General features: G+C 66.7%; 454 protein-coding genes, 12 tRNA genes, 2 other RNA genes and 2 riboswitches (2 of these 470 running past the window's edge). Of the genes, 248 read left to right on the top strand and 220 right to left on the bottom strand.

The genetic code is table 11. The annotated features are described in order from the left end of the window. Nucleotides 1-201 carry the 3' end of a GntR family transcriptional regulator gene (locus GGQ97_RS12130; protein WP_168069913.1) on the top strand. The gene continues 513 nt to the left of window position 1, outside the view, so 201 of the gene's 714 nt are visible here — the last part of the coding sequence; the start codon falls outside the window, past its left edge; the stop codon is at nt 199-201. Here the strand turns inward: GGQ97_RS12130 and metB are convergent. Then, nucleotides 187-1,374, bottom strand: a complete 1,188-nt coding sequence (gene metB, locus GGQ97_RS12125) for a cystathionine gamma-synthase (protein WP_168069912.1) — start codon at nt 1,372-1,374, stop codon at nt 187-189. The two genes, GGQ97_RS12130 and metB, sit on opposite strands and share 15 nt — an antisense overlap. Continuing rightward, nucleotides 1,367-2,341, bottom strand: coding sequence for a homoserine O-succinyltransferase MetX (gene metX / locus GGQ97_RS12120; protein ID WP_168069910.1), 975 nt, complete (start codon nt 2,339-2,341; stop codon nt 1,367-1,369). The genes metB and metX overlap by 8 nt, the downstream gene beginning before the upstream one ends. 76 nt (nt 2,342-2,417) lie before the next feature. Beyond that, nucleotides 2,418-2,539: riboswitch (SAM riboswitch) on the bottom strand. A 337-nt stretch (nt 2,540-2,876) separates the two neighbouring features. Here metX and GGQ97_RS12115 point away from each other — a divergent pair. The 5 genes from GGQ97_RS12115 to GGQ97_RS12095 all read left to right on the top strand — a co-directional run bounded on the left by GGQ97_RS12115 (nt 2,877) and on the right by GGQ97_RS12095 (nt 9,167). Continuing rightward, nucleotides 2,877-4,598 carry a 3-deoxy-7-phosphoheptulonate synthase gene (locus tag GGQ97_RS12115; protein WP_168069908.1) on the top strand — a complete coding sequence of 574 codons (1,722 nt, stop codon included), beginning with the start codon at nt 2,877-2,879 and terminating at the stop codon, nt 4,596-4,598. Further along, entirely contained in the window at nt 4,595-5,164 is a 570-nt protein-coding gene (locus tag GGQ97_RS12110; protein ID WP_168069906.1) for a prephenate dehydratase domain-containing protein, read from the top strand. Before GGQ97_RS12115 ends, GGQ97_RS12110 begins: the two co-directional genes overlap by 4 nt. Before the next feature lie 204 nt (nt 5,165-5,368). Continuing rightward, complete coding sequence (locus GGQ97_RS12105) at nt 5,369-5,737, top strand: response regulator (RefSeq protein WP_168069904.1); 369 nt, start codon at nt 5,369-5,371, stop codon at nt 5,735-5,737. Further along, nucleotides 5,734-8,052, top strand: coding sequence for a sensor histidine kinase (locus GGQ97_RS12100; RefSeq protein ID WP_168069902.1), 2,319 nt, complete (start codon nt 5,734-5,736; stop codon nt 8,050-8,052). The genes GGQ97_RS12105 and GGQ97_RS12100 overlap by 4 nt, the downstream gene beginning before the upstream one ends. Next, complete coding sequence (locus GGQ97_RS12095) at nt 8,049-9,167, top strand: EAL domain-containing protein (protein WP_168069900.1); 1,119 nt, start codon at nt 8,049-8,051, stop codon at nt 9,165-9,167. Before GGQ97_RS12100 ends, GGQ97_RS12095 begins: the two co-directional genes overlap by 4 nt. Before the next feature lie 58 nt (nt 9,168-9,225). Here GGQ97_RS12095 and GGQ97_RS12090 read toward each other — a convergent pair whose 3' ends face one another. The 14 genes from GGQ97_RS12090 to GGQ97_RS12025 all read right to left on the bottom strand — a co-directional run bounded on the left by GGQ97_RS12090 (nt 9,226) and on the right by GGQ97_RS12025 (nt 25,537). Further along, nucleotides 9,226-13,836, bottom strand: a complete 4,611-nt coding sequence (locus GGQ97_RS12090; protein WP_168069898.1) for a Calx-beta domain-containing protein — start codon at nt 13,834-13,836, stop codon at nt 9,226-9,228. A gap of 148 nt (nt 13,837-13,984) precedes the next feature. Continuing rightward, nucleotides 13,985-14,722: a prepilin peptidase gene (locus GGQ97_RS12085; RefSeq protein ID WP_168069896.1), complete on the bottom strand. Its 738-nt coding sequence runs from the start codon at nt 14,720-14,722 to the stop codon at nt 13,985-13,987. Next, nucleotides 14,719-15,426, bottom strand: coding sequence for a type II secretion system protein N (gene gspN, locus GGQ97_RS12080; protein ID WP_168069894.1), 708 nt, complete (start codon nt 15,424-15,426; stop codon nt 14,719-14,721). The genes GGQ97_RS12085 and gspN overlap by 4 nt, the downstream gene beginning before the upstream one ends. After that, the gene (gene gspM / locus GGQ97_RS12075; RefSeq protein WP_168069892.1) at nt 15,423-15,917 is read right to left on the bottom strand and encodes a type II secretion system protein GspM; all 495 of its coding nucleotides are present in this window, start codon (nt 15,915-15,917) and stop codon (nt 15,423-15,425) included. Before gspM ends, gspN begins: the two co-directional genes overlap by 4 nt. Then, complete coding sequence (gene gspL / locus GGQ97_RS12070; RefSeq protein WP_168069891.1) at nt 15,914-17,011, bottom strand: type II secretion system protein GspL; 1,098 nt, start codon at nt 17,009-17,011, stop codon at nt 15,914-15,916. The genes gspM and gspL overlap by 4 nt, the downstream gene beginning before the upstream one ends. Then, nucleotides 17,008-17,982, bottom strand: coding sequence for a type II secretion system minor pseudopilin GspK (gene gspK, locus GGQ97_RS12065; RefSeq protein ID WP_168069889.1), 975 nt, complete (start codon nt 17,980-17,982; stop codon nt 17,008-17,010). Before gspK ends, gspL begins: the two co-directional genes overlap by 4 nt. Continuing rightward, nucleotides 17,979-18,575 (bottom strand): type II secretion system protein GspJ, encoded by a 597-nt coding sequence (locus tag GGQ97_RS12060; RefSeq protein WP_168069887.1) that lies wholly within the window; start codon nt 18,573-18,575, stop codon nt 17,979-17,981. Before GGQ97_RS12060 ends, gspK begins: the two co-directional genes overlap by 4 nt. Beyond that, nucleotides 18,572-18,928: a type II secretion system minor pseudopilin GspI gene (gene gspI / locus GGQ97_RS12055; RefSeq protein ID WP_342448531.1), complete on the bottom strand. Its 357-nt coding sequence runs from the start codon at nt 18,926-18,928 to the stop codon at nt 18,572-18,574. Before gspI ends, GGQ97_RS12060 begins: the two co-directional genes overlap by 4 nt. Continuing rightward, nucleotides 18,925-19,398, bottom strand: a complete 474-nt coding sequence (locus tag GGQ97_RS12050) for a GspH/FimT family pseudopilin (protein WP_168069885.1) — start codon at nt 19,396-19,398, stop codon at nt 18,925-18,927. The genes gspI and GGQ97_RS12050 overlap by 4 nt, the downstream gene beginning before the upstream one ends. After that, the gene (gspG, locus tag GGQ97_RS12045; protein ID WP_168069883.1) at nt 19,367-19,801 is read right to left on the bottom strand and encodes a type II secretion system major pseudopilin GspG; all 435 of its coding nucleotides are present in this window, start codon (nt 19,799-19,801) and stop codon (nt 19,367-19,369) included. Before gspG ends, GGQ97_RS12050 begins: the two co-directional genes overlap by 32 nt. Nucleotides 19,802-19,806: 5 nt before the next feature. Continuing rightward, a complete protein-coding gene (gene gspF, locus GGQ97_RS12040; protein ID WP_168069881.1) occupies nt 19,807-21,039 on the bottom strand; it encodes a type II secretion system inner membrane protein GspF in 1,233 nt (410 codons plus the stop codon). Continuing rightward, a complete protein-coding gene (gene gspE / locus GGQ97_RS12035; RefSeq protein WP_168071032.1) occupies nt 21,032-22,552 on the bottom strand; it encodes a type II secretion system ATPase GspE in 1,521 nt (506 codons plus the stop codon). Before gspE ends, gspF begins: the two co-directional genes overlap by 8 nt. Nucleotides 22,553-22,622: 70 nt before the next feature. Further along, nucleotides 22,623-24,737 (bottom strand): type II secretion system secretin GspD, encoded by a 2,115-nt coding sequence (gene gspD, locus GGQ97_RS12030; RefSeq protein ID WP_168069879.1) that lies wholly within the window; start codon nt 24,735-24,737, stop codon nt 22,623-22,625. Further along, nucleotides 24,734-25,537: a type II secretion system protein N gene (locus GGQ97_RS12025; protein WP_168069877.1), complete on the bottom strand. Its 804-nt coding sequence runs from the start codon at nt 25,535-25,537 to the stop codon at nt 24,734-24,736. Before GGQ97_RS12025 ends, gspD begins: the two co-directional genes overlap by 4 nt. A gap of 153 nt (nt 25,538-25,690) precedes the next feature. Between GGQ97_RS12025 and GGQ97_RS12020 the strand changes: the two genes are divergently transcribed. The 4 genes from GGQ97_RS12020 to GGQ97_RS12005 all read left to right on the top strand — a co-directional run bounded on the left by GGQ97_RS12020 (nt 25,691) and on the right by GGQ97_RS12005 (nt 30,626). Beyond that, complete coding sequence (locus GGQ97_RS12020; protein ID WP_168069875.1) at nt 25,691-26,860, top strand: M23 family metallopeptidase; 1,170 nt, start codon at nt 25,691-25,693, stop codon at nt 26,858-26,860. 242 nt (nt 26,861-27,102) lie between these two features. Further along, complete coding sequence (recA, locus tag GGQ97_RS12015) at nt 27,103-28,176, top strand: recombinase RecA (protein WP_168069874.1); 1,074 nt, start codon at nt 27,103-27,105, stop codon at nt 28,174-28,176. A gap of 221 nt (nt 28,177-28,397) precedes the next feature. After that, nucleotides 28,398-29,177: an SIMPL domain-containing protein gene (locus GGQ97_RS12010; protein ID WP_168069872.1), complete on the top strand. Its 780-nt coding sequence runs from the start codon at nt 28,398-28,400 to the stop codon at nt 29,175-29,177. 24 nt (nt 29,178-29,201) lie between these two features. Continuing rightward, nucleotides 29,202-30,626, top strand: coding sequence for an NAD-dependent succinate-semialdehyde dehydrogenase (locus GGQ97_RS12005; protein ID WP_168069871.1), 1,425 nt, complete (start codon nt 29,202-29,204; stop codon nt 30,624-30,626). A gap of 3 nt (nt 30,627-30,629) precedes the next feature. On the opposite strand, the gene GGQ97_RS12000 is transcribed toward GGQ97_RS12005, so the two are convergent. The 7 genes from GGQ97_RS12000 to GGQ97_RS11970 all read right to left on the bottom strand — a co-directional run bounded on the left by GGQ97_RS12000 (nt 30,630) and on the right by GGQ97_RS11970 (nt 37,758). Further along, on the bottom strand, nt 30,630-32,123 hold the full coding sequence (locus GGQ97_RS12000) for a TadA family conjugal transfer-associated ATPase (RefSeq protein ID WP_168069869.1): 1,494 nt from the start codon (nt 32,121-32,123) through the stop codon (nt 30,630-30,632). Nucleotides 32,124-32,257: 134 nt separating this feature from the next. Continuing rightward, nucleotides 32,258-32,518, bottom strand: a complete 261-nt coding sequence (locus GGQ97_RS11995) for an ATP synthase F1 subunit epsilon (RefSeq protein ID WP_168069868.1) — start codon at nt 32,516-32,518, stop codon at nt 32,258-32,260. Nucleotides 32,519-32,648: 130 nt separating this feature from the next. After that, complete coding sequence (gene atpD / locus GGQ97_RS11990) at nt 32,649-34,106, bottom strand: F0F1 ATP synthase subunit beta (RefSeq protein WP_209023022.1); 1,458 nt, start codon at nt 34,104-34,106, stop codon at nt 32,649-32,651. A gap of 52 nt (nt 34,107-34,158) precedes the next feature. Beyond that, nucleotides 34,159-35,052 (bottom strand): F0F1 ATP synthase subunit gamma, encoded by an 894-nt coding sequence (locus tag GGQ97_RS11985; RefSeq protein ID WP_168069865.1) that lies wholly within the window; start codon nt 35,050-35,052, stop codon nt 34,159-34,161. Nucleotides 35,053-35,094: 42 nt separating this feature from the next. Then, nucleotides 35,095-36,624, bottom strand: a complete 1,530-nt coding sequence (atpA, locus tag GGQ97_RS11980; protein WP_168069864.1) for a F0F1 ATP synthase subunit alpha — start codon at nt 36,622-36,624, stop codon at nt 35,095-35,097. A gap of 2 nt (nt 36,625-36,626) precedes the next feature. Continuing rightward, nucleotides 36,627-37,181, bottom strand: a complete 555-nt coding sequence (locus GGQ97_RS11975) for a F0F1 ATP synthase subunit delta (RefSeq protein WP_168069862.1) — start codon at nt 37,179-37,181, stop codon at nt 36,627-36,629. A 115-nt stretch (nt 37,182-37,296) separates the two neighbouring features. After that, entirely contained in the window at nt 37,297-37,758 is a 462-nt protein-coding gene (locus GGQ97_RS11970) for a GNAT family N-acetyltransferase (RefSeq protein ID WP_342448530.1), read from the bottom strand. Nucleotides 37,759-37,857: 99 nt separating this feature from the next. Between GGQ97_RS11970 and GGQ97_RS11965 the strand changes: the two genes are divergently transcribed. Beyond that, on the top strand, nt 37,858-38,898 hold the full coding sequence (locus GGQ97_RS11965; protein WP_168069861.1) for a bifunctional transcriptional activator/DNA repair enzyme AdaA: 1,041 nt from the start codon (nt 37,858-37,860) through the stop codon (nt 38,896-38,898). A 56-nt stretch (nt 38,899-38,954) separates the two neighbouring features. Beyond that, nucleotides 38,955-40,154, top strand: coding sequence for a sulfotransferase (locus GGQ97_RS11960; RefSeq protein ID WP_168069860.1), 1,200 nt, complete (start codon nt 38,955-38,957; stop codon nt 40,152-40,154). On the opposite strand, the gene GGQ97_RS11955 is transcribed toward GGQ97_RS11960, so the two are convergent. Continuing rightward, complete coding sequence (locus tag GGQ97_RS11955; RefSeq protein ID WP_245197952.1) at nt 40,145-41,716, bottom strand: cryptochrome/photolyase family protein; 1,572 nt, start codon at nt 41,714-41,716, stop codon at nt 40,145-40,147. The two genes, GGQ97_RS11960 and GGQ97_RS11955, sit on opposite strands and share 10 nt — an antisense overlap. Nucleotides 41,717-41,894: 178 nt before the next feature. Between GGQ97_RS11955 and GGQ97_RS11950 the strand changes: the two genes are divergently transcribed. After that, complete coding sequence (locus GGQ97_RS11950; RefSeq protein WP_168069857.1) at nt 41,895-42,398, top strand: CAP domain-containing protein; 504 nt, start codon at nt 41,895-41,897, stop codon at nt 42,396-42,398. Here GGQ97_RS11950 and GGQ97_RS11945 read toward each other — a convergent pair. The 3 genes from GGQ97_RS11945 to GGQ97_RS11935 are packed head-to-tail and all read right to left on the bottom strand — an operon-like array spanning nt 42,395 to nt 47,640. Then, nucleotides 42,395-43,903, bottom strand: coding sequence for a hypothetical protein (locus GGQ97_RS11945; RefSeq protein ID WP_168069856.1), 1,509 nt, complete (start codon nt 43,901-43,903; stop codon nt 42,395-42,397). The genes GGQ97_RS11950 and GGQ97_RS11945 overlap by 4 nt on opposite strands. A gap of 17 nt (nt 43,904-43,920) precedes the next feature. Then, entirely contained in the window at nt 43,921-45,438 is a 1,518-nt protein-coding gene (locus GGQ97_RS11940; protein WP_168069855.1) for a hypothetical protein, read from the bottom strand. Between the two features lie 33 nt (nt 45,439-45,471). Next, on the bottom strand, nt 45,472-47,640 hold the full coding sequence (locus GGQ97_RS11935) for a primosomal protein N' (RefSeq protein WP_168069853.1): 2,169 nt from the start codon (nt 47,638-47,640) through the stop codon (nt 45,472-45,474). Between the two features lie 62 nt (nt 47,641-47,702). On the opposite strand from GGQ97_RS11935, the gene paaA reads away from it, so the two are divergent. Genes paaA through GGQ97_RS11875 form a run of 12 tightly spaced genes read left to right on the top strand, consistent with a single transcriptional unit; the run spans nt 47,703 to nt 59,806 of the window. Further along, a complete protein-coding gene (gene paaA / locus GGQ97_RS11930; protein WP_168069852.1) occupies nt 47,703-48,701 on the top strand; it encodes a 1,2-phenylacetyl-CoA epoxidase subunit PaaA in 999 nt (332 codons plus the stop codon). Nucleotides 48,702-48,747: 46 nt separating this feature from the next. After that, nucleotides 48,748-49,029 (top strand): 1,2-phenylacetyl-CoA epoxidase subunit PaaB, encoded by a 282-nt coding sequence (paaB, locus tag GGQ97_RS11925; protein ID WP_209022848.1) that lies wholly within the window; start codon nt 48,748-48,750, stop codon nt 49,027-49,029. Continuing rightward, nucleotides 49,029-49,850, top strand: a complete 822-nt coding sequence (paaC, locus tag GGQ97_RS11920) for a 1,2-phenylacetyl-CoA epoxidase subunit PaaC (protein WP_168069850.1) — start codon at nt 49,029-49,031, stop codon at nt 49,848-49,850. Before paaB ends, paaC begins: the two co-directional genes overlap by 1 nt. Next, on the top strand, nt 49,847-50,923 hold the full coding sequence (locus tag GGQ97_RS14430; protein WP_168069849.1) for a 2Fe-2S iron-sulfur cluster-binding protein: 1,077 nt from the start codon (nt 49,847-49,849) through the stop codon (nt 50,921-50,923). Before paaC ends, GGQ97_RS14430 begins: the two co-directional genes overlap by 4 nt. A gap of 19 nt (nt 50,924-50,942) precedes the next feature. Further along, complete coding sequence (locus GGQ97_RS11910; RefSeq protein ID WP_168069847.1) at nt 50,943-52,136, top strand: amino acid aminotransferase; 1,194 nt, start codon at nt 50,943-50,945, stop codon at nt 52,134-52,136. Beyond that, on the top strand, nt 52,129-54,177 hold the full coding sequence (locus GGQ97_RS11905) for a transketolase C-terminal domain-containing protein (RefSeq protein WP_168069845.1): 2,049 nt from the start codon (nt 52,129-52,131) through the stop codon (nt 54,175-54,177). Before GGQ97_RS11910 ends, GGQ97_RS11905 begins: the two co-directional genes overlap by 8 nt. Nucleotides 54,178-54,179: 2 nt before the next feature. Next, nucleotides 54,180-55,406, top strand: a complete 1,227-nt coding sequence (locus GGQ97_RS11900) for a dihydrolipoamide acetyltransferase family protein (RefSeq protein ID WP_342448529.1) — start codon at nt 54,180-54,182, stop codon at nt 55,404-55,406. A gap of 48 nt (nt 55,407-55,454) precedes the next feature. Beyond that, nucleotides 55,455-56,240, top strand: a complete 786-nt coding sequence (locus GGQ97_RS11895) for an SRPBCC family protein (RefSeq protein ID WP_342448528.1) — start codon at nt 55,455-55,457, stop codon at nt 56,238-56,240. Nucleotides 56,241-56,251: 11 nt separating this feature from the next. Beyond that, nucleotides 56,252-57,481, top strand: a complete 1,230-nt coding sequence (locus tag GGQ97_RS11890; protein WP_168069844.1) for a zinc-dependent alcohol dehydrogenase — start codon at nt 56,252-56,254, stop codon at nt 57,479-57,481. Between the two features lie 17 nt (nt 57,482-57,498). Further along, nucleotides 57,499-58,263 carry an SDR family NAD(P)-dependent oxidoreductase gene (locus GGQ97_RS11885; protein ID WP_209022847.1) on the top strand — a complete coding sequence of 255 codons (765 nt, stop codon included), beginning with the start codon at nt 57,499-57,501 and terminating at the stop codon, nt 58,261-58,263. A 56-nt stretch (nt 58,264-58,319) separates the two neighbouring features. Continuing rightward, entirely contained in the window at nt 58,320-59,351 is a 1,032-nt protein-coding gene (locus GGQ97_RS11880) for an AI-2E family transporter (protein ID WP_168069842.1), read from the top strand. A 32-nt stretch (nt 59,352-59,383) separates the two neighbouring features. Next, entirely contained in the window at nt 59,384-59,806 is a 423-nt protein-coding gene (locus GGQ97_RS11875) for a lasso peptide biosynthesis B2 protein (protein WP_168069841.1), read from the top strand. A 73-nt stretch (nt 59,807-59,879) separates the two neighbouring features. On the opposite strand, the gene GGQ97_RS11870 is transcribed toward GGQ97_RS11875, so the two are convergent. The 14 genes from GGQ97_RS11870 to GGQ97_RS11805 form a co-directional block, all read right to left on the bottom strand. Then, a tRNA-Arg gene (locus tag GGQ97_RS11870) sits at nt 59,880-59,963 on the bottom strand. Between the two features lie 67 nt (nt 59,964-60,030). Then, complete coding sequence (locus GGQ97_RS11865; protein ID WP_168069839.1) at nt 60,031-60,744, bottom strand: tyrosine-type recombinase/integrase; 714 nt, start codon at nt 60,742-60,744, stop codon at nt 60,031-60,033. A gap of 158 nt (nt 60,745-60,902) precedes the next feature. Next, the gene (locus tag GGQ97_RS11860) at nt 60,903-61,274 is read right to left on the bottom strand and encodes a helix-turn-helix domain-containing protein (protein WP_168069837.1); all 372 of its coding nucleotides are present in this window, start codon (nt 61,272-61,274) and stop codon (nt 60,903-60,905) included. A gap of 57 nt (nt 61,275-61,331) precedes the next feature. Further along, on the bottom strand, nt 61,332-62,066 hold the full coding sequence (locus GGQ97_RS11855; RefSeq protein ID WP_168069836.1) for an NUMOD4 domain-containing protein: 735 nt from the start codon (nt 62,064-62,066) through the stop codon (nt 61,332-61,334). Beyond that, entirely contained in the window at nt 62,059-62,769 is a 711-nt protein-coding gene (locus tag GGQ97_RS11850) for a hypothetical protein (protein WP_168069834.1), read from the bottom strand. The genes GGQ97_RS11855 and GGQ97_RS11850 overlap by 8 nt, the downstream gene beginning before the upstream one ends. Further along, nucleotides 62,766-63,362 (bottom strand): hypothetical protein, encoded by a 597-nt coding sequence (locus tag GGQ97_RS11845; RefSeq protein ID WP_168069833.1) that lies wholly within the window; start codon nt 63,360-63,362, stop codon nt 62,766-62,768. The genes GGQ97_RS11850 and GGQ97_RS11845 overlap by 4 nt, the downstream gene beginning before the upstream one ends. Continuing rightward, complete coding sequence (locus tag GGQ97_RS11840) at nt 63,359-64,057, bottom strand: lambda exonuclease family protein (protein ID WP_168069831.1); 699 nt, start codon at nt 64,055-64,057, stop codon at nt 63,359-63,361. The genes GGQ97_RS11845 and GGQ97_RS11840 overlap by 4 nt, the downstream gene beginning before the upstream one ends. Next, nucleotides 64,054-65,925: a DNA cytosine methyltransferase gene (locus GGQ97_RS11835; protein ID WP_168069830.1), complete on the bottom strand. Its 1,872-nt coding sequence runs from the start codon at nt 65,923-65,925 to the stop codon at nt 64,054-64,056. The genes GGQ97_RS11840 and GGQ97_RS11835 overlap by 4 nt, the downstream gene beginning before the upstream one ends. Continuing rightward, nucleotides 65,922-66,113, bottom strand: a complete 192-nt coding sequence (locus GGQ97_RS11830) for a hypothetical protein (RefSeq protein ID WP_168069828.1) — start codon at nt 66,111-66,113, stop codon at nt 65,922-65,924. Before GGQ97_RS11830 ends, GGQ97_RS11835 begins: the two co-directional genes overlap by 4 nt. Then, the gene (locus tag GGQ97_RS11825; RefSeq protein WP_168069827.1) at nt 66,110-66,565 is read right to left on the bottom strand and encodes a hypothetical protein; all 456 of its coding nucleotides are present in this window, start codon (nt 66,563-66,565) and stop codon (nt 66,110-66,112) included. The genes GGQ97_RS11830 and GGQ97_RS11825 overlap by 4 nt, the downstream gene beginning before the upstream one ends. A 1-nt stretch (nt 66,566) precedes the next feature. Next, a complete protein-coding gene (locus GGQ97_RS11820; RefSeq protein WP_168069825.1) occupies nt 66,567-66,776 on the bottom strand; it encodes a hypothetical protein in 210 nt (69 codons plus the stop codon). Beyond that, a complete protein-coding gene (locus GGQ97_RS11815; RefSeq protein WP_168069823.1) occupies nt 66,773-67,063 on the bottom strand; it encodes a hypothetical protein in 291 nt (96 codons plus the stop codon). Before GGQ97_RS11815 ends, GGQ97_RS11820 begins: the two co-directional genes overlap by 4 nt. Nucleotides 67,064-67,130: 67 nt before the next feature. Further along, nucleotides 67,131-67,421: a hypothetical protein gene (locus tag GGQ97_RS11810; protein ID WP_168069821.1), complete on the bottom strand. Its 291-nt coding sequence runs from the start codon at nt 67,419-67,421 to the stop codon at nt 67,131-67,133. Then, entirely contained in the window at nt 67,418-68,083 is a 666-nt protein-coding gene (locus GGQ97_RS11805; RefSeq protein WP_280740570.1) for an XRE family transcriptional regulator, read from the bottom strand. The genes GGQ97_RS11810 and GGQ97_RS11805 overlap by 4 nt, the downstream gene beginning before the upstream one ends. A gap of 84 nt (nt 68,084-68,167) precedes the next feature. Between GGQ97_RS11805 and GGQ97_RS11800 the strand changes: the two genes are divergently transcribed. The 42 genes from GGQ97_RS11800 (at nt 68,168) to GGQ97_RS11590 (ending at nt 97,910) form a co-directional block, all read left to right on the top strand. Continuing rightward, the gene (locus GGQ97_RS11800; protein ID WP_168069817.1) at nt 68,168-68,380 is read left to right on the top strand and encodes a transcriptional regulator; all 213 of its coding nucleotides are present in this window, start codon (nt 68,168-68,170) and stop codon (nt 68,378-68,380) included. 162 nt (nt 68,381-68,542) lie between these two features. Beyond that, nucleotides 68,543-68,995 carry a hypothetical protein gene (locus tag GGQ97_RS11795; RefSeq protein ID WP_168069816.1) on the top strand — a complete coding sequence of 151 codons (453 nt, stop codon included), beginning with the start codon at nt 68,543-68,545 and terminating at the stop codon, nt 68,993-68,995. Continuing rightward, nucleotides 68,992-69,978 (top strand): hypothetical protein, encoded by a 987-nt coding sequence (locus tag GGQ97_RS11790; RefSeq protein WP_168067057.1) that lies wholly within the window; start codon nt 68,992-68,994, stop codon nt 69,976-69,978. Before GGQ97_RS11795 ends, GGQ97_RS11790 begins: the two co-directional genes overlap by 4 nt. Continuing rightward, complete coding sequence (locus tag GGQ97_RS11785; protein ID WP_168069814.1) at nt 69,975-70,199, top strand: hypothetical protein; 225 nt, start codon at nt 69,975-69,977, stop codon at nt 70,197-70,199. Before GGQ97_RS11790 ends, GGQ97_RS11785 begins: the two co-directional genes overlap by 4 nt. Nucleotides 70,200-70,263: 64 nt before the next feature. Beyond that, nucleotides 70,264-70,551: a VRR-NUC domain-containing protein gene (locus GGQ97_RS14575; RefSeq protein ID WP_483414527.1), complete on the top strand. Its 288-nt coding sequence runs from the start codon at nt 70,264-70,266 to the stop codon at nt 70,549-70,551. Then, nucleotides 70,551-70,982 (top strand): HNH endonuclease family protein, encoded by a 432-nt coding sequence (locus GGQ97_RS11775; protein ID WP_168069811.1) that lies wholly within the window; start codon nt 70,551-70,553, stop codon nt 70,980-70,982. Before GGQ97_RS14575 ends, GGQ97_RS11775 begins: the two co-directional genes overlap by 1 nt. Nucleotides 70,983-71,052: 70 nt before the next feature. Next, nucleotides 71,053-71,400, top strand: a complete 348-nt coding sequence (locus GGQ97_RS11770) for a hypothetical protein (RefSeq protein WP_168069809.1) — start codon at nt 71,053-71,055, stop codon at nt 71,398-71,400. Further along, nucleotides 71,387-72,772, top strand: coding sequence for a phage/plasmid primase, P4 family (locus GGQ97_RS11765; protein ID WP_168069807.1), 1,386 nt, complete (start codon nt 71,387-71,389; stop codon nt 72,770-72,772). Before GGQ97_RS11770 ends, GGQ97_RS11765 begins: the two co-directional genes overlap by 14 nt. 195 nt (nt 72,773-72,967) lie before the next feature. After that, on the top strand, nt 72,968-73,528 hold the full coding sequence (locus GGQ97_RS11760) for a hypothetical protein (RefSeq protein ID WP_168069805.1): 561 nt from the start codon (nt 72,968-72,970) through the stop codon (nt 73,526-73,528). A 142-nt stretch (nt 73,529-73,670) separates the two neighbouring features. Next, complete coding sequence (locus tag GGQ97_RS11755; protein WP_245197951.1) at nt 73,671-74,030, top strand: HNH endonuclease; 360 nt, start codon at nt 73,671-73,673, stop codon at nt 74,028-74,030. Between the two features lie 149 nt (nt 74,031-74,179). Next, nucleotides 74,180-74,455 carry a hypothetical protein gene (locus tag GGQ97_RS11750; RefSeq protein ID WP_168069803.1) on the top strand — a complete coding sequence of 92 codons (276 nt, stop codon included), beginning with the start codon at nt 74,180-74,182 and terminating at the stop codon, nt 74,453-74,455. Beyond that, on the top strand, nt 74,455-76,143 hold the full coding sequence (locus GGQ97_RS11745; RefSeq protein WP_209022846.1) for a terminase large subunit: 1,689 nt from the start codon (nt 74,455-74,457) through the stop codon (nt 76,141-76,143). Before GGQ97_RS11750 ends, GGQ97_RS11745 begins: the two co-directional genes overlap by 1 nt. 137 nt (nt 76,144-76,280) lie before the next feature. After that, nucleotides 76,281-77,393, top strand: a complete 1,113-nt coding sequence (locus GGQ97_RS11740) for a phage portal protein (RefSeq protein ID WP_168069801.1) — start codon at nt 76,281-76,283, stop codon at nt 77,391-77,393. A 10-nt stretch (nt 77,394-77,403) separates the two neighbouring features. Next, nucleotides 77,404-78,258 (top strand): head maturation protease, ClpP-related, encoded by an 855-nt coding sequence (locus GGQ97_RS11735; RefSeq protein WP_168069799.1) that lies wholly within the window; start codon nt 77,404-77,406, stop codon nt 78,256-78,258. Between the two features lie 16 nt (nt 78,259-78,274). Then, nucleotides 78,275-79,516 carry a phage major capsid protein gene (locus tag GGQ97_RS11730; RefSeq protein WP_168069797.1) on the top strand — a complete coding sequence of 414 codons (1,242 nt, stop codon included), beginning with the start codon at nt 78,275-78,277 and terminating at the stop codon, nt 79,514-79,516. 55 nt (nt 79,517-79,571) lie between these two features. Then, the gene (locus tag GGQ97_RS11725; RefSeq protein WP_168069795.1) at nt 79,572-79,859 is read left to right on the top strand and encodes a hypothetical protein; all 288 of its coding nucleotides are present in this window, start codon (nt 79,572-79,574) and stop codon (nt 79,857-79,859) included. A 52-nt stretch (nt 79,860-79,911) separates the two neighbouring features. After that, entirely contained in the window at nt 79,912-80,331 is a 420-nt protein-coding gene (locus GGQ97_RS11720; RefSeq protein WP_168069792.1) for a hypothetical protein, read from the top strand. After that, complete coding sequence (locus GGQ97_RS11715) at nt 80,331-80,945, top strand: hypothetical protein (protein WP_168069790.1); 615 nt, start codon at nt 80,331-80,333, stop codon at nt 80,943-80,945. Before GGQ97_RS11720 ends, GGQ97_RS11715 begins: the two co-directional genes overlap by 1 nt. Nucleotides 80,946-80,948: 3 nt before the next feature. Then, nucleotides 80,949-82,571: an SPRY domain-containing protein gene (locus GGQ97_RS11710; RefSeq protein ID WP_168069788.1), complete on the top strand. Its 1,623-nt coding sequence runs from the start codon at nt 80,949-80,951 to the stop codon at nt 82,569-82,571. Further along, nucleotides 82,572-83,117 (top strand): head-tail connector protein, encoded by a 546-nt coding sequence (locus tag GGQ97_RS11705; protein WP_168069786.1) that lies wholly within the window; start codon nt 82,572-82,574, stop codon nt 83,115-83,117. Then, nucleotides 83,114-83,446: a phage head completion protein gene (locus tag GGQ97_RS11700; RefSeq protein ID WP_168069784.1), complete on the top strand. Its 333-nt coding sequence runs from the start codon at nt 83,114-83,116 to the stop codon at nt 83,444-83,446. The genes GGQ97_RS11705 and GGQ97_RS11700 overlap by 4 nt, the downstream gene beginning before the upstream one ends. A gap of 8 nt (nt 83,447-83,454) precedes the next feature. Further along, nucleotides 83,455-83,628 carry a hypothetical protein gene (locus tag GGQ97_RS11695; protein WP_168069782.1) on the top strand — a complete coding sequence of 58 codons (174 nt, stop codon included), beginning with the start codon at nt 83,455-83,457 and terminating at the stop codon, nt 83,626-83,628. Beyond that, complete coding sequence (locus GGQ97_RS11690) at nt 83,603-84,145, top strand: HK97-gp10 family putative phage morphogenesis protein (protein WP_168069780.1); 543 nt, start codon at nt 83,603-83,605, stop codon at nt 84,143-84,145. Before GGQ97_RS11695 ends, GGQ97_RS11690 begins: the two co-directional genes overlap by 26 nt. 3 nt (nt 84,146-84,148) lie before the next feature. Beyond that, nucleotides 84,149-84,559 (top strand): tail completion protein gp17, encoded by a 411-nt coding sequence (gene gp17 / locus GGQ97_RS11685; protein ID WP_168069778.1) that lies wholly within the window; start codon nt 84,149-84,151, stop codon nt 84,557-84,559. A gap of 18 nt (nt 84,560-84,577) precedes the next feature. Beyond that, on the top strand, nt 84,578-85,015 hold the full coding sequence (locus GGQ97_RS11680; RefSeq protein WP_168069776.1) for a phage tail protein: 438 nt from the start codon (nt 84,578-84,580) through the stop codon (nt 85,013-85,015). After that, the gene (locus GGQ97_RS11675) at nt 85,012-85,443 is read left to right on the top strand and encodes a hypothetical protein (protein WP_168069775.1); all 432 of its coding nucleotides are present in this window, start codon (nt 85,012-85,014) and stop codon (nt 85,441-85,443) included. The genes GGQ97_RS11680 and GGQ97_RS11675 overlap by 4 nt, the downstream gene beginning before the upstream one ends. Before the next feature lie 220 nt (nt 85,444-85,663). Then, entirely contained in the window at nt 85,664-87,523 is a 1,860-nt protein-coding gene (locus GGQ97_RS11665) for a phage tail tape measure protein (protein ID WP_168069773.1), read from the top strand. Beyond that, nucleotides 87,520-88,113: a hypothetical protein gene (locus GGQ97_RS11660; RefSeq protein WP_168069771.1), complete on the top strand. Its 594-nt coding sequence runs from the start codon at nt 87,520-87,522 to the stop codon at nt 88,111-88,113. The genes GGQ97_RS11665 and GGQ97_RS11660 overlap by 4 nt, the downstream gene beginning before the upstream one ends. Beyond that, nucleotides 88,113-88,733, top strand: coding sequence for a hypothetical protein (locus tag GGQ97_RS11655; RefSeq protein WP_168069765.1), 621 nt, complete (start codon nt 88,113-88,115; stop codon nt 88,731-88,733). The genes GGQ97_RS11660 and GGQ97_RS11655 overlap by 1 nt, the downstream gene beginning before the upstream one ends. Beyond that, a complete protein-coding gene (locus GGQ97_RS11650) occupies nt 88,730-89,179 on the top strand; it encodes a DUF6950 family protein (protein ID WP_168069763.1) in 450 nt (149 codons plus the stop codon). Before GGQ97_RS11655 ends, GGQ97_RS11650 begins: the two co-directional genes overlap by 4 nt. Beyond that, entirely contained in the window at nt 89,176-92,031 is a 2,856-nt protein-coding gene (locus GGQ97_RS11645; protein ID WP_168069761.1) for a phage tail protein, read from the top strand. Before GGQ97_RS11650 ends, GGQ97_RS11645 begins: the two co-directional genes overlap by 4 nt. 2 nt (nt 92,032-92,033) lie before the next feature. Continuing rightward, complete coding sequence (locus GGQ97_RS11640) at nt 92,034-92,288, top strand: hypothetical protein (protein ID WP_168069759.1); 255 nt, start codon at nt 92,034-92,036, stop codon at nt 92,286-92,288. Beyond that, the gene (locus GGQ97_RS11635; RefSeq protein ID WP_168069758.1) at nt 92,289-94,463 is read left to right on the top strand and encodes a hypothetical protein; all 2,175 of its coding nucleotides are present in this window, start codon (nt 92,289-92,291) and stop codon (nt 94,461-94,463) included. It abuts the gene before it with no gap. Nucleotides 94,464-94,514: 51 nt separating this feature from the next. Next, nucleotides 94,515-94,850 (top strand): DUF5658 family protein, encoded by a 336-nt coding sequence (locus tag GGQ97_RS11630; protein WP_168069756.1) that lies wholly within the window; start codon nt 94,515-94,517, stop codon nt 94,848-94,850. Beyond that, nucleotides 94,847-95,128 (top strand): hypothetical protein, encoded by a 282-nt coding sequence (locus GGQ97_RS11625; RefSeq protein ID WP_168069754.1) that lies wholly within the window; start codon nt 94,847-94,849, stop codon nt 95,126-95,128. The genes GGQ97_RS11630 and GGQ97_RS11625 overlap by 4 nt, the downstream gene beginning before the upstream one ends. Next, entirely contained in the window at nt 95,118-95,576 is a 459-nt protein-coding gene (locus tag GGQ97_RS11620; protein ID WP_168069752.1) for a hypothetical protein, read from the top strand. Before GGQ97_RS11625 ends, GGQ97_RS11620 begins: the two co-directional genes overlap by 11 nt. Next, a complete protein-coding gene (locus GGQ97_RS11615) occupies nt 95,573-96,157 on the top strand; it encodes a glycoside hydrolase family 19 protein (protein ID WP_168069750.1) in 585 nt (194 codons plus the stop codon). The genes GGQ97_RS11620 and GGQ97_RS11615 overlap by 4 nt, the downstream gene beginning before the upstream one ends. Continuing rightward, on the top strand, nt 96,154-96,480 hold the full coding sequence (locus tag GGQ97_RS11610) for a hypothetical protein (RefSeq protein ID WP_168069748.1): 327 nt from the start codon (nt 96,154-96,156) through the stop codon (nt 96,478-96,480). Before GGQ97_RS11615 ends, GGQ97_RS11610 begins: the two co-directional genes overlap by 4 nt. A gap of 90 nt (nt 96,481-96,570) precedes the next feature. After that, nucleotides 96,571-97,176, top strand: coding sequence for a helix-turn-helix domain-containing protein (locus GGQ97_RS11605; RefSeq protein WP_168069746.1), 606 nt, complete (start codon nt 96,571-96,573; stop codon nt 97,174-97,176). Nucleotides 97,177-97,178: 2 nt separating this feature from the next. After that, on the top strand, nt 97,179-97,346 hold the full coding sequence (locus tag GGQ97_RS11600; RefSeq protein ID WP_168069744.1) for a hypothetical protein: 168 nt from the start codon (nt 97,179-97,181) through the stop codon (nt 97,344-97,346). Beyond that, nucleotides 97,343-97,702, top strand: coding sequence for a hypothetical protein (locus tag GGQ97_RS11595; protein ID WP_168069742.1), 360 nt, complete (start codon nt 97,343-97,345; stop codon nt 97,700-97,702). Before GGQ97_RS11600 ends, GGQ97_RS11595 begins: the two co-directional genes overlap by 4 nt. Beyond that, nucleotides 97,659-97,910: a hypothetical protein gene (locus GGQ97_RS11590; protein ID WP_168069741.1), complete on the top strand. Its 252-nt coding sequence runs from the start codon at nt 97,659-97,661 to the stop codon at nt 97,908-97,910. Before GGQ97_RS11595 ends, GGQ97_RS11590 begins: the two co-directional genes overlap by 44 nt. A gap of 117 nt (nt 97,911-98,027) precedes the next feature. On the opposite strand, the gene GGQ97_RS14685 is transcribed toward GGQ97_RS11590, so the two are convergent. From GGQ97_RS14685 to GGQ97_RS11550, 9 genes are all read right to left on the bottom strand, one after another. Continuing rightward, nucleotides 98,028-99,320: an oligosaccharide flippase family protein gene (locus GGQ97_RS14685; RefSeq protein WP_168069739.1), complete on the bottom strand. Its 1,293-nt coding sequence runs from the start codon at nt 99,318-99,320 to the stop codon at nt 98,028-98,030. Then, nucleotides 99,317-99,880, bottom strand: a complete 564-nt coding sequence (locus tag GGQ97_RS11580) for an acyltransferase (protein WP_168069737.1) — start codon at nt 99,878-99,880, stop codon at nt 99,317-99,319. Before GGQ97_RS11580 ends, GGQ97_RS14685 begins: the two co-directional genes overlap by 4 nt. 276 nt (nt 99,881-100,156) lie before the next feature. After that, on the bottom strand, nt 100,157-100,372 hold the full coding sequence (locus GGQ97_RS14730; RefSeq protein ID WP_425338723.1) for a zinc finger domain-containing protein: 216 nt from the start codon (nt 100,370-100,372) through the stop codon (nt 100,157-100,159). Further along, nucleotides 100,338-100,700 carry a thermonuclease family protein gene (locus GGQ97_RS11575; protein ID WP_168069735.1) on the bottom strand — a complete coding sequence of 121 codons (363 nt, stop codon included), beginning with the start codon at nt 100,698-100,700 and terminating at the stop codon, nt 100,338-100,340. The genes GGQ97_RS14730 and GGQ97_RS11575 overlap by 35 nt, the downstream gene beginning before the upstream one ends. 8 nt (nt 100,701-100,708) lie before the next feature. After that, a complete protein-coding gene (locus GGQ97_RS11570) occupies nt 100,709-101,635 on the bottom strand; it encodes a hypothetical protein (RefSeq protein ID WP_168069733.1) in 927 nt (308 codons plus the stop codon). Nucleotides 101,636-101,682: 47 nt separating this feature from the next. Beyond that, complete coding sequence (locus tag GGQ97_RS11565; RefSeq protein WP_168069731.1) at nt 101,683-102,072, bottom strand: type II toxin-antitoxin system HicB family antitoxin; 390 nt, start codon at nt 102,070-102,072, stop codon at nt 101,683-101,685. Between the two features lie 80 nt (nt 102,073-102,152). Continuing rightward, complete coding sequence (locus GGQ97_RS11560) at nt 102,153-102,341, bottom strand: type II toxin-antitoxin system HicA family toxin (protein WP_168069729.1); 189 nt, start codon at nt 102,339-102,341, stop codon at nt 102,153-102,155. 285 nt (nt 102,342-102,626) lie between these two features. Next, nucleotides 102,627-102,703 (bottom strand) — tRNA-Arg (locus tag GGQ97_RS11555). A gap of 12 nt (nt 102,704-102,715) precedes the next feature. Beyond that, nucleotides 102,716-103,765: an alpha/beta fold hydrolase gene (locus GGQ97_RS11550; protein ID WP_209022845.1), complete on the bottom strand. Its 1,050-nt coding sequence runs from the start codon at nt 103,763-103,765 to the stop codon at nt 102,716-102,718. On the opposite strand from GGQ97_RS11550, the gene phaR reads away from it, so the two are divergent. From phaR to glmS, 5 genes are all read left to right on the top strand, one after another. Next, nucleotides 103,764-104,306, top strand: coding sequence for a polyhydroxyalkanoate synthesis repressor PhaR (phaR, locus tag GGQ97_RS11545; protein WP_168069728.1), 543 nt, complete (start codon nt 103,764-103,766; stop codon nt 104,304-104,306). The genes GGQ97_RS11550 and phaR overlap by 2 nt on opposite strands. A 10-nt stretch (nt 104,307-104,316) precedes the next feature. After that, entirely contained in the window at nt 104,317-104,751 is a 435-nt protein-coding gene (locus GGQ97_RS11540; RefSeq protein ID WP_168069726.1) for a hypothetical protein, read from the top strand. A gap of 315 nt (nt 104,752-105,066) precedes the next feature. Beyond that, nucleotides 105,067-105,807 carry a hypothetical protein gene (locus tag GGQ97_RS11535; RefSeq protein WP_168069724.1) on the top strand — a complete coding sequence of 247 codons (741 nt, stop codon included), beginning with the start codon at nt 105,067-105,069 and terminating at the stop codon, nt 105,805-105,807. Nucleotides 105,808-105,897: 90 nt separating this feature from the next. After that, on the top strand, nt 105,898-107,244 hold the full coding sequence (gene glmU, locus GGQ97_RS11530; protein WP_168069722.1) for a bifunctional UDP-N-acetylglucosamine diphosphorylase/glucosamine-1-phosphate N-acetyltransferase GlmU: 1,347 nt from the start codon (nt 105,898-105,900) through the stop codon (nt 107,242-107,244). Nucleotides 107,245-107,249: 5 nt separating this feature from the next. After that, a complete protein-coding gene (gene glmS / locus GGQ97_RS11525; RefSeq protein ID WP_168069720.1) occupies nt 107,250-109,073 on the top strand; it encodes a glutamine--fructose-6-phosphate transaminase (isomerizing) in 1,824 nt (607 codons plus the stop codon). 6 nt (nt 109,074-109,079) lie between these two features. Here the strand turns inward: glmS and GGQ97_RS11520 are convergent, their stop codons facing one another. Continuing rightward, nucleotides 109,080-110,156: an EpsG family protein gene (locus GGQ97_RS11520; RefSeq protein WP_168069718.1), complete on the bottom strand. Its 1,077-nt coding sequence runs from the start codon at nt 110,154-110,156 to the stop codon at nt 109,080-109,082. A gap of 116 nt (nt 110,157-110,272) precedes the next feature. Here GGQ97_RS11520 and rfbA point away from each other — a divergent pair, with 116 nt between their 5' ends. From rfbA to rfbD, 4 genes are read left to right on the top strand one after another with little or no spacing between them, the layout of a single operon-like run. Then, complete coding sequence (gene rfbA / locus GGQ97_RS11515; RefSeq protein ID WP_168069717.1) at nt 110,273-111,151, top strand: glucose-1-phosphate thymidylyltransferase RfbA; 879 nt, start codon at nt 110,273-110,275, stop codon at nt 111,149-111,151. Further along, nucleotides 111,144-111,695: a dTDP-4-dehydrorhamnose 3,5-epimerase gene (gene rfbC, locus GGQ97_RS11510; RefSeq protein WP_168069715.1), complete on the top strand. Its 552-nt coding sequence runs from the start codon at nt 111,144-111,146 to the stop codon at nt 111,693-111,695. Before rfbA ends, rfbC begins: the two co-directional genes overlap by 8 nt. Continuing rightward, entirely contained in the window at nt 111,692-112,744 is a 1,053-nt protein-coding gene (gene rfbB / locus GGQ97_RS11505) for a dTDP-glucose 4,6-dehydratase (protein ID WP_168069713.1), read from the top strand. Before rfbC ends, rfbB begins: the two co-directional genes overlap by 4 nt. Beyond that, entirely contained in the window at nt 112,744-113,625 is an 882-nt protein-coding gene (gene rfbD, locus GGQ97_RS11500) for a dTDP-4-dehydrorhamnose reductase (RefSeq protein WP_168069711.1), read from the top strand. Before rfbB ends, rfbD begins: the two co-directional genes overlap by 1 nt. On the opposite strand, the gene GGQ97_RS11495 is transcribed toward rfbD, so the two are convergent. Genes GGQ97_RS11495 through GGQ97_RS11485 form a run of 3 tightly spaced genes read right to left on the bottom strand, consistent with a single transcriptional unit; the run spans nt 113,622 to nt 116,276 of the window. Beyond that, on the bottom strand, nt 113,622-114,416 hold the full coding sequence (locus GGQ97_RS11495) for a hypothetical protein (protein WP_168069709.1): 795 nt from the start codon (nt 114,414-114,416) through the stop codon (nt 113,622-113,624). The genes rfbD and GGQ97_RS11495 overlap by 4 nt on opposite strands. Then, complete coding sequence (locus GGQ97_RS11490) at nt 114,394-115,032, bottom strand: HAD family hydrolase (RefSeq protein ID WP_168069707.1); 639 nt, start codon at nt 115,030-115,032, stop codon at nt 114,394-114,396. The genes GGQ97_RS11495 and GGQ97_RS11490 overlap by 23 nt, the downstream gene beginning before the upstream one ends. Continuing rightward, nucleotides 115,026-116,276 carry a glycosyltransferase gene (locus GGQ97_RS11485; RefSeq protein ID WP_168069705.1) on the bottom strand — a complete coding sequence of 417 codons (1,251 nt, stop codon included), beginning with the start codon at nt 116,274-116,276 and terminating at the stop codon, nt 115,026-115,028. Before GGQ97_RS11485 ends, GGQ97_RS11490 begins: the two co-directional genes overlap by 7 nt. Nucleotides 116,277-116,348: 72 nt before the next feature. Between GGQ97_RS11485 and GGQ97_RS11480 the strand changes: the two genes are divergently transcribed. From GGQ97_RS11480 to GGQ97_RS14560, 5 genes are all read left to right on the top strand, one after another. Continuing rightward, a complete protein-coding gene (locus GGQ97_RS11480; protein WP_168069704.1) occupies nt 116,349-117,302 on the top strand; it encodes a UDP-glucuronic acid decarboxylase family protein in 954 nt (317 codons plus the stop codon). A gap of 16 nt (nt 117,303-117,318) precedes the next feature. Then, on the top strand, nt 117,319-118,410 hold the full coding sequence (locus GGQ97_RS11475) for a glycosyltransferase (RefSeq protein ID WP_168069702.1): 1,092 nt from the start codon (nt 117,319-117,321) through the stop codon (nt 118,408-118,410). 50 nt (nt 118,411-118,460) lie between these two features. Next, nucleotides 118,461-119,405, top strand: coding sequence for a glycosyltransferase (locus GGQ97_RS11470; RefSeq protein WP_168069700.1), 945 nt, complete (start codon nt 118,461-118,463; stop codon nt 119,403-119,405). Between the two features lie 184 nt (nt 119,406-119,589). Further along, complete coding sequence (locus tag GGQ97_RS11465; RefSeq protein ID WP_168069698.1) at nt 119,590-120,858, top strand: lipopolysaccharide biosynthesis protein; 1,269 nt, start codon at nt 119,590-119,592, stop codon at nt 120,856-120,858. Nucleotides 120,859-120,862: 4 nt separating this feature from the next. Next, nucleotides 120,863-121,588 (top strand): FkbM family methyltransferase, encoded by a 726-nt coding sequence (locus GGQ97_RS14560; protein WP_168069696.1) that lies wholly within the window; start codon nt 120,863-120,865, stop codon nt 121,586-121,588. Nucleotides 121,589-121,636: 48 nt separating this feature from the next. Here the strand turns inward: GGQ97_RS14560 and GGQ97_RS11455 are convergent, their stop codons facing one another. Beyond that, the gene (locus tag GGQ97_RS11455; RefSeq protein ID WP_168069694.1) at nt 121,637-122,632 is read right to left on the bottom strand and encodes an NAD-dependent epimerase/dehydratase family protein; all 996 of its coding nucleotides are present in this window, start codon (nt 122,630-122,632) and stop codon (nt 121,637-121,639) included. Nucleotides 122,633-122,642: 10 nt separating this feature from the next. Next, on the bottom strand, nt 122,643-123,959 hold the full coding sequence (locus GGQ97_RS11450) for a UDP-glucose dehydrogenase family protein (protein ID WP_168069692.1): 1,317 nt from the start codon (nt 123,957-123,959) through the stop codon (nt 122,643-122,645). Nucleotides 123,960-124,080: 121 nt separating this feature from the next. Here GGQ97_RS11450 and asnB point away from each other — a divergent pair, with 121 nt between their 5' ends. Then, complete coding sequence (gene asnB / locus GGQ97_RS11445; protein ID WP_168069691.1) at nt 124,081-126,051, top strand: asparagine synthase (glutamine-hydrolyzing); 1,971 nt, start codon at nt 124,081-124,083, stop codon at nt 126,049-126,051. On the opposite strand, the gene GGQ97_RS11440 is transcribed toward asnB, so the two are convergent. Genes GGQ97_RS11440 through surE form a run of 3 tightly spaced genes read right to left on the bottom strand, consistent with a single transcriptional unit; the run spans nt 126,048 to nt 128,799 of the window. Next, nucleotides 126,048-127,697 (bottom strand): ABC transporter ATP-binding protein, encoded by a 1,650-nt coding sequence (locus GGQ97_RS11440; protein ID WP_168069689.1) that lies wholly within the window; start codon nt 127,695-127,697, stop codon nt 126,048-126,050. The two genes, asnB and GGQ97_RS11440, sit on opposite strands and share 4 nt — an antisense overlap. Then, entirely contained in the window at nt 127,694-128,032 is a 339-nt protein-coding gene (locus GGQ97_RS11435) for a hypothetical protein (protein ID WP_168069688.1), read from the bottom strand. The genes GGQ97_RS11440 and GGQ97_RS11435 overlap by 4 nt, the downstream gene beginning before the upstream one ends. Next, nucleotides 128,029-128,799, bottom strand: coding sequence for a 5'/3'-nucleotidase SurE (gene surE, locus GGQ97_RS11430; RefSeq protein ID WP_168069686.1), 771 nt, complete (start codon nt 128,797-128,799; stop codon nt 128,029-128,031). Before surE ends, GGQ97_RS11435 begins: the two co-directional genes overlap by 4 nt. A gap of 304 nt (nt 128,800-129,103) precedes the next feature. On the opposite strand from surE, the gene dksA reads away from it, so the two are divergent. Then, nucleotides 129,104-129,565 carry an RNA polymerase-binding protein DksA gene (dksA, locus tag GGQ97_RS11425; RefSeq protein ID WP_168069684.1) on the top strand — a complete coding sequence of 154 codons (462 nt, stop codon included), beginning with the start codon at nt 129,104-129,106 and terminating at the stop codon, nt 129,563-129,565. Between the two features lie 113 nt (nt 129,566-129,678). Here the strand turns inward: dksA and GGQ97_RS11420 are convergent, their stop codons facing one another. Continuing rightward, nucleotides 129,679-129,843: a YdcH family protein gene (locus GGQ97_RS11420; protein ID WP_168069683.1), complete on the bottom strand. Its 165-nt coding sequence runs from the start codon at nt 129,841-129,843 to the stop codon at nt 129,679-129,681. Nucleotides 129,844-129,987: 144 nt separating this feature from the next. On the opposite strand from GGQ97_RS11420, the gene GGQ97_RS11415 reads away from it, so the two are divergent. The 4 genes from GGQ97_RS11415 (at nt 129,988) to GGQ97_RS11400 (ending at nt 132,367) form a co-directional block, all read left to right on the top strand. Further along, complete coding sequence (locus GGQ97_RS11415; RefSeq protein WP_168069681.1) at nt 129,988-130,185, top strand: DUF465 domain-containing protein; 198 nt, start codon at nt 129,988-129,990, stop codon at nt 130,183-130,185. A 99-nt stretch (nt 130,186-130,284) separates the two neighbouring features. After that, nucleotides 130,285-130,779 carry a DUF1465 family protein gene (locus GGQ97_RS11410; protein WP_168069680.1) on the top strand — a complete coding sequence of 165 codons (495 nt, stop codon included), beginning with the start codon at nt 130,285-130,287 and terminating at the stop codon, nt 130,777-130,779. Nucleotides 130,780-130,796: 17 nt separating this feature from the next. Then, nucleotides 130,797-131,942, top strand: coding sequence for an iron-containing alcohol dehydrogenase (locus GGQ97_RS11405; protein WP_168069678.1), 1,146 nt, complete (start codon nt 130,797-130,799; stop codon nt 131,940-131,942). Then, nucleotides 131,939-132,367, top strand: coding sequence for an acyl-CoA thioesterase (locus GGQ97_RS11400; protein ID WP_342448527.1), 429 nt, complete (start codon nt 131,939-131,941; stop codon nt 132,365-132,367). Before GGQ97_RS11405 ends, GGQ97_RS11400 begins: the two co-directional genes overlap by 4 nt. Before the next feature lie 4 nt (nt 132,368-132,371). Here GGQ97_RS11400 and GGQ97_RS11395 read toward each other — a convergent pair whose 3' ends face one another. After that, the gene (locus tag GGQ97_RS11395; protein ID WP_168069676.1) at nt 132,372-133,325 is read right to left on the bottom strand and encodes an NAD(P)H-dependent flavin oxidoreductase; all 954 of its coding nucleotides are present in this window, start codon (nt 133,323-133,325) and stop codon (nt 132,372-132,374) included. A gap of 139 nt (nt 133,326-133,464) precedes the next feature. On the opposite strand from GGQ97_RS11395, the gene GGQ97_RS11390 reads away from it, so the two are divergent. Together GGQ97_RS11390 and argH are read left to right on the top strand one after the other, a co-directional pair. Further along, the gene (locus GGQ97_RS11390) at nt 133,465-137,331 is read left to right on the top strand and encodes a PAS domain S-box protein (protein ID WP_168069675.1); all 3,867 of its coding nucleotides are present in this window, start codon (nt 133,465-133,467) and stop codon (nt 137,329-137,331) included. Between the two features lie 44 nt (nt 137,332-137,375). Beyond that, entirely contained in the window at nt 137,376-138,746 is a 1,371-nt protein-coding gene (argH, locus tag GGQ97_RS11385) for an argininosuccinate lyase (protein ID WP_168071013.1), read from the top strand. Here argH and GGQ97_RS11380 read toward each other — a convergent pair. Genes GGQ97_RS11380 through argC form a run of 5 tightly spaced genes read right to left on the bottom strand, consistent with a single transcriptional unit; the run spans nt 138,732 to nt 143,903 of the window. After that, on the bottom strand, nt 138,732-139,958 hold the full coding sequence (locus tag GGQ97_RS11380) for an argininosuccinate synthase (RefSeq protein ID WP_168069673.1): 1,227 nt from the start codon (nt 139,956-139,958) through the stop codon (nt 138,732-138,734). The two genes, argH and GGQ97_RS11380, sit on opposite strands and share 15 nt — an antisense overlap. 6 nt (nt 139,959-139,964) lie before the next feature. Then, complete coding sequence (locus tag GGQ97_RS11375; RefSeq protein WP_209022843.1) at nt 139,965-140,825, bottom strand: ornithine carbamoyltransferase; 861 nt, start codon at nt 140,823-140,825, stop codon at nt 139,965-139,967. Continuing rightward, the gene (argB, locus tag GGQ97_RS11370) at nt 140,822-141,730 is read right to left on the bottom strand and encodes an acetylglutamate kinase (protein WP_168069670.1); all 909 of its coding nucleotides are present in this window, start codon (nt 141,728-141,730) and stop codon (nt 140,822-140,824) included. The genes GGQ97_RS11375 and argB overlap by 4 nt, the downstream gene beginning before the upstream one ends. After that, the gene (argJ, locus tag GGQ97_RS11365) at nt 141,727-142,890 is read right to left on the bottom strand and encodes a bifunctional glutamate N-acetyltransferase/amino-acid acetyltransferase ArgJ (RefSeq protein ID WP_168069669.1); all 1,164 of its coding nucleotides are present in this window, start codon (nt 142,888-142,890) and stop codon (nt 141,727-141,729) included. Before argJ ends, argB begins: the two co-directional genes overlap by 4 nt. Further along, a complete protein-coding gene (gene argC / locus GGQ97_RS11360; protein WP_168069667.1) occupies nt 142,887-143,903 on the bottom strand; it encodes an N-acetyl-gamma-glutamyl-phosphate reductase in 1,017 nt (338 codons plus the stop codon). The genes argJ and argC overlap by 4 nt, the downstream gene beginning before the upstream one ends. A 42-nt stretch (nt 143,904-143,945) precedes the next feature. On the opposite strand from argC, the gene GGQ97_RS11355 reads away from it, so the two are divergent. Together GGQ97_RS11355 and GGQ97_RS11350 are read left to right on the top strand one after the other, a co-directional pair. Further along, nucleotides 143,946-144,425, top strand: coding sequence for an arginine repressor (locus tag GGQ97_RS11355; RefSeq protein ID WP_168069666.1), 480 nt, complete (start codon nt 143,946-143,948; stop codon nt 144,423-144,425). 70 nt (nt 144,426-144,495) lie between these two features. Next, entirely contained in the window at nt 144,496-145,650 is a 1,155-nt protein-coding gene (locus GGQ97_RS11350) for an extracellular catalytic domain type 1 short-chain-length polyhydroxyalkanoate depolymerase (RefSeq protein ID WP_168069664.1), read from the top strand. Nucleotides 145,651-145,662: 12 nt separating this feature from the next. On the opposite strand, the gene GGQ97_RS11345 is transcribed toward GGQ97_RS11350, so the two are convergent. Further along, nucleotides 145,663-147,120, bottom strand: coding sequence for a tryptophan halogenase family protein (locus tag GGQ97_RS11345; protein ID WP_168071011.1), 1,458 nt, complete (start codon nt 147,118-147,120; stop codon nt 145,663-145,665). A gap of 217 nt (nt 147,121-147,337) precedes the next feature. On the opposite strand from GGQ97_RS11345, the gene GGQ97_RS11340 reads away from it, so the two are divergent. From GGQ97_RS11340 to GGQ97_RS11320, 5 genes are all read left to right on the top strand, one after another. Next, nucleotides 147,338-150,613, top strand: a complete 3,276-nt coding sequence (locus GGQ97_RS11340; protein WP_245197949.1) for a TonB-dependent receptor — start codon at nt 147,338-147,340, stop codon at nt 150,611-150,613. Between the two features lie 68 nt (nt 150,614-150,681). Next, nucleotides 150,682-151,728, top strand: coding sequence for a glycoside hydrolase family 16 protein (locus GGQ97_RS11335; protein WP_245197947.1), 1,047 nt, complete (start codon nt 150,682-150,684; stop codon nt 151,726-151,728). A gap of 4 nt (nt 151,729-151,732) precedes the next feature. After that, the gene (locus GGQ97_RS11330) at nt 151,733-152,791 is read left to right on the top strand and encodes a LacI family DNA-binding transcriptional regulator (protein WP_168069661.1); all 1,059 of its coding nucleotides are present in this window, start codon (nt 151,733-151,735) and stop codon (nt 152,789-152,791) included. Then, nucleotides 152,781-153,971: an MFS transporter gene (locus GGQ97_RS11325; RefSeq protein ID WP_245197945.1), complete on the top strand. Its 1,191-nt coding sequence runs from the start codon at nt 152,781-152,783 to the stop codon at nt 153,969-153,971. The genes GGQ97_RS11330 and GGQ97_RS11325 overlap by 11 nt, the downstream gene beginning before the upstream one ends. A gap of 82 nt (nt 153,972-154,053) precedes the next feature. Then, the gene (locus GGQ97_RS11320) at nt 154,054-156,423 is read left to right on the top strand and encodes a glycoside hydrolase family 3 protein (RefSeq protein ID WP_245197944.1); all 2,370 of its coding nucleotides are present in this window, start codon (nt 154,054-154,056) and stop codon (nt 156,421-156,423) included. Between the two features lie 183 nt (nt 156,424-156,606). Here GGQ97_RS11320 and GGQ97_RS11315 read toward each other — a convergent pair. From GGQ97_RS11315 to GGQ97_RS11290, 6 genes are all read right to left on the bottom strand, one after another. After that, a tRNA-Lys gene (locus GGQ97_RS11315) sits at nt 156,607-156,682 on the bottom strand. 108 nt (nt 156,683-156,790) lie between these two features. Next, entirely contained in the window at nt 156,791-157,903 is a 1,113-nt protein-coding gene (gene rodA / locus GGQ97_RS11310; RefSeq protein WP_168069660.1) for a rod shape-determining protein RodA, read from the bottom strand. Between the two features lies 1 nt (nt 157,904). After that, a complete protein-coding gene (gene mrdA, locus GGQ97_RS11305) occupies nt 157,905-159,893 on the bottom strand; it encodes a penicillin-binding protein 2 (protein WP_342448525.1) in 1,989 nt (662 codons plus the stop codon). Beyond that, nucleotides 159,890-160,411, bottom strand: a complete 522-nt coding sequence (mreD, locus tag GGQ97_RS11300) for a rod shape-determining protein MreD (protein ID WP_168069658.1) — start codon at nt 160,409-160,411, stop codon at nt 159,890-159,892. The genes mrdA and mreD overlap by 4 nt, the downstream gene beginning before the upstream one ends. Nucleotides 160,412-160,415: 4 nt before the next feature. Next, nucleotides 160,416-161,327: a rod shape-determining protein MreC gene (gene mreC, locus GGQ97_RS11295; protein ID WP_168069657.1), complete on the bottom strand. Its 912-nt coding sequence runs from the start codon at nt 161,325-161,327 to the stop codon at nt 160,416-160,418. A gap of 19 nt (nt 161,328-161,346) precedes the next feature. Next, nucleotides 161,347-162,393 (bottom strand): rod shape-determining protein, encoded by a 1,047-nt coding sequence (locus tag GGQ97_RS11290; RefSeq protein WP_168069655.1) that lies wholly within the window; start codon nt 162,391-162,393, stop codon nt 161,347-161,349. Between the two features lie 110 nt (nt 162,394-162,503). Here GGQ97_RS11290 and mutL point away from each other — a divergent pair, with 110 nt between their 5' ends. From mutL to GGQ97_RS11275, 3 genes are all read left to right on the top strand, one after another. After that, nucleotides 162,504-164,282 carry a DNA mismatch repair endonuclease MutL gene (gene mutL / locus GGQ97_RS11285; RefSeq protein ID WP_168069653.1) on the top strand — a complete coding sequence of 593 codons (1,779 nt, stop codon included), beginning with the start codon at nt 162,504-162,506 and terminating at the stop codon, nt 164,280-164,282. An 80-nt stretch (nt 164,283-164,362) separates the two neighbouring features. Beyond that, nucleotides 164,363-166,165, top strand: coding sequence for a recombinase family protein (locus GGQ97_RS14415; RefSeq protein WP_168069652.1), 1,803 nt, complete (start codon nt 164,363-164,365; stop codon nt 166,163-166,165). Between the two features lie 72 nt (nt 166,166-166,237). Continuing rightward, entirely contained in the window at nt 166,238-167,119 is an 882-nt protein-coding gene (locus GGQ97_RS11275; protein ID WP_168069650.1) for a DNA-methyltransferase, read from the top strand. 66 nt (nt 167,120-167,185) lie between these two features. Here GGQ97_RS11275 and GGQ97_RS11270 read toward each other — a convergent pair whose 3' ends face one another. Further along, nucleotides 167,186-168,232, bottom strand: a complete 1,047-nt coding sequence (locus GGQ97_RS11270) for a DUF4238 domain-containing protein (protein WP_168069648.1) — start codon at nt 168,230-168,232, stop codon at nt 167,186-167,188. A 3-nt stretch (nt 168,233-168,235) separates the two neighbouring features. Beyond that, nucleotides 168,236-168,490: a DUF2188 domain-containing protein gene (locus GGQ97_RS14725; protein ID WP_168069647.1), complete on the bottom strand. Its 255-nt coding sequence runs from the start codon at nt 168,488-168,490 to the stop codon at nt 168,236-168,238. 193 nt (nt 168,491-168,683) lie between these two features. Between GGQ97_RS14725 and GGQ97_RS11260 the strand changes: the two genes are divergently transcribed. Continuing rightward, nucleotides 168,684-169,235, top strand: coding sequence for a recombinase family protein (locus GGQ97_RS11260; protein WP_168069645.1), 552 nt, complete (start codon nt 168,684-168,686; stop codon nt 169,233-169,235). A 188-nt stretch (nt 169,236-169,423) separates the two neighbouring features. Here GGQ97_RS11260 and GGQ97_RS11255 read toward each other — a convergent pair whose 3' ends face one another. The 3 genes from GGQ97_RS11255 to GGQ97_RS11245 all read right to left on the bottom strand — a co-directional run bounded on the left by GGQ97_RS11255 (nt 169,424) and on the right by GGQ97_RS11245 (nt 171,451). Then, nucleotides 169,424-170,329, bottom strand: coding sequence for an EamA family transporter (locus tag GGQ97_RS11255; RefSeq protein WP_168069643.1), 906 nt, complete (start codon nt 170,327-170,329; stop codon nt 169,424-169,426). A gap of 21 nt (nt 170,330-170,350) precedes the next feature. Next, nucleotides 170,351-170,671, bottom strand: coding sequence for a quaternary ammonium compound efflux SMR transporter SugE (gene sugE, locus GGQ97_RS11250; RefSeq protein ID WP_168069641.1), 321 nt, complete (start codon nt 170,669-170,671; stop codon nt 170,351-170,353). A 117-nt stretch (nt 170,672-170,788) separates the two neighbouring features. Beyond that, nucleotides 170,789-171,451 (bottom strand): helix-turn-helix domain-containing protein, encoded by a 663-nt coding sequence (locus tag GGQ97_RS11245; RefSeq protein ID WP_209022841.1) that lies wholly within the window; start codon nt 171,449-171,451, stop codon nt 170,789-170,791. On the opposite strand from GGQ97_RS11245, the gene GGQ97_RS11240 reads away from it, so the two are divergent. From GGQ97_RS11240 to GGQ97_RS11220, 5 genes are all read left to right on the top strand, one after another. Continuing rightward, complete coding sequence (locus GGQ97_RS11240) at nt 171,450-172,589, top strand: trans-sulfuration enzyme family protein (RefSeq protein ID WP_168069639.1); 1,140 nt, start codon at nt 171,450-171,452, stop codon at nt 172,587-172,589. The genes GGQ97_RS11245 and GGQ97_RS11240 overlap by 2 nt on opposite strands. A gap of 10 nt (nt 172,590-172,599) precedes the next feature. Then, complete coding sequence (locus GGQ97_RS11235; protein WP_168069637.1) at nt 172,600-173,250, top strand: FMN-binding negative transcriptional regulator; 651 nt, start codon at nt 172,600-172,602, stop codon at nt 173,248-173,250. A 1-nt stretch (nt 173,251) separates the two neighbouring features. Further along, nucleotides 173,252-174,016: a hypothetical protein gene (locus GGQ97_RS11230; RefSeq protein WP_168069635.1), complete on the top strand. Its 765-nt coding sequence runs from the start codon at nt 173,252-173,254 to the stop codon at nt 174,014-174,016. Nucleotides 174,017-174,393: 377 nt separating this feature from the next. Beyond that, nucleotides 174,394-175,035 carry a hypothetical protein gene (locus GGQ97_RS11225; RefSeq protein WP_168069633.1) on the top strand — a complete coding sequence of 214 codons (642 nt, stop codon included), beginning with the start codon at nt 174,394-174,396 and terminating at the stop codon, nt 175,033-175,035. A 55-nt stretch (nt 175,036-175,090) separates the two neighbouring features. Further along, nucleotides 175,091-175,333, top strand: a complete 243-nt coding sequence (locus GGQ97_RS11220; RefSeq protein ID WP_168069631.1) for a hypothetical protein — start codon at nt 175,091-175,093, stop codon at nt 175,331-175,333. A gap of 244 nt (nt 175,334-175,577) precedes the next feature. On the opposite strand, the gene GGQ97_RS11215 is transcribed toward GGQ97_RS11220, so the two are convergent. The 6 genes from GGQ97_RS11215 to GGQ97_RS11190 are packed head-to-tail and all read right to left on the bottom strand — an operon-like array spanning nt 175,578 to nt 180,114. Beyond that, nucleotides 175,578-176,990, bottom strand: a complete 1,413-nt coding sequence (locus GGQ97_RS11215; RefSeq protein WP_342448524.1) for an MFS transporter — start codon at nt 176,988-176,990, stop codon at nt 175,578-175,580. Next, nucleotides 176,987-177,250 (bottom strand): hypothetical protein, encoded by a 264-nt coding sequence (locus tag GGQ97_RS11210; protein WP_168069629.1) that lies wholly within the window; start codon nt 177,248-177,250, stop codon nt 176,987-176,989. The genes GGQ97_RS11215 and GGQ97_RS11210 overlap by 4 nt, the downstream gene beginning before the upstream one ends. A gap of 37 nt (nt 177,251-177,287) precedes the next feature. Next, a complete protein-coding gene (locus GGQ97_RS11205; protein WP_168069628.1) occupies nt 177,288-177,872 on the bottom strand; it encodes a DUF4126 domain-containing protein in 585 nt (194 codons plus the stop codon). Beyond that, the gene (locus GGQ97_RS11200; protein WP_168069626.1) at nt 177,869-178,417 is read right to left on the bottom strand and encodes a hypothetical protein; all 549 of its coding nucleotides are present in this window, start codon (nt 178,415-178,417) and stop codon (nt 177,869-177,871) included. The genes GGQ97_RS11205 and GGQ97_RS11200 overlap by 4 nt, the downstream gene beginning before the upstream one ends. 4 nt (nt 178,418-178,421) lie before the next feature. Beyond that, nucleotides 178,422-179,606, bottom strand: coding sequence for an acetyl-CoA C-acyltransferase (locus GGQ97_RS11195; RefSeq protein WP_168069624.1), 1,185 nt, complete (start codon nt 179,604-179,606; stop codon nt 178,422-178,424). Between the two features lie 52 nt (nt 179,607-179,658). Then, nucleotides 179,659-180,114, bottom strand: a complete 456-nt coding sequence (locus GGQ97_RS11190) for a MaoC family dehydratase (protein ID WP_168069622.1) — start codon at nt 180,112-180,114, stop codon at nt 179,659-179,661. Between the two features lie 166 nt (nt 180,115-180,280). On the opposite strand from GGQ97_RS11190, the gene GGQ97_RS11185 reads away from it, so the two are divergent. Continuing rightward, nucleotides 180,281-181,378 (top strand): histidine kinase dimerization/phosphoacceptor domain -containing protein, encoded by a 1,098-nt coding sequence (locus tag GGQ97_RS11185; RefSeq protein WP_168069620.1) that lies wholly within the window; start codon nt 180,281-180,283, stop codon nt 181,376-181,378. An 80-nt stretch (nt 181,379-181,458) separates the two neighbouring features. On the opposite strand, the gene GGQ97_RS11180 is transcribed toward GGQ97_RS11185, so the two are convergent. Beyond that, nucleotides 181,459-182,556 carry a mechanosensitive ion channel family protein gene (locus GGQ97_RS11180; RefSeq protein ID WP_168069618.1) on the bottom strand — a complete coding sequence of 366 codons (1,098 nt, stop codon included), beginning with the start codon at nt 182,554-182,556 and terminating at the stop codon, nt 181,459-181,461. Between the two features lie 61 nt (nt 182,557-182,617). Next, nucleotides 182,618-183,739, bottom strand: a complete 1,122-nt coding sequence (locus GGQ97_RS11175) for a DNA topoisomerase IB (RefSeq protein ID WP_168069617.1) — start codon at nt 183,737-183,739, stop codon at nt 182,618-182,620. A gap of 39 nt (nt 183,740-183,778) precedes the next feature. Here GGQ97_RS11175 and GGQ97_RS11170 point away from each other — a divergent pair, with 39 nt between their 5' ends. After that, entirely contained in the window at nt 183,779-184,321 is a 543-nt protein-coding gene (locus GGQ97_RS11170; protein WP_168069615.1) for a DJ-1/PfpI/YhbO family deglycase/protease, read from the top strand. 10 nt (nt 184,322-184,331) lie between these two features. Then, a complete protein-coding gene (locus tag GGQ97_RS11165; RefSeq protein WP_168069613.1) occupies nt 184,332-184,832 on the top strand; it encodes a hypothetical protein in 501 nt (166 codons plus the stop codon). Here GGQ97_RS11165 and GGQ97_RS11160 read toward each other — a convergent pair. Both GGQ97_RS11160 and GGQ97_RS11155 read right to left on the bottom strand, forming a co-directional pair. After that, nucleotides 184,829-185,146, bottom strand: a complete 318-nt coding sequence (locus GGQ97_RS11160) for a hypothetical protein (RefSeq protein ID WP_168069611.1) — start codon at nt 185,144-185,146, stop codon at nt 184,829-184,831. The genes GGQ97_RS11165 and GGQ97_RS11160 overlap by 4 nt on opposite strands. 11 nt (nt 185,147-185,157) lie before the next feature. Beyond that, nucleotides 185,158-185,370: a hypothetical protein gene (locus GGQ97_RS11155; RefSeq protein WP_168070997.1), complete on the bottom strand. Its 213-nt coding sequence runs from the start codon at nt 185,368-185,370 to the stop codon at nt 185,158-185,160. Nucleotides 185,371-185,445: 75 nt separating this feature from the next. On the opposite strand from GGQ97_RS11155, the gene GGQ97_RS11150 reads away from it, so the two are divergent. Beyond that, nucleotides 185,446-186,069, top strand: coding sequence for a S24 family peptidase (locus tag GGQ97_RS11150; protein ID WP_342448523.1), 624 nt, complete (start codon nt 185,446-185,448; stop codon nt 186,067-186,069). Here the strand turns inward: GGQ97_RS11150 and GGQ97_RS11145 are convergent. Then, on the bottom strand, nt 186,066-186,266 hold the full coding sequence (locus GGQ97_RS11145) for a hypothetical protein (protein ID WP_168069607.1): 201 nt from the start codon (nt 186,264-186,266) through the stop codon (nt 186,066-186,068). The two genes, GGQ97_RS11150 and GGQ97_RS11145, sit on opposite strands and share 4 nt — an antisense overlap. A 98-nt stretch (nt 186,267-186,364) precedes the next feature. On the opposite strand from GGQ97_RS11145, the gene GGQ97_RS11140 reads away from it, so the two are divergent. Next, the gene (locus GGQ97_RS11140) at nt 186,365-186,571 is read left to right on the top strand and encodes a hypothetical protein (protein WP_168069605.1); all 207 of its coding nucleotides are present in this window, start codon (nt 186,365-186,367) and stop codon (nt 186,569-186,571) included. A 52-nt stretch (nt 186,572-186,623) separates the two neighbouring features. Beyond that, a complete protein-coding gene (locus tag GGQ97_RS11135) occupies nt 186,624-188,036 on the top strand; it encodes an amino acid permease (RefSeq protein WP_168069603.1) in 1,413 nt (470 codons plus the stop codon). A gap of 2 nt (nt 188,037-188,038) precedes the next feature. On the opposite strand, the gene GGQ97_RS11130 is transcribed toward GGQ97_RS11135, so the two are convergent. The 3 genes from GGQ97_RS11130 to GGQ97_RS11120 form a co-directional block, all read right to left on the bottom strand. Further along, nucleotides 188,039-188,998 carry a PilZ domain-containing protein gene (locus tag GGQ97_RS11130; protein ID WP_168069601.1) on the bottom strand — a complete coding sequence of 320 codons (960 nt, stop codon included), beginning with the start codon at nt 188,996-188,998 and terminating at the stop codon, nt 188,039-188,041. A 132-nt stretch (nt 188,999-189,130) separates the two neighbouring features. After that, nucleotides 189,131-190,549, bottom strand: a complete 1,419-nt coding sequence (gene glnA, locus GGQ97_RS11125; RefSeq protein WP_168069600.1) for a type I glutamate--ammonia ligase — start codon at nt 190,547-190,549, stop codon at nt 189,131-189,133. Nucleotides 190,550-190,652: 103 nt separating this feature from the next. Continuing rightward, complete coding sequence (locus GGQ97_RS11120) at nt 190,653-191,135, bottom strand: TVP38/TMEM64 family protein (RefSeq protein WP_168069598.1); 483 nt, start codon at nt 191,133-191,135, stop codon at nt 190,653-190,655. 108 nt (nt 191,136-191,243) lie between these two features. Here GGQ97_RS11120 and GGQ97_RS11115 point away from each other — a divergent pair, with 108 nt between their 5' ends. Next, on the top strand, nt 191,244-191,678 hold the full coding sequence (locus GGQ97_RS11115; protein WP_168069596.1) for a nuclear transport factor 2 family protein: 435 nt from the start codon (nt 191,244-191,246) through the stop codon (nt 191,676-191,678). On the opposite strand, the gene GGQ97_RS11110 is transcribed toward GGQ97_RS11115, so the two are convergent. Beyond that, nucleotides 191,675-191,899: a helix-turn-helix domain-containing protein gene (locus GGQ97_RS11110; protein WP_168069594.1), complete on the bottom strand. Its 225-nt coding sequence runs from the start codon at nt 191,897-191,899 to the stop codon at nt 191,675-191,677. The genes GGQ97_RS11115 and GGQ97_RS11110 overlap by 4 nt on opposite strands. 38 nt (nt 191,900-191,937) lie before the next feature. Then, a complete protein-coding gene (locus tag GGQ97_RS11105; RefSeq protein WP_168069592.1) occupies nt 191,938-192,276 on the bottom strand; it encodes a P-II family nitrogen regulator in 339 nt (112 codons plus the stop codon). Nucleotides 192,277-192,351: 75 nt separating this feature from the next. Here GGQ97_RS11105 and GGQ97_RS11100 point away from each other — a divergent pair, with 75 nt between their 5' ends. Continuing rightward, nucleotides 192,352-193,098 (top strand): phosphocholine cytidylyltransferase family protein, encoded by a 747-nt coding sequence (locus GGQ97_RS11100; RefSeq protein ID WP_209023014.1) that lies wholly within the window; start codon nt 192,352-192,354, stop codon nt 193,096-193,098. A 6-nt stretch (nt 193,099-193,104) separates the two neighbouring features. On the opposite strand, the gene map is transcribed toward GGQ97_RS11100, so the two are convergent. Continuing rightward, nucleotides 193,105-193,932, bottom strand: coding sequence for a type I methionyl aminopeptidase (gene map, locus GGQ97_RS11095; RefSeq protein WP_168069588.1), 828 nt, complete (start codon nt 193,930-193,932; stop codon nt 193,105-193,107). A 47-nt stretch (nt 193,933-193,979) separates the two neighbouring features. On the opposite strand from map, the gene GGQ97_RS11090 reads away from it, so the two are divergent. Both GGQ97_RS11090 and GGQ97_RS11085 read left to right on the top strand, forming a co-directional pair. Then, a complete protein-coding gene (locus GGQ97_RS11090) occupies nt 193,980-195,431 on the top strand; it encodes a S41 family peptidase (RefSeq protein WP_168069586.1) in 1,452 nt (483 codons plus the stop codon). 38 nt (nt 195,432-195,469) lie between these two features. After that, nucleotides 195,470-196,228, top strand: coding sequence for a competence/damage-inducible protein A (locus tag GGQ97_RS11085; protein ID WP_168069584.1), 759 nt, complete (start codon nt 195,470-195,472; stop codon nt 196,226-196,228). On the opposite strand, the gene GGQ97_RS11080 is transcribed toward GGQ97_RS11085, so the two are convergent. Further along, on the bottom strand, nt 196,204-196,452 hold the full coding sequence (locus tag GGQ97_RS11080; protein ID WP_342448522.1) for a hypothetical protein: 249 nt from the start codon (nt 196,450-196,452) through the stop codon (nt 196,204-196,206). The two genes, GGQ97_RS11085 and GGQ97_RS11080, sit on opposite strands and share 25 nt — an antisense overlap. Before the next feature lie 41 nt (nt 196,453-196,493). Further along, complete coding sequence (locus GGQ97_RS11075; RefSeq protein ID WP_168069582.1) at nt 196,494-196,859, bottom strand: DUF4440 domain-containing protein; 366 nt, start codon at nt 196,857-196,859, stop codon at nt 196,494-196,496. 81 nt (nt 196,860-196,940) lie between these two features. Here GGQ97_RS11075 and GGQ97_RS11070 point away from each other — a divergent pair, with 81 nt between their 5' ends. Genes GGQ97_RS11070 through GGQ97_RS11050 form a run of 5 tightly spaced genes read left to right on the top strand, consistent with a single transcriptional unit; the run spans nt 196,941 to nt 202,743 of the window. Beyond that, entirely contained in the window at nt 196,941-197,390 is a 450-nt protein-coding gene (locus tag GGQ97_RS11070; protein WP_168069580.1) for a MarR family winged helix-turn-helix transcriptional regulator, read from the top strand. Further along, complete coding sequence (locus GGQ97_RS11065) at nt 197,387-198,460, top strand: HlyD family secretion protein (RefSeq protein ID WP_280740517.1); 1,074 nt, start codon at nt 197,387-197,389, stop codon at nt 198,458-198,460. Before GGQ97_RS11070 ends, GGQ97_RS11065 begins: the two co-directional genes overlap by 4 nt. Nucleotides 198,461-198,490: 30 nt before the next feature. After that, the gene (locus GGQ97_RS11060; protein WP_168069578.1) at nt 198,491-200,029 is read left to right on the top strand and encodes a DHA2 family efflux MFS transporter permease subunit; all 1,539 of its coding nucleotides are present in this window, start codon (nt 198,491-198,493) and stop codon (nt 200,027-200,029) included. Nucleotides 200,030-200,048: 19 nt separating this feature from the next. After that, nucleotides 200,049-200,807 (top strand): alpha/beta fold hydrolase, encoded by a 759-nt coding sequence (locus tag GGQ97_RS11055; protein WP_168069576.1) that lies wholly within the window; start codon nt 200,049-200,051, stop codon nt 200,805-200,807. A gap of 52 nt (nt 200,808-200,859) precedes the next feature. Beyond that, nucleotides 200,860-202,743, top strand: coding sequence for a M2 family metallopeptidase (locus tag GGQ97_RS11050; RefSeq protein ID WP_168069574.1), 1,884 nt, complete (start codon nt 200,860-200,862; stop codon nt 202,741-202,743). A 44-nt stretch (nt 202,744-202,787) separates the two neighbouring features. Here the strand turns inward: GGQ97_RS11050 and GGQ97_RS11045 are convergent, their stop codons facing one another. The 3 genes from GGQ97_RS11045 to GGQ97_RS11035 form a co-directional block, all read right to left on the bottom strand. After that, the gene (locus tag GGQ97_RS11045; RefSeq protein WP_168069572.1) at nt 202,788-203,852 is read right to left on the bottom strand and encodes an SDR family oxidoreductase; all 1,065 of its coding nucleotides are present in this window, start codon (nt 203,850-203,852) and stop codon (nt 202,788-202,790) included. Nucleotides 203,853-203,924: 72 nt separating this feature from the next. Next, complete coding sequence (locus GGQ97_RS14555) at nt 203,925-204,482, bottom strand: hypothetical protein (RefSeq protein ID WP_168069570.1); 558 nt, start codon at nt 204,480-204,482, stop codon at nt 203,925-203,927. Nucleotides 204,483-204,636: 154 nt separating this feature from the next. Then, nucleotides 204,637-205,119: a peroxiredoxin gene (locus GGQ97_RS11035; protein ID WP_168069568.1), complete on the bottom strand. Its 483-nt coding sequence runs from the start codon at nt 205,117-205,119 to the stop codon at nt 204,637-204,639. Nucleotides 205,120-205,230: 111 nt separating this feature from the next. Between GGQ97_RS11035 and GGQ97_RS11030 the strand changes: the two genes are divergently transcribed. Next, nucleotides 205,231-205,803, top strand: coding sequence for a YqgE/AlgH family protein (locus GGQ97_RS11030; protein ID WP_168069566.1), 573 nt, complete (start codon nt 205,231-205,233; stop codon nt 205,801-205,803). Between the two features lie 98 nt (nt 205,804-205,901). On the opposite strand, the gene GGQ97_RS11025 is transcribed toward GGQ97_RS11030, so the two are convergent. After that, on the bottom strand, nt 205,902-208,991 hold the full coding sequence (locus tag GGQ97_RS11025) for a TonB-dependent receptor domain-containing protein (RefSeq protein ID WP_168069564.1): 3,090 nt from the start codon (nt 208,989-208,991) through the stop codon (nt 205,902-205,904). A 198-nt stretch (nt 208,992-209,189) separates the two neighbouring features. After that, the gene (gene ahcY, locus GGQ97_RS11020) at nt 209,190-210,596 is read right to left on the bottom strand and encodes an adenosylhomocysteinase (protein WP_342448521.1); all 1,407 of its coding nucleotides are present in this window, start codon (nt 210,594-210,596) and stop codon (nt 209,190-209,192) included. 260 nt (nt 210,597-210,856) lie between these two features. On the opposite strand from ahcY, the gene GGQ97_RS11015 reads away from it, so the two are divergent. The 7 genes from GGQ97_RS11015 to addB all read left to right on the top strand — a co-directional run bounded on the left by GGQ97_RS11015 (nt 210,857) and on the right by addB (nt 222,684). Then, entirely contained in the window at nt 210,857-214,279 is a 3,423-nt protein-coding gene (locus GGQ97_RS11015) for a TonB-dependent receptor domain-containing protein (protein ID WP_168069560.1), read from the top strand. Nucleotides 214,280-214,342: 63 nt separating this feature from the next. Next, on the top strand, nt 214,343-215,062 hold the full coding sequence (locus GGQ97_RS11010; RefSeq protein ID WP_168069558.1) for an outer membrane protein: 720 nt from the start codon (nt 214,343-214,345) through the stop codon (nt 215,060-215,062). A gap of 186 nt (nt 215,063-215,248) precedes the next feature. Further along, nucleotides 215,249-217,570, top strand: coding sequence for a sensor histidine kinase (locus GGQ97_RS11005; protein WP_245197942.1), 2,322 nt, complete (start codon nt 215,249-215,251; stop codon nt 217,568-217,570). Beyond that, a complete protein-coding gene (gene tsaE / locus GGQ97_RS11000) occupies nt 217,571-218,020 on the top strand; it encodes a tRNA (adenosine(37)-N6)-threonylcarbamoyltransferase complex ATPase subunit type 1 TsaE (RefSeq protein ID WP_168069554.1) in 450 nt (149 codons plus the stop codon). Then, complete coding sequence (locus GGQ97_RS10995) at nt 218,017-219,006, top strand: aminoglycoside phosphotransferase family protein (protein WP_168069545.1); 990 nt, start codon at nt 218,017-218,019, stop codon at nt 219,004-219,006. The genes tsaE and GGQ97_RS10995 overlap by 4 nt, the downstream gene beginning before the upstream one ends. Then, a complete protein-coding gene (locus GGQ97_RS10990) occupies nt 219,003-219,767 on the top strand; it encodes a nucleotidyltransferase family protein (RefSeq protein ID WP_168069543.1) in 765 nt (254 codons plus the stop codon). The genes GGQ97_RS10995 and GGQ97_RS10990 overlap by 4 nt, the downstream gene beginning before the upstream one ends. Continuing rightward, complete coding sequence (gene addB, locus GGQ97_RS10985; protein WP_168069541.1) at nt 219,754-222,684, top strand: double-strand break repair protein AddB; 2,931 nt, start codon at nt 219,754-219,756, stop codon at nt 222,682-222,684. The genes GGQ97_RS10990 and addB overlap by 14 nt, the downstream gene beginning before the upstream one ends. 16 nt (nt 222,685-222,700) lie before the next feature. On the opposite strand, the gene GGQ97_RS10980 is transcribed toward addB, so the two are convergent. Next, nucleotides 222,701-222,847 carry a hypothetical protein gene (locus GGQ97_RS10980; RefSeq protein WP_168069539.1) on the bottom strand — a complete coding sequence of 49 codons (147 nt, stop codon included), beginning with the start codon at nt 222,845-222,847 and terminating at the stop codon, nt 222,701-222,703. A gap of 78 nt (nt 222,848-222,925) precedes the next feature. On the opposite strand from GGQ97_RS10980, the gene addA reads away from it, so the two are divergent. The 9 genes from addA to GGQ97_RS10935 all read left to right on the top strand — a co-directional run bounded on the left by addA (nt 222,926) and on the right by GGQ97_RS10935 (nt 239,917). Then, complete coding sequence (addA, locus tag GGQ97_RS10975) at nt 222,926-226,312, top strand: double-strand break repair helicase AddA (protein WP_168069537.1); 3,387 nt, start codon at nt 222,926-222,928, stop codon at nt 226,310-226,312. 25 nt (nt 226,313-226,337) lie between these two features. Further along, nucleotides 226,338-226,655 (top strand): thioredoxin TrxA, encoded by a 318-nt coding sequence (gene trxA / locus GGQ97_RS10970; protein WP_168069535.1) that lies wholly within the window; start codon nt 226,338-226,340, stop codon nt 226,653-226,655. Between the two features lie 132 nt (nt 226,656-226,787). Beyond that, nucleotides 226,788-229,508, top strand: coding sequence for a preprotein translocase subunit SecA (gene secA / locus GGQ97_RS10965; RefSeq protein ID WP_168069533.1), 2,721 nt, complete (start codon nt 226,788-226,790; stop codon nt 229,506-229,508). Between the two features lie 9 nt (nt 229,509-229,517). Beyond that, complete coding sequence (gene putA, locus GGQ97_RS10960; RefSeq protein WP_168069524.1) at nt 229,518-232,637, top strand: bifunctional proline dehydrogenase/L-glutamate gamma-semialdehyde dehydrogenase PutA; 3,120 nt, start codon at nt 229,518-229,520, stop codon at nt 232,635-232,637. A gap of 60 nt (nt 232,638-232,697) precedes the next feature. Continuing rightward, nucleotides 232,698-233,297 (top strand): TetR/AcrR family transcriptional regulator, encoded by a 600-nt coding sequence (locus GGQ97_RS10955; protein ID WP_245197941.1) that lies wholly within the window; start codon nt 232,698-232,700, stop codon nt 233,295-233,297. Between the two features lie 286 nt (nt 233,298-233,583). Beyond that, nucleotides 233,584-234,009 (top strand): hypothetical protein, encoded by a 426-nt coding sequence (locus tag GGQ97_RS10950; RefSeq protein ID WP_168069520.1) that lies wholly within the window; start codon nt 233,584-233,586, stop codon nt 234,007-234,009. A gap of 20 nt (nt 234,010-234,029) precedes the next feature. Then, complete coding sequence (locus tag GGQ97_RS10945; protein WP_245197940.1) at nt 234,030-235,283, top strand: efflux RND transporter periplasmic adaptor subunit; 1,254 nt, start codon at nt 234,030-234,032, stop codon at nt 235,281-235,283. A gap of 51 nt (nt 235,284-235,334) precedes the next feature. Next, a complete protein-coding gene (locus tag GGQ97_RS10940; RefSeq protein ID WP_168069517.1) occupies nt 235,335-238,514 on the top strand; it encodes an efflux RND transporter permease subunit in 3,180 nt (1,059 codons plus the stop codon). Nucleotides 238,515-238,525: 11 nt separating this feature from the next. Continuing rightward, a complete protein-coding gene (locus GGQ97_RS10935) occupies nt 238,526-239,917 on the top strand; it encodes an efflux transporter outer membrane subunit (protein ID WP_168069515.1) in 1,392 nt (463 codons plus the stop codon). A gap of 53 nt (nt 239,918-239,970) precedes the next feature. On the opposite strand, the gene GGQ97_RS10930 is transcribed toward GGQ97_RS10935, so the two are convergent. Both GGQ97_RS10930 and GGQ97_RS10925 read right to left on the bottom strand, forming a co-directional pair. Next, nucleotides 239,971-240,045 (bottom strand) — tRNA-Asn (locus tag GGQ97_RS10930). A 66-nt stretch (nt 240,046-240,111) separates the two neighbouring features. Next, nucleotides 240,112-240,927: an NAD kinase gene (locus GGQ97_RS10925; RefSeq protein WP_280740516.1), complete on the bottom strand. Its 816-nt coding sequence runs from the start codon at nt 240,925-240,927 to the stop codon at nt 240,112-240,114. A gap of 137 nt (nt 240,928-241,064) precedes the next feature. On the opposite strand from GGQ97_RS10925, the gene GGQ97_RS10920 reads away from it, so the two are divergent. Together GGQ97_RS10920 and GGQ97_RS10915 are read left to right on the top strand one after the other, a co-directional pair. Next, nucleotides 241,065-241,886, top strand: a complete 822-nt coding sequence (locus GGQ97_RS10920) for an EAL domain-containing protein (RefSeq protein WP_168069513.1) — start codon at nt 241,065-241,067, stop codon at nt 241,884-241,886. Continuing rightward, nucleotides 241,883-242,611, top strand: a complete 729-nt coding sequence (locus tag GGQ97_RS10915; protein ID WP_168069511.1) for a class I SAM-dependent methyltransferase — start codon at nt 241,883-241,885, stop codon at nt 242,609-242,611. The genes GGQ97_RS10920 and GGQ97_RS10915 overlap by 4 nt, the downstream gene beginning before the upstream one ends. A gap of 1 nt (nt 242,612) precedes the next feature. Here the strand turns inward: GGQ97_RS10915 and mfd are convergent, their stop codons facing one another. From mfd to GGQ97_RS10900, 3 genes are read right to left on the bottom strand one after another with little or no spacing between them, the layout of a single operon-like run. Further along, a complete protein-coding gene (gene mfd, locus GGQ97_RS10910; RefSeq protein ID WP_168069509.1) occupies nt 242,613-246,092 on the bottom strand; it encodes a transcription-repair coupling factor in 3,480 nt (1,159 codons plus the stop codon). Further along, a complete protein-coding gene (locus tag GGQ97_RS10905) occupies nt 246,089-246,355 on the bottom strand; it encodes a succinate dehydrogenase assembly factor 2 (protein ID WP_168070991.1) in 267 nt (88 codons plus the stop codon). The genes mfd and GGQ97_RS10905 overlap by 4 nt, the downstream gene beginning before the upstream one ends. 54 nt (nt 246,356-246,409) lie before the next feature. Beyond that, entirely contained in the window at nt 246,410-247,630 is a 1,221-nt protein-coding gene (locus tag GGQ97_RS10900) for a hypothetical protein (protein WP_168069507.1), read from the bottom strand. A gap of 105 nt (nt 247,631-247,735) precedes the next feature. On the opposite strand from GGQ97_RS10900, the gene recG reads away from it, so the two are divergent. Further along, nucleotides 247,736-249,787, top strand: coding sequence for an ATP-dependent DNA helicase RecG (gene recG / locus GGQ97_RS10895; RefSeq protein WP_168069505.1), 2,052 nt, complete (start codon nt 247,736-247,738; stop codon nt 249,785-249,787). Here recG and tyrS read toward each other — a convergent pair. Then, the gene (gene tyrS / locus GGQ97_RS10890; protein ID WP_168069503.1) at nt 249,784-251,019 is read right to left on the bottom strand and encodes a tyrosine--tRNA ligase; all 1,236 of its coding nucleotides are present in this window, start codon (nt 251,017-251,019) and stop codon (nt 249,784-249,786) included. The two genes, recG and tyrS, sit on opposite strands and share 4 nt — an antisense overlap. 46 nt (nt 251,020-251,065) lie before the next feature. On the opposite strand from tyrS, the gene GGQ97_RS10885 reads away from it, so the two are divergent. Both GGQ97_RS10885 and GGQ97_RS10880 read left to right on the top strand, forming a co-directional pair. Further along, complete coding sequence (locus tag GGQ97_RS10885; protein WP_168069501.1) at nt 251,066-251,602, top strand: DOMON-like domain-containing protein; 537 nt, start codon at nt 251,066-251,068, stop codon at nt 251,600-251,602. Nucleotides 251,603-251,612: 10 nt separating this feature from the next. Further along, on the top strand, nt 251,613-252,812 hold the full coding sequence (locus tag GGQ97_RS10880) for an exo-beta-N-acetylmuramidase NamZ family protein (protein ID WP_168069500.1): 1,200 nt from the start codon (nt 251,613-251,615) through the stop codon (nt 252,810-252,812). Between the two features lie 3 nt (nt 252,813-252,815). Here GGQ97_RS10880 and GGQ97_RS10875 read toward each other — a convergent pair whose 3' ends face one another. Continuing rightward, nucleotides 252,816-253,991, bottom strand: coding sequence for a vWA domain-containing protein (locus GGQ97_RS10875; RefSeq protein ID WP_168069498.1), 1,176 nt, complete (start codon nt 253,989-253,991; stop codon nt 252,816-252,818). 177 nt (nt 253,992-254,168) lie between these two features. On the opposite strand from GGQ97_RS10875, the gene GGQ97_RS10870 reads away from it, so the two are divergent. Continuing rightward, complete coding sequence (locus GGQ97_RS10870; protein WP_168069496.1) at nt 254,169-255,572, top strand: histidine kinase dimerization/phospho-acceptor domain-containing protein; 1,404 nt, start codon at nt 254,169-254,171, stop codon at nt 255,570-255,572. A 6-nt stretch (nt 255,573-255,578) separates the two neighbouring features. On the opposite strand, the gene GGQ97_RS10865 is transcribed toward GGQ97_RS10870, so the two are convergent. Further along, nucleotides 255,579-255,655, bottom strand: a tRNA-Pro gene (locus tag GGQ97_RS10865). Between the two features lie 93 nt (nt 255,656-255,748). On the opposite strand from GGQ97_RS10865, the gene GGQ97_RS10860 reads away from it, so the two are divergent. After that, nucleotides 255,749-255,823 (top strand) — tRNA-Ile (locus tag GGQ97_RS10860). A gap of 1 nt (nt 255,824) precedes the next feature. On the opposite strand, the gene GGQ97_RS10855 is transcribed toward GGQ97_RS10860, so the two are convergent. The 4 genes from GGQ97_RS10855 to GGQ97_RS10840 are packed head-to-tail and all read right to left on the bottom strand — an operon-like array spanning nt 255,825 to nt 258,872. After that, complete coding sequence (locus tag GGQ97_RS10855) at nt 255,825-256,154, bottom strand: hypothetical protein (RefSeq protein WP_168069494.1); 330 nt, start codon at nt 256,152-256,154, stop codon at nt 255,825-255,827. Continuing rightward, nucleotides 256,151-256,378, bottom strand: coding sequence for a hypothetical protein (locus tag GGQ97_RS10850; protein ID WP_168069492.1), 228 nt, complete (start codon nt 256,376-256,378; stop codon nt 256,151-256,153). Before GGQ97_RS10850 ends, GGQ97_RS10855 begins: the two co-directional genes overlap by 4 nt. Continuing rightward, nucleotides 256,375-257,763: a M28 family peptidase gene (locus GGQ97_RS10845; protein WP_168069490.1), complete on the bottom strand. Its 1,389-nt coding sequence runs from the start codon at nt 257,761-257,763 to the stop codon at nt 256,375-256,377. Before GGQ97_RS10845 ends, GGQ97_RS10850 begins: the two co-directional genes overlap by 4 nt. A 38-nt stretch (nt 257,764-257,801) precedes the next feature. Next, entirely contained in the window at nt 257,802-258,872 is a 1,071-nt protein-coding gene (locus tag GGQ97_RS10840; RefSeq protein ID WP_168069488.1) for a PA0069 family radical SAM protein, read from the bottom strand. Nucleotides 258,873-258,973: 101 nt separating this feature from the next. Here GGQ97_RS10840 and GGQ97_RS10835 point away from each other — a divergent pair, with 101 nt between their 5' ends. After that, complete coding sequence (locus tag GGQ97_RS10835; RefSeq protein WP_168069486.1) at nt 258,974-259,123, top strand: hypothetical protein; 150 nt, start codon at nt 258,974-258,976, stop codon at nt 259,121-259,123. On the opposite strand, the gene GGQ97_RS10830 is transcribed toward GGQ97_RS10835, so the two are convergent. After that, nucleotides 259,124-260,953, bottom strand: a complete 1,830-nt coding sequence (locus GGQ97_RS10830; RefSeq protein WP_168069484.1) for a lytic transglycosylase domain-containing protein — start codon at nt 260,951-260,953, stop codon at nt 259,124-259,126. Nucleotides 260,954-260,956: 3 nt separating this feature from the next. Then, the gene (locus GGQ97_RS10825) at nt 260,957-261,694 is read right to left on the bottom strand and encodes a uracil-DNA glycosylase family protein (protein ID WP_168069482.1); all 738 of its coding nucleotides are present in this window, start codon (nt 261,692-261,694) and stop codon (nt 260,957-260,959) included. 88 nt (nt 261,695-261,782) lie between these two features. Between GGQ97_RS10825 and GGQ97_RS10820 the strand changes: the two genes are divergently transcribed. Genes GGQ97_RS10820 through GGQ97_RS10800 form a run of 5 tightly spaced genes read left to right on the top strand, consistent with a single transcriptional unit; the run spans nt 261,783 to nt 268,362 of the window. Continuing rightward, on the top strand, nt 261,783-263,435 hold the full coding sequence (locus GGQ97_RS10820; RefSeq protein WP_168069480.1) for an electron transfer flavoprotein-ubiquinone oxidoreductase: 1,653 nt from the start codon (nt 261,783-261,785) through the stop codon (nt 263,433-263,435). Next, nucleotides 263,410-265,059 (top strand): tetratricopeptide repeat protein, encoded by a 1,650-nt coding sequence (locus GGQ97_RS14680; protein ID WP_168069478.1) that lies wholly within the window; start codon nt 263,410-263,412, stop codon nt 265,057-265,059. Before GGQ97_RS10820 ends, GGQ97_RS14680 begins: the two co-directional genes overlap by 26 nt. After that, nucleotides 265,056-265,868 (top strand): 4-(cytidine 5'-diphospho)-2-C-methyl-D-erythritol kinase, encoded by an 813-nt coding sequence (locus GGQ97_RS10810; protein WP_168069476.1) that lies wholly within the window; start codon nt 265,056-265,058, stop codon nt 265,866-265,868. The genes GGQ97_RS14680 and GGQ97_RS10810 overlap by 4 nt, the downstream gene beginning before the upstream one ends. Then, on the top strand, nt 265,865-267,193 hold the full coding sequence (locus GGQ97_RS10805) for an NAD(P)H-hydrate dehydratase (protein WP_342448520.1): 1,329 nt from the start codon (nt 265,865-265,867) through the stop codon (nt 267,191-267,193). Before GGQ97_RS10810 ends, GGQ97_RS10805 begins: the two co-directional genes overlap by 4 nt. Beyond that, entirely contained in the window at nt 267,190-268,362 is a 1,173-nt protein-coding gene (locus GGQ97_RS10800) for a class I SAM-dependent RNA methyltransferase (RefSeq protein ID WP_168069474.1), read from the top strand. The genes GGQ97_RS10805 and GGQ97_RS10800 overlap by 4 nt, the downstream gene beginning before the upstream one ends. On the opposite strand, the gene GGQ97_RS10795 is transcribed toward GGQ97_RS10800, so the two are convergent. The 3 genes from GGQ97_RS10795 to GGQ97_RS10785 all read right to left on the bottom strand — a co-directional run bounded on the left by GGQ97_RS10795 (nt 268,359) and on the right by GGQ97_RS10785 (nt 271,315). Then, a complete protein-coding gene (locus GGQ97_RS10795; RefSeq protein ID WP_168069472.1) occupies nt 268,359-268,796 on the bottom strand; it encodes an MAPEG family protein in 438 nt (145 codons plus the stop codon). The two genes, GGQ97_RS10800 and GGQ97_RS10795, sit on opposite strands and share 4 nt — an antisense overlap. 65 nt (nt 268,797-268,861) lie before the next feature. Beyond that, entirely contained in the window at nt 268,862-269,917 is a 1,056-nt protein-coding gene (locus tag GGQ97_RS10790; protein ID WP_168069470.1) for a 1,9-bis(guanidino)-5-aza-nonane synthase, read from the bottom strand. 144 nt (nt 269,918-270,061) lie between these two features. Then, nucleotides 270,062-271,315 carry a type III PLP-dependent enzyme gene (locus GGQ97_RS10785; RefSeq protein WP_425338722.1) on the bottom strand — a complete coding sequence of 418 codons (1,254 nt, stop codon included), beginning with the start codon at nt 271,313-271,315 and terminating at the stop codon, nt 270,062-270,064. 187 nt (nt 271,316-271,502) lie between these two features. Between GGQ97_RS10785 and GGQ97_RS10780 the strand changes: the two genes are divergently transcribed. Continuing rightward, nucleotides 271,503-272,450: a threonine ammonia-lyase gene (locus GGQ97_RS10780; RefSeq protein ID WP_209022840.1), complete on the top strand. Its 948-nt coding sequence runs from the start codon at nt 271,503-271,505 to the stop codon at nt 272,448-272,450. Between the two features lie 6 nt (nt 272,451-272,456). Here GGQ97_RS10780 and GGQ97_RS10775 read toward each other — a convergent pair whose 3' ends face one another. Then, a complete protein-coding gene (locus tag GGQ97_RS10775) occupies nt 272,457-272,711 on the bottom strand; it encodes a hypothetical protein (RefSeq protein WP_168069466.1) in 255 nt (84 codons plus the stop codon). Between the two features lie 52 nt (nt 272,712-272,763). Here GGQ97_RS10775 and GGQ97_RS10770 point away from each other — a divergent pair, with 52 nt between their 5' ends. After that, nucleotides 272,764-272,931, top strand: coding sequence for a hypothetical protein (locus GGQ97_RS10770; RefSeq protein WP_168069464.1), 168 nt, complete (start codon nt 272,764-272,766; stop codon nt 272,929-272,931). Nucleotide 272,932: 1 nt separating this feature from the next. Here GGQ97_RS10770 and GGQ97_RS10765 read toward each other — a convergent pair whose 3' ends face one another. Then, a complete protein-coding gene (locus GGQ97_RS10765) occupies nt 272,933-273,574 on the bottom strand; it encodes an alpha/beta hydrolase (protein WP_168069462.1) in 642 nt (213 codons plus the stop codon). Between the two features lie 82 nt (nt 273,575-273,656). Between GGQ97_RS10765 and GGQ97_RS10760 the strand changes: the two genes are divergently transcribed. Genes GGQ97_RS10760 through GGQ97_RS10750 form a run of 3 tightly spaced genes read left to right on the top strand, consistent with a single transcriptional unit; the run spans nt 273,657 to nt 276,132 of the window. Then, nucleotides 273,657-274,742 carry an aminotransferase class V-fold PLP-dependent enzyme gene (locus GGQ97_RS10760; protein ID WP_168069460.1) on the top strand — a complete coding sequence of 362 codons (1,086 nt, stop codon included), beginning with the start codon at nt 273,657-273,659 and terminating at the stop codon, nt 274,740-274,742. Then, entirely contained in the window at nt 274,739-275,830 is a 1,092-nt protein-coding gene (locus GGQ97_RS10755; RefSeq protein ID WP_168069458.1) for a cysteine desulfurase family protein, read from the top strand. Before GGQ97_RS10760 ends, GGQ97_RS10755 begins: the two co-directional genes overlap by 4 nt. After that, nucleotides 275,827-276,132, top strand: coding sequence for a 2Fe-2S iron-sulfur cluster-binding protein (locus tag GGQ97_RS10750; RefSeq protein ID WP_168069456.1), 306 nt, complete (start codon nt 275,827-275,829; stop codon nt 276,130-276,132). The genes GGQ97_RS10755 and GGQ97_RS10750 overlap by 4 nt, the downstream gene beginning before the upstream one ends. Before the next feature lie 18 nt (nt 276,133-276,150). Here GGQ97_RS10750 and ffs read toward each other — a convergent pair. Continuing rightward, an RNA gene (ffs, locus tag GGQ97_RS10745) (signal recognition particle sRNA small type) lies at nt 276,151-276,248 on the bottom strand. Between the two features lie 74 nt (nt 276,249-276,322). Between ffs and GGQ97_RS10740 the strand changes: the two genes are divergently transcribed. The 5 genes from GGQ97_RS10740 to GGQ97_RS10720 all read left to right on the top strand — a co-directional run bounded on the left by GGQ97_RS10740 (nt 276,323) and on the right by GGQ97_RS10720 (nt 281,013). Beyond that, a complete protein-coding gene (locus GGQ97_RS10740) occupies nt 276,323-278,059 on the top strand; it encodes a DNA polymerase III subunit gamma/tau (protein ID WP_168069454.1) in 1,737 nt (578 codons plus the stop codon). Beyond that, a complete protein-coding gene (locus GGQ97_RS10735; RefSeq protein WP_168069452.1) occupies nt 278,052-278,375 on the top strand; it encodes a YbaB/EbfC family nucleoid-associated protein in 324 nt (107 codons plus the stop codon). Before GGQ97_RS10740 ends, GGQ97_RS10735 begins: the two co-directional genes overlap by 8 nt. 58 nt (nt 278,376-278,433) lie before the next feature. Then, nucleotides 278,434-280,044, top strand: a complete 1,611-nt coding sequence (locus GGQ97_RS10730; RefSeq protein WP_425338721.1) for a long-chain fatty acid--CoA ligase — start codon at nt 278,434-278,436, stop codon at nt 280,042-280,044. 23 nt (nt 280,045-280,067) lie between these two features. Next, nucleotides 280,068-280,447: RNase P RNA component class A (gene rnpB, locus GGQ97_RS10725), an RNA gene on the top strand. Between the two features lie 29 nt (nt 280,448-280,476). Beyond that, complete coding sequence (locus GGQ97_RS10720; RefSeq protein WP_168069450.1) at nt 280,477-281,013, top strand: J domain-containing protein; 537 nt, start codon at nt 280,477-280,479, stop codon at nt 281,011-281,013. Here the strand turns inward: GGQ97_RS10720 and GGQ97_RS10715 are convergent. Genes GGQ97_RS10715 through pspA form a run of 7 tightly spaced genes read right to left on the bottom strand, consistent with a single transcriptional unit; the run spans nt 281,010 to nt 283,889 of the window. Next, complete coding sequence (locus GGQ97_RS10715) at nt 281,010-281,453, bottom strand: PaaI family thioesterase (protein ID WP_209022838.1); 444 nt, start codon at nt 281,451-281,453, stop codon at nt 281,010-281,012. The two genes, GGQ97_RS10720 and GGQ97_RS10715, sit on opposite strands and share 4 nt — an antisense overlap. Beyond that, entirely contained in the window at nt 281,450-281,860 is a 411-nt protein-coding gene (locus tag GGQ97_RS10710; RefSeq protein WP_168069448.1) for a SufE family protein, read from the bottom strand. The genes GGQ97_RS10715 and GGQ97_RS10710 overlap by 4 nt, the downstream gene beginning before the upstream one ends. Before the next feature lie 40 nt (nt 281,861-281,900). Next, a complete protein-coding gene (locus GGQ97_RS10705; protein WP_168069447.1) occupies nt 281,901-282,182 on the bottom strand; it encodes a hypothetical protein in 282 nt (93 codons plus the stop codon). Next, a complete protein-coding gene (locus GGQ97_RS10700; RefSeq protein WP_168069439.1) occupies nt 282,179-282,466 on the bottom strand; it encodes a hypothetical protein in 288 nt (95 codons plus the stop codon). The genes GGQ97_RS10705 and GGQ97_RS10700 overlap by 4 nt, the downstream gene beginning before the upstream one ends. A gap of 33 nt (nt 282,467-282,499) precedes the next feature. After that, nucleotides 282,500-282,889: an envelope stress response membrane protein PspC gene (gene pspC, locus GGQ97_RS10695; RefSeq protein ID WP_168069438.1), complete on the bottom strand. Its 390-nt coding sequence runs from the start codon at nt 282,887-282,889 to the stop codon at nt 282,500-282,502. A gap of 1 nt (nt 282,890) precedes the next feature. Then, nucleotides 282,891-283,217, bottom strand: a complete 327-nt coding sequence (gene pspB, locus GGQ97_RS10690) for an envelope stress response membrane protein PspB (RefSeq protein ID WP_168069437.1) — start codon at nt 283,215-283,217, stop codon at nt 282,891-282,893. 3 nt (nt 283,218-283,220) lie between these two features. Then, nucleotides 283,221-283,889, bottom strand: coding sequence for a phage shock protein PspA (pspA, locus tag GGQ97_RS10685; protein WP_168069436.1), 669 nt, complete (start codon nt 283,887-283,889; stop codon nt 283,221-283,223). A 165-nt stretch (nt 283,890-284,054) separates the two neighbouring features. Here pspA and pspF point away from each other — a divergent pair, with 165 nt between their 5' ends. Together pspF and GGQ97_RS10675 are read left to right on the top strand one after the other, a co-directional pair. Then, nucleotides 284,055-285,101, top strand: coding sequence for a phage shock protein operon transcriptional activator (gene pspF, locus GGQ97_RS10680; RefSeq protein ID WP_168069435.1), 1,047 nt, complete (start codon nt 284,055-284,057; stop codon nt 285,099-285,101). 75 nt (nt 285,102-285,176) lie between these two features. Further along, complete coding sequence (locus tag GGQ97_RS10675; protein ID WP_168069434.1) at nt 285,177-285,785, top strand: superoxide dismutase; 609 nt, start codon at nt 285,177-285,179, stop codon at nt 285,783-285,785. A gap of 39 nt (nt 285,786-285,824) precedes the next feature. Here the strand turns inward: GGQ97_RS10675 and GGQ97_RS10670 are convergent, their stop codons facing one another. Genes GGQ97_RS10670 through dapF form a run of 5 tightly spaced genes read right to left on the bottom strand, consistent with a single transcriptional unit; the run spans nt 285,825 to nt 289,831 of the window. Further along, nucleotides 285,825-286,586, bottom strand: a complete 762-nt coding sequence (locus GGQ97_RS10670) for an ABC transporter permease (RefSeq protein ID WP_168069433.1) — start codon at nt 286,584-286,586, stop codon at nt 285,825-285,827. Then, nucleotides 286,583-287,515 carry an ABC transporter ATP-binding protein gene (locus tag GGQ97_RS10665; protein WP_168069431.1) on the bottom strand — a complete coding sequence of 311 codons (933 nt, stop codon included), beginning with the start codon at nt 287,513-287,515 and terminating at the stop codon, nt 286,583-286,585. Before GGQ97_RS10665 ends, GGQ97_RS10670 begins: the two co-directional genes overlap by 4 nt. Next, nucleotides 287,512-288,126 (bottom strand): septation protein A, encoded by a 615-nt coding sequence (locus tag GGQ97_RS10660; RefSeq protein ID WP_342448519.1) that lies wholly within the window; start codon nt 288,124-288,126, stop codon nt 287,512-287,514. Before GGQ97_RS10660 ends, GGQ97_RS10665 begins: the two co-directional genes overlap by 4 nt. After that, the gene (gene ftsY / locus GGQ97_RS10655; protein WP_168069430.1) at nt 288,123-289,043 is read right to left on the bottom strand and encodes a signal recognition particle-docking protein FtsY; all 921 of its coding nucleotides are present in this window, start codon (nt 289,041-289,043) and stop codon (nt 288,123-288,125) included. Before ftsY ends, GGQ97_RS10660 begins: the two co-directional genes overlap by 4 nt. Continuing rightward, the gene (gene dapF, locus GGQ97_RS10650) at nt 289,040-289,831 is read right to left on the bottom strand and encodes a diaminopimelate epimerase (RefSeq protein WP_168069429.1); all 792 of its coding nucleotides are present in this window, start codon (nt 289,829-289,831) and stop codon (nt 289,040-289,042) included. Before dapF ends, ftsY begins: the two co-directional genes overlap by 4 nt. Nucleotides 289,832-289,889: 58 nt before the next feature. On the opposite strand from dapF, the gene GGQ97_RS10645 reads away from it, so the two are divergent. After that, complete coding sequence (locus GGQ97_RS10645; protein ID WP_168069427.1) at nt 289,890-290,336, top strand: hypothetical protein; 447 nt, start codon at nt 289,890-289,892, stop codon at nt 290,334-290,336. 3 nt (nt 290,337-290,339) lie between these two features. Next, nucleotides 290,340-290,849: a CPBP family intramembrane metalloprotease gene (locus tag GGQ97_RS10640; RefSeq protein ID WP_168069425.1), complete on the top strand. Its 510-nt coding sequence runs from the start codon at nt 290,340-290,342 to the stop codon at nt 290,847-290,849. Between the two features lie 12 nt (nt 290,850-290,861). Here the strand turns inward: GGQ97_RS10640 and GGQ97_RS10635 are convergent, their stop codons facing one another. Next, nucleotides 290,862-291,044: a hypothetical protein gene (locus GGQ97_RS10635; protein ID WP_168069424.1), complete on the bottom strand. Its 183-nt coding sequence runs from the start codon at nt 291,042-291,044 to the stop codon at nt 290,862-290,864. A gap of 148 nt (nt 291,045-291,192) precedes the next feature. On the opposite strand from GGQ97_RS10635, the gene lon reads away from it, so the two are divergent. The 3 genes from lon to GGQ97_RS10620 all read left to right on the top strand — a co-directional run bounded on the left by lon (nt 291,193) and on the right by GGQ97_RS10620 (nt 294,073). Continuing rightward, a complete protein-coding gene (lon, locus tag GGQ97_RS10630; protein WP_168069422.1) occupies nt 291,193-293,592 on the top strand; it encodes an endopeptidase La in 2,400 nt (799 codons plus the stop codon). A gap of 81 nt (nt 293,593-293,673) precedes the next feature. After that, the gene (locus GGQ97_RS10625) at nt 293,674-293,946 is read left to right on the top strand and encodes an HU family DNA-binding protein (RefSeq protein ID WP_168069421.1); all 273 of its coding nucleotides are present in this window, start codon (nt 293,674-293,676) and stop codon (nt 293,944-293,946) included. Nucleotides 293,947-293,998: 52 nt separating this feature from the next. Then, nucleotides 293,999-294,073 (top strand) — tRNA-Val (locus GGQ97_RS10620). 12 nt (nt 294,074-294,085) lie between these two features. Here the strand turns inward: GGQ97_RS10620 and GGQ97_RS10615 are convergent. Then, nucleotides 294,086-294,811, bottom strand: coding sequence for a helix-turn-helix domain-containing protein (locus GGQ97_RS10615; RefSeq protein WP_168069419.1), 726 nt, complete (start codon nt 294,809-294,811; stop codon nt 294,086-294,088). A gap of 65 nt (nt 294,812-294,876) precedes the next feature. Next, nucleotides 294,877-295,335, bottom strand: coding sequence for an HIT family protein (locus tag GGQ97_RS10610; RefSeq protein ID WP_168069418.1), 459 nt, complete (start codon nt 295,333-295,335; stop codon nt 294,877-294,879). Nucleotides 295,336-295,429: 94 nt separating this feature from the next. Here GGQ97_RS10610 and GGQ97_RS10605 point away from each other — a divergent pair. The 9 genes from GGQ97_RS10605 (at nt 295,430) to GGQ97_RS10570 (ending at nt 301,495) form a co-directional block, all read left to right on the top strand. Then, a tRNA-His gene (locus GGQ97_RS10605) sits at nt 295,430-295,506 on the top strand. A 38-nt stretch (nt 295,507-295,544) separates the two neighbouring features. Continuing rightward, on the top strand, nt 295,545-296,594 hold the full coding sequence (locus GGQ97_RS10600) for a Glu/Leu/Phe/Val family dehydrogenase (protein ID WP_168069416.1): 1,050 nt from the start codon (nt 295,545-295,547) through the stop codon (nt 296,592-296,594). Nucleotides 296,595-296,680: 86 nt separating this feature from the next. Then, nucleotides 296,681-297,397 (top strand): heme ABC transporter permease CcmC, encoded by a 717-nt coding sequence (gene ccmC / locus GGQ97_RS10595; protein ID WP_168069414.1) that lies wholly within the window; start codon nt 296,681-296,683, stop codon nt 297,395-297,397. After that, nucleotides 297,394-297,525 carry a hypothetical protein gene (locus GGQ97_RS14550; protein ID WP_280740512.1) on the top strand — a complete coding sequence of 44 codons (132 nt, stop codon included), beginning with the start codon at nt 297,394-297,396 and terminating at the stop codon, nt 297,523-297,525. Before ccmC ends, GGQ97_RS14550 begins: the two co-directional genes overlap by 4 nt. Next, nucleotides 297,522-297,968, top strand: coding sequence for a cytochrome c maturation protein CcmE (ccmE, locus tag GGQ97_RS10590; protein WP_168069408.1), 447 nt, complete (start codon nt 297,522-297,524; stop codon nt 297,966-297,968). The genes GGQ97_RS14550 and ccmE overlap by 4 nt, the downstream gene beginning before the upstream one ends. Continuing rightward, nucleotides 297,965-299,878 (top strand): heme lyase CcmF/NrfE family subunit, encoded by a 1,914-nt coding sequence (locus GGQ97_RS10585; RefSeq protein ID WP_168069407.1) that lies wholly within the window; start codon nt 297,965-297,967, stop codon nt 299,876-299,878. Before ccmE ends, GGQ97_RS10585 begins: the two co-directional genes overlap by 4 nt. Then, nucleotides 299,875-300,405, top strand: coding sequence for a DsbE family thiol:disulfide interchange protein (locus GGQ97_RS10580; protein WP_168069406.1), 531 nt, complete (start codon nt 299,875-299,877; stop codon nt 300,403-300,405). Before GGQ97_RS10585 ends, GGQ97_RS10580 begins: the two co-directional genes overlap by 4 nt. Further along, nucleotides 300,405-300,821, top strand: coding sequence for a cytochrome c-type biogenesis protein (locus GGQ97_RS10575; RefSeq protein ID WP_168069405.1), 417 nt, complete (start codon nt 300,405-300,407; stop codon nt 300,819-300,821). Before GGQ97_RS10580 ends, GGQ97_RS10575 begins: the two co-directional genes overlap by 1 nt. Beyond that, nucleotides 300,821-301,495, top strand: a complete 675-nt coding sequence (locus GGQ97_RS10570) for a tetratricopeptide repeat protein (protein ID WP_168069404.1) — start codon at nt 300,821-300,823, stop codon at nt 301,493-301,495. The genes GGQ97_RS10575 and GGQ97_RS10570 overlap by 1 nt, the downstream gene beginning before the upstream one ends. Before the next feature lie 9 nt (nt 301,496-301,504). Here the strand turns inward: GGQ97_RS10570 and GGQ97_RS10565 are convergent, their stop codons facing one another. Both GGQ97_RS10565 and ald read right to left on the bottom strand, forming a co-directional pair. Beyond that, nucleotides 301,505-301,729 carry a DUF3072 domain-containing protein gene (locus GGQ97_RS10565; RefSeq protein ID WP_168069403.1) on the bottom strand — a complete coding sequence of 75 codons (225 nt, stop codon included), beginning with the start codon at nt 301,727-301,729 and terminating at the stop codon, nt 301,505-301,507. Nucleotides 301,730-301,794: 65 nt separating this feature from the next. Beyond that, complete coding sequence (ald, locus tag GGQ97_RS10560) at nt 301,795-302,895, bottom strand: alanine dehydrogenase (RefSeq protein ID WP_168069402.1); 1,101 nt, start codon at nt 302,893-302,895, stop codon at nt 301,795-301,797. Between the two features lie 119 nt (nt 302,896-303,014). Here ald and GGQ97_RS10555 point away from each other — a divergent pair, with 119 nt between their 5' ends. The 3 genes from GGQ97_RS10555 to GGQ97_RS10545 are packed head-to-tail and all read left to right on the top strand — an operon-like array spanning nt 303,015 to nt 306,070. Beyond that, nucleotides 303,015-304,961, top strand: a complete 1,947-nt coding sequence (locus GGQ97_RS10555; RefSeq protein WP_168069401.1) for a potassium transporter Kup — start codon at nt 303,015-303,017, stop codon at nt 304,959-304,961. A 42-nt stretch (nt 304,962-305,003) separates the two neighbouring features. Continuing rightward, nucleotides 305,004-305,570: a PRC-barrel domain-containing protein gene (locus tag GGQ97_RS10550; RefSeq protein WP_168069399.1), complete on the top strand. Its 567-nt coding sequence runs from the start codon at nt 305,004-305,006 to the stop codon at nt 305,568-305,570. Next, nucleotides 305,567-306,070, top strand: a complete 504-nt coding sequence (locus GGQ97_RS10545; protein WP_168069397.1) for a 2'-5' RNA ligase family protein — start codon at nt 305,567-305,569, stop codon at nt 306,068-306,070. Before GGQ97_RS10550 ends, GGQ97_RS10545 begins: the two co-directional genes overlap by 4 nt. On the opposite strand, the gene GGQ97_RS10540 is transcribed toward GGQ97_RS10545, so the two are convergent. Further along, nucleotides 306,067-306,486 (bottom strand): DUF3775 domain-containing protein, encoded by a 420-nt coding sequence (locus GGQ97_RS10540; RefSeq protein WP_168069395.1) that lies wholly within the window; start codon nt 306,484-306,486, stop codon nt 306,067-306,069. The genes GGQ97_RS10545 and GGQ97_RS10540 overlap by 4 nt on opposite strands. A 114-nt stretch (nt 306,487-306,600) precedes the next feature. On the opposite strand from GGQ97_RS10540, the gene GGQ97_RS10535 reads away from it, so the two are divergent. The 12 genes from GGQ97_RS10535 (at nt 306,601) to fabZ (ending at nt 317,559) form a co-directional block, all read left to right on the top strand. Then, nucleotides 306,601-306,677 (top strand) — tRNA-Met (locus GGQ97_RS10535). A gap of 121 nt (nt 306,678-306,798) precedes the next feature. Beyond that, nucleotides 306,799-307,554, top strand: coding sequence for a 30S ribosomal protein S2 (gene rpsB / locus GGQ97_RS10530; protein ID WP_168069393.1), 756 nt, complete (start codon nt 306,799-306,801; stop codon nt 307,552-307,554). Nucleotides 307,555-307,686: 132 nt separating this feature from the next. Further along, a complete protein-coding gene (tsf, locus tag GGQ97_RS10525; RefSeq protein ID WP_168069391.1) occupies nt 307,687-308,625 on the top strand; it encodes a translation elongation factor Ts in 939 nt (312 codons plus the stop codon). 106 nt (nt 308,626-308,731) lie between these two features. After that, nucleotides 308,732-309,472 (top strand): UMP kinase, encoded by a 741-nt coding sequence (pyrH, locus tag GGQ97_RS10520; RefSeq protein WP_168069389.1) that lies wholly within the window; start codon nt 308,732-308,734, stop codon nt 309,470-309,472. Continuing rightward, a complete protein-coding gene (gene frr / locus GGQ97_RS10515; protein ID WP_168069387.1) occupies nt 309,459-310,016 on the top strand; it encodes a ribosome recycling factor in 558 nt (185 codons plus the stop codon). Before pyrH ends, frr begins: the two co-directional genes overlap by 14 nt. A gap of 101 nt (nt 310,017-310,117) precedes the next feature. Beyond that, the gene (uppS, locus tag GGQ97_RS10510) at nt 310,118-310,786 is read left to right on the top strand and encodes a polyprenyl diphosphate synthase (protein WP_168070979.1); all 669 of its coding nucleotides are present in this window, start codon (nt 310,118-310,120) and stop codon (nt 310,784-310,786) included. Next, a complete protein-coding gene (locus GGQ97_RS10505) occupies nt 310,783-311,430 on the top strand; it encodes a phosphatidate cytidylyltransferase (protein WP_168069385.1) in 648 nt (215 codons plus the stop codon). Before uppS ends, GGQ97_RS10505 begins: the two co-directional genes overlap by 4 nt. Beyond that, on the top strand, nt 311,430-312,584 hold the full coding sequence (locus GGQ97_RS10500) for a 1-deoxy-D-xylulose-5-phosphate reductoisomerase (protein WP_168069383.1): 1,155 nt from the start codon (nt 311,430-311,432) through the stop codon (nt 312,582-312,584). The genes GGQ97_RS10505 and GGQ97_RS10500 overlap by 1 nt, the downstream gene beginning before the upstream one ends. Beyond that, nucleotides 312,584-313,714: a M50 family metallopeptidase gene (locus tag GGQ97_RS10495; protein WP_168069381.1), complete on the top strand. Its 1,131-nt coding sequence runs from the start codon at nt 312,584-312,586 to the stop codon at nt 313,712-313,714. Before GGQ97_RS10500 ends, GGQ97_RS10495 begins: the two co-directional genes overlap by 1 nt. Before the next feature lie 156 nt (nt 313,715-313,870). After that, nucleotides 313,871-316,477: an outer membrane protein assembly factor BamA gene (bamA, locus tag GGQ97_RS10490; protein WP_168069379.1), complete on the top strand. Its 2,607-nt coding sequence runs from the start codon at nt 313,871-313,873 to the stop codon at nt 316,475-316,477. Then, complete coding sequence (locus tag GGQ97_RS10485; RefSeq protein WP_168069377.1) at nt 316,477-317,079, top strand: OmpH family outer membrane protein; 603 nt, start codon at nt 316,477-316,479, stop codon at nt 317,077-317,079. The genes bamA and GGQ97_RS10485 overlap by 1 nt, the downstream gene beginning before the upstream one ends. Before the next feature lie 57 nt (nt 317,080-317,136). Next, on the top strand, nt 317,137-317,559 hold the full coding sequence (gene fabZ / locus GGQ97_RS10480; protein WP_168070977.1) for a 3-hydroxyacyl-ACP dehydratase FabZ: 423 nt from the start codon (nt 317,137-317,139) through the stop codon (nt 317,557-317,559). Here fabZ and GGQ97_RS10475 read toward each other — a convergent pair. From GGQ97_RS10475 to GGQ97_RS10460, 4 genes are read right to left on the bottom strand one after another with little or no spacing between them, the layout of a single operon-like run. Continuing rightward, complete coding sequence (locus tag GGQ97_RS10475) at nt 317,525-318,247, bottom strand: ATP-binding cassette domain-containing protein (protein WP_168069375.1); 723 nt, start codon at nt 318,245-318,247, stop codon at nt 317,525-317,527. The two genes, fabZ and GGQ97_RS10475, sit on opposite strands and share 35 nt — an antisense overlap. Beyond that, complete coding sequence (locus GGQ97_RS10470; RefSeq protein WP_245197938.1) at nt 318,244-319,200, bottom strand: FecCD family ABC transporter permease; 957 nt, start codon at nt 319,198-319,200, stop codon at nt 318,244-318,246. Before GGQ97_RS10470 ends, GGQ97_RS10475 begins: the two co-directional genes overlap by 4 nt. Further along, entirely contained in the window at nt 319,197-319,955 is a 759-nt protein-coding gene (locus GGQ97_RS10465) for an ABC transporter substrate-binding protein (protein ID WP_168069373.1), read from the bottom strand. Before GGQ97_RS10465 ends, GGQ97_RS10470 begins: the two co-directional genes overlap by 4 nt. Then, the gene (locus GGQ97_RS10460; RefSeq protein ID WP_168069371.1) at nt 319,924-321,744 is read right to left on the bottom strand and encodes a TonB-dependent receptor plug domain-containing protein; all 1,821 of its coding nucleotides are present in this window, start codon (nt 321,742-321,744) and stop codon (nt 319,924-319,926) included. Before GGQ97_RS10460 ends, GGQ97_RS10465 begins: the two co-directional genes overlap by 32 nt. A gap of 83 nt (nt 321,745-321,827) precedes the next feature. Then, nucleotides 321,828-321,975, bottom strand: a riboswitch (cobalamin riboswitch). Nucleotides 321,976-322,046: 71 nt separating this feature from the next. On the opposite strand from GGQ97_RS10460, the gene rpmE reads away from it, so the two are divergent. Further along, entirely contained in the window at nt 322,047-322,277 is a 231-nt protein-coding gene (rpmE, locus tag GGQ97_RS10455; protein WP_168069369.1) for a 50S ribosomal protein L31, read from the top strand. Nucleotides 322,278-322,292: 15 nt separating this feature from the next. Further along, nucleotides 322,293-322,826: a GNAT family N-acetyltransferase gene (locus tag GGQ97_RS10450; RefSeq protein ID WP_280740510.1), complete on the top strand. Its 534-nt coding sequence runs from the start codon at nt 322,293-322,295 to the stop codon at nt 322,824-322,826. On the opposite strand, the gene GGQ97_RS10445 is transcribed toward GGQ97_RS10450, so the two are convergent. After that, on the bottom strand, nt 322,816-324,492 hold the full coding sequence (locus GGQ97_RS10445; protein ID WP_342448518.1) for an AMP-binding protein: 1,677 nt from the start codon (nt 324,490-324,492) through the stop codon (nt 322,816-322,818). The two genes, GGQ97_RS10450 and GGQ97_RS10445, sit on opposite strands and share 11 nt — an antisense overlap. Before the next feature lie 77 nt (nt 324,493-324,569). Then, on the bottom strand, nt 324,570-325,703 hold the full coding sequence (locus tag GGQ97_RS10440) for an acyl-CoA dehydrogenase family protein (protein ID WP_168069365.1): 1,134 nt from the start codon (nt 325,701-325,703) through the stop codon (nt 324,570-324,572). A 61-nt stretch (nt 325,704-325,764) separates the two neighbouring features. On the opposite strand from GGQ97_RS10440, the gene GGQ97_RS10435 reads away from it, so the two are divergent. Beyond that, nucleotides 325,765-326,856: a CaiB/BaiF CoA transferase family protein gene (locus tag GGQ97_RS10435; protein WP_168069363.1), complete on the top strand. Its 1,092-nt coding sequence runs from the start codon at nt 325,765-325,767 to the stop codon at nt 326,854-326,856. Continuing rightward, entirely contained in the window at nt 326,853-328,004 is a 1,152-nt protein-coding gene (locus GGQ97_RS10430; protein ID WP_342448517.1) for an aminotransferase class I/II-fold pyridoxal phosphate-dependent enzyme, read from the top strand. Before GGQ97_RS10435 ends, GGQ97_RS10430 begins: the two co-directional genes overlap by 4 nt. Here GGQ97_RS10430 and GGQ97_RS10425 read toward each other — a convergent pair. Further along, on the bottom strand, nt 328,001-328,831 hold the full coding sequence (locus GGQ97_RS10425; protein WP_168069361.1) for an EAL domain-containing protein: 831 nt from the start codon (nt 328,829-328,831) through the stop codon (nt 328,001-328,003). The two genes, GGQ97_RS10430 and GGQ97_RS10425, sit on opposite strands and share 4 nt — an antisense overlap. Beyond that, nucleotides 328,828-329,220: a response regulator gene (locus tag GGQ97_RS10420; RefSeq protein ID WP_168069359.1), complete on the bottom strand. Its 393-nt coding sequence runs from the start codon at nt 329,218-329,220 to the stop codon at nt 328,828-328,830. Before GGQ97_RS10420 ends, GGQ97_RS10425 begins: the two co-directional genes overlap by 4 nt. 117 nt (nt 329,221-329,337) lie before the next feature. Here GGQ97_RS10420 and GGQ97_RS10415 point away from each other — a divergent pair, with 117 nt between their 5' ends. After that, complete coding sequence (locus GGQ97_RS10415) at nt 329,338-330,036, top strand: PilZ domain-containing protein (RefSeq protein ID WP_342448516.1); 699 nt, start codon at nt 329,338-329,340, stop codon at nt 330,034-330,036. Nucleotides 330,037-330,095: 59 nt separating this feature from the next. Beyond that, a complete protein-coding gene (msrA, locus tag GGQ97_RS10410; protein ID WP_168069355.1) occupies nt 330,096-330,635 on the top strand; it encodes a peptide-methionine (S)-S-oxide reductase MsrA in 540 nt (179 codons plus the stop codon). 42 nt (nt 330,636-330,677) lie between these two features. Here the strand turns inward: msrA and GGQ97_RS10405 are convergent, their stop codons facing one another. Beyond that, a complete protein-coding gene (locus GGQ97_RS10405; RefSeq protein WP_168069353.1) occupies nt 330,678-331,436 on the bottom strand; it encodes a ZIP family metal transporter in 759 nt (252 codons plus the stop codon). A 78-nt stretch (nt 331,437-331,514) separates the two neighbouring features. Between GGQ97_RS10405 and GGQ97_RS10400 the strand changes: the two genes are divergently transcribed. From GGQ97_RS10400 to folP, 3 genes are all read left to right on the top strand, one after another. Continuing rightward, nucleotides 331,515-332,147, top strand: a complete 633-nt coding sequence (locus GGQ97_RS10400; protein WP_168069351.1) for a ribonuclease HII — start codon at nt 331,515-331,517, stop codon at nt 332,145-332,147. Nucleotides 332,148-332,346: 199 nt separating this feature from the next. Next, nucleotides 332,347-333,474 carry a site-specific DNA-methyltransferase gene (locus tag GGQ97_RS10395; RefSeq protein ID WP_342448515.1) on the top strand — a complete coding sequence of 376 codons (1,128 nt, stop codon included), beginning with the start codon at nt 332,347-332,349 and terminating at the stop codon, nt 333,472-333,474. 3 nt (nt 333,475-333,477) lie between these two features. Further along, complete coding sequence (folP, locus tag GGQ97_RS10390; protein WP_168069347.1) at nt 333,478-334,548, top strand: dihydropteroate synthase; 1,071 nt, start codon at nt 333,478-333,480, stop codon at nt 334,546-334,548. Here folP and GGQ97_RS10385 read toward each other — a convergent pair. Together GGQ97_RS10385 and GGQ97_RS10380 are read right to left on the bottom strand one after the other, a co-directional pair. Beyond that, nucleotides 334,545-335,300 carry a phosphodiester glycosidase family protein gene (locus GGQ97_RS10385; protein ID WP_168069345.1) on the bottom strand — a complete coding sequence of 252 codons (756 nt, stop codon included), beginning with the start codon at nt 335,298-335,300 and terminating at the stop codon, nt 334,545-334,547. The genes folP and GGQ97_RS10385 overlap by 4 nt on opposite strands. A gap of 20 nt (nt 335,301-335,320) precedes the next feature. Then, a complete protein-coding gene (locus GGQ97_RS10380; RefSeq protein WP_425338720.1) occupies nt 335,321-336,757 on the bottom strand; it encodes a sigma-54-dependent transcriptional regulator in 1,437 nt (478 codons plus the stop codon). A gap of 129 nt (nt 336,758-336,886) precedes the next feature. On the opposite strand from GGQ97_RS10380, the gene GGQ97_RS10375 reads away from it, so the two are divergent. From GGQ97_RS10375 to GGQ97_RS10360, 4 genes are read left to right on the top strand one after another with little or no spacing between them, the layout of a single operon-like run. Then, complete coding sequence (locus tag GGQ97_RS10375; protein WP_168069341.1) at nt 336,887-337,036, top strand: hypothetical protein; 150 nt, start codon at nt 336,887-336,889, stop codon at nt 337,034-337,036. A 4-nt stretch (nt 337,037-337,040) separates the two neighbouring features. Next, on the top strand, nt 337,041-338,165 hold the full coding sequence (locus GGQ97_RS10370) for a Re/Si-specific NAD(P)(+) transhydrogenase subunit alpha (protein WP_168069339.1): 1,125 nt from the start codon (nt 337,041-337,043) through the stop codon (nt 338,163-338,165). Beyond that, nucleotides 338,165-338,527: a PH domain-containing protein gene (locus tag GGQ97_RS10365; RefSeq protein WP_168069337.1), complete on the top strand. Its 363-nt coding sequence runs from the start codon at nt 338,165-338,167 to the stop codon at nt 338,525-338,527. The genes GGQ97_RS10370 and GGQ97_RS10365 overlap by 1 nt, the downstream gene beginning before the upstream one ends. Before the next feature lie 34 nt (nt 338,528-338,561). Next, nucleotides 338,562-339,764, top strand: coding sequence for an FAD-dependent oxidoreductase (locus GGQ97_RS10360; protein WP_168070969.1), 1,203 nt, complete (start codon nt 338,562-338,564; stop codon nt 339,762-339,764). Here the strand turns inward: GGQ97_RS10360 and GGQ97_RS10355 are convergent. Genes GGQ97_RS10355 through GGQ97_RS10345 form a run of 3 tightly spaced genes read right to left on the bottom strand, consistent with a single transcriptional unit; the run spans nt 339,761 to nt 341,860 of the window. Further along, on the bottom strand, nt 339,761-340,225 hold the full coding sequence (locus GGQ97_RS10355) for a YbaK/EbsC family protein (protein WP_168069335.1): 465 nt from the start codon (nt 340,223-340,225) through the stop codon (nt 339,761-339,763). The genes GGQ97_RS10360 and GGQ97_RS10355 overlap by 4 nt on opposite strands. Further along, nucleotides 340,222-340,638: a secondary thiamine-phosphate synthase enzyme YjbQ gene (locus tag GGQ97_RS10350; protein WP_168069333.1), complete on the bottom strand. Its 417-nt coding sequence runs from the start codon at nt 340,636-340,638 to the stop codon at nt 340,222-340,224. The genes GGQ97_RS10355 and GGQ97_RS10350 overlap by 4 nt, the downstream gene beginning before the upstream one ends. 4 nt (nt 340,639-340,642) lie before the next feature. Continuing rightward, nucleotides 340,643-341,860, bottom strand: a complete 1,218-nt coding sequence (locus tag GGQ97_RS10345; RefSeq protein ID WP_168069331.1) for an NADP-dependent isocitrate dehydrogenase — start codon at nt 341,858-341,860, stop codon at nt 340,643-340,645. 88 nt (nt 341,861-341,948) lie between these two features. On the opposite strand from GGQ97_RS10345, the gene GGQ97_RS10340 reads away from it, so the two are divergent. Together GGQ97_RS10340 and GGQ97_RS10335 are read left to right on the top strand one after the other, a co-directional pair. Beyond that, nucleotides 341,949-342,686 (top strand): phosphatidylserine decarboxylase, encoded by a 738-nt coding sequence (locus GGQ97_RS10340; protein ID WP_168069329.1) that lies wholly within the window; start codon nt 341,949-341,951, stop codon nt 342,684-342,686. Beyond that, a complete protein-coding gene (locus GGQ97_RS10335; RefSeq protein WP_168069327.1) occupies nt 342,683-343,456 on the top strand; it encodes a CDP-alcohol phosphatidyltransferase family protein in 774 nt (257 codons plus the stop codon). The genes GGQ97_RS10340 and GGQ97_RS10335 overlap by 4 nt, the downstream gene beginning before the upstream one ends. Here GGQ97_RS10335 and GGQ97_RS10330 read toward each other — a convergent pair. From GGQ97_RS10330 to GGQ97_RS10285, 10 genes are all read right to left on the bottom strand, one after another. After that, on the bottom strand, nt 343,410-343,634 hold the full coding sequence (locus tag GGQ97_RS10330) for a hypothetical protein (protein ID WP_168069325.1): 225 nt from the start codon (nt 343,632-343,634) through the stop codon (nt 343,410-343,412). The two genes, GGQ97_RS10335 and GGQ97_RS10330, sit on opposite strands and share 47 nt — an antisense overlap. 139 nt (nt 343,635-343,773) lie before the next feature. Next, complete coding sequence (gene hisIE, locus GGQ97_RS10325) at nt 343,774-344,388, bottom strand: bifunctional phosphoribosyl-AMP cyclohydrolase/phosphoribosyl-ATP diphosphatase HisIE (RefSeq protein WP_168069323.1); 615 nt, start codon at nt 344,386-344,388, stop codon at nt 343,774-343,776. Next, nucleotides 344,385-345,152, bottom strand: coding sequence for an imidazole glycerol phosphate synthase subunit HisF (gene hisF, locus GGQ97_RS10320; protein WP_168069321.1), 768 nt, complete (start codon nt 345,150-345,152; stop codon nt 344,385-344,387). The genes hisIE and hisF overlap by 4 nt, the downstream gene beginning before the upstream one ends. Continuing rightward, nucleotides 345,139-345,852: a 1-(5-phosphoribosyl)-5-[(5-phosphoribosylamino)methylideneamino]imidazole-4-carboxamide isomerase gene (locus GGQ97_RS10315; protein WP_168069319.1), complete on the bottom strand. Its 714-nt coding sequence runs from the start codon at nt 345,850-345,852 to the stop codon at nt 345,139-345,141. Before GGQ97_RS10315 ends, hisF begins: the two co-directional genes overlap by 14 nt. Continuing rightward, nucleotides 345,849-346,433: an imidazole glycerol phosphate synthase subunit HisH gene (hisH, locus tag GGQ97_RS10310; protein ID WP_168069317.1), complete on the bottom strand. Its 585-nt coding sequence runs from the start codon at nt 346,431-346,433 to the stop codon at nt 345,849-345,851. The genes GGQ97_RS10315 and hisH overlap by 4 nt, the downstream gene beginning before the upstream one ends. After that, on the bottom strand, nt 346,430-348,085 hold the full coding sequence (gene hisB, locus GGQ97_RS14190) for an imidazoleglycerol-phosphate dehydratase HisB (protein ID WP_209022835.1): 1,656 nt from the start codon (nt 348,083-348,085) through the stop codon (nt 346,430-346,432). Before hisB ends, hisH begins: the two co-directional genes overlap by 4 nt. Beyond that, entirely contained in the window at nt 348,082-349,368 is a 1,287-nt protein-coding gene (gene hisD / locus GGQ97_RS10300) for a histidinol dehydrogenase (protein ID WP_168069315.1), read from the bottom strand. The genes hisB and hisD overlap by 4 nt, the downstream gene beginning before the upstream one ends. Then, nucleotides 349,365-350,255, bottom strand: coding sequence for an ATP phosphoribosyltransferase (gene hisG, locus GGQ97_RS10295; RefSeq protein ID WP_168069313.1), 891 nt, complete (start codon nt 350,253-350,255; stop codon nt 349,365-349,367). The genes hisD and hisG overlap by 4 nt, the downstream gene beginning before the upstream one ends. Beyond that, the gene (locus tag GGQ97_RS10290) at nt 350,245-350,580 is read right to left on the bottom strand and encodes a YerC/YecD family TrpR-related protein (protein WP_168069311.1); all 336 of its coding nucleotides are present in this window, start codon (nt 350,578-350,580) and stop codon (nt 350,245-350,247) included. The genes hisG and GGQ97_RS10290 overlap by 11 nt, the downstream gene beginning before the upstream one ends. A 46-nt stretch (nt 350,581-350,626) precedes the next feature. After that, a complete protein-coding gene (locus GGQ97_RS10285; protein ID WP_245197936.1) occupies nt 350,627-351,073 on the bottom strand; it encodes an energy transducer TonB in 447 nt (148 codons plus the stop codon). A 367-nt stretch (nt 351,074-351,440) separates the two neighbouring features. Between GGQ97_RS10285 and proS the strand changes: the two genes are divergently transcribed. From proS to dnaE, 5 genes are all read left to right on the top strand, one after another. Further along, nucleotides 351,441-352,763, top strand: coding sequence for a proline--tRNA ligase (gene proS, locus GGQ97_RS10280; protein WP_168069307.1), 1,323 nt, complete (start codon nt 351,441-351,443; stop codon nt 352,761-352,763). Then, nucleotides 352,760-354,016, top strand: coding sequence for a lipoprotein-releasing ABC transporter permease subunit (locus tag GGQ97_RS10275; RefSeq protein WP_168069305.1), 1,257 nt, complete (start codon nt 352,760-352,762; stop codon nt 354,014-354,016). Before proS ends, GGQ97_RS10275 begins: the two co-directional genes overlap by 4 nt. Continuing rightward, the gene (locus GGQ97_RS10270) at nt 354,009-354,704 is read left to right on the top strand and encodes an ABC transporter ATP-binding protein (protein WP_168069303.1); all 696 of its coding nucleotides are present in this window, start codon (nt 354,009-354,011) and stop codon (nt 354,702-354,704) included. Before GGQ97_RS10275 ends, GGQ97_RS10270 begins: the two co-directional genes overlap by 8 nt. A gap of 15 nt (nt 354,705-354,719) precedes the next feature. Then, nucleotides 354,720-355,883, top strand: a complete 1,164-nt coding sequence (locus GGQ97_RS10265; RefSeq protein WP_168069301.1) for a lysozyme inhibitor LprI family protein — start codon at nt 354,720-354,722, stop codon at nt 355,881-355,883. A 79-nt stretch (nt 355,884-355,962) separates the two neighbouring features. Then, complete coding sequence (dnaE, locus tag GGQ97_RS10260; RefSeq protein ID WP_168069299.1) at nt 355,963-359,403, top strand: DNA polymerase III subunit alpha; 3,441 nt, start codon at nt 355,963-355,965, stop codon at nt 359,401-359,403. Between the two features lie 60 nt (nt 359,404-359,463). On the opposite strand, the gene GGQ97_RS10255 is transcribed toward dnaE, so the two are convergent. The 4 genes from GGQ97_RS10255 to GGQ97_RS10240 form a co-directional block, all read right to left on the bottom strand. Further along, nucleotides 359,464-360,117 (bottom strand): hemerythrin domain-containing protein, encoded by a 654-nt coding sequence (locus GGQ97_RS10255; RefSeq protein WP_168069297.1) that lies wholly within the window; start codon nt 360,115-360,117, stop codon nt 359,464-359,466. Nucleotides 360,118-360,216: 99 nt separating this feature from the next. Further along, the gene (locus tag GGQ97_RS10250; RefSeq protein WP_168069295.1) at nt 360,217-360,687 is read right to left on the bottom strand and encodes a host attachment family protein; all 471 of its coding nucleotides are present in this window, start codon (nt 360,685-360,687) and stop codon (nt 360,217-360,219) included. Nucleotides 360,688-360,850: 163 nt separating this feature from the next. Beyond that, the gene (gene gyrA / locus GGQ97_RS10245) at nt 360,851-363,559 is read right to left on the bottom strand and encodes a DNA gyrase subunit A (RefSeq protein ID WP_168070966.1); all 2,709 of its coding nucleotides are present in this window, start codon (nt 363,557-363,559) and stop codon (nt 360,851-360,853) included. 159 nt (nt 363,560-363,718) lie between these two features. Next, complete coding sequence (locus GGQ97_RS10240; RefSeq protein ID WP_168069293.1) at nt 363,719-364,474, bottom strand: peroxide stress protein YaaA; 756 nt, start codon at nt 364,472-364,474, stop codon at nt 363,719-363,721. Nucleotides 364,475-364,650: 176 nt separating this feature from the next. On the opposite strand from GGQ97_RS10240, the gene GGQ97_RS10235 reads away from it, so the two are divergent. Together GGQ97_RS10235 and GGQ97_RS10230 are read left to right on the top strand one after the other, a co-directional pair. Beyond that, nucleotides 364,651-365,835: a hypothetical protein gene (locus GGQ97_RS10235; RefSeq protein ID WP_168069292.1), complete on the top strand. Its 1,185-nt coding sequence runs from the start codon at nt 364,651-364,653 to the stop codon at nt 365,833-365,835. Nucleotides 365,836-365,977: 142 nt separating this feature from the next. After that, nucleotides 365,978-367,375 carry a methyl-accepting chemotaxis protein gene (locus GGQ97_RS10230; RefSeq protein WP_168069290.1) on the top strand — a complete coding sequence of 466 codons (1,398 nt, stop codon included), beginning with the start codon at nt 365,978-365,980 and terminating at the stop codon, nt 367,373-367,375. On the opposite strand, the gene GGQ97_RS10225 is transcribed toward GGQ97_RS10230, so the two are convergent. The 4 genes from GGQ97_RS10225 to GGQ97_RS10210 all read right to left on the bottom strand — a co-directional run bounded on the left by GGQ97_RS10225 (nt 367,326) and on the right by GGQ97_RS10210 (nt 370,111). Next, on the bottom strand, nt 367,326-368,204 hold the full coding sequence (locus GGQ97_RS10225) for a DUF817 domain-containing protein (protein ID WP_168069288.1): 879 nt from the start codon (nt 368,202-368,204) through the stop codon (nt 367,326-367,328). The two genes, GGQ97_RS10230 and GGQ97_RS10225, sit on opposite strands and share 50 nt — an antisense overlap. Then, nucleotides 368,201-369,043: an AAA family ATPase gene (locus tag GGQ97_RS10220; protein WP_168069286.1), complete on the bottom strand. Its 843-nt coding sequence runs from the start codon at nt 369,041-369,043 to the stop codon at nt 368,201-368,203. The genes GGQ97_RS10225 and GGQ97_RS10220 overlap by 4 nt, the downstream gene beginning before the upstream one ends. Nucleotides 369,044-369,093: 50 nt before the next feature. Continuing rightward, on the bottom strand, nt 369,094-369,351 hold the full coding sequence (locus GGQ97_RS10215) for a hypothetical protein (protein ID WP_168069284.1): 258 nt from the start codon (nt 369,349-369,351) through the stop codon (nt 369,094-369,096). A gap of 88 nt (nt 369,352-369,439) precedes the next feature. After that, nucleotides 369,440-370,111 (bottom strand): DUF6975 family protein, encoded by a 672-nt coding sequence (locus GGQ97_RS10210; RefSeq protein ID WP_168069283.1) that lies wholly within the window; start codon nt 370,109-370,111, stop codon nt 369,440-369,442. 257 nt (nt 370,112-370,368) lie between these two features. Here GGQ97_RS10210 and GGQ97_RS10205 point away from each other — a divergent pair, with 257 nt between their 5' ends. Genes GGQ97_RS10205 through GGQ97_RS10190 form a run of 4 tightly spaced genes read left to right on the top strand, consistent with a single transcriptional unit; the run spans nt 370,369 to nt 373,644 of the window. Continuing rightward, nucleotides 370,369-371,163 (top strand): hypothetical protein, encoded by a 795-nt coding sequence (locus GGQ97_RS10205; protein WP_168069281.1) that lies wholly within the window; start codon nt 370,369-370,371, stop codon nt 371,161-371,163. Further along, nucleotides 371,163-372,371 carry a M48 family metallopeptidase gene (locus tag GGQ97_RS10200; protein WP_168069279.1) on the top strand — a complete coding sequence of 403 codons (1,209 nt, stop codon included), beginning with the start codon at nt 371,163-371,165 and terminating at the stop codon, nt 372,369-372,371. The genes GGQ97_RS10205 and GGQ97_RS10200 overlap by 1 nt, the downstream gene beginning before the upstream one ends. 5 nt (nt 372,372-372,376) lie before the next feature. Next, nucleotides 372,377-373,012 (top strand): hypothetical protein, encoded by a 636-nt coding sequence (locus GGQ97_RS10195; RefSeq protein ID WP_168069278.1) that lies wholly within the window; start codon nt 372,377-372,379, stop codon nt 373,010-373,012. Nucleotides 373,013-373,053: 41 nt separating this feature from the next. After that, a complete protein-coding gene (locus tag GGQ97_RS10190) occupies nt 373,054-373,644 on the top strand; it encodes a phosphatase PAP2 family protein (RefSeq protein WP_168069276.1) in 591 nt (196 codons plus the stop codon). 44 nt (nt 373,645-373,688) lie between these two features. Here the strand turns inward: GGQ97_RS10190 and GGQ97_RS10185 are convergent, their stop codons facing one another. Beyond that, complete coding sequence (locus tag GGQ97_RS10185; protein ID WP_168069274.1) at nt 373,689-373,913, bottom strand: hypothetical protein; 225 nt, start codon at nt 373,911-373,913, stop codon at nt 373,689-373,691. A 109-nt stretch (nt 373,914-374,022) separates the two neighbouring features. Here GGQ97_RS10185 and GGQ97_RS10180 point away from each other — a divergent pair. The 6 genes from GGQ97_RS10180 to GGQ97_RS10155 all read left to right on the top strand — a co-directional run bounded on the left by GGQ97_RS10180 (nt 374,023) and on the right by GGQ97_RS10155 (nt 379,886). Continuing rightward, nucleotides 374,023-374,107, top strand: a tRNA-Leu gene (locus GGQ97_RS10180). Nucleotides 374,108-374,167: 60 nt separating this feature from the next. Next, complete coding sequence (tig, locus tag GGQ97_RS10175; protein WP_168069272.1) at nt 374,168-375,781, top strand: trigger factor; 1,614 nt, start codon at nt 374,168-374,170, stop codon at nt 375,779-375,781. A gap of 104 nt (nt 375,782-375,885) precedes the next feature. Further along, entirely contained in the window at nt 375,886-376,827 is a 942-nt protein-coding gene (locus tag GGQ97_RS10170) for a glycosyltransferase family 2 protein (protein ID WP_168069270.1), read from the top strand. Continuing rightward, a complete protein-coding gene (gene proB / locus GGQ97_RS10165) occupies nt 376,827-377,945 on the top strand; it encodes a glutamate 5-kinase (protein ID WP_168069268.1) in 1,119 nt (372 codons plus the stop codon). The genes GGQ97_RS10170 and proB overlap by 1 nt, the downstream gene beginning before the upstream one ends. After that, nucleotides 377,942-379,171, top strand: a complete 1,230-nt coding sequence (locus GGQ97_RS10160; RefSeq protein ID WP_209022834.1) for a glutamate-5-semialdehyde dehydrogenase — start codon at nt 377,942-377,944, stop codon at nt 379,169-379,171. The genes proB and GGQ97_RS10160 overlap by 4 nt, the downstream gene beginning before the upstream one ends. 46 nt (nt 379,172-379,217) lie before the next feature. Next, nucleotides 379,218-379,886 (top strand): ATP-dependent Clp protease proteolytic subunit, encoded by a 669-nt coding sequence (locus GGQ97_RS10155; protein ID WP_342448553.1) that lies wholly within the window; start codon nt 379,218-379,220, stop codon nt 379,884-379,886. Nucleotides 379,887-379,943: 57 nt separating this feature from the next. Here GGQ97_RS10155 and GGQ97_RS10150 read toward each other — a convergent pair whose 3' ends face one another. The 5 genes from GGQ97_RS10150 to GGQ97_RS10130 form a co-directional block, all read right to left on the bottom strand. Further along, entirely contained in the window at nt 379,944-381,161 is a 1,218-nt protein-coding gene (locus tag GGQ97_RS10150) for an acyl-CoA dehydrogenase (RefSeq protein ID WP_168069264.1), read from the bottom strand. Between the two features lie 9 nt (nt 381,162-381,170). Next, a complete protein-coding gene (locus tag GGQ97_RS10145) occupies nt 381,171-382,505 on the bottom strand; it encodes a lipopolysaccharide biosynthesis protein (RefSeq protein WP_168069262.1) in 1,335 nt (444 codons plus the stop codon). Continuing rightward, nucleotides 382,502-383,617, bottom strand: a complete 1,116-nt coding sequence (locus tag GGQ97_RS10140; protein ID WP_168069260.1) for a hypothetical protein — start codon at nt 383,615-383,617, stop codon at nt 382,502-382,504. Before GGQ97_RS10140 ends, GGQ97_RS10145 begins: the two co-directional genes overlap by 4 nt. Then, nucleotides 383,614-384,765: a glycosyltransferase gene (locus GGQ97_RS10135; RefSeq protein WP_168069258.1), complete on the bottom strand. Its 1,152-nt coding sequence runs from the start codon at nt 384,763-384,765 to the stop codon at nt 383,614-383,616. Before GGQ97_RS10135 ends, GGQ97_RS10140 begins: the two co-directional genes overlap by 4 nt. After that, a tRNA-Ser gene (locus GGQ97_RS10130) sits at nt 384,725-384,814 on the bottom strand. Before GGQ97_RS10130 ends, GGQ97_RS10135 begins: the two co-directional genes overlap by 41 nt. A 281-nt stretch (nt 384,815-385,095) precedes the next feature. On the opposite strand from GGQ97_RS10130, the gene GGQ97_RS10125 reads away from it, so the two are divergent. The 11 genes from GGQ97_RS10125 (at nt 385,096) to GGQ97_RS10080 (ending at nt 394,555) form a co-directional block, all read left to right on the top strand. Next, a complete protein-coding gene (locus GGQ97_RS10125) occupies nt 385,096-386,088 on the top strand; it encodes a lytic murein transglycosylase (RefSeq protein ID WP_245198167.1) in 993 nt (330 codons plus the stop codon). 40 nt (nt 386,089-386,128) lie between these two features. Next, nucleotides 386,129-387,301 carry a D-alanyl-D-alanine carboxypeptidase family protein gene (locus GGQ97_RS10120; RefSeq protein WP_168069256.1) on the top strand — a complete coding sequence of 391 codons (1,173 nt, stop codon included), beginning with the start codon at nt 386,129-386,131 and terminating at the stop codon, nt 387,299-387,301. A gap of 4 nt (nt 387,302-387,305) precedes the next feature. After that, entirely contained in the window at nt 387,306-387,926 is a 621-nt protein-coding gene (gene tmk / locus GGQ97_RS14395; RefSeq protein ID WP_342448513.1) for a dTMP kinase, read from the top strand. Beyond that, nucleotides 387,923-388,900: a DNA polymerase III subunit delta' gene (locus GGQ97_RS10115; RefSeq protein ID WP_342448512.1), complete on the top strand. Its 978-nt coding sequence runs from the start codon at nt 387,923-387,925 to the stop codon at nt 388,898-388,900. Before tmk ends, GGQ97_RS10115 begins: the two co-directional genes overlap by 4 nt. Before the next feature lie 47 nt (nt 388,901-388,947). Then, nucleotides 388,948-390,456, top strand: coding sequence for a methionine--tRNA ligase (gene metG / locus GGQ97_RS10110; protein ID WP_168069253.1), 1,509 nt, complete (start codon nt 388,948-388,950; stop codon nt 390,454-390,456). After that, nucleotides 390,453-391,238 (top strand): TatD family hydrolase, encoded by a 786-nt coding sequence (locus GGQ97_RS10105; protein WP_168069251.1) that lies wholly within the window; start codon nt 390,453-390,455, stop codon nt 391,236-391,238. Before metG ends, GGQ97_RS10105 begins: the two co-directional genes overlap by 4 nt. Beyond that, a complete protein-coding gene (locus GGQ97_RS10100; RefSeq protein WP_168069250.1) occupies nt 391,235-391,999 on the top strand; it encodes an MBL fold metallo-hydrolase in 765 nt (254 codons plus the stop codon). The genes GGQ97_RS10105 and GGQ97_RS10100 overlap by 4 nt, the downstream gene beginning before the upstream one ends. A gap of 10 nt (nt 392,000-392,009) precedes the next feature. Beyond that, nucleotides 392,010-392,600, top strand: a complete 591-nt coding sequence (locus tag GGQ97_RS10095) for a retropepsin-like aspartic protease family protein (RefSeq protein ID WP_168069249.1) — start codon at nt 392,010-392,012, stop codon at nt 392,598-392,600. Next, nucleotides 392,601-393,194: a retropepsin-like aspartic protease family protein gene (locus tag GGQ97_RS10090; RefSeq protein WP_168069247.1), complete on the top strand. Its 594-nt coding sequence runs from the start codon at nt 392,601-392,603 to the stop codon at nt 393,192-393,194. 130 nt (nt 393,195-393,324) lie between these two features. Then, on the top strand, nt 393,325-394,098 hold the full coding sequence (gene mazG, locus GGQ97_RS10085; protein WP_168069245.1) for a nucleoside triphosphate pyrophosphohydrolase: 774 nt from the start codon (nt 393,325-393,327) through the stop codon (nt 394,096-394,098). Nucleotide 394,099: 1 nt separating this feature from the next. Further along, complete coding sequence (locus GGQ97_RS10080; RefSeq protein ID WP_168069243.1) at nt 394,100-394,555, top strand: tRNA (cytidine(34)-2'-O)-methyltransferase; 456 nt, start codon at nt 394,100-394,102, stop codon at nt 394,553-394,555. A gap of 29 nt (nt 394,556-394,584) precedes the next feature. Here the strand turns inward: GGQ97_RS10080 and hflX are convergent, their stop codons facing one another. The 5 genes from hflX to dusB form a co-directional block, all read right to left on the bottom strand. Beyond that, the gene (gene hflX / locus GGQ97_RS10075) at nt 394,585-395,889 is read right to left on the bottom strand and encodes a GTPase HflX (RefSeq protein ID WP_168069241.1); all 1,305 of its coding nucleotides are present in this window, start codon (nt 395,887-395,889) and stop codon (nt 394,585-394,587) included. Beyond that, complete coding sequence (gene hfq / locus GGQ97_RS10070) at nt 395,886-396,398, bottom strand: RNA chaperone Hfq (RefSeq protein ID WP_168069239.1); 513 nt, start codon at nt 396,396-396,398, stop codon at nt 395,886-395,888. The genes hflX and hfq overlap by 4 nt, the downstream gene beginning before the upstream one ends. A 41-nt stretch (nt 396,399-396,439) precedes the next feature. Next, nucleotides 396,440-397,831: a nitrogen assimilation response regulator NtrX gene (ntrX, locus tag GGQ97_RS10065; protein WP_168069237.1), complete on the bottom strand. Its 1,392-nt coding sequence runs from the start codon at nt 397,829-397,831 to the stop codon at nt 396,440-396,442. Between the two features lies 1 nt (nt 397,832). Then, the gene (locus tag GGQ97_RS10060) at nt 397,833-400,076 is read right to left on the bottom strand and encodes a sensor histidine kinase NtrY-like (protein ID WP_168069235.1); all 2,244 of its coding nucleotides are present in this window, start codon (nt 400,074-400,076) and stop codon (nt 397,833-397,835) included. A 93-nt stretch (nt 400,077-400,169) separates the two neighbouring features. Continuing rightward, the gene (gene dusB, locus GGQ97_RS10055) at nt 400,170-401,165 is read right to left on the bottom strand and encodes a tRNA dihydrouridine synthase DusB (RefSeq protein ID WP_168069233.1); all 996 of its coding nucleotides are present in this window, start codon (nt 401,163-401,165) and stop codon (nt 400,170-400,172) included. 50 nt (nt 401,166-401,215) lie between these two features. Between dusB and GGQ97_RS10050 the strand changes: the two genes are divergently transcribed. Continuing rightward, nucleotides 401,216-402,355: a bifunctional 2-C-methyl-D-erythritol 4-phosphate cytidylyltransferase/2-C-methyl-D-erythritol 2,4-cyclodiphosphate synthase gene (locus GGQ97_RS10050; protein ID WP_342448511.1), complete on the top strand. Its 1,140-nt coding sequence runs from the start codon at nt 401,216-401,218 to the stop codon at nt 402,353-402,355. A gap of 9 nt (nt 402,356-402,364) precedes the next feature. After that, nucleotides 402,365-402,868: a CinA family protein gene (locus tag GGQ97_RS10045; protein WP_168069231.1), complete on the top strand. Its 504-nt coding sequence runs from the start codon at nt 402,365-402,367 to the stop codon at nt 402,866-402,868. On the opposite strand, the gene GGQ97_RS10040 is transcribed toward GGQ97_RS10045, so the two are convergent. From GGQ97_RS10040 to GGQ97_RS10030, 3 genes are read right to left on the bottom strand one after another with little or no spacing between them, the layout of a single operon-like run. Then, the gene (locus tag GGQ97_RS10040) at nt 402,829-403,287 is read right to left on the bottom strand and encodes a type II toxin-antitoxin system RatA family toxin (protein WP_168069229.1); all 459 of its coding nucleotides are present in this window, start codon (nt 403,285-403,287) and stop codon (nt 402,829-402,831) included. The two genes, GGQ97_RS10045 and GGQ97_RS10040, sit on opposite strands and share 40 nt — an antisense overlap. A 5-nt stretch (nt 403,288-403,292) precedes the next feature. Next, complete coding sequence (lipA, locus tag GGQ97_RS10035) at nt 403,293-404,216, bottom strand: lipoyl synthase (RefSeq protein ID WP_168069227.1); 924 nt, start codon at nt 404,214-404,216, stop codon at nt 403,293-403,295. Nucleotides 404,217-404,268: 52 nt separating this feature from the next. Continuing rightward, on the bottom strand, nt 404,269-404,601 hold the full coding sequence (locus tag GGQ97_RS10030; protein ID WP_168069225.1) for a hypothetical protein: 333 nt from the start codon (nt 404,599-404,601) through the stop codon (nt 404,269-404,271). A gap of 149 nt (nt 404,602-404,750) precedes the next feature. Here GGQ97_RS10030 and GGQ97_RS10025 point away from each other — a divergent pair, with 149 nt between their 5' ends. From GGQ97_RS10025 to mtgA, 5 genes are all read left to right on the top strand, one after another. Continuing rightward, complete coding sequence (locus tag GGQ97_RS10025) at nt 404,751-405,377, top strand: carbonic anhydrase (RefSeq protein WP_168069223.1); 627 nt, start codon at nt 404,751-404,753, stop codon at nt 405,375-405,377. Continuing rightward, a complete protein-coding gene (locus tag GGQ97_RS10020; RefSeq protein ID WP_168069221.1) occupies nt 405,370-406,086 on the top strand; it encodes an NYN domain-containing protein in 717 nt (238 codons plus the stop codon). The genes GGQ97_RS10025 and GGQ97_RS10020 overlap by 8 nt, the downstream gene beginning before the upstream one ends. A 67-nt stretch (nt 406,087-406,153) precedes the next feature. Continuing rightward, nucleotides 406,154-406,675 (top strand): pyridoxamine 5'-phosphate oxidase family protein, encoded by a 522-nt coding sequence (locus GGQ97_RS10015; RefSeq protein ID WP_168069219.1) that lies wholly within the window; start codon nt 406,154-406,156, stop codon nt 406,673-406,675. 214 nt (nt 406,676-406,889) lie between these two features. Beyond that, on the top strand, nt 406,890-407,030 hold the full coding sequence (locus GGQ97_RS10010) for a hypothetical protein (protein ID WP_168069217.1): 141 nt from the start codon (nt 406,890-406,892) through the stop codon (nt 407,028-407,030). Between the two features lie 109 nt (nt 407,031-407,139). Further along, complete coding sequence (mtgA, locus tag GGQ97_RS10005) at nt 407,140-408,054, top strand: monofunctional biosynthetic peptidoglycan transglycosylase (protein WP_425338719.1); 915 nt, start codon at nt 407,140-407,142, stop codon at nt 408,052-408,054. On the opposite strand, the gene GGQ97_RS10000 is transcribed toward mtgA, so the two are convergent. From GGQ97_RS10000 to GGQ97_RS09965, 9 genes are all read right to left on the bottom strand, one after another. After that, the gene (locus GGQ97_RS10000; RefSeq protein WP_342448510.1) at nt 408,051-408,476 is read right to left on the bottom strand and encodes a DUF488 domain-containing protein; all 426 of its coding nucleotides are present in this window, start codon (nt 408,474-408,476) and stop codon (nt 408,051-408,053) included. The two genes, mtgA and GGQ97_RS10000, sit on opposite strands and share 4 nt — an antisense overlap. 8 nt (nt 408,477-408,484) lie before the next feature. Then, nucleotides 408,485-408,874 (bottom strand): Co2+/Mg2+ efflux protein ApaG, encoded by a 390-nt coding sequence (gene apaG, locus GGQ97_RS09995; protein ID WP_168070958.1) that lies wholly within the window; start codon nt 408,872-408,874, stop codon nt 408,485-408,487. 19 nt (nt 408,875-408,893) lie between these two features. Beyond that, a complete protein-coding gene (gene recO / locus GGQ97_RS09990; protein ID WP_168069211.1) occupies nt 408,894-409,505 on the bottom strand; it encodes a recombination protein O N-terminal domain-containing protein in 612 nt (203 codons plus the stop codon). Nucleotides 409,506-409,523: 18 nt separating this feature from the next. Further along, entirely contained in the window at nt 409,524-411,470 is a 1,947-nt protein-coding gene (gene uvrC / locus GGQ97_RS09985; RefSeq protein ID WP_168069209.1) for an excinuclease ABC subunit UvrC, read from the bottom strand. Next, nucleotides 411,451-413,307, bottom strand: coding sequence for an asparagine synthase-related protein (locus GGQ97_RS09980; RefSeq protein ID WP_168069207.1), 1,857 nt, complete (start codon nt 413,305-413,307; stop codon nt 411,451-411,453). Before GGQ97_RS09980 ends, uvrC begins: the two co-directional genes overlap by 20 nt. Nucleotides 413,308-413,320: 13 nt before the next feature. Then, a complete protein-coding gene (locus GGQ97_RS14540) occupies nt 413,321-413,443 on the bottom strand; it encodes a hypothetical protein (RefSeq protein ID WP_280740506.1) in 123 nt (40 codons plus the stop codon). An 89-nt stretch (nt 413,444-413,532) separates the two neighbouring features. After that, complete coding sequence (locus tag GGQ97_RS09975) at nt 413,533-414,258, bottom strand: amino acid racemase (RefSeq protein ID WP_168069205.1); 726 nt, start codon at nt 414,256-414,258, stop codon at nt 413,533-413,535. A gap of 177 nt (nt 414,259-414,435) precedes the next feature. After that, on the bottom strand, nt 414,436-415,836 hold the full coding sequence (locus GGQ97_RS09970; protein WP_168070956.1) for an NAD(P)(+) transhydrogenase (Re/Si-specific) subunit beta: 1,401 nt from the start codon (nt 415,834-415,836) through the stop codon (nt 414,436-414,438). A gap of 53 nt (nt 415,837-415,889) precedes the next feature. Beyond that, complete coding sequence (locus GGQ97_RS09965) at nt 415,890-416,177, bottom strand: proton-translocating transhydrogenase family protein (RefSeq protein WP_168069203.1); 288 nt, start codon at nt 416,175-416,177, stop codon at nt 415,890-415,892. Nucleotides 416,178-416,312: 135 nt separating this feature from the next. On the opposite strand from GGQ97_RS09965, the gene GGQ97_RS09960 reads away from it, so the two are divergent. Next, entirely contained in the window at nt 416,313-418,607 is a 2,295-nt protein-coding gene (locus GGQ97_RS09960) for an EAL domain-containing protein (protein ID WP_168069201.1), read from the top strand. Nucleotides 418,608-419,012: 405 nt separating this feature from the next. Here the strand turns inward: GGQ97_RS09960 and GGQ97_RS14390 are convergent, their stop codons facing one another. Continuing rightward, the gene (locus GGQ97_RS14390) at nt 419,013-419,222 is read right to left on the bottom strand and encodes an HVA1 family protein (protein WP_168069199.1); all 210 of its coding nucleotides are present in this window, start codon (nt 419,220-419,222) and stop codon (nt 419,013-419,015) included. 83 nt (nt 419,223-419,305) lie between these two features. Between GGQ97_RS14390 and GGQ97_RS09950 the strand changes: the two genes are divergently transcribed. Continuing rightward, the gene (locus tag GGQ97_RS09950) at nt 419,306-421,039 is read left to right on the top strand and encodes a cation:proton antiporter domain-containing protein (RefSeq protein WP_168069197.1); all 1,734 of its coding nucleotides are present in this window, start codon (nt 419,306-419,308) and stop codon (nt 421,037-421,039) included. Here GGQ97_RS09950 and alaS read toward each other — a convergent pair. From alaS to GGQ97_RS09840, 22 genes are all read right to left on the bottom strand, one after another. Beyond that, a complete protein-coding gene (alaS, locus tag GGQ97_RS09945; protein WP_168069195.1) occupies nt 421,036-423,690 on the bottom strand; it encodes an alanine--tRNA ligase in 2,655 nt (884 codons plus the stop codon). The two genes, GGQ97_RS09950 and alaS, sit on opposite strands and share 4 nt — an antisense overlap. 96 nt (nt 423,691-423,786) lie before the next feature. Then, a complete protein-coding gene (gene ettA / locus GGQ97_RS09940; protein WP_168069193.1) occupies nt 423,787-425,466 on the bottom strand; it encodes an energy-dependent translational throttle protein EttA in 1,680 nt (559 codons plus the stop codon). Nucleotides 425,467-425,543: 77 nt separating this feature from the next. Further along, the gene (locus GGQ97_RS09935; protein ID WP_209022997.1) at nt 425,544-426,176 is read right to left on the bottom strand and encodes an N-acetylmuramoyl-L-alanine amidase; all 633 of its coding nucleotides are present in this window, start codon (nt 426,174-426,176) and stop codon (nt 425,544-425,546) included. 104 nt (nt 426,177-426,280) lie between these two features. Further along, complete coding sequence (locus GGQ97_RS09930) at nt 426,281-427,144, bottom strand: CheR family methyltransferase (protein WP_342448509.1); 864 nt, start codon at nt 427,142-427,144, stop codon at nt 426,281-426,283. Then, entirely contained in the window at nt 427,104-428,201 is a 1,098-nt protein-coding gene (locus GGQ97_RS09925) for a chemotaxis protein CheB (protein ID WP_342448508.1), read from the bottom strand. The genes GGQ97_RS09930 and GGQ97_RS09925 overlap by 41 nt, the downstream gene beginning before the upstream one ends. Nucleotides 428,202-428,212: 11 nt before the next feature. After that, a complete protein-coding gene (locus tag GGQ97_RS09920) occupies nt 428,213-428,578 on the bottom strand; it encodes a response regulator (RefSeq protein ID WP_168069189.1) in 366 nt (121 codons plus the stop codon). Between the two features lie 79 nt (nt 428,579-428,657). After that, a complete protein-coding gene (locus GGQ97_RS09915; protein ID WP_168069187.1) occupies nt 428,658-429,101 on the bottom strand; it encodes a chemotaxis protein CheW in 444 nt (147 codons plus the stop codon). Then, complete coding sequence (locus tag GGQ97_RS09910) at nt 429,102-431,453, bottom strand: chemotaxis protein CheA (protein ID WP_168069185.1); 2,352 nt, start codon at nt 431,451-431,453, stop codon at nt 429,102-429,104. It abuts the gene before it with no gap. 75 nt (nt 431,454-431,528) lie between these two features. After that, nucleotides 431,529-432,011: a ribosome maturation factor RimM gene (gene rimM, locus GGQ97_RS09905; RefSeq protein ID WP_168069183.1), complete on the bottom strand. Its 483-nt coding sequence runs from the start codon at nt 432,009-432,011 to the stop codon at nt 431,529-431,531. A 57-nt stretch (nt 432,012-432,068) separates the two neighbouring features. After that, entirely contained in the window at nt 432,069-432,599 is a 531-nt protein-coding gene (rpsP, locus tag GGQ97_RS09900; protein WP_168069181.1) for a 30S ribosomal protein S16, read from the bottom strand. A 27-nt stretch (nt 432,600-432,626) separates the two neighbouring features. Continuing rightward, nucleotides 432,627-434,084, bottom strand: a complete 1,458-nt coding sequence (ffh, locus tag GGQ97_RS09895; protein ID WP_168069179.1) for a signal recognition particle protein — start codon at nt 434,082-434,084, stop codon at nt 432,627-432,629. A 185-nt stretch (nt 434,085-434,269) separates the two neighbouring features. After that, on the bottom strand, nt 434,270-435,538 hold the full coding sequence (gene clpX, locus GGQ97_RS09890) for an ATP-dependent Clp protease ATP-binding subunit ClpX (protein WP_168069177.1): 1,269 nt from the start codon (nt 435,536-435,538) through the stop codon (nt 434,270-434,272). Between the two features lie 207 nt (nt 435,539-435,745). Next, nucleotides 435,746-435,820: transfer RNA gene (locus GGQ97_RS09885), tRNA-Gln, on the bottom strand. A gap of 66 nt (nt 435,821-435,886) precedes the next feature. Continuing rightward, a complete protein-coding gene (locus GGQ97_RS09880) occupies nt 435,887-437,479 on the bottom strand; it encodes an MFS transporter (RefSeq protein WP_168069175.1) in 1,593 nt (530 codons plus the stop codon). Nucleotides 437,480-437,535: 56 nt separating this feature from the next. Then, entirely contained in the window at nt 437,536-438,408 is an 873-nt protein-coding gene (locus GGQ97_RS09875; protein ID WP_168069173.1) for a branched-chain amino acid aminotransferase, read from the bottom strand. A gap of 31 nt (nt 438,409-438,439) precedes the next feature. After that, the gene (locus tag GGQ97_RS09870) at nt 438,440-439,228 is read right to left on the bottom strand and encodes a pyrroline-5-carboxylate reductase family protein (RefSeq protein ID WP_168069171.1); all 789 of its coding nucleotides are present in this window, start codon (nt 439,226-439,228) and stop codon (nt 438,440-438,442) included. A 143-nt stretch (nt 439,229-439,371) separates the two neighbouring features. Then, entirely contained in the window at nt 439,372-439,887 is a 516-nt protein-coding gene (locus GGQ97_RS09865; RefSeq protein WP_168069169.1) for a type III secretion system chaperone family protein, read from the bottom strand. Between the two features lie 2 nt (nt 439,888-439,889). After that, nucleotides 439,890-440,207 carry an accessory factor UbiK family protein gene (locus GGQ97_RS09860; protein WP_168069167.1) on the bottom strand — a complete coding sequence of 106 codons (318 nt, stop codon included), beginning with the start codon at nt 440,205-440,207 and terminating at the stop codon, nt 439,890-439,892. Between the two features lie 3 nt (nt 440,208-440,210). Beyond that, nucleotides 440,211-440,744, bottom strand: coding sequence for a TspO/MBR family protein (locus tag GGQ97_RS09855; protein ID WP_342448507.1), 534 nt, complete (start codon nt 440,742-440,744; stop codon nt 440,211-440,213). Further along, the gene (locus GGQ97_RS09850; protein ID WP_168070950.1) at nt 440,725-441,483 is read right to left on the bottom strand and encodes a TlyA family RNA methyltransferase; all 759 of its coding nucleotides are present in this window, start codon (nt 441,481-441,483) and stop codon (nt 440,725-440,727) included. The genes GGQ97_RS09855 and GGQ97_RS09850 overlap by 20 nt, the downstream gene beginning before the upstream one ends. Nucleotides 441,484-441,487: 4 nt before the next feature. Beyond that, nucleotides 441,488-443,416 carry a 1-deoxy-D-xylulose-5-phosphate synthase gene (dxs, locus tag GGQ97_RS09845; RefSeq protein ID WP_168069165.1) on the bottom strand — a complete coding sequence of 643 codons (1,929 nt, stop codon included), beginning with the start codon at nt 443,414-443,416 and terminating at the stop codon, nt 441,488-441,490. Between the two features lie 56 nt (nt 443,417-443,472). Next, the gene (locus GGQ97_RS09840) at nt 443,473-443,937 is read right to left on the bottom strand and encodes a Fur family transcriptional regulator (protein ID WP_168069163.1); all 465 of its coding nucleotides are present in this window, start codon (nt 443,935-443,937) and stop codon (nt 443,473-443,475) included. A 70-nt stretch (nt 443,938-444,007) separates the two neighbouring features. Here GGQ97_RS09840 and GGQ97_RS09835 point away from each other — a divergent pair, with 70 nt between their 5' ends. Beyond that, complete coding sequence (locus GGQ97_RS09835) at nt 444,008-444,703, top strand: TMEM175 family protein (protein WP_168069161.1); 696 nt, start codon at nt 444,008-444,010, stop codon at nt 444,701-444,703. On the opposite strand, the gene GGQ97_RS09830 is transcribed toward GGQ97_RS09835, so the two are convergent. Continuing rightward, nucleotides 444,700-445,089 carry a MerC domain-containing protein gene (locus GGQ97_RS09830; RefSeq protein WP_168069159.1) on the bottom strand — a complete coding sequence of 130 codons (390 nt, stop codon included), beginning with the start codon at nt 445,087-445,089 and terminating at the stop codon, nt 444,700-444,702. The two genes, GGQ97_RS09835 and GGQ97_RS09830, sit on opposite strands and share 4 nt — an antisense overlap. Before the next feature lie 117 nt (nt 445,090-445,206). Here GGQ97_RS09830 and GGQ97_RS09825 point away from each other — a divergent pair, with 117 nt between their 5' ends. The 4 genes from GGQ97_RS09825 to rpsI form a co-directional block, all read left to right on the top strand. After that, nucleotides 445,207-446,322, top strand: a complete 1,116-nt coding sequence (locus tag GGQ97_RS09825; protein ID WP_245197933.1) for a COX15/CtaA family protein — start codon at nt 445,207-445,209, stop codon at nt 446,320-446,322. Continuing rightward, the gene (cutA, locus tag GGQ97_RS09820) at nt 446,319-446,639 is read left to right on the top strand and encodes a divalent-cation tolerance protein CutA (protein ID WP_168069157.1); all 321 of its coding nucleotides are present in this window, start codon (nt 446,319-446,321) and stop codon (nt 446,637-446,639) included. The genes GGQ97_RS09825 and cutA overlap by 4 nt, the downstream gene beginning before the upstream one ends. A 126-nt stretch (nt 446,640-446,765) precedes the next feature. Beyond that, the gene (gene rplM, locus GGQ97_RS09815; protein ID WP_168069155.1) at nt 446,766-447,245 is read left to right on the top strand and encodes a 50S ribosomal protein L13; all 480 of its coding nucleotides are present in this window, start codon (nt 446,766-446,768) and stop codon (nt 447,243-447,245) included. Between the two features lies 1 nt (nt 447,246). Further along, a protein-coding gene (gene rpsI, locus GGQ97_RS09810) for a 30S ribosomal protein S9 (RefSeq protein WP_168069153.1) crosses the window boundary here: on the top strand, nt 447,247-447,522 show its 5' end (the start). Its footprint extends 306 nt past the window's final position; only the first 276 of its 582 coding nucleotides appear in the window; its start codon is at nt 447,247-447,249; its stop codon lies beyond the right edge, outside the window.

The raw sequence follows: 447,522 nt of genomic DNA, 5'->3' as shown, positions 1-447,522 counted from the left end.
GCCTTCAACCGCATCCCGGCGGAGGAGATCTTCCCGATCCTGATGTCGGCGCAGCATCAGCATCACGCCATGATCGACGCCATAGCCGCTGGGCAGGCCGACTTTGCCGAAAGCCTGATGCGCGGTCATTCGGCGGCCGCCCGCCGCAGCCTCGGGCTCGAGGAACGGTTCAACGAGGTGCCCTCCTCAGGCGCAGCGTAGGCGGGACGGCCGCACCGCCGCCGCTCGCTCCAGCCCGTCCGACAGGTCGGCCAGGAGGTCGGCCGCTTCCTCGATCCCGACCGACAGCCGCAGCAGCCCGGCGCCGATGCCCGCTCGCTGCCGCGCCTCGGCGCTCATCGCCGCATGGGTCATGGTTGCCGGATGCGCGATCAGGCTTTCCACCCCGCCGAGCGATTCGGCGAGGCTGAAGAATTGCAGGCCGTCGATCAGGGCTCGCACCGCTTCCTCTCCGCCGGCAAGCTCGAACGAGATCATCCCACCGAAGCCGGCCTGCTGGCGGGCGGCGTTGGCATGGCCGGGATGGGAGGCACGCCCGGGATAATGCACCGCCGCGACCGCGGGGTGCCCCTCCAGCAATTCGACCACTCGCTCAGCATTTTCCTGATGGACGCGGATTCGCGCCGGAAGCGTCCTCAGGCCGCGCAGGGTCAGGAAGCTGTCGAACGGCGCGCCGGTCAGGCCCAGCGCATTGGCCCACCAGGCCAGATGCCCATGCACGTCCGCGTCCTTCGCCACCACCGCGCCGCCGACCACGTCGCTGTGCCCGTTGATATATTTGGTGGTCGAATGAAGCACGATGTCGGCCCCGAAGCCGATCGGCCGCTGCAGGGCGGGCGACAGGAAAGTGTTGTCGACCACGGTCAGCGCCCCGACCCGGTGCGCGGCGGCGATCGTCGCCTGGAGATCGGTGATCCGCAGCAGGGGATTGGACGGCGTTTCGATCCACACCAGCGCCGGCTTCTGCGCCAGTGCCGCTGCGAGCGCCGCCGCATCGGTGAAATCGACGGTGGAAAGCTCGAAATGGCCGCGCCGCGACAGCGCGTCGAACAGCCGCCAGCTTCCGCCATAGCAATCGTGCGGGACCAGCAGGCGGTCGCCCGGCTTCAGCACCGCGTGGAGCACCAGTGTCTCCGCCGCCAGGCCGCTGGCGGTGACCACCGCGCCGTGCCCGCCTTCCAGCTCGGCCAATGCCTCGGCCAACTGATCGCGGGTAGGATTGCCGCTTCGGCTGTAGTCGTAGGCGCGCTTGTCGTTGAAGCCGGCAAAGGTGAAGTTAGACGACAGCACGATCGGCGGGGCGACCGCACCGAAAGCGGTGTCGCAGTCGATCCCGGCGCGCACCGCCGTGGTCGCGAAGTGGCGGTCAGTCATGGCGGTGCTCCAGGGTCGTGAGGAAATCGGACAGGAGCGCGGCGATCAGCGCCTGCTCCTTGAGGAAACTGTCGTGGCCGAAGCGGGTCGGCAGGGCCGCGAAGCGACCGCGCGGCGCCCGTTCGGCGAGTTCGGCGATGTCGGCATGAGGGATCAGGCAGTCGTCAAGCGCGGCGGCGAACAGCGCAGGGACGGTGATCCGCTCGGGCTCGATGGCGTGGAGATCGATCGATTCCGATAGCCGCCGATAGGCAGCGGCGCTGACCCGGCCCGAATGGCGCGTGCCCTGCGCATCGAGATAGGGCTCGGCGCCGCAGGTCACGCGCTCGCCGCTCAGGCGGGGTTCGTCGAACCGGTCGGCGAATTCCACAGGGGTTCGATAGGCGGTCATCGCGATCTTGCGGGCCAGCGCCACGCCGGCACGCGGGTCGCCCAGCCGCTCGCCAAGCTCCACCGCCTGCCGCTGCAAGGCGCGCTGGGCGGAAACGAACGGATGCGACCGGTGCGCGGCACTGATCGCGAGCAGCGCGCCGCAGCGCTCGGGCGCCAGCGCCGCCAAGTGCATGCCGACCATCGCGCCATAGCTCGCCCCGATGAAGGCGGCGGCCCGGTCGAGGCCAAGGTTATCCATCATCAACAGGAGGGCGCGGGCCTGGTCGGCGGGGTGGATCGGGCGGTCGAGCGAACCGTCTGCCCCGACCCAGTCGATCGCCAGCCGGCGGAAGCGACCGAGGGGACCGGCCTGGGCTTCCCACCAGCCGGGGTGGGGAAGGGTGTCGCTGGCGATCACGTGGGCGTCGGCCGAAATGCCTCCGGCGAGGATCAGCAACGGGGCCTGCTCGTCGCCGGCAAGCTCGAAGCGGACCGCGACCGGCGCCGGTGGGCCATGGACGAAAGGCAAGATGATCCGACAGTCGCCGAAGCCTTGCGGCTCCTCGCGGATGATTCTCAGACTTGCTGCGCTCACGTGGCCGTTTCTCCCTCGTCCACGAGGGTCCGAACGGCGGCCAATGGGCTGAAAGCTCCGCGCATCGGAGCGATCCGGACCATCTGCCGGTAAGCCCGAAGGCCCCCGCAGGACTTGGCACCGTTGAGCCGGACGTGATGTCCGCCTCCGGTTGCCCCGGCTTCTTCGGGCCTGTCCCTCAGCCGGTCTCGATGGAAAGGCGCTCATCGCCCAGCGACCGCCGCCGAGTCAAGACGGGATCCCGTCATCGCGTCCGCAACGGGTGCGTTCGAGGCCGTCCGACCTCCTCGGAAGCGTGAGGCGAGGCGAACCGCGAGCGTGAATTTGTCCCCTTGCGCTCGTTCCGGAAACAAGGCAGCTTACGAAAACGGCAGACATTTCGGAGCTGCCAAGGGACTAACACGAGCAACATGCTTCGATACCGGGTCATGGTGAACTTTACAGGCCGGCATTCCTGCGGGGTGCCGGAGATGCTGTTCAACACCTGATCTGAGCGCTTGCCTCCCCCGCGGAACAAGCGCGGCGAGGCAAGACAATGAATCCCAAATCACAGAATATCATCAGTCCCATTCCGCCCGTCCTCGACGTGCTGCGGAAGGATATCGACTGGATCGACGACCAGATCCTCGACCTGCTCGAACAGCGCTATGCGGTGGTGAAGAAGGTCGCCTGGGCCAAGCACCGCGACGCCGAGCAGGTGCTGGCGGTGCGCCCAGCGCGCGAGGCCGCCATCCTCGAACGACTGTCCGCACGTGCGATCCACGTTCCGGAAGCCGATGTGGCACACATCTGGCGCTCGATCCTGTCGCTGAGCGCGCACCACCAGCGGGCCTATCGCGTGCTCGTGTCAGGTCCTGCGACGGCGCGCGCCGCGCTGCTTTCCCTCGCCTCGGCGCGCTACTCGGGCGTCCCGGTGGAATGGCTCGACGACCAGGGAAAGGCGCTCGAGGCGGCGGAGCGCGGCGAAGCGGTGCTCCTGGTCGCAGCCGACCAAGCGAGCGACGGGCTCCGACAGGGACTGGAGCTGATCGCCCAGCATGCGACCGGATGTGTCGAGCATCCCTGGGCGCTCGAACTTGGTCGGCTCGGCAGCGACGACCATGCGCGAGATGGTTGGAGCCCGGGCAGCTGGCAGGGCAAGGTGCATCAGCAGCTTCCGGCCTATCCGGAACCGCGACTGGCGCGCGAAGCGGTGCAGCATCTCGCGGACAGTAGCGGCATCGTCCCGCTGGAAGAGGTTGCCGGGCTGCAGGCGCTCGTCGCCGATGCGCAGGGGGGCCGTGCGGTGGTGCTCCAGGCCGGCGATTGCGCCGAGCGGATGGATGCGGCGGCGCAAGATGTTCACGCCATGGTCGCGCTGGTCGATCGGCTGGGCGCGGACCTGGAAGAGAGGCTGGGGCTTCCTGCCATCCGGATCGGCAGGCTGGGCGGCCAATATGCCAAGCCCCGCTCGCAGGCGGCGGAAGGCGAGGGGACGGCGCGCATGCCCGCCTACCGCGGCGATGCGGTCAATTCCCGCAGCGCCTGTCCGCATGGCCGCACGCCCGACCCGTCCCGCCTGCTCACCGCCCGCGATCAAAGCGAGCGGGTGCGGGGCTGGCTGGCCGGCCGGTCGATCCACACCAGCCACGAGGCCCTGCTCCTCGACTACGAGGCGGCTCTGACGCGCACGTCGAAGGGACGGAGCTGGGCCACGAGCGCGCACAGCCTGTGGCTGGGCGAGCGGACCCGCGACGTGGCGGGCGCGCATGTCGAATATCTGCGGGGTATCGCCAACCCGATCGGGATCAAGTGCGGTCCGACGCTCGAAGCGGAGCAACTCACCGCGCTGCTCGATCGCCTCGATCCGGACGCGACGCCCGGTCGCATCACCCTGGTGTCGCGCCTTGGCGCCGGACAGGTGGAGCAACGCCTTCCGTCGCTGATGGCGGCGGTCAGGGCCAGTGGTCGCCCGGTGCTGTGGGTGTGCGATCCGATGCATGGCAACAACCGTTCGGCAAACGGCACCAAGCTTCGCCTCGTGCCCGAGATCATTGCAGAGACCGAGGCATTCGTCCGCATCGCGCATCGCAGCGGTGTCGTTGCGGGAGGCCTTCACCTCGAGGTCACGCCGCAGCCGGTGCTCGAATGCGTCGAACGGCTAGACGAGGCGACCGCCGATCGGCCCTTCGAAAGCCTGTGCGATCCGCGCCTGAATGCCGAACAGGCACTGCGGGTGGTCGCCGCCTACGCAGCCGCCGTGGAGTGCCGCCCGTGACCGCCGCCGCTTCCGCCCGCATCGTCGCTTATCTTGGCGGCCATGGCAGTTTCTCGGAAGAAGCCTGCCGCCGCTTCGTCCCGGCCCACCAGCTGATGCCGCTCCGCGATTTCGCCTCGGTTGCGCGCGCCGTGTGCCAGGGATCCGCCGACCTTGCGTTGCTTCCCGTGTCGAACAGCAGGGTCGGGCCCATCGCAACCGTGCGGCAGTTGCTCGCCCATCCCGAATTGCGCGTGGTCGGGGAGGAAGTTCTGGGCGTGCGCCTGCACCTTCTTGGATGCAGCGGATCGACCGTCGACGCGGTCCGCCGGGTTTCGAGCCACCCGGCTGCGCTGGTGCAATGCGAAGCCTATCTCGGCGAACGCAACTGGACGGTGGCGCCGACCACGAGCACGTCCGAAGCGGCGCGACAGGTGGCGGCTTCGAACGACCCGACCCATGCCGCCATCGCGTCCGAGGCGGCGGCTGTCCTGCATGGACTGCAACTGCTTTCGCGCGACCTGCAAGGCGAGGCCGAAAACGTCACCCGCTTCGCCATCGTCGAGCGGCGGGACCAGTTCGCCTGAAGTGATATTGCCTTTGGCGTGACCCTGTCCGCGTCATTGTCTCGCTAGGGAAAGGACCCGGGCAACGCGGCACCGTCGCAGCGTCCCAATCCGTGCGCGCTTGGTGCGGAAAAGACCGAAGCGCCCGGCAATCCTCTACAAATAAGAGGGGTAGCGGTGCGGCCGCCGTCCGACAGGAACGGGAAGCGCATGGCAGGAGGAAGTGTGCTCGTCGTCGATGACGAGATCGAGATCGTCGAGGAGCTTTGCGAGCTTCTGACCGCGTTCGGCCATCGCGCGCACGGAGCGCATTGTGTGCCCCAGGCGCTGGAATTTCTCGGCCGGGGCACGTTCGTTGCGACCATCATCAGCGATTTCAGAATGCCTGGGCCAAGTGGGCTCGACCTGTTGAGGAGTTGCCGCGCCAGCGAATTCGACTCCCACCGGACCTGTCGCTTCTACCTGATGACGGGGCAGACCGACCTCACCGACGCTGCGTTGCAGGAGCTTGCGCAGGGCGGCGCCTGCGTGATCGGCAAACCGGTCGGTCCGAAGACGCTGCTGAGCCTGGTCGCCGGAGATCCGGGCGAATGACCGCCGCCATTCCGCACGACAGATTTCTCGAGCCCGTATCGCACTTCCGCGAGCGCCGGCGACTGCGCAAGCGGCGCCGCCTGTTCGCGAAGCTCCTTCTCGTCCTGCTCGGGGTCGTCGGGCTTGCCGTCTCCAGCCAGCGGGTGGTGATGGCCCCCGGCCTGGAACTCTACCTCGGTCCATTGTTCTACCTGTTCGCTTACTGGCTGTTCGGGGTGCGGGCCGGGGTCGCGATGGCGATCGTGACCATGGCTCCGACCTATTTCTGGTGGGGTCACCCAATCTCCGTCCTGCTCGGGGTCGGGCACGTGCTGTTCCTTCACTGGATCGGTAAGCGACAGGCTTCCTACAGCATCGGCTCGCTGATCTACGGGACGACCGTCGCGGCCGTCGCCGGCTACGCGCTGATCATCTGGAATTACGAGGTCCCGCCGGCGCTCGCGACATTGCTGGTCCTTCGGAAGATCCTCAACGACGTCCTGTTCGCCGCAATGATCGATTGCTTCAGGCTCCTGCTGCAGGTCGACAAGCGGCGGATTGCACTGGTCCGCCGTCGCTGCGTCTGGCTGCCGGCGGCGGTCACCACCTCTACCATGTTCTTCGCGGTCGTGGGTTGCATGGCCCTGTTCGTGGTCGAAGTCGGCAACTTCAGCGTGCGGTTCGACGCCGCGATCCGGGACGTCGACCTGCAGGTGCTGAAAATCACGGACGAAGATCACGCCGCCGTGCATCGCGTCCGCGGCGAACATCTGGTCCAGACCTTCATGGGACCGGTGCGAGTCATCCTGGCGCCCAACCGGTCAATGCTTGGCGACACTGCGGCAATTGGCCGTGAACTGGGTTGCACAACGTTCGACGATGGGCGGCAGGTCACGGGGCCCAACGACCGTGGCACCTTTGCCTATTGGGTCAATGCCTGCCGGATCGGGGAGCTTGGCGGGGACGACCACCGCCTCGCGTATGCGGCGTCGATCCGCCCCCTGGTCCTGAAGGCCTACCAGACCCTGCTCACCCAGCTGCTCGCGGTGATTGCATTGGCGGCACTCGGCATCCTCAGTTGCCAGTGGCTTCGGCGCCTGACCCACAAGACGATGATCAGCTGGTTCGAAGTGGTCCGCGACTTCGGCACCCCCGGACTGATCGCTCCGCCGCCCGTGCCGCTCAAGGATTTCCAGCCCGCGATCGATGCCTTCGTCCACGAGAACAACGCCTATGTCGCACTGGCCCGTGAGCGCGAGCAGCTCGCCCTTGCCGTCGGCGAACTGAAGAGCGCCATCGACCTCACGCTCGTCGCGGACATCTACTTCGATCAGGCGAGGGGAGAATTGGTCTTCGATGTTCTCGACAGCACGCGCCGGGAACGCCACCGCATCCTCATCCACGAAGGTGATCGGCAGGAGCTCGTCACCGCGGCCGGCAGGTCCGAGGCGGTGGTGGAATTCAGGCCGGCCGGCGGGTCGGCGACCGAATGGCATATGCTGATCGCACGCAATCCCGACCGCCACGCGCGCTGGAAAGCCGGCTGCATGCTGCGGCTGCGCCAGTCCAAGATCCAGCAGGACCGAATGTTGCACCAGGGACGCCTGATGGACCTCGGCGGCATGGCCTCGGCGCTCAGTCACGAGATCAAGCAGCCTCTCTTCACGATCGCGCTCGCCGCGGAAAACGCGTTGTTTCACGTCGAGGCGAGTGGTGACGAAAGCCTCCAGCCCATCGTCAAAAAGCTGGGACGGATTGGCGAGCAGGTCGATCGCGCCCGCTCGATCATCGACCAGGTCGGCCATTATGCCAGGCTCGAAACGCCCGAAGGGGAGCTGTTCGATCCGATGGAGGCGGTGACCGCCTCGGCAAGCTTCGTCCGTCCGATCCTGGTCGCCGACGAGATGACGCTCTCCATCGCCTGCGATCAGGATCGGTCGCTGCAGGTTTCGATGGCGCGGGTCGGGCTCGAGCAGATCGTCGTCAACGCGCTGCAGAACGCGCATGATTCGATCCTGACCCGGCGACAGGGAGGCGATCGCACCCCGGGACGGATCACCATCGGACTTCGCGCGGTCGACGATCTGGTGGAGATCACCATCGCCGACAACGGTACCGGCCTTTCCGGCGATGCCAGCAGCAAGGCCTTTGAGGCTTTCTTCACGACCAAGGGACCGCACCGCGGCACCGGCCTCGGCCTGTACATCTGCCGGCAGATCATGATCGAGGCTGGCGGGCGACTGGATCTTGCCAACGGACCGGACGGGGGCGCCATCCTGACCATCACCGTGCCCTGCAGGGCCTCCGCCGAACCCTTGCTCGAGCACCAGCCATGACGCGTCCGCTGGTCCATCTCCTGGAGGACGACGAATCGAGCGGCAGACTGCTCCAGCAGTCGCTCGCACAGCGCGGCTATGAGGCGTGCTGGACTCCGCGGGTGCGGGATCTGCGGATCGACCGCGACCGCAGCAACATCGTCGTCCTCGACCTTGCCATGCCCGAGATCGATGGCTTCGGTGCGATCGACCGAATCGCCCGGGACCGCAGCGTTGCGAGGGTGATCATCGCCAGCGGTCAGCAACCGCGGGTCATCAATGCAGCCGTGATGACGGCGCAGTCCGCCGGGCTAACGGTGGTCGGGACGCTGCAGAAGCCCTACACCGCGCGCCGCCTGGTCGAACTGCTGGAAACGCGGTTCGCGACTTACCAGGACCCCGAGCGGCGGGGCGAGGAGTGGGTCAAGGAACGCCTTGCCGAGGGAAGCCTGGCCGATCGTACCACCGTGCATTTCCAGCCCAAGCATTCGCTCGCGACCAAGTCGCTGGTGGGGTTCGAGGCCCTGGCGCGGGCAAGCGACGGTTCGTCCATCTCACCCGATCTACTGTTCGGAGACCTTGTTCCGATCGACACTACCCTCGCCATCACCGGCCGTGTGATCCAGCAAAGCGTCGCCGCGATCCGGCGCTTCGAGCACCAGCCGATGACCATCGCCTTCAATTGCCGGGCGGAAATCCTTTGCCATCCAGACTTCCTTACACTGCTGGAAGGAGAGGTATCGGCCGCCGGGATCGATCGGTCGTGTCTCACCGTGGAGCTGACCGAGCATCCGACGCTTGCGGGGTTGCAGTCGCTGTCCCGCGCGGCGAGCCAGCTTACGATGCTCGGCTACAATTTCGCCGTCGACGATTTCGGAAGAGGCAATGCCGGGTTCGAACTGCTGATGCAGCTTCCCTTCACCGAGTTGAAGATCGACAAGGATTTCTTCTGGAGCGTGCTGCAGGGCGGTGCGGCGATGCAGATGCTCCGCGAGGTGATCGGCTACTGCCGCGCGCAGGGCATCCTGACCACTATCGAAGGGATTGAATCAGACGCGCAGCAGGAATTCGCCACAGCGCTTGGCGCCGACCTGGGGCAGGGCTTCCTGTGGGGCAAGGCGGCGCCGCTTTCATGACCGGCAGCCAGCCGGCGTGCCGCCACCCGATTTGGGGGACGGCCCGCCGGCTGCAGTTTCAGGCGAATTGCCAGGCTTCTCCGATTCCGAAGTCATGGCGAACGGCGACCGTCTCGGCGCCGTCGTAACGATAAGCCTGCGAGGCCGAACCTTCGACATAGTCACCGGTCTTGACCCCGGACAGCGACGACAGGCCAAGCAGCGTCACCGACCCGCCTGCGGTCAGGTTGATCCGCAGATCGGCGATTCCGTCGCCATTGGTGTCGCCGACCTGGCTGGAGCGGATGGCCGTGCCGTCGAACAACAAGCTGTCGTTGGCGATGTCGAAGTCACGGATGACGTCGTTGCCGCCGCGCGCAGCGACGACGAAGGAATCGCGTCCCGCGCCGCCTTCCAGCAGATCGTCGCCCTGACCGCCGATCAGGAGGTCGTTGCCGCGGCCCCCGAACAGCTGATCGTTGCCATTCCCACCCTCGAGGCGGTCATGGCCGTCGAGCCCGAACAGGCGATCCATGCCGTTGCCGCCCGACAGGCGATCCTCGCCACCGGTGCCGTTCACGACATCGTCGCCGTTGCCGCCGTTGAGGATGATCCCGTCGGCAATGCCGGTGACCGTCACCGCGACGGTCGCGGTGCTGGTCAGGCCGCCGCTGTCGGTCACGGTGTAGGTGAAGCGGTCGGTCGCCGTGGCGCCCGGCGCAAGGGCGTCGAACGCGTCATTGTCGGCGACGTAGCGAAGGCTCTGCGTCGCAGCGTCGAACACCAGGCTGCCGAGCGTCCCGATGCCGCTGACGGCGGTGATGGACAGGGCATCGCCGGCATCGGAGTCGCGGTCGTTGCCCAGCAGCAGGTTCCACAGATTGGCGGTGGTCGCATCTTCGTTGACCGAGATGGCGTCGTTCGCTGCGACCGGCGCTTCGTTGACGTTGCCGACGGAGATGACCACGTCGTTCGAGCTGCTGAGCCCCGCGGCGTCGGTGACCTGCACCTTCAGCGTGAAGCTGGTCGCAGTCTCGTAATCGAGCGCCACTGCGGTCCGGACGATGCCGGTCGCGGAGTCGACGACGAAGCGTCCGCCTGCATTGTCGAGCAAGGTGTAGGTCAGCGTGTCGCCGGCGGTGTCGGTCGCCGACAAGGTGCCGACGATGGTGCCTGCAGGGAGGTTTTCGTCGACCAGGCCGTCATCGATGACCACGTCGTGCGGGGTGATCGCGACGCGCAGAAGGGCAAGCTGCGGGTCATGGTCGGTCGGCCGCGAGCCGGTGAATTCGGCGTTGATGTGGACCGCGTCGTAACGCACACCCGGCAGTAGCCCGCCGGTCACCAGCATATTGTCGATCAGCTGCGAATTGCCGTCGAACAGGTAGGAGTAACGCTCCGCTTCGGGCAGCAGCGTCGACAGGTTGGTGAACACGCCGCCGTTCGTGAGCTGGGTCTGCGCCTCCTCGAAATAGAAGCCGTTCCAGTCGCCGAGCAGGACGAACTGCTGCGAGGCGTCTTCATCGAGGATGTCGAAGACATATTCGCCGACCGCAGCGGCCTGAGCCGTGCGCGATGCGTCACCGCCATCACGCGGCGGCTGGGCATCGCCCCACAGCGGATCGGAGCCAAGACGCGAGGTGAAGTGCACGTTGATGGTGCTGAATTCCTGGTTGTTAAAGTACCAGGTCGCGACCAAGGGCTTTCGCGAGCCGGCGAAGGCGGGGTCGTCGATCAGGCCGAGGCTGCCTTCGACCAGCGAGACGCGCTCGGACAGGTACAGGTAGCCGTTGCGGATGTTGCCGCCGGGCTCGCCGCCGGTCGAGTTGGCGGTCGCCGGAGCGATCTCGACGTAGGTGTAGACCAGGCCGCTGATCGCCCTGATCGAGTCGATCAGCCCCTGGACATTGCTCGCGCCCGAAAGGTTGGATCCGCTGCCCGCACCATCGGCATCCTGGACTTCCTGGACGCCGATGATGTCAGGGGCCTTGAGGCTGTACACGATGTCGCTTGCAAGGATGTCGTACTTGCCGTCCGACGGATCGAGGTTTTCGAGGTTGTAGGTGGCGATGCTGACGTAATTGGCGTCGCCCTTCAGCACCGTGTTGTTGTCGCCAAGGGTGCGGTCGGTGGTGATCACCGCCTGCTCGGTCGCAAGCAATTCGTACCGTTCGAAGCTGTAATTGATGACGCCCGTGACCGGTGCAAGGATGTCGCCGGTGCTGAGGGTCGGCTGCAAGGCCAGACGGTCGTCGAGCTGGATCTTTTCGGGGTTGTAGTCGCCATCGCTGATGGTGATCCCGCCACGCTCGTTGATGCCCGTGGCGCCGAAGCCCGCCGACGCGACGATGTCGGTTTCGCCGAACCCGTTGCTGTTGGCGACGGCGATCGGGCTGTCGATGGTGACCCGCATCCCTTCCAGCGTTTCCCAGAAATCGATGCCGTCGGTTTCGGGATTGAAGACGGTGAGGCCGTCGCTGTCGATGCTCTCGGTCGGCGGAAGCAGGCCATTCGCCCCGATCAGGATCGCGGCGGGCAGGGCGTTGCCGCTCGACAGGACGGTGATCGACGAGGCGGTGACCTGCGTCACCGACAGGCCCAGTTCGCTTGGCTTATACTCGTTCACGACGCCGGTAAGCTCGACCGCGTCGCCGACCTTCACGGTCGGGGCCGCGGCGGTCTTGATGAAGATGGCGTCGGAAGTGCGCGCATTGCCGTCGCCGTTCGGGTCCTGAAGATAAAAGCCGATGCTGTCGACCGCGGTGACGATGCCGGTGGTGATGATCGGCTGGTCGACGAAGGCGGAGGCGTGGCCCTCACCCTGGATCGCCATGATCGTGCGGGCGACCGGATCGTCGTTGAGGATGATGCCGAGCCCGCTGCCGTCTACCACCGCCGCATTGCCGGTGACGCTGCCGAGACGGACGAGGAAACCCTCGTTGCCCTCTCCGGCGGTATCGCCCTGCACCTGCAGGGTGATGGTCTTGGTGAATTCGTTGGCGGCGAAGGTGACGGTGCCGCTGGCGGGCGTGCCCGGGGCGAGGTCGTCGGCCGAGGCCGAGGTTCCGAAGTCGAGGGTGTAGCCGACGCTTGCCTCGCTTGCGAAACCGCCGGCGCGCGTCACGGTGAAGGTGATGGCGGTGGTGCCGCTATTGCCTTCGACCACGGCGGCGTCACTGATCCGGATCTGGCCCTGGTCGGTCCCGGACAGGAAGCTCTGCCCGGCATTTGCCCCGCCGCTGGTGGAGGCGATGTCGAAGCCCCAGGTGAAGTCGCCGTAGCTCGACCCGGTTCCCTGCAGCTGGAGGCTGGTGCCGACCGCCGCCTGGTCCTGGAACACGCCGATGTCGGTCGCGGTGAGGCCAGCCGCCGGACCGCCTACCGCGGTCATCGTGCCTTCGTAGCTGAGGAACTGGATCACCCGGCCGAACGGATCGACCAGTGCGATGGCGTCAGGGGAGCCGTTCTGGATGCCGTTTGAGGCGGTGGTGACCGAGCGGAAGCCGAAGCCATTGGCGGTGTCGGAAAGGGTGCCCGACAGGTTCACCGTGCCGTACACGCCGCCGCCATTGCCGTTGTAGAGCACCAGCGACCAGCCGGTGAGGTCGGTCCCGGCGACGCCCGCGACCTCGATGAACTCGCCGGTGTCAGTCCCGGCCGGATCGTAATTGATCTCGTTGATGAAGACGTTCGCGGGCGGCGGCAGGTCGTCGTTGGTGATGGTGCCGATGCCCACGCCGTCACCGAGTGATGCGCCGCCTGTCGGTGCGGACAGACGCACCGAGAAGGTTTCGTTGGTCTCGGTGACCAGATCGCCGACGACGGGCACGCGGATCACCGCGCTGGTCTGGCCAGCGGCAAAGCTGACGGTGCCGGACAGGGTGGTGCCGAGGTCGGCGGCGTTGGCGCTTCCGTCGAGCGACACGCTCCAGCCGGCCGAGACCGCGCCGTCGCTGCCACCGGTGCGGGTAACGGTGAACAGCATGTCGGCGGCGCCCGCATCACCTTCGCCAAGGTTTGCATCGCCGATCGACAGGATGCCGGGCGACAACCCCGCGACTTCCGTGCTGCTGACCGAGATGTCGTCGATCCCGATCCACTCATCACTGTTGGCGGCGTTGGTGGTGATGATGCGGATCTGCAGCTGGGCCTGGTTGTTCGCCTCGGTCGGCAGGGCAACGGTGATCGGCGTGACCAGCGTGGCAAGGCTCGGCCCGGTCGAGGCGTCGCTGATCGAGCCGGCGGGTAGATTGATCCAGACGCCGCTGTCGCCGATGCGATACTGGACGGCGATCGGCTGCACCGCATTGTCGCCGGTTCCGTCGATGTCGCGGGCATTGAACTTGAGCACGATGTTCTCGCGCCCGGTCGAGTCCATGTAGAGAGCGAGATAGGGCGCGCCGGCGGTGCCGGAGCCCTGCAGCGCGACCGTCGGATTGGCGAGCTGGAATTCGCCCACGCCGCCGCTGGTGTTGGTGGCCGCGGTCAGGTTGGCGATCACGTCGGCGCTGACGCTGTCGCCGGTGACCGTGCCCGGGTTCACGCCGGTCGAGCCGCCGATCATTCCGTCGCCTAGGTAACCGACGATGCTGGGGACGTTCGACCAATCGTCATTCTGCGTGATGAGGCCGGTGTCGCTCCAGTCCTGGACGAAGGTGCCGGTCTTCAGGCTGAAGTAGGTCTTGGCCACGCATGTTTCCCCTTGAACGCAAGCCAGCCGGTCCGTTCGCCCGTTTCAGGGAGCCCGGCCTTCAAGCCTTGCAATGACGATGATTCGCTCCTGCCAGTGCCATTGGGCTGTTACAAGCTGCTGACAGCCAAGCAGAATATTCGTTACATTATGGCACGGCTGCAACGCGCAGGGTGGCGATCAGCCAGGCGGCGAGACACAGATAGGCGCCGAATGGCAGCGCTTCGTCGCGGGCCTTGCGACGGACCAGCGCCTCGCCCAGGCCGAGCAGCGCGGCGCCAAGCAAGGTCGCGACGGTTGCTTCCGGGCCAAGCCACAAAGCGAGCGCCGCGAACAGCTTGGGATCGCCTTGGCCAAGGCCTTCCCGGTGGCGGAAGCGGGCGTAGCTCCAGCCGATCAGGGCGAGGCCTAAACCGGCGACCAGGCCGCTGGCGATGCGCTCGGCGAGCGGGACATCGTTGAGGAAAGGCGCCGCCACAAAGCTTGCCGCCGCGAGACACAGGGTTAGCGGGTCGGGAAGCCAGAAATGGTGCCGGTCGAGCAGGAACAAGGGCAGGAGCAACCAGCCGAAGGCGGCCAGGGCCAGCCCCTGTCCCGAGGGGGCAAGCGCAAGCGCGACGGCGCCGATCAGCGCTGCCGCCAGCTCCACGCGAAAATGGAAGGGGTCGATGCGGCTGCCGCAGCAAGTTGCGCGGCCCCGCGACAGCGCCGCGCTGAGAAGGGGGACGAGGCGGCCAGGCGGGATCGGCTCGCCGCAACCGTCACAGGTCGACCGACCGCGAAGCACGCTTTCGCCTTCGGGCCAGCGCAGGCAGAGGGTTGCGATGAAGCTGCCGAAGATGGCGCCGAGCAGGAACCCGGCGACGCCCCCGGCAAGATGGATCACAGCCGCGTTTCGAACGGCAGCGTCAGTCCTCTGGGACCGGTCCTGAAACCGTAGGTGGAGAGCAGGGTGTCGAGACCTGGAAGCGGCGAGCGGATGGTGATCCAGCCGCGCACCTGGCCCGACGAACTGACGAAGAATTCGACCTGCTCGGAGCCGGCCTGGCTGGCGAGGCGCGCGCGCACGCGGTCGCCGTCGCACGACACGGTGCCGGCGAACCCGCGGTCGAGCGCAAGCGGGCCGAAACGCACGGCGAGGTTGGCGGCAAGCCGCCCGCTCGCCTGGGCGCAACGCCCGTCCTCGAACAGGATGGTGGTGTCGGTGAAGGTGAGGCTGTCGATCGGGGCCCCGCCAAGGAGGTTGGCGGCGGGAATTGCACCGCTCAGGCGTTCGACCCCGGTAACCGAGCCGCCCGCGCGGAGGACGCCGGTCAGCGGGCCCTGGATCTGGTCGAGACGTTCGAACGGCATGGCGACGCGGCCGAGCATCAGTGCGGCAGGATCGAGCCGGACGTCGAAGGTACCGAGCAGCTGACGGCCGAGCGTCAGTTCACCGATGCGGCCCTGCCAGATGGTGCCGCCGACCTGCCGGGCGCTCAACCCCAGCTGCTGGAGGTCGGCTGCCGACAGCGCAATGCGCAGCGGAAGCAGCAACAGCAGCGCGATCAGCGCGATGCCGGTGGTCCAGACCGCCCAACGCCAGTTCATTGCGACCCTGCCTGCGACAGGGTGGAGGTGACCACGACCTGGCCGCCTTGCTGCGGGGTGATGGTGAGTTCGCGCACGACGATCCCTTGTTGTTCCAGTTGCCGCAACCAGCGAAGCGCCGCCGTGGGCGCGGACGGGGCAAGCGTGATCAGGGCCGAACTGGTCCCTCGCGGCTCGTTGGCGCTGAGCGAGACGCCGGCCAATGCGGCAGCTTCGGTGATGCGCAGCGACAGAGGGGCGCTGCCCGCGGGAAGGGCGACGGCCGGGCGCTGCACCTGGTCGAGCTGGGCAAGGCGGGCGAGCACCAGTCCGTGGTTGCGGACGGCGGCCGAATGGCGCTCCTCGGCCCGTTCGATCGCGGCGGTCAGCGGGCGATAGATAAGCAGGAAACAGAGCAGTGGAATGGCGATCGCAAGCATCACTCCGACCAGCCAGCGTTCGCGGACGGTGCGGGCCATGTACCAGCCACTGACGGGGACGAGCGGGTTCATTCCGCGCTCCGCAGGGTAAGGTCGGCGATCATTTGCCCGCTGGCTCCGGGTCGGGTCGAGGCGGTCACGCGGTAGCCTAGCCGCTGGAGCGAAAGCAGCAGGCGGTTGATGTCCTCGACCCGGGTGGCGGCGAGACTGGCGGCAAGCGTCCCGTCGGGGCGATAGGTGACCGAGACGGCGGTGACTCCCTGCAATTGCTGGAGCTGCTGATAGAGGGCGGCGAGCGGCGGGAAGGGCGAGCCGCTGGCGCCTGGCGTCGCTCCGATCCGGGTGTCGAGCGCCGCCGCCGCCGCGGCCGCGGAGACCTCCTGACCGATGGCGGCACTGGTCAGGCGCGCGGTTTCAGCCTCGAGCCGCGACGCATCCTGGTCGAGGCGGATCATGAGGGCCAGGCCCATCACCAGGCCGAGCAGGGGGATCAGCAGCGCGAGGGCAGCAAGCTCGCGCAGGCGGCGCCAGTCGAGCAGGAGCAGGCGGCGGCGGGCAAAGCGGCCGGTGCGAAGGTTGAGCGGAAGCAGCTGGGCCAGGGCGAGGAGGCGCTGGTGAACGAGGTGCGGCGGAAGCAGCTCGACCTCTTCGCCCGGCTCCACCAGCATGTCGCGCATGGCAGGCTCGTCCGGCGCGACCAGCCCGCCGCGCGCGAGCACCCCATCGGGCCCGAGGGTCAGCGACGACCAGTTTTCGCTCGGCGGGATGAGGGCGCCCGCGGGCAGGATGGCGACCGGATCGGCGCCATGCGCGGCGAGCCAGTCGAGCCATTCGATCATGCTGCCGTTGGCGACCACGGCGGTCGCAAGCCGCTCGTCGAGCAGCCCCGCGACGGCGTGCAGCGTGGCGGCGTCGGCCATGCCTTGCTCGATCGCGGCGGAGCGGGCGATGGCCTGAGCCTGACGCGCGGTTTCGCCGTGGCGGTCGGGAAAGTCGAGGCGCACCGAGGCGACCGGCGCAAGCGCGATCAGCGGCAGCCCCTGGCTGCGCCAGTCAGCATCGACATGGTCGGAGAGGACAGCATCGCCGGACAGCCGCCACCAGCAGGCCGTCGCATCCGCCGGATCGCAGACCGCGGGGAGAAGAAGGAGGGTGGCATCGCTCATCGCCAGTCTCCGTAGCGGCGGCGAACGATCCGGGCACCTGTTTCTCGCAGGTCGAGGAGCGTCGTGCTGCTGAGCGACTGGCCGTCATTGCCGACTTGGGCGCGAAGTTCGAACCAGCGCGACTTCAGTCGTACCTGCTCGGCCGCGCCCGGGGGGATGGCGTCGGCGGCGATCCCGGAGGCCTGCCAGAAGGCGACGCTGCTGTCGTAGCCGCCGGCGGGACGGCCGGAGATGAGCGCCCGGGCGGCGCCGATCGAGAGCTGCTGCGGTGCGAGCATGGAAAGGAGCGGGGCCTGTTCCGGCAGAAGGGTGTTGGGGTTGATCGCCTGCGGCCCGCCTTCGGGAAGAGCGCACAGGAACGGCAGGACGAGGCCGAGGAGATCGGGCGTGACGCCCTGCACCGCGCCCAGCTCTGCAGCGTCGGCAAACGGCGCGTTGGCGGGCGGCCAGGCGCTTCCGGCGCGGGCCTGCTCGGTCCCGGCGGGCAGGGGCACGAGATCGCTGTCGACCCAATCGGCAGCGGCGGAGGCGATGTTGGCGGCGCGCGAACCGTCGACGCCGAGCAGGATCAAAAGCTGCGAGAATTGCTGAACCGCGGCGACATCGGCGACGGTGGTGCCGTCGATCTGGTCACGAGCGAGGGCGTTGAGGTTGAAGCAATTGCCGCCGTCCCGGACTTCGGCTCGCAACGTGCCGCCATCGGGCAGGCGGATCTCGCGCACCTGGCCAAGCAAGGCGCCGCCGCGGGTGCGGGCGGGATCGAGGGCGGCAAGATCCTGCAAGCGGACGGCGGCAAGCTGTTCGGCGAGACCGAGCCATTGCCGGCCCTGGGCCGCAATGCTGGTGTTGGCGGCAAGGCGGGTGGCGACGGTCAGCCGGTCAAGGGTGGTTGCCGCCAGCGTCGCGATCACCGCGACCAGCATCAGGACCGTGAGGAGGGCGGCGCCGCGCTCATGGGGTTGCGGGGTCATGCCGTCGTCCTTGCCGGTGCCGGGCCTTCGGGAAGGGCGACGGTGATGGTGACTTCAGCTTCGCCCCGGCGCTGCATCCGCATTTCAACGGCGCGCGGCAAGGCGGCCTCGGTGGCGAGCGGTGCCCATTGACTGCGCCAGCCTCCGTCCGCGGCCCGGTAACGGAGTGAGACGGCGTCGATGTCGCGTGCAAGAACGGCGGCAGGGCCGGTTGCGGTCCCGGAAGGCGTGACCGACTGCCGGACGAGGCGACCGCCCTCGACCTGCCAGCGGATCGCCTGCAACCCGCTCGAGCCCACGACGCGCTCGGCTGGCTCGAACGAGCGGACCAGCCGCAGTTCGGTCGAGGTACCCGCAAAGCCAGCCGGGGCGCCGTCGACCGGGCGAACGACGACCTGGGTCAGGTCGGCCGACAGCAGGGCGCGAAGGCGGGCGGCGGCGCTGAGATCGGCGAGTGCTCCGCCGACGGCTTCCTGCGTATCGACGCTGGCGCGCAGCAGCCCGACCCCGGCGCCCGCAAGGATGGCGAAGATCAGCAGTGCGACCACCATCTCGACCAGGGTGAAGCCGCGCGTGGCGGGACCGGGTCTCACCGCGCGCTCCGGATGAAGGTCAGGCGGACGGTGGCGGGGACGTCGGCGCCGCGCACCGCGAGGTCGACCCGGAGAAGGCGCTGGTCCGGGGTCGGCGCGACCGACTGGCCGACGACAAAGTTCTGCCCGCCATTGGCAACGCGCCGGCTGGCGACGCCGAGCGGGGGCGCGGCCGGATCGGTCGCGATCCGCGCGGCCTCGTTTTCGGCGACGAGCATGGCGCCCTCGCGCGCCTTGAGCTCGGTGGCGGTGGCGACCGCGACGGCATCGAGGCGCAGCAGGGCGAGCGCGGCGATCGAAAAGACCGCCAGCGCGACCAGCATTTCCAGCAGGGTGAAGCCGTTGCGGGTCACTTCACGACGACCTCGCCATCGGCTGCGATCTCGACCACGGCGCTGGCGCTGTCCCCGGCAAGGGTGAGGTCGAGCGCCCGGTCGGGCAGGCCGACGCTGTCGAAGCCCAGCCGGGCGGAGGCCGTGGCGGCGCCGGTCGGCCTGACTCCGCGGCTCCAGCGGCGTTCGCGCAGGCTTGGCTCGGCCACCGGCTCCCAGCCTTCTTCCCCGCGTTGCACGAAGCGATAGCCGGCCGCGTCGATTTCAAGCGCCAGCGGCCGGCCGGAGATGATCGCCTGGTCGCGGGCGGCGGCGACCCGGCTGGAGAGCGCCACCGCGTCCGCCCGCACCCGGCTGTTCCCGGCCGGCCAGCGCCATACCGCGACACCGGCGAGCAGGCCCATCACGGCGAGCACGACCATCAGCTCGACAAGCGTGAAGCCGGCCTCGCGCCGACGGTCAGGGCTGCTCGGAACCACGGATGTCGGCATTCTCATTTTCGCCGCCGGGCGTGCCGTCGGCGCCGAGCGAGACGATGTCGAATGGGCTGCCGTTCTGGCCGGGCGCGCTCATCTGGTAGGGACGGCCCCACGGATCGTCGGGAAGATTGCGGACGTAGGAGCCGCCGCCCCCCGGCCGCGGCTGCGACAGGGCCTCGAGCGAGGGCGGGTAACGCATGTTGTCGAGGCGGTACATTTCCATCGCCTGGCTGAGCGTCGCGATATCGGCACGGGCCTTGGTCGTCATCGCCCGGTCCTGGCTGGGAAGGACGTTGATCATCACGACGGTCGCCAGCAGGCCGATGATCACGATCACGACCATCAATTCGACGAGCGTGAAGCCGTTGCGGCGGGGCTTGCGGCGATTGCGGGGGCGAGCGGGTTGGCGCGGCATTTCGGTCAGGCTCCGACTAGGGACTGCAGCTGCAGGATGGGAAGAAGGATGGCGAGCACGATGGTGGCGACGATCACGCCGAGAACGACGATGATCATCGGTTCGAGCAGCGCCAGAACGGTCGTAGTAAAAGCGTCGAACTCGCGCTCCAGATAGTCGGCGGCGCGGGCCAGCATCAGTTCCAGCCGGCCGGCGCTTTCGCCGCTGGCCGCGAGGTAGACGAGCAAGGGCGGAAACACGCCGGCCCGGCCCAGCGCGCCCGACAGGCTGCCACCGCGGCGGATCGCCTCGACCAGCCCCTCGGTCGCGGCGCGCAGGGCGCGGTTGTGGACCGTCTCGGCAGTGAGGCGCAGTCCTTCGATCAGGGGCAGGCGGCTGCCGATCATGGTCGACAGCGTGCGCGCGATGCTTGCGGCATGGAGATCGCGGACCAGGCGGCCGATGAAGGGGAGGCGGAGCAGGAAGCGGTCGATCACCAGCCGAGTGTCGGGCCGCTGGAGCGCGACCGACAGCAACGCGAGGCCACCGCCGATCAGCAACAGCAAGGCCCACCAGTAGTTGGCCATGAAGCTCGACAGGGCGATGATGATGCGGGTCAGCAAGGGCAATTGCTGGCCGACGTTGTCGAACTGCTCAACCACGCGCGGCACCACTGCGATCATCAGCGCCGCGACCACGCCGAGAGCCACCAGCGTCAGGACGGCGGGGTAGGCGAGCGCCGACAGGAGCTTGGAGCGCATCGCCGCCTGCCGTTCGAGCAGGACCGACTGGCGTTCGAGGATGTCGGGCAGCGAGCCCGAGCTTTCGCCGGCCGATACCATCGCCCGGTAGAGTGGCGGGAAGCTGCGCGGTTCGCGGCCGAGCGCATCGGCGAGGCGGCGGCCTTCCACCACCGCGTCGGCGACCCGGGCGACGATGCCGCGGACTTCGGGCCGATCGCTTTGCCGGGCGATGGTGCGCAGCGACTCCTCGATCGGGGAGACCGAGGTGAGGGTGGCGAGCTGGCGTGTAAACAGGGTGAGGTCACGGAAGCGGAGGCGCTCGCCCCGCCGCCACGGGAGTGTGATGCCGGTCCTTGCCGGGGTCGGCGATCCGCCGTCCTGCGCTTCGGCGAGGCGCAGGACGTGGAGGCGACGTTTCGTGAGCTGCCCCTGCGCTTCCTCACGGGTCGGGGCGCTCAGCCGGCCCTGCTGTTCGCGACCGCGCAGGTCGATCGCGGTGTAGGCGAAGCTAGGCAAGGGGTTCTTCCGCTGCGCGCGACACGCGGATCGCCTCGGCCGCGGTGGTGACGCCCTGCGCGACCAGTGCGCGGGCGGCGGCATAGAGGCTCGGCGAATGGGCGAAAGCGTGGGCAGCGATCGCGCCCTCATCGCCGTCGCCGAGGATTAGGCGGCGGATCTCGGCGTCGACCGCGACCGCCTCGAACAAGCCGATCCGGCCGCGATAGCCGGCGCCGTTGCAGGCCTTGCAGCCGACCGGGCGGTAGAGGATCGTCTCGGGCGGAAAGCCGAGTAGGGCCGCGGCGCCGGTCGAATCCTCCTCGGGCGCCCGGCACTGGTCGCACAACCGCCGGACCAGCCGCTGGGCGATGACCGCGCGAAGCGAGGAGGCGAGCAGGAACGGCTCGACCTTCATGTCGCGCAGGCGGGTGATGGCGCCCGGGGCGTCGTTGGTGTGCACGGTGGAGAGGACGAGGTGGCCGGTCAGCGAGGCCTGCACCGCGATGTCGGCTGTTTCGCGGTCGCGGATTTCGCCGACCATCACGACGTCGGGGTCTTGGCGAAGGATGGCGCGAAGGCCGTTGGCGAAGGTCATTCCGACCTTGGAATTGACCTGCGTCTGGCCGACCCCGTCCATCGCATATTCGACCGGATCCTCGACCGTCAGGATGTTGCGGCTGCCATCGTTGAGGTGCGCCAGCGCAGCATAAAGCGTGGTCGTCTTGCCCGATCCGGTCGGCCCGGTGACGAGGATGATGCCGTTGGGTTCGGCCAGCGCCTTGACGAGGATGTCGGCGGCGGCGCCCGACAGGCCGAGCTGTTCAAGGGTGAGGCCGGCCTGCTGCTTGTCGAGCACGCGCAGCACGACCCGCTCGCCGGCGCGGCTGGGGAGGGTGGACACGCGCACGTCGAGCGCGCGGCCGCCGAGCTGGACGCCGATCCGCCCGTCCTGCGGAATGCGTCGCTCGGCGATGTCGAGGCGGGCCATGACCTTGATGCGGCTGACCACCACCGGCGCGACGTGGGCCGGCATGCGCAGCGATTCCTTGAGCACCCCGTCGCGGCGCATGCGGACGATGAGGCCGCTCTCATAAGGCTCGATGTGGATGTCGCTGACCCCGGCGCGGACGGCCTCGGCGAGGATGCCGTTGATGAGACGGATGGCGGGGGCATCGTCGGGGGAGGCGAGCAGGTCCTCGGCGGTCGGAATGCCGCTGGCGAGGGCGTCGAGCCCGTCTTCGTCGCCGATCGACTGCGCCAGCCCGGCGGCACTCCCGCCCAGCGCGTAGCGGTCCTGCAGCAGGCGATCGAATTCGGCTGTGGTGACCCGGCGCAGGTCGAAGGCCTGGCCGAGGTGGCGGCGAAGCTCGATCAGGCGGCGCGGGTCGGCGCCTTCGCGCAGCGCGACCTCGAGGCTGCCATCCTCGCGCGGGAGCGGAAGCAGACCGCTTTCGCGGACGATGGCGAAGGGCAGGTCGACCAGTGCGGTGACAGGAACCGACTGCAGCTCGGTCGCCTGGACGTCCGCCAGCAGCGGGTCCTCGTCGAGCGGGACGGCCGGCGTGTCGACCACCAGTTCCTTGGCTTCGCTCTCCACAGGCTCAGCCACGCACGGGCGCGGGCAGTGGGGGTGGCGGAGGCGGGCCGTAGCGGAGGTCGCCCGGGCGCTCCTCGACGGCAATCGGGGGGACGGTGCCGAGATAGTCGCGGACCAACGTGTCGATCGACGGCTCCTCGAGCGGTCGGACGCGAAGCTGGTCGTTGCGGATGGTGCCGTAGCGCTGGGCGGTGATGCGGCGGGCGTCGGCGGCGCTGCGGATGATGGTCGGGCGGATGAAGACCATCAGGTTGGTCTTTGCCTTGGACCGGCTCTTGGAGCGGAACAGGTTGCCGAGCACCGGCAGGTCGCCGAGCAGCGGGATCTTCTCGATCGTCCGACGCTCGTTCTCGTCGAGCAGGCCGCCGATCGCCAGGATCTCGCCGTCGTCGACGGTCAGCACGGTCTTGAACTCGCGCTTGTTGATGATGAGGTCGGCCGAGCCCGTCGCGACCGGGCCGGCGATGCTGGACACTTCCTGGCGGAGGAACAGCTTGATCGAGCCCGACGAATTGACCTGCGGCTTGACGTCGAGCTGGATGCCGACGTTCTGACGCTGGACGGTGCGGAAGGCGTTGTCGAAGTTGGTGCTGAGCCGCTCGCCGGTGGTGACCGGGACTTCCTGCCCGACCAGCAGCTTCGCTTCCTGGTTGTCGAGCGTCATGATCGACGGGGTCGACAGGATGTTGCTCTGCGTGTCGGACTTCACCGCGTTGAGGATCGCGCCGAACACCGCATTCTTGCCGATGTCGATGAGGCCGCCGGCAAAACCGCCGGTCGCCTGAAGCACCGACTGCACCGCGGCGTCGGTGATGTTGTCGCCGAGCGGGCGATCTGTCGTGGTGGTGACGGTGCCGTCGGTGCTGGTGGTGGTGGTCCGGCCCAGCTGATAATTTGCGATCGCGCCGCCGACCGTCAGGATGTTGGGAACCGCGTTCGAGTAGTTGGTCGCAAGGAACGGGGCGTTCTGGCCGGCCAGCAGGAACTGGACGCCGAGGCGCTTGGCGGCAAGGTCGCCGATCTCGACGATGATGGCTTCCACCAGCACCTGCTCGCGGCGGGTGTCGAGCTGGCGGATGACCTCGCCCAACTGGCGCTGCACGTCGGCGTTGGCGGCGATGACGATCGCGTTGGTGCCCGGATAGCGCGCGACCACTGCCGGCCCGCGGCGGGCGATGCCATTATTCTGTTCACCGTTGCCGCTGCTCTGCACCGGGGCGGGGGCGGGCGTGGCCGGGCCAGCACCGGTGCCTTCGCCTTCCTGGCTGCGGATGAAGGACGGAGCGCTGGTGCCCTGCGTCACCGGCTGGCCGAGCAGTTGCTGCAGTACCGGAAGGAGCTGCTCGGCATCGGCATGTTCGAGGAAATAGACGCGGATGTCGGCGTTGCCTGAGGCGCGCGTATCGAGGTCGCGGGCAATGGCGGCAAGGCGTGCGACGGCGCCCGGTTCGCCGCTGAACGCCAGTGCGTTGCTGCTGTCCACGGCGGACACGGCGACGCCGCTGTTCTGGCCGGCCAGCGCCGACAGCGAGGTCGCGATCTCGCGCGCGCCGGCGTTGCGGAGGTAGACGATCTGGTTGGTCTGGCTCTGCCGGTCGATCGACCCGACCAGCTGCCGGACGCGGGCGATGTTGTCGGCGAAATCGACGACGATCAGGCTGTTGGCATTGCGATTGGCAGTGACGCTGCCTTGCGGGCTGACCAGCGGGCGAAGCGTCTCGACCGCCTGCGCGGCCTCGATGTTGCGGAGGCGGAAGATCTCGGTGACGACCTGGTTGCGCGAGGCGTTGCGGCTGCCGATGCGGGTCGGCTGGCTGGCCGCGCCCTCGACCGGCTGGATGCGATAGCCACCACGGATGGGGATGGCGACCAGCCCGTTGGCGCGCAGGGTCGAGAGGAACACCTCGAAATATTCGCTGCGGCTGAGCGAGGTGCGGGTGGTGACGCTGACCTTCTGGTTGACCCGACCGTCCACGACGAGGGTCAGGCCGGTGGTCTTGGCCACGTCGGAGGCGAGGGCCCGGACGTCGACGTCGCGCAGGTTCAGCGCATATTGCGCGGGCGCAGGGACGGCGACGAGGAGCATCGCTCCGGCCAGGAAGATCGAGAGCGGCTTCATGGATTTCCTTCAAGCAGCAAGGCCACCGGCACGGTTGCGGCACCGCGTTCGACGGTGAGCGACAGGCGGGCGCCGGGGCTCAGCTGGGACTGGAGTGCGGCAGGGTCGGTGAGCGGGCGACCGTTCACCTGCGTGATGATGTCGCCGTCGCGAAGCCCGGTGCGGGCGAGGACAGCGGGGTTTCCGGTCGCGCTGACGAGAAATCCGCTGACCCGCCCCGCGACCAGCCGCGGGGCCAAAGCGACATTGTTGCGGATCGCGGCGGGGGTCAGTGCAAGCGCTGCGCTTCCAGCCGGAACGGTGCCGGCGGCTGCTGCAGCGACGGGCGGCTCGGCCCCTTCCATCGCAAGCCGTTGTTCGGCGCCGTTGCCGCCAAGCAGAACGAAATCGAAACCGACCGACAGCAGGCGGACGCCGGGCGCCACTTCCTCACCGACCAAATAGCTTGTCTGCACGCCGTCGGCGCCGGCGATGATCGCGGAGCCCGGTGCGCCGCCGAACGACATGCGGGTGCCGAACAGGGTAAAGCCGCTGACCGCAGGCGCCGGAGCGGCGGCATTCGCCGGCGCCTGCGCGGTGGCGAATGGATCGAAGGTCGAGAACAGCGCGAGCTGCGCTGTTGCGGGAATGGTCGGTGGCGCCGGTGGAAGCCAGCGCCCGACTGGGCCAAGCGGAGTGACAAGGATCCAGATCAGCCGCGCCGCCTGGACCGCCACCAGCGCCAGCAGGACCGCTTTCAGCCAGAAGTAGACGTCGCGCGGCAGCAGTTGCCGCGCGGCCACCGCCCGCCGAATGATCATGGTACGCCGCATTCAGGCCCGTTCAACTTCCCGCCAGAAGCCCCTGAATAAGCAAAGTTGCATGGCAATGACAGTATCTTCGCAGCGCCGGCCCGGGAGCGCCGGCGCGTTGCCGAAGGTGCTTGGCTCCCCTATGCCTGGCGTCACCCTCCAATGTCCCAAAGCGCACTCCTGACCTCGGCCCTTGCCGTCCTCGCCCTCGGCGCCGGCGCCATGGGCTATGCAGCTACGGGAGAGCGGCCCGAGAGGATGCGAACGGGTGCGACTCCGGTCGTTCCGCAATCGTCCGATCCTGACCGCCCGGCGCTGCGGGCCGCCGACCTGACGGTGGAGCGGCGACCGGGCGAACCCTTGGCTGCCCTGCTGTTGCGATCAGGCATCGGAGGCCTGGATTCGGTGCTGGCGAGCGAGGGTGCCGACGCGGGCTCCGGGTCGGTGCAACTCTGGCTCGGCGAGCAGGTTGGGCCCGGTGCGCGGGCGCTCGAGCGGGTCGCGCTGCACCGCGGGCCTGGCCGGCAGACGATCATCGAGCGGCAAGGCGACGGATTCACGCGCCGCGACCTGGTGGAAGCAGTGGACGCGACGCCCGTCCGGATCCGGCTGGAGGGGGGAGCAGGGCTTGCCGCTGGCCTTGTCGAGGCCGGGCTGCCGCGGGATGTTCGCGACCGGTTGCTCGACAGGGTGGCGGGCGAACGGCTGGCTGCGATCGATCTCATCATCGCCCATCAATCTGCGGCGTCGGGCTCGTCCTATGGCGAGCCGCTGTATCTTGGCGCCTACGAGGTCGACGGGACAATGCGCCGCTGGGTCGGGGGCGGGCTGAGGCCGCTCGGCGGCGAGGAGGCGGCGTCCGGCGGGCTGCTGCGACCGCTTCCGGGGGCCGTGACGTCCAATCCGGGACTGCGCTTCCATCCGATCCTTCGTTATCTGCGCTGGCACCGCGGCACCGACTTCGCCTCGCCGGCCGGCACACCGGTGCAGGCCGCACTGGAAGGGCGGGTTGTAAGTGCCGGCTGGCAAGGCGGCTACGGCCGAGCGGTGCGGATCGCTCATGGCGATGGTAGCACCACGCTTTATGCCCACCTGTCCGAGATCGACGTGATCGGCGGACAACGGGTTCCGCGCGGGGCAGTGGTGGGCAAGGTGGGATCGAGTGGCCTCGCCACCGGTCCGCACCTGCATTTCGAGTGGCAGCGCAGCGGCGCCACGCTGCGCCCGTCCTTCGGGCAGGTCGCGCCAGAGGGGGCAGGGCCGGCGCAGCGCGCGGCGCTGCAGGCGCTGCTGTCGGCACCGTTCCGGCTCGCTCCCGACCGGCGATCCTAGGCCGGGTACGGCACGCTCCCGGCGATGCGCCAGGACTGATCAGGCCCGCATTTCCTGTCGCCGAGCGGCACCATGGCGGTTGCACTCGACCTCAACTCGGCTAGATTGCGACCGCTCGGCTAAATGGGGTCGTGCGTTTCCTTCCTACACCGATGTTCTGCTCTTGTTCTTGCGGAACGAACAGTGTACATCATCTCCGTAACGGGGGCATCCGCCTTCATCATGGACAAGGAAGAAAGCGCATGGCGACGCAGCTGAAAGTTGTCGGGATGAGCGGGAACACAATGACGGTAGACAGGCAGAAGGCGCTCGACGCGGCGTTGGCGCAGATTGATCGGGCGTTCGGCAAGGGTTCGGCAATGAAGCTGGGCAGCCGCGAGAAGATGGAGGTCGAGGTGATCTCGACCGGCAGCCTCGGGCTCGACATCGCGCTTGGCGTCGGCGGCCTGCCGCGTGGTCGTGTGATCGAGATCTACGGGCCGGAAAGCTCGGGCAAGACGACTCTTGCGCTGCACACCATTGCCGAGGCGCAGAAGGCGGGCGGCACCGCGGCGTTCGTCGATGCCGAACATGCGCTCGACCCGGCCTATGCCAAGAAGCTCGGCGTCAACATCGACGAGCTGATCGTGTCGCAGCCCGACACCGGCGAGCAGGCGCTGGAGATCGTCGACACCCTGGTTCGCTCCAATGCGATCGACGTGCTGGTGGTCGATTCGGTCGCCGCGCTGGTGCCGCGGGCCGAGATCGAGGGCGAGATGGGCGACAGCCACGTCGGCCTCCAGGCCCGCCTGATGAGCCAGTCGCTGCGCAAGCTGACGGGCTCGATCAGCCGCTCGCGCTGCATGGTGATCTTCATCAACCAGCTGCGGATGAAGATCGGCGTCATGTACGGCAATCCGGAAACCACCACCGGCGGCAATGCGCTCAAGTTCTACGCCTCGGTCCGTCTCGACATCCGCCGCACCGGGCAGATCAAGGACCGCGACGATATCGTTGGCAACACCACCCGCGTGAAGGTGGTCAAGAACAAGGTCGCGCCGCCGTTCAAGCAGGTCGAGTTCGACATCATGTACGGCGAGGGCGTCAGCAAGGTCGGCGAGATCCTCGATCTCGGCGTCAAGGCCGGGGTGGTCGAGAAGTCGGGCGCCTGGTTCAGCTACGACAGCATCCGCATTGGCCAGGGCCGCGAGAATTCGAAGACCTATCTCAAGGAAAATCCCGAGATCATGGCGCGCCTCGAAGCGGCGATCCGCCGTGGCAAGGACGAGATCGGCGATGCGCTGATGGTCGGACCGGAAGCCGAGGACGACGCCTGAGCCATAAGGCTGCAGCGCCTCGGCCCTGGAACGGGGCTGGAGTGCGGCGGCCAGGAAGTTCGTGAAGGGCCGGCATGTTCCTGCGGGAGCGTGCCGGCCCTTTTCGTATCGGCGCGTGGACCGGCATATCGCTCGCGTTCAGCCGGGCCCGGGCAAGACGGCGGAACTGCCTGCCCGCGGCTTCCGTTGCGGGAAAGGAACCAAGGTTGAAGGAGCCGCCGATGCGTCTGTTGTCCTCCGTTGCCCTCGCTACCTGCCTGATCGGTGCACCCGCTGCGGCGCAGGTCGCGCCGCAGACCTCGATCGCAGAAATGGCGACGACCCCGCTGGTCAAGCTGCAGATCGCAGAGAACCTGCGCACGCCGCCGGATGAGGCCAGTATCCAGGTCGGTACCCAGGCCCGTGCGCCGACGGCAGTGGCGGCAAGCGCGGCCAACAAGGAGAAGACCGAGCGCCTGCTCGCCACCATCCGCCGCGCCGGCTTGCGCGAGCGTGACATCCAGACGCAGGGCATCCAGCTCCAGCCCGAATATGATTATGTCCAGGATCCGGGCGCGCGATCGGGTCGCCAGGTTTTCCGCGGTTATCTCGCCAGCAATACCATCCAGCTCAAGACCCGCGATATTCCGAAGCTGACGGCATTGCTCGACACGCTCACCGCAGCCGGCGCCGACACGGTTTACGGCCCCAACTTCTCGATCAGCGATCCCATCCTGCTGCGCCGCGAAGCGCGGGTCCGGGCGCTCGCCCGGGGCATGTCGGAAGCGATGGAATATGCCCGCAGCAGCGGCTTCACCAAGGTCACGCTGCTTTCGGTAGAAGAAGGCACGAGCTATCGCGGCACCGACGTGGTGGTGACCGGCAGCCGCATCAATTATGCCGCTCCGCCGGCACCGCCGCCGCCTCCGGGGATCGAGCGCAGCCAAGCCGATGCCTTGGTCGCGCCGGGCCAGCTGGAGACGGGCGTGGTGCTGAACCTCATCTACCGGATGGAGCGTTAGACCGCACTCGACGAAGGAGTGAGCATGGCCGATTCTGACAGCGCGTCGGTGGCGCAGGTGATCAATCCCGCCACCGGCGAGCAGGGGAAGTCTTATCCGCTGACCTCGCTTAACGACGCGCTGCAATCGGCCGATCGCGCGCACGCCGTCCAGCGCGAGTGGCGCAAGGCCAGCTTTGCCGACCGCGCGGCGGTGATCGGCAAGGTTTGCGAATTGCTCCGCGAGCGCGCCGATGACTTTGCGGCGCTCATGACGCAGGAGATGGGCAAGACCCTAACCGACGGCCGCGCCGAGGTCGAAAAGTGCGCGGCGCATTGCGATTGGTTTGCGAAGAACGCCGAGCGCTACCTCGCCGACCAGCCAATCATTGTCGACGGGGCAGGGGAGGTGTTCGTCACCTTCAATCCCCTCGGCGTCGTCCTTGTGGTGATGCCGTGGAATTTTCCGTTCTGGCAGGTGATCCGCTTCGCGGCCCCGGCCCTGATGGCGGGCAATGGCGCGGTGCTGAAGCATGCCAGCAATGTGCCCGGCTGCGCGCTCGCGATCGAACAGCTACTGAAAGATGCGGGGCTTCCGGACGGCCTGTTCCACACTTTGCTGTTGCCGAGCAAGGAGATCGCCAAGCTGATCGAGAGCCCGCATATCGCTGCGGTCACGCTCACCGGGAGCGTCGCCGCGGGCAAGAGCGTCGCCGCCGCCGCCGGGCGTGTGCTGAAGAAATGCGTGCTCGAGCTTGGCGGATCCGACGCCTACCTCATCCTCGACGATGCCGACGCGGTCGCCGCTGCCAAGGTCGCGGCGACCGCACGGATGGTCAACGGCGGGCAAAGCTGCATCGCGGGCAAGCGCTTCATCGTCGTCGAGCCGCTGAAGCAGCGTTTCGAGGAAGCGATGGTCGAGGCGATGCGCGGCTATGCGATGGGCGATCCGGCCGACGAAGCGACCAGGCTTGGGCCGATGCAGAGCGTTGGCGCGCGCGACGAAGTTCACGAGCAGGTCGAGAAGAGCATTGCCAAGGGCGCGAGGCTGCTGCTGGGCGGCGAGGTGCCGGACAGGCCAGGCGCCTGGTACCCCGCAACGGTCCTCACCGACGTTGCCGAGGGACAGCCGGCGCATGACGAGGAAATCTTCGGACCCGTAGCGGCGATCATCGCTGCCAAGGATGAAGCCGACGCCATCCGCATTGCCAACGATAGCGAGTTCGGCCTCGGCTCCGGCGTGCTGACCGGCGACATCGACCGCGGCCGCCGCATCGCCCGGGACTTGCTCGACGCGGGGATGAGCTTCGTCAACGAGAACGTCCGCTCCGACCCACGCATGCCGTTCGGCGGGGTCAAGCATTCCGGCTACGGCCGCGAATGCGCGGACTACGGCATCCGGGAGTTTGTCAATATCAAGACCGTGCTGGTGAAGCCGCAGGCGTCAAGCGGCGGCTCTGCGGTCGAGTAGGCTCTACAGGCACGCCTCGAGGTACGGCTGGTCGAAGCCATACTGCTTGGCCTTGTCGAGCGTGTACGGGCGCAGGCCCATCGAACGATATTCGCCGATAATCTTCCCGTCCGCGCTCTCGTCGAGATACTCGAACTTGAACAGTTCCTGGGTGACGATGACCTCGCCCTCCATCCCGATCACCTCGGTGATGTTGGTGGTCCGGCGCGAGCCGTCGCGGAGGCGCTTCACCTGCACGATGAGATCGACCGAATCGGCGATCTGGCGGCTGATCGCTTCCTTCGGGATCTTGATGTCGCCCATCATGACCATGTTCTCCATACGCGCCAAGCATTCGCGCGGGCTGTTGGAGTGAAGCGTCGCCATCGAGCCGTCGTGACCCGTGTTCATGGCGGCCAGAAGATCGAAACATTCCTGGCCACGAATTTCGCCGAGGATGATCCGGTCGGGACGCATACGCAGGGCGTTGATGACGAGGTCACGAATGGTGATCGCGCCCTGACCCTCGAGGTTCGGCGGGCGGGTTTCGAGCGGCAACCAGTGGGGCTGCTGCAGGCGGAGTTCGGCCGCATCCTCGATGGTGATGACGCGCTCGCCCGGGTCGATCATCTTCGACAGGGCGTTGAGCATGGTCGTCTTGCCTGAGCCGGTACCGCCCGAGATGACGATGTTCATCCGCGCCGCGCCGGCGATCTTGAGGCAGGTCGCCATCTTCTCGGACATCGAACCGAACCCGCGCATCATGTCGAGCGTGATCGGCTTTTCCGAGAACTTACGGATCGAGATGGCGGTGCCCTTGAGGCTCAAGGGCGGGATGATGACGTTGACGCGGCTGCCGTCCTGGAGGCGGGCGTCGGCGAGCGGGGTGGTCTGGTCGACGCGGCGCCCGACCTTGTTCACGATCCGCTGGGCGATCTGGAACAGATGCTCCTCGTCGCGGAACTGGATCTGGGCGAGCTGAAGCTTGCCTTTCTTTTCGATAAAGGTCTGGTCGGGACCGTTGACCATGATGTCGCTGACCGCCGGGTCGGCGAGCAGTTCTTCGAGCGGCCCGAGGCCGAGCAACTCGTCGACCAGCACCTTTTCCAGCGCGAACTGTTCGCGCCGGTTGAGGTTGATCTTGAGTTCGTTCAGCACCTCCGAGATGATCGGGCGGAACTCCTCGGCCAGCTCATCCTTGGTGAGGGTGGCGGCCGCTTCGGGATCGACCCGCTCGAGCAAGCGGGGGAGGACCTGTTCCTTGATGCGGTGGACGGAGGCTTCGAAGCCTTCCTGCTTGGACGAGCCGGCATCCGCGCTGGCGTTCATGCGGCTGTTGAGCCGGTCCATCGCCGCGCCCAGCTCGCCCTGCGGCGCCGGTGCTGCTGGTGATGCGGCGGGTTCTTCCAGCGGCGGGAACTGCTCGCCACCGTCCTGCGCGCCGCCGACGCCACCCTTCATCGGGCGGGCGACGCCGAAGCTTGGGCGTCCTCCGCCACGCTTGCCGAATGCGCTCATGCCCGTGCCTGTCCCGTCTTTCTAAGCTCAGTCTCACGTGGTTGATGCCACGCAAACTTTGCCAAAAAGCTAATCGGGTTTGGTCAGGGTTTAACGACAGTGCCGGAGTGGGGTGTCCGGCGGCACCAGTAGGGTCAGGCCTCGGCGCTCTCGGCGAGGATGGTCAGGCCGGCGTCGCCGACTTCGGCGAAGCCGCCGGAGACGCGGATGCGCTCGGGCTGGGCGCCGGCCGAGCGATATACCGCCAGTTCGCCGTCGCGCAGGGTGGTCATGAAAGGAGCATGGCCGGCCATCACGCCGAACTCACCCTCGGTGCCGGGGACGACCACCATGTAGACGTCGTCGCTGATGACCTGGCGCTCGGGCGTGGTGAGGGTGAAGTGAAGGTCGGCCATGTCTTGTCTACCTGCTCCCCTTCCGCAGGCGGGAGGGGCTGGGGAAGGGCCTTTCGTACAAACCAGGGAGAGGGCGGCCCATCAAACCCATCCCCTGGTCCCCTCCCGCCACCGGGAAGGGAAGGAGGGCTTAGGCCTCGGCGGCCATCTTCTCGGCCTTGGCGACCGCTTCTTCGATCCCGCCGACCATGTAGAAAGCGCTCTCGGGGAGGTGGTCATACTCACCGTTTACCACGGCCTTGAAGCTGCGCACGGTGTCTTCGACCTGCACGAACTTGCCCGGGATGCCGGTGAACACCTCAGCGACGTGGAACGGCTGGCTGAGGAAGCGCTGGATCTTGCGGGCGCGGCTGACGACCAGCTTATCCTCTTCCGACAGCTCATCCATGCCGAGGATGGCGATGATGTCCTGCAGGCTCTTGTACTTCTGAAGCACCTCTTGGACCGCGCGGGCGGTTTCGTAATGCTCCTGGCCGACGACCGACGGGGTCAGCACGCGGCTGACCGAGTCGAGCGGATCGACCGCCGGGTAGATGCCCAGCTCCGAGATGGCGCGCGACAGGGTGGTGGTGGCATCCAAGTGAGCGAACGAGGCGGCCGGGGCCGGATCGGTAAGATCGTCGGCGGGAACGTAGATCGCCTGCACCGAGGTGATCGAGCCCTTGTTGGTCGAGGTGATGCGCTCCTGCAGCTGGCCCATGTCGGTCGACAGGGTCGGCTGATAGCCCACGGCCGAAGGAATACGGCCGAGCAGCGCCGACACTTCCGAACCCGCCTGGGTGAAGCGGAAGATGTTGTCGACGAAGAACAGAACGTCCTGGCCTTCGACGTCGCGGAAATATTCGGCCTGGGTCAGACCCGAAAGGGCGACGCGGGCGCGCGCTCCCGGCGGCTCGTTCATCTGGCCGAACACCAGCGCAACCTTGGAGCCTTCGCTGATCGGGTTGCCGTCAGCGTCGCTGGCGATGACGCCGGCTTCGAGGAACTCGTGGTAAAGATCGTTACCTTCGCGGGTACGCTCACCGACGCCGGCGAAAACGCTGACGCCGCCATGGCCCTTGGCGATGTTGTTGATGAGTTCCTGGATGAGCACGGTCTTGCCGACGCCGGCGCCGCCGAACAGGCCGATCTTGCCGCCCTTGGCGTAGGGAGCGAGAAGGTCGATGACCTTGATCCCGGTGACCAGGATGGCGGCGTCGGTCGACTGGTCGACGAACAGGGGGGCTTCGGCGTGGATCGGCGACGACATGTCGCTGCCGATGGGGCCGCGCTCGTCGATCGGCTCACCGATCACGTTCATGATGCGGCCGAGGGTCTTGGGGCCGACGGGGACGCGGATCTGCGAACCGGTGGCGCGGACCGACTGGCCGCGGGTGAGGCCTTCGGTGGCGTCCATGGCGATGGTGCGGACGATGTTCTCGCCGAGGTGCTGGGCAACCTCGAGAACGAGGCGGTTGCCGTTGTTGTCGGTTTCGAGCGCCGACAGGATGGCCGGCAGCTCGCCGTCGAACGCGACGTCGACCACGGCGCCGATCACCTGCGCGACGCGACCGGTGAGGTTGGAGGTGGTGCCCGTCGTCGGGGCCATGATGTTGTCGGCGGCGGTGGCCATGGCTGTCTTCCTTGCCTTGTCGTGTTCGTTAAAGCGCTTCGGCGCCGGAGATGATCTCGACCAGCTCGGTCGTGATCGCAGCCTGGCGCTGGCGGTTATACTGGATGGAGAGGCGATTGATCATGTCGCCGGCATTGCGGGTCGCATTGTCCATGGCGGTCATCTGACTGCCGTAGAAGCCGGCCTGATTTTCCAGCATCGCGCGATAGATCTGGATCGCGACGTTGCGGGGCAGAAGCGCCGCGAGGATTTCCTCTTCGTCCGGCTCATATTCGACCGCGGCCGAAACAGACGCTGCCGGAGCGCCCGCGTCGTTGGCGGCGCGTGGCTTGACCGGAATGATCTGGTCGACCGTCGGCTCCTGCGCGAGCACCGAGCGGAAGTTCGAGTAAGCGAGATGCGCGACGTCGAACTCGCCCGCCTCGAACCGGCGCATCACCTCGACGGCAACGGCCTGCGCGTCGGCGTAGGTCGGGTTCTTCATTTCCGACGTGTCGTGCTGGCCGACGATGCGGTCCGCCCCGAAGAAGCGGGTCAGCACCGGGCGGCTCTTGCGGCCGACGACGAAGAAGCGGACGTCCTTGCCCTGAGCGATCAGCTCGTCGGCCTTGCGGCGGACGGCACGGACGATGTTGGTGTTGAAGGCGCCGGCCAGCCCGCGGTCGGAGCTTGCGACCACGATCAGGTGACGCTGGTCGGCACCGGTGCCGGCGATCAGGCGCGGCGATTCCGGCCCGACGGTGATCCGGCTGGCGAGGCTTGCGACCACGTCCGACAGGCGTTGCGAGTAGGGACGGCCCTGCTCGGCATTCGACTGCGCACGGCGCAGTTTCGCCGCGGCGACCATCTTCATCGCCTTGGTGATCTTCTGCGTCGACTTGACCGAGCCGATGCGGATCTTGAGGGCTTTAAGCGATGCCATCTTGGTTCCTCTACCCCTCCCGCGAAGGGGAGGGGGTTAGCTTCAGGCGAACTGCTTGCCGAACTCGCCGAGCGCGCTCTTGAGCGACGCGGCGGTCTCATCGTCGAGCGCCTTGGTGTCGCGGATCTTGGCCAGGATCTCCGGCTTGTCCGAGCGCATGTAGCTAAGCAGCGCCGCTTCGTAGCGGGTGACGTCGTTGGTCGGAACGGCGTCGATGAAGCCCTGGGTGCCGGCATAGATCGCGACGACCTGTTCTTCGATCGGCATCGGCTGGAACTGGCCCTGCTTCAGAAGCTCGGTCAGGCGCGCACCGCGGGCCAGCAGCTTCTGGGTCGAGGCGTCGAGATCCGAACCGAACTGCGCGAAGGCAGCCATTTCGCGATACTGGGCGAGCTCCAGCTTGATCGAGCCGGCGACCTTCTTCATCGCCTTGGTCTGCGCGGCCGAGCCGACGCGGCTGACCGAGAGGCCGACGTTGATGGCCGGACGGATGCCCTGGTAGAACAGGTCGGTCTCGAGGAAGATCTGGCCGTCGGTGATCGAGATCACGTTGGTCGGAATGTAGGCCGACACGTCGCCCGCCTGGGTTTCGATGACCGGGAGAGCGGTCAGCGAGCCGTTGCCGTTGGCATCGTTCATCTTGGCGGCGCGCTCGAGCAAACGAGAGTGCAGATAGAAGACGTCGCCCGGATAGGCTTCGCGGCCCGGCGGACGGCGCAGGAGGAGCGACATCTGGCGGTAGGCGACGGCCTGCTTCGACAGATCGTCGTACACGATCACGGCGTGCATGCCGTTGTCGCGGAAATATTCGCCCATCGCGCAGCCGGTGTAGGGCGCGAGGAACTGCAGCGGGGCCGGCTCGGAGGCGGTGGCGGCGACGACGATGGAATATTCCATCGCGCCATTCTCTTCGAGCGCGCGAACGATCTGCGCGACGGTGGAGCGCTTCTGACCGACCGCGACGTAGATGCAGTAGAGCTTCTCGTTCTCGTCGGTGCCCTGGTGGGCGGCCTTCTGGTTGATGAAGGTGTCGAGCGCGACGGCGGTCTTGCCGGTCTGGCGATCGCCGATGATCAGCTCGCGCTGGCCGCGGCCAACGGGGACCAGGGCGTCGAGCGCCTTGAGGCCGGTCTGCATCGGCTCATGGACCGACTTGCGCGGGATGATGCCCGGCGCCTTCACTTCGACGCGGCTGCGCTGATCGGTGACGATCGGGCCCTTGCCGTCGATCGGATTGCCGAGCGCGTCGACAACGCGGCCGAGAAGGCCACGGCCGACGGGGACGTCGACGATGGTGCCGGTGCGCTTGGCGGTCGAACCTTCCGAAATGTTCGAGTCCGACCCGAAGATCACGACGCCGACGTTATCGGCCTCGAGGTTGAGGGCCATGCCCTTGGTGCCGTTCTCGAATTCGACCATCTCACCGGCCTGGACGTTGTCCAGACCGTGGATGCGGGCGATGCCGTCGCCGACCGACAGCACCTGGCCGACTTCAGAGACCTGCGCGTCGGCGTCGAAGTTCGCGATCTGGTCGCGGATGACGCGGGAGATTTCAGCGGCGCGGATATCCATGTTCAGCCTTTCATAGCCGTAGCTAGAGTATTGAGTTTGGTGCGGATCGAGGCGTCGATCATCTGGCTTCCGAGCCGGACGACGATGCCACCGAGGATCGAAGGATCGACGCGGGCGTCGATGCGGATGTCACGCCCGACGCGGGCACCGAGCTGGGCCTTGAGCGCCGCCGCCTGGTCGTCACCGAGCGGACGGGCAGTGGTCACTTCGGCGGTGGTCTCACCCCGGTGATCGGCGGCAAGGGTCGCGAAAATGCGGATGACCTCGGGAAGCTGGCGAAGGCGGCCGTTCTGGGCGAGGACCGCCAGGAAACGCGTGGTCAGCGGATCGAGGCCGAGCGAGGGGGCAACCGCGCCGAGTGCCTTGCCGGCGGCGTCGCGCGACACCAGCGGGCTCGACACCAGGGCCTGCAGTTCCCGCGATTCGGTGAGAGCCGCCTTCAGCCGCTCAAGGCCCTGACCGACGGAGTCGATCTGGCGTTCGTCGCGGGCAAGATCGAACAGCGCCGACGCATAGCGTCCCGCTAAGCTGGCCCGAATGCCGCCGGAAGTCTCCACGCGCCCAAAGCTCCGTCAAATATATGCAAAGCGGGGCGATGATTGATCTTGCGATCGCTCGCCCCTGCCGGATTGGCGCGCCCCTAGCAGGGGGTCCGAAATGATGCAAGGCGGGTCACAGGTTCAGCGCAAGGAAGCGCGTGAAATCGCTGGTGGGATAGCCACCGAAGGAGCCGCATTCAACGAAGCCGGCCCGGTCGTAGAGTCGGTTGGCAGCGGCGAAATCCTCGCTCCGCCCCGTTTCGAGCAGGAGCCGGCGATAGTTGCGGGCGCGGGCTTCGGTGGTGATAGCCGAAAGGATGGCGCCGCCGACTCCCTTGCCGAGCGCCTGGGGGGCCGTGCGCATCGACTTGATCTCGCCTTCGCCGTCGCCGAGCTCCTTCAGCGCACCGAAGCCGAGCAGTAGGCCTTCCTCGCGGGCGGTGAAGAAGGTGATCGCCGAATGGGCAAGGGCGGATCCGGGCAGGACGTGGCAGGCTTCGGGCGGCGAGTGGGCGTGCATGGCGGCGACGTGGAGGGCCAGCAGCGCCTGCACGTCGGGCTCTCCAAGCTCGCCTTGATGAATGGTGATCGGCACGGCGCCGCTCCTAGCCAGCTGCGCTCGATGCGGCGAGGTGAAGGTTTGACCGCAACATTCGGGACGCGCGGCCAGTCCGGCGCTGGTAGAAGCCAGCGCATGATCGACGAACAATCTGCCTGGGACGCTTTCGAAGCGCGGGATCGCTCCGCCGACGAACGATTCGTGGTCGCGGTGACGACTACCCGCATTTATTGCCGTCCGTCCTGCCCGGCGCGGCGGCCCCGGCGTGAGCATGTCCGCTTTTATGCCGATGCGGCGGCGGCGGCGGAGCGGGGCTATCGTTCCTGCCTGCGCTGCAAGCCAGACGAGGCCGCTCGTGACAAGCAGGCGGTCGCTGCGGCGCTTCGACTGCTGGAGGAGGCAGAGGGGACAGTCCGCCTGGACGCCCTCGCAAGCGCGGTCGGCTACGCGCCCCATCATTTCCAGCGCCTGTTCAGCCGCGAGGTCGGGGTTTCGCCCGCGGCATGGCAGCGGGCCCGGCGGCTTGGCGAAGCAGATCGCCGCCTGGGCGAAGGTGCCAGCGTCACCGCGGCAATCTACGAGGCCGGGTACAGCGCGCCGAGCCGCTTTTACGACGATGCCCGGTCGCTTGGCCTGGCACCGGCAAGACTTCGCAGGGGAGGAAACGACATGGTCATCAACTGGGCACGCCTCGACAGTCCGTTCGGCCATCTGCTGATCGCCGCCACCGACAAGGGCTTGTGCAGGGTCAGTTTCGACGAGGACCAGTCCGCGCTCCAACTCCGCTACCCGGCCGCCGAACTGGTCGAGAACGCGAATGCGCCGCTGATTCAGGCGGCTCTCGCGGCGATCGGGGATCCGGCGCTGGCCGCGGCCCTGCCTACCGATGTCTCGGGTACCGCGTTCCAGCAGCGGGTTTGGGCCGAATTGCGGCGGATCCCGCCGGGCGAAACCCGCTCCTATCTCGACATCGCCCGGGCGATTGGCGATCCCAAAGCCACCCGGGCGGTGGGGACGGCCAACGGGGCCAATCCGATCGCGATCATCGTTCCGTGCCACCGGGTCGTGCGTAATGACGGGTCGCTTGGCGGCTACGCGGGTGGGCTGGAGCGCAAGAAGGATCTGCTCGCCGCCGAAACAAAGCTCGCGCAAGGATCGTTGCCACTCCTGTCTTGAACCCTCATCTTCCTCTTCTAGCCTGGGCCAATCGTGCAGCGGCCAAGGCGCCGCCGGTGACCCTCGAGCCGGGAGAAATCGAGGCGTTCGTATGCCGCCGCGCCGGCATCGCGCGGATCGGCGGCGAGCATTGGCGACCCTGGTTCGCGCTATTGGCCGACGAGCTGGAACGGCGCGCGGGGCTAAGCTCGCTCGGCCGGATCATTGCCAACGGGCAACTGGTCGGACTTCTGACGGCGCGGGTGCGGGCAGGGCGCTTGCTGGCGCGTCATCCCGCAATCGCGGACATTCCGATCCGGCGCCCGATCATCGTCATGGGGCCGATGCGGTCGGGCTCGACGCGGGTGCAGCGACTGCTTTCGCGTGACCGTCGATTCGCCTGGACCCGGCTGTACGAGAGCCTGTTCCCGGTGCCTTACGAGAAGGGCGATCGCCGCAGGTTGTTCGCGGCCACCGGCATTCATCGCTTGCTGCGCACGCTCAACCCGGCAGTGCAGCGGATCCATCCTTCGGGTGCGCTGCAGCCTGATGAGGAATTCGGCCACCTGTCCTACGCGATGACCAGCGCGCAGGCCGCCGTGCAATGGAACGTCCCCGGCCTGGTTGCGGCCGAGCGCAAGCGCGACTGGTCGCCGGTGGCGGCCGAACTGGCGGATCTTCTGCGGCTGAACGCCTGGGCCCGGGGCGAGCAGCCCGGCAAGCGCATGGTGCTGAAATGTCCGGCCTATGGCGACATGGCCGAAGCGCTGTTCGACGCCTTTCCCGATGCCAGCGTGGTCCACCTCAGCCGCGACCCGGTCAAGGTGGTGGCTTCCAGCGCAAGCCTGGTGCTGGAGCAGCGCCGCATCCACAGCGAAACCGTCGACCCGACAGCGATCGGCGCCGAGTGGCTTGGCCGCACCCTGGCGCGGCAGCGCAGCCAGGAAGAGGCCCGTCGACGCCGGCCGGACATCTCCGCGTTCGACCTTCGATACGACGAGGTGTCGGGCGACTGGAAAGGCGCGATGCACCGGCTCTACCGTTTCCTTGGCGAACCGCTGACGGCGGAGACGATGCGGGGGATGCAGCGCTACCTCAAGGGCGCGCAGGAGCATGAAGGCCATCGTTACGACCCCCTGGCGTTCGGACTCGACGAAAAGCAGGTCCGCCGGGCTTTTGCTCCGGGCGACGCCCGGGCGGTGCACGAGGTCGCGGAACGGCCTCCGGCCGCAGCCGTCCCTGTCCAAAGCCGGGCGACGGCCCTCAGCTATTCGTAAGGGCTGCCGGGCACCGCCCGCGCCCATCCGGGCGCTGCTCCCTCAAGGCTGTCAAGAAACCGCTTCGCTTGCGCGCGGACCTCGGCCTTGGTTTCCTCGCCGAAGCGGTTCCAGGTCGCATAGGGTTGCCACAGGCGGCGATTGCCGCGCAGCTTTCCTTCGTTGCGATCGAGGAAGTCCCAGTAAAGCGCGTTGAACGGGCAGGCATCCTTGCCGACGCGTTTCTTGACGTCGTAGCGGCAGCCTTTGCAGTAGTTGCTCATCCGGTTGATGTACGCGCCCGACCCTGCATAGGGCTTGGTTCCGAGCCGGCCACCGTCGGCGAACTGGCTCATGCCCAGCACGTTGGGATGCTCGACCCATTCGTAGGCGTCGGCATAGACCACCAAATACCAGTCGGCGACCTGGGCCGGGTCGATCCCCGCCAGCATGGCGAAATTGCCGAGCACCATCAGCCGCTGGATATGATGGGCGTAGGCGTTGTCGCGGGTGTTGCGGACGCTGTCGGCGCAGCACGCCATGTCCGTCTCTCCGGTCCAGTAGAAGTCGGGGAGGTCACGGGTGTTGCCGAAGAAATTGGCCTCGCCCAGCGCCGGCATCTCCAGCCAGTACATGCCGCGGATATATTCGCGCCAGCCGATCATCTGCCGGATGAAGCCTTCGGCGGCGTTGAGGGGGACCTCGCCGCGGCGAAAGGCGGCCTCTGCGGCCTGACACACTTCCAGCGCGGTCAGCAGCCCGCAATTGAGGCTGGTCGACAGCCGCGAATGGTAGAGGAAGTCGGCGCCTTCCAGCATCGCGTCCTGGTAGGTGCCGAAGCGTGGCAGGCGCTCGGTGATGAAATCGTCGAGCAACGCCCGGGCATCCGCCGCCGTGACGGGAAGCGCGAAGGCGTCGAGGGTGCCGAAGTGATGGCGGAAACTGCCCTCGACCAGCGCGATCACGTCGCGCGTAATGTCGTCCGGAGGAAAGCGTTGCGGTTCGCGCAGTGGGCGGGCCTTGGGCGGCGGCGCGCGGTTGTCCTTGTCGAAATTCCATTGGCCGCCGGTGGGCGTGTCGTCGGGCTCTATCAGTAGCCCGGTCCGGTGGCGCTGCTGGCGGTAGAAGCTTTCCATCACCAGTTCGCGGCGGCTGGCGGCCCAGGCAAAGAAGTCGGGGAGGGGACAGATGAAGCGGTCGTCGGCGACGATCTCGACCGGCAGGCCGAATTGCCCCGACCAGCCCTCGATCGCCTTCTGGACTCTCCATTCGCCGGCTTCGACGATGCGGAGGGACGAAGGCCGGTGGCGTTCGACCGCTCGGGCCACTTCGCCGGTGAAGCTGCCAGAATTGGCGGGATCGTCGAGCCGGACATAATCGACCTGCCATCCGTCCGCTCGCAATTCGTCGGCGAAGTGCCGCATGGCGGACAGGACCAGGACGATCTTCGCCTTGTGGTGGCGAACATAGGTGGTTTCCTCCGCCACCTCCATCAGCAGCAGCCGGGCGTCGGCCTTGTCGACGCCGGCGAGCGAAGCGAGGCCGTGAGTAAGCTGGTCGCCGAGGATGGGAATGAGGAGCATGGCCATGGCCTAGACGGTCGGGGCGTCCACTGGCATGCAGCCCTTGGTCCATCGGCGAATTTGGCGGCGAGTTAACAGCGGCCATCACCGCGCGGCTCGTCAGCATCCCGCATCGTTTCAGCGCTAACGGCCCTAACGCTACTCCCGGTTAAGAGGTTGTCCGGCAAGGATCAATTCGATGCGTATTCGAATCACGATCCTGTTCTCGCTGGCCCTGCTCTCGGCCGGTGCTCCGGCTGCCGCCCAGTCCTGGGAGGCGCAGGCGCTTGCCCTTCATAACCGCGAGCGCGCAGCCTTCCGCGTCGCGCCCCTCGCGTGGGATTTCGGACTGGCGGGCGCCGCCGACGCCTATGCCAGCGAACTGGTCAGGACCGGACGCTGGGGGCATAGTCCCAAGGCGACGCGGCCGGGCCAGGGCGAGAACCTGTGGATGGGGACCGTCGGTGCCTATCGGATCGAGGAAATGGTCGGCGGATGGATCGGCGAACGGCGCTGGTTTCGCCCCGGAGTGTTCCCGGAGGTGAGCACGACAGGCAATTGGATCGACGTCGGCCACTACACGCAAATGGTATCGAGCCGCACCACTCGGGTAGGCTGCGCCGTTCGCTCGAGCGGCCGGTGGACCTACCTCGTCTGCCGTTACTCTCCGTCCGGAAACGTCGACGGGAGGGCGATGCCCTAGTCGACCGGGTCGCCCTGCCGGGCCCGGTAATCGACTTCGATCGCGGCAAGAGCGCCGGCCGCGTCGTTCGCCTGCATCTTCTGCAACGCTTCGAGCAGCTTCGGACGCTTGTCGAGGTCGATGTGCGGATTGGCGACGATCGGGGCGAAGCTGCGCAGCGCAGCGGGGATCTCTCCATCGGTCAGCCGCTGGCGGACGACATTGAACCGCAGACCCATGTCATGCGGGGCCAGCACATGGGCATAGTACAAGCCCTTGATGGCATCCGCTGTGGGCTTCTGCCCCGCGGCTTGGAAAGTCTGATAGTAAAGGAACAGGGGCTCAGCGTTTTCGGTGTCGGCGCGGTTGGCCTGGATCAGCCAGCGCCGCACCTCGGTCCAGTCGGCCTTGCTTCCCTTGCCGCGGGCCTCGCCCAGCAGGGCCCGGCCCTTGGTGATCATCGCGCCGATATGCTTGGGATCCTTGGCCAGCGCACGGTCGGCCGCCGCAACCGCCGGCCAGAAGCGCCGGGCCGAAAGCTCCACTTCCGCAAGGACTGCCAGGACGGCAGGATCATCGGGGTAACGCGCCGCGATAGCGCGGGTCTGCTCGGTCACCACCGGGAGGTCGACCGGCCTGAGCCCGCGATCGGTGCGGATGCGCATCGGCATGATCGCGGCCTCGCCCTCGCTAAGTCGCCTGATCTCGACCGTCGGCGCAGGCCCGGGCTGGACCCGCAGCGCAGCAAAGGTCTTGGACCCGTAAACGTCGATCTCCTTGTCGAGCTGCTTGAGGTCGCCGAACGCCGCAACGGCCGCCTTGGCGAACGGCTCGCCGCGGGCAAGACCGTTGACGTAGCGGCCGAGTTGTCCCCGGCGGGCCTGGTTGAAGGCGAGATAGTGGGTGAGCAGCCAGCCCTTTGCGTAGACCGAACTGCGCTCCAGGTCGGTTTTCGGACGCGCACCGGACAGGAGGTCCCCAGCACTAAAGCCGAGATCGCGCAGGATGGTGTTGGCGCGACCCTGGGGCGGAAAGCCGATCTTCACGCCGCCGTTCTTTTCGACCTCGGCGGTCCCGAAGAATTCGGCGGTGCCTTCGACCAGCCAGGCAGCAAGCGGGCTTTCGGGATCGGTCAGCATCAGGTGATGCGTATATTCGTGCTGCAGTAGGTGATCGGCACGAAGGCTGCCGCCGAGCGACTTGTCGCTGCTGCTGACAAAGGCGACCGCGCCCGACGCGCGGGGGATGTAGAAGCCGGCCGCATTCATCTGCCGGGGAAGCAGCTTCTGCACGGCGACGATGTTGGGCAGGTCGAAGATGGTTAGACGCGCGCCGTCGGTCAGCGGCGGATCGGCATAACCCCGAACCTGGCGCACGGCGGCATCGAAGCGCTCCAGCTTTTCGGCGTAGGTCTTGAGCTCGGCAGGGCGCTGTTCGGAATAGATGATGAAATGCTTGGTTCGCGCCTCATGCCAGGCGGCGAAGGCCGGACTGGTCGCCGCAACGGACAGAGTGGCAGCCAACATTATGCGATGAAACATGATCAGCCTCGCCCTTTCGTGTTCTTCTTTTCCTCTTGATCGAGGATCGCCAGCGCTTCCTTGGCCTTGCCCGCCTTCATCTGTTCGTAGGCGCTGGTCAGGGTTGCCTGCCGGCGGCCGTGCGCGTCGAAGACAAGCGTCCCGAACAGGCGGGTCGCCGCGGCGCTGTCGTTATCGGCAAGATATTGGCGGACGGACGCCAGCCGCAGGCCATCGTCCTGGGGAGCGAGGGCATGGGCGTAATGCAGGCCCTTTATCGCAGCGGCGGTCGGTCGCTGCCCGGCCCAGGCGAAGCTCTGGTAATAGAGGTAGAGGGGTTCGGCGTTCTCGACGTCGGCCCGGTTAGCCTTGATGAACCAGCTGCGGACGTTGGCCCAGTCGGCCTTGGCCGGCTCCTTGCGGGCCAGTTCGGCAAACGCCATGCCCTTGTAGACCATCGCCTGGACGTTCCGGGGGTCGGCAGCCAACGCCCGGTCGGCGGCGGCGATTGCTCCCGGATGGTTCTGGACGTCATATTCGGCCTCGGCCAGCGCACCCTGGACAAAGGCGTCCGCGGGATAGCGTGCGCCGATCCGCCGGGCGGCGGTCACGATACTGCGCGCGCCCTGCACGTCCACTCCGCGATCGGAGCGGATGCGATAGGGCATGATCTCGTCCTCGCCCGCACCCAGGGCGCGGATGGCGACGACCGGAGCAGGCCCGGCCTCAATGCGAAGCGCATTGAACTTGCGGCTGGTGGCATAGCGGTCGAGGTTTCTGTCGAGGGCGCGGAGATCTCCAAAGGCCTCCTCCGCCGCGGCCAGGGGCGTCTTTCCGCTGTTGAGGCCGCGCATATAGGTCGCGAGCTGCCTGGTGCCGCCTGGCGTGAAGGTCAGGTAGTGGCTGAGCAGCCAGCCCTTGGAATAGAGCGAGATCTGGTCGAGGCCGTCGAACGCCTCGGCCTGCGTCAGCAACTGCCGGGCGTTGAAGCCGTGGTCGCCCAGCACCAGCCAGCCGCGACCGTAAGGCGGCGCGCCGAACGACACCGCGCCGTCGGGCTCCACCACCGCCGTACCGAAAAATTCGGCGCCGCCTTCGACCATCCAGGCGGGGATCGCGCCTTTCTGGTCGGAAAGCATCAGGTGATGCAGATATTCGTGGAAGAAGACGAGGTCGGGCTGCTTCATTCGGCGGTTTTCAAGACCGCTCATGTCGGGACTGACAAAGGCGATCGAGCCTGATGCGCGTCCAAGGTACAGCCCCGCAACTCCGCGCTGCCCGGCCATTCCTTCGACCGCCTGGGAATTGTCGAGCACGTATACGGTCAGCCGGGCGCCATCGGTGAGTTCGGGGTCGGGCATGGCGCGGACCTTGCGGACGGCCGCGTCGAAGCGCTCCAGTCGCTCGGCATAAGCCTTGAGGTCGGCCGGGCTCTGCTTCGAATAGATCAGGAAGTGGCGGGTCTTGGCCTGGTGCCAGGCGGCCGAGGCAGGCGCCGCACATGCCATTAACGCGGCAGCGGCCGTAACAAGGAAACGCACTCGAACCCCCCTGATTCTCAATGATTTACCCCATTAAAGAAAGGAATACGGGTCGACGTCAACCGCAACCCTGACCTTTGCGGTCCATTCGACGTTGCCGAGCCAGTCGCGGATGACATCCTGCACGTCGAGGCTGCGACGGGCGTGGACCAGCAGGCGGAAACGGTGACGGCCGCGAAGCATCGCCAGCGGGGCGGGGGCTGGACCATAGACCGCCATCCCCTCGACCTGCGGGGCCTTGCGTCCGATCCGGGTGGCGGTCTGCTCGGCTTCCGCCTTGTCCTCGGCGCTGACCACGATCGCGGCGAGGCGGCCGAACGGGGGCATGCCGGCTTCCTGCCGCGATCCGGTTTCGGCCGCCACGAACTGCTCGGTGTCGCCGCTGACGAGGGCGGCGATGACCGGGGCGTCGGGCTGGTGGGTCTGGACCAGCACCCGCCCGGGTTTGCCGCCGCGCCCGGCCCGGCCCGCGACCTGGCTGATCTGTTGGAAGGTCCGTTCCGCCGCGCGCAGGTCGCCGCCGGCAAGGCCGAGATCGGCGTCGATCACGCCCACCAGCGTCAGGTTGGGGAAGTGATAGCCCTTCGTGACGAGCTGGGTGCCGACCACGATGTCGATCTCGCCTTCCTCCATCTGCCGGACGAATTCGGCGGCGCGCGCCGGACTCCAGATGGTGTCGGACGTGACGATCGCGGTGCGCGCGTCGGGGAAGAGGGCCTGCACCTCGTCGGCGATCCGCTCGACCCCCGGGCCGCAGGCGACCAGGCTGTCCTTGTCGCCGCATTCGGGACAAGCCTCGGGCGGCGGGATGACCAGGCCGCAATGGTGGCAGGCGAGGCGGCGCATCAGCCGGTGCTCGACCATCCATGCGGTGCAATTGGGGCACTGAAAGCGATGCCCGCAGGTCCGGCACAGGGTCAGCGGCGCGAAGCCGCGGCGATTGAGGAAGAGCAGGCTCTGCTCGCCAGCTGCCAGATTGGCCTCGATCTCGCTCACCAGTTGCGGCGCGATCCAGCGCCCGCGCGGCGGCGGATCGGCAGTGAGATCGAGCGCGGTGAGAGTTGGCAGTTGCGCTCCGGCATGACGCTCGCGAAGCTGCAATTCGCGGTAGCGGCCGGTTTCGACCATGTGCCGCGTTTCGAGCGCGGGGGTGGCGGAGGAGAGGATCACCGGAATGTCCTCGAACCGCGCCCGCATCACCGCAACGTCGCGAGCGTGATACTGGACCCCCTCCTCCTGCTTGAAGCTCGCCTCGTGGGCTTCGTCGACGACGATCAGCCCGAGGTTGGCGTAAGGCAGGAACAGGGCCGAGCGGGCGCCGACTACCACCTTGGCTTCGCCGCTCGCAATTCCCCGCCAGGCGCGGCGCCGCTGGGACGAGCGGAGATCGCTGTGCCATGCGGTCGGCTCGCAGCCGAAGCGCGCGGCGAACCGTTTGAGGAACGGCTGGGTAAGGGCGATCTCGGGCAGGAGCACGAGGACTTGCAGACCCTTTCGGACGGATTCTGCAACGGCCTCGAAATAGACTTCGGTCTTTCCCGACCCGGTGATGCCGTCGAGCAGAACGGGATCGAAGCCGCCGCCGATCGCCGCGACCAGGCTGTCGGCGGCCGTCTGCTGGTCATCGCTGAGCTTGGGCGGCGCGAAATCAGGGTCATGGCAGGTCAGCGGCTGGTCGGCCTCGACCTGGATCCGCTCCAGCGCACCGCTGTTGACGAGCCCGCGTAAGACCGCGTCGCTGACCTCGGCATGGGCCGCAAGCTCACGGATCGTGCCCTGCCGGCCTTCGAGCCGGTCGAGCGCCTGGGTGCGCTGCGGGGTCAGGCGATCGGGCCGCACGCCGGTCAGGCGATATTCGGTCAGCTGGCGCGACCCTTCCAACGCCGAGGAAGACGGCAGCACCATCCGCAGCACCGAGGCCAGCGGCGAAAGGTAATAGTCGGCGGTCCATTCGCACAGGCGGCGCAGCGGGGCGGGGATGGGCGGCACATCGATCAGGCCGGCCAGCGGGCGCAGGCGGTTGTCGCCGACTTCTTCGCTCGGCAGCCGCTCGGCTTCCCATGCCACCCCGACCAGCTGGCGCGGGCCCAGCGGCGCGACGACTACGCTGCCCGGCTCGACCGCCATGCCGTCGGGCACGCGATAGTCGAGGGGGCCGAGGGCGGCGTTCAGGGTGACGACACGGGCGCGGGGAAGGGGCACCGGGGCGCTCTAGGCGAAAGGACCGGGTGGAACCAAGGGCCTGCAATCGCTATCTAAGGCTCATGTACACGACCGATCTCTCCAAGTCCGGCAGCGCCAAGGTCCAGCCGATCGGCCCCGCCGAGGATCCCGCACTGCTCGAGGCCTTCGAAGCCCGCGTCGCGGCGGACGAGTTCATCGAGCCCAAGGACTGGATGCCCGAAGCCTATCGCCGGACGCTCACCCGGCAGATCAGCCAGCATGCGCATAGCGAGATCGTCGGCATGCTGCCCGAAGGCAACTGGATCACCCGCGCGCCCTCGCTGCGCCGCAAGGCGATCCTGCTCGCCAAGGTGCAGGACGAGGCGGGGCATGGCCTGTACCTCTATTGCGCGGCGGAGACGCTGGGCACGAGCCGCGAGGAGATGATCGAGGCGCTCCACTCGGGCAAGGCCAAGTACAGCACCATCTTCAACTATCCGACGCTGACCTGGGCCGACATCGGCGCGATCGGCTGGCTGGTCGATGGCGCGGCGATCATGAACCAGGTCCCGCTGCAGCGGACCAGCTACGGCCCCTACGCCCGCGCGATGGTTCGCGTGTGCAAGGAAGAAAGCTTCCACCAGCGCCAGGGCTATGAGATCAGCATGCAGCTCGCCCGCGGCACCGCGGAGCAGAAGCGGATGATGCAGGACGCTTTCAACCGCTGGTGGTGGCCGAGCCTGATGATGTTCGGGCCGCCCGACGACAATTCGCCCAACACCGCCCAGTCGATGCGCTGGCGGATCAAGCGCGAGACCAATGACGAACTGCGTCAGAAGTTCGTCGATATCACCGTGCCGCAGGCCGAATTCATCGGGCTGACCGTTCCCGATCCCGACCTCAAGTGGAACGAGGAAAAGGGCGGCTACGACTTCGGCACGATCGACTGGGAGGAATTCTACTCGGTGGTGAAGGGCGAGGGCCCGGTCGCCAGGGAGCGGATCACCGCCCGCCGCGACGCATGGGAGAAGAATGCCTGGGTGCGCGAAGCAGCGCAGGCGCACGAAGCGAAGAAGCAGGCGCGCAAGGCCGCGGCTTGATTTCGGCCGCCGCCCCGGCGACAGGCCGACGGGGACGGAGGAACTGATGTCGGACTGGCCATTGTGGGAAGTTTTCGTGCGCACGAAGGGCGGGCTCGCGCATCGCCACTTCGGGAGCGTCCACGCGCCTGACGCGGAGATGGCGCTGCGCCACGCCCGCGACACCTACACCCGCCGCCAGGAAGGCGTCAGCCTGTGGGTGGTGAAGTCCTCCGACATCGTCGCCAGCGATCCGGCGCAAGCGGGCGAGCTGTTCGAGCCGGCCGCCGACAAGGTCTACCGCCACCCGACCTTCTACGACATCCCGGACGAGGTGAAGCACATCTGATGCCGAGCCTTCCGCCTATCCGCCCCGAAGACGAGGCCGTCGCCGAGCGCATCCGTCCGGCCGGCGCCTTCGACGCGCCGTCCGATGCGCACGATCCGGTTCGTGCGGGCTATCTGCTGCGCCTCGGTGACGATGCGCTGATCCTTGGCCAGCGGCTCGGCGAATGGACCGGCCATGCGCCATCGGTCGAAGTTGACCTCAGCCTCGCCAATCTCGCGCTCGACTTGATCGGGCAGGCGACCCTGTTTCTCGGCGCGGCGGGCGACGCCGACGAGCTGGCGTTCAAGCGCGACGTCCTCGACTTCCGCAACTGCCTGCTGGTCGAGCAGCCCAACGGCGACTTCGCCCGCACCATGATGCGGCAGCTGTTGTTCTCGACCTGGCAGCACATGCTCTACCAGGCGCTCTCCGACAGCCGCGATCAGGCCGTACGCGACGTCGCGGCCAAGGCGGTCAAGGAAGTCGCCTATCATCGCGAAATCGCGGGTGAGTGGATCGTTCGCCTCGGCGACGGGACCGACGAAAGCCGCGCGCGCACGCTCGACGCGCTCGACTGGTGCTGGCGCTTCGTCCCCGAACTGTTCGAGGTCGACGAGGAGCTGGAGGCTGCCATTGCCGCCGGGCTCGCCGCCGATCCGCGCAGCTTCGAAGCCGCCTATCGGGAGTCCATCGCCGCGGTCCTGACCGAGGCGACTTTGCCTGTCCCCGCGGACCAGCGCGCCATCCTCGGCGGGCGGCGTGGACATCACAGCGAGCATCTCGGCCACCTGCTGGCGATCATGCAATATCTGCCGCGCACCTATCCGGACGCCGTGTGGTGAGCGAAAAGCATTTCCACGCGCTCGAGGTCGCGGAGATTGTCGAGGAAACCGCCGACGCGCGCTCGATCCGCTTCATCGTCCCGCCTGAGCTCGCCGACGCCTTCCGTTATCGCGCCGGGCAACATCTGACCCTCCGCGCCGAGATTGGCGGCGAGGAAGTCCGCCGCAACTACTCGCTGTGCACCGCGCCGCACGAAGGCGCGCTCAAGGTCACGGTGAAGCAGATCGCCGGCGGCGCCTTTTCCAACTGGGTCGCCAGCAACCTCAAGCCCGGCGACCGCCTCGACGTGATGCCGCCGCATGGCAGCTTCACGACCGACTTCGATCCCACGGCGACCCGCCGCTACGTTGCCTTCGCCGGTGGGTCGGGCATCACTCCGATCATGAGCCTGGCGCGCACCGCGCTGGCCGAAGAACCGAACAGTCGCTTTCTCCTTTTCTACGGCAACCGCGACGCCAGCAGCATCATCTTCCTCGACGCGCTGGCCGAACTCAAGGACCGCTACCTCGGCCGGTTCGAACTGTTCCACTTGCTGAGCGACGAGGAGGGCGACGTCGAACTCCTGAACGGAATGCTCGACCGTGAGACCTGCGAGGAAGTGATCGCCGCCTTCGTGCCCGACGTGACCAAGGTCGACGCTTTCTTCATCTGCGGTCCCGGCCCGATGATGGACGCCGCCGAAGCCGCATTGCTCGATGCAAGGGTGCCTTCCGATCGGATCCACATCGAGCGCTTCACCGCTGGACGGCCCTCCGCTGCGCTGGCCGCCGAAATGGCCGAGTTGCAGCAGGCGGCTTCGGGTCAAACGCTTAGCGTCACCATCGACGGGCGGACCCGGCGGATCGCTTTCGACGGCAGCAACATCCTCGATTCGGCGCGCTCATCCGGGTTGCCGGCGCCATTCGCCTGCAAGGCCGGCGTCTGTGCCACCTGCCGCGCCCGGGTCACCGCTGGCGAGGTCAGCATGGCCGCGCGCTACGGCCTGACCGATGAGGAAATCGCCGCCGGCTATGTCCTCACCTGCCAGTCGGTGCCCAAGGGTGAGGGCGTCGCGGTAGATTACGACGCCTGACCGCGCTAACTGCTCTATCATGTTGACCAGCCCAGCACGCCGCGGCCTTGCCGATCTGCCTCCACTCGTCAGCGACACGCTGCTGGCCCTGATCGCCATGGTCAACGCCGATCCGCGTGCCGACAAGATCGACGTCGGCGTCGGCGTCTATCGCGATGGCGCTGGCCGCACCCCGATCATGCGCGCGGTCAAGGCGGCCGAACAGAAGCTCCTCGACGAGCAGCACAGCAAATCCTACCTCGGAGGGGCGGGCGACCGAGGCTTCGCGAAGGCGCTTCGCCCGATCGTGCTCGGCCGTCATGCCGGCGACGAACGGATCGTCGGCCTCCAGACCCCCGGCGGCTGCGGCGCGCTGTTCCTGGCGCTGAAGCTGGTCGCGGCGGCCAATCCCGATGCCAGGGTCATCATGGGCACGCCCACCTGGCCCAACCACCCGCCCATGACGGCAGGGGCCGGTCTGCAGATTACCGAGTATCGCCATTACGATCCGGCCTCGCGCAAGGTCGATTTCGCGGCAATGGCCGATGCGCTCGAGGCCGGCCGCCCCGGGGACGTCGCGCTGCTCCACGGCTGTTGCCACAATCCCACCGGCGCCGACCTGTCCGAAGACGAATGGCGCCAGGTGGCGGAGATCGTCGCTCGGCGCGGGCTGCTGCCGCTGATCGACTTCGCCTATCAGGGCTTTGCACGCGGGCTCGAACAGGATTGCTTCGGGGTCGAACTGGTGCTCGACGCATGCGACGAAGTGCTCATCACCCAGAGCTGCGACAAGAATTTCGCCGTCTATCGCGACCGCGTCGGGTGCCTGTTCGTCAAGGCGGGCAGCGTCGACACCGCGCAGTTCGCCTTTACCCACCTGCTGCAGATCAGCCGCGAAGCCTGGTCCATGCCGCCCGATCATGGCGGCGCGACCGTCCGCACGGTACTGGAGGATCCCGCCCTTGCCGCCGACTGGCGCGCCGAGCTGGACGAGATGCACGCGCGCATCCGCATGGTCCGCGAGAAGATCGCTGGTGCCGACCCGCGGCTCGCCTACATCGCCGAGCAGCAGGGCATGTTCTCGATGCTGCCCCTGTCGGTCGAGCAGGTCCGCCAGATCCGCGAAACCCACGCCATCTACATGGCCGACAGCGGACGCGCGAACCTGGTCGGAATCGCCGACCATGATCTCGACCGCTTCTGCGCGGCAGTGGTCGAGACGATGAATGGCTGAAGCCGACCCCGAGTTTACCGTCGACACCGATTGGGAAGAGGTCGCGCGCCTAGTCCTGACCAGCCGCGAGCTGGACCGGCTGGAGGAAGAGGAACTCGTCCCCGCCAAGCAGGTGCTCTATCAGTTCAGCGCCCGCGGCCACGACCTCGCGCAGGTGCTGCTCGGCCTGAAGCTGCGCGATGGCGACGCGGCTTGCGGCTATTATCGCTCACGCCCGCTGCTGCTGGCACTCGGCGTTCCGCTGGCGGATGCGCTTGGCTCGGGGATGGGCCGCAGCGGCGGCTATTCGGGCGGGCGCGATATCGGCGTCGTGTTCAACTATCCCAATCCGGGCGGCGCCCACGCGCTGCCGATGTGCGGCGGAGTAGGGGCGCAATATACGCCGGCCGCCGGCTGGGCGCAGGCGGTCCGCTACCGGGCCGAGGTGCTGAAGGACGGGGGCAAGGGCAACATCGCCCTGGTGCTCGGCGGCGACGCCAGTTGCGCGACTGGTGGCTTCTGGTCCGCGTTGACCATCGCCACCACGCAGAAGCTGCCCTTGCTCTTTTACGTCGAGGACAATGGCTACGGCATCTCGGTGCCGTCGACCTACCAGACGCCGGGGCAGAATATCGCGGCGAACCTCGCCAGCTTTACCGGGCTGACCATCTTCAACGGCGACGGCACCGACCCGCTCGAGGCCGCTCGACTGGTCGAGGCAGCGGTTGCCCATGTGCGGAGTGGAGAGGGGCCGGCGCTGCTTCGGCTTACCGTCCCTCGGCTCGAGGGACATAGCTACCAGGACACGCAGACCTACAAGAGCGAGGCGGAGATCGCTGCGGAATGGGCCCGCGATCCGCTGCCGAAGTTAAAGTCGCATTGCGCCGCGCTGCAGATCGGTGAAGCGCGCTGGGGCGAGTTGGAAACCCAGGTCGCTTGGGAAGTCGCCCGCGCCCGCGAAGAGGCCGAGGCGCGCCCGGTGCTTGGCGCCGACAAGGTCGCGGACGACGTCTTCTTTTCAGGCAATCACGCTGAGGTCGGCGGCCAAGCTGGCCTGTCGCTCGAAGGCACCCATGGCGAACCGCGTCCCGAGGGTCAGCGGATCAACATGGTCACCGCCATCCGTAAGGTTCTCGACCAGGAACTCGGCGCCAACCCGCGCATGTGCGTATTCGGCGAGGATGTCGGGCCCAAGGGCGGTGTCCATGCTGTGACGCTGGGGCTGCAGGAAAAATACGGTCACGATCGCGTCTTCGACACCAGCCTCAACGAGGAAGGCATCGTCGGCCGCGCGGTCGGCATGGCGCTGGCCGGGCTGCTGCCGGTGCCCGAAATCCAATTCCGAAAATATGCGGAGCCCGCGACCGAGCAGATCAACGACACCGGCACCATGCGCTGGCGCACCGCCAATCGCTTCGCCGCGCCGATGGTGCTGCGCGTGCCGGGCGGCTTCTTCAAGTGCGGCGACCCCTGGCACAGCCAGACCAACGAGGTGCAGTTCGTCCACAACCCCGGCTGGATGGTCGCGGTGCCCAGCAATGCCGAGGACGCCGTTGGGCTGCTCCGCATGGCGCTGCGCGGCAACGATCCGGTGCTGTTCTTCGAGCATCGCGCGATGCTCGACGACAGCTGGGCGCGGCGGCCGTGGCCGGGCGATGCCTATGTCCTGCCGTTCGGCAAGGCGAAGAAGACAAGGTCGGGCGACCAGATTACCATCGTCACCTGGGGCGCGATGGTCCCGCGCTGCGAGGCGGCGGCGGAGGGCATGAGCGCCGACGTCATCGACCTTCGCACGCTTAATCCGTGGGACCGCGACATGGTGCTCGACAGCGTCCGCCGCACCCGCCGTTGCCTGATCGTCCACGAGGACCTGCGCACGGGCGGCTTCGGCGCGGAAATCGCCGCGGTGGTTGCCGACGAGGCTTTCCTCGACCTCGACGCACCGGTCGCCCGGGTGACCATGCCCGACATCCCAAGCCCGCATCATCCCTCGCTGCTCGAAGCCGCGGTGCCGAGCGTGGCGCGGATCCGGGCCGAGATCGACCGCCTGGTGGGGTTCTGAGCGTGATCGACGTCCGCGTCCCCGACGAGCAGGAAGGCACCAAGGCCGTCGTCCGCGCCTGGCTCAAGCAGCCGGGCGACACAGTGGCGGTGAACGATCCGCTGGTCGAGCTGGAGACCGACAAGGTCACGCAGGAAGTGCCGTCGCCCGCGGCCGGCGTGCTGGCAGAAATCGTGCTTGGTACCGATGCCGAAGCAATCCCGGGTGCGGTTCTGGGGCGGATCAATGCCGAGACCCCTAACGAGATCGCGCAGAATGCGGGTCTGGATCGAAGCCAGGAACGCCCGGTCGAGGCCAGTTCGCGCGCGCCTGCAGCGGCAAAGCTCGGTTCTAGCCACACCGAAACGCGCCTCTCCCCCTCGGTCCGCCGCGCTCTCCTTCAGCACGATATCGACCCCGCTCGCCTGACCGGCACCGGGCGCGATGGCCGCATCACGCGCGAAGACGTCGATCGAGCCGTCGAAGGCGCGACGATCAGCCACGCCGACGGCGGAGCCAGGTCCCTTGCCCAGCCTCGCGTGGCGGAAGCGAATTGGCAGGACATTCCGCACGACCGGATGCGCCGCGCGATCGCCGACAATATGGTCCGCGCCGTTTCCGAGGCGCCCCACGTCACCGCCCTATTCGAAGCCGACTTCACCGCCATCACGGCGCACAAGAAGGCGCTCGCGGCGCAAGGCACCAGGCTCAGCTACACCGCCTATTTGCTCAAAGCCGCCGCCGAGGCGATGCCGGTGGCACCGGCGGTCAACGGTCGCTGGGCCGACGACCGGATCATCGTCTCTCCGAGCGTCGACATCGGAGTCGGCACCGCGCTCGGCGACAAGGGGCTGGTGGTACCGGTGGTCCGCGATTGCGGCGGCGCGAGCCTCGAGGAGATCGGGGCGCGCCTCGACGACCTCACCGCGCGAGCGCGTGCCGGGAAGCTCGAGCGGTCGGATGTCGCGAATGGCAGCTTCACCATCTCCAACCACGGCGTCTCGGGCTCGCTCCTGGCCGCGCCGATCATCCTTCACCAGGGCCAGGCGGCGATCCTTGGGGTCGGCAAGCTCCAGAAGCGGGTGGTCGTGCTGAGCCAGGACGGTGCCGACGTCATCGCGATCCGACCGATGGCCTACGTCACCCTCACCATCGACCACCGCGTGATCGACGGACATCAGACCAACGCCTGGCTGAGTCGGTTCGTCGAGATCATCGAGAACTGGCCCGAAGCACAGCCGAAACAATAGGAACGCCCCATCCTCCGACCCGTTGGCGAACCGGGACAGGAGGTTTCAGTGGCCCGAGACAATGAACATGATGAGGTGGCCGCGGAGGCCGCCCGCCTTAACGACAAGACTTCCGCCGGTCGTCGCAAGGCAACAGCGCAGGATAGGAACGGCGGCGTCAGCAACGGCGCTCTGATCGGCCTTGGCCTGACGCTTGCCACCGCCGGCGCCGCCGCCTTCTTCTTCGGCAAGGCCAAGGCGGCCGACGAGGGGCCCGACGGACCGCTGCTGAGCGACGCGCCGGACCATGTGCTGCGGGGCAAGGCGCTGAAACGCGCCCGCAACCAGGAGGACGGCCGCGCACTGGTCGGGCGCACCGTCACCATCGGCAAGCCGGCGCAGGAGCTTTACGCTTTCTGGCGCAAGTTCGAGCGCTTCCCCGAGTTCATGGACAATGTCCGCGAGATCCGCCGGGTCGACGACACCCGCTCCGAATGGATCATCGAGGCTCCGGGCGGCGCCACGGTCTCGCTCAAGACCCGGATCGTCGAGGATAGTCCGGGCAAGACCATCGCCTGGGTCAGCGAGGCCGACAGCCAGATCGAGCATGAGGGCCGGGTCGAATTCGCCGACGCGCCTCCGGGCCGCGGCACCTATGTCCGGCTGCTCCTGCGCTACACGCCCCCCGCGGGCGAGATCGGCCGGCTGGTCGCAAAGGTCATGCAGCGCGAGCCCAACGTCCAAGCCCGCCGCGACCTGCGCCGGTTCAAGCAGTTGATGGAAACGGGCGAAGTGCCCGTCAACGCTTCCCCTTCCGGTCGCAAGGGCGAGAGCCCGACCGAACCCCGCATCTAGGAGTTCCGCCCATGCGCGCCCTCACTTTTCACGGCCGCCACGACGTGCGTGTCGATAACGTACCCGACCCCGAGATCGTGCTCCCGCGCGATGCGATCCTGAAAGTTACCTCGACCGCCATTTGCGGTTCCGATCTCCACCTGTACGATGGCTACATCCCGACGATGCGCGCCGGCGACATCCTCGGACATGAGTTCATGGGCGAAGTGGTCGAGGTCGGCTCCAGCTCGACCCTCAAGAAGGGGCAGCGCGTCGTCGTTCCCTTCACCATCAGCTGCGGCGAATGCTTCTTCTGCAAGAAGACCCAGTTCAGCGCCTGCGACAACAGCAACCCGGCCGAGACTTCCGACGCGTCCGAGACGCTGATGGGTCACGCGATGGGCGCTGCGTTCGGATATGCCCACCTCACCGGCGGCTATGCTGGCGGCCAGGCGGAATATGTCCGCGTGCCGTTCAGCGACGTCGGCCCGATCGTCGTCCCCGACCACCTTGACGACGACAAGGTGCTGTTCCTGTCGGACATCCTGCCGACCGGCTGGCACGCCGCGGTCAACGCCGACATCGAGCCGGGCGATACGGTGGCGGTGTGGGGTTGCGGCCCGGTCGGCCTGTTCGCGATCCAGAGCGCGTTCAAGCTTGGCGCGCACCGGGTGATCGCAATCGACCATTATCCAAGCCGCCTGAAGCTCGCCAAGCAGATGGGCGCCGACATCCTCGACTATCGCGAGGTCGAGGTGCTCGATGCGCTGAAGGAGATGACCGGCGGGATCGGCCCCGACGCGGTGATCGATTGCGTCGGCATGGAAAGCCATGGCCTTGCGATCGACAACCTTGCCGACACGGTGAAAGCGCACCTGTTTCTCGGCACCGAGCGGCCCCATGCACTGCGCCAGATGATCATCGCCTGCCGCAAGGGCGGAAGGGTCTCGATCCCTGGCGTCTATGGCGGCTTCGCGGACAAGTTCCCGCTAGGCCAGCTGATGGAGAAGGGGCTGACGGTGAAGTCCGGCCAGACCCCGGTCCAGAAATATACAAAGGACCTGCTCAAGCTGATCGAGGAAGGCGAGCTCGATACAACCTTCATGATCTCGCACCGCGAGCCGCTCAACGACGCCGCGGAGCTTTATCGCAAGTGGCACGACGAGCAGGACACCTACACCAAGATCGTGCTGAAGCCCGGCATGGACAGCAAGCCGCAGGTCGACCTCGTCGCAGCGCGCCAGGTCGAACCGGCCGAATAAGGGACAAAGGAAACATCATGAGCAAGCTTGCCGTCATCACCGGTGCTTCTTCGGGCATCGGCCTCGAGATCGCGCGCCTGGCCTCGGCCGAGGGCTATGACCTGATCGTCGCCTCCGACACCCCGATGGTGGACGCCGGGGCGGGCCTGGAAGGCGAGGTCAGCTCGCTCGATGCCGACCTGGCGACCGAGCAAGGGGTCCGCCAATTGCTCCAGCAGATCGGCGACCGCCAGGTCGACGTGCTGGTCGCCAACGCCGGGCACGGCCTCGGCCACGGTTTCCTCGACCAGCCGCCGGCCGAATGGCGCCACGTGATCGACACCAACATCACCGGCACGCTGCTGCTGATCCAGCCGATCGCCAGGAAGATGGCTGAGCGAGGCGAAGGCAAGATCCTGATCACCGGTTCGATCGCCGGACACGTGCCGGCGGCGTTCCAGGCGGTCTATCACGCCAGCAAGGCGTTCGTGGACAGCTTCGCCGCGGCGCTCGGCAACGAACTCAAGGACACCGGCGTCACCGTCACCTGCCTCAAGCCCGGCGCGACCGAAACCGAGTTCTTCGCCCGCGCCGACATGGAAGACACCAAGGTCGGCCAATCCAAGAAGGCGTCGGCTGCCGATGTGGCGAAGACCGGGTGGGAAGCGATGAAGAAGGGCGAGCATGCCGTCGTCCACGGCCTGATGAACAAGGCGCAGGTGCTTGCTGCCGGCGTCCTTCCTGAAAGCGTCAGCGCCGAACAGGGTCGCAAGATGAATGAGCCCGGCAGCGGGACGGAGTGATCCTTTCGGAACCGTAAGCACCTCTTGAGCGTCGGTCGGGCATGAACCAAGCTGGCATGCCCGACGCGCTTTTCATCCGCCGCACCCTCATCGTCATCGCGCTGACCGCGCTGGCGCTGCTCGCCTGGGAGTTGCGCGAAGTCCTGCTCATGGTGTTCGGTGCAGTGGTTGTCGCGACCCTGTTTCAGAGCCTCGCGGGCGTGTTCCGCAAGGCCCGCATTCCGGAGGGGCTGAGCCTCGCCCTCGCAGTGTTGACCGTCGTGCTGGTGGTGGCGATCTGCCTGGCGCTGTTCGGCGCGCAGCTGGTCAGCCAGTATGAGCAGATCCGCGAAACCCTGCCCAAGGCATGGGCGGCGGTGCAGCAGCGGCTGGAAGGGTTTGGCCTGTCCGGACAGCTGGAGCAATTGAAGGGCGGTGGCGGCGGTGGCGGCTTTGCGTCCACTGCAGGAAGTTTCGTGATGAGCCTCGGTGGCGGGCTTGCCGACGCCCTGCTGATCGTGGTGGGCGGCGTGTTCCTTGCCGCCTCGCCGCGCTTCTACCGTGCCGGGCTCGTCAAGCTCGTCCCGGAAGGGAAGCGTAGTCTGACCGCCGACGCGATCGGTGATAGCGGCACGGCGCTCAAGCTGTGGCTTAAGGCACAGCTCGTCACCATGGCGGCGGTCGGGATCGCCACAGGGCTAGGCCTGTGGCTGGTCGGGGCAGACAATGCGCTTGCGCTCGGCCTGCTCGCAGCACTGCTCGAGTTCATCCCGTTCATCGGCCCGATCCTTGCGGCCATTCCGGCGATCCTGATTGCCGCCGCCGTCGATCCGCAGATGGCGCTGTGGGTGGCCGGCGTCTATCTCGTCGTCCAGCAGCTCGAGGGCTACGTCTTCTCGCCCCTGCTTCAGCAATGGGCGGTCGACCTGCCCGGAGCGGTGCTGCTGTTCTCGCTGCTGGGCATGGGAACCTTGTTCGGCGCACTCGGCGTGGTTTTCGCTGCACCGCTGACGGTGGTGCTCTACGTGCTGGTCAAGAAACTCTACGTCCGCGAGGCGCTGCATACCCCGACGCCCATTCCCGGCGAGGATCAGACGGAGCAAGGCTGACGGCCACCCCGGTTGCTTGCTAAGGGCGACCCATGCGCCTCGCCAACAACAAGCTGCTTGCCCGGCGGCATTGGGGAACCCTCGTCGAAGCAGGTCTGGCACTGGCGACAGCGTCGGCCGCGACGCGTCTGTTGCCGTTCAAGCGCTACATCGCATTGGGCGCGCGACCGGTCGGACAAGACCAACGCGCGATCGGTGACGAGATGGCACGCATCGTCGACGCCCTTGGCAGGCGATTGCCCTTCCGTTCGGTATGCCTGCAACAGGGGATCGCCCTGCAGTGGATGCTGCGCCGCCGCGGCGTTGACGCGGTCCTTCACTATGGCGTGCAATTGCCCAAGTCGGGCGGCGAGATCCGGGCCCATGTCTGGGTCAGCGTCGACGACCGGGTCGTCCTGGGCGCACCGCAACACGCCGACTATGCCGAAGTCGCGCGCTACCCCTCGGCAAGATAATTTCATCGGCGCGCAGAGCCTCAGGCGTGACCGGCACGCTCGCGCTGTAGAGGTTCTATTTCAAGGAGAGGCGTGGCGCACCCGACAGGATTCGAACCTGTGGCCTCTGCCTTCGGAGGGCATGCCGAGGGCCCGATTTAGAGGGCGGGCGGGGTGCATGCTCTCTCATTTTCGGCGGAACAGGTCGTGAATCGACGCCGGTAGCACGGACATAGCACGGACAATCACCGCCGCCGATCCGCTGAGGCTAGCGCTTCGTCCATGAAGTCCGGTGAGTGGTGCGCGTACTGCTCGACCGTGGTCGCATAGGACTGCCCCAGCCAGCCCGCGATCTTCCACAGGTCGACGCCGTCCTGCGCCATCCAGGTGCCGCGCGTGTGGCGCAGCGTGTGCGGGCTCACTCCGGTCAGCCCGGCGCGCTTGCAGGCCCGGCCAAAGCTGCCCTGTACCGCCGTCTCGTCCTCGCCGTTCCATGCGCCGCCGATGTCCTTGATCGGGCGGCCAGCGTCATGGATCACGAACCCGACGTCGCTCATCCGCCGGCGCCAGGCCGAGCGCAGGAACGGCATCAGGCGGGCAGGGATGGGGATGTGCGCCTTCTTCTTGTTCGTCTCGCCGCCCTGCTTGAAATTGATGCGGCCTTTCTCGAGGTCGACCTGTGGCCAGCGAAGAGTAAGGATCGCCGTCTTGCGGGCGCCGGTGTAGAGGCCGAGCATGACGAAGAGTGGCAGATAGAGGCGCACGTCTGCCCGGCCGTTGCGGGCGGCGTTAAGCAGCCTTGCAGCCTCGCCGCGGGTCAGCCACCGATCCTTACCGTCTGGTTTGGCCGGCAGCTCCACGAACGGGACGTGCTTCTTCTCAAGCCGCTTCTCGTCGGCCGCGAAATTGAGCGCCGCGGTGAGGGTGCCGAGCTCGCGCCGCGCGGTGCCAGCCGCCACCCTGCGCTTCCGCACATATTCCCGGCAGCGGCCCTTGGTGATGTCGGCGACGGTCTTGCCTTCCCAGTATGGAAGGAGGGCCGCGATCGCATAGCCAATGCGCTGCGGATCCTTGCGGGTCGGCGCGTGCTCCTCTCCGTAGAAGGCAAGGATGTCGCTTATCTGAAGCTCGCTCGGATCACGCGGCCCTGCGGCTCGGTGTCGTTCGCCGATGAACCTTGCGAGAGCCGCTTCAGCTTCTCGGCCGTCTGCCGTGCCCGTTGAGCGGAGCCGCTCTTTACCATGCTCGAACCAGGTGATGTAGAAGACTGGGCGCTTGCCAGGCGGCTTGAGCTTGGGGCCTCGGTTGGGGCGTGGCATTGCTGTTCCTTCATGCGCTCGACGAACGCGACCATGTCGTCATAGTCGATCAGCCGCGCCGAGCCGAGCTTGACCGTCGGGAGGCCTTGCGAGCGCAGGGTGCGGATGGTGCGGACCGACGGGAGGTTGAAGGCCTCCACCGCTTCGGCTGGGGTCATCAGGCGGCTCATTGTTTTTCCTTGCGGACGTAGCCTGGCTTGGGCTTGCGGGCGGGGAGCGACGACATCCTAAGAGCTGCCCGCTTGGCGATATGTCTCGCCGGCCGCGAGCTTATAGGCAGCGGCCTTCGACAGGCCAAACTCCAGACGCAGCGCCGGAACCTTTTCTCCCGCTGCTAGGCGCCGACGAAACTCGCTCACTTGCTCCCAAGTCAGCCTCGCATTGTGATTTGCTGCGCCGTTCTGGCCGTTGCCAGTGCTGATCGGGTCGCTGAACCCGAATGGTCGCTCCACGTGACGCCAGTTCTTGCCGCTCCGAATATCTTCAATCGCGTGCCGGGTGACGCCGAGGCTGACTGCGACGGCTGTCGCGGTGTGACCTTCGGCCAGCAACGCAATCGCCGCCCTGACGCTATCCTCAGTCAACTTCGCCTTCGGGTGCTTTGACCCCGCCCCGTGCGTGCCGTGCAAGCGCTTGTGCGAATGGTTTTCGACTTTGCTGACCCATTTAAGATTGTCAGATCGAGCGTTGTCGCGCTTGCCGTCGAGGTGAGCCACTTCATTGTGCAGCACGTTGGGCTGCTCACCTTTGAATGCGCGGCAGACGAGCCGATGAAGCGTGAACATGCGACGGATGCCGCGGGCATATAGCGTGACGGTCAGATAACCATCCGGATTGCGGCCGGGCGTCTTGATCTTCCAGTCGCCGCTATGACGACTGCGCATGCGCCCGAGATTCGAAACCTCGTAAAGGTCTGCGAACGCAGCCTCCGGAACCGGGCGCCATTCTTCCTCCTCAGTCATTTGAAGATGATCCCGCAAGGTCGCGGATGGCACAATACCCTGCAGCTGGATCCCCACTAAGGGTAGAGAGGCTATGTCCTTCCTTGAGGGCTGCGGGCAGATCGAACCAGCCCTCCAGCCACGTCAGGCCACGGTCTCGCGCAATGGACGAAGGCAGGGTCTCGTCCTGCCCCTCCATCTGTCGCTCCAACTCGGCACGCACCTCTTCCACAGAGACCGTTACCGGGGGAGGAGTGAGGGCTGCGCGGACCTCAGACGGATGCATCGCATCGCCGTGCTCATCCTTTGGCATCGCCGCTAGGACGATGTTGATAAGCGTTCCGCCGAGGTCGCCTTCGTATTCCTCAGTGCCTTCGCATGGCGTCCAATCAGCTACGCCAAGCTCCTTCGCCAGAAGCTCGACCGCGAACTGCACACCGGCGTCGAAAACACCAGCAACCGGGCTGTCAAAGTCCGGAAGTGGGCCGTGGTGATGCTCGTATGGCTTCAGCGCCTCTTTGAGCTGCTCGTAGCCGGTCGCCACCCCCTCGCTCTGCTCTACAGGCGGGGATGCTGATGACATGGCCTCAACGGCCGCGTCCGCAGAGGCGATCCAGCGATCCTTGTCCTGAACGAGAGCCCACGGAAGGGCTGAAAGATTGCCATTGAACAGCTGGGCGCGCTCGTAAATCGCCGCTGCAATAGCTTCAGTTACCTGGCTCATACTGCCAGCTCCTCGCCACGGATCCGCACCGCATCGACCGCGCGCTGGTGCAAATCGGGATGCTCGGCGGCGAGCTTCTCCAGCGATTTTGCGGCGTTCGCCTCAGCGACGCCAAGCGCGGGCAGGTCGGTGCAGGCCGCGACCTTGGCGGTGAATCCGTCGAGCCACTCCTGCGGCGTCTGGCGCGCGGTCTGCTTCTGCTCGATCTGCAGCGGCAGGATGCGATGCGGCTTCCGGCTGCCTTTCGTCGCGGTCAGCATCATGTTCTGCGCCGCGTCGATGTGGCTCATGTGGCTGATGCGGATGCCGCCGACCTCCATGCCGGCCCATTTCACCGTCGGATCGCGGTAGAGGGTCAGGGCTCGGCCGGCGTATTTGCTGGCATCCGGGCCCCATGCCTGAACGAGCACCCGCGACATGCTCTTGCACGGCCGGAACGCCTTGTCGGTGCCCTCAAGCAGGATATTGACCGGCTGCTCCTGACCGCCGCGGATCTGGACCTCGCGGATGGTGAAGGTCAGAGGGCCGGCCAGCAGGTCGTCCGCATTGATCTGATCCGACTTGGGGACGATCACGCTGCTCATATCGTTCATACAAACATCTCCGTTTCGACGGTGCGCTCGGTCGGGAACAGCGGAAGCCCGCTCGCCAGCGCGTCCTGATAGATTGCGACCACCTCATGGATCCGCGCCTCGAACTTGGCGGCGGCTTCGAGGATGGCGTCTTGAATCGTTGGAGCGGGCTCGACCCGCATGGTGATCATCGGCAGGCCGCCCGAGTAGCTGACCAGGTCGCACCACTTGCGGCCGGTGATCAGCAGCTGGCCCTGCACCTGGAGCACGAAGTCCTCGGGGATGACCCGGCGCTCGTGCCAGTCGACCAGCGTCTGCACCTGGAACTTCTGCCCGCGCGACTTGCACTCGATCATGCCCTCGTCGCCGACCAGCCCATCGGGGGAGCAGCCGAGCGTGAAGCCCCAGCGCGCGTTGGTGACGAAGCCGCACTCGGTGACCGGCGCGAACTTCTCGCTGTACAGCTCGCGCGCCCGGTACTCGTCGTTGTGGCCACGGAGCATGGCGTCCGAGATGTAGGTCGGCTCGACGTAGTTGGTGATCCGCTGAGCCGCGAGCTCCCAGCAGTGGGCGCGCTCCTTGGCGTTGCTGGCGATCTTGAGCGAGGGCGTGATGATGCGGTCGAGCTCGCTCGCGGTCAGTAAGCCGCAGCGCGCCTGGTGCCACTCGTCGGAGCCCTGCACCATCTCGGGCCAGTAGCGGATGTGGGCGGTCATGCGGCCGCCCTCTCGCTGACTGCCGCGGCGACATTCGCCCGCACCAGTGCCTCTGCGATCGGTGGGCAGACGCTATTTCCGCACTTGGCGACCTGCGCGGTCTTGGTGATCGGCCGCCCTTCCGCGTCCTGGTCGATGATGTAATTGGCGGGGAAGCCCTGCGCATTGAACAGCTCGCGAGGGGTCAGCATCCGCATGCCGATGTCGACGATGACATATTCCTCGCCCTCGATGGTGACGGTCACCAAGCCGAAGCGGTCCTTGGTCGTCACCGAGTGGAGAGGCTCGCCGAGCTGCGGATCCTGGTCGGTGCCATAGTACTTCAGCAGAAAGGCGCGGACCTCGGCCATGTGGGTGCCGCCGGCGCTGACGGTGTGCAGAGGCTCGTCGACGGGCTGGCCGTGCGCGCAGGTCCCGCGGAGCTTCAGCAGGTTGCTTGTGACGAGACGCTGCTGGCTACCCTTGGTCGCGATCGTCGAGATCGGCGCGTCAGCACGGCGGCCGGCGAGCTGGTCATTGTTCGGGCCGCCATTCGCCTGCTCGATGTGGGCACAGACGACGGCGCTCTTTCCGCCGCCGCCCGCCGTCGTTGTGGGAAGGGGTTCGGTGGCAGCGGCCCCCTCACTCTTGCCGAACTGGCGCTCCAGGAACGCACATACGGCGCCGAAGCGGTTCTCAGTCGTGGACGTCCGCAGTGGTTCATCGACAGGGTTACTGGCGCGCGGCTGTCCGCCTTTGTCGCCATAGAACGGCGTAAGGACAGCGCCGACCACCGTGTTGTGGTCGCCATCGCTGGCCGTGACTGTGTGCAGAGGCTCTTCAGCGGAGCGGTTGCCGCCACCCTGCTGCGCGTAGCTGGCGAAGGGCGCTAGGACTGCGTCGACCCTGCCGAGCGGTGCTGCGCCGCCTGGGCGCTTCACGAAGCTGTTGGCCGTCACCGTGGGGACCGGCTCGTCGGCGCCGCTGCCGATCGCCCCGTTGCGGAACTTGGTGACATGCGGACTGATGATCGCGAGCTCGCCGCGGTTCGCGCCAGTTACGGTCACGAGCGGCTCGCTGAGCGGCGAGCTGCGATCCGGGCTGCCGTGGTGGGTCAGCGGCACGATGAACGGCGCCGGATTGTTGACCACGAACTTCATGATGCCGTGCGCGATGCGGCGCAGCGTCTTCTCGGCCAGCGGCTTCTTGCGTTCGAAGATGGAAGGGCAAGGGATCGACCAGTCGATGATCTCGGCCGCGGTGCGCCACGGCAGGCGCTTGCCGCTCACCACCTCGGGACTGCCGGGCTTGCCGTGCGTCGGCTCGGGCCAGACGATCGGCCGACCGTCGCAGCGCGCGATCATGAAGAAGCGCTTGCGGATAGTCGGCGCGCCATAGTCGCAGGCGCGCAGCTCGCGGAATTGAAGCCGGTATCCGCTCTTCCGCAGCTCGCGGCACCACTTGTCGAAGGTCTCGCCGGCGCGTTCCTTGATCGGCTTCCCCTCGTCGCAGAGCGGGCCCCAGGTGCGGAACTCCTCGACGTTCTCGAGAAAAATGGTCGCGGGTCGGACGCGCTTGGCCCACAGCACGACGACCCACGCGAGGTCGCGGATGCTCTTCTCCCGCGGCTTGCCACCCTTCGCCTTGCTGAAGTGCTTGCAGTCGGGGCTGAACCACGCGAGGTCGACCGGGCGGCCGTCGGTGACGTCCTGCGGATCGATCTGCCAGATGTTGTTGCGGATGTGGCGGGTGCCTGGGTGGTTGACCTCGTGCATCCGGATCGCCTGCTCATCGTGGTTGATGGCAATGTCCACAGCGCGGCCGAGAGCCTGCTCAATGCCTGTGGACGCGCCGCCGCCACCGGCGAAGTTGTCGACGATCAGGCTCATCCGGCGATCCAGCAGAAGATCAGCACCGCCACGATCGCGCCGCCGATGAGTACCGTGCCCCAGAATTCGGCGACATCGCGCCACGAGCAGGCGACCATGTCATAGTCGGGGCGGTTGTCATTGGCCGGGCCGGCGGTGCCGTCGCCCATCGCCCGGGCAATCTCGGCCGGGTCGATCCAGGCGCTCACGACCGCACCTCGATCAGACGAGAGTCACTCGGCTGCCGGCCATTCACCGGGCAGTCGAGGAAGGCATCGAACGGGCGGCGCGGCTCGAACGCCTCGACGTCGAGCGATCCGATCGGCACGGCGTAGGGAACGGCCGCAGCGACCGCGACGGGGTTCAGGCCGAAGCGCCGATGCTCGCGACGAGCCTTCACCGCGAAGATGTGCAGCGTCTGTCGAGCCTGCCCCTCGCCGGCGGTGTCGTTGTTTTCGAGGATGGCGAACGACGCCCAGCCACCCTTGGCCTCGGAAGCGCGAACCGGCGACGGTGTCATCTCAGCGACTGCCTGGTCGAGGGTCAGCGCAGCCAGCGTGATACGGCGCTGTTCTCCGCCGGTGAGCAGCCAGGCGGCATAGGTGCGGGTCAGGCGAACCGGGCGGCAGATGTCGAGCGCGAGGCTGTGGAAGCTGTCCATGTCAGCGAACTCCGAAGTAAAGGGCGGTGAGCAGCAGCGAGGCTACGATCAGCGCGCCGATCATGCTGGCGAGATCGCGGTCACGCGCCGCGGTGGTGAGCTTCGGGGCGGGGCGGGGCGTGGTCAGCACGACGTCGCCCTCGGCCTTGGCGGTGCGCTCGAGCGGCCATGCAGCGGGCGGCTCGTGCGGGTTGCGGACAGGGGCGATCATGCTGCCACCCGATGCCGGTCGCCGCCGAGGTCACGCGTCTCGACCTCAACGAACCCGTCGCCGATCAGCACGTTCGCGCCCTGGAACCGCCGCGCATATTCCAGCGACAGGTTCAACGCGATGAACGGGTAGCGATCCTCAAGGCTCGGCGGGTTGGGATGCGGGAAGGCGCGCTCGATCGCGTCGAGCGAGGCAGTGAGCTTGGGATTCTTCGCGCGCTCGGCGGCCGCATGCTCGGCGAGGCGGGCATCGATCCAGGCGCGGCGGTGGGTGGTGGATTGGGGCAAGGCGACCTCCGTAATCATGGAGGCAGCATAGCCAAGCCTATAGGCTAGTCAATAGGAAAACCGATAGTTAGGCGTTTTTGCACATCTCGCGCGCTAGCTTGAAGTCGCTATCGTCGTCGTCGACGTGGACGAGTTTGTCCCACACATAGAAGTGACTGTACCCAGCATAGGCGCCGAACGAGTTCTTCGAATTCACCTGGCCGCATATCCTGCCAAGCGAGTCTTTGCGCAGCTCTATGAACTGCGCGGTTTCGGCATCCTTGAGCTTGGAACGGAGGCCTGCGCGGGCCTGTTCCTCTAGCGAGGGCTTGCACCCCGCTAGCACCAAGGCCGCAACGCAAATGAGGATCACTCTCATATCCGGCGCCCGATCCAGATCACCCGCCCGACGACCTGCATCTCCTCGTCGACGCACTCGACCGGCGGCACCGCGGCATTGTCCGAAAGCAGGAGGTAGGAGCCCTTTGGGGTGCGACGAACCCGCTTGATGACACCCAGGTCGCCATAGGCCACGGCCCAGATGCGATCCTGCTGACGGATGTCCTTCTGCGCGGTGTCGACCAGAACGATGTCGCCGTCGAGGATCGTCGGCTGCATCGAATCGCCTTCGCCCCGCGCCACGAACAGGTCGGCGACTGTGCCCCGCATCATGCTGCGCAGCCATGCGCGCTGGAAGGGGACGATGCCCTTCTGCTCGTACTGCTCGAAGATCGTCGTCCCGCCGCCCATTGAATAGCCGAGCTCGAGCTCCGGCACGATTGCGAGATCCAGCTTCTCGGTCAGCGCCTCGAGAGCAGAGGGCGCCGTGGCCACCGGCGCATCGTTGTCGGTCTCGCCCGCTAGAAACGCCGGCGACGTCTCCAGTTCGGCCGCGATCCGGTGCAGATGCTTTGAGGTCGTGTTGTTGCCGCGGATCAGGGCGTTGATCGTCGGCTGAGACACCTTCACGCGGCGCGCAAGTTCCGCCTGGCTCATGCCCAGCTTCTGCAGCCGTTCGTCAATTCGGTCACCGACAGTCATCTGCCCGAATTTATAGGCATCCCTATAGAACGCCATATCGGATTGGCTATTGACCGGTCTATAGCCTTCGCTATACGTGGGGGTATGGGCAACAAAGCACTCAAGCTCGCCGTCGACAAGGCTGGAGGGCAATCCGCCTTCGCCAGACTGCACGGTGTCTCGCAGCCGACCGTCTGGGCGTGGCTCAACAACGGCAAGGCCCTTCCTGCTGAGTTCGTTCTTCGAACCGAAGCCGAGACCGGGATCAGCCGTCATGATCTGCGCCCCGACATCTACCCGCGCGAGAACGCGGCATGAGCAATCCCATCCCCACCCGCCCGCCACTCCCAGCAGCCACCACGACCCAGCTGCACAAGGCCACCCTGCGCTCGTCGAGCGTCAACTCCACGCGGGCACCGCATTGCGGATGGACTGTGGGGAAGGGTGGCCAGGGTCGTCTTCATTCTTGCGGAGTAACCCATGCCTGACCGCCGTGTCATACCGCCTGTGAAGCCGCTGACGGAACAGGAAGCCCGTCACCTGCTCGCCGGCGGCCTGCTCAAACCGTGCCACGACAGCGGCCCCACGCGCGTTGGCCTGACTATTGGATGCGACGAGAAGACCGTTCGCAAGGCGCGTGACGAGGTCGCCACGATGCGCCTCGACCTCAGCTGGAACGCGCTGCTCGTCAACGAGAACGCGCTCGACGGCTTGGCCGCACACTTCGGAAAGAAGCTGGTCGACACCAACGCCGGGGAGATCAGCCGGAAGACCGCCTCCTGCATCACCAAACTGATGTTCGAGCTGTCGGTCGCGCTGGAGGATGATCGGGTCGACGACCGCGAACTGGCGGCGATGCGCCATTCGATCGAAGAGGTCGGCAAGTCGATCGATGCGATGCGCGAACGCCTTAGCCTGAGGGCCGCGGCATGATAGGCGCCGATCAGATCGCAGCCGAGTTCGTCGCGCAGATCGACGAGCAGCTGGGCAGGGTGGGGGCCGAACTGGCGACGGTGGGCGCGCGCCTGGTCGAGCTCGAGGCGACGGTCGACGGGCTTCAGGCCGTCCGGGCGCGGCTGCTGGGGGAGGCCGCGGTGCTTACCGTCGCCGAGGCCCGGGCTGGGGCGACCGCCGACGAGCGCCCCAAAGCTGCCGCTCACCCGTTTCCCTTGCCCATGCCGGCTGACCCTGACCAGCCCGCCCGCGCCGGCAAACCGCACCGAGATGCCTGGACGGTCGGCGAGGAGCAAATCCTTCGCGACCTCTACCCAACCGAGGGTGTAGAGGGCTGCAAGGCCCGCTTGCCGCATCGCAAAGAGCGCGCCATCATGATCCGGGCCTCGCGGCTTGGGCTGCAGACGGAGACGAAGCGTCCGCCGGTTCGCAAGAACGGGTGGCAGGAGGCCGAGAACGCCGTCATCCGCGCCCACTATCCCGCCGGTGGTCCGCAAGCCTGTGTCGACCATCTGCCCGGTCGCACTGTCGACACCATCCGCCAGCAGGCGCGCAAGATCGGGGTGAAGCTGGATGCCGCCGTGCTGGCCGAGCGCCGGGCGGAAGGCGGGCGCCGCGCGCAGCAGACCCTGAAGGCCGCCGCTGCACCGCCGGTTGCTGCAGCGCCACAACCCGCGCCTCCTCCCGCACCGAAGCCCTTCGTACCGGTCGCGCCGCCTCAGACCATCACGTTCGTCCCGAAGATGCCGCGGGCGCCCGAACTGCCCGATGACGCCATCACCGATGTCGACCACGCCAAGAGCATCCTCGCGCGCCGTCACGCACCGGTCTGCAGCATGGCAGTTCATGGCGGCTCGTCGATCCTGTTCCAGGTGGGGCAGGCCAAGAACGTCCCGCTGAAAGACCTGCTGGAGATGGCCGAGCGGGAACGGCAGCGCGAGCGCGAGAAGGCCGCGGCGTGAGGGCCCGTTACCAAACCCCCGCACGGCCGGGCATCGACAGCCCGGATGCGCTCGCCGGCGCCGCCATCTTTCTGTTCGGCTGCTCCGACGACGCCTTCGCGCGCATCACGCCTGAGAGCCTCGCGCGGACCTATCGGCTGAGCGAGCGCCGGGCTGGTTACGAGCTGACCGTCGCAACGCAGAAGCGCGCCAAGATGCGGGAGGCGCTCGGTGGCGTCTGAGCCCCTGTCCGAGATCGCGATCGTCACGCTCTTCCGCTCACGCGCGAAGATCGTTTGCCCCGGCGTGTCGATCGTCGCGGTGCCGAACGCTGCCAAGCGAACCCAGTGGGCGGCCGCGCGCGCCAAGCGCGAAGGCATGGCGACCGGCTTTCCCGACCTGATGGCGATCGCGCCGGGCAAGATCGCATTCCTGGAGATTAAGACGGCGAAGGGCCGGGTGTCGGCGCACCAAGGCGAGTGGCTGGATCGGCTTCACGCAATGGGCTTTCCTTGCGGCGTCTTTCGCGATGCCGACAGCGCGCTCGAGTTCCTGCGGCACGAGGGTTTCCCCTTTTTCGGAAGGCTTACCTGATGGCTTGGTGGTCGACATCGGAAGGCCGGGCGCAGGAACTTGCCCGGCGTGATCGTCCGCTGTCTGAGCGGTTCGACAAGTTCGTCGTGCGCCAGGAGGGCTGCTGGGGCTGGACCGGTTGCCACAACGGCATCGGCTACGGCTATCTACGCATCAACAAGAAGACGCGTCTCGCTACGCACGTCAGCCTTGAGCTCGCTGGGCGACCGCAGCCGTCGCCAAGCCACATGGCCTGTCACACCTGCGATAATCCGATCTGCACCAACCCAGAGCACCTCTGGTGGGGAACGCAAGCAGAGAACATGCAAGACGCGAAGACGAAAGGGCGGACGCGGAACGGGCAATCGGCGACGGTCAGCCGCGACGCGGACCATGCGCTGGCATTCCTGCGCGAGGCCGGCGCGCCCTTCATCGATCGGCCCGGGCTATGAGCGTAGGATCTTACACGATCTTGCCTTCGAAGCGCAGGATCATGCGCGCGGTACCGTGCAAGGTGGTGCCATGAACGCGCCCGCCAACATCCTTCCAAAGCGCATTGCGCAATACGAGCCACAGGTGCGCACCTTCGTCCCTGGCATCGAAGGTGAAGAGATCGCTCTGCGCTGCGCGATCCTGTTCGCCCGCGACCAAGCGACGCGGGGGTTGACCCGCTGCAGCGCCGAGGCGGCGGGGACGCTAGCGGAGGTGGAGCGCCTCGCTCGAGACGTGGCGTTCGCCCGGATCCCTCTCGACATCCTACGCGACATCCGAGCCCAGCTCATCCGGCTGCTCAGCTGCGCCACCGGGCTGGAAACCATTGCGTACAGGATCGCCCATCCTGACGGGGGAGGGGTGGATGCGCGTGGCTGATGATGGCGAGTTCTTCGAAGGCATGTTCCCGCCGCCGCACGAAGAAGATCCCTACGACAACGTGCATGTCCTGCCCGGCGCCCAGCTCGCCGAGGTCAGTGAGGACGCGATCGCGCTCGCCTTCACCCGCAAGTTCGGGGAAACGATGCGCTTCGATCACAACGCGGGGCGCTGGTTTCAGTGGAGCCATACGCACTGGCGCCAGCTCGATGTGCCTGTCGCCTTCCACTACGCCCGCGAGATCGGCCGCGAGCTTGGTGCCGGCAAGAAGGCGGTCTGCAAGGCATCCGTCGCGCGTGGAGCAGAATCCTTCGCGCAGGCTGATCCGACCCATGCCACCACCAGCGAGATCTGGGACAATGATCCGTGGGTCATCGGCACCCCCAAGGGAACGCTGAATCTCCGTACCGGCAAGATGCACCAGCCGCGGCCCGAGGACTTCATCACGAAATTGACCGGTTGCGCGCCCGACAGCCGGGAGCCGACGCTGTGGCTCAAGTTCCTTCACGACGCGACCCGCGGCGACGAGGAAATGATGACCTACCTCCAGCGCATCGCGGGCTATTGCCTCACTGGCCTGACCACCGAACACGCGCTGTTTTTCATCTACGGACCCGGCGGCAACGGTAAGAGCGTGTTCCTCAACATGCTGGTGCACATCCTCGGCGACTATGCCGTGAGCGCGCCGATGGACACCTTCACCGCGTCCAAGTTCAGCAGCCATCCAACCGAGCTGGCCATGCTCAAGGGCGCCCGCCTGGTCACTGCCAGCGAGACGGAGGAGGGCCGCGCTTGGGCCGAGGCGCGCATCAAGGCCCTGACCGGCGGCGACAAGATCACGGCCCGTTTCATGCGGCAGGACTTCTTCTCCTACGTGCCCCAGTTCAAGCTTCTGTTCGCCGGCAATCACCAGCCCGCGCTGCACTCGGTCGACGCCGCGATGCGGCGCCGCTTCAACATGCTGCCCTTCGTCCACAAGCCCGCCGAGCCCGATCTGAGGCTCGAGCAGAAGCTGCAGGAAGAAAGCCCGCGCATCCTCGCCTGGGCGCTCCGTGGGTGTCTCGATTGGCAGCAGCAGCGCCTTGGCCGGCCTCAGTCGGTCGTCGCCGCGACAGACGAGTATTTCGACGAGCAGGACCTGTTCAGCCAGTGGGTCGAGGACCGTTGTGAGGTCGGCCCCGAGATGTGGGATCTTCCCGCCAACCTGTTCCGTGACTGGACCGACTATGCCCGGAGCAATGGCGAGGCGCCGGGCACGCTCGTCACCTTCGCCGCCAAGATCGAGAAACAAGGTTTCCGCAAGCGCAAAAGCCACGGCGTCCGGAGCTACGTCGGCCTCAGCCTTCGTCAGCAAGAGGAGCGTTTCGCATGATCGGGGGACGGGTGGGGGACGGCTTGGGGGTCGGGTTGCGCGAAACAATACGTAATGAATTCAACAACGTGTGGCGGGTGGGGACGAGTGGGGACGGGTTATTGGACTATTCCCTCCACATGCGCGCACATGAGGACAATAGGTTAGACCCGTCCCCACCCGTCCCTACCCGTCCCCCACACGAGGAGGCGTCGCATGGCGAAGGGTAAGCGGAGACGCGAGGAGCCCAGCCGCAAGATCCGCGCTGCCCGGGTCGATCCCGCCACTCGAATGGCGCGCATCCTCCTGCCGATCGAGCAGGCTAGGCCAGGCGCCTTCGAGGAGATCGACGTTGCCAATCGCAGCGATGGCGATCAGCGGCATTCGATCCGGTCAGGGGAAACCAAGACCATCCGGCGCACGCCGAAGCTGCAGTCGCTGGTCAAGGCGCGCGTCATCACTCAGGCCGAGGCGGCAACCTGCCAGTGGTACATCGACCAGCATTGCGCCGGCTTCGACACAGTCGGTGTCACGGCGAACTATGGCGGATCCGTAGGCGCTGCGACGACTGGCTTCACCCACCTGTCAAAGCATGTCGAGCAGGCGAGGGCTCGGCACCTATTCAGCGAGGCGCGCACTGCCATCGATCCGATGCTGGTGCACCTGTTCGAGCGTGTCGTGCTGGACGGCCGACCGATGGGAAGGCTGGTGCGATCCTTCCGCCTCGCCATTGCCCAGCTGCGGCGACATCTCGACCAAGTCGGAGAGGTGGCTTGACACGCGGACAAAAGTATGCGCTAAACGCCATACTGTTTGAGTTGCGCCAGTCGCACTCCACCATCTTCCGCCAGCATCAGCCACTGAGACCGAGCCTTCGCGCATCGGCGGTTCTTAACGCGCAACTGCTGGCGGAAAACCATTGCGCAAACTGACCAACCTCAAGCCGCGCATCCTGCCATCGCCTGGCCGCCTGACCTATCTCCAGGGCGCGGCCGATAGCGGCGAGCTCGGGATGAAGACGAAGCGGGCGGATAAGGCGCGCTACAACACCAGCAGGTGGCGCAAGCTTCGCTGGTCCATCTTGCTTCGCGATCGCTTCACTTGCCAGATGTGCGGAAGGGTCGAGGTCGTTACCTCGCTCCTGGTCGCTGACCACAAGCAACCGCACCGAGGCAGTGAGCGGCTCTTCTGGGACGAGAACAACCTTCAGACCCTCTGCAAGTCCCCCTGCCACGACAAGCACAAGCAGGCCCAAGAGGCGAGCGGCTACGGGGGGTAGGCAAAAGTCCGGGGCCTTCGATGCCCAGGATACCACCGACCAATCACGCAAATGTTTTTTCCGGTCTGTTTGATTTCTCGACCGCGAAGGGGACCAATTCAATGCCTCGAGGCGGAGCGCGGCCGGGAGCTGGTCGCAAGACCAAGGCCGTGCGCGATGCGCTCGAAGCCTGCGAGCTCGCAGCGAAGCGCAGCATCGGCGACGAGACCCCGCTCGACTTCATGCTGGCCGTGATGCGGGATGATAGCCAAGACATGCGCCTGCGCACCGCGATGGCTCAGGCCGCGGCACCCTACGTCCATGCCAAGCCGAGCGATGCGGGGCCGAAGGGCAAGAAGGAAGAGGCCGCGGCGGCGAGCAAGACCGCCGGCATGGGCACCGACTGGGGCGATGACCTTGGAGCGCCGTCGAGCGCCATCAACTGATGACCTGGTCGACCGCGTGCCCGGACTGGCAGCGACGGCTTGAGGCCGGCGAAAGCCTGGTGCCGGACCTGCCGCTGTTCGAAGAAGAACGGGACCGCGCGCTGCGGATCTTCGACCGCCTGCGACTGCCGGATGTGATCGGCACGCCGGCCATGTCTGACGCGGCGGGGGACTGGTTCCGCGACATCGTGGCGGCGCTGTTCGGATCGTACGATGCCGAGGCCAACCGGCGGATGGTGCAGGAGCTATTCCTCCTGGTGCCGAAGAAGAACGGCAAGAGCAGCTACGCGGCGGCCATCATGGTGGTGGCGATGATCGTCAACCGCCGGCCCAGCGCTGAATTCTTGCTGATCGCGCCGACGAAAGAGATCGCTGGGATCGCCTACCGCCAGGCCAAGGGTATCATCAAGTTGGACGAGGAGCTACTGAAGCTTTTCCACACCCGCGACCACATCAAGACGATCGAGCACCGCCGCACCGGCGCCACGCTTCAGATCAAAGCGGCCGACACGGACGTCATCACCGGCTCGAAGTCGACCGGCATCCTCGTCGACGAGACCCACGTCTTCGCTAAGAAGTCGAATGCCTCGGAGATTTTCGTCGAGATCCGGGGCGCGCTGGCGGCCCGACCCGACGGCTTCATGATTCAGATCACAACGCAGTCGAAGGAGCCGCCCGTCGGACTGTTCAAGGCCGAGCTGGCGCTGGCCCGGGACATTCGCGACGGGAACGTGCAGCTGCCTCGGCTGGCGGTGCTTTACGAGCTTCCGGAACAGCTCGCCAAGGATGACGGCTGGAAGGATCCGCGGGTCTGGCCGCTGGTCAATCCGAACATGGGCCGGTCAGTCGATCGGCAGTTCCTCGAGAACCAGCTTCTTGCGGCCGAGCAGCCCGGCGCCGAGCCGGGAGCGCTGGCCCTGCTGGCCTCGCAACACTTCAACGTCGAGGTCGGGCTGGCGCTTCGCAACGATGCCTGGGCCGGCGCTCGCTACTGGACGGACGCCTGCGACGACACGCTGACGCTGGACGAACTGCTCCACCGTTCCGAGGTGGTGGTGGCCGGCATCGACGGCGGCGGGCTGGACGATCTTGCCGGGCTCGGCGTGCTGGGCCGGTGCAAGAAGACCCGGGACTGGCTGCTGTGGAATCACGCCTGGGCACAGCCTGACGTGTTCGAGCGGCGCAAGGACATCGTCTCGCGGCTTGAGGACTTCATCGCCGAAGGCACGCTGACCCTTTGCGACAGTCCGACAGGCGACATTCTCGGCATTGCCGACACGATCGAGCTGATCAAGGACGCGGGTTTGCTCCCCGAGACAAATGCGATCGGGCTGGATCCACAGGGGGTAGCGGCGCTCGTCGACGAGCTCGTGGCTCGTGGCATTACCGATGCTCAGATGACGGGCATTTCTCAGGGCTTCCGGCTTTCGTCGGCGGTGTGGGGCATGGAGCGGAAGCTCAAGGACGGCACGCTCTGGCACTCGGGCCAGGGCCTCATGACTTGGTGCGTCGGAAACGCGAAGGTCGAGCAAAGGGGCAATGCCGTGCTGATCACGAAGCAGACGGCCGGCAAGGCCAAGATCGATCCGTTGGTGGCGAGCTTCAACGCCGTCATGCTGATGAGCCGGAACCCGGAAGCGGCTTCGGGACCGTCGGTCTATGAGGACCGCGGAATGCTGGTCCTCTGATGGGGTTTTGGAGCAATCTCTTCGGCGCCAGCACCGCGACCGAGGAAAGCCGGCCGCAGGCGTCAACCGCGCTGGCAAACATCGAGTCGGACCCGGCCCTTGCCGCCTTTCTGCTGGGCGGCGCGTCGGCCTCGGGAATGCCGGTGTCCGAACGCAGTGCGATGCGGAACGCCACTTTCAACCGGGCGGTGACGCTGATCTCCGGCACGGTGGGGATGCTCCCGGTCAATCTGATCGAGAAGCTTTCAGACGGGCGAAAGCAAAGGGCAGATGGCCACCCGGTCCAGCGCCTCCTGCGCGTGCGAACGAACAAGTGGCAGGAGCCGGGGCAGTTCAAGTCGTACATGCAGGGGCGGGCTCTGCTGCACGGCAACGCCTACGCCTTCAAGGTGCCCGGCCTTCGCGGGGTCCAAGCGCTGGTGCCAATGGATCCTTGCCGGGTGCAGGTGGGGCTGAGCGAAGATTATGACATCGCCTACACCTGGACCCGCAATGACGGCACGAAGAAAGCTTTCCGACGCGACGAGGTGCTTCACCTCAGGGCGCCGTGGTCGAGTGACGGAATCACAGGTGACGGGCTCTTGCGGCTTGCGTCTGAATCGCTTGGCCTCGCTCACGCGGCTGACATGGCGGCCGCCCGGCTGCTGCGAAATGGCTCCTACGTCGGCGGGGCGCTGAAGCACCCCAAGCATATGTCGGTGGACGCAATTCAACGCCTCCGCCAGCAGCTCGACCAGAATTACAGCGGGCCCGAGAACGCCGGCAGATGGATGGTCCTGGAAGAGGGCATGGACGCTCAAGCCTTCGGGATGAGCGGCCGCGATGCCCAAGGGCTAGAGCAGCGAAAGCATCAAGCGGAAGAGATCAGCCGCTTCACTGGCGTTCCACGGCCGCTTCTCATGTTCGACGAGACGAGCTGGGGCAGCGGCATCGAGCAGCTGGGGCTCTTCTTCGTCACCTACTGCCTGCTTCCGTGGTTCACTCAGTGGGAAGAGGCAGTCGCCAACGCCTTGCTGACCGAAGCGGAGCGAGAGCGCTACATCGTCAAGTTCAACGAGGCCGCGCTTCTTCGCGGCTCGCTCAAGGATCAGGCCGAGTTCCTTGCCAAGGCTCTCGGTGGCCCCGGCGCCGGCGGCTACATGCTTCCGGACGAGGCCCGCGACAAGTTCGACATGAACCCTCTTGAGGACGGCCTGGGCACCAAGCCCGCATGGCTGGCACCGGAGACAACCACAGATGCGCAACCGTAAGCTCCGCGTCATGGCGAAGGCTCGCCCCGATGCCATGCCTCTGCCGGCTCAGAAGAAGGTCAGTGCTTTCACCAAGCCCGACGTGTTCGACCAGTGGGGCAAGGACGCCGCCGGCGTGCGGGCGCTGGCCTCAGGCGACAACGTCATCACCATGTTCGAGAGCATCGGCGAGGACTTCTGGTCCGGCGGAGGCGTCACGGCCAAGAAGGTCGCGGCCCAGCTGCGTGCCATCGGTGACCGTCCCGTCACGGTGCAGATCAATTCGCCGGGCGGCGATATGTTCGAGGGGATCGCGATCTACAACGTGCTGCGGGAACATCCGCAGGAGGTCACGGTGCAGGTCATGGGCATGGCTGCGTCGGCGGCATCCATCATCGCGATGGCCGGAGACAAGATCGAGATCGGCGCGGCGTCGTTCCTGATGATCCACAATTGCTGGGTCTTGGCGATGGGCAACCGGCACGACTTCCGGGAGATGGCTGATTGGCTTGAGCCGTTCGATCAGGCGATGGTCGGCCTTTACGCCCAGCGCACCGGACAGGACGCCAAGCAGGTCGCCGGCTGGATGGACAAGGAGACCTACCTCTCCGGCACGCAAGCGGTCGAGCGCGGCTTTGCCGACGGGCTGCTTGCCGCCGACGCGATGAAGGTCGACGCGGCGGCGCAGGCCGAGGACCGCACCCTCAACGAATTGCGCGCGCTGGAGCTCACGCTGGTGCAGGCGGGACAGACCCGCAGCCAAGCGCGCGACCGCATCAACAAGATCAAGGGCACGCCTGGCGCTGCCCCTGAAGCCACGCCTGGCGCTGGCTCAACCGACTGGCAGCAATCCGCTGCCGCTCTTTTGAACAGCCTGCGGGCTTAATCCCAAGGAACAAGCGATGAAGAAGACGCTCAATCTGGGCGCGGCTCCCCGCGCCCTGTGCGGTGCTGTGCGCGCCGACGCCACCGATCCGAAGGCACTTTTCGACCAGCTCAACGCGGCTGTGAAGGAGATGCGCGAGAACAACGATGCCGCCCTTGCCAGCAAGGTCGATGACGTTGTGCTGACCGAGAAGGTCGACCGCATCAATGCCGAGATCAGCAAGATCGAAGCGGCGATGGACGACGCCCTTGCAAAGATCGCGTCGGCATCGCTCGGCAAGGCCGAAGGGCCCAAGGACGCCGAGTACACCGACCAGTTCAACGCCTACTTCCGCCGCGGCGTGTCTTCGGAGCGCCTGGAGAACGTCAAGGCGGCTGCAACCAAAGTCGACGGCGAGGGCGGCTACCTTGCACCGATCGAGTGGGACCGCACCGTGACGGGTCGTCTGAAGCAGGTGTCGGTCATCCGGCAGTACGCTTCCGTCATCTCGATCAGCGGCGCCGGCTTCAGCAAGGTCTTCTCGGATCGCAACGTCGGATCCGGCTGGGTCGGTGAAACGGCGGCTCGCCCGTCGACGACCACGCCGGCGCTTTCCTCGCTGCAGTTCGCGATCGGCGAAATCTACGCCAATCCGGCGGCTTCGCAGGGGTTGATCGACGATGCCGAGTTCAGCGTCGAACAGTGGCTTGCCGACGAGGTGGAGACCGAATTTTCCCGCCAGGAGGGCATCGCCTTCCTTTCGGGCGACGGCACCAACAAGCCTCACGGCCTTCTGACCTACGTGACCGGCGGCGCCAACGCCGCTCGTCACCCGTGGGGCGCCATCACCACCACGAACAGCGGCGCGGCTGCGGCCCTGACCGGCGACGGCCTCCTGTCGCTGATCTATGCTCTGCCGGAAGAGTATGAGGCGAACGCCAAGCTCTTCATGAACCGCACCACGGCCGGCGCAGCGCGTAAGCTCAAGGACGGCCAGGGCAATTACCTCTGGCAGCAGGCTTTCGAAGCGGGTCAGCCCGCAACTATCGCCGGTGTCCCGATCGTGCACCTTCCGGCGATGCCGGCGGTCGGCGCGAGCGCGGTGGCTGCGCTCTACGGCGATATGGCCGAGACCTATCAGGTCGTCGACCGCATCGGCATCCGCGTCCTGCGCGATCCGTACACCAACAAGCCCTTCGTCCACTTCTACACCACGAAGCGGGTCGGCGGCGGGGTCAAGAACCCCGATGCCATGAAGGCGCTGGTCATCGCCGCCTAAACGGTTGGGGCGGGCCTCTGGCTCGCTCCGCCTCTCACCGAGAAAGGAAAGCAGCATGACTGCGAAGAAGAGCGTGGACACCACGAACGTGAAGCTCAGCGATGTTCCCGGCGTTGCCGACACGAAGCTGATGCAGCCCGACGACCTGGCGCCAGCCACCGAGGTCGCGGCTTCGGGCGCGATGATCGAGCCGACCATCGTCGAGCGCATCGACACCAGCCACCCTGCGGTCGACAACGAGCCGCGCAAGGGACAGCCGGTGATCGCGAACCGGATCGACTTCAATGATCCTGGTTTGGACGCCGCCGACGCGGTCGCCGAGAACCTGAAGGCCCAGGGCTGACACAGGAGGGGAGGGCTTGCGGCTCTCCCCTTTCGCTTGAAAGGGCCAAAACATGCAGAAATCAGCAGCAGTCCGGGCCGCCCAGCTCGAGACGCTCGAAAGCACGATCGGCACCGCGGCGGTCCTGAAGCTGCGCTCTGGCGCGGCTCCGGCGACGGCTGATGCGGCTGACACCGGGACGGTCGTTGCCACGATGACGCTTCCGAGCGACTGGTTGGGTGCGGCTTCGTCGACCTCCGGCGCAACGTCGACGAAGTCCAAGCTCGGCACCTGGTCGGATGCGGCGGCCGATGCGGCCAATGCCGGCGGCGCGATGCACTGGCGCATCTACGCCAGCAACGGCACGACGCCTCACCTGCAGGGAACGGTCAGCGCGACCGGCGGCGGCGGCGAAATCCAGCTGAACAACCTCAACATCGCGCTCGGCCAGACGGTCGAGATCACCAGCTTCGACCTGACCTCAGCTGCCTGATGACGCTGCCTGCATCCTCTGAGACGCTTGGCACCGGCGGGGTCATCGCGACCTCGACGGTCGGCGGCAAAGAGTATCAGGTGGTGATGAGCGCCGGGGCCGACGGTCACATCGTCGGTTCGCGACCGGACTTCTTCCTCTCATTCGCGGCGGCGGCAAACGCGGCCAACCGGATCCTCGGTGACGTCTACAATACCGGCACGGTGCCGATCCGCATTCGCGGGCTGTGGCTCGCCCCGACCATGACGGCGATCACCGGCGCGAGCATCGACTGGATCGTGGGGCGGACGACGGCGGTCGGCACCGGTGGCACGTCGGTGACGCCTGCGCCGCTCGACACATCAGGTGGGTCCTGGCCGGCGGCGGCGACTGCTCGGGCCAACCCTACCGGCGGAGCGACGGCTGGCACGGCCTTGTTCCCGTTCTTCACGCTAAACGAGGAAACCAATGCGGCGTTCGGCATGGTGCCGCTGGTCAACTTGATGCCGCAACTCGGCGACCGGGTGATCGAGGTGGTGCTGCGGCAGAACGAGGGCCTGGCAGTGCGACAGAGTGCGACGGCCAACGCGGTCGGGCTAACCGGCATGTTGATGCTCGCGACGTTCGACAACTAGGCGATGAGCCTGCTGCTTCTCTTTGGCGGGGGCACGCCTCCAGCAGCAAGCGTCACGCTCGACCCAGCGAACAAGCACGCCACGCTCACGCTCTCGAACGGCGACCTAACCGCGACGGGGCAGGCCGGCCACGGCGCCAATGCCAAGGTCCGCGCCACCGCCGCCAAGACCAGCGGCAAGCACTATTTCGAGGTCAGGCGGGACGCGGGCACCGAGCTCACGGTCGGCGTCCTTAATGCGGCCCAGGCCGTCGCCGGCAATGCCGAGACGCCCGGCCAGTTCAATAGCACTGGCGCCACCTACCGCGCTTCGGACGGTCTCGTTTTCATCAATGCCAACGGCTTCAGCGCGACGACCATAGGCATCCCCGCGGTCGGCGCGGTCGTCATGGTCGCCCTTGATGCCGATGCGGACAAGGTGTGGTTCGGCAAGGACGGCACCTGGAACGGCGACCCGGCAGCAGGGACCGGGGATTTTTCGTTCTCATCGGCCCTCAGCGAATATTACGCCTACATCGGCGTCTTCAATGCCGACGCGGGAACGGCCCGGTTCACTGCGGCAAGCCAGAGCTATGCGGCGCCCTCGGGCTTCGCCGCCTATGAGGCTGGCGCGGCGAGCGGGATCACAGGGACCGCGTCAAGCAGCGATGCAGCGGAGACGGCCTCGGGGTCCGGCGCCACAAGCGTTGCGGGGACTTCTTCGGCATCCGACGGGGCAGAAGGAGCGACAGGCCTTGGCGGCCCGCGGGCAATCGTGACCGGAACTGCGGGCGATAGCAGCGAAGGGCTCACGGCAACGGGTGCCGCTCCTGTCGCAGCGAGCGGCGCTGCGGTAGACGGGGCAGAGGCAGCGGCCGGATCGGGCGCGGCTCCTGTGTCCGGCGGCGGGGCGGCGGCCGACCAGGGCGAGTTAGCGACCAGCGCCGGGTCGATCGCGACCACCAATATCTCGGGCAGCGGCGCGGCAGCAGACGAAAGCGAAGGGGCCACTGGTGCGGCCACAGTCCGGGCAGCGGGCCCCGGCGGTGTCACCGATGGAGCGGAATCCGCCGCAGGAAGCGCCACAGCGCGCGTTGCGGGGCAGGGCGGTGGAACGGACGCTTCCGAGCCCCTGTCAGGGGCTGGCGCGTCTCCGGCGAGCGGTGCGGGCACAATAGCCGATGCGGGCGAGATGGCAGCCGCAGCTGGCACGGCGAAGGTCGCGGGCTCGGGCGGTGCGGCAGAGGCCAGCGAGAATGCGACCAGCCTGGGCGCTGGCCTCCTGCCAACGGTTCAAGGATCGGGCGCGGCATCGGACGGCAGTCAGGGCGCAGGCGGCTCGGGCACTCCGGTGGCGAGCGGCACGGCAGGCACGCAAGACGACGAAGAAGCTGTCCAAGGTGCTGGCCTGGTCATCACGGCGGGTGCTGGCTCTGCATCCGACGGCTCAAACCAGGTGGTCGGCGCGGGACAGGTCACCGGCGAAGGCGTCACGGTCACCCCGGCGACGGCTATCCGGCCTCGCCTGGTCGTCAGCAACGAGCGCCCGGTCCAGGTCGCAACGGTTCGGCCAGCGGCGGTCAGCGGCATTCGACCGGCACAGACATTTTTGGCCCGTCCAAGGCAGATCAGCAGGGGAAGGCGATAGATGAGCGTCACTGTCGTCACGCCCCCGACCTTGCTGCCGGTGACGCTGGAGGAGGCGAAGCTCAGCCTCAAGCGGCTCGACACTGAGCGGGACAGCGAGATCACGCTGCTGATCAAGGCCATGACGGCGCAGGTGGAGGAGGAGATCGGTATCTCCCTGATGCAGCGCACTCTTCGCTTCGTCCGCGATGGCTTCTCCGATTGGATCGCCCTGCCGCGTGGGCCGGTCGCCGAGGTGACTGCCGTCCAGTACGTCGACACTGCCGGGGTGACGCACACCGCGGCGCCCGGGCTCTACACGGTCGACCTCGCCAGTGCCGAACAGGGCATCGTCCGCAACGCCGATGCGGCCTGGCCGGATGCGCTGCCGGGCATCAACGCCGTGTCGATCACCTACAAGGCGGGCTTCCCAGTACTGCCTGACGAATATTGGGCGCTGAAGGCCGCCATCCTCACGCTGGTGCGTCACGCCTTCGACGATCCGATGGCGCCGGTGCCGCCACTGGTCGACCGGCTGCTGCAGCCGCATCGGGCCATGTTGGCATGAGCCTGTTCAGTTCGACCGCGCGCACCGAACTAATCGAGGTTCACCGTGCGACGACGGTTCGCGACGGCTACGGAGAAAATGCCGAGACGTTCGGCCTCCACTATCGCGCCTACGCCAGCGTCCGCAACGGCACCGGCGGCGAGCGGCGGCAGGCGGCGCAGGAAGGTGGAGCGCAGGCAGCTACGTTCGGCCTCACCTTCTCGACCGTCGCCGCTGGCACGAAGCTGACCGATCAGATCCAGTATCAGGGCGCGACCTGGGACATCACTTCGGCAGTCGTCGAGCCGCAAAACGCTGGCGTCGTCCTGACCGCCATCCGCGCTCAATAGGAGGCACCATGAAGGTCAAGACGCTCATCGCCCACGACAATGCTTTCGACCTCAAGCCGGTCGGAACGCACGAGCATCGCAAGCCGGTCGGTTCGGTCTACGAGCTGCCCGACAATCAGGCGCAGAACCTGATCGACCAGAAGATCGTCGAGGCGCATGGCGAAGCGAAGCCAGCGAAGTAGGCGTGCGCTTCGCCTCGAAGGGGCGACGCTCTCCAAGTCGTCAACGCAAGGCTTCGACACATTGAAGGCGGTCCTGCAGGAGCTGCCCCGGGCAACCCAGCGGACTACCCTCAAGAAGGCGGCGAAGCAGGCGCTGCAACCCACCTTCGAGCAAGCCAAGTCTTCGGCGCCGGTGCTGACCGGCCAGCTCCGGGACTCGATCTTCATGGATATTCGATTGGACGATCCGGAGTACCGGGCGCGGGCGAGGGCCTCGTTCAAGGCCAAGGGCCATGCCCGTGGCGTGAAGAAAACGAAGGGCGGCGGCAACGTGGTCGCTTCGATCCGGGTCGGTGGCCGGCAGGCGTTTCATGCGCCGTTCGTGGAGTTCGGCACGGTGAAGATGGCGGCCGATCCGTTCCTTCGTCCGGCCTTCGACGCGAACGCCGACAAGATGGTCGAGAGCTTGCGGGCAAGCCTGGAAGTCGAGGTTCGCAAGGCGGCGGTACGGCGGGCGAAGAAGCTGGCGAAAGGGTAGGGCATGGATCTCGCATCGGCCCTACTGAAGCGCCTCGACGACGACGGCGCGGTCACCGGCCTGGTCGGTACCCGCAAGCACTGGGTCACCCGCAGCCAATCCGGCGGTCTGCCGGCGATCGTCATGCAGGTCATCAGCGAGGAGCGGCCGCAAAGCCTCGATGGCTTCGACGACATGCGGACGGCGCGGGTGCAGGTCGCCGCTCTGGCGCTGCGCTACGGGGAGGCGCGCAAGGTGCTGGAGGCCGCAATCGCTGCGCTAGTGCCCGAGGCCGAAGTCACCGGCGCCGACGGCACCGCACTCTTCTGGGAAGCCTCGGTCGAAGGCCCGCGCGACACTTCGGAAGACGTCACCGGCGTCGGCCTGGTCCACCGCACGATTGCCGACCTCATCATTCGATATTCCCTCACCTGATCCTCAAGGAGACGATCAATGGCAGTTGCACCCAAGGCTGGCACCGGCGCCAAGTCTCAGTTCTTCCTGCACAACGGTACGGCGCTCACCCGGCTGCTGGGCGTGAAGAGCATCAAGTTCCCGACCCCGGAGCGCGGCGAGGTCGAGATCACGGACCTCGATTCCGACGCGGCCGAGTTCGCGCCTGACCTGCCCGACTTCGGCTCGTTCCCGGTGGTGCTCAACCATCGCGACGGATCCGAGACCGACGTGCTCCTGGCCGCGGCCGCCGCCGATCCCAACGAGCGCGCCTTCAAGATCGTGGTGGCGGTTCGCGGCGTCCTCACCAACCAGTACACCGGCGTCGCCTTCCTCCAGACCTACGAACTGCCCGAGCTCGCGCAGGGCACGGTCCAGGAAGCAACCGCCACCTTCCGCATGTCGGGCTCGCTGACCAAATCGGCCTATAGCGCATGATCGGACAGTCTCGCCTGACCGGGCCGGATGGCGAGGAGTTGGTGCTCCTCTACGACCATGCCGCTCGACTGGCGGCAGAGGACGCCGCGGACAAGCCGTTCGGCGACCTCATCACCGGCGCGTTCGCTGGCCGGCTCGGTTACCTCGGGGCGCTGCTGTACGGCGGCCTGCGGCGGCATCATCCGACGCTGACCCTCGGGCAGGCCCATGACCTGATCGGCGAGGCGGTCGGTGGCGATATGCTCCTTTCGCTGCAGGAAGGCATGGTCAAGGCGATCACCGCCTCCATGCCGGCGCGTGACGAAAGCGAGGAGGCAAACCCTCCGAAGGCGCCGGGTGGGACTGGGACGCGCTCCTCGGCGCCTGGTGCGAAGAAGGGTTCGACCCCGAGGCGTTCTGGCGGCAGACCCCGCGCAGCTTCACGGTAGCGCTGAGAGCCAGACAGAAGCGGGACCGGGACAATCTCGTCAGCCTCGCCTGGCACACTGCCGCCTTCACCCGCGCGCAGAAGCTGGCGGCCCTCGACGATTATCTCCGCCCAGATCGACACACCATCCCGTTCGATGACGACGAAGCGCTCGGCGCCGCCCTTGACCGGGTGGTCGCGCAGCACGCGGTCCTGTCTCCGACCAAGCACGAGGAATGAGCATGGCTGGTCGTGACGTCGTCGCCGAGCTGTCGGTCAACCTCACCCTCGAGACGGCTTCGTTCGCTTCCGGGGCCTCTGTCGCCGAAGCTCGCGCGAAGACGATGGAGGGGCGTCTCCAGCGCCTTGGCACCGTCGCGAAGGGGGCGGGCAACCAGGTCGCCGGGATGGCGACCGGCTTCCTTACCGGGCTCGGAACCGCTGCGGTGGCCGGACTTGGCGCGGCGGCCGTGGCCAGCCTCGATTACGCCTCATCTCTCGGTGAAACGGCGCAGCAGCTCGGCGTCACGACCAAAGAGCTGCAGTCCTACCGGTACGCCGCGACCCAGGCGGGCATCGAGCAGGGCACGATGGACCAGTCGCTGGCCAAGCTCACCAAGAACCTGGGTGAGGCAGCGAGCGGGACCGGGCCGGCGGCGGCCGCCTTCGAGCGGCTCGGGATCAGCACCCGCAACGCCGATGGCAGCTTCAAGACCGCTGGTCAGGCGATTCCCGAAATCGCAGAGAAGCTGAAAGGCATCGCAAACCCGGCAGAGCGCGCGGCGATCCTGACCGACCTGTTCGGCAAGTCCGGCCAGAAACTGCTCCCGCTGCTGAGCGACGGCGCCAAGGGCGTGAACGAGCTGGCGGGCGCGGCCGAGAAGCTGGGCATCATCATCAGCGACGAGCAGATCGCCAAGGCCGACGAAGCGGCCGACAAGCTGGCGGCTTACAAGCAGGTGCTCGGCGCGAAGATTGCGATCGGCACCGTCACCGGACTTGATGCCCTTACTGCTGCGGGTGACTTCCTCGATCGTTGGGCTGCGGGAAGCAACGCGGCGGTCAAGAGCTTCGTCGACAGCACGCGCATCGGATTCGAGAACGTCGGCAAGGTGGTCGGCTTTCTCAAGAACGTGTTCACCGGCCTTCCCGCCGCAGTCGGCGGCGCGCTCGCCAATATGCTCGGCCAGGTCAGCGCCCAGCTTGGCGCCAAATTCACCAGCATCATCGAAGGCGCGAAGGCCAAGGTCGAGCAGCTTCGGCAGACCTTCTTCAACCTGTGGGACAGGGTCACCCGCCGATCCTACGTGCCCGACATGGTCGACGACATCTCTCGCGAGATGGACCGGCTCGGTCCGGACATGGTCGACAAGGCAGCCAAAGCGACTGCCGCCGCAGGGGGCAAGTTCAAGACGCTGCGCGACGAAGTAAACGCCCTGATGGGCGAGCTCTTCCCCGAGATCGAGCGCGCTCTCGAACAGGGGGTCAAGCTCGACACCATCATCAAGGGCTTGAAGGGTGGCATCCTCAACGACGACCAGGCCGCCGATGCTACCCGCCGACTGTGGGGCGCGCAGGACATCATGCCGACGGGGGTCGGTGCGCCGACGCCGGAAGAGCTCGACATCAGCGAGGACGTCGAGCGCCTGAAGGAGCAGTTCGAGGTGCTTGGCGATGGCGCCGGTAAGCTTTCGGAGAAGTGGGAGGGCGCCGCGCAGGCCATCGTCGGGCTGGTCCAGGGCCTGTTCGGCGGCAGCAAGACTGGCCGCCTGTTCGGCGCGCTGCTGCAGGGCGGGCTCGGCATCGCCAAGGCCTTCGGCGGGTTCCGCGCCAACGGCGGGCCGGTGGTGCCCGGCAAGCATTACGTGGTGGGCGAGAACGGGCCGGAATATTTCAGCCCAGGCCGCCGCGGCATGATCACCCCGGCCAACGACGGCGGCGGGTTCGGCCGCATCCAGATCGTGCCAAGCCCCTATTTCAATGCGGTGGTCGATAGCCGCGCGTCGAACGTGGCCGCTCCGCTGGCGGGCCGGGCAGCAATGACCGGCGCGGCCGGCGGCATGGCCGGAGTGGCGCGGCAGAAGCAGAGGGCCATTCCTTGATCGACCTCCCGCTCTCGCCCGCGCCGCGCGGCGTCACGCCAACGCCCGTCGACTTCGGCGCCCTGCTGGAGGGCCCGCTCGGCGGTGAGACGCAGCGCGTTGAGCGCCAGGGCAGCCGCTGGGCGGTGCAGGTCGATATGCCACCGATGAAGCATCCCACGGATGGCCGCGTGTTCGTCTCGCGGCTGGTGCGCGGGATCTCGGAAGGCGTCCGCATGGCTTTCCCCCTGCTCGGCTTTGACCCGGGAGCGCCGGGCAGCGCGGTCGTGTCGGGAAGCGGACAGAGCGGCCGCACCCTCAACATCAAAAGCGCCACTGCGGGCTACGTGTTCAAGGAAGGGCAGTTCTTCAGCCTGGTCCGCGCGGGTCGCCACCACCTCTATCAGGTCGGCACCGACGCGACGGTCAGCGGCGGGGGCACGGCAACGCTTTCGATCTGGCCGATGCTCCGGGCGCAGCACCTCGACGGCGACGTCCTTCACGTCGTCCAGCCCATGATCGAGGGCTACGTCGCCGCCGATCAGCTGGCTTGGGAGATGGCCCTCGGCGACTTCACCTCGCTCAGCTTCACCATTCGGGAAGCCGCCTGATGTTCGAGGCCAGCCGTGTCGGGCTTATCGCGCTCTTGGAAATCGAGCATCCCGTTGCGACCATCCGGCTTTGCGACGGGGGCTTCCTCAACTGGCCGTCCCGCGGCACCTTCGTCAGCCGCGATCCCGCTTACGGCGTGCTCGGCTCGGTCGATCCTGCGGGGGAGTCGGTCGGCGACGAGGCTCCCGGGGGCAGGTTCTCGCTGCTCCCGCCCAGCCCGGCCACTGCGGTCAGCCTCGCGCGCGCCGATGCGCAGGGTTCGCCGATCCGCATGTGGATGGCCGAAGCCAACCCGGACACCGGCGCCCTGATCGGCGCGCCCGAACTGCTGTTCGTCGGGATGATCGACACGGTCTCGATCAGCCTTGGCCGCAGCGCCGCCGAGGTGACCATCGAATATGTCAGCGAGGCCGAGAAGCTGTTCATGATCAACGAGGGCACCGTGCTGAGCCAGGCCTCGCACCAGCGCGCCTGGCCCGGCGAACTCGGGCTGGCCTATGCCACCAACGTTCCGCTTGCCGTGCCGTGGGGGATCAATGGCCCGGCGCGGGGCAGCACCTATTACAGCGGCGGTGGTGGGGGCGGGTCTATCTTCTCCCCGTACGTGCAGCAGCGATGAGCAAGCGGAAGATCGTGCACCCGCTCATCAAGCGCAACCGGGCGCTGGAGAAGACGAGGGCTCGCTTCGAGGGCAAGCCGTTCGTGTTCGGCAAGACCGACTGCCTCAAGCTGGTGCGCTATCATCTGGTCCACATGGGGCACCGCGGCCTCCCCGTTCCGCCCAGTTATTCAACCGCCCTGGGCGCGCGCAAGGCATTGAAGGCACAGGGGGTGGCGACCTTGTCCGAACTGCTCGACCGCTATCTTGAGCCGATCGCTCCTGCTGAGATGCTTCCCGGCGACGTCTGCATGGGCGCGGCGGAAGCGGGTGACGGTGACGACGGTTTCGGGGAGACGTTGGGCCTCAGCCTCGGGCAGAAGGTTTGGGGCTGGCACCCCGACGCGGCCGCCATCGAAGTTCTGGAAGTCGGACGGCAGGCCATCCAGCGAGCCTGGCGCGCATGAGCAAATTCGCTCGCGCCATCAGCGTCGTTGCCTCCGTGGTGGCGGTGGTCGCGCCGCTGATCCCCGGCGGCCAGATCGTCGGCGCGGTGGCCGCGGCCGTCTCGGCCACCGCCGGCGGAATCGCGGTGGCGACCGCCAAGCAGAAGAGGCCGGGCGCCGTCGGCGGGGTCAACACCGTGATCATCGGCGCAAACATGCCCATTCCGTACGCGGTCGGGCGAACCTTCGTCGCGGGCGCGCAGGTCTACGAAGACAGCGGCGGCACGAATGCGGGCGGAGTGGTCAACGCCGTCAAGCAGCAGGTTCGCATCATCACTGCGGCAGGCCCTGTCGACAGCTTCGAGAGCTTCCTGGCCGACTTCGTGCCGATCAGCTTCAGCGCGGGCGTCTACGGCGGCGCGACCGGCTACTACCAGAACGTCCTCGACAACCAGGTCCGCTACGGTGCTCGGCCCGAGACGGCGCACGACTACAATGTCACGCCAATGCCCAACTGGGGGTCCGCCTACAAGCTGAGCGGAAACGCCAGCTACCGGGTGGCGATGTGGTTCGACAAGGATGGCGAGCGCTATTCCGGCGGCGTCCCGCAGTTCGGCATGGTCGGGAAATGGGTCAAGGTCTACGATCCACGAAAGGACAGCACTTATCCCGGCGGATCCGGCGCGCACCGCTTCGACGACGAAGGCACGTGGGAGTGGTCAGAGAACGGCGCCCTGCACGCGCTGGCCTATGCCCGCGGCCGCTTCATCGAGAAAAACGCCGACGGATCAGCCAAGGTGCCGCCGGTCAAGATCCTTGGCTGCGGCTTCGTCAAGGAAGCGATCGAGCTGGCGGACTTCGTCGAGGCGGCGAACCTGGCCGAAACCAACGGGTGGACCTGCGGCGGCATCGTCTACGATGGGCCCGGGATCAGCCGCTGGGACAACCTCAAGCGCTTCTGTGAGACGTTCGCCGCGCAGCCGGTGATTTCGGGCGGGCGCCTGCGCCTCAAGCTGTTCGCGCCCCGCCCCAGCCTGTTCACGCTGACCATCACCGATGTGGTGGGCGAGCTCGAACTGCGGGCGATGAAGCCGTTCCAGGAGCGGCGCAACTCGGTGATCTATCGCTATCGCAGCGAGGCGCACCGGTGGGAGCATGTCCAGGGCGAGCCGGTCACGGTCTCGACCTACCTCGCCGAAGACGGCGAGCTGCGCAGCGAAGAGGTCAGCTACGACCTCGTGCAGGACAAGGACCAGGCGGCCGAGCTTGCCGCGGCACGGCTGATCGTCGATCGCCAGTTCGGACCCCTCACGCTTGCCTGCAAGCCGCGCCTGATGCGCTATCGCCCGGGTGAAGCAGGGACCGTCAACATCCCCGAGGCCGGTCTCATCAACCAGAAGATGGTGATCACCGGGCGGCAGGTCGACCCGGCAACCGGTGTCGTCACCTTCACGATGGAGAGCGAGCCGAGCGAGGCGGAATATGCCTTCGCGCTGGGACAGATCGGGACCGCGCCGCCGACGCCGGTCATCCGCTCGCCCGAAGAGGTGGACCAGACCGCCAGCGACTTCCAGCCTAGCGGCGGCCTGAGTGACGAGCAGTTGGCGCAGATCGCCGCGCTGCAGGGCCTCGTCGATGGCACGGTGCAGTTCTTCTATTCCCCCTCGGAGCCGGGAATCGGCAGCGGCGGCGTCACGATCACCAATTTGCTGTTCGAGAACGGGGTCGACGTCCTCGCGCTGGAGAATGGGACCGACCTCCTCCAGTTCGAAGCGGCGGCTGGAACCGGGAACGCGGTCGAAGGCGACATCTGGTACAATCCCGACCTCTCGGAATGGCGGCAGCTGGAAGGCGGCGCCTGGGTCATCAAGCCCGGGTTTGGCGCGGTCGGCGCGGCGCTGATCGCGGCGGCGGGCGTCCAGGCCTTGGCCGACGGCAAGGCCACCATCTTCTATTCCGACAGCGAGCCGACCGCGAACGGCATCGGCGACCTGTGGATCAAGCAGGGCGGGGCGGCACGAACCGTCAAGAGCTGGAACGGCACGGCGTGGGAGTTGCTGTCCGAAATCGGCGCGCAGGTGGGCAGCGATGTCGTGCCGGCGTCGACGTCGTACCCGGTCCAGACTTCGGCAACCGGCGCCGTCAAGGCGGGGCAGCTTCCCCGCACGATCAGCGCCAGCCTTATCCGCAACGGCGCCGCAGTCACCAACGGGGTGACCTGGCACTACCGCGTCGTCTCCGGCAACTTCAACGGCAACACGTCGGCGGCGGGTTGGATCGCGGTGACTGGCGGCGGCGACCTGGCGCTCGACATGACGACGGTCGGCGCGAGCGGCGCGAAGATCGAACTGCGAGCGGTCTACCTGCAGACGACCCGCACGGCGCCTGTCGACATCCCGATCGTGTCGGACGCCCTGCCAAGCGGGGGCGGCGGCGCAAGCGGCGCGGGCAGCGCTTCCTCGATCAGCGGCTTCGTGCCGACCACCGCCGCCTCGAACACCTACGGCACTTCCGACAATCCGTTGCCGGTCGTCACCACCGGATCAGCCGGCACGCTGGCCATGACCGCCAACATCACCGCGGCTCTGACCGGTATCGCCACCACCGCCTCGGCGACGCCCTACGGTTTGTTCCAATATCGCACGGTGGGCGGGACGTGGACCGACGCTGGCGCCGAGGAGATGGGCACTGAGGTTACTTCGTATCGCGACCTCGAAACTTCTACCTACGAGCAGCAGCCCGGCGTCCTGACCTTCTCGCGGGAAGTCACCCTCTCACCCAACACCTCCTACGAGACGCGGCTGCGGCTGCGGGACAGCAGCACTGCCCGGGCCTTGTCCTTCACCGGCAGCGCAGGCGCGCAGGGAGCTTAGGAATGGCCCATTTCGCCGCCGTCCACCGGGAAACCCAAGAGGTGATGTGGACGCAAAACCCGCACGCGCTTGGTGCCGAGTGGGAGTGCCACAGGCTGTCCCGCGCGCCGACCGAGTTCGATGAGTTCGACCTCAAGAATACCCGCCTGAAAGCCAACCCCGCCCGCAAGGACAAGGCCGCCCGCAAGGCCCTGTCACTCGAAGAACGTGTCGCGAGCCTGGAAGACCAGATCGCTCGCCTGATGGAGCCCAAGTAGATGGCCAACAAGAAGCTCACCGACGGCTCGGTGCCGGCGGCGACCACTGCCACCGGATTGCAGCTGTACGGCGTGCAGGACGGCGCCACCAAGCGGGTCGACGCGGGACTGCTGGGCGGCGGCGGGGGCGGGGCGGGCTCGGTCTCTTCCCGGACTCAGCTCGCCAGCAGCACGGCCACGGCCGACTCCGCGACGTTCGTGGCGGAGACGGGCATCGAGGGCACCTTCAAATTCACGGCAGGCAACCAGTCGGCCAAGGTCACCGCCGATGTCGACAAGGCCCTGGTGGTGGCGCCGACTGCGGCCTCGACCGGCGCGAGCGGTGCTCACATTCGGGTCGTCGACCGCGAGTATAAGGCAGAATGGTGGTTGAATGGCGCCTCGGCCAGCGTCGGGGTGCCGCTGCGGCGGATGCTGGCGCAGGTTCCGGCAGGGGCGAGCATCCTGATGCCGGCCCGGGAAATCAGCACCGAGCTTGCCCTCTATGCCCACCAGGCCAACGTCACGCTGAAGGGAACCCGCGGCCTGAGCGTGCTGCGCGAGGCGGCGGGCGCCAACATCGCCGCCACGGCCAACAACCTCTTCTGCTTCACCAACAGCAATTGCACCGCCGAAGGAATGACGTTCGCGCCTGCCCGCCACACACTGGAGGCCGGCGGCGAGTTCGGCCTGGCGTTCGGTTCCTACTATCGCAGCAAGGGCGGCAATGGGTCGGTTGCTGCGCTGGCCGGGCCCTTGGTCAACCCGCGGGTGATCGACTGCGACTTCATCGACGGGTCGGAGGGTCTGATATTCATCGCCGACGACAACGGCGGGATCATCCGCATGATCGAAAACCCGGTGGTCCAGGGGTGTCGCTTCCGCAACCTCGACTATCAGGGTCTTTCCCTCTTCGGCATCACCGGCGGTGACGTCTCCGCCAATGAGATCGAAATGGCCCCGCATCGGGTCAACGGAAGTGGGCAGGCTTACGGCTTCGCCTGCGTCATGCGCGTGCTGGCGGGATCGTCGGGCTATCGCATCCACCACAACCGGGTGAAGGGCCTGGGCCTCAATGCGGTGGCCGGATCCGACGGTCGCAGCTCGTTCATCTACTTTTGCGGCATGGCGCTGGGCCCGCTGCGCGGAAAGGGATTGTACGGCGGCCAGGTCGACCACAACGATGTCCGCGATGCACGGATCATGTGGCAGTTCGCCGAGGGGCCGCGCGGCCAGCTACTGCTGGAAAGCAACACCCTCACCAATCCCGACACCAACACCCTCACGACCAGCTTTCCGGCGCTGTGCGAGCCGACGGCACCCCCGGCAGGCTTTCCATGGGCGTTCGACGAACTGGTACTGCGCAACAACCGTTACCGGGGCGTGAATGACGGCTTCAACGGCATGGTGGGTCACATCGAGCGTCTCGAAATGGACGGCGAGCGACTTAAGTGGGGCGCCAAGACGCCGGACGGATCGGCCGCCTGCGTCAGGACGGTGACCTACAGCTACAGCATCCCCTTGAAGGAGGCGCATGTTCGCGGCTGTCGCTTCGACTTTCCGGATGCGGCCTCTGAATGCTATTTCGAGCTCGACCTCGCAGACGCCGCAAGCCGTGGGTCGGTGGTGGGCAACGAAGGCCCTCCGGGAACTCCGCTATATGGCTACGTCGCAGCGAGCGGCTCCGGACTGATCCGCACGCAAGTCGGCGGAAACTATGCGGCTGTGGCCTCCCTGGTGACCCCTGGCGACAACAGCAAACTCGCGGCGGTAGCAGGTGGCGGCGGCGGCGGCGGATCCACCCCGGCCCAGCGCGCGCCCAACACCACGTTCGACAATGCGACGGGCGTCACTCTTGGCGCGGGCGCTTCGATCAGCGGCGGCCAGTTGCACTTGGGAACCACGCAATTCGCGACGACGTCTCAAGCGTTGACCGGGCCATTCCTTGAAGGCGAGCAATACCAGATCGTCGTCGACGTCTTCGCGCTGGGCGACACGGGTCCGGTCGTGCAGATCGGCCCAAGCTGGGGTCCGGGCGCGGTGAACAACCGGCAGCTGGTGGCTGGCGTCAACACCTACACCGTCACGATCAGCGCCACTCATGCGGGCAATGACATGAGGCTCGACTTCTACCCGGGCTTCGGGTCGGCGACGCTTGAAGCACTGATCAACGGCGTCACCGTGACGAAGGTCTAGACGCTCCGCCTGCCTAGCGAACGCCTTCGCCCAATATCAAGGAAGCACTCCATGAACATCGCGCTCGTCGCGGCGATCGTCCTCGCCGTGCTGCAACTGCTCGACCTGTGGTCGACGCACCTGTTCCGTTCGGTCGGCATCACCGAGGCCAACCCAATCTTCGGCCCGACCTTCAACAAGCGTCCGTTCTGGCTCGCCGCAGTCCTCAAGCCGCTGGTGTCGGCGGTGCTGATCGTGGCGGCTTGGCTTGCCGAGGACACCATCAGCCGAGCCGTGCTGGCGATCACGGCCACCCTGGTGGCGGGATATTACCTCGACATTGTGATTGGCAACTTCCGGGCCTGGCGCCGCCGCAAGGGCCAGTCGGGCGGGGGTCGAGCAGCATGACAGCGCTGTTCGTCCTCGCCGGCATCATCTGGGCCTGCGTGTTGGCTTACGCCCTGCCCGGCGCGCTGTCGGCGTTCGGCAGATCGCCCCGCAGAGGCGACCCGATGCGGGCCGGGGTGGCGTGTATCGCGATCATGGTTCTTTCCGGCGCCTTGCGCTGGCTGCTCGCCCCGGATGACCTTTCGCTGCTCGCCGCCGTCTTCGTGCTGGTCTGCTGCACCGGCGTCTTCGTGCTGATCCTGATGCGGACCTACGGGAGGGGCGGCCATGTTCGATAGCATCTTGGTCGCGGTGGGCAGCTCGTTCGAGCGGGCGCCGTGGGGTTGGGGCCTGCTGGCGCTGCTGGTGGGCGGATATTTCAAGCTGAAGCCTGTGCTGGTCGAGCTCGCCAACAAGCGGGAGCGCGACCTTCTCGAGGAGCGTGCCGAAGAAATGGCCAGTATGCGTGAAAGAATGGAACGGCTGGAGGAAAAGCTGGCCGCCGCAATGACCCGCCTTGCGATCGCCGAAGAGGAAACCCGGTCGGTGCGGCATGATTTGGCGTCCACCGATCAACTGTTCGGCAACTTCCTCGACAGGGTGCGCGCCAAGCCCAACGACGCCGCCGCGATTGCCTCCGTGGTCGCCGACGAGTGGCGCCGGGCCAAGGACCGGGCCGAACGTGAGCGCGTGCGGCTGGCAGAGCTGCGGTCTGCCGCGCTGGCCAAGCAGGTATCGGCGCCATGACCATCGAGGCAAGCCGGCTGCAGGCCCGCCTCGGCCTGAAACCCGACGGGATCATCGGGCCGGACACCCTGACCCAGCTGTTCTATAAGTGCGGCGCCGCGCCGGAGCGGGCCCGGGAGCTTGGCCTGTCGGCGAACGTGCACTTCCGCACCGCCGGCATCCTGGCCAACCCGCTCCGCCTTGCCCACGCGATGGCGCAGCTGATCCATGAGAGCGGCGGCTTCCGATACATGGAGGAGATTGCCAGCGGTCAGGCCTACGAAGGGCGTAAGGATCTCGGCAATGTCCGGGCGGGCGATGGCAAGCTGTTCAAAGGCCGCGGTCCGATCCAGTTGACCGGGCGCCGCAATTACCAGGTCTACGGCGCCCGGCTGGGCATCGATTTCGAGCGGCATCCCGAAGTTGTCGCGCTGCCGTCGATCGGGCTGATGGTCGCCTGCGAATATTGGTCGAGCCACAAGCTCAACGCCTTGGCCGACGCCGACAACCTCCACGCCATCACCCGCAAGATCAACGGCGGCCTCAACGGCCTCGCCGACCGCGCCGCCGCGCTGACCGAGATGAAGGGATTCCTGCTGTGAACGAGCGCCAATGGTTCACTGTCGGGCTGTTCGGCCTCACCGCCGCGATGCTGTTCATGGCCTGGCTCAACCCCGCGCTGTGGGACGTGAAGCTGTTCGAGGTGATGCTGCAGGCGGTGGTGATCACCGGCCTGCTCAACATGGCCGCCGCCTTTCACTTCGCCGCCAACAAGAACGACGAGAAGCGGGTCGACAACACTAGCGCCGCGTTCCGGGCAATCGAAGCCGCCGCCAGCCAACCACCGGCTGGCGCAGCGCAGGCCGCAGAGCAGGTGGCAAACGCTGCCCAGGACGAAGCGGCAGCGATCAAGGGCGAGCGGTGACCACGCACCGGGCGGTCGGCGGTGGCTGACTATTGCCCGCACTGCGAACGGCCGTTTGACGAGAGCGCCAAGGTCTATCGCCGCGGGCCGGTGACGTTGGTCGGCAACGTGCTGAGTTGGGGAAGCGAAGCGGTCAGCCTCACACCGGCGCAGGTCAAGATCATGCGGCCGCTGATCCTTCGCGGGGAAGCAAGCCAAGACTTCCTAGCCCTCGAGCTCGAGCATGACGGTCTGTTCGACGTGAAGAACCAACTCACCGTGCAAGTCTCGCTCCTGCGCTCTCGGCTGAAGCCATACCACCCGCCCTTCGAGATCAAGGCCGCCTACGGCTTCGGATACTACTTCCATCTGACAGGAGACAAAGTGATGCCCGAAGAACTCCCGATCCCCGAAATCACGCAGGTCTCCATTCGGTCGCAGCCCGCGCTAGACACCGAGGCGCTGAAACCCGTTCGTATGGCGCCGCGCACCAATGCCTTTCGCGCCGAGGTCACCGACCTGATGAAGAAACACGGCAAGAACGACAGCGCGGCAATGCTGGCGGTTGCGGCGCATGTCGTCGGCACGGCGCTGGCGGTCCAGAACCCGAAGAAGACCAGCCCGGCCCATGCCGACAAGATCATCCGCGTCAACGTCACCGCCGGCCTGCTCGCCAGTCAGAACGAGCTGCTGAAGCCTGGCAAGCTGGGAGCCTGATCATGGGTAAATTTCTCAACCACATCGCCGACGCCTTCACGGGCAACAAGCGGCAGACCAGTGATGCCATCCTCTCGATCGCGCAGCGCGGTCGGGCGGCCGAGGGGCAGCTTCCTCCCGAGGACGTGCTGCGCCTCTGCATGTCGGTCATCTCGCAGGCGCGGAAGTGAACCGCGCCACGGCTCTCGCGATCGCCGTCACGGTTGCGATCATCGCCATCATCCTCCTGCTCAGCCAGTGCCAGACCATGCGCAGCCGAGCAGGGCAGGAGAGGGTGGAGGACGCCCAGGCCGGCGCCGCGACCAACAGCGCCGCTGATGCCATCGCCACTCAATCGAATGCCAACCAGCGGGAGCGGGCTTCGGCCGAGCTCGACCGCATCAACGAAAGGTCCATTCGCAATGCTCCAGGTGCCGATGCCGAGGTCGATCCTCGCGCTGCTGATGCTGGCCGCCGGGCTCTCTGCCTGCGTGACGCCTACCGTGACCAACCAGCCTGCAAGCTGCTCTTCGCTGCTCCCCGCTGACTGGCGGCAGGGGATTGCCCCGGCGCCGCTGCCAACTGGCCAGACCGTCGCCGACTGGATTGTCTTCGGCGATCAGCAGACCGGGCGGCTCGATCAGGCCAACGGGCGGACCCGCGATGCGATCGAGGTGGTGGCCCGCTGTGAAGAGCGCGACCGCGCCGCGGTGAGAAGCGCCACGCGGCCGCGTCTGTTCGGGATCAGGCTGTAGACTGGTGTGTGAAGCGGGTGCTGGGGAGCGCATCTGGCACATAGCGCTCGACCCAGCCCCTATCCCCCGAGCAGGACGATTCGCTGGGTACGCGGCGAAATCCTACACGCCAATAGGCTAGACGGGCGAGGCCACCGGTCGTCCAATTACTGTGCAATCGATCCCAAGCTTCCGGCGAACGTAGAGTGCCATCACCACATTCCACAAAGTAAGGCCGAAGGCCGCCCCAGACGCGGCTCCCACAGCGCCAAATTGAGGGATGAGGACCAGCTCGAGCGCAACGGTGAGGACGAGCGTGACGAGCAAGATGCCAAGCGCGGCCCGTTCATGGCCGGTGAGGATAGTAAGGTAGCCTGCGGAGCCCGTCGCTGCATTGGCAAGCGCGCCGATCAGCAGCACATTTAGCACGGGCGCCGAGGCTGTGAATTCCTTCCCCCATAGCTGCAGAAGCCAGGGCCCGACGAGAAGAAGCCCTGCCGCGAGGGCTAAGGTTGATCCGAAGCACAGCCTTGCGCTGACCTGCGCAATCTTGGCCAACCCTTCCTTGTCGCCGCTGTGGAAGGCCGCAGCGATGCGGGGACCGGTCACCGTTACGATCGCAGTCATGCCTAGCGCAGCCAAGCTCGAAAGCCGCTGCGGGGCCGCGAAGAGCGCGGACGCCGCGGGCGAGGCAAGCGCACCTAGCAGGATGACCTCTATCTGATTGAGCGTTTCAAGCACCACGCTCATGATCGCGACGACCCAGCCCATTCGAAACCACAGCGCGCGCTGACCTTCCAGTTCGCCATTGGCCGGCACGCTGCTGATCAGACGGGTTGACCGCCAGAACGCCAAGAGCGTTGCGGCAGCGAGGCTGGCGGCGGTGAAAAGCATCCCGGCTGCTGCGTCAACCTTGGCGCCGACGAGGCAGGCGCCGCCCAGGAGAGCAATGATTAGCAGCGGCCTCAGCAGCTGCTCGTAAAACTGGCTCTCGAAGATGTGATCGAAGGAGCGCAGGACGGCGGACAGGACGCCGATAAGCGCGAGAGAGATGGCGACGAATGCGGCCCCGCTGGCGAGCAGTAGAGGCATGGTCGGTGAGACTGCCAGCCACGCCATCGCCGCCAGGCAGAGCGACGCCCACCCCGCCAGCATGGTGCGAACCGAATAACGGAAAAAGGCTCGCAAGGGTCGGCCGGCGCTGTTCTGCCTATAGATAGCGACGAATTTGGTTGCCGTGTTGTCGAAGCCTAGCCGCACCGCAATCGCGGCGATCGAGGCGTAGCTGAAGGCGATCGAGTAGGCGCCGAACTCGTCAATCCCGAGCGATCGTGACAGCAAGATCGTGGCAGGAAAACTGAGGGCGAGCCCGAGAACCCTGACGACGAGAGAGACGCTGCTGCGATTGACGAGGGTTCGAACCTCGCTCACTCGCTGTCGGCCAGAGGCCTGGCCTTCGCCGGGACACCGACGGCAAGGAAGCGAGCCGGAACGTCGGCTCGCACCACCGCGCCTGCCCCCACCACGGCCCCCGCGCCGACCGTCACCCCCTTCAATACGACTACGTTGGTGCCGAACCATACGTTGTCCCCAATGAATATCGGCTTCGTTGTTTTCTGCTGGTCGCGATAGAGTTTCGCGCTGGAGATGCCGTGATCTTGGTCGCGAATGGTCGAGTAGGCGGCAATCAGAGCGTCTTGGCCGATCGTGATGCGCTCAGCGGCAACGATAATGGTTCCTTGTCCGATATAGCTGTCTGCCCCAATCGACAGTTCTCCCTCGCTGTCCACTGTGGCAAAGCGATCGATGACGACGCGGTCGCCAATCGCGAGCTTGGCGCCAGGCACCATGCGAAGTCGAGCCCCTCTCTTCAAGATCACACCCTTGCCACATTGGAAAGACGGATAGCCTATCCGGAATACGGAAAGGCGAAGGGCAGATGAAAATCGCTCGAAGACCTGCGGCAGATTACGAACGACGCGTCGAAGCAAGACGAATATCCTTTTAACAGCCGATTCAAATCAAGTCTGGGATTAGACAATTGACATAAATAGCAAAATGCCGACTGCAAAAAGCGGTGCGAGTAAACACCCGGTGGGCAAGTGCGCTGCTCCGCTACTAAAAGTGTCTTTTCCCCCGTCCTTGAGGAAAGCGCGAATAGAGAAGCCTGCGACTATCAAGCAGAGCACGAGAAGGTAAGGCATGTATTCCATCATGCTCACCTATCTCAGCCCCTCGCGCAGGTCGACCTTCGAACCCAGCGCTCCCTAGCGCCGCCTCACGCCCCTGCTTTCCCGAAATCGCCGGTTCTCCTCAAGCGACGACGCGGCCGTGTCACCGCCCGCTGCCTCGACACGCTGGAAGTGGGGGAGGCCAGCATAGCGCCCTTCGCGCGGACAGGGTTCGCCAGAGGTTGCATTGCAGCGCGGGCAGGAAATGGCGAGGGGATCAGAGGCCACAGGCTCGCCTGACCCTCCTGCCATTGTCGTAGCGAGCGATGTAGCGAACGCCTGACACGCGAAGCATCCGGCAGTTGAGATTTACGCCACCGGCGTAGGCCATGCCGAGACGCCGGCCATAGCGATCCCGGCCCACGGTCTCGACCCGCACAGGGCCGAGGCGCAGCGCCGATTGCATGGCCTCCTTGGCCGCGCGTGCCTGGTGATCGCTGCAGACGTGGTCGCCGAAGCCTTGGCGACATGGCCGCGAGCGCTGATAGTCCGGCGCGTCGATGCCGAGCAGGCGGACCTCGCCGAGATTTCGGCAGCGAAAGCCATCGCCGTCGATCACGGTGGCGGCGAGGCAAAGCATGAGGTGGCTCATTTGGAACCAAGTTCGTCTTCGTCAATCGGGTGATAAACGAATTCGCCGTGTTGCGGATGCAGCTCAAGTCCCGCTGGCGGATTTCTCCGCCAAAATCTCATCCGGTCATCGATGGATGTGATGCAATCGAATTCGTCTGGTCCCGGCAAATATAGTTGAGCCCGTTTGAGGCGCGCTACGCGATCAGGAATCGTCGCATCTAAAGTGTCTAGAGGCGAACCCGATAGGAATTTGCGGTAGAAGTATGAAACCGAAGCGATGCGGGACTCGATGAAGAACGCCAATTGGTCAGGGGAGGGACTAACCGCTTCCGGCATTTTGAAGTTGGGAACGATCTTGTAGCGGATTCCATTCTCGCGCGGACCGGATGAAATTGTAGTCGCAGTAATCGACCGATTCAACGCGCCGCAATTGTAGAAAACGCCAGCGGTCACATAGAGATGATATCTCTTAAACGCCTTCTCAACGGTCTTCGTCCCGCGTGGAAAATGCTTGCGTTCGATTGGAGCACGCGAGACAGTCACGACGAAGAAGATCGGGCCCCCAGTGTGCTTGTCGAAGACCTTGATCGTTGCCTTGCGAGGCTTGCGCGTACTGTCGGGGGAATGTCTCAACGTGGCGGGGATGCGGGAGAAGGCAGGCAGTAACGCGTGCCCATCGAGTGGTTTGACGTATGCATAATTTTCTTTGATCGACCCGTCCGAGTGCTTCTTGGTTTCTTTGATCAAGAAACCGCCGTCGGCCGAATTTTCAGATTCATGGAATGAGAAGCGGTGCGCGACTTTTGATATATGCAAAAGCGATGGCGGCGGGTCGACTGGCAGATTAAGGGTTAGGCCGCCACGGCCGCCTTCTTCAACGCTGAAGAGTTCACGCTCGCCGCCGTCTATTCCTACAACAAAGCGAATCTTCCTCCCGGCCATAGGGAGAAGCTACTCGGTTCGAGGCGCCGAGCAATCATCTCGGAGGCTCAAGCGTCAGCCAGCTCTTTCGCCAGCCTGTCGCGCGCAGCTTCGGCGAGGAAGCCAGAGCGATTGCTCGTGACACGATCGATGCGCGACACCAAGCCCTCCGGCATGGTGATGTTAAGGCGGACCGCGCGTCCGGGGAGTTCGACGCGGGCAAGGAAGCGGCAGACTTCCTGGACCTCTGGATCGACTTCGACCTCCGCCGAGGGGCGCGGAAGATCATTGCCGTCCTCGACCAAGAGCTCGAGGTGCGCTTCGAGCGCAGCTTCGCCGTTGGCGAACGCTTCGGCTTGGCTGCCGCCGGCAGACACGCAGCCGGGAACGTCAGGAAAGAAGACGCTGTAGCCTTCGCCAGCACGCTCAACAATGCCAGTATAGATGGCCGTGGCCATGGGGACTCTCCGTGGTAGGGTGTGTGTATAGATACGTATTCGCATCTTAACGTCAAGTTACGGCAGCGAGATTCGCCATCTCAGCGCAACTTCACCCCGCTGACCCGCTCGATCGAAAGCAGGGTACCGATGGCGAGATCACGTTCCGGATGGGGCACAGTGACCACGCCGGGGTTCGTCGGATGCTTGAACTGGTGATGGCTTCCGCGAACGCGAACCTGAACCCAGTCGGCGGCTTCAATCAGCTTGATGACGTCTCTGCTCTTCATGTGTATCCTATACACACGTGAGGCTGCCCGGTCAACAGGCGATGCGTATGGCATACACACTTAAGGCGGTAGAGGGTTGCCGGATTTTTACGGTCCCGCGCGAGCCTATTCACGCGGACAGGCCACTTTAGGCGTCTTTTTACGGAATTAGTGGCGGTTTTCCGGGCTTTTCGCCAGCGTGGGAAGCTGACAGCGTGGCCCGGTCCGACCCGGCAAAATCGACGTAGCACTGACGGTAACGCGGACACGCCCGAAAATGAGACATCGGAAAATCGTTTAAAATCATGGCGCACCCGACAGGATTCGAACCTGTGGCCTCTGCCTTCGGAGGGCAGCGCTCTATCCAGCTGAGCTACGGGTGCCTGAGGCAGCCCCTAGCGGGCCGATGCGGCGCCTTCAAGCCATGACAGCAGCGGTCCGTGCAGCGTTCGCTGCGCATCGCGGCCGACGATCATGCCGACATGGCCCGAAGGCGAGGACAGCTGCTCGCCGGCCGCAGCGGTGGCGGCGGGGACGATCCGGTCGCCCGCCGCGGTGACGTGGAGCATCGGGCAGGAGGGAAGGGGGGCCAGCGGAACATCGGCGCCGAACAGTTGCTCGACCATCTGGCGGGCGGCGGGGAGAGGCAGTGGCTCGCCGCTATTAGCCCATTCCTCCATGGCGACGAACCGGAGCGCCTCGGGAGATGCGGGGTCGGAGTCGGCGAAACGGGCGAACTTGGCCACCAGCCGGGCGGGGTCGATCTGCCAAAAGGCCGCCTGCAGCACCTCCATCGGCAGAAAGCCGAGCTGTTCGGCCGCCGCCCTGCTTGCTTTCCACAAGCGGAGAAGCTGCGCCCGTGCCGCGTCCTCGTAGGCGTCGAAGCGGTAGGGGGAGGCGAGGGTCACGACTGCCTGGACCGTGGCGCAGGTCGACGCGGCGGCCAGCGCCAGAGTGCCGCCGAGGCAGTAACCGATCAAGCTCGCCGGTCCCACCGCGTGGAGCAGCGGCACCAGCCGCTCCGCGACATGTCCGTCGAGGCTGAGGTCCTGGCGCTCCGCCGCCGGTCCCCAGTCGAGCAGGAACACGCGATGCCGCACCGCAAGCGCATCGGCGAGGGAGCAGGCGGGATCTAGGTCGAGGATGGTGGGCGGGTTGATCAGCGAGGGCACCAGCACCAGCGCCGGTCCGCTTCCGCCGCAATCGCGCAGGCTCGTGCCGTTCGAGCGGTGCACCACCGGCCGTTCCTGGCGACACGGAACAGCGGGCGCCGTCTGGTAGCGGCGCAGTCCCTCCAGCGCCTTCTGCCCCAGTTCGGGATCACGCGCCGTGACTTGCCGGAGGAGTTCGACGAACAGCGGCAGGGGACGCGGACCGCGCGAATGTTGCGGTGCAATAGACGGCGGTGCTAGGTCATGGGCCACGTCGCGTAGAGGACTGCCCATGAATGCCCCTCCCCACAAGATCACGATCAAGAAATACGCCAACCGGCGGCTCTACGACACGGAAAGCTCGACCTACGTCACGCTCGACCGCCTGGCGCAAATGATCCGCGAGGGGCGCGACTTCGTGGTGGTCGATGCCAAGTCGGGCGAGGACATCACCCATCAGGCGCTGACCCAGATCATCGTCGAGGAAGAAGCGCGGGGCGGCGCCACCATGCTTCCTGCAGGCTTCCTCCGGCAGGTGATCGCGCTCTACGGCAACTCGATGCAGACCATGGTGCCGGGCTATCTCGACGCCGCGATGCAGAGCTTTTCCAAGAACCAGGCGGCGTTCAAGGATGCGTTCGGAAGCAACCTGTTCGCGGACATGGCCAAGCGGCAGATGGCGCTGTTCGAGCAGAGCGCCAAGGTCCTGACCGGGGCCTCCGCCCCGCGCGCCGCGTCGACCGCTCCGGCAGCGGACGAGGACAAGGACGAGGTGGCCGCACTCAAGGCCGAACTCGACGCGCTTCGCACCAAGGTCGACAAGCTGGTACGCTGAGCCAGATCCCATGCTGATCCCGATCCTTGCCGCGCTGCAGGCGGCCGCAACCCCCGTTCCGCAATCCGCGAGCCAGCCCGCTCCCGCCGACTGGCGCACCCGCCCGATCACCGCCGGCTCCTGGACCTGGCGCAACGCGCCCGATTCCAGCGAGGCGCTGTTTTCCGATTCGCGCGGGATCCAGCTCGTCATCCGCTGCACCCGGTCGACTCGGCGGGTGAGCTTTTCACGCACCGGCGTGGTTCCGGCCGCCCCGATTCGCGTCGCCACGACCAGCAGCGAACGCCAGCTCGGACCAGGCAACATGGTGCTCGCGACCGACCCGCTGCTGGACGCAATCGCCTTCAGTCGCGGGCGGTTATGGGTGGATGCGAGGGGGGCGATGCCGCTGATCCTGCGGTCGGCGGCCGAGCCGGCACGAGCGGTCGAGGATTGCCGAAGCTGACGATCATTTCAAGGCTTGAACGAGCGCCGGAATCACGCATTCTCCGTCGTGCCAACAACACAGCGAAAGGAGGTGATCCGATGTCTCATGGTTCAGCAAGAGGCTCGGTGAAGTTCGTTCGGGAGACGCGGGCCTAACCAGCCGGCACTCAAGGTCTCCCGGGCTGGAGCTCTCCGGCCGCTGACCATGTCGAAGGGATCGTCGCTTTTCGGAGCGACGGTCCCTTTAACACATCCGGGGCTTAGCAGCCGCCGAGGGAACCGTTCCGGCGCTGCATCGTCTTGCCGGTAACGCATCCAACGGGGAGATCATCTCGTGGCCAGGTCCAAGACCTCGAAATCGAACAATCAGGGCGGCTCCAGCAGCTTCACCAGCCAGCAGGACAAGCTCGGCAACGACAAGGCCGGCGCAGGCAGTTCGGCCAGCGATGGCGATGAGGATGGCTCGACCAACCTCAACGACACGCTCGACAAGCTCGCCAAGGCGGCGATGAGCAAGGAAATGCTCGCCGCCGGCCTCGCCGCAGCGGCCGCCGCGATCAGCGCCAGCCCGTCGGTCCGCCGCAAGATCCGCGACGCCGGGCTCGATGCCGCCGACAGCGCGACCAGCGCCGCCACGTCGATGGCAAGCAGCGTCGGCAAGCTCGGCTCGCTGATCGCTGAAGCGGTTGCCGATGCCGCCCAGAAGGTCCTCGGCGGCAGCAGCTCGTCGTCGTCCTCCTCGTCGAGCGGCAGCCGCGGGTCGGGCGCGAAATCGACGGCCAGCACCGCCAAGCGCAGCGCCAGCCAGCGCGCGTCGAGCACCAAGGCCAAAGCCAGCGGCGCCACCGCGCGCAGCAGCGGATCGACCAGCACGCGAAAGAAGGCCGAGGGCGCAGCAGGCGCGGCGAAGAGCGCGGCCACCGCGCCCAAGCGCGCCGCCCCCAGCCGCAGCGGCACCGCGACCCGTTCGCGCGCGACATCGACCCGCAGCACCGGTGCGACCCGGCGCGGATCGACCCGCAAGCCAACCGGCAGCGGCCCGACCGGCGGAAGCGACGGCGGCAGCAACGCCTGACGTCCGTTCCCTGTAAATTCGAAAGGGCCTCTTTCCCCTCAGGGACGGAGGCCCTTTCTCTTTATCGAAGCCTCTGCCACAGCCGCATCCATGAAGCCGCTCGCCGTTGTCATTCTCGCTGCCGGTCAAGGGACCCGGATGCGTTCGGACCTGCACAAGGTCCTCCATCCGCTCGCCGGCAAACCGATGCTCATGCACCTGCTCGATACCGTCGACACGCTTGAGGCGGAGCGGCGGGTGGTTGTCGTCGGCACGGGACGCGAGCAGCTGGAGGGCGCGCTTGCCGGCCATCAGCTGACGCTTGCGCTGCAGGCGGAGCAGAAGGGCACCGGCCATGCCGTGGCCCAGGCGGCCGAGGCCCTGGCCGGGTTCGATGGCACGGTGCTGGTTCTCTACGGCGACACGCCTTGCATCGAGACCGCGACGCTGCAAGCGATGCAGGGCCGGCTCGAGGCGGAGGACCGCCCTGGCGTCGTGGTGCTGGCGTCCTCGCCCGACGATCCAGCCTCTTACGGGCGGGTCGTCCTGGGGCAGGGCGACACCATCGCGCGCATGGTCGAATATAAGGACGCCTCGCCCGAGGAGCGGGCGGTCAGGTTGTGCAACAGCGGCATGATGGCGGTTGCCGCGTCCGACCTGTTCCGCTGGCTGGCCAAGGTAGGCAACGACAATGCGGCGGGCGAATATTACCTGCCCGACATCGTCATGGTGGCCGCTGCCGAGGGCCGCCACAGCGTCGCCGTCGAATGCGATCCCTGGCAGACCGCAGGCATCAACAGCCGCTCCGAACTCGCGCTGGTCGAGCGGGACTGGCAGGGCCGCCGCCGGGCCCAGGCGATGGCCGAGGGAGCGACGTTGTTCGATCCGGACACCGTCTGGTTCAGTGCCGACACCAGGCTTGGCCGCGACGTGCTGGTCGAACCGAGCGTCTTCTTCGGCCCCGGGGTGAGCGTCGCCGACGGCGCGGTGATCCGTGCCTTTTCGCATCTCGAAGGGGCCAGCGTCGGGGCAGGGGCCGAGGTCGGTCCCTACGCCCGCCTGCGTCCAGGTGCCGAGCTTGGCGAGCGATCCAAGGTCGGAAACTTCGTCGAGATCAAGAAGGCGAAGCTGGGGGCCAGGGCCAAGGCCAATCACCTCAGCTACATCGGCGACGCGGACGTCGGGGCCGGAGCCAACATCGGGGCCGGAACCATCACCTGCAATTACGACGGCTTCTTCAAGTATCAGACCCGTATTGGCGAGGGGGCCTTCATCGGTTCGAACAGTTCGCTGGTCGCGCCGGTCAACGTCGGCGCCGGCGCGATCGTCGGAGCAGGCTCGGTAGTCACCCGCGATGTCGAGGGTGACGCGCTGGGCGTGACGCGCGCCGAGCAGAAACAACTCTCCGGCTGGGCCGCGCATTTCCGCGAGCGCCAGTCGGCCAAGAAAGGCAAGTAAGCGTCATGTGCGGAATCGTCGCGATCGTCGGCCGTGAAGCCGTTGCGCAGCGCTTGTTCGAAGGGCTCCGGCGGCTCGAATATCGGGGCTATGACAGCGCCGGGATCTGCACGCTGGTCCACGGCGGGTTCGAGCGGCGGCGGGCCGAAGGCAAGCTCGATAACCTTGGCGCGCGGCTTGCCGAAAGCGCGCTTCCGGGGATCACCGGCATTGCCCACACCCGCTGGGCGACCCACGGCGCGCCGACCGAGGCCAATGCCCATCCGCACATCGCGGGTCCGGTCGCGCTCGTGCACAACGGCATCATCGAGAACTTCAAGCCGCTTCGCGCCGAACTGCTTGCCGACGGCCGCACGCTCCTGAGCGAGACCGACAGCGAAGTGGTCGCCCACCTCGTTGCCCGCGAGGTCGAGGCCGGGCGCAGTCCCGAGCAGGCGGTCGCAGCGGTCCTGCCTCGGCTGCACGGGGCGTTCGCCATGGCCTTCCTGTTCCGCGACCATGACGGGCTGGTGATCGGTGCGCGCATGGGCGCGCCGCTGACCGTCGGCTATGGCGAGGGCGAGAATTACCTCGGATCCGATGCGATCGCGCTGGCCCCCTGGACCCGCCGCATCGCCTATCTCGACGAGGGCGACTGGGTCGTCGTCCGCAACGATTCCGTGCAGATCTTCGATCGCGACAACGCGCCGGTCGAGCGGCAGGTCGTCGAAAGCGAAGCCAGCACCGAGACCATCTCAAAGGGCAACCACGCGCACTTCATGCGCAAGGAGATCTTCGAGCAGCCGCTGGTCGTCGCGCAGACCCTGCAAAGCTACGTCAGGGCGTTCGAAGGCGAAGTCGCCATTCCCGCCGTCGACTTCGACCTGAGCCAGGTCGACCGGGTCACCATGGTGGCCTGCGGCACCAGCTTCTACGCCGGCATGGTCGGCAAATATTGGATCGAGCGGTTTGCCCGCGTGCCGGTCGACATCGATGTCGCAAGCGAGTTCCGCTACCGCGATCCCGTCCTCGAGAAGGGCGGCCTGGCGCTGTTCATCAGCCAGTCGGGCGAAACCGCCGACACGCTTGCGGCCCTGCGCCACGCCCGGTCGGAGGGACAAAGGATCGCGGTGGTGGTGAACGTCCCGACCAGCTCGATGGCGCGCGAGGCCGACCTCCTGCTGCCGACGCGAGCGGGACCGGAGATCGGCGTTGCCTCGACCAAGGCGTTCACCTGTCAGTTGGCGGTGCTTGCCGCGCTTGCGGTCAACCTCGCCCGGGCGCGTGGACGGATCACGGCGGAAGAGGAACGGGAGATCGTCGCGCACCTCGCCGAGGCGCCCGAGGCCATGGCCCGCGCGATCGACCATGACGAGGACATCAAAGCGATGGCGCACCTCGTCGCCCCGGCTCGCGACGTGCTGTATCTTGGCCGTGGTCCCGATTACCCGATGGCGCTGGAAGGCGCGCTGAAGCTCAAGGAGATCAGCTACATCCATGCCGAGGGCTATGCCGCGGGCGAGATGAAGCATGGTCCGATCGCGCTGATCGACGATGCCGTCCCGGTGATCGTCCTCGCGCCGTCAGGACCGTTGTTCGACAAGACCGTCAGCAACATGCAGGAAGTCCGTGCGCGCGGCGGGCGGATCATCCTGATCAGCGACGCCGAGGGCATTGCGGCGGCGGGCGACGGCTGCGTGGCGACGATCGAGATGCCGGCCGTGCACGAATTGATCGCGCCTTTGGTCTATGCCGTCCCGGTCCAGTTGCTCGCCTATCACGTCGCCGTGCTCAAGGGCACCGACGTCGATCAGCCCCGCAACTTGGCGAAGAGCGTGACGGTGGAGTGACGCCTTCTAGGCGTTGAACCAGATGCGATAGGGCAGCCAGCCGTGGGCATTGGCTGCGAAATTAAGCCAGATGTAGAGCACGGCCGCCGTGTAGGCCGCGATCAGCAGGTTGCCGAAGTTGCGAGTGAGAAGCGTCCCGGGGATGCGGGCCAGGATGATGAACTGGAGCGGTAGCAGGTAGAGAGCGATCCGGTCGACTGCGGTCGACGAGGGCGACAGAAACAGCGCCACCGTCGCCACGATCGCCACCAGCGAGAAATTCCGCCAAAGCTTGGCTTCATTCTCGTTGAGGCCGAGCCTGCGCTGGAAGGCCAGGAACACGACTGCCGGCAGCAGCGACATGGAAATGCGGATGGCCGCCCCGCTCGAACTGTAGCGCGCCTCGATGTAGTTCCGGAACAGGCGGTCGACGCTGTCCTGCAAAAAGAGGGTGTACAGCCCCAGTGCCGATGAGGCGAGCAGGGCGAGGTCGATGATCTTGCGCCGGTCTCCCGTGAACGCCACCAACGGCAGGCAGATGACGGCAGACTTGTGGAACAGTGCGCCGACTGCGGTCCAGAGCACCATTCGGGCGACGCTTCCGTTGTTGAGCAGGCTCGCCAGGCCAACCATCACCAGGCCAAGCGCCGCTGCCTGCCGGGTGTAACCCATGCCGACCACGACGATCAGGTAGGGGACCGCGATCAGCAGCGACAACCATGGCTGCGGCTCCCGTCGGGCCAGTGCGAAGATCCCCCAAACGGTCAGCAAGCCGCACACCAGGTTGACCAGCCAGACGTCGTAACCGAGCTGCTGGCTCGCCCAGTTCAGCAGGGCGTAGCCGGGGTCGCTCTGCAGGAGGGTCTGATCGAACGTCCTAAAGGCACTTCGCTTGAAGATTTCTTCGTAATTCAGCCAGTCGCCGCCGACCTGGTAGCGGAAGCCGATCATCACGGTCAGCAGGATCAGTCCGACAGACATTCCGATCGAGAGGCGCGGTGCGCTGATGTCCGGTGCCTGCCCGGCCACCTGCGGCTGCGCCTGCCGTTGCGACAGGATCACACCGAGGAAGAAGAAGGACCACAGGAGCCAGTAGGGGATCACGTCAGCACCTGCCGACCGGAAACACTGGCCCGACTTTGCGCTCGCTTGCGAACAAGTCTCTGCTATCGAACAGTCCTGGGCTCATGGGGCGCGGCCTAGCGAAGCGGGGAGAAGCAGTGAAGGGGATTATTCTTGCCGGCGGGAGCGGCACTCGTCTCTACCCGGCGACCTTGGCCGTGTCGAAGCAGATGCTTCCGGTCTACGACAAGCCGATGGTCTATTATCCGCTCGGCATGCTGATGCTGGCGGGCATCCGCGACATCCTCCTGATTTCGACGCCTCACGACCTTCCCCTGTTCCAGCGCCTGCTCGGCGACGGGACGGACTTCGGCATCCGCATGAGCTATGCCGAGCAGGCCGAGCCGAACGGCCTTGCCGAAGCCTTCATCATCGGCCGCGAGTTCATCGGCGACGACAAGGTCGCGCTCGTGCTCGGCGACAACATCTTCTACGGCGCCGGGCTTGGCGATCTCGCGCGTCAGGCGGCTGCCCGCGACAGCGGAGCGACGGTATTCGCTTATTCGGTCGACGATCCCGAACGCTATGGCGTCGCCACCTTCGATGCAGACGGCAAGGTCACCGACATCGAGGAGAAACCTGCCAATCCCAAGTCGCATTTCGCGGTGACCGGCTTGTATTTCTACGACAACCGCGTGGTGGAGATTGCCGCCAACCTGGCGCCCAGCCCGCGCGGCGAGCTTGAGATCACGGACGTGAATCGGGCCTATCTGGCGGCCGGCGATCTGTACGTGACCCGGCTCGGTCGTGGCTATGCGTGGCTGGACACGGGCACGCACGAAAGCCTGCTCGACGCGAGCAGCTTCGTCCGGACCATCGAGCACCGCCAAGGCGTCAAGGTCATGTGCCCCGAGGAAATCGCGCTCGAGCAGGGCTGGCTCGACGGTGCGACCGTGCTGAAGCGGGCCGCACAGCTCGGCAAGACGCCCTACGCCGGCTACCTCCGCCGCCGCGTCCAGGAGCTTGGCAATGCTTGAGGTCAAGGAGACCGGGCTGCCGGGCGTCCTCGAAATCCTGCCGCGTCGCATCGGCGACGACCGCGGCTTCTTTTCGGAAGTATGGAGCGAGTCACGCTTTCGCGACGCCGGGATCGACCTGACGTTCGTGCAGGACAACCACAGCCGTTCCGCCCGCGGGGTGCTGCGCGGCCTTCATTATCAGCTGGAGCCGGTCGCCCAGGCCAAGCTGGTCCGGGTCAGCCGTGGCAGCGTGTTCGACGTTGCGGTCGATATCCGCCGCTCCAGTCCCACCTTCGGCCAGTGGACCGGAGTGGTCCTGTCGGCCGACACGTGGAACCAGCTGCTGGTTCCGGTCGGCTTCGCCCACGGCTTCCTCGCGCTCGAGGAAGGCAGCGAGGTCCAGTACAAGGTGTCGGCGCCCTACAGCCCGGAGCATGACCGCGGGATCAATCCCGCCGACCCGGCGATCGGGATCGAGTGGCCGCTGCCCCGCGACCAGTGGCTGCTGTCGGCCAAGGACCAGAACGCTCCCCACCTTGCACAGGCGGATCTCTTCGAATGAGTGCCATTCTCGTTACCGGCGGTGCCGGCTTCATCGGCAGTGCGGTGGTGCGCCGGCTGGTCGCCTCGGGCCAGCGCGTGGTGACCCTCGACAAACTGACCTATTCGGGTTCGCTGACCAGCCTCAGGGAAGTCGAGGAAGCGGCGAACCATCGCTTCGTTGAAGGCGATATCGGCGACCAGGCGCTGGTCGGCGCCCTGCTGCGCGAGGAGCAGGTCAGCGGCATCATGCACCTGGCTGCCGAGAGCCATGTCGACCGCTCGATCGACGGGCCGGGCGTGTTCATCGAAACCAATGTCGTCGGCACCTACCGCCTGCTCCAGGCGGCGCTCGACTATTGGCGGAGCCTGGAAGGCGACCGGAGGGACGGCTTCCGCTTCCACCACATCTCGACCGACGAGGTGTTCGGCGACCTGCCGTTCGACAGCGGCTTCTTCACCGAGGAAACGCCCTACGCGCCGTCCTCGCCCTATAGCGCAAGCAAGGCCGCGTCCGACCACTTGGTCCGGGCCTGGCACCACACTTACGGCCTGCCGGTGGTGCTTTCGAACTGCTCCAACAATTACGGGCCCTACCACTTCCCCGAGAAGCTGATTCCGTTGGTCATCCTGAACGCGCTCGAGGGCAAGCCGCTGCCGGTCTACGGCAAGGGCGAGAACGTGCGCGACTGGCTGTTCGTCGACGATCATGCCGCAGCGCTGGAGACGATCATCCGCAAGGGCGCCGTGGGCGAAAGCTACAATGTCGGGGGCAAGGCTGAGCGGACCAACCTGCAGGTGGTTGAGGCCATTTGCGACGCGCTGGACGCCCGCCGTCCGCTGGAGGACGGCCGCAAGCGGCGTGACCTCATCACCTTCGTGACCGATCGCCCCGGCCATGACCGCCGCTACGCCATCGACTGCTCGCGGATCGAACGCGAGCTCGGCTGGCATCCTTCGGTCGACTTCGAGCAGGGGCTCGCCCGAACGGTCGACTGGTATCTCGACAATGCGTGGTGGTGGGGGCCGCTGCGCGAGGCCTATGCTGGCGAGCGGCTCGGCAAAGCCTGATGAAGGTGCTGGTCACCGGGCGCGACGGCCAGCTTGCCCGAAGCCTTGCCGAGCGTTCCGCTGGACTGACCGATCTCGATCTCGTCTTTGCTGCCAGGCCGGGCTGCGACCTCGCCACGAAGGGGTCGGTCGCGGCGGCCGTCCGAGACACACGGCCGGACCTGGTGATCAGCGCAGCCGCCTACACCGCGGTCGACAAGGCCGAGCAGGAGCCCGAGCTTGCGCACCGCATCAACGCCGAGGCCGCCAGTGAACTCGCCGAAGCCGCTGCCGCGGTGGGCGCACCGCTCATCCATGTCTCGACCGATTACGTGTTCGGCGGCACGGGGGCAGCACCGATGCGCGAGGACGAGCCGATCGCCCCGCTCGGCGTCTATGGCCGAACCAAGGCCGAGGGCGAGCGACGCGTGAGGGAGGGGCAGGGCGATCACCTGATCCTGCGCACCGCCTGGGTCTATTCCCCGTTCGGCGCCAATTTCGTGAAGACCATGCTTCGCCTGTCGCGCGACCGCGAGGAGATTGCCGTGGTCGCCGACCAGGTCGGTTCACCCACCAACGCGCTCGACCTTGCCGATGTGATCCTCGCGCTGGCCGAGCGGCGCCATGCCGGCGACCGGACGGGCTGGGGCCAGACTTTTCATGCCGCCGGTAGCGGCCGGGCAAGCTGGGCCGACTTCGCCGCCGAGATCATGCGCCTGGGCGGTTCCGCCACCCGCATCCGGCCGATCCCCACCAGCGACTTTCCGACGCCTGCCCAGCGACCGGCCTGGTCGGTTCTCGACGGCGGCAAGCTACGCGATAGCTTCGGGCTTTCCCTGCCGGACTGGCGCGCTTCGCTGCCGGCGGTGGTCGAGCGGCTCGTCAGCGCCGAAACGGACTAGGCCTGGGGGATCGCGGAGCGTCGCCGCTCCAGCGCCTGCCGCGACGCGTAGAGCAGCATCAGGAAGCCCCAAATCTCCAGCGGCAGGCTAGTCGCCCCGATCAGGCTGGTCAGGCCGACGATCGGGCCGAGCAGGAGCATCTGCACCAGCGCGAATCGCGGATGGCGGCGCTCCGCGATCCGCAGCAGGTCCTTGCTGTCGAGGTAGGCGAGCCAGCGCAGGTAGACATAAAGCAGCAGCGCAATCAGCAGCGCGAGCGGCAGTCGGGCCGGCTCCAGCGCGCCGATCACCGGCATGATGAAGCGCAGCAGGCCCAGTTGCACGAAGGTCGCGCTGCGCGGCGCCGCCGCCTGGATCAGGTTGTGCAGTGCGAACACCAGCACGAGGCAGGCCGTGCCGCCAAGCCAGACCGGGTTGGCGATCCATCCGGTGGCCCAGCCGACCAGTCCCCAGACGATGAGCCGAATGAGGATGAAGGGCGCGACGAAGGCAGCGCCGCTGCTCCCGCTCCAGCGCTTCCGGCCACCCGGGCGACGGGCGTCGAACAGGTCGTTGGCGAGATAGCCAAGCTCGTAGACGGCAATGAAGGCGAGATAGCCGAGGGTGAAATTGGCGGCCGCTTCCACCAACCCCTGTCCCCCGAGCCGGACCAGCATCCACCAAGCCGGAACGAAGCTGGTCGCGACCAGGTAAAGGAGGTCCTGAGCGCCCTTGACCCGGCTTTGCAGGAAGTATGCGCCCGGCAGCAAGGCGAGGAGCGAGCGCGAGTCAGAGCTGGATGTAATTGACATCGTTGCCCGCCCATCGTGTCTTCTTGCCTGCCGGAAGGACCACGAACCCCTCGTCGGCCGAACGCAGCAGTTCCTCGTCGGTACGGTTGTCGCTGTAGACGATCATCCACTCACCTTCCCCGCGCAGCCCTGCAGCGATCGCCGGCTTGGCGCCGGTGAGGTCCTTGGTGATCTTTCCCGTGCACCGTCCGTCGTTGGTGAAACCAAGCGTGGAGCCATGCCCTTCGACACCCAGCCGGGAGGCCACTGCCTCGACCACCGGAGCGAGGCTGCTCGACACGATCACTACCCGGTCACCGCGCTTGCGGTGCTCGTCGAGCCGGACGAGGAGGGGGGTGTTGGAGCGGGTATCCTCAAGACGTTCCGCATAGGCGGACGCGAGGTGTTCGATCCTGTCGCGCGGCAGTCCGGCTAGCGAAGCCACCAGCCGCTCGCGGGCGAGGTCGCGACCGAGGCGCTGGGCGACTGCGCCCAGGAGGAAGAACAAGGGGTTCTCGAGCCAACGCTGCAACGCGCTTGCGATGGCGGGTTCTTCCCTGGAGGCGAACCTCAGGAATCCGACCGTCGTATTCTCGGCATACAGGGTGTCGCAAAGGTCGAAGAGGGCGATCACCATGGGGCAACCTCTACAGCCCTGTCGGGCCGCGCATAGATGGCATCGTAGGCGCGGATGGCGGCGGGAAGGTCGAGCAGCGGCCTTGCCCGCTCGCGCACCTCGCCGCGCTGCTCGGCGGCAAGCGCGTCGAACCGGGCGACGGCTTCATCAAGGCTGGCCTGCGTGGTGTCCACGAGCACGTGGCCGCTGGTTCGCGCAATGATCGCTTCCGCGTCGCCGATGCCGCGATTGGCGATGACCGGGAGCCCGCAGGCGAGATATTCGGCATGCTTGGTGGCCGACACGCCGAGGCTGGAATAAGTCGGCGTGATCAGGCACGCGCCGACGTCGGCGGCCCCGACCAGTGCCGGGACGTCGGGGCGATTGGCGGCGGCGATGACCAGTTGCTCGTCAGCAATGTCCAAACCTAACGCGGCGGCCTTTGCGAGCAGGGCAGCGCGATCGTGTCGTCCGATCAGCAGCAGGCGAGCGTCGGACCGCTTCTTCGCAAGGGTGTCGAACAGGCGCAGCAGGTCGTCTTCGAGATAGACCGTACCGAGCGAGCCTAGGTGGCACAGGACCGGTGCCTCGGCCGGGATGCCCAGCCTCGCCCGTACCGCCTGTTTCTGTTCCGCGGTGCTGACGGTGAACAGCGAGAAGTCGGCACAGCAGGGGACGACCGAGATCGGGACGTCGCGGTAGGAATCCCAGCGGGCGACCTCCTGCTTGGCAGCCTTGGTCAGGACGACAAGGTGCGCGGATCCCTCGACCAGCTTGCGTTCCTTCCGCTTCCAAGACTGGAACAGCTGCCGGCCGAGCAGGCTGTCGTCGCGCCAGCGGCCGCCTTCCCGGCGCTGGTCCGGCCAGAATCCGCGCATGTCGAATAGCAGGGGCAGGCGGTGCTTCTGCGCGGCGCGAAGCCCGGCGACCGCCGCCACGTAGCTCCGCGCATGGATCATCTCGTTGCCCGGGGCGAGGCGCATCGCGGCGCGTGCCATCGCGCGCTGGTCGATCAGCTTTGACAGGACCGGCGGCGACGACCGGAAGGGCTGTGGGTGCCAGTCCATGCCGTGCGCGGCGCAGAGCGCCCGCACCTGCCCGGCCCCCGCGGCGAAGCGATCGGGCTTTTCGAAGCTGACGATCGTGATCCTGTGTCCCGCTTCGGCGCAGCCGATCAGGTAAGGCAAGACCTGCGACTGCCCGAGGGGGTCGGTAAGGCCATCATAGGTAAGGTAAAGAACGGCGCGGCCGCGAACAGTCGACATCGCGCCCCTCTAGACGTTCTCCTCGGCGCAAGGCAAAGGTCTGAGCCAGATCCCGCAAGGAACCGACACCAGATGAAGCGCAGTTATTCCGCCCGCCGCCGGGTTCTCGTCACCGGAGGCGCCGGGTTCCTTGGCTCCCACCTCATCGGCAAGCTGCTGGAACGCGGGGACGAGGTGCTGTGCGTCGATAATCTGTTCACTGGCACCCGCGACAACCTCATCGACTATCGCGACCATCCGCACTTCGAATTCATGCGGCACGACATCACCTGGCCGCTGTATGTCGAGGTCGACCAGATCTACAACCTGGCCTGCCCGGCCTCGCCGATCCATTACCAGCACGATCCCGTCCAGACGACCAAGACCAGCGTGCTGGGCGCGATCAACATGCTCGGCCTTGCCAAGCGCTGCGGCGCGCGGATCTTCCAGGCGTCGACCAGCGAAGTCTATGGCGATCCCCACGTCCATCCCCAGCCCGAAGGCTATTGGGGCAACGTCAATCCGATCGGCCCGCGCAGCTGCTACGACGAAGGCAAGCGTTGCGCCGAAACCCTGTTCTTCGACTATCACCGCCAGCACGGGATGGAGATCAAGGTCGTCCGAATCTTCAACACCTACGGCCCGCGGATGCACCCGGCAGACGGGCGGGTGGTGTCGAACTTCATCATGCAGGCGCTTCGGAACGAGCCCATCACCATCTATGGCGACGGCAGCCAGACACGCAGCTTCTGCTACGTCGACGATCTCATCGCCGGCTTCATTAAGCTGATGGATTCCCCGCCCGAGGTCACCGGGCCGGTCAATATCGGCAATCCATCCGAGTTCACCATGCTGCAGCTCGCCGAAATGGCGATCCGCCAGACCGGCAGCACCTCCGAGATCGTGCGCCTGCCGCTGCCGGCCGACGACCCCAAGCAGCGCCAGCCCGACATCTCGGTCGCGCGCGAGAAGCTTGGGTGGGAGCCGACCATCCCGCTCGAGCAGGGCCTTGCCCGCACCATCGACTATTTCCGCCGCTTCGTCTGAGCCTGCCCCGCCAGGCATGTTTGAGAAAAGGAAGATCGCCTTCTTCCTGCCGGACATGGCGGGGGGCGGCGCCGAGCGGGTGCAGCTGGCGATCATGCGCCACCTGGTCGCCGCCGGCCATCAGGTCGACCTGATCCTCGCCTTCGGGGGCGGCGTCCTGCTGCCCCTGGTGCCGCCCGAAGTCCGGATCATCGAGCTTCGCGCCGGCCGGCTCGGCAGCTCGCTCGTGGGCCTAGTCCGCTATCTGAAAGCCAAGAAGCCATGGTCGCTGCACGCGATCATGTGGCCGTGCACGGTCCTTGCCGTGGCCGCGAAGATGGTGGCGCGGTCGAACGCCAAGCTGCTGCTGAGCGATCACACCTTCCTGTCGGATCATTATGCATCGCCGCGCACCCGGCGGATTCTGCGGCTGAGCATGAAGGCGCTCTATCCCCGGGCCGAGCACCGGGTCGCGGTGTCCAAGGGCGCGGCCGCCGACGTCGCGAAGCTGGCAGGTCTTTCCGACAGCGAGGTCGAGGTCATCTACAATCCGGTCGACCTTCCCGAGGTCGTGGCGGAAAATGCCGCCGCTCGCCAGCAGTGGCAGGGGGCGTCGCCCAGGATCATCAGCGTCGGCGCGTTCAAAGCCGAGAAGAATCACGATCTCCTGATCCGCGCCTTTGCAAGGGTGGTGCAACGCTTTCCCGATGCGCGCCTCGTCATCTTGGGCGAGGGCGCGTTGCGCGCTCATCTCGAAGCCCTTCGCGACGATCTCGGCCTTGGCGACAAGGTACGGCTGCCGGGCTTCCAGCTCGATCCCTGGCCCTATCTCGCCGGCGCGGACCTGTTCGTCCTGTCGTCCGACTATGAGGGCATGTCCCTGGTACTGGTCGAAGCGCTGCACGCCGGCCTGAAGGTGGTCAGCACCGATTGCGAAGCCGGACCTGCCGAATTGCTGCAGGGCGGCAACTATGGCCGGCTGTCGCCAGTCGGCGACGGCGCGGCACTCGCCCGCGCGATGATCGAGGAGCTGGAAACCGCGAGCGATCCCGGCCGCCAGCGCGTCAGGGCAAGCGAGATCACCGGCCGCCGCAATCTCGAGCGTTACGAGCAGCTTCTCGCCGGCTGAAGCGCGCGGACCCGCTTCCTGCCGCTTGATCTACCGGCTAAGCGGCAGGCGTGATCGACATCAGCATTATCATCCCGACCTTCAATCGAGCGCAGTTCCTGGGAGCCGCGATCGACAGCGCGCTCGCCCAAGGCGACGGCATCGAGGTGATCGTGGTGGACGATGGCTCGACCGACGACACGCCGGCGCTGCTAGCCAGCTACGGCGACCGGATCCGCGTTGTGCGCCAGTCCAATGCGGGACCAAGCGCGGCAAGGAACCGTGGCGCAGAACAGGCCCGCGGCGACTATCTGTTCTTTCTCGATTCCGACGACCTGATCGAGCCTGGCGCGGTCCACCGGCTGCTTGCCGCTGCACAGGCAATGGAGAGCGGGCAGGCGCCAATCGGCCGGGCCAGCATCATGGATGAGGCGGGAATGTCCTCGACCGGCGTGGCCTATGGCTATCCCCATCTTCAGCCCGGCCATCAGCTGTCGCTGGCCGACCTGTTGACTGGCGTCATGCCCTTGTGCCTGCCCTTGCTGCAACGCGAACAATTCCTTGCTGCCGGCGGCCTCGACCCTGAACTTCGCCTCGGCGAGGATCACGAACTTGCCATCAGACTGCACCATGCGGGTTTGCGCTTTGTCGCGACCGATGTCCCGGTGATCCGCGTCCGCGTGCACGGCGAGCCTCGTTTGTCGGGGGAAGGTGATCACGCCTTTGCCCGGCAATTGCTCCAGGTGTGGCGGAGGATCGCCGGGCTGGTAAGGGACTTCCCGGATTTCGACCGCCGCGCGAGGGAGGCGCTGGCGCGGGTGATCTGGGTCGCCGGTCGTGACGCCGCGCGGGCCAAGGATCGCGAAGCCGCCGACGCCATGTTCGACATTGCACGCGAGTTCGATCCGGGAGTCGAGCGGATCAGTCCGTGGCCGCTTCGCCTGGCTTCGCGAATGCTCGGACCGTTCCGCGCAGAACGCTGCGTCGATGCCGTCAAACGTTTGCGGCTGGTCTAGGCGTGGTGCACCGACGCTCTTTCACCTTGCAGTCCCCCTTGAAATTCGACGGGAGGCCGGCGTCCACGCCGGAGCCCGATGCCCGATGCCCGGTCGGCATGCCAATCTTCGAACCTGCAATGGATCGCGCGTCGTGCGAATAGTCCGACTGTTTGCGGGCAGCGCCCTGATCCAGATCCTTGGAATGGCATTCACGCTGGCGCTGGGGGTTCAGCTGGCCCGTTATCTCGGCCCTGCGAGCTACGGGGTATACGGGGTCGTGATGGGCGCGGTGTCGCTGCTGCTCGTTCCGGCTCAATTGGGCATGCCGCTTCTGGCGCTGCGCGAAGTGCCCGTTGCCCTCACCAATCCGGTAATCGACCTCGGGTCCGTCTGGCGCTGGCACATGCTGCGGCCCTTGCTTGCGGGTTCACTCGTCTTCGGCATTGCTGCGGCTTTCTCAGGGTTGCTCGACGGGAGCGGGAAGATTCCCTTCGGCACGATAGCCATCGCGGCAGTTCTCGGTGTTTCGCTGACCCTGCTTCCTGTAAGCATCGGCCTGCTGCGCGGCCTAGGACGCAATGTGACGGGCCAGATGATCGAATTGACGGTCAAGCCCGCCCTCACTGCCGCCGCTCTGGCAGCAACTTTCCTGGCCGCCAGCAAGCTCTCGATCGAAGGTGCCCTGGTCGTCCAGCTCGCCGTGACATGCCTGTGCCTGGCGTGGGCAGGGATAGCCTTTTTCCGCTTTCTACCTCGCGAATCTTCCGGACATGAGCGCTACCGCCCTTCGTCGTGGATCCCGGTCGCCGCCGCCTTGTCCGGAAACCAGCTGTTTGCCGCGATCAACGGCAATTATCCCATCCTCGTGGCGAGCTTCTTTGTCTCGGCCGAGGGGCTCGGGATCCTGCGGGTCGCACTGTCGAGCTTTGCCATCGTCGGTCTTCCGACGGCGATCGCCAGCATCGCCGCCGCCCCCGCGATCTCGCGGGCCCTGGCGGCCAACGCCCGATCGCACCTCGACGACCTCCTGTCTTTCGCAACGCTTGCCGGCTTTGCAGCGACATTGGTGGGGATGGTGGTCCTGCTGGTCGCCGGAGAGACCTTGATCGGATGGGTGTTCGGCAACGAATACAGGCCGGCGATCGAACCCTTGTTGATCCTCGGGGTGTCGCAGATCGTCGTGACCGCCTTCGGCGTGACGGGCGTTTACCTGGCCATGAGCGGGCGCGAACGTGTCGTGCTGAAGGCGTTCGCCGTCGCGGTTCCTGCCGGCATCCTCACGTCGTTGCTGCTGGTCCGCGATTTCGGCGGGGCCGGAGCGGCCAGTGGCACCGTCGCCATGGCCGCGGTCTGGCATTTCTACGTGTTCGTCGTAGAGCGCGAAGCGATTAGAGCCGCTCCGCTTTCCCTGGTCGGCGCGATCCGACACTTCCTGACAAGAACGAGCTTACCCCATGCGAAACCTAGCTAGACGAGTGCTTGAGCCGATCCGCAAGAACGGCATCCTCGATGTTCCCACGGCGATCGCGAGGGGAAGGGTCGAACAGCGTCAGTGCCGCGGCAGGGACGTTCGATGGCTGATCACCAACCGCAATGACGAAGTGCAGCTCAGGCAGCTGGCAGAAGGCTTTTACGAGGCTTCCGAACTTCTCCAGTTGGCGGAAGATGTCGGATCGCGGCCCAGGGTTCTCGATGTCGGAGCCAATATCGGCAACCATTCGATCTTCTTCCTCCAGCACATGGAAGCCCGATCGCTCACCCTGATCGAGCCCTTCGCCCGCGCCCGCTCGCACCTCCTCGCGAATCTCGCTCTGAACGCTGCGGAAGCGGCGCAGATCGACCTGCATGCGGTCGCGCTGGGAGCACGGGACAGTCGGGGCGAAATCGTCGAGTCCAGCCAGTTCAACCTCGGCATGACGAGGGTGGCAGAGGCCGCCGACGGAAACGTCATCGTGCGGCGCGGCGACGATCTCTTCCGCGACCGCGACTTCGATCTGGTCAAGATCGACGTCGAGGGCAGCGAAGTCGACGTGCTCGACGGCCTCGAGGATCTGCTGCGCCGCTGCCGGCCGGCGATCTATGTCGAGGTCGGCAATCCGCTCCGCGACATCGTCGTCGACAAGGTGATCGGCCTTGGTCTTCGCCTGGTGCGGGAAAAGGAAGCCTATGGCTCCCAGCGAAATCTGACGTTTGCCCGCTGAGATCCGGTGGACGCAGGTTCAAACCAGCGATGGATGCGGTGGCCCGCTCTAGCGGTCGAAATGATCCCGGAACCAGCGCACGAACTGCGGTACGCCCTCGTCAATACTGGTCCGCGCGGCGAAGCCCGTGTCGCGGGTGGTAATCGCGGTGTCGGCATAGGTGTCGACCATGTCGCCCGGCTGCATCTCGGCCTGCTCGACCAGCGCGGCGCGACCGGTCGCCTGCTCGATCAGCGCCACCAGCCGGCCAAGCTCCTCGGATCGGCTGTTGCCGAGGTTGTAGACCGCGTGGGGCGAGAAACTGCCTCCGGGCTTCTCCTGGCCGTCGGCGAGCGGCGGGCGGTCGAGGACCCGCAGGATGCCGTCGACGATGTCGTCGATGAAGGTGAAGTCGCGCCGCATCCGGCCATGGTTGAACAGGCGGATCGGCCGCCCCGCCAGCACGGCATCGGTGAACAGCCACATCGCCATGTCGGGCCGCCCCCACGGTCCGTAGACGGTGAAGAAGCGAAGCCCCGTCTGCGGAATGGCGAACAGGTGGGCGTAGCTTTCGCTCAGCAATTCGTCCGAGCGCTTGGTCGCGGCATAGAGCGATAGCGGCCGATCGGCGCGCTGCTCGACCGACATCGGCAGGGTCGTTCCGCCGCCATAGACCGAGGAGGAGCTGGCATAGACGAGGTGGGTGACCCGCCGATGCCGTGCCAGTTCGAGGATGTTGGCGTGACCGACGAGGTTGGAGCGAATGTAGGTAGCCGGCGATTCGAGGCTGTAGCGGACCCCGGCCTGCGCCCCAAGGTGGACGATGCGGTCGATCTCGACCTCTGCCAGCGCCCCGTCCAGCGCGGTGGCGTCGGCGAAGTCGAGGCGGTGAAAGGTTAAGTCGCCGCCCGATCGCTCGAGCTCGGCCAGCCGCGCCAGCTTGAGCGCGGGGTCGTAATAATCGTTGAGGTTGTCGATACCGACCACGCGCTCGCCGCGGGCAAGCAGCGCACGGGCGACATGCATTCCGATGAAACCAGCGCAACCGGTGACGAGGATCGGCACCGCCGCCGCCTCAGCCCTGAAGCTCGCCGCGCCCGATCCCGCGATAGGTCAGTCCGGCGCGGAGCACGTCGGCCGGCTCGTAGACGTTGCGCAGGTCGACCAGGTGGTTGCCGCGCATCGCGCCAGCGATACGCTTGAGGTCCAGCGCGCGGAACTCGTCCCATTCGGTCACCAGCACCAGCGCGTCGGCGCCCGCGGCCACCGTGTAGGCATCCTCGGCAAAGGTGACGCCCGGCAGCATCGGCTCGGCCTGCTCGCGCCCGACGGGGTCGAACGCCACCACCTCGGCGCCGCCTTCCTGCAGGCGCCTGATCAGCGCCAGGCTGGGCGCGTCGCGCATGTCGTCGGTGTTCGGCTTGAAGGTGAGGCCAAGCACGCCGACCTTCTTGCCCTGAAGCTCGCCGCCCAGCACCTCGCGAACGCGGTCGGCCATTGCCGCCTTGCGCGCGTCATTGACCTCGACCACCGAGCCGACGATCCGCATGCCGACGCCTTCCTTCTCGGCGGTCTGCAGCAGGGCAAGCGTGTCCTTGGGGAAGCAGCTTCCGCCATAGCCGGGGCCAGCATGGAGGAACTTCGGGCCGATCCGGTTGTCGAGGCCGATCCCGCGGCTGACTTCCTGGACGTCGGCGCCGACCGCTTCGCACAGGTCGGCGATCTCGTTGATGAAGCTGATCTTGGTCGCGAGAAAGGCGTTGGCGGCGTATTTGATCAGCTCGGCCGTGCGGCGACCGGTGAACAGGATCGGCGCCTTGTTGAGGAACAAGGGGCGATAGACCTCGCGCAACACTTCGCGGGCGAACTCGTCCTCGGCGCCGACCACGATGCGGTCGGGAATCTTAAAGTCGCGGATCGCTGCGCCTTCGCGCAAGAATTCGGGATTGGAAGCGACGCTGGTGCCCTCGGGCGCGCCATTCTCGCGGAGGATGCGGGTGATTTCGTCGCCGGTGCCGACCGGGACGGTGGACTTGGTCACGACCACCGCCTTCTTGGTCAGCGCCCCCGCGATCTCCTTGGCGGCGGCGTAGACGAAGCTGAGGTCGGCATGGCCGTCGCCGCGCCGGGCAGGGGTACCCACCGCGATGAATACCGCATCGGCGTCGCGGATGCCCTCGATCAGGTCGGTGGTGAACTTCAGCCGGCCATGTTCGGCATTATGCTTGACCAGCGCTTCGAGCCCCGGCTCCCAAATCGGCATTCGACCGGCGAGGAGGCCTTCGATCTTCTCGGGCATCTTGTCGACGCAGGTTACGTCATGGCCGAAATCCGCGAAGCAGGCCCCCGAAACCAGGCCGACGTAACCCGTGCCGATCATGCAGATGCGCATATGCTGTTCACTTGTCCTTGAGCTTGCCGCCGGGCCCTAGCCGGGCCGCCGGCCAATGGCTAGGCCGCGCCCCGACGCTCCAGCTTCCCTGCTGCGGCGGTCCACGGTAAGGGCTCGGGCCATGTGCGGTATTGCGGGTATGCTCGGTCCCTCGGCGGGCGACGAACGGCTTCTGGAAGCCATGGCCGGTCCGATCCGGCATCGCGGCCCGGATGCCGGAGGCGTCTGGTCCGACCGGGAGGCGGGGATCGGACTCGCCCATCGCCGCCTGTCGATCGTCGACCTCAGCCCCCACGGTGCCCAGCCGATGGCGTCGTCCGACGGGCGATTCATGCTCAGCTACAACGGTGAGGTCTACAATCACCGCGAATTGCGCGCCGAGCTCGAGGCCGCGGGCGCGGCGCCGCCGGGCGGGTGGCGCGGGCATAGCGACACCGAAACGCTGGCCGAGGGAATCGCCCGCTGGGGCCTCGCCGCGACGCTGGAACGGGCGACCGGCATGTTCGCGCTGGCGCTGTGGGACAAGGCCAGCCGAACGCTGAGCCTGGTGCGCGACCGTTTCGGTGAGAAGCCCTTATATTACGGGTGGATCGGCAATGATCTTGCCTTCGCGTCCGAGCTGAAATCGCTCCGCGCGCTGCCGGGTTTCGCCGGCGAGATCGACCGCGAAGCGGTCGCAGGCTTGTGTGCCCGGTCTTACATCCCGGCACCGCTGTCGGTGTATCGCGGCATCTTCAAACTGCTTCCGGGCTGCATCCTCGAAGTGACCCCCGGCGCCGCACCGCGCAATGTCGCTCCGGCGGTGGGCGAGGCAGGGCAGGGGCTGCGCCTGACCCGTTATTACGATTATCCCGCTGTGGTCGCAGCCGGCTTGGCCGACCCGATCGCGACCGAGGCCGAAGCCCTTGAAGCGGCAGAAGCGGCGCTGCGCCGCGCGATTGCCGACCAGGCCGTGGCCGACGTTCCGGTCGGTGCCTTCCTGTCGGGCGGGTTCGACAGCTCCACCGTTGTGGCGCTCTACCAACAGGTGTCGAGCAGCCCGGTGCGGACCTATTCGATCGGGTTCACCGAAAAGGGCTTCGACGAGGCGCCGCATGCCCGCGCGGTAGCGGCTCATCTCGGCACCGAGCATCACGAGTTATACGTCTCGCCGCAGCAGGCGATGGAGGTGCTGCCGCTCCTCCCGGCCATGTATGACGAGCCGTTCGCGGACAGCTCGCAGATCCCGACCTATCTGGTCAGCCGCTTCGCCAAGCAGGATGTGACGGTGGCGCTGACCGGGGATGGCGGCGACGAGTTGTTCGGCGGCTACAATCGTCACGTCATCGGCCCGGCGATGTGGAAGCGGCTGGCCCCGATTCCGGCCGGAGTGCGCGCGCTTGGCCGCCCGCTCGGCAGCTTGCCGCAGCGCTGGTTCGAATTGCTGGTGCGGAGCGGCCCGCGCGGCAATGGCGCCGCGCGCATCGCCAAGGGCCTGCAGGTCGCCACCAGCGCGCGCTCGCCGGACGACGTCTACCGCGCGTTCATCGACGAATGGGCGTTCGAGCGCAGCCCGGTGCTGGGCGCGGCACCGGTGCCCGACGTCGGCTTTGCGCTGGACGGCGCGAGCCCGGCCGAGCGGATGATGCTGGGCGACGCGCTCGGCTATCTGCCCGACGATATCCTGTGCAAGGTCGACCGCGCGTCGATGGCGGTCAGCCTGGAAACGCGGGTGCCCTTCCTCGATCACCGGCTGGCGGCGACTGCGGCGCGGATACCGATCGGGATGAAGATCTCCGACGGGCGGGGGAAGCAGGTCATCCGCAAGATGCTCGACCGCTACGTCCCACGCGAACTGACCGATCGGCCCAAGGCCGGTTTCGGCATACCGGTCGGCGAATGGCTGCGCGGGCCGCTCAAGGGCTGGGCCGACGATCTGCTGTCCGAGGAGCGCCTGCGCCGCGGGGGTCTGTTCGACGTCGCGGCGATCCGCCGCCGCTACCAGGCGCACCAGGCGGGGCATCGCGACAGCACGGTCGCTTTGTGGTCGGTGCTGATGTTCGAAGCCTGGCTCGACGCGCAGGACAGCGGCTCCCTTTCGCGCGCGGCCTAGGCGAGGCGTCCCGACTTCAGACGCACGACCCGGTCACAGCCCGCCATCATGGTATCGCGATGGGCGATGAGGAGGATGGTGGTGCCGCGTTCCTGCAGCCCGTCGAGCGCGCTGAGGACGTGGGCCTCGCTGCCGGGATCGAGCGCGCTGGTCGCCTCGTCGAGCACCAGCAACGGCGCCGGCCGATAGAGCGCCCGGGCCAGCGCCAATCGCTGCCGCTGGCCGCCCGACAGCAACTGGCCACGGTCGCCGACCCGCGTCGCAAGCCCGTCCGGCAGCATCGCGACCAGCTCGTCGAGCCCCGCCAGCCGCACCGCGTCCAGCACCCGGCGGGTGTCGGGCGACGGATCCATGAAGGCGATGTTCGCGAGGAGGGTGGTGTCGGCGACGAAGGGGGATTGAGGAACATGTGCGACATTGCGCTGCCAGGCGGGCGTAAGGTCGCGCGATAGCGGCGTTCCGTCGATCAGCACCTGCCCGTGAGAGGGCTGGAGCAATCCCATCACGAGATCGGCCAGCGTGCTCTTTCCGCTGCCGTTGGGCCCGGCCAGCGCGATCCGCTCGCCGCGCCGGATCAGGAGGTCGATCCCGGCAAGCGCCGGCTCGTCGCGGCCAGGGTAGCGGAAGGTGACGTCTTCCAGCCTGATCTCGGTGGCGAAAGGAAGGGCAGGGGGCGGAGGCGAGAGGTCGAGGTCGGGCTCTGCCAGCAGGGCGGCCATCCGCTCCTGGATGGCGCCGGTCGAAGCCAGCGCGTTGTAGCTCTGGTTCACCTGCTGCAGCAGCGGCAGCAGGCGTTGGGCCCCGAGGCCCAAAGCGGCCAGTGTCGGCAGCGCGGCGGCAAGGCCTCCCTCGCGGCCCGCGAGCCACCAGGCGACCAGCGCAAGTACGACGAGGCCGAGGCTTTCGACCAGGATCCGGGGCACGCCCTGCGCGGTCAGCAAGGCGGTGCGGGCATCGGCGAGGCGGGCGTCGATGCGGCGGAACCGCTCCGCCGCCTGGCCGCGCGCGCCGCCCAAGATCAACTCGCGCATCGCGCCGACATGCTCCTGCACCGCGGCGATGCGATTCTCGAAGCCATCGCCAAGCTCGTCTCCGGCGCGTCTCAGGCGACCGCGGACCAGCAGGTTGGAAGCGACGAACAGCAGGGAAAGCACCCCCGCCGCGGCAAGGGCGGCGGGCGCGTCGAGCCATAGCAGCCCGGCCAGGATGCCGACAGCCAGGACCAACGCTCCGGCAGCCTGAAGCAGCGGCAGCAGCGCCGAAAAGAGCCATTGTTCGGCAAAGTCGATCGCCGCCAGCGGGCCGCTCGTGCGGGCTGCGACATGGGTCGGCCAGTCGCGCGCCAGAACGCGCCGCTGCACCGCGACGATCAGCCGGTGTCCGGTGTCGAACGCAAGGCGCTGGGTCAGGACCAGCAAAGCGAAGCGGATGGCGCCTGCCGCCAGCGCCGCGGCGACGAACAACAGGGCCGCACCCTCCGCGCCGCCGCCGTCGAGCCAGCGCCTGATCAGCATGACGAGGGCCGCCAGCAGCGCGAACTCGAACAGGCCGCCGGCGATGGTCGCAAGCGCGAGCACGCCAAGCCGCCGCCTTCCGCCGTCGGGCAGCGCAGCGACGATCAGGCGCAGGGATCTGAGCGGGCTCATCTGCCCCGGCCGCTCAGCAGCCTGGGGCGGTTCCTGGCCACCCACAGCAGGATCGTCGGAAGGAGCATGGTCCCGATCAGGTCACGAAGCCCTTCACCGACCTGCATCGGGAGCGAAGGCCAGCGCTCCAACCATAGGTCGTAGGCTTCGTTGGCAAGCTCCAGCAGCAGGACGATCAGCCACGGCCACTTGCTGGCGAGCGAGGTCCGCAGCAGCGCGGCGAGGACCAACTGGAGGAGCACTCCGCCCATCACGTGGAGCGTGTCCATCGGCCAGCCGGTAGAGTGCCGGACCAGCTCCTTGACCTCGTACCATAACGCCGGATCGAAGCTCATCGATTGGTGAAGCGATCGGCGAGCGCCTGCAGCGACTGGTCATGCGTCAGGTCGAGGTGGAGCGGCGTCACCGAGACATGGCCGTCGGCGATCGCCTCGAGATCGGTCTGGTGGCCCGGGGTCTCGATCGAGGGACCGAGCCCGAACCAGTAATAGGGATAGCCGCGCGGGTCGGTGCGCTGAACGATGCGGGTCCGACCATAGTCCCGGATGCCCTGCCGAACCACCTTGATCCCCTTTACCTCTTCAGGCGCGAGGGCCGGGAAGTTGACGTTGATCAGCGTCCCCGGCTCGTGGGGGGTCTGCAGCAATTGCTCGAGCACGCGCGGTGCCCAGTGGGCGGCGGCGGCGAACGGAACGGTGTCGCCCATGCCTTCGCGGGCATAGACCTGGCTCAGCGCGATCGAGCGAACGCCCGCCAGCGCGCCTTCCATCGCGGCCGATACTGTTCCGCTGTAGGTAACGTCCTCGGCCAGGTTCGCACCGCGATTGATGCCCGAGATGATCACGTCGGGCCGCTCGTCGGGCATCAGGTGGAACAGCGCCATCAGCACCGCGTCGGTCGGCGTTCCGGCCACCGCGAAGCGGCGTTCGCCGAGTCGGCGCAGGCGGACCGGGCGGGTCAGGGTCAGCGAATGGCCGGTGCCCGACTGCTCCTCGGCCGGGGCGACCACCCACAGGTCGTCGGTGAAGGCGCTCGCGACCTCCTCCAGCAGCTTGAGGCCCGAGGCATTCACGCCGTCGTCGTTGGTGAGGAGGATGCGCATCGCCAGCGCTATGCGCGAAGCGCTCCCCGGGGTGCAACCTTCGGGGTGCGGCGTGAGGTTGCGTTATTTTGGCAACATGGTGCGGGAAAGGCGTTTCACCGCTTGTTCAGCCCTGCGGCGTTAAGTACAGGCGCCGCAGGGGAATGAGATCGACTTCGCGGGGCGTAAGTTCCCGAAAAGTCTAGTGATCGCCGCTTGTTGTGCTGCGTTTGGGGCAGGGCCGGGCGGCGGGTGTGCTTTGGGTTGGTACCGGCGCGCCATGGTGACATGCCGCCGGCATTCCGACCCACTTGGGGAGGAAGAGATGGCTACCGCGCTTAGCGACGTCTACGACACACCGGAATCGTTCGACCGCATCATCCTGCCCGAGGGCTATCGCCCTTGCGACCAGGAAGAATTCATGGGGTCGATGCAGCGGGCCTACTTCCTCGGAAAGCTCCGGGCATGGAAGGAAGCCATCGTCGAGGAAAGCCGCGCCACCATGGCCCAGCTTCAGGTCGACACCCTTCGCGAACCCGACCTGGCCGACCGCGCTTCGAGCGAGACCGACTGGGGTATCGAACTTCGCACCCGTGACCGCCAGCGCAAGCTGATCGCCAAGATCGACGCCGCCATCCGCCGCCTTTATGCGGGCGAATATGGCTATTGCGAAGTAACCGGCGAACCCATCGGCCTCGGTCGCCTGGAAGCCCGCCCGATCGCAACCATGACGCTCGAATCCCAGGAGCGTCACGAGCGGATCGAGAAGGTCAGCCGCGACGATTGAGCCCGAAGCCTGCGCGATGGTGCAGGTTCCGGTTGATCGTTCCCGGGTTTGAGTCGGCCGGTCTAGGGCTGGACAAGCTGCTCCCCCCGAAGCGAGGGGAGCGGCAGGTCAGCTCAATGCACCGTCAGGCCGAGCATTTCGTCCTTGAGGCGGAGTTTTTCTTTCTTGAGCCGGTGGAGAAGGATGTCGTCAGGGTTGGGTCGCCGCTCTTCCGCGTCAATCTGTGACTGGACGGCAGCATGCTTGTTCTCGAGTGCCTCGACGTGAGCCTTTTCCATCGTGCGTCATTCCCTTTCGTTGGTGTGACAGCCACATGAGAAAACCATGAAACGCCCGGTTTGTCCCGCCCAATTTGCGCCACTGGCCCCGCTGGGCCCGCAATCCGCCGTGAACCACGAGCCAGCCGAATCCATATCCTGCCCATGAACGACGATCAGCCGACCTCCCATATCGAAGCCCTCCGCGTCGAGCATCGCCGACTCGACGCCGAGATCAGCGCGCGCGTGGCGAGCGGCGACGTGGACCTGATGACGCTGGCCCGGTTGAAGAAGCGCAAGCTGCGGCTCAAGGACGAGCTCCAGATGCTTCACGATGCCGCCGTTCCGGATATCATTGCCTGACCGACCGTCCGGAAACGCGTCTCGGAACGGGACGAGAGGGAGCCAAGCCAGCCGCGTCGCTGTTCCCCCTCGAAGCGAAAGCATTATGGTAGACAGGACATGAAGGATATTTCGAACCTCGAACCGGGTGGGGGAAGCCGGATCACGCCGCGGCTGGTGGAAAGCCTTTACACCGAGGCGATGCTGCTGGCCGACGAGGCGCGGACCTATTTCGACGTCGGGAGCCGCGCCGACCGAGACCTGCTCGAACCGTTCGTCCGGGTCGGTTTCGCGTGCGAGTCGCTCAAGGTCACGACCCGGCTGATGCACATCATCGCCTGGCTGCTGACCCAGCGCGCGGTCGAGACGGGCGAGCTGAGCGCTGCTTCGGGCCGTCGTCCCGAACGGCGACTGGGCCATGCCGGCGCCAGCGATCCGGTGGTGGTCGAGCAGTTGCCGCCCGCCGCCCGTGCACTGATCTCGTCGAGCATCGACCTGTACGAGCGGGTTCGGCGTCTCGACGAGGAGCAACTCAACGACCAGCCGGTGCCAAGCCCGGCCCGGGCGCTGATGGGCCGGCTCGAACGCGACCTCATCTGGAACAGCAACCGCTGAGCCGCTAGGCCGGGGCGGTGACCCCGAACCAGATCCTCAACCCCGGCCCGCGGCTCCTGATCGGACAGGGGAGGGCGCCTGAACTCGCCGCCGTCCTGCCGCCGGGACCGGTGCTGCTGGTCAGCGATGGCGCGGTCCGGTCGATGGGCCTTCTCGACCCGCTCCTCGAAGAGCTTCAACGGGACCGGGAGATCGTCCTGTTCGACGCGGTCGAAGCGGATCCCAGCCGGGCGACCCTGCTTGCCGCGGGTGCGGCCGGCCGAACCGCCGGGGCGACCTCGGTGATCGGCTTTGGCGGCGGGAGCCCGATGGATGTCGCCAAGCTCGCCGCCTACCTCCTGGGGTCCGGGGACGATCTCGATGCGATCTGGGGCGTTGGCCTGGCTCGTGGGCGGCGCCTTCCTCTTGCGCTGGTGCCGACCACCGCCGGGACCGGGTCCGAAGCGACTCCGGTCGCCATCATCACGGTCGAGGGGGCGGAGAAGCGCGGGGTCAATGCCGCGGCGCTGATCCCCGACGTCGCCGTTCTCGACGCTTCGCTGACCCTCCGAAAACCGCGGGCCCTGACCGCAGCGACCGGGGTGGACGCGATGGTCCATGCGATCGAGGCCTATACCTCGGCGAGGGCGAAGAACCCGGTGTCCGACATGCAGGCCCGAGAGGCGTTGCGGCTGTTGTCGGCGAACCTGCTGCTCGCCTGCGACGAGCCGGGCAATGTCGCGGCGCGCGAGGCAATGCTGGTCGGGGCGCACCTCGCCGGGCTGGCGTTCGCCAATGCGCCGGTCGCGGGGGTGCACGCGCTGGCCTATCCGTTGGGCGGGATCCACCACCTCGCCCACGGCCTCAGCAACGCGCTGATGCTGCGCCCGGTGCTTTCGTTCAACGCCGAGGCCGCGCGGGAGCCTTATGCCGAGCTTGCCGCCATCCTCGATCCCTCGGCCGCCTCGCTCGGATCGCAGGCGGCTGCGGCCCGGCTGGTCGAGCGGCTGGAAGAGATGATCCTCGCCACCGGGCTGAAGCCGCGGCTGCGGGACCACGGCATCGGCCGCGACGAGGCGCCGATGCTCGCCCGCGAAGCGATGAAGCAGACCCGCCTGCTGGTGAACAATCCCGTGGCGATTAGCGAAGCCGACGCGCAGCGCCTGTACGAGGCCGCCTGGTGAGCCGTCCGGTGGCGCCGCGCCGCGAAGCCTTCCGCCGCTGGCACGAGATCACCCTGCGCTGGGCGGATAATGACGCCTACGGGCACGTCAACAACACGGTCTATTACCAGTGGTTCGACAGCGCGGTGAACGCCTTGCTGGTCGGGGAGGGATTGCTCGACATCGTTGCCGGCGACCCGATCTGCCTGGTGGTCGGCACCGCCTGCGACTATTTCGCGCCGCTCAGTTTCCCGGGCGAGGTCGAGGTCGGACTGGCGGTGGAAGAGCTCGGCCGCTCGAGCGTCCGCTACCGCCTCGGGGTGTTCGCAAAGGGCGCAGAGGAAGCGGCGGCGGCCGGCACGTTCGTCCATGTCGCGGTGAGCCGGGCCGGGCGCCGTCCGGTGCCCTGGCCCGATCAGTGGCGCTCGGTGCTGGAGCGGGTCTGAGCGCCTAGCCGCAGACGCGCGCCTTGGCCGCGCGATATTCCTCGCTCCACCGGGCCACCAGTTCGCCTGCGGGCTGCACGCGGTCGATCGCGCCGATCCCCTGGCCCGACCCCCAGATGTCCTTCCACGCCTTGGCACCGGCCGCGCCGCCGAAGCTCATCGCCTCGGGGGAGCTTTCGGGCAAATTGTCGGGATCGAGCCCGGCCTGCTCGATCGACGCGCGGAGGTAGTTGCCGTGGACCCCGGTGAACAGGCTGGAATAGACGATGTCCTTCGCCGAGCCTTCGACGATACCCTGCTTGTAGCCATCGCTGGCCCGCGCTTCGTCGGTGGCGATGAAGGGGGAGCCGATGTACGCGACGTCGGCGCCCATGGCCTGCGCGGCGAGGATCGCGCCGCCGTTGGCGATCGAACCCGACAGCGCCAGCGGCCCGTCGAACCAGCTCCTGATCTCCTGGACCAGTGCAAACGGCGACCAACGCCCGGCATGGCCACCGGCGCCGGCGGCGACCGCGATCAGCCCGTCGGCGCCCTTTTCGATCGCCTTGCGTGCGAACCGGTCGTCGATCACGTCGTGGAGGGTGATCCCGCCCCAGCCGTGGACCGCCTGGTTGAGCTCCTCGCGCGCACCGAGCGAGGTGATCACGATCGGCACCTTCCACTTGGCGCAGGTCGCCATATCCTCTTCGAAGCGGGTGTTCGAACGGTGCACGATCTGGTTGACCGCGAACGGGGCGGCCGGTGCGTCGGGATTGGCGCGGTCATGTTCGGCCAGCGCTTCGGTGATTTCGTGCAGCCACTCGTCGAGCTGGCTTTGCGGCCGCGCGTTCAGCGCCGGGAAGCTTCCGACCACCCCCGCCTTGCATTGCGCGATGACCAGAGAAGGACTGGACACGATGAACAAGGGCGCGCCGATGACCGGCAGGCGAAGAGGCGCGAAGACGGGCGGCAGTGACATGGATCCCCCGGAGCAGACAGAATGTGATCAAGCGCTAGGTCGCTCCCCGCACCGGTGCAACCCCCGGCCCAGAGGCCAGTTTGCGTTACGCTTCGCTGCTCGGCTATGACGTCAACAGGCCCGAAGAAGCAGGCGTTGCATGGATGTGTCGACCAGCCCCGGGCCAGATCAGCTCCCACCGCTGCTGTGGCGTGAAGTAGCCGACGAATTTCCGCAGCTTGCGTGGATCACCGACAGCCAGGGCCGGGCGGTGTGGTTCAACAAGCGCGCTGTCGACTTCCTCGGGCTGAGCCTCGAGGAACTGCTCGGCGATGGATGGGGGCGTGCGATCCACCCCGATGCCGTGCAGCGGGTTGCTGACACATGGCACCGGGCGGTGCAGACGCAGACCAGCTACGAATGCCATTACCCCCTGCGCCAGCATGACGGCAGCTATCGCGAGTTCCTGGCCCGCGCCGAACCCCATCGGGGCTCCGACGGCAAGGTCGACTATTGGTTCGGGACCAGCACCGACGTCACCGATCAGCGCTTTGCGCAGGAAACCGCGCGCATGGCTGCCGAGGAAATCGAGGCAATCTACGCCACGACGCCGATCGGTCTCGCCATTCTCGACAAGGAGATGCGGTTCGTCCGGATCAACGAGCGGATGGCCGAGATCAACGGCATTCCGGCCGCCGAACACCTCGGCAAGACTGTCCGCGAGCTTCTTCCCGATCTTGCCGACCAGGGAGAATCCGCCCTTCGCCGGGTGTTCGCGGGCGAGGAAATCATCGGTCTGGAGCTCAACGGTGAAACGCCGGCTTTTCCGGGCGTGGTCCGCACCTGGCGCGAGAATTGGCTGCCGGTCCGCTCCGCCGCGGGGGACATCACCGGGGTCGCCATCTCCGCCGAGGAGATCACCGCGGCCAAGGCAGCGGAGGTCGCACTGGCCCGCTCGGAAGCGCAATTCCGCACGCTCGCCGAAGCGCTGCCCGGAATGCTTTTCATCACTGCCCCCGACGGCGGCAACAGCTACGTCAACGACACCTTCGCGCGCTACACGGGTCGGCCCAAGGAAGAACTGCTCGGCACCGGATGGGCCGGCACCCTGCACCCCGATGACGTCGAGCGCGGATGGGCCTGCTGGAACGAGGCAGTCCGATCTGGCTCACGCTACGAAACCGAATATCGGATCCGCAGGCATGACGGCGAATTCCGCTGGCACACTGTCAGCGCTCTCCCGGTGCCGATGGGCGAGGATGGCGCCGAGAAAAGGTGGGTTGGAACAGCCGTCGACATTCACGACCGGAAGCTGGTCGAGCAGGAGATTCAAGAAGCCGAGGCCCGCTACCGCGCGATCTTCGAGCAGGCCGGCGTTGGCGTTGCCCGCGTTTCACCGGACGGACCGTTTCTCGAGATCAACGACCGCTATTGTCAGATCCTCCGTCGCAGCCGCGAAGAAGTGCTTGGTAGCGGCTGGCAGTCGATAACCCACCCAGACGACATCGACCGCGACGTGGCGCAGGTGCGGGCGATGCTTCGCGGCGAAAGCAAGGGCTTCGACAGCGAAAAGCGCTACGTGGCGCCCGACGGCAGCGACATCTGGGTGAACCTGACGCTTGGCGCCCAGTATGACGACGACGGCAAGCTTCTGTGCTTCATTCCGATCGCCGAGGACATCAGTGCCCGCAAGGCGGCTGAGGAAGCCCTGCGCGCCAAGGAAGAGCGGTATCGCGCGCTGTTTGAATCGATGGAGCAGGGGTTCTGCACCATCCAGGTGACCTTCGACGAGCATCAAACGCCCGTCGACTACCGTTTCACCGAACTCAATCCGGCATTCAGCCGCCACACCGGTCTCGGGCCGGAAGTGCTCAATGGGTCGGTCCGCGAAGCCGTCCCCGGGCTCGAGCAAAGCTGGTTCGAACGCTATGGCAACGTCGCCCTGACCGGTCAGCACGTGCGCTTCATCGACCATGCCGAGCCGCTCGGCCGGTGGTTCGAGGTCTATGCCTTTCCGATCGGCGCACGGGCGGACAATACGGTCGCGATCCTGTTCACCGATGTCACCGAGCGGGTTGAGCAGGAGGAAGCGCTCCGCCGCAGCGAGCAGGAGCTCCGGGTACGCCTGAACGCGATCCCGCAGATGGTCTGGTCGACCCTGCCGGACGGCTATCACGACTTCTACAACGACCGCTGGTACGAATTCACCGGAACGCCGTTCGGATCGACCGATGGCGCGGGATGGAACGGCATGTTCCACCCGGAGGATCAGGCGCTTGCCTGGCAGACCTGGAAGGAATCGCTCGAAACCGGCAAGCCGTACGAGATCGAATATCGCCTGCGGCATCATACCGGGGCCTACCGCTGGGTGCTCGGTCGCGCCTTACCGATCCGCAACGAAGCCGGCGACATCGTGCGCTGGATGGGCACCTGCACCGACATCGACGACCGGATCGAGGCCGACCGTGCCCTGCGTGCCGGCGAGGCGCGCTTGCGCGCCATCCTCGAAGCGGTGCCGGTGGGGCTGATCTTCTCCGATTCGAACGGCAGGCTGACCGGAAGCAATCATCAGGTAACCGAACTGATCGATCAGGAGCTGGTCGAAAGTGCCAGCGTCAGTTCGTATCGCGACGATTATGTCGCCTTTCACGCGAACGGCCGACAGGTGGAAAGTGAGGAATATCCCCTTGCCCGGGCCTTGGCCGGGGAGGAGCGACCCGAGCTCGAATGCCAGGTACGCCGGGGCGACGGCAGCTTGCGGTGGCTGCGCTATGTCGCAGCCCCGATCCGCGACGAAGCAGATGGCCCGATCACTGGAGGTGTCGTGGCCTCCATCGATATCGACCATGAGAAAAGGTTGACCGAGGGGCTCGAGCGCGAGGTCGAGAAAGTGGTCGCCGAGCGCGAGGCGGCGCAGGATGCACTGCGTCAGAGCCAGAAGCTCGAGGCGATGGGTCAGCTGACCGGCGGCGTGGCGCATGATTTCAACAATCTACTGACCCCGATCATCGGCAGCCTTGACCTGCTGCAGCGCAAGCAGGTCCTCGACGATCGCACCGGCCGGCTGGTCGAGGGCGCCCTGGCGTCCGCGGAGAAGGCGCGGGTGCTGGTCCAGCGACTGCTCGCCTTTGCCCGCCGCCAGCCGCTGAAGCCGCAGGCGATCGACCTGAAACTGGTCGTGTCGGAAATGAGCGAGCTGGTAGACTCGACCTCGGGCCCGCGAATTCGGGTGGTGACGCAGTTGCCGCCCGAACTGCCGGCCGCGCTTGCCGACGGCAACCAACTGGAGATGGCGCTGCTCAATCTCAGCGTGAACGCGCGGGACGCAATGCCCGAAGGCGGCACGCTGAGCATCGGAGCGCGCGAGGAGCCGGAGGGATCTGGTCGGCGCCTCGGTCTTCCGCAGCGTCCGCACGTCGTGCTGTCGGTCAGCGACACCGGGCTCGGCATGGACGAGGACACCCGCCGCCGCGCAATCGAACCCTTCTTCTCGACCAAGGGCGTCGGCAAGGGCACCGGGCTCGGCCTGTCGATGGTCCACGGCCTGGCCGCGCAACTCGGCGGCGCGCTCGACATCCGCTCGGCGCCGGGCATGGGCACCACCATCGAATTGTGGCTGCCGCTGGCGGAGGGGGAGGCCACTCACGGAATCCAGGCCGTCGGTGAGCCGGACGCTCACGGCGCGGGCACGGTGCTGCTGGTCGATGACGAGGAACTGGTGCGGGCCTCCACCGCGGGGATGCTTGCCGACCTTGGTTATCGCGTGATCGAAGCCGACAGCGGGGAAGCGGCGCTTGCGCTGGTCGCGGACGGATTGGTGCCGAACCTGCTGGTAACCGATCAATTGATGCCGGGATTGAGCGGGACCGACCTTGCGGTGCGCCTGCGCGAGCGTGTCGCGAACCTGCCTGTGCTGGTGGTGTCGGGCTATGCCGACCTCGAAAGTCTGTCCCCGGCCTTTCCTCACCTCAGCAAGCCGTTCCGCCAGTCGGAGTTGGCGGCGGCGCTGGAGAAGGTGACGGCTTGAGGCGCAGGCCTTATGAGCCGCAGCCCATGAGCCAGAGCAACAAGATGTGGGGTGGCCGCTTCGCCGCCGGACCGTCCGAGATCATGCAGACCATCAATGCGTCGCTGCCGGTCGACCGGCGGATGTGGCGCGAGGATCTGGCGGGATCGCGCGCCCATGCCGCCATGCTGCTCGACCAGGGCATCGTCGGAGCCGAGGACGCCGCCGCCATCCTTGCCGGGCTGGACACCATCGAGGAGGAGTTCGAGCGCGACGGGCCGCCGAGCGACCTTGCTCTCGAGGACATCCACATGGCGGTCGAAAGCCGCCTTGCCGAACTGATCGGCCCCGCCGCCGGCCGCTTGCACACCGCCCGCTCGCGAAACGACCAGGTCGCGACCGACTTCCGCCTGTGGGTGCGGGGCGCGTGCCGCGAGGCCGCCGAGGCGATCGTCCGGCTGCAATCGGTGCTGGTCGCACGCGCCGAAGAGCATGCTGAGACCATCATGCCCGGCTTCACGCACCTGCAGGTCGCGCAGCCGGTGACCCTTGGCCACCACCTCCTTGCTTATGTCGAGATGCTGCAGCGCGACGTGTCGCGCTTCTTCGCCGCCGACGAACGGGCGGGGGAGTGTCCATTGGGCGCTGCCGCGTTGGCCGGTACGGGCTTTCCGATCGACCGCGAGGCGACCGCCGCCGCACTGGGCTTCGAGCGGCCGACCGGCAACAGCCTCGACAGCGTGTCGGACCGCGACTTCGCGCTCGATTATCTTGCCGCCGCGGCGCAGTGCAGCCTGCACCTTTCGCGGCTGGCCGAAGAGCTGATCAACTGGGCCAGCCCGCCATTCGGCTTCGTCCAGCTGTCGGACCAATGGTCGACCGGAAGCTCGATCATGCCGCAGAAGCGCAATCCCGATGCCGCCGAGCTGGTGCGCGGCCATTCGGGACGGATCGTCGGGCTGTTCACCGGCCTGATGATCACCATGAAGGGCCTGCCGCTCGCCTATTCCAAGGACATGCAGGACGACAAGGCGCCGACCTTCGAAGCGCACGACCTGCTGGCGCTCAGCCTCGCCGCGCTTGCGGGCAGCGTCGAGAGCGCGGCCTTCAAGCCCGCCCGGATGCGGGAGGTCGCAGCGCAGGGCTTTGCCACCGCCACCGACCTCGCCGACTGGCTGGTGCGCGAGGCCGGTGTCCCGTTCCGCGAGGCACACCACATCACCGGCCGCGCGGTAAAGGCTGCGGAGGATGCGGGATGCGACCTTGCTGACCTGCCGCTCGAGACGCTGCAAGCCATCGACGCCCGCCTCGACAGCAACGTCTACGACGTCCTCAGTGTCGAAGCCTCGGTCAACAGCCGGACCAGCCACGGCGGCACCGCGCCGGTCCGGGTTCGCGAGCAGGTCGCGCGGTGGAAGGCGCTACTGGATCTGTAGCTTCTTCTTGCGCTGCGCGGCGATGCGCAGGCGCAGCGCGTTCAGCTTGATGAAGCCCGCCGCGTCGCGCTGGTCGTAGGAGCCCGACCCTTCCTCGAAGGTCACGAGGTCCTCGTCGTAGAGCGAATAGTCGCTTTCGCGGCCGATCACAGTCGCATTGCCCTTGTAGAGCTTCATCCGCACCCGCCCGCTCACCATCTCCTGGCTGGTGTCGATCAGCGCCTGCAGCATCTCGCGCTCGGGGGCGAACCAGAAGCCGTTGTAGATCAGGCTGGCGTAGCGCGGCATGATCGAATCCTTGAGGTGCATCGCCCCGCCGTCGAGCGTGATGCTCTCGATCCCGCGGTGCGCCGCCAGCAGGATCGTCCCGCCCGGCGTCTCGTAGATACCGCGGCTCTTCATCCCGACGAAGCGGTTCTCGACGAGGTCGAGGCGGCCGATGCCGTTATCGCGGCCAAGCTCATTCAAGCGCGTCAGCAGCGCCGCCGGCGACAGCGCGATGCCGTCGATCGCGACCGGGTCGCCCTTCTCGAAATCGATGGTGATTTCGGTTGGCGTATCGGGCGCATCCTCGGGCGAGATGGTGCGCTGGTGCACATATTCGGGTGCCTCCACGCCCGGGTCTTCCAGCACCTTGCCTTCGCTCGACGAGTGAAGGAGGTTGGCGTCGATCGAGAAGGGGCTTTCGCCGCGCTTATCCTTGGCGATCGGGATCTGGTTCTTCTCGGCGAAGTCGATCAATTGTTCGCGGCTGGCGAATTCCCACTCGCGCCACGGAGCGATGACGCGGATGTCGGGCTCCAGCGCATAATAGCCGAGTTCGAAACGGACCTGATCGTTGCCCTTGCCGGTCGCGCCGTGACACACCGCGTCAGCGCCGACCTGACGCGCGATCTCGATCTGGCGCTTGGCGATCAGCGGCCGCGCGATCGAGGTGCCGAGGAGGTACTGGCCCTCGTAGACGGTATTGGCGCGGAACATCGGGAACACGAAGTCGCGCACGAATTCCTCTTGGACATCCTCAATGAAGATGTTCTCGGGCTTCACGCCGAGCAGCTCGGCCTTCTTGCGCGCGGGCTCGACTTCCTCGCCCTGGCCGAGGTCGGCGGTGAAGGTCACCACCTCCGCGTCATATTCGGTCTGCAGCCACTTTAGGATGATCGAGGTGTCGAGCCCGCCCGAGTAAGCGAGTACGACCTTGAGCTTAGCCATGATTGTTCAGTCCTGCTGCAAAAGCCACATCAGCGCGCCGCGCGCCGTGTGCATCCGGTTTTCGGCCTGGCGCCAGATGGCGCTCCTGGGCCCGTCGATAACCCCCGCCGTCACTTCCTCGCCGCGCCGGGCGGGGAGACAGTGGAGGAACCAGGCGTCAGGCGCGCGGGCGATCAGCGCCTCGTTGACCTGATAGGCGGCGAGGTCGGCCATCCGCTTTTCGGTTTCGCTGTCCTGGCCCATCGACACGAAGACGTCGCTGTAGACGACGTCGGCGCCGGCGACGGCCGCCTGGTCGGCGGTCTGGACGACACCGGCGGGCGCGTCCGACAGCTGATAACCTTCGGGCGCGACGATGGTCAGTTCGGCGCCGAGCGCGGCGCACCCCTGCGCCAGGCTGCGCGCGACATTATTGTCGCCGTCGCCGACGTAGGCGACCTTCACGCCCTCGATCCGTCCGCAAAGCTGCTTGATGGTGAGGAGGTCGGCGAGCCCCTGGAGGGGGTGGTCGGTGCCCGACAGCATGTTCACCACCGGCACCGGGCTCGCCGCCGCCAGCGCCTGCAGCAGGCCGTGGTCGAACACTCGGGCGCAGATCACGCCGTGATAGCAGGCGAGGGTGCGGGCGACGTCCTCGACGCTCTCGCGCGTGCCGATGCCGAGCTCGCCAGCGGTAAGATAGATCGGATGTCCGCCAAGCTGGTGGACGGCAAGCTCCATCGAGTTGCGGGTCCGCGCGCTCGGCTTCTCGAAGTAAAGCGCGGCGCCCTTGCCGGTGAGCAACGGGGCAGGCGGCGCCTCGGCCAGCGCCAGCATCGCTTCGATATCGGCGCCGGACAGGTCGGCCAGGGTCAGAAGATGCTTCACCAATTGGCCTCCTGCCGGATCATCGTGCCAATGCCGTGCCGCGTGAGCAGTTCGATCAGCAAGGCATGGGGAACGCGCCCGTCGATGATGTGGGCGTAGGGCACGCCGCCCTCGACCGCTTCGAGGCAGGCGGTGAGCTTGGGGATCATGCCACCGCCGACGCTGTCATGCGCGATCCGCTCGCGAAGTTCGGGCGCGGTCAGGCGCGGGACCAGGCTGGTCTCGTCCTTGGCGTCCTCGAGCAGGCCCGGCGCGGCGGTGAGGTAGACGATCTTCTCCGCGCCCATCGCGATGGCGATGGCCTTGGCGGCTTCGTCGGCGTTGACGTTGAACGGCTGCCCGTTTTCGTCCGCGCCGATGGTCGAGACGACCGGGACCATGCCGCCGTCGAGCAGCTTCAACAGATGCTGGGCGCGGACTTCGGTCACGTCGCCGACGAAGCCGAGCGACGCGTCGCGCTGCGTGACCCGCAGCAGTCCCGCATCCTCGCCGGAAACGCCGAGCGCCACCGGCTCCGCGCCAGCCTCGCCGTTGATGGTGGCGACCAGGTCGCGGTTGATCTTGCCGACCAGCACCATGCGGACGATTTCGAGCGTCTCGGCATCTGTTACGCGGAGGCCGTCGCGGAACTCCGGCTGCTTGCCGACCCGGCGCAGCATCGCGTCGACCTGCGGCCCGCCGCCATGCACCAGCACGCAGCGCACGCCGACCGAGCGGAGCAGCAGCACGTCCTGCGCCAGCGCGCGGTCGCTCTCGGGGTCGATCGCGGCGCCGCCGAGCTTCACCACCACCGACTTGCCGGCGAATTCCTGGATGTAAGGCAGCGCCTCGACCAGGATCTCGGCGGTGCTGGTGGGGGTCAGCTGGCTCTTGGCGAGCGCGGCGGGGGTGGCATTGGCGGTCATGAGGTCACGCTATTCTCTTTGATGTAGCCCGGGCCGAGATCCACCCCGATCACCCGCGCTTCGCCATTGCCGGCACCGAGGTTGACCTCGATCCGGAATTGCTGGCCCAGCATGTGCTCGGTCAGCGCCTGCGCGTCATGCGCGCAATTGGTGCCGCCCTCGGCGACCTTGATCCCGCCATAACTGACAAAGCTCTTGTCGACGTCGAGCGCGACCCCGGCCGATCCCGCCGCCGCCAGCAGTCGGCCCCAATAGGGATCGGCGCCATACCAGCTGCATTTGACGAGATTGTTCTCGGCGATGTTCTTGGCCGCGATCCGGGCTTCGGCGTCGCTCGCCGCGCCGGTGACGTGGAGATGGGCGAGGCGGGTCATGCCCTCGGCGTCATGCGCCATCTTGAGCGTCAGCAGGCGGCAGGCTTCCTCGAGCGCGCGGCCGAAGCCGTCGAGGTCGCTAGGGGTGCCTCTGCGGCCGCTGGCGAACAGCATTGCGGTATCGTTGGTCGAGGTCGCGCCATCGACGTTGAGCGTGTTGAAGGTCGCGTCGCTCGCCGACGTCAGCATCGCCTGCAGCAGGTCGCGCGGAACGTCGGCGTCGGTGGTGAGAAAGGCCAGCATCGTCGCCATGTTGGGCGCGATCATGCCGCAGCCCTTGGCCATGCCGCCGATGATCCAGCCGTCGCCCTGGACAACGACCTCCTTGGCGACATGGTCGGTGGTGAGGATGCCCTTGGCCGCTTCGGCGCCTCCTTCGACCGACAATTGACCCCCGAGCTTCGGAATGGCCGGCAGGATCACGTCCATCGGAAGCGGCGTGCCGATGATCCCGGTCGAACAGACCAGCACCCCCGCCGCGTCGATGCCCAGCGCCTGCGCCGTCGCCACGCCCATCGCCCGCGCGTCATGGAGCCCGGCCTCGCCGGTCCCCGCATTGGCGTTGCCGCTGTTGACGACCACCGCCGCCGCCTTGCCGCCATTGGCCTGCAGGAGGTCGCGGTCGAGGGTCACGGGCGGCGCGCAGAACTTGTTCTGGGTGAAGACGGCGGCGCAGGTTACCGGCTGCCGATCCTCGGTCGCGAGCAGTGCCATGTCGTGGCGCGACTTCTTGATCCCGGCATGAAGTCCGGCGGCGATAAAGCCTTCGGGGGCGGTAACGCTCATGGAAACACTCCTTCGGCCGACAGGCCGGCGGCCTCGTCCAACCCGAACATCAAATTGGCGCACTGAACCATCTGCCCGGCCGCGCCCTTGCCGAGATTGTCGATCGCCCCCAGCGCCAGCACGCGCCCGGTTCGCGGATCGTAGCGCGCGGTGACGACGGCCCCGTTACTCCCCGACACCCACTTGGTCGCGGGGGGATCGTCGCTTACCCGCACGAACGGCTCATTGGCGTAGGCGGCCCGCAGGACCTTAAGGGGCTCGTCAGCCGCCATTTCCCGGACGGCAGTGGCATAGCATGTGGCAAGGATACCGCGGGTCATCGGGGCGAGGTGAGGGGTGAACAGCACCGTCGCACCCAGCGCCTGCTCCATCTCCGCGGTGTGCCGGTGGTTGAGCAAGCCGTAGGCCGCGAAGCTTCCGTCGACGGTGTTGAAGGCGGTGCCTTCCTTGACCCCCCGGCCGGCGCCGCTGACGCCGCTCGCCGCATCGACGATCAGGCTCTTCGGATCGATCAGCCCGGCATCGACCAGTGGCTTGCAGGCGAGGATGGTCGCGGTCGGATAGCAGCCTGCCGCCGCCACCGCCCGGGCCGAGCGGATCGCTTCGCAGTGTAGTTCGGGGATGCCGTAGACGAACTGGTCGAGCAGATGCGGCGCCTGATGGGCTTCGCCATACCAGGTTGCATAAACATCTGGATCGCGCAGGCGAAAATCGGCGCCGAGGTCGACCAGCCTTGCCCCGCTTGCGAGGATCGTATCGGCCCACTTCTGGCTCTCGCCATGGGGAAGGGCGGCGAACACCAGATCGATGCCATCGAGTGCGTCGGGCGTGAAGCGCTCGACTTCCAGCGCTGCGGCCGCACCTCCGATGTGGGGATGGACCGCGCCCAGCTTCTGCCCGGCCTTGCTGTCACCGAACAGGCGCGTGGCGGCGATCCCCGGGTGGCGGGAAAGGAGCCGGAGCAGTTCGCCGCCGACATAGCCGGAGGCGCCGAGAATGGCGGATCGAATCATGGGAGGGCGGCTATGGTCCTGTTTGCATGACTATGCAAGTTCATGCATAAGAACTGCATGACCGGTGCCCGCAACAAGCGCCTGGCGGCCCTGACCGCCTTGCTTCGACGACATAGCCTGACCCGCCAGGACGAACTCGTCACGGCCCTGCGCGAGGCGGGCTATGAAGTTACCCAGGCGACCGTCAGCCGGGACCTCGACCAGCTCGGCGCCATCAAGATCCGCCGCGGCGGAGAGACCCGTTACACGCTGCCGGACCAGCTCGGGGCCGCGCGTTCCGACGACGGGCGACTCCGTTCTCTGTTCGCCGAATGGGTCCGTGTCGCGGAGCCGGCCGCAAATCTCGTTGTCCTCAAGACGCCGCCAGGGTCCGCCCATCTGGTCGGCGTCGCCCTCGACACCGCTCCGCCGGCGGCCGTGGTAGGCACCATTAGCGGCGACGACACTTTGTTCATCGCCTGCCGATCCCCGGCCGAGGCGGCGGCGCTCGCCGAGGAATGGCAGGGCTGGCTGCGAGGCTAAAGGAGCCAAAACTTATATCGCAGCGCACCATTTTATGTTGCGCTGCAGCAAAATTGCTCGTGAAGTGTTGATGCATTGCCGAACCGGACAGGAGAATCAGCATTCCCGGACTTCACGACACGATTCCCGCCTGAACGCCCTGCGAAATCGACTGCCCGGCCGGGCCAGCGACCAAGCGGACGAGCGGCTGGCGCCGCTGACGGACTTCGGGACCAATCCCGGCGACTTGCTGGCTCATACCTATCTGCCGCGCGACCTGCCTGCGGGTGCGCCGCTGGTGGTCGTCCTGCATGGCTGCACGCAGTCGGCCGGGGGCTATAACCGGGGTGCCGGCTGGACCAGTGCCGCGGACGAGAATGGCTTTGCTGTCCTGTTTCCGGAGCAGCAGCGGGCGAACAACCCAAACCTCTGCTTCAACTGGTTCGCGCCCGCCGATACAGGCAGGGGCGGCGGCGAGGTATTGTCGGTCATCCAGATGATAGAGGCGCTCTGCCGGAAGCACGCGCTCGACCCGCGGCGGGTCTTTGTCACCGGTCTGTCGGCGGGCGGGGCGATGACTGCCGCACTGCTTGCCGCCTATCCCGAGGTGTTTGCCGGCGGCGCGGTGATCGCCGGTCTTCCCTTCGGCACCGCCTCGACGGTTCCCGAAGCGTTTGAGCGGATGCGGACCAAGTCGCCATTCGGCGCGGACCAGTTAGCGGCATTGGTGCGCTCGGCATCGAGCCATGCCGGTCCGTGGCCGACCCTTTCGGTATGGCACGGCAATGCCGATCGAACGGTTGATGCCGGCAATGCGGCGGCGTTGGTGGATCAATGGCGCGGGCTGCAGGGCCTTCCTGCCGCTCCCAGCGCCACGGAAAAGGTCGCTGGCCATCTTCGCCGGGTCTGGCGCGACGGCGAGGGCCGTGACGTCATCGAGGAATATGTGATTACCAGCATGGGCCATGGCACCCCGGTGCATCCCGTCGCGGCCAATCAGGGCGAGGCGGCCGGTCCTTACATGCTGGACGCCGGCATCTCCTCGACCCGCCGGATCGTGGCGTTCTGGAAACTGGATGGCGGACGCAAGACCGCCGCCACCACCGCCGCCGCCGCCGCCTCGCCGCGGGTGACGGCCGCCTTGCCAGCGGTAAGCCCCCCACGACGTGGTCCAGCCGCTCCCCCGGTGAACAAGGTTCAGGACGTCATCGAGAAAGCCCTCAGAAGTGCTGGCCTGATGCGCTGACCGAAATCTCGGCTAAGCCGCCGCCGGGCAGTAGCGGGCGAGATAGTCGTGATGCGCAGGCATCCGCTCGACCACGTAGCGCACCGATTTCTCGATCTCGTTGAACTGATCGCGCAGTGCGTCCGCGGGAATGCGCGCCGCCATCGGGTTATGGCCTTCCATGGCGATGCCTTGCCCCATCATCACCGCGGCCCAGCTGGTTTCGGTGAACAGCTCGTCCTCTTCCCGGAAAATCTGTCCGTTCAAGCGGAACAGTTCGATCTTCTCGGTCAGCGTGTCGGGGACGGCCATGGTGCGGACATGGTTCCAGAAGTCCGAATCGGTGCGCTCCGTGGCGTTGTAATGAAGGATCAGGAAATCGCGGATGCGCAGATATTCCTTGGTCGTCAGGCGATTGAAGGCCTCTTCCTGCACCGGCGTGATGCCGTCGAGCGAGAGCAGGGAGATGAGCTTGTTCACCCCGGTGTTGATGAGATGGATCGAGGTCGATTCGAGCGGCTCCATGAATCCCGCGGCAAGGCCCAGCGCGACGACGTTGCCGTTCCAGAACTTCTTCCGGCGGCCGGTGGTGAAGCGGAGGAAATTGGGGTCGGCCTGCGGCTTGCCGGCGAGGTTGCCGTTGAGGATCCCGAGCGCCTCGTCGTCGGCCATATACTCGCTGCAATAGACGTGCCCGTTTCCGTTGCGCTGCTGCAGCGGGACGCACCATTGCCAGCCGGCCGAATGGGCGGTGGCACGGGTGAACGGGGCGGGGGGCGAGCCGTCCTCGCGCAGGCAGGGCAGGGCCACCGCGCGGTCGCACGGCAGATAATGGCGCCAGTCCTCGTAGCCGGTGCCGAGGGCTTGCTCGATCAGCAGTCCGCGAAAGCCCGAGCAGTCGACGAACAGGTCGCCTTCGACGACCGTGCCGTCCTGCATCGTCACCGACTGGACGAAGCCGCTTTCGCCCTCTAGCGCGGTATCCGCGACCCGGCCTTCCTTGCGCACCACGCCGCGCGTTTCGGCAAGGCCGCGCAGGAAGCGAGCGTAGCGCGATGCGTCGATGTGGTAGGCGTAGTTAACCGGTGGCAGGTCGTCTCGGCGATAGTCATCGGTCCGCGCGAACTTGCCGAAATAGGCGGCCATGGTTTCGAGGTTGAAGACCTGGATCGGCCGCGCATCGCCCAGCGCACGCGCACGATGCCAATGCTGCTGGAAACCGACGCCGTCGATCGGATAGCCGTAGGCACCGAACGGATGGATGTAGCTGTCGCCCTGCTTACCCCAGTTCACGAACTGGATGCCGAGCTTGAAGGTCGCCTGGCAGGAAGCCATCATCTCGCGCTCGTCGACCCCGAGCAATTGGTTGAACTCGACGAAGGGCGGGATGGTCGCTTCGCCCACGCCGACCGTGCCGATCTCCTCCGACTCGATGAGCGTGATGGAAAGGTCGTTGCCTTCGCGCAGCCGCGACAGCGCCGCTGCTGCCATCCATCCGGCGGTGCCCCCGCCGACGATGACGATGTGTCGAATTGGCTTCACAGACCTGACCCTCCCGAGAGCATCAAGGCTTCGCGCAGCGCCGTTCACGACGCAAGATGTGAACGTTCATTATTTTGTTGTGAACGTTCACGAGCCGAGTTATCCATTGGCCTGCTACAGGGGTGTGTGCTCCCTGTGCGTTGCCATTTGGCAGGGGGAGGATCACTTGGTTCGTCGTCACCGGCTCGGTCTTGATGCAAGCCGCTTTTGCATCTTCACCAGTGCATCGGCGCTGGCTCTGATTGCGGCTCAGCCCGCTTATGCGCAAAGCGCTCCGGCCAAGGATCCCGACGAGGAAGAAGAGGTCGCAACCACCGCGACCACTCCGGAAGAGGCCGGAGACGAGATCGTCGTCACCGGCTTCCGTGCCGCACTCGGCAGCGCGCAGTCGCGCAAGCGCCAGGCGGACACGGTGGTCGACGTCATCACCGCCGAGGACATCGGCGCGCTTCCCGACCGTTCGGTCGCTGAAGCCCTGCAGCGCGTGCCCGGCATCAATATCGGCCGCTTCGAGAAGACCAGCGATCCCGATCGTTTCTCGGTCGAGGGAACCGGCGTCATCCTGCGCGGCCTGCCGTTCGTCCGTTCCGAACTTAACGGCCGCGATATCTTCTCCGCGACCGGCGGGCGCGAACTCAGCTTCAACGACGTCTCGTCCGAACTCCTCGGCCGCGTCGAGGTGTTCAAGAACGTCACCGCCGACATGATCGACGGCGGCATCTCGGGCACCGTCAACCTCGTCACCCGCAAGCCGCTCGACCGTGGCGGCTTCCACATCGCTGGCACGCTTGAAGCCAATTACGGCGACATGGCGAAGAAATGGACCCCAGGTTTCTCGCTCCTCGCTTCCAACACCTTCAGGACCGGGATCGGCACGATCGGCCTGCAGTTCGGCGTTGCGGATTCGAAGCTCATCTCGCGCACCGACGCGTCGCAGCTGACCGACCCCTGCTATCGCGCAGCCGCGCTCGACGGCCCGTGCCTTCGCGTCCAGTCGGCGACGTCGGCGGGCCTCGGCGATACGCCGAACTTCACCGAAGCCAATTTCCCGCCGCCGGGCACCGTGGTTGCTCCCAAGGGCGCCGGCGTCCGCACCACCGAACTCGAGCGCAAGCGCCGGGCCTACAACGCCACCGTGCAATGGGAATCGCCGAGCGGCGCAGTGGTCGCCACCGGTGAATGGCTGCGCTCCAAGACCAGCTTCTTCACCGATGAATATGCGCTGGTGGCGCTGGTCAACGACGACGCACTGTTCCCGGTCCCGCGCGCGGGCAGCACCTGGCAGTTCGATCAGAACGGTGTCTTCCAGAGCGGCATCCTGACCCAACGTCCCGGTGACGCCTACGCCAATCCGTTCGGCCGCGGCGGCATTCCGCTGGAAAGCCTCCGCTTCCAGCGTGAAGCCACCGGCGTGACCGAGGATTTCTCGTTCGACATCAAGTGGAACGTGAGCGAACGTCTGCGCCTCAATTTCGAGGCGCAGCGGGTCAAGTCGGACCTGAATCGCGATTCGGTGATCGGTGCGATGAGCACCTGGGCGGACGTTGCGATCGACGCCACCGGCAAGACGCCGAGCGTCACCTTCCTCGCGCCGCAGGGCTCGCCCGCCGATTATTTCTCGAGCGGCTTCTACAACTACTACTGGTTCCTTCTCGACAGCGCCGAGAAGAACGACGCCAAGATGGATACGCTGCGCGTCGACGCCGATTACGAGGTGAGCGAGGCGGGCTTCCTACGCAACCTGCGCTTCGGCGCGCGCTGGGCGGATCGCGATCGCACCACGCGCAACACCAATTTCAGCACCTGGGGCAATCTGTCCGCGCCGTGGGCGGGCCGTGCTGGCTGCGCGCCGTGGAATGCCGGGCCGAATTGCCCGTTCGTCCCGGGCCGCTTCTACACCGGTCTTCCAGGCCAGGAATTCGCCATCGCGGGCGGCGCGTTCGTCAGCGATTTCCCGAACTATTCGTCGGTGCGCAGCCCGTTCGGCGACAATTTCCAGCGCGGTAATGCGCCGTTGCCGATCCCGGGCGGATCGTCCTTCTTCTTCGGCGGCGACGATTTCCTCGGCGAGTATCTCGCCGGTGTGTCCAAGCGCCAGGCGCAGGAGATCAACACCTTCTCGCAGACGCCCAATCCGTTCTTCGGGATCGACGGCCGCGGGCCCGAGTGCACCCCGTTCTGCCCGTCCGAAGTGTCGAGCGTGCGCGAGGTCACCAAGGCGGCCTATGCGCGCGCCGATTTCGGCACCGAGTTCGGCGGCGGGATCAAGGTCGATGGCAACGTCGGTGTTCGCTACGTCCAGACGCGCATTCCGACCGTTGGCGTGATCGGCTTCCCCAACCCGCTGTTCTTCGACACGGGGCCGGGCGGCAACAGTGACGGCCGGCTTCAGGTCGCCGAGGTTTCCTCGGCCTGCAACCTCGTGCCGCCGGGGCAGAGCCTGCCCGGTTATTGCAGCCTGACCCCCGCGCGGCTTCAGGAATTCGTCGCGGCCTATACGGGCGAGACGCTGACCGACAATCGCGCCATCCTGTTCGATCACTGGCTGCCGAGCTTCAACGTCAAGGTCGACTTCGGCCGGGGCAAGCTTGCGCGCTTCGCGGTGTCGAAGGGCATTTCCCGCCCGGACCTCGCGCTGTTCGCGTCGGGTGGCGCGATCAGCGACAATACCAACGACTTGCGCTCGCAGGGGACGCTCGCGAACGGGCCGCTGTTCCAGATCTTCAGCGGCAACCGCGACGTGCGGCCGGTCAGTTCGTGGAACTACGACCTTTCGCTTGAGTGGTATTTCGCCCGGGTCGGCTCGCTTACGGCAGCCTTCTTCCTGAAGGACATTCAGGGGATCGCCAGCAATGGCGTCGAGCTTCGCTCGTACACCAGCCCCAACGGGACCGTCGTCCCGGTCGAATTCAACGGTCCGCTCAACAGTGCTGGCGGAACGCTGAAGGGTATCGAGATCGCGCACCAGCAGGTCTACGACTTCCTGCCCGGCCTGCTGAACGGCCTCGGCACGCAATTCACCTATACCTACGTCGACGGCGGCGAATTCAAGAATACCCAGGTCGGGGGCGGGACGCGCAGTTCGTTCGCCGCAAACCAGCCGCTGGCGGGTATTTCCAAGCACACCGTCAATGCCGTGCTGTTCTACGAAAAGGGCAAGTTTGCCGCGCGTACCGCCTACAACTGGCGGTCCGATTTCCTGATCACGCCGCGCGACGATATCTTCCCCTTCTCGCCGATCTGGCAGGAGGCGGGCGGCCAGCTTGACGCCTCGCTGTTCTTCACGCCGAAAAAGGGGCTGACCTTTGGCGTGCAGGGCGTGAACCTACTCGACGGGGTGACGCAGACCACGCAGGTGATCGACTTCGACGGCAATCGGGTGACGCGTTCGGCGTTCCGCAACGACCGCCGCTACACCTTCCTGGCGCGGTTCAGCTTCTGACCGCATGACGATCCTGGATGGCCGGCTTTCGGCCCGCGCCATCCAGGATGATTGAAGGAATGCGGAGAATGACCTTGCGCGCACCGATGCTCGCGTTCGTCGCCGTGGCTGGCCTGGCGGTTTCCGCCGCCGGGGCAAATGGGGCGTGCACGCAACCCGCGCCGGGGGCGCTTGGCCCGAACAGTCCACCCAAGACCATCGCGACGGTGGCGATGCCGGCGCCGGGGACCACCCGCGAGCCGGCGCGCGAGCGCGGCTGGCAACTGGTCTGGTCGGACGAGTTCAACGGTTCGTCGGTCGACCGCTCGAAGTGGGATTTCGACCGCGACTGCTGGGGCGGCGGCAATAGCGAGCGGCAATGCTACACCGACCGCCGCGCCAATGCGGCCGTAGGCGGCGGCCTCCTCACCATCACGGCGCGCAAGGAACGCTTCACCGGACCCTCGGTGGCGGCGCACATGCGCCCTGCTTCCGGCAAGGTGCCCACCGTCACCAAGGACTATACGTCGGCGCGGATGGTCACCCGCGGCAAGGCGGCGTGGACCTATGGCCGGATCGAGGTGCGCGCCAAGCTGCCGGCGGGGCAGGGGACGTGGCCGGCAATCTGGATGCTGCCCGAAGACAAGAGTCTTGGGCCGTGGGCGGCGTCGGGCGAGATCGACATCCTCGAAGCCGTCAATCTCGGCGTCGCCTGCGCCGGCTGCCCGGGTGGGCGCGAGAATACCATCCTCGGGACGCTTCACTTCGGCGGCAACTGGCCGAAGAACGCGCTCAACAGCACCGAAACCAACGCGCCCGGCATTCTCGACGGTTTCCATACGTTCGGAATCGTCTGGGCACCCGGCCGCATCGACTGGACCTACGACGGACGAGTCTTCGCAACCAAGCGCCGCGGCGATTGGTGGACCTCGGCTTCGAGCGATCCCGATGCCCCATTCGACCGCAAGTTTCACCTCATCCTCAACCTCGCGGTGGGCGGCGGCCTGTCCGAGGAACGCGGGCTGAAGGGCGTCGACGAGAAAATCTGGCCCAGGACGATGCAGGTCGATTGGGTGCGGGTCTGGCAATGCCGGCCCGAGGGGGCTAGCGCACGCTCCTGCCAGGGAGAGCGCTGAACCGATGCCGAGAAGGCGCCAGGCCGTCACGATCAAGCATGTCGCCGCCGATGCCGGCGTATCGCTCCAGACGGTAAGCCGGGTCATCAACGCCGAGCCCAACGTGCGTAGCGAGATGCGCGAGCGGGTGCAGGAGTCGATCGACCGGCTGGGCTATATCCCCTCGATTGCCGCGCAGCGGATGAGCGGGTCGCGGTCCTACCTCATCCTTGCCCTCAACGACCGCGACCGCACGATCGAGGCCTGGCGCGCGCGGCAGGGATCGGACTGGGTCGACCAGATGCTTCTTGGCGGCATGCTGAAATGCGCCGAGCATGGCTATCGCATGCTGTTCGAACTGGTCGACACCCACGACGACCATGTCGAACGCGAGCTGACCGCGACGCTTGCCGCGCTGCAGCCGGACGGCGTCATCCTGACCCCGCCACATTCGGACAATCCCAAGATCACCGCTTTTCTCGAAAGCCGCCGGGTTCCTTATGCGCGGATCGGGTCGACGGGGCAGGCGGGGGGCATCCCGCTGGTGATGGGCGACGAGGGCGCGGCGCAGGAAGCAACCCGCAAACTGGTCGAGCTTGGCCACCGGCGGATCGGCTTCATCGCCGGCTCGGCCGAATATTCGTTGAGCGAATGGCGCAAGGCCGGCTGGCGAGGCGCGATGGCGGAAGCGGGCCTTCCCATCGACGACCTCTGCGTGCGAGGCGATTTCGGCTATGAATCCGGCGTGGACGCCGCACGCCAATTGCTGGCGCTGGAGCCGCGGCCGACCGCGATCATCGCCAGCAACGACCAAATGGCGCTCGCGGCCCGCGACGTGGCGGAAGCCCAGGGAATCGCCATTCCCGGGGACCTGTCGTTGATCAGTTTCGACAACACGCCCGTGACCACCTTCGCCAATCCGCCACTGACCGCGATCGACCAGCCGATTGCCGAAACCGTCAGCCAAGCGGTCGAGCTGCTGATCGCCGCGAGCCGTGGCGAGGAATTGCCGGCCCTGCCCGTGATCGTTCCCGCGCGGCTGATCGAGCGCGATTCCACCGGACCGGCACCGCTTGCCGGCTGAGGCGGGCACCGCGGCACTCCAGTCGCGACGTTTCCTGTGGCTCTACGCGCTCGCGGCGGCGGGCGGTGCGGTCGCCTACGTTCCCTTTCTCACCATCCTGCTGCCGATGCGGGTCAGCGCGATGGCAGGGGCCGACGATGTCGCGTGGCTGGCGTTCGCGACCTTCTTCGGGGCGATTTCGGCAAGCCTTTCCAACATCGCGTTCGGCTGGGCCAGCGACGCGACCCGGCGACGGGTGCCGTGGATCGCAGCCGGCCTTCTCCTGTCCTGCCTCCTCCTGGGCAGCTTCGGCGCGGTCGCCGGCATGGTCGAGGTGATCGTCCTTCTCGTCGGCTGGCAGGTTGCACTCAACATGATGCTGGCGCCCTTGGCGGCCTGGGCGGGGGATCATGTTCCGGACGCGCAAAAGGGACGGCTTGGCGGCCTGCTGGCCTTCGCCCCCGCGGCTGGCGCCGGGGCTGGGGTGCTCGTGACCCTGCCGGGCCTCGCGTCCGCCGACCAGAGATTATGGCTGGTCGCAGCGCTGGTCGCGATGTGCGTCGCGCCGGTCCTGTTGTTCGGCCGGCCCCGCGACATCCCGGGTCTCGGTCGCGGGCAGGACGCCGGGCGACCGGAGGCGCGACCGCGCGGAGAGGCCGTGCGCATGTGGATCGCGCGGTTGCTTGTGCAGGTGTCGGAGGCCGCCCTGTTCGCGTTCCTCTTCTTCTGGTTTCGAGCGATCGATCCGGCTATGACCGACGCGCGCGTGGCCCAGATCTTCAGCCTCATCCTGCTTGGCGCGGTGCCGCTGGCGTTGACGGCGGGTCGCTGGGCCGACCGTCACGACCGCCCGTTCGCCCCGCTCATGCTGTGCGCCGCCGGGGCCGCGTGCGGCCTTCTGATCATGGCTGGCGCGCCGGGGCTCGAAGCCGCGCTTGCGGGCTATTTTCTGTTCGGTTTGTCCGCTTCGGTGTTCCTGTCGCTGCACAGTGCGCAGACGCTGCGGGTATTGCCCCGCGCCGAGCATCGCGGCCGCGACCTCGGCATCTTTAACCTCACGAATACCGGACCGTCGCTGGTGATGCCGTGGCTGACGCTGGCGCTGGTACCGGCATTCGGCTTCACCGCCCTGTTCCTCGCCCTGGCCGCTTTCGCAGCGGCAGCGACGATCCTCCTGTGGCGTCTGCCGCGAAAGCTTTAGCTGCTTGCAATAGCGAAGGTCGCATGCGAAACCTCGAATGAGAACGTTCTCATGAAGCGGGGCGGGTGGCGTGACAAGACGATTGAGCAAGCTGTTGGGTGCGGCGGCGTGGACCGTTGCTCTTGCTGGATGCGCCACCACCGCCAACCTCGCGCCGCCCGCCCCGGCGCCTGCGGCGGCAGAGGGCGAGGACGCCCGCATCACCGCTTTGCTGTCGCGCATGTCGCTGGAGCATAAGGTCGCGCAGCTGATCCAGCCGCAGATCAATTCGGTCACACCCGAGGAGATGCGGCAGTATCGCTACGGCAGCTACCTCAACGGCGGCAACGGTGGTCCCTACGGCAATGAGTTCGCGCCCGCTGCCGATTGGCTGAAGCTGGCCGACGAGATGTGGGAAGCCTCGACCGCGCCGCTCCCGAATGGGGAGCCGGCCATCCCTACCATCTGGGGCACAGACGCCGTCCACGGCCACACCAATGTCGTCGGCGCGACCATTTTTCCGCATAACATCGGCCTCGGCGCCGCGCGCGATCCCGATCTGGTGCGCCGCATCGGTGCCGCCACTGCGGCGGAGATCGCGGCGACCGGGATCGACTGGAACTTCTCGCCCACCGTGGCGGTCGCGCAGGACGATCGCTGGGGGCGGACCTACGAAAGCTACTCGGAGGACCCCGCCATCGCCGCCGAACTCGGCTCGGCGCTGGTCGAAGGGCTCCAGGGCAAGACGTCACCCGCCGGCCGGATCGGCGACGGGCATGTCATCGCTACCGCCAAGCATTTCTTCGGCGACGGGGGCACTGCGCAAGGGGTCGACCAAGGCAACGTCGATGGCGACCTGGCGCAGCTGGAGGCAATCCACGCGCGTCCCTATCCCGCCGCGATCGCTGCCGGCGTGGAAGCCGTGATGGCAAGCTTCAACTCGATCAACGGCACCAAGATGCACGGCAACAAGCCGCTGCTGACCGGACTGCTACGGGGCACGATGGGGTTCACCGGCGTGGTCGTCGGCGACTGGAACGGGCACGCCCAGATTCCGGGCTGCACCAACTCCAATTGCCCGCAGGCGCTGCTTGCCGGGCTCGATATCTACATGGTTCCCGACGATGCCAAGGCGCTTCACGCAAGCCTGCTGGCACAGGTCAAGGACGGCACCATTCCGCTGGCCCGGGTGGACGAGGCGGTGGGCCGAGTCCTGCGGATGAAGTTGCGCGCAGGCTTGCTCGATCCCGGTGCGAAGCGTCCCTCCGCGCGGGTCAACGGCGGCAAGCTGGCGCTGCTCGGTGCGCCTGAGCACCGCGCCATCGCCCGCGAGGCGGTGGCGAAAAGCCAGGTCCTGCTGAAGAACAACGGGGTTCTGCCGCTCAAGCGCGGGGCGTCAATCCTGGTTGCAGGGCGCGCCGCAGACGACATTGCGCAAGCTGCCGGCGGCTGGACGTTGACCTGGCAGGGCGGCGAGGACCTCACCAACGCCCGCTTCCCTGGCGCGACATCGATCTGGGCCGGGCTGAAGACCGCCGCAACCGAGGCTGGAGGCGCCGCCACCCTGTCTCCTGACGGCAGCTACAGCGCCAGGCCCGATGTCGCAGTCGTGGTGTTCGGCGAGAAGCCCTATGCCGAATTCTCCGGCGACCGGAAGGACCTGGTCTTCGCCGACACCGAGGGGCTCGACCTGCTGCGCAAGTATCGCGCGGCCGGGATCAAGACCGTTGCACTGTTCCTGTCCGGGCGGCCGCTCTGGATGAACCGGGAAATGAATGCAGCGGACGCGTTCGTCGCCAGCTGGCTACCGGGCGGGGAGGGCGCCGGGGTCGCCGACATGCTTTACGGCCGTCGTCCCGCCACCGGTCGCCTGTCGTTCAGCTGGCCAGCCGCCTGCACCGGTCAGCCGGTCAATGGCCCCGAGGGCGCGCTGTTCCAGCGCGGCTACGGCCTTTCCTTTGGCCAGGCCACAACCGGCGCCCGGCTGTCCGAAGCCTGCGCGATCCTCGATGCGCGCTCGGCCGAATGGTTCGATCTGGGCCGGCTGGGCGCCGGCATCACGGCCCGCGGCGGCGAGGTGGCACTACCTAATCTGCGGGGAATGGGAGGCGGGATCACCGCCCGGGGCATCGACCGCAATCGCCAGGAAGATGCCCGGGAAATCGTTTTCGCGCCGGGCGCGACCCTGACGCTTGCCGACGCCGGCCGAGCCACCGGCGGCTTCCGGATCGTCTATGAGCTCGCGACGGCACCGACCGCACCCGTGACGCTGAACACCGGCGGCAAGGCACTCGACATCACCGCGGGGCTGACGACCTCGGCGGGCAAGGGCTGGCGCGAATTGATCGTCACCGGCGCCTGCGCCCCCGCAACGGGCCGGACGCTGTCGATCACCAGCGCGGGCCCGCTCACGCTCCGCATCGCCCGCATCGCGCGGCAGGACGTTCCTGCGGGCGTCGACTGCTCATTCTAAGGCCTGAGCCGCGGGCCTGACGGCAAGCCTTGGGGGCGACCCAAGCATCACTGGCGTTGCCGCTGCTCTAAAGGACGATGGCGGCCGCCAACCCCTCGCTTGGGCGAGCCCGCCGACGCACGCAAGGACGCTTCACCCGCAAGACGAGTGACAGCGTCTACCCAAAAGATGATGCTGAAATAATGGTGGACGCACTAGGGCTCGAACCTAGGACCCGCTGATTAAGAGTCAGCTGCTCTACCAACTGAGCTATGCGTCCATGCCGTGAGGCAAGCGCTGCCGCGTGGAAGCGGGGCGCGGGGGTGCGTCTAGCTAGGCGAGGCGGGCTTGGCAAGGGCGTTTGCAAGGCTAGCTTGCGATCTTTGGCTCAGCTCAACCTCGAGCTGGTCCGTTGCTGGCGCTCGAAGCTCATCAGCAAGCCAAGACAGATCATCACGGTCATCACCGCCGACCCGCCGTAGCTGATCAGCGGCAGCGGAATGCCGACCACCGGCGCCATGCCCATTACCATCAGCAGATTGATCGCGAAGTAGCTGAACAGCACCGCGGTAAGGCCGGCGCAGCTCAGGCGGGCGAAGCGGGTCGGGGCGTTGGCCGCGACCTTGAGGCACCAGCGCAGCATCAGCAGGTAGGCGACGATCAGGACGGTGCCCCCGAACATGCCCCATTCCTCGGCAAGTGTGGCAAAGGCGAAGTCGGTGTGACCCTCCGGAAGATACTGGAGATGGCTCTGGCTGCCCTGAAGGTAACCCTTGCCGAACATGCCGCCCGATCCGATCGCGATCTTGCTTTGGGTGATGTGATAGCCGGCGCCCAACGGGTCGCTCTCGGGATCGAGGAAGATGTCGATCCGCTTGCGCTGGTAGCCGTGGAGGAACTGGTAGACGATCGGAATGGCCGCCGCGATGGTCAGGCCGGGCACCAGGAACCAGCGTAGCGGGACGCCGGCAAGGAACATCACGGTGACCCCGGCAAAGGTCACCATCAGCCCGGTGCCGAGGTCCGGCTGCAGGATCACTAGCGCGGCCGGAATACCGAGCAGCAAAGCGGCCGGCCAGACGGCCCGGAACTTGCGGATCTCGCCCGCCGGGAGGAGCTCGTAGAAACGCGCAAGGGTGAGCGCGATTGCGGGCTTCATGAATTCGGACGGCTGTAGCCTGATGAAGCCGAGATCGAGCCAGCGTTGCGCGCCCTTGCCGACGAAGCCGAGCAGGTCGACCAGGATCAGCATGATTACGATCGCGCCGTAGACGGGGAAGGTGATCTGCTTGACGGTCGCTTCGCGCACCTTGGAGATGAAGATCGCAACCGTCAGGAAGAAGCCGAACGCCATTCCCTGCCGCAGCGCCCAGGGCTCGATCGATCCGCCGGCCGCTGAGTAGAGGTTGATCAGCCCGAACAGGCCGATGCCCAGCACGAGGAAGATCAGCCGCCACGGCAGGCGGGCGAGGGGCTGGGGGATGATGGCGCTGGAAATCATGTCAGCGGTCCTCGGGCGCCGGGGGCGGCAGGTTGACGCTCGGCGGGATGGGCGAGGGCGCTGCAATGGGGGCTGAACGGGTGGCGGCAGCCTGTGCCGCGGCGGCTTCGATCGCGGCAGAGCGACGGGCCATGCGCTCGGCCAGCGTTCCGCCCCATTCTGCTTCCAGTCCTTCCAGCCGCTTCAGCGCCTGCGGACGGTCGAACAGGTAGGTCAGCACGTCCTTCGCCACCGGTGCTGCGGCACGAGCCCCGCCCATGCCATGCTCGATCACCACCGAGCCGGCGTAGCGCGGCTTGTCGAAGGGGGCGAAGAACACAAACAGGCCGTGATCGCGGTAGCGCCAGTCGCCGCCCTGGCCGCGGCTTGCGCTGGCCGACAGGCGGCGGACCTGCGCGGTCCCGGTCTTGCCGCACATCTCGACGCCCGGCACCTGAAGCCGCGACGCGCCGGCCGTGCCGTCGCCGTTGACGACCTCCCACATCCCGCCGCGCACCGCTGCCAGATGATCGGCCGGAATGTCGAGCGGTGCAGCGAGCTTGTCGTGCTTGCCGAGCATCAGGGGGCGAATGTTGCGCCCGCTCGCGATGCAGGCCGCCTGCACGGCAAGCTGCAGCGGGTTCACGATCACGAAGCCCTGGCCGATCACCGCGTTGAGGCTGTCCGAGCGGGTCCAGTCGGGGCGCTCGACCAACCGCTTGTTCCGTTCGAACCGGCGGCGCTTCCATTCGCTGTCGGGGATGGTGCCGTAATTCTGGCTGACCAGGGGCAGGTCGAACTTCTCCCCGAGGCCGAGTAGCCGGGCCATCGGGGCGATCGCATCGTAACCGATGCGGTTGGCCATGGTGTAGAAATAGGTGTTGCAGCTCTTGGCGATGGCGCGGTGCATGTCGACCGTGCCGTGGCGGCCAAGACAGCGGAAGAAGCGATTGCCGAGCTGGTAGCCGCCGTTGCAGAAAACTCGTTCCTTGGGATCGATCCCGGCCTGCTGGATCGCCAGCGCCGCCATCGGCTTGAGCGTCGAACCGGGCGGGTAGAGGGCGTTGACCGTCTTGTTGACGAGGGGCTTGCGGGGATCCTCGGACAGGGTCTTCCACTCGGTCCGGCCGATTCCGTCGGAAAAGCTGTTGGGATCATAGCTCGGCATGGAGGCCATGCAGAGGACATCGCCCGTCTCGCAGTCGAGGATGGTGCAGCTGCCGCTTTCCTCGCCAAGCCGGCGCGCGGCATATTCCTGCAGACCGGCGTCGATCGACAGCTGCACGGTGTTGCCCGAGCGGTCGGGCTTGGGAGTCAGCTCGCGGATCAGCTTGCCGCGAGCCGACACTTCGACCCGCTGCCCGCCAGGGATACCGCGCAGCTTTTGCTCCAGGACTGCTTCCAGCCCTTCCTTGCCGATCTTGAAGCCCGGCGTGATCAGCAGCGGGTTCTTCTCCCGCTCATATTCCTTCGCATTGGCGGCGCCGACGTAGCCGATCAGCTGACCGACCGCGGCACCGGCCGGATAGAAACGCGTAAACCCGCGGGCCGGCTCGACGCCCGGCAGTTCGGGCAGTCGCACGGTGATCGCTGCGTAGCGGTCGTAGGGAACGTTTTCGGCCACCTGCACCGGCTGAAAACCGCGCGCGTCGCGGACTTCGCGGCTGATGCGGTCGACCTGGTCGGGACCAAGCGCAAGCAGCCGGGCCAGCAGCGCCAGTTCGCGTTCCGGATCGTCCATCCGTTCGGGGATGAGATCGACCCGGAAGTCCGAGCGGTTGATGGCGATCGGCTTGCCCTGTCGGTCGACGATCCAGCCGCGCCGCGGGGGGACGATGATCAACTGGACGCGATTGTCTTCGGACAGCAGGTTGTAGCGCTCGTTTTCCTTGATCGAGAGCCAGCCCATGCGGCCGATCAGCGCGCCGGCGACGCCGATCTGGGCGCCGCCCAGCAGCAGCATCCGCCGGGAAAAGACCATGTCGGCCTGGGCGTTGGTGATGCGGCTCACCGCCCGAGCCTCCAGTGATCGATCCGGCTGGCGGCCCAGGCGGCGAGCGGGAAGGTAAGCACGGAAATCGCGGAGGCGGGGAGGATGGTGACGAGCGGATAGCGCGCGCCCATCGCGCCATCGACTTGCCAGCGCACGACCTCGGCGACCACGATCAGCGCGGCGGCAAGCAGCCATTCCAGCCAATAGTCGCGCCACATGGTGCGCCGGTCGAGGAGGTCGAGGAGGACCATCGACCCGGTGAATATCACCACCGAAAGCCCGATCGGATGGCCGAGCACGAGGTCGTTCCACAGGCCAAGGGGTGCGGCCCACCAGGCCGGGATGACGTCACCGCGAAGCAGCCGCCATGCGAGCAGCAGCAGAAGGCCGGTGTCGGGCATCCAGCCCACTTCGGCGACGATCGGCGCCAGGGGCAGAAGCGAGGCGATCCCGACCGACAAGGCGGGAATGGCCCGGGCCAGCCGCTTGGGCCGCCGTTCGAGCGCATTGGGGCGGCCAAGGGCGAAGCGGACCATTTGCTCAGCCGGACTCGGGTGGCGGGTTCGCTGCCGGCGTCTCCTCGGAGGCCGGCTCGGCTTCTGGAAGCGCGGCTTCCTCGTAGGGCCGTCCGACCACCGCGAAGCTGACCTTGGCGGGATCGGCCATCGGGATCGCGATGGCGCCATCGTCATCGAGCCGGATGACCCGCGCGATCGGGACGTTGGGAGGGTAGAGCCCGCCGGTGCCGGAAGTCACCACCAGGTCACCACGCCGAAACGGGTTGCGGCCGACCTCGAGCGGACGAAGGTCGATCGTGCCATCGCCGCGACCGGTGGCGATGACGGGCTGGCCGCCGCGCAAGAGGCGGGCCGGGACGATGTTGGAGCGATCGGAAACGAGCAGGACGCGGCTTGCGGTGATTCCCGAATCGATGACCCGGCCGATCAGCCCTTCGGCGCTGCGCACCGGCATGCCGACAGCGACGCCGTCACCGCTGCCGGCGGTAATTACTGCGAAGCGACGCTCGCTTTCGAGGCTGGAGCCGACGATCCGTCCGGTCGCGACGGTCTCTACCTCATTTTCGCGGAGGGCGAGCACGGCCTTGAGCTGGGCGTTCTCCTGGAAGATCGCACGGGCCTGGATCGCCTGACGGCGAAGCTTTCCATTCTCCTCGCGAAGCGCGGCATTCTGCCGGGCGGCGTCCCAGTAATTGCCGGCGCCGCTGAACAGGCCGCCGACGGTGTCACCGACGCTGCGGAAGACGCCCGTCACGGGGGCGGTGACGTCGAGCGCCGCGCCGCGCACGCCGGCGTAGGCATTTGGTGCGACAAGGCTGAGCGCCAGCAGAGCAAGGCCGATCAGCAGTCCGGCGATGGCCGCCAGGAAGCTGAAGAACAGGCCATATTGCGCCCGCCTCGACCAGCCCGGCCGCGCCCCTGGGCCTGGCGCCACCGTCTATCCTCCCTGGAGCTCAGGCGGTCTGAAGAACACCGCGGAACTGCTCTTCCTCGAGCGCACGTCCGGTCCCCAGCGCCACGCAGGTGAGCGGGTCCTCGGCGACGGTGACCGGCAGCCCGGTCTCGTCGCGCAGAACTTCGTCGAGACCCTGCAGCAACGCCCCACCGCCGGTCAGGACGATGCCCTGATCGCAGATATCGGCGGCGAGTTCCGGCGCGGTATTCTCGAGCGCGATGCGGACGCCCTCGACTATGGTGCCGACCGGCTCGCTCAACGCTTCGGCGATCTGGCCCTGGTTGATCGAGATTTCCTTGGGAACACCGTTGACCAGGTCGCGGCCCTTGATGTGGACCGTCTTGCCGATGCCGTCGACCGGCGGCTTGGCGATGCCGACTTCCTGCTTGATGCGCTCGGCCGTGGCTTCACCGATCAGCAGGTTGTGGTTGCGGCGGACGTAGGAGGAGATCGCTTCGTCCATCTTGTCGCCGCCGACCCGCACGGAGGTCGTGTAGGCAAGGCCGCGAAGCGACAGCACGGCGACTTCGGTGGTTCCGCCGCCGATGTCGACGACCATCGAACCGACCGGTTCGGTGACCGGCATGTTGGCGCCGATCGCGGCGGCCATCGGCTCTTCGATCAGATAGACCTGGCTGGCACCGGCATTGCTGGCGGCGTCACGAATGGCGCGGCGCTCGACGCTGGTGGAGCCCGACGGAACGCAGATCACGATCTCGGGGAAGCGCAGGGCGCGCAGCTTACCGCCGCCATGCACCTTGTGGATGAAGTGCTTGATCATCTGCTCGGCGACATCGATGTCGGCGATGACGCCGTCGCGGAGCGGCCTGATGGCCTCGATCTGGTCGGGCGTCTTGCCCATCATCAGCTTGGCGTCTTCGCCGACGGCCTTGACCTTCTTGACGCCGTTGATCGTCTCAATCGCGACCACCGACGGTTCGTTGAGCACGATCCCGCGCCCACGAACATAGACGAGCGTGTTCGCCGTCCCGAGGTCGATCGCCATGTCATGGCTCATCCACTTGAACCAGCGCGTCCAGAACATGCCCGCCCACTTCTTGTAAAAAGGTTTAAGTCCAGAGACGTAACGACCATTTAACCGGCTGGTCGAACAGCGCCTCGCCCGCCCTGAGCGATTGGGCTAGAGCCTGTGCCATGTCAATAAGAAGGCTGCCCTCTCACCTCGTTGATCGCATCGCCGCGGGCGAGGTGGTCGAGCGGCCGGCGAGCGCGCTCAAGGAACTGATCGAGAACAGCCTGGACGCAGGGGCGATGTCCGTCAGTATCCGCCTGTCGGGCGGGGGCACCGGACTGGTCGAGGTCGCCGACGACGGATTGGGCATGAGCCCGGACGAGATGACGTTGGCGATCGAGCGCCACGCCACATCCAAACTGCCCGACGAGCGGATCGAGGACGTTGCGAGCTTCGGGTTCCGCGGCGAAGCCCTGCCGTCGATCGCCAGCGTGGCGCGATTCACGCTGGAGAGCCGTGAGCGCGGATCCGATGGCTGGCGGCTGGAGATCGACCACGGGGTGAAGGTGGGCGAGGGGCCGGCCGCGCTTCCGCCCGGCACCCGGGTACGGGTCGAGGAATTGTTCGAGCGGGTCCCGGCGCGGCGCAAGTTCCTGCGCTCGCCGCGGTCCGAATATGCCGCTTGCCTCGACATCGTGCGGCGGCTTGCCATGGCCCGGCCGGACGTCGCGTTCACGTTCGAGCATGATGGACGGCGCGTGCTGTCGGTTCAGCCTGGCTCGCTTCCCGCTCGGGTCGCCGAACTGCTCGACCCGGGCCTTGCCGATCATGGCCTGCCGATCGACCTGCAGCGTGGCGAAGTGAGGCTGGGCGGGGTGGTCAGCCTGCCGACCTTCACTCGCGGCGCGGCCGACCAACAGTTCCTTTTCGTGAATCACCGGCCGGTAAAGGATCGGCTGCTGGTGGGAGCACTTCGGGCTGCCTACCAGGATCTCATCGCGCGCGACCGGGCGCCGATCGTGGCGCTGTTTCTCGACCTGCCGGGGAGCGAGGTCGACATCAACGTCCATCCGGCCAAGACCGAGGTCCGCTTCGCCGATCCGCAAGGGGTGCGCGGGCTGATCGTCGGCGGTTTGCGTTCGGCGCTTGACCAGGCGGGCCACCGCAGCGCGGCGCGCGTCCAGGCCGCGGCGCCGGTGCGGTGGACGAGCGAAGCCGACCTTGCACCTCGTCCAACGGAGGGCCTGGCAATCGGTTCGGCACCCGCTTCGCCGCCCGGGGCAAGTGCCTTCGCCGGGACGACCCCCGTGGCCGAAACGCATGCCTTCTTCACCGGTGCGCCCGCGGCCCGGGCGGAACCGGCGACGGCCCCGGTCACCGACCATCCGCTCGGCGTGGCGCGGGGGCAGGTGGCCGGCACCTACATCGTCGCCGAGGCGGCGGACGGGTTGGTGATCGTCGACCAGCATGCCGCGCACGAAAGGCTGGTGCTCGAGCGTTTGAAACGGGGTGCCGGCAATGGTGGGGTCTCGGTGCAGGCGCTGCTGCTGCCGCACGTGGTCGAGCTGGACGAGCCCGAAGCCGACCGGATCGAAGAAGTAGCCGGCGAACTGCTTGAGTATGGCCTGGACGTCGAGCGTTTCGGACCGGGCGCGATCCTGGTCCGCGGCACGCCCGCGCCGCTTGGAAACCTCGACGTCTCGCGGCTGGTGCGTGACCTTGCCGCCGAGATCGCCGAGCTTGGCGGGCCGCAGGCGCTGAAAAGCCGGCTCGACCTCCTCGCCGCGACCTTCGCCTGTCATCACAGCGTCCGCGCCGGACGGGTGCTGTCGGTCGCCGAAATGAACGCCCTGCTGCGCGAAATGGAGGTTACTCCGCACAGCGGCCACTGCAACCATGGCCGGCCGACCTGGGTGAAGCTCACAGGCAATAACCTGAAGAGGCTTTTCGGTCGCACCTAACCAGAACTGCCCTCCACCTTTCGGAGGGTAACCTATCTGTCTTAATCGTAGCCGAGCAGCCTCCACGAAGGAGTTTGCCCGTGATCGACTACGCGAAACTACAATCCACCACCTACCTGATTGTCCTTTATGCGCGCTTCTCGGATGGCTCGCAGAAGAGGGGCACTTCGCTGGAGCGGCAGTTTGACGTGATGACCAAAGAGGTGGAACGCCTCGGTCTAAGCCATGTGCGTGAGCGTCGGATTAAGGACGAGGGCAAGTCCGCCTACCACGGCCACCACCGCGCCAGTGGCAACTTCGGAGAGTTCGAATCCGAGGTCATGGCCGGGGAGCATTCCAATACGCTTTTAATGGTCGAGCGACTGGACCGACTTAGCCGCCAAGGCCACGAGGCGACGCTCGACCTTCTCCGTGCCCTGACCCGCAACGGTGTGTCGGTCATGACCCTCGACGGAGACTTCTACCCGGCTGGCGAACCCATCACCCTCGTTCAGGTAATCACTTCCTCGGTGAAAGCCGAGACTGCCAAGGAAGAAGGCGCGAAGCGGGCATACCGCACGGCTGACAACTGGAACCGCCTCCGCCACAAAGCGAAGGGAGAGAAGAAGGCACTTACCAAGCTCGTGCCTCCGTGGATTATTGTCCTGCCTAACCGCTCGATGATTGTGGACAGGGTTCGCGAGGCTCTGGTCCACCGCATGTTTGCGCTCGCAGACGCGGGCATGGGTGCTCGCGGCATCGCCAACACCTTCAACAAGGAGGGCATTAAACCGTGGGCTCGCTTCAAGGGTCGTGAGCCTAAGATTTGGGAACACACCAAGATTACCCGCATCCTCGCTAATCGCGCGGTCCTCGGAGAATTTCATCCGAAGGTGGACGGTAAGCCGTGCCCGGATGGTCCTTGGCTGGACCACTATCCAGTCATCGTGGCCGCTGATCTGTTTGAGCGGGTTCGCCAGAATGCCAACGTCCGCGAAGCCGTGAAGGGTGGCGCGAAGTCCGCTGAGGTTCCGAACCTCTTTTCGGCTCTAGCTCGGTGCGAGTGCTGCGGCAGCAATCTCGCTTACCAGAAGGGCCGGAAGGCAGGGGTCTTCTACACCAAGGGTGGCAAGACCTACTCCTATAAGCGCCCGGTCGGGTCATTGGTCTGTCGCGTAGCCTATAACGGCGGTGACTGCTCGAACCGAGCCTATGTGGCTTATCTGACCTTCGAAGATGCCGTGCTCGACATGTGCCTACACCTTGCCCTCGACGACGGATCGTTCGCTCGCAAGGACGAGGTAGCTCGGCTCAATACTCTGATCGCGGGACGCGAGCGCGCTGTGAATGTCGCCACGGAGCGCGCTCAGGCCCTCTGGAGGGCCTTCGCGCAGACTGCCAGCCCAATGGCTATGGGGGTTGCTCAGGAGGCTGAGGCGGAGGCTGAGGAGCTTGCCAAGAACGTGAAGGCTCTTAAGCGGCAGCGCGAGGCCGCTCGTGGGCGAGTGTCTGGTGCCGAGCACCTTGCCCGCGTGGCTGGCATCCGGGCCAATCTCTATACGAAGAACCTCAAAGAGCGGCGGCAGATTAGGGTGAAGGTGGCTCAATCCATCCGCTCGGTCGTGACCGACATCACTGTCAACGCGGACAAGGTCGCGACTGTCGTAATCGCAAATGGCCTCGGCATCATCCGCATCGATGGCAAGGGTCGAGTCCTCACTCCTGTGCTGCACGGTCAGCCGGTGCTGCACCAGAAAGAATACCAACTAGCCGCTCTTGATGCTGCCGATCAGATGCACGCGACCCGCACAGACATTCTCCGACGCGCTAGGCGACGGACAACAGAAAATTCGGGAAGAAAACAGTTGCCAGATTCGGAAACTCATGAGAGCTTAGGAATGTGACGAGCACTTTCGCTCGTTGTTCAATCAGAACCACGGCGCTTTGCGAAACGGGTTCCCACATGGGAGCCCAGCATGAACAATGCCGTTCGAAGCCTTTCTGCTAGCCCTGACATTCGTCAGAGCTTCGCCGACCTTCTTGTCGATCTCCACAAAGGCGACTGCCTCAAACTCTTCAGCCGCCTTCCGGATCATTCCATCGATCTGCTGATCTGCGATCTTCCGTTTGGTGTCACTCGCTGTGACTGGGACCGCAAGCTCAACATCGGGCGCTTCTGGGACGAAGTCGCTCGTGTGCTTAAGCCTTGCGGCGCGGTCCTGATGTTTGGCACGCAGCCGTTCACCAGCGAACTGGTGCAGTCGAAGCGCGAGTGGTTCAAATACGAACTGATCTGGCGGAAGAGCCGCCCCACTGGCTTCCAGCAGTGCTGGCAGCGCGTGCTTTCGGATCACGAGAGCATTCTGGTCTTCAGTCCCGGTGTGATCGTGGGCAAGCATCGCTCCAAGCGTCAGATGACCTACAATCCGCAAGGCATCATCGAGCTTCTGATGCCGCGAAGGCGGAAGGGAGAGCGCCGTATTCGCCAGTTCGGTGGCAGCGTCTTGAAGGGCACTATTCAGAAGTGGACGAACTTCCCGCGTAGCGTTCTTGAGTTTGCCTCTGTGCACAAGGGTGTTCACCCGACCCAGAAGCCGGTGGACCTTCTCAGCTACCTTATCCGCACGTTCTCGAATGAGGACGATGTCGTGTGCGATCCGACACTCGGAAGCGGATCGACCGGTGTGGCATCGGTGCTGGCGGGTCGCCACTTCGTCGGCTTCGAACTCGACGAGGGATGGTTCGACATCTCGGACTGTCGCATTGCTGAGGCGGGACGCCAGTTCGTCGAGGCTCGCAAGGCTACCAGCACGAATTCCGCTGTGCCGCCGATTATGGTTGAAGCTGCGGCAGCTTGACTATGCGGGAGAGGTGTCAAAGCCTCTCCCCTCCGATACGTGAGTGCGACTCACGACTTCAACTGCTCAGGCTTGCGAGGCATCCCGCATTTTGCGCCCCTCGTGACCGGGATTCTCGGCCATAAAGCGGCGCGCTAAATCGAAGTCTTGGCGTTGGCAGATCACGAACTCGCGCGCCGCTCTAAGTTGAAGTGAGTTGAGATAATCGACGTTCGCCGAGGCGAGTGGCTGCGGAAGTCCTTTGTCTGCGGCCTCGATCATGGAGATCACTGGGAACAGCACTTCATTTAACTTGTCCATCGTCTGCTTCATGGCGCTTGTGGACAAGCGACCGCACTGGACAGCGGCGAGAGCTTGGGCGGCAGCTTCATTGCGAGATTTGGAGAGATCAGAACGCATCTTGCCGAGGAGGCTTGGACACCACGCGCATAGGGTCAGACTCGGTGACAAGGGCATGTAGATTTCAATGCCTTTCACTGCCAGACCGATGTTTCCGAATAGAGAGTCAGCCGGTTGTCCATTGTGCAGTGTCACCGGGTTGTCACTGAGGTAAAGGGCGCGTTCGGGAGGAGCCTTCTGAAGCAGCAAGTCCTTGCTAGCGATCTCGCGTGTGAATTCGACAATGCTGTCCTGCACCAGCTTCATGTGCTGCAAGGTCAGGAGATCGTCAGTGAGAGGCTCCCACCCCTCAAGGTCTTCCAGCTTGCCGCCTAACCTCTCTAGCTTAGACGAAAGTAGCTTCTCCATTTGGCGAAACTGATCTCGCTGAGACCTCGTCCTCACTAGCTGGAAAGCCATGAGAAAGGCCAATGTGGCTTTCTCTTCCGGGTCATGGGTGAGGCGCTCTTCGGCGACAACTCGCCGATAGGTAGGCAAAACAGTATCTTCGATGCGGCTTATCGCGTCCTCAAAGCTGGCACGATAACGGTCATCTACCACGAAATCGTGGAAGCGCCGTTCTGCCATGATGCCTTTGATGGAAGGGGTGATGATCTCGCCTGTCCTCTTGCTGAAGACGGCTACCTTCTCCTTGCGCTCATCGATGAGGAAGTTCCGCAAGATGAACTTGGGAACATAATGCTGATTTTGCGCTGCTTGCTTCGATGCCGCCATAGCTCAGCCGGGGGAGGATTTAGGATCGCGCTCACGCGGAAACGTGCGCTCTTCCTGCACTTTTCCATCCTCTTTGTGGATGCGAACTGATCCGCCCTGCTTACCAAGAGCATCCGACAGGGCACCACCCTTTGTAGCGTCCGCTTTGGTGTCAAAGCGGGCTCTCGCGCGACCTCCTCCTTCGGGCTCTAACTTCCACCCATCTCGCTTGGAGTCTTTGACCAGATGAAACTTTGGCAGACTAGGCTCCTTTGCCATCACTCACCTCTTCTGAACGCACGCTAGAAAAACGGACACCGTTCTACTCTTGTTCCGCGTGGCAGCGGCACTTTGAGGTGCACCTTCACGTGCCTTTTGCCTGTGACATCTCACGCGTCACAATAGGGTTGCATTTTGTTTTTGTGACATTAGAGTTAGTCAGGGTAGTTCCTAATGTGACAGGCGGAAGCAGATGGCTCGGATTGGTTATGCTCGTTGCTCCTCGGCGGATCAGAGCTTCGACGGACAGGTCGAGCGGCTCAAGAATGCGGGCTGCGACATCGTTCGCGCAGAGAAGGTGAGCGGCAGGAGCCGAGAGGGTCGTGACGAACTCGCCACCATCATGGACTTTGCTCAGCCGGGCGACGAACTCGTGGTAGTGAAGCTCGACAGGCTTGGACGCTCCACTCGCGATGTCCTGAACCTCGTGCATGAGCTTCAGGCCAAGGGAGCCGCTCTCACGGTTCTGGAGCCGAGCTTCAGCACCAAAGATACGACCGGCTCGATCCTCGTGACCGTCCTCGCGATGGTGGCAGAGATGGAGCGCGAGTTCATCCGGAGCCGTCAGGCCGCTGGCATAGCCGCTGCCAAGTCGAAGGGCGTCTACAAGGGTCGGAAACCCTCCGTGCCCATGGAGCGCGTTCGAGAGATGCGTGCGACCGGTGCGACGCCTACCGAGATCGCCAAGACGCTCGGGATCAGCCGCATGAGCGTCTACCGGGCGCTAGGGGAGCAAGCGGCGTGACGGCCTACGACATCCGTCTCGCCCTGCCCGGAAGATCGGTGAAGGTGCGGGTAAGCGCTCGCAACATTGCCGATGCGAAGGCGCTTGCTAGACTTCAGTTTGGAAGCTCAGTTCAATCGGTGATCGTGGCCCCTCCTCGCTCCTGATCGCTGTCCGCTTACAACCCATCACAGACTTGCTTTACTGGATCACGCTGCCTGAGCCTCGGGTAAGGCGGCTTCCGTGCCCTTCGCTGAAACCGCCGTCCCAATCGAGGCCACAACAATGATAGAGATGGCGACCCACTGACCGGGCGCGAGCATTTCACCGAGGATGAGAAAACCCATCAGAGCGCCAATCGCGGGCTCGGCGCTGAGTAGTGTTCCGAACGTGTGAGAAGGCAGTCGCCGAAGAGCGACCATCTCCAGTGAGTAAGGAATGGCACTGGAGATGAGCGCAATCAGAGCGCCGAGCGCTAGAACGTGCGGGATGAGCAGGGCTTCACCCGCATGAGCGATGCCAATCGGAGCAGCAATGGTGGCGGCAATAACCATCCCTGCGGCGCTCGCCGCTGGTCCGTGTTCTGCTCCCGCTCGCTTACCAGCGATGATGTAGAGAGCCCAAAACCCACCGGCAGCGGCAGCAAGAGCGACACCGCGCCAATCGAGGTGGGGTGTTGCTTCGTGTATCGGAAGCAGGATCGAGAGGCCAGCGACCGCAAGAGCGATCCAAGCGTAATCCGCTTTGCGCCGAGACGTGAGCACGGCGACCAACAGCGGGCCGACAAACTCAATGGCGATCCCGATACCTAACGGGATATATCGAAGCGCCATGTAGAAGGTTAAGTTCATGCCAGCGAGGCACGCGCCATAACCTACGAGGCTCCGCCAGTTGGCGCGCCAGTTCAAGCGCCAAGGCCGAAAGACCGCCGAAAGCATCAGTGCCGCGATGCCCAGTCGGAGAGCGCTCGCACCTTCCGCTCCTATGATCGGAAACAACTGCTTCGCTACAGATGCACCCGCCGTGATCGAGACAAGCGATAGAAACAACGCTCCGACTGCAAGCAGATCGGGCGAAGCGCTTGCACGCACGGAGCGCGCGAGAGATTGGTTCATGAGCTAAACTTTCCAAGGCTCTCACATAGCGTGAGAGAGCTTCATCAGAACGAGTCCGCCAAGGATCAGACCAGCGGCTAAAAGGCGCAAAGGGCTCGCGCTCTCACCCAGCACGGTGATGCCAATGACGAAGGCGCCAACCGCGCCTATGCCTGTCCAGACAGTGTAGGCCGTGCCCAGCGGCAAGCTGCGCATTGACCACGAGAGCAATGCAAAACTGGCGGCGAGTCCAGCGAGCGTCACCAGAGAAGGGCCTAGACGTGAAAAGCCGTCAGACAGCTTCATTGAGTAGGCCCAAACAACTTCAAGTAGACCGGCAAGAACGAGCACAAACCAAGCCACAGCAGCCTCCATTTGCTGCCGGGGCGTCCCGGTCTTCAATGCCCGATGTCGGGGGAGGACGTGGCCTCACTTAAGGATGTAGAACGAAGGTCCGATGGATCAATGATCCGCCGCTCTTCAGCGCCCCGGTTCGAAAACCACCATTGTGAACTTCGTCACGCTTGAGCCCCTGCACGCATAAGCGTGAGGTCGCTCAGTCTGGGCTACGGCTGAGCCGCCCTTCAGAAGCGGATACGAAACTCCATCCACTTCAAGTTCAAGTGTGCCCTGCGTCACGTGCAAAAGCTCGCGAGTTCCTCTTGAGTGTGGCTGCGCTTCAAACCGCTCGCCCGGATGTAGCTCCCAGTGCCAAAGTTCCAGCATGTCCGGGCCTTCAGTGCCGACCAGAAGCACCGCCGAACCTCCGTTTGGGCCGCTCCACAGCGTTGTCGTGTCATGAGGTGAGATGGACCGCACTGGCGATGGGCTCGCGCCGGGCGTCTCGACCAGTTCGGCAACGGACACGCGGAGGGCCGAAGCCACTTTGCATAGGATACCGATGCTTGGGTTTGCTTTCCCCTGCTCGATCTGGACCAGCATTCCCTTGCTGACGCCCGAGAGCGCCGCAAGCTGGTCGAAAGTGAGGCCGCGCTCGCGTCGCGTGGACCCGATCCGCGACTGGATCGCCTTAGAGACGAGTTCTGCCTCGGCTTCCACGGCGGTTGATTTATTAGCATTCATGGTCAATATAGTGACCATCGCGGCATCAAAACGCAAGCCCTTTTTTGAGAGTTTCACCATGCAGTTCGAGACCCTTGCCGTTCATGAAGGACGGGACATCGATCCTACCACCGGTGCTGTCGCGCCACCGATCCACTTATCGACAACGTTCGAGCGAGACCCGGACGGAGGGTTCTCGCGTGGGTTCGAGTATATCCGTGACGACAATCCAAACAGGCGTTCTCTTGAGGCGTGCCTAAGCGCGCTGGAAGGGGGGATTGCGACTGTAGCATTCCCGTCAGGCATGGCCGCGATCTCAGCCGCCATTGAGGCCCTCAGAACATCCCACGAAGGGGCACTGTTTGTGCCCCGCGATGTCTACTTTGGCATGCGAGCTTTGCTGACTGAGACGGAGTTCGGAAGAAAACTCGATGTCGTCACGGTTGATATGACGGATGCTGCCGCAGTCGAGCGCGCAACTCGGGATCGCAAGCCGGGGATCATCTGGGTGGAGACGCCCTCTAATCCTCTCGTGAGCATTGTCGATATTGCTGCGATCTCAGCCATCGCTCGGAAGCATGGGGCTGCTGTCGTCGTAGATAACACGTGGGCGACTCCCTTCCTGCAGCGACCCCTTGAGCTTGGAGCCGATGTCGTCGTGCACTCGCTCACGAAATACATCGGCGGCCACAGCGATGTGATGGTCGGGGCTGCTATCGTCCGCAAAGACGGGCCTCACCTTGTCGAGCTTCGCTCGATACAACGGAACAAGGGATTGGTCCCCGCTCCGTTCGACTGTTGGCTGGCGCTACGAGGCGCATCTTCCTTGGCTGCGCGCATGACGGTTCATTGCGGGAGTGCGATGGCCATCGCAAACTTCCTTCAAGGTCACCCCGCCGTGACGGCAGTCCACTATCCCGGTCTTCCGGCGCACTCAGGTCACGAAGTAGCGAAGCGGCAGATGCGCGATTTCGGAGGCATGCTGTCGTTTGAGGTGCGTGGCGGTCGCGAAGAGGCGATGTCCGTCGCTGCCGCCCTCAAAGTATTCACCCGTGCAACCAGCCTCGGAGGCAATCACAGCCTCATTGAGCACCGAGCCTCGGTGGAAGGGCCAGCGACAATGGCTCCTGAAGGACTGCTTCGAGCAGCGATTGGCCTTGAGAACGTCAGCGATCTGATCGGCGATCTTCGGCAAGCTCTGGCCGCAATAACAGAGTAGGAGTCGCGCCATGTATCGACCGCCAGCGTTTCGCGAAGATCGACCGGAGGTGCTACGCGACGCCATTCGGACGCATCCGCTAGGCACACTCGTTACTGCGGGCAGCTTGGGCATCGTCACGAGCCTGTTACCGTTCAGCATACGATGTGAACCGGACGGCGATGTCCTTTGCGCTCATCTTGCCAAAGGCAATCGACAGATCGATGAGCTACGTGAGCAACCTCCCACGTCCGTCCTGTTCCACGGGCCGCAGGGCTACGTGAGCCCTAGCTGGTATGCTACGAAGCGTGAGCATGGTCGCGTGGTGCCCACTTGGAACTTCGTCGTGGTGCAAGTCTGGGGAACACCTACGATCCGAGATGATGTTCAGTGGCTGCGTGAGCAAATCGAAGAACTGACAAACGCGGCGGAGAAGGGCTTCCGCATGCCATGGAAAGTGGCAGATGCGCCGGAAGACTTTATTCAGGCTCAAATGAAGGGGATAGTCGGGCTCGAAATCCCTGTGTCGCGCATCGAAGGAAAGCGGAAGCTGAGCCAGAACCAACCTGACAGAAATCAGGCTGGCGTGATCGCCGGACTTCGAGAGACGGGGCAGGAAGCCTTAGCCGACGCGGTGGCTGAGGGCAGGAGGCAACCAGACGATTTCTCTCTGGCTAAGTGAAATGGCCTTCCTGAGAAAGCGTAAAATGGTTGAGGAGGAAGCGACTGCCATTGGCATCGGCGCCCCGGATGGAACCTTCGACGCTCCGCTCTGTGATGACTGGCGCATCTTAGACAGCGACATGGCTGCTCGCATGTATCGCAATGACATGCAGTTGTTCTTCAACTTCGGGGCTGGAAGTGCCGTCCGGGGTATCAAGGGAACGATGATGCGCTTTCAACAGCGCTCCACCTCCCCAAAGAAGGAGAGGAGAGTTAATGCGGGTGCCGCCCATCTCATCCTTCAGCCAATCGAGCAGGAAATCTACAACCTCATGACCTTGGCGGTGCAAGGGCACTTCGAGAAGGGCTTCCGACGCTGGTTACGGAACAGCCTTCAGTCCGTTGAAACGAGTGAGGTCACGGACGACGACATCATCAAAGCTCAATGGTCGAACCCTAGCGCGCCCCGACGTGATCTTGGGGCAATCATGGCTAACTTGCGGGGTGTCCACCTTTCGGACGTAGTCGAGGGGCCATTGCTTCTTGAGTTAGCGTTGGTGGCGAACGTGGTCCGGCACGGTGATGGCCCCTCCGCTCGGCAAGCATTTGAGCGCTACCCGGACCTGTTCGACGAGGCGCCGGGATCGGAGGAAGACGGCCTCGGCAATGGCGATTCTGAGTTGCCCGAGCGGCTACGCGTTACCGAGGAACGGTTGGCGCTCTATGCTCAAGCTGGCTTCCAGTTCTGGCACCGAGTGCAGTTCGCCTACACGGGCGAGCACTGACGCGCGAACTTCCGGCCAGCGCCTATCCCATTTCATTTTAGGAGCCGGAACTCGCGCTCTGGTAAATATCCCTCATGAGCAAAACGCTCCTTTGAGGGTAGATGACACACAAACTGAGTGAGAGACCGTGGGAGCGGTTCGCCAGAATAATGGGGACGTTGGCTGAAGACGAGGATACCCTCGCAAGCGACTTCTTCTGCAAGCTGAATCGCTGCGGGCATGATTGGAATGGAGCTTACAGGTGCCGCTTGCCGGTCTGTCCGCTTTGCCGTCGCATCAACATTCGGAAGCAGCAACGAAGCACCCTTGCGTCATTTCGAGGATGCTCGAACTCGGACCTGCTCTTCGTCAGCATCTGCTTGCCGGGGTGCCGAGACGTGCGCGACATCGAAGTTACCTTCCAAAAGGGGCAGCAAGACCTCACCAATCGCCTGAGGGCGGATGGGCTGTCCAATGTAGTTCTAAAGGGCTGGCGCGAGATCGACGCGGTCAGCGCCGACCAGTTCACGCACCTTCCGCCGCATAGACACCAGCTGGTGACGGAGATTGCACCGATTGCTCAGGGGCAACTAGGCCCAACGTGGCTGCCGGGCGTGCATGCTGTTGTTCGCCGCGCTGGTCATGACATCGCTGACATCCGACGCGCGCTGCAAGCGCAATGGCCGACCATTCATCAGGTCGATGTTAAGCCCTTCAACGAAGGACGAACGGTAGAGAACAACCTCTTGAGGATCACGTCATACGCCAACAAGTTCTCCAGCCTCACAGCGCTTCGCACCGATAGCCGTTCACCCTACCTCGATCCGTGGCCGGTGGCATGGGACATCGAACTACACACGTGGCTGGAGAGTGTCTCAGAGTATACTCCCTTTCAGTTCCTGAGGTTCTCTAAAGGCTTCCATGCTGCAAGTGTGGAGTCGTGCTTTGAGGAGGACTCTGGTGAGCTTGTTCCTCTTCCCTTCGCATACTCATTTACCGAGATTCCCATGCACATATATACTGGATGGGGACGGGGCTGATCGGCCCTGAAGCGCTGGTCGCGGATAACTAGGGTAGGCGATCAGGAGCACACCAATGCGTTACCGTGACATCATTGACGAATTCGAAGACGAGACTGAGGAGGAGCGCGACGAGCGTTACGCTCTTCAGTATGGGGCAGACGACGACGCCGACGACGCCGAAGTCATGCTTTTGCGAGCGAAAGCCGAAAAGCTGCGTGCCGAAACGAAAGCCATCCTGAGGAAGCAGGAAGCTGAGCATGATGAGATCATGTTGCGAAGGGCACAGGAGCTTTTGGATGCCCGTTTTAGGCGCTAAGCCCGAGAGGTTATTGACCTCCACCTTGGTGAAGCTTGCCCACGGCGATATCGAGCGCCTGTTCGGTCGCCGCTAAGCCCTTGAAATGACGAAAGCCAGGGCCATTTCATCGCTATCGTCAACAGAGCGAAAGGAGGTGGTCAGATGTCTCATTGTCCCAAGTCGGTGAGCCCTGCCTCCAGTCTTGAGGTAGTTGCCTAACGGCTCGGTTCACCGAGCAAGACAATGGAAAGGCCGTCGGAGCTCAGGCTTCGGCGGCCTTTCTTGTTTGGGCAGAGGCGCCGCCGACGGTCAGCCATGCTATCACGCCGGCAAGCGCACTGATCGCGGCGGCAGCCAGCAGCGCGATGTGAAAGGCACCGATCAGCGCTTCGCCCTCGGCCGCCAGCACCGCGCCCAGGAGGGCGGTGGCGATCAGGCCGCCGGTCCGGGCCACCGCGCTGTTGAGCCCGCTGGCGGTGCCGGCGTGGCGCTGGTCAACCGATCCGAGAACGGTGCTGGTCAGCGGCGCCACCGCCAGCGCCATGCCCGAGGCGAGCACGATCACGGCGGGCAGCACCGTAAGGGCATAGCTGCTCTCCGCCTCGATGCGGGTGGCGAGCAGGAAGCCCGCGGCCACCACCAGCGGACCGGCGGTGAGCGGCAGTCGCCCGCCGATCCGAGCGGCGAGCTTGCCCATCAGCGGCGAGGCCACCGCGATGATGATGGCCAGCGGCGTAAGTGCGAGGCCGGCCTGGAGCGGTGAATAACCGCTCGCCTCGATCAGGACGTAGGGGAGGAGCAGCATCACCGCCCCGAACGCGCCGTAGAGCAGGAAGGTGAGGAAGTTGGTGCCGCTGAAGCAGCGGTTGGCGAACATGGCGAGCGGCATCATCGCGCGATCGCCGCGACGGGCTTCGACCCACAGGAACAGGCCGAGGAGGAGCAGGCCGGCAACGCCGAGCCCGATGATCAACGGGTCGGCAGTCATCTGTACCGACCACAGGGTCAGCGCATAAGTGACCCCGAGCAGGCCGAGCGTCGCCAGCAGGGCGCCGGGGTAGTCGGTCCGCGCCGCTTCCTCGTTGCGGCTCTCGGCGGCGAAGCGGGCGGCGATCAGGATCGCGCCCGCGGCGAGGGGAAGGTTGATGTAAAAGATCGCAGGCCAGCCAACGTGGTCGACCAGCCAGCCGCCGATCAGCGGTGCAATCGCGGCGGCGCCGGCGCCTACCGCGGCCCAGATGCCGATCGCCCGCCCGCGCTCCTCACCGGTGAAGGTGGAGTTGAGAAGCGCGAGGCTATTGGGCAGCAGCAGCGCGGCGCCGATGCCTTGGATCACGCGCCCCACCAGCAGCCAGGCGAGATCGGGGGCAAGCGCGCAAAGCAGCGACGCGGCAGCGAAGAGTGCGGTACCGAGCATGAGCAACCGCTTGCGGCCATGCTGGTCGCCGAGTGCTCCGCCGAGCAGCAGCAGCGCCGACAGGGGCAGAAGGTAGGCGTTGACCACCCACTGCACCTCGCTCGCCCCGGCGCTGAAGCTGGCGCGGATCGCGGGCAGGGCGACGTTCAGCACCGAGCCTTCGACAAAGCTCAGGCTGGAGGCGAGGATGCACGCGGCGAGCGTCCAATTGGGGTGCGGCACCGTCGCTTTCGGACGCGCCGCCGCGTCAGGCTTCACCCGCGATCGTCTTCGGCGTCGGCGATGCTGGCCTCGACCATCCGGGTCCAGGTGGCGGGATCACCGACGCTGGCACCGCTGGCGTCCGTTTCGCGGATCGCCTTCAGGACCGCCAGGGCCTGGTTGCGATGGCTTGGCCAATGCTGGTCGACATGGGCCGCGGCATGTTCCTCGGACCCTTCGGCATTGGCGCTATGTTCGGATCCGCACAGCACGCGTGCGATCCGTTCGACGAGGCTGGTGTGACCGCCCTCGGGCATGAGCTTCTCCCTTGTTTCGCTACTGCAATGCGTGAAGCTAGCTTCGGTTCAGAACCCGGCGAACGAGGCGGCGAGCGGACAGGATGAGCCACAGGCTGGCGAGCACCAGGATCAGTGCGATCAGCGCTGCCGCGACCGGATTGGCGATAGCGAGGGCCAGCAAGCCGACGGCGGCGATGTCCTCACCGGTCGAAACCACAATGTTGCTGACCGGTTCGGGCGAGGTGTTGACCATCGCCCGGGTGGCGGCCTTACCCGAGTGCGAAAGGAAGGCCGCGCCGCCGCCGAGGATGAAGGCGGTCACTTGCCAGACCGGGTCGCCCGGATCGACGATGGCCAGCGCGAGCAACGCCCCGCCGAGCGGGCGGATGGCGGTGTTGATGCCGTCCCACAGCGTGTCGATAAAGGCGATCTTGTCAGCGAAAAACTCGAACAAGGCGGCTGCACCCGAGAGCACGAGCACCCACGGATTGGCCAACACGTCGAGCGCGACGAGCTTGTCCGGAAGGTCGATCCAGCCCAGCCGCATCGCGAAGCCGGTGACGAAGGTAACGAGGTAGAGCCGCCAGCCGGCCAGCAGGCTGGTCGATCCGGCCAGCGCAATGAGTTCGACGCCGGTCATGGCTTCGCGCCCTCCAATGCCGGTTTGGCCACTTCCGAGAAGGCCTGGATGATCCTTGGATCGCGCAGTTCGGACAAGGGCACACCGACATTGCCGGTGCCTTCAGGCTGTACGCCTTCGAAGGTGACGATATAGGCGCCGGGCTTGCCCGACCGCGCCGTTCCGCCGCCGTAGACCCCGCAGCTGGTTATCCCGACATCCTCCATTGCGACCGTTCCCGGCGCAGCCTCCCCCTTGAAAGTGCCGAGGCGGAGGGCTTCGACCCGGCGGGCGCGGAGCGAACCCATGCCGAGAAGGCGGGAGATTTCGCCGGATGCGGTAATGCGGGCGAGGCTGACGCGGTCCGCGCGATCGAACCAGCCGCTCTGCTGACGCCGGCGGTTCTCGTCCGCCTCGGCCTCCCCAAAGGTCCGGGCACGGACGGCTAAGTCCGCGTCGCTCTCGCCGGCGAGCCGCTGGAGCGGGGGCGGGGGCACGCAGGCGAGGGCCGGTGCCGGAAAGGCCAACACCAGCGTCACGCCGAGCAGGGCGCGCACCCGGCTCACTCGGTCAGAAGACCTCGAACAGGCCGGCCGCGCCCATGCCGCCGCCGACGCACATGGTGACGACGACGTACTTGGCGCCGCGGCGCTTGCCTTCGAGGAGGGCGTGGCCGGTCAGGCGTGCGCCGCTCATGCCGTAGGGGTGGCCGATCGAGATCGCGCCGCCGTTGACGTTCAAGAGGTCGTCAGGGATGCCGAGCTTGTCCTGGCAGTAGAGCACCTGCACCGCGAACGCCTCGTTCAGCTCCCACAGGCCGATGTCCTCGACCTTGAGCCCGAAGCGGCCGAGCAGCTTGGGCACGGCATAGACCGGGCCGATGCCCATTTCGTCGGGTTCGGTGCCGGCGACCGCCATGCCGACGTAGCGGCCGAGCGGGGTCAGGCCCTTCTTTTCGGCCAGAGCCGAATCCATCACCACGCAGGCCGAGGCACCGTCAGACAATTGGCTGGCGTTGCCCGCAGTAATGATCTGCTCGGGGCCCATCACCGGCTGAAGCTTTGCGAGGTCCTCTAGCGTGGTCTGGGGGCGGTTGCCCTCGTCCTTGGCGAGGGTCACTTCCTGCATCGAAGTTTCGCCGGTTTCCTTGTTCTTCACCGCCATGTTGGCGGTGACCGCGACGATTTCGTCGTCAAAGCGGCCCTGGGCCTGCGCGGCGGCGGTGCGCTGCTGCGAGCGGAGGGCATATTCGTCGCAGCGCTCACGGCTGATCCCGTAGCGGTTGCCGACCACTTCGGCGGTCTGGATCATCGGCATGTAGACCGCATTGTGCATGCTCAGCAGTTCGGGGTCCGATCCGACCCGCATCTCGGGGGTCTGGACGAGCGAAATGCTCTCCACGCCGCCGGCCACGCAGACGTCCATGCGGTCGACAATGACCTGCTTGGCGGCGGTGGCGATCGCCATGAGGCCCGACGCGCACTGGCGGTCGATCGACATGCCGGCGACCCCGACGCCCAAGCCGGCACGAAGCGCGGCGGTGCGGCCGATTGTGGTCTGCACGCCCTGCTGGAGGGCGGCGCCGATGATGCAATCCTCGATCTCGTCATTGGCGATGCCGGAGCGCTCCACCGCGGCGCGGATGGCGTGGGCGGTCAGGGTAGGCGAGGGCGTGGCGTTGAACGCGCCGCGATAGGCGCGGCCGATCGGGGTGCGGGCGGTGGAGACGATGACGGCGTCGCGAACGGTGGACATGGAGGCTCCCGGGAAGAAGTGAGTCGACTGGTGGCTTAGCGGGGCCGGAGCCTTACGCGAAGACCTGCCCGATCCAGGTCGCGATCAGGGCCGGCTTGTCCTCGCCCTCGATCTCGACCGTGACGTCGTGGGCGAACTGATACTGGCCCGGGCGCTTTTCCTCGAAGGCCGCGAGGGTGAAGCGGCCACGCACCCTCTTGCCGGCTCGAACGGGGGCAAGGAAGCGGACTTTGTCGAACCCGTAATTGACGCCCATCTTCGTGGTTTCGGGGACCAGCATGACATCGGCCGCCATCCGCGACAGCAGCGAAAGCGACAGGAAGCCGTGAGCGATGGTGCCGCCAAACGGCGTCTGCGCGGCGAGCGCCTCGTCGATGTGGATGAACTGATGATCCTCGGTGGCGTCGGCGAAGACATTGATGCGGTCTTGCGTGACCTCGATCCAGTCGGAGGTACCAAGCTCCTGCCCTACCTTGGCGCGGATGGTGTCGATGCTGGCGACTGGCATTGAACGTTCCTTTGTCTTCTGGCCGGATCGAGGTCGGCGACCCGCTGAGACAAGGGTAGAGAAGAAGCCTGACACCGGATCAAGGTGAGAATGCGCCGGAGGCAAGCGGCACGGCCGTTTTGTAGCCCCTCTTGCGTTTTGGAGGCCCTTAGGCTCGTAACCGCGAATGAAAGCACGGCAACACCCGTCTGAGCCTGCACGTCTGGCTGCTCTTCGCGCCTACGACGTGCTCGATACGCCGAGGGAGTCGGATTTCGACGAGATCGTGCTGCTCGCCTCGCGGATCTGCGAGGTTCCGATTTCGGTCGTAAACCTGATCGACGAGGACCGCCAATGGTTCAAGGCGGAGACTGGCCTGGGGGTGCGGGAAACGCCGCTCGAAACCTCGTTGTGCGCCCATGTCATCCTGGAGAATGACTTCGTCGAGATCCCTGACACGCTGGCCGATGCGCGGATGTCGGACAATCCTCTTTGCCTCGCCGATCCGGGACTGCGTTTCTATGCGGGGGCGCTGCTGAAATCCAAGGGCGGGTACCCGATCGGCACCCTGTGCGTGCTCGATAATCAGCCGCGAACGCTGAGTGCCCTGCAGCGAGAAGCCCTGCAGGTTCTCGCCAATCAGGTCGTGACCCAGCTCGATCTGCGCGCCGTCATCGCCAACGAAAAGGTGCTGCGAAGCGAGATCGACCACCGGGTGAAGAATTCGCTGCAATCGGTCGGCGCATTCGTCTCCCTAGAGCGAAGCGCGGCCGATGACGAAGACACGCGCGCCTCGCTTGGCCGGGTCGAGCGCCAGATCAGGACCGTTGCCGCGCTTCACGATCATCTGGGATATGCCGGAAACGAGGAAGCGATTGGCCTTGGGCCGTACCTCAGCCAAGTGGTTGACCTACTCAATTCGACCGTCCTCAACGACATCTCGGTGGAGGGCGGCTTCGAGGACAGGCAGGTCACGCCGCGCGAGGCATCCTTGGTAGCGACGATCATCAACGAGTTGGTAGCCAACGCGACCAAGCATTCTTTCGAGCAGTCATCCGGGACGATCAGTCTGACCGGCCAGCGAATGGCGAACTCCGTTTATCGGATCACGTCGGGCGACGACGCCGCGCCGCGCGCTCCCCAGGAGAGCAAGAGCAGCAAACGCGATGGGCTGGGGCTACGGATCCTTGCGGCAACCGTTCGACAGCTTGGAGGATCGATGACGGTCACCAATGACGAGCAGGGCTATTCGACGCAGATCGACCTCCGTTTCGCTGGTGCGTGAGGACCAGCAAGAGTCGAATTCGCACCTACTGCAGCCGCGGGTCGATCAGTGCTATCGAGCAATCCCGCGGTTGGCGATCACTAGTGAGACGAAGGCGGCGGCACCGCATAGGGCATGACCAGCGTCCCATCGGGCGCCGCGGTGAAGGTGGTCTGGGTCGGGTAGGCGAAGTCGATGCCTTCGGCGGCGAAGCGGCGAAGAAGGGCGATCAGGATCGCTGCGCGCTTGGCGAATAGCACGTCGGCGTCGAGGCCGGTGTGGCGGAACAGCAGTTCGTGGTCGAGGCTCGACGCGCCGAGCGCCACCAGCACGCAGCGGTGAAGGGTGCAGCCCTCCTGCGCTTCGACCACCTCGCGGGCGATGTCCGGCACGCGCTCGAGCTTTTCGGGAGGGGTCTGGTAGGTCAGGCCGAAGCGCAACGTCTCCTGCCGCTCGTGCCCGGCGGCGAGGTTGCGGACCTCGCGTTCGAGCAGCTTGGTGTTGGCCATGATCACCTGCTCGCCGGTCAGGCTGGTCAGGCGGGTAGTCTTGAGGCCGATCTTCTCGACCGTTCCGGTGGTGGTGTCGAAGCGGATGGTGTCGCCGCGGCGGAACGGCTTGTCGAACAGGATGGCGAGCGCCGCGAACAGGTCGGAAAAGATGCCCTGCGCGGCAAGGCCGATGGCGATGCCGCCGATGCCGAGGCCGGCGACCAACGCGGTGACATTGACCCCAAGGTTGTCGAGAATGACGATGATCGCGATGGCGAACACCGCGACGCTGACCAGCACGCGGATTACGCCCATGGCGTTGCCGAGCGTGGTTTCGCCCGGCCGCTCGCCGACGCGGGCACCGATCACGCCGAGGATCAGCTCACGCGCCCAGACCGCCGCTTGCAGCGCGAAGGCGATGATGAAGGCATTGTGGAAGAGATGCGCGACGCCGGCGGGTAGCTCGGCATAGTTCAGAACGATCTCGATCGCGGCGGCGGCCATGAACAGCAGGCCGGTCTTCGACAGGACCCGCCCCACCACTCCCTTCCAGGTCACCGCACCCGGGTCGCTGGCGACGATTCGATGACCGATCGAGCGGGCGATCAGCATCAGCCCGATAAGGCCCACCGCAACGGCGACGCCGAGGGCGAGCGATTCAAGGTTGGCGGAAATCCAGTCGAGTAGCTGGGTGAGCTTGGCGTTCATGGGCGCGGAAATGACGGAGGGGTGGGGCAGGGGTCAAGCGCGCGTCCGGCCGGACGAGCGTTCAGGCGGCTGCGGCGACCTTCTTGGCGACTGCGTCGACCTTGGCCATCGAGACGTCGGCGGCCTTGACCGCAGCGTCCACGTTGGCTTGTGCCTGCTTGGCGCCGGCTGGCTTCTTCTTGCCCTTCATCAGCCAGTTGATCAGGCCGACTTCCTCGCTGGACAGATATTTGCGGGCGCGGGGGCGTTCGATCGAACCTAGCGGACGCTTTGGATTCTCGCGGGTCGCCTCGATCAGGCGGGGATGGACGTAGGACTTGCGGCTGATCGCGGGGGTGTTGCCGAGCGCCTCGGCGACGGGTTCGAGCACCGTCTTAAGGCTGATTTTGCGCACTTCCTCCTCCTGGGCGGAGAGCATCTGGTCGAACGCGATCACGCTCGCGCTCCAAGTGCGGAAGTTCTTGGCGGTGAAGTCGCCGCCGGTCGCCTCCCGGATGTAGTCGTTCACGTCGGACGAGGCGATGGCGCAGGTTTCGCCTTCCTCGTCGACATATTGGAACAGGTTCTGCCCGGGCAATTCGGTGATCTTGGACACCACGCGCTTGAGCTTCGCGTCGGTGATCGCAAGCTCCCGGGTGATGCCGTGCTTGCCCTTGAACTTGACCAGCAGCTTGTTGCCCAGCTTGCGGAGGTGGCGGCTGCGCAGAGTGGTTGCGCCGAAGCTCTTGTTTTCCTTGGCGTAGCTTTCGTTGCCGATGCGGATATGTTCGGTGTCGAGCAGCCGGACCACCGCGGCAAGCACGGCCTCGCGGCTGGTCGGCTTGCCACCCAGGTCCTTTTCGACCCGGCGGCGAAGCTTGGGCAGGGCAGCGCCGAACTCGACCGTGCCGAGATATTTCTTCTTGTCCTGCCGCCCCCGGAAGGCCTCGTGATAGCGATATTGCTTGCGGCCCTTCGCGTCGCGGCCGGTGGCCTGGATGTGGCCGTTCGCGAACGGGCAGAACCACGCGTCGGTGTAGGCCGGTGGCAGGGCGATCTTGTTGAGCCGGTCGATCTCGTCGCGATCGGTGATCCGCTTCCCGTCAGGCGAATAATAGGCCCACTTGCCCTTGATCTGGCTGCGGGTGATGCCCGGCTGGTCATCGCAGCAATGGCGGAGGCGGGCGGGGGTGCTGGGTTCCATCTTGAAATGCGAAGCGCCGGAGCCGTAACGCTTGTTCCCATGCAGACCAAAGTCCTGATCATGGCGTCGAGCGGATTCGAGCAGGACGAGCTGTTCGTGCCCCTGGAGCGGCTGCGCGCCGCGGGCTGCGAGGTGAAGCTTGCCGCGCCATCGAGGGACCCGATCCGGGCGACGGTGCTGGACGATCCCGGGCGGTGGATCACGCCGGATCTTTCGATCGCCGAAGCGGACGCGGCCGAATGGGACGCGCTGTTGCTGCCGGGCGGCCTGATCAACCCCGATCACCTGCGCACCGATGCCGCGGCGGTGGCGCTGGTGCGGGCCTTCCTGAAGGGAGACAAGGCGGTCGGGGCGATCTGCCATGGGCCGTGGCTGCTGATCGAAGCCGATGGCGTGCGGGGACGCCAGGTAACCGGCTGGCGCTCGATCCGGACCGATCTTCGCAATGCGGGGGGGATGTTCAGCGATGGGCCGGTGGTGCGCGACGGCAAGCTGGTAACCGCCGTGGGACCGCAGGACAGTGCCGCTTTTGCCGATGCCTTGTTGGCCGCGGCTAAGGAAAGCCTAACCTTTCCCGCTTAGCCCTTGTGGCATGGACAGGGGCGGCGACGAACTGATTGGGTGGAGCATCGACGGGTTCGCGGCAGGGGTGCTTGGGGCAGCCCTTGGCGCGTGCCTGCTGCTGCTGGGAATGGCGATGCCGGCGGTAGTCGCCGCCGCTGGGGGTGGCCTTCTCGCGCTTGCCGCATTGCGCAGGGTCCGGCCCGAGCCGCGGCGGTTCCGCCTGGCAGAATTCGTGCTAATTCCATTCGAGCCCGTCGCGGCCGAGCTTCCCGTGCTCGAACTGACCGAAGCGCTTGCACCCGAACCGCTTGAGCTCGAGGACCGGTTGGACGATCCGGCCACCGACAGCCGGGTCGTGCAATTATTCGCCCCGCGGCCGCTTCCGACGCCCGGCGAACTCGTCCGGCGGATCGAGCATCACCTGGGCAGCGGCGGCGAAGAGCGTGGCGGCACTGTCCTCGAACTCGAGGTCGATGCCTCCGCCGCCCTTCGCCAGGCGCTTGGCGACCTGCGCCGAAGCCTCGCCTAGTCGTCGAGAGTAAGCGCGGCGATCTCCACCTCCGCCATGCCATCCTCCCGCAGCGTCGGCTTTCCAATCACTTCGATATCGGCGACGAACCCGCGGGTCATCGCGAATTCGGCCTCGGACAGGCCGGCCAGCCACAGCGCCGCGAAGCGAAGCGGATCCGGGCCGCCAATGGTGAAGGACGCGCGGTGTCGCTCTCCGTCAAGGGTAAGCGAGTTCCACTCGACCGTCTTCCATGAGCTGAGAAAAATCCTGTTGCAGTCCTCTCCTGCGCGCTGCAGAAGAAGGCGGAGGAGGACATTGGCATACGCCGTCATGCGAGGCCGGTTCACCCTGCAATCTCCAGATAGGCCTTCACCTTTTCCACGGTTTGTGGACGCGGCTCGCGACCCCGGCGCAGGTCGAAAACGAACCGCGGATCACCCATCACCTCTCTGCCGAAGCGTGCCGCACTGAAATTTCCCGCGTTTAAAAAACGTTCAACATCTCTGAGTAAATACACCTTCAACGTCCCCCGCACGCTTCGACTCGGCACGCACATGTCTTCCAATCCGCTTCCTACATGTCTAGGGACAATCCTATGGTCGATAGGGATTTAACTATAGATGCACGCCAAGTGCTTGAGCAATTGTGCCGTGAACGCGCCCAGGATTACGCCAGTCTGTCGCGCCTGATTGGGCGCAACAGTGCCTATATCCAGCAGTTCATCCGGCGCGGCACGCCCAGGCGCCTGCCCGAGCAGGAACGGCGCTTGCTCGCACGGCACTTCGGCATTGCCGAGCAATTGCTTGGAGCGGACAGCGACCGGGTAGCGACCGCCGGCCTGGTGCCCGTCGCCTTGCTGGATCTGGCGGTGTCGGCAGGTCCTGGCGCAGTCGGCGGCAGCGAAATGCCGGTCGCCCAGATCGGCTTCGATCCCGCCTGGCTCAACCGCCTCACCGCCGCCGGCGCCGACGAATTGAGCCTGGTGCAGGTCGACGGTGATTCGATGGCCGGCACCTTGCTTCCCGGCGACGATATCCTGGTCGATCGCAGCGACGGCGAAGCGCGCGTTCGCGACGGTATCTACGTGCTGCGGATCGAGGACAGCCTGCTGGTCAAGCGGCTGACGCTGCATCCGGTGACCCGGCGGGTGACGGTGCAGTCGGACAATCCGGCCTATGCCGACTGGCCGGACCTGGCGCTGTCGGACATCAAGCTGATCGGGCGCGTGATCTGGACCGGGCGGCGGGTCGCCTAGCGGGCACGAAGCCAGAGCAATAGGGCGACCACGGCGGCGGCCGCCACGCCAAGGATCGCGCCAAGGCTGGGCTCGTCATAGGCGATGCCGGCCGCCGATCCGGCGAGGAAACCGATAAAGAGCAGTAGGCCACCTGCATACAGGGCCTTGGATCCGTCGCGTTGCATCGCGGCGCCATAGGCGAGGCCGCTGGGCACGCCAACCCGCCGGGCGCGGTGAGAACAGACAAGGTGAACGCCCCGTCAATCCTGTTTGGTGGCCGGTCGGTGAACCCCTTGGCGGCTAGGGGAGGGTCATGCAGACCTTTATCGCCTCCCGTGACGCACTCGACGATGCCTGCCAGCTGATGGACTCATTCGGCGCCGACGCAGCGCTCGAGGCTGCAGTCCGGGCGGAAGGCGCCCGCGACCGCGGCAACGTGCTGCGCTTCTGCCATTGGCGGCAGATTGAACGGGTGATCGTGACCCTGTCCGACGCGGAGCCGAAGGGCACTGTGCACTGACCGTTCGACCTTCGGGTTGACGCACCAGCGGCCTTCCGCTTCGTTCGGGTCCATGAACAACTGGACCTATCGCAAGAGCGTCACCGCGCACGACGAGCTCGCCGAACATCATCGCCTGGCGCGCACCCTGTCGTGGCCGCACCTCGTGGCGTTGGGCGTCGGCGCGATCGTCGGCACCGGCATCCTGACCCTGATCGGCGTCGGGGCCGGCAAGGCCGGGCCGGCGGTGATCCTGAGCTTCGCGATCGCCGGCCTGATCTGCGCCTGTGCCGCGCTCGCCTATGCCGAGGTGGCGACCATGATCCCCGCTTCGGGATCGGCCTACACCTACAGTTATGTCGTGTTCGGGGAGCTGATCGCCTGGATCATCGGGTGGAGCCTGATCCTCGAATATAGCCTGGTGGTCAGCGCCGTGGCGGTCGGCTGGTCGGGCTATGTCTCGGGCTTCCTGGCAAGCCTTGGCTGGGGGCTTCCGCAGGCGTGGATCGCAGGGCCTCACGCGGGCGGAATATTGAACCTGCCGGCGATCGTGATCATCGGCCTGGTTGCGGCGATGCTGATGGCGGGAACGCGGGAAAGCGCGACGCTCAACGCGGTGCTGGTGCTGGTCAAGATGGCGGCGCTGGCGCTGTTCATCGCCATTGCCCTGCCGCACTTCCAGGCAAGCAATTTCGAACCGTTCATGCCCTATGGCTTCCCGCGCTCGGGCCCGAGCGGAAGCGAAGTGGGCGTGATGGCGGCCGCCGCGATCATCTTCTTTGCCTTCTACGGCTTTGACGCGATCGCCACCGCGGCCGAGGAGGCCAAGAACCCCGGGCGCGACCTGTCGATCGGGATCGTCGGATCGATGGTGGTGTGCGTCGCCATCTACATGGCAGTGGCCGCCGCGGCGATCGGCGCGCTGGCCTACACCCGGTTCGCCGACAGCCCCGAGCCGCTGGCCCTGATCCTGCGCGAAATCGGGTCGGGGTGGGGAGCCCAGCTGCTTGGCGCCAGCGCGGTGATTGCGCTGCCGACGGTGATCCTCGCCTTCTTCTATGGGCAGAGCCGGATCTTCTTCACCATGGCCCGCGACGGCCTGCTGCCCCAGGGCCTGGCGCGGGTGTCGAGCCGGGGCAGCCCGGTGCGGATCACGTTGTTCACCGCTGCGGTGGTGGCGGTGATCGCCGGCCTGTTCCCGCTCGACGAGATCGCGGCGCTGGCCAATGCCGGAACGCTGGCGGCGTTCGTGGCGGTGTGCGCCGCGATGCTCGTGCTGCGCCGCCGCGATCCGGGTGCCGAGCGCAAGTTCCGCGCACCTGCCGCCATGGTCATCGGTCCACTGGGGATCCTCGGCTGCCTTTACCTGTTCTGGAGCCTGCCCGCTCAGACCCGCTGGTATTTCCTGCTGTGGAACCTGATCGGCCTTGCGGTCTACGCCTTGTGGGCGCAGCGGCAGGCGGCGCGGAGCCGGGCTCCGGCCTGACCCTAGCGGCGGTGGATGGCGCTGCGCGTGCTTTCCAGCTGGCGGTGGAGCTGGCTGAGATCGGCTTGCGCCCACTGGGATTTCCACGGGCCCTGCTGGCTGGTGTCGTCGCGCAGGTAATCGGGCGCCTGCCACCGTGAGTTGGCGACCTGCGGACGGGCCTTGGCCAGTTCGGCCAGGTCATACGGCGACCGGAACTGCAGTCCGCACTGGTCGCCATGCGCCCAGTTGACCGTGGCGAAGATCGAACCTGCCTCGCCGAGGTCGAGCAGCAACTCGGCCCCCACAGGATAGGTGGTCGCGCATTCGACCAGGGCGCCGCTGGACGAGATGTTGCGCAAGCGAACCGGCGCGCTGTCATGGTCGTAATGGACGATGCCGGACCAGATCAGCGGATGACGGAGCTCCCGCTCGGTCATCTCGTGCGGCTCCCCTTCAACAGCAGCTTCTTCGGCGACCGGCTCGACAGCGACGACGTCGGACTGCGCCTTCGCAACGTCGGGGAAGGAACGCGCGATCACCGCAAGCAGGGTGGTGGTGAGCTGTTCCTGTCCGGTATCGATCCGCGTTTCGTGGGCGAATTCGAGCCCGAAGCGGGTCCCTCGTACCCAGCGCACGATCGCCTCCAGGCTGGCGCTGCCGCCGAGCTTGAGCTCGACCCGGTCCCACAGCTTGAGGTCGTCGGCGCCCTCGATCATCGCCCCGCCGCCCGACAGGTTGACCAGGGTGACGGGCTGGACCTGCCCGTCCTTGCTGAGCTCGGCATGTTCGGAAGCGAGGCGATGGCGGTCGGCGTCGCGGTGATTGGCCTGGCGGATCGCCTCGCGATTGATCGCCACGTCGGCGAAGCTTTCGTCCTCCGCGGCGCGGCTGGCCTCGGCGCGGGGCGCCTTGGCTTTGGTGCGAAGCAGCGGGTCGCTGAGGGGCTTGCCCGCGAGGAGTCGATCCCGGAAGTCGTTCATGCTTGCTCGCCGTCCCCGCATTCTAAGAGGAGGCAATTCTAGGAGTGACGGGTTACCAACTGGTTGCCGGCGGCCGGAAGACGGGCGGCAGATGCGTCGTCCCCGCCCGGGCAGGGACGACGCGATTGTGGGTCAGCTCGAATAATACATGTCGAACTCGACGGGGCTAGGAGTGGTCTCCCAGCGCATGACCTCGTCCCACTTGAGTTCGATGTAAGCGTCGATCTGGTCGGCGGTGAAAACATCGCCCTTCAGCAGGAAGTCCTTGTCGGCGGACAGGCTGGTGAGCGCCTCGCGGAGCGAACCGCAGACGGTCGGCACGCTGACCAGTTCGGCCGGCGGCAAGTCGTACAGGTTCTTGTCCATCGCCTCGCCCGGGTGGATGCGGTTCTGGACGCCGTCGAGGCCGGCCATCAGGATCGCGGCATAGGCGAGGTACGGATTGGCCATCGCGTCCGGGAAGCGGAACTCGACGCGCTTCGACTTTTCGCCGGTGCCGTACGGGATGCGGCACGAGGCGGAACGGTTGCGGCTGGAATACGCCAGCAGCACCGGCGCCTCGAAGCCCGGGACCAGCCGCTTGTAGCTGTTGGTCGTCGGGTTGGTGAAGGCGTTCAGCGCGCGGGCGTGCTTGATGACGCCGCCGATGAAGTAAAGCGCGGTGTCCGACAGGCCGGCATAGCCGTTACCGGCGAACAGCGGCTTGCCGTCGCTCCACAGCGAGAAGTGGGTGTGCATGCCCGAGCCGTTATCCTGCGCGATCGGCTTGGGCATGAAGGTCGCGGTCTTGCCGTAGGCGTGGGCGACCTGGTGCACGACATACTTGTAGACCTGCATCCGGTCGGCAGTTTCGACCAGGGTGCCGTAGGTCAGGCCGAGCTCATGCTGGGAAGCGGCGACTTCGTGGTGGTGCTTGTCGCAGGGCAGGCCCATTTCCAGCATGGTCGACACCATTTCGCCGCGGATGTCGACGGCGCTGTCGACCGGAGCGACGGGGAAGTAGCCGCCCTTGGCGCGCGGACGGTGTGCCATGTTGCCGCCCTCGTAGGAGCGGCCGGTGTTGGTCGGCAGTTCGATGTCGTCGAGGTGGAAGTAGCTGCCGTTATAGTCGTCGCCGAAGCGGACGTCGTCGAACATGAAGAACTCGGCTTCGGGTCCGACATAGACGGTATCGGCGAGGTTGGTTTCCTTGAGGTAGGCCTCGGCGCGGGTCGCGGTGGAGCGCGGATCGCGGGCGTACAGTTCGCCCGTCGCGGGTTCGACGACGTTGCAGCACAGGATCAGCATGGGGGTGGCGCTGAACGGATCGATGTAGGTCGCGCCCAGATCCGGCATCAGGATCATGTCGCTCTCATTGATCGCCTTCCAGCCGCCGATCGACGAGCCGTCGAACATGAAGCCGTCTTCCAGCATGTCCTCGTCGATGGCGCCGGCCGCCATGGTCAGGTGCTGCCACTTGCCCTTGGGATCGGTGAAGCGAAGATCGACCCACTCGATCTCCTCCTCTTCAAGTCGCTTCATGATGTCGGAGGCGGTCACCTTGTCGGCCATGGAAGAATCGTCCTTGCGCTTGCTTGAGAGTTGCGGAGACACCGATTCCAGCCGGTGGCCTCGAGGCCAAGGGCAGGGTGAAATGTTCGCGGGAACCTTGCGATCAGCCGAGTATCAGTCCGGGACTCGCGGCCGCCAGGACCACACTCGGCAGCAGCCCGATGAGGGTCGCGAGTGCAAACGGCGTGCGCTTCATCGAGGTAAGCGCGGCGCCGGCAGTGATCAGGGGCCCGGGAGCGCCGGCAACGCGCAACGCTGCGACCGCATAGGGACCAAGACGCGTCAGCCGCTCCTCGAAAGGTTCGAGCCGGCTCCCGAACCGGCGGCGCAGCCGTTCGGCCCCGAAGCGGCGGGTAAGGGCGAACAGGAACAGGCTTCCGGTCATCGCCCCGGTCGCGACGGTCAGCACCGCCAGCCACGGCCCGAGGAGCAAGCCGCCGGTCAGGCTCATCGGGATGATCATCCCGGGAATCGAACAAGCGGTGAGCGTCGTGGCTAGTAGGTAAAGGAGCAAAGCGCCGCCGACGGTGCCGCCGATCGCCGGCAGCAACGGAGCCAGTTGAAGGTGCAGCGCGGCGAGTTCCATGCTTGATAGCCAATGAACAAGGGCAGGGAGCGTTCCCGACCGCAACCCGATCCGCCCTCTATCGAACGCGCCGTTGCCTCCGCGCAACGCGGCGTTATGAGCCGTTGCATGGCAAGCGAGGGTAATGTGCGTATCGAGGCGCTGGAGCATCAACTGATGCGGGCGTGGCTCGAAGGTGACCGCAAGGCGATGAAGAAGCTGCTGTCCGGCCGCTTCCGCCTGGTCGTCGGGGCCAAGTCGCCGGTGCTGCTCGACCGCAAGAGCATGATCGAGGCGGCGGGCACCGGATGGCGGCTCAATGGCTATCGTGTGGGCAACAGCGTCTATTCGCGGACCATCGGACCGTCCGCCCTGTTCGCAGCCGAGCTTGAGCTCAAGATCGAGATCGACGGCGTCGACCTGTCCGGCTCCTGGTGGATGGCGGATTACTGGCGCCGCTCGGGAATCGCGCAGCGCTGGCAATTGGCCGATCGTCAGCTCGCCCGCATCGACGACGGCTCTCCTTTCCCCGACGCGGTGCGCGGGCTCCAGCTCTGGCGCTAGAAGGCGCGGCGCTGGGCGGCGACCAGCATCCGCAGCAGCATGGCGACCGGACGCGGCACGCCGACCTTGCCCTCCAACCATAGCGACACGGCCGAGCGGCTGACCCCGATCGCCGCAGCAAGGTCGTTCTGGGTTCGATAGCCGAGCGCGCGCATGTGGCTGCGCAGTTCCTCGGGCGCCATCGAGGCGAGGCGTGGATCGGGGGTAGGCTGGTCGGACATCTGGTTTTCAGCTCTCGGGCAGCGACGGGCAGCGCGGGTCAGATCGCATCCGCGCCCTCGTCCCCGGTGCGAATCCGTATCGCCTGTTCGATCGGGGAGACGAAGATCTTGCCATCGCCGATCCGACCGGTGCGGGCGGCGCCGGCAATCGCCTCGACGGTGTTCGCGACGAGGCTGTCCTCAACCACTACCTCGATCTTCACCTTGGGCAGGAAATCGATGACATATTCGGCGCCGCGATAGAGCTCGGTGTGGCCCTTCTGGCGGCCGAAGCCCTTGACCTCGGTCACGGTCATGCCGCTGACCCCGACCTCGTGCAGCGCGTCCTTCACGTCGTCCAGCTTGAACGGCTTGATGATCGCTTCGACCTTCTTCACTTATTCTTCTCCCGCGCCCTGCTTGGGTCACCTTAGACAGCGTCTTGGCTTTGCCGCAATTCCCCGGCAACCGCTCTGGCCATGCGTCAGGCAATCATCCTGTCGGCGGGACAGGGCTCCCGGCTCGGCCAACTCACCTACGACCGGCCCAAGTGCCTTATCGAGTTCGGCGGGCGAAGCCTGCTGGACCGGCAGCTCGACGTCGCCGCTGCGTGCGGGATCGAGCGGGTAGTGGTCGTTACCGGCTTTCGCGAGGATGCGGTGGAAGCCGCGCTCGAACGGCGCCGCGCGGCGGGGCAGGGGCCGCAGGTACGCACCCTGTTCAACCCCTTCTACAAGGTCGCCGACAATACCGGGTCTCTGTTCATGGCGCGGGAAGCGCTGGCGGGGGACACCCTTGTCTGGAACGGCGACACGATGGTCAGCCCCGCCCTGATGAAAAAGGTGGTGGCGAACCGGCAGCCGGGCATCTGTGTCACCATCGATCGCAAGGCCGACGGCTATGATGCCGACGACATGAAGGTCGTGGTCGAAGACGGACGGCTGCGCGCGATCGGCAAGCGCCTGACCGACGACGACGGCGTGAACGCGGAGTCGATCGGCCTGCTCGCCTTTCGCGGCGACGGCGCGGAACGCTTCCGCGGGGCGATCGAAGCGGCCATGCGATCGCCCGAGGGCACGCAGATCTGGTATCTCAGGGTCATCCATCACCTGGCGCAGGACAGCGCGGTGTGGACGCTCGACATCGCCGGGGAGCAATGGGGCGAGGTCGATTTCCCCGAGGATATCGAACGCGCCGAAGCGATGGTCGCGGACTGGTAGGCCCGGTCAGTAAGGCGGCTTGTGGAGCCCCTTGGGACTGGTCGTGAAGATCTCGCAGCCGTCCTCGGTGATCCCGATTGAATGTTCGAACTGGGCCGACAGCGAGCGGTCGCGGGTCACCGCGGTCCAGCCGTCGTCGAGCATCTTGCAATCGGCCCGACCGATGTTGATCATCGGCTCGACCGTGAAGAACATGCCCGGCTTGAGCTCCGGCCCGGTCCCCGCGCGGCCGGCGTGGACCACCTCGGGGCTGTCGTGGAACAGGCGGCCGAGCCCATGGCCGCAGAAATCGCGCACCACCGAATAGCGGTTCTTTTCGGCATGCTGCTGGATGGCGGCGCTGATGTCGCCGAGGCGGTTGCCCGGGCGGGCCTGCTCGAGCCCGAGCATCAGGCATTCGTAGGTGACGTCGACCAGCCGCCGCGCTTTCACCCCGACGTCGCCGACCATGTACATCCGGCTGGAATCGCCGTGCCAGCCGTCGAGGATGGGGGTCACGTCGATGTTGACGATGTCGCCGTCCTTGAGCGGCTTGTCGCTCGGGATGCCATGGCAGACCACGTGGTTGATCGAGATGCAGCTGCTGTGGGTGTAACCGCGATAGCCGAGCGTCGCGGGCACCGCGCCCGCGTCGCGCATGAGGCGAAACACGGTGGCGTCGAGCTCGGCGGTGGTGACGCCGGGCGCCACCAGCGGGGCCATGGCGTCGAGGATTTCGGCGGCGAGGCGCCCCGCGGCCCGCATGCCGGCAAAGCCTTCCTCGTCGTGAAGCTTGATCACGCCGCTACGGGCTTCGCTGCGATCCTCGGCGGCGACGGTGATGTACTGAGTCATTCCTGCTATGTAGGCAAGCGGACGCGAAAAGTCGAAGGAGCGGTGGGGTGCGGCGCAGGACTTTTCTGAAGGCGGGCGGAGCCGCTGCGCTTGGCGGCCTGTCGGCGCGAAGCTGGGCCGCGGACCTGACGAGCCCGGGCGATCTTGCCGGAGATGTGGCGATCCTGCGTCAGGCGCTGACCCTGCACCCGGGGCTGTATCGCTATCAGTCGCCGCAAGCGTTCGAAGCGCGGTTGCAGCGATTTGGAGCGGCCTTCACGGCGGCACCGGACCTGACGGGTCGCTATCTGGCCCTGACACGGCTGACGGCGGCGATCCGCTGCGGGCATAGCTACGGCAATTTCTTCAACCAGAAGAAGGCGGTGGCGGCTGAGCTGTTCGACCGTCGAACCCGGCTGCCGTTTCACTTCGTCTGGATCGACCGCGCAATGGTGGTCAGCAGCGATCCTGCCGGCGGGCTTCCCCGTGGGACCCGCATTCTGGCCGTCAACGGACAGGATCCGGCCGTGCTGCGGGACCGATTGCTGCCGCTAATCCGGAGCGACGGGCATAACGATGCCAAGCGCATCTCCCTGCTGGAGGTGCGCGGCGACGATCGCATCGAGACCTTCGACGTATTTCAGGGCCTGGTCGCCCCGCCGGCGGGGGGCGAACACCGCCTGATGGTGGAGGAGCCGGGTGGACGGCGGCGGGAGGTCCGGCTGCCGGCGATCGGGCTCGCGGCGCGACAGGCGACGATGACCGAGGCGGCGGTGAAGCCCGACCAGCCGCTGTGGCAATGGGCGATGCGGCCCGACGGGGTTGCGGTGTTGACCATGCCCGGCTGGGCCATCTGGGATAGCAAGTGGGACTGGAAAGGCTGGCTGGGCGAGCGGCTCGACAGCCTTCCGGGCGCAAAGGGTCTGATTGTCGATCTGCGCGACAACGAGGGCGGGGCGGATTGCGGCGACTTCATACTGGCGCGGCTAATCGATCGTCCCTGGACCCCGCCCGCGCTGCATCAGCGGCTGCGCTTTCGGCGCACCCCGGCGGCCCTCGACCCCTATCTCGACACCTGGGACGACAGCTTCCGCACGCTGGGCGAGAAAGCGACGCCGCTTTCCGACGGTTTCTTCCTCCGCCCTGCGGGAGAGGATGCGCTCTCAATTGCGCCAGCGGGGAAGCGATTGCCGGTCAAGGTCGCGGTGCTGACGGGCCCGGTTAACAGCTCGGCCACCTTCCAGTTCGCGCTCAACATGCGGGCGATCGGAGAGGGCAAGCTGTATGGCCGGCCAACCGGGGGAAACTTGCGCGGGATCAATGGCGGCTGCTTCTTCTTCGTCCGGCTCCCCGCGAGTGGACTGGAATTCGACCTGCCGCTGGTGGGCTATTATCCGGAGGGGTCGCAACCGGACGCCGGCCTGGCGCCGGACGTCGCTCTGGCGCCGACCATCGCGGACATCGCCGCCGGGCGCGATCCTGTGCTGGAGCGTGCGGCAGCCGACCTCGCCCGAGGGTGAGCTTGCGGGAGTGCGGGGAGGGGCCTAGCGCCTCCTCCATGGCAAGCACGAAGACCTGGACCGCCGCGCTCCTCATTATCGGTGACGAAATTCTGTCCGGCCGGACGCAGGACCGTAATGTCGCGCAGGTCGCGACCTGGCTCAACGTGCAGGGCATCCGACTAGCCGAGGTGCGGGTGGTGCCCGACGTGCTGGAGAAGATCGTCGCCGCCGCCAACGCGCTGCGCAGCGAGAACGATTACCTGTTCACGACCGGCGGGATCGGCCCGACCCATGACGACATCACCGTCGACGCCATCGCCGCGGCGCTGGGCGTGGATGTCGTGATCCATCCCGACGCCCGAACGATCCTCGAGCGCTATTACGCAACGCGCGGCGGGGTCACCGACGCGCGGCTCCGGATGGCGAGGGTGCCCGACGGGGCGGAACTGATCGTCAACAAGGTGTCGGGCGCGCCGGGCATCCGCCACGGCAACATCTTCATCCTCGCCGGCGTGCCGCATATCGCCGCAGGGATGCTCGACGCGCTGACCGGCACGCTGGAAGGCGGCTTGCCGGTGGTCAGCGTGACGCTTGGCGGGATGGTGCCCGAGAGCGAGGTTGCCGACCTGCTGCGCGAAACCGAGCGTGCCCATGACGGGATCGCCATCGGGTCCTATCCCTTCTTCCGCGAGGGCCGGGTCGGGGCCAATTTCGTCATCCGTTCCGAAAGCCAGGAGGATGCGCAGGCGGTCGCCGACCTATTGCAGGCGAGCCTCGAAAGTGCCGGTTATCAGGTGGTGATGGGCGGCGTCTGAGCCGCCCACCAGTCGGCATAAGGCGTATTCTTGGCGAGATGGCGGTTCCAGTCGCGCGCGCCGTCATCCCACCATACCGGCCCGCGCTCACCCAGCCCCCGCTTGGCCGCATCGACCCGGGCGCGGTCTCGCTTGCGGCGGGCGTCCATCAATTCGCGCACCAGTTCCTCCCGCCGCTCGGGCGGAAGGCCTGGGTTGCTGAGGCGCCAGAGACGCCCGCGCACCACGAAATAGCGGCCGTCGGGCGTCCTCGGATGCTCGTCGCTCAGGCGTCGACCACCGCCTTGGGCGGCACCACCTGGCTGTGGTGGACCACGGTCCAATCCTCATGGCCGCGGCGCATCATGGTCGAGCTGGCATAGCAGCGATACGTCTCCTCGCCGCGCTTCGCCTCGACCTGATAGCCGATCACGATCAGTCCTTCGTGCGGCCGATTCACCTTGGTGTCGGAGAAGCTGACCTCCTCCCAGCGCGGAGTGTTCTTGACCGCTTCCTTGGCCTGATCGCGGGTGAACAGGAACGGCTCGGACGGCAGGCTCATGACGACGTTCTCGTCGACCAACGTCTCGTAAACCTCGTCGCCGCCGTGCCACAGCTTCTCTTCCATCGCCCAGATACGCTCGTCTTCCATCTCTTGATCTCCTCTTGCTCGACCGAACGGGCGGGAACGAGGGAGGTTCAACGGCGTTGATTTAATAAGCAACCTTACTATATGGCGCGTATGGAACAACTGGCCTGGGATATCGGAGAAACTTCGCACGCGCTTCGCCGCGCGTTCGACCGGCGGGCGGCGGAGCTTGGCATCACCCGCGCGCAATGGCGCGTGCTGGCGCGGCTGGACCTCCAGCCCGGGCAGCGGCAGGTGGATCTGGCGGAACGGATGGATATCGAGCCGATCACCCTGTGCCGGATTGTCGACAAGCTGGAAGAAGCGAATCTGGTCGAGCGGCGCCGTGATCCCGGCGACCGGCGCGCCTGGCAGCTTTACCTGAGCGACAGCGCCGCGCCGCTGGTCACGAAACTTCACGCGCTGGCCGACCGTTTTTCCGCGGAGATTTTCGGCTCGCTCGATCGGGCAGAGGTCGAGCGGACCCGCGCGCTGCTCGCCACTATCAGAAACAATATCACCGGCCTGGCGCCGGTCGCGAAGGCATCGGCATGAATCAGGAAACCAAGATCACCGGCACCCCGCTCGAGGACGAGCAGGTCGTCGGCACGGCAGAGGCCGGCGAGGAGATCGCTCCCAAGACCCCGGGCAAGCGCAAGCGGCTGATGCTGTTCCTTGTCGTGCCCTTCTTGCTGCTTGCGGCAGGCGGATGGATGTGGTGGTCGGGGCAGGGCAAGGTCGAGACCGACAATGCCCAGCTGAAGCAGGACATCACCTCGGTCGGCGCGCAGGTCGGCGGCCCGATCGCCGAAGTACTGGTCAAGGAAGGCCAGCAGGTCCGTGCCGGCCAGCTGCTGTTCCGGATCGATCCCGAGCCCTATCGCGTCGCCCTGCTGTCGGCCGAGGCGCAGCTGGCGCAGGCCCGGCTGGCCAAGAGCCAGGTGGTGACCGCAGCGGCGGGGACCGGCGCCGACATCAGCGGTGCGCAGGCGCAGCTGACCATCAACGAGCGCGCGCTCGCCCGCCAGGCCGAACTGCTGCGGCAGGGCTTCACCACCCGCGTCCGCTACGATGAAGCGCTGGCCGACGTCACCAGCGCCCGCACCGCGCTGTCCGACGCCCGGTCGCGTGCCGCCAATGCCGGTGCGGCCATCGCCCCGGGCGGCGAACAGCCGGGGGAGGCAGCCGCCCGCGCCGCCATCGCCAAGGCAAGGCTCGATCTCGCTCGCACCGAAGTGCGCGCGCCGACGTCGGGCACGGTCGCCAACACCGATCGCCTGCTGGCCGGTCAGCAGGCGGTGCCCGGGATCGGGCTGCTGAGCCTGGTCGCCTCCAGCGACGCGTGGGTCGAAGCCAATTTCAAGGAGAAGGACCTGGCGCGCATGGCTCCGGGACAGCGCGCCCATATCGAGATCGACGCCTATCCGGGGCTTGAGCTCACCGGCCGGGTCGCCAGCATCGGCGCCGGCACCGGCAGCGAATTCGCCATCCTTCCGGCGCAGAATGCCAACGGCAACTGGGTCAAGGTGACGCAGCGCGTGCCAGTCCGGATCCGCTTCGACGGCAAGCCCGCCAAGCCGATGATCGCGGGCCTCAGCGCCACGGTCACTGTGGATGTGGAGTAATCGCCGCGGCTTCGGCCTGGCGCACCGCCCATGACCGCCGCTTTCAAACCGCTTGATCGCACCCAGCACCTGCTGATCACCATTGCGGTGATGCTGGCGGTGCTGATGCAGGTGCTCGACACCACCATCGCCAACGTCGCCCTGCCGCATATGCAGGCCAGCCTCGGGGCGACGCAGGAAAGCGTGAACTGGGTGCTGACGAGCTACATCGTCGCCTCGGCCATCGCGATCCCGATCGCCGGCTGGCTGTCCGAGCGGATTGGGCGGCGGCGGCTGATGATCATGGCGGTGATCGGCTTCACCGCCGCCTCCATGCTCTGTGCCATCGCCACATCGCTGCCCGAGATGGTCGCCTTCCGCATCATCCAGGGCGTCACCGGCGCTTTCCTTGTGCCGCTGGCGCAGGCGACCATGTTCGACATTAACCCGCCCGAAAAGCACGCCCAGGCGATGGCCCTGTTCGGCGGCGGCATCATGATCGGGCCAATCATGGGCCCGGTGCTCGGCGGCTGGCTGACCGATAGCTTCGACTGGCGCTGGGTGTTTATCGTCAACCTGCCGGTCGGCGTGCTCGCCGCAGTCATGCTGTGGCGGACGATGCCGGAAAGCGAGACCAGCCGACGGCCCTTCGACCTGCTTGGCTTCGCCTTGCTCGCCCTTGCGCTCGGCTCCCTCCAGATGTTCCTCGACCGTGGCGAGAGCCAGGACTGGTTCGAGAGCTGGGAGATCATCATCGAGATGGGGCTCGCCATCGCCTTCGGGTGGATGTTCGTCATCCATACGATGACCGCCAAGGCGCCGATCTTCGAACGCGGCATGTTTGCCGACCGGAATTTCGCGACCGGGCTATTGTTCATGGCGGTGACCGGCGTGCTGCTGCTCGCCGGCCTTGCGCTGCTTCCGCCGCTCTTGCAGCACGTCTACGGCTACAGCGTCCTTCAGTCAGGCATCCTCACGGCCCCGCGCGGGGTGGGGACGCTGATCTCCATGCTGGTGGCGGGCCGGCTGGTTGGCAAGCTCGACAGCCGCCTGCTGGTGGTCGCCGGGATCAGCCTGATGGCCACCAGCCTGTGGATGATGACCGGCTTCGCGCTCGATCAGCCATCGGGCCCGGTGATCTGGTCGGGCGTCGTCCAGGGCCTCGGCATCGGCCTCATCTTCGTCGTGATGCAAAGCCTCGCCTTCGCCACGCTGGCCCCGATGATGCGGACTTCTGCCGCATCGCTGCTCAACCTCGCACGCAACATCGGCGGGTCGATCGGCATCGCAGTGGTCGGCTCGCAGCTGGTGCGGATGACCCAGGTCGCCCACGCCGATATCGCAAGCAACGTCACGGCCTCGACCATCCCGACCATGGACCCCCGCCTGCTCGAGCGGATCGGGCAGGAAGGCGATATCGCGCTGGCGGTGATCAACGCCGAGGTCACCCGGCAGGCGGTGTTCATCGCCTATCTCGACGACTTCTGGCTGATGATGTGGATCACGCTGGCCGCGCTTCCACTGGTGCTGCTGCTGCGCAAGGCAAGCGCGCCGCAGGGCGGTCCGGCAGCCCATGCCATCGCCGACTAGTTCGGCTAGGGGCTTGGGAATGAGCGACATCACCACCCACCATTGGGCCGCCTCCGACGGCGTTGACCTGGTCTGGCACGAAACCGGCGCTGGCCGCCCGGTCATCTTGCTCCACGGATTGTTTTCCGACGCGAACATGAACTGGATCAAGTTCGGGCACGCCGCCCGGATTGCCGCCGGGGGCAGGCGGGTGATCATGCCCGACCTTCGCGCCCACGGCGCCAGTGGCCGTCCGCACGGAGCGGAGCATTATCCCCGCGGTGTGCTGGCGCGCGACGCCCGCGAACTCGTCGCGCATCTCGGCCTCGCCGACTTCGATCTTGGCGGTTTCTCGCTCGGCGCGCGGACGACGGTGGAGGCGGTCGGCGAAGGGATGCGCCCGGGCAAGGCGGTCCTCGGCGGCGCCGGCCTCGAGGGGCTTCGCAACTGGCAGCGCCGCAAGACCTTCTTCCTCGAGGCGATCGCAGGTTTCGACACGCTTCCGCGGGGCGACCCGCATTGGCTCTCCATCCAGTTCATGAAGAGCCAGAAGATCGACCGGACCGCCGCCGCGCTCCTGCTGGAATCCTTCGAGGATGCGTTCGAGGGCTGGCTTCAGGCCTTCACCATGCCGACCCTGGTGGTGTGCGGGAGCGAGGATGACGACAATGGCTCGGCCGAGGAGCTGGCCGCTGCCATTCCTTCGGCGACCTTCGTGGAAGTGCCGGGAACGCACATGTCCAGCGTCACCAAATCGGAATTCGGGCAGGCGATTGCGGACTTCTTGACGGAGGAGTGAGGCAGGCGCAGGGATTTGGACCTAATCTTCCCTAGTTGAAGGCGTCAGATCCATGAAATTGGCCGCTTCGGTTTCCCTCTTCGCCCTTGCCCTCGGCGCTTGCGCCACGACCGGGCGGAACCTGCCGTTGGAAGCCGAGGCGGATCGCCTCGAACAGGCCGCGGACGCGGCAACGCCCGCTACTGCCGCGGCCCGCACGCCCGAAGGCGCCCGGCAGTTCATCGCGGCCGTCGAGAAGGACCTGTTCGACCTTTCGACCATCTCGTCGCGCGCGGCCTGGGTGAACGCGACCCACATCACCGACGACACCGACGCGCTTGCCGCTTACTTCGGCACCATCGGCACCGAAAAGGGCGTCGCCTACGCCAAGGAAGCGGCCGAATTCTCGAAGGTGCAGGGCCTCGACCCCGACACCGCCCGCAAGCTCAACATCCTGCGCGGCGCGCTGGTGCTCGCAGCGCCTTCGACCGGGGGCGCCGCGGCCGAACTGAATACCATCTCGACCCGCCTGTCCTCGACCTACGGCAAGGGCCGCGCCACGCTCGACGGCAAGACCATCACCGGCGATGTCGCCGAGGAAGCGATGGGCGAGCTGCGCAATCCCGCCAAGACCGCCGAAGTGTGGACCAGCTGGCACACCAATGTCGGCCGCCCGATGCGCACCGATTATACCCGCATGGTCGAGATCGCGAACGCGGGCGCCAAGGAACTCGGTTATGCCGACAGCGGCGCGATGTGGCGGTCGCAATATGACATGAGTCCGGAAGAATTCTCGGCCATGTACGACCGGCTGTGGGGCGAGCTGACGCCGCTCTACAACCAGCTTCACTGCTATACCCGTGATCGGCTGAACGCCAAATATGGCAACAGCGTGCAGCCCAAGAACGGCCCGATCCGCGCCGATCTCCTCGGCAACATGTGGGCTCAGGAATGGGGCAACATCTACGACGTGGTCGCGCCCAAGGGCGCCGGCGACGTCGGCTATGACATCACCGATCTCCTCAAGGCGAAGAAGAAGACCCCCACCGACATGGTGAAGATCGGCGAGGGCTTCTACACCTCGCTCGGCCTCGCGCCGCTGCCCGAAACCTTCTGGCAACGCAGCCAGATCGTGCGTCCGGAAGGCCGCGAGGTGATCTGCCACGCGTCGGCCTGGGATCTCGACAACAAGGACGACCTGCGCATCAAGATGTGCACGAAGGTCAACGGCGACGATTTCGTCACCATTCACCACGAGCTTGGACACAACTACTACCAGCGCGCCTACAACAAGCAGCCGTACCTGTACCTCAACGGCGCCAATGACGGCTTCCACGAGGCGATCGGCGATTTCATCGCGCTGTCGGTGACGCCGGAATATCTGGTCCAGATCGGCCTGCTCGACCGCGCCAAGGTGCCGGATGCCAGCAAGGACACCGGCTTGCTGCTGCGCCAGGCGATGGACAAGGTCGCGTTCCTGCCGTTCGGCCTGATGGTCGACAAGTGGCGCTGGGGCGTGTTCGACGGTTCGATCAGCCCGCAGCAGTATGAGGCCGGCTGGAACCAGCTGCGCCTGCAATATCAGGGCATCACCCCGCCGACCCAGCGCAGCGAGGCCGACTTCGATCCGGGCGCCAAATATCACATTCCGGCAAGCACGCCTTATGCGCGCTACTTCCTCGCCCGCATCCTGCAGTTCCAGTTCTACAAGGCGGCTTGCGACATGTCCGGCTGGAAGGGCCCGCTTCACCGCTGCTCCTTCTACGGCAACAAGCAGGTCGGCCAGCGGCTAAACGCCATGCTGGAGATGGGCGCGAGCAAGCCGTGGCCCGACGCGCTCGAGGCCTTCACCGGCACCCGCGAGATGAGCGGCAAGCCGATGCTCGAATATTTTGCCCCGCTGCAGCGCTGGCTGGAAGAGCAGAACAAGGGCAAGACCTGCGGCTGGCAGGCCTGAAGCGCTTCAGGCCCTCACTCCGACTGGGGTGAGGGGCTAGAGCCTTAGCTCATCCCGGCGGCCTTGATCCGGCGGTGCGCTTCGGCGGTGCCGATGTCGCGGTTCTCCTCCCTGGCCCACAGGAACAGCGCGCCGGCCGCGACCGATCCCAGCACCGCCGCCGCGGCGAGCGGGTGCATCTGCGCCTCGAGGAGCAGCGACGTCTTGCGCTTGAACGGTTCCTGATTGCCTTCGACCCGGCCGTCGCGGCGCGGCTCGAACAGATTGTCGTTGGTACCGGGGGCGGGCGGGACGTCGGTGGTCTGCATCGCCTCCCCGCCGATCAGCTCCATTCCCTTGTCGGCAAGGCGGGGGAGGGACGGCGCAAGGCTCGTCAGCGCAAGCCCGCCACCGCCCACGATCAGGCTGCGGCGCTGCTTCTGGGCGGCGAAGCAGATCGCCTTGGCGACCAGTTCGGCGTCATACAGAGGCTGCGGCAGCCGCGCCGGCTTGCCCAGCTTGTTGCGGGCATGCTCGGGATACATGGTGTCGATCGCCGCGGGCTTGATCAGCGTGACGGCGACCGGCGCGCCTTCCTGCGCGAGCTCCATGCGCAGGGTGTCGGTGAACTGCATCACCGCCGCTTTCATCGCGCAATAAGGCCCCTGGAGGGGGATTGCGCGATTGGACAGGACCGAGCCGATGTTGATGATCGCGCCGCCCTGTGGCCGCAGATGGCGAGCTGCGACGAGGCTGGCGTCGACCAGGCCGAAATAGCCGACGTCGAACACCCGGCGATGCTCGTCCAGCGTGACGTCCTCGACCCGCGCGTACATGGCGGCGGCGGCGTCGTTGACCCAGGTATCGACCCGCCCGAACGTATCGATGGCGTGGATCAGCAGGCGTTCGGCAGCACCCGGCTCGGCGATATCAAGGCAGAGCGCGCTCGCCTGTCCGCCCTTGTTGCGGATGGCGACCACCGCCTCGTCCAGCGCCTCGGCATTGCGGGCTGCAAGGACCACCCTGGCGCCCGCGGCGGCGGCCCGGCGCGCCGCAGCAAGGCCAATGCCGCTCGAGCCCCCGACGATCACCATCACCTGGTCGGATAGGGGCTTGAGGGAAACGGCCATTGGTTAGCTCTCCGATGCGAAAAGGGCGCCGGACATTGTGCCCGACGCCCTTCATCAATTCCTCAAGGCCGCTTAGGCTCCGTAGGAGATCGCCCCAACCTTAGTGTCGGTCTTCGCGGTCTGGTCGAGGCCTGCGCCGACGGACTTGGCGGCGGCATCGGGTGTCGCGGCATTCGCCTGGGCAGACCCGGTCGTGCTGGCGGTGGCGGCATCGGTGCCGGGCGTTGCCGCGGCGTTGGTGCTGCTGCCGGTCGCGGCCAGGCTGGCAGCGCGAACCGCCGACGGGCTGCCGGAGCTGGTGCCTGCACTGCCGCTCGGAGCGGTCGACGCCGTCTCGAGGCTGCGATCGCTGGCAGCCAAGTCCTGCTGCTTGCCGGTCGTTTCCTGGCCCCAGTTCATCAGCGGCTTGTCGCTCTTGCTGCGGGTGAGGAAGAAAGCGGCGGCGCCGGCCGCAACGGTAGCGAGGGCGGCCGCCGTGTAGGGCCGCTCCTTGACCGTGTTCACGACCCTGTCGCGGCGGCGTTCGCGGTCGGCGCCGGTCGCGCCCCCGGAACGCGATGTGCCGCCGTGATGGCTGCGCGCGGTCTGGCTGTGAGTGTCGTGGCGGCGGGTGTCGTCGTTCTTGGCCATGCCCTGTCCTTCTCGTTACGCGAGTGGTCGGGCGGTCAACGAGTGGTGCCGGGGCTTGTTGCGGCGGACCTGATCCGCCGCGCCGTGGCGTGCCGCGAAAAAGGCCGGGCCCCGGCGCCGCCGGAATCCGACCCTCTCCCGCAAACGCGAGTGCTTAAAGCTGTTCGAGCAGGGTTTCGGCGCTCGACGCGCGATACTCGCCGGGCGCCTCGACGTTCAGCTGCTCGACGACGCCGTCGTTGACGATCATCGAATAACGCTGCGATCGGACGCTGCCCATGCCGAACTGCGAACCGTCCATGGTCAGGCCCAGCGCCTGTGCGAGCTGGCCGTTGCCATCGGCGATCATGGTGATGTCTTCGCTGCCCTGATCCTTGTTCCAGGCCGACATCACGAAGGCGTCGTTGACGCTGGTGCAGGCGATCTCGTCCACGCCCTTGCCGCGCAGGTCGGCGGCCTTTTCGACATAGGACGGCAGGTGCTTGGCCGAGCAGGTCGGCGTGTAGGCGCCGGGCACCGCGAACAGGGCGACCTTGCGGCCGCCGAAATAGTCGCCCGTGGTGGTCGGCTTGGGGCCTTCGCCCGTGGCGATGACGAGCGGCATGTCGGGAATGCGGTCACCGATCTGGATGGTCATGGCGGAGGCTCCTTGCTTGTTGGGTGGCTGATGGTCCGTGCAGGCGCTCTATCCGTCGAGCGGAGCGTCAACAAGGCTTGTGCGGCGGCGAGCACATGGCATGGTGAAACGATGCCGGACGCTCCCTTTCTTTCCGGGAAACTGCTGCTCGCCATGCCGGGCATGTCCGATCCCCGTTTCGAGCGGAGCGTCACCGCGCTGTGCGTCCATGACGAGAATGGCGCGGTAGGGATCGGCATCAGTCACAAGCGGGCGGGGGTCCGCCTGCGCGGCCTGCTCAAGCAACTCGGGCTCGAACCGGGGGACGCGCCCGATGCGCCAATCCACCATGGCGGTCCGGTCGAGCCCGGCCGCGGTTTCGTCCTGCATTCCGACGATTGGGGTGGGGAGGACACGCTCCAGGTCAATGGCGAGGGTGGCAAGCTGTGGACGATGACCGGTACGGTCGACGTGCTCCGCGCCATCGCCGAAGGGCGCGGGCCGTCCCGCTGGCTGATCGCGCTGGGCTATGCCGGCTGGGGTCCCGGCCAGCTTGAGGACGAGATGACCCGCCACGGTTGGTTCGCCTGCCCCGGAACGCCGTCCATCCTGTTCGATACCCCTACCGACGAACGCTGGGCGGCCGCCTTCAAGCTGGAAGGCATCGACCCGCGCCTGCTCGCCAGCGAGACCGGCGCCGCCTGACAGGCGCGAGGGCAGCACCGCTGCTCTTCTTACCTGCTCACCGCATAAGAAAAGGGCCCCGGTTTCCCGAGGCCCTTTCCGTTGTCGCTACAAGCTGATCAGAGCTTGAAGTTGACGTTCGCGAAGAACGAGCGGCCGACCAGGTCATAACCGCTGTAGATCGGCGAGTTGCCAACCGTGGTCAGACCGAAGTTGGTGATCCGAGGCGGCGCCTTGTTGAACAGGTTACGGACGCCGACGGTGAATTCGTACCGGTCCGCGACGTTGAACTGCACCGACGCATTGTGGAGGAAGTAGTCCTTCACTTCCAGGAACGCGAAGTCACGATAGGCCTGCACGAGCTCCGGATCGGTCGTGCCCGTCAGGTTGTCGAACGCGAAGTAGTTGTAGGTCCGCTCCTTGTCGCCGCCGACCCAGTCCAGGCCGTAGCGGAAGGTCACCCGCGGCGTGGCATAGATGGCGTCGAAGTTGCCGACCCAGTCCGGCTGGGTGATGATGCCGTTGGCATCAGCCAGGAACTCCTCCGGGAAGAGGCGCGACGACTGCTCGGTGTACTTGGTGACATTGGCGTTGAGCGTCAGCGTACCCGGCCCGATCAACTTGGTCGCGAAACGACCGTTGAATTCGAAGCCCTTCACGATGCTTTCCGACAGGTTCACGAAGCTGCTGGTGACCTGGAGGATGTTGTTCGAGTCACGATTGACGAAGCGGCAGAAGCCCGCGGTCGGATCGAAGTTCTCGGCCGCATAGCAGCGGTTAAGAATGGTCCCTCCGGCCAGATCCGACACCCCGTTTTCGACCTTGATGTCGAAGTAGTCGAGAGCCAGCGACAGCGAGCCGATCGAGGCCGGGATGGGCGGACGGGCGACGACGCCCACCGACCAGTTCGTGGACGTTTCCGCTTCGAGGCCGGCTTCCGCGCCACCGACCCGGAAGACAGTGATGCCGCTGCGCTGCTCGAAGTCCGCCGGAAGGCCGACCGACGCGCAGTTGCGTGCAATGATCTGCTCGGTCGGCGACTGCTCGCCAGCCGCCGGCAGGGCGCTGCACGGATCGGAGTCGCTGCCGAGGAAGCCGCTGGTGGCGCCCAGGAACTGCTCGGCGAGAGCCGGGGCACGGTAGGACGTGCCATAGCTGCCGCGGAAGCCGAGGCCACGGACCGGTTCCCACTCACCCGCGATCTTATACGTCGTGTCGCCGCCGTACGACTTGTAGTCGGTGTAGCGGAGCGAGCCGTTGACGTTGAGGCGATACAGGAACGGCAGATCGCGGACGATCGGGACGAACAGTTCGCCGAACACTTCGCGGACGCTGTCGGAACCGACCGTGGGGGTGCCGGCGGTCAGGCCGAACAGATTGCCACGAACCGAGTTCGCGTCGGGCTGATCGTTGATCCGCTGCTTGCGATACTCGGCGCCGAGCGCGAGCTGGACGCTTCCGCCCGGCATCTGGAACAGCGGACCATCGACGCCGAACGCCAGCGTGGTTTCACGGAATTCCGTGGTCCCGATGGTGTTGTCGACGATGTAGTCGCGGAAGGCCTGCGGCAGGTTGCCACCGATCACCGCAGCGGACAGCGCCGGCGCGGCGACGCAGTCGCGGTTGGAGGCCTGCGATGCGCAGCTGAAGGAGCCGTCCGCGTTCTGAACGACGTTGAGCGAGTTGGCGAGACGATCCGTCAGGAACGATTCGATGTCGTAGGTGGCATCGTTCCACGACTTGCCGGCGTACGCGTCGTAGCGCCAGCCGCTGAAGAAGAAGTCGCCGCGCAGACCGCCCGAGGCACGGACGTAGTCGACCTGCTGGCTGGAATCGGTGAGGCCGTAGCCGATGAACGCACGAGCGGCGATCTGCTGCCCGCTCGAGGTTTCCGTCGGGTTGGCGAACACGCCGTCACGGATATTCTCGGGAAGCAGCGGGCTGCCACGCAGGTAATCGAGCGACAGCTGGCGATACAGCGGCGACGACGACTTGCGGCGGGTTGCAAGGACTTCGCCGTAGATCTCGGAGTTGCCGAGGTAGCCGAAGTCGTAGGTGCCCGACAGGTAGCCGGTCAGGATTTCCGTGCCGGTGATGAGCGGCTCGAACTCCTGCTGCGGGTCGAAGGTGTCGCGGTCGTAGGTGCCGACGCCGAGGAAGCCCGGGAACGGACCGGTCGTCTGCCCGGGGGCGGGGACGAAGCGGTTGAAGTTGCCGAGGGCGCCGCTGGTGCGGCCGATCGCCTGGCGGGTCGGAAGGCCAAGGGTGTTGATGGTCACGCCGCCGTTGTCGAGCGTGAAGCACTTGGGCTGGCCGGTCGCCGGATCGATGAAATCGTCCGAACCGAGCGCGGTGCCTTCACCGGCGAGGAACCCGCCGATCGGGCAGCGGAAGAACTCGCTCTGGTTGCGGGCCAGGGCGTCACGCTTGCGGTACTCGACCGAGCCAACCAGGCTGAGGCGGGGGATCTGGATGCCGAAGCTGGCGGCAACGCGCTTGTCGACGCCGGCGCCGATCTCAGGCACGTTCGCCTGCGCATCGATGGTGAGCCCGGTCAGCTTGCGGTCGGTGATGATGTTCACGACGCCCGCGATGGCGTCCGAACCGTAGATCGACGAGGCGCCGGCCTTGAGCACTTCGATCCGCTCGACGATTGCGGTCGGAAGGACGTTGAGGTCGGCTGCGAGGACCGAACCACGGCTTCCGCCCGGCGCCAGGCGGCGGCCGTTGAGGAGGATCAGGGTACGCGCCGGTCCGAGGCCGCGCAGGCCGAGTGTGTTGGCACCGGTGCCGCCGTCGGTGACGAAGCCACCGTAAGCATTGGTGATCTGGCTGGCGCCCTGCGTCACGGCGCCACTCTGAAGCGCGTCGGTCGCGCTGTTGAAGCCCGACTGGGTGATTTCCTGGGCGGTGATGACCGTGATCGGCTCAACCGTGCTGTATTCGTCGCGGCGGATGCGCGAACCGGTCACGACGATTTCGCCATCGGTCTGGGCGCTGGTGTCGGCGTTGTTCAGCGTGGAAGCCGGATCGCAGGTGCCATCCTGGTTCTCGTCCGGGCAGTCCGGGGTCTGGACCGTGGTCGGAGCGTCGGTGACCGGCGTGGTCGCCTGGGCGGCAGCATCCTGCGCGTGGGCCGGGACGGCGAAAAGCGCGCCGAGCGCCAGGGCCAGTGATGAGGTCGTGATCGTCAGGCGAGCATTCCGCATTCGTAACTATCCTAATCGCGTCAAGGGGATGCGCCCCCCTAGAGGCTGACCTGTGTCGGGCAAGGAACTTTGTTAACCTTTGGAGCCGCCGGGGCCGTGGCTGTCACACCATTGCAACAGCAAATGACTGCGCCACCTAGAGAAAGAGCCCCGTCCTTGCGGAGCGGGGCTCTTTATTTGTTTAGGTCGGAACCTTTCTTAATACCGATAGTGTTCCGGCTTGAACGGACCCTGCTGCTTGACACCGATGTAGCTGGCCTGCTTGTCCGACAGGGTCGTCAATTTCACGCCGAGCTTTTCGAGGTGGAGCGCGGCCACCTTCTCGTCGAGGTGCTTGGGCAGGACGTAGACGTCGTTGCCGTACTTCTCGGCCTTGGTCCAAAGCTCGATCTGCGCCAGCGTCTGGTTGGTGAAGCTGGCCGACATGACGAAGCTCGGGTGGCCGGTCGCATTGCCGAGGTTCACCAGGCGGCCCTTGGACAGGATGATCAGCTTCTTGCGATCGGGGAACTGGACCTCGTCGACCTGCGGCTTGATCTCGGTCCACTGCATGTTGTTGAGCGACGAAATCTGGATCTCGCTGTCGAAGTGACCGATGTTGCAGACGATCGCCATGTTCTTCATCGCCCGCATGTGGTCGAGGGTGATGACGTCCATGTTGCCAGTCGCGGTGACGAAGATGTCGGCACGGGTCGCCGCTTCTTCCATCGTTACGACTTCGAAGCCTTCCATCGCCGCCTGCAGCGCGCAGATCGGATCGACCTCGGTCACCAGCACGCGCGCGCCGCCGTTGCGGAGCGAGGCGGCCGAACCCTTGCCGACATCACCGAAGCCGGCGACGCAGGCGACCTTGCCGGCCAGCATGACGTCGGTACCGCGGCGGATGGCGTCGACCAGGCTTTCCTTGCAGCCGTAAAGATTGTCGAACTTCGACTTGGTCACGCTGTCGTTGACGTTGATCGCGGGGAAGGGAAGCTTGCCCTGCTTGGCGAGCTCGTACAGCCGGTGGACGCCGGTGGTGGTTTCTTCCGACACGCCCTTGATGTTGGCGACGGTCTTGGTGAGGTAGCCCGGACGCTCCTTGAGGAAGCGGTTGAGCGTGGCGACGAAGACTTCTTCTTCCTCGTTGGTCGGGGTGAACAGGGTTTCTCCCGCTTCGACGCGGGCGCCCCACAGCGCGAACATGGTGGCGTCGCCGCCGTCGTCGAGGATCAGGTTGCAGGTTTCGTCCTGGCCCCAGTCGAAGATGCGGACGACATAGTCCCAATATTCCTCAAGCGTCTCGCCCTTGACGGCGAACACCGGCACGCCGGTCGCTGCGATCGCGGCAGCGGCATGGTCCTGGGTCGAGTAGATGTTGCAGCTCGCCCAGCGGACGGTCGCGCCGAGCGCGGTCAGCGTCTCGATCAGCACGGCGGTCTGAATGGTCATGTGGAGCGAACCGGTGATCCGCGCGCCGGACAGCGGCTTCGACGCGCCGAACTCGGAGCGCAGCGCCATCAGGCCCGGCATCTCGGTTTCGGCGATCTCGATCTCCTTGCGGCCGAAATCAGCGAGGGAGATGTCCTTGACGAGGAAGTCGCGGGTAAGGGTTTCGGTCGGCACGGTGAGTTCACTCCAGTGGAAAGGGCAGGGCCCTAAGCGCCCCGCAGCCATGACGCGCGCCCCTAGCGCGAAGGTGGACATAAAGAAAGCTTTATATGTTTCCGCGGCCATTTCCGGCCTGCAACAGCGCGTTACATATCTGTTACCTGAAAACGACAGTCTTCGACTAACGGGCGCGTGGACCCCATGAGCGGCTTGCATCGGATCGGACTCGTGTCACGAAGGGCGCGCCTAATTCTTTCCTGACAGGATTGTTCCCGATGCGAGCTTTGCCTCTTGCTGCCCTATCTTCTGTTTCGTTTGCGGCGCTGACATTCGGTCTGGCGTCGCCGGCCTCTGCCCAGCAGCAGGCCGCTGCCAGCCCCGAGCAGGCGCAGCAGTGCGCCGCGCTCGCGACCGAGCAGGAGCGTCAGCTCTGCCTGCAGGGTCAGAAGACCGAAGCCACGCCGGAAGAAGCGGGCGACATCGCCACGCAGCTTCCGTCGGAAGTCGCCGCTGACAAGGCCAATTCCGAAACCATCGTGGTCACCGGTTCGCGCATTCGTCGCAACGCCTTCAACAGCCCGGACCCGATCACCGTCATCGACCCCGAGCTCGAGCTCAAGGGCGGCCAGAACAGCACCGCCGAGATCCTTCAGGCCAGCCCGATCGCGGCCGGCTCGTTCCAGATCACCGAATTCCTTTCGGCCGGTTCGTTCGTCACCAACGGCGGTGTCGGTGCCCAGACCGTGTCGCTTCGCGGCCTTGGCGCCGAGCGTACGCTCGTGCTGCTCAACGGTCGCCGCGCCGGCCCGGCCGGTACGCGCGGTGCGATCGGCAGCTTCGACCTTAACGTCATTCCGTCCGCGATCCTGCAGAACGTCGAGATCCTGAAGACCGGCGCCTCGTCGATCTACGGTTCGGACGCCATCGCGGGCGTGGTCAACCTGATCACCAAGAAGTCCACCGACGGCCTGCAGCTGCGCCTGACCGGCACTGTTCCGCTTGAAAGCGGCGGTGAGAATTACGGCGCCAGCGCGGTGTGGGGCAAGGACTTCGGTCGTGGCCACATCATCGGCGGCGTCGACTATTACCGCCGTAACCGCCTCCAGCGCGGTGATCGCGACTTCCTGCTGTGCTCGGAAGAATATCTGTTCGATCGCAACGGCAGCCGACTGGAGATCAACGATCCCCGCACCGGCCAGCCGCGCTGCAACACGCTCAACACCGCCTATATCGGCCTGTCGAGCGCCTTCACCTACAACAATACGCCGGGTGTGACGTTCAGCACGGTCCAGTACAACGATCCGGGCGATCGCCTGACCGAGTTCGTGTCGCCGTTCACCAACACCGCGACGCTGACGCTGCCGTCGAACCTGATCCCGGTCTCGCTGACCTGCTCGACGACGCTTCCGGCGTCGCCGGCCCAGCCTGCCGCGACCAACCCGACCACCCAGACGCTGTGCCGCAACTCGGTCGGCATCCTGAACCAGCGCGATCCGCGCCTGGCCGGCGCCGACATCTCGCCTGCGCTCGATCGTTACACCGCTTACCTGCAGGGCGGGTATGAGATCACCGACAACATCGAGATCACCGGCGAAGCGCTGTACAACAAGCGCAAGACGGAGACCTTCGGCCTCCGCCAGCTGTTCCCGACGCAATTCTCGGGTGGCGGCCAGCCGGTCGGTTCCGCCAACTCGCCGGCCGTGGCCTGCACCGCCGCTCGCCGCCTGATCAACCTGAACTGCAACCCGGCCAACGTTGGCGATCCGTTCAACACCGAGATCCTCGGGAACATCGTCCTTCAGCCGGTCGTGCCGGTCGGAACCCGGGTCGCCACCGACGTCGACTACTATCGCGGCGTGGTCGGCCTCAACAGCGATCTGGGCGGCCTGTTCGGTGGCGGCTTCTTCAATGGCTGGCGTTTCGACAGCTATTATCAGTACAGCCGGAACAACGGTAAGTACACGAACAGCCGCATCTACCAGGACTCGGTCGACCTCATCCAGTATCGCACCCAGGGGTGCCAGCCTGGCCAGGTCACGCGCGTTCGCGGCGCGCCGTGCGTCAACATCGACTTCACCGATCCGCGGGTCCTGAACGGCGAATTCACGCCGGCTGAGAGCGCGTTCCTGTTCGGCGAAGAAACCGGCAAGACCAAGTACGTCCAGCAGACCGTCGAAGCGAGCATCAGCGGCGACCTGTTCCGCATGCCCGCCGGCGCCGTCGCGGTCGCCATCGGCGCGCAGTGGCGCCGTGACGAGATCGACGATCGTCCCGGCAACATCGCCCAGGCGGTCAACCCGGCTTACAATTCGGCGATCACTCCGGGCAGCGCGCAGTGCAACCCGGCGGTCAATCCGCTGCAGGTCTGCGATCGCCTGATCAGCAATGTCTACGGCCAGTCCGTGTCGGGCCGTACCGCTGGTTTCACCCGCTCGAAGGAAGCCTTCGGCGAAATCGAAATCCCGCTGGTCCACAACACGCCGTTCATCCAGAACCTCACGCTCTCGGGCGCGGCGCGCGTTGTCAGCGGCTATGCCGAGCGCATCGATGGCGTCAGCGACAAGGACAGCGGCAACTGGACCTACAAGGTCGGCGGCAACTGGACGGTCAACGACTGGCTGCGTTTCCGCGGTTCGTATGGCACCTCGTTCCGCGCCCCGGCGCTGTTCGAGCAGTTCCTCGCCAACCAGACGGGCTTCCTTGCCCAGACCGCGATCGATCCGTGCATTCGCTACGGCGTCGGTATCAGCCCGGCCGAATACGGCCTGGTTGCCCAGCGCTGCGCCGCTCTCGGCATCGCTCCCGACTATTCGGGCGCTCCGAGCAGCTCGGCGGTGATCACCTCGGGTGGCGGCGTCGGCGTCCTTGATCCGGAAACCTCGAAGGCCAAGAGCTTCAGCGTCGTCCTCACCCCGAAGACCGCTCTGTGGCCGGGCATGCGGTTCAGCGTCGCGGTCGACTATTTCGACATCCGCGTGAAGAACCAGCTGACCACGCTCGGCGCCGGCAGCATCATCTCGGGCTGCTTGACCTCGACGACTTACCCGACTGATCCGCTCTGCTCCCTGTTCATCCGGAACACGGACACGACCTCGCCGAACTTCGGCAACGTCCTGTCGGTCCGTAACCCGTACGTGAACATCAACTCGGAGAAGAACCGCGGCATCGACCTCACGGTTCGGGTGACCCAGGATCTCGGCCGCTATGGTCGCCTGTCGTTCCTCGGCGAGCAGACCTGGCAGCTGGAGGATCTCTTCGTCCTCTTCGCCGGCCAGGAGTCGAACTTCGAGGGCACCACGGGTGAGCCGAAGTTCGTCGGCGACTATAAGCTGACCTGGGACAATGGTCCGTGGTCGGTGTTCTACGGGATGACCGTCACCAGCCGCGTCTCGGACGAGCAGGCTCTTCGGAATGCTCGTGCGGGCCAGCTCTGCTTCGCGAGCCTGATCCGTGGCGGCGATGTCTGCCCGATCTACAGCTACCCGGCGCAGTTCTATCACAGCGCTTCGGTCACCCGCTCGATCGCCGATGGTCGTTTCCGGATGACCCTGGGCGTCAGCAACCTGTTCGACACCAAGCCTCCGCGGCCGTCGGGCACCGGTGGTCCGACCGGCGTGACCGGTCAGATCCCGACCTCGGGTACGCAGTATGACCTGCTGGGACGCCGCGCCTTCGTCAGCGTCAGCGCCAAGCTCTAACCGATTGACCGGCTTCCCCTCTCAGCGGGGGGAAGCCGGACTTCTGCAAAAAGGAATCTCCCCATGAAGAAGTTTTGGGCTCTCCTGCCGGTCGCCATGGTGGCGTCGACTCCGGCTTTCGCCCAGTCGGGACCGGCGTTCACGGCCCGCGCCGAGATTCGCGCCGGCTACGACGAGTCGCGCACCAAGCTCGAACTGTCGACGACCACCGTCGGCAACGTCACGCAGATCGTGCTTGCTCCGGCAACCGGCGCACAGACCCGCCGTTTCAGCGCCAACGACATCAGCACCGGTTTTGAAGCCGGTGTCGATGGTCGCCTCGGTGAAAGCGCCGTGATCGGCGTCTACATCGGTGCCGACACCTCGAACATCGAGGAATGCCGCAGCCGCGTGTTCGCGCCGACTGCCGCCGACAGCGCCTGCTCCAAGCTTGGCACCAGCTACGGCGCCGGCCTGCGCGCAGGCGTCGCCACCGGTGACGGCGGCATGATCTACGTCAAGGGTGGCTACACCAAGGGCAAGGCTCGCACCTCGTACCAGAACCGTCCGCTGACCGGGCAGACCGCAGGCAACGTCGTGTTCAACGTGAATGAGAACCTCGACGGCTATCACGTCGGCGCCGGGTTTGAGCTCAACCTCGGCAAGGCCGTCTACACCAAGCTGGAATATGTCCGCACGGTGTTCGACGGTGGCTACAAAAGCGTCATCATCGAGCCGAACAACATCGACGTTCGTCGCAACCAGATCCTGTTCGGCCTGGGCATCCGCTTCGGCGCGATGTGATCGGGTCCCGGGACCGCGGCCTGGCCGCTGACCCGGACAGACAGTGCAGGCAGCCGCCGGAGCAGTCCGGCGGCTGTTTCTGTTTAAACGAGGCCGTGCGAACTGCTGGCGTGCGCTCCTTTATGGCTCTACCCTGACGAACTTATGGGGGCGGGTAGCGTAATCTTGGGTCAAAGCGGCGCGGCAATGGCCCTGTTCGCGCTCGCGGCCCTGTGGTTCGCGGTCGGCGCTTTCCTCGCCGCCCGCGGAATCAGCGATCGACGCAGGGCATCCCGGCTGGGCGGCCACGCCAAGGCGATCGGCGCCTTGCTTGCCGCCGCGCCGGTTCGACCATTGCTGGTCTACCGCGACGGCAGGGTGGAGGCCGATCCGGCGCTGTTGCGCGAATTGTCGGCCGAAGGCGCAGAGACGTTCGCCGACCTCGCCAACGGAAGCGGCTTGTCCCCCGAAGACCATCAGGCGCTTGGCGCTCAGCTCGGTGAAGTCGCGCTCGGCGTGGCGACGATCGAGCGGGCGGTGACCATTCAGTCATCCGGACGCCGGCTCGACGTTCGCGGCGGCCCTGCGCCCGCGCCGTCGCCGCCAGGCTCGGTCCTGCTGTGGATCGGCGAAAGCAGCAGCGCCGAGCGCGACCGCGCGGCAATGGCCGAACAGCTTGGCGCGACCGAGCGGGCAATGGGTGCCCTGACCCAGCTGATCGAGGCAGCGCCGTTTCCGATGTGGGTCCGCGAAGGCGACTTCGGCCTGGCGCTCGTCAATCGTGCGTTCGTTGCGGCGGTCGAGGCGCCGGATGCGGCAACGGTGGTCGAGCGCGGGATCGAACTCGTCGAAGGAGGCGGGGAGGCGGGGGCCCGCGCCGGTGCCGAGCTGGCGTTGAAGGAAGGCCACGCGATCGAGCGCGTTCGTCCAGCGACCATCGGCGGCGAGCGGCGGACGTTGCGATTGGTCGATGTGCCGCTGCCGGGCGGGACTGTCGCAGGTTATGCGTTCGACATCCAGGAACTGGAAGACGCCCGCTCCGAACTCGAGCGTCACGCGCTCAGCCAGCGCGAGCTGTCGGACCGGATGACCGCCGGCGCCATCCAGTTCGATCCCGATCGCACCTTGTCCTTCTACAATCGCCCGTTCGCGGTCCTCTCCGATATCGAGCCGGACTGGCTCGACGAAGGGCCGGAGTTCGACCGTCTCCTGGAGCGGATGCGCGAAAACCACCGATTGCCCGAGGTGCGCGATTTTCCCGAGTGGAAGGCCGAGCGCCGGGACTGGTTCATTTCCGCCGAGGAAGTGCACGAGGAGGAGTGGATCCTCGCCAATGGCGATCACCTGCGGGTCGTCGGCCAGCCGCTCCCGGACGGCGGCCTCCGGATCATCTTTGAGGATCGCACCGAGCAGGTTCGCCTGTCGAGCGCGCGCGATACCCTGCTGCGAGTGCGGACCGCGACCTTCGACAATCTGTTCGAGGGCGTAGCGGTGTTCGCGTCCGACGGGCGGCTGACGCTGTGGAACCGCCGCTTTGGCGACTTCTGGAGCCTCGACGAAAGCTGGCTTGCCCAGCATCCGCGGGTCGACGAGTTGGTGCCGGCCTTTGCCGGGCGGCTGGTCAATCCGACCGCTGCGGCGCGGCTGCGCGAACTGGTCCGTGGCGCGACGGGAGAGCGGCGGGCCGAGCAGGGTCGCCTCAGCCTCGCGGACGGTCGCCACTTCGCCTTCGCTGCCGTTCCGCTGCCCGACGGCAATGCGCTTTTCACGATGATCGACGTCACCGATTCGAGCCGGATCGAGGCCGCCCTGCGTGAACGGGCCGAGGCACTGGAACAGGCCGACCGGGTGCGCACCGACTTCGTCGCCAACATGAGCTACGAGCTGCGCACGCCGTTGACCTCGATCGGTGGCTTCGCGGAGATGCTCCGCGAAGGCTATGCCGGGGCGTTGTCGGGACCGGCCAAGGATTATGTCGCCGCCATCCTCGAGAGCGTGTCGCGCCTGTCGCGCCTGATCGACGACGTGCTCGATCTGACCCAGGGTGCCAGGGGCGATGTCGTTCTGGAACGGGAGCGGGTCGACCTCGCCGGCCTGATCCGCACCGTGACCGTACAGATGGAACCGGCGGCCAAAGCCAAGGGCCTGCGCTTCAAGGTTGTGATCGGGGAGGGGACTGGAAGCATGTCGGGCGACCACCGCCGCCTTCGCGAAAGCCTCGAGCACGTGCTGCGCAACGCGGTCGCCTACACCGACAAGGGCGAGGTTCGGCTGGTCACGCGCGGCGATGCGGAGCGGGTCGAGATCTTGATTGCCGACACCGGGCGTGGGTTGGCCGAGGAACATCAGGCGAGGGTCTTCGAGCGCTTCACCCGGTTTAGCGAACGCCGGGGCGAGGCGGCGCTCGGGCTTGGCCTGCCGCTCACCCGCCAGTTCGTCGAAGCCCATGGAGGCACGGTTCAGCTGAGCAGCGTCGAGGGCAAGGGCACCAGCGTGCTGATCACCCTGCCGCGGTCGGGCGACCGCTAGATGTGGCAGCTGGACGAGCCCGCCATGGCAACGGCGGGCGCGGCGTTGGCCAGCGTGTTGCAGGCCGGCGACGTGGTTGCGCTGTCCGGGCCGCTCGGGGCCGGCAAGACGACCTTCGTGCGCGGGGTGCTTGCAGCGCTTGGCCATCATGGAGAGGTGCCATCGCCGACCTTTGCCATCGTCCAGCCCTATGACGCGCTTCGCCTGCCGGTCGCTCATGCCGACCTGTACCGCATCGAGGATCCGGCCGAGCTCGAGGAATTGGGTCTCGAGGACCAGCTGCTTGACGGCGCGCTGCTGGTCGAGTGGCCCGAGCGGGCAGGTGCGGCGGCCTGGCCACAGGCGCTTCGGCTTAGCTTGCAACCGCTTCCCGATGGCCGACGCGCCTTGACTTGGCAGGTCCCGAAGTCATGGGAAGGCCGATGGCCACCGCCGCTAGACCCCCGATGATTCCGCCCGCCACTTGCGATCGTTTCCTGGCCGATGCCGGATGGGAGGGCGCGCGGGTCGAACCGCTGGCGGGCGACGCCAGCTTCCGCCGCTATTTCCGTGTCCACCATCCGGATCGCGGGGCCGCGGTGCTGATGGATGCGCCGCCACCGCACGAGGATCCGCGGCCGTTCATCGCGGTTGCCGAATGGCTGGTCGGCCACGGCTTCAGCGCCCCCGACATCCTCGCCCGCGACCTTGACCAGGGCCTCCTGCTGCTCGCCGACTTCGGCGACATCCGGTTGCGCGAAACGCTGGACGAGATGCCGGCCGAGGAGACCCGGCTGTACGGCGCGGCGACCGATCTCCTCGCCGACCTGCACCGCCATCCGCCCATGCCCGGTCTTCCGCCGCACGGCCTGACCGAATGGCTGAGCGAGCTCGAGCTGTTTCCGGACTGGTATGCATCGGCGGTCGGGATCGAGGTCGATCGCGCGTCCTTCGCCGACGCCTGGAGCGCGGTGCTGGCACCGGTCGCGGCGGACGGCCTCGGGCCGGTTACCGTGCTGCGGGACTTCCATGCCGAGAACATCATGCTGGTCAGCGGCCGGGAGGGCCACGCCCACCTCGGCCTGCTCGACTTCCAGGATGCGCTTGCAGGACACCCGGCCTACGACCTCGCCTCGATCCTTGAGGACGCGCGGCGCGACGTATCGCCATCGGTCGAGCAGGGGATGCTCGACCGCTATGTCGCCGCAAGCGGGCAGGGCGAGCCTTTCCGCCAGGCCTATTGGGCGCTGGCGGCGCAGCGCAACACCCGCATCCTTGGCGTCTTTTGCCGCCTGTGGAAGCGCGACAACAAACCCGGCTATCGCCGCTTCCAGCCGCGGATGTGGGGCCTGCTCGAGCGCGACCTCGCGGCGCCGCACCTGGCGCCGGTGAAAGACTGGTTCGACCGCAACGTGCCGCCCGAGGCGCGCGCTGCTGCCTGGAGCGACGCCGAATGACCGCCACTCTCCACCGCACCCTGCGCATCCGCCCGGACATCAGCGCCACCGTTCCACGCTGCGCGATGGTGATGGCGGCGGGCCTTGGCAAGCGGATGCGCCCGCTGACCGCGACCCGGCCCAAGCCGCTGGTCGAGGTCGCCGGCAAGGCGCTGCTCGATCATGTCCTCGATCGCCTGCGCGCGTCCGGGGTCGAGCGGGTGGTGGTGAATGTCCATTATCTCGCCGACAGCCTCGAGGCGCATCTCAAGGCGCGCTGCAAGGACCTCGATGTCGCGATCAGCGACGAACGCGAGCTGCTGCTGGAAACCGGCGGCGGGCTGGTACGGGCGCGTCCGCTGATCGATTGCGATCCGTTCCTGGCGGTGAACAGCGACAATTTCTGGGTCGACGGGCCGAGCGACACGCTGAAGCTGCTCGCCAGCCACTGGGACGGCGACCGAATGGACGCCCTTTTGTTGCTGGTGCCACAGGCGCGGGCCGGCAATCATGGCGGGAGCGGCGACTTCCACATGGATGCGGGCGGCCGCTTGCGCCGTCGCGCGCCCGGCCGCATCGCCCCCTTCGTCTATACCGGCATCCAGATCATGGCCCAGCGCCTTCTCGACGGTGCGCCGGATGGACCGTTTTCCACCAATATCCTGTGGGACCGGGCGATCGAGGAAGGCCGCTGCTTCGGGGTCGTCCATCAAGGCTTGTGGTTCGACGTCGGGACGCCGGGCGCCATTTCCGCCACCGAGGAAGCGCTTGCCCGCGAGTGAGCCGCGGCCCGGCCCGAGCCTGTGGTCGATCCCCGCCGAGGCAAGCTTTGCCGACGCCCTCGCGCTTGAGCTGATCAGTCGCCACGGAGGCGACCCGCTGGCGCTTGCGCGGGGACGCGTCCTTCTTCCCAATGCCCGCGCGGTGCGCACCGTGACCGAGGCGTTCGTCCGGGCGAGCGGCACCGGACTGCTGTTGCCGCGGCTGATCCCGATCGGCGATCCTTCCCTCGACGAACGGATTGGCGGCGCCTTTGAAAGCCTGACCGGTGACCCGATCGCCCCCGCGGTCGATCCGCTTACCCGCCAGGCCGAGCTTGCGGGCATGCTCCAGTCGGCGCGCGGCCTCGGCACGGCCGAAGCGTGGCGGCTGGCCGGCGACCTTGCGCGCACGCTCGACCAGTTGCTGGTGGAGGGGGTCACTCCCAAGGCCCTGCTCGCCAGGCTGGGCGAGGGCGGCGAAATCGCGCTTCACCAGCAGCGCGCGCTGGAAACATTGTCGGTCCTTCTGACGCGCTGGCCCGAGCGGCAGCAGCGGGCAGGGCGGATCGATCTGGTCGAACGCCGCAACCTGCTGCTGCGGGCGACGGCGCGGCGTTGGCAGGCCGTCCCGCCGGCCGGGTTCACGGTCGCTGCCGGTATCACGACCTCCGCCCCGGCAGTCGCCGACCTGCTGCGCGTGATTGCCTTCATGCCCGATGGCGAGGTCGTGCTGCCGGCATTGGCCGACGAAACCCTGCTCGACGAGGAACAATGGAAGGCGCTTGGCGGGGAGGAGCCTGACGATGGCCGGCCTGAGCCGACCCACCCGCAATATCATCTGAAGCTGCTGCTGCAGCGCATGCGGGTCGACCGCGCCAGCGTGCGTCCGTGGCCATCGAACAGCGCTGCGCCCGATGGGCCGCAGCGTAGCCGCGCGGCGGCGCATGCGCTGACCGCGGCCTCGTTCAGCCAGGGGTGGAGCCGGCTTGCCGCGGAAGAACGCTCGCTTGGGCCGGTGCGGCTGGCGATCCTGCCCGATCCGGCGTCCGAGGCACAGGCGATCGCGCTGGCGTTGCGCGAGGCGCTGGAGATCGAGGGGCGGACGGCGGCGCTGGTCACGCCCGACCGGCAACTCGCCCGGCGGGTCGGGGTGCATCTTCGCCGGTGGGGGATCGAGGCCGACGACAGCGCCGGCACGCCCTTGTCGCTGCTGCCGCCCGGAAGCCTGCTGCTTGCGCTGACCGCGGCGGCCGCCGACCGATTGGCGCCGGTTCCGTTGCTGGCGCTGCTTGGCCATCCCCTGGTGCACGCGGGCGAGACCCGGCGCGAGTGGCTCGACGATGTCCGGGCGCTCGACCTCGCGCTGCGCGGTCCCCGGCCGCTGCCCGGGGTCGATGGATTGCAGCGGCTGGTCGACCAGAAGATCAGGGACGATCGCCGTGGTCAGGCAGGACTTGCCGAGGTCTGGGAGCGGCTGAAGCCGGTCGTCGCGGACATTGCGCCCCTGCTCGAAGGAGCGCTTACGCTGGCCGGGCTTGCGGCAGGCCTGCGCCGGGGCGTGGAACAGCTTGCGGGGGAGGGCGCGTGGAGCGGACCCGCCGGGCGTGCGGCGGCCGACCTGCTCGCCGCGCTGGAAGCCTCGGAAGCGACCGCGGCGCTACCCGTCGGTTCGGACGATGCCGTGCCCTTGTTGCGCGCGCTGCTCGACGGGGTCGCGATCCGTCCGCCTTATGGCCAGCATCCGCGGGTGCGAATCCTCGGCCTGATCGAAGCGCGCCTGATCAAGACCGACCTGATGGTCCTGGCCGGCCTCAACGAAGGCAGCTGGCCGGCGCCGCCGAGCCCCGATCCGTGGCTTCCGGTGACGGTCCGACGGCAGTTGAAGCTGCCCGGACCGGAAATCCGCATCGGCCTGTCAGCGCATGACTTCGCCGGGCTGCTTTGCGCCGAGGATGTGCTTCTGACCCGCGCCCGCCGCGACGGCCGCTCACCGACGGTGAGCTCGCGGCTGCTGCTCAGGCTGGAAGCGCTGACCGGCGGCCTTCCGCGTGACGAACGTCTGGAGGCGCTGGCGGTGGCGCTGGACGATCCCGAACGCGAACAGCCGGCGCTTCGTCCGCGCCCCTCTCCGCCCCGCGCCGAGCGGCCGAAGCGGATCCGGGTCACCGACCTCGATCGCCTCAAGGCCGATCCCTTCTCCTTTTATGCCAAGACCATGCTGCGGCTCAGGCCGCTCGACGACCTTGGCGCGGAGCAGGATGCGGCATGGAAGGGGACCATCGTCCACGCCTTGTTCGAGCAGTGGTTCGAGGAGGACCAGTGCGCTCCCGCCCGGCTGCTCCCGCGGGCTCGCGATCTGCTTGCGGGGAATGATATCCATCCCTTGATGCGGGCGCTGTGGGGGCCGCGGCTGATTGAAGCGATCGGGGTGCTGGCGGAGGAAGAAGCGAGCAACCAGACCCGGGGCCGGCGTCCGTTCGGGGCTGAGGTCGACGGCGAGGCCGACGTCGCCGGGGTGCGACTGATCGGGCGGGCCGACCGGATCGACCGGTTGCCGGGAGTTGGCCAGCTGGCCATTCTCGACTTCAAGACCGGCAAGCCGCCGGCCAAGAACCAGGTCGAGGCGGGCTTCGCGCTGCAGTTGGGATTGCTCGGCCTCATCGCCGAGGCCGGCGGGTTCGGCGACCTCATGGCCCGGCCCACCTTGTTCGAATATTGGTCGCTGGCCAAGCAGGACCGGAGCGACCGGCGCGGATTTGTCGAGGAGATCGGTCCGGCCGATGTCATCCTGGAGGAAGCGCGGCGCCATTTCAGCGAGGCGGCGGCGCGGTGGCTGACCGGTCACGAGCCGTTCACCGCCAAGCTCCAGCCGCGGTTTGCGCGCTACGGCGATTACGATCAGTTGATGCGGCTGGAGGAATGGCTGGGGCGGAGCTAGCCCGCCCCGCCCTTGGTCACTTCTTCTTTGCCTTGCCCGAGCGGGCATAAAGCAGCGCGGCGACCAGTGCTGCGGAGCCGACCCCGACTGCGATTCCGGCCTTGAAGTTGCGCGTATCCTCATCCTTGCCGCCGTTGCCCGGCTTCTTGTTCTCGTCCGCCACGTGTTGCTCCTCCTGGGGGTGTTCGCGCGCCTCATAAACGCATGGCGTGGCCGAGCGGAAGCGTTATGACGGCAGGCGATGTCGCGTCCCTCCGCCCTGAAGCCGCTCGACCCCGATCAGGCCGCGGCGGCCGACCCGTTCATCCACGCTTCGCTGTCGGCCAGCGCCGGCACCGGCAAGACCCAGGTGCTGACCGCGCGCGTGCTTCGGCTGCTGCTCGAGAATGCGTCACCGGAATCGATCCTGTGCCTGACCTTCACCAAGGCGGCTGCAGCGGAGATGGCGGAGCGGGTCGGGGGGCGGCTGGCCTACTGGATCGGGCTCGACGACGCAGGCCTCGGCGCCGAGCTCGTCGCGCTTGGGGTCACGCCGACCGGGGCGATGCTTGCCCGGGCCCGGCAGCTTTTCGCCACCGTGCTCGATTGCCCGGGCGGACTGCGGATCCAGACCATCCACAGCTTCTGCCAGACCCTGCTCGCCGCTTTCCCGTCGGAAGCGGGGATCACGCCCGGCTTCCGCCCGATCGAGGGACGAGAGGAGGAAGCGCTGGTCGAGCGCACGCTGGCCGCCCTTGCCGAACGGTCCGACGCCGGCGACCGCGCCTTCCTCGCCGACCTCGAAATCCTCGCCTCGCGCCTCGGTGAAGCGGACGTGCGGACCTACCTGCGGCGCTGCGCCGGTTCGGTCGAGGGCATGGCCCGGTTCGACCGGCTGGACGCCATCGAGGCCGAGCTGCGCGACATGATGGGCCTGCCCGAAGACGGCGTCGAGGAGGTGGTGGCCGCCCGTTGTCACGACGACGAGTTCGATTGCAGCGCGCTTCAGGCCCTCGCCGATGCCTATCGCCGGTGGGGCACCAAGACCGCCGAAGCGATCATTCCCGAGATCGACGGCTGGCTCGCGCTGCCGGCGGCGGAGCGGTGCCGCGAGCTTCAACGTTTCGCCCAAGCCACCGTCCTGACGGGCAGCGGCAGCCGGCGCTCGGTCAAAAACCTCGTCAAGCATTGGCCGGACGCGCAGGAGGAAAGCGACGCCTTGTGCGAGAAGGTCGAGGAATTGCTCGGGCTGCTTCGCGGGGATGCGCTGGTCCGGCTGCTCGCCGCCGGGCTGCGGGCGGGCAAGCGCTTTGCCGATGCCTATGCCGCTGCCAAGCGGGCCGAGGGCGTGGCCGACTTCGACGATCTCATCCGCTGGTCGCGCAACCTCCTGGCACAGGAGGGGATGGGAGAGTGGATCCGCTTCAAGCTCGATCGCCGCACCGACCATCTGCTGGTCGACGAGGCGCAGGACACCAACGAAAGCCAGTGGGCGATCGTCAAGGCGCTGACCGAGGAATATTGGAGCGGGCAGGGGGCGGGTCCGGAGCATCGCACCCTGTTCATGGTGGGCGACTTCAAGCAGGCGATCTACGGCTTCCAGGGTACCGACCCGGCCGAGTTCGAGCGGGCCCGCGCCTTCTTCCGCGATGCGGCGGCGGGTGGCGCGATGCCGTTCCGGTCGCTCTCGATCAGCCGCAGCTTCCGTTCGGCGCAGGCGGTGCTCGACGTGGTCGACATGGTGCTGGGCCAGCTCACGCACAGTCGCATTGGCCTGCCCGAGGAAGCGCCGCCGCACCTCAGCTTCCACGCCGGTCGGGCCGGCAGCGTCGAGGTCTGGCCGCCGTTTGAGCATGTCTCGCCCGATGACGAAGGGGACGGCGAGGAGAAGTGGGAAGACGAGGCGCGTCGCCGCTACGCCAGCGAACTGGCCGACTGGATCAAGGCCGAGATCGATCGCGCCCCGGTGCTTGCGTCGACCGGGCGCCCGCTCAGCCCCGGCGACATCCTGGTGCTGGTCCGCAGCCGTGCGAACCTGGCGCCTTTACTGGTCGCGAGGCTGTTCGAGCGCAACGTCCGCACTGCCGGCCTCGATCGCCTGGTCCTGTCCGAACCGCTTGCGGTGCAGGACCTGCTCGCCGCGATCCGCTTCGCGGTACAGCCTCTCGACGATCTCAATCTCGCCAACCTGCTTGTCTCGCCGCTGGTCGGATGGAGCCAGGAGCAATTGTACGAGCTTGCCGGACGCGAGCGTCGACGCAGGCTGTGGGAGGAGCTCGGCCATCGCTCCGGCGAGCGGCCCGATTTCACCTTCGCGCGCGAAACCCTCGCCGACCTCCTTCGCGTCGCCGACTTCACCGGCCCGCACGCCTTTCTCGAGCGGATCCTGTCGGGGCCGCTGGACGGACGGCGCAAGCTGCTCGCCCGCCTCGGCCGGCAGGCGCGCGACCCGATCAGCGAGCTGATCGCCGCCGCCATCCAGTTCGAAGGCGGCGAACCCGTCACCCTGCAGCAATTCCTCGCCTGGCTGTCGCACGGCAAGCTGGAGGTGAAGCGCGATCCCGAAGGACGCGGCGACGCTGTCCGGATCATGACCGTGCACGGCGCCAAGGGGCTGGAGGCGCCGCTGGTAATCCTTGCCGATGCCACCGCCAATCCGTCCGAACTCGGCGGCAACAGCGCGATCCTCGACGTGCCGAGCGAAAGCGGCCGCTTCCCGATCATCCGTCCCCGCAAGGACGAGGTCGCACCGCCGTTCGACGGGGTGCTTGCCGCCGAAAAGGCACGCGACCTCGAGGAGCATTTCCGCTTGCTCTACGTGGCCTTGACCAGGGCAGGCGAAAAGTTGGTCGTGGCCGGGCTGAAGACGTTCCGCCGCATCTCCGACGACAGCTGGCACAGCAGCGTCTCCGCCGCGATGATGGCCGGCGGCATCGAGCCTGACGCCATTGGCATCCTTCGCCACGCTACTGGCCAGCAGGCGGTTGCCGCGACGATCGGGCAGCCGCCCGCCGCTGCCCCCGTGACGGTACCGGCCTGGGCCCGAAGCGCGGCACCGCTCGAGGCGCGTCCGCCGCGCCCGCTCGCGCCTTCGCAGGTGACGGCCGATACCGACAGCCGCCCTCCGCCGACCCCCGAACTGGCCGCGGCGGCGACCCGCGGATGCCTGCTCCACGCCCTGTTCGAGCGGCTACCCGCAACGCCTCACGAGGATCGCCGGCGGGGCGCGCTGGAATGGCTCAAGCAGTCGGGCGGAGAGCTGGACATGGCAGAGCGCGCCAGGCTGGTCGATGCGGCGCTGGGCATCATCGAGGCGCCCGACTATGCCGAGCTCTTCTCGCCCGCCGCTCTGGCCGAGGCGCCGATCGCCGCCACGTTGCCGGACGGAATGGTGGTCGCCGGTACGGTCGACCGGCTGCTGGTCACCGATGCGGTCGTGCGGGTGGTCGATTTCAAGACCGGTCGCCAGGTGCCGGCGGGACCGGACGCCATTCCCGCCGGTCACGTCCGCCAAATGCGCGCCTATGGCCAGGCGCTGCAGGTGATCTTCCCCCGTCACCGTATCGATCTGGCACTCCTCTACACCGAGGCGCCGCGGATGCTCGCGGTCCAGCTTGAGGACTTGCCGGCACTTACCCATATGGGCTGAAACCCGAATCAGGAGCTTTCGCGATATGACCCAGACCATCACCGACCAGAGCTTTGCCGCCGACGTCCTCGGCGCCGACAAGCCCGTGCTGGTGGATTTCTGGGCGGAATGGTGCGGTCCCTGCAAGATGATCGCCCCCGCCCTCGAAGAGCTCAGCCAGACGATGGGCGACAAGGTCACCATCGCCAAGCTGAACATCGACGAAAACCCCGACACACCGGGCAAGTATGGCGTTCGCGGCATCCCGACCATGCTGCTGTTCAAGAATGGCGAGCCGGTCGCGCAGAAGGTTGGCGCGCTGCCCAAGAGCCAGCTTGCGGCGTGGCTGGAAGGCGTTCTCTGATCCCTGCGCAAGGCGGGATGGTGCGCCCTGTCTGATTGACTAGGGCGCACCCCGAACCTACATCGCCCGGCACTCGAAAAACGCTCGTGCGCGGGCGCGTCTGCCCTTGCCCTGCGCCCTTAAGGAAGTTCCATGCTGCAATCGTTCGCCAAGTCGCTCTTCGGCTCGAGCAACGACCGTTATGTCGCCAAGCTGAAGAAGGTCGTCGACGCGATCAACGCGCACGAGCCGAGCATCTCTGCCCTGACCGACGAGGAACTGGCGAACCAGACGGTGATCTTCCGCCAGCGGCTGGAGAACGGCACCAAGCTCGACGACCTGCTGCCGGAAGCCTTTGCGACGGTGCGCGAGGCGGCCAAGCGGACGCTTGGGCAGCGCCATTACGACGTGCAGATGATCGGCGGCATCGCGCTCCACCGCGGCGAAATCGCCGAAATGCGCACCGGCGAGGGCAAGACGCTGGTCGCGACGCTTGCGACCTACCTCAACGCGCTTCCCGGCAAGGGCGTGCACGTGGTCACGGTGAACGACTATCTTGCCCGCCGCGACGCGGAATGGATGGGCCAGGTCCACAACTTCCTTGGCCTGACGGTCGGGGTGATCGTTCCCAACCTCGGCGAGGAGGAACGGCGCGCGGCCTACAACGCCGACATCACCTATGCGACCAACAACGAGCTGGGCTTCGACTATCTGCGCGACAACATGAAATACAGCCGCGACCAGATGGTCCAGCGGCCGTTCAACCATGCCATCGTCGACGAGGTCGACTCGATCCTGATCGACGAAGCCCGCACCCCTCTGATCATCTCGGGCCCGACCGACGACAAGAGCGAGCTTTACATCTCCGTCGACGCGCTGGTGAAGCAGCTTGGCGAAGGCGACTATGAGAAGGACGAGAAGCAGCGCAGCGTCGTTCTGACCGAGGAAGGCACCGAAAAGGCCGAGCGACTGCTCGAGGAAGCCGGCCTGATCGAGGGCCAGAACCTGTACGACATCGCCAACACGCAGGTGGTCCACCACCTCAACCAGGCGCTCAAGGCGAACACCATGTTCCGCCGCGACATCGATTACATCGTCAAGGATGGCAAGGTCATCATCATCGACGAGTTCACCGGCCGGATGATGGACGGGCGGCGCTGGTCAGACGGCCTGCACCAGGCGGTCGAGGCCAAGGAAGGCGTGCAGATCGAGCCGGAGAACCAGACGCTCGCCTCCATCACCTTTCAGAACTATTTCCGCATGTATCCCAAGCTGTCGGGCATGACCGGCACGGCGCTGACCGAAGCGCCCGAATTCTACGACATCTACCGGATGAACGTCGTCACCATCCCCACCCACAAGGCCGTCAGCCGGGTCGACGAAGAGGACGAATTCTACAAGAACATCAACGACAAGTTCGCCGCCATTGCGAAGTCGTTGAAGGAAAAGCAGGAGCTCGGCCAGCCGGTGCTGGTCGGCACCGTGTCGATCGAGAAGTCCGAGCTGCTCAGCGAATATCTCCACAAGGAGGGCGTCGAGCATGCGGTGCTGAATGCCCGCTTCCACGAGAGCGAGGCGCACATCGTCGCCCAGGCCGGGCGCCTCGGCAAGGTGACCATCGCCACCAACATGGCCGGCCGCGGAACCGACATCCAGCTCGGCGGCAACGTCGAATTCCGGTTCGAGGACGAGCTCAAGGACATGCCCGCCGGGCCTGAGCGCGATGCCGCCGAAGCGAAGATCCGCGAGGAAGTGCAGGCCGAACGTGAAAAGGTGCGCGAAGTCGGCGGCCTGTTCGTGCTCGGTACCGAGCGCCACGAAAGCCGCCGCATCGACAACCAGCTGCGCGGTCGTTCGGGCCGCCAGGGCGATCCGGGCCTCAGCCGCTTTTACCTCAGCCTCGACGACGACCTGCTGCGCATCTTCGGCCAGCAGACCACCTTCGCCCGGCTGATGGAAAAGAACCTCGAGGACGGCGAGGCGATCGTCTCGCCGTGGATTTCGAAGGCGATCGAGACCGCCCAGAAGAAGGTCGAAGCGCGCAACTACGATATCCGCAAGCAGGTCGTCGAATTCGACGATGTGATGAACGACCAGCGCAAGGTGATCTACGAGCAGCGCGCCGAGATCATGGACGCGGCGCATGTGTCCGACGTGGTGACCGACATGCGCGCCGACACCATCGGCGCCCTCGTCAACGCGCACTGCCCGCCGGGCACCTATCCCGAGCAGTGGGACCTCGACGGCCTCAAGGAAAGCCTGGACGCCGTGCTCGGCCTCCAGCCGCCGACCGAGGAGTGGTTCAAGGAGGACGGTGTCGACCAGGAACTGATGATCGAGCGCGTCTCGGCGCTGGCCGACGAGGCGATGATCGCCAAGACCAGCGAGGTCGAGCCCGAGCGCTGGCAGGAGGTCGAGAAGACCGTCCTGATTCAGACCCTCGACCATCATTGGAAGGAGCATCTGTCGACGCTCGACGCGCTGCGCCAGGTCATCCACCTGCGCTCCTATGCGCAGAAGAAGCCGATCGACGAGTATAAGCAGGAAGCCTTCCTGCTGTTCGAACGGCTGCTGGTCGCGATCCGCGAGGACGTCACCAAGACCCTGATGCGGGCCCAGATCGCGATGGAACCGCCGGCCTTGCCCGAGCTTCCGGCGTTCCTGACCCAGCATCTCGATCCGCTGTCTGGCCTTGACGACACCGCCGACCTCGACGCGGCGGCGCGTGGACTGGTGGGGGGCTACGGGCCCGGCACCAACATCCCGCAGCCGGACCTTCCGGAAGGCGCGATGGCCGAGCCGATCAGCCGCAACGCGCCGTGCCCGTGCGGTTCGGGCAAGAAGTTCAAGCACTGCCACGGGCAGCTGGCCTGAGGCACTGACATGAACCTCTCCGTGCCGGTCCGTGCTTCCATTCTCGACCGCGCCGCGGTTCGCCGCGACACTCGCCGCGACGAGGAGAAGATCGTCGCCGAGCGGCTGGAGCAGGCGCAATTGTCGCCCGGCGCCGCGCGCGAAGCCGACGCGATCGCGCGCAACCTGGTCGGCCACGTCCGCGGTGCCAAGCCGGCCGGACTGGACGCCTTCCTCCACGCCTACGATCTAGGCTCGGACGAGGGCGTAGCGCTGATGTGCCTGGCCGAAGCACTGCTGCGTATCCCCGACGCGCACACCGCCGACGAGCTGATCCGCGACAAGCTGTCGGGGCCCGACTGGTCCGAAAAACTGGGCGACAGCCCATCGCCGTTCGTTAACGCCGCGACCTTTTCGCTTCTGCTGACCGGCAAGGTGCTCGACGCCGGGCATGACAATCGCGGCACCTGGAGCGCGGCGCTGGGCCGCGCGGTCGGGCGTCTTGGCGAGCCGGTCATCCGCACTGCGGTCGGCCAGGCAATGAAGATCCTTGGCGGCCAGTTCGTGTTCGGCCGCACCATCGACGAAGCGCTGGAACGCGCCGCGCCCGAGCGGAAGAAGGGGCTTAGCCACAGCTTCGACATGCTCGGCGAAGCGGCCCGCACGCTGGCCGACGCCGACCGCTATGCCGAGGCCTATCGCGGCGCGATCCGCCGTATTGCGCGCGAAGCAGGGGAGGGCGTGGTCCGCTCGCCCGGCATCTCGGTCAAGCTGTCGGCGCTCCATCCGCGCTACGAGGCGCTGCATGCCGAAGAGGCCAAGGCCTATGTCCTGCCGGTGCTGCGCGAACTTGCCGCCGCCGCAAGCGCCGCCAACGTCCACCTGACCATTGATGCGGAGGAGTCCGACCGGCTCGAGCTGCAGATGGACTGCCTCGAAGCCCTCGTCGCCGACGACGCCCTGTTTGCGAACGGATGGACCGGCCTTGGCATGGCGCTCCAGGCCTATGCCAAGCGCGCCCGCCCGGTCGCCGAATGGGTCGTCGCGCTTGCCCGCGCGCACGGCCGCACCCTGATGATCAGGCTGGTCAAGGGCGCCTACTGGGACAGTGAGATCAAGGTCGCGCAGGTCGGCGGCTACGACGATTATCCGGTATTCACCCGCAAGGTGGCGACCGACGTCTCCTATCTTGCCTGCGCCAAGGTCCTGCTGGGCGCGCCCGACTGCATCTACCCGGCCTTCGCCACGCACAATGCGACCACCATCGGCGCGATCAAGGCGCTAGCCGGGACCACCCCGTTCGAGTTCCAGCGCCTCCACGGCATGGGCGAGGAATTGTTCGAGGGCCTGGCCAAGCTCGAGCGCGAGCTCGGGCAGCCTCAGACCCCGGTCCGCATCTACGCCCCGGTCGGCAGCCACAAGGAATTGCTCGCCTATCTCGTCCGGCGCCTGCTCGAGAATGGCGCCAACAGCTCCTTCGTGAACCGCATCGCCGACGCCGAGATCGGGGTCGACGACCTGATTCGCGATCCGGTGACGCAGCTGACCGCGCTGTCGCCGCGGCGCAATCCCGCGATCGCCCTGCCGGGCGAGATGTTCGGGACCGCCCGCCGTAACAGCGCCGGCTGCGATCTCACCGACATCGCCGTGCGCGAGCCGCTGCTCCGCCGGCTCGCCGAGCTTGAGCGCAAGCGCTGGACGGCCGGGGAGGGCAGTGGCGCGCGTACCGAGGTGCGCTCGCCCTTCGATCATGCGTTGCTGGTGGGCGAGGTGATCGAGACGGTTCCCGCCGACCTCGACGCCATGCTTTCCCGTGCTGCAGGGTCGCAGGGGGCGTGGGACGCGATTGGCGGCGAGGCGCGGGCCCGCCTGCTCGACCGCACCGCCGACTTGTTCGAAGCGCACCGCGAGGAGTTCTACTCGCTCTGCATTCGCGAAGCCGGCAAGTCGCTGCCCGACGCGGTGCTGGAAGTACGCGAAGCCGTCGATTTCCTCCGCTATTACGCTGCCGAAGGGCGCCGCCTGGCCCAGCCTGTGCACCTGCCCGGACCGACCGGCGAGCTGAACGAGCTTCGCCATCACGGCCGCGGGGTATGGACGTGCATCAGTCCGTGGAACTTCCCGCTCGCCATCTTCACCGGTCCGGTCGCCGCCGCGCTTGCGGCGGGCAATAGCGCGATCGCCAAGCCGGCCGAGCAGACGCCGCTGATCGGCGCGCTGGCGGTCAGGCTGATGCACGAAGCCGGCATCCCCGCCGATGTCGTCCAGCTTGCGGTCGGGAATGGCAGGATCGGCGCGGCGCTGGTTTCGCATCGCCTGACGTCGGGCGTCGCCTTTACCGGCTCGACCGCCGTCGCCCGCGCGATCAACCGCAGCCTTGCCGAGCGCGAGGGACCGATCGTCCCGCTGATCGCCGAAACCGGCGGGCAGAATGCGATGATCGTCGACAGTTCGGCGCTGCCCGAGCAGGTCACCCGCGACGTGGTCGCCTCGGCCTTCCAGTCGGCTGGCCAGCGTTGCTCGGCGCTGCGCGTGCTGTTCGTGCAGGACGACGTCGCCGACACCATGCTGACGATGATCCGCGGTGCGATGGAAGCCTTGTCGATCGGCGACCCGCGGCTTCCGACCACCGACGTCGGCCCGGTGATCGACGGCGAGGCCAAGGCCTCGCTTGACGCGCATGTCGCTGTGCTGCGCGCTGCAGGGCAGGTGCTCGCGGAGCTTCCGCTGCCCACCAATAATGGCAGCTTCGTCGCCCCGGTGATCGCCGAACTGCCGAGCCTCGCCAGCCTCAAGGACGAGCATTTCGGCCCGATCCTCCACGTCATCCGCTGGAAGTCGGGCGAGATCGACAAGGTGATCGACCAGATCAACGCGACCGGCTTCGGCCTGACGCTGGGCCTGCAAAGCCGGATCGACACGGTGGCCGAGCATGTCGCGAGGCGGGCCCGGGTCGGAAACCTCTACATCAACCGCAACCAGATCGGCGCCGTGGTCGAAAGCCAGCCGTTCGGCGGCGAGGGGCTCAGCGGGACCGGGCCCAAGGCCGGCGGTCCGCACTATGTCGCGCGTTTCGCGACCGAGCGGGTGACCTGCATCGATACCACCGCGGCGGGCGGCAACGCGACGCTGATGGCGGCGATCGACTGAGCCCAGTCCATTGAACATTCAGCAAAATCGACTTATATACCGATCGATATGGTAAGTCTCATGCCTCGGGCCTGCAAAGGTCGACCGCGCGAGTTCGACGTCGACGACGCGTTGGCGGCGGCGCTGCGCGTGTTCTGGAGCAAGGGCTATGAAGGCGCTTCGCTGACCGATCTCACCGAGGCGATGGGGATTACCCGGCCCAGCCTCTATGCCGCCTTCGGCAACAAGGAAGCCCTGTTTCGCAAGGCGCTCGACCTCTACGAGCGCGAAAAGCTCGCTTATGTCGGCGAAGCGCTCGCCGCTCCGACCTCACGCCAGGTTGTCGAGCGGATGCTGACGGGCGCGCTGGAAATGCAGACCAGCGAGTGCGAACCGCGCGGCTGCCTGCGTGTCATCAGCACGATGAACTGCGGCGCCGAAGCCGAGTCGGTCCGGACCGATCTGATCGCCCGCCGGGCTTCCTCGCAGCAGGCGCTGATCGCTCGCATGCAGCGCGCCAAGGACGAAGGCGACCTCCCGCCGGATACCGACGTCGAAGGCATCACCAATTACTTCCTCGCCATCCTGCAGGGGATGTCGGTGCAGGCCGGCAGCGGCGCGAGCAAGGCGCAGCTCCAGGAACTGGTGCGCACCAGCGTTGCGATGTGGCCCGGAAAATAGCGGAAAAAGTTTTCTACCAGGCGGTATGAAACTCTTGACCTAAGCTGAACCTCTTTATATACCATTCAGTATAGAACAGAGGAAAGCTCCCGTGGCACTCCACCAGAAACCGGTCTTCGACACGCGCTAGTCGCCTGATCTGACCACTCCAGAATTCGCAGCTTGGTTGCAGGCCGGCGCGCGTCACGCGTCGCAGCCACTGTCGCTGCTCGCCCACAATTTTCCAGCCGACCGGAAGCCCTGCGCTTTCCGGATCGACGAGCCGCGTCTTCGAAAGGAACGACCCATGGCCTCACTTCCCATCACCCAGTGGCCGACCGCACAGGCCGAGATCGTTCCCTTTCCCCGGCCCAGGCTCGTCGCTGTCGAGACGGTCGAGCCCGCCGTTGAGCCGGCCCGCCTGTCCGCCCTCGAATGGTCGGTGGTGGCACTGGCCGAGCGCGACACCGTTGCAAGCCTGCGTGAACCCGGGCGGATCGCTGCCGCGCTGGAAAGCCTGTTCGGCCTGCACCGCCCCAACAAGCTCGCCAACCCCCGGCTGGAGGTGCTTCGGCGCCTCGCCGTCTTCGCCTGGCGGCAGGGCTGGAAGGTCCCGAAGAGCGAGCTCCAGGCCTTTCTCGCCGAGGGCTTCACCCTCGATCATTACGAGCTGGTCCAGGCCAGCATCGCCGCCAGCCGCACCCCCGCCCGCAAGCGTGGAGCCAATCGATGAACGCCCCGGTGAACCCAGCCATGACCGACACTGCAAGCCCCGTTCCGCCGCCCGCCGGCCTTTCCCGCCTGACCCGCGGCCAGAAGGTGGCGCTCGGCCTGGTCCCGATCGCGCTGGTTGCCGGCATCGCCTTCGGGCGCCCCGGCGCCGGTGAGGTCCAGGCAGCGCCGCCGCCCGCGGTGGTGACCGCCGCCGCGCCGCTCGTCCGGCAGGTCGAGGAGTGGGACGAATATTCGGGCCGGTTCGAAGCCAGCCGCTCGGTAGAGGTCCGGCCCCGCGTGTCGGGGGCGATCGTCGGCGTGCATTTCCAGGACGGCGCGGTGGTGCGCCAGGGCCAATTGCTGTTCACCATCGACCCGCGTCCGTTTGCCGCTTCGCTGGCCGAGGCGCAGGCTGCCGTCGGCGGTGCCCGGAGCGAGCTCAACCTCGCCCAGGCCGACCTGTCGCGAGCGCTCCGCCTGCTCGACGTCGATGCCGTCGCGCGCAGCGATGTCGATCGCCTTCGGGCCCGCGTCCAGGCCGCCCAGGCCTCGCTGGCCGCCGCCGATGCGCGGGTTCGCAGCCGTCAGCTCGACGTCGGCTTCACCCAGGTTCGGGCGCCGATCGGCGGGCGGATCTCGGACCGCAGGATCGACGCCGGCAATCTCGTCTCGGGCGGTCCCGCCGGGGGCGAGGCGACCCTGCTGACGACCATCAATTCGCTCGACCCCATGTATTTCACCTTTGACGCGTCCGAGGCGCTGTTCCTCAAGGCGCGCCGCGCGCAGGAGAGCGGCAAAGCGCCGAGCGAAGTGCAGGTCCGGCTGCAGGACGAAACCGACTATCGCTGGCGCGGACGGCTCGACTTCACCGACAACGGGCTCGACACCCGGTCGGGCACGATCCGCCTGCGGGCGGTGGTGCAGAACGGGCGGCAATTCCTGACGCCTGGCATGTTCGGCAACCTCCGGCTGTCGTCGGGCGGCACGGCGGCGGCGCTGCTGGTGCCGGATTCGGCGGTTCAGACCGACCAGGCCCGCAAGGTCGTGACGGTGGTCGGCCGCGACGGCAACCTGGCGCCCAAGCCGGTCGTGACCGGTCCGCTGATCGACGGCCTGCGGGTCATCCGCTCGGGGCTCGATCCCAGGGACCGGGTGGTGATCAGCGGTGCCCAGCTCGCCATGCCGGGCATGAAGGTGCAGGTCCGGCCCGGCGCGATCACGGCGCAGGCGCCCGCGGCCGCGCCGCCCCGGGCGGTCCCGGTCGCCGGTACCGCGACCTTCGCGACCCGCTAACAGACCTTTTATCCCAGCCGCCCGGCCGAGTGCCGGGCGGGGAGAACAGCCATGCGCTTGTCCCGCTTCTTCATTACCCGCCCGATCTTCGCGGCGGTCATCGCGGTGCTGATCACCGTCATGGGCGCAATCGCCTATCTGGGCCTGCCGGTGTCGCAATATCCCGACATCGTGCCGCCCACGGTGACGGTCAACGCCAGCTATCCCGGGGCTTCGGCCGAAACGGTGTCGGAAACCGTCGCCGCGCCGATCGAGCAGGAGATCAACGGCGTCGACAACATGCTTTACATGTCGTCGCAGTCGACCGGCGACGGGCGCCTGACCATCACCGTCACCTTCAAGCAGGGGACCGATCTCAACGCCGCGCAGGTGCTGGTGCAGAACCGCGTCGCCGTCGCCACGCCGCGCCTGCCACAGGAAGTGCAGCGGCTCGGCGTCATCACCCGCAAGACGTCGCCCGACTTCCTGATGGTGGTGAACCTCGTGTCGCCCGACCGCTCGCTCGATCGCGGCTACATGTCCAACTATGCGCTGACGCAGGTGCGCGACCGGCTGGCCCGGCTCGACGGGGTAGGGGACGTGCAGCTGTTCGGTGCGCGCGATTACGCGATGCGCGTGTGGATCGATCCCAACCGTGCCGCCGCGCTCAACCTGACGGCGGGCGAGATCGTCGCCGCGCTGCGCGCCCAGAACGTCCAGGTCGCCGCCGGCACGCTCGGCCAGCCGCCTTATGCGACCGGCGCGGCCTACCAGCTGAACGTCGAGACGCAGGGCCGCCTGACCGACCCGCAGCAATTCGCCAACGTCATCATCCGCAGTGACGCCGACGGGCGCCAGGTCCGCGTCTCGGACGTCGGACGGGTCGAGCTCGGCGCCGCGGACTATGCCTCCAACACCTACCTGTCGGGTGAGCCGACGGTGTTGCTCGGCGTTTTCCAGCGCCCGGGCTCCAACGCGCTGGCTGCCGCGGAGCTGGTCAAGCAGGAGATGGAGTCGGCATCGAAGTCCTTCCCCAAGGGCCTCGAGTACAAGGTCATCTACAACCCGACCGAGTTCATCGCCCAGTCGATCGACGAGGTCGGGAAGACTCTGCTCGAAGCCATCCTGCTGGTCGTTCTGGTGATCATCGTCTTCCTCCAGCGCTGGCGGGCGGCGGTGATCCCGGTGGTCGCCATTCCGGTGTCGCTGATCGGCACCTTCGCGGTGCTGCAGATGGTCGGCTACTCGCTCAACAACCTGTCGCTGTTCGGGCTGGTGCTGGCGATCGGCATCGTGGTCGACGACGCCATCGTGGTGGTCGAGAATGTCGAGCGCAATCTCGCCAAAGGCATGACCGCGCTGGAAGCCGCGCGCACCTCGATGGACGAGGTCGCCGGCGCGCTGGTGGCGATCGTTCTGGTGCTGTGCGCGGTGTTCCTGCCGACCCTGTTCCTCAACGGCCTGTCGGGCGCCTTCTACCACCAGTTCGCGGTCACCATTTCGGCCGCGACCCTGATCTCGCTGCTGCTGTCGTTGACCCTGTCCCCGGCCATGGCCGCGCTGCTGCTGAAGCCGCACGGGCACGAGCCGCCGAGGAACCGGCTCGCCGCCATGGCCGAGCGTGCGGGCGATGCCTTCAATCGCTGGTTCGAGCGGTTCAGCGAGACCTATGCACGCCTGACCCGCCGGCTGGTCGCCGCGCCAAAGCGGATGATGGCAGCCTATGCCGTCCTCATCGGCCTCACCGTCGGGCTGTTCTCGATCACCCCGACCGGCTTCATCCCGGCGCAGGACCAAGGCTACTTCCTGACCGTCGTCCAGCTGCCGCCCGGATCGTCGCTCGAGCGGACCGACGAGGTGCTGCGCAAGGTCGCCGACCGCATCCTGCCGATCAAGGGGGTGGAGGGCGCGGTGATGCTGGCCGGATTCGACGGCGCGTCGCAGACCCAGGCGCCCAACGCCGCCGCCGCTTACGTTCCGCTTAAATCCTTTGAGGAGCGCAAGAAGCTCGGCGTCGACCTCGCCTCCATCATGGCCGAGGCGCAGGAGAAGACCGCCGACATCAATGAAGCGCGGCTGTTGATCATTCCGCCGCCGCTGATCCAGGGCATCGGCTCTGCCGGCGGCTACCGGATGATGGTGCAGGACACCGGCGGGCACAGCTTCGCCGAACTGTCCGGCCTGTCGTGGGGCATCATCGGCAAGGCCAACCAGACCCCCGGGCTGAAGCAGGTCTACACCCTGTTCGACATCTCGACCCCTCGGGTGTTCGCCGATGTCGACCGGGCCAAGGCCGACATGCTGGGCGTGCCGCCGGAGCGTATCTTCGAGGCGCTCCAGATCTATCTCGGCTCGGCCTTCGTCAACGACTTCAACCTGCTCGGACGCACCTACCGGGTGACCGCCCAGGCCGAAGCCGACGCCCGCGCCAGCGAGGCCGACATCGCCAACCTGCGTGCCCGCTCCAATTCGGGCGCGATGGTGCCGATCGGATCGGTGACGACGTTCCAGGACAAGACCGGACCCTATCGCGTGTCACGCTACAACGGCTTCCCTGCGGTCGAGATCGATGGCGACACCGCGCCGGGCTATTCCTCGGGCCAGTCGCTCGCGGCGATGGAAGAAATCGCCTCGGCCCAGCTGCCTGCTGGCTTCCGCACCGAATGGACCGGCATCGCTTATCAGGAAAAGGCCGCCGGAAGCACCGCGACCCTGGTGTTCGCTCTCGCCGTATTGTTCGTCTTCCTGGTGCTGGCGGCGCAGTTCGAAAGCCTGGTGCTTCCGCTGGCAATCATCCTGATCGTGCCGATGTGCCTGCTGGCGGCGATGGCCGGGGTGAACCTGCGCGGCATGGACAATAACGTCCTGACGCAGGTCGGCTTGGTGGTGTTGATCGCGCTGGCGGCGAAGAACGCCATCCTGATCGTCGAGTTCGCCCAGCAGGACGAGGCCGCCGGCATGTCGCCGGTCGAGGCCGCGGTCCGGGCAGCGCGCGACCGCCTGCGGCCGATCCTGATGACCAGCTTCGCCTTCATCCTCGGCTCGCTGCCGCTGCTGATCGCCGAAGGGGCAGGGGCTGAGCTTCGCCAGGCGCTCGGCACCGCGGTGTTCTTCGGGATGATCGGCGTCACCGCCTTCGGCCTGATCTTCACCCCCACGTTCTACGTCGTCTGCCGCAGCTTGGCCGACCGCATCGCCAGGCTGCGTGCCCGCCGTGCGGCTCCGGACGCGCTTCCGGCACCGGCGGAATAAGGAAACCTGCCATGACCCAGCGCCTGCTGCTGATCGCCGCCTCGGCCCTTGCCCTCGCCGCCTGTGCAAGCGGTCCGAACTATGCCGCCCGGCTAAACTCCGCGACTGCCGAAGCTCCGTTTCTCGGCGCCGGCACCCCATTGGTCAGCGCCGCCCAGCCGGCGGGGGACTGGTGGCGCCTGTACCGCGACCCGGTTCTCGACGGCCTGGTTGCCGACGCCCTTTCCGCCAACACCGACGTGCGCGTCGCGGTGGGTCGATTGCAGCGCGCCAGGGCGCTCGTCCGGCAGAGCCGCGCGGCGCGGGAGCCGCAGATCGGCGCCAGTGCCGGTGCGCAGGTCGGTCGCTCCCCGCAGGCCATCGCGTCCGGGCAGGACGGAACCGACCTCCAGCTCGATGCAGGCCTGAGCGTCGCTTACGAGGTTGATCTCGCCGGGCGCATCGGCCGCTCGATCGAAGCTGCGCGGGGCGATGCCGCGGCCGCCGCCTTCGAGGCCGACGCGGTCCGCGTCCTGGTCGTCGCCGACACGACGCGGGCCTATGCTGACGCCGCTGCGGCCGCCGAGCGGATTGCCGTCGCACAGCGGATCGTGGGCTTGCTCGATCGCTCGCTTGCACTGACCGAGCGCCGCCGCGTGGTCGGCCTTGCGACCGGTCTCGACACGGCGCGCATCGCCGCGCTGCGCGACCAGCGCCAGGCCGAGGTGCCGCTGCTGGAGGCCGAGCGGACCGCCGCGTTGCTGCAGCTCGCGACCCTCACCGGCCGCGCCCCGCGCGATCTGCCGGCCGTCGCCGCCGCACGCACTGACACGCTGGCGCTCGACAGCCCGATTCCCGTCGGCGACGGCGCCGGATTGCTCGCCCGGCGCCCCGACGTGCGCGCCGCCGAACGCCGCCTCGCCGCCGCCACCGCGCGGATCGGGGTCGCCACCGCCGACCTGTATCCCAGCATTTCGCTCGGTGGCTCGGTCGGCGGCAGCGGGACCAGCGTCTCGAACCTGTTCAATCCGGTCAGCTGGCTGGTCGGGCCGTTGCTCAACTGGACGGTAAATCGCTCGGCCACCCGCGCCCGCATTGCCGCGGCGGAGGCCGACAGCCAGGTCGCGCTGGCCCAGTTCGACGGCAGCATCCTCACCGCGCTGCAGGAAACCGAAACCGCGCTGTCAGCCTATCAGCGTGCCCAGCAGCGCCGCACCGCGCTCGCCTCCGCCCGGACCCAGGCCGAAGCGGTCGTCCGCCGCACCCGCGCGCTTCAGCGTGAAGGCCAGATCAGCTCGCTCGAACTGCTCGACGCCGAACGCACCTTCGCCGACGCCGAAGCAACGCTGGCGGAAGGGGAGGCGCGGATCGTCAGTGCGCAGATCGACCTGTTCCGTGCGCTGGGCGGCAATTGGCAAGGCTGAAGGCCCGGGCCGCGTCAGGGGCACCCTTAAAAGGCGCTACCGCGGCTGAAGAATGGCTCCCCGAGTTGGATTCGAACCAACGACCAAGTGATTAACAGTCACCTACTCTACCGCTGAGCTATCGGGGAACGATGCTTGGGCGAGCGGGCCTATGGCGCAGCCTGAGAGGCTTGGCAAGCCTCAAGCGCCCTCAATCAGGTGGCAAATTGTTCGGCAGCGATTCGTTCGTCCAGCGCCTGGTCGGGATCGAACAGCAAGGTCAGCGAGCGGTCGTGGTCGAGCGCGATCTCGACCTCCTCGACGTCACGTACCTCGAACTGGTCGGCGACCGCGGAAACCAGCCGATCGGCCGGCTCCAGCACCCGGAACGAGATCCGCGCTTCGTCCGGCAGGATCGCCCCGCTCCACCGCCGCGGACGGAACGGCGCGATGGGGGTCAGGGCCAGCAACGGCGCGGACAGCGGCAGGATCGGGCCTCTTGCGGAGAAATTATAGGCGGTGGAGCCCGCCGGCGTCGCTACCAGCACCCCGTCCGCGACCAGTTCCGGGAGCACCACCCGGCCGTTCAGGCTGACTTCGATCTTGGCCGCCTGCCGCGTTTCGCGCAGCAGCGAGACTTCGTTGATCGCGGCATGGGTCCATTCGTCGCCATGCACGGTGCGGGCGCGCATGCTCAGCGGGGCGACCGTCACCGCCTTAGCATCGGCGATCCGCTCGCCCAGGCAATCGAGCCGCCATTCGTTCATCAGGAAGCCGACGGTGCCGCGATTGATCCCGAACACCGGCCGAGCTTCGCCACCGTCAAGCATTTGGTGTAAGGTGTGGAGCATGAAGCCGTCACCGCCGAGCGCCACCAGCACCCGCGCCTCGCGTTCCTCCGCGAAATGGTAGCGGCGGCGCAACATGGCCGCGGCCGCCTGTGCCGCTTCGCCGCGGCTTGCGACCAGCGCGATCCCGGCCGCGGTCAGGTCCTGGCGGGCAGGGCGGTCCTGCGGAACTTCAGCGCTCAACCCCTGGCACTCCCGTCGCCCTCAGCCGGGCGCCGCCACGTCATAGCGAGGGACATGGCCCGCCGCCACCGTCCCGATACGGAGCAGCGGCAGGTCGGGCCATGCGCTCGCCGCGACCATGGCCTAGGAGCATGACGATGGTACCACCGACAGCGTCAGCCGCCCTGATCCCCGCCCGCCGGGGAAGCGATCACCCAGCCACCCCCCAACCGACCGACATTCGCACCGACCTCGCGCTCGAAGCCCTGCTCGCCGAGGACACGGTGACCATCGCCTATCAACCTCAGCTCAGCGTCGCGACCGGCGAGGTGATCGGGGTCGAGGCGCTCGCCCGCGATCCCGGCGGCATGACGCCAGACACGATGTTCGCCCGGGCCGCCGCCGCCGCCCTTGGCGAGCGCCTTTCGCGCGCGGTCCAGCGCAAGGCCCTGCGGGAGATGGCGGGCTGGAGCGGTCCGCTCGGCAAGCTGCGCCTGTCGCTCAATCTCCTGCCCGAGGATATCGCCCGGCCCGGCTTCGAGCGCTGGCTGCTCGACGAGATCGCCGCCGTCGGCCTCAGCCCAGAGCGGGTCACGGCCGAGATCACCGAATCCAGCCTGATCGCCGATCCGGTTGCTGCCGCCACCCGCCTTGCTTGCCTGCGCGCCGCGGGCGTGCGCATCGCGGTTGACGATTTCGGCACCGGCTATGCCAGCCTCGCCTGGCTGACCACGCTGCCGCTGGACATGATCAAGATCGACCGGGGGCTGATCATCGACCTGGTTGGCGGGCGCCGCGCGCAGATCGTGGTCAAGGCGCTGATCGCGCTTGCGCGCGAACTCGACCTGCAGGTGCTGGTCGAAGGGGTCGAGGATCCGGACCAGCTGGCGCTGCTCAAGTCGTGGAACTGCGATTATTATCAGGGTTTCCTCGGCGCCAAGGCGATGGGCGAGGAGGAGCTGGCCGCGTTCCTGGCATGAAGTTCACCGACCTCTTCTCAGGCCACGCCTCGCTCTACGCCACCGCCCGGCCGAGCTATCCCGAGCGCGTGATCGCGGAACTGGCGTCACTCGCGCCCGGGCGATCCCAAGCGTGGGACGCAGGAACCGGCAACGGCCAGTCCGCCTTGCTGCTCGCCCGCAATTTTGAGTATGTCCACGCCACCGATGCCAGCGAAGCGCAGATCGCCGAAGCCTTTGCGCACGAGCGGATCCATTATGCGGTCGAGCCGGCCGAGCAGTGCAGCCTGCCCGATGCCAGCTGCGACCTGATCCTCGCCGCGCAGGCGGCCCACTGGTTCGATCCGGAACGCTTCGTCGCCGAGGTCCGGCGCGTGGCAAGGCCCGGCGGCATCGTCGCCGCCATCGGCTACGGCTGGTGGTATGTCGATCCGCAGGTCGATGCGATCATTGGCGAGCGCCTGCTGAAACCGGTCGAGCCGCACTGGTTGCCGGGCAACTGGATGTTGGTCGACGGCTATCGCGACCTAAGGCTGCCCGGTGAGGAAGTGCGCCTGACGCCAGCGGCGATCCACCTCGCGTGGGAGCGGCACGACGTCGAGGCTTATGTCCTCAGCTGGTCGGTGGTGCAGAAGCTGGGAACCGACTTCACCGCCGATGCCTTTGCCGCCTTGCGCGAAATGTGGCCGGACGGGGAGAAGCGGCACGTCACCATGCCGATCGTCAGCCGCGTCCACCGGCTCTGAGCTAGGCCGCCACCTTATCCCGCTTTGCGGCGGCCGCAACCCGCGCCAGCCCGCGGCTCAGCTGCAACGCGCCGTTCAATCGCTGGCCCGGGCTCGCCCAGTCGCGGCTGACCACCAGTTTCTGGTCGGGCCGAAGCTTGGCCGTCCCCTTCAGCCGGGCGATATAGTCGAACAGCCCCTTCACGTCGGGGAAGCCCGACGGCGCAAAGGTCACCACTGCGCCGCGTAGGCCGGCATCGAGCTTGGCGATGCCGGCGGCGCGGCAGTGGATCTTGGTTTCCACCACCTGCAGCAGGTTGCTCGTTTCCTCGGGCAGCTTGCCGAAGCGGTCGATCATCTCGGCGGCGAACTCCTCCACCTCGCGCGGGGATTCCAGCTCACCCAGGCGGCGGTACAGCCCCATCCGCAGGTCGAGGTCGGGGACATAGTCCTCCGAGATCATGATCGGCGCCTCGACATTGATCTGCGGGCTGAATTCGTCCGGCTTGTCCTCGCGCTGCCCACCCGCCTTCATGTCGAGGATCGCGTCCTCCAGCATCGACTGGTAGAGTTCGAACCCGACTTCCTTGATATGCCCCGACTGCTCGTCGCCCAGCAGATTGCCGGCGCCGCGGATGTCGAGATCGTGGCTGGCGAGCTGGAAGCCCGCCCCGAGGCTGTCGAGGTTGGACAAGACGGTCAGCCTTTTCTCCGCGGTTTCGGTGATCTGCCGGTCGGGCGGCGTCGTCATGTAGGCGTAGGCGCGGGTCTTGGACCGGCCGACGCGGCCGCGCAGCTGATAAAGCTGGGCCAGGCCGAACCGCTCGGCCCGGTGCACGATCAGCGTGTTGGCGCTTGGAATGTCGAGACCGCTCTCGACGATGGTGGTCGACAGCAGCACGTCATATTTGCGGTCGTAGAAGGCGCTCATGCGCTCCTCGACCTCGGTCGGCGCAAGCTGGCCGTGGGCGACGATCGGCTTCACCTCGGGCACTTCCTCGCGCAGCCATTCCTCGATGTCGGGGAGGTCGGAGATGCGCGGCACCACGAAATAGCTCTGCCCGCCGCGATAATGCTCGCGCAGCAGCGCTTCGCGGATCACCACCGGGTCCCACGGCGTAACGTAGGTGCGGACCGCCAGGCGATCGACCGGCGGGGTCTGGATGACCGACAGCTCGCGAAGGCCGCTCATCGCCATCTGCAGCGTGCGCGGGATGGGCGTGGCGGTCAGGGTAAGGACGTGGACGTCGGCCTTGAGGTTCTTCAGCCGCTCCTTGTGGGTCACACCGAAGCGCTGTTCCTCGTCGACGATGACCAGGCCGAGCTTCTTGAACTTGATGCCCTTGGCAAGGATCGCGTGGGTGCCGACGACGATGTCGATCTGCCCCTCTTCGAGCAGCTCCTTGGTCCGCTTGGCCTCGTTCGAGGCGACCAGCCGCGAGAGGCGCCCGATCTCGATCGGGAAGCCCTTCATCCGCTCGACGAAATTGGAATAATGCTGTCGCGCCAATAGGGTAGTGGGGCACACTACCGCGACCTGATAACCCGCCATCGCTGCCACAAAGGCCGCGCGCAGCGCCACCTCGGTCTTGCCGAAGCCGACGTCGCCGCACACCAGCCGGTCCATCGGCCGCCCGGCGCCGAGATCCTCGAGCACATCGCCGATCGCGCGATTCTGGTCGTCGGTCTCCTCGTAGGGGAAGCGGTCGACCATTGCCGGATAAGCGCTGTCGGGTTCGGCCACCACGCCCTGGCGCATCGCGCGCAAGGCCGCGGTCTTGATGAGCTCGCCCGCAATCTCGCGGATCCGCTCCTTCATCCGCGCCTTGCGCCGCTGCCACGCCTCGCCGCCGAGGCGGTCCAGCGCCACACCGTCCTCGCCGCTGCCGTAGCGGCTCAGCACGTCGATATTCTCGACCGGAACGTAGAGCTTGTTGCCGCCCGCATATTCCAGCGCGACGCAATCGTGGGGACTACGACCGACCTGGACCTGCGTCAGCCCTTCGTAACGCGCGATCCCATGCTCGGCATGGACCACGAGATCGCCAGGCGTCAGCGTCGCCAGTTCGGAAAGGAAGGCGTCGGCGCTCTTCTTGCGCTTGCGCCGCCGGACCAGCCGGTCGCCCAGCATGTCCTGCTCGGTCAGCACGGCTACCTGCGGCGTCGTGAAGCCGTGATCGAGCGGCAGGACCAACAGCGCGGTGACATCCTGCGCGCCAAGCGCTTCCTGCCAGTCGCCGACCATCTTCTGGCCGGTGAGGCCATGGTCCTTGAGCAGCCCTGCCAGCCGCTCGCGAGCGCCCGTGGTGTAGCTCGCCAGCACGACCTTCTGCTTGGCTTTCCGAAGCTTGGCGACGTGCTTGACCACGGCTTCGTAGATATTGTCGTTCTGCGCCCGCTCCGGCGCGAAGTCGCGCGCCGAGGTCACACCGAAGTCGATCACCCTGTCCGACGCCGGCTCGGGGAAAGCGGAGGCGAGATGCACCGGCTTGTCGGCCAGCACTTCCTCCCACTCCTTCACCGACAGGTAGAGCGCGGACGGGGCCAGCGGCCGGTAGCTGCCCGGCTCGGCAACCATCGCGCGCTCGCGGTTGGAGAAATAATCCTGGATCGCCTCGCGCCGCGACGTGACCGCGCCGTCGACCCCGCCGTCGCGCAGGATGATGTCATCGGCGGACAGATGGTCGAACAGGGTTTCCAGCCGCTCCTCGAACAACGGCAGCCAATGCTCCATTCCCGCCAGCCGTCGCCCATCGCTGACCGCCTGGTACAGCGGATCGCCGGTGGCATTGGCCCCGAACTGTTCACGGTAGCGGGTGCGGAAGCGCTTGATGCTCTCGTCGTCGAGCAGGGCCTCGCTGGCCGGCATCAGGGTGAACGGTTCGGCGGCGCCGATGGTGCGCTGGTCGGCGGGATCGAACGCCCGCATCGTCTCGATCTCGTCGCCGAAGAAATCGAGCCGGATCGCATGCGGCAGTCCGGAGGGATAGAGGTCGAGCAGGCCGCCACGCACCGCAAATTCGCCGGCGTCCGACACGCTGTCGGTGCGGTGATAGCCGTTGGCGGTCAGCAAGGTGATCAGCTTGTCGCGCTCGATCCGCTCGCCTGGCGCCAGACGCCGGGTCAGCTGGCGGATCCGGAACGGCGTCAACGTCCGCTGGGTCGCGGCGTTGGCGGTGGTCACGAGTAGCTGCGGCTTGTCGGCCTTTTCCTGCAGCCGGTTCAGGGTCGCAAGCCGCTCGGCCATCACCCGAAGGGCAGGGGAGGCGCGGTCGTAGGGCAGGCAGTCCCACGCTGGAAAGGTCAGGACTTCCAGCTCGGGTGCAAAGGCCGGGGCGTTGTCGGCCAGCGCCCGCATCGCCGCCTCGTCGGACGCGACCACCACCGCCCGGCCCCTCGCGGCGCGTGCAAGGTCGGCGGCAAGCCACGGCAGGAAGCCCGCCGGAACGCTTGCCAGCGTCAGCGGCTCGGAGGCCTTGAGGATGCGCTGGAGGTCGCTCACCGATCGATCGGAAGGTAATCTAGGCGCTGCATGGCGATCATCATCTCGCCTTCGAAGCGCTCCGGCACCTTCTGGGTTCCGATACACCAGGCCATGATGTCGACGTCCTGTTCCTCCAGCAGCGCCTCGAACAGCGCCATCTCCTGCGCATTCCACTGCTGGTGATGCGCATCAAAGAACCCGCCGATCATCCGGTCGGCTTCCTTGGTCCCACGGTGATGCGCGCGCCAGCGCAGGCGCTTGGGTGTCGGGTCTTCGAGCATTGGCCGCATGTAGGCGCTGGCACCCGCAAACGGAAGGCGGTCCGAAGGCGGTTTTCAGCGCTCAGCGGCGGAGCGGGCGGCGGTGGTTTCAGGAATGACGATGAGAATGTCGATGCCGTTGATCGCCCGCTGCCATTCGGGCTCGATTCCCGCGATCCGGGCGTGGCGCAGGGTGCGCAGGTCGAACAGGGTCCAGCCGCAGGGAAGCTGCCGGCTGCCGGCATCGGCGAACCAGCGCAGCAGGTCTTCGTCGGCCATCACATAGTTGCTGGCGGCAAAGGGCTTGGCGAGGCCGGCAAAGGTCGCATGCTTGCCCCGCACGCCGAGAATCACGACGTGCAGCGAGCGCGCCCCTTCGCGCTCCGCCTGCTCGGCGACGAAATTGCCGAGATCGAGATTCTGCAGCGGATTGAAGCCCTTGTAGGCGTGGAGCGCGCCGAACCTGCCGACCACCGTCCCCGATGCCGGCATGGCGGCCATGAAGTTCTGCTTCAACAGGCTCGCCCGCAGCGTGTTCGAGCGATTGCCCTTGGTCGCATAAATGGTGCGGCTTTGCCGCAGCGCCGAGAAGACGCGCTTCGCCTCGGCATTCCCGCCACGCGCCAGAGCCGCCTCGACCCGGTCGAGATTGGCCTCGGGTTCCGCCAGCATCAACAGCTTGGAAGGATCCCCCGACGTGCGGGCCGCCGCCACCGCGGTTGCTTCCCGGGCGCGCATCTCGGCAAGCGCGCGGCGCGCGTCGCCGCTGAGCCTGGTGGCGAGGATCCGGTCGAGCAGGAACAGGCCCGCGCCGATGAATTCCTGGTCCGCGCCGATGATCCGGAAATCGCGGCGCCCGCTCGCCTTCATGCAGGTCGCGGCTGTCTCGTTATCCTCGGCGATGTCGAGGAAGGCGACGGCGTTGGGATAAGCCTGCGCGAACTGTCCCACCCGCGTGGCCCGGTCCGTCGCTTTCAGCATCGGCGACAGCGCGCCGACCGCGACCGGTCCGGCTTCGACCGCATAGCCCGACAGGCGGTCCGCTCCGACCATGCCGCAGACGGCCGAGACGAAGGCGGGGATCTCGCGGGTGCCGTGGTCCTCGCCGATCATCACGAACCGGCTTTGCGCGATTTCGCGCTGGAGAAGCTCGGCCCCGGCGCCCGTCAGCCGTCCGCCTTCCAGCCGAAGCGGGCTCCGCGAGGCCAGGAGCTTGGCCTCGAAAGTCGGGGCCTGCGCAGCCGCCATGCTCGCGGTGCCAAAAAGCGCCGCCGCGGCCCAGATCCGAATGTTCAACGCAAACTCCCCCAACGAAAAACGCTCGCCGCCGATAGAAGCGGGCAGGGGCGATGCATAGCCGGGATTGCTGCAACCCCTGCTGCTGCTAACGCTGTCGGCGTCATGCGCCCCGACCTGCTCAATCCGCTGTTCGCCGAGGTAGAGACGCTGAAAGGCGTCGGCCCGCAGGTCGCCAGGCAACTCGCCAAGCTCGGGATCACGCGAGCCGTCGACCTGCTGTTCCACTTGCCCACGGGTGCAATCGAGCGGGTGCGGGCGCCGGGCGCTTCCCCGGTGCTGCTCGGGCGGCAGGTGATCCTCGACGTCACCGTGCGCGAGATTCGCCAGAGCCGGGGGCGCGGGCCGACGCGGATCCATGCGGTGGACGGCGAGGGCAACATGCTGACCCTCGCTTTCTTCAACAACGGCGGCTGGGCGGCCAAGCAGCTCCCGCTGGGCGAAACCCGCACCGTCACCGGCAAGCTCGAAGCTTACGGCGACGAGTGGCAGATGGTGCACCCCGACGTGACCGAGCCGGGCAAGACCGAGCCCGCGCTGAAGGAAACGGTTTATCCGCTGACCGAAGGGCTGACGTCACGCCGGGTGCGCGAACTGGTCTCGGCCTCGCTCGAACGCGCGCCGGTGCTCCCCGAATGGATCGAACCGTCGGTGCTCGCCCGCGAAGCATGGCGCGATTGGCGGGCCAGCCTCGCCACCATCCATGCCGAGCCGGCCGACGGTGCCGCGCGCAAGCGGCTCGCTTATGACGAGATCTTTGCCAACCAGCTTGCCCTCGGCCTGCTGCGCCAGGTCAGCCGCCGTCGCCGCGGCGTAGCGCTGCGCGGAGACGGGCGCCTGACCGGGGCGCTGGACCTGCCCTACGCCCTGACCGGGGCCCAGCGCCGGGTGGTGCAGGAGATCCGCGACGACATGGGCCAGGAAGCGCCGATGCTGCGGCTGCTGCAGGGCGACGTCGGCTCGGGCAAGACGCTGGTAGCGCTGCTCGCCATGCTGGAAGCGGTCGAAGCCGGCGCGCAGGCGGCCATGCTGGCGCCGACCGAAATCCTTGCCAGGCAACATCATGCAACCTTGCTCAAGCAACTGGATTCGCGGGGAATTCGAGTCGCGATCCTGACTGGTCGCGAAAAGGGCAGGGCGCGCGATTCGACGTTGATGGGGCTGGCCGATGGGTCGATCGACATCCTCGTCGGCACTCATGCCATCTTCCAGGACAAGGTCGCCTATCGCCGCCTGGGCCTGGTGGTGATCGACGAGCAGCACCGCTTCGGCGTCTCGGAGCGCCTGCTCCTGACCGCCAAGGGGGCGAGCACGCCGCACCTGCTGGCGATGACTGCGACGCCCATTCCGCGCACGCTGACGCTGACGCACTATGGCGAAATGGACGTCAGCCGGATCGACGAAATGCCGCCCGGCCGCACGCCGGTCGAAACGCGGGTCATCGCCGAGGAGCGGATCGGTGACGTCATCGACGGGCTCGCCCGCCATGTCGGCGCAGGCGGCCAATCCTATTGGGTATGCCCTTTGGTTGCCGAGAGCGAAACCAGCGATGCCGCCGCGGCCGAGGAACGTGCCGCCGCGCTCGCGCTCCGCTTTCCGGGCCAGGTCGGCCTCGTCCATGGCCGGATGAAGGGGCCGGAGAAGGATGCCGTCATGGCCGAATTTTCCGCCGGGCGGCTCGCGATCCTGGTCGCCACCACGGTAATCGAAGTCGGGGTCGACGTTCCGAACGCCGCGCTGATGATCATCGAAGGCGCCGAGCGCTTCGGCCTCGCCCAGCTTCACCAGCTGCGGGGCCGGGTCGGGCGAGGGTCGGCCAAGTCGACCTGCCTGCTGCTGCGCGGAAGCACCCTCAGCGAAACCGGCCGCGCACGATTGGCGCTGATGCGGGAAACCAATGACGGTTTCCGTATTGCCGAAGAAGACCTCCGGCTGCGCGGGCCGGGCGAGATCCTCGGCGTGCGCCAGAGCGGCGAAGCACAGTTCCGCCTGGCTTCACCCGAGCAGGTGCAGGAGCTTGCACCGATGGCGACGCAGGACGCGCGTCTGCTGCTCGACCGCGACGGCGGCCTGCATGGCGAACGGGGCGAAGCGGCGCGGCTCTGCCTGTATTTGTTCGAACGCGACCAGGCTGTCGATCTGCTCCGCTCAGGTTAGGGAAGCAGCAGCCCGTGTTTCTTCTTGCCGAGGCTGAGCTTGCGCTCCGAAGGCACTGAAATCACGGCTGCACTATCGCTGACCGGCTCGCCGTCGAGCTTGACCGCGCCTTCGGCGACCTTGCGCTTCGCCTCGCCATTCGACGCGCAGAAGCCGAGCCCGACCAGCGCTGCCAGCAGCCCGATCTCGCCTCCGGTCTCGATCCGCGGCAGCGCCTCGCCCGAGCCGCCGCCGGCGAAGGTCGCCGTCGCCGTCGCCGCCGCCGCATCCGCTGCCTCGCGGCCATGCAGGAGCGCGGTCGCCTCGGTCGCAAGTACGATTTTGGCCTGATTGATGTCGGCGCCCTGAAGCCCCTCCAGCCGGGCGATCTCGTCCAGCGGCAGGTCGGTGAACAGCCTCGCGAACTTCGCCACGTCGGCATCGGCGGTATTCCGCCAAAATTGCCAATAGTCGTAGGCGCTGAGGCGATAGCCGTCGGGCCCGTCGGCGTTCAGCCACACCGCGCCCTGCGCCGTCTTGCCCATCTTGGCGCCGTCGGCGGTGGTGATCAGCGGCGTCGTCACCGCGAACACCTCGGTCCCGTCGGCGCGGCGGCACAGCTCCACCCCGTTGATGATGTTGCCCCACTGGTCCGACCCGCCCATCTGCAGCCGGCAGCCCTGCCGCCGCGACAGTTCGAGGAAGTCGTAGGCCTGCATGATCATGTAGTTGAATTCGAGGAACGACAGCGACTGCTCGCGCTCGAGCCGGAGCTGGACGCTGTCGAAGGTCAGCATCCGGTTGACCGAGAAGTGCCGCCCCACCTCGCGCAGGAAGGGAAGGTACTCGAGCTTGTCGAGCCACGCCGCATTATCGACCAGCACCGCGTCGGTCGGGCCGTCGCCGAAGGTCAGGAAGCGCTCGAACACCTTGCGGATGCCGGCGATGTTGGCCGCAATCGCCTCGTCATCGAGCAGCTTACGCTCTTCCGCCTTGAAACTCGGATCGCCGACCTTGGTCGTGCCCCCGCCCATCAGCACGATCGGCTTGTGCCCGGCTTGCTGCATCCGCCGCAGCATCATGATCTGGACGAGGCTGCCGACATGAAGGCTCGGCGCGGTGGCGTCGAACCCGATATAGCCGGTGACGATCTCCTTTGCTGCCAGCGCATCGAGGCCTTCGGCGTCGGTCGTCTGGTGGATGTAACCACGCTCGGAAAGGAGCCGCAGGAAATCGGAGGAGTAGGTCGTCATGCCTCGGCGCTTAGCTTACGCGCCGCGATGACGTAAGGTCTTGCCCATGCGCTTCGAACTCGCACCCCATCCGACCCACCGGCCGCAGCCGCCCTATACCTTGTGGGCATCGGCCGAACGATCCGCCGCCTTCGGCAAAACGGCAACCCTCAACCTGTGGTTCGGGGTCAGCGCGCCGATGGGGCGCTTCCTGGTGCCTCCACCCGCAGCCGAACCGGCGCGGCGCGACAATCTGTGGCGCTCGACCTGCTTCGAAGTGTTTCTGAAGGCCGAGGGCGAAGAGGCGTACCAGGAATGGAATTTTGCGCCGTCGGGTGATTGGGCGGCCTATGATTTCGAATCCGAGCGGGAGGGCATGACCCCGGCCGAGGTCGCCAGTCCTCCTTACATCAGGACCGAGGACAACCTTACCTGGTGGGGGCTTGGCGCGACGCTTTCCATTCCTGCCGACGTCCGCTTCACCATCGCACTCAGCGCGATCGTGGAGGAAGCGGGCGGTGAACGCTTCTTTTTCGCGCTTCATCATCCGTCCGAGCAGCCCGACTTCCACCATCCGGATTGCTTCACCGCGCGACTGGCGTAGGACGGCTTCCATGACCCTGTTTGGTATCGACCGCCTGCTCGCCGACCCGCACCTTCGCCGCCCGCTCGAAGGTCGCCGCGTGGCGCTTGTTGGGCACCCTGCCTCCGTGACCGCGGACCTTGATCACAGCATCGACGCGCTGATCGCCTCGGGGCTGAAGGTGACTGCCGCCTTCGGCCCTCAGCACGGGCTGAAGGGCGACAAGCAGGACAATATGGTGGAAACGGCGGACGAAACCGACTCCCGCCTCGGCATTCCGGTGTTCAGCCTCTATGGCGAGGTGCGGCGACCGTCGGGCCAGATGATGAGCGCCGCCGACGTCTTCCTGTTCGACCTGCAGGATCTCGGCTGCCGGATCTACACCTTCGTCACGACCCTCCTCTACCTGCTCGAAGCCGCGGCCGATGCGGGCAAGGAAGTCTGGGTCCTCGACCGTCCCAACCCCGCCGGGCGACCGGTCGAGGGCACCCTCCTCGAACCCGGCTGGGAGAGCTTCGTCGGCGCCGGCCCGATGCCGATGCGACATGGCCTGACCATGGGTGAGATGGGCCAGTGGTTCATCGACCATTTCAAGCTCGACGTCGCCTACCGCATCATCCCCATGGACGGGTGGGAGCCTGCCGCGGCGCCGGGCTTCGGCTGGCCGGCCGACCGGATCTGGATCAACCCGAGCCCCAACGCCGCGACCCTGAACATGGCGCGGGCCTATGCCGGCACCGTCATGCTCGAAGGCACGACGCTGAGCGAGGGCAGGGGCACGACCCGCGCGCTGGAGCTGTTCGCCGCCCCCGGGCTCGACGCCCGCGCGATCCATGCTGAAATGGAGCGCCTGGCCCCGCATTGGCTGGCAGGCTGCGCGCTTCGCGAAATCTTCGTCGAGCCGACCTTCCACAAGCATGCCGGCAAGCTGTGTTCGGGTCTGTTCATCCATGCCGAAGGACGCAGCTACGACCACCAGGCGTTCAAGCCTTGGCGGCTCCAGGCGCTCGCCTTCAAGGCGATCCGCAACCTCGTGCCCGATTACGATCTGTGGCGTGATTTTCCGTACGAATATGAATTCGACAAGCTCGCGATCGACGTGATCAACGGCGGGACGTCGCTGCGTACCTGGGTGGACGACCGTGCGGCGACGGCCGACGACCTCGATTTCCGGACCCGGCCCGACGAGCAGGCGTGGGAGGAAGAAACCAGGCGGTTCCGCCTCTACTGAGGCTTACTTCTTGCGACTGAGTGACCGCATCGCCTCTTCAAGTCCCTGAAGGGAAAGCGGAAACATCCGGTCGTCCATCAGCTTTCGGATGATCGACGTCGATGCCGAATGACCCCAATAGGCTTCGGGCGTGGGGTTGATCCAGGCGGCGCTGGCGTAAGCGTCGGTCAGGCGCTTGATCCACACCGCTCCGGCTTCCTCGTTCATATGCTCGATCCCGCCGCCCGGGTGCGTGATCTCGTACGGGCTCATCGCCGCATCGCCGACGATGACCAGTTTGTGGTCCGGCCCGAACTTGTGGATGAGGTCGATGGTGTTGGTCTGCTCGCTCCAGCGCCTGCGATTTTCTTTCCACACGCCCTCATAGATGCAGTTGTGGAAGTAATAGTGTTCGATGTGCTTGAACTCGGTCCGGCAGGCGCTGAACAGCTCTTCGACCAGCCGGACATGCCCATCCATCGAGCCGCCGATGTCGAGAAACAGCAAGAGCTTGACCGCATTGTGCCGCTCCGGCCGCATCCTGATGTCGAGCCAACCTTGGCGCGCCGTCCCTTCGATCGTGCCGTCGAGATCGAGCTCGTCGGCCGCGCCCTCGCGTGCGAAGCGGCGCAGCCTGCGCAGCGCGACCTTGATGGCCCGCGTTCCGATCTCCCGCCGATCGTCGAGATCCTGGAACTCGCGCTTTTCCCACACTTTGATCGCACGGCCCTGCTTGCCCGGCCCACCGATCCGCACCCCCTCGGGATTGTAGCCGCCATGGCCGAAGGGTGAGGTACCGCCGGTACCGATCCACTTGCTGCCGCCCTCGTGGCGACCCTGCTGTTCCTCGAGGCGCTTCTTCAGCGTCTCCATGATCTCGTCCCAGGAACCGAGCGCCTTGATCTTCTCCATCTCCTCGGGGGTGAGATACTTCTCCGCGACCAGCCGAAGCCATTCCTCGGGGATTGGCGTCACGTCGTCGCCGGAACCCAGAAGACCCTTGAATACCTCGCCGAAGACGCGGTCGAAGCGGTCGAGCTTGGTTTCGTCGTGCACGAACACCGACCGCGCGAGATAATAGAATTCCTCCGGCGACTGCTCGATCACCCCGGCATCAAGCGCTTCGAGGAGGAGCAGATGCTCCTTGAGGCTGGCCGGAATACCGCCGCGCCGGAGCGCTTCGACGAAGGAAATGAACATCTGCCGGCGACTAGCAGAACACATCGGGTCGGCGAAAGGAGCGCGCCAGTTCCCTCAACCGGCCACCAATTTGTCGAAGTCCCGTTATGGGATGCTTAATGCGTTGTATCTTCCTTCTGAGTTAACGGACGTCCATCTGCCACATCGTGACTATCCGCGCGCGAAAGATCTGCCCACTTGCGATATGACGACCGCCTTGCGACCGTGCTCGGCCAGCCCGCCGCGGATGCGCGGGGGCGGGCGGTGCAATGGCGTCAGCTGGTCGAGCTGATCGCTCGCGGCGGAGAGGTCAGTCCCGACCTTTCGGACAAGGCGCTGGCACGGATCGCCCAGCTGATGCGCGATCTCCCCGACGATCTCCTTGCCGCGACCGCGCGATCGATTGCTGGCCGGGCCGTTCCCGCCGAGCTCGTCGGGCTGTTCGCTGCCCGGGGCGCTTCCGCCTCTGCCGCCTTGCTCGCCGCAGCCGATCTCACGCCGGCCGGGTGGAGCGCGGTCCGGTCGGTTGCGGCCGACGACGTCAAGCCCCTGCTGTCTGCCCTGGGTCCGTTCGCTGACGTCACCGTCGCCAGCGTCCCGCGTGAGGCCGAACAGACGGCGGCAGTCGCCGAAGTCGCAGCCTCAACGCCCGAAGCTGCCCTGCCTGCCGGCCTGTTTCGCTGGGAAACCGGCCCGACGGGAGAGATCGACTGGGTCGAAGGCGCCCCACGCGCGGCGCTGGTCGGGCGCAGCCTCGCGGAGAACTTCGCCGACAGCTTTGCTGCGCGCCTGCCCTTTGCCGACGAAGCCTTGGTGCTTGCGGACGAAGGCGTGCTTGCCGGGGAATGGCGCTGGAGCGGCGCGCCGGCCTTCTTCTCCGACACCGGCCGCTTTGCCGGCTATCGCGGTGTCGCACGGCGTGAGGGAGCCGCCACTCCGACCGCTGATGCCATGGCCGCGGTGAAGCCGGCGGAGGATGACGGGCTGCGCGAACTGATGCACGAACTGCGGACCCCGCTGAATGCGATCATCGGCTTCGGCGAGATCATCGAGGGTCAGTACCTTGGGCCCGCGCATCGCGCCTACCGCGAGCGCGCGACGGAAATCGTCCACCAGGCCCGGAGCCTCTCGGACGCGGTCGACAACCTTGATCTGGCCGCGCGACTTCGTTCGGGCCGATTGCAGGGAGAGGCCAGCACCGGAACCGACGGCATCCGCAGCATCATCGACGACCTCACGCTTCAGGCGGCGGCGCGCGATTTGCGGATCGCCGTGCAAGACCGGGCGGGCACCGGCAACGTCGCGCTGCCGAGGGAATTGGCCGAACGTCTGGTAGCGCAATTCGTCAGTGCGATGACCGAAGCGGCGGTCGCCGGCGAACAGCTTGGGATCATCCTCGACCGGCTCGATAGCAATCTCGCGATCGGCGTGGACCGCGCGACGGCCTTGCGGGGCCTGTCCGAGCAGCAACTCCTCGCCGACCGCGGCCGCGCGGGGATGCGCTTTGCCCTGCGCCTCGTGCAGGGGCTCGCCGCGATGACCGGTGGGCGCCTGGACATCGGCACGGACCGCCTGGTCCTGCTGCTTCCACTCGCAAAATGATAAAGGTGGTCGGGGAGACAGGATTCGAACCTGCGACCCTCTGCTCCCAAAGCAGACGCGCTACCAGGCTGCGCCACTCCCCGACTTGGGGCGCCGCCTAGCAGAGCGGTTGCGGTAGCGCCACCTCTAGCTCAGCCGCTTGGCGCAATCACCGGCAGCCTCTATGGCGCCGCCCGGGGCCTGTAGCTCAATGGTAGAGCCAGCCGCTCATAACGGCCAGGTTGGGGGTTCGAATCCCTCCGGGCCCACCACTTACTGGTTGTTGGCGGGCGGCGGGTTGTCGCGGGATTCCTCACGAACACCGCGAGCGGCGCCTTCGGCCCCGGCCTCGATCTTGTCGCCGGCGCGGTCTGCAGCATTGCCGACGTCGCGTGCCGCATCCTCGATCGCGGGGGCCGCCTTGTCGGCCGCTTCCTTCACTTCGCCAGCCGCGCTTTCCAGCAGATTGACGGCCTGATCGACCGTTCCTTCGATCTTCTGGTCGTTGACGCTGATCGACGTCGTGTCGTTGCCGGGATCCCGCTCGATATTGCAGGCCGCAAGCGACAGCGGAAGGACGATCAGGGCGGCGTGACGGATCATGGCGTTTCCTCGTTGACGGTTTCGGTGGCAGAACGAGCAGGAGGCGTTTCGGTTTCGGCGCGTGCGGCCGCATTGCCCGCCGCGCGCTCGGCCTCGGTCATCAGCGCCTTGCCGGTCTCAGCAGGCTGTTCCGGAAGCGGCGGGACGTCGTCGCTGGTCTCGCTGCGCGAACAGGCGCTCAGCGCCAAGGCGGCGAGCAGGATGAGGCCGGCCCGCCGCTTCATCGCGCACGGCGCCTTGCCGGAGGACGAACCTCGACCGGGCCGGCGAGGACCGCGACCGCAGCGGTCCACGCCGCGACATTCTGCTGCATCTGCTTCTTGTCTACCATTGCCAGCGTGTCGTCGGGGGAATGGTGGACGTCGAAATAGCGCGTGCCGTCCTGCGACAGCGCGGCACCAGGAAGACCATCGGCGACCATCGGGCCGATGTCCGAGCCTTCGGTCTTGGTCAGGCTGCCCGGAACGATGCCGAGCGGCTGAAGCATCCGCTGCAGGCGCTTGGCCTCTGCTTCCCGCTCAGGCCCGAGCCGGCTGTCGACCTTCCACACGCGATCTGCGCCGAAATCGCTCTCCATGATCGCGTGGTGCGGTTGCTTGCCGTACCTAGCGCGATAGTCGAGCCCGCCGAACAGGCCGACTTCCTCCGCGCCGAACCAGACGATGCGGATCGGCCGGGCGGGCATGCCCGCATCCATGATCCGCTTGGCCGCCGCAGTGACGATGCCGCAACCCGCCGCGTCGTCCAGCGCGCCGGTGCCAAGGTCCCAGCTGTCGAGGTGGCAGGAGACGAGCACTGGCGCGGCAGTCGGGTCACGGCCCGGAACTTCGGCGATGACGTTGCCCGAGCGGCCCTGCGTCACCTTCGATACCAGCGTCAGGCGAAGGGTGGGGCGCTGGCCCCGGGCGAAGATCCGCTCGAGCTGGTCGGCGTCCGGGTTGGACAGCGCTCCGGCCGGGATCGGCGTTGCACCGTCGGCGAAGTTCATCACACCCGTATGCGGGTTGCGATGTTCACGATCGGTGCCGATGGAGCGGATCACGATCCCGACCGCGCCCTTCTGCGATGCGATCGTCGGACCCTGGCGGCGCGGGGCGCCGAACACGCCGTACCCGCTGCCATCCTCCGTCCGCGGCATGGCGTGCCCGATGTAGACGATCTTGCCGCGAACCTGATCGGCCGGCGCGGCGCGCAGGGCGTCGAGATCGGCGAAGGAGACGACTTCGGCAGTGATTCCGGCCTCCGATGTGGACGCACTGTTGCCGAGCGCAGCTACCGCGAGCTTTTGCGGATAGGGTCCCAGCAACTCGGCAGCCTCGCGGCCGCGCTGCCAGACCGGCATGTCGAAGTCATCGATCCTTACCTTGGCGAAGCCGAGCGCGGTCAGGCGCTGAACCGCCCAGGTCCGGGCGCGTGCTTCCGCCTCCGTCCCGGCGAGGCGCTGGCCGACCTCGGTCGTCAGGTCTTCGGTGATCCGCCACGCCTGTTCGTCGGCAAGGGCGTCCGTGCGCAGCGTGGCGACGAGCTCGTCCTGGTTAGGCCGTGGGCCAGGTTGAGCAAAGGCGGGGAGGGCGGTGGCGGCGAGGAGGCCGGCAAGGAGGATACGCATGGGGGTGGTTTAGAGTGCTGCAGGGCAAGCGCAACGGACTAAAGCAGCCGCATCTGCCTGCCCTCAGGTGCCCGAAACAGATCGCGCCTCAGCTTCAGCCGCCCGGTGCCAAGATCGGCCTTGCGGGTCGCGGCGGCGAAGCGGGTGCGCAGCAGGTCCGCCCACGGACCGTGGCCCTGCATCCGGGTGAAGAAGTTCGGATCATTGTCCTTCCCGCCGCGCATCGACTGGATGGTGGCCATCACCTTGGCCGCCCGGTCGGGATAATGGTCGTCGAGCCAGGCCCGGAACAGTGGCGCCACCTCGTGGGGCAAACGCACCGGAAGATAGAAAGCGACTCGTGCCCCCGCCTCGGCCCCGGCGGCGACGATCCGCTCGAGCTCGTGATCGGTGATTTGCGGGATGATCGGCGCGACTGCGAGGAGGGTCGGGACGCCGGCGTCGTTCAAGCGCCTTATCGCTTCAATCCGCTTCAGGCCCGCCGGTGCGCGGGGTTCCAGCGTCCGGCTGATTGCCGGGTCGAGCGAGGTGACCGACACCGCCACCGCCGCAAGGCCCCGGTGCGCGGCAGGAGCGATGAGATCGAGGTCGCGAAGGACGCGGTTCGACTTGGTGGTGATCGTGAAGGGGTGGCCGGTTTCCGTCAGCAGTTCGATGACCGAACGGGTGATCCGGAAGCGTCCTTCGATCGGCTGGTAGGGGTCGGTATTCGTGCCCAGCGCGATCGGCGCGACGTCATAGCCTGGCCGCGACAAAGCGGCGTGAAGAAGCTTCGCTGCGTCCGGCTTTACGAACAGGCGGCTTTCAAAATCCACGCCGGGCGAAAGGTCGTGATAGGCGTGGGTGGGACGCGCGAAGCAATAGATGCAGCCGTGCTCGCACCCGCGATACGGATTGATCGAGCGGTCGAAACCGATGTCGGGCGAGCTGTTGCGGGTGAGGATCGACTTGGGCCGCTCGACCGTGATCGTGGTGCGGCGCTGCGAAACCCCGTCGAGCGCCTCGACCTCGTCCAGCCAGTCGCCCTCGACCAGCCGCTCGGGCAGATTGAAGCGCGCCGGAACGGCATTACGGGTCGCCCCGCGCCCCTGGATCGACTCGAACGGCACGACGCCAGTCTAGACACGCTGCGGAACGAAGCAAGAACATCGAAATGTTACCGCAACATAAGTGCGGGCAGGCGGTCATGATCGGGCGCTATGATCGAGCCATGGAACGGAAGGACACTTCCCCGACGACGCAAGCGCAGGGCCCCCGCCTCACAATGGCGGAAGAGCAAAGGCTGGCGTTCGAAGACGATCAGCGCCGGATCAAGCGGGGTACCCAGATGCGCTGGCCGGGCTTCCTGTTCCGCAACTGATCAGCGCCTGGCCGGGAAACTCGGCCAGCGATGCTGGGCAAGCTCATTCAGGGTGATGGTCGGTTGCCCTTCGAAGCCCTGATAGATCCACAGGTTCCGCATCACGGCAGGAACGTAGAAGCGGGTTTCCCAGAACGGCATGGACTCGATCCAAAGCAGGGGATCGCCGCGGTCATTGACCTGCCAGCGCCCGACCGGAAGCGGCCCGGCATTGTAGCTCGCGATCACTTTGGGAAGTTGACCGCCGGTCGCCTGATGGGTGCGCATCCATTCGATCCAGGCCTGACCGAACCCCATGTTTACGCCGGGGTTCTTGAGGTCGCCCGGCGCCAGCCCGCGTGCGCGCACGATGAGGTCGCGGGTCGAGGGAAGCACCTGCATCAGCCCGACCGCTCCGGCCTGGCTGACCGCTTCCGCGCGGAAGGAGGATTCCTGCAGGGTGTGGGCAAGCGCCAGCGCGGGATCGATCCGCCAGCCTTCTCGCGGCGCCCAGCTTGGCGCCGGGTAGCGGGCGGCGGCCGGGACGCGGGCGCCGGGCTGGCCGAAGTGGCCAAGGAAGTGCTGGGTCGCGGACAGCTCCAGCCTGGCGGCGACGGCGACCAGCGCGGTCTGATCGGCCGGGGCGCCGATCCTCGCCTGGTGCCGAAGCAGCTCGCCGGCAAGGTCGCGTTCGCCGATCCTGACCAGTTCTTCGGCCCGGGCGATATTGGGTAGCCGGGCGATGGACGAGGCGGCGGCGACTGGAAGCGGCGAGATGCGCGTTTCCTGGCCGAGCGTGCGGCGGGCGAGCAGGCCGTAGAAGGTTTCGGTGTTGCGGGCTGCGACGCGCAGAAGCGGCTGAACGTCTGCCGGGCGACGGCAGGCCATTTCGGCCCGGGCCGCCCAATAATAGCCGGCAGCGGCAAGGCTCGGCTCGGCCGAGCGCTCACCCACCTCGCGGAAGGCACGCGACGCGGTGTTGCAGTCGTTGAGCCGCCAGCTGGCAAGGCCGCTGACCCACTCCGCCTGCTGCGCCCAGGGTCCGCTCGGCGCGCGAGTGACGGAGAGCGAGGGTGGGGCAGGAGGTGGTGCGACGGGTGTCGGGACGGGGCCGACAGCTAAGGAATCCATGACGGGAGGCAGGACCGCGACGGGCTGCGGGGGCGGCGGTGTGTAGGGGCCGCGCGCCATCTCGGCGACCCGGCGGGCGTCGGCGTCCTGGCCCCGGACATAATAGATCCAGGCGACACGCTGTCCCAGCTCCGCTCGTGCCTCGGCGCTGATCAGCGGCAGCGAGGCCAGCAGCAGCCGTTCGGCGGAGGCTGCGTCATCGACCTTGACCAGCGGCTCCATCGCCTTGCGGAGCCGGTCCACCTCGGGCTCTCCGGTAATCGGGCTGGCCCGGCCGCGGCGCGGGGCGCTGCCGATCGGAACCAGAGCGGCGCGCCGCGGAAGGGGCGTCGTCGCGGTTGCGCCGCGAGCAAGGGCGAGGCGCTGCAATTGGTCTGCCTGGGGCAGCTCGGGGGCTTCGGCGAGCAGGGCAAGCACCTGCTGCGCGGTGACCGGCGGCGAGCCCTTCGCGGTGTAGAGCTGGGCCCTGGCCAACGCCGTCAGCGGTGAGGCCGGGAGCGCGGCGATGCCGGCCGAGGCCGCCGACCACTGCCCGCCGCGAATGGCGGCGAACACGCCCGGCCAATCCCTGGGCACCGCGACGACGGGCGCGGCCGGTGCGGTGGGCGGCGGCGACTGTGCCTCATGCGGCTCTTCGATCGGAGCAAGCGGGTCGTCGGGCGGCGTGGAAGGCTGGCCGGTGGAAAGAAGAAGCGACGCGGCGAATGCAGGAGAAATCAACAATTAGGCACCTGTGATCAGCAAGAGGTCGGCCCAGGCCAAGGGCTTGTACCCGTTCTTTCCCAGCAACTGGCGGGGCGGAAAGGTGACGGCAGTAGGAATTCCGGCAAGGCGATGGAGCTTTCCGCGCGCGCTTGCCATCGGCTCGCCCAGCAACAGCTTGGCGGGCTGGTCGCCCAGCAGTAGCAGCCGCTTGGGCGCTGCGAGCGCGATCTGTGCCAGGATCGTGTCCCGGCAGGCATTGCTTTCGGCGGCCGAGAAGCGCGTCCCCATGCCGGAAAAGCAGGTCAGCGCGGCGACATAGGCCTGTTCGGGAGCAAGCCCTGCGGCACGCAGCATGCGCTGGGTCAGGGCCCAGGCAGCGCCGCCGATCGGTTGCCCCTCGGCCGTGTCCTCGGGCGTGGGAATGCCCGTCAGAAGCATGAGGTCGGCGCTTTCGGGGCCGTGGGGAAGCGCCCGGGCGGCTCCGGCACGGAACAGGGGCAGGTCGGCGCTCTCGGCAAGGTGGGCGTGGAACGCCTCGAGCGTCGTTGGCAAGGTGCCGCCGCTGGTCGGGCGCGCCGGCTGCGACACGGGTGCCGTTTGCTGCTCGACTGGCTCCGGCGGGGTCGGAACAGCCTTGGCGCGCCAGTCGCGCGGCGCGTCCTGGACCGCGACATCGACCCCTGCCTCGATCCACCAGGCAAGCAGGCTCATCGCCTCCGCCCGGGTCAGATCCTTTGGCTGCAGTCGCTCGTTCATGGCATCCAGCATAGACCTCCTGACCATTGACGGAAGTGGAAGCGGAGGCCAAGTCCGCAACAACGAAAAGAAGGACTTGTGTCAGACGATGAGCGACCGGGAGTCGATGGAATATGATGTCGTCATCGTGGGCGCGGGGCCGGCTGGGCTCAGTGCTGCGATCCGGCTGAAACAATTGGCGAACGAGGCAGGCCGCGAGCTCAGCGTCTGCGTGCTCGAAAAAGGGTCGGAAGTCGGCGCGCACATCCTGTCGGGCGCGGTGATCGATCCGCGCAGCCTCGATGAGTTGCTGCCCGACTGGCGTGAGGACAGCTCCTGCCTGCTTGGCCGGGTGCCGGTCACCAGCAACCATCATTGGGTGCTGACCAAGACCAAGAAGTACAATCTGCCGCACCTGATGATGCCGAGCTTCCTCGACAACAAAGGGACGTTCACCGGCAGCCTCGCCAACCTCTGCCGCTGGCTCGGCGGCAAGGCGGAAGAGCTGGGCGTCGAGATCTTTCCCGGCTTCCCGGCGGCGGAGGTGCTCTACAACGAGGACGGCTCGGTCAAAGGCGTTGCGACCGGCGCGATGGGCATCGGCCGCGATGGCGGACCCAAGGGCGACTACCAGCCCGGGATGGAGCTGCACGCCCGCTACACCTTCTTCGCCGAGGGTGCGCGCGGCTCGCTGACCAAGCAGCTCAAGAAGCAATTCGGCCTGGAAGCCGACTGCCAGCCGCAGGTCTATGGCCTCGGGATCAAGGAATTGTGGGACGTCGATCCGGCCAAGCACAAGCCGGGCACCGTGATCCACACCCAGGGCTGGCCCCTCGACGATGCGTGGGGCGGGGGGTGGATCTACCACCAGGACAACAACCAGGTGTCGATCGGCTTCGTGGTCGCGCTCAACTACAAGAATCCGCACCTGTCGCCGTTCGACGAGATGCAGCGCTACAAGCAGCACCCGGCGATCCGCCCGCTGCTGGAGGGCGGCCGCCGCGTGTCGTACGGTGCGCGGGCGATCAACGAGGGCGGATGGCAGAGCATTCCCAAGCTCGCCTTCCCGGGCGGTGCACTGATCGGTTGCTCGGCGGGTTTCGTGAACGTGCCGCGTATCAAGGGCACCCACACGGCGATGAAGTCGGGCATGCTGGCCGCCGACGCCGCCTTCGCCGCAATCGCCGCCGACCGCCGCTCCGATGTTCTCGCCGACTATGAGCCGTCGGTCAGAAATGGCTGGATTGGCGAGGAATTACGCAAGGTCCGCAATGCCGAGCCCGCCGTCGCCAAGTTTGGCGCAACCATCGGCACGATCTTGGCCGGAGCCGACCTCTGGATGCAGCATCTCAAGATCGGCCTGCCGATCACGATGAAGCATCATCCTGACCATGAAACACTGTGGCGCCGCGATATCGCTCCGCCGATCAACTATCCGCGCCCCGACGGGGTGATCAGCTTCGACAAGCTGTCGAGCGTGTTCCTGTCGAACACCAACCATGAGGAAGACCAGCCGGTCCACCTTCACCTCAAGGACCCGACGATCCCGACGCGGGTAAACCTGCCCGACTATGACGGGCCCGAGCAGCGTTATTGCCCGGCAGGGGTCTATGAATATGTGCTGGAAGGCGGCGCGCCGCGTCTGCAGATCAACGCGCAGAACTGCGTCCACTGCAAGACCTGCGACATCAAGGATCCGTGTCAGAACATCAATTGGGTGACCCCGGAGGGTGGCGGTGGGCCCAACTACCCTAACATGTAGCCTCGCCTGCGCGCTTGCCGCTGCGGCCCCCGGCCAGCAGCGGGTCGATTTCCTGCGGTCGGGCGCCAGTACCTTTGTCGCGGCGCGGGCCGCCGCCACCGCGGGCGATGCCCGCCGGGCGGCGATGCTCTACGCGAGCCTTGCTGCGGCGGATCCCGGCGACCGGCTAGCGGCGCGAAGGGCAGTCGGCCAGGCGATCCTTGCCGGAGACATGCCACTGGCGGTTCGCCTGGCGCAGCGTCAGCCGAAGGCGGAGCTTGCCGTCGATGCGCGGCTTCTCCTGATCGGCGACGCCCTGCGCAAGGGCCGGATCGACCAGGAAGTCGGGGCTGAATTTCCCCAGCAACTCGACTTCATGGCCCCGTTCGTCGGGGCCTGGACCCTGGCCGAGCGACGCCGCCTGCCCGAGGCGCTCAAGCTGCTCGACGGGGTGCAGGCGAGCAGCCCGCTCAGCCAGTTCGTGCCCGAGCACAAGGCGCTGATCCTCCTCGCAGCCGGCCGCGGCGCGGAAGCGGAGCCGCTGTTCACTCGGGCGCTGGCGGCGGCGAGGGGGCGTGCCAACCGTCTCCGGATCGCCTTTGCGACCGGTCTGGTCGCGCAGGGCAATCGCGAGGGCGGGCTGGCCCTGCTTGCCGGGCGTGACGTCACCCTGCGCGGTGCAGCGACGCACCTTGCGACCGAGCGGCGCCCACGCCTGCCCATCGCCACCGCCGCGGAAGGGCTGTCGGAACTGGTGGTCGCACTCGCGGTCGGCCTTGACGAGGGCGATAGCGGCACCCTCCCGCTTGGCCTTGCCCAGGTCGCGCGCCATGCCGACCCGCGTAACGAGCAAGCGGCGCTACTAGCAGGCTTGCTGCTCGACCGAAGCGGTCGAGGTGACGACGGGATCGCGGTCTTTCGCACGCTGCCCGACAAGTCGCCGTTCCTCACCGAAGCGCGCGATGCGGAAACCCGGATCTTGCTTCGCGCCAGCCGCCCGCAGGAAGCCCTCGCGCGGGCCAAAGCCTTCGTCGCTGATGACAGAGCCGGGGCAGCGGACTGGCTGAGGCTCGGCGACGTGCTTGAGGCGATGAAGAAGTACGATGAGGCGGCGGTCGCTTATGGCGGTGCCGCTGCGGCGGTGCAGGCCGGGGGGCCGGGGCCCGAGCTCTGGTCCATCCACCTTTTGCGCGGTGCAGCGCTGGAGCAGGGCGGTAAGTGGCCGCAGGCCGAAAGCGCGCTCGAACTGGCGTACAAGCTCGCTCCAGACAATCCGGCAGTGCTCAACTATCTCGGTTACGCGCGCCTCGAACGCGGCGAGCAGCTGGACGAGGCCGAGGCGCTGATCGCCGAAGCGAGCCGCCGGGCCCCCGACGATGCCTCGATCACCGATTCGCTCGGCTGGGCGCAATATAAGCGCGGCAAGGTGGCCGACGCGATCCTGACTCTTCAGCGCGCCGCCGCCGCCGATCCCGCCCAGTCCGAGATCCACGAGCATCTTGGCGATGCGCTTTATGCTGCGGGTCGCAAATATGAGGCGCGCTTCGCCTGGCAGGCGGCCCTGGTCACCGCCGAGGACGACGTCCGCCAGCGGGTACAGAACAAGATCGGTGCCGGGCTGAGCGCGGCGACCGCCGCGCCGTGACCGGCCTCCCCGTGACCGAGATCGCGCCGGCCAAGGTCAACCTTGCGCTTCACGTCCGCCGCCGCCGCGACGACGGACGCCACGACATCGAGACGATCTTCGCTTTCTGCATCCACGGCGACCGCCTGACCGCCGAGCCGAGCGACGACCTGTCCCTGACCATCACCGGGCCCTTCGCGGCCATGCTGGACGACGGGAGCGACAACCTCGTCCATCGTGCCGCGGCCGCGCTCGCCGCCGAGGCGAGGATCGGCAAAGGGGTGCGGCTTACGCTCGACAAGCGCCTGCCGGTCGCGTCCGGAGTCGGCGGCGGCTCGGCCGATGCCGCCGCCGCGCTCCGGCTGCTGACGTCCCTGTGGGGCATCGACCCCGAAATGGCGCAGCGGATCGCCCCGACCCTGGGCAGCGATGTGCCGGCGTGCCTGCTCAGCATGACGTCGCGCGGGGAGGGCGCCGGAGATACCCTGACACTGGTCGACGCCGGGGTAGCGAGTTGCCCCGTGCTGCTGGTCAATCCACGCCTGCCACTATCGACCGCCACCGTCTTCGGCGCCTGGGACGGTGTTGACCGCGGCGCACTCGGCGACTGGCGGGAGGGTCGCAACGACCTCGAGCCGGCAGCGCGAGCGCTGGTGCCCGAGATCGATGATATTCTCGAGTGGCTGAAATCCTGCGAAGGTGCGGAAACCGTGCGGATGTCAGGCTCCGGAGCGACCTGCTTCGCGCTGTTTGCGGGCGAGGAGGCGCGCGATCGTGCCGCCGCGGCTTGCCCGCCCGAGTGGTGGCACCTGGCGAGTGTCCTCCGGTGACTGCGCACCGCCCGATCCTGGCCGCAGCCGCAATGCGGACGGCGGAAGCGGCAGCGACCTGCGGCCTCACCGAATTGATGGAGCGTGCGGGCCGCGGCCTGGCCGAGGCGGCGCTCCGCTTCGCCGGGCCGATGCCGGCACTGGTGCTGTGCGGACCCGGCAACAATGGCGGCGACGGCTATGTCGCCGCGCGCCTCTTGCGGGAGCGCGGTTGCCCGGTGCGGATCGCGGCATCGGGAGAGCCGAACACCGACCTTGCCAGGGCTGCGCGGTCGCAGTGGAATGGCCCGATCGAGGCGTTGGACGAAGCGCCCCCGGCGCCGCTGCTGATCGATTGTCTGTTCGGAACTGGCCTCAAGCGAGCGCTGGAAGTCGCTGTTTCCGAGGCGCTAATCACCCTCGTCGAAGCATCACACATCGCCGTCGCGGCGGACCTGCCGAGCGGCGTGGAGGCCGACAGCGGAGCACGCCTCTCCCCTGTACCTGACTTCGACCTGACGGTGGCGTTCGGAGCGCTGAAGCCGGCGCATCGGCTGATGCCTGCAATGGCGGGCATGGGCCGGGTGGTCCTTGCCGACATTGGCATCGATGCACCGGGCCCGTGGTTCGAGATCGGCGAGCCGGTGCTTCCTTCCATCGCCCCGGATGCGCACAAATTCAGCCGTGGGCTGGTCCACTGCCTGGCGGGTGAGATGCCCGGCGCAATCGCCTTGTCGGCGAAGGCGGCGGCGCACAGCGGTGCAGGCTATGTCCGTATCTCGACCTCGCTTCCGATTGCCGGCCTTCCGCTGAGCGTGGTGCAGGTCGGCGACGCGCAGGTGAACGATCCGAAGATCGGCTGCCTACTAGTCGGGCCCGGCCTGGGCAAGCTGCCGCAACTGCTGACCCTCGCCCTGGTCAGCCACCGGCCCAAGGTGATCGACGCCGACGCCATCGGGCACATTGGGGAGCCGGGCCGGCTGAAGGGCCAGGATGCCGTCCTGACCCCGCATGCCGGTGAGTTCGAGCGATTGTTTGGCGCGCTACCCGGGACCAAGGCCGAGCAAGCGCTGGCTGCTGCAGAGGCGTCCGGCGCGGTGGTGGTCTTCAAGGGCCCCGATACGTTGGTCGCGTCGCCCGATGGGAGGATTGGCTTCGCGCCGCCGGCTCCTGCCTGGCTCGCCACCGCCGGGACGGGCGATGTGCTTGCCGGAATGATCGCGGCGCTGCGGGCGCGCGGCCTGCCCGCTTTCGAAGCGGCTTGCGCCGGGGTCTGGCTGCAAGGCCGAGCCGCCGAACGGGCGGGCGCCTCGATGATCGCCGACGATCTGGTGGCGCAGCTGTGAGCGACATCGTAGTCCGGATCGCGGCGCGCGGCGATGGGGTGACGGCAAGCGGCCGCCACGTGGCGTTCGCGGCACCCGGAGACGTGGTCGCGGAGGATGGCAGCGTCACTGCTGGTCCCCATCGACAGGTGCCGCCATGCCGTCACTTTCCGGAATGCGGGGGGTGTCAGCTCCAGCACGTCGATGACGAGGCCTATGCCGCCTATCTGGTCGAGCGGGTCAGCGGGGCATTAGCGCAGCATGACCTGACCGGCGACGTCCGTGCGCCGCATCTCTCTCCCCCGCGGACCCGCCGACGGGCGACGCTGCGTGCAATGAAGGCCGGGGGCAGGGTCTTGCTCGGCTTCAATGCCGAAAAGTCGAACCGGATCATCGATCTCGCCGAATGCCACATCCTGCGGCCCGAGCTGTTCGCCCTGCTCGATCCGCTGCGGCGCCTGCTGGGCCTGTTGCTGGCCCCCAAGCGGACGGCCGAAATCCACCTGACCCTTGCCGACCAAGGCGTCGACCTGCTGCTGAAGGGCGTCAAGGCCGACGGCTTCGAGGCGGCGCAGGGGCTGGTCGATTTCGCGGGCGAGCAGGGACTTGCCAGGCTGAGCCTCGACGAGGGAGTCGGGCCCGAGGTGCGGTGGGAGCCGCAGCCGGCCACCGCCACACTGTCCGGGCGCCCGGTGCCCCTGCCTATCGCAGCCTTCCTTCAGGCGACCGAAGACGGCGAGCGCGCGCTGGTCGACAGCGTCCTGGAAGCGGTCGGCACGCCCGCGACATCGGCCGATCTGTTCGCCGGTATCGGCACCTTTGCGCTGGCACTGCCCGGCCGGGTGCTGGCAGCGGAGGCGGGCCGGGGCGCCGTGCTCGCGCTCAAGCGGGCCGCCCCTTCGATCGCCGCCCAGCACCGCGACCTTTATCGCCGCCCGCTGATGGCCGACGAGCTTAATGGACTCGACGCGGTGGTGCTCGATCCGCCGCGGTCGGGAGCGGAAGCGCAGGTCGAACAGCTCGCCGCCTCGACGGTGCCCCGAATCGCCTACGTCAGCTGCAATCCCGCGACCTTTGCGCGCGATGCGGCGGTGCTGGTGTCAGGCGGATACCGGCTCGACTGGGTGCGCCCGGTCGGCCAGTTCCGCTGGTCGACCCATGTGGAGCTTGCGGCCGCGTTCAGCCGCTAGTGCCAGAGGCGCAGCCCGGCGTGGATCGTCAGGCTGGCCAGGCAAAGCGTCGAGAGGGCGAACAGGGTCAGCCTGATCGCCACCACGTTGATCGTCGCCTGAACGATGCTGTGCAGGATACGCAGCCCGACATAGCCCCATGCCAGCATGACGTTGATCGGGTGGTCGAACCCCATCAGCACCAGCGCCAGCACGATCGCGTAGAAGATCGTCGGCTGCTCCATCAGATGGTTGTAATTATGCGCCTTCCACTGCGCCTTGGCCTCGGGACTGCTGTCGAGCGCGCTGCCGCGTGATCCGGGCGGAATGGTCTTGAGCGACACGCCGAGCCGCTTGAAAGCGCCGCGGCGGGAGACGGCCATCCACACCAGCATGATCAGCGACCAGCCGACCAACGCGACGATCGGCCCGAGCAATGGACTTGGCTGCAGCAATGAAAAACCCTCCCCCGTTGAGACAGGGGAGGGTGGTTCATTTCGTTTCGGTAAGCAATCCGAACTTAATCGAACAGCTTCGCGAAGGCGCGCTTGGCGCGGGTCTTCCAATGGCCCCGGTGATAGGCGTCGGACGCCAGCAGCGGCAGCACCGAGGTCGCCTCGGCGAACACCATCTGCTCGAGCGCGGTCGAAACCTTGCCCCAGCTGGCGGCCTCCTGAAGCGTCGAGGAGGAGCAGGCTCCGTCGCGCACGTCGGCGACGGTGATCTGCACGGCGTACTTGTGGACCTCGACATCCTCGTGACCGAGGATCTCGGCGCAGACCACGGTGTCCTGCGTGAAGTTCTTCGGAACGCCGCCGCCGATCATCAGCAGTCCGGTGGTGCCGGCCTTGATCTTGATGTCGGTCAGTTCGCGGAAGTCGGCGATCGAATCCATCGTCATGTAGCGACGGCCCGCCTTCATCGCGTCGACCTGATGCTTGACGAGGCCGAAGCCCGCCGAGCTGTCGGTGAAAGCCGGGCAGAAGATCGGCACGTCATGCTCGTAGGCGAGCTTGACCAGGCTGTTGTCCTTCTTCCCGTTTTCCAGCAGCCACTTGCCCATCTCCTTGATGAACTCGCGGCTGCTGTAGGGGCGCGGCTCCAGCGTGTCGGCGATCTTGCCGATGGTGAAGTCGGTGTCCTGCAGCTGGATCTCGTCGATGTAGGTATCGTAGATACGATCGATGTAGAGCGAACGCAGCGTGTCATCGTCAGGGATTTCAAGCGCTTGATAGTGCTTGTGGCCAAGCGCTTCGAAGAAATCCATGTCGACGATCGACGCACCGGTGGCGACAATCGCATCGACCATGTTGGAGCGGACGAGCTCCGCATAGAGGTCCATGCAGCCGCCGGCCGAGGTCGAGCCGGCGATCACCAGGATGACCGAGCAATCGGGATCGCTCAGCATCTGGTTGTAGATGTCGGTGGCGCGGGCGAGGTCGCGGCTGGTGAAGCTCATCTTGCCCATCGCTTCGACGATCGGGCGGGCATCGAACTTGGTGATGTCGATATGCTCGACGGTGCTCGAAAGCAGCTCCGCCTTGCGGGTGTCGTTAATCTTGGCTTCGGTGTTCATGGTGCTCCAATAGCTCCGTGCTTTTCCGTCCCGCGGACGGGAAGGGCTGGGGTGGGCGCTTGCCCGCTATTGGCCGTCATTGTTTCAGCAGGGGGACAGGCCGACCCCCGACCCCTCCCGCGTGAACGGGAGGGGGAAGATCCGTTACAGCGTAACGACGTTCGAGCGCGACGGTGCCGCGACGTCGCCGTAGAGCGAGGCCATCGGTGCGTCGGTCACGACCACCGACCAGCCATTCGCTGAGCCGAAGCCGTTGAAGCGGGTCCGCATCGCCGAGCCATAGGCGCCCAACATCCCGATCTCGATATAATCGCCGGGGCCGACGTCGCCGGGAAGCTCGAACGGTCCGACCATATGGTCGAGGTCGTCGCAGGTCGGGCCGTAGAAGCTGAAACTGTGCGGACGGGTGTCGCTGTCCTCGTCGCGGACGAGCCGGACGGGGAAGCGCCAGCCGATGTGCGCGGCGTCGAACAGCGTCCCGTAGGCACCGTCGTTGATGTACAGCTCGTCGCCGCGGCGCTTTTCGACGCGCACGAGGACCGAGGCATATTCGGCGCACAGGGCGCGGCCCGGCTCGCACCACAGTTCGGCCGAATAGCTGATCGGCAGCTTCTCGAACGATTCGTGGATCACCGCGAAATAAGCTTCGAGCGGCGGCGGCTCCATGCCCGGGTAGGACGAGGGGAATCCGCCACCGACATCAACGATATCGACGGTGACCGCGGCCTCGACGATGGCGTCACGAACGCGGTTCATAGCTTCGGCATAGGCCGCCGGGGTCATCGCCTGACTGCCGACGTGGAAGCAGAGGCCGAGCGCGTCGGAGGCCTGGCGGGCCGCCATCAGCAGCGCCTTCAGCTCCGAAGGATCGGCACCGAACTTGGACGCCAGGCTGAGCTTGCTGTGCTCGGAGGAGACCCGCACGCGGACGAGCAGGTTGAGGTCGCTCGCCGCAACGCCGTCGGTGGCGCAGGCGGAGACGATCTTGTCCAGTTCCTCGAGGCTGTCGAGGCTGAAGGTGCGGACGCCGTGACCATGATAGGCTTCGGCGATCGCCTCCACGGCCTTGACCGGGTGCATGAAGCACAGGGTCGCGTCAGGCAGCGTCTCGCTGACCAGCCGCACTTCGCCGATCGAGGCGACGTCATAGTGAGTGACGCCGCCATCCCACAGCACCCGCAGAAGGTCGGGCGAGGGGTTGGCCTTGACCGCATAAAGCGACTTGCCGGGGAACTTCTCGACAAAGAAACGCGCCGCCGCCCGCGCCGCATGGGGGCGCAGGAGCGTGACCGGCTGGACCGGCTTCAGTCGTGCAATGTCTGCCGCACCGGAAGCGACAAAGGATTCGGTGCGATCGGAACGGGGCGCTAGCCCCAGCGCGAAGGGGTGCTCAGCCAATGCAAGGGACCTCCAAGTGCCTTTCGGCAACGTTTGACGAACAGCTGCCTTGCGGTTGGAAGTCCCATGGGGCAGCGGAGGCGCTACATATGAATGAGCCTCCCTTAACGCAATCTTTTTCCGATGCCTTTTGTGGCGCTTCCGCCGCAGCTTGGCGCACGCCTGCACCGTTTCGGCCAAGCCGTTGATGGGCAACGACAATCTTCCGACCCGCGCGCAGGTGCTCGACGCTGCTGAGCGCATTCGTGGACTGGTGATCGAGACGCCCCTCAGGCGGCTGCGGCTCGGCGACCACGACGTGTGGCTGAAATGCGAATCGCTGCAGACCGGCGGATCGTTCAAGCTGCGCGGCGCGAGCAACCGCCTTGCGCTGCTCAGCGAGGCCGAACGACGTGCCGGGGTGGTCGCTTTTTCAAGCGGCAACCATGCGCAGGGCGTGGCGATTGCGGCACGGCGCCTGAATATTCCGGCCACCATCGTGATGCCGGCCGATGCGCCTGCCCCGAAAGTCGCCGGTACCCGCGCCCAGGGCGCCGAGATCGTCTTTTACGACCGCGCGAGCGAGGACCGAGTCGCTATCTCACGCGCCCTCGCGGCGGAACGGGGTGCAGTGGTGGTGCCGAGTTTCGATGATCCCCACATCATCTCCGGGCAGGGCACCGCGGGGCTCGAGCTGGTGGCGCAGTGTCCGGAGTCGGTGCGGCGGATCGTGATCTGTTGCGGCGGCGGCGGCCTTGCCGCTGGCGTCGCCCTGGCGGTGCCCGGCGCGGAGATCGTTGTGGTCGAACCGGAAGGCTGGGACGACATGCGGCGTAGCCTGGAGCTTGGGCGCATCGTCCCGGTAGTCGCCGACGCTCCGCCGACCGCCTGCGACGCCCTTCAGACGCCGGTGGTGTCGCCGCTGACGTTCGGCGTTCTGCAGGCCCGGGGTGCAACTGGCGTGTCGGTAAGCGAGGACGACGTGCGCGCCGCGGGTCGATTCGCCTGGAAGGAGCTGGATTTGATGGTCGAACCCGGCGGGTCGGCTGCCCTTGCAGCCGTCCTTGCCGGCAAGGTCGCGCCCGGGCCTGGGACGGTGGTGATGGTGACCGGCGGGAACATGGACCCGGCAACCCACGCGGCGTGGGTCGCCTGATCGCGCTCAGGCGCGCGAACTGGTGCGATAGGCCCCGGGGTCGAGATGCGACGGAGAGCACAGCTCCACGCTGCGAGTCAGCTCCTCAAGCTCGGCTGCGAGGGTCTGGAGTTCGGCGACCAGGGCCTTGGGATCGGCATGGTCGAGCCCGCGCGAGGCGTCGAGCAGCGTTTCCAGCATCATGGTGATGCAGGGAAGGATGGTTCCTTCGATCCGCTCGAACGCGTCGGCGAGCTTTTGTTGCTGGTCGGCCCTGATCATGACCTCGCCCGATTAGTGCAACATCCGTTAAAAAGCCGTTTCGGGAGCAATCATGAACCAGACCGCGTCCACCCTCATGTCCATCGTCATGCTGGCGGCCTTCGTGCTGCTGGTGTTCGGCGCCCGCTTCGCGTGGGCCGGCACCTATCGCAAGCAGGGACTTATGATGATCGCGGTCGCCGCCATCCTCGTCGCCAACGTGCTCATCTGGGTGCTGTAGCTCAGCGCCCCAGTCGCATGTCCAGATAGCCGTCGACGCTCTTCATCATGAGGTCGAGCTCGTTGGCGAAGAAGTGATTGGCACCGGGAATGGTGTCGTGATGGATGGTGATGTGCCGCTGGGTGCGCAGCTTGTCGACCAGCTTCTGGACGCTGGCCGGGCTGACCACTTCGTCCTGCTCACCCTGGATGATGATGCCCGACGAGGGGCAGGGGGCGAGGAAGCCGAAGTCATACATGTTCGCCGGCGGGGCGATCGAAATGAAGCCCTTGATCTCGGGGCGGCGCATCAGCAGCTGCATGCCGATCCAGGCGCCGAAGCTGACGCCGGCGACCCAGGTCTGTTCGGCCTCCGGGTGGATCTGCTGCACCCAGTCGAGCGCGCTGGCGGCATCCGACAATTCGCCGATGCCGTTGTCGAAGGTGCCCTGGCTCTTGCCGGTGCCGCGGAAATTGAACCGCAGCGTCGCGAAGCCGCGCTTCACGAAGGTTTGGTAGAGCAGCTGCACGATCTTGTTGTTCATCGTGCCGCCCGCCTGGGGGTGGCTGTGCAGGATCAGCGCGACCGGCGCGCGAGGACGCAGGCCCGGATGAAAACGGCCTTCGAGGCGGCCTTCCGGCCCCGGAAAGATAACTTCGGGCATGGGTCTCTTTTGTTTAGCTGACGGGTGCAGGCGGCGCGCTTATATAGAGGCGAGCCAACAAACAGCAATTGCCAAGGTTTCCGTGAAGCGATCTCGAATTTACCTCGACCATGCCGCGACCACGCCGGTCCTGCCGCAAGCGCGCGCGGCGATGGTCGAGGCGCTCGAGCGCTGGGCCAATCCGTCCAGCCCCCATGCCGAGGGGCGGGCGGCGAAAGCGGCGCTGGAAAATGCACGGTCGCGGATCAAGGCGGCGCTGGGCTGGAACGGCGACCTCATCTTCACGGCAACCGCCAGCGAAGCCGCAGCGCTCGCTTTTCGGCGCTGTTGGGAGAAGGGTCCGAAGCCCGCCATTTCCACGGTCGAGCATGACGCCATCCGCTCGCAGGTGCCGGACGGCGAGGAATGGAACCTGCCGGTGCAGCGGGGCGGCCTGCTGTCGCCCGAGCATTTGTCGACCTGGCTCCACATGGCGCGCGGCGGCCTCGTCGCGGTCCAGCATGCCAATAGCGAAACCGGGGTGGTGCAGCCGATCGCCGAGATCGGCGAAGCGATCGATGCAGCCGGCTCGTTCCTGCTGGTCGATTGCGCGCAAAGCGCCGGCAAGCTGCCGCTTCCGCCCGCCGACATGATCATCGTCAGCAGCAGCAAGGTCGGCGGCCCGCCGGGCGCCGCCGCGCTGCTGGTCCGCGACCTCAAGTTGCTGGTCCCCACCGGCGGGCAGGAGCGCGGCTATCGCCGGGGCACCGAGAACCTTCCCGCCATCCTCGGCTGGGCTGCGGCGCTGGAGGCGAACGCCTGGGACTTCGACCGGCTCAATGCCCTTCGTGCCCGGCTCGACGTCAAGCTGATGGGCGAGGGGGCCGAGATCGTCGGCCAAGGCGTCGGGCGCATCCCGACCATCGGTGCCTATGCGATGGAGCATATGAGCGCGATGGCGCAGCTGGTGCAGCTCGATGCGCTCGGCTTTGCGGTGTCGGCCGGAAGCGCCTGCTCGTCGGGCAAGGTGAAGACCAGCCATGTGCTTGCCGCCATGGGCGCGCCGCCCGAATTTGCCGACAAGGTGATTCGGGTCAGTTTCGGCCCTTCCACCAGCGAGTCGGACATCGACGCCTTTGCCGACGCCTGGGCCGGCCTGGCGACTCGCTCGAAGGCGCGGGCGGCATGATCTACCTCGACTACCAGGCGACAACGCCGCTTGCGCCCGAAGTGAAGGCGGCGATGCTGCCGTGGCTCGATCATTTCGCCAATCCGCACAGCCCGAGCCGGGCGGGCCGCGAGGCGGCGGCAGCGGTGGAGCATGCAAGAGGGCAGGTGGCGGCTCTGCTGCCCGCGGGTGGCCAGGTGGTCTTCACCTCGGGCGCGACCGAGGCGCTCAACCTGGCGCTTCAAGCGACGCGGGAGCGGATCGTCACCCTCGCCACCGAACATGCCGCGGTCCTCGACACGGCGGAATGGCTGCAGCGCCAGGGCGTTGAGGTGGAGAAACTGCCGGTCGCGCCGGACGGACGGGTCGATCTGGACCAGCTCCGCCGCGCGCTGCATCAGCCGACCGCGCTAGTCGCTGCGATGCTGGTCAACAACGAGATTGGCGTCATCCAGCCAATCGACGAGATCGCATCGCTGGCCCACGAGGCCGGAGCCCTGATGCTGTGCGATGCGGTGCAGGGCTTCGGGCGCTTGCCTATCCCCGATGGTCCCGACCTCATCGCGATCAGCGCGCACAAGATCCACGGGCCCAAGGGGATCGGGGCTTTGTGGATCCGCGATGGTGTCAGCCTGGAGCCGCTGATCCATGGAGGCGGACAGGAACGGGGGATGCGGTCGGGAACGCTGTCTCCGATGCTGTGTGTCGGTTTCGGTGCCGCCGCTGCCCTGGCGGCGGAACGGCGGGAGGCCGATCACGCGCATGTCGAACGGCTGTGGCAGGCGGCGCTCGACGCGCTTGGGCCCGGCTGGATCGTCAACGGCAGCAGCGCGGACCGTTATCGCGGCAATCTCAACGTCCGCCGCCCTGGGCTCGACGCTGCGCGATTGCTGGCGGAATGCCGCACGATCGCCTTCTCGCTCGGCAGCGCCTGCGCCAGCGGCTCGGGTCGGCCGAGCCATGTCCTGCGCGCGATCGGCCTTGGCGACGCCGACGCGCGGCAAAGCATCCGGCTCGGGTTCGGCCGCTACACGACCTTCGACGACTTGACTGAGGCCTGCGCGCTGATCAGGCGCGCGACCGAGGCGCAGCAACGGTTTGCCGCATGACCTTGATACGATTTCTGAGATCCGATGGTGCCCTCGACCGCGAGGTCGAGGCTGCCGAGGGCGACAATTTGCTCGACGTCGCGCAGGCCGCCGACCAGCCGCTCGAAGGCACGTGCGGCAAGCAGATGAGCTGCTCGACCTGTCACGTCATCCTGTCGGAGGAGGACTTTGCGCGATTGCCGCCAGCCGGCGAGGACGAGGAGGATATGCTGGACCTCGCCTACCAGGCGCAACGGACCAGCCGCCTGGCCTGCCAGGTCCGGGTCGGTGGAGCGACGATGACGGTGAAGATGCCCGGCTGAGCGCGAAGGGCTGCGCGTGGAGGTGGGAGCCGGAACGACCCGGGACGAAATCGTTGTGGCTGCTTCCTTCCGGACCTGACCAGGTTGGCGACAATCCCGTCCGCCCGACTCCCGCCGCGCATATGGCGGGCTCGGCGCCCGAGCGCAAGAAGTGGCGCAGCGGCCTGCGTCGCCCTACTGTCCCACCCCGATGACTGACGACGAATCGCGCCACGACGAACCGGGCCTTGGCCTCGACCTGCCAGCGCAGCCGCTGGAGAAGAGCGCCGCGGCGTCGCCCTACCGGGTGCTCGCCCGCAAATATCGCCCGCAAAGCTTTGGCGAGCTGATCGGCCAGGACGCGATGGTGCGCACGCTCGGCAATGCGATCGCGACCGGCCGCATCGCCCACGCCTTCCTGCTGACCGGCGTGCGCGGGGTGGGCAAGACCTCCACCGCGCGGCTGGTCGCCAAGGCGCTCAACTGCATCGGTCCGGACGGGCAGGGCGGCCCGACGATCGATCCGTGCGGGGTGTGCGAGCCGTGCCGGGCAATCGCCGAAGGGCGGCATATCGACGTCACCGAGATGGACGCCGCCAGCCACACCGGCGTCGACGACGTCCGCGAGATCATCGAGGCGGTGCGCTATTCCGCGGTCAGCGCGCGCTTCAAGATCTACATCATCGACGAAGTCCACATGCTGACCAAGAACGCCTTCAACGCGCTGTTGAAGACGCTCGAGGAACCGCCCGCGCACGTCAAATTCCTGTTCGCGACGACCGAGGTCAACAAGGTGCCGGTGACGGTGCTGTCGCGTTGCCAGCGGTTCGACCTGCGCCGCATTCCTGCCGAGAAGCTGGTCGAGCATTTCCGCCGGATCGCCGAGATCGAGCAGGTTTCGATCGAGCCCGATGCCCTGCTGATGATCGCGCGCGCCGCAGAAGGTTCGGCGCGTGACGGCCTGTCGCTGCTCGACCAGGCGATCGCGCATGGCGGCGGCGAGGTGAAGACCGAAGCGGTGCGCGACATGCTCGGCCTTGCCGACCGCGGCCGCATCCGCCGCCTGCTGTCGCTGTTGCTGTCGGGCGATGCCTCTGGGAGCCTTGCCGAGCTGGACGAGGCACAGGCGCTCGGGATCGAGCCGATGGCGCTGCTGCGCGGCCTGATGGAGCAGGTCCATGCCGCCTCGCGCGCCAAGGCCGGGCGCGGCGGCGATCCGCTGGCCAGCGCCGAGGAACGCGCGGCGAGCGAGGAGCTTGGCGGCAGCCTCGGCTGGTCGCAGCTTCACCGACTGTGGCAGCTGCTTCTTAAGGGATTGTCGGACGTCAGCCTGGCTCCCGATCCGAACGAAGCGGCGGCGATGGTACTGTTGCGCCTGGTCCATGCCGCCGACCTGCCCGATCCCGCCGCGCTCATCGCGCGGCTGCAAGGGCAGGGCGAGGGCGCGGTGAATGCGCCGGCACCGCGTCCAGCGGCGGCCGCCGCAGCTGCGCCGCGTGCCGAGCAGGAGGCACCCTCACATGCCCCTGCATCCGCGCCGGCCCAGCCTCCTCCACCCGAACCTGCCGCGCCCGCTGTGCCCGATGGCTTCGCCGAGCTGGTCGCGTTCATCGAGGGCAAGGGCAAGGCGATCCGCGCCGTCCAGCTGCGCAACCAGGTCGGGCTTGTCAGCTATGCCGCCGGCCAGATGGCGCTGAAGCCGCTGCAGCCGCTCGGCGCCTCGTTCGCGCGTGATCTGGAGGCGGAACTCCGTTCGCTCACCGGCACGCCGTGGCAGGTCACCCTGGTCGACGGCGAGGCACAGCCATCGCTAGCCGCGCAGGAGAAGATGGCCGAGGAGCGGGCCCGCGACGCCATTTTGCGGGAGCCTTCGGTCGCCGCCGTGCTTTCAGCCTTTCCAGACGCCACTCTCGAAGCCGTTCAGCTCAAGGACTCCAACCATGCCTAGCCTCGAAGAAATCATGCAGATGGCGCAAAATGCGCAGGCCGAGTTGCAGAAAGCCCAGGACAATCTCGACAAGATCGAGGTCGAAGGCCAGTCCGGCGGCGGCCTGGTCAGGATCAAGGCCTCGGCCAAGGGGCGGATCATCGGCGTGTCGATCGACGAAAGCCTGCTGGTCCCGTCGGAAAAGACGATGGTCGAGGACCTGATCGCGGCCGCGCTCAATGATACGCGCGCCAAGGCCGACCAGGCCGCCGCTGCCGAAATGCAGAAGATGAGCTCAACCCTGCCGCTTCCGCCGGGCTTCCAGATGCCATTCTGACCCAGCGTGCTTGACTCGACCTAGCGCGACGTCACTCTTCTCCCGTCGGAGGAGAGACATGATGAGTATCTTGGGCGCGATGCAGCATCACCAGCTTCGGGTGATGCGCCTGGTCGACCATGCCGAGCGCGAGCATGGCGGGCGGGAGATCGTGACCGCATGGGCCGACGGGACGATCGGCCGCACCAATTGGCGCGGCGTTGCCCAGGATGCGCGGCGCATGGCCAAGGCGCTCACCAGGCTCGGCATCAAGCGCGGCGACCGGGTCGCGACCCTGGCGATGAACCACGTTCATCACCTCACCAGCTGGTACGGCACGATCGGGATGGGCGGCATCCTCCACACCATCAACCCGCGCCTGTTCCCCGACCAGCTTGCCTATATCGCCAACCATGCCGAGGACCGCGTCCTTCTCTACGACAAGGCGTTCGCGCCGGTCGTGGAAAAGATGAAGCCGCAATGGAACACGATCGAGCATTACATCTGCATGGACGACGGCGAGTTTCGCGCGTGGATCGACCGGGAGGACGATGATTTCGCCTGGGTCGAGGGCGATGAGCGCGAGCCGCTGGGCCTGTGCTACACGTCCGGCACCACCGGCAATCCCAAGGGCGTCCTGTACGAGCATCGCTCGACCATGCTCCATACCCTGGTCGAAGTCGGCCCCGACGTCTTCGAACTCAGTGCGCGTTCGACCTGCCTGCCGATCGTTCCGATGTTCCATGCCAACGCCTGGGGCGTGCCGTGGGCAGCGCCGATGGTGGGGGCCAAGCTGGTGCTGAGCGCCGACTATCGCCCGCAGCAGATGTGCGACCTGTTCCGCGAGGAAGGCGTCACCCACAGCGCCGGGGTTCCGACGGTGTGGCTGGGGATGATCGACCATATCGAGCGGACCGGCGACCAGCTGGGCTCGCTCAAGAGCGTCACCATCGGCGGCTCCGCCGCGCCGCGGGCAATGGTGGAGTGGTTTCGCCGCAAGGGCGTCAAGATCGGGCATGCCTGGGGCATGACCGAGATGAGTCCGATCGGCACCTGCGGCAATCCGCCGGCGAACTGGGACGACATGACCGACGAGGAACAGGTCGATTTCACCTGCCGTCAGGGCCGAATCCCGTTCGGGGTCGAGCTGCGGATCGTCGATGACGAGGGCAAGGAACTGCCGCGCGACGGTGTCGCGACCGGCAGCCTGCAAACCCGCGGGCACTGGATCGTCGAGCGCTATTTCAAGGAAGACCAGTCCGCAACCGACGCCGATTGCTGGTTCGACACCGGCGATGTCGCCGCACTTCATCCCGACGGCACCATGCAGATCACCGACCGTGCGAAGGACGTGATCAAGTCGGGGGGGGAATGGATCAGTTCCATCGATCTCGAGAATGCGGCGGTGGGTGTTCCGGGCGTGGCGGAGGCGGCGGCGATCGGGATCGCGCATCCCAAGTGGGACGAGCGCCCGCTTCTGCTGGTGGTGCGCTCGGCTGGTTCCGACGTCCACGAGGAAGCCATTCGCGAGCATCTGGCAAAGCATGTCGCCCGGTGGTGGATGCCCGACGCGATCGAGTTCGTGGAGGAACTTCCCCACACCGCCACCGGCAAGCTCAGCAAGAAGACGCTGCGCGAGCAATGGAAGCATTATGTGCTGCCGACCGCCGAAGCGATGGTCGGACGCTGAACGCTCTGCTAGAGGGCTCCACGCCAGGGGGCCGGGCGACCGCGTCGAGGACTTGTCTTCGCCGAGGAAAGTCCGGGCACCACGGAATAACGGTGCCGGGTAACGCCCGGCGGTCCCGCGCTTCGGTGCGGGGTCAGGGACAGTGCCACAGAAAGCATACCGCCGCTCTTCGGGGCGGTAAGGTCGAAAGGGTGCGGCAAGAGCGCACCGCGGCTCCGGCAACGGCAGCCGGCACGGTAAACCCCACCGGGTGCAAGACCGAATAGGGGCGGCACATGGGCCTGTTCCGGCTCGCCGCCCGGGTTGGTCGCTGGAGCCTGTCCGCGAGGGCAGGCCGAGAGGAATGGTCGCACATCCACCTTCGGGTGGAGGACAGAACCCGGCTTACAGGCCCCCTGGCACTTTCACGTCCTTCAACTAGTTAGAACGCTCATGGCCCGCTCGACCCGCTCCAACGACTGGGGATTTCCCCGCTGGCGCTCCTATGCCGACAAGGGCCGGGACGCGGCGCGCGTGCGCTTGTGCGACCGCGAGGGTTGCATGAACCCGGGCGATCGTCCCGCGCCCAAGGCGCCGAACAGCCCCGAGCGCTGGCACTTCTGCGAGGCGCATGCCGCCGAATACAATAAGAACTGGGACTATTTCGCCAATCTGACGGCGGCCGAGGCGGCCGAGCGCGAAGCCAACGAGCGCCGGGGTGCGGACGGCTACAAGCAAAGCTCGCACTATGCCTGGGGCGGTCCCGGTGACGGCACCCGCAGCCGCGAGGAGATGCGCGCTCTGTCGGTCCTCGAAGTGGAGACCGACGCCGGGTTCGACGAGATCAAGGCGGCCCATCGCCGCCTGGCCAAGGCGAGCCACCCCGACCTCAAGCCCGGTGACGAGGAAGCCGCCAAGCGCTTCCAGGCGGTTCAGGCAGCCTATGACGTGCTGCGCAAGGCCGAAGAGCGCAAGACGGCAGCCGGCTAGTCGACCGCGACGAAGGTCGCCGCGCTATGGGCGATCGGACGCTTCTCGTCGCCGCCATGCGCGACCCCGCGGACGAAGGCGACATTGCGGGTGATCTTGTAGCATTCACAGCGCGCGATCACCGTCTCGCCCCTGGAGGCTGGCCGTAAGTAGTCGAGCCGGAGGTCCAGCGTCACCGCCGCCCGGAAGCCGCCGAGCGCGGTCCACACCGAGGTGCCCGAGCAGGTATCGACCAGGCTGACGATCGCGCCCGTCGCCATGATCCCGCTGTCGGGCATGCTGACGAGTTCGGGCCGCCACGGCAGCGCCAGTTCGACCCAGTCGTCACCATGGGCGCGATATTCGAGCCCGAGGGCGCGGCCGTGCCCGACCTTGCGGGCCATGGCGAAGAACAGCGCGGGATCGAACGGCGCACTAACGCCGGCGCGAAAGTCGCTCATGCCAGCCGCTTCGCCGTATCCTGGACCAGCGCGATCATGTTGGGGATGCCCTGGGTGCGATTGGACGACAGCTGGCGCGACAGGTCGAACGGTTCGAGCTCGGCGGTGATGTCGGTGGCGGCGATGTCGGCTGGGCTGCGGTCCTGGACCGTGCTCAGCACCAGTGCGACGATGCCCTTGGTGATCGCGGCATTGCTGTCGGCGAGGAAGTGCAGGCGGCCATCCTCGAGGCGGGTCGGATAGACCCACACGCTGGCCGAACAGCCACGGACCTTGGTGGCGTCGGTCTTGAGCGCATCCGGCATCGGATCGAGATCGCGTCCGAGGTCGATCAGGAGCCGGTAGCGCTCTTCGGCCTCGAGCAGCTCATAATCGTCGCGCAGGTCGGAGAGGGCGGGGAGGGGCATCGCGCTTCCTGTACCCCGGACCGGGCCGGGGTCCACCCCCTCACTTGTTGCGTAGGTCCTCGATCTCGCGCGACAGGCTGTTCTCTTTCTCGACCGTAATGCGTTCGATCACCGCCATCCGCTCTTTGAGCTGGCGAAGTTCTTCACGCAGCCGGTCGGATTCGAGCCGCTCGGCGGCGCTGGCATTGGCGTCCGGAAGGCCGTGGCCGTGGCCGTGGCGATGGCGGCGATTGCCGTCGGGTATGCCCATCTTGTGCTTGATGATCTGGAAGGCAAACACCATCGCGATCAGGACGAGGACAAAGACAAACGGATCCCTCACTGCACCTTTTCCCGCATCGTCTCGAAGCTGACCGGCGAATCGCGCAGCGCCTCGATCTGGGCGGCGGTCTGGATGCCTCCATCGGTGGCGATGCGCTCCAGGACGCGGACCCGCTGCTCGAGCTCGGCGACGCGGCTGGCATACTGGGCAGCCTTTTCGGCGGTATTTTCACCCATGGCGGTAAGCTGCCGCTCCTTCATCTCCATCGATCGCATGTAGACCTTGGCGAGAATGGCGATGATGGGGATCATCATGCCGATGATCGGGATCATAAGTGGCGACATGACTCGAGAACCTCTTGCAATGTGAGAGGGATACTAGCGCAGTTCCTCGATTTCGCGAGCGAGACTGCGGTTGTTCGTGAGGACATAGCTTTCGACGTCGGCCAGGCGGCGGTCGATCGCCTTCAGGTTCATGCGGATGTCGCGCGCGGTGCGGGTCGGGGAGACCCGGACCTGCTGCCAGAAACGCTTGTCCTCGGGACTGTCGTTGCTGAGTTCGCGCGGACGATCCTCGGCGATCATTCCGAGCACGAAGTAGAAGGGCAGGACCGCGAAACCGGAAAGCCAGATCGCCATAAACATCATGATCCGGACGACCAGGACATCGAGCCCGGTATAGTCGGCGATGCCGGCGCAGACGCCCATCACCTTGCCGTTGCGCTTGTCCTTGTAGAAGCGGGTGCGGGTCGGCGGCTGGGTAGCCATGTCAGCGCACCTCCCGGGTCCGGCTCCGCTCGGACAGGCGAGCGAATTCGGCGTCGATATCGAGGTCTGCGCTGCGCGACGGGAGCGCCTGCTGCTCGGGCGCGCATTGCTGGCGCCAATTGGGATTTTCGGCGGTCATGATGCGCTCGATCGAGCACATCCGGTCGTCCAGCCGGCGAGCCAGGTCGTGCAATTCCTCCAGCAAGCGTTCGTCACCACCGGTCAGCGTGGCTGCAGTCTTCCAGCGCGTGACGTAGTGCATGATCAGCCATGGCAGGCCAATAAACAGCATGCCGACGATCAGTACTGGGATCAGTACGTCTTCCACCAATCATTCCCCCTTGTTCGCGAGGCGCGCCTTGAGCGCTTCCAATTCCTTGTCGACCTGCTCCTCGGCGCGGAGGTCGGCGATCTCTTCTTCCAGGCTCTTCGGCCCGGTCATGCCCAGCGCTTCGGCGCGGCCTTCGGCGAAGTCGGCGCGGCGCTCGAGCAGCTCGAAACGGCTGAACGCATCCTCGGTCCGGCTGCCGTTCAGCATCTCGCGCGCCTTGGCACGAGTGACCGCGCTTTCGATCCGGGTCGAGATGGCGTTCTGGCGCGAACGTGCCTCGCGCAGCTTGCCCTGCAGCTTGGCGATGTCGGCTTCATAGGCCTTGAGGGTGGTGTCGATCACCGCCACCTCGGCCTCAAGGCCCTTGGCCATGTCGGCCGCCTTCTGGCGCTCGATCAGCGCGGCCTTGGCGAGGTCCTCGCGGCCCTTGGAGAGCGCCAGCTCGGCCTTTTCGGTCCAGCTGTCGGTGATCCCTTCCAGGCGAACCATCGCGCGGCGCATTTCCTTGGCGTCGGCGATGCTGCGCGCAGCCGACGCGCGGACTTCCACCAGCGTTTCCTCCATCTCGAGGATGACCATGCGGATCATCCGCGAGGGATCCTCCGCGCGATCGAGAAGCTCGGTCAGGTTGGCGGCCATGATGTCCCGGGTGCGGGAAAAGATGCTCATTCTATTCGTACCTCACGAGAGTGGGGCCCTGTCTGTGCTACCAACTATGCACGTCCCGTGCCAGTTTTGTGAAAATACGGGAAACGCCAAAATCCGCCGTCGAACGACTGTCGGTTGGTCGGAAAAAACTTGCCAAGGCTTGGAAAATCACACCAACTCTTGCCCGTGGCGCGCACCTTGAATTTCATCGGCCAGAGCATCCCGTTCCTCGACGCCGTCGAGCGGGCGAGCCGTGCCGCGCCGCTCAACCGCCCGGTGCTGGTGATCGGCGAGCGCGGGACCGGCAAGGAATTGATCGCGGAGCGCCTGCACCACCTGTCCGGCCGCTGGGCCGGGCCGCTGGTGACCATGAATTGCGCGGCACTGCCCGAGAACCTGATCGAGGCCGAGCTGTTCGGACACGAGGCGGGTGCCTTCACCGGCGCCGCCAAGACCCGCAAGGGCCGCTTCGAGGAGGCCGATGGCGGAACCCTGTTCCTCGACGAACTGGCGACCCTGTCGAGCCCGGCGCAGGACCGGCTGCTCCGCGCGGTCGAATATGGCGAGGTGACGCGCATCGGCGCCAGCCGTCCGGTCAAGGTCGATGTCCGCATCGTCGCTGCCACCAACGAACATTTGCCGCGCCTGACCGACGAGGGCAAGTTCCGCGCCGACCTTCTCGACCGGTTGAGCTTCGAAGTGGTGACCCTGCCGCCGCTTCGCCTGCGCAAGGGCGACGTGTCGCTGCTGGCCGAACATTTCGGGCGGCGCATGGCCTCCGAACTCGAATGGACCGGCTGGCCCGGTTTCTCGCGCGAGGCGATGAGCGCGCTCGAGAATTACGGCTGGCCGGGCAACGTCCGCGAGCTGCGCAACGTGATCGAACGCGCGGTCTATCGCTGGGACAGCCCGGACGAACCGATCGCTGCGATCCAGTTCGATCCGTTCGCCTCGCCCTGGTCGCTCGGAGCTCCTGCCGTGGCAGCCGCCCCCGCTGCCGCCCCGGCTCCGGTTGATGACGAGATCGAAACGACGCCCGCCGCCATGACCCCCACCGCGGAAACCGGCGATTTCCGTGCGGCAGTGCACGCCTATGAACGCGCGATCCTCGAACAGGCGCTCAAGTCCAACCGCTTCAACCAGCGCGCCACCGCCGCCGCGCTGTCGCTCAGCTACGACCAGCTGCGTCACGCGCTGAAGCGCCACAAGCTGATGGACAGCGAACCCGCCTGACCTCCTGCCGCGTTGACTAACGACTGGCCGCTGACCACATGGCCGGTACGTCTTTACCAGCCAAGGAGCTTGATCATGGCCTTCACCGTCGCCCCTCTGCCGTACGATTATGCGGCGCTCGAGCCGACCATCGATGCGGCCACGATGAAGCTTCACCACGACAAGCATCACCAGACCTATGTCGACAACCTCAACAAGGCGGTCGAGGGCGATCCGTCGCTTCAGGGCAAGAGCCTCGAAGAGCTGGTCGCCAATGCCGGCGCCGGCTCCAAGGTCGTGCGCAACAATGGCGGCGGGCACTGGAACCACAGCTTCTTCTGGGAGATCATGACTCCCGGCGGTGGAAGCCCGAGCGGTGAGCTGGCGCAGGCGATCGACAGCGCGTTCGGCTCGCTCGATGGCCTGAAGGAAAAGTTCAATGCGGCGGGCGCCGGCCAGTTCGGCTCGGGCTGGGCATGGCTGGTTGCGGTGCCGGGGCAGGGGCTGGTGGTCAGCTCGACCCCCAACCAGGACAATCCCCTGATGGACGTCGCCGAAGTGAAGGGCACCCCGATCCTCGGCAACGACGTGTGGGAGCACGCTTACTACCTCACCTACAACAACCGCCGCGCCGATTATCTCAAGGCATGGTGGGACGTGGTGAACTGGGACAAGGCGGCCGAGCATCTGGCTTCGGCCAAGTAAGCTGATCGTTCAGGGGGCCTCGGCGTTGAGCCGGGGCCCTCAAGCTTTCAGCCGGTAGCCCGACCGGAAGATCCACCAGATGCCGGCCAGGCAGGTCGCGCCGAACGCCAGAGTCGCGCCGAGCGCCAGCCCGAAGCTGACGTCCGCGGTGCCGAAGAAGCACCAGCGGAAGCCGTTGATCAGATACACCACCGGGTTAAATAGGGTGATCGTCCGCCACGGCTCGGGCAGCATGTCGATCGAGTAGAAGGCGCCGCCAAGGAAGGTGAGCGGGGTGACCACCAGCAGTGGGATCACCTGCAACTGCTCGAACCCCTTGGCCCAGACGCCGATGATGAAGCCGAACAGGCAGAATGTCACCGCCACCAGGATCAGGAAGGCGAGCGCTGCGATCGGATGCTCGACCCGCACCGGCACGAACAGGTGCGCGGTGGCGAAGATCACCAGCGCCACCAGCGTCGCCTTGGTCGCCGCCGCACCGACATAGCCCAGCACCGTTTCCACCGCCGACAGGGGTGCCGAGAGGATCTCGTAGATGGTGCCGGTGAACCGCGGCATGTGGATGCCGAAGCTGGCGTTGAAGATGCTTTCGGTGAACAGGCTCAGCATCATCAGTCCGGGCACGATGAATGCGCCGTAGGGAATGCCGTTGACCTCGGTCATCCGGCTTCCAATCGCCGAGCCGAAGACGATGAAATACAGGCAGGTGGTGATCACCGGCACCGCCATTCCGGTCCACAGGGTGCGGCGGAAGCGGTGCATCTCGAACTTGTAGATGGCGAAGGTGCCGCGCAGGTTCACTTCACGCCTCCATGGATCAGCCCGACGAAGATGTCTTCGAGGCTCGACTGCTTGGTGTCGAGGTCCTTGAAGGCAATGCCCGCGTCGCGCATCGCCGCCAGCAGCGAGGGGATGCCGGTCCGCTCTGCATGGCGATCGAAATCGTAGGTCAGGGTCAGGCCGTCGTCCGACAGCCTTGGCTTCCAGTCCTGAAGGGCTGGCGGGACGTCGGAAAGCGGCTCGGCAAGCTGCAGGTGCAAGGTCTTGCGGCCGAGCTTCTTCATCAGCTCGGCCTTTTCCTCCACGAGGATCAACTCACCCTTGTTGATGACCCCCACCCGGTCGGCCATCTCCTCGGCTTCCTCGATGTAATGGGTCGTCAGGATGATGGTGACGCCCTTCTCGCGCAGCAGGCGGACCATTGCCCACATCTCCTTGCGGAGTTCGACATCGACCCCGGCGGTGGGCTCGTCGAGGAACAGGATGTCGGGTTCGTGGGCCAGCGCCTTGGCGATCATCACCCGGCGCTTCATGCCGCCCGACAGGTCCTTGAGGATATTCTTGCGCTTGTCCCACAAGGTGAGGTCGCGCAGCACCTGTTCGATATGGGCGTCGTTGCGGGGCAGGCCGAACAGCTCACGGCTGAAGGCGACGGTGTTCCAGACCGGCTCGAACACGTCGATGTTCATTTCCTGCGGGACGAGGCCGATCCGCCGCCGCGCGCCTTTGTAGTCGTTCAGCCAGTGCTTGCCCTCGACCAGCACTTCCCCCGACGTCGCGCGGACCAGGCCGCAGACGATCGAGATCAACGTCGTCTTTCCTGCGCCGTTCGGACCCAGCAACGCAAAGATCTCGCCGGAAGCGATGTCGAGGTCGACGCTCTTCAGCGCCTCGGTACCGCTGGCATAGGCCTTGCGCAGGCCTCGAATGGACAGTGCAGGAGTGCTCATTCGACGGGTCCTGGCTCTTCGGGTTTGGCGTCCTCGGTATTGAGGCCGTGGCGCAGCAGCATCGGCACGTTGGCGGCGGCGAACAGAAGGGTGAGGGGGATCGCCCCCCACAGCTTGAACCCGACCCAGAAGTCGGTGCTGCTGTTGCGCCAGACGGCCTCGTTCACGGCGGCCATGACCAGGAAGAACAGCGCCCAGTTGCGGGTCAGCTTGCGCCACCCTTCCTCGTCGAGGCCGGGATAGGCGCTGCCCAGGACCAGCTTCAGCAGCGGCTTGTCCTTCCACAGGCCGAAGCCGAGCAAGGCGGCGACGAACAGGTAGTAGATGGTGGGCTTGAGCTTGATGAACGTCTCGTCGTGCAGCCACAGCGTCAATCCGCCGAGGACCACCACCATGAAGCCGCTGAACCACAAAAGCGGCGACACGCTGCGATAGCGGATGGCGGAATAAGCCACCGCCGCCACCATCGCGACCATGAACACCCCGGTCGCGACGAAGATCTTGGTCAGCGGCGAAACCGGCGCCAGGAAATTGACCAGGAAGAACAGGAGCAGCGGACCAAAGTCGATCAGCAGCTTCGACCCGCCGGCGGGTTCGGCCTTCGCGCTCACGACGTCAGTCCGGCGATGGCGCGGGCTACGGCGCGGGGGTCGAATGGACGAAGGTCGTTCACTCCCTCGCCGACACCGATGGCGTGGATCGGCAGCTTGAAGCGCTCGGCCGCGGCGACCAGGACGCCGCCCCGGGCAGTGCCGTCGAGCTTGGTCATCACCAGTCCCGTGACCCCAGCCAGATCGCGGAACACCTCGATCTGGTTCAATGCGTTCTGCCCGGTGGTCGCGTCGAGGACGAGGATGACGTCGTGGGGGCTTTCGGGGTTAAGCCGCCCGAGAACCCGGCGGACTTTGGACAATTCCTCCATCAGGTGGGTCTTGTTCTGGAGGCGCCCGGCAGTGTCGACGATCAGGCAATCGATCCCGGTCGCGGTGGTCTGCTTGACGCCATCGAACACGATCCCCGCCGCATCGCCGCCTTCCTTGCCGCTGATGACGGGCGCGTCGATCCGGTTTCCCCAGATGCGCAGCTGTTCGATGGCGGCGGCGCGGAAGGTATCGCCCGCCGCGAGCATGACGCCATAATCCTGTTCCTTGAGCCAGGCGCCGAGCTTGCCGATGGTGGTCGTCTTGCCCGACCCGTTGACGCCGATCACCAGGATGACGTGCGGCCGTGGGAAGCCCCAGATATCGAGCGGCTTTGCGACCGGCGCCAGGATCGCTTCCATCTCCTCCGCGAGGATAGTGCGCAGGCCCCGTTCGTCGAGTTGCTCGAACCGGCGGGCGGCGATCGCGTTGCGGATGCGCTTGGAGGCTTCCGGACCGATGTCCGAAGCGATCAGCGCTTCCTCGATGTCGTCGAGGGTCGAGGTGTCGAGCGCGGCCTTCGCGCCGGTGCCGAGCCCGCCGATATTGTCGCCGAGACGGTCGGCGGTCTTGCGAAAGCCGCCGGTAAGTTTGTCGAGCCAGCTCATTGGAGGTCGATCGTGCCCTTGAAGACGTGAGTTGCCGAGCCGCGCATCCGAACCGGCTCGCCGGGGGCCCAGGCAATGGAGAGACTGCCGCCAGCCATGTGGACCGTCACCGGTGACGTGACAAGGCGGGCGCGGATCGCGGCGACCGCGGTGGCGCAGGCCCCGGTCCCGCAGGCGCGGGTAAGGCCGGCACCGCGCTCGAACGTCTGGAGGCGAAGGGCATTGCCTTCGACCTGCGCGACGTTGACGTTGATGCGTTCGGGAAAAACCGGATCGGTTTCGATGCCCGGCCCGATCCCCTCGACATCGGTGTCATCGAGATCGTCGACAAAGAAGACGGCGTGCGGGTTGCCGACATTGACGATGTAGGGCCTGTCGAGATTCTCCCAGCCCATCGGCATGGGGTCGGTCGGCAGCGGGTAGGCGAGGGGGATGGCATCCCATTCGAAGCGCGGCTCGACAAGCGTGACCTCGACCTCCGAGCCGTGGGCGGCGCCGCTGAGCAGGCCGCCGGCGGTTTCGATGGTGGCGGCGCCGGTCAGCTTGACGACACAGCGCGTGGCGTTGCCGCAGCTTTGCACCTCGCTGCCGTCGGCGTTGAAAATCCGCATCCGGAGGTCGGCTGTCGCGCTCGGCTCGAGCAGGATCAACTGGTCACAGCCGATGCCTTCGCGGCGGTCGGCGATCTGGCGGGCGAGGGCCTCGGTTATCGCCAGCGGCTCCTCGCGCGCGTCGAGGATGACGAAGTCGTTTCCGAGCCCATGCATCTTGTGGAATTGCCGAAGCATCGCTGGCGACTTAAGCGGGCGCGAAACCTTCTGTCCACTTCTCCGGAGTTGATCGGCAATGCCCCGCGCCGCCCAAGACGTCATGCAATCGCTGATCTTCTCAGCCGTCCTCGATGCCATCGCCGCACTGAAGAGTGCGAGCGGCAACCTCCCCAACAACCTGCTGCGGCAGGTGCAGGCGATCCACGGCAACGTGACCATGGCGGACCTGCCCAAGGAATTGCAGGATGCGATTGCCGCAAGCACCCGGGCCGCCTTCGCCGGGCTGCTCAAGGAGGGTTATGCGGTCGCACCGCGCGATGCAGGGCCGGCGCGGCCCATGCCGCGGCAGGGCGAAGTGGTCGCGCGCGGGGTCGACCGCACCTCGCGTCCGTCGACCCGCGGACCGCGTTCCGATGGTCCGCGCGGCCCGGCTGGCGGCGCTCCGCGCGGGCCGCGCGGAGATCGCCCCTCGGGAGGACCCTCGCGCGGTCCACGCGGGCCGCGTCCGCCCCGGCAGGGCTGAGCGGTGAACGGACCGGCCTTGGCGCCGCGCCCGCGGCCACTCGCCTTTCTTCCCAAGGCGCTGTTCCAGCCGGAACGGCCGCTGCGCTATGTCGCGATCGCCTGGGCCTGCGCCTTCTTTCCCTCGCTGCTGCTCTCGGCACTGGCCAGCCGGCTGGTGCCCGAGGCCGGCCCGGAATTTCCCAACGTCGATCCGGGCCTGCTGCTGTTCCTGCTGGTCGTGTTCGCACCGGTGGTCGAGACGTTGATCATGGGAACGGTCCTGCTGATCCTCGAGCGGGTCGCGGGTTTCCTGCCGGCGGTCGTGATCAGTTCGCTGGGATGGGGAATCGCCCACTCGCTACAGGCGACCGCCTGGGGGCTGGTCATCTGGTGGCCGTTCCTGATCTTCTCGATCGTATTCCTGACCTGGCGTCGTCGCAGTCTCGCGGTGGCGTTCGGACTGCCGATGCTCATCCACGGCCTCCAGAACCTGGGGCCGGCCTTGCTGCTGGTCGCCGGACTAAGCGGCTGACGACCGCAGGCTTTACATCGGGACAGGGGCGCCGAGCTTCTCCGCGATGCGCCGGATTTCCTCGTCGCTTGGAAGCGAGGGCACGTCCCGGCCGGGTGAGGCAGCCTCATCGGGGATCCCGGGCCCGGTGCCGGCAATCGTCTCGTTCTTTGGCGCTTCGTTTGGGCCGGTGCTGATCTTCTGGCTGTCGTGCATCGTCTTGCCTTTCGTTCGCGTCGCGGGCTGCGATGAAAGGCGGGAGCGGGGCCAACTGTTCCGGCCTTGATTGATTAGGCGGAAAGCCCGGCCCATATGTGAGGGGAAACGAGCTGCCGCGTCCGGCGGCGCCTAGGAGCCCATCGCGTTGACGACCCTTACCCTGCCTATCCTTCCGCTGCGCGACATTGTCGTCTTTCCCAAGCGGATCGTGCCCCTGTTCGTCGGTCGCGAGAAGTCGGTCGCCGCGCTTGAAGCGGCGATGGGCGAGGACAAGCAGATCTTCCTCGTCGCGCAGCTCGACCCGTCGGAGGACGATCCCGACCGCGACGCGCTGTACGACCTTGGCGTGATCGCCACCGCGATGCAGCTGCTCAAGCTGCCCGACGGCACCGTTCGGGTGCTGGTCGAAGGCGTGAAGCGGGCTCGCCTGATCTCGCTGTCTAACGAGGAAGGGCATCTCACCGCGCAGATCGAGGAAGTCGAGGAGGAAGCAGCCGAGGGGCCCGAGGCCCAGGCGCTGATGCGTTCGGTGCTGGAGCAGTTCGATAATTACGCCAAGCTCAACAAGCGCCTTCCGGCGGAAACCGGCGTCCAGCTGGCCGAGATCGAGGAAGCGTCGGTGCTGGCCGACGCGGTCGCTTCCAACCTGTCGGTCAAGGTCGCCGACAAGCAGGCGCTGCTGGGCGAGCTCAATCCCGCGCGCCGGCTGGAGATGGTGTTCGCCTTCATGGAGGGCGAGCTTGGCGTTCTGCAGGTCGAGAAGAAGATCCGCAGCCGCGTGAAGCGGCAGATGGAGAAGACCCAGCGCGAATATTATCTCAACGAGCAGCTGAAGGCGATCCAGCGCGAGCTTGGCAACGAGAGCGAGGACGGCGGCGACGAGCTGGCCGAGCTTGCCGCCAAGATCCGCAAGACGCGGCTCAGCAAGGAGGCTCGGGTCAAGGCCACCGCCGAGCTGAAGAAATTGAAGGCGATGGCGCCGATGAGCGCCGAGGCGACCGTCGCGCGTAACTATCTCGACGTGCTGCTGGGCCTTCCGTGGGGCAAGAAGAGCAAGCTCAACAAGGACATCGTGGTCGCCGAAAAGGTGCTCGACGACGACCATTACGGGCTTGAGAAGGTCAAGGACCGGATCGTCGAATATCTCGCGGTGCAGGCCCGAACCAACAAGCTGAAGGGCCCGATCCTTTGCCTCGTCGGTCCGCCGGGCGTCGGCAAGACCTCGCTCGGACGCTCGATTGCCAAGGCCTGCGGGCGCGAATTCGTTCGCCAGAGCCTTGGCGGCGTGCGTGACGAAGCCGAGATCCGCGGGCACCGCCGGACCTACATCGGCTCGCTGCCGGGCAAGATCGTTTCGAACCTCAAGAAGGCGGGGACGTCCAACCCGTTGTTCCTGCTCGACGAGATCGACAAGCTGGGTCAGGATTTCCGCGGCGATCCGGCCTCGGCGCTGCTGGAGGTTCTCGATCCCGAGCAGAACAGCAAGTTCCAGGACCATTACCTCGAACTCGATTACGACCTGTCCGACATCATGTTCGTGACCACCGCGAACAGCCTCGACATGCCGCAACCGTTGCTGGACCGGATGGAGATCATCCGGCTCGAGGGCTACACCGAGGACGAGAAGGTCGAGATCGCCAACCGCCACCTCATTCCCAAGCAGCTTGAAGCGCACGGGCTGAAGGAAGGTGAACTGACGATCGCCGACGACGGCCTGCGCGGCGTGCTGCGCTACTACACCCGCGAGGCCGGCGTCCGGACCCTCGAGCGGGAACTGGCCAAGATCGCCCGCAAGGCGCTGCGCCAGATCCTCGAAGGCAAGGCGACCAGCGTGGTCGTCACCGCAGAGAACCTCAACGACTTCCTGGGCGTGAAGCGGTATCGCTTCGGGGTCGGCGAGGATGAGGATCAGATCGGCGCGGTGACCGGGCTGGCCTGGACCGAGGTCGGCGGCGAACTACTGACCATCGAAGCGGTGACCGTTCCCGGCAAGGGGCAGATCAGGACCACCGGCAAGCTTGGCGAGGTGATGACCGAGAGCGTCCAGGCGGCGTGGAGCTTCGTCAAGGCACGCAGCCCCGCTTACGGGGTCAAGCCGAGCGTCTTCGCCAAGAAGGACGTCCACGTCCATCTGCCCGAAGGCGCGGTGCCCAAGGACGGGCCGTCGGCGGGTATCGGCATGGTGACGGCGCTGATCTCGACCCTGACCGGGGTCCCGGTGCGCCGCGATGTCGCGATGACCGGGGAAGTCACCCTGCGCGGACGCGTGTTGCCGATCGGCGGCCTCAAAGAGAAGCTGCTGGCTGCCCTTCGCGGCGGAATCACCACCGTCCTCATTCCGCAGGAGAATGAAAAGGACCTGGCGGAGCTTCCGGCCAAGCTGCGCGATGCCCTGACCATCGTCCCGGTGTCGCATGTCGACGAGGTGCTTGCGCGGGCGCTCAGTTCCAAGCTCGAGCCGATCGAATGGAGCGAAGCGGACGAGCATGCCGCCGAGCCGGTCGCGCCAACGCAGCCGCAAGCCTCTTCGGCGCTTCGCCACTAGCGCTTTCGCATTGGCATCGGCACCTAGGGGCCACATTCATTTGTACTCGCGGCGAAGTGATGCCGCGAGAGAGGAAGGTTTATGAACAAGCAGGATCTGATCGGGCAGGTCGCCGATCGAGCGGGCCTCAACCGGATGGACGCCGCCCGGGCGGTCGAAACCATGCTCGAGGTGATCACCGATGCCCTCAGCCGCGGCGACGAAGTGCGGCTGGTCGGCTTTGGCAATTTCGTGGTGACGCGGCGCAAGGCGTCGGTGGGGCGCAATCCGCGCACCGGCGAACCGCTCCAGATCGACAGCACGGCGCAGCCGAAATTCCGCGCCGGCAAGCTTCTCAAGGAAGCAGTGCAGTAATCACGCTGGACAGGGTGCGGAGGCTTCGCTAACCGCCCCTCCCATCAGGCGTGGGCGCGTAGCTCAGTGGTAGAGCACACCCTTCACACGGGTGGGGTCGCAGGTTCAATCCCTGCCGCGCCCACCACGCCTCCTCCTCCTACTGCAGATAGGCCGCGCTGAAGCTGGCGACCCGGCGGATCTCGTCCCAATCGTCGAACAGGATGTCGCGCCCCTCACGGCGGATCAGTCCCTGGCGCTCGAGATCGGCGAATACGCGGTTGACGTTGACGCTGGTCTGACCGGTGATGTCCGCAATCTGCTGCTGGGTGAACGGATTGGTCAGCCGGTGCTGTGCCGGATCCACTCCGCTGCGTTCGGCGAGTTCGCACAGCAGGTGAACCACCCGAGCCGTCGAATCGCGTCGTCCGCAATTGAGCAGCCACTCATAGCCGATCGAGGCGTGGCGCTGCGTTAACTTCCAGAAAAACCGGGCAAGCTCCGGATTGGCATCGACCACCGGGTCGAAATCGCGCTGCTGGACCACCAGGACGCGGCTCCGCACGATGGCCTGGATGCCGTAATCGGCCGCGGTGTCGCCGGGCAGGATGCCATCGCCTGCGAAGCGCAGGGAAATGATCTGGCGCCGACCGGTTCCATCCGCCTTATACTTGGCGAGGATGCCGCTCTCGACGAAAAAGACCTCGTTGCGGTCGGATCCCGCTTCCCGGAAGGGACGGCGCGGGTCGACCTCGACCGACTTGCTCGGCATCTCCTCGAGCACGGCCGCAAGGTGAGGCTCGAGGCCAGCCTTCAGCAGGGCTTCTCCGAGCGGGACGTCGCCGCCGGCGGCTCCTCTGGAGCGCTTGGTCATCGTGTTCGTCACCTTTCCTCCCCTGCAAGGAGGAATATCGCGCTTCGGTTCTGAACGTGCAAGTCGATTAACACAGGTTAATTTTCACCTTCTGCATGGATGATCGACCTCCAGCTATCACGGAGGGCATGAACAAGAGCTTCTGTCGCAGCTTGCGTGCTGCCAAGGTCGGGCAAGGCCGGCCAGCCCCGGTCGGGAAAGGATTGCTCCTGGAAAATTCGTTCTCTTGCATAGCGGGGGAGAACATGAAAATGCACGTGGGGATCGACCATCATCAGCATGAGATAATTGATCCGCTCATAATCGCTGAACTGGCGAAGCACCCGCTCGATGCAAGTAACCAGTTCTCCCTGCTCGATAATCGCCTCGCGGGAAAGGTCGCCATAGCTGGTTTCCTCGCCCATCGCACACAGGATCAAACTGCCCAGCGTCGGTTGCGCAGGACGCACCAGGACGGCCCAGTGGCTCCCCTGGTGGAGGAGGGTGCGGGGGTATCCGAACTTGACCAGGGTCGCGTGCGGCGAGGGTTCAGGCATCAACTATAGTCTTGCTTGCATCGGGGAGCCGCCCCCCTTAAGGGGCTGACGCGCCGTGCCAAGCCGTTTTTGATAATGGCCGGGCACGGTAGTGGCGATCGTAGCTCAGTTGGTTAGAGCATCGGCTTGTGGTGCCGAGGGTCGCGGGTTCGAGCCCCGTCGATCGCCCCATCATCCTTTCCTTCAGCGATCCGGAATCATCCCCGCCCATGACCGACTTGTGGAGCCTGCCCGACTTCGACGGGCACGAGGCCGTGACCCATGTTTCCGATCCTGCGAGCGGGCTCCGGGCGATCATCGCGATGCACAGCACGCACCTCGGCCCGGCGGCGGGCGGCAGCCGATTCTGGCATTATGCCAAGGACGAGGAGGCGCTGACCGATGCGCTGCGCCTGTCGCGCGGGATGAGCTACAAGAATGCGATGGCCGGGCTTCCGCTGGGGGGCGGCAAGGCCGTCATCCTCGCCGATGACAAGCGCACCAAGACCCCTGCGATGCTGGCCGCCTTCGGCCGCGCGGTGGAGATGCTTGGTGGGCGCTATGTCACGGCTGAAGATGTCGGCATCAACGTGTCCGACATGCAGGCCGTGCGCCGCGAGACGCGGCATGTCGCCGGGCTGCCGGTTGAGGCCGGCGCGGTTGGCGGCGATCCGGGGCCGCACACCTCGCTCGGCGTGTTCCTCGGGATCAAAGCGGCGGTTCGCCGCGCGCTTGGCCGCGACAGCCTGTCGGGCCTGCACATCGCGCTTCAGGGCGCCGGCAGCGTGGCGAGCGGCGTTGCGCGCCGCGCCGCGGAAGAGGGCGCCCGGCTGACCATCGCCGATGTCGACACCGCCAAGGCCGAAAGCCTGGCGCGGGAAGTCGGCGGGCAGGTCGGCGACGCCGCCACCATCCTGTCGACCGAAGCCGACGTGATCAGCCCCAACGCATTGGGCGCGATCCTCGATGACGCGAGCATCGCGGCGCTTCGCGCGCCGATCGTCGCCGGCGGTGCCAACAACCAGTTGGCCCGCCCGGAGCATGGCCCGGCGCTGATGGCCCGCGGAATCCTCTACGCCCCCGATTACGTGATCAATGCGGGCGGGATCATCAACGTCTCGACCGAATATCTCCGCGACGGCGATGCCGAAGTGGTGCGGTCGCGAATCGCCGGCATTCCCGATCGTCTCGAGGCGATCTGGAGCGAGAGCGTCGCCAGCGGCCGCGATCCGGCGAGTGTCGCCGATGCGATGGCGCGCAAGCTGATCGGGCGCGGATAACCCTGTCACAACGACCGCATCGCCCACTCTCCATTTGGGCATGGTGCAATGTCGTGCGAGCCGTATAAGAGGGACCTGACAGTCCCATGCATCGCTTCGCCAACCCCGCCCGTTTCCTCAAGATCGCGAAGCCGGCCACAGCGTGGCTGCTGGGGATCGGGCTTGTCCTGAGCGCCATCGGCATCGTCGGGGCGCTGTTCCTGATGCCGCCGGACTATCTGCAGGGGCAGACCGTGCGGATCCTCCACATCCATGTTCCCGCAGCCTGGCTCGGGATGGGCGGCTGGACCGGCATTGCCGTGGCGTCCGCAGCGCAGATCATCTGGCGCCATCCGCTTGCCGGCGTGGCCGCGCGGGCCATTGCTCCGGCGGGCGCGATGTTCGCCTTCCTGTGCCTTGCCACCGGCTCGATCTGGGGCCGGCCGACGTGGGGAACCTGGTGGGAATGGGACGGGCGGCTGACCAGCATGTTGGTCCTGTTCTTCCTTTACTGCGGCTACATGGCGCTGGCCGCTGCCGAGAAGGAAAGGGGCCCCGACGGCCGTGCGGCGCCGCTTTTCGGCCTGATCGGAGCAGTCAACATTCCGATCATCCATTTCTCGGTCCAGTGGTGGAACACGCTTCACCAGGGCGAGAGCATCCAGCTGACCGGGACCACCATTGCGCCGCAGATACTGTGGCCGCTTTTCTTCACCCTGTTCGGCTTCTCCGCCCTGTTCGGCGCGATCGTGCTGCTGCGGATGCGGACCGAGCTTGCCGCCACCAAGATCGAGGCGCGGCTGCGCCGGACGGCGGCGGCATGAACCAGTGGGCGTTCGTGATCGCCGCTTATGCGGTGTTCCTCAGCGGAACGGGCGGCCTGTTGGCCTGGGCCCTGCTCGGCTGCCGCAGCGCCGAAGACCAGGCAGATAAAGTGAGCGGTCGCGGATGACACTAGCGCCCAAGCACCAGAGACTGGTGCTGGTCCTGCTGGCGGTGGCGGCGCTGATCGGCGCCGTGATGCTGGCGATGTGGGGCCTGTCCGACCGCGCCGCCTACTTCCGCACCCCGCAGGATGTCGCCGCAGGCCGGGCCGAGGTCGGCGTTCCGCTGCGGCTTGGCGGGATGGTCCAGAAGGGCTCGATCCAGCGGATGCCGGACGGGGTCAGCGTGGCCTTCGTCCTGACCGACGGCGTGGGCCAGGTACCCGTCCGCTTCACCGGCATCGTCCCCGACCTGTTCAAGGAGAATAGCGGCGCGATTGCCGAGGGGCAGCTCGGCCGCGACGGGACCTTCGTCGCCGACAACATCCTCGCCAAGCATGACGAGCGCTACATGCCCCCGCAGATGGGCAACCAAGCGGCGGAGATGATGACCCGGGAGACCGCCAAGTGATCGCCGAGGCCGGGCTTGCCGCGCTGTGGCTGGCTTTTTCGCTGGCGCTCCTGCAGTTCGGGCTGGCGGTGGTGGGCAATCGCCTCGGCGACCTGAAAACCCTGGTCGCGCCGGTCGCGGTGGCGCAGGGGTTGCTCACGCTGCTGTCCTTTGCGCTGCTGATCTGGCTGTTCCTGCGCACCGACACCAGCGTCCAGCTGGTCGCCGCCAACAGCCACAGCGCCAAGCCCTTCATCTACCGTTTTTCGGGCGCGTGGGGGAATCATGAAGGCTCGATGCTGCTGTGGGTGACCGTGCTGTCCGCCGCCGGTGCGCTTCTGGCACTGGTCGAGCGGCGGCTGCCCGAGCGGAGCCTGCGTGCGACGCTGGGGGCGCAGGCGCTTCTGGCGCTCGGCTTCTTCGGCTTCCTGCTGATCGCCTCCAACCCGTTCACCCGGCTCGATCCAGCGCCGCTGCAGGGGCAGGGGCTGAACCCGCTGCTTCAGGACCCCGGCCTCGCCTTCCATCCGCCCACGCTCTACCTCGGCTACGTCGGATTGAGCGTCGCCTTCAGCCTCGCGGTGGGGGCGCTGGTTACCCGCGAGGTCGGGCCCGCGATGGCCCGGGCGATGCGGCCGTGGGTGCTCGGCGCCTGGGTGCTGCTCACCATCGGGATCGTCGCCGGCAGCTACTGGGCTTATTACGAACTCGGCTGGGGCGGCTGGTGGTTCTGGGACCCGGTCGAGAATGCCTCGCTGATGCCGTGGCTCGCCGCCACCGCCTTGCTCCACTCGATCAACGTGCTGGCGGCCCGCGGCTCGCTCAGAGCGTGGACGGTGATGCTTGCCGTTGTCGCATTCTCCATGTCGATGATCGGCACCTTCCTGGTTCGCTCGGGCATCCTGACCAGCGTCCACAGTTTCGCGGTCGATCCGACCCGCGGCAGCTTCATCCTCGGCCTGCTGATCTTCTACACCGGCGGCGCGCTGTTGCTGTTCGCGCTGCGCATCGCGTCGGTTCGCGAAGGCGCGCGATTCGAGATCGTCAGCCGCGAAGGCGCGCTGGTCGCCAACAATCTCATCCTGTCGGTCATCCTCGGCACCGTGTTCGTGGGCACGCTCTACCCCGTCGCGGTCGAGGCGATGTCGGGGGAGAAGATCTCGGTCGGCCCGCCCTATTTTAATGCGGTGACCGGGCCGCTGGTCGTGATCCTCGCGGTCCTGCTGTTCATCGGTCCGCTGCTCCGCTGGCGGCGCGATACCCGGCCCAACCTGCGGCGCGTCGCCATGCCTGCGGTTGTCACCGCCGTTGCCTTTGCGCTGACCTTCATCGACCCGGCCATGAACCTGCTTCCGCGCCTTGGCCTGTCCTTTGCGGCGGGCCTTGCCGTGGCCAGCTTCCTGCCGCTTGCCGGACGTGACCTGCGGCGCACTCCGCTGACCATCTGGGGCATGGTGATCAGCCACCTCGGCATTGCCGTGGCGATGACCGGCGCCGCCGCCGATGCCTCGCTGACCCGCGAGACGCTGGCCGCGGCACGGATCGGCGAGGTACTAACCGTCGGCCCGTGGAAGGTGCGCTTCAACGGGGTCGACCCGGTCGCCGGGCCGAACTGGACCGCGGTCGAGGGGCACCTGGTCGCCACGCGCGGCAGCACCTCGATCCGGCTCGATCCGCAGAGCCGCTATTTCAGCTCGCCGCCGACCGAGACCAACGAAGCGGCGATCATCACGCGCCTCGACGGGCAGCTCTACACCGTGATCGGCAAGCGCGAGGGCGACCGCTGGCAGATGCGCCTGTGGTGGAAGCCGATGGTCACCTTCATCTGGCTGGGGGGCGCGTTGATCGCCCTGGGCGGCCTGCTTGCGCTGATCGGCCGCCTGCGCCGGGAGCGTGGCCGTCCACTGCCGCTTGCCGAGGCTCAGACGTGAGTCGCCGGGCCTGGCTGCTCGTCCCGCTGTTGCTGTTCGTCGGCTTTGTCGCGGCGGCGGCGTGGCGGCTGAGCGCGCCGCCCGACACGTCGATCCGCTCGCGGATGGTGGGGCGGCAGGTTCCGGCCTTCGTGACGGAGCCGATGCTGCCGGGCCGACCCGGGCTTGCCGCCGCCAGCCTCGGGCAGGGCAAGCCCCGGCTGGTCAATTTCTTCGCCAGCTGGTGCGTTCCGTGCATCGCCGAAGCGCCGGTCCTGCTCGATCTCCAGAAGCGCGGCGTGACGATCGAGGCCATCGCGCTGCGGGATCAGCCGAAGGACGTCGAGGAGTTCCTTGCCAGCTACGGCGATCCCTTCACCGCCATCGGCAGCGACCCGGTCGGGGAAGCGCAAATCGCCTTCGGTTCGTCCGGGGTCCCGGAAAGCTTCATCGTCGATGGCAAGGGCGTCATCCGCTACCAGCATATCGGACCGATCGCGCCCGAGCAGGTGGCCGAGGTGATGGCCGAGTGGGAGAAGGCGCGTTGATGTCTGCGCTTCGCCTCATGCTGGCGGTGCTTGCGCTTGCCTTCGGCGTGACCCCCGCGCTGGCCGATTCCAATCGTCCTCCTGCCCCCTACGCCTACAAGCAGCTCGCGGACCCGGCCAAGGAAGCCCGGGCGACCGAGCTGATGGCCGAACTGCGCTGCCTCGTCTGCCAGGGTCAGTCGATCCATGACAGCGATGCCGAAATGGCCGGCGACATGCGCCACCTGGTGCGGACCCGGATCGAGGCCGGCGAGAGCCCCGATAAGATCCGTTCCTTCCTGATCGATCGCTACGGCAGCTGGGTGAGCTACCAGCCGCGGCTCGATCGCGACACGTTTGTCCTGTGGATGGCGCCGCTGGCCCTGCTGGCGGCGGGCGTTTTCCTGGTCGTGCGCCGACTGAAGGTTCGCCGCTGATGGGCTTTCTGTGGTTGTTCGTGCTGCTTGCGGCCACCGCCGCCGGGCTTTGGGTTGCCGGCAGGCTGCGCGGCGCGGCGCTGCAGGTGACACTTGCGGCACTTATGCTGGGCGCTGCCGGCTACGCGCTGCAAGGCCGTCCCGATCTTGCCGGAACGCCGCGCGAAGGGGGGCTCAGCCGACCGGCGGTGCCACTGACCGAGGCCCGCCAGGCGATGCTCGGCACATTCACCGCGGGCGAGCGCTACCTGCTGATCGCCGACAGCTTTGCCCGCCGCGGCAACACGACCGAGGAACTGGGGGCGATCAGGGCCGGCCTTCGCGAGCGGCCCGACGATCTTGCCTTGAGAATCGGACTTGCCAACGCGCTCGTCGATCACGCCCAGATGATCACTCCGGCGGCCGAACTCGCCTTCGAACGCGCGCGTCAGCTGGCGCCCCGCCATCCCGCGCCGCTGTTCTTCGAAGGCCTCGCGCGGGCCAGGTCCGGCGATCTGGAGCGTAGCCTGACATTGTTCCGGGCGGCGCTTGCGCTGACTCCGCCGGGAACCAGTTACCGCCCGATGATCGAGCAAGGCGTCTCGATGGTCAGCGACAGCCTGGCCGAGCAGCAGATGGTGCCGGGCCGGGCCGGCGGGCAGGGCAGTGCTCCGCCGCAGCCGTCCCGTCCCTGAAGCGACGGCCTACTCGCCGCGTCCGGTTTCGCCCTGGAGCGCGTCGATCTCCTTCGAGGCTTCCGCCTTGGAGAGTTCGGGATCGAATTCCTTGCCGGCTTCTTCGCTCAGCGTCTGGAGATAGGAGGCCTGCGCCCCCGTCATCGGCTCGCCGCCGGTGGTCCAGTGATCGGGATCCTTGACCGCGTTGCCGGTCGGATGCGCCTTGGGATCGGTGTCGGGCTTCGTCGTCATTCTTCGAGCCTTCTCAGAGAGTTGAGTTGGCTGAAGAACGACGACGTTCCGTTTATGTTCCGTAATTAGACCGGCACGAACTCGAGGTCGAGCGCTTCGGCGACGGCCTGATGGCGGATCTTGCCGCCGCTGACGTTGAGCCCGTTGGCGAGATGCGGGTCGGCCTTCATCGCGGCTTCCGCGCCCAGGTTGGCGAGCTTGAGGGCGAAGGGCAGGGTGGCGTTGTTTAGCGCGAAGGCACTGGTACGGGCCACCGCGCCCGGCATGTTGGCGACGCAATAATGGATCACGCCATCGACCTCGTAGACCGGGTCGGCGTGGGTGGTGGCGTGGCTGGTTTCGAAGCAGCCGCCCTGATCGATCGCGATGTCGACCAGCACCGAGCCGCGCTTCATGGTCTTGAGCATCTCGCGGGTGACGAGCTTGGGCGCCGCGGCACCGGGCACCAGCACTGCGCCGATCACCAGCTCCGCTTCCTCGACCGCGCGCGCAATGGCGTCACGGCTGGCATAAGCGGTCTTGATCTGGCTGCCGAAGAACATGTCGAGCTCGGCCAGGCGCTCGTTCGAAATGTCGTAGATGGTGACGTCCGCGCGCATGCCGACCGCCATCTGCGCCGCATTGACGCCGCTGACGCCGCCGCCGAGGATCGCGACCTTGGCCGGGGCAACTCCGGGAACGCCGCCGAGCAGCACGCCGCGACCGCCCTGGGCCTTTTCAAGGTAGTGCGCGCCGACCTGAATGCTGAGTCGGCCCGCGACTTCGCTCATAGGCTTGAGCAGCGGCAGCGCGCCCGAGCGTGAGGTCACCGTTTCATAGGCGATGCAGGTCGCGCCGGACTTCATCAGTCCCTCGGCCTGCGGCTTGTCGGCGGCGAGGTGGAGATAGGTGAACAGCAGGTGGTGCGGCTTGATCATCGCGATCTCGCTCGCCTGCGGCTCCTTGACCTTGACGATCATCTCGGCCGTCTCGAACACCGCGGCGGCGTCGGGCAGGATGGTCGCGCCAGCCTTCACATAAGCACTGTCGGGGCAATCGATGCCCTTGCCGGCACCCGTCTCGACGAACAGCTCGTGGCCGGCCGCAACCAGCTCCTTGACGGAAGCCGGGGTCAGGCCGACTCTATACTCGTGGTTCTTGATTTCCTTGGGCACGCCGACACGCATGGAACGATTGCCTCTTCGAGAGTTGATTGTTCGGTGGTTGCGCGCGCCTATAGACCGGGAATGCGCAGTTGCACCAGCCGATTGCGAGCGGACACTCGCGCTGCTAGGGGCCGCGCCCGATGAACGTCACCGCTGAAGGCGCTGCCCAGCCCGCCCCCCAGGCGGTGACCGAGGACAGCCATGGCCATCATGTCCAGGGTTCGCTCGCCAAGCTGATGCTTGGCGCGGCGGGCGTGGTGTTCGGCGACATCGGTACCTCGCCCATCTACGCCTTCCGCGAAACCTTCGCCGGCCATCACACGCTGGAGCCCGACCAGCTTCACATCTTCGGCGTGCTGAGCCTCATCTTCTGGTCGATGATGATCATCGTGACGCTGAAATACGTCACCATCATCATGCGCGCCGACAACAAGGGCGAGGGCGGAAGCCTGGCGTTGCTGGCCCTGATCAACCGTTCGACTGGGACCACCCGGCGCTGGACCGGCGGGATCGTCATGCTGGGCGTGTTCGCAACCGCCCTGTTCTACGGCGACAGCATGATCACCCCGGCGATTTCGGTGCTGTCGGCGGTGGAGGGGCTGAAGACGGTCAACGGGGCCTTCGAGCCCTACGTCATCCCGCTCTGCATCGGCATCCTGGTCGGCCTGTTCATGATCCAGAGCCGGGGCACGGCCAAGGTCGGCAATCTGTTCGGTCCGGTGATGATCGTCTATTTCGTCACCCTAGCGGTGCTCGGGACGACCCACCTCGTGGCGGCGCCCGGCTTGTTGCTGGAGATGCTCAATCCGCTGAACGCGCTCTATTTCTACTATCAGGAGCCGCTTCCGGCCTTCATCGCAATGGGGTCGGTGGTGCTGGCGGTAACGGGCGCCGAGGCGCTTTACGCCGACATGGGACACTTCGGTAAGCGGCCGATCCGCTATGCCTGGATCTTCGTCATCGTGGCCCTGCTGCTCAACTATCTCGGGCAGGGCGCCATGCTCCTCCAGCAATCGCCCGAACAGGCCCGCGAGCTGGTCAAGAACCCGTTCTTCTTCCTCGCGCCCGAAAGCCTGCGCCTGCCGCTGGTGCTGCTTGCGACCTGCGCCACGGTGATCGCCAGCCAGGCGGTGATCACCGGCGCCTTTTCGGTCACCCAGCAGGCGATCCAGCTCGGCTTCATCCCGCGCCTCAGGATCCTTCAGACCAGCGAGTCGGCCAAGGGCCAGATCTACATTCCGGTGGTGAACTGGGCGCTGATGGTCGCCGTGGTGCTGCTGGTGGTAAGCTTCGGCAGCTCCTCGAACCTTGCCGCCGCCTACGGGATCGCGGTGACCGGCGCGATGTTCATCGACACGCTGCTGCTGGCGGTGGTGTTCTTCTCGCTGTGGAAGTGGCCGGCGTGGAAGGCCGTGCCGCTGCTGGCGCTCTTCCTGCTGGTCGATATCCTGTATTTCGGCGCCAACCTCCTCAAGGTGCCGGACGGCGGCTGGGTGCCGCTGGTGGTGGGCGTGATCGGCTTCACCCTGCTCACGACCTGGGCCAAGGGCCGCAAGCTGATGCTCGACCGCATGGCCGAGGCGAGCTTGCCGATGGAAGTGTTCGTGAAGTCGGCCGCCAACAGCGCCACCCGCGTTCCCGGTACCGCGGTGTTCATGACCTCCAGCGCAAAGGGCGTGCCCCATGCGCTGCTGCACAACCTCAAGCACAACAAGGTGCTGCACGAGCGGGTGATGCTGCTGACCGTCCGGATCGAGGACGTGCCCTATGTCCGCGAGGAGCGCCGGCTGGAGACGGAGGATTATACCAACGGCTTCTTCCGGGTGGTCCTGCGCTACGGCTTCATGGAAGAGCTCGACGTCCCGACCCAGCTCGGCAAGCTTCAGGATTGCGGGCCGGTGTGCCGGATGATGGACACCAGTTTCTTCCTTGCCCGGCAGACCCTGATCTCGACCGCCCGGCCTGGCATGGCGAGCTGGCGCGAGCGTCTGTTCGCGTGGATGCTGCGCAATTCGGAAAGCGCGATGGAGTTCTTTAAGCTGCCGCCGAACCGCGTCGTCGAGCTTGGGAGCCAGGTGGAGATTTAGGTCAGGTGGACCTTGCGGCACGCGCCGCGCATTACCCTGCCCATGGATCAAACCGCCTCGTGGATCGCCACCGCCGCGACCATCATCGCCGCCTGCTTCACCGCCTCTAACCTCGGCAGCCGGATCACCGGCATCGGCTTCATCATCTTCACGATCGGGTCGATCGCCTGGTTCGCGACCGGGGTGCTGACGGGGCAGCCGGCACTGGTATGGACCAATGCCGTGATGACCCTGCTCAACCTGTTCGGCGTCTATCGCTGGCTGGGGCGGCAGGCCAAGCTGGAGGAAGGGGCGACCAAGGCGGCCGAGGCCAGCGCATCGGCGCCGGGTGACGACCTGTTCCCCGCGTCCAGCCTGACCGCCTCACGCCTGCTCGGCCGAAGCGGCGAGACGCTCGGCAACACGGTCGATGCGATGCTGAGCTGTGACGGCGGGCGGTTGCGCTACCTAGTGGTCGCACAAGGCGGGGTGGCCGGCGTGGGCGAAACGCTGCGCCGGGTCGACTGGCGCTACGCGGGGGTTTCCGAGGGAGCGGTGAAGACCGATTTGTCGCCAGAGCAGTTCGAACGGCTGCCCGAGCTCCAGAAGGACAATTGGCCCGGACGATGAGTGGAGCATTGATCGTCACTGCGGCCCTCGGGCCCGAGGATTTCGCCTGGCTCGACGGCCAGCGGCGGGCCTATTTCCCTCCGGAGCGCAACCAGCTGGCGGCGCACCTCACCATGTTTCATGCCCTTCCTCCCAGCGCCGAGGCGGAGGCGGGAAGGGTGCTCGCCCGCGAGGCCGCCAACCCCGCGCCGAGGGCTTCCGTCGCCGGCCTGATGAACCTTGGCCGGGGGGTCGCCTACCGGATCGTGTCGGACGAGCTGGAAGCCATCCGCCGCAATATCGCCGACCATTTTCACGGCTTCCTGACGTCACAGGACGGGCAGGGCTGGCGACCGCATGTGACGGTCATGAACAAGGCCGAGCCGCGAGCGGCCAAGGCACTGCTGAACGAACTTAAGGCGGAGTTCAGCCCGCGACCCCTCAGGATCGCGGGGCTGGAGCTCCACCGCTACCTTGGCGGCCCGTGGGAGCGGCTGGGGCGGTGGAGCTTCCGGGGCTAGCTGAGGTCGCCGACCCCGTCGCAGCTGAGTTCGAAGGCAGCCATGCCGGATTCCAGCACGCTGGCGAGCATCGGCATCTCGAGGAACAGGTCGACCACGTTGCCGCCCCTGATCTCGTCGGTCGCTTCGGAAATGGCTTCGTCCCAGTCGGACGCTTCGTAGGTGCCCTGACCGACCCAACAGAAGGCGAGCAGTTCGGCCTGCTGGTCCTCGGCCAGGTCGTCGATCGCGGCGCGCAATTCTTCCTCAACGCCGTCATTGACGTCGTCGTCGAGGACCGAAAGAGCCTCGCCGTCCTCGCCGTCGATATTCTCCGCGTCCTCGCCCGCATCATAGTCCGACGGGACCTGGGCTTCATATTCCTTGGCGCGTAGGATGATACGGCAGATCGTATCAAGCGGCGTGAGCGGGTCCATTATTGGTGATCTCCTTCACGCGCCCAACACAGCGCCCCGGCAGGGGTTCCTTGGCGTTGACCGCTGCATATCCCCCGCGTATAGGCCCGCCCGCCGTCACGGCACCCCGAGAGGGGCGGAGTAGCTCAGCTGGTTAGAGCAGCGGAATCATAATCCGCGTGTCGGGGGTTCAAGTCCCTCCTCCGCTACCATTCGAAGTGCCAGGGGCGGCGTATTACAAACCCCGCATGGGAAGCATCATAGCCCGGTGCGTGCAGCCGAAAGGTCGCATGTTCCCGCTTCCCAGAGGATCAACCGGAAGGAATTATCCCTATGGCGAGCACGCTCGTCTCGATGCAGCAGCTGCTTGAAGCTGGCGCTCACTTCGGTCACCAGACCCACCGCTGGAACCCGCGCATGAAGCCGTACATCTTCGGCGATCGCAACGGCGTTCACATCATCGACCTGTCGCAGAGCGTTCCGCTGTTCGCTCGCGCGCTCGACTTCGTGCAGGGCACCGTCGCCCGCGGCGGCAAGGTGCTGTTCGTCGGCACCAAGCGCCAGGCGCAGGACGCCGTGGCCGAAGCCGCCGGCCGTTCGGGCCAGCACTTCGTCAACCATCGCTGGCTCGGCGGCATGCTGACCAACTGGAAGACCATCTCCAACTCGATCAAGCGCCTCAAGAGCCTTGAAGAGCAGCTCGGCAGCGACACCGCCGGCCTGACCAAGAAGGAAGTGCTCCAGCTGACCCGCGAGCGCGACAAGCTCGAGAAGAGCCTCGGCGGCATCCGTGACATGGGCGGCCTGCCCGACGTCATGTTCGTGATCGACACCAACAAGGAAGAGCTGGCGATCAAGGAAGCCAACGTCCTTGGCATCCCCGTCGTCGCGATCCTCGATTCCAACTCGAACCCCGAAGGCATTGCCTTCCCGGTTCCGGGCAACGACGACGCCAGCCGCGCCATTCGCCTCTACGCCGACGCGGTCGCCGAGGCGGCCACTTCGGGCAAGACCGGCAACCAGCAGCGCCAGGGCGTCGACATCGGCGCCATGTCCGAGCCGCCGGCCGAAGCCGCGCTCGAAGCGTAAGCCCTACACACTCCCCTCCCGTTCGCGGGAGGGGGCAGGGGTGCGTCTGTATTCATGGCGACGCACGAACCTGCTCTGGATCCCCACCCCCAGCCCTTCCCGCCAGCGGGAGGGGAGCGAAAGGTATTAGACATGGCTGACATCACGGCCGCGATGGTCAAGGAACTGCGCGAGCGCTCGGGCGCCGGCATGATGGACTGCAAGAAGGCGCTTGCCGAGAACAACGGCGACGTCGAAGCCTCGATCGACTGGCTGCGTGCCAAGGGCCTCGCCTCGGCGGGCAAGAAGGCCGGCCGCACCGCCGCTGAGGGCCTCGTCGGCGTTGCCGTTGAAGGCAACAAGGGCGTGGTCGTCGAAGTGAACTCGGAAACCGACTTTGTCGCCAAGAACGAGCAGTTCCAGAACTTCGTCCGTGACGTCACCAAGCTGGCGCTCGCCGGCAACGGCGACGTCGATGCGCTGAAGGCCGAGACGATGCCGTCGGGCAAGTCGGTCGAGGAAGCCCTGACCGAGAACATCGCCACCATCGGCGAGAACCAGAACCTGCGCCGCGCCAAGACGCTGAGCGTCGGTGAAGGCGCGGTCGTGGCTTATGTCCACAATGCCGCTGCCCCGGGCATGGGCAAGATCGGCGTGCTGGTCGCGATCGAGGGCGATGCCCCGGCCGAAAAGCTGCAGAGCCTTGGCAAGCAGATCGCGATGCACATCGCCGCCGCCAACCCGCTGGCGCTGACCGGCGAATCGATCGATCCGGCCGTGATCGAGCGCGAAGCCGCCATCGCCCGCGAAAAGAACGCCGACAAGATCGCCGGCAAGCCCGCCGATATCGCCGAGAAGATCCTCAAGGGTCCGGTCGACAAGTTCCGCAAGGAAAGCGCGCTGCTTACCCAGGCGGTGGTGTTCGATGGCAAGACCCCGGTGCAGGACTATGTCGCGGCGGAAGCCAAGGCGGCTGGCGGCTCGGCCACCATCGTCGACTTCGTCCGCTTCCAGCTGGGCGAAGGCATCGAAAAGGCGCAGAGCGACTTCGCGGCCGAAGTTGCTGCCGCTTCGGGCGTCAAGCAGGGCTAAGCTCCTCTCTCCCTCCTCGATGAGGGGGAGAAGATACTTCCCAAGCGGGCGGCGGCGCTTATAGAAGCGCTGCCGCCCGTTTCACATCCGAAAGACACGCAACCTCATGGCTCGCCGCTTCAACCGCATTCTCCTGAAGCTGTCGGGCGAGGCGTTGATGGGCCCCGGCCAGTTCGGGATCGACCCGGACACCGTCGCAGCGATGGCCGCCGAGGTGAAGGCCGCCAAGGAAGCCGGCTTCGAGCTGTGCCTGGTGATCGGCGGCGGCAATATCTTCCGCGGCATGGCCGGCGCCGCCAAGGGCATGGACCGGGCCCAGGCCGATTACATGGGCATGCTTGCGACCGTGATGAACGCGCTGGCGGTGCAGAACGCGCTGGAGCAGATCGGGGTCGACACCCGCGTCCAGAGCGCGATCAAGATGGACCAGGTGTGCGAGCCGGTGATCCGCCGCCGTGCCGAGCGCCATCTCGCCAAGGGCCGGGTGGTGATCTTCGCCGCCGGCGTCGGCTCACCCTATTTCACCACCGACACTGGCGCTGCGCTCCGCGCCGCCGAGATGAAGTGCAATGCCCTCTTCAAGGGCACCAGCGTCGACGGCGTCTATTCGGCCGACCCCAAGAAGGTGAAGGACGCCAAAAGGTTCGACACCATCGGCTTCGACAAGGTGCTTGCCGAGGATCTCAAGATCATGGACGCGGCTGCGGTCGCGCTGTGCCGCGACAATGATATTCCGATCGTCGTCTTCAACATCCGCGAGCCTGGCAACCTTGCCAAGGTGCTTGCGGGCGAGGGAGTTGCGACGATCGTTCAGGACCAGGAGGAACGACAAGATGCCAGCCTATGACAAGGCCGATGTGAAGCGCCGCATGGCGGGGTCGGTGGAAGCGCTCAAGGGCGATCTGGGCGGCCTTCGCACCGGCCGCGCCTCGACCGCGCTGCTCGATCCGATCCAAGTCGAAGTGTACGGCGCCAAGATGCCGCTCAACCAGGTCGCGACCGTCTCGGTCCCCGAGCCGCGGATGATCTCGGTGCAGGTGTGGGACAAGTCCAACCTCAATGCGGTGGAAAAGGCGATCCGTTCGGGCGGTCTCGGAATCAACCCGATCACCGACGGCCAGATGATCCGCCTGCCGATCCCCGACATGACCGAGGAGCGCCGCAAGGAGCTTGCCAAGCTGGTCAGCCAATATGCCGAAAAGGCCCGGATCGCCGCCCGCAACGTGCGCCGGGACGCGATGGACGCGCTGAAGACCGACGAGAAGAAGAAGGAAATCAGCGAGGACGAGCACAAGAAGCTCGACACCGAGGTCCAGAAGATCACCGACGACACGATCAAGGAGATCGATGCGGCGGCGGCGGCCAAGGAAAAGGAAATCCTCGGCAAGTGAGTTCGTCTACCCCGTTGGTGCCAGGCGACGTCGAGGCACGCGATTCCTCGTCGAAGCTCGGGGCTGGCGGGGCGGTAATTCCCCGCCACGTCGCGATCATCATGGACGGCAACGGGCGCTGGGCCACCCGGCGCTCGCTCCCGCGCGTCGCCGGCCACCGCGCAGGGGCCGAGGCGGTCCGCCGCACCATGCAGGCGGCGGTCGACAGCGGGGTCGAGGTCCTGACGCTTTACGCCTTCTCCAGCGAGAACTGGCGGCGCAGCGAGGACGAGGTCAGCGACCTCAAGGGCCTGATGCGCTTCTACCTCGAGCGCGAACTGGGCACCTTGCAGAAGGAAAAGGTCCGGCTGAAGCTGATCGGCGAGCCGGCGGCCTTCGGCAACGAACTTTACGATCGCCTCCAGCAGGCGGTCGAGGAAACGCAGGGCAATGACCGGCTGACCCTGGTCGTCGCGCTGAACTACGGCAGCCAGGGCGAGATTGCCGGGGCCGCGAAGGCGCTCGCGCTGGCGGCAAGGGACGGCACGCTGGACCCAGAGACGATCGACGTCGCGGCCATCGAGGGGCTGCTCCACACCCGCGACCTGCCACCGCTCGATCTCCTGATCCGCACCAGCGGCGAGGTGCGCTTGTCGAACTTCCTGCTGTGGCAGGCCGCTTATGCTGAACTGCACTTCGTCGATACGTTGTGGCCCGACTTCGATGAGGCGGCGTTCGGCTCGGCCCTGGCGGAGTTCGCCCGGCGTCAGCGGAGGTTCGGCGGGCGATGAGCGAGATCGCGCTTCGCACCATCACCGGCGTGCTGATGATCCTCACCGCGCTGACCGCCGAATGGTTCGGCGGGACGGCCTTCGCCATCCTGGTCGCCGGCGCCGCCACCGCCATCTATTACGAATGGGCCAAGATGGTCCGGGGCTGGGGGCTGAAGTGGCACCTCGGCGGCTTCGTCTTCGCCCTGCTGCCCGCCTTGTCCCTTCTATGGGTGCGCGAGCGGGCCGGTGATCCGCCGGGAAGCGAGGGCTTCGAACTGGTGCTGTGGGCGTTCATTGTCACCTGGAGCGCCGACATCGGGGCCTTCTTCACCGGCCGCACCTTCGGCGGGCCGAAACTGGCGCCGACCATCAGCCCCAACAAGACCATTTCCGGCCTGGTCGGCGGACTGATCTCGGCGACCCTGCTCGCCGGGATCTGGGCGCAAAGCCAGGATCTGCACTGGGGCTGGCTATGGCTTGCACCGTTGTTCGCTTTCGCCGCGGCGATCGGCGACCTGTTCGAAAGCTGGATGAAGCGGCAGGCGGGGGTCAAGGACAGCGGGCGCATCCTGCCTGGCCACGGCGGCGTGTTCGACCGCCTTGACGGGCTGGTGCCGGTGGCGGTGCTGACCGCCTTGGGCGTGGCGGCGGGTCTCGGCTGATGAAGAAGATCGCCATCCTCGGCGCCACCGGCTCGATCGGCACCTCGACCCTCGACCTGGTCGAAGCCGCGCCCGAGCGGTTCGAGGTAACCGCGGTGACGGCGTCCAGCAACATCGCCGAGCTCGCCGCCATCGCACGCCGGACGCGGGCCTCGCTGGCGGTGATCGCCGACGACAGCCGCCTGGGCGAGCTTCAGGCCGCGCTGGCCGGGACCGGGATCCGGGTCGCGGCAGGCGAGGGGGCGCTAGCCGAGGCCGCCGTTTCGGCCGACCTCGTGATTGCCGCCATCGTCGGCACCGCCGGGCTCGCGCCGGTAATGGCCGCGGTTCGAGCGGGCCGCACCATCGGTCTCGCCAACAAGGAGGCTCTGGTTTCCGCGGGCGCACTGATGATCGAAGAGGCCCGCCGCTCGGGCGCCGTCCTGCTGCCGATCGACAGCGAACATAACGCTATCTTCCAGTGCCTTGCGGGCCAGGATTGCGATAAAGTTGCAAGACTGATCCTGACCGCCAGCGGCGGGCCGTTCCGCACCCTCTCAGCCGCCGACATGGCCCGGGCCACCCCGGCGCAGGCGGTGGCGCACCCCAATTGGTCGATGGGCGCCAAGATCAGCGTCGACAGCGCGACCATGATGAACAAGGGGCTAGAGCTGATCGAGGCCCATCACCTGTTCGCTCTTCCGGAAGAGCGGATCGACATCGTCGTGCATCCCCAGTCGGTGATCCACAGCCTGGTCGAATATGCCGACGGGTCGATGCTGGCGCAGCTCGGCTCGCCCGACATGCGGGTCCCGATCGGCCACATCCTCGCCTGGCCCGAACGAATGGCGACCAAGGCCCGCCGCCTCGACCTGCTGGAGATCGCCAGGCTCGATTTCGAAGCCCCGGATCCCGGGCGTTTCCCGGCGCTTCGGCTCGCCCGCGAGACGCTTCGCCGCGGCGGTGCGGCGCCGCTGACCCTGAATGCTTCCAATGAGGTGGCCGTGGAGGCTTTTCTCCGCGGCGCCATTCACTTCGGTGACATCGCCGCCATCGTAGAGGAACAGCTTGACCGCATGGACCAACCGTTGCCCCCTTCGATCGACGACGTGCTCGCGCTCGATTCAGAAGTGCGCCGCACGACGCGCGAGGCGCTGAAGGTCACCGCGCACTGATGCTTGAAACGCCGCCCATCTGGTTCCTGGCGCTGGCCTTCCTCGGCGCGATCGGCCCGCTCGTCTTCATCCACGAGTTCGGCCACTACATCGTCGGCCGCTGGTTCGGGATCGGCGCCGAAACCTTTTCGATCGGGTTCGGCCGTGAAGTGGCGGGCTGGACCGACAAACGCGGGACTCGGTGGAAGGTCGGCTGGCTGCCCCTCGGCGGCTACGTCCGCTTCACCGGTGACATGAATCCGGCCAGCATGGGGCAGGATCTCGACAAGCTGAGCCCGGATCTTCGGGCCCGCAGCTTTCACGCCAAGCCCGTCTGGCAGCGTGCGCTGGTGGTGTTCGCCGGCCCCGCCGCCAATTTCCTCCTCGCCATCCTGATCTTTGCGGCGTTCATCGCGGTGAATGGCGCCCCGCGCACGCCGGCGGTGGTCGCCGCCGTGATGCCGGGCTCGCCAGCCGCTGCGATCGGGCTGGTCAAGGGCGACCGCGTCGTCGGCATCGACGGGCGGGAGATCCGTCGCTTCGATGACCTGGCCGACTACAGCCGGCTCCGCCCCGGCGAGGAAGTCGTGATCACCGTCGAGCGGGCGGGACGCAGCTTCACGGCCTCAACGCGCCTCGCTTCCGTCACCGAGGCCGACCGCTTCGGCCAGACCTATCGCGTCGGCCGCCTCGGCATCGCGACCGGCGAGCGGGTGTTCGAGCCGGTCCCGCCGCTGCAGCTCATCCCGGAAGCGGCGGGGATCACCTGGTCGACGATCGAGAACACCAGCGTCGGCCTGTGGCAGATCATCACCGGGCGTCGTCCGCTCGAGGAATTGGGCGGCCCGATCAAGATGGCGCAGGTCGCCGGGCAGGTCGCAAGCATCGGCTGGTTCGAATTCGTCCAGCTGATCGCCTTCTTCTCGATAAACCTCGGGTTCATCAACCTTTTGCCAGTTCCCATGCTCGACGGGGGTCATCTGGCGCTCTACGCGGTTGAGGCGACACGCCGTAAACCGCTTGGGGCTCAGGCGCAGGAGTGGCTGTTTCGCGGCGGATTCGCCGCCCTCATGACCTTGATGCTGGTGGCGACCCTCAACGACCTCTCGTCGGTAGGGCTGTGGCAGACATTGGGGCGATTGTTGGGCTGAGCTTGGCTTGAACAATATCGGTTGGCGCGGCAGGGGCCCGCGTCTAGTAGCGTCGCGGGTTTCTGTATGTGCCCGCAGACCGGGATTTCGGTCACCTCCATCCAGGCGGGGAACGAATACGTGAGTTCGAAAGGCGACAAGGTTTTGATCAACCGCATGAGGGCGTCACTTCTGCTTGGCACCATTGCTGGTGGCTGGGCGTCTCCGGTGCTTGCCCAGCAGGCCGCAGCGCCCGCTCCCGCAGCGGCGACTCAGCCGGCTCCAGCGGCTGCCGCGCCGACTGCGGCTGCACCGCAGCAAAGGGTGATCCGCTCGATCTCCGTGCGCGGCGCACAGCGCCTCGAGGCGGACACGGTGCGGTCCTATGCCGGCCTCAACCCGGGCGACACCTACGACACCGAAAAGCTCGATACCGCGATCAAGGCGCTCTACGAGACCGAACTGTTCGCCGACGCCCAGATCGAAGGGGCCGATACCGGCGCCATCGTGCTGGTGGTGCGCGAGAATCCGGTCATCAACCGCATCGTCCTGGAGGGCAACAAGCGGATCAAGGACGACAAGATCCTGCCCGAGATCCGGCTTGCGCCGCGGCAGATCTTCACCCGTTCCAAGGCCCGTTCGGACGTCGAGCGGATCATCGAGCTCTACAAGCGCCAGGGCCGCTTCGCTGCCCGCGTCGAACCCAAGGTCGTCACGCTCGACCAGAACCGCGTCGACCTCGTGTTCGAGGTGACCGAGGGCGACAAGTCCAAGGTTCGCGCGATCAACATCATCGGCAACGAGCAGTATGACGATGGCCGTCTCCGCAAGGAGATGTTCACTCGGGAGAGCGGCGGCTTCCTCGGCTTCCTCAAGTCGAACGACAGCTACGACCCCGATCGCCTCGCGGCCGACCAGCAGAAGCTGCGCGCTTTCTACCTGACGCAGGGCTATGCCGACTTCCGCGTGGTGTCGGCGCTTGCGGAACTGACGCCGGACCGCCGCGACTTCGTCATCACCTACGTCGTCGAGGAAGGCCCGCGCTACAAGTTCGGCGACATCACCGCCGAATCCGAACTGCGCGACTTCAAGCCGGACACGGTGGTCGCGCTTGCCGGGGTGAAGAAGGGCGACTGGTTCAACGCCAAGGCGGTCGAGGATGCGGTGACCCGCATGAACGAGGCCGCCGGCCTGCTCGGCTATGCGTTCACCGAGATCGATCCCAATTACGAGCGCAATGCCGAGACGCGGACCATGGGCATCGCGTTCCGGGTCGGTGAAACCCCGCGTACCTACGTCGACCGCATCAACGTGTCGGGCAATACCGGCACCCGCGACAAGGTCGTCCGCCGCGAATTCCGCGTTAACGAGGGCGACGCCTTCAACACCCTCAAAGTGAAGCGCAGCCAGGACCGCATCCAGAGCCTCGGCTATTTCCAGGAAAAGCTGGAGATCAAGCAGGAGCAGGTCGCTCCCGACCGGGTCGCGCTGAACGTCGAGGTTGAGGAGAAGCCGACCGGCCAGCTGCAGCTGTCGGCGGGCTATTCGAGCCTCGAGCGGTTCATCCTCGCGGCGAGCGTCGAACAGAACAACTTCCGTGGCATGGGCCAGTCGCTGTCCGCCGGGATCAACTATTCGCGCTATTCGAAGTCGGTCCAGCTCGGCTTCACCGAGCCCTATCTGTTCGACAAGCAGATCCTGCTCGGCGGCCAGATATATCGCCGCGACTTCAACAGCTTCAACTTCGTCGGCAACGAGCGCAACCGGACCTACAGCCAGAACCAGACGGGCGGTGGCCTGTCGCTCGGGTTCCCGGTCAACGAGTTCATCAACTTCGGTACCCGCTACACGCTGAACTTCGATGACATCAGCCTTGCCAACCGGCCCGAATTCTTCACCAACGGCGCCTGCGATCCGCTCAAGGCGGGCCAGTATCTGTGCGATGAAATCGGCAAGCGCGTGACCTCGCTGGTCGGCTACAGCCTGGTGTTCGACAACACCAACGGCATCCGTGCCACCCGCGGCCAGCGGCTGGGCTTCAGCCAGGACTTCGCCGGTCTCGGCGGCGACGTGAAGTATGTCCGCTCGCGGGCGGAAGGCACCAAATACTGGGGCATCGGAAGCGGTTTCGTTCTCTCGGCACGGGCCGAGGGCGGCTACATCCATCCGTTGCAGAAGGCGGTCCGGGCCGGGCTCGATCCGATCCGGATTTCCGACCGCTTCTTCACTCCGCAGCTGCGCGGCTTCGACATCCGCGGCATCGGTCCGCGCATCCGCCGCACCAGCTACACCGCCGACGCCTCGGCGCTCGAGGACGAAGGCCAGATCACCGACGCGCTCGGCGGCCGCGCTTATTACATGGGCCGGCTCGAGCTCGAGATCCCGCTCGGGGCGGGTGCCCGCAACCTTGGGCTGAGGCCGTCGGCGTTCGTCGACGTCGGTTCGCTGTTCAAGCTGCGCCAGCCCAACCTGCTCGATATTCCGGGCACCTGCTTCTACGTGCCCAACGACACCACCACCACGGCGCCGACGCCGCAGGCGCTATTGCCGGGCCAGACCAGCGCCAATTGCGCTGCTGCCCCGACCAACACCACGCTCAGCTTCGCTCCCGGCTACCGGGAGGAATATCTCGGCAACAGCGCCAAGCCCCGTCTTTCGATCGGCGTGGGCGTCAACTGGACCTCGCCGTTCGGCCCGCTCCGCATCGACCTTGCCAAGGCGCTGCTGAGCCAGGACGGCGACGACACCAAACTCTTCCAATTCAACGTAGGGACTGCATTCTGATGACCAACAAGCTTGTTCTCGGCCTTCTTGCGGCCACTGCCGTTGCCACGCCCGCCGCTGCGCAGCGCCTGCCGGCCGCCGTCGTGGCGGTGGTCGACAGCGGCCGCATCTATGCCGAGTGCACCGCCTGCCGCGCCGCGCTGACCCAGCTGCAGAGCCAGGCCACCGCCCTCCAGACCCGCCAGCAGGCGCTGGCCGCCCCGATCCAGACCGAAGGTCAGGCGATCGAGGCCGCCATCAACGCGCTTCCGGCCGCCCAGCGCCAGAACCCGCCGGCCGCGCTTCAGCAGCGCGTGCAGCGCTGGCAGCAGTCGCAGCAGACCGCCAACCAGGAGCTGCAGGGCCTCCAGACCCGCCTCCAGTCGACGCAGGCGCACGTCCGCCAGCAGCTCGACGCCCGGCTCGGTCCGATCATCAATCAGGCGATGGTGGCCCGCGGTGCCAACATCGCGGTCGATACCGATGCCACGCTCGCCCGCGCCAACGGTGTGGACATCACCAACGATGTCCTGACCGCGCTCAATGCGCAGGTGCCGTCGGTCAGCGTCACGCCGCTTCCGCAGCAGGCGCAGCCGGCACAGCCGCGCCCGACGGGCCGCTAAGCCTTGAGCGACGGGGACAGCACCGCCGTGCCGCAGACGCGGGACATCCGCCAGGTCATGGCGGCGCTGCCCCATCGCTATCCGATGCTGCTCGTCGACCGGGTCGCCGAACTCGTGCTCGACGAGCGCATCACCGCCATCAAGGCGGTCAGCATCAACGAGCCGTTCTTCGCGGGGCACTTCCCGGGACGGCCGATCATGCCGGGCGTGCTGATCGTCGAAGCGCTGGCGCAGGCCGCCGGCGTGCTTGCGGTCGAGAGCCTCGGCCTCGCGGGCTCGGGCAAGCTCGTCTACTTCATGGCCATCGACGGGGCCAAGTTCCGCACCCCGGTCGAGCCGGGCTGCCTGCTCGAGCTCAAGGTCAGCTTCGTCCAGAAGCGCTCGTCCGTGTGCAAATTTGCAGGGCAGGCCGTTGTCGGTGGCAAGCTTGCGGCCGAGGCCAATTTCACGGCGATGATCGCCGATCCGCCGAAGGATTGAGCGTCCAGCCGGTCCCGTCCGGCTCCACTTCGAACACCTCGGCGAAGCGGGGCGAGGCGAGCAGGTCGCCGGGCGTTTCCTCGGAAACCAGCCTCCCTGCGTCGAGCATCCAGACGCGGTCGAACCGGCCCAATTGGGACAGGTCGTGAAGCGCCATGACGATGGCGGTGCCGTCCTGCGCCACCTCTTCCAGATAGTTCAGCGTCCGTAACACCCAGGCCGGATCGAGGTTGGACAGCGGCTCGTCGAGCAGCAGCAGGCGCGGGCGGGCGGCGAGCGCCCGGCCGAGCAGGGCGCGGGCTCGTTCCCCCGTCGACAGGCGATCGATCGGGCGGTCCGCAAGTTCGCCGAGCCGCAAGCGCTCGAGCAAGTCCTCCACCCGCGTTGGATCCGGAGTCGCCAGTCCAAGGGCAATCACGTCGCGGACCGGGATGGGCCAGCGCACGTCCCGGCTCGCCGGAAGGAAGGAGATCAGCTGCGGGCGCCTCGCGGGCGGTACGGCGACAAGCGCTTCGCCGCCGACCGTCACGGCACCCTGACCTTCGATCCCTGCGAGGGCCCTCAACAGCGTCGTTTTGCCGCTGCCGTTGGGGCCGATCACCGCGATCCGCTCGCCAGCGGACACGTGGACCCGCGTTTCGGCCAGGCGCGGAGGAAGCGCGACGGAGGCTTCAAGCAGCGGCGTCATGACGTCAGCTTTCCGCGCATGCCCAGCAGCACCCACAGGAAGATGGGCGTGCCGAGGCTGGCGGTGATGACCCCGAGGGGAATGGTTCGGCCGAGCGGTGCCAGTCTGGTCAGGAGGTCGGCCGCCACCAGGATCGTCGCCCCGATCAGCGCCGCCGGCAGCATGGCGCGACCAGGGTGGCCGCGGGTCAAGCGCCGCGCCAGCACGGGGGCGATCAGGCCGACGAAGCCGACCGCGCCGCACACCGCGACGCAAGCGCCGACCGCGATCGCGGAGAGCAGGACGACCTCCATCCGTAGCCGCTCCGGTGCAAGGCCCATCGACGCCGCGACGTCCTCTCCGAGCGCGAGCCGGTCGAGTGCCCCGCTGCGGCGTGCCAATAGCGCCGAGGCGATGGCCGCCGGTACCAGCGCCGCCGCGGCCTGGCCCAGGCTGCGATCGACAAGGCTTCCCATCAGCCAGTCGAACGCTTCGTAAAAGGCGAAGGGGGAAGGGGCGAGGGCAAGGGCAAGGCTTGTCACCGCGCCGGCGGCAAGGCTGATGGCGAGACCGGCAAGGAGCAGGGTGGCTGCATCCGGTCGCCGTCCGGCCACCGCGAATAGCAGCAGCAGTGCAAGCGCCGCTCCGGTCGCCCCGCTGGCGCCCATCGCAAGCGGTGTCGCAAGGCCAAGGAAGGTCGACCCCACGACTGCGCCGAGCGCCGCACCGCTGCTTGCGCCGGTGATGTCGGGCGAGGCGAGGGGGTTGGCGAACAGGGCCTGCAGCGCTGCTCCGGTCAGGCCGAGCACCGCGCCGTAGCCAAGGCCCAGCAGCAGCCGCGGCAGCCGCAGTTCGACCAGGATCAGTCTTGCAAGCTCATCCGGTCCGCTGAGCGGCGCCAGCGGCAGCAGCATCGCCGCCGCGCACAGCGCCAGCGGGAGGATGATCAGAGATGGAGTCAGGAGCAGCCTCAACGGCTCGCCCTCAGTGCCCGCAACCGCTCGACCTCGGCAAGCATGGGCAAGCCGCCACAGGTCCAGGGCCGGCCGTCGGTCACGAGGGTTCGCGGGGCGAGGCGCCGGACGACGGGATGGTCGAGCCAGGCGGCTCCTCGGCTGGCCTGGTCGGCGCGATAATCGCTTCGGATCAGCCACCTGGGCGGCGTCGTTACGAGAATTTCGAGACCGAGGCGGCTGTTCGCCAAGGCCGGCTGACGGAAGCCGGCGAGCCGCAGCCACGACGCACCAAGCCCTTGCGGCGACAGGCTGATACCGCCGCCGCCCACGAATGCGCCGTCCTCCAGGGCGGGCTGGGAGGACTCGAGGCGCGCGAGTTGCTGGCGGTAAGGCCTGGCAGCGGCGGGGCGCTGCAGGAGCGCGGCCACCTGCGCCGCTTGCGCGACCACTTCGGCCGGGCTGGACGGATATTCCAGCTCCACCAGGCGCGCCCCGAAGCGGCGGGCCAGCGCCTGCCGCGCCCCACCGCTTCCGCCCATCGTCAGGATCAGCTGCGGTCGCAGGGCCAGCACGCTTTCCAGCTTGCCGTCGTTTGCCCGGTACGAACGCGCCGTGCGCCACAGGGCCGTCTCGCGGGGCGAGTGGCCCAGGTGGCTGACCGAGACAATCTGCCGCGGCTCGCCAAGCAGCAGCAGCAGCTCGTCGGTGCACAGGTTGAGGGAGGCGACCCGAAGCGCCGCGTCAGCGGCGTGGACCAAGGCGGATGCCGGCAAAAAGGCTCCTCCCTTCCGCGCGATAGCCGACCACGTCGACGACCCTCCGATCGAAGGCATTGGCGACGCGCCCGAAGAGTTCGACCCCGGGCGTCACTTGGTAGCCGAGCCGGGCACTCGCCAGCCAGTGGGACGGCAACCGCACCAGCGGCGAGGGGAACAGGTCGAAGTCACGGTCGAGCCGGGTACCGGTATAGCTCAGCGCCGCTCCATAAGTGAGGCGCCCTGCGGAGCCGTCGGCTGCAACTGACCCGCTGTGCCGCGGCCGCCTGAGTTCCCGCCCTGCGGGCTCCGCCGCATCGAGATAGGCGTAGGTGGCGGACAGGTTCAGCCACTCGCCGCCGCTCCACCCAGCTTCCAGTTCGACCCCGTCGCGCCTGCTCCGGCCACTGGCGTTGACCGCGGAGGTGAAGTCGGGGCTGGCGACGATCTCGTCACGAAGACGCTGGCGGTAGGCCGTTATCGCCGCCCGCCACGGCCCGCTGACCGCACGCAGGGATAGCTCGCCGCCGCGGCTGCGTTCGGGCTTCAGGGCGGGATTGCCAACGTAGCTGCCCGGGAAAAAGCCGTAGAGGTCGAAGAAGGTCGGCTGGGCGATGCCTTCGCCCCAGCTTCCGGCAAGCTGCAGGCCGCCGCCGAGCGCGATCAGCGCGCCCGCGCGGAAGGTCATGGCGTCGCGAAACGCGCTGAAGGCATCGTGACGCAGGGCGAGGGTCGCGACGACGGGGCCGGCTTCCCCGCGATATTCCGCGGTCAGCGCCGTCTGGTCACGCTTGCGGCGCTGGTTGGTGAAGCCGCCGTAGACGGTGTCGGACGCGGTGAAGCGCTCGCCGGTCCATTCTCCAGCAACGGTCAGGCGGCTGGCGACTCCGGCCGCGGCGAAGTCGCGCCCTGCCTCGGCGGTCAGCGTGTCGCGGCGGCCGCTGGTGCGGTTCTGCTCGATCTTCGCAAGGAGGTTGCGGTTGCGCGAGCCCAGGCGGGAGACGCCAAGCGCCAGCTTCCAGCCGTCGGCATCGAAGCGTGCGCCAAGACGTGCCGCCGCCAGCCGGTTGCGCGTGGAATTGGCGGTGTCGGCACGCAGGAAAGTAGCGGGGTCCGATCCGTCGAACTCGCTCTTAGAAGCGATGCCGAAGCCGGACGCGGACAAGGTGAGGGGCCCCGCCGTCCAGTCCACCCGCCCGCGCAGGACGGCGTTGCGGTAGCCGTCGCGGTCGCCGGGTCCACCGGCAAAGGCATTGATCCCGCGCGCGCCCTGAATGCCGCCGCCGAGGCCGACGCTCACGTCGCCTTCGCGATAGCCGGCCGAGCCGCCGATCCGGCCGAAGCGTTGGCTGCCCGCCTCCGCCACGGCACTGAAATCGTCGCGCGGCTGGGCACTGAGCGCCACCACGCCGCCGATCGCCTCGCTGCCCCACAAAGCCGACTGCGGGCCGCGCACGATCTCGATCCGGTCGGCGAGGTCGGCGGAGAGCAATTCGAAGCGCGGCTCGTTGCCGGCTGCGGGGTCGTTGGCGCGTATACCGTCGACGAACAGGAGGGTGTGGTTGGCCTCCGCGCCGCGCAGCCGGACCTGGGTCAGCGAACCCGCGGGGCCGGCGACCGACAGGCTCGCCGACGGCGTCAGGCGAAGCAGGGTCGCGAGCAGCGGCTCACCGAGCCGTTCCACCGTGACCGGCTCGATCAGGCTGACGCTGGCCGCGGACTTGTCCCGCGATTCGCCGCCCCTCGCGGCCGTGACGATGATGGTTTCCGCCGCCGGGGGCGGAGGAGGGAGGTCGGTCAGAAACAATTGGGCACTCCTTGCAACGACTGGACACATGCAAGTCGTCGCGGAGGCTGCTGCCACGTCTTCCGCCTGGCCCCGGACGGTTGATCGGACGACGGTTCAGGCCGAGTATCGGACTTGCCAGCCACAGGGGGCGGCACACCGTTCCGGGCAGAGCGCCGGGATCGCACCGGCTTCCTCGGGTCTGAACCCGCCGCGCTTGTCCGTCGCCGTGGCCCGCCTTGTCAAGCTAAGCCGTCTTCGCTAGGGGGCGGCGACCTTTTCAAGGCTGGTCGGAACCAGCCACATCCACGAGGAAATTATCCATGAAGAGCGGGACGCACCCCGATTATCACTTCATCACCGTCGAGATGACCGACGGCACGAAGTACCAGACCCGTTCGACCTGGGGCAAGGAAGGCGACACCCTTCACCTCGACATCGATCCGACCGCTCACCCGGCCTGGACCGGCGGCACCGGCAAGATGCTCGACGCCGGTGGCCAGGTGGCGCGCTTCAACAAGCGCTTCGGCGGCCTGTCGCTCGGCAAGAAGTAAGTCGGCCTCTCACCGATGACGAAAGGACGCCCGGCTCCAACCCTGGAGACCGGGCGTCTTCGTTTGCGCGGCTGGCGGCGGGAGGACTTCCGCCCTTATCACGCAATCATGTCCGAGCCCGCGGTGCACCGCTTCTTCGGGCCCGAACCGATGGGCGAGGAAGAATGCTGGCGCCGTATCTGCGCGGCGACGGGCAACTGGCTGCTGAACGGCTTCGGCGGCATGGCGGTCGAGCGGCTGAGCGACGGCAAGCTGGTCGGCAACGTCGGCCTGTTCACGGCAAGGCGCGCGATCGAGCCGCAGTTCGGCGACGAGCCCGAGATGGGCTGGATCTTCGCCACCGAAACCCACGGCACCGGAATGGCACACGAGGCGAACACCGCTTTGCTGGCCTGGGCCGAGGCGACCTTGCCGCCGCAGCACATCTGGGCGATCATCAGCGAAGGCAATGAGCCGAGTTTCAAGCTGGCGGCAAAACTCGGCTTCAAGCCCTTGCATCAGGTCGATTATCACGGACCGACGAAGGTCCTTCAGCGCCCTAGCTGGTAGCCGCCGCCCGGCGCTCCGCGTCCAGTTTCGTAAGCGCCTTGCGATCCGGTTTTCCGATCATCGTGCGGGGAAGGTCGTCGAGGATTTCGATGGCGACCGGCCGCTCATGCTTGCCGACGCGCTGACACAAGGCCTTCATCAGCGTCTCCGCTGACGTCTCGACTCCATCGTGGAGGACGGCAAAGGCCTTGGGACGCTCGCCGACCCGGTCGTCGGGCACGGCGATGACGAGCGCTTCCTTGATGGCGGCGTCCTTCAGCAGCGCGGCCTCGACCTGGCTCGGGAAGACCTTGAAGCCGCCGACATTGATCATGTCCTTGGACCGATCGACCAGCCGGAGATAGCCGCCCGGCTCGACGAAGCCGAGGTCGCCCGTGTGCAGCCAGCCGTCGGCAAGCGGCTCTGGCCTACCCTCCGCCGCACGCCAGTAGCCGGTCATCACCTGCGGACCGCGGATCAGGATCTCGCCGGTTTCCTCCGCTCCGAGAACGCGGTCGGGGGCGTCAGGATCGGCGATACGTATCTCGGTGCCGGGCAGGGGGATCCCGGCCGTCCCGGCACGGGTTTCGCCCACGTAGGGGTTCACCGACACCACGCCGCTGGTTTCGGTCAGGCCATAGCCTTCGAGCACGCGAGCCCCGGTTGCGGTCTCGAACCGATCCTTCAGCGCCGACGTCATGGCGGCGCCGCCTGAAAAGCACTGCTGCACGCTTGCGAAGCTGGTTTTCGCGACATCGGGATGGTCGATCATGGCCTGGTACATGGCGGGGACCCCGGCGAGGTCGGTAAGGCGATTGCGGCGGATGGCGGCGAGTGCTTCCCCGGCTTCGAAGCGGGCGAGGAGGGTGATCGTCCCGCCCGAAATGATGCTGCGATTGAGGATGCAGCTGTTGGCGAAGATATGGAACAGCGGCAGCGCGCCGAGGACGCGGCCTTCGCGTTTGGGGTGGCCGGGATCAATGGCGGCGAGTTGCTCGGCATTGGCGGTGAGGTTGGCGTGCGTCAGCGCCGCGCCCTTTGGCACGCCGGTGGTGCCGCCGGTATATTGGAGAAGGGCGATCGCCGACGGATCGACGGCAGGAAGTGGTCGCTGCTCGCCGGGCCACAGGAGCGTGCTCCACGCCGAGATGCGCCCGTCACCGGGAAGGCGCTGACGCTCCTTGCGCTTCAGCAGGCGGAAGCCGAGCGCCTTGGCTGCCGGCAGCACCTCGGGAAGATTGCCGACGACCAGATGATTCAGCAGGCCCTCGTCGAGCAAGCGCTGCATCGGCGGCCACAGCTTGGCGAGGTCGAGGCAGACCATGATCTCGGTGCCCGAATCGCGGGCCTGGAACGCGACTTCCTCTGGCGAGTAGAGCGGCGAGAAATTGACCACGGTCGCGCCCGCCAGCAGGGCGCCATAATAAGCGATGGGGTAATGGGGCGTGTTCGGAAGGAACAGGCCGACCCGGTTGCCGGGCGTCACGCCAAGATCGAGAAAACCCTGCGCAGCGGCCATCGCTTCGCGAAGCAGCGCCTCATAGGTCCAGGTCCGGCCCATGAAGTCGAGCGCGATGCGGTCGCCGAACCGCCCGGCGCTGCGAACGAGGAGCTGGGGAACCGGGATCGCTTCGGGCCGCCAGCCGGGGGCGACCGGGTGGCCTGGCTTGCCTGCTTCGAACTTCACCGGCTTTCTCCCCGCCCACGGCACTTGTCACTTACAACAATGTAAGTGGGATAGGGTTTCGAACCGCCGCCGACAACTCAGATCGAACGGGCGATCAACTCCTTCATGATTTCACTGGTGCCGCCATAGATGCGCGTGACCCGGGCATCGCGCCACAGACGCGCGATCGGATATTCGTTCATGTAGCCGGCGCCGCCGTGAAGCTGGAGCGAGGTATCGCAGGCGGCGAACTGAAGCTCCGAATGGAACAGCTTTGCAGCGCTTGCTTCCGCCGGCGTGAGCTTGCCTTCCAGATGCCGCGCGATCGCCCAGTCGAGGTGTGCCCAGCCGACCTGCAACCGGGTCTTGAGGTCGGCCAGCGTGAAGCGGGTGTTCTGGAATTCGAACACGCTCTTGCCGAACGCCTTGCGGTCCTTGGTGAACTCGAGCGCCAGGTCGAACGCGCGCTGGGCGGCGGCCTGGCACTGGACCGCAATCGACAGGCGTTCCTGCGGAAGCTGGTTCATCAGCATGGCGAAACCGCCATTCTCCGCCCCGAGGAGGCGATCGGCGGGAAGCGGAACTTCATCGAAGAAGAGTTCGGAGGTGTCGTTGCCGTGAAGCCCGATCTTGTCGAGGTTGCGGCCGCGGCTGAACCCCTCGTCGCCGGTCTCGACGAGGAAGAGCGAGATGCCGCGAGCGCCACCTTCCTCGGTGGTGCGGGCGCAGACGATGACGAGGTCGGCCGCCTGGCCGTTGGTGATATAGGTCTTGGAGCCCGACAGCCGCCACCCGTTGCCCGACTTGCGGGCAATCGTCTTCATGCCCTGGAGGTCGCTTCCGGCGCCCGGCTCGGTCATCGCAATGGCGGTGATCGCCTCGCCCGAAACCATCCGGGGCAGCCATTTCTTCTTTTGCTCCTCGTTGCCGTAGGCGAGGACGTAGTCGGCGACGATGTCGCTCTGCAGCGACCAGCCGACGGCGCTGCCGGCGTAGGACGCTTCTTCCGAGACAATGGCGTTGAAGCGGAAATCGAGGCCGAGGCCGCCATATTCCTCCGGCACGGTGGGGCACAGCATGCCCGCTTCGCCCGCGCGCAGCCACGCCTCGCGCTCCACGATTCCTTCGCGTTCGTGCCGGTCAGTATCGAGCGTTTCGACCACCCGCCGCACCGTGTCGCGGAAGGAATCATGCTCTGACTCGAACAGGGTCCGGGTCGAGGTGTCCAGCATTTCGATCTCCCTTGCGTTTGCACCAGCCTAGGCGCCAAGGCGGCAAAGGAAAGGGGATCGAATGGCCGGTGCGCTCGAAGGATTGACGATCATCGAGATGGCCGGGCTCGGACCCGGGCCGTTCGCCGCGATGATGCTGGCCGATCATGGCGCCCGGGTGATCCGGGTCGAACGGCCGGGCAACCTGTCGGTCCCGAACGATCCGCTGACCCGCAATCGTGAAAGCATCGCGCTCGACCTGCGGCAGGAGGAAGGGCGCGGCATCGTCCGCCGCCTTGCGGGAAAGGCGGACGGCTTGATCGAGGGCTATCGGCCCGGAGTGATGGAGCGGCTTGGGCTCGGACCCGAGCAGCTTCTCGGCGAGAACCCGCGCCTGGTCTATGGGCGGGTGACGGGGTGGGGCCAGTCCGGCCCGCTGGCGCAGGACGCCGGACATGACATCAATTACCTTGCGATCACCGGGCTGCTGTCCTGCATCGGCGAGGCGGATCGCCCGCCCGCCGTGCCGCTCAACCTCGTCGCGGACTATGCCGGCGGCGGCCTGATGCTGGCGTTCGGGATGCTGGCCGGACTGATCGCGGCACAGCGGACGGGGCAGGGCCAGGTGGTCGATGCCGCGATGACCGACGGCGCGGCGCTGACCGGGGCGATCATCTACGGGCTTCGCGCGGCCGGCCTGTGGCGCGACGAGCGGCAGGCGAACCTGCTCGACGGCGGTGATCCCATCTACGGCTGCTATCGCTGCGCCGACGGCAAGGACATTGCGGTCGGGGCGATCGAACCGCAGTTTCGCGCTGCGCTGTACGACGGGCTTGGCCTTCCGTCGGGCGCGGATCGCCCGGCGATCGCCGCGGCCTTCGCCACGCGGCCCCGCGATGCGTGGGTCGGCCATTTCGCGGGCAAGGAAGCCTGCGTCGCGCCGGTGCTGGGCCTCGGCGAAGCGCCGGCCCACCCGCACAATCGCGAGCGAGGGACTTTCTTCGACCTCGATGGCGTGGTTCAGCCGCGCCCGGCGCCAAGGCTCGAAGGCACGCCGCCGCCACCGCCTCGTGCCCCGCATGATGAGGGAGCCGACGGCGCTGCGATCCTTGCCGAATGGGGCTGGCCAGAGGCCGACGTGGCGGAACTGAGAGCGCGCAAGGTGTTGCTGTGAACCCGCAATTCGAAACCATGAAGGTCAGCATCTTCGAGGAGATGAGCCTTGCCGCCGCCCGGCATGGCGCACTGAACCTGGGCCAGGGCTTTCCCGACTTCGGCTGGCCCGACCCCCTGCTCGACGAAGCCGCGCGGCTGGTGCGGGAGGGAAGCAACCAATATCCGCCCTCGCGCGGCCTCCCGGTGCTGCGCGAGGCGCTGACGGCCTTTTATGCCGATCGACAGGGCCTCACGCTCACGCCGGAGCAATTCGTCGTGACCAGCGGTGCCACCGAAGCGATCGCCGCCGTGCTGCTCGCCGCGCTCGAGCCCGGCGACGGCGCAATCGTCATCGCGCCGGCCTACGATGCCTACGCGCCGTTGATCCGGCGGGCAGGCGGGCACGTGCAGGAGGTCGTTCTGCGTCCGCCGACCTGGCAGGTCGACCGCGCGTCGCTCGAAGCGGTGATCACGCCGGCGACCCGCCTGCTGGTCGTCAACAATCCGCACAATCCGACCGGCCGGCTGCTCGATGCCAGGGAGCTGCAGCTGCTGGCCGACGTGGCCCGCGAGCATGACCTCCTGATCCTCAGCGACGAGGTCTGGGAGGAGGTGCTGGCACCGGGCGTGCGGTTCACCTCGCTCGCCTCGATCGCACCCGAGCGGACCATCAAGGTCGGTTCGGCGGGCAAGATCTTCTCGCTGACCGGTTGGAAGGTGGGCTGGGCGGCGGGCCCGGCGGAACTGGCGAGCGTGATCGCCCGTGCCCACCAGTATCTGACCTTCGCCACTCCGCCCCATCTGCAGGCTGCGGTCGCGTTCGGGCTTGGCCACGGCGAATGGCTCGATGGGCCGCGCCACGGGTTTGCACGCGCCCGGCAGCGGCTTGCTGAGGGGCTGGAGCGTGCCGGTTATGCCCTGCTGCCGAGCGAGGGCACTTATTTCCAGTGCGTCGACCTCAGGGCATCGGGCATCGGCCTCGACGACCGTGCGTTCGCGACGCTTGCGGTCGAGCAGGCCGGCATTGCGGTCATTCCCTTGTCCCCGTTCACCGAGGGCGAACCGGAACGCGGTTTGGTGCGGCTGTGCTTTGCCAAGCGCGACGAGACAATCGATGGGGCGATCGCGGCGATGGCAACGGCCCGCCAGCTGGCCCTGACCATCTAAGCCTTGATCCGCCGGGGTTCTTCCTGCGGCGGGCGGATCAGCAGCTTCCACCGCCGCTTGTGCCGGCTTGCCCAGGCGACCAGCTCGCCGGCTTCCAGCGGATGGGCGACGAGGTAACCCTGGATGAGATCGCAGCCGAGGTCGCGCAGCGCGGCCAGTTGCTCCACCGTCTCGACGCCCTCGGCGGTGACCTGGAGCCCCAGCCCGTGGGCGAGTTCGATCACCGAGCGGACGATGACCTGGTCGTCGCGGCTGGTCGGCAGGTCGGTGACGAACTGGCGATCGATCTTGATCTCGTTGAACGGCAGCTTGCGAAGCTGGATCAGGCCCGAATAGCCGGTGCCGAAATCGTCCAGCGCCAGCCCCACGCCCTTGATCCGGAAGCGGGTCAGGGTGTCCATCAGGTTGATCAGCGGCTGCGTCGCGCCTTCGGTCAGCTCAAGCACCAGCCGGTCAACGGGCACGTCGAGCGCCCGGCAAAGCCGTTCGACCAGGTCGGGAAAGTCGAGCTGTTCGAGGCTCATGGCGGAGATGTTGACCGCCACCGACGTGTCGAGGCCGGCGTTCTTCCACACCCGCCACTGGCGAAGCGCCGTGCGCAGGGCCCATTGGGTCAGGCCGTCGATCAGGCCATGCATTTCGGCCAGCGGCACGAAGCGGGCAGGGGGCACCGCGCCAAGCTCCGGGTGGGTCCAGCGCATCAAGGCTTCGACCCGCACCAGCGACCCGTCCAGTGCATCGACCTTGGGTTGATAGGCGAGCCGCAGCCCGCCTTGCCGGAGCGCCCGCTCAAGCTCGTCGAGCAGCCGCACGTCTTCCTTGTTCACCCGACTCGGCCTGGGTTCAACGACAGCAGGAGGTTTTCGAGATCCTCGAGGCGCACCGGCTTTTCGAGCGGACCGGCCATCAGCAGGCCGAGTTCGGTACCGAGCCTGAAGGCACTTTCGAGCACGCGCCGGTCGAATCCGGAAACGATCAGCACCGGGCCGGTGAAGTCGTGATCGGCAAGAAACCGCAGATACTCGACCCCATCGGTATTGGGCATGCCAAGGTCCAGCACCACCACTTCGGGCCGCGCTGCGCCGAAGGCGGCGACGAAGCTCGCCTGCTCGGCGGCGATGGTCGGCTCGAATCCGGTCATCCTGGCCGCTGCCGCCATGTAGTCGGCAAGCGCGGGTTCGTCGTCGATAAGCAACAGGCGGGGCAGTTCTGGCATTGTTGCCACCCCTTCAAGCCTTTGCTTCAGACTTGCAACCGCTTCTTAACCGTGGGTGCCGTAGAAGTCTCTCGCTGCGTCGTTGCGTGGCCGATGTCGCGAGGGAGACAGGGACGCGTGTTTCATAGCCTGATCCGCCGCCAATTGAGGCGCCCGGCAGAGACCGATGCCGCCGCGTTCGACTCGACCACCGTGTCGCTCAGCCTGGCCGTTCCCCGCCCGCCCGAGCGCCGGACCGACGACCGCATCCTCCCGACCTTGCGCGTCGCCAAGCTCGACAGCCCGATCGGCGAACAGCTGATCCGCATTCGCAACATGTCGGCAGGCGGCCTGATGGCCGATTGCACCCGATGCCCACCGGTCGGGACCGACGTGAAGGTCGAGTTCAACAACCAGAAGATCCCGGCTGGCGTGGTGTGGATCCGCGAAGGCCTGATCGGGCTCAAGTTCGACCAGAGCCTGGACCTCGGCGAGCTGCTGGCGGGCCGCAAGCCGCGCCATGGCTTCCGGCCTCGCCCTCCGCGGCTCGAGGTCGGCTGCTCGGCCACCGTCAAGATCGGCAAGCTTTATTACAAGGTCGACGTCCACGACATGTCGCTCGGCGGCATGAAGGTCGGGCCGATCGACGATTACTGCATCGGTGCCAAGGTCGTGGTGGTGGTCGAGAGCCTGCGCCCGATCAAGGGCGAGGTGCGGTGGTATTCCGACCGCCGCGCAGGCATCGTCTTCGAGCGCGAACTGAGCTTCGACGAGCTTGCGGAATGGGTCGGGAAGCGCCTCGAGCTGGCCAGCCTCAAGGCCAGTTATCGCCACTGACTTCTCGCAAAGCGAGCCCACCAACCTTACATGCGCTCCGAACCAATCGGAGTGCTTCAATGAGCGAACAACAAGCCATTCTCGCCGGCGGCTGCTTCTGGTGCACGGAAGCGGTGTTCCTTGACGTCGCCGGCGTGAGCGGCGTCGAAAGCGGCTACATCGGCGGCCAGACCGTCAATCCGACCTACAAGCAGGTGTGCGGGGGCGATACCGGCCACGCCGAGGCAATCCGCGTCACCTTCGACCCCTCGGTCCTGGCCTATGGCGACCTTCTCGACATCTTCTTCGCCACCCACGACCCGACCCAGCTCAATCGGCAGGGCAATGACATCGGGACCCAGTATCGCAGCGCGATCTTCCCGCTTTCCGACGAGCAGGAAGAGGAGGCCCGCGCCAAGATCGCTGCGCTCAACGCCGAGCAGAACGGCAAGATCGTGACCACTATCGAGCCCGCTTCGACCTGGTATCCGGCCGAGGATTACCACCAGAATTATTGGGAAACCGAAGGCCAGCGCAATCCCTATTGCATGGCGGTGATTCCCCCCAAGCTCAACAAGTTGCGCAAGAGCTTTCAGAACCGCTTGAAGGCCGACGCCTGAACCGGCCACCCCTTTCCCGCGTGCTGGCGCGGGAAGGGGCGGTCAAGCCAGCCGGCTCAGCCCGAAGGCTGCAAGAAAGCCGGCGACGCTGATCAGGCCGGCGAAATCGTGAGTGCCTTCGAACGCTTCCGGGACCATGGTGTCGACGATCATGGCAAGGATCGCACCGGCGGCGATCGCCTGGACAAAGGCGAGGACCTCCGGCTGGACACCCGCAAACAGGATGTACCCCAGCGCCGCCGAAATCCCGGACACCAGCGCAATCCCGCCCCACAGCGCAAAGACGGTGCGCGGGCGCTTGCCCTCGGCTTTCATCCCCGCCGCGCTCGATAGACCTTCCGGGATATTGGACAGAAAGACGGCTACCACCGCGACCAGGCCGACCGCTCCGCCTTCCAGCAGGCTGACCCCGATGACGATGCTTTCGGGAATGCCATCAAGCAGTGCTCCGAGTGCTAGCGCGGCGCTGTTGTCGGGATGCTTGCCGACCTGCGCGGCGCGCTTCTTCTCATGGCTGCGCTTGCGGTGACGGGCGCCGCGGTGGCTCAGCCAGTAGTTGGCCAGCGTGTAGACCAGCGCGCCGGCCAAAAAGCCGCTCGCGACCGGGGGAAAGCCGCCCTGTTTCCACGCCTCGTCGACGAGTTCGAACGACAAAGCGGAAATCAGCACGCCTGCGCCAAAGGCCATGATCGCGGCCACCACCCGCTGCTTCAGGGGCACGAACCATCCAACCAGCGCGCCCAGAACCAGGGCCGAGCCCGAGAGGAGGCCCCACAGGCCCGCTTGCAGCGCAATCGGCATGAGGCGCAAATGCCCGGGTGAGGCAGAGGGTTGCCTCGGCGAGCTTCCGTAGCGGGATTGCTGTGCTAAGTCCCTCAAATGGCGCGACCCTGCTTCAAGCTCGAGAGGGATCACCCGCTGCCTCTCGCCGGGGTGGACGAGGCTGGCTGCGCACCGCTTGCCGGTCCCGTGGTGGCCGGCGCCGTGGTGTTGGACCGGGAGCGCTTTCCGCGCGGGATCGACGATAGCAAGAAGCTCAACCTCGAGGCCCGCGAGGCGCTCTACGCCAAGCTGATGCGGTCGGCCCGCTGCGGCGTGGGGATCGTCTCGGTCGAGGAAATCGACGCCCTCAACATCTACTGGGCGCGGATGCTGGCGATGGCCCGCGCGGTCGAATCGCTCGGCTTCGATCCCGCCTTCGTCCTGGTGGATGGGAATCGCTGCCCCAGGTGGGAGCGGCCTTCCCGGGCGATCGTGGCGGGCGATGCCCGCTGCCGCTCGATCGCCGCCGCCTCGATCATCGCCAAGGTTACCCGCGACCGGATCATGGCTGCCCATGCGGCGGATTATCCGGGCTATGGGTGGGAGCGGAACCGCGGTTATCCGACCGCCGGCCATCGTCGCGCCTTGCGTGACCTGGGTCCAACGCCGCTTCATCGCCGCAGCTTTGGCCTGGTCCGGGAAGCACTCGCCGCGGCCGCTCAGCCGACGCTGGCAGTCGCCGCCGAATAGAAGGCCGCGGGGCTGAGTCCTCGCCGCAACACCACATCAGCTTGAGTCTCGTCGAGGCGTTCGGACTCAATATCTTGTGCCGGGCTCGTTGCGGACTCGTTCCGTTCCCATGTCTCCTGTCTGGCCGTTAACCCTTTCCTCGTTGACCCGGACTCATGCCGGACTCACCATGGCGGTCGAAAGCAGGGGGAAGCCACCGATGAACCTCATGACGCCCGTTCGGGACGCGACGCCGCGCGTCCGTCGCAAGGCCGATGCCGACCCCAGCGGTCGGATCATCGCGGGCGACTGCATCGAGGCGATGCGCGCGCTTCCCGCCTGCAGCGTCGACCTGATCTTCGCCGATCCGCCCTACAATCTGCAACTTGGCGGCGACCTGTTCCGGCCCGAAGGCGGACGGGTCGATGCGGTGGACAACGATTGGGATCGGTTCGACAGCCTCGCCGCCTACGACCAGTTTACGCGTGCCTGGCTGGCCGAAGCGCGCCGAATCCTGAAGGACGATGGCGCGATCTGGGTGATCGGCAGCTATCATAACATCTTCCGCGTCGGCGCCGCGCTGCAGGATCTCGACTTCTGGATCCTCAACGACATCGTGTGGCGCAAGTCGAACCCGATGCCGAACTTCCGCGGCACCCGCTTCACCAATGCGCACGAGACGTTGCTGTGGTGCTCCAAGTCGCAGGACAGCCGCTACACCTTCAATTATCGCGCGATGAAGGCGCTGAACGACGACCTCCAGATGCGTTCCGACTGGGTGCTTCCGATCTGCTCGGGCGCCGAGCGGCTGAAGGGCGGCGATGGGCACAAGGCGCATCCGACCCAGAAGCCCGAAAGCCTGCTTTACCGTGTCCTGCTCGCCTGCACGCAGCCGGGCGACACGGTGCTCGACCCCTTTTTCGGGACCGGCACCACCGGTGCGGTGGCCAAGCGGCTTGGACGGCACTGGATCGGGATCGAGCGGGAAGCCGATTATATCGAAGCCGCCCGCGCGCGCATCGCGGCTACCCTTCCGCTCGACGAAAGCGCGATGGAGACGGTGCCGGACAGGCGTTCGCAGCCGCGAGTCGCCTTTGGCCTGCTGGTCGAAAGCGGCCTGGTGCAACCGGGAACCGTGCTGATGGACTCCAAGCGGCGCTGGAAGGCCGCGGTGCGGGCGGACGGGTCGCTCAGTTGTGGGCCGCATGCAGGGTCGATCCACAAGGTCGGCGCCGGGCTCAACAAGGCGCCGAGCTGCAATGGCTGGACCTTCTGGCACATTGAACGGAAGGACGGGCTGGTTCCGCTCGACACGCTGCGGCAAGAGCATCTGGCGGCGCTCAGCTGAGCCATGGCCTTTCGCACCCTTCTTCGCCCGACCGGCTTCGTCGACGCGCCCTTTGGCTATGACGGACAGGTCGCGCGCCTGGCCGGGACCATGTGCTGGTTCTCGGCAGTGGAATTGCTCGCGGTCGGTGAAAACGGGCGGGTGACCTCCAGCCTCGTGCCAGTCGATCAGGTCGAGGGGCGGCTCGAGAATGACGCCATGGCGTCGGACTGGGCGGCGCTGACCGCGGTGCGCAAGCCGCTTACGCTCGGTAGCCGGACCATCCGCCTCGACCAGCCGCAGCTGATGGCGATCCTCAACGCGACGCCCGACAGCTTTTCAGGCGGCGGGCAGTCCGCGAGCGCCGACGACGGCTTTGCGGCCGCCGAAGCGGGTGCCGCAATCCTCGATGTCGGCGGCGAAAGCACCCGGCCCGGCGCACGCCAGGTGTGGGAAGGCGACGAGATCGAACGGGTGGTGCCCTTGGTCCAGAGGCTCGCGGCAGGCGGCGCGGCAGTGTCGATCGACACCCGCAAGGCGGCCGTGATGGAAGCGGCGATTGCCGCCGGGGCGACCCTCGTCAACGACGTCTCGGCATTGGGCTGGGACCAGCGCTCGGCCGAAGTGGTCGCAAAGGCCGGCGTTCCGGTGGTCCTGATGCATCACCAGGGCGCTCCCGAAACCATGCAGGATGCGCCTTCCTATCCGCGGGGGGCGCTGGTCGAGGTGTTCTTCTGGCTCGAGGACCGGATTGCCGCGGCGGTCGATGCCGGGATTGGCCGTGAGAAGATCATCGTCGATCCGGGGATCGGCTTCGGCAAAAGCGTCGCCCACAATCTCGAGCTGATGAACGGGCTCGCCGCCTTTCATGCGCTCGGCTGCCCCTTGCTGGTCGGGGCCAGCCGCAAGCGGACCATCGGCGCGCTGCATAATGAAGCGCCGGCCGACCGCAGGCTGGGCGGAAGCGTGACCCTGGCGATCAAGGCGGCGGAGCAGGGGACGCACCTGATCCGTGCGCATGACGTGTTCGAGACAGTTCAAGCGCTGCGAGTATGGCGCGGCCTGAGGGACCAGGCACTTACGCCCAGGCTTTAAGGCGCCACGGCAACGATCATCGGTCCGATCGGGACCAGCCCGTCCATCCGGAAGTTCGCCGGATCCCACAGGCTCGACACCGCGCCATCGAGATAAAGCGCATTGCGGCATTCGAGCGGCCCGGCAAACAACCGGGCGAACCTGCCGAAGCTGACCGGCGCATCGCTGATCGCGAACACCGGGACACCGTCCGGATCGACGCCCACCCCGTTGCGGACATGCCGGGAGCGGCCGTCGGCATCGAAGCGGGGATTCAACCTGCCGTCGATGACCAGCATCGGTCCACTCTGCGTGGCCAGGCGGATTGCTGCGGAGGGGCGGAAGTAGGGGGTCGCGACGACCGCGGCAGTGCCGTCATCACGGACAAGGAAGACGCCGTTGGGCTGGAGGTGGAAATTGCCGCCGCCGTCCGTCCGCCGGTTGATCCCCCGCGCCTCGAGTCGTTCGGAGATGGCGAGCCCGATCGGTCGCCCCTCCTCGTCGAACATGCCGGCGTTCATCGCGAAGCGGACCTTGGCGGCGCGCGGCCCCAGCACCTGTTCGAGCGCGACGAAGCTGCGCAGCGGACGACCTCGCGGATCGTCGAGCGCAAGCTCCAGCCGCGCACCGGGATCGCGGCAGATGGTGAAGCGCTGGCCCTCGAACAGCAGGGATCGGCACGCACCGGTCGCCGCCGTGTCGCCGACATCGGGGGCGGGGTCGGGACGCTTGCACGCGGCGAGCAGGAGCACGAGGAGCAGGACGATCTGCATCGCCGCCCCATGTGGGCGCTTCAGGCGCCGGTGTCGATGCCGAGCTCGGCCAGCTTGCGGTAGAGGGTCGAGCGGCCGATCCCGAGCCGCCGCGCGACCTCGGTCATCTTGCCGCGATAGTGACCGATGGCGAGACGGATGAGGTCGCCCTCGATCTCTTCGAGCGAGCGGAGGTGCCCGTCGGCCTGCCATAGGGTGATCGACTGCCCGCCGGCCAGTGCCGCCGAGGTCGCAACGGTCCCGATCTCGCCGGCGTTATCGCCGACGCGGTTGGTGAACCGCGACTGGAGCGCGATGTGCGGGAAGTCGTCGGAGGTGAGCGCCGACCCTTCGCATTGCAGGGCGGCGCGGAACAGGACGTTGGACAACTGCCGGACGTTGCCCGGCCAGCCGTAACGCATCAGCACCTGCAGCGCGTCTTCCGCGATCGACAGCGGGCGGATGCCGGGCTGCCCGGTGTGCCGGGCGAGGAGGTGGCGGGCGAGCGCCGGAATGTCCCCGCTGCGCTCACGCAAGGCGGGGACAACGACCACGGTGCCAGATAGACGCTCGGCGAGACCGGGGTCGAAACTGTCGGGGAGCGGCCTGCTGGTGGTGGCGATCAGGCGGACGTCGACGCTGTTCGAGCCGTTGCAGCCGACCGGACGGACCTCGCCGGTCGCAAGCACACGGTCGAGCGCGGCCTGTGTGGCGGCGGGCAGGTCGCCGATCTCATCGAGCAGGAGGGTTCCGCCATCGGCCTCGACCAGCTTGCCGACCCGCTCGGCGAAGGCACCGGGAAAGGCGCCCGCGACATGGCCGAACAATTCGCTGTCGACGATGTTGGCCGGTACCGCCCGGCAGTCGAGCGCGACGAACGAGGAGCGAGCGCGCGGGCTCGCCTCGTGGACCGCGCGGGAGATGGTTTCCTTGCCGGAGCCCGCCTCGCCGACGATCAGCAGGGGCAGCCGGCTGCGCGCGGCCTTGGCCGCGACCGCAAGCGCGGCACGAAAGTCGGGAGCGCCGCCGACCAGTTCCTCAAGCGCGAGGCTGGGGGCCATCTTCTCCGAGAGCGGCGCCAGTTCACCCGAGGCGCGTCGGCGGTCGGCATTGGCGGCAAGCGCGTCGAGCAGTCGTTCCGGGGCAACCGGACGGACCAGGAAATCGCTGGCGCCCGCCCGCATCGCTTCCACCGCCTGGCCGACCGAGCCGCCCTCGGCGAGGACGATGATGGGAAGGCCCGGGCGATCGGCGCGGAGGGCCCGGACCAGCGCCGGACCGCCATTGATGTCCCAGTTACCGACCAGGACCGCCCTTATCTCATGGCCATTGGGACCGCCGAGCAGCTCCTGGACCTGATCGCCCGACGGGCTTCCAAGCGTGTTCCAGCCCGCCCGCGCAGCAGTCGCCGCGACGACCCGCCGTTCGGCAGGATCGGCGTCGATCAGCAACAGGAATCGGACGGTGTCGGCGCGCAAGTGATGGGCTCCCTTGCCCGGCACCATAGGACAGGGACGGTAAACAAACCGTGACGGGGCGCAGGGGCTTGGGAGCGACGCGCCAAGCGGCTATGACCCTCGCCAAACATGCCACACAAGGGAGCAACCATGGCCGCCGAACCGACTTCGAACACCGACAGCCCGGTCGATTTCAACCGCGCCAAGGAGGATTACAGCCTCCTCATCACCATGCTGAAGTGGGGCGCAGTGACCGCGTTGATCATCGGGTTCCTTGTCATGATCATCCTCGCGAGCTGAGGCCTTGAAGGTCGCGGTCCTCGCCGAAACGGCACCGGGCGAAACTCGCGTCGCCGCCATTCCGGAAACGGTGAAGAAGCTGGCGGCGCTGGGCGCCAGCGTGGCGGTGGAAGCGGGGGCCGGAGGCAGGGCCGGGATCAGCGACAGCGACTACACCGACGCCGGTGCAACGGTCGGTCCGCGCGGGCAAGTGCTGGACGGCGCCGAGCTGGTGCTGAGCGTCAGTGGTCCCGATACCGCCGAGCTGTCCGGCATCGCACCGGGCGCGCTCCTAGTCGGGATCCTCGACCCGTTCCGCCGCCGCGAAGCCATCGACGCCTACGCCGCTTCCGGGATCGAGGCGCTGACCATGGAATGGATGCCGCGTATCACCCGCGCGCAATCGATGGATGTCCTCTCCTCCCAGTCCAACCTGGCCGGCTACAAGGCGGTGATCGACGCCGCTGCGGCCTATGGGCGGGCGTTTCCGATGATGATGACCGCCGCTGGCACCGTCAGCCCCGCCCGCGCCTTCGTCATGGGGGTCGGCGTCGCCGGCCTGCAGGCGATCGCCACCGCCCGGCGCCTCGGCGCGCAGGTCAGTGCCACCGACGTCCGATCCGCCACTCGCGAGCAGATCCAGAGCCTTGGTGCCAAGCCGATCTTCGTCGAAGGCGTCGCAGGGATCGAAGGCGAGGGGCAGGGCGGCTATGCCGGGGAGACCAGCGAGGAATATCGCAAGGCACAGGCCGAGCTCGTCTCCGCCCACCTCGCCAAGCAGGACATCGTGGTCACCACCGCGCTGATTCCGGGCAAGCCCGCCCCGCGCCTGATCAGCGACGCGCAGGTCGCCACCATGCGTCCCGGCAGCGTGATCGTCGATTTGGCGGCCGATGCCGGCGGTAATGTCGAGGGCTGCGTCCCCGGCGAAACGGTCGAGCGGCATGGCGTCACCATCATCGGGGCAAGCAATCTCGCCCGCTCGCTTCCCGCCGATTCGAGCGCGCTTTATGCCCGCAACCTGTTCAACTTCCTGTCCGCCTTCTGGGATAAGGACGCGGGCCGCCCGGTACTCTCCGACGAGGACGAGATCGTGAAGGGCGTTCGCCTGACCCGCGATGGCAAGGTGGTCAGCGAGCGCCTCGCCTGATGGGCCTGTTTTCGGCCACCGAGGTCGATACCGACGAGATCGCGCGGCGGTATGCCGCGCTGCTGCTCGACGGCGAGGAAGTGCTGATCGCGTTCAAGACCGTTCGCGACATCGCTTTCCTGACCGATCGCCGGCTGTGCCTGGTCAACATCCAGGGGTGGGTCGGCAAGAAGGTTTCGATCCAGTCGATCCCCTATCGCTCGATCACCCGCTTCAGCCTGGAAACCGCGGGAACCTTCGACCTCGAAGCCGACATGGTGTTCTGGCTGGCGGGAGCGTCCCAGCCGCTCGAGATCAAGATCGGCCGCGGGAGCAACCTGACCATGATCCAGCAGGTCCTGGCGCACGGGATCCTGCGCTAGCGGACTGGAGGCGAAAGCGGCTGGCGAGGTGGCGATGGACGTGCGCGACCTGATCGTAGTGGGCGGCGGACCCGCCGGGGTGATGGCGGGCCTGTTGTTCGCCCGTGCAGGCTGCCGGGTCACGGTGCTCGAGAAGCATGCCGACTTCTTTCGCGATTTCCGCGGGGATACGGTACACCCTTCAACGATGGAGATCCTCGACCAGCTGGGCTGGCTCGACGATTTCCTGGCGCGGCCGCACAACCGGATCGACCACGCGGAGCTTCGCGTCGCAGGCCGCGAGTGGACGATCGGCGACCTGTCGCATCTCGCCACGCCCGCGCCATTCATCGCGATGATGCCGCAGTGGGATTTCCTCGATTTCCTGCGCGACAAGGCAGCGGCCTTTCCGGGCTTCGACCTCGAGATGGCAGAGCCGGTGAGCGACTTCATCGAGGAGGACGGGCGGGTGGCCGGGGTCCGCTTGGCCGACGGGACGGAGCGACGTGCAAGGCTGGTCATCGCCGCCGACGGCCGCGCCTCGCTGGTCCGCCAGCGCGCCATGCTTCCGCTCGAGACCCTTGGCGCCCCGATGGACGTCTTCTGGTTCCGGGTCGGCAAGGCCACCCCCGGAAGCGCGCTCCGCGGCTCGGTCGAGCGTGGCCGGTTGCTGGTGATGATCGACCGCGGCGATTATTGGCAGTGCGCGTTCCTCATCCCCAAGGGCAAGGCGGCAGAATTGACCGGCGGAGGGATCGAGCCGATCCGGGCCGCGTTCGCCGCCGCCGCACCCGAACTCGACCTGTCCGACCTCCATTCGATCGACGACCTCAAGCTGCTCAGCGTGTCGCTCGACCGGCTGACCTGCTGGCACCGTCCCGGCCTGCTGGCGATCGGCGATGCGGCGCATGCGATGAGCCCGATTGGTGGGGTCGGGATCAATCTCGCGATCCAGGACGCGGTCGCTGCCGCCAATGCGCTGGCTGGTCCGCTGGCGGCCGGCGTGGAGGTGGATACCCTGCTGCACAAGGTCGAGGAGCGGCGGCGGCTGCCGACCCGGCTGGTGCAATCGGCGCAGAAGAATGCGCAGGACCGGATCATCGGCCGCCTGCTTGAACCCGGGCCGCCATTGGACCGGGCACCCTGGCTGATCCGGCTGCTCGACAAGGCACCTTTCCTGCGGAGGATCCCCGGACGGTTGATCGGGCTCGGGATACGGCGCGAGAAGGTCGAGAGCCCGCGGGCGATCGTCGGCTAGGGCAGGGTGCAGCAATCGATCCACGCCGCGTGGGTCACTTCTGCAAGCCGCTCCGGCCCGATCTCCAGCGAGGCGTTGCGGCTCCCCGCCGCAGGGAAAACGGTATCGAAGGCGCGCAGGCTGACGTCGGCATAGACCGGGAGCGGCGTCGCCAGGCCGAACGGGCAGACACCGCCGACGACATGACCCGTCGCGGCGAGGGTCGCATCGGCGTCCAGCATGCGAATGCGGCCGCCGAACGCCGCCTTGCACTTCAGATTGTCGAGCCGCGCATCGCCGCGGGTGACCAGCAGCAGGATCCGGTCACCGACCCGCAAGGCGATGGTCTTGGCGATCCGGCCTGGCTCGACACCGAGGGTGGCGGCGGCATCGGCCACGGTTGCCGTGCTGCCATGCGCCTCAATCAGGCGCAGGTCGGGCGCGTGGAGGTCGCGCCAGGCCTTGACGCTTTCGAGGCTCATGTTCCGACCAGATGCGCGGCGATCTCGCGCGGGGCGGGCCGGCGGCGATGTTCGCACAGGTAGATGCCCTGCCACGTTCCGAGCCGCATTCGTCCGCCCAGTACGGGGATCGAAAGAGTGGTCGCGGTCAGCGCCGAGCGGAGGTGCGCGGGCATGTCGTCGGGGCCTTCGTCGTCATGCTCATAGTCTGGCGATTCGGGCGCGATCCTTGCCAGCCAGCGCTCGAGGTCCCGGCGCGCCGCCGGCGCCGCATTCTCCTGGATCAGGAGCGACGCCGACGTGTGCCGGATCATCAGGGTCAGCAGCCCCTCGTCCATGCCCCGGTCGGCAACCCACGCCGCCACCGCGTCCGTGATCAGGTGCAGGCCCTGACACGGCGCGGTGACGATGAGGGTGCCGGACGCCTGACGCATCGGCTCAGGCGGTCGCCATTTCCTTTTCGAGGTTCTGGACCACGGCCTCGAAGAACTGCTCGGTGGTCATCCACGGCTGGTCCGGGCCAACCAGGATGGCGAGATCCTTGGTCATCTTGCCGCTTTCGACGGTTTCGACGCAGACACGCTCCAGCGTTTCGGCGAACTCCACGACCTCGGGGGTCTCGTCGATCCGGCCACGGAACTTGAGGCCGCCGGTCCAGGCGAAGATGCTGGCGATCGGGTTGGTCGAGGTCGCCTTGCCCTGCTGGTGCATGCGGTAGTGGCGGGTGACGGTGCCGTGGGCGGCTTCCGCTTCGACGGTCTGGCCGTCGGGGGTCATCAGCACGCTGGTCATCAGGCCAAGGCTGCCGAAGCCCTGCGCCACCTGGTCCGACTGGACGTCGCCGTCGTAATTCTTGCAGGCCCAGACGAACTTGCCGCTCCACTTGAGCGCCGAGGCGACCATGTCATCGATCAGGCGATGCTGATATTCGATGCCGGCTTCCTCGAACTTCGCCTTGAAATCGCTCTCGTAAATCTCCTGGAAGATATCTTTGAAGCGACCGTCGTAGGCCTTGAGGATGGTGTTCTTGGTGCTGAGGTAGACCGGCCACTTGCGCTGCAGGCCGTAGTTCAGACAGGCGCGGGCGAAGTCGCGGATGCTCGCGTCGACATTGTACATGCCCATGGCAACGCCGGAGCTTTCGAACTCGAACACTTCGTGCTCGATCACCTCGCCGTCGACGCCTTCGAAGCGCATCGTCAGCTTGCCGGCGCCGGGAACGCGGAAGTCGGTCGCCTTATACTGGTCGCCGAACGCATGGCGGCCGACCACGATGGGATCGGTCCAGCCGGGGATGAGGCGCGGCACGTTGGCGATCACGATCGGCTCGCGGAAGACGACGCCGCCGAGGATGTTGCGGATCGTCCCGTTGGGGCTCTTCCACATCTTCTTCAGGCCGAACTCCTCGACCCGCTGCTCGTCGGGGGTGATGGTGGCGCACTTCACGCCAACGCCATGCTGCTTGATCGCGTTGGCGGCATCGACCGTGATCTGGTCGTCGGTGGCATCGCGATTCTCGACCGACAGGTCGTAATATTTGAGGTCGATGTCGAGGTAAGGCGTGATCAGCCGGTCGCGGATCCACTGCCAGATGATGCGGGTCATCTCGTCGCCGTCGATTTCGACGACCGGGTTCTTCACCTTGATCTTGGTCATGTGTCTGCCTGCTGAAAGATTGCCCGGCGCAGGTAGCGGCGGAGCGTCGCTCTGGCAACGCGGGCGTGGGCTCGTTAGAGGAGGACGTATGGCGCATATCGACAATCCCGACAGCCAGCTGACCGCGGTCAAATGGCGCTTCCCCTCGGTCCACCCGGAAGGGCGCAAGTTCGCCGTCATCGCCGGCGCGATCGCATTCTTCCTTCTCGTCCTGGACGGCGTGTTCACCGAGTTCCTCGGCTGGCTGATGGTCGGCGTGACCGTCTGGGTCGCGGCCTTCTTCCGCGATCCGGTTCGGACCACCCCCTCGGACCCCAAGCTGATCGTGTCCCCCGCCGACGGGCTGGTCACCATGATCACCCGCGTACCCGCCCCGCCCGAGCTTCGCGCCGAGCTGGGAGAGGGTGAGTTCACCCGGGTGTCGGTGTTCATGAGTGTGTTCGACGTCCACATCAATCGCACGCCCATCGCGGGCGTCGTCCGCCGCATCGCCTATGTCCCCGGCAAGTTCCTCAACGCCGACCTCGACAAGGCGAGCGAGGACAATGAGCGGCAGCATTTCGTGGTCGAGGGCGATGGCGGCGTGAAGATCGGCTTCACCCAGATCGCGGGCCTGGTCGCACGCCGGATCATGAGCTTCGTCAAGGAAGGGCAGCGCCTGAGCACGGGCGAGCGCGTCGGCCTGATCCGCTTCGGGAGCCGGGTCGACGTCTACCTCCCGGCCGGTACGGGCTCGCGACTGCTGCTGGGCCAGCGGGCGATTGCTGGCGAGACGATCATCGCCGAGCTTGGCTCCGATCCCCTGCTTAACGGGACCAGCCAGTGAGTGCTGCCGAAGGCCGCGGGCTGCCGCTTCGCGCCTTCATTCCCAACGCAGTGACGGTGCTGGCGCTGTGCGCCGGCCTGACCGCCATCCGCTACGCCTTCAACCAGGATTGGGAAAAGGCGATGATCGCGATCGTCGTCGCAGGCGTCCTCGACGGCCTGGATGGCAACATCGCGCGGATGCTCAAGGCGAACAGCAAGTTCGGCGCCGAACTCGATTCGCTGTGCGACAATATCGGGTTCGGCACCGCGCCGGCCCTGATCCTGTTCCAGTTCTCGCTCGACAGTGCGCCCAAGTTCGGATGGACGGTGGCGCTTGCGCTGGCGGTCAGCTGCGCGCTTCGCCTGGCCCGCTTCAATGCGCGGATCGATGCCGACGTGCAGCCGCACAAGTCGGCGGGCTTCAACACCGGCGTGCCGGCGCCGGTCGGGGCGGGCCTCGCCTTTGCGCCGGTCTACCTGTGGCTGATCACCGGCAACGACCTGTTCCGCGACTGGCAGCTGGTGATGCCGTGGACCCTGTTCATCGCGGTGTTGATGATCTCGGCCATCCCGACCTTCAGCTGGACCTCGATCCGGATCCGCCGCAGCTGGCGCATCGTCGGGCTGGCAGGGGTGGCACTGCTCGCGGCGGCGTTGATCAACGAGCCGTGGATCACCCTGCTACTGGTATCGTTCGCCTACCTGGCGAGCGTTCCGTTCAGCCTGCTGAGCTATGGGCGGGTCAAGCGGCGGCGCGCAGCTGAGGCCGCGCCGTCACCGGCTGGCTGACCCGGCGCGACACCACGCGCACCGTCACCGGCCGGGTCGTCATCGTCGGTTCCGCAAGCAGCGAATGACCGCCCAGCGCCGCGGCGATCTTGCCGCGATTGCCGGCGAGCGTTTCACCGATGGTGAACAGGCCGAGAGCGAGAATGGCAGTGAAAGCGAGGATGGTGAGAACCAGCATGGCACGTTCTTCCCTTGTTCTTGGGTATCGCAACGGCGACCGATTCATTTCGTTCCGAAATCAATCAAGAAACCTTGCTTCTGAGCCAATGTTCTCTCTTCGTTCGCTCCCTGTCAACGGATTTGTTCTTCTCCCGTTCTCATTGGCTTAGGTGTCGTTGCCGGAGAACGTCGACGACGGCGGCCAGCGAAACGTCGCGTGAACGCAAGGTCACGAGCAGGTGGAACAGGAGATCCGCGGCTTCCTCGGTCAGTCCGGCCTGATCGCGACTGACAGCGGCGAGGGCGACTTCGACCCCTTCCTCGCCAACCTTCTGCGCGGCCTTGGCCGGACCGTCGGCGAGCAGTCGCGCGGTGTAGCTGTGGTCGGGCGACGCACTCGCCCGCTCCGCCACGATGCGCTCGAGGGTGCCGAGCCAGCCCACGCCCGCCGCGCCCTCGTCGCCAAAGCAACTGGTGGTACCAAGGTGGCAGGTCGGTCCGGCGGGTCGCGCCCGCACCAGCAGCGCGTCCGTGTCGCAATCGGCCTCTACCGAAACGACCCGCAGCACATTGCCGCTGGTTTCTCCCTTGCGCCACAGACGTTGCTTCGACCGGCTGAAGAAGGTGACGAGATCATCGGCCAGCGTCGCATCGAGCGCCGCGCGGTCCATGTACCCGAGCATCAACACCTGGTCGGTCTCGGCATCCTGGACGATGGCTGGGAGCAGCCCGTCCATCTTGTCCCAGGCGAGGGTGGCGGGATCGAGGGTCATCGCCGAACCTCCACGCCTTGCCCGGAAAGCCAGGCCTTGAGCTCGGGAATGGCGATCAATCGATCGTGGAACACCGTCGCCGCCAGCGCGCCGCTGGCACCGGCGGCAAAGGCGTCGCGGAAATGCTCCGCCTTGCCCGCGCCGCCGCTGACGATCAGCGGCACGGTAACGGCAGCCATCACGTCACGGGCATGGGCGAGGTCATAGCCATCGCGGACGCCGTCCTGCGCCATGGCGTTGAGCACGATCTCTCCCGCGCCGCGGTCGACGGCTTCCCGTGCCCAGTCGACAGCCAGTCGCCCGCTGTCGCGGGTGGCCGAGGGGTCGCCCGTATATTGCTTCACCCGATACACTCCATCCTCGCCGCGCAGGCTGTCGATCCCGACCACGACGCACTGGCTTCCGAAGTCGGCGGCAAGGTCGCTGATCAGCGTCGGTGTTTCCAGCGCGGGAGAATTGACCGACACCTTGTCGGCACCGGCTTCGAGCACCGCCGCGGCGGTGGCGCGATCGCGGATCCCGCCCGCCACGCAGAAGGGAATGTCGATGACGTCGGCGACGTCGCGCACCCAGCCGAGGTCGACGCTTCGGCCTTCCGCGCTGGCCTTGATCTCGTAGAAGACAAGCTCGTCCGCGCCTTCCGCCGAATAGCGCAGGGCATGCTCGACGATGTCGCCGATGTCGCGGTGATCCCGGAAGCGGACGCCTTTCACGACGCGGCCGTTGGCGACGTCGAGGCAGGGAATGATCCTAGCTGCAGGCACGAAGCGCCTCCGCGAGGTCGAGACGGCCTTCCCACATCGCGCGCCCAAGGATGGCGCCGTCGGTGGTCAGCCTCGCAATGTCGTCGAGCGAGGTCACCCCGCCGCTGGCCTGGATGGCGAGGTGGGGGAGGCGCTCGACCGCTTGCGCAAGCAAGGCCTGATTGGGACCTTCCAGCATTCCGTCGCGGCCGATGTCGGTCAGCAGCAGGTGGCGCGCCGCGGGATAAAGCGCGGCGACGTCCCACAGGGTCTGGCCGCTGTCCTGCTGCCAGCCGTGGGTCGCGACCATCGGCTCGCCATCGACCCGCACGTCGAGGCTGAGGGTGATCCGGTCGGGCCCGAAGCGCTCGAGCAGCTCGGTGGTGGCCTGGGGATCGCGTACCGCGAGGCTCCCGACCACGACCCGCGCCGCGCCCGCCTCCAGCAAGGCGGCGACGTGATCGACCGTGCGGACCCCGCCCGCAACCTGAAGGCGCAGCGGGGTGGTCGCGGCAAGCTTCTTGAGCAGTGCATGCTGCGCCGGGGCACCGGCCCTGGCTCCATCGAGGTCGACGACATGCGCCCATTGGGCCCCGGCCTCGGCGAAGTTGCGAAGCGCGTCGTGCGGCGCCGGTTCGTAGAAGGTGACGTCGTCGAAGCGCCCCTGCCGCAGGCGCACAATGCGCCCGGCGATGAGGTCCATGGCGGGATACAGGATCATGTCGAAAGCCACACGGAAAGGAAGCGAGTGCCGACCGGACCGGAGCGCTCGGGATGGAATTGCGCGCCAGTCCAGTTGCGCGAGTGGACCACTGCCGGGATCGGTCCGCCGTGGTCGGCACTGGCAATGGTCGCAGGTCCGTCGGCGCCCGCGTAGCTGTGCGCGAAATAGACGTAATCGCCAGTGGTTAGGCCGATGCTCTGCGAAGAAACCTGAAGCTTGCTCCAGCCCATGTGCGGGACGCTGATCCCCGGGGCGGGGGCAAGCTTGCGCACGGTGCCGGACAGCAGCCCAAGCGTGTCAACGTCGCCTTCCTCGCTGCGCTCGAACAGCAGGTGCATGCCAAGGCAGATGCCGAGGGCCGGGCGCGCGAAATCGCGCAAGGCATCGGCGAGACGGAGTTGGACGATCCGCTCCATCGCGAAGCGGGCGGCCCCGACGCCGGGAAGAAGCAAGCGCTCGGCGTCCCCTATCCCTTCCGGGCTGCTCGCGCGCCGGACGTCGGCACCAAGCCGGCGGAGCGAGGTCTCGATGGACGCAAGGTTGCCGTAGCCGAGGTCGACCAGGGTGACGGTGGTCACAACATCCCCTTGGTGCTAGGCAGGACGTCCCTTTTACCTTCTATTGCAAGTGCTTGGCGCAGGGCCCTGCCAAAGGCCTTGAAGCTGGCCTCAACCTTGTGATGGTCGTTCTCGCCAATGACCTTGACGTGGATGGCGGCGCCGAGGCTGTCGGCGAGGCTGCGGAAGACGTGCGGCGTCATCTCGGTAGGGTAGTCACCGATGTGGCTCGCCTGGAACGTCCCTTCGAAGCGGGAAAAGGGCCGCCCCGACAGGTCGATCAGGACCTGCGCCTCGGTTTCGTCCATCGGCAGGGCAAAGCCGAAGCGGCCGATCCCCCGCTTGTCACCGAGCGCCGACTTCAGTCCGCTTCCAAGCGCGATCGCGACGTCCTCGATGCTGTGGTGGGGGTCGATCTCGAGATCGCCCCGGCAGTTCAGCACCAGACTGAAGCCGCCATGCGCTGCGACCTGGTCAAGCATGTGATCGTAATAGGGAATGCCTGTGTCGATTCGGCGCGGTTCGGGGCGGTCGAGATCAATGGCGAGCGCGATCCGCGTCTCCTTGGTGTCGCGCGCGATCTCCGCGGTGCGGATGGTCGCTTGCGGCACGTATACACCGAAGGCGGCAAGGGCCGCGTCATTCTCTTGCCGGGTGCCAATCGTCAGCCGGATGCCACCCGGCGCCGCTTGTGGCCGGTAGCGCACGCGCACGCCGTCGGCGGCGAGGCGGGCCGCCAGCTGTTCGGTCTCGCCGGTCTCGAGGAACAGGTAATTGCCGGCGCTGGGATACACCTTGCGCACGAACGGCGAGGTGGCGATCAGCGGCGCGATTCGGTCGCGTTCTGTCAGCAATTGCGCGATCCGCTCACGGTGCACCGCACGTCGCGCCGGTTGCAGGGCTTCCAGCGCGGCGGCGATCGACAGCGTGGGGAGCGGGTAGGGCGGAAGCGCGCGGGCAATGATGTCTAGCGTCTCGGGCGGGCCGACCAGCCCGCCGACCCGCGCCCCGGCGAGGGCGAAGGCCTTGGACAGGGTCTTCAGCACCAGCAGGTTGGGCCGGACGATGGCCTCGCTCGCCAGGCTCGGAGCGTCGCCGAATTCCAGATAGGCCTCGTCGGCGAGCACCATCACGTCCGGCAGCGCGTCCACGATCTCCAGCACCGTTGCCGGGTCGACTGCCGTCCCGGTCGGGTTGTTGGGTGTGCAGAGGCACAGGAGCTTGGCGGACGGATCGCCCTTCAGCTCGCGGATGACCCGCGCCGCGTCGAGGGAGAAGTCGGTTACGGCGAGCGGGATGTCGAGAACCTGCGCCCCCTGCAGCCGCGCGAAATGGGCGTAAGCGGAGAAGCTTGGACTGGTCACCGCGATGCTGTCCCCGGGTCCGCGCAGGAATGTGCGGCAGAGGAGGTCGATGGCGTCGTCGCCGCCGCGGGTGACGAGGAACTGCGCAGGGGCCACGCCATAGAGTGACGCCATGGCGGCACGCAGGCGCTGGGGCCGGGGTTCCGGATAGCGATTGACCCCGGCCGCGATCGACCCGCCCGACAGCGGCCCGAACGGGCTTTCGTTGGCGTCGAGCTTGATCGCGTCGGGATCGGCCTCGCGGTTGCCGAGGTCGAACGGTTCGAGCGCGAGGATCTCGGGGCGGGCGAGGCGGCGGGCGAGCGTCATGCCGCTGCCCTCGCTTCGGCGGCGCGGGCATGGGCTTCCAGCGCTTCGAGGCGGGCCAGGGCGGCAGCCGGTGCGGCCAGCGCGCGGCCGGCTTCGGGAGAAACACGCTGGATGCTGATCGCCTTCATGAAGCTGTGCACGGTGATCCCGCTCCACGCGCGCGCCGCGCCGTCGGTGGGAAGAACATGGCTGGAGCCCGCCAGATAGTCGCCGAAGCTTTCGGCGGCGGCATGACCGGCGAAGATCGCCCCGGCGTTGGAGATGGCGCGGACCAAAGGCTCGGGATCCGCGACCGCAAGGCAGAGGTGTTCGGGCGCGTAGGCATTGGCGATGGCCGCCGCGGTCGCGAGATTATCGGCGACGATCACCCGCCCGTGATCGAGCGAACGGCGGGCGAGATCGACGCGGGGAAGGTCGGCGACCTGCCGCTCCACTTCGTCGATCACCTTCGCGGCGATGGCTGGGCTGTCGGTCACCAGCAGCACCTGGGCCGAGGAATCATGCTCGGCCTGGCTGAGCAGGTCAGCGGCGACCGTCGCGGGTGACGCGGTGGCGTCGGCGATGACCATCAGCTCCGACGGGCCTGCCGGCATGTCGATCGCCGGTCCTCCGGCCATGGCGCCGACCTGCACCTTGGCTTCCGCTACCCAGGCGTTGCCGGGCCCGCAGATCTTGGGACAGGCCGGGATGTCACCAGCGCCAAAGGCAAGCGCCGCGATCGCCTGCGCGCCACCGACCGTCCAGACGGTGTCGATGCCGCACAGTTCGGCAGCAAGCGCGATGGCGGGGTCGAGGCCGGCGGGGCTCGGCGGAGTGACCACCACGATCTCATCGACCCCCGCGGCACGCGCCGGGAGGGCCTGCATCAGCAAGGAGGAAAAGAGCGGAGTGGCGCCGCCCGGAACGTACAGGCCGACACGGTCGAGCGGCCGCCAGGCCTTTTCGACGGTGAGGCCGGGCATGGTTTCGACCCGGGTGTCCGACGGGCGGCTCGCCTCGTGGAAGCTGCGGATGTTGCGGGCGGCGAGCTCCATCGCCGCGACGCTTTCCGCCGGCAGCGAGGACCGGGCGGCGGCGGCTAGCGGCGCCACGGCGACCGCTTCGGGCGCCTTGCCGTCGATCCGTTCGGCGATGCGGCAAAGCGCGTCCCAGCCATCGCTGCGAACCTCCTCGAGGATTGCGGCGACGCCGGCGACCAGCGCGGGCGAGCGGCGGGCGGGCGGGCGGGCAAGGGCCGCGGCCTGCTCGGCGGCGGCAATATCGGACCAGACGAGCGGAGTCACAGCATCATCTTCTCGATCGGAAGGACCAGGATCGCCGAGGCGCCCGCACCCTTGAGTTGCTCCAGCGTTTCCCAGAATACCGATTCGCGGGCGACGGCATGGACCGCGAAGTGGCCCGGGCGGCCGTGGAGCGGAATGATCGTTGGGGCGTCTGCGCCTGGCAGGATGCGGGTGATCGCGGGCAGCGATTCCGACGAGGCATTGAGCAGGATGTATTTGGCATCCTTGGTTTCGAGCACGCCCTGGATCCGGCTGAGCAAGGCTTCGCCAAGGGCGTGGCGCTGGGCCGGGACGGGGCGGGTGGTGCGGATCAGCACCGCTTCGCTGTCGAACACGTCCGCAACCGCGCGGAGGCCGTTGGCCTCCAGCGTCGCTCCGGTCGAGACGAGGTCGCAGATGTAGGGCGCGATCTTGAGCCGGGGCGCAAGCTCCACGGCGCCGTTCATCTTGACCACGCTCGCCTCGACGCCCTGTTCGGCCAGCCACCGCTCGACGATCCGGGGATAGGAAGTGGCGATGCGCTGCCCGGCCAGGCCCTGCGGACCGGTCCAGGCAGTGGCCTCGGGTGCTGCAAGCTTGAGCGAGCAGCGCGCGGTGCCAAGCTCGGCGACGATCTCGACCGCCGGCTCTCGCGAGCTCAGTCGGAACTCCTCCAGCACGTTGCCGCCGACGATGCCAAATTCGCACACGCCGTCGGCGACGAAGGTCGGAATGTCGTCGTCGCGCACGAACATGATGTCGGCGGCGAAGTTCTCGACCCGCGCGGTCAGGGCGTTGCGGCCGTTCTGGAGGCGCAGGCCGGCACCCTTGAGCAGGTCGCGGCTGATGTCGCTGAGCCGGCCGTTCTTCTGGATGGCGATGTGCAGCCGGTCTTCGTCAATCAGCATCGGGGCGGCTTTCGGAAAGGGCGTCTATCGCGGCGCGGTAACCACGGTGGGGTTCCTGGCGCAGGAAGCGCGCGACGCGAACGATGGTGGTGGTGGAAACGCCGGTGGCGTCGTGGATGTCGCGGTAGGAGAGGTCCGACCCGTCGAGCAGGCGGGCGACGTGCCAGCGTTCGGCGAGGGTGCGGATCTCCTGCGGGGTGCACAGGTCGGTCAGCAGCCGCGCCATCTCCTCGGCCGAAGCAGGGGTGAGGAGGGCGCTGCACAAGTCCTCGACAAGGGCGGCGCCATCGCGGCTCGGAGCGGGAGAGGGGCTGTTTTGTTTCATCGTGCTAATACGCTGAAACGTCCGCTACGGGCCGAGGTCGCAGCTGTCAACCGGGCGGAAGGACCCATTTGATGCGTCCACGCATCTCGTCAGGGACCCTTTGCCCCCTCTCGTCCAGGGCAGGACGGAAACGCGCGCGGGAGCGAAGGATGCGGCACGTCGCGCCATCCAGAGCCGCCGATCCGCTGCTTGTCGCGATCCGGCAGGCGGTGACGCGGCCCTCGGGCGACACCGCCAGGACAAAGGCGACTGCGCCCTGTTCTTCCTTGCGGATCGCCTCGGTCGGATAGTCGTCTTCGGTGAAGTAGGAAGCGAGGTTGGCCTGGGCGCGCTGTGCAGGCGGGTCCTTTGCCGGGGGCGGCGAGGGCGGATCGACCGGGACGCGCCGCGGCGGCTCGATTGCGGGGGCTTCCCGCTCTGCCGGCGCGTCGTCGGTCCAGTCCTGCTGCCAGCCCCAGAACAGCAAAGCGAACACGGCCGCGAGCAGGACCATCGGAAGCAGGCCGCTCGAACGGCCATCCTGGATCGGAGAGCGTGGATCGGATGGGGGGCGCCCAGACATGGTGCCAGACAAGCAGAGGCACGGCCGCGTGTCGACCGGTCCCTCCGAGACGGCAAAACGCCCGGGCCACCTTGCGGTAACCCGGGCGCCTTCGCGTGACGATTGCTCGCCAGCCCCCTTGGACCTATCGCGGCAGATGAACCGCCGCGGCTTGGAACGAGGCGATTGGTGCCTCCTTTTCCGCGCCTTGTCATCAGCTTACCTGTGCCCGTGTCCCATATTGCACAGCCCCTGTGTCATAGAGGCAACAAGACCCCTGCGATTGCCTGTTCATCTTGGCCCCTCTAGGGAGCCAGACATGCGCCTTTCCCAAGCATTTCTGCCCGTCCTCAAAGAAAGCCCGGCCGACGCCCAGATCGTCAGCCACAAGCTGATGTTGCGTGCCGGCCTGGTCCGCCAGACCGCCGCCGGTATCTACGCCTGGCTGCCCCTGGGCCTGCGGGTGCTGAACAAGATCGAGCAGATCGTCCGCGAAGAGCAGGACCGCGCCGGTGCGATCGAATTGCTGATGCCCACGCTGCAGTCGGCCGACCTGTGGCGGCAGAGCGGGCGCTACGACGCCTATGGCCCCGAGATGCTGCGGATCCGGGATCGTCACGATCGCGAGATCCTCTACGGCCCCACCAACGAGGAGATGATCACCTCGCTGTTCGCGGCCGATACCAGTTCCTACCGCCAGCTTCCGCGCACCCTGTACCACATCCAGTGGAAGTTCCGCGATGAGGTCCGCCCGCGCTTCGGCGTGATGCGCGGGCGCGAATTCCTGATGAAGGACGCCTACAGCTTCGACCTCGACGAGGCGGGCGCGCGGCTGAGCTATTACAAGCAGATGCTGGCCTATCTGCGCACCTTCCAGCGGATGGGCATCCAGGCGGTGCCGATGCGGGCGGCGAATGGCCCGATCGGCGGCGACCTCAGCCACGAATTCATCGTCCTCGCCCCGACCGGTGAGAGCGAGGTGTTCTACGACGCGGCCTATGACCAGTTCGACTGGAGCCAGGCCGACCTGAACTACGCCGACGAGGCGGGGCTCAAGGGCCTGTTCGAGCGGGTCAACACCACCTACGCTGCGACCGACGAAACCCATGACGAGGCTAAGTGGGCCGAGCTTCCCGAGGCGACCCGTCGCACCGGGCGCGGGATCGAGGTCGGGCACATCTTCTACTTTGGCACCAAGTATAGCGAAAGCATGGGCCTCAAGGTGTCCGGGCCCGATGGCAATCCGGTCATTCCGCACATGGGCAGCTATGGCGTCGGCGTCAGCCGCTTGGTCGGTGCGATCATCGAGGCCAGCCACGACGACAATGGCATCGTCTGGCCCGACGCGGTGGCACCGTGGGCGGTCGGCCTCGTCACCATGCGCGGCGACGATGCGGTGAGCCAGGCGGCGGCTTCCGACCTCTACGACAAGCTGACCGCGGCCGGGGTTGAAACCCTCTACGATGATCGTGACGAACGCGGCGGGGCCAAACTTGCTGGCATGGACCTGATGGGGCTTCCCAGACAGGTCATCATGGGCCCGCGCGGGCTGGCGGCCGGGACCGTCGAGCTCAAGGATCGCCGCACCGGCGAGAAGGAAGAGATCAGCATCGAAAGCGCGCTTGCGAGGCTCACCGCATGATCCTCTCCCGCTACGAGCGGATCATTGCCAAGCGCTATCTCCTCCCCGGCAAGGGCGAGGGCGAGCGCTTCATCTTCCTGGTGTCGATGATCAGCCTTGCCGCGGTCGCCCTTGGCGTTGCCGCGCTGATTATCGTCATGAGCGTGATGAACGGCTTCCGCGCCGAACTGTTCGAGAAGACCGCCGGTCTCAACGGCCACGCCATCCTGCAGGGCTATGACGGCCGGCTGGAAGGGTGGCAGGGGATCGCCGACAACGCCCGCAAGGTGCCTGGCGTCACCTCCGCCCTGCCGCTGATCGAGCAGCCCCTGATGGCAAGCTCCAACGGTCGCGTCGAAGGGGTGCTGGTGCGCGGGATGCGAGTGTCCGACATGCGCGCCAATCCGGTGCTGAACGGCGGGGTCAAGAGCGGCAGCCTCGCCAACCTGACGCCGGGCTGCAATTGCGTCGCGATCGGCACCCGCCTCGCGACCCAGCTCGGCACCTATCCGGGCGGCGAGATCAGCCTGATCAGCCCCGAAGGCCGCTCGACCCCGGTCGGGACCGTGCCCCGCATCGTCAGCTACACCGTCGCCGCCACCTTCGAAGTCGGCGTCTACGATTACGACAATGCGTTCGTGATCATGCCCATGGAGGACGCGCAGACGCTGCTGATGCTGGGCGACGCGGTCGGCATGGTCGAGGTCAAGGTCGACGAGCCCGACAAGATCCAGGACCAGATGGGCCCGCTGACCCAGCTGGTGCAGGGCAGGGGCGCCGCGGTCGACTGGCGCAGCATGAACGCGGCGATCTTCGAGGCGCTGGAAGTCGAACGAGTGGCGATGTTCGTCGTGCTCTCGCTGATCATCCTGGTGGCGGTGTTCAACATCCTGTCGAGCCTGATCATGCTGGTCCGCGCCAAGACCCGCGACATCGCGATCCTGCGCACCATGGGGGCGAGCCGAAAGGGCATGATGAAGGTGTTCGTCACCGTCGGCACCACCATCGGCACGCTCGGCATTCTGGGCGGGCTGCTTCTGGGTGCGATCTTCCTCTTCTTCCGCCAGCCGATCGTCGACGCCATCCAGTGGCTGACCGGCCAAAATCTGTGGGATCCGAGCGTGCGCTTCCTCAGCGAATTGCCGAGCAAGACCGATCCGGTGGAGGTCACCGTGATCGTCGTCACGGCCTTCGTGCTGAGCTTCCTTTCCACGCTCTACCCGGCGTGGAAGGCGGCGAGCACCGATCCGGTGCAGGTGCTTCGTTATGAGTGAGCCGGTCCTCGAAACGCGCGAATTGCGGCGCTCTTTCACGCAGGGCGACGTCACTATCTCGGTCCTTCGCGGAGTCGACCTTGCGGTGCAGCCGGGCGAGATCGTCGCGCTGCTCGGGCCCTCGGGATCGGGCAAGTCGACCCTGCTGCAGGCGGTGGGCCTGCTCGAAGGCGGGTTCGAAGGGTCGATCCGTATCAACGGCAAGCAGGCCGAAGCGCTCGACACCGACGGGCGCACCGACCTTCGCCGCGAGGCGCTGGGGTTCGTCTACCAGTTCCACCACCTGCTGCCCGACTTCACCGCGATCGAGAACGTCACCTTGCCGCAGCTGATCCGCGGCACCGATCCGGAGCCTGCGAAGGAGCGGGCGATCGCGCTGCTCACCGCGCTCGGCCTCGGCCACCGGCTCAGCCACCGTCCGGCCAAGCTGAGCGGCGGCGAGCAGCAGCGGGTCGCGGTCGCCCGCGCGCTGGCCAATCGCCCGCCGTTGATCCTTGCCGACGAGCCCACCGGCAATCTCGACGAGCATACCGCCAACGTCGTCCTGGCCGAATTCCTGAGCTTGGTCCGGGAAGAAGGCAGCGCGGCGCTGGTGGCGACGCATAACGAGCGGCTGGCGCTGAAGATGGACCGCGTGATCCGACTTCACGAGGGACGGCTCGAAGCGCTGGGACCAAAGCCGGACTGAAGCGTTCGTCCGGCCATGGTTCAGCGTCCTCCCTTCGACCGCAACAATCCGCCTCCGCCGGGCGGTTTCAATCCGCGTTTCAGCGACGGACAGGAGCGCCCCGGCCCCGATCCGCGTTACGACCAGCGACAGGACCAGCGGCAGGACCGGCGCTCTGCCGAGCCGGACCCGTTCGACCGCGGCCGTGAGGCGACGTCGGCCGGTGGCGGCCGTGGTCCTCGCCCGGGCGGCCCCAACCGCTGGATGCTGATCGTCGGCGGGCTGCTGCTGCTCGGCGCCATCCTGTTCGGCCTGTCGCTGACCCGCTCCGGCCCGGGCTCGGACGCACTTGGCAACAATAGCGAAGGGACCGACGAGGAAGTCGCGGTTGCCGACCCCGAGGCACGTTGCGCGACCCCGGCGACTTACGACCTCATCAAGCGCGAACTGTTCCGCCAGGCAGCGGTAACCCGCGGCTCCGATCAGGCCGCGTTCGACCAATTGTCCGGTTATTCCGCGCTGCGGGTGACCAAGCCCGTGCTGCGCGAGCAGGACGCCGGACTGGAGCGGGTCAGCTGCACGGCCGATGTCGCGCTCGATCTGCCGCCCGGCGTGCAAGTGGTCGGCGGGCGCCGGACGCTAACCGCAAGCCTCGGCTACAACCTGCAGCCGGCGGCCGACAGCAGCGGTGACGTGGTGACTCTGAACGGAGCCGAAGGGATCGTGGTCCCGCTTGCGACGCTGGCCCGTACCGGCTCCGCGGCGCCTGCGACCACCGACGGCACCCAGCCCCTGCCCGAGCCGGTCGAACCGGGAGGCGTCGTGCCGCCGGTCGGCCCGGTGAACCCGGCTCCGCCCGCTCCGGAGCCGGTGGACACCACGCCTGACCGCGCGCCACCGGCGACCGAACCTGCCGCCGCTGCGCGCCCCAGCTTCAGCTGCGCGCGCGCCCGCACCCGCGGCGAGATTGCGGTGTGCAACAGCTCCGAACTGGCCGCGCTCGACCGTCAGATGGCCAGCTTCTACGGCACCGCCTATCGCGGCGCGGACCGCGAGGCCAAGCGGCTGCTGGAGCAGACCCGCAGCCGCTTCCTCACCTATCGCGACCGCTGCCGGAACGACGCTTGCGTGGCGGACGCCTATCGCGGCCGCATCAGCGAGATCAGGGATATCGCCGACGGGCGCTGGCGGGGTCAGTAGCGCCTTCGGTGCGACGATGTTGGGGATAAGTCCCGCTCTTCCGCTTCCCATGGGCGGGCCCCATCTTTAGACCTCGGCCATGGCTTTCGTACCCCTTCGCGTCCTGTCCTGTTTCTCGATGCTCGAAGGGGCGATCGAGCCCAAGGACCTCGCCAAGACCGCGGCCAAGCGCGGCTTTCCGGCGGTCGCGCTTACCGATCGCAACGGCCTCTACGCCGCCATGGCCTTCAGCGATGCGGCGATGGACGCCGGGGTCCAGCCGATCGTTGGGGCGACCCTTGGGATCGCCCGTCCGGCGGAATGGGGTGGGGCCAAGGAAAGCGTCGACTGGCTGGTGCTGCTGGCCAAGGACGAGGCCGGCTATGCCAATCTCTGCCGGCTGGTCAGCAAGGCGCATATGGAGCGCCCCGATCACCTGACGCCGCACGTCACGCTTGACGACCTCGCCGGTCATTCCGACGGCCTGCTCGCGCTGACCGCGGGCGGAGAGGGTGCGGTGGTCCGCCTGCTCGCCGACGGCCAGGCGGCCAAGGCCCGCGACGCGCTCCTAAGGCTCGCCGGCCTGTTTCCCGACCGCCTGTACATCGAAGTCAGCCGCCGCGGCGATGCGGCGGAGGACGCCGCCGAGGGTGCTCTGCTCGACCTCGCCTATGCTCTTGACCTGCCGCTGGTCGCGACCAACCCGGCACTCTACGCAGAGCCGCACTTCCACGCCGCCCACGACGCCATGCTGTGCATCGCCAACAGCGCCTACGTCGATGAGGCCGAGCGTCCCCGTTCGAGCGAGCATGCCTGGCTCAAGGGCGAGGCCGAGATGGCGGCGTTGTTCCAGGACCTGCCCGAAGCGCTCGACAATACACTGGTCGTTGCCCGCCGCTGCGCCGTCGCCGCACCCAAGCGCCGCCCGATCCTGCCCCGCATGGGCGAGGACGAGGACGAAGCGCTGCGAAAGGCAGCGCACGCCGGACTTGAAAAGCGGATCGCCGACTATCCGGACGAGCAGAAGCCGACCTACCGCGATCGCCTCGACTTCGAGCTCGACGTCATCGTCCGCATGGGGTTCGCGGGTTACTTCCTGATCGTCGCCGACTTCATCGGCTGGGCCAAGGCCAACGATATCCCGGTCGGTCCGGGCCGCGGATCGGGCGCTGGTTCGGCGGTGGCCTGGGCGCTGCTGATCACCGACCTCGACCCGCTCGAGCTCGGCCTGCTGTTCGAACGTTTCCTCAACCCCGAACGCGTGTCGATGCCCGACTTCGACATCGACTTCTGCGAAACCCACCGCGACAAGGTGATCCGCTACGTCCAGGGCAAATATGGCCGGGACAAGGTGGCGCAGATCATCACCTTCGGGCGCCTCAAGGCCCGCGCCGTGCTGAAGGACACCGGGCGCGTACTGCAGATGAGCTACGGCCATGTCGACCGGCTGGCGAAGCTCGTCCCCAACCACCCGACCGACCCGTGGACGCTGGAGCGTTCCCTGAATGGCGTCAGTGAGTTGGCGACCGAAGTGAAGAACGAGCCGCAGGTGAAGCGGCTGTTCGACCTGGCGATGAAGCTGGAAGGCCTGCCGCGCCACAGCTCGACCCATGCCGCCGGCGTCGTCATCGGAGACCGTCCGCTGCAGGAACTGGTGCCGCTGCACCGCGATCCGCGTTCGGACATGCCGGTGACGCAGTTCGACATGAAATATGTCGAAGGCGCGGGTCTGGTGAAGTTCGATTTCCTCGGCCTGAAAACCCTGTCGGTGCTGAAGGAAGGCCAGCGACTGCTCGCCAAGCGCGGGATCGAGGTCGATTACGCGACCCTCAAGTGGGACGACCCCGCCGTCTACGAACTCCTCCAGCGCGGCGACACGGTGGGCGTGTTCCAGCTGGAATCCGACGGGATGCGGCGGACGCTCGCGGCGGTTCGGCCGACCAACTTCGGCGACATCATCGCGCTCGTCTCGCTCTATCGACCGGGCCCGATGGACAACATTCCGCTGTTCGGCGACCGCAAGAACGGGCGGCAGGAGATCCAGTATCCCCACGCCCTGCTGGAAGACGTGCTGAAGGAAACCTACGGCATCTTCGTCTACCAGGAACAGGTCATGCAGGCCGCGCAGGTGCTGGCCGGCTACAGCCTGGGCGAAGCCGACTTGCTGCGCCGGGCGATGGGCAAGAAGATCAAGGCCGAGATGGACGCCCAGCGGGCCCGCTTCGTCGAGGGTTGCGGGCGGCAGGACATCAAGCCGGCCAAGGCCAACGAGCTGTTCGACTTGATCGACAAGTTCGCCGGCTACGGCTTCAACAAGAGCCACGCCGCCGCCTATGCGCTGGTCGCCTATCATACCGCCTGGTTGAAGGCGCATCACCCGGCCGAATTCTACGCCGCGTCGATGAGCTACGACCTCCACCAGACCGACAAGCTCTGCCTGTTCGTCGACGACCTGCGCCGAATGGGCCAGACCCTGCTGCCGCCCGACGTCAACGCCAGCGAGGCTGCGTTCGACGTGCAGGATGGCGGCGTCCGCTACGCGCTGGGCGCGCTCAAGGGCGTCGGCGAGAAGGCGATGGAAGAATTGGTCACCGAGCGGATGAAGAAGCCCTTCGCCAGCCTCGAGGATTTTGCGGCGCGGATCGATCCCAGGATCCTCAACCGCCGGCAGCTCGAAAGCCTGGCCTCCGCCGGCGCGCTCGACAGCCTTAATCCCGACCGCGCCGCGGTGCATGCCGGCGCGGAGACGATCCTTGCGCACGCCGCCAGCGCGCACCATGAAAAGACCAGCGGGCAGGGCGGGTTGTTCGGCGGCGGGAGCGACGGACCTGCGGAAGTGGTGCCGATCCGCCTTCCGCACGATGCCCGCTGGACGCTGGCCGAGCGGATGGCGGCCGAGCGCGACAGCTTCGGCTTCTATTTCTCGGCCCATCCGGTCGACCATCACAAGCATCTGCTGGCCGCGCACAAGGTGCGGCAGTCGACCGAGCTCGGCGCGGTCAGCATCCCTGCCGACGGGCGCGGTGCGGCGACCATGGCGGGCCTGGTCGAGGAAGCGCGCTGGCGTACTTCGCAGAAGGGACGCCGCTTCATGATGGCCCGCTTCAGCGATAGCGGCGGCCAGTTCGACGCCACCGTCTTCGACGACGAGGCCGCCGCGGCGGTGGAGGCCGCTGCCAAGGCGGGCCAGTGCGGACTCCTCACGGTCGAACTCGACCGCCGTCCCGGTGAAGAACAGCCGCGCGTCACCATCAAGCGGTTCCAGCCGCTAGAGGAACTGGCAAGGCGCAGCCGGGTCGAACTGACGGTGCGCTGTCCGGACGATGCCGCGATCCCGGCGGTCGTCGCCGAGTTGAAGGGCCTGCCCACCGGCAGCGGGATCGTGCGGCTGGTCGTGCCGATCAGCGACGGGCGCGCTGCGCAATTGCTCCTGCCGGGGCGCTTTGCGGTCGATGCCGAGCTTGGCGCCCGCCTGGAACGCTTCGTCGGTGAGGGCGGCGTGACCCTCGCCGCGGCCGAGCAATTGCGCCTCGTCGGCTGATACGAAAAAGCCCCGGCATTGCTGCCGGGGCTTCTTCGTCGATGACAGGGCCGCTTGGCCTCAGCTCATCTTCATGCCTTCCTTGTTCATCAGGCTGGTGATCTTGGCGTTTTGCTCCTCGCTCAGCGAGTTCTTGAAGCGCGGATAGACCTGCTCTTCCTCCATCCGGGCATGTTCCTCGATCAGGTCGCGGAACTCGCGCACGGTGGGAAGGAACTCGGGGCTGCCCTTGTCCATGTTCTCTAGGCGGTAGAGGTAGGTCTTCACATAGCCGTGCTCATGCTCGAGATGGTCGGCATCGACCGTCTCATTGGCCTGGCGCAGCGCCGGATAGACGACCTGCTCTTCCTGGTGGGCGTGCTTGTTCAGCGCATAATGCAGCGTCTTGATCAGTGCGGTGCGCTTCAGCGTCTCGTCGTCCTCGGTCGCGAGGATGAGGTCGAACTTCGCCAGGGTCGCCTTGTGCTCGAGCGCGAGGATCTGGTCCCATTCGCCGCCGGCCGCCAGCGATTCCGAGGCTTGCTGGACGAACTTGCGGACCCAGTTTGCGCCGATTCCGATCGCCGCACCCGCGGCCAGGGCGCCGAGCAGCGGCGCGGCGCCGGTGCCCTTGTCGCCGAAGCTGAACGCGCTGCGGTCGTTGCTGGAGCGATTGGTCTTCTTGGTGCCCGACGTCGTGCGGGTGCGCGTGCCGGTTTCGTTTCGAGTGGCCATGTGATGTCTCCCTATTGGGTGAATGCTTGGCCGCGAAACGGGTGGGGGAGGGCGGCCGTTCCTGTTGCGAGTGGTTTGCATGACCGGCCGCCCAGCCAGTCAGACGTCGGCGGGCTCTTCCGCCTTGGTATGGTTGACGATCAGCGCCTCGATATCGGGGATCGGGCGGCCGCTCATTTCCTTGTTGATGGTGCAGACCACGCGCTTCTCGACTTCCTTGTGCAATTCCTTGCGGAGCACGCCGAGGGCCTTGGGCGGGGCGACGATGCAGAGGTGGTCGAAGTCACCGCGAAGCGCGCGGAGGCGCAGCTTCTCGGCCACGTCCTTGACCCAATTATCCTCCTCCTGCTGCTTGAAGTCGGTTTCTTCCATGCTGGATCGAGCCGATCCGACGCTGCTGTGCGAGGTGCCGGGCGCATCGGTCTTCAGATCGCCGTCATGATTGGCATCGTCGCGCTCTTCATGCGCCTCGGTGCGAAGATCGATCTGGTTCGTGTCGCCTTCATTGCGGAAGAACAGCATCTTGCGGCCGTCGACCACCAAAACCAGCGCACGATTGGGAATGGGCATTTAAGGGCTCCTCCATGTGAGTATGGAAGAGAACGGACGGGCCCAAGGAGGGTTGCGAGATCAGTGCCAAACCACGGCGTCGAGCCTCGTTCCGGGGCAAGCCGTGACGTGCGGGCGGTGAAACAGGGAGCGCGTGCCGTGACCGGCCAGCGCTCCCCTTCGATCACTCCTCGCGGATGCCCGGGTCGACCGGCTTGTCGAGCTCCTGCTCGCCGGTGCTGGCGCCATCGTCGGGCGCGATCTCACCGTCGGCGACTTCGACCTCGACCTCGTCTTCCTCGTCGATGCGCGCGACCGAGACCACATGCTCGGCCGAACCGACGCGGAAGATCATCACGCCCTGCGTGTTGCGGCCGGCAATCCGGATCGATCCGACGGTGGTGCGGATCATCTTGCCCTGATCGGTCGCAAGCATGATCTGCTCGCCCGGCTTGACCGGGAAGCTCGCCACAACCTGGCCGTTGCGTTCCGAAGTGTCGATGTTGGTGATACCCTGCCCACCGCGGCCGGTACGGCGATATTCGTAGGCGCTGGTACGCTTGCCGAAGCCGTTTTCGGTGACGGTCAGGATGAACTGCTCATTGTCGGCGATGAAGTTGTAGCGCTCCTCGTCGAGCCCTTCGGCGCCGATGTTGTCGCGCCAGCGCGGGCTGCGCAGATAGGCTTCGCGCTCTTCCGCTTCGGTGCCGACGCGGCGCAGGATCGACATCGACATGACCTCGTCGTCCCCGAGCAGCCGGACTCCGCGTACGCCGGTCGACGAACGCGACTGGAATTCGCGGATCGCGGTCGACATGAAGCGGATCGCCTTGCCGTTGCGGGTGGCAAGCAGGACGTCGTCCCCTTCGCTGCACAATGCGACGCCGACCAGGCGGTCGGTCGCATCCTCTTCCTCGCCCTCGTCGGCGATCCCGAACTTCATCGCGATCTTGCCGGCGGTGGGGATGTTCTTGAACGCGTCCATGCTGTTGCGGCGGACCGCGCCATGGGCGGTGGCGAACATCAGGTGCAGCGCGCCCCAGCTTTCCTCGTCCTCGGGCAGCGGCAGGACGGTGGTGATCACCTCGCCTGCCTGCAACGGCAGGAGGTTGATCATCGGCCGGCCCTTGGCGGTCGGTCCGCCCTCGGGCAGGCGCCATACCTTCATCCGGTAGACCCGGCCGAGGTTGGAGAAGAACAGCACCGGATTGTGGGTCGATGTCACGAACAGGTTGGTGACCGCATCCTCGTCCTTGGTGGCGATGCCGGAACGGCCCTTGCCGCCGCGCTTCTGCTCGCGGAACACCGACAAAGCGGTGCGCTTGATGTAGCCGGTCATGGTCACCGTCACGACCATGTCCTCACGCTCGATCAGATCCTCGTCGTCGATCCCGTCGAACGCCGCCGCCAGCTCAGTCTTGCGCGGGGTGGAGAATTCGCGGTCGACCTCGTCCAGCTCCTCGCGCATCACCTCGTAGAGGCGGACGCGGTTGCCGAGAATCTCGAGAAGGTCGGTGATGATCGTCGCCAGCCCCTCGAGCTCGTTGCCGATCTCGTCACGGCCGAGCGCGGTGAGGCGATGGAGGCGCAGGTCGAGGATCGCCTTCACCTGCGTTTCGCTGAGGCGATAGTCGGCGCCGACCGCATGGGCCTCGACCGCTTCGACCAGACGGATGTAGGGGCGGATCTCGTCGCCCGGCCAGTCGCGCGAAAGCAGCGCCTCGCGCGCCTCGGCGGGAGAAGCGGAGCCGCGGATGATCCGCACCACCTCGTCGAGGTTAGTGACTGCAACCACCAGCCCGAGCAGGATGTGGGCCCGGTCGCGCGCCTTCATCAGCTCGAACTTCGAGCGGCGGGTGATGACTTCCTCGCGGAACTTGATGAAGCTCTCGATGATGTCGCGCAGCGCCAGCGTTTCGGGCCGGCCGCCGCGGATCGCCAGCATGTTGCAGGGGAAGGAGCCCTGCGCCGGGGTATGCCGCCAGAGCTGGTTCAGCACCACTTCGGGGGTCGCGTCGCGCTTCAGTTCGATGACGACCCGGACGCCCTCGCGGTTCGATTCGTCGCGGATGTCGGATACGCCCTCGATCCGCTTTTCCTTGGCGGCTTCGGCGATCTTCTCGACCAGCGCATTCTTGCCTTGCTGGTAGGGGATTTCGGTGAGCACGATCGACTTGCGATCGCCCCGGCCTTCCTCGATCTTGTAGCGCGAGCGCACCACCACCGAGCCGCGCCCGGCGGTGTAGGCCGAGCGGATCCCGGCGGTGCCGAGGATGATGGCACCGGTCGGGAAGTCGGGCCCCTTCACATGCTCCATCAACTGCTCGGACGTCACCGCGGGATCGTCGATGTAGGCGCGGCAGGCGTTGATCACTTCGCCGAGGTTGTGGGGCGGAATATTGGTTGCCATGCCGACCGCGATCCCGCCGGCGCCGTTGACCAGCAGGTTGGGAAAGCGCGCCGGAAGGACCTGCGGCTCGCGCTCGGACGCGTCGTAGTTGGGCTGGAAGTTGACCGTGTCCTTGTCGAGGTCGTCGAGCAGGAAGCCCGCGACCTTGGCCAGCCGCGCCTCGGTGTAGCGCATGGCGGCGGGCGGATCGGGATCCATCGAGCCGAAGTTGCCCTGGCCGTCGATCAGCGGCACCCGCATCGACCAGTCCTGGGTCATCCGGGCCAGCGCGTCGTAGATCGCGGTGTCGCCGTGCGGGTGGTATTTACCGATCACGTCGCCGACGATGCGGGCCGACTTGCGGTAGGGCCGGTTGTAGACGAATCCGTTCTCGCTGGCCGAATAAAGGATGCGCCGGTGGACCGGCTTCAGCCCGTCGCGCACGTCGGGCAGCGCGCGGCTGACGATGACGCTCATCGCATAGTCGAGATAGCTGGTCTTCATCTCCTCGACGATGGAGATGGGCAGAATCGCGTCGCTCGAAGGCGGGGTGCCCGCCGGGGCTTCAGTGGCCAAGAAACAACCTCAGGCTTGTGTTTATCGTTGTATGCAACTGCCTAGCAGCGCGCGCGTGTACGCGCGAGGGTTTCCTCGCGCGCCGCCCTAGTCGCGGACAAACAGCGGACGCGCCGCCGTGCTGCCTTCCGCAGCATGCTTCCAGCCGTCGCGGTTGAAGCCCTCCACCGCCTCGCGGTCGGCGATCCTTTCCTCGCACAGCCAGCGGGCCATGGTGCCGCGGGCGACCTTGGCGGTGAAGCTCTGGAACTGCAGACCCTTGGCGGTCCGGACCCGAAAGTCGGGGCTGACCAGGGTCACGCCCTTCCGGGGCAGGAAGGGCTGCACCACGGCAAAATATTCGTTGCTGGCAAGGTTCATCAGCAGGCCCGAGCAATCGCTCTTGAGGTCATCCAGCACCGCGCGGGCGACCTTGCGGCCCCAATGCTCGACCAGCTTGCCGCCGCTCGGGCTCCAGCCGGTGCCCATTTCCAGCCGATAGGGCCGCATCGCATCGAGCGGGCGGAGCACGCCGTAGAGCCCTGACAGGATTCGCAGGTGGTCCTGCGCAAAGGCGATCGTTTCCTCGTCCGCGCTGGCCGCGTCGAAGCCGCGATAGACGTCGCCGGCGAAGGCGCGGATCGCGGGCCGCTGCTCGGCCTTGCGGAAGGTCTTGAAGCGCGTGGCGTTGAGCTCTGCGAGCTTGTCGGAGATGTGCATCAGCCCCGCCAGGTCGGCCGGACCGAGCTTCGCGGCAGCGCGCGCGATGCTGGCCGCCTCGCGTTCAAAGCGCGGCGTGGTCGCCTCCTCCTCGAAGGGAGTGGCGAAATCGAGGGTCTTGGCGGGGGAAAGGAGGATGATCACAGGGGAGGGCGGCTAGCAAAGCGCAGGGGCATCCGTCCATACCGGCTGCTAACTCCTTCAAAAGCAACGGTTCAATCAAGGTTCACGCAGAATCGGCTTGAGGCTGGCGAGCGCAGCGGCAGGCGTCTACAGGACGGCCAGTTGCTTGCATTTCGAAACCAGGGAGTAGCTTCTTGATGTCGACCAAGTCCCGGGCGCTGATCGCCGCCCTTCTGATGACCGCCGTGGCCGCCCCGACCGTGGCCACCGCGCAGAAGCCTGCCGCCGCACCGAAGGTGACGGTCTCCAAGGAAGCCCAGCCTGCGCTGGCCGCGCTGGAGAAGGCCACCAAGGAAAAGCGTACCGCCGACATTCCGGCGCTCGGCGCTGCTGCGGTTGCCGCAGCCAAGACCCCGACCGATCGCTATTTCGCCTACCGGCTCCAGCTCGCTTCGCTGGCCGCAGCCAAGAACAATGACGCGCTGTTGACCGGGATCGAAGGTGTCATCGGGACCGGCATCGCGACTGGCGACGAGCTCGCCAACCTGACCCTCCTGTCGGCCAAACTCAGCTTCAACAAGGGCGCGACCGACCCTGCCATGGCGGCGCTGTCCACGACCCGCGCGCAGCAGGCCGTCCAGCTGAACCCGAACGACGGCGAAGCGCATTACATCTACGGCCTCAGCCTGAACCGTCAGAAGCGTCCGGCCGAAGCCGTTGCCTCGATCCAGAAGGCGCAAGCGCTGTGGGCAGCCGCCGGCAAGCCCTACGACCAGAACGTGGCCGATCAGATGTTCGGGATCGCCTATACCGCCAAGCTGCCGGTCGCCCGCGATCTCGCGGTTGCCCAGCTCAAGGCGGCTCCGTCTGCCAAGACGTGGCGGACGGCGATCAAGGTCACCGAGCAGTCGAGCGCCTTTGCCGCCCCCGACAAGGTCGACCTGTTCCGGCTCCAACGTGCGACCAGCAGCCTTGAAGGCGAGGGCGACTATTACCCCTATGTCGACGCGCTGATGACCCGCGGTCTCCCCGCCGAGGCCAAGGCCGTGCTCGACGAGGCGTTCGCGGCCGGCAAGCTGGACAAGAGCAAGCCGATGTGGCGCGACCTTTACAGCAGCGCGGTCACCCGCAGCGCCGGCGACAAGAGCGCCCCCAATGGCGACGTCTACCTCGGTCGCGGCGACTATGCGAAGGCCGCCGCCGCCTATCGTGCCGACGCGGCCAAGGGTGGAGCAGGCGCCGATCTCGCCAACCTTCGCCTCGGCATCGCGCTGGCCCGCTCGGGCGACAAGGCCGGTGCCACCGCCGCCCTCAACGCGGTGAAGGGCCAGCGTGCCGCGATCGCCCAGATGTGGCTCGTCTACGTGCAGTCGGCGGCCTGACACCCGTCAGGACCGACTGATGACGTTCGAGGGGTTCCTGCCAGGCGGCGGGGACCCCTTGTTCCTTCCGGCACTGGTTAACTGAACGGTAAAGCCTCTCGCCTACTTCCGATGCGGACGAAGTCTCACGTTCGGAGAATGCATGGCTACCGCGGGTCTGGAACAGGTTACCGAAGACGCGATCCGTACCGTGGCGCGCAGCTGCGGTTCGCTGTCGATCGAATGCTCGGACGTTGCCGGCTATGTCAGTGACGTGTCCAAGAGCATCGGGGCCCACCTCAAGACGCTCGACGGGCTGGAGGAAGTCACCACCCGCCTGCTGGCCGACCAGGCCCGCGTGTCGGATTCGACCGATGAAGCGCGCCTCCTTTCAGAGCAGGCCAAGGCCAAGCTGGAAGCCGGCCGCGAGGCGATCGAACAGACCATCGCCGGCTTCAAGGGGCTGACCGAACTGGTGGTCGAGCTGGGGGACCGGATGGCCGGCTTCGCGCTCGCGATGAGCCAGGTCCAGAGCGTCTCCTCAACGATCGAGGGGATCGCCCGCAAGACCAACATGCTGGCGCTCAACGCCACGATCGAGGCGGCGCGGGCAGGGGATGCCGGGCGCAGCTTCGCGGTGGTCGCGGCCGAGGTGAAGAAGCTCGCCCACGACACCCGCGCGGCGACCAGCCAGATCGGCCTCACGATCAGCGAATTGACCCGCGAGGCAGGCGCCGTCACCAGCGAGATCAAGACCGGCGTCGAGCGCAGCCGAGCCGCGCAGAAGGGCTTCGGCCAGATCCACGAAACCGTTCGCGAAGTCAGCGAGATCGTCGGCATGGTCGACCGCCAGACCGAGGGTATCGCCCATTCGACCAGCCTGATCCAGAACAGCGTCGACCGGGTCAAGGCGAGCCTGACCGACTTCGCCGAGGATGCCCGCGACAATGGCGGCGCGCTGGGCGTCACGCAGCAGCGCCTGGCCAAGCTGGAGATGCTGTCGGCGACCATGCTCGACACGCTTGCCAACAGCGGCGCCGAGATCGACGACACGCCGATGATCATCCTTGCCCAGGATGCCATGCGGGCGATCGCCGAGGTGGCCGAGCGCGGCGTGCGCGAAGGTATCATCACGATGGACCAGATCTTCGACCGCCAATATGTGCCGATCCCCGGTCGCAACCCGGTCCAGTACGACAACCAGTTCTGCGACTTTGCCGACCAGCACATCCGTCCGCTGCTCGATCGCTACAAGCTCAAGGATGCGCGGATCCTGGGGTCCGCCATCACCAATGTCGACGGCTTCCTTCCGACGCACCTGTCGGAACGGTGCAACGAGCCGGGGCCCGATCCGGTGTGGAACGACGCCAACTGCCGCAACCGCCGCATCTTCATGGACGAACAGACCCGCGCCGCGATCGAAAGCGACAAGCCGGCGATGCTGATGACCTATCGCATGGAGCTGGGCGACAAGTCCTATCCGGTGAAGAACGTCTTCGTGCCGCTGTTTGTCAACGGCCGCCGCTGGGGTAATTTCGAGCTGGCGTACCGGGAAGAGTGAGCCGCTTGCGCTGGACGCTGCTGACCAGCACGAACGACAGGATCATCAGCAGGTACCAGCTTCCGAACTTGGCCGGGCTGACCATGCTCCAGCCCGACCGCTGCTGGGGATAGAGCCAGGCGTTGGAAAAGGTGCCGATGTTCTCGGCGAACCAGATGAACAGGGCGACCAGCGCCCAGCCGAGAAGGAGCGGCATCGACCGCTCCTGCCGGTAGGCCGTGAACCTCACCCTCGTCCGCCAGAAAAGTGCGGCGGTCACGGCAAACAGGCCGATCCGGATGTCGGGCAGCCAGTGGTGGGCGAAGAAGTTCACATAGATCACGGCGGCAAGGACCGCCGCAGTCCATTGTGGTGGGTAATGGTCGAACCGGAAGTGGAAGATGCGCCAGATCCGGGCGATGTAGCTTCCCACCGCGGCGTACATGAATCCCGAAAAAAGCGGCACCGCGCCGATCTTGAGCAGGGCCGGCTCCGGATAGAGCCACGAGCCGTGTGCGGTCTTGAACAATTCCATCACCGTGCCGGCGAGGTGAAAGGCGAGGATGACCCTGGCTTCGCCCCAGCTTTCGAGGCGGAACGCCAGCATCGCGGCCTGGATGGCCAACCCGCAGAGCGTCAGGAAGTCGTAGCGCGCGATGGGCGCGCCGGGCGGGTAGAACAGGTGCGTCGCAAGCAGCAGCGCCAGCATCGCGCCGCCGAACAGGCACGCCCAGCCCTGCTTGAGGCCGAACAACAGAAACTCGAACAACAGCCGCCTGGGCCGCGAACCGACGCTGGCCGCCTCCAGCCGCAGGCGGACCCATCCGAACCGGCTGGGCGGTGAACTCAACCCTTGCGGCGGGCCATGAAGGCGAGCCGCTCGAACAGCATGACGTCCTGCTCGTTCTTGAGCAGCGCACCGTGGAGCGGCGGAATGGCCTTGGTCGGGTCGCGATCCTGAAGCACCTCGAGCGGCATGTCCTCGTGGAGCAGCAGCTTCAGCCAATCGAGCAATTCGCTGGTCGACGGCTTCTTCTTGATCCCCGGCACGTCGCGGACGTCGAAGAACAGGTCGAGCGCCTTGCCCAGCAGGATCTTGCTGAGGCCGGGGAAGTGGACCTCGACGATCCGCTCCATCGTCACGCGGTCGGGGAAGGCGATGTAATGGAAGAAGCAGCGGCGCAGGAAGGCGTCCGGCAGCTCCTTTTCGTTGTTCGAGGTGATCACCACGATTGGCCGTTCGACGGCCTTCACCGTCTCGCCCGTCTCGTAGACGTGGAATTCCATCCGATCGAGCTCCTGCAGGAGGTCGTTCGGAAACTCGATGTCGGCCTTGTCGATCTCGTCGATCAGCAGCACCGGCAGCTTGGGGGCGGTGAAGGCTTCCCACAATTTGCCGCGCTTGATGTAGTTGCGGATGTCGTGGACCCGCTCCTCGCCGAGCTGGCCGTCGCGCAGCCGGGCCACCGCGTCATATTCATACAAGCCCTGGTGGGCGCGGGTCGTCGACTTGACGTGCCACTCGATCAGCGGGGCGCCGAGCGCCTTGGCGATCTCGTGGGCGAGCACGGTCTTGCCAGTGCCGGGCTCACCCTTGACCAGCAGTGGCCGGCGAAGGGTGACGGCCGCATTGACCGCGACCCGCAGGTCATCGGTCGCGACATAGTCGGAGGTTCCGGAAAAGCGCATGGCGACGGCAGTATGAGGCCGCCGGGGCCCGTGCAAGTCGGCTCGCGGGCTTAGTCCTCGGACTCCGACGGGTCGCCGTTGCGATCGCGGGCGGCTGCTTCCGCCCTTGCCCTGCCGGCCCATTGTTCGCGGGTCAGGCAGACCTTGCGATTGAGTCGCGACCCGACGCCTTCCTCGCGGCGGCAGATCTTCCTCTCGGCGGGCGCCTCGACCTTGGGTTGAATGGCGGGCGCCGCCGGCGCGGACTGCGCGAGGGCAGGGGCGGCAGGCAGCAGCAGCAAGCCGAGGAGGAAAGGTGATCGACGCATGAAAACTAACCTTTGTTAAGATTAGCTCATCATTCCCCTATCCGGCACAGGCGGGCAAGGGGATTCTCGCGCCGATGCGCCGAACCGTTCAGACGTCCTCGCGCGCCTCGCTGCGGGCTTCGAGCAGGTCGAACAGGGCGCGCTGCTGGAGCAGCAATTGCTCCGCACCGAACCGGATCGCGCGTTCCGCGGCGACCGTGGCCGCTCCGCATTCCAGCGCGTCGGCGATCTTGGCCTCGCTGGGCAGGGCGCAAGGGGGCACCTCCACTCCTACCCGCGCCGCGACCTTGTCGAGCAGGGGGCGAAGCGCCGCCCAGTCGGCGACCAGGGCGGTCGCAGCGCCCAGCGCGCAGCCGCTGCGTTCCGATCGTGCGAGCGTTTCCAGCGCATGGCGCTGGGCCAGCAGCGCCGCCTCGGTCTCGGCCGCGCCCGGAGTGCTCGGGATCGGGCCAACGGCCGAAGTCAGCCGGACGAGGTACAGCCGCTCGCGCTCGAAGGCGGACGAAGCGCTTTCGAGCCAGGCCCGGACCGGTGCCGCGGGCGCGCTTCCGAGCGCCAGTTCGATCACCGTCGGCTGGCGGCCATAGACCGCGCACAGGAGATGCACGAAATCGTCGAGGTCACGGGCACGATAGGGCGCGAGCGGCCCGGCGAGGTCCGCGGCATGGGCGTGGGTGAAACTCCCCGCTGCGCCGAGGCGGGCGGCATGAGCCTCGGCAACCGCCGAACCCATCTGCCGAACCACTCCCGATTGCGCCATTCTTGTCCCCTCCCTGCGTACCCAGAAAATCTGAGAACGCGTCATAGTGGAGCAAGCTATACCAAGCCGCGTAAAGACAGGGTTAGCGGCGCCTTAAGGAAGTCGCGAGGATTGGCAAAGCGTCCCCCGGCGGGACGGTGGTCATCACCCGGCAAGTGCCATTGACTTAGCGCAAAATCGCTTCAACTATCTGAAACATAGGTCATTTCGTCGTTGCCGATGGGCAGCCGAGGAGAGGTTTCGCGGGAATGAGTCGAATGCGGTCCGTCCTGGCGCTCGGCGCCTTGTCCCTCAGCCTGTCGGCCTGCGTCCAGACCCGGCAGATCGCGGATCTCCAGTTCACGCCGCCGCAGGGCAATTACAAGCTGCTGGTGATGCGCCCCGACGTGACGGTCGGGTCGGTCAAGGCCGGCGGGCTGACCGAGCCGCGCGCCGACTGGACCGAAGCGGCGCGTGCCAATCTGGTCACCGCGCTGAGGGCCCAGCAGGCCGGCCGCGGCGGTCAGACGACGATCATGGATCGCCGCGATTCGATTCCCGGCGTGTCGGCCGACACGGTCGCCGAGCTAGAGCGCCTTCACAATGCGGTCGGAAGCTCGATCGCGTTGCACAAGTTCGCCGGCTACGAACTGCCGACCAAGCGCGGGCGCGGTCTCGATTACACCCTCGGTTCGGATGCGGTCCGGCTCGGGCAGGCGACGGGGTATGACTACGCCCTGTTCATGCATGCCGAGGACAGTTTCGCCGACAGCGGACGGGTGGCGATGCAGGTCGTCGGCATCGCCGGCTGCTTTATCGGTTTCTGCGCCCCCAACATCGGCGGGGGAGGGCAGAGCGCCTACGCCAGCCTGGTCGACCTGCGCACCGGCGAGGTGGTGTGGTTCAACGTGGTCCAGGCCGGAACCCAGGTGGCGGGGATCAAGATGGGCGACCTCCGCAAACCCGAGGGCGCGGCCCAGCTGGTGGACCGCCTGCTCGGCCGGATGAAGCCTGGCCGCGACGTGCGCCGGGCGCAAAGCGCCGCTGCTCGCACCGCTCCGGAGAAGAAGTGATGAGCGGGCTTAGGCGCCGCGCGATGCTGGCCGGGGCCGGCGCTGCACTGGTAGCGGCGCCCGGCTCCGCACGGATCAGCCCCAACAGCCTCAAGCCGCTGATCGGTCCCGGCTATCGCCCCGTCGACACCGACGAGAAGGGCCTGTGGCAGCAGATGGAGCGGGTCGAGGAGGAGGTCGCTGGCTCCAATCTCCTGATCCGCGACCCGGCGCTCAACAGCTATCTGCAGGGGCTGATCGGCAAGGTCGGCGGTCCGGCGGCCAAGGACATGCGCATCTATCTCGCGCGGGTGCCTGAATTCAACGCGATGATGTTCCCGACCGGGTTCACCGTCTTCTTCTCCGGCCTGCTTCTGCGCATGCGCGACGAGGCGCAGTTGGCCGGCGTCATCGCCCACGAAAGCAGCCACTTCCTGCTTCGCCATCAGATCCGAAGCTGGCGCGACATGAAGCGCAAGACCAACATCTTCGCCGGGCTGGCGATGGCGGCGGGAATGGCGGGCGGGGTCACCGGCACCTACACCGGCGACCTGGTCCGGCTGGCCGAACTCGGCACCATCCTCACCTTGTTCCGCTACAGCCGCCAGCTGGAGGCCGAGTCCGACGCGCTGGGGGTCAAGCTTATCGCCGACGCCGGCTATGCCCCGCTGTCGATGTCCGAGACCTGGGATCAGCTGATCACCGAGCTCGAATGGTCGGCCAAGGAACGTCGCAAGCGGGTCGATCGCGGCTATTCTCTGTTCGCCACCCATCCGGCCCCGCGCGAGCGGCTCAAGGATCTGGCCCTGTCGGCGCAGGAACTGACCGTGCCGGGCCGCAGCTACGACCGCGGTCGCGATCGCTATCTCAAGGCGTTGGCGCCGATCCGCGCCAGCCTGTTTGACGACCAGGTCCGGCTCAACGATCCCGGCGCCAGCCAGTACATCGTCGAGACGCTCGCCCGCGACGGTTGGAACGGAACCTTGCTCTTTTACCGGGGCGAGGTTCACCGCCTGCGCGAGGGCGTGCAGAACCAGCAGGCGGCGGCACTCAATTATGCCCAGGCCGTGACCTATCCCGACGCGCCGGCCGACGCGTGGCGCTGGCATGGCGTCATGCTCATGAAGCAGGGCAGGGTGGCGGAAGGGCGGACCGCCTTGTCGCGCTATCTCACCATGGCGCCAGGCGCCCCCGATGCGCCGTTCGTGCGCCAGATGATCCAGGGCTGACCTCCATGCGCAAGAGCATCACCAAACTCGCACTCGGCGGCACCCTTGCACTGTCCCTCGCGGCCTGCAGTTCGGTCGGTGGAGGCGGGGTCGGCCTCAGCCCCTACGGCCTCGTTCGGGCGGGCCAGGTCTACAATGTCGGGTCGGGCGCGATGAGCGTGACTTCACCGCGTGAATGGAACCGGCAGGGCGGCCTGTCCTTCACCGACGTGCGCTGGGTCGAGGACTGGACGCTCAACGGACCCTATCTCGACGGTGTCACCTTCGTCACCGGGCTGCCCGACAACAAGCGCCTGATCTGGCAGGAGTATAAGGCCGACCGCCAGGTCCCGCGGTTCCGCTCCACCATGACCGCGCCGGAAGTCGCCAGCCTGCTCGAGACGTTGTTCCGGGTCGAGGGCGGATCGGTCGAATTCAGGACCCTGGGCCTTGCGCCGCGCACCTTCCTCGGCACCAACGGCTTCCAGTTCGATTTCGAGCATCTCGACGGCGACGAGGTGTGGCGCAAGGGCAGGGCGGTCGGCGCGGTGATCGACGGTCGTCTGTACCTGGTCCTGCTCGATGCCGCGCGCGCCCATTATTACGCACAAGCACTGCCTGACTACGAAGCGATGGTTCGAAGCGCGGTGCGCCGCAGATAGACCCGTGCAACATTGTCACCTGCCGCGCCGTTGAGCGTGGCGTGACCCAATTGAAAAATTTGCCCGACATCGAGCCGGTCGTTCCTGCCGAAGATGTCGACACCGCCGTCGCCGACGCGCTCGTCCCTTACGCAGAGGATGCAGCGGTGAAGGCGCTTGGCGCGGTGGCCGAGCTTTCGGACCAGGAGCCGCTCTACGCCGCGGCGGCCGGCGTGCTGGCGACCGCGGTCGTGCTGCGCGACGGGCCGACCTGGCGGACGGGGACCCGCATTCTGGCTGCGCATCTTCTGGCCACCGCGCTTCGCGGCGTGGTCAAGGCGATGGTCGACCGGACTCGGCCCGAGGCCGCAGCCCGTCGCGGGGACTATGTGCTGCGGGAAGGCGAGCGGCAGGAAAGCGACTTCAACAGCTTTCCGTCAGGCCATACGGCAGGCGCAGTGGCGGTGGCGATGGCAGTCGGCCGCGACCATCCCGGCGCGCGCTGGCCAGCCTTCGCTCTGGGCACGCTGACCGGCGCGGCGCAAGTTGTCCGCTCACGTCATTACATCTCAGATGTCGTCGCCGGCGCGGTGATCGGCATCGCTGCCGAACTGCTCGTCGATGCCGTGATTACCAAGGCAAGCAAGATTTAGACGCCGCCATCGCCCCGGCACTGGCCAGGGCGACGGTCAGCAGGTCAGGCGATCGGTGAGATCGGTGTGGTCGGGGTTTCGGTTCCAGGCGCGCTCGGCGAGGGGACGTCGATCGGCGCCTGGGCGGGCGGCTCCTCCTGCGGGGCCGGGGTCGGCTGACCCGGCTCGCTCGGCTGGGCGGGCGGGGCAGGCTGCCCGGGTTCGCTGGGTTCGGGGGCGCCCGGCTCGAAACCGGGGGCGTCGTCGGGGAAGGGGGGAAGCTGTTGCATGGGATAGGAACGTCCGGAGCGGGTGCTTGGGTCCGGACCGGTCGCCCTTCCGCCCCAATGTCTTGCCCCAACCCCCAACGCTGCTATAGGGCCGCCCCTGAACGCTCGCGCGGGCGTGGCGGAATTGGTAGACGCGCTGGTTTTAGGTACCAGTATCGCAAGATGTGGGGGTTCGAGTCCCTTCGCCCGCACCAGTTTCCGCCCGACCGAGGGCGCACGACCTTTCAACCGATAATCCGGGATTTCTTGTCACCATGCAGCATGTCGAGATCGAGAACGAGGGCCTGAAGCGGGCCTACACGCTGACCTTCACGGCAGCCGAGATCGACAAGCGGATCGCTGGCGAGGTCAAGCGGATCGCGCCGCAGATCAAGATGCCCGGCTTCCGCCCCGGCAAGGTTCCGGCCAACCTCATCCGCAAGATGCACGGCGACGCGCTCCATCAGGACGCGCTCAACACGACCATCCAGGAAGGCGTGCAGAAGCTGATGAGCGAGCAGGGCCTGCGCCCCGCGATGCAGCCGTCGATCGAGCTCAAGGACGGCTATGAAGCAGGCAAGGACGCCGAGGTCACCATCCGTCTCGAGACCCTGCCGCAGATCCCGACGCCGCAGATCGAAGGCCTCAAGCTCGAGCGCCTGACGGCCGAGGCCGACGAAAGCGCCGTCGACGCGCAGGTCGGCCAGTTCGCCTCGAACGCCAAGCGGTTCGAGGATGCGCCGAAGGGCAAGAAGGCGGCGAGCGGCGACCAGGTCGTGCTCGACTTTGTCGGCAAGACTTCGGACGGCGTTGCCTTCGAGGGCGGCACCGGCACCGACATGGCGGTCGAAATCGGCTCCGGCACCCTGATCCCGGGCTTCGAGGACCAGTTGATCGGCGCCAAGGTCGGCGAGGAGCGCACGCTCAACGTCACTTTCCCGGACGATTATCCGGCCGAGAACCTCAAGGGCCAGCCCGCGACCTTCGACGTCAAGGTCACCGCGGTGAAGGTCGCCGGCGAAACCAAGATCGACGACGATTTCGCCAAGACCCTCGGCCTCGAGAGCCTCGACCAGCTCAAGGGCCTGCTGCGCGACCAGCAGAGCCAGGAGCTGAACGGCCTGACCCGCACCCACATGAAGCGCCGCCTGCTCGACCAGCTGGCCGCTGCGCACGACTTCGAAGTGCCGCCGTCGATGGTGGAAGCTGAGTTCGCCAACATCATCGCCCAGCTCGAGCATGAGGCCGGTCACGAGGCCGACCCGGAAGCCGCCAAGGCCGAGATCGAGAACGACAAGGACGAATATCGCAAGATCGCCGAGCGCCGCGTGCGCCTCGGGCTTCTGCTCAGCGAGATCGGCCAGAATAATGGCGTCGAGGTTACCAACCAGGAGATGAACCGCCTGATCGCGCAGGCTGCGCAGCAGTATCAGCCGGCCGACCGCGAGCGCTTCATCCAGTATATCCAGCAGGAGCCGATGGCCGCCGCCCAGCTGCGCGCGCCCCTGTACGAGGACAAGGTTGTCGACTTCCTCTTCACCAAGGCCGAGATCACCGATCGCGCCGCGACCCGCGCCGAGATCGAGGCTGACCTCGAGGCCGAGGAAGGCCACGTCCACGGTCCTGGCTGCGGTCACGACCATGCCCACGAGGCTGCGCCGGCCAAGCCCAAGAAGGCTGCCAAGGGCAAGAAGGCTGCCGCCACCGAAGACGCTCCCGCCGCCGAGGCCGTCGAGACTGCTGCCGAGGTGAAGCCCGCCGCGAAGAAGGCCAAGGCCGCCAAGGGCGCGGTCGAGGCCGAAGCGGCGACGCCCGTTCCCGCCGAGCCGGTCAAGGACGGCGCCGGCGCCAAGGCTCCGGCCAAGAAGTCGAAGAAGGCCTCGGCCTGAGGTTTTGGGCACCCCGGGCTTGACCCGGGGTGCACCACCTCTGATCCTTCCCACCGGACAATGGTGGATTCCGGATCGGGACCGGGATGACCGATGGGGGAATAATGAGCGCTGAGCACAGCCCACGCATTGCCGTGCTGCTGCCCTGCTACAACGAGGAAGCCGCCATCGGTCCGACCGTGGCCGGCTTCCGCGCCGCGCTTCCGGGTGCCACCATCTACGTTTACGACAACAACAGCCGCGACCGCACGGTGGAAGTCGCGCGGGCGGCCGGTGCCGTGGTCCGTACCGAGCGCCAGCAGGGCAAGGGCAATGTCGTCCGCCGCATGTTCGCGGACATCGAGGCCGACATCTACGTGATGGCCGACGGCGACCTCACCTACGATCCCGCCGCCGCGCCGGCGATGGTCGAAATGGCCTTGAGCGAACAGCTCGACATGGTCGTCGGCACCCGCCAGCACAATGCCAAGGACGCCTACCGGGGCGGCCACGTGCTCGGGAATCGACTGTTCACCGGCTTGCTGAGCTTTCTCTTCGCGCGCAGCTTCACCGACGTCTTCTCGGGTTACCGGGTGTTCTCCCGCCGCTTCGTGAAGAGCTTCCCGGTCCTGTCTTCCGGGTTCGAGATCGAAACCGAGATGAGCATCCACGCGCTGGAATTGCGCATGCCGGTAGGAGAGCTCGCCACCGCTTATGGCGCCCGGCCCGAAGGATCGGCGTCCAAGCTCAGCACCTTCCGCGATGGTTGGCGCATCCTCAAGGTGATGCTCAACCTGTTCCGGACCGAGCGGCCGTGGCTGTTCTTCGGCTCGGTCGGCGCGCTGCTGGTGGTGGCCGCACTGATCCTCGCGGTCCCGCTGGTCCTCACCTACCTCGACACCGGGCTGGTGCCGCGCTTCCCGACCGCCATCCTGATCACCGGCCTCGGCATCGTCGCAGTGTTGTCGTTCCTTGCCGGACTGATCCTCGACACCGTGACCCACGGTCGCAGGGAGCTTCGCCGGCTCGCCTATCTCGCCCAGCCGGCACCCGGCAGCGAGCGCTGATGACCGCGCCGCCCCTCCGGCGGCTGCCCCGTCGCCTGGTCGTCAAACTGGGCTCCTCGCTGGTGACCGATGGGCAGGGGCCGCGAGCCCGCTTCCTTGCCGACCTTGCCGGCGATGTCGGCCATTTACGGGCGCAAGGCAGCGAGGTGATCGTCGTCAGTTCGGGCGCGGTGGCGCTGGGGCGCGGCAGGCTTGGTCTTTCCCGCTCGCAACGGCTCGACCAGAAGCAGGCCGCCGCCGCTACCGGGCAGCCCCTGCTGATGCAGGCCTGGGCCGAGGCCTTTGCACCGCTCGGCCTGGTCACCGCGCAACTGCTGCTGACCGCAGCCGACACCGAGGACCGCCGCGCTTTTCTCAACGCGCGTGGGACGCTTGCCGCCTTGCTCAAGGCCGGCGCGGTACCGGTCATCAACGAGAATGACAGCACCGCCACCGCCGAGCTCCGGGTCGGCGACAATGACCGGTTGTCGGCGCGGGTGGCACAGCTTGCCGGCGCCGAGCTGCTGGTGCTGTTGAGCGATGTCGACGGCCTCTACACCGCCGACCCGCGCCTCGACCGCGACGCCACGCACATCGCGGAGGTGAGCGCGCTCACCCCCGAGATCATGGCGCTTGCAGGTGGCAGCGACCGTTCCGGCCCGGGCACCGGTGGCATGCGGACCAAGCTGGAGGCCGCTCGCATCGCCGCGGCCGCCGGATGCGCGACCCTGATCGGCAGCGGCGCGGGCGAACGGCCGCTGGCCCGGCTGATCGGTGGCGAAGCGCGCGGCACCCACATTGACGCGCAAGGCAACCCGGTCCGCGCCTACAAAAGCTGGATTGCGGGAACGCTGGCGCCGCTGGGCACGCTGCGGATCGATCCCGGCGCCGTGAAGGCGCTCGGCGACGGTGGCAGCCTGCTCCCCGCGGGCGTGCTTGCGGTCGACGGCGCCTTCTCCCGCGGAGATTGCGTCGCGGTGCAGGACGGGGAGGGGCGGGAGGTCGCCCGTGGCCTCAGTCGCTACGATGCGGAGGAAGCGGTGCGGCTGATCGGCGCTAAGGGGAGGGAGATTGCGGGCCGGCTCGGCTATTCTCGCGGCGACGCGCTGATCCACCGTGACGACCTGGTGCTGGGATGACCATCGACGAGACCATGCTGGCGATGGGCCGTGCCGCCCGGTCTGGGGCCGAAGCGCTGCGCGGCGCCACCGCCGACCAGCGCACAGCCGCCATCCGCGCGATGGCTACCGCCCTCCGCGCCCATGCCGGTGCCGTGCTCGCCGCCAACGCGGCCGACCTCGCCGCCGCCACGCGCCATCATGACCGGCTGATGCTCGATTCCGAGCGGGTCGAGGCGATCGCTGCCGGGCTCGATTCGGTTGCCGCGCTGCCCGACCCGGTCGGCGCTGAAATGGCTCGGTGGCAGCGCCCGAACGGCCTCGACATCGCCCGGGTGCGCACGCCGGTCGGTGTCATCGGCATGATCTACGAGGCGCGGCCGAACGTCACCGCCGATGCTGCCGCCATCTGCGTGCGGTCGGGCAATGCCGTCATCCTCCGCCCCGGCTCCGACTGCCTGGCAAGCAGCCGGGCAATTCATGCCGCGCTGGCGGAAGGGCTCGAAGCGGCAGGCTTGCCTGCCTGCGCTGTGCAGATCGTCCCCACCGGCGACCGCGCCGCGGTGGGCGCCCTGCTGTCCGGACTTGGCGGCACCCTCGACCTGCTGATCCCGCGCGGCGGGCGAAGCCTGGTCGAGCGCGTCCAGGCCGAAGCGCGGGTCCCGGTGCTCGGTCACCTGGAAGGCGTCTGCCACACCTATGTCCATGCCGCCGCCGACCCCGCCATGGCCGCCGCCATCGTCCGCAATGCCAAGCTGCGCCGGGTGTCGGTATGCGGATCGACCGAAACCCTGCTGATCGACCGCGCGGCCCTGCCCATGCTCCCGGCCATCGCTGATTCGCTGAACGGGTGCGAATTGCGCGGCGATGCCGAAGCTGCGGCGATCGTCCCGATGCTCCCTGCGCGCGAGGAGGACTGGCGCACCGAATATCTCGCGCCTGTTCTCAGCATTCGCACCGTACGCAACTGGCAGGAAGCGGCTTCCCATATCGCACGCTACGGCACTGGGCACACCGAGGCGATCGTCACCGAGGATGCCGGAACGGCGGAGGCCTTTCTCGCCGCGGTCGACAGCGCGATCGTGCTGTGGAACGCCTCGACCCAGTTCGCCGATGGCGGCGAGTTCGGTTTCGGGGCCGAGATCGGCATCGCCACCGGCAAGCTTCATGCCCGCGGCCCGGTCGGTCCCGAACAGCTCACCAGCTTCAAATATGTGGTTCGCGGCAACGGGCAGGTGCGGCCTTGAACTTGTCTCGCCACCCGCCGATGTAGTCACCACACCAAACGACAGGATAAGTCACTTGCCCGACCATCAAGACATCGTCTCCGGCCTCGTTCCCATCGTCATCGAACAGTCGAACCGGGGCGAGCGCAGCTTCGACATCTATTCGCGGCTGCTGCGCGAGCGAATCGTCTTCATCACCGGCCCGATCGAGGATCACATGTCCTCGCTGATCGTGGCCCAGCTGCTCTTCCTCGAGTCCGAGAACCCGAAGAAGGACATCTTCATGTACATCAACTCGCCGGGCGGCGTCGTCACCAGCGGCCTCGCGATCCACGACACGATGCAATACATCCGCCCCCGCGTCGGCACCGTCTGCATCGGCCAGGCCGCCTCGATGGGCAGCTTCCTGCTTGCCGCCGGTGAGCCGGGGATGCGCGTCGCGCTGACCAACAGCCGGATCATGGTCCACCAGCCGTCGGGCGGCGCACAGGGCATGGCGTCGGACATCGAGATCCAGGCGCGTGAAATCCTGCGCATGCGCACCCGCCTCAACAGCCTTTATGCCAAATATACCGGCAAGGAGCTCGAGGCGATCGAGAAGGCGATGGACCGCGACAGCTTCCTCGAAGCCGACGAAGCCAGGGCGTTCGGCCTGATCGACGCCGTGTTCGACAAGCGTCCCGACGCGGCCGACATGGAGCAGCTCGGCATGGGTTCGGGCGGCGCGCCGGAATAAGCCGAGGCACTTATCGGAAATGAAAAGGGCGGCTCGTGGGCCGCCCTTTTTGTTTGCCTAGAAGGCGCTGAGGCCGGTGATCGCCCGGCCGAGGATCAGCGCATGGACGTCGTGCGTGCCTTCATAGGTGTTGACCGTTTCCAGGTTCAGCGCATGGCGGATGACCTGATATTCGGCGCTGATCCCGTTGCCGCCGTGCATGTCGCGGGCGATCCGGGCGATGTCGAGCGCCTTGCCGACATTGTTGCGCTTGATGAGGCTGATCGTCTCGGGAATGAGCTCGCCGTCCTCCAGCCGCCGCCCGACCCGCAGCGCAGCCTGAAGGCCAAGCGTGATCTCGGTCACCATGTTGGCGAGCTTGAGCTGCACCAGCTGGGTTGCCGCCAGCGGCCGCCCGAACTGGTGGCGGTCGAGCGTGTACTGCCGCGCGGCGTGGAAGCAGGCCTCGGCCGCACCCATCGCACCCCAGCCGATCCCGTAACGCGCACGATTGAGGCAGCCGAACGGGCCCTTCAGCCCCTCGACGTTGGGAAGCAGCGCGTCTTCGCCGACTTCCACCCCGTCCATCACGATCTCGCCGGTGATCGACGCGCGGAGCGAAAGCTTCTGCTTGACCGCGGGCGCAGTGAGCCCCGCCATGCCCTTTTCCAGCACGAAGCCGCGGATCTTGCCGCCATGCGCTTCGGACTTGGCCCACACGACGAAGACGTCGGCGATGGGGCTGTTGGTGATCCACATCTTGGCGCCCGACAGCGAATAGCCGGTGGCGGTCTTCTTGGCGGTGGTACGCATGCCGCCCGGGTCCGATCCGGCATCCGGCTCGGTCAGGCCGAAGCAGCCGACCAGTTCGCCCGACGCCAGTCCGGGCAGATACTTGTGGCGCTGTTCCTCGGACCCGTAGGCAAAGATCGGGTACATGACGAGCGAGCTTTGGACGCTCATCGCCGAGCGATAGCCCGAGTCCACCCGCTCCACCGCGCGGCTGATCAGCCCGTAGCTGACGTAGCCGAGCCCGGCGCCGCCGTAGGCCTGCGGGATGGTCGCGCCGAGCAGGCCGAGCTGGCCCATCTCGCGCAGGATCTCGCGGTCGAACTTCTCGTCGAGATAGGCTTCCGTGACCCGCGGCTGCAGTTTCTCCTGCGCATAGCCCTCGGCGGTGTCGCGGACGAGGCGCTCGTCCTCGGTCAGCTGCTCGTCGAGGCCGAACGGATCGGACCAGTCAAAAGGCTTGAGCCTGGGCTCGTGGGCGAGGGCGGGATCAGGGGTCTTGAGCATGGCCGCGCCTTAGCCGAGCTGGCTCTCGGCTTCCACCCCGCCGTTTGCCCGCGGTCGCCCGCGGTAGAGCGACGTCAGCAATATTCCCATGGTAAGCAGGGAGGTCAGCCGCCCGACCACGATGGCCGCACCGGCCCCGACCAGGCCATGGCTAGCGGCAAGGAACGGCAGGCTCCCGACGAACACCAGCGCGCCGATGATATTGGCGACCAGCGGACCGGCGGGCCGGCCGAGGCTGTAGAACATCGCCGGCATCGGGAAGGCGAGGGTTGCGATCACCGGAAGCATCAGCAGCACCGTCAACAGGGGAGCGGCCGGGGTGAATTCGGGGCCGAACAGCAAGGTTATCAACCGCGCGCCGAAGACACCGATCACGACCCATGCCAACACCGCCACCACCGTCCCGAGCGCCATCGTCCGCAGCATCAGCCGCCAGGGGTGGGCGGAGGCGGGGTCGTGCCGCATCAGTTCGGGGTGGACCGCCTTGGCCATCAAGTCGATCGGGCTCTGCACCGCGTCGATCAGGCTGCTGGCGACCCGGTAGAGGCCGGTCGCGGCGGGGCTCAGCAGGCCGCCGACCAGCAGCCGCGCAACCGGTCCCCAGGCACTGTTGACCGACGCGGTGAGGTTGACCGTGAAGGCGAACCGCCAGCCGCCCTCGAGGCCTTGTGCCCGGATGCTCGGCCGAAGCCCCTTGAGGAGCCCGCGACGCCGCAGCTCACGGATCGCGGCGCTCCACAGGTAAAGGTCGCCGAGCAGGTCGGTCGCCGCCCAGATCACCAGATAAACGATCAGATCCTGCTTCGTGACGTAGGCGGCGGTCACCAGCGCAAGCCGGACATAAGCGTCGATCGGTGACTGCCAGGCGATCAGATCGAACCGGTCGAGCGCGCGCAGCACGCCGTTGGCTGCGCCCGAGGCCATGGTCGGAATCAGCAGGCAGTAGAGGAGGGCGGGGGTGCGCAGCTCGTCCGGAATGCCGAACCATCCCGCCAGCAACGGCAGCAGCGCCATCGCCAGCAGCATTCCGCCGATCCCGGTCAGCAGGTCGAGACCGAGAGCGAAGGACACCGCCCGGCGGAACGGCTCGGGATCGCCTTCTTCCAGCGGGCGGCTGCCGTAGCGGACGATCACCTGCCACGACTGGAAATGCGTGAGGCTGCTCGCCGCCATCGCATAGCTGTGCACCAGCAGCAGGAACCCGACCCCTGTCGGGCCGAGATCCCGCGCCGCAAGGGCGAGGACGGCAAGGCTGGCGATCGCCGCGGCGCCTTTCGACACGCCCAGCAGCGAGGTGTTGCGCAGGATCGAGCGCATCGAGCTGTCGTCGAACCAGCGCCTCATCGCGGCTCCCCGAAGCTCGCGAGGATCGCCGCCGCCGAGCGGTCCGCCGAACCCTTCAGGCTACCGAACGTCTCGGCGACCGCTGCCCGCTGCGCTTCGACGAAACGATCGGGGTCGCCCAGGGCCGTTCTGATCCCGGGGACCACGTCGGCGGGTGCGACCACCTCGCCAAGCCGCCAGAAGGCGTAATCGGGATCGCCGCTCCAGCGCACCCCATGGGCATTGATGAACAGGCAGGGGCGGGGCTTCAGAAGCAGAAATTCATAAACCTGGCTCGAGACGTCACCGAGGTAGAGATCGGCCACCGCAACATGGCTCATGTCGATCATTCGCGGCGAGCCGGTGTCGACCAAGACCCGCCCGGGCACTGCCAACGACCGCCAGCGGTCCAGATCCTCCTCCGACGCATTCTCGAAGGCGCGGATATGCGGTGCGACGATCACATTGACGTCACACCCCGCCGTGATCGCACGGACGATCGCCGGAGCCTGCGCCAGGGACGACAGCTCCGCCCGGAAATGCGGATTGTAGAGGACGGTCGGACGATCGTTATCGAACGGACGGGTCGCCGCGCGCGCCTGGTCCGCCAGATATTCGGCCTTGGGGTAACCGACCTGGCGGACGCGGTCCGGGCTGACACCATTGTCCACCATCCGCCGCGCCGACTTCGGACCGGCGACCAACACCCGGTCGAACCGGCGAAAGCGCGGCTCGAACGAGATCGCGCGGTCGCCCGCCCCGTGCGGCTGGCAGAAGAACAGCGGCCGGGTCACGCCCATCCGGCGAAGCGCGATCGTGGTGCATTCCGCGCTCACCAGCGCGTCGAATCTTCGCAGCAATCCCCGGCTTCGCCACAGCATCGGCAGCTTGGCGAGGCTCGGCCGGCCAAACCGGTCCAGCAGGCCAATACGCTTCAGTCGCCGCACATCGACCCTTGCGTCCGGAAAGTCCGCAAGCAATCCGCGCACCTCCGCTTCCACAGCAGCGTCGGCGCAAAAGGCGCTGACCTCCACATCCTCGTGCCGCGACAGCGCAGCGGCAACCGGCAGGGTATGGGCGACATGGTGGACGCCGCCCACATACAGGAAGGCGATGCGCCGGGTTTTGCTCATGCCTTGAGCAAGGGGCGAAGGCCGGCCGCCGAAGGCCAGCCCTTGATCGGAAGCAGCGGCAGGGCCGCGTCCTTGCCCAGCGCCAGCAGCCCGCTCGGGTGGCGGGCGACGAGCCGGGCCAGCCGCCCGATCCGGCTTGGATTCTTCATCACCCGGCGAAGAGCAGCCTTCATCACGATAAGGTCGAACACCGTGTTCAGCGCCGACTCCTCGTAGCAATGGTTGCGGCGGTTCGCGGCGAAGATCCGTTCGAACCAGCATTCCGACCAGTCGATCAGCTCGTCGCTGATCTGATTGCCGAACGACCCGCCAAGAATGACGTGCTTGCGCAGTTCCGCCTCGTCATGCGCCATCCCCAGCCGCGCCAGCTTGCGCGCGCTGATGATCATCTGGCGATCGATGATCCGCTCGACATTGCTGCGGATGGTCTGCCCGGCATGGATCCGCCGCGCGATCAGGAACCGCGGCAGATTCTCGGCGCAATAATCGTCGGTGAAGCGAGCAAACATGTCGACGTCTTCGCACACCGGGAAGGCCGGGTCGTAGGGCACTGCCTTGATCGCCTCGGCTCGGCCGAAGATGCTGCTCTGCTGGAACGCGGAGCGGAACAGCAGCAGGGCCCGGATCTCCTCATGGGATCGGAACGGCACCCGGCCGGCCTTCATCAGGGTCCCGTCGGCGCGGATCTTGCGGGCCGCGCTGCCGATCATGTCGATGCGCGGATGCCGCTCGAGATAGTCGTACTGCACCCGCAAGCGGACAGGATGACACAGGTCGTCACTGTCGAGCCAGGCGATATACCTGCCGGTCGCCTCCTCCAGCGCGCGGTTGCGGGCCAGCGGAATGCCTTGGTTGGGAGCGGTCCTGACCAGCCGCAGCCGTGCATCCTTGAAGCTCGCCACGACCTCCGCGGTGCCGTCGGTCGAGCCGTCGTCGACCACCACCAGCTCGTAATCGCGCAATGTCTGCCTCAGGACGCTGCGCACCGCCGCGCCGATCGTGTGAGCGCGGTTATGGACGATGATCAGCACGGAAACGGCAGGCGCACCCATTGCCGCCATCTGGCCGAACCCCTGCCGGAGGGCAAGCGCAAGGGAAGGGGCGAACTGGCGGATGGGGTGGGATTCGAACCCACGGTGAGCTTCCACCCACGGCGGTTTTCAAGACCGCTGCCTTAAACCACTCGGCCACCCATCCACGTACCAACCCGGGTTTGGTCGCGTTCAGCTTGCGCCGCCTAGACCGTTGGGACGGCTTGGCGCAAGGCGGTCTGAACGGCATCGGACGATGCGCGTTGGTGTCGCATGCATGGGGAGGACAAGGGCAACGTGGCGTTTCGGTGGAGCAGTTCGCTTGTCTGTCTGGCCGCGCTGGCGCTGACGCCGGCAAGTGCCATGCAGGAGCGCGATCCGCTTGCCCCGCTGCCGACGGCCCCGCCGCAAGCCGCCCCGGTGCCGGTCGCTCCTCGACCTGAGCCGATGCTGCGGCCAGTCTCGACCGCGCCTGTGGTCCGCTCATCCGGCTTCGAGACCTATAAGTCGCGGCTGACCGTTGCAGCGCGCGCCGCCGGCGTGCGCGAGGCCACCATCGCCGCGGTCATCCCCTACCTGCAGCAAAATGCCCGGGTCATCGCCCTCGACCGGGCCCAGCCGGGTGGGCCGCCTAACAGCAGCGTGATTCCGCCCTTCGCGCCCTATCGCGCGCAGCACGTCACCACCGATCTCATCACCCGCGGTGCTGCGCGCTTCCGCTCCTACGCCCCGCAACTCGCCTGGCTCGAACAGCGCTTCGGGGTCGAGCCGCAGGTGGTAATGGCGATCTTCGGCCATGAAACCAGCTACGGCCGGATCACTGGCAATTTCGACCTTCTGGAGGTGCTTGCGACGCTCGCCTACGAAGGCCGCCGCCGCGCCTTCTTCGAGGAAGAGTTCATCGCCGCCCTGCGCCTGGTCGATCGCGGCACCCCGCGCTCGCGGCTGAAGGGCAGCTGGGCCGGGGCCACCGGTTTTCCGCAGTTCATGCCGTCCAATGTGCTGCGCCTCGCCACCGACGGTGACGGGGACGGCAGCGCCAACATCTGGAACAGCGAGATGGACGGCCTCGCCTCCATCGCCGCCTATCTCCAGGATGCCGGCTGGAAGCCCGGGATTCACTGGGGTGTGCCGGTCACCGTTCCTGCATCCCTCAACCGCGCCTCGCTGCAGTCCAGCCTCGTGCCGCCGCGCTGCACGCAGGTGTTCCGCCGCCACAGCCGCTGGCTGACCGTTCGCGAATGGCGTCAGCTCGGCGTCCAGCCGACCGGGCGGAGCCTCCCCGACGGCGAAATGGCGACCCTGATCGAGCCCGACGGGCAGGGGGCGACCGCTTATCTCCTGACCGGCAACTATCGCGCCATCCTCGACTATAATTGCTCCAACTTTTACGCCCTGTCGGTCGGCCTTCTCGCCGATCGGATCGCGGCGGGGCGATAAGGCCTTCAAGCCTCCATCCGGGGCCGCTACGACGGGCGCCATGAATCGCACCCGCACCCTTGCCGCCCTGTTCCTCGCCACCGCCGCCAGTGCCGCCTTTGCCGCCGCGCCGCCGTTCGACACCCCGGCGCGCGTCGCTTATCTCGTCGACCTGTCGTCGGGCGCCGAGCTCCTCGCCAAGGACGCCGACAAACCGATGCCGCCGGCGTCCATGGCCAAGATGATGACCAGCGAGGTGGCGTTCGAGCTGATCAAGTCGGGCCAACTGCCCCTCTCCAAGATGTGCACCGTTCGCCCCGAAACCTGGAAGCAGTGGCACAGCGCCGGCTCGACCATGTTCCTGTCGGTGAACGAGCAGGTCAGCGTCGAGAACCTCCTGCATGGGGTGGTTACCCTGTCCGGCAATGACGCCAGCGTGGTCCTCGCCGAGTGCATTGCCGGGACGGAACAAGCGTTCGCCAACCAGATGAATGCGCTCGCCAAGCGGCTGGGCATGAAGAACAGCCGCTTCTGCAATGCCACCGGCTGGCCAGACGAGGGCTGCACGAGCACCACTGCCCGCGACCTCGCGATCCTGGCCCGGGCCTCGATCGAGCGGCATCCCAAGCTCTACAAGCAATTCTACGGCCAGCCGAAGTTCACCTGGGGCAAGACCCTGGGCTCGGGCAGCGACATCACCCAGGCCAACCGCAACCCGATCCTCGGCGTGGTGCCCGGCGCCGACGGGCTCAAGACCGGCCACACCGAAGAAGCGGGTTACGGCTTCACCGGCTCGGCCGAACAGAACGGTCGCCGCCTAGTCATGGTGCTGGCCGGCCTCGACAGCTTCAATGGCCGGATCAGCGAATCGAACCGGCTGATGAGCTGGGGCTTCGGCGCCTGGCAATCGCGCCCTCTGGTCGCCGCCAACACCCCGGTCGGCTCGGCCAAGGTCCAGCTCGGTGATGCCGCCGAAGTCCCGCTGGTCGCGCCGCGTGCCATTGCCGTCACTTATCCCGCCGGCACCGTCGGCGGTGAGCCCAAGCTGCGGATCGCCTACAATGGACCGCTCAAGGCCCCGATCGCCAAGGGTGCAGAGGTCGCGCAGCTGATCGTCACCACCCCCGACGGCACCGTGCAGCGCATGCCGCTGGTCGCTGCCGAAGCGGTCGATGAAGCAGGCTTCTTCGGTCGCCTCTGGCTTGGCCTGAAGCAGCTCGTCGGCCTCGCCTGACGCGGTGGCCAAGGGCCGGTTCATCACGCTCGAAGGCGGGGAGGGGGTCGGCAAGACCACCCAGCTCCACGCCCTCGCCGACGCGCTTCGGGGCCGCGGCCTCGAGGTCGTCACCACCCGTGAGCCCGGCGGCAGCGAAGGCGCGGAAGCGATCCGCCGGCTTCTCCTCGAAGGCGGTGAGGAGCGGTGGAGCGCGCCCGCCGAGGCGCTGCTGTTCGCCGCCGCCCGCACCGATCACCTCGACAAGCTGATCCGCCCAGCCCTGCTCGCGGGAAAATGGGTGATTTCCGACCGCTTCCTCGACAGTTCGCTTGCCTACCAGGGCGGCGCCGGCGGGCTCGGAATCGCCGAGGTGCGGGCCATCAACGCCTTCGGGATCGGCGACACCTTCCCCGACCGCACCCTGCTCCTGCTCCACCCCGAAGGCGCGGAACGCGCACTGGCCCGCGACGGCGACCAGTCCGACCGCATCGGTGGGCGCCCCGGCAGCTACCACCTAGCCGTGGAGGCCTCGTTCCGGGCGATTGCCGAGGCCGAACCCCGCCGGGTGCATCTGGTCGATGCAGCCGGCTCGCCGCAGGAAGTCACCGCACGTCTGCTCGCGGCGCTCGAGGACCTGCTGTGAGCATTCTCGGGCAGGACCGCGCAGTCGCTTCCTTTCGCGCCGCGATGGACAGCGGCAGCCTGCACCATGCCTGGTTGCTGGCCGGCCCCCGTGGCGTGGGGAAGGGGAGCTTCGCCCGTGCCGCCGCCCGCCGGATCCTGGCCCGGGCCGGCGGCCCGCCGGTCGACCTGCCCGGCCTCGACACCCCGCCCGACCACCGGATGGTCCGGCTGATCGACGCCGGCAGCCACCCCGACTTCCGCCTGATCAAGCGTGAAGCGCACGAGACCGGCCCCAAGAAGGGCGAATTGCGTCGCGGCATCAGCATCGACCAGGTTCGCAAGCTGCAGGAGCTGTTCGCCGTCGCGCCCAGCCTTGGCGACTGGCGGGTCGCGATCATCGATTGCATGGACGAGCTCGAGCCGCAGGCAGCGCAGGCGCTTCTCAAGACACTTGAAGAACCACCGGCCAAGAGCCTGTTCCTGCTGGTTTCCCACTCGCCGGGCCGTTTGCTCCCCACGATCCGCTCGCGCTGCCGTCGGCTCGATTTCGCTTCTCTCGATGCGGTGTCCATGGATGCCATCCTCCGGGAGGAGCGGCCCGCTCTCTCGGCTGACGAGCGCGCCCGCCTGATCCCGCTGGCCGGCGGTTCGGCGGGGCGTGCGATCGATTATGCCGAACTGGATCTCGGGCCGATTGCCGAGGAAGCGTTCGCCATCCTCCGCCAGGGCGATCCCGACAACATGCGTCGCTCACGGCTGGCGTCCAGTCTTGCGCTGAAGGCCGCCGCGCCGCGCTATGCCGCTTTCCTAGACATGGTCCCGCCCATGCTCGCCGCCGAGGCCCGTGCGTCCGAGGGGCCGCGCCGGCTGCGCGCAGCCGAGGCCTATGAGAAGGCGCGCGAGACCGCCACCCTGGCGCCGCGCCTGTCACTCGACGCCGCCTCGACGGTGTTTGCGCTCGGCACCATCATGGCCGGTGTCGCCCAAGGCTAGGCCGCGCTCTTCCGCTCGGGGCCGCGCGCCCCTAAAGCGCTCCCGACATGTCCGAACCATTCTACATCACCACCGCCATCGCTTATCCCAATGGCCGCCCGCATATCGGCCACGCCTATGAGGCGATCGCCGCCGATGTCATCGCCCGCTTCATGCGCGGGCAGGGCCGCGACGTGCGCCTTGTCACCGGCACCGACGAGCATGGCCTGAAGATGGTCCAGACCGCCCGCGGCCAGGATCGCGAGACACTCGAATTCGCGGACGAAATGTCCGGACATTTCCGTGCGATGTGCGACGGGCTTGCAATCAGCTATGATGCGTTCGTCCGCACCACCGAGAAGCGCCACCACGCCGCCAGCATCGCGCTGTGGAAGGCGATGGAGGCCAATGGCGACCTTTACCTCGACCGCTACGAAGGTTGGTATTCGGTCCGTGACGAAGCTTATTACGACGAAAAGGAACTGATCCCAGGGGAGGGCGGCGACAAGCTCTCGCCGCAGGGCACGCCGGTCGAGTGGACGGTGGAGGAAAGCTGGTTCTTCAAGCTTTCCGCCTACGCCGACCGCCTGCTCGCGCATTACGAGGCCAATCCGGACTTCATCCGTCCCGAGAGTCGCCGCAACGAGATCGTTCGCTTCGTCGAAGGCGGGCTCAAGGATCTCAGCGTCAGCCGCACCAGCTTCGACTGGGGGGTGCCGGTACCGGGCTCGCCCGGCCACGTCATGTATGTCTGGGTCGACGCGCTCACCACCTACATGACCGGGGTCGGCTTTCCCGACGACCGCGCTGAATACGACCGCTTCTGGCCCGCGGACCTCCACCTAATCGGCAAGGACATCGTCCGTTTCCACGCAGTCTACTGGCCGGCATTTCTGATGAGTGCCAAGCTTCCCTTGCCCAAGTCGCTGTTCGGGCACGGTTTCCTCCTCGCCCGCGGTGAGAAGATGTCGAAGAGCCTCGGCAACGTGGTGGACCCCATGGTGCTGGCCGAAACCTATGGCGTCGACAGCCTGCGCTATTTCCTGATGCGCGAAGTCAGCTTCGGGCAGGACGGCAGCTATTCGGACGAGGCGATCGTCACCCGCTGCAATGCCGAACTTGCCAACAGCTTCGGCAACCTCGCGCAGCGCACCTTCTCGATGATCGTGAAGAACCTCGACGGCGCGGTGCCGCCCGCCGGCGATGCGGTCGAGGATGCCGCCCTTCTGGCCAAGGTCGCCGAAGCCGAGGACGGCGCCAAGGCGCGTTTCGCCGATTACGATTTTTCCGCCGGGCTCGAGGCGTGGATGGCGGCCGTATTCGCCGCCAATGCCTATGTCGACGCGCAGGCACCGTGGGCGCTGCGCAAGACCGACCCGGCGCGCATGGCCGAGGTGCTGGGCACGCTGGCGGCGGTGGTCGAGCGGCTCGGCGCCATTGTCGCGCCGGTGGTCCCCGGTTCGATCGCCCGGCTCGACGCCTATCTGGCGGAGGGAAGGGCCGCTGGCCGCCTGTCGCAGCCCAGCCCAATCTTCCCAAGGCTGGAACTGGTGGCGTCCGACGGAGAGGCAGCGTGACGCTGATCGACAGCCATTGCCACCTGAATTACCCCGGCCTCGTCGAGCGCGAGGAGGAGGTGCTGGCCAGCGCCCGTGGGCGCGGCGTTTCGGGCTTCCTGAACATCTCGACCCGCCAGCGCGAATGGACCGAGGTTGTCGCCGCGACCGAGCGGCACGCTGACGTCTGGGCCTCGATCGGCGTCCATCCGCACGAGGCCGACGCCCATCCCGACCTCGGCACCGCCGCGCTGGTCGAGGCTGCGACGCATCCGCGGGTCGTCGCCATTGGCGAATGCGGGCTCGATTATTATTACGATAAGTCCGACCGCGACAGCCAGAAGGCCCGCTTTCGCGCCCAGATCGACGCGGCGCGGCAGGCCGATCTGCCGCTCATCATCCATACCCGCGACGCTGAGGAGGATACTGCAGCGATCCTTTCCGAGGAGGCTGCGAGGGGAGGGGTGAGGGGGGTGCTTCACTGCTTCACCGGAACCCAGTGGCTGGCCGATCGGGGGCTGGAGATCGGCTTTTACGTTTCGCTATCCGGCATCGTGACCTTCAAGAATGCCAAGGACTTGCAGGCTGTCGCGAAGACCATTCCCGAAGACCGCCTGCTGGTCGAGACCGACTCTCCGTTCCTGGCCCCCGTGCCCCATCGCGGCAAGCCGTGCGAGCCGGCGTTCGTCGCCGACACCGCCGCCTTCGTGGCCGGGCTGCGCGAGGTTTCGCCCGAGGAGCTCGGCGCGAGCACCACCGCCAACTTCTTCCGCTTGTTCAACAAGGCGGCGCCTGCTCGGTGAAACTCCGCATTCTCGGATCGGGCACTAGCTCGGGTGTTCCCCGGATCGGCAACGACTGGGGCAGCGCCGATCCCGCCGAGCCGAAGAATCGCCGCCTGCGGGCCTCGGCGCTGGCGACCCTTGGCGAAACCCGGATCCTGATTGACGCCGGCCCCGACCTTCGTGAACAGCTCAATGCCGCCGGAATGGGGGAGGTCGAGCGGGTGATCATCACCCACGATCACGCCGATCACATCCACGGTCTCGACGATCTTCGTCAGGTCGCCCACAACCGCGGCGACCAGGTCCCGGTCCACGGCCGCGCCGACCTGATCGAGCGTCTGCACGACCGCTTCCGCTATCTGTTCAACGGCAACGCACTCTATCCGGCGGTCTGCCGGACCTACATCATTGACGGGGAGTGGGACGTCGAGGGCGTGCGCGTGCGCTTCGTCGACCAGCCGCATGGCCGGATCACCAGTCTCGGCCTGCGCTTCGATGAGGGCGCGAAGAGTCTCGTCTACGCCATCGACTATGTCGAGCTGACCGACGCCATGGCGTCACTTTATGAGGGCGCCGACATCTGGGTGTCTGACTGCCTGCGCCGCCGTCCGCACCCGACCCACGCCCACCTCGACGCGGTGCTCGGTTGGGCGCGCGACCTCAAGGTGGGGCATCTTGTGCTGTCGCACCTCGACAACAGCATGGACCATGCCCAACTAGTGTCTGAACTGCCCGACTGGGTCGAACCGGCCTTCGACGGGCTCGAATTGGAGCTCTGATTTCAACGCGATGGACGACGGCCAGCTACCCAACGCACTGATCCTGCTGGTCATGCTGGTATTCATCGCAACCAGCCTGATCGGACGCGGCCTCAGCGCAGGCAAGGCGGCACGCATGGGCTTCGCCTGGCTCGGCATTTTCGCGGTCGCCTTCTCACTTTTCGCCTTCCGCGGTGAGTTCGGAACGCTGGGCGCACGGCTGAAAAGCGAGGCGCTTGGCGAAGCGCCGGCGGAGGTCAGCGGTGGCGCCTTGCGTATCGCCAAGCGCGACGACGGCCACTTCTGGGTCGATGGCAAGGTCAACGGGCGCGAGGCGCGCTTCCTGGTCGACAGTGGCGCCACCACCACCACCATCTCAGCCGATCTCGCCGCCGCCGCGGGTCTCAAGCCCGGCATGCGCGGCAATGTCGTCAGCACCGCCAACGGCACCGTGTTCATGCCGCGGGTGACGGCAGGCCTGATCGAACTTGGTCCGATCCGCCGCGTCGACAAGTCGGTTAACATCAACCCCAATGATGGCGTCAACGTGCTCGGCATGGATTTCCTGTCCAGCCTCGACAGCTGGGGCGTTCAGGGTAACACCCTGGTCCTGCAGCCCTGAATGGTCACCAACGACATCCAGCTGGGCGGGCTCTACCTGCTGATGGCGGTGATGCTGGTCGCGGGCGCTCTGATCGGGCGGCGTGCACCGCTCGCCAAGGGCATTACCTCGGTCCTCGCGTTCCTGGTGATCTTCGGCGCGGGCTTCATCGTGTTCAGCTTCCGTGACGACCTCAATTACGTCGCGCAGCGGCTGGAGGCGGAGGCGACCGGGAAGCCCGTCCAACTCGCCGGCGACGTCATCCGTGTGCCGTTGGCGGTAGACGGCCACTTCTGGATCCAGGCGGAGGTGAATGGTGTGCCGGTCGATTTCCTGGTCGACAGCGGCGCGACGATGACAACCGTCGGCCGGAAGACCGCGATGCTCGCCGGGCTACCGGTCGGTGGCCAGCGCAATCAATTGGTCCGTACCGGCAACGGCCTGATCCGCGTAGCAAGCGCGAGGGCAGACGCAGTCACGGTCGGCGACATCCAGCGGCGCAACGTCCGCATGTTCATCGCCGACGGAGACGAGCTCAACGTGTTGGGAATGAACTACCTCACGAGCCTGACTCGCTGGAGCGTGGAGGGGCGCTGGCTGGTGCTGGAAGGCTAAGCTTCTGACCCACTCGCGCTTTACATAATACATATTATCATACTTGTCGTTGGATGGGTTAACTCAACGATCAAAGCCATTGGCCCCAAGACCGATTGCGTCTGTTCCGTCTTGCCCTCAAGAACCCCTCATGACCGAGCGAACTTCCGCACAGCCCGACGCTTCCGCTGCCCTTGCGCGCCTCATGAGCGTGATGGCGCGACTGCGGGACCCCGATAAGGGCTGCGAATGGGACACGGTCCAGACGTTCGCGACCATCGCGCCTTATACGATCGAGGAAGCCTATGAGGTCGCCGATGCGATCGCCCGCGGTGACCTCCACGACCTCAAGGATGAACTCGGCGATCTTGCTTTGCAGATCGTCTTTCACGCGCAGATCGCGGCCGAAGCCGGTCACTTCACTTTGCACGAGGTGCTCGACGGCATCAGCGACAAGATGGAGCGCCGCCATCCGCATATCTTTGGTGATGATGCCGAGGGGGGGCATCATCGGTGGGAAGAGATCAAAGCCTCCGAGCGTGCGGCCCGCGCCGACGATCCCAGCGTGCTGGCCGGCGTTGCGCTTGCACTTCCGGCGCTCGAGCGCGCGGCCAAGTTGCAGAAACGGGCCGCGCGCACGGGCTTCGATTGGCCCGACGTCTCAGGTCCGCGCAACAAGATCCTGGAAGAACTGGAAGAAGTCGCCACGGCGGCGAGCGACGAAGAACGCGAGGAGGAAATCGGCGACCTGCTGTTCGCGGTGGTCAACTTGGCGCGGTTCCTCAAGATCAATCCCGAGGAAGCGCTCCGCAAGGGCAATGCCAAGTTCGAACGTCGTTTCCGCGCCATCGAAACTACTCCAGGCTTCACAGACATGACCCTTGAGGAACAGGAGCAGCTCTGGGCCGCGCAGAAGCAGCGCTGACATGCGGGTCGCGCTTTTCGAGCCCGAGATTGCCGGCAACGTCGGCGCCGTCCTCCGTTTGGGCGCTTGCCTGGGCGTCGCGGTCGACCTGATCGAGCCGATGGGTTTCGCCTGGGACGACCGCCGGGTCCGGCGAACGGCCATGGATTATATCGACCATGTCGAGTTCGTCCGTCATCGCGACTTCGCGGCTTTCCGGGCGGCCAATCCCGCCGGACGGCTCGTTCTGTTTTCCAGCAAGGCGACGATCTCGCCTTATCACCAGGCCTTCAAGCCCGATGATATCCTGTTGTTCGGCAAGGAAAGTGCAGGTGTCCCCGACCATGTTGCCGCGCAATGCGAGGTACAATTGCGAATCCCGATGCGACCAGAGGTTCGTTCGCTCAATCTCGCGACATCCGCCGCGCTGGCGGTCGGCGAAGCGCTGCGGCAGACGGGCAGCCTTCCGCTGGCCTGAAGAAATCCAAATTCAGCGGCCCCGCCGCTTCAGAGGCCCTGCCAGCGCTGCCAGTTCTCGGGGCTGAGCCGCACGACCACGAACATTTCGTCGCCCTCGTTGCGGCTGTCGAGAACCTCGCCGCGGCTGTGCAGCCAGGCGAGCTTGCCGCCCTCACCGGCCGACAGTCGCAGGTGATGGACCGCGGCGCCCTCGCGCAGCAGATCGGCGACACGAGCCGCCAGCCGGTCCTCCCCTTCCCCGGTCAAGGCGGACAGAGTGATGACATCCTCTCGCCGGTCGGCTTCATTCTCGACCGCGGCGCGTTCTTCGCCCTCGATCAGGTCGACCTTGTTCCACACTTCGAGGCGCGGTGGACCGTCCTCCCCTTCTCCGAGCCCGAGGTCGGCGAGCACCTGTTCGACGTCGGCCTTTTGCGCGTCGCTGTCGGGATGATGGATGTCGCGGACGTGGAGGATGAGGTCGGCCGAGGCGACCTCTTCCAGCGTGGCGCGAAAGGCCGCCACCAGCTCCGTCGGGAGGTTCGAGACGAAGCCCACCGTGTCCGACAGGATCGCCTTGTCGAAGCCCGGCAGCTGGATTTCGCGCATGGTCGGGTCGAGCGTCGCGAACAGCAGGTCCTCGGCCAGTACGGTAGCGCGCGTCAGTCGGTTGAAGAGCGTCGACTTTCCGGCGTTGGTGTAGCCGACCAGTGCGATGACGGGCCACGGGGCGCGCTTGCGGCGATCACGATGCAACGCGCGGGTCCGCTTGACCTGCTCCAGTTCCTTGCGGATTCGCGCCATGCGATCACGGATCAGCCGGCGATCAGCCTCGATCTGGGTTTCGCCCGGCCCGCCAAGGAAGCCGAAGCCGCCGCGCTGGCGCTCAAGGTGGGTCCAGCTGCGCACAAGGCGCCCAGCCTGGTAATCGAGGTGAGCAAGCTCGACCTGCAGCCGGCCTTCCGCCGTTGCCGCGCGCTCACCGAAGATCTCCAGGATCAGGCCGGTGCGGTCGATCACCTTGGCCTTGGTCCCGTCCTCGAGGTTCTTCTGCTGCACTGGCGTGAGCGCGGCATCGACCACCACCACCTTCGCCTCGACCGCTTCGGCGCGCGCGGCGATCTCCTCGACCTGACCCTTGCCGAACAATGTGGCGGGGCGCGGCTGGCGGATGCGGAAGGACATGCGCTCGACGACATCGAGGCTGATCGCCTCGGCAAGGCCCGCCGCTTCGTCGAGCCGGGCCTCGGTCGTCCGCGAGTTGGTTTCGCTGGAGCGATCGGGAAGGACCACCAGCGCCCGTTCCCCGCGGCGCAGTCCATCGCCGCCGGCGCGATCGAAGCCGGTGCTCAAGGCCGCAGCTCCCGGCCAAGGTCATCACTGTCGGGATCGGCGGCCCCAAGCTGAAGCGATGTCGCGGGCTGCATCGTCGATACCGCATGCTTGTAGACCAGCTGCACCTGCTGGCCGCGACCGAGCAGCATGGAGAAACGGTTGAACGCCACGACCTCACCCTGCAGCATCACGCCGTTGACCAGGAACACCGTCATCGCTGAGCGCTCGCGAATGGCGGCAGCAAGGAACAGGTCCTGCAGGGTCGCCCTCCCCTCCTCCAGACCGTCACCGCGGAAGCTGATCAGGTCGATGTCGTCGGGCGCCTCGCTCGGCAGGATGGTCGACATGGCATGCTTGTAGATCAGCTGCGCCACGCCCTCGCGGCGCAGAAGCAGCGAAAAGGCATCGAACCACGTGATGACGCCGGTCAGCTTGACGCCCTTGACCAGGAAGATGGTCACCGGGGTCTTGGAACGGCGCAGGCTGTTGAGAAAATGATCCTGCAGACTGAGGGACTTGGACGGCATTGTTTGCTGTTCTTTTAATTATCGTTGCGAGCCTGGAGGTCTTAACGCTCCTCCTCGCCATTCTGTCCCTTGTCCCCGAGGCCCAGTGCCTTGAGCTTCCGGTGCAGCGCCGAACGCTCCATCCCGATGAAGCTGGCGGTGCGGCTGATGTTGCCCGAGAAGCGGCGGATCTGGACCCGCAGATATTCGCGCTCGAAGCTTTCGCGGGCCTCGCGCAGCGGCGAGCCCATGATCGAGAGGGTGGCCGACGACAACCCGCCCGAGCCCCCGGTGTCGAGCACCTCGGCCGGAAGCATGTCGACGTCGATCCGAGCCAGCCGGTCGCCGGGCGCCATGATCACCGTCCGTTCGATGATGTTGCGCAACTGGCGGACGTTGCCCGGCCAGTCGTGGGCCTGGAGCGCCGCAAGCGCCTCGTCCGAGAGATTGGGGGGCGGCATCCGACGCTCGGCCGCGAACCGCGCGAGGTAGTGCGCGCTCAGCTCCGGAATGTCCTCGCGCCGTTCGCGGAGCGGCGGGATGCGCACCGGAACGACGTTGAGGCGATAATAGAGATCTTCGCGGAAGCGGCCCGCGGCGATCTCCTCCGACAGGTTGCGCGAGGTGGCGGAGAGAACACGGACGTCGACCTTGACCGGGCGCTGCCCGCCGACCCGGGTGAAGCTCTGGTCGGTGAGGACGCGGAGGATCTTGCCCTGCGTGGTGAGGGGCATGTCGGCGATTTCGTCGAGAAACAGTGTCCCGCCATGCGCCTGCTCGAGGAAGCCGGGCCGGGCGACGCCATCGCTGTCCGACCCGAACAGCTCCTCTTCGACCCGGTCCGGGTCCATCCGTGCCGCTGCGACGGTGACGAAGGGCCCGCCGGCGCGGGTACTCCAATTGTGGATGGTGCGAGCGGCAATTTCCTTACCGACGCCCGCGGGCCCGGTGATCAGCACCCGGCTGCCGGTCGGCGCCACCCGCTTGAGCGTCGCCCGGACGGTATTGATGGCGATCGAAGAACCATTGAGCTGGTCGTCGCTCCCGACCCGCATCTTGAGATCGGCATTCTCGCGCCGAAGCCGGTCGGTTTCCGTCGCACGCCCGACCAGATGGAGCAGGCGGCTGGCCTCGAACGGCTTTTCGATGAAGTCGATCGCGCCTTCGCGAATGGCGGCGACCGCGGTGTCGAGATTGCCGTGGCCGCTGATCATCAGCACCGGCAGCGACGGATCGCGCCGCTTGACCTCTTCCAGCAGCTGCAACCCGTCCATCCGTGAGCCCTGCAGCCACACGTCGAGCAGGACCAGGCTCGGCCGACGGCTTTCGATCGCATCGAGCGCCTCGGTCGAATTACCTGCCGAGCGCACTGCATAGCCCTCGTCCTCCAGCACGCCGGCGACCAGTTCGCGAATGTCGGCCTCGTCGTCGACCACCAGCACTTCAAGTGCCATATCAGGCTGACTCCTCGTCTTGGGGTTGTTCGGCCGCCTCGGCGAGCAGCGCCAGGCGGGCAAGGTCAAAGGCGATGCGGACATGGGTTCCGCCGCCCGCACGATCGAGGAAGGCGATCTCGCCGCCATGTTCCTCGACAATCTTCTTGACGATGGCGAGGCCGAGGCCGGTGCCCCGGACCCGCGTCGTCATGTAAGGCTCGGTCAGCCGCTCGCGGTCCTGCGGCAATCCGATGCCGGTGTCGTTGAGGTCCATCACCAGCTGCCTGCTATCCTTGCTGAGACGCAAGGTGACACGGTCGCCCTCCAGACTATGTTCGCCGCGATTTCTTCTGCTTTCAATGGCTTCCACGGCGTTCTTTACCACATTTGTCAGCGCTTGGCCAAGTTGGCCACGGTCGCAGACCATGCGGATGTCTCCCTGCGGCGGGACCAGGGTGAAAGTGATGCCGGGGTGAGCGACCTCGTGCAGGAACAGGCTGGTGCGGGCGATGTCGTGGACATTCTCCTCGCGGAACTTGGGCTTGGGCATGCGCGCGAAATTGCTGAATTCGTCGACCATTCGGCGCAAGTCGCCGACCTGGCGGACGATGGTTTCGGTCAGGCGGCTGAACGTCTCGGGATCGCTCTGCACTTCCTTGCCGAAGCGGCGCTGGATGCGTTCGGCGGCAAGCTGGATCGGGGTCAGCGGGTTCTTGATCTCGTGCGCGATGCGCCGCGCGATGTCGGACCAGGCGGCGCGGCGCTGGTCGGCCAGCTGTTCGGTGATGTCGTCGAAGGTCAGCACCCAGCCATCGGCATAGCGAACGCGTTTTACCGCCAGCGTGCGCTGCCCGCCCTCGGCCCTGACCAGCACATCGGCCTCGCGCTGGTCGCCGCAGAGGAATTCCTCGAGCTCGTGGCTGACCTCGTGGAGCGTGCGGTCCTCGATCCCTTCGGCCCCTTGCTGCAGCAGCGCCTCGGCCGAGCGATTGGTGAGCAGGATCCGGCGGTCATCGTCGAGAGCGATGACGCCGGCCGTGACCGATCCCAGGACCGCCTCGATGAAGGCGCGGCGGGTGTCGAGCTGCGTGTTGACGGCCTTGAGCGCCCCGGTCTGCTCCTCGAGACGTCCGGTCATGCGATTGAAGGCGGCTGCCAGCACGCCCAGTTCGTCATCTTTGCGATTGACTTCGACCCGTGCGGAGAAGTCGCCTTCCTCCACGCGGCCGGCGGCTGACACGAGGCCACCAAGCGGTCGGACCAGCCGATCGGCCAGCCGCAGCGCTACGAAAATGGCGAGGCCGACGATGACCAGCGCGCCAAGAAGCAGGGCCGCGTTAAAGCGCAATTGCAGCGCGCGCGCGCGTTCCAGCGTCCGCCGATAGCCTTCCGCGGCCTGGCTCGCCTGGCGCACCGCACCAACCGCGGCGGCGTTGATCTCACGCGCGCCGTAGAGGAACACCGGTTCGTCCGGGTCGAGGCGGATCAGTCCTTCGATCCGGTCCGCCTTGCCGATCTTGATCGACACCTGCCCGGCCTTCAGCCCGCGCCCCTCGTTCGGCGTGAAACGCTGCTCAATCGGGCGATTGTCGAAATTGACCACCGCATAGGTGATCCACTCGCCGCGATCGCTCAGGGTGAAGAGAGCGGCTTCGCGCAACTGGCGATAGGCGACCTGCTGGTAGAGCACGGTCTGGAAATCGGTCGACGTCGGGCCGAAGGCGTTCAAGCCCCGCACGACGTCCACTCCCATCGCTTCCATGTCGCTGCGCAGCCGCTCCCGATGCTCGCGCTCGTAGATGGCGGCGGTGCTTTGGGCCTGCGTGAGCACGGTCTGCGCCCGGTTCGAGAACCAGAATTCGAGGCCGAACTGCAGGAGGAAGGAGGCGAAGATCGCCACCAGGACGGTCGGAACCGCGGCGATGATCGAGAATAGGGCGACTAGGCGAGTGTGAAGACGGCCGGTCCCCAGGCCCCCTTGCGCCGCACGCCGGACCGCGAGGTGGCGGGTCAGCAGCACCATCAGGAGGATGGCCGGAATGAGGTTGCCGACCAGCAGCAGCGCGATCAGCGGCGGCGACACCATCTGTGTCGGGTCGCCGGACGACAAAGCGGCATAGCTGATCGCAAGCATCGCAATCAGTGCGGCGGTCGCGACCAGTTCCATCACGCGATAGAAGCGACCGTTCGCGCGTTCCGACGCCAGCCAGCGCTTCAGGCTGGGTGGCTGATCAAGAGTGGAAGCGGCCGACCGTGCATCCATGCGGGTGCCCTAGCATGGACTTGTGGCGCAAAGAACACAGTTTGTGGCGGTCGGCGTTAACTTATTTTCGTGCCGCCCGCGGCGTTGTCTCGCTCAGGCCGCGGCCCTGCTCAACCACGGCGCGTAGAAGTCGCGCAGCATCTGGACGACCACCTTGGGATCGTCCTGCGTGTTCACCTTCTGTCGGAATTCGGCCGAGCCGTGCAGGCCCTTGGTGTACCAGCCGATATGCTTGCGGGCGAGGTTCACGCCCGTGACCGTGCCATAGAGTGACTGCATGGCGTCATATTGCTCGAGAATGATCGCCAGCTGCTCGTCGAGGCTCGGATCGGGCCGTTCGCCCCCGGCGAGGTCCGCCAATACCTGGCCGAGAAGCCAAGGACGGCCATAGGCGCCGCGGCCGATCATCACCCCGTCGGCGCCCGACTGCGCAAGCGCCTCGCGCGCGTCGGCGCGGCTGTTGATGTCGCCGTTGACGATCACCGGCAGGGTCACTGCGTCCTTAACCTTGCGGACGAACGACCAGTCGGCCGAGCCCTTGTACATCTGGTTGCGGGTGCGGCCGTGGACGGTGATCATCTGCGCGCCGAGATCCTGCGCAATGCGGGCCAGTTCGGGCGCGTTGAGGCTGTCGTGGCACCAGCCCATCCGCATCTTCACGGTTACCGGGACGCTCACCGCCTTGACGGTCGCCTCGATGATCGCGGCGGCGAGCGGCAGGTCGCGCATCAGGGCCGAGCCGGCGTCGCCGTTGACCACCTTCTTGACCGGGCAACCCATGTTGATGTCGATGATCGCCGCGCCGCGCTGCTCGTTCAGCCGCGCCGCATCGGCCATTTCCTTCGGGCTGCAGCCGGCAAGCTGGAGGCTGACCGGCTCCTCGCTCGGATCCCACAGCGCCTTCTGGAGGCTCTGGCGCGTCTCTCGGATCGCGGCCTGACTGGCGATCATCTCGCTGACCGTGAGGCCGGCGCCGAAGCGCTTGACGATCTTGCGGAACGGCAGGTCGCTGACGCCCGTCATCGGCGCCAGGATAACCGGCGCGTCGATGCGGACCGGACCGATCGAGATAGGCTTGAAACTGTCCATGGGAGCGGGCGCCTTTACAGGAGCGGCCACAAACGGGCAAGGCGCCGCTCGTGGATCAGGTTACCGCCCTCATCGTCGCCGCCGGCTCCGGCACCCGCATGGGCGGCGACACTGCCAAGCAATATCGTCCGCTCGCCGGAAAGCCGCTGCTTCGCCATGCGGTGGAAGCGCTGATTGGGCACCCGCGGATCAGCGCGGTCCGCGTCGTCATCGGCCAAGGCCAGGAGGACCTGGCCAGCGCAGCGCTTGCCGGCCTCGATGTCGGTGCGTTTGTCATCGGCGGCGCCGAGCGGGCCGACAGCGTCCGCGCCGGGCTGGAGGCGATCGGCAGGGGCGTCGTCCTCGTCCATGATGCCGCCCGCCCCTTCTGCCCGCCCGAGGTGGTCGACCGCCTGCTCGATGCGCTGGGCAAGGCCGACGGCGCGGTTCCGGTGCTTCCCGTCGCCGACACGCTGGCCAAGGGCGACAGCGAACTGCGCGGCACGGTCAACCGAACGCAGTTGCTGCGGATCCAGACCCCGCAGGCCTTCCATCTCGAGGACCTGCGCTACGCCTATGACGAGGCCGGAAGCAGTGCGCCGACCGACGAATCCACCGTCATGCAGCATGCCGGGCTCAAGGTCGCAACGGTCGCAGGCGATGAGATCCTGCATAAACTCACTTCGCCAAGAGACTGGGAACGCGCCGAAATGATGCTTGCTGCTCGCATGATCAGCCGTTCGGGCACGGGCTTCGATGTCCATGCCTTCGACGGCCCCGGTCCGCTGATCATGGGCGGCATCACCATCGACCATCCGCAGGGCCTTGCCGGGCACAGCGACGCCGACGTGGTGCTGCACGCCATTACCGACGCCCTGCTCGGCGCGGCGGCGCTGGGAGATATCGGCCAGCACTTCCCGCCTTCGGACCCGCAGTGGAAGGGCGCGGCGAGCGACCGCTTCCTGCGCCACGCCGCCGACCTGATCACTGGCAAGGGCGGGATCATCGATCACGTCGATTGCACGGTGATCTGCGAGGCGCCCAAGGTCGGCCCCCACCGCGCCGCCATCCAGGCGCGGGTCGCCGAGATCCTTGATCTCAGGCCCGAGGCGGTCAGCATCAAGGCGACCACCACCGAACAACTAGGTTTCACCGGCCGCCGCGAAGGGATAGCGTCTTCGGCGATTGCCACCATTCGCCTGCCAGCCTGAGGTTCGCCCATGGACTCGCTGCTCCCGTTCGAACTGGTCGCAAAGGCCCGAGACATCGTCGAAAAGAACCGCGCCGCCGGACGCCGGGTCGCGGTGGCCGAAAGCTGCACCGGCGGCCTCGTCAGCGCGGCCTTGACCGAGGTGCCAGGCAGTAGCGCGGTGTTCGAAGCGGGTTACGTCACCTACGCCAATGAGGCCAAGATGTCGGCGCTGGGCGTGTCGGAGGACGTTCTCAGTACCTTTGGCGCGGTCAGCGTGGCGACCGCCTGGGCGATGGCGAGGGGTGCCCTGCTCCGCTCGGGCGCCGATGTGGCGGTCGCGATCACCGGCATCGCCGGACCGGACGGCGGAAGCGCCGCCAAGCCGGTCGGGACCGTGGTCTTCGCGAGAGCCGAGCGCGGGCACGAGGACGAGGCGATCATCGCCGGCACCAAATGCTTCGACCCGGCCTCGGGCCGGAGCAACATCCGCCTTCAGGCAGCGCTGTGCGCGCTGGAGTTGCTCGAACCGTAAAGCGCGTTCGCCCGCTCCTCGAAGGCGGCGGTCATCTTGCGCAGCGCGCGGTCGAAGACCTGCCCGGCCACCGCTTCGAAGATCCGGTTGCGGAACGCGAAATCGACCGTGAAGCCGAGGTTGGTCCCGCCCTCCGCCTGCTCGAACCGCCATTCGTTATGGAGGAACTTCAGCGGCCCCTCGACATAATCGACCTCGATCCGGCCAGGCCGCTGCTTGGTCACGCGGCTGGTGAAGCGCTCGCGAAAGGCGCCAAAGCCGACGATCAGGTCCGCCACCATCTCGGTCTCGCTCGACGAGCGAACCCGCACCGCGGTGACCCACGGCAGGAATTCGTCATACCTTTTGACGTCCGCGACCAGATCGAACAGCTGGTCGGGCGTGTAGGGCAGAAACCGTTGCTCGCTGTGGCGGGGCATCGGGACTAGCGGGCAAGCCGCTCCGCGCGCGCGGCCTGCATCTTCTTGAAATCGTCGCCGGCGTGGTAGCTTGACCTAGTAAGCGGCGATGCGGCTACCAGCAGGAAGCCCTTGGCCCGCGCGATCGCGGCGTACGAATTGAACGCCTGCGGGGTGACGAATTCTTTCACCGTCGCGTGACGCGGGGTCGGCTGGAGATACTGGCCCATGGTCAGGAAATCGATGTCGGCCGAACGCATGTCGTCCATCACCTGGTGCACTTCGAGCCGCTGCTCGCCAAGGCCGACCATCACGCCCGACTTGGTGAACACCGCCGGATTGCGGCGCTTGACGCTCTCAAGCAGGCGCAGCGACGCGTAATAGCGCGCGCCGGGGCGGATCGTCGGATAGAGCCTCGGCACCGTTTCGAGATTATGGTTGTAGACGTCGGGGCCCGCATCGACGATCCGCGCGACGGCATCCTCGCTCTTGTTGCGGAAGTCGGGGGTCAGGATCTCGATCGTGGTCTTGGGCGTCTCGCTGCGCAGCGCCTCGATGACCTTGACGAACTGGCTGGCGCCGCCGTCGGGGAGGTCGTCGCGGTCGACGCTGGTCACGACGATATGCTCCAGGCCGAGCTGGGCCGCGGCGATGGCGGTATTCTGGGGCTCGAACGGGTCGACCGCGCGGGGCATGCCGGTCTTGACGTTGCAGAAGGCGCAGGCGCGGGTGCAGGTGTCGCCAAGGATCATCACCGTGGCGTGCTTCTTGGTCCAGCACTCACCGATATTGGGGCAGGCCGCCTCCTCGCACACCGTGGCGAGCTTGAGGCTGCGCATCAGGCGCCGGGTCTCGGCATAGCCTTCGCTGGTCGGGGCCTTGACCCGGATCCAGTCGGGCTTGCGGACTCGCGGGGGATTGGGGACGGGCAGATCGACAGGCGCGTTCATGGCCCGCCATGTAGCGAGGAGGGGCGGCATCTGCCACCCCTCCCCATCCCACTTAGCAGCGGGTCGTGTTGTCGTAGATCGGCTGGCCGTTGCGATCGACGTAATAGCAATAGCCGCGCGTATCGCGATAATATTGGCGACCGTTGACCACTGCGCCGATGACCGCGCCGGCAACGCCGCCGGCGACCGCGCCGCCTACCGTCGAGACACCCGGAACGACCGCACCGATGACGCCGCCGGCGACAGCGCCAACCGCAGCACCCGTCGCAGCGCGGCTCGCCGTGCTGCTGCGGTTGCCGTAATAGGGATCGTTGTAGCCGGTCGTGGCGCAAGCGCCGAGCGAAAGGCTGCCGACGAGAATGGTCGCCATCATTGCCTTCTTCATGATCTGTCTCCTGAGTTTACTGCGGACATAGCGCCCTTGACCGCCCCGAAGTTCCATCGGCACCCGATTGCCAACCCCCCGCGCCTGTTCTAGCCGCGGGAACGAACGAGGTTCGCTTGCTTTCTGCCGGTTTTTTCAAACGAGCTGCCATGTCTGAATTCCTTGCCCTCCTTCGCGGTTACGGCCGCTTCCGTTCCAACGGCTATCGCGATCAGCACCGCCGTTGGGAAACCCTCGCGGCCGGTCAGGAACCGCCGGTGATGATCATCGGATGCTGCGACAGCAGGGTCGATCCCGCGACCATCTTCGACACCGTGCCGGGCCAGGCCTTCATCCTGCGCAACGTCGCCAACCTGGTCCCGCCGTTCGAACTGGGAGGCGGCCTCCACGGCGTGTCGGCGGCGCTCGAATTCGCGGTCACCAAGCTCGAGGTGAAGCATATCGTCATCATGGGTCACGGCGCGTGCGGCGGCATCAGCGCTGCGCTTGCCGGGCACGGCGAGCCCGACCGGATCTTCATCGACAAGTGGATCGGCCTTCTCGACCGCGCCCGCGACCAGGTGCTCGAGGCAGCGCCGCAGGACCCGCAGCATGCGCTCGAGCTGGAGGGCGTGAAGGTCAGCCTCGCCAACCTGCGCACCTTCCCGTTCGTCGCCGAGCGCGAGGCGGCCGGGCAGTTGCAGCTGCACGGCTGCTGGTTCGGAATCGCAGCTGGAACGCTGTACGAGCTCGATGAGCAGGCTGGACACTTCCAACCGGTCCCGGAAGATGCCTGAGCTTATGGACCGCGATCGCAACATTGCTTTGCTGATCGACGCCGACAACGCGTCGCCCGATCACCTCGACGAAGTTTTGCTGGTGCTTGGCGAGCTGGGCGCGATCAACGTCCGCCGCGCCTATGGCAACTGGTCGAAGCCCGCGCTCAAGGGGTGGGGCCAGCTGACCACCCAGCATTCGATCCAGCCGATCCAGCAGTTCGACGTGGTCAAGGGCAAGTCGGCGACCGACATGCGGATGGTGATCGACGCGATGGACATGCTCTATCGCGGCGGCCTCGAGGGGCTGGGCATCATGTCGAGCGACAGCGATTTCCTCCCCCTCGCGCAGCGCATCCGCGAGGCCGGCATCCCGGTCTACGGGTTCGGCACCGCCAAGACCCCGATCAGCTTCCAGAACAGCTGCACCCGCTTCTTCGATGTCGCCGCGCTCGCCCAGAATGGTGAGCAGACCGACGCCGCCGCCAACGAGGCACGGGCGGCCGACGATTCGCTGCTCGAACTGCTCGGTGCCGCCTGGAAGCAGAGCAAACGTGACGGCGAAGGCTTCGCATCCCTGTCCGAGGTCGGCCAGCGGGCCAAAGCGGTGCAAAGCTTCTCGGTGCGCAACTACGGTGCGCGCTCGCTCAGCGAACTGGTTCGCGGCATGCCCGAGTTTCAGGTCAGGGAAACCGATGGCGGCGGGCTGCTCGTGCGCAGGGTTCGCTGACGCCAAGAAGGAACCCTCGCTTTCCTCCTCCGTTCCGCCAGTCGAACCATCATTGGGAGACTGTCACGTGGCCGATGCCGAGCGCGCCGAGGAACTGAAAGAGCTGTTCTGGGAGGAGCTGAAGGACAGCCCCTTCGTCATGATCGGCCTGCAGGGGGTCGAGGACAGCCGCACGCGGCCCTGGACCGCGCAGGTCAACTGGCAGGACGACAAGGAACTCAACCGAGGCGGCGACATCTACTTCTTCGGCGCCAAGTCGGAAGCGATCGTGAAGGGCCTCGGCGAGAATAACCGCGTCGTCTGCACCTTCGTGTCGAAGGGCCACAAGGTCTTCGCCCACATTCACGGCACGCTGCACCTGGTCAACGACCGTGCGCTAGTAGACAAGTTCTGGAACCCGTTCATCGCCAGCTGGTACAAGGACGGCAAGGACGATCCGGAACTCCAGTTGCTGCGCCTCGATACCTCGAAGGCCGAAATCTGGAAGGCCGAGGCGGGCGCAACCCTCGTCGCAGCGGCGCTGAAGATGCTCGGGCGGGATCCCGGCAAGGATCACGAACACGAGAACCAGGCGGAAGTGGCCCTGTAGATAGTTGCAGATCAGATACAGTTCTTCGCAGTTTCGGCTGCGAAGAACTTTGTCTGGAACCGGACATAGGATTTCCCGTTCATCCGCCACGTCCCGGACGACCGGGCGTGCATCGTTCTGAACCGTCGACGGAATCTTTGCCTTGGCTACCGACCCAACTCGTGAATCGGACCGAATCATCGGCGACCATCAGGATCCCTGCCAAGACCCGGGCGTGCTGCAGTCGAAAGCCGATCGCTGCCGGCGACTCGCCGCCGGGATTTCCGACCGGCAAGCGGCCGACGTGCTGAAGGGCATGGCCCAAAGCTACCAGGAAGCCGCAGATCGCCTTGGCGTCCCCGATCGGAACCGCTGACCGGCAGGGCTGGCGCCAGCACCGCCTCCTGGTCTAGCGCCCGTTTATGGCGCGCTCCCCTTCCCGCTCCCTCGGCAGGCGTCGATCGCGATCGTTGCCGGCGCGATTGGTGCTCGGTCTGGTCAAGCTGATCGTCGGCCTGCTGATCCTGTCCGCCCTCTGGGTGCTGCTCTATCGCTTCGTCAATCCGCCGATCACGGCCACCATGATGGCTGACGTCATGGCTGGGCGGGGGGCGGAGCGGGAATGGATGGGACTCGACGAGATCGACCGCGACATGGTGCGGGCGGCAGTCGGCGGCGAAGACAGCAAATATTGCGCCCATTCGGGCTTCGACTGGGACGCGATCACCGACGCGGCCCGGCGCAATGCCAGCGGCGGCCGCATCCGCGGCGGTTCCACCATCAGCCAGCAGACCGCCAAGAACGTCTTCCTGTGGCAAGGCGGCGGCTACGTCCGCAAGGGCATGGAGGCCTGGTTCACCTTTCTGATCGAGCAATTGTGGGGCAAGCGCCGGATCATGGAGGTGTACCTCAACGTCGCGGAGACCGGCATCGGCACCTATGGCGTCAACGCCGGCTCGCACCGCTATTTCGGTCACGATGCCAGCGCGATGACCCGTACCGAGGCAGCGCGCATGGCCGCGGTCCTGCCACTCCCCAAGGGCCGCGATGCGATCGCTCCGCGCGGTTTCACCAGGCGTTATGGCAACAGCATCGCTGGCCGGATCGGCACCGTCGCCCGCGATGGCCTCGACAATTGCGTCTACGCCGGCACCGCCGCACCGCGCGATCGCACGCCGCCGCCGAGCAAAGGTCCGGTCACCCTGCCGGGCTCGGACGTCGAGACCTCGACCCCGCCCCCTCCGCCGCCGCGCGAGGTGATCGACCAGTTGCCCGCCGCGTCGGAGACCCTGCCCGAAGCACCGCCGGAAGAGCCGGTCGGCGACGAGCTTGCTCCTGCCGAACAGCCGAGCCAAGCCGAGCCCGCGGCGGAGCCCGAACAACCCGACAACGGCCTCTAGGGAAAAAGGTGCTCGACCTCGACGTCGGGCAAGGCTTCACGGATCAGCATGCTGCGGTGACACCCTTCGGGCTGCCGCTCGAAACACAGCAATGCCGAAGGCTTCTCGCGCACCAGCTGGGCAAGCTGCGCTGCTGCCGCCATCGCCTCCGGCAGGAGAAGCTGGCCGGCGTAGATCCGCTCCATCTCCGCCGTCCGCCCCTTGCGCGCGGCCTCGCGTCCGTCGGCCGGTGTCCCAAGCGCGCGCAGGTGGACATAACCGATGCCCTCCTCTTCCAGCGCCAGTCGCAACGGGGTCTTGGAAAAGCCGGGGCGCCGCGACAGCGGAAGCGCGCGGACGTCGATCACCTGCGCCACACCCGCCCGTTTCAGCGCCGCCACGAACTCGCCCGTGGTGGTCGCCTCATAGCCGATGGTGAACACCTGAGCCGTCAGACCGGCCCCACCAGCGCAAAGCTCGGAATGGCGACATCGAACCCGCGTCCGTCGTCGTCGACCATCTGGTAACTGCCCGTCATCCGCCCGGTCGGAGTGGGAAGCGGGCATCCGGAGACGTAATCATAGGATTGCCCCGCCGCGATGCGGGGCATCTCGCCGACCACCCCTTCGCCGCGAACCTCGTGAACCGCGCCGCGACCGTCGGTGATGGTCCAGCTGCGGGCGAGCAATTGCACGCTTGCTTCGCCATGATTCTCGATGCGAATATGATAGGACCAGAACCAGCGCCCGCTCGATGGAGCGGATTGCTCGGCAAGGTAGCTGACCGCCACCCGTACCGTGACGTCACCGGTGACCGCTTCATGCGGGAAGAGGATCGCCATGCCGAGTGACTTCATCGGGTCACGCTACCACCCCCGCCGCCCTGCGCAACCGAAGTGTGAGGCGTTCACGCGCGTCCCAGGTCGAATCGCCCGGACGGTCGAGCAGGTCGCGGCGGATCCTGCGGCCGGTCACCGCAAGCCCGGTCAGCCAGTCGGACGCCGCGCGGGTGACCACTTCCTGCTCGAGGCCGAACCCAAGCTCGGCCAGAAGAAGGATTTCGTAGGCCAGCAGCGCCGGTCCCCACCCGCTGGCCGACGGTGCGGCGGCGACTGCCTCGAGCAGCCCGTCCAGCGCGTCGTAAAGCGACGGATAGGCCTGATGCTCCGGAAGCACTTGCGCCGTGAGCGCAGTCGCCCACAGGATCGCGGCGGCGGGCAGCGGCTCGGTCATCAGCGTCGCCCTGCTGCGGGTAAGCTCGACCTCGCCCTGCGGGAGTTGCGCCTCCGTGCGCGCCGATAGCCGTGCTTCCACCGCATTGCCGGCCAGCAGCACGGGCCGCATCCTGCGCCCGCGCGCGCCGCGGACATAGACCGCGACCAGCCCGTGCCGCGGTGTCAGCAGGCGAACCACCGCACCCTGTTCGCCGTGGACCCGCAGCGACAGGATGATGGCCGGCGTGGTCAGGCGCACGGCGTGGCCCGGCCCGGATCAGCCGCTTGCATGGAAATAATCGTAGATCTGGCGCGCCGTCGCCTTGCTGATGCCCGGCGCCTTTTCGAGATCCTCCAGCGCCGCGCCCTTGACCGATCGCGCAGTGCCGAAGTGCATCAGCAGCGCGCGCTTGCGGGTCGGCCCGATGCCCGGCACTTCGTCGAGCGACGAGGTCGTCAGGCTCTTGGCGCGCTTGGCCCGGTGGGTGCCGATCGCAAAGCGGTGGGCCTCGTCACGCAGGCGCTGGAGGTAGAATAGCAGCGGCGCATTGACCGGAAAGGTCATTTCCCGCCCGTTTGGCAGGTGAAACACCTCGCGCCCCTCGCGGCCGTGGTGCGGTCCCTTGGCGACCCCGACCACCGGCACGTCATGGACCCCGGCATCCTCCATGATCTCCAGCACGGCGTTGAGCTGCCCGCGTCCACCGTCGATCAGGATGAGGTCGGGCCACTCCCCGCTGGAGCGGTCTGGATCGTCCTTCTCCAGGCGCTGGAAACGCCGTTCGAGCACTTCCTTCATCATCCCGAAGTCGTCGTCGGTCGCCGCCTTCTTGATGTTGAACTTGCGATAATGGTTCTTGAGGAAGCCCTGCGGGCCTGCGACCACCATGGCGCCGGTGGCGGCGGTGCCCATGATGTGGCTGTTGTCGTAGATCTCGATCCGCTTGGGCATCTCCGCAAGCTCGAAGGCGTCGGCAAGCTCGCGCAGCAACTTGGTCTGTGTGGTGCTTTCGGCGTGGCGGCGGTCGAGCGCTTCCACCGCGTTGCGGCTGGCCTGGTCGACCAATTTCTTGCGGTCGCCGCGCTGGGGACGCTCGATCAGCACCTTGCGCCCGGCCTTCTCGCTCAGTGCGTCGGCGACCAGTTCGGCTTCGGCCACCTCGCGATCGATGAGAATCCGCCTGGGTGGCGGCATGTCCTCGTAGAACTGGATCAGGAAGCTGGCGAAGACCTCCTCTTCGGGAACGTCTGCGGTGTGGGCCGGGAAGAACGCCCGGTGGCCCCAATTCTGGCCGCCACGGATGAAAAAGGCCTGGATGCACATGCTCCCGCCCTTGGCCGCCAGGGCAAAGATGTCGGCATCGCCAAGGCCTTCGGCATGCACCGTTTGCGTGCCCTGGATGTAGGTCAGCGCGCGGAGGCGGTCGCGGAAGATGGCGGCGAGTTCGTAATCCTGCTTTTCCGCGGCCTCGGCCATCTGCTTGGACAGCCGGGCCTGCACCCCGGTCGACTTGCCGGCCAGGAAATTCTTCGCGTCGCCGACCAGTTCGGCATAGGCATCGGGCTCGATCCGCCCCACACACGGGCCCGAGCAGCGGCGGATCTGGTACAGCAGGCAAGGCCGCGAGCGATTGTTGAAAAAGCCGTCGCTGCAGGATCTTAGCAGAAACAGCTTCTGGAGCGCGTTAAGTGTGCGCGTGACCGAACCAGCGCTTGCGAAGGGCCCGAAATACTGACCTTGTACCCGCCGCGCACCGCGATGCTTCTGCACGCGCGGATAGGCATGGTCTTCCCGCAGCAGGATGAAGGGGAAGCTTTTGTCGTCGCGCAGGAGGACGTTGTACGGCGGCCGGAAGCGCTTGATCAGCTGCGCTTCCAGCAACAGGGCCTCGGCCTCGGTGTTGGTGGTAACGATGGTCAGCGAGCGGGTTTGCGACACCATCCGCTGCAGCCGCTTCGACAGCCGCGACACCTGCGTGTAATTGGTGACCCGGTTCTTCAGCGCCCGCGCCTTGCCGACGTACAGCACCTCGCCGCGCGCATCCTGCATGCGGTAGACGCCCGGTCGCACCGGCAAGGTCTTCACGACATTGCGGATGGCCGCGACGCCGGCCTCGAGGTCGGGCGCCTCCCCCGCCCCGGAAACGGTATAGGTGGCGGCATCCTCATTGAAGCGCTCGGTCGCGCGCGGGTGGTCCGGACGGTCAGCCGGTGTGCGGTTCATGCCCCGCATGTAAGGAGTCGGCGGTGGGAGCGAAAGCGCCAGCATCGGGGAAATCCCTGCTGTTGAGGAAGCTGGCGAGCGAAAAGGCGGGGAGAAATTGCCCGATCCAGTAAGACAGGTGGCGCATGTCGGTACGCCGCTCGGTCGGCCACCGGTTGGCCGCTTTGGCCAGGCGGTCAAGATCGATCACTTCGCGACACTGGGCTGATGCGCGATACCGCTCCACGGCGGTTTCGAGGTCCGTGCGGTCAAACGCAGCATGGAAGTCGACATTCTGCTGGCCCCGCTTACGTGGCCTCGAGACTTCCTGGGGCACCAGATCGCCGAACGCCTCCTCGAACAGGAGCCGCCGGTCGGGCGCACTCACCAGCATCGCGCTTGGGATCGACAGCACCAGTTCGAACAATTCTCGGTCGTTCCACGGCGCGAGCAATTCAACGCCAAAGTCGAACCTGCCCAGCGGCATGGGATTGCAGCGATTGGCGGCAATCTCCTGCACCAGGGCGCGAGCGGACGTAGGCGGGCGGGGATCCTCATTCTGAGGGGAGATCGCCTGAAGCTTGCCGCGCATGGCTTCCTTGAAGAATGAGAAGTCGTTGGGAAGGATCGAAGGCTGCCCGCGTTTGCGGCCCGCCTTGTACAATGGCAGCGGAAGCGAACCGCCGAAGCTCTCTCGCACAAGATCACGCATCGTGACCCCGCCCGAGCGCACGACCTCCGCGCTGGCACGAAACCAGGCAACCAGACCTTTCTCGCGCCAGACATCGGACAGATTGAGGAGACCGCCGGTACTGACCGTGAAGTTTCCGCTATCCCCCGTCAGCAGCGTTGGAAGACCCAGGTCCGAGCAAAACGAAAGCTGAGGCCATATCCATCCAAGCGACACCGGCTGATGGATCGGCTCGCCGATCCGGCGATGAAGCTTATCGAGAATGGTCGCGAGCGGCAGCGGCTCTGGCCTGAAAAGATGATGCTCGACGTTGCGAAAGCGAGCGGCGGTAGCAGCGGCGGCTGACCCTTCGTCGAACTGGTAGCGCTCGTCACCATCGGGAAGGTTCGCGCTTGGCAAGGCGGTGAGCGCGTGAACCGTCCGGCCTTCATCCGCAAGCTGGCTGGCGGTAAGCGCGCAAAGAACGCTGCTGTCGCGCCCTCCGCTGAGGTGCACGCCGACCGGACCATCAGCGGGAAGGTTACGGCGCACCACCGCTTCTGCGATCCGGCGAAGCTCTGCCCCTGCCCGCTTCAAGGTCAGATCGTGGTGAATCGCCAGCTTGCGCGGTTCCCACCAGCGGCTGACAGCAAGCTGTCCAGCGCAGGCTCGAACCTCGTGCCCTCCGATGATCCGCTTGATGCCGCGAACCACGGTATCGGAGCTGTCGACGGTAAGGGCTCCGACGAACCGATCGGCGAGCGCGTCGGGATCAACGTTTGCCTGTGGGAAGCCTTGCTGCAGGAGACCTGCGACCGTGCCCGAGAGCAGCAGACCGCCGTTTTCGTCCAGAGCCGCAAACAGGTCGAACGACGATGCCGGAGCGAGCGAGACCAGCCACTCGTCTCCTTCGCGAACGACGACAAAACCATCTTCGATGACATCGGGCCAGCGCCGCAGCGCCTGTGCCAGATCCTCGGTCGTGATCGAGCAAAGATCGTTTCCGGCCTCGCGTCGCCTGACCACCAAGGCTTGCGACCGGTCGGGCAATCGCAGGACGCGCCATTCCATCATCGCGGAGCCAGCGCTATCGACGGTAAACAAAGATCGCGCCGGCGCCTTCACGGCGCCGGCGCGGATCAGGAAATCTAAAGTGGATTCAGGTCGCGGGCCCGCCCCGAGGGTCAACCTGGACAGATCATCAGCTGAAGTTGAGACCGCCATTCCCGTTCGGCGTGGCGTCAGTCCGACCGGCCTTGAGCCGCGATTCCGCTGCACCGGCGACCAGGCGCCGCAGTTCCGGCTTGTTCCAGACCTTCTTCATATACCACCTCTTACGCGCATCATCGATGACTTGCTTAAACCGGGGCCTAACCCAGCTGTTCCCGATGCGCAATCACCCCGTGCTCATTCTCAGGCGGCTGCGGCGATCTTGCCATCCTGGTGATCGGCGAGGATCCATTCCACCGCCTTGCGGGCGTGAAGCGCTGTGGTGTCATAGACGGGAAGGACATTGGCGCGCGGATCGACCGCGAGCACCAGCTCGGTGCAGCCAAGCACGATCGCTTCCACCCTCTTCTTGCCGAGTTCGGTGATCAGGGTCTTGAGCTTGCGCTGGCTTTCGCGAACCACCCGGCCGGCGGCCAGCTCCTCGTAGATGATCCGGTCGACTTCGCTCACCCAGCTTTCCTCGACAGAGGCGAGCTGGATGCCGCGCGCTTCGAAGTGGATGCGGACATGCGGTTCGGTCATGGTGACTCGGGTCCCCAGCAGCGCCACCGAGCGGCGCCCGTCAGCGGCGATCTTCTCCGCCGCGGCTTCACCGATGTGCAGGACGGGCAGCGACAGTGCGGCGACGACCGCATCGTAATGCTTGTGCATGGTGTTGGAGGTCAGGATCAGCGCCTCGGCACCCGCCGCCGCGAGGCGCTTACAGGCGGCGATCACAACCCGCTCGCCGCCAGCCCAGTCGCCGCGGCGATGGAAAGCGGCATAATCGTCCTCGCAATCGAGGCTCTCGATCACCATCCGCGCGCTGTGCAAGCCGCCGAGCCGGGCCGCGACGCCCTTGTTGATATGCTCGTAATAGAGCGCAGTGCTGTTCCAGCTCGCCCCGCCGACGACACCGAGCTTCCTCACGTCTTATCCCCTCGCCCGCTGCCACGATCCTGCAGCGCAATAGTTAACAAGGTTCTTGTCTCGCATGCGGCCCCGCCCGGCAAGCGGGTTAGCCGAGATTCTTGAGTAGTTTAACGCGGCAAAGACGGACTGTTGCGGCGCGGCGACAAAGCGTTGCGGAAGCAAGTGAATGGCCGGTCAGGCCAGTGCCTTGACGATCTCCTCCACCATCTTCTTGGCGTCGGCCAGCAGCATCATGGTGTTGTCGCGATAGAACAGCTCGTTGTCGACACCGGCATATCCGGCGCCCCCCATCGAGCGCTTGATGAACAGCACGGTGCGCGCCTTTTCCACGTCGAGCACAGGCATTCCGTAGATCGGCGAGCTCTTGTCGGTCTTGGCCGCCGGGTTGGTGACGTCGTTGGCGCCGATCACGAAGGCGACGTCGGTCTGCGCGAACTCGCTGTTGATGTCCTCGAGCTCGAACACCTCGTCATAGGGGACGTTGGCCTCGGCCAGCAGCACGTTCATGTGGCCGGGCATGCGGCCGGCGACGGGGTGGATGGCGTATTTGACCTTGACCCCTTCCTTCTTGAGCTGGTCGGCCATCTCGCGAAGGATGTGCTGGGCCTGCGCCACCGCCATGCCGTAGCCGGGGACGATGATGACCTGGTCGGCCTGCTTCATCAAGAAGGCGGCATCCTCGGCAGAGCCGCGCTTGTAGGGGCGGTCGATGACCTCTCCCCCGCCGCTGCTTGCCACCGCGCCGAAGCCGCCGGCGATGACGCTGATGAAGCTGCGGTTCATCGCCCGGCACATGATGTAGCTGAGGATCGCGCCCGAGCTTCCGACCAGGGCGCCGGTGATGATCATCGCGCTGTTGTGGAGCGTGAAGCCCATCGCCGCCGCGGCCCAGCCCGAATAGCTGTTCAGCATCGACACCACGACCGGCATGTCGGCGCCGCCGATCGGGATGATCAGCAGGAAGCCGATGGCGAAGCTGAGGGCGAGGATGGTCCAGAACACCCACGGCGCCTGGTCGCGGGTGAAATAGGCGACCAGGCCGAGGATCGCGACGAGCGTGCCCAGGTTCAGCACGTGCCGCCCTGGCAGCAGGATCGGCGAACCGCCCATGTTGCCGTTGAGCTTCAGGAACGCGATCACCGACCCCGAGAAGGTGATGGCGCCGATCGCAACGCCAAGGCCAAGCTCGATCCGGCTGACCGGGTTGATCATCAGCATCGAGGGTTCGGCGATGGGCGTGATGCGGGTAGCGATACCGAACGCCTCGGGATTGAGGAAAGCGGCGGCGCCGACCAGCACCGCGGCAAGGCCGACGAGACTGTGGAAGGCGGCGACCAGCTGCGGCATCGCGGTCATCTGGATCCGCCGCGCGCCGACGATGCCGATCACCCCGCCGATGGCGATGGCGGCGGCAATTTCGGGAAGCCCGGCGATGTCGTGCGTCGCCAGCGTGGTGACCACGGCGATCGCCATGCCGATCATGCCAAGGCGATTGCCGCGCTGGCTGGTGGCCGGGCTCGACAGGCCTCGAAGGGCGAGGATGAAGCAGATTCCTGCGACGAGATAGGCCAGCATCACCCAGGCCGGCGTCTCGTGCAGGGCGGCAGCGTCGGGAACGGCGGGGAAGCTCACTCGGGCCGCTCCTTCTTCTTGTACATCGCAAGCATCCGGCTGGTCACCGCAAAGCCGCCGAAGATGTTGATCGAGGCCAGCACCACGGCCAGCAGGCCGAGCCACTTAGACACCGGGCTGCCGGCGGCAGCGGCGGCGATCAGTGCGCCGACGATGATCACCGAGGAAATGGCGTTGGTCACCGCCATCAGCGGGGTGTGAAGTGCCGGAGTCACCGACCAGACTACGTAATAGCCGACGAAGCAGCTCAGGACGAAGATCGACAGAATGGAAATGAAGTCCATGGACCTCCCCTCAGGTGCGCCTGGACTGTGTGGCACAGCAGGGGCTCGCTGCTAAGAGCAAAAAACACCCGGCTTTTCTGTCGTTCACCGGACACGAGTTTCCGAATTAATAACCTTTCTGCGCGACAGGGAGGCATGGGCTCGGATCCCGCCAGCACGAAGAAAGAACAAGCGCGGCCTTGGCGGCTGCTGCTGTGGTCACTTGGCGCTGCCCTGTTTTGCTGGGCGGCACAGCTCGGCTTGCCGCTCGAGGTTTATCTCCGGGTTCTGCGCATCACGACCCATCAGAGCAATGCGAGTGGTGACATCGTTTTTGTCGGGATCGACGACAAGAGCCTGTCTGCGGTCGGGGTCTGGCCATGGCCACGGCGCGTGCAGGCCCGCCTGATCGATCAGGCGACCAAGGCCGGTGCCAGCAGCATTCACCTCGACATCATCTATGACAGCCCCTCCAACCCTTCCGACGACCGAATCTTCGCGGATGCGCTGAAGAAATCTTCCCGGGTTGTCCTCGCCGACCGCCATATGCTCGGCACGTCGGGCAATCTCAAGCAACCCGAAACGCGCCCGTTGAGCGAGTTCCGCAAGCATGCGCGCACCGCCAGCATTTCGTCGGTGTACGACTTCGGCGGCATCATCTGGAACAGCACTCTGACCGGCGCCATCGACGGGCGCGAGGTCCCGACCTTCGCCGCCAGCCTCGCGCAACGGTTCAACGAGCCCAACCGGCAATTCTGGATCGATTATTCGATCAGTCCGGAAACCATCCCCTACCTGTCGGCTGCCGATCTCATCGCCGGTAAGTTCAAGCCGGGTGCACTTGCCGGAAAGCAGCTGATCATCGGGCTTAACGCCGATCAGCTGGGCGATCAGTTCTGGATTCCGGGATCGGGCCGAATGGCCGGGGCCAACGTCCAGATTCTCGGGGCCGAGACCCTGAAACGTGGAACGCCAATCTCGCTCGGCACTGCCCCAGGCATGATCCTTGCTCTGCTCGCCACGCTGGCAGCGCTATTCGCCAAGCGTCCGCGCAGCATCGCTCCCCTCGCCCTCACCGCCGCGCTGCTTGTCCTCCTGCTTGGACCACTCGCGCTTGAGCGCTTCTACATTTCGGCCGACATCGTGCCTGGCCTTTTGATGCTGACCATCGTCAGCAGCCGCCTTGCATTCCTGCGCTGGAAACGGCGCGGCCGGGTTCATGAGCAGACCGGCCTGCCCAACTTCGCTGTGCTGCGCTCGTCAGGCAAGATCGACCGCGCCCTGGTCCTCGCCAAGATCCACAACCATGCCGAGATCACCAGCGCGCTGACCGAGGCTGAACAGCAGGATGCCTATCGCCAAGTGGTGGCCCGGCTGTCGGCTGGCGCCCGCAACGACCTGCACCAGGGCGACGACGGCACTTTCGCCTGGACGCTTCCGAACGGCGCTCCAATCGGCAACCACCTCGAAGCGCTCCACTCGATCTTCCGCTCCCCCGTTCAGGTCGCCGGCCGGCAGATCGACATCGCTGTCACCTTCGGGGTCGAGCTCGGGGTTTCGCGGACCCTTCCCAACCGCATCGGCAGCGCGGTGCTCGCGGCCGACGAGGCCTGGGCCGAGGGCCTCCGCTGGAAGCTGCATGACCCTGCCCGCCAGGAAGAGGTCAATTGGCGCGTCTCGCTCCTGGGCGAGCTCGACCAGGCGATCGACCAGGGCGAGGTGTGGCTGGCCTATCAGCCGCAATTCGACATCAAGCAGGGCAAGATCACCGGAGCGGAGGCGCTTGCCCGCTGGACCCACCCGACCAAGGGACCGATCAGTCCCACCGAGTTCGTAGCCGCCGCCGAAGCCAATGGCCGCATCGGCAAGCTGACCGACTTCGTGCTGGACCGCGCGATCAGTTCGGGCGCGGCGATCAATCGCCGGGGCATCGAGTTCCAGATCGCGGTCAACCTGTCGGCCCGGCTGCTCGCCGATCGCGACCTGTTGGGTCGGATCGAAACGATGCTGTCCGCTCACGGCCTGCCGGCCTCGCGGCTGACGCTCGAGCTGACCGAGACCGCCGCCCTCCAGGATGCGGAGAGCGGCCTCGCTACCCTGACGGCGATGCGTGACCTCGGGATCCGGATCGCCATCGACGATTATGGCACCGGGCTGTCGACCCTCGAGTATCTGAAGAAGATCCCGGCCAGCGAGATCAAGATCGACCAGAGCTTCGTCAAGTCGATGCGGGTCAACCGCTCCGACCTTATCATGGTCCAGTCGACCATCGCCCTCGCCCACTCGCTGGATCGTTCGGTGGTGGCGGAAGGCGTCGAGGACCAGCAATGTCTCGACGATCTGCGCAAGATGGGCTGCGACATCGCCCAGGGCTTCGCCATCGGCCGCCCGATGGGCGTACGCGAGCTCGTGCAGCGGCTGCAGATCCGCTCGACCCGCCGGGCCGCTTAACCTTTAACCCCAGACTATTTCGATCGCTGTTGCCAGCGATGCTGTTCGTGCGCGCCAAGAATATGGCTAATCGACATGCTTAATTGTTTGCTAACCGTATCGATTAGGGTTAATACTGCTCCCAGAGCGACGCTCATCGTCGCGCAACAGGGAGCAGAACCATGTGGAATTTCTGGAACTGGGTGTGGGGCTCTGGCGCTGCGAGCACCGGCGGCCGCGGCTGATTAAGCCTCGGTTTTAGCTAGCTAAAACTTGCAACTTGAAGCGCGTCGCGACCCTGGTCGCGGCGCGCTTCTGCGTTGTGGCGGGATGCTTAACTAGCTGCTGCCCGTGAGACGGCACCCGATTCGCTCGGGATCGTCATGCTTAACGTGAAGGCACGTCCGGACAGACGGCGCAGGTCCTTCAGGCCTTCTTCAGCGCGCCGGCCTTGTGAGCCGCCTGCTTGCCGTCATCGGTTTCGACCAGATACTCGGGATTGTCCTTGCTCGCCGCCACATGGTGGCCCTTGATGTCCGTCGGGCTGGTGATCTTCTTGACCACCTTGCCATGCGCGGTCCCGCCATGGCTCGACCAGCTGACCTTGTCGCCCGCTCTAAAGCTCTTTTCGGTCACTGTGCACCTCCTCGTTCCTGTTTTCTTGGCAACGAAGCGCCTCCCGGCTTGGCTCCCGTTCGAGGCTACGGCACAAGGGCGGCATGGCGGGGGAACTGGGCGGACAAGGGTTACACGACGCGCTGGTGATCCTGGGCGCAGCCGGAGTGGTTATCCCGGCCTTCGCGCGGTTCCGGATTTCGCCCGTGATCGGGTTCATCCTGGTCGGCGCCGCGGTCGGTCCGGCCGGGCTCGGGTCGCTTGCGGACGAACACCGCTGGCTTGCCGCGATCACCATCGCCGACCGCGAAAGCATCGAACCCTTCGCCGAAATCGGCATCCTGATGCTGCTGTTCGGCATTGGCCTCGAACTGAGCTTCCGCCGCCTGTGGGCGATGCGGGGCCGGGTGTTCGGGCTCGGCGGGCTGCAGATGCTTCTGACAGGCCTGCTGTTCAGCGCTGCGCTGATGATGGTCGGCGCCCTCGAGCCCCTGCCCGCGGCCGTGCTGGGCCTCGCCCTGGCGATGAGCTCGACCGCCCTGGTGATGCCGCTTGCCGGCACCGCGACCACCACCGGGCAAACCGCGCTTGCCATCCTGCTGCTCCAGGATCTCAGCCTGGTCCCACTGCTGCTCCTGCTCGATGCCAAGAGCAGCCCCGACGCGCTGATCGGCGTCCTGGTCGGCGGCGTCGCCGTGATCGCGGTGCTGCTGCTGGTCGGCCGCTTCCTCCTGTCGCGGCTGTTCGCGCAGGCTGCCCGGACCAAGAGCCCGGAGTTGTTCCTCGCGATCAGCCTTCTCACCGTCATGCTGGCCAGCCTTGCCACCGGCTCGGTCGGCCTTGGGGCGGTCGCGGGCGCGCTGATTGCCGGATTGCTGATCGCCGAAACCGACTATCACGCCGAAGTCGAGGTCATTACCGCTCCGTTGCGTGGGCTTGCACTCGGCATCTTCCTGATCACGGTCGGGATGCGGCTCGACCTTGCCGAACTGATCGCGGGCTGGCCGCAGCTGCTTGCGGCGACGGTTGCGGTGCTGGTGGTCAAGGCGCTGGTGATCGTCGCCCTGCTGCGGTGGCGGCGCAGCCGGACCGGCACGGCGGTGGAGACGGGCCTGCTGATGGCGAGCCCGTCCGAGCTGACCCTGATCGTGCTTGCCAGCGCGCTTGCGGCCGGGGTGCTGGGCCCCGGAACCGCGGCCTTCTGGACGCTAGTGACCGCGATCGGGCTGACGCTAACGCCCCTGCTTGCCGCAGCGGGTAGGAGGATGGCGCGGCGGATCGATCCGCAAGCTCTCGCCAGCGGCGCGTCGGACACCAGCGGCGTGACCCTGATCTTCGGGTTCGGCCGGGTCGGGCGTATCGTCGCCGACATGATGATCGAGCATAACCGACCCTATTTTGCGGTCGACGGCGACATCGACTGTGTCGCTGCAGCGCGCGAGCAAGGCTACAAGGTCATCTTCGGCGATGTCGCCCGCGGCGATGTGATGGACCGGTTCCACCTGTCCGAGGCGGCCGCACTGGTGTTGACGATGGACGACCCGGTGCTGACCGTGCGGCTGTCACGCGACATCAGGGCAAGCTGCCCCGACCTGTCGATCGTCGCCCGCGCCCGCGACGGCGCGCATGCAGCGCAACTCTATCGCGCGGGAGCCACCGATGCGGTTCCCGAGACGATGGAAGGCTCGCTGCAGATGAGCGAGGCGGTGCTGGTCGACATTGGCGTCGCAATGGGCCCGGTGATCGCCTCGATCCACGAAAAGCGCAGCCAGCTTCGCGCGCAGATCCGCGAAGCCGGTGAGCTGACCGAGGAGCCGGCGCTGGGGCGCAGGCGCTAGGCCGACACCTTCGCCAGCGCCTCGCGGATGGCGGTCAGGGCCTGGTCCGCTTTGCTGCCGTCCGGACCACCGCCCTGCGCCATGTCGGGGCGGCCTCCCCCGCCCTGCCCGCCAAGCGCCGCGACCGCCGCCTTGACGAGATCGACGGCGTTGACCTGGCCCATCAGGTCCGAGGTGATCCCGGCAGCGACCGACGCGCGGCCATCGTTGACCGCGATCAATGCCGCCGCTCCGCTACCAAGTTGCTTCTTCATCGCGTCGATTTCGCCGCGCAAATTCTTGGGATCGAGCCCCTCGACCACCCGGCCGAGGAACTGGATGCCGGCGACGTCTTCCGGACCGCTCGCATTACCGCCTGAACCACCGCCGAGCGCGATCTGGCGCTTGGCATCGGCCAGCTCCCGCTCCAGCCGGCGGACCTGTTCGGCCATGGCGGCCACGCGCTGCGGCGCTTCCTCGGGCGAAGCCTTGAGGCTGGCAGCGATGGCGCGCAGGCGATTGTCGCGCTCGATCAGCCACTGCCGCGCGCCTTCACCGGTCAAGGCCTCGATCCGCCGCACGCCGCTGGAGACAGCGCTTTCGGACACGATCTTGAACAGGGCGATATCGCCCAGCGCAGTGACGTGCGTACCGCCGCACAGCTCGACGCTGTAGGTGCCGTCATCGGCCTTCCCCATCGAGAGGACGCGAACCTCGTCGCCATATTTCTCACCGAACAGCGCCATGGCGCCTTCGGCGATGGCTTCGTCCGGGCTCATCAGGCGGGTCGACACCGGCTGGTTGTGGCGGATGTGGGCGTTCACCTCGGCCTCGATGGCGGCAAGGTCGTCGGGGCTGAGCGCGCTGTTGTGCGCAAAGTCGAAGCGCAGGCGGTCAGGCGCCACCAGGGAGCCTTTCTGCGTGACGTGCGCGCCGAGCCGGTGGCGCAGGGCGGCGTGGAGCAGGTGGGTCGCGCTATGGTTGGCGCGGATCGCACGGCGCCGCTCCTCATCGACCTTCTGGGTCAGCGTGTCGCCGACCTTGAGACTGCCCTTGGCAATCCTGGCGCGCAGCAGGTGGAGCTTGCCGAGCTGCTTCGAGGTGTCCTGAACGTCGGCTTCGAAGCCGTTGAGGCTGCTGAGCTTTCCGGCATCCCCTACCTGTCCGCCGCTTTCGGCATAGAAGGGGGTCTGGTTGAGGAGCAGTTGCACTTCCTCGCCCTCGCCTGCCTGCTCGACCCGGGCACCGTCACGGACGATGGCGAGCACGACGCCCTCCCCGTCATGTCCGGCGTAACCGGTGAATTCGGTCGCTCCATGTTCCTCGACGAGGTCGAACCAGACTTCTTCCGACGCGGCCTGCCCCGAACCCTTCCAGGCGGCACGGGCGCGAGCCTTCTGCTCGGCCATGGCGGCGTCGAAGCCGGCGCGGTCCACCCCCAGGCCCTGCGCGCGCAGCGCGTCTTCGGTCAGGTCGTAGGGAAAGCCGAACGTGTCATAGAGCTTGAACGCCGTCTCACCCGGCAGCGTCCCGCCTTCGCCCATCGTGGCGGTCGCTTCGTCAAGCAGGCGAAGACCGTTCGACAGGGTCTGCCGGAAGCGGGTTTCCTCTTGGCGGAGCGTGGCCTCGATCAGCGGCTGGGCGCGGATCAGGTCGGGGTAAGCGGCGCCCATCTCGGCTGCAAGCGCGGGCACGAGGCGGTGCATCAGCGGCTCGGCCGCGCCAAGGAGGTGCGCGTGGCGCATCGCGCGGCGCATGATCCGGCGCAGGACGTAGCCGCGCCCCTCGTTGGCCGGAAGCACGCCGTCGGCGATCAGGAACGAACAGGAGCGCAGGTGATCCGCGATCACCCGGTGCGACGCCTTCTGCTCGCCCTCCGCGCGCGTGCGGGTCAATTCCTCGGAGGCGTGGATCAGCGCCTTGAAGGTGTCGGTGTCGTAATTGTCGTGCACGCCCTGCAGCACGGCAGCGACGCGCTCCAGCCCCATTCCGGTGTCGATCGACGGCTTGGGCAGGTCGGAGACGATGACGTCATTTTCCTGCAAGTGCTGCATGAAGACGAGGTTCCAGATTTCGACGAACCGGTCGCCATCCTCGTCGGGGCTGCCCGGAGGACCACCGGGGATATGGTCGCCATGATCGAAGAAGATCTCGCTGCAGGGGCCCGAGGGACCGTCGGGGCCCATCGCCCAGAAATTGTCCTTGGTGGCGATGCGGATGATCCGCTCTTCCGGCAGCCCGGCGATCCGTTTCCACAGCGACGCGGCCTCGTCGTCGGTATGATAGACGGTGACCGTCAGCCGGTCCTTGGCGAGACCCCACTCCCCCGTCAGCAATTCCCAGGCAAGCGTGATCGCCTGGTCCTTGAAGTAATCGCCGAACGAGAAATTGCCGAGCATCTCGAAGAAGGTGTGGTGGCGCGCGGTGTAGCCGACGTTGTCGAGGTCGTTGTGCTTGCCACCGGCGCGAACGCACTTCTGCGAGGACACCGCAGTCGAATAGGGCCGCGTCTCCAGCCCGGTGAAGACGTTCTTGAACGGCACCATGCCGGCGTTGACGAACATCAGGGTGGGGTCGTTCTGCGGCACCAGCGGCGCCGAGGGCTGGCGGCTGTGCCCGGCGCTCTCGAAATAGTCGAGGAACGAGCGGCGAATGTCGTTGGTCGAAGTCATGCGCGCGGCTGTATCACGGCGATGCTGCGCTGCGAAAGAGTGAGAAAAGACACCGCCCCGCGCCGTCAAGGATCGGCGCGGGGCGGTCGGCAGGCTTCAGCGGGCCAGCTTCTTGTAGCTGGTCCGGGTCGGACGGTCCGCTTCCGGGCCGAGGCGGCGCTTCTTGTCTTCCTCATAGGCTTCGAAATTGCCTTCGAACCATTCGACGTGGCTGTCGCCCTCGAACGCCAGGATGTGCGTCGCCAGACGATCGAGGAAGAAGCGATCGTGGCTGATGACCACCGCGCAGCCAGCGAAGTTCTCGATCGCTTCCTCGAGCGCGCCAAGGGTTTCGACGTCGAGATCGTTGGTCGGTTCGTCGAGTAGCAGGACGTTGCCGCCCTGCTTGAGCATCTTGGCCATGTGGACGCGGTTGCGCTCACCGCCCGACAGCTTGCCGACGTTCTTCTGCTGGTCGGGGCCCTTGAAGTTGAAGGCTCCGACATAGGCGCGGGTGGATGTGTCCTGCCCGTTGACCTTCATGTAATCGAGGCCGTCGGAAATCTCTTCCCAGACGTTCTTCTTGGGATCGAGATGATCGCGGCTCTGGTCGACGAAGCCGAGCCGCACCGTTTCGCCCACCTCGACCTTGCCGGCGTCGGGCTGCTCCTTGCCGGTGAGCATCTTGAACAGCGTCGATTTGCCCGCGCCGTTGGGTCCGATGACCCCGACGATCCCGCCCGGCGGAAGAGTGAAGCTGAGATTCTCGAACAACAGCTTGTCGCCATAGGCCTTGGTCAGGTTATCGACCTCGATCACCTTGCCACCAAGGCGCTCGGGGACCTGGATGACGATCTGGGCCTTGCCGATGCGGCGATCATCCTGCGCGTCCTGAAGCTGCTCGAACTTGCGGATACGGGCCTTGGACTTGCTCTGGCGTGCCGCGGGGGTCTGCCGGATCCACTCCAGCTCGCGCTGCAGCGCCTTCTGCTTGCCGCTCTCCTCGCGGCTTTCCTGCTCGAGGCGTTTCGCCTTCTTTTCCAGGTAGGTGGAGTAGTTTCCTTCGTACGGATAATAGGATCCGCGATCGAGCTCGAGGATCCATTCCACCACATTGTCGAGGAAGTAGCGGTCGTGGGTGATCATCAGCACCGCGCCGGCATATTCCTTGAGGTGGTTTTCCAGCCACTTGACGCTTTCGGCATCGAGGTGGTTGGTCGGTTCGTCGAGCAGCAGGATCGACGGCTTCTGGATCAGCAGGCGGGTCAGCGCGACGCGGCGCTTTTCACCGCCCGACAGGTCGGTGACCGGGCTGTCCGATGGCGGGCAGCGCAGCGCTTCCATCGCGATCTCGAGCTGGTTGTCGAGCGTCCAGCCGTCGACCGCGTCGATCTTGCCCTGAAGCTCGCCCATCTCCTCCATCAACGCGTCGAAGTCGGTATCGTCCTTGGGATCGCCCATCTCGGCCGAAATGGCGTTGAAGCGATCGACCATGTCGGCGACCTCGCGCGCGCCGTCCTTGACGTTCTCGAGCACCGTCTTGGAGGTGTCGAGTTCGGGCTCCTGCTCAAGGTAACCGATGGTGATGTTCTCGCCCGGCCAGGCCTCGCCGGTGAAGTCGGTGTCGAGGCCCGCCATGATCTTGATCAGGGTCGACTTACCAGCGCCATTCGGTCCGACGATGCCGATCTTGGCGCCCTGGTAGAATTGCAGGTTGATGTTGCTGAGGGTCGGCTTGTTCGCGCCGGGGAAGGTCTTCGTGAGACTCTTCATCACGAAGGCGTATTGAGCGGCCATGGGGTCGCGTGTCCTTATTCTTCAAGCTGGTTCGGGGTTGCGAGCCAGATAGTCCCTTCGCGCGGCTTTGCCTAGCGTCAGGGCTCACCCTGCGGCCGCGGGAGCAGCAGCGCGAGGAGCTTGGCCCGGCACTCCCCATCGATCACACCGTCGATGCAGTCAGGCCGGAAGCGGCGCTGGAACGCGATCACCGCCTTCCAGCTGTCGCTGACGTCATAGCCGAACCGCTCCAGCGCGAGGAGGAATGCGGCGTCGGACCAGTGCGGATCGATGAGGTTGCGGGTCGGGCTGGGCAGCGCCAGGCGACGCTTGGCGAGCGCTTCCCACGGGAACAGCTCGCCCGGATCCTCCTTGCGGGTCGGGGCGATATCGGAATGGCCGACGACGTTGCCGCGGCCGATGCCGTGGCGATCCTTGATCCGGGCGACCAGCGGGATCAGCGTCGCGATCTGCTCGTCGGGGAAGGGACGATAGCCGAACTCGTGGCCCGGATTGACGATCTCGATCCCGATGCTGGCGCTGTTGATGTCGCGGGTGCCGCGCCAGTAGCTTTTGCCGGCGTGCCACGCGCGGCGCTCTTCAGGGACCAGGCTGTAGAGCGTCCCGTCCTCGTCGAGGCAATAATGGGCGGAAACCTTGGCTTCCGGTGAGCAGAGCCGGTCGAGGGCCCCTTCGCAGGTCGGCATGCCGGTGTAATGGAGCACGATCATCGACACGGGCGCGGCGCGCTCGTCATGGTTCGGCGATGGGCGAGAGATGGCGTCCACGGGCCCCAAGGGACAGGCCGCGGCGCCGAAGGTCAAGCGTCTTGTGTTCAGGCGGCTTTCGTCACCTGGTCACGGTGACGGTAAAGGCCGCGCATGTCGCGATCGGCCTCAAGCGTGGGGGCCTGCCCGATTACCGTCTCCCCTGCACCAAGCATCAACCAGCCGTCGGGCGCGAGCGCCGACGACAAACGTTGAAAGGCATTCTTGCGCGTATTGTCATTGAGATAGAGCAGGACGTTACGACACAGGATCAGGTCGAATTTGCCTGGATGCGGTGCCGGCTCGAGGATGTTGTGCACCTGGAAGCGGAGCGACTTGCGCAACACCTCTGCCGCGCGCCACCCTCCGGCCCCTTCCTCGAACCAGCGGATCATCTGCTGAATGCCAAGCCCGCGCTGGACCTCGAACTGGGTGTAGGTGCCTTCCCGGGCGCGACCGACCATGCTTTCGCTGACATCGGTGCCGAGAATGTCGATCGTCCACCCGGCCCACCGCGCCGGATCTTCGGCGAACAGCATGGCGAGGCTGTAGACCTCCTGCCCCGCCGAGCAGCCGGCTGACCAGATGCGGATCGTCCGCGTGGATTCGCGGCGCCGGATCAGTTCGGACAAGGCGGTCGTGCGAACCAGGTCGAACGGCGTCCGATCACGAAAGAAGTAGGTTTCGTTGTTCAACAGGGCCTCCACCACCCGGGTCGAGAGACTGGGTTCACGGCCCATGACGAGGATGGTGATGAGCTCGTCGATGCTGGTGATGCCTCGTTCGCGGAGGAGCTGGGACAAGGCCGTCTCCAGCCGCCAGCGCCGGCTCATCGTTAGCTGCTGCCCTGTCCTCGCCTCCAGCAAGCCGGCAAGAATGCGCGAGCTGGAGTCACTTATCTGCATGAAAATGACCAATCCGGGACGCAACACGGCGAGCGAGCTTTTCGGGGGGCAGGATGGCCGAGGCGAGGCCAGCATCGGCAACCGCCCGCGGCATGCCCCAGACGGCGCTGGTCGCTTCATCCTGGACCAGCACCGATCCGCCCGCGCGAACCATGGCCGCCGATCCTTCGACGCCGTCGCGGCCCATGCCGGACAGGATCACGGCAACCGCTCCGGTCAGGCCTGAACCAGCCACCGACGACAGCATCGGGTCGACACTCGGAAGACATCCGCTTGCCGCCCGCCCGCGGACCAGGTGGACCCGGAGCGAGCTTGGTGAAGTGCCTTCGATCGTCAGATGCGCGTCACCCGGGGCGATGACGATCTCGTCGGGCACAAGCGTTGCGCCTTCCACCGCGATGCGCGCCGGGCGGCGCGCGGCGGCGCTCAGTTGACGCGCGAAGACGTCCATGAACGGTACCGGCAGATGCTGGGTGACGAGGATGGGCACGCCCAGGACCGGCGGAAGCTGTCCGAAGAAGCGGCCAAGCGCGTGGATTCCGCCCGTCGACGCGCCGATCGCGAGAAGCGACAAGGGATCGACCCCCATCGCCTGCAGCGGAGCGACCCGCGCGGTCCGGGCCGACGCTGGGGCTTCCGCCTCGACGTGGCCAAGGGCCCGAATCTTCTCGATCAGGATATCGGCGAAGCGGCCCTGGATGCGCCCAGTTCCCGGCTTCAGCAAGGTGTCAGCGGCGCCTTGGGCCAGCGCCGTGACGGTCGCCGCGGCCCCGTCCTCGGCAAGGCTGGAGACGACCAGCACGCGCGCGCCGCGGGCGGCGGCGATGATTTCGGGAAGTTTGCTCAGGCCCCCGGCGCCGGGCATTTCCAGGTCGAGCAGGATGACGTCGACGGAAACGCGGGCAAGGGCTTCGACCGCATCCTCGGCGGTCCCCGCGACGGCGGAAATCTCGATCCCGCCGCCAAGCTCGACCATCCGGCTGAGAACCGCGCGGGCGACCATCGAATCATCGACGATCATCAGCCGCAGATTGCGCCGGTCGGACGCCGACGCCGCAGTTCTATGGGCGAGCGCCGGAGCCACGGGTCAGGACCTCAGGCGACGCCGACAAGCTGGAGCTTGATGTGCAGCGTTTCGCGGTCGAACGGCTTCATCACATATTCGTCCGCACCGGCTTCAAGCGCCGCACGGATGTGGGCCATGTCGTTTTCGGTGGTGCAGAAGACGACCTTGGGCTGATCCTCGTGGCCGCGCTGGCGAAGGAGCTTGAGGAATTCCATCCCGCTCATCACTGGCATGTTCCAGTCGAGCAGCACCACATCGGGCATTGACGCCTCGCAGCGCTCCAGCGCTTCGCGTCCGTCGCCGGCCTCCTCGACGCTGAATTCGAGCGTTTCGAGGATGTGGCGGGCAACCTTCCGGATGACCTTGGAATCGTCGACGATGAGGCAGGTCTTCATGGGGCTGGGCACCGTGGTTTAGGTCCTGACTTGAACTGGTTGAGCTTGGGATACGCCGCCAAGCGTTAAGAAAGGGCTGTCACGCCGCCTGGCGCACCGCATCGGGGCCGGTCACCAGGCTTTCGACGTCGAGCACCAGCAGCGCGCCCTCCTCCGTTTCGACCATGCCCAGCGAGACGCGCTCCCACCCCTGGCCCATCGCTGCCCGGACCGAGGCCGGGTCGCTGGTCGCGGTCAGCACGTCTTCCACGCCGTCCACGATCAATGCGTAGTGATGACCGTCCACCTCGGTCACGGCGGCTTCGAGAATGCTGTCCTGCACGTCGGGCATCGGCAGACCGAGCGAACGGCGGCAACAGACGACCGTGAGAACCCGGCTGCGCAGCGCCGACAGGCCGGCGATATGCTCTGCTGCGCGCGGGACGGGGATCAGCGTGTCGAGCTCGACCACGCTTTCGACCTTTGCCGCCGGAAAGGCGACGCGCTGGCCGGCGATTCGGACGACAAGAAGAAGTTCGTTCATTTAGCGAGCCTTTCCGGCGGCCGCATCGCGCAGGGCCAGCAGCAGGCCCGCGCGATCGTAGCGATAAACGTGGTTCTCATTGGCGGCTCCCTCGGCGTCGGGGCTTAGGAACAGGGTCCGTCGTGCCGACTGCGCGGCCGCCGACCCGGCCCAGGCGATGGCGAGATCCGCTTCCCCGTCACCCTCGGCAGCGACGACCCGGTAGCCGGCAGCCTCGACGATCGGGCGCAGCATGTTGCGCACCCACGGATCCTTGAGGTCGAGCCGGCAGACCGGAAGCCTGTCCGACCCGCCGCTGGAGAGGCGGGCAGCTCCAGCGAACAGCCAATGGGCATCGACCAGCTCGGCCGGCTCGCCGGCGACCAGGGTCACGCCCTCGACCATTCCCGGGGCATCCGAAGCAATGATGTGATCGGCGATCGCGTCGAGGTCGATCACCTCGCGGAAAGCGAGGCCGATCTGTGAAGCGCCATCGCTAAGTCGGAACAGCCGAACCTTGGCATCCGCGTCGGGCAAGCAGTTCAGCCCCTCCAGCGGGAGGATGTCGTCGCCAAGCTGTACCCTCACCCGTCCGGCGGACTGGGACACGTTGCAGCCCCGCACTTCCTCGATCCGGTCGACGACGCCAAGACGGATCGCACGGCGGGAGCCGGCGCAGTCGCGGAACAGCAGCACTGGGGTCGCGTCCTCGGTCACCACCGCCGAAGCGGCATCGTCGAGCAGGCGGACGCTGCGCTCTTGCGCTTCGAAGCGGACACCGCCGACTCGGGCCAGCCCTGCGGGATCGAACAGCAGGATGGGCGAACCGTCGTCGGCAAGCGTGGTGCCGGCGTAGAGCCCGGTCGCCATGACGGCGGGTGCGGCGGGTTTCACCACCAGTTCCTCATGGTCGTGCACGCGGTCCACGCTCAAGGCATAAACGTCGCCACCGGCGGGCTTGAGCACGATCAGGGTCCGCTCGTGGCCCGGCAACGGGCTGTCGAGGCCGAGAAGGTCGGCAAGCACGAGTTGGGGAACGCGGCGGCCACGGATGGTGACGATGCCGGCGCCGCCCACTTCAGACAGCTGCACGCTGTCCCCGCTGGCGCGCACGATCTCCTCGATCGCGACCCGCGGAATGGCGAAATGCTGATTGCCGATCGAGACGGTCAGGGCCGGGATGATCGTCAGGGTCAGGGGAACGCGAAGGGTCATGCGGGTCCCCTGCCCCGGCGTCGAATCGACCTCGACCACCCCTCCGATCCGCTCCACGTTCGATCGCACCACGTCCATCCCGACGCCGCGGCCGGAAATGCTGGTGACGGCCGCAGCGGTCGACAGGCCTGCTTCGAAGATCAGGTGCAACTGCTCCTTGGGGCTGAGCCGGGCGGCCTCGCCGCGGTCGAGGATGCCAGCCGAAATGGCCTTGTCGACCAGTCGCTTCCCGTCGATCCCCCGCCCGTCGTCGACGATATCGATCAGGATCTGGTTGCCCGACTGGCGGGCGGACACGCTGAGGAGGCCGATCTCGCGCTTGCCCGCCTTGAGGCGTTCGGCCGGCGCCTCGATCCCGTGATCGACCGCATTGCGGACGATATGGGTCAGGGGATCGCGGATCATCTCGATCATCTCGCGGTCGAGCTCGACGTCTCCGCCGTCGATGTCGATCAACACTTGCCGGCCAAGCTCCGCCGACAGGTCGCGCACCATGCGCGGCAGGCCCACGAACAGGCTCTCGATCCGCTGCATACGCGTGCGGGTGATGGCATCGCGCATTTCGGCGATGATGCCGCTCATCCGCTCGAAGGCGCTGTCGACGGTGACGTCGGTGCTGCTGTCGCGAAGGCGGCGGGCAAGCTCGTTGCGGGCGAGCACGAGGTCCGACACCCCGCTCATCATGCGGTCGAGGAGATCGACCGACAGGCGAATGGTGCGCGGTGCGGCCTGCGCCTGCGGGACGGCGCTTGCGGCGCTTGCCACCGGCGCTGCGGCGGGTGGCTGCTCGGCGCCGGGCTTGAGCGCCTCGATCAGGTCGTCGTCATGGCCTTCGGGAATGGGCGAACCGGCGGCGATGATCTCCACCATCTCGCCGATGCGGTCGATCACGGCGAGGACGGCGCTGACCAGCATCGGGTCGGGCTGCCGGCGTCCGGCGCGCACATCGGCGAGCGCGTCCTCGGCCGCATGGCTCAGCGCCTCGAGGCGCGGGAAGTCGAAGAAGCCGCAATTGCCCTTCACCGTGTGGACAAAGCGAAAGATGCAGTCGAGGCGCGAGCGATCCTGCGGCGCCGCCTCCCAGGCGACGATTTCCCCACCGAGACTTTCCAGCATGTCCCGGCATTCGGAGACGAAATCGGCAATCAGGTCGTCCATGGCCCCACTTCGCGTCTGTGACGGGAGTGTGGGTTAGCCCGCGAGGGTTAAGGGGCCGTTAGTGGCCCCGCGCCGTCAGGCCAGGAAGACCGGGTCAAGCGTGATGCGGCCGTCCTTCAGGTCGGCGATGCCGGGCCTGAATGGGATCAGCGACTTCCTGCCGCCGTCCAGTTCGACCTCCAGCAGGTCCCCGGCACCGAAGTTCTCGACCGCGGATACGGTACCGATGGCAGCACCGTCCGGGCCGACGCAGGCAAGGCCGAGCAGGTCGGAATGATAATATTCGCCGTCATCCAGTGGCGGCAAGGCGTCACGCTCGACCTCGATCAGCGTGCCGCGCAGCCGCTCGGCCGCCGTGCGGTCCGCGACACCCTCAAGCCGGGCGGTCGGGCTCTTGGCGGTGCCGCCGACATGCAGCAGGCGGCGCGACACCCCGTCTACCAGCACGATGTCGTGTGCCGTCAGCGCCTCGGTGCCATCGGCGAACAGCTTGAGGCGCACGTCGCCGCGGACGCCGTGGGCGCCGGCGATGGCGGCAAGGGTGATGCGGCTGGTCATCGCAGAAAGCGGTTCGGCTTCGCCCGGACAGACCCGAGCGAAGCCGACCCTGCAGGCTTACTCGGCCTTTTCGGCGCCTTCGGCCGGAGCGGCCTCGTCGCTGCCCTCGGCGGGCTCGGGCTGGGTCGGAGCGCTGACTTCTTCGGTGGTGGCTTCAGCGGCCGGAGCCTCTTCGGCAGCGGGCTCTTCAGCGGCAGGCTCTTCGGCCGGCGCAGGAGCAGCGGCGGCGGCGGCAGCGGCCTCGGCGGCTTCAGCGGCCTTGGTGGCACGCTCTTCGGCGCGCTCGGTGGCCTTTTCGCCCGGCTTGCCCTTGTTCGGGTTGCTGCGCGCGGCGCGCTCCTTGAGGCCGGCGGCGTCGAGGAAGCGGGCGACGCGGTCGGTCGGCTGGGCGCCGACGCTCAGCCAGTGCGAGATGCGGTCAGCGTCGAGCTTCACGCGCTCGGGCGAATCCTTCGCCAGCAGCGGATTGTAGGTGCCGACCTTCTCGATGAAGCGGCCATCGCGCGAGTTGCGGCTGTCGGTGACGACGACGCGGTAATAAGGGCGCTTCTTGGAGCCACCACGAGCCAGGCGAATTGCTACTGCCATTTGTTCAATCCTTCTCTTAGATACTTGTTATTTCTTGCCGAATTTGTGACCGCCGGGAGGCAGTCCGAACGGGTTGGAGCCGCCGGGCAGGCCCGGGAGGCCGGGTGCACCGGCGCCGGGCAGCAAGCCGCCCATCGCGCCTTCCATGCCGCCCTTGCCGAACAGCGCCGCAAGCTTGCCGAGGCCGCCCATCTTCTTAAGGCGCTTCATCGCGCCTTCCATTTCCTGGTGCATCTTCAGGAGCTTGTTGACGTCCTGAACGGTGCGACCGCTGCCCTTGGCGATGCGGATCTTGCGCTTGGCATTGATCAATGCCGGCTTTTCCCGCTCCTTGGCCGTCATCGACGACAGCATGGCTTCGAGGTGGACCAGCGCCTTGGTGTCCTGCGCCTTCTCCATCGCGCCCTTCATGCCCTTCATGCCGGGCATCATGCCGGCCAGCGCACCGAGGCCGCCCATGCGCTTCATCTGGTCGAGCTGCATGCGAAGGTCGTCGAGGTCGAACTTGCCCTTGGCCATCTTGGCCGCGAGCTTTTCGGCATCCTCGACCTTGATCGTCTCGGCCGCGCGCTCGACCAGGCTGACGACGTCGCCCATGCCGAGGATCCGGCCCGCGACACGGCTGGGATGGAACGGCTCGATCGCGTCGAGGCCTTCGCCGGTGCCGGCAAACTTGATCGGCTTGCCGGTGACCGCGCGCATCGAGAGCGCCGCGCCGCCGCGGGCGTCGCCGTCCATGCGGGTCAGGATAACGCCGGTGAGATCGATCTGGTCGGAGAAGCCCTTGGCGACGTTGACCGCGTCCTGGCCGGTCAGGCTGTCGACCACCAGCAGGGTCTCGGCCGGACGGCTGACCTCGGCCACCGCCTTCATCTCGCCCATCAGCGCATCGTCGACGTGCAGGCGGCCGGCGGTGTCGAGCAGCAGGACGTCATAGCCCTGCAGCCTGGCCGACTGGAGCGCCCGGCGTGCGATGTCGACCGGCGCCTGGCCGGGCACGATCGGGAGCGTGTCGACGCCGGCCTGGCGGCCCAGCACGGCCAGCTGCTCCTGGGCGGCCGGACGAGCGACGTCGAGCGACGCCATCAGGACCTTCTTGCGATCCTTTGTCGACAGCCGCTTGGCCAGCTTAGCCGTCGAGGTCGTCTTGCCCGAGCCTTGCAGGCCGACCATCATCACGATCGCCGGCGGCGAGACATTGAGGTCGAGTTCGCTGCTGTCGGCGCCGAGCATCTCGACCAGCGCGTCGTTGACGATCTTGACGACCTGCTGGCCCGGCGTGACCGACCGCAGCACTTCCTGGCCGACCGCGCGGCTGGTGACGGTCTCAACGAAGTCGCGCGCGACCGGCAGCGCGACGTCCGCCTCGAGCAAGGCGACACGGACTTCGCGCATGGCGGCGCGGACGTCGTCCTCGTTGAGGGCGCCGCGACCGCGAAGCTTGTCGAACACGCCGCCAAGGCGGTCGCTCAGGGTCTCGAACATCAAAACAACTCCGGTACCGACGGGCGCAAAGCGAAAATGCGCCGGCGGGCGAAACCTCGCCGGCCAGCGTGCCCCGAAAGGCGCTCATCGATGTGTGTCACTTGAGGACGGGCAGGCGCTTAGCGGAAGGAGCGCGCAAGTGCAACCGCGGCGCCCCGGTTGTCACCGGGGCACTGCCGCTTCCCTCACGCCGCCGCGTCGTCCTTTTGTTCGCGATTGGCGTAGACGCGAACCGGTTCCTTGGTTCCGGCCACCACGTCCTTGTCGACATGGACCTTTTCGACGCCGTCCATGCCGGGCAGATCGAACATCGTGTCGAGGAGGATCGCCTCGAGGATCGAGCGCAGGCCACGGGCGCCGGTGCGCCGTTCGATCGCCTTGCGCGCGACCGCGTTCAGCGCGTCGTCGGAGAAGGCCAGTTCGACCTCCTCCATGTCGAACAGCTTGGCATATTGCTTCACCAGCGCGTTCTTCGGCTCGATCAGGATCTTGACCAGCGCCGCCTCGTCGAGGTCCTCAAGCGTCGCGATCACCGGCAGACGGCCGATGAACTCGGGGATCAGGCCGAACTTCAGCAGATCCTCGGGTTCGCAATTCTTGAGCACCTGCCCCGTCTTCCGCTCGTCCGGGCCGGCGACATGCGCGCCAAAGCCGATCGACTTGCCCTGCAGGCGGTCACCGATGATCTTCTCGAGACCAGCGAACGCCCCGCCGCAGATGAACAGGATGTTCGTGGTGTCGACCTGCAGGAATTCCTGCTGCGGATGCTTGCGGCCGCCCTGCGGAGGCACCGAGGCGGTGGTGCCTTCCATCAGCTTCAGAAGCGCCTGCTGGACGCCCTCGCCCGACACGTCGCGGGTGATGGAGGGGTTGTCCGACTTGCGGCTGATCTTGTCGATCTCGTCGATGTAGACGATCCCGCGCTGCGCCTTTTCGACGTTGTAGTCGGAGGCCTGGAGCAGCTTGAGGATGATGTTTTCGACGTCCTCGCCGACATAGCCGGCCTCGGTCAGCGTGGTGGCGTCGGCCATGGTGAACGGCACGTCGAGGATCCGGGCAAGCGTCTGCGCGAGCAGGGTCTTGCCGCAACCGGTCGGCCCGATCAGCAGGATGTTGGACTTGGCGAGCTCGACTTCGGCGCCGCTCTTGGAGCCGTGATTGAGCCGCTTGTAATGGTTGTGGACGGCCACCGACAGAACGCGCTTGGCGCGATTCTGGCCGATGACATAGTCGTCGAGCACCTTGCAGATCTCGGCGGGCGTCGGAACGCCGTCGCGCGTCTTCACCAGCGCCGACTTGCTCTCCTCGCGGATGATGTCGTTGCACAGCTCGACGCATTCATCGCAGATGAAGACGGTCGGCCCGGCGATGAGCTTGCGCACTTCATGCTGCGACTTGCCGCAGAAGCTGCAGTAGAGGGTGCTCTTGCCGTCGCCACCGGAAAGCTTGGTCATAATCGTCCTTGTGTCGCCAGGCACCGCAGCGCCCGGACGGGCAACCTAGCCCGCTTGTCTGCCGGATACAAACTCTCCGAAGGCTTAACGCGTTGCGTCGCCAGAGCGAGGATGTGGATGAGATATGGCTTCCGGGTCACGGTCCGGCAAGGGCCCGACGCCCGGAACCCCTTGTCCGCCAGCAACTTGACCCGTTTTCAGGGCTGCTGGCTGGGGCGGCAGGATTCGAACCTGCGAATGCCGGTACCAAAAACCGGTGCCTTACCACTTGGCGACGCCCCAATGCGCGGGCGGCTTATAGCGAAGTAAATCGGCTCGGGAAGCCTCTGCCTCGCGCTGCCGCCCGGCTCAGTCGAGTTGCTTGCGGTGGGTCTCCGGAAGCCAGATGGCGCTGACGATGAAGGCCATCACGACCACCGCGATCGTGTACCAAAGACCGGCGTAGGCATCGCCGGTGCGGACCACGATATACTGGCTGATCAAGGGCAGAAAACCGCCGAAATAACCTGATCCGATGTGATAGGGCACGCTCATCGAGGTGTAGCGGATGCGTGCCGGGAACATCTCCACCAGGATCGCCGCGACCTGGCCGTAAGTCATTGCCGACAGCGCCACCATGACCGCCACGGCCAGGATGATCTTCCATGGCTGCTTCTCGGCCGGGTCGGCCTTGTCCGGATAGCCGGCGGCCGCCAGCGTGGCAGTGTAGGTGGCCTGGTCGAAACCCTCGACCCGCTGATTGCCGACCCTCAGGGCGACCGTCCCGGAATCCGCCTTGGCGTAACTGACCCCGCGCTTGGATAGGTAGTTGAGCGCCTGGGCGCAGGGCGTGCGATGCTTGGGCGCGAAGACGTTGAAATCGCAGTCGGCGGGCATTTCCAGAGTCACCGGATTGGCCTGCGTCGCGCGGGCCAGCGCCGGGTTGGCGCCGTCGGCCATCAGGTGGAACAGCGGAAACAGCAGCACCAGCGTCAGGCCGTAGCCGATCAGCAGGATCTTCTTGCGCCCGACCCTGTCCGACAACGCTCCGAAGCCGACGTAGAGCGGCGCGGCGAGCGAGGCGCCGGTGGCCATGTACAGCAGCGCCTCGGTCTCGCCGACGCGGGCCGTGCCCTGCAGGAAGTAGAGCGTGCCGAACTGGCTGGTGTAATAGATGACCGTCAGGCCCGCGGCGACGCCGAACAAGGCGACCAGCACCCGCTTGATATTGCCGGGATAGGTCAGGCTGTCCTTGAAGGGATTACGGCTGGTGGTGCCGGCTTCCTTCATCGCCTTGAACACCGGGCTCTCGCTGAGCTTCATCCGGATGTAGAGCGAGATGGCGAGCATGATGATGCTGGCGAGGAACGGGATGCGCCAGCCCCACGCATCGAACTCCTCGGGCGTCAGCGCGGCGCGACAGGCGAGCACCATGACCAGGCTCAAGAGGAAGCCGCCGACCACGCTGACCTGGATCCAGCTGGTGTACTGACCGCGCTTGGTGGGCGGGGCGTGCTCGGCGACGTAGATCGCTGCGCCGCCATATTCACCGCCCAGCGCGAGACCCTGGAGCAGACGAAGGCTGACCAGCAGGATCGGCGCGAGCAGGCCGGCGCTCTCGTACGTCGGAAGGAACCCGATGGCCGCCGTCGCGCCGCCCATCAGGCTGATGGTGATGAGGAAAGTGTATTTGCGGCCGACGCGGTCGCCGAACCAGCCGAACAAGAGCGCGCCGAGCGGTCTTACCCCGAAGCCGGCACCGAAAGCGGCCAGGCTGGCAAGGGTTGCGGCGGTGGGATTGTCGGCAGGGAAGAACAGGCGACCAAGCAGCGCGGCGAGGATGCCGTAGACGAAGAAGTCATACCATTCGAACACGGTTCCGAGCGCGCTGGCGGTGATGACCAGCCGGTCGCGCTTCGGGTCTACGACATATTCATCCGCTGAACCGGCGGCTGTGGCCATGGCAAGAATTCCCCCTCGCCAGCGGTTCTAGCGAGGCGAGGAGGTACGGCAAGCGCCTAGTCGAGGCGGCCGTTGACCAGGTCGTCGTAATCCTTTGCCAGCTGCTGCTGAAGCGAGCCGATCTCGAACCGCCACGGGCCCGCCGACTGGACAAAGGTCACTTCGGCGGCCGAGCCGGTCAGGAAGAAGCCCTCGAAGCTCTCCAGCTCCTCCGGCCAGATCGCGCGCTCCTGCACTTCGATCCCCCGGCGCTTCGCCAGATCGATTAAGGTCTGGCGGGTGATGCCATTGAGGAAGCAGTCGGGCGTCGGAGTGTGGATGACGCCATCGCGGATGAAGAAAGCATTGGCGCCGGTCGCCTCTGCCACCTGGCCGCGCCAGTCCATCATCAGCGCATCGTCGAAGCCGCCGGCGTCGGCCTTGGCCTTGGACATGCTGGCGATCATGTAGAGGCCCGCAGCCTTGCTTTGCGTCGGTGCGGTATAGGGCGCGGGACGACGCCATTCGGCAAGGTCGAGGCGGATGCCCTTGGCGGCCTTTTCGGGCGGGTAATATTTGCCCCAGTTCCACGCGGCGATGGCGAGGTGCGGCCGGGTGCCGATCGGGTTGACGCCCATGCTCTCGGACCCCCGCCAGGCGACCGGGCGCATGTAGGCATCGACGAGGTTGTTGGCGCGCAGCACTTCCTCGCAGGCCGCGTCGATCTCGGCGACGCTGTAGGGGACTTCGAAACCGATCAATTCTGCGGAACGACGGAGCCGGGCGCTGTGGTCGGACAGGCGGAAGATCTTGCCGCCATAGGCCCGCTGGCCCTCGAACACGCTCGACGCATAGTGGAGGGCATGGGTCAGGACGTGGACGTTCGCCTCACGCCAAGGGACGAGCTTGCCGTCGAACCAGATCCAGCCGTCGCGGTCGTCGAAGCTCACGTGTGTCCCCTTGGGTTTGCCTGGGAGCCGCTTAGGAGCCGCGCGTCTCCGCCGCAAGTTCGGCCGAGCGGGCGGTGGCTGCAGCCAGCGTGCGATCGATCAGCCCATGCAGTTCGGCGTCGAGCACCTTGAGGCCGGCCTCGGTGGTGCCGTTGGGACTGGTCACCCGGCGGGCGAGCTCAGTCATCGGCTCCCCGCTGCTCGCCGCCAGCCAGGCCGAGCCGAGCACCGCTTCACGCGCCGCGGTAAGCGCGAGGCCAGGGTCGAGGCCCCTTCCCTCGCCAGCGGCGGCGAAGGCGGCGATGAAGCGGGCGACATAGGCCGGGGTGGAACCGGCAACGAAGCCGATCGCGCCGAACTCTTCCTCGGACAGGCACCAGGGCGCGAAGCCGAGCATGGAGAACCAGGGCTGAAGTTCCGACTGAAGCGCCGGATCGGAGCACAGCAGCGGAAGGACGCCGCGGCGGACCGAGACCGGCTGGTTGGGCATGACCCGGACGACGGCGCGGGCGCGGGGGAAATAGCCTTGCAGGGTCGCCATGTCGGCGCCGGCGAGCATCGAAATGACCGTGGTGCGCGAGGTGACCCAGCGGGCGACGTCGGGGGCCAGGTCGCGCAGTTGCTGGGGTTTGAAGCCGAGGACGATGCGGTCGGGGATCATGTCGGCCTCGCCCACCGAGCGGACGGTGCGGATCCCGGGGACCGGCGTGCCGCTGGGGCGGACGGCAGTGAAGCTGGCCGGGTCCTCGCCCGCCATCAGCCATCCGGCGACCATCGCCGAACCCATGTTGCCGCAGCCAATGAAGAGGGTCGTTGCCATGATCACCCTTGAGCGAAGTTCTCGAAGTTCACATAGGGCGACCGGGTAAAATCGCCGGTTTTCCGCCCCTTTCGCGAGTCGGTGCTTCGTCAGGTGACGAGGAAAGCCGAGCAGGCGAAATCCTACTTTGCAAGCCCGATCGGTCAGGCCTCGCCGGCGGTTTCGATCAGCGCGGCCTGGATCGCCTCGGTCGGGCTCTTGCCGCCCCACAGGACGAACTGGAATACCGGATAGAAGCGCTCGCACTCCTCCAGCGCCGCTTCGCTGAGCGATTCGGCCTGTTCGAAGCTGAGGCCATCGTCGCCGCCGTCGACCAGCGCGGCGTAGCGGAAGACGATCAGGCCGCTCGACGACCAGAGTTCGAAATGGCCGAGCCAGAGCTGCTCGTTCACCAGGCCCAATGTCTCGTACATGGCGGCGCGCTTGTCGGCGGACACCTTGACGTCGGGAAAGGCGAGGAACTGGAGGACCTGATCTTCGGGCCGCCAGACGCCGCGCAATTCGTACTGGGCCCAGCTGCCGGGCGCGGAGGCGACGATCTCGCCGTCGCCGGTGCGCTCGCACGGCCAGCCGCGCGCTTCGAAATAGGCTTCGAGCACCTCGATCGGAGCGCCGTCGTCGCGCTCCTCGGTCGCATTGTCCTCGTCGCGGGCGGGCAAGCTCACTCCTCCGGAGTCTCGATGCCGGTGGTTCCGACCGGGGGAGCCTTGGTGTCGCCTTCGGGCGACTTGCGACCGAACTTACCGCCCTTGAGCGCGGCGACCTCGGCCTTGAGCGCCTCGACCTCCTCGCGTGCGGTGGCGGCCATCGCCTTTACCGCTTCGAACTCGTCGCGCGACACGAAGTCCATGCCGGCAACCCATTCCTTGGCCCGCTCGCGCATGCCGTCCTGCGCTTCACGGGTCATGCCGGCCACGGTGCCCGCGGCACCGTTCATGATCTTGACGAAATCCTCGAAGAAGCGGTTCTGAGACTGCATCTTTTAACCCCCAGTGATACCCAATGGCGCCCGGTCGGCGCCCGGATTGAGGCGGCCGATCTCGAAGTTGAGCGCGGTCGCCAGGCACAGCCACGCCAGATAGGGCAGAAGCAGCAACGCCGCCACCTTTTCCACGCGCCAGAACAGCGAGATGGTGAGGCACAGCGCGACTGCCATGGCGATGATGATCAGGAAGCCGAAATCGATCGCACCGGCGCCGAAAAAGACCGGCGACCACAGGTAGTTGAGGATCAACTGGGCGAAGAAAAAGCTGAGGCCGCGGCTGCGCCAGGACGAATCGGGCGCGGAAATAACCATCGCCACCGACAGGCCCATCAGGGTGTAGAGGGTGGTCCACGCCGCGCCGAACACCCAGCCCGGAGGCATGAAGCCCGGCTTGCGGACCGCGTCGAACCACGGATTGCCGAAGCCCGAATTGGACAGCAGGCCGGACAGGTTACCGAGCACCACGATCACGGGCACGGTCACCAGCGCCACCTTCCACCAGGCTTTGCGTTCAGTCGCTTGGGCGGTCACGTTCAGGCTCCTTCCGAGCTGCGAGGAGGAATTCGACATTGCCTTCGGGCCCGGTGATCGGGCTTTCGATTACCCCGATTACGCGCCAACCCCGGCTGGTGATCCATTGCGCCGCCTCGTCGCAGACGCGGGCGTGGATGAGGGGATCGCGGACGACCCCGCCCTTCCCCACTTCGCTTCGGCCCGCCTCGAACTGCGGCTTGACCAGCAGCAGGGCATGTCCGTCGGCGCGCACGAAATCGATCGCCTTGTCGAGCACCTTGTGGAGCGCGATGAAGCTGGCGTCGCAGACGAGGAGGTCGATCGGCTCGGGGATCTGTTCTGCGGTCAGGTGCCGGGCGTTGAACTGTTCGAGCACGACCACGCGCGGGTCCTGGCGAAGCTTCCAGGCGAGCTGGTTGGTGCCGACGTCGACGGCGTAGACCCTGGAGGCGCCGCGGCTGAGCAGCACGTCGGTAAAGCCGCCGGTCGACGAGCCCACATCGAGGCAGGTGGCACCCGCGGGGTCGATGGCGAAATGGTCGAGCCCGCCGACCAGCTTCAGGCCGCCGCGGGAAACCCAGGGATGGTCCTTGCCGCGCACGTCGAGCGAGGCGTCGGCGGCGATCGTTTCGCCCGCCTTGGCGACCTTGCGCTCCCCGGCGAAGACGAGCCCGGCCATGATCAGGGCCTGCGCGCGGCTGCGCGTCTCGACCAGCCCGCGGTCCACGAGCGCCTGATCGACGCGCTGCTTGGCCAATGGCTTAGGCCCGCGCCCCATTCTCCACGCCGACACTGTTGCGGCGCAGGGCCTTCAGGACGGTGTCGACGATATGCGGGGCGTTGAGGCCGGCTTCGTCATATTGCTTGGTCGGATTGTCCTGGTCCTGGAAGGCGTCGGGGAGGCGCATGGTGCGGAGGCGGAGGCCCCCGTCGATCAGGCCCTCGTCGCTGGCCATCGTAAGGACGTGAGCGCCCATGCCGCCGACAGCCGCTTCCTCGATCGTGACCGCGACTTCGTGGGTGGTGAGGAGTTTGCGGATCAGCGCTTCGTCGAGCGGCTTGGCGAAGCGGAGGTCGGCGACGGTGGTGCTGAGCCCCATGCTCTCGAGCTGCTCGGCAGCCTTTTCGGCTTCTTCGAGGCGAGTACCGAGCGAGAGGATGGCGACGGTCTTGCCTTCGCGCACCACCCGGCCCTTGCCGATCTCGAGCAGCTGGGGCTCGGCTGGCAAGGGGAGGCCGCGGCCGTTGCCGCGCGGATAGCGGACCGCGATGGGGCCGCTGTCGTGCTTGGCCATGGTGTGGACCATGTGGGTGAGCTCGACCTCGTCGGCCGCGGCCATCACCACGAAGTTGGGCAGCGTGCAGAGATAGGCGAGGTCGAACGAGCCGGCGTGGGTGGCCCCGTCGGCCCCGACCAGTCCCGCGCGGTCCATCGCGAAGCGGACGGGCAGGTTCTGGATGGCGACGTCGTGGACGACCTGGTCGTAGGCGCGCTGGAGGAAGGTCGAATAGATGGCGCAGAACGGGCGGAAGCCTTCGGCGGCGAGGCCGGCGGCGAAGGTCACCGCATGCTGCTCGGCGATGCCGACGTCGAACATCTTGGTCGGATGCGCGGCGCCGAACACGTCGAGGCCGGTGCCGCCGGGCATGGCCGCGGTGATGGCGACGATCTTGTCGTCCTTGTCGGCCTCGGCGACCAGGGCGTCGGCGAACACGCGGGTGTAGGCGGGCGGACCGCCGCCGGGGCCCTTTTCCTGCTTGCCGGTGATGACGTCGAACTTCACCACGCCATGATATTTGTCGGCGCTGCTTTCGGCCGGGGCGTAGCCCTTGCCCTTCTGAGTGACGGCATGGATCAGCATCGGGCCGTGGTCGCTGTCGCGGACGTTCTCGAGGATTTCGACCAGACCGATGATGTCGTGGCCGTCGACCGGGCCGACGTAATAGAAGCCCAGTTCCTCGAACAGGGTGCCGCCGGTCATCATCCCGCGGGCATATTCCTCGAACCGCTCGGCAGCGTTGCGCATCGGCTTGGGCAGGTGGCCCGCCAGGCGCGCGGCGAGCTTGCGGGGGCTGAGATACTTGTTGCTCGACACCAGCCGGGCGAGCGCGTTGCGCAAGTTGCCGACCGGCGGCGCGATCGACATGTCGTTATCGTTGAGGATGACGATCAGCCGGCTTCCGCCCGCCTCGGCATTGTTCATCGCCTCGAACGCCATGCCGGCGGTGGCGGCGCCGTCGCCGATCACCGCGATGGCGCGGCGGTTGGCGCCCTCCAGCTTGGACGCAACCGCGAAGCCGAGCGCAGCCGAAATGCTGGTCGAGCTGTGAGCCGCCCCGAACGGGTCATATTCGCTCTCGGTGCGCTTGGTGAAACCGCTGAGGCCCCCGCCCATGCGCAGGGTGCGGATGCGATCGCGGCGGCCGGTGACGACCTTGTGAGGGTAGCATTGGTGCCCGACGTCCCACACCAGCTTGTCGCTGGGGGTATCGAACACATAATGGATGGCGACGGTCAGCTCGACCACGCCGAGGCCGGCGCCGAGGTGGCCGCCGGTAACCGAAACGGCCGAGATCACCTCCTGGCGGAGTTCCTCGCACAGCTGCGGCAGCTGGCTCTTGTCGAGGGCCCGGATGTCGGCCGGATAGTGGATCGTGTCGAGGAGCGGGGTGTCAGGGCGCGAATTCATAAGGATGTTGCCCTACAACCAGCTGCACGCGAAGTCGAATAGGGCTTTGAGGCCGATCAGGCTTCCGCGCAATCCTCACAGGTGCCGCGGACTTCGATCACCGGGCGGGTCGGTGCGAAACCGCTCTTTTCGGCGGCCTTGCGGACGCCGTTGGAGATGCTGTCGTCGTCGATATGCTTGGCCTGGCCGCAGGTGTCGCAGATCAGAAAGATGCAATCGTGCAGGCAGCCCGGGTGGTTGTTGGCGACATAGGCATTGGCGCTCTCGACCCGGCGGGCGAGATTGGCGCCGACGAACAGGTCGAGGATGCGGTACACGCTATTGGCGGCGACCCGGCGGTCCTGCGCCTTGCTGACGGCCTCGGCGATGTCATAGGCGCTGGCCGGCCGGTCGAAGCCGGCAAGGGCGTCGAACACCGCTTCGCGCATGCCCGTCCATTGCTCGCCGCTCTCCGTCAGCCGGTCCCGCGCGGCGCTTTTGAGGTCCGCGCCGCCGTGGTCGTGATGATCGTGCCTGGCCATGCTCGTATATAGGCGCGCGGGACGCGGTTCCACAAGTGAACCAGTGGGCACCGTGGCCCGTTGCGACCCCATGTCGACTCCCCTCGATCCCCAGGCGCCGGTCCGGCGCGACGACCATGAGGGCGAAGGCGCGACCCGCGGCACCTCGCGGATGGAGGCGTTCGCCGACGGGGTGTTCGCGATCGCTTTCACCCTGCCCATCTTCAACGTCGCATTGCCCTCGCTGCAGGGCTCGGGCGCCGGGTTCGGGGCACGGCTGCTGGAGGGCTGGCCGGAAAATCTCAACTACCTGCTCGCGAGCATGGTGATCGGCTTATACTGGGTGCACCATCATTTCTCGGGCGCGATCTACCGCACGACCGGTCATTACTTCCTGCTGGCGACGGTGCTGTTCCTGACCATGATCGGCTACATCGCCTTTCCGGTGCGGGCATTTACCGAAAGCCTGCTGCATGCCGAGGCGGTGCCGGATTCGGCGGCATTCCTGTCCTGCAGCCTGGCGCTGACGTCTTTGACCTGGTTGCTGAAATGGACGGTCGGCAACGCGCATGGCCATGTCGATTCCCGGTTGGACCCGGCCTATCTGGCGCGGCTGACCCGCCGTTACCGGGCGATCACGGCCTGGAACGTCCTGGCGGCGGTGCTGGTGTGGCTGTGGTGGCCGGTCGGGATCACGATGAGCTGGATGGGAGTGCTGGCCAAGCTCCAGCCGCCCGAAACGCCGCGCTACCTGACCGAGGCGCCGGTCATCGAGGGCGAAGGCTAGGCCCGGCGGCCGAACGGATGAGCGGTGCCACGGCGGTTGAGGTCGTGGCCGAGCGCGAGGATCAGCACGCCGAGCATGGTCGCCACCGCCTCGGTTCCGTCATGCGGCAAGGTCAGCGAGCCGGCCATGACGCCAAGCCCCATGCCGCCGACCGCGCTGGGCATGACAAAGCCATGCTCGAGGATGCCGCGGCCAAGCGCGAAGGCGCCGAGCGCCATCGCCAGGGTCAGGCCGATCTCATGGATCCAGTGCGAGCCGAGCAGGCCGCCGAACGCCGACATGAAGGCCAGCAGCACGGTGGTGGCGATGCAATGGACTAGGCACAGCCCGGACAGGCCGATGGCCATCCGGTCCCACAGGTGAGTCGAGGCGTGTGTGTCACTCATGATCGCGTGCCGATGTTATAGTGCAACATTGGACAGGTTACAACGTCTCGCGATGCTTTTGTTGCTCCGATCGGGTGGACAATTGGTCCGCTTGCCCGCGTTCCGCGAGGCGACCATATGGCCGCCCTGATGACCGACGCCGCCCTGCCCCGCCCTACCGCTCGCCCGCTTGCCGTCTCGAACTGGCTGCTGAGCCTGTGCGCGCTGATCTTCGTCATGGTGGTGGTCGGCGGGATCACCCGGCTGACCGAAAGCGGGCTGTCGATCACCGAATGGAAGCCGATCAGCGGCGCGATCCCGCCGATCACCGAGGCCCAGTGGCTGCGCGAGTTCGAGCTCTACAAGCGGATCCCCGAATATCAGCAGATCAACAATGGCATGAGCCTGGCCGACTTCAAGAACATCTTCTTCTGGGAGTGGGTGCATCGCCAGCTTGGCCGGGTGATCGGGCTGGTCGCCTTGCTGCCGCTGCTGTGGTTCGCGGTGAAGAAGGCGATTCCCCGCCGTTACGGCTGGCGGACGGGCAGCATCTTCCTCCTGGTCTGCGTGCAGGGCGCGATCGGCTGGTGGATGGTGGCGAGCGGACTGACCGAGCGGACCGACGTCAGTCACGTCCGGCTGGCCGTACACCTGCTGACGGCGCTGCTCATCTTCGGCTTCACCCTGTGGACCGCGCTCGACCTGCGCTCCGAGGGGGCGGTGCCGCGGCGGATTCCGACGATTGGGCTGTGGGCATTTGCGGCGCTGGCCCTGCAATTGCTGTTCGGGGCTTATGTTGCCGGGCTGGACGCCGGCTACGCGTTCAACAGCTGGCCGCTGATGGGCGACGAAATCTATCCCAGCGCTGCTCCGTGGCTGGAGCCCTTCTTCCGCAATTTCGTCGACAATCCGATCACCGTGCAGTTCATCCACCGCTGGTGGGCGTTCGTGGTGCTGGTGTTCGCGGTCGCCCTTGCCCGCCGCGTCCGCACGCTGAGCCGGCGCCATTCGGCCGCACTGCATGCGGCGATCGGCCTGCAGATCCTGCTCGGCATCGGGACTTTGCTGTCGGGAATGAACCTGCATGTCGCGGTGGCGCACCAGGCGACCGCGGTGCTGGTGGTGGCAAGCTTCGTTGCGGCGGTCCACCGTCTGGCAGGTGCGCGCGCGACTGCCTCGACCCTGCCCGGCACCAGGGGCTTCGAGGATGAACCCAACTTTCCGCTGGTCCCAAGCGAGGCAGAGGCACGATGAGCATCGCCACCGTCTATTGCGTGTTCGCCGACGATGAAGAGGCGCGCCGGATCGGACGGCTGGTGGTCGAGGAAAGCCTCGCCGCCTGCGTCAACATCATGGCGCCGTGCCGGTCCTTCTACCGATGGGACGGCCGGGTCGAGGAGGCGCGCGAGGTCCCTGCCCTGTTCAAGACCACCGACGACGTGGCCAACCGGCTGGTCGAGCGCCTGACCCTGCTCCACAGCTATGATGTCCCGGCGATCACCGTCTGGCCGGTCGATCGCGCGCTGGACGGCTATGAAAAGTGGGTCGCGCGAAGCGTGCTCCAGGCATAGGGTAACATTTTACCCGCCCGAAAAGCCGCCGTTTTGCTTGACTTTCGGCCCCCTCGACGCGATTAGGCCCGCACAAGCGCTGCCCGGACGGGTGGCGTTTTCCTGTTTGAAAAAGGGTTTTCAGCCATGAAGGCGCTGATGAAGACCACCAAGTCGGCGAAGCCGGCTGAGGTCGAGAAGAAGTGGCATCTGATTGATGCCGAAGGTCTGGTCGTTGGCCGCGTGGCCACGCTGATCGCCAACATCCTGCGCGGCAAGCACAAGCCGAGCTTCACCCCGCACGTCGATTGCGGCGATCATGTCGTCGTCATCAACGCTGACAAGGTGCGCTTCACCGGCCGCAAGCTGCAGCAGAAGATCTACTATAAGCACACCGGTTATGCGGGCGGCCTCAAGGAGACCACTGCGGCCAAGGTGCTCGAAGGTCGTTTCCCCGAGCGCGTCCTCGAAAAGGCCGTCGAGCGGATGATTCCGCGCGGTCCGCTCGGCCGCGACCAGATGCGTGCCCTGCACCTCTACAACGGGACCGAGCATCCCCATGCCGGCCAGGACCCGCAGACGCTCGACGTCGCGTCGATGAACCGCAAGAACAAGGTGGGCGCATAACATGGCCGACAAGAAGTCCCTCTCCGATCTCGCTGCGCTGACCAGCCAGCCGGCTCCGGAAGCCGAGAGCGCTGCTCCGGCCGAGAACGCCGGCACCGAAGGCGCCGAAGCCGCTGCCCCGGAAGCGAATGACGAGCCGCAGCCGTTCGTGCCGGCCGTGTCCGACGCCCCGCTGCGCGAGCAGCAGCTCGACAAGTATGGCCGCGCCTATGCGACCGGCCGCCGCAAGGACGCCGTTGCGCGGGTCTGGCTGAAGCCGGGTTCGGGCAAGATCGTC

Source organism: Sphingomonas kaistensis, from assembly GCF_011927725.1.
In the GTDB taxonomy this organism is placed as follows: domain Bacteria; phylum Pseudomonadota; class Alphaproteobacteria; order Sphingomonadales; family Sphingomonadaceae; genus Sphingomicrobium; species Sphingomicrobium kaistense.
The sequence above is the reverse complement of the archived record's forward strand: the minus strand, read 5'-3'. Positions and strand labels throughout refer to the sequence as shown.

Excerpts from the sequence above, each read along its gene's own strand:
- GGQ97_RS10775 (WP_168069466.1), bottom strand. The coding sequence starts at position 272,711 with ATGATCAGGGCCGACCAGCAACAAAAGCTCGCCGACGCGTTCGAGCGG.
- pspC (WP_168069438.1), bottom strand. The coding sequence starts at position 282,889 with ATGGCTACCCAGCCGCCGACCCGCACCCGCTTCTACAAGGACAAGCGC.
- GGQ97_RS10275 (WP_168069305.1), top strand. The coding sequence starts at position 352,760 with ATGATCCTCTCCCGCTACGAGCGGATCATTGCCAAGCGCTATCTCCTC.
- ettA (WP_168069193.1), bottom strand. The coding sequence starts at position 425,466 with ATGGCCGCTCAATACGCCTTCGTGATGAAGAGTCTCACGAAGACCTTC.
- GGQ97_RS11025 (WP_168069564.1), bottom strand. The coding sequence starts at position 208,991 with ATGCGGAATGCTCGCCTGACGATCACGACCTCATCACTGGCCCTGGCG.
- GGQ97_RS11185 (WP_168069620.1), top strand. The coding sequence starts at position 180,281 with ATGAAAGCACGGCAACACCCGTCTGAGCCTGCACGTCTGGCTGCTCTT.
- GGQ97_RS11110 (WP_168069594.1), bottom strand. The coding sequence starts at position 191,899 with ATGTCCGACCAGCCTACCCCCGATCCACGCCTCGCCTCGATGGCGCCC.
- GGQ97_RS10385 (WP_168069345.1), bottom strand. The coding sequence starts at position 335,300 with ATGCAGATCGTCCTGCTCCTCGTGCTCCTGCTCGCCGCGTGCAAGCGT.
- GGQ97_RS10150 (WP_168069264.1), bottom strand. The coding sequence starts at position 381,161 with ATGCTCAAGACCCCTGATCCCGCCCTCGCCCACGAGCCCAGGCTCAAG.
- bamA (WP_168069379.1), top strand. The coding sequence starts at position 313,871 with ATGAGGGCGTCACTTCTGCTTGGCACCATTGCTGGTGGCTGGGCGTCT.
- gspG (WP_168069883.1), bottom strand. The coding sequence starts at position 19,801 with ATGCCGCGCCAACCCGCTCGCCCCCGCAATCGCCGCAAGCCCCGCCGC.
- GGQ97_RS11350 (WP_168069664.1), top strand. The coding sequence starts at position 144,496 with ATGCATTGCCGAACCGGACAGGAGAATCAGCATTCCCGGACTTCACGA.
- GGQ97_RS11730 (WP_168069797.1), top strand. The coding sequence starts at position 78,275 with ATGAAGAAGACGCTCAATCTGGGCGCGGCTCCCCGCGCCCTGTGCGGT.
- gyrA (WP_168070966.1), bottom strand. The coding sequence starts at position 363,559 with ATGAAGACCAGCTATCTCGACTATGCGATGAGCGTCATCGTCAGCCGC.
- frr (WP_168069387.1), top strand. The coding sequence starts at position 309,459 with ATGCCAGCCTATGACAAGGCCGATGTGAAGCGCCGCATGGCGGGGTCG.
- proB (WP_168069268.1), top strand. The coding sequence starts at position 376,827 with ATGACCGCGCCGCCCCTCCGGCGGCTGCCCCGTCGCCTGGTCGTCAAA.
- GGQ97_RS10200 (WP_168069279.1), top strand. The coding sequence starts at position 371,163 with ATGAGCGGGCTTAGGCGCCGCGCGATGCTGGCCGGGGCCGGCGCTGCA.
- GGQ97_RS11485 (WP_168069705.1), bottom strand. The coding sequence starts at position 116,276 with ATGTCGACTGTTCGCGGCCGCGCCGTTCTTTACCTTACCTATGATGGC.
- GGQ97_RS11850 (WP_168069834.1), bottom strand. The coding sequence starts at position 62,769 with ATGAGCCAGGTAACTGAAGCTATTGCAGCGGCGATTTACGAGCGCGCC.
- GGQ97_RS10265 (WP_168069301.1), top strand. The coding sequence starts at position 354,720 with ATGGTTCAGCGTCCTCCCTTCGACCGCAACAATCCGCCTCCGCCGGGC.
- GGQ97_RS10285 (WP_245197936.1), bottom strand. The coding sequence starts at position 351,073 with ATGGTCCTGCTCGCGGCCGTGTTCGCTTTGCTGTTCTGGGGCTGGCAG.
- GGQ97_RS11635 (WP_168069758.1), top strand. The coding sequence starts at position 92,289 with ATGGCCAACAAGAAGCTCACCGACGGCTCGGTGCCGGCGGCGACCACT.
- GGQ97_RS11190 (WP_168069622.1), bottom strand. The coding sequence starts at position 180,114 with ATGCCAGTCGCCAGCATCGACACCATCCGCGCCAAGGTAGGGCAGGAG.
- GGQ97_RS10945 (WP_245197940.1), top strand. The coding sequence starts at position 234,030 with ATGACCGACACTGCAAGCCCCGTTCCGCCGCCCGCCGGCCTTTCCCGC.
- msrA (WP_168069355.1), top strand. The coding sequence starts at position 330,096 with ATGAGCGAACAACAAGCCATTCTCGCCGGCGGCTGCTTCTGGTGCACG.
- argC (WP_168069667.1), bottom strand. The coding sequence starts at position 143,903 with ATGATTCGATCCGCCATTCTCGGCGCCTCCGGCTATGTCGGCGGCGAA.
- clpX (WP_168069177.1), bottom strand. The coding sequence starts at position 435,538 with ATGACCAAGCTTTCCGGTGGCGACGGCAAGAGCACCCTCTACTGCAGC.
- paaB (WP_209022848.1), top strand. The coding sequence starts at position 48,748 with ATGTCGGACTGGCCATTGTGGGAAGTTTTCGTGCGCACGAAGGGCGGG.
- GGQ97_RS12115 (WP_168069908.1), top strand. The coding sequence starts at position 2,877 with ATGAATCCCAAATCACAGAATATCATCAGTCCCATTCCGCCCGTCCTC.
- alaS (WP_168069195.1), bottom strand. The coding sequence starts at position 423,690 with ATGACTTCGACCAACGACATTCGCCGCTCGTTCCTCGACTATTTCGAG.
- GGQ97_RS11845 (WP_168069833.1), bottom strand. The coding sequence starts at position 63,362 with ATGAACGATATGAGCAGCGTGATCGTCCCCAAGTCGGATCAGATCAAT.
- GGQ97_RS11495 (WP_168069709.1), bottom strand. The coding sequence starts at position 114,416 with ATGTCAATTACATCCAGCTCTGACTCGCGCTCGCTCCTCGCCTTGCTG.
- hisB (WP_209022835.1), bottom strand. The coding sequence starts at position 348,085 with ATGACGCTCGCCCGCCGCCTCGCCCGCCCCGAGATCCTCGCGCTCGAA.
- GGQ97_RS14550 (WP_280740512.1), top strand. The coding sequence starts at position 297,394 with ATGAACCAGTGGGCGTTCGTGATCGCCGCTTATGCGGTGTTCCTCAGC.
- GGQ97_RS09830 (WP_168069159.1), bottom strand. The coding sequence starts at position 445,089 with ATGAGTGACACACACGCCTCGACTCACCTGTGGGACCGGATGGCCATC.
- GGQ97_RS10915 (WP_168069511.1), top strand. The coding sequence starts at position 241,883 with ATGAAGTTCACCGACCTCTTCTCAGGCCACGCCTCGCTCTACGCCACC.
- recA (WP_168069874.1), top strand. The coding sequence starts at position 27,103 with ATGGCGACGCAGCTGAAAGTTGTCGGGATGAGCGGGAACACAATGACG.
- argB (WP_168069670.1), bottom strand. The coding sequence starts at position 141,730 with ATGACCGCCAATGCCACCCCCGCCGCGCTCGCCAAGAGCCAGCTGACC.
- dksA (WP_168069684.1), top strand. The coding sequence starts at position 129,104 with ATGGCTACCGCGCTTAGCGACGTCTACGACACACCGGAATCGTTCGAC.
- GGQ97_RS11060 (WP_168069578.1), top strand. The coding sequence starts at position 198,491 with ATGACCGCCGCTTTCAAACCGCTTGATCGCACCCAGCACCTGCTGATC.
- GGQ97_RS10755 (WP_168069458.1), top strand. The coding sequence starts at position 274,739 with ATGATCTACCTCGACTACCAGGCGACAACGCCGCTTGCGCCCGAAGTG.
- paaA (WP_168069852.1), top strand. The coding sequence starts at position 47,703 with ATGTACACGACCGATCTCTCCAAGTCCGGCAGCGCCAAGGTCCAGCCG.
- GGQ97_RS11155 (WP_168070997.1), bottom strand. The coding sequence starts at position 185,370 with ATGTGCGTGCCGAGTCGAAGCGTGCGGGGGACGTTGAAGGTGTATTTA.
- gspK (WP_168069889.1), bottom strand. The coding sequence starts at position 17,982 with ATGACCCCGCAACCCCATGAGCGCGGCGCCGCCCTCCTCACGGTCCTG.
- GGQ97_RS10855 (WP_168069494.1), bottom strand. The coding sequence starts at position 256,154 with ATGATCCGTCACGCCGCCCTGATCGTCCTTCCGCTGTCGCTTGCGGCC.
- GGQ97_RS10290 (WP_168069311.1), bottom strand. The coding sequence starts at position 350,580 with ATGAAACAAAACAGCCCCTCTCCCGCTCCGAGCCGCGATGGCGCCGCC.
- GGQ97_RS10475 (WP_168069375.1), bottom strand. The coding sequence starts at position 318,247 with ATGACGCCGCTGCTTGAAGCCTCCGTCGCGCTTCCTCCGCGCCTGGCC.
- GGQ97_RS11205 (WP_168069628.1), bottom strand. The coding sequence starts at position 177,872 with ATGACCGGCGTCGAACTCATTGCGCTGGCCGGATCGACCAGCCTGCTG.
- GGQ97_RS10160 (WP_209022834.1), top strand. The coding sequence starts at position 377,942 with ATGACCATCGACGAGACCATGCTGGCGATGGGCCGTGCCGCCCGGTCT.
- tyrS (WP_168069503.1), bottom strand. The coding sequence starts at position 251,019 with ATGACGACCTACTCCTCCGATTTCCTGCGGCTCCTTTCCGAGCGTGGT.
- GGQ97_RS11570 (WP_168069733.1), bottom strand. The coding sequence starts at position 101,635 with ATGGCCGGGAGGAAGATTCGCTTTGTTGTAGGAATAGACGGCGGCGAG.
- GGQ97_RS10250 (WP_168069295.1), bottom strand. The coding sequence starts at position 360,687 with ATGCCCATTCCCAATCGTGCGCTGGTTTTGGTGGTCGACGGCCGCAAG.
- GGQ97_RS11655 (WP_168069765.1), top strand. The coding sequence starts at position 88,113 with ATGTTCGAGGCCAGCCGTGTCGGGCTTATCGCGCTCTTGGAAATCGAG.
- GGQ97_RS10675 (WP_168069434.1), top strand. The coding sequence starts at position 285,177 with ATGGCCTTCACCGTCGCCCCTCTGCCGTACGATTATGCGGCGCTCGAG.
- GGQ97_RS11240 (WP_168069639.1), top strand. The coding sequence starts at position 171,450 with ATGCAGTTCGAGACCCTTGCCGTTCATGAAGGACGGGACATCGATCCT.
- GGQ97_RS12005 (WP_168069871.1), top strand. The coding sequence starts at position 29,202 with ATGGCCGATTCTGACAGCGCGTCGGTGGCGCAGGTGATCAATCCCGCC.
- GGQ97_RS11760 (WP_168069805.1), top strand. The coding sequence starts at position 72,968 with ATGGCGAAGGGTAAGCGGAGACGCGAGGAGCCCAGCCGCAAGATCCGC.
- secA (WP_168069533.1), top strand. The coding sequence starts at position 226,788 with ATGCTGCAATCGTTCGCCAAGTCGCTCTTCGGCTCGAGCAACGACCGT.
- gp17 (WP_168069778.1), top strand. The coding sequence starts at position 84,149 with ATGGATCTCGCATCGGCCCTACTGAAGCGCCTCGACGACGACGGCGCG.
- GGQ97_RS10565 (WP_168069403.1), bottom strand. The coding sequence starts at position 301,729 with ATGACGACGAAGCCCGACACCGATCCCAAGGCGCATCCGACCGGCAAC.
- GGQ97_RS10350 (WP_168069333.1), bottom strand. The coding sequence starts at position 340,638 with ATGCGTCAGGCGTCCGGCACCCTCATCGTCACCGCGCCGTGTCAGGGC.
- mazG (WP_168069245.1), top strand. The coding sequence starts at position 393,325 with ATGACCGAGCGAACTTCCGCACAGCCCGACGCTTCCGCTGCCCTTGCG.
- GGQ97_RS11415 (WP_168069681.1), top strand. The coding sequence starts at position 129,988 with ATGAACGACGATCAGCCGACCTCCCATATCGAAGCCCTCCGCGTCGAG.
- GGQ97_RS11160 (WP_168069611.1), bottom strand. The coding sequence starts at position 185,146 with ATGACGGCGTATGCCAATGTCCTCCTCCGCCTTCTTCTGCAGCGCGCA.
- GGQ97_RS10730 (WP_425338721.1), top strand. The coding sequence starts at position 278,434 with ATGATGAGTATCTTGGGCGCGATGCAGCATCACCAGCTTCGGGTGATG.
- GGQ97_RS11680 (WP_168069776.1), top strand. The coding sequence starts at position 84,578 with ATGGCAGTTGCACCCAAGGCTGGCACCGGCGCCAAGTCTCAGTTCTTC.
- map (WP_168069588.1), bottom strand. The coding sequence starts at position 193,932 with ATGACTCAGTACATCACCGTCGCCGCCGAGGATCGCAGCGAAGCCCGT.
- GGQ97_RS11720 (WP_168069792.1), top strand. The coding sequence starts at position 79,912 with ATGCAGAAATCAGCAGCAGTCCGGGCCGCCCAGCTCGAGACGCTCGAA.
- proS (WP_168069307.1), top strand. The coding sequence starts at position 351,441 with ATGCGCCTTTCCCAAGCATTTCTGCCCGTCCTCAAAGAAAGCCCGGCC.
- gspD (WP_168069879.1), bottom strand. The coding sequence starts at position 24,737 with ATGAAGCCGCTCTCGATCTTCCTGGCCGGAGCGATGCTCCTCGTCGCC.
- GGQ97_RS10345 (WP_168069331.1), bottom strand. The coding sequence starts at position 341,860 with ATGACCAAGATCAAGGTGAAGAACCCGGTCGTCGAAATCGACGGCGAC.
- rfbD (WP_168069711.1), top strand. The coding sequence starts at position 112,744 with ATGAAGGTGCTGGTCACCGGGCGCGACGGCCAGCTTGCCCGAAGCCTT.
- hfq (WP_168069239.1), bottom strand. The coding sequence starts at position 396,398 with ATGCCGTCCAAGTCCCTCAGTCTGCAGGATCATTTTCTCAACAGCCTG.
- GGQ97_RS10575 (WP_168069405.1), top strand. The coding sequence starts at position 300,405 with ATGTCTGCGCTTCGCCTCATGCTGGCGGTGCTTGCGCTTGCCTTCGGC.
- gspN (WP_168069894.1), bottom strand. The coding sequence starts at position 15,426 with ATGAACTGGCGTTGGGCGGTCTGGACCACCGGCATCGCGCTGATCGCG.
- GGQ97_RS11995 (WP_168069868.1), bottom strand. The coding sequence starts at position 32,518 with ATGGCCGACCTTCACTTCACCCTCACCACGCCCGAGCGCCAGGTCATC.
- GGQ97_RS11210 (WP_168069629.1), bottom strand. The coding sequence starts at position 177,250 with ATGCCCGAGGGCGGTCACACCAGCCTCGTCGAACGGATCGCACGCGTG.
- GGQ97_RS10365 (WP_168069337.1), top strand. The coding sequence starts at position 338,165 with ATGGGCCTGTTTTCGGCCACCGAGGTCGATACCGACGAGATCGCGCGG.
- GGQ97_RS10450 (WP_280740510.1), top strand. The coding sequence starts at position 322,293 with ATGACGAAAGGACGCCCGGCTCCAACCCTGGAGACCGGGCGTCTTCGT.
- GGQ97_RS11805 (WP_280740570.1), bottom strand. The coding sequence starts at position 68,083 with ATGACTGTCGGTGACCGAATTGACGAACGGCTGCAGAAGCTGGGCATG.
- GGQ97_RS10170 (WP_168069270.1), top strand. The coding sequence starts at position 375,886 with ATGAGCGCTGAGCACAGCCCACGCATTGCCGTGCTGCTGCCCTGCTAC.
- GGQ97_RS09965 (WP_168069203.1), bottom strand. The coding sequence starts at position 416,177 with ATGGACTTCATTTCCATTCTGTCGATCTTCGTCCTGAGCTGCTTCGTC.
- mutL (WP_168069653.1), top strand. The coding sequence starts at position 162,504 with ATGTCAATAAGAAGGCTGCCCTCTCACCTCGTTGATCGCATCGCCGCG.
- metB (WP_168069912.1), bottom strand. The coding sequence starts at position 1,374 with ATGACTGACCGCCACTTCGCGACCACGGCGGTGCGCGCCGGGATCGAC.
- GGQ97_RS11945 (WP_168069856.1), bottom strand. The coding sequence starts at position 43,903 with ATGTTGGCTGCCACTCTGTCCGTTGCGGCGACCAGTCCGGCCTTCGCC.
- GGQ97_RS11070 (WP_168069580.1), top strand. The coding sequence starts at position 196,941 with ATGGCGCGTATGGAACAACTGGCCTGGGATATCGGAGAAACTTCGCAC.
- GGQ97_RS12095 (WP_168069900.1), top strand. The coding sequence starts at position 8,049 with ATGACGCGTCCGCTGGTCCATCTCCTGGAGGACGACGAATCGAGCGGC.
- GGQ97_RS10060 (WP_168069235.1), bottom strand. The coding sequence starts at position 400,076 with ATGGATGCACGGTCGGCCGCTTCCACTCTTGATCAGCCACCCAGCCTG.
- GGQ97_RS11985 (WP_168069865.1), bottom strand. The coding sequence starts at position 35,052 with ATGGCATCGCTTAAAGCCCTCAAGATCCGCATCGGCTCGGTCAAGTCG.
- GGQ97_RS11490 (WP_168069707.1), bottom strand. The coding sequence starts at position 115,032 with ATGGTGATCGCCCTCTTCGACCTTTGCGACACCCTGTATGCCGAGAAT.
- recG (WP_168069505.1), top strand. The coding sequence starts at position 247,736 with ATGCGCCCCGACCTGCTCAATCCGCTGTTCGCCGAGGTAGAGACGCTG.
- GGQ97_RS12000 (WP_168069869.1), bottom strand. The coding sequence starts at position 32,123 with ATGAGCGCATTCGGCAAGCGTGGCGGAGGACGCCCAAGCTTCGGCGTC.
- GGQ97_RS11075 (WP_168069582.1), bottom strand. The coding sequence starts at position 196,859 with ATGGAAGACGAGCGTATCTGGGCGATGGAAGAGAAGCTGTGGCACGGC.
- rpsP (WP_168069181.1), bottom strand. The coding sequence starts at position 432,599 with ATGGCAGTAGCAATTCGCCTGGCTCGTGGTGGCTCCAAGAAGCGCCCT.
- GGQ97_RS10355 (WP_168069335.1), bottom strand. The coding sequence starts at position 340,225 with ATGAGCCTCGAAAGCGTCAAGGCCTGGCGCGACCTCCACGCGCCCGAC.
- GGQ97_RS11765 (WP_168069807.1), top strand. The coding sequence starts at position 71,387 with ATGCGCGTGGCTGATGATGGCGAGTTCTTCGAAGGCATGTTCCCGCCG.
- GGQ97_RS11630 (WP_168069756.1), top strand. The coding sequence starts at position 94,515 with ATGAACATCGCGCTCGTCGCGGCGATCGTCCTCGCCGTGCTGCAACTG.
- GGQ97_RS11345 (WP_168071011.1), bottom strand. The coding sequence starts at position 147,120 with ATGGCAGCAGCGGCGCTGTCGCGGCTGCGCGAAGGCAACGACCTTTCC.
- GGQ97_RS11575 (WP_168069735.1), bottom strand. The coding sequence starts at position 100,700 with ATGCTTTGCCTCGCCGCCACCGTGATCGACGGCGATGGCTTTCGCTGC.
- GGQ97_RS10665 (WP_168069431.1), bottom strand. The coding sequence starts at position 287,515 with ATGAGCACTCCTGCACTGTCCATTCGAGGCCTGCGCAAGGCCTATGCC.
- GGQ97_RS14555 (WP_168069570.1), bottom strand. The coding sequence starts at position 204,482 with ATGGCCAAGAACGACGACACCCGCCGCCACGACACTCACAGCCAGACC.
- GGQ97_RS10770 (WP_168069464.1), top strand. The coding sequence starts at position 272,764 with ATGAACCAGACCGCGTCCACCCTCATGTCCATCGTCATGCTGGCGGCC.
- GGQ97_RS10995 (WP_168069545.1), top strand. The coding sequence starts at position 218,017 with ATGATTCCGCCCGCCACTTGCGATCGTTTCCTGGCCGATGCCGGATGG.
- GGQ97_RS10570 (WP_168069404.1), top strand. The coding sequence starts at position 300,821 with ATGGGCTTTCTGTGGTTGTTCGTGCTGCTTGCGGCCACCGCCGCCGGG.
- GGQ97_RS10330 (WP_168069325.1), bottom strand. The coding sequence starts at position 343,634 with ATGCTGGTTCTCACCATCCTCGCTTTCACTGCCATTCTCGCTCTCGGC.
- GGQ97_RS11465 (WP_168069698.1), top strand. The coding sequence starts at position 119,590 with ATGGCATTCACGCTGGCGCTGGGGGTTCAGCTGGCCCGTTATCTCGGC.
- gspM (WP_168069892.1), bottom strand. The coding sequence starts at position 15,917 with ATGAACCCGCTCGTCCCCGTCAGTGGCTGGTACATGGCCCGCACCGTC.
- GGQ97_RS09935 (WP_209022997.1), bottom strand. The coding sequence starts at position 426,176 with ATGATCGTGCTCCATTACACCGGCATGCCGACCTGCGAAGGGGCCCTC.
- glnA (WP_168069600.1), bottom strand. The coding sequence starts at position 190,549 with ATGGCCGACAAGGTGACCGCCTCCGACATCATGAAGCGACTTGAAGAG.
- GGQ97_RS10905 (WP_168070991.1), bottom strand. The coding sequence starts at position 246,355 with ATGCTCGAAGACCCGACACCCAAGCGCCTGCGCTGGCGCGCGCATCAC.
- GGQ97_RS10765 (WP_168069462.1), bottom strand. The coding sequence starts at position 273,574 with ATGCCCGAAGTTATCTTTCCGGGGCCGGAAGGCCGCCTCGAAGGCCGT.
- uvrC (WP_168069209.1), bottom strand. The coding sequence starts at position 411,470 with ATGAACCGCACACCGGCTGACCGTCCGGACCACCCGCGCGCGACCGAG.
- paaC (WP_168069850.1), top strand. The coding sequence starts at position 49,029 with ATGCCGAGCCTTCCGCCTATCCGCCCCGAAGACGAGGCCGTCGCCGAG.
- GGQ97_RS11725 (WP_168069795.1), top strand. The coding sequence starts at position 79,572 with ATGACTGCGAAGAAGAGCGTGGACACCACGAACGTGAAGCTCAGCGAT.
- GGQ97_RS11650 (WP_168069763.1), top strand. The coding sequence starts at position 88,730 with ATGAGCAAGCGGAAGATCGTGCACCCGCTCATCAAGCGCAACCGGGCG.
- lipA (WP_168069227.1), bottom strand. The coding sequence starts at position 404,216 with ATGAACGCGCCTGTCGATCTGCCCGTCCCCAATCCCCCGCGAGTCCGC.
- GGQ97_RS11735 (WP_168069799.1), top strand. The coding sequence starts at position 77,404 with ATGGCGAAGGCTCGCCCCGATGCCATGCCTCTGCCGGCTCAGAAGAAG.
- GGQ97_RS10835 (WP_168069486.1), top strand. The coding sequence starts at position 258,974 with ATGGAACGGAAGGACACTTCCCCGACGACGCAAGCGCAGGGCCCCCGC.
- GGQ97_RS11440 (WP_168069689.1), bottom strand. The coding sequence starts at position 127,697 with ATGAGCCCGCTCAGATCCCTGCGCCTGATCGTCGCTGCGCTGCCCGAC.
- GGQ97_RS10550 (WP_168069399.1), top strand. The coding sequence starts at position 305,004 with ATGGATCAAACCGCCTCGTGGATCGCCACCGCCGCGACCATCATCGCC.
- rodA (WP_168069660.1), bottom strand. The coding sequence starts at position 157,903 with ATGATTTCCAGCGCCATCATCCCCCAGCCCCTCGCCCGCCTGCCGTGG.
- GGQ97_RS14730 (WP_425338723.1), bottom strand. The coding sequence starts at position 100,372 with ATGGCAGGAGGGTCAGGCGAGCCTGTGGCCTCTGATCCCCTCGCCATT.
- ntrX (WP_168069237.1), bottom strand. The coding sequence starts at position 397,831 with ATGGCACTTGAAGTGCTGGTGGTCGACGACGAGGCCGACATTCGCGAA.
- GGQ97_RS11775 (WP_168069811.1), top strand. The coding sequence starts at position 70,551 with ATGGCTTGGTGGTCGACATCGGAAGGCCGGGCGCAGGAACTTGCCCGG.
- asnB (WP_168069691.1), top strand. The coding sequence starts at position 124,081 with ATGTGCGGTATTGCGGGTATGCTCGGTCCCTCGGCGGGCGACGAACGG.
- GGQ97_RS10505 (WP_168069385.1), top strand. The coding sequence starts at position 310,783 with ATGAGCGAGATCGCGCTTCGCACCATCACCGGCGTGCTGATGATCCTC.
- GGQ97_RS10720 (WP_168069450.1), top strand. The coding sequence starts at position 280,477 with ATGGCCCGCTCGACCCGCTCCAACGACTGGGGATTTCCCCGCTGGCGC.
- GGQ97_RS11355 (WP_168069666.1), top strand. The coding sequence starts at position 143,946 with ATGCATAAGAACTGCATGACCGGTGCCCGCAACAAGCGCCTGGCGGCC.
- GGQ97_RS11115 (WP_168069596.1), top strand. The coding sequence starts at position 191,244 with ATGGCAAGCGAGGGTAATGTGCGTATCGAGGCGCTGGAGCATCAACTG.
- GGQ97_RS11950 (WP_168069857.1), top strand. The coding sequence starts at position 41,895 with ATGCGTATTCGAATCACGATCCTGTTCTCGCTGGCCCTGCTCTCGGCC.
- glmS (WP_168069720.1), top strand. The coding sequence starts at position 107,250 with ATGTGCGGAATCGTCGCGATCGTCGGCCGTGAAGCCGTTGCGCAGCGC.
- GGQ97_RS11645 (WP_168069761.1), top strand. The coding sequence starts at position 89,176 with ATGAGCAAATTCGCTCGCGCCATCAGCGTCGTTGCCTCCGTGGTGGCG.
- GGQ97_RS11275 (WP_168069650.1), top strand. The coding sequence starts at position 166,238 with ATGAACAATGCCGTTCGAAGCCTTTCTGCTAGCCCTGACATTCGTCAG.
- GGQ97_RS10090 (WP_168069247.1), top strand. The coding sequence starts at position 392,601 with ATGGTCACCAACGACATCCAGCTGGGCGGGCTCTACCTGCTGATGGCG.
- GGQ97_RS10780 (WP_209022840.1), top strand. The coding sequence starts at position 271,503 with ATGGGCAACGACAATCTTCCGACCCGCGCGCAGGTGCTCGACGCTGCT.
- ald (WP_168069402.1), bottom strand. The coding sequence starts at position 302,895 with ATGCGTGTCGGCGTGCCCAAGGAAATCAAGAACCACGAGTATAGAGTC.
- GGQ97_RS10545 (WP_168069397.1), top strand. The coding sequence starts at position 305,567 with ATGAGTGGAGCATTGATCGTCACTGCGGCCCTCGGGCCCGAGGATTTC.
- GGQ97_RS10645 (WP_168069427.1), top strand. The coding sequence starts at position 289,890 with ATGCCCCGCGCCGCCCAAGACGTCATGCAATCGCTGATCTTCTCAGCC.
- GGQ97_RS11540 (WP_168069726.1), top strand. The coding sequence starts at position 104,317 with ATGCTGATCCCGATCCTTGCCGCGCTGCAGGCGGCCGCAACCCCCGTT.
- GGQ97_RS10270 (WP_168069303.1), top strand. The coding sequence starts at position 354,009 with ATGAGTGAGCCGGTCCTCGAAACGCGCGAATTGCGGCGCTCTTTCACG.
- tig (WP_168069272.1), top strand. The coding sequence starts at position 374,168 with ATGCAGCATGTCGAGATCGAGAACGAGGGCCTGAAGCGGGCCTACACG.
- GGQ97_RS09860 (WP_168069167.1), bottom strand. The coding sequence starts at position 440,207 with ATGCAGTCTCAGAACCGCTTCTTCGAGGATTTCGTCAAGATCATGAAC.
- GGQ97_RS10540 (WP_168069395.1), bottom strand. The coding sequence starts at position 306,486 with ATGGACCCGCTCACGCCGCTTGATACGATCTGCCGTATCATCCTACGC.
- GGQ97_RS10850 (WP_168069492.1), bottom strand. The coding sequence starts at position 256,378 with ATGAAGCGGCGGGCCGGCCTCATCCTGCTCGCCGCCTTGGCGCTGAGC.
- mreD (WP_168069658.1), bottom strand. The coding sequence starts at position 160,411 with ATGGTCCGCTTCGCCCTTGGCCGCCCCAATGCGCTCGAACGGCGGCCC.
- GGQ97_RS11625 (WP_168069754.1), top strand. The coding sequence starts at position 94,847 with ATGACAGCGCTGTTCGTCCTCGCCGGCATCATCTGGGCCTGCGTGTTG.
- GGQ97_RS11600 (WP_168069744.1), top strand. The coding sequence starts at position 97,179 with ATGGGTAAATTTCTCAACCACATCGCCGACGCCTTCACGGGCAACAAG.
- pspA (WP_168069436.1), bottom strand. The coding sequence starts at position 283,889 with ATGAGCATCTTTTCCCGCACCCGGGACATCATGGCCGCCAACCTGACC.
- GGQ97_RS10375 (WP_168069341.1), top strand. The coding sequence starts at position 336,887 with ATGGCCGCCGAACCGACTTCGAACACCGACAGCCCGGTCGATTTCAAC.
- GGQ97_RS12050 (WP_168069885.1), bottom strand. The coding sequence starts at position 19,398 with ATGCCGACATCCGTGGTTCCGAGCAGCCCTGACCGTCGGCGCGAGGCC.
- GGQ97_RS11030 (WP_168069566.1), top strand. The coding sequence starts at position 205,231 with ATGCCGGACGCTCCCTTTCTTTCCGGGAAACTGCTGCTCGCCATGCCG.
- GGQ97_RS12020 (WP_168069875.1), top strand. The coding sequence starts at position 25,691 with ATGTCCCAAAGCGCACTCCTGACCTCGGCCCTTGCCGTCCTCGCCCTC.
- surE (WP_168069686.1), bottom strand. The coding sequence starts at position 128,799 with ATGCGCATCCTCCTCACCAACGACGACGGCGTGAATGCCTCGGGCCTC.
- GGQ97_RS11875 (WP_168069841.1), top strand. The coding sequence starts at position 59,384 with ATGCGCCTCGCCAACAACAAGCTGCTTGCCCGGCGGCATTGGGGAACC.
- GGQ97_RS10095 (WP_168069249.1), top strand. The coding sequence starts at position 392,010 with ATGGACGACGGCCAGCTACCCAACGCACTGATCCTGCTGGTCATGCTG.
- GGQ97_RS11055 (WP_168069576.1), top strand. The coding sequence starts at position 200,049 with ATGAGCGACATCACCACCCACCATTGGGCCGCCTCCGACGGCGTTGAC.
- GGQ97_RS10715 (WP_209022838.1), bottom strand. The coding sequence starts at position 281,453 with ATGAGCGACTTTCGCGCCGGCGTTAGTGCGCCGTTCGATCCCGCGCTG.
- GGQ97_RS10625 (WP_168069421.1), top strand. The coding sequence starts at position 293,674 with ATGAACAAGCAGGATCTGATCGGGCAGGTCGCCGATCGAGCGGGCCTC.
- GGQ97_RS10025 (WP_168069223.1), top strand. The coding sequence starts at position 404,751 with ATGTCTGAATTCCTTGCCCTCCTTCGCGGTTACGGCCGCTTCCGTTCC.
- ccmC (WP_168069414.1), top strand. The coding sequence starts at position 296,681 with ATGCATCGCTTCGCCAACCCCGCCCGTTTCCTCAAGATCGCGAAGCCG.
- GGQ97_RS10440 (WP_168069365.1), bottom strand. The coding sequence starts at position 325,703 with ATGCTGGACACCTCGACCCGGACCCTGTTCGAGTCAGAGCATGATTCC.
- GGQ97_RS10420 (WP_168069359.1), bottom strand. The coding sequence starts at position 329,220 with ATGCCAGAACTGCCCCGCCTGTTGCTTATCGACGACGAACCCGCGCTT.
- tsaE (WP_168069554.1), top strand. The coding sequence starts at position 217,571 with ATGTGGCAGCTGGACGAGCCCGCCATGGCAACGGCGGGCGCGGCGTTG.
- GGQ97_RS10710 (WP_168069448.1), bottom strand. The coding sequence starts at position 281,860 with ATGCCCCTCCCCGCCCTCTCCGACCTGCGCGACGATTATGAGCTGCTC.
- GGQ97_RS10740 (WP_168069454.1), top strand. The coding sequence starts at position 276,323 with ATGACTGACGACGAATCGCGCCACGACGAACCGGGCCTTGGCCTCGAC.
- dusB (WP_168069233.1), bottom strand. The coding sequence starts at position 401,165 with ATGGACAGTTTCAAGCCTATCTCGATCGGTCCGGTCCGCATCGACGCG.
- GGQ97_RS11695 (WP_168069782.1), top strand. The coding sequence starts at position 83,455 with ATGAAGGTCAAGACGCTCATCGCCCACGACAATGCTTTCGACCTCAAG.
- GGQ97_RS11330 (WP_168069661.1), top strand. The coding sequence starts at position 151,733 with ATGCCGAGAAGGCGCCAGGCCGTCACGATCAAGCATGTCGCCGCCGAT.
- GGQ97_RS10950 (WP_168069520.1), top strand. The coding sequence starts at position 233,584 with ATGGCCTCACTTCCCATCACCCAGTGGCCGACCGCACAGGCCGAGATC.
- GGQ97_RS11475 (WP_168069702.1), top strand. The coding sequence starts at position 117,319 with ATGTTTGAGAAAAGGAAGATCGCCTTCTTCCTGCCGGACATGGCGGGG.
- GGQ97_RS11235 (WP_168069637.1), top strand. The coding sequence starts at position 172,600 with ATGTATCGACCGCCAGCGTTTCGCGAAGATCGACCGGAGGTGCTACGC.
- fabZ (WP_168070977.1), top strand. The coding sequence starts at position 317,137 with ATGGCGGCGCTGCCCCATCGCTATCCGATGCTGCTCGTCGACCGGGTC.
- GGQ97_RS11180 (WP_168069618.1), bottom strand. The coding sequence starts at position 182,556 with ATGAACGCCAAGCTCACCCAGCTACTCGACTGGATTTCCGCCAACCTT.
- gspL (WP_168069891.1), bottom strand. The coding sequence starts at position 17,011 with ATGAGCGATGCCACCCTCCTTCTTCTCCCCGCGGTCTGCGATCCGGCG.
- GGQ97_RS11710 (WP_168069788.1), top strand. The coding sequence starts at position 80,949 with ATGAGCCTGCTGCTTCTCTTTGGCGGGGGCACGCCTCCAGCAGCAAGC.
- GGQ97_RS11615 (WP_168069750.1), top strand. The coding sequence starts at position 95,573 with ATGACCATCGAGGCAAGCCGGCTGCAGGCCCGCCTCGGCCTGAAACCC.
- folP (WP_168069347.1), top strand. The coding sequence starts at position 333,478 with ATGGCCTTTCGCACCCTTCTTCGCCCGACCGGCTTCGTCGACGCGCCC.
- GGQ97_RS09910 (WP_168069185.1), bottom strand. The coding sequence starts at position 431,453 with ATGGACGACCTGATTGCCGATTTCGTCTCCGAATGCCGGGACATGCTG.
- glmU (WP_168069722.1), top strand. The coding sequence starts at position 105,898 with ATGAAGCCGCTCGCCGTTGTCATTCTCGCTGCCGGTCAAGGGACCCGG.
- GGQ97_RS10125 (WP_245198167.1), top strand. The coding sequence starts at position 385,096 with ATGCTGCGGCCAGTCTCGACCGCGCCTGTGGTCCGCTCATCCGGCTTC.
- GGQ97_RS10880 (WP_168069500.1), top strand. The coding sequence starts at position 251,613 with ATGACCCTGTTTGGTATCGACCGCCTGCTCGCCGACCCGCACCTTCGC.
- GGQ97_RS11050 (WP_168069574.1), top strand. The coding sequence starts at position 200,860 with ATGAAATTGGCCGCTTCGGTTTCCCTCTTCGCCCTTGCCCTCGGCGCT.
- GGQ97_RS10360 (WP_168070969.1), top strand. The coding sequence starts at position 338,562 with ATGGACGTGCGCGACCTGATCGTAGTGGGCGGCGGACCCGCCGGGGTG.
- argH (WP_168071013.1), top strand. The coding sequence starts at position 137,376 with ATGTGGGGTGGCCGCTTCGCCGCCGGACCGTCCGAGATCATGCAGACC.
- GGQ97_RS10635 (WP_168069424.1), bottom strand. The coding sequence starts at position 291,044 with ATGCACGACAGCCAGAAGATCAGCACCGGCCCAAACGAAGCGCCAAAG.
- rpsB (WP_168069393.1), top strand. The coding sequence starts at position 306,799 with ATGGCGAGCACGCTCGTCTCGATGCAGCAGCTGCTTGAAGCTGGCGCT.
- GGQ97_RS10700 (WP_168069439.1), bottom strand. The coding sequence starts at position 282,466 with ATGTCGCCACTTATGATCCCGATCATCGGCATGATGATCCCCATCATC.
- GGQ97_RS11700 (WP_168069784.1), top strand. The coding sequence starts at position 83,114 with ATGAGCCTGTTCAGTTCGACCGCGCGCACCGAACTAATCGAGGTTCAC.
- tsf (WP_168069391.1), top strand. The coding sequence starts at position 307,687 with ATGGCTGACATCACGGCCGCGATGGTCAAGGAACTGCGCGAGCGCTCG.
- GGQ97_RS11840 (WP_168069831.1), bottom strand. The coding sequence starts at position 64,057 with ATGACCGCCCACATCCGCTACTGGCCCGAGATGGTGCAGGGCTCCGAC.
- GGQ97_RS11335 (WP_245197947.1), top strand. The coding sequence starts at position 150,682 with ATGACCTTGCGCGCACCGATGCTCGCGTTCGTCGCCGTGGCTGGCCTG.
- hisIE (WP_168069323.1), bottom strand. The coding sequence starts at position 344,388 with ATGACCCTCGATCCCGCCACCCTCGCCTGGGACAAGATGGACGGGCTG.
- GGQ97_RS11260 (WP_168069645.1), top strand. The coding sequence starts at position 168,684 with ATGGCTCGGATTGGTTATGCTCGTTGCTCCTCGGCGGATCAGAGCTTC.
- GGQ97_RS11420 (WP_168069683.1), bottom strand. The coding sequence starts at position 129,843 with ATGGAAAAGGCTCACGTCGAGGCACTCGAGAACAAGCATGCTGCCGTC.
- GGQ97_RS11705 (WP_168069786.1), top strand. The coding sequence starts at position 82,572 with ATGAGCGTCACTGTCGTCACGCCCCCGACCTTGCTGCCGGTGACGCTG.
- GGQ97_RS11790 (WP_168067057.1), top strand. The coding sequence starts at position 68,992 with ATGATAGGCGCCGATCAGATCGCAGCCGAGTTCGTCGCGCAGATCGAC.
- GGQ97_RS11745 (WP_209022846.1), top strand. The coding sequence starts at position 74,455 with ATGACCTGGTCGACCGCGTGCCCGGACTGGCAGCGACGGCTTGAGGCC.
- GGQ97_RS09920 (WP_168069189.1), bottom strand. The coding sequence starts at position 428,578 with ATGAAGACCTGCCTCATCGTCGACGATTCCAAGGTCATCCGGAAGGTT.
- GGQ97_RS11890 (WP_168069844.1), top strand. The coding sequence starts at position 56,252 with ATGCGCGCCCTCACTTTTCACGGCCGCCACGACGTGCGTGTCGATAAC.
- cutA (WP_168069157.1), top strand. The coding sequence starts at position 446,319 with ATGAGCATCGCCACCGTCTATTGCGTGTTCGCCGACGATGAAGAGGCG.
- rfbC (WP_168069715.1), top strand. The coding sequence starts at position 111,144 with ATGCTTGAGGTCAAGGAGACCGGGCTGCCGGGCGTCCTCGAAATCCTG.
- GGQ97_RS11825 (WP_168069827.1), bottom strand. The coding sequence starts at position 66,565 with ATGGACAGCTTCCACAGCCTCGCGCTCGACATCTGCCGCCCGGTTCGC.
- GGQ97_RS10140 (WP_168069260.1), bottom strand. The coding sequence starts at position 383,617 with ATGAGCAAAACCCGGCGCATCGCCTTCCTGTATGTGGGCGGCGTCCAC.
- GGQ97_RS10790 (WP_168069470.1), bottom strand. The coding sequence starts at position 269,917 with ATGAACACCGAAGCCAAGATTAACGACACCCGCAAGGCGGAGCTGCTT.
- GGQ97_RS10030 (WP_168069225.1), bottom strand. The coding sequence starts at position 404,601 with ATGAAGAAGGCAATGATGGCGACCATTCTCGTCGGCAGCCTTTCGCTC.
- addA (WP_168069537.1), top strand. The coding sequence starts at position 222,926 with ATGTCGCGTCCCTCCGCCCTGAAGCCGCTCGACCCCGATCAGGCCGCG.
- GGQ97_RS10145 (WP_168069262.1), bottom strand. The coding sequence starts at position 382,505 with ATGAGGCGCTGGTTCGACGACAGCTCGATGCGCTCGATCCTGCGCAAC.
- GGQ97_RS10940 (WP_168069517.1), top strand. The coding sequence starts at position 235,335 with ATGCGCTTGTCCCGCTTCTTCATTACCCGCCCGATCTTCGCGGCGGTC.
- GGQ97_RS11410 (WP_168069680.1), top strand. The coding sequence starts at position 130,285 with ATGAAGGATATTTCGAACCTCGAACCGGGTGGGGGAAGCCGGATCACG.
- GGQ97_RS11560 (WP_168069729.1), bottom strand. The coding sequence starts at position 102,341 with ATGAAGAGCAGAGACGTCATCAAGCTGATTGAAGCCGCCGACTGGGTT.
- GGQ97_RS11770 (WP_168069809.1), top strand. The coding sequence starts at position 71,053 with ATGAACGCGCCCGCCAACATCCTTCCAAAGCGCATTGCGCAATACGAG.
- GGQ97_RS11690 (WP_168069780.1), top strand. The coding sequence starts at position 83,603 with ATGGCGAAGCGAAGCCAGCGAAGTAGGCGTGCGCTTCGCCTCGAAGGG.
- GGQ97_RS09840 (WP_168069163.1), bottom strand. The coding sequence starts at position 443,937 with ATGGCCAGGCACGATCATCACGACCACGGCGGCGCGGACCTCAAAAGC.
- GGQ97_RS10120 (WP_168069256.1), top strand. The coding sequence starts at position 386,129 with ATGAATCGCACCCGCACCCTTGCCGCCCTGTTCCTCGCCACCGCCGCC.
- GGQ97_RS10195 (WP_168069278.1), top strand. The coding sequence starts at position 372,377 with ATGCGCAAGAGCATCACCAAACTCGCACTCGGCGGCACCCTTGCACTG.
- GGQ97_RS10040 (WP_168069229.1), bottom strand. The coding sequence starts at position 403,287 with ATGCCCCGCCACAGCGAGCAACGGTTTCTGCCCTACACGCCCGACCAG.
- GGQ97_RS11620 (WP_168069752.1), top strand. The coding sequence starts at position 95,118 with ATGTTCGATAGCATCTTGGTCGCGGTGGGCAGCTCGTTCGAGCGGGCG.
- GGQ97_RS11910 (WP_168069847.1), top strand. The coding sequence starts at position 50,943 with ATGTTGACCAGCCCAGCACGCCGCGGCCTTGCCGATCTGCCTCCACTC.
- GGQ97_RS11065 (WP_280740517.1), top strand. The coding sequence starts at position 197,387 with ATGAATCAGGAAACCAAGATCACCGGCACCCCGCTCGAGGACGAGCAG.
- GGQ97_RS11450 (WP_168069692.1), bottom strand. The coding sequence starts at position 123,959 with ATGCGCATCTGCATGATCGGCACGGGTTACGTCGGCCTGGTTTCGGGG.
- GGQ97_RS11965 (WP_168069861.1), top strand. The coding sequence starts at position 37,858 with ATGATCGACGAACAATCTGCCTGGGACGCTTTCGAAGCGCGGGATCGC.
- GGQ97_RS11955 (WP_245197952.1), bottom strand. The coding sequence starts at position 41,716 with ATGCTCCTCATTCCCATCCTCGGCGACCAGCTTACTCACGGCCTCGCT.
- GGQ97_RS11885 (WP_209022847.1), top strand. The coding sequence starts at position 57,499 with ATGAGCAAGCTTGCCGTCATCACCGGTGCTTCTTCGGGCATCGGCCTC.
- GGQ97_RS11795 (WP_168069816.1), top strand. The coding sequence starts at position 68,543 with ATGCCTGACCGCCGTGTCATACCGCCTGTGAAGCCGCTGACGGAACAG.
- GGQ97_RS10820 (WP_168069480.1), top strand. The coding sequence starts at position 261,783 with ATGAGCGACCGGGAGTCGATGGAATATGATGTCGTCATCGTGGGCGCG.
- dxs (WP_168069165.1), bottom strand. The coding sequence starts at position 443,416 with ATGAATTCGCGCCCTGACACCCCGCTCCTCGACACGATCCACTATCCG.
- GGQ97_RS11435 (WP_168069688.1), bottom strand. The coding sequence starts at position 128,032 with ATGAGCTTCGATCCGGCGTTATGGTACGAGGTCAAGGAGCTGGTCCGG.
- uppS (WP_168070979.1), top strand. The coding sequence starts at position 310,118 with ATGGACGGCAACGGGCGCTGGGCCACCCGGCGCTCGCTCCCGCGCGTC.
- GGQ97_RS11170 (WP_168069615.1), top strand. The coding sequence starts at position 183,779 with ATGCAGACCAAAGTCCTGATCATGGCGTCGAGCGGATTCGAGCAGGAC.
- GGQ97_RS10210 (WP_168069283.1), bottom strand. The coding sequence starts at position 370,111 with ATGGCGCAATCGGGAGTGGTTCGGCAGATGGGTTCGGCGGTTGCCGAG.
- GGQ97_RS11045 (WP_168069572.1), bottom strand. The coding sequence starts at position 203,852 with ATGGCCGTTTCCCTCAAGCCCCTATCCGACCAGGTGATGGTGATCGTC.
- GGQ97_RS11135 (WP_168069603.1), top strand. The coding sequence starts at position 186,624 with ATGAACAACTGGACCTATCGCAAGAGCGTCACCGCGCACGACGAGCTC.
- GGQ97_RS10955 (WP_245197941.1), top strand. The coding sequence starts at position 232,698 with ATGCCTCGGGCCTGCAAAGGTCGACCGCGCGAGTTCGACGTCGACGAC.
- GGQ97_RS11550 (WP_209022845.1), bottom strand. The coding sequence starts at position 103,765 with ATGGGCAGTCCTCTACGCGACGTGGCCCATGACCTAGCACCGCCGTCT.
- ffh (WP_168069179.1), bottom strand. The coding sequence starts at position 434,084 with ATGTTCGAGACCCTGAGCGACCGCCTTGGCGGCGTGTTCGACAAGCTT.
- GGQ97_RS10235 (WP_168069292.1), top strand. The coding sequence starts at position 364,651 with ATGTCGACCAAGTCCCGGGCGCTGATCGCCGCCCTTCTGATGACCGCC.
- GGQ97_RS11565 (WP_168069731.1), bottom strand. The coding sequence starts at position 102,072 with ATGGCCACGGCCATCTATACTGGCATTGTTGAGCGTGCTGGCGAAGGC.
- GGQ97_RS11640 (WP_168069759.1), top strand. The coding sequence starts at position 92,034 with ATGGCCCATTTCGCCGCCGTCCACCGGGAAACCCAAGAGGTGATGTGG.
- trxA (WP_168069535.1), top strand. The coding sequence starts at position 226,338 with ATGACCCAGACCATCACCGACCAGAGCTTTGCCGCCGACGTCCTCGGC.
- GGQ97_RS11130 (WP_168069601.1), bottom strand. The coding sequence starts at position 188,998 with ATGAACGACTTCCGGGATCGACTCCTCGCGGGCAAGCCCCTCAGCGAC.
- GGQ97_RS11015 (WP_168069560.1), top strand. The coding sequence starts at position 210,857 with ATGCGAGCTTTGCCTCTTGCTGCCCTATCTTCTGTTTCGTTTGCGGCG.
- dnaE (WP_168069299.1), top strand. The coding sequence starts at position 355,963 with ATGGCTTTCGTACCCCTTCGCGTCCTGTCCTGTTTCTCGATGCTCGAA.
- GGQ97_RS11085 (WP_168069584.1), top strand. The coding sequence starts at position 195,470 with ATGGCAAGCACGAAGACCTGGACCGCCGCGCTCCTCATTATCGGTGAC.
- GGQ97_RS09970 (WP_168070956.1), bottom strand. The coding sequence starts at position 415,836 with ATGCTGGCCTATCTCGTCGCAGGAATCTGCTTCATCCTCGCCCTTCGA.
- atpA (WP_168069864.1), bottom strand. The coding sequence starts at position 36,624 with ATGGATATCCGCGCCGCTGAAATCTCCCGCGTCATCCGCGACCAGATC.
- GGQ97_RS10485 (WP_168069377.1), top strand. The coding sequence starts at position 316,477 with ATGACCAACAAGCTTGTTCTCGGCCTTCTTGCGGCCACTGCCGTTGCC.
- GGQ97_RS10185 (WP_168069274.1), bottom strand. The coding sequence starts at position 373,913 with ATGCAACAGCTTCCCCCCTTCCCCGACGACGCCCCCGGTTTCGAGCCG.
- GGQ97_RS11860 (WP_168069837.1), bottom strand. The coding sequence starts at position 61,274 with ATGAGCCGCCTGATGACCCCAGCCGAAGCGGTGGAGGCCTTCAACCTC.
- GGQ97_RS11740 (WP_168069801.1), top strand. The coding sequence starts at position 76,281 with ATGCCGGTGTCCGAACGCAGTGCGATGCGGAACGCCACTTTCAACCGG.
- GGQ97_RS09835 (WP_168069161.1), top strand. The coding sequence starts at position 444,008 with ATGTCGACTCCCCTCGATCCCCAGGCGCCGGTCCGGCGCGACGACCAT.
- GGQ97_RS11715 (WP_168069790.1), top strand. The coding sequence starts at position 80,331 with ATGACGCTGCCTGCATCCTCTGAGACGCTTGGCACCGGCGGGGTCATC.
- GGQ97_RS09960 (WP_168069201.1), top strand. The coding sequence starts at position 416,313 with ATGGGCTCGGATCCCGCCAGCACGAAGAAAGAACAAGCGCGGCCTTGG.
- GGQ97_RS10600 (WP_168069416.1), top strand. The coding sequence starts at position 295,545 with ATGACCGACTTGTGGAGCCTGCCCGACTTCGACGGGCACGAGGCCGTG.
- GGQ97_RS10875 (WP_168069498.1), bottom strand. The coding sequence starts at position 253,991 with ATGTTCATTTCCTTCGTCGAAGCGCTCCGGCGCGGCGGTATTCCGGCC.
- GGQ97_RS09825 (WP_245197933.1), top strand. The coding sequence starts at position 445,207 with ATGGCCGCCCTGATGACCGACGCCGCCCTGCCCCGCCCTACCGCTCGC.
- GGQ97_RS10230 (WP_168069290.1), top strand. The coding sequence starts at position 365,978 with ATGGCTACCGCGGGTCTGGAACAGGTTACCGAAGACGCGATCCGTACC.
- GGQ97_RS11255 (WP_168069643.1), bottom strand. The coding sequence starts at position 170,329 with ATGAACCAATCTCTCGCGCGCTCCGTGCGTGCAAGCGCTTCGCCCGAT.
- GGQ97_RS10205 (WP_168069281.1), top strand. The coding sequence starts at position 370,369 with ATGCGGTCCGTCCTGGCGCTCGGCGCCTTGTCCCTCAGCCTGTCGGCC.
- GGQ97_RS09950 (WP_168069197.1), top strand. The coding sequence starts at position 419,306 with ATGGCGGGGGAACTGGGCGGACAAGGGTTACACGACGCGCTGGTGATC.
- GGQ97_RS10435 (WP_168069363.1), top strand. The coding sequence starts at position 325,765 with ATGGCCGGTGCGCTCGAAGGATTGACGATCATCGAGATGGCCGGGCTC.
- GGQ97_RS11245 (WP_209022841.1), bottom strand. The coding sequence starts at position 171,451 with ATGGTGAAACTCTCAAAAAAGGGCTTGCGTTTTGATGCCGCGATGGTC.
- GGQ97_RS12025 (WP_168069877.1), bottom strand. The coding sequence starts at position 25,537 with ATGATCATTCGGCGGGCGGTGGCCGCGCGGCAACTGCTGCCGCGCGAC.
- GGQ97_RS11665 (WP_168069773.1), top strand. The coding sequence starts at position 85,664 with ATGGCTGGTCGTGACGTCGTCGCCGAGCTGTCGGTCAACCTCACCCTC.
- hisG (WP_168069313.1), bottom strand. The coding sequence starts at position 350,255 with ATGCTGATTGACGAAGACCGGCTGCACATCGCCATCCAGAAGAACGGC.
- GGQ97_RS11800 (WP_168069817.1), top strand. The coding sequence starts at position 68,168 with ATGGGCAACAAAGCACTCAAGCTCGCCGTCGACAAGGCTGGAGGGCAA.
- GGQ97_RS11390 (WP_168069675.1), top strand. The coding sequence starts at position 133,465 with ATGGATGTGTCGACCAGCCCCGGGCCAGATCAGCTCCCACCGCTGCTG.
- atpD (WP_209023022.1), bottom strand. The coding sequence starts at position 34,106 with ATGGCCCCGACGACGGGCACCACCTCCAACCTCACCGGTCGCGTCGCG.
- GGQ97_RS11220 (WP_168069631.1), top strand. The coding sequence starts at position 175,091 with ATGCGTTACCGTGACATCATTGACGAATTCGAAGACGAGACTGAGGAG.
- GGQ97_RS11195 (WP_168069624.1), bottom strand. The coding sequence starts at position 179,606 with ATGTCCACCGTTCGCGACGCCGTCATCGTCTCCACCGCCCGCACCCCG.
- GGQ97_RS11120 (WP_168069598.1), bottom strand. The coding sequence starts at position 191,135 with ATGGAACTCGCCGCGCTGCACCTTCAACTGGCTCCGTTGCTGCCGGCG.
- GGQ97_RS10555 (WP_168069401.1), top strand. The coding sequence starts at position 303,015 with ATGAACGTCACCGCTGAAGGCGCTGCCCAGCCCGCCCCCCAGGCGGTG.
- GGQ97_RS12010 (WP_168069872.1), top strand. The coding sequence starts at position 28,398 with ATGCGTCTGTTGTCCTCCGTTGCCCTCGCTACCTGCCTGATCGGTGCA.
- GGQ97_RS10500 (WP_168069383.1), top strand. The coding sequence starts at position 311,430 with ATGAAGAAGATCGCCATCCTCGGCGCCACCGGCTCGATCGGCACCTCG.
- GGQ97_RS11165 (WP_168069613.1), top strand. The coding sequence starts at position 184,332 with ATGGACAGGGGCGGCGACGAACTGATTGGGTGGAGCATCGACGGGTTC.
- GGQ97_RS09870 (WP_168069171.1), bottom strand. The coding sequence starts at position 439,228 with ATGGCAACGACCCTCTTCATTGGCTGCGGCAACATGGGTTCGGCGATG.
- GGQ97_RS11480 (WP_168069704.1), top strand. The coding sequence starts at position 116,349 with ATGAAGCGCAGTTATTCCGCCCGCCGCCGGGTTCTCGTCACCGGAGGC.
- GGQ97_RS10080 (WP_168069243.1), top strand. The coding sequence starts at position 394,100 with ATGCGGGTCGCGCTTTTCGAGCCCGAGATTGCCGGCAACGTCGGCGCC.
- GGQ97_RS10495 (WP_168069381.1), top strand. The coding sequence starts at position 312,584 with ATGCTTGAAACGCCGCCCATCTGGTTCCTGGCGCTGGCCTTCCTCGGC.
- GGQ97_RS10340 (WP_168069329.1), top strand. The coding sequence starts at position 341,949 with ATGGCGCATATCGACAATCCCGACAGCCAGCTGACCGCGGTCAAATGG.
- GGQ97_RS11380 (WP_168069673.1), bottom strand. The coding sequence starts at position 139,958 with ATGGCTAAGCTCAAGGTCGTACTCGCTTACTCGGGCGGGCTCGACACC.
- GGQ97_RS10735 (WP_168069452.1), top strand. The coding sequence starts at position 278,052 with ATGCCTAGCCTCGAAGAAATCATGCAGATGGCGCAAAATGCGCAGGCC.
- argJ (WP_168069669.1), bottom strand. The coding sequence starts at position 142,890 with ATGAGCGTTACCGCCCCCGAAGGCTTTATCGCCGCCGGACTTCATGCC.
- GGQ97_RS11005 (WP_245197942.1), top strand. The coding sequence starts at position 215,249 with ATGGCCCTGTTCGCGCTCGCGGCCCTGTGGTTCGCGGTCGGCGCTTTC.
- GGQ97_RS10395 (WP_342448515.1), top strand. The coding sequence starts at position 332,347 with ATGAACCTCATGACGCCCGTTCGGGACGCGACGCCGCGCGTCCGTCGC.
- GGQ97_RS09915 (WP_168069187.1), bottom strand. The coding sequence starts at position 429,101 with ATGAACGAACTTCTTCTTGTCGTCCGAATCGCCGGCCAGCGCGTCGCC.
- rfbB (WP_168069713.1), top strand. The coding sequence starts at position 111,692 with ATGAGTGCCATTCTCGTTACCGGCGGTGCCGGCTTCATCGGCAGTGCG.
- GGQ97_RS11855 (WP_168069836.1), bottom strand. The coding sequence starts at position 62,066 with ATGACTGAGGAGGAAGAATGGCGCCCGGTTCCGGAGGCTGCGTTCGCA.
- GGQ97_RS10885 (WP_168069501.1), top strand. The coding sequence starts at position 251,066 with ATGCGCTTCGAACTCGCACCCCATCCGACCCACCGGCCGCAGCCGCCC.
- GGQ97_RS10215 (WP_168069284.1), bottom strand. The coding sequence starts at position 369,351 with ATGCGTCGATCACCTTTCCTCCTCGGCTTGCTGCTGCTGCCTGCCGCC.
- GGQ97_RS11395 (WP_168069676.1), bottom strand. The coding sequence starts at position 133,325 with ATGTCACTGCCGCCCGTCTTCGCGCCTCTTCGCCTGCCGGTCATCGGC.
- GGQ97_RS11820 (WP_168069825.1), bottom strand. The coding sequence starts at position 66,776 with ATGATCGCCCCTGTCCGCAACCCGCACGAGCCGCCCGCTGCATGGCCG.
- GGQ97_RS11835 (WP_168069830.1), bottom strand. The coding sequence starts at position 65,925 with ATGAGCCTGATCGTCGACAACTTCGCCGGTGGCGGCGGCGCGTCCACA.
- GGQ97_RS11810 (WP_168069821.1), bottom strand. The coding sequence starts at position 67,421 with ATGAGAGTGATCCTCATTTGCGTTGCGGCCTTGGTGCTAGCGGGGTGC.
- phaR (WP_168069728.1), top strand. The coding sequence starts at position 103,764 with ATGAATGCCCCTCCCCACAAGATCACGATCAAGAAATACGCCAACCGG.
- pyrH (WP_168069389.1), top strand. The coding sequence starts at position 308,732 with ATGGCTCGCCGCTTCAACCGCATTCTCCTGAAGCTGTCGGGCGAGGCG.
- rimM (WP_168069183.1), bottom strand. The coding sequence starts at position 432,011 with ATGACCAGCCGCATCACCCTTGCCGCCATCGCCGGCGCCCACGGCGTC.
- GGQ97_RS10315 (WP_168069319.1), bottom strand. The coding sequence starts at position 345,852 with ATGATCCTGTATCCCGCCATGGACCTCATCGCCGGGCGCATTGTGCGC.
- ccmE (WP_168069408.1), top strand. The coding sequence starts at position 297,522 with ATGACACTAGCGCCCAAGCACCAGAGACTGGTGCTGGTCCTGCTGGCG.
- GGQ97_RS11010 (WP_168069558.1), top strand. The coding sequence starts at position 214,343 with ATGAAGAAGTTTTGGGCTCTCCTGCCGGTCGCCATGGTGGCGTCGACT.
- GGQ97_RS10020 (WP_168069221.1), top strand. The coding sequence starts at position 405,370 with ATGCCTGAGCTTATGGACCGCGATCGCAACATTGCTTTGCTGATCGAC.
- GGQ97_RS11270 (WP_168069648.1), bottom strand. The coding sequence starts at position 168,232 with ATGGCGGCATCGAAGCAAGCAGCGCAAAATCAGCATTATGTTCCCAAG.
- GGQ97_RS10920 (WP_168069513.1), top strand. The coding sequence starts at position 241,065 with ATGGTACCACCGACAGCGTCAGCCGCCCTGATCCCCGCCCGCCGGGGA.
- dapF (WP_168069429.1), bottom strand. The coding sequence starts at position 289,831 with ATGCTTCGGCAATTCCACAAGATGCATGGGCTCGGAAACGACTTCGTC.
- GGQ97_RS10990 (WP_168069543.1), top strand. The coding sequence starts at position 219,003 with ATGACCGCCACTCTCCACCGCACCCTGCGCATCCGCCCGGACATCAGC.
- GGQ97_RS11880 (WP_168069842.1), top strand. The coding sequence starts at position 58,320 with ATGCCCGACGCGCTTTTCATCCGCCGCACCCTCATCGTCATCGCGCTG.
- rplM (WP_168069155.1), top strand. The coding sequence starts at position 446,766 with ATGAAGGCGCTGATGAAGACCACCAAGTCGGCGAAGCCGGCTGAGGTC.
- metG (WP_168069253.1), top strand. The coding sequence starts at position 388,948 with ATGTCCGAACCATTCTACATCACCACCGCCATCGCTTATCCCAATGGC.
- GGQ97_RS11290 (WP_168069655.1), bottom strand. The coding sequence starts at position 162,393 with ATGTTCTGGACGCGCTGGTTCAAGTGGATGAGCCATGACATGGCGATC.
- GGQ97_RS11035 (WP_168069568.1), bottom strand. The coding sequence starts at position 205,119 with ATGACCATCCAGATCGGTGACCGCATTCCCGACATGCCGCTCGTCATC.
- GGQ97_RS10750 (WP_168069456.1), top strand. The coding sequence starts at position 275,827 with ATGACCTTGATACGATTTCTGAGATCCGATGGTGCCCTCGACCGCGAG.
- GGQ97_RS10935 (WP_168069515.1), top strand. The coding sequence starts at position 238,526 with ATGACCCAGCGCCTGCTGCTGATCGCCGCCTCGGCCCTTGCCCTCGCC.
- GGQ97_RS10400 (WP_168069351.1), top strand. The coding sequence starts at position 331,515 with ATGGCGCGACCCTGCTTCAAGCTCGAGAGGGATCACCCGCTGCCTCTC.
- GGQ97_RS11905 (WP_168069845.1), top strand. The coding sequence starts at position 52,129 with ATGGCTGAAGCCGACCCCGAGTTTACCGTCGACACCGATTGGGAAGAG.
- GGQ97_RS11675 (WP_168069775.1), top strand. The coding sequence starts at position 85,012 with ATGATCGGACAGTCTCGCCTGACCGGGCCGGATGGCGAGGAGTTGGTG.
- GGQ97_RS09880 (WP_168069175.1), bottom strand. The coding sequence starts at position 437,479 with ATGGCCACAGCCGCCGGTTCAGCGGATGAATATGTCGTAGACCCGAAG.
- GGQ97_RS11140 (WP_168069605.1), top strand. The coding sequence starts at position 186,365 with ATGCAGACCTTTATCGCCTCCCGTGACGCACTCGACGATGCCTGCCAG.
- GGQ97_RS12100 (WP_168069902.1), top strand. The coding sequence starts at position 5,734 with ATGACCGCCGCCATTCCGCACGACAGATTTCTCGAGCCCGTATCGCAC.
- GGQ97_RS14725 (WP_168069647.1), bottom strand. The coding sequence starts at position 168,490 with ATGGCAAAGGAGCCTAGTCTGCCAAAGTTTCATCTGGTCAAAGACTCC.
- putA (WP_168069524.1), top strand. The coding sequence starts at position 229,518 with ATGAACCTCTCCGTGCCGGTCCGTGCTTCCATTCTCGACCGCGCCGCG.
- GGQ97_RS10220 (WP_168069286.1), bottom strand. The coding sequence starts at position 369,043 with ATGCGCTTTTCCGGAACCTCCGACTATGTCGCGACCGATGACCTGCGG.
- GGQ97_RS10610 (WP_168069418.1), bottom strand. The coding sequence starts at position 295,335 with ATGCCTGAACCCTCGCCGCACGCGACCCTGGTCAAGTTCGGATACCCC.
- GGQ97_RS10255 (WP_168069297.1), bottom strand. The coding sequence starts at position 360,117 with ATGGCCACTCGAAACGAAACCGGCACGCGCACCCGCACGACGTCGGGC.
- GGQ97_RS10405 (WP_168069353.1), bottom strand. The coding sequence starts at position 331,436 with ATGCCGATTGCGCTGCAAGCGGGCCTGTGGGGCCTCCTCTCGGGCTCG.
- rpmE (WP_168069369.1), top strand. The coding sequence starts at position 322,047 with ATGAAGAGCGGGACGCACCCCGATTATCACTTCATCACCGTCGAGATG.
- GGQ97_RS14540 (WP_280740506.1), bottom strand. The coding sequence starts at position 413,443 with ATGAAGAAGGTCTGGAACAAGCCGGAACTGCGGCGCCTGGTCGCCGGT.
- GGQ97_RS11175 (WP_168069617.1), bottom strand. The coding sequence starts at position 183,739 with ATGGAACCCAGCACCCCCGCCCGCCTCCGCCATTGCTGCGATGACCAG.
- apaG (WP_168070958.1), bottom strand. The coding sequence starts at position 408,874 with ATGGCGATCCTCTTCCCGCATGAAGCGGTCACCGGTGACGTCACGGTA.
- GGQ97_RS10845 (WP_168069490.1), bottom strand. The coding sequence starts at position 257,763 with ATGCGTATCCTCCTTGCCGGCCTCCTCGCCGCCACCGCCCTCCCCGCC.
- GGQ97_RS10045 (WP_168069231.1), top strand. The coding sequence starts at position 402,365 with ATGGACTCGCTGCTCCCGTTCGAACTGGTCGCAAAGGCCCGAGACATC.
- GGQ97_RS11230 (WP_168069635.1), top strand. The coding sequence starts at position 173,252 with ATGGCCTTCCTGAGAAAGCGTAAAATGGTTGAGGAGGAAGCGACTGCC.
- ftsY (WP_168069430.1), bottom strand. The coding sequence starts at position 289,043 with ATGAGCTGGCTCGACAAACTTACCGGCGGCTTTCGCAAGACCGCCGAC.
- GGQ97_RS10825 (WP_168069482.1), bottom strand. The coding sequence starts at position 261,694 with ATGAACGAGCGACTGCAGCCAAAGGATCTGACCCGGGCGGAGGCGATG.